General features: G+C 38.0%; 467 protein-coding genes, 14 tRNA genes, 2 other RNA genes, 1 pseudogene and 1 riboswitch (2 of these 485 cut by a window edge). Of the genes and pseudogenes, 290 read left to right on the top strand and 194 right to left on the bottom strand.

Annotation, left to right across the window (positions count from 1 at the left end; genetic code table 11):
• The 3 genes in view from ACMAZA_RS08220 to ACMAZA_RS08210 are tightly spaced (at most 2 nt apart) and all read left to right on the top strand, a layout consistent with a single transcriptional unit that may run on beyond the window.
• Positions 1-64, top strand: partial view of a PfkB family carbohydrate kinase gene (locus ACMAZA_RS08220; protein ID WP_435188611.1) — the final stretch only. The gene continues 932 nt to the left of window position 1, outside the view; the window shows 64 of its 996 coding nt (coding positions 933-996); its start codon lies off the left edge, out of view; its stop codon occupies positions 62-64.
• A 2-nt stretch (positions 65-66) separates the two neighbouring features.
• On the top strand, positions 67-906 hold the full coding sequence (locus ACMAZA_RS08215) for a 5-deoxy-glucuronate isomerase (protein ID WP_435188610.1): 840 nt from the start codon (positions 67-69) through the stop codon (positions 904-906).
• The gene (locus ACMAZA_RS08210; protein WP_435188608.1) at positions 906-1,736 is read left to right on the top strand and encodes a class II fructose-bisphosphate aldolase; all 831 of its coding nucleotides are present in this window, start codon (positions 906-908) and stop codon (positions 1,734-1,736) included. The genes ACMAZA_RS08215 and ACMAZA_RS08210 overlap by 1 nt, the downstream gene beginning before the upstream one ends.
• 8 nt (positions 1,737-1,744) lie before the next feature.
• Here ACMAZA_RS08210 and ACMAZA_RS08205 read toward each other — a convergent pair whose 3' ends face one another.
• Positions 1,745-2,785, bottom strand: coding sequence for a 3-deoxy-7-phosphoheptulonate synthase (locus tag ACMAZA_RS08205; RefSeq protein WP_435188606.1), 1,041 nt, complete (start codon positions 2,783-2,785; stop codon positions 1,745-1,747).
• 97 nt (positions 2,786-2,882) lie between these two features.
• Here ACMAZA_RS08205 and ACMAZA_RS08200 point away from each other — a divergent pair, with 97 nt between their 5' ends.
• A complete protein-coding gene (locus tag ACMAZA_RS08200) occupies positions 2,883-3,719 on the top strand; it encodes a DUF6279 family lipoprotein (protein WP_435188605.1) in 837 nt (278 codons plus the stop codon).
• Between the two features lie 3 nt (positions 3,720-3,722).
• Here ACMAZA_RS08200 and ACMAZA_RS08195 read toward each other — a convergent pair whose 3' ends face one another.
• Entirely contained in the window at positions 3,723-4,817 is a 1,095-nt protein-coding gene (locus ACMAZA_RS08195) for an ABC transporter permease (RefSeq protein ID WP_435188603.1), read from the bottom strand.
• A 39-nt stretch (positions 4,818-4,856) separates the two neighbouring features.
• Positions 4,857-6,476, bottom strand: a complete 1,620-nt coding sequence (locus tag ACMAZA_RS08190; RefSeq protein WP_435190493.1) for a GMC family oxidoreductase — start codon at positions 6,474-6,476, stop codon at positions 4,857-4,859.
• Between the two features lie 251 nt (positions 6,477-6,727).
• Here ACMAZA_RS08190 and ACMAZA_RS08185 point away from each other — a divergent pair, with 251 nt between their 5' ends.
• The 3 genes from ACMAZA_RS08185 to ACMAZA_RS08175 all read left to right on the top strand — a co-directional run bounded on the left by ACMAZA_RS08185 (position 6,728) and on the right by ACMAZA_RS08175 (position 9,953).
• Positions 6,728-7,825, top strand: a complete 1,098-nt coding sequence (locus ACMAZA_RS08185) for a TRAP transporter substrate-binding protein (protein WP_435188602.1) — start codon at positions 6,728-6,730, stop codon at positions 7,823-7,825.
• Positions 7,826-8,031: 206 nt separating this feature from the next.
• A complete protein-coding gene (locus ACMAZA_RS08180) occupies positions 8,032-8,640 on the top strand; it encodes a TRAP transporter small permease subunit (protein ID WP_435188600.1) in 609 nt (202 codons plus the stop codon).
• Positions 8,637-9,953, top strand: coding sequence for a TRAP transporter large permease (locus ACMAZA_RS08175; protein WP_435188598.1), 1,317 nt, complete (start codon positions 8,637-8,639; stop codon positions 9,951-9,953). Before ACMAZA_RS08180 ends, ACMAZA_RS08175 begins: the two co-directional genes overlap by 4 nt.
• A 91-nt stretch (positions 9,954-10,044) precedes the next feature.
• On the opposite strand, the gene ACMAZA_RS08170 is transcribed toward ACMAZA_RS08175, so the two are convergent.
• Genes ACMAZA_RS08170 through ACMAZA_RS08145 form a run of 6 tightly spaced genes read right to left on the bottom strand, consistent with a single transcriptional unit; the run spans position 10,045 to position 15,389 of the window.
• Positions 10,045-10,818, bottom strand: coding sequence for a GntR family transcriptional regulator (locus ACMAZA_RS08170; protein WP_435188596.1), 774 nt, complete (start codon positions 10,816-10,818; stop codon positions 10,045-10,047).
• 16 nt (positions 10,819-10,834) lie between these two features.
• Complete coding sequence (locus ACMAZA_RS08165; protein ID WP_435188594.1) at positions 10,835-11,845, bottom strand: alcohol dehydrogenase catalytic domain-containing protein; 1,011 nt, start codon at positions 11,843-11,845, stop codon at positions 10,835-10,837.
• Positions 11,842-12,603, bottom strand: coding sequence for an SDR family NAD(P)-dependent oxidoreductase (locus tag ACMAZA_RS08160; protein ID WP_435188592.1), 762 nt, complete (start codon positions 12,601-12,603; stop codon positions 11,842-11,844). The genes ACMAZA_RS08165 and ACMAZA_RS08160 overlap by 4 nt, the downstream gene beginning before the upstream one ends.
• A gap of 4 nt (positions 12,604-12,607) precedes the next feature.
• Entirely contained in the window at positions 12,608-13,912 is a 1,305-nt protein-coding gene (gene hisD / locus ACMAZA_RS08155) for a histidinol dehydrogenase (protein ID WP_435188591.1), read from the bottom strand.
• Between the two features lie 26 nt (positions 13,913-13,938).
• Entirely contained in the window at positions 13,939-15,108 is a 1,170-nt protein-coding gene (locus tag ACMAZA_RS08150) for a UxaA family hydrolase (RefSeq protein ID WP_435188589.1), read from the bottom strand.
• Entirely contained in the window at positions 15,108-15,389 is a 282-nt protein-coding gene (locus ACMAZA_RS08145) for a UxaA family hydrolase (RefSeq protein ID WP_435188588.1), read from the bottom strand. The genes ACMAZA_RS08150 and ACMAZA_RS08145 overlap by 1 nt, the downstream gene beginning before the upstream one ends.
• Positions 15,390-15,613: 224 nt before the next feature.
• Here ACMAZA_RS08145 and ACMAZA_RS08140 point away from each other — a divergent pair, with 224 nt between their 5' ends.
• The 4 genes from ACMAZA_RS08140 to ACMAZA_RS08125 all read left to right on the top strand — a co-directional run bounded on the left by ACMAZA_RS08140 (position 15,614) and on the right by ACMAZA_RS08125 (position 19,219).
• Positions 15,614-16,003: a hypothetical protein gene (locus ACMAZA_RS08140; protein ID WP_435188586.1), complete on the top strand. Its 390-nt coding sequence runs from the start codon at positions 15,614-15,616 to the stop codon at positions 16,001-16,003.
• 29 nt (positions 16,004-16,032) lie between these two features.
• Positions 16,033-16,506, top strand: coding sequence for a PaaI family thioesterase (locus ACMAZA_RS08135; RefSeq protein ID WP_435188585.1), 474 nt, complete (start codon positions 16,033-16,035; stop codon positions 16,504-16,506).
• Positions 16,507-16,910: 404 nt separating this feature from the next.
• A complete protein-coding gene (locus tag ACMAZA_RS08130; RefSeq protein ID WP_435188583.1) occupies positions 16,911-18,107 on the top strand; it encodes a DegT/DnrJ/EryC1/StrS family aminotransferase in 1,197 nt (398 codons plus the stop codon).
• 2 nt (positions 18,108-18,109) lie between these two features.
• A complete protein-coding gene (locus ACMAZA_RS08125) occupies positions 18,110-19,219 on the top strand; it encodes a PQQ-dependent sugar dehydrogenase (RefSeq protein WP_435188581.1) in 1,110 nt (369 codons plus the stop codon).
• An 8-nt stretch (positions 19,220-19,227) separates the two neighbouring features.
• On the opposite strand, the gene ACMAZA_RS08120 is transcribed toward ACMAZA_RS08125, so the two are convergent.
• Positions 19,228-19,449 (bottom strand): hypothetical protein, encoded by a 222-nt coding sequence (locus ACMAZA_RS08120; protein WP_435188579.1) that lies wholly within the window; start codon positions 19,447-19,449, stop codon positions 19,228-19,230.
• 249 nt (positions 19,450-19,698) lie between these two features.
• Here ACMAZA_RS08120 and ACMAZA_RS08115 point away from each other — a divergent pair, with 249 nt between their 5' ends.
• The 4 genes from ACMAZA_RS08115 (at position 19,699) to ACMAZA_RS08100 (ending at position 24,967) form a co-directional block, all read left to right on the top strand.
• On the top strand, positions 19,699-21,273 hold the full coding sequence (locus ACMAZA_RS08115) for an ABC transporter substrate-binding protein (protein WP_435188577.1): 1,575 nt from the start codon (positions 19,699-19,701) through the stop codon (positions 21,271-21,273).
• A gap of 75 nt (positions 21,274-21,348) precedes the next feature.
• Positions 21,349-22,326, top strand: a complete 978-nt coding sequence (locus ACMAZA_RS08110) for an ABC transporter permease (RefSeq protein WP_435188575.1) — start codon at positions 21,349-21,351, stop codon at positions 22,324-22,326.
• A gap of 2 nt (positions 22,327-22,328) precedes the next feature.
• On the top strand, positions 22,329-23,252 hold the full coding sequence (locus ACMAZA_RS08105) for an ABC transporter permease (RefSeq protein ID WP_435188573.1): 924 nt from the start codon (positions 22,329-22,331) through the stop codon (positions 23,250-23,252).
• Entirely contained in the window at positions 23,249-24,967 is a 1,719-nt protein-coding gene (locus ACMAZA_RS08100; RefSeq protein ID WP_435188571.1) for a dipeptide ABC transporter ATP-binding protein, read from the top strand. The genes ACMAZA_RS08105 and ACMAZA_RS08100 overlap by 4 nt, the downstream gene beginning before the upstream one ends.
• A gap of 17 nt (positions 24,968-24,984) precedes the next feature.
• Here ACMAZA_RS08100 and ssrA read toward each other — a convergent pair.
• The 4 genes from ssrA to holA form a co-directional block, all read right to left on the bottom strand.
• Positions 24,985-25,334: a transfer-messenger RNA gene (gene ssrA / locus ACMAZA_RS08095) on the bottom strand.
• Positions 25,335-25,367: 33 nt separating this feature from the next.
• The gene (gene tyrS / locus ACMAZA_RS08090) at positions 25,368-26,552 is read right to left on the bottom strand and encodes a tyrosine--tRNA ligase (protein ID WP_435188570.1); all 1,185 of its coding nucleotides are present in this window, start codon (positions 26,550-26,552) and stop codon (positions 25,368-25,370) included.
• A gap of 12 nt (positions 26,553-26,564) precedes the next feature.
• Positions 26,565-27,824: a glutamate-5-semialdehyde dehydrogenase gene (locus ACMAZA_RS08085; RefSeq protein ID WP_435188568.1), complete on the bottom strand. Its 1,260-nt coding sequence runs from the start codon at positions 27,822-27,824 to the stop codon at positions 26,565-26,567.
• The gene (holA, locus tag ACMAZA_RS08080) at positions 27,808-28,830 is read right to left on the bottom strand and encodes a DNA polymerase III subunit delta (RefSeq protein ID WP_435188566.1); all 1,023 of its coding nucleotides are present in this window, start codon (positions 28,828-28,830) and stop codon (positions 27,808-27,810) included. Before holA ends, ACMAZA_RS08085 begins: the two co-directional genes overlap by 17 nt.
• Before the next feature lie 169 nt (positions 28,831-28,999).
• Between holA and ftsH the strand changes: the two genes are divergently transcribed.
• From ftsH to ACMAZA_RS08060, 4 genes are read left to right on the top strand one after another with little or no spacing between them, the layout of a single operon-like run.
• A complete protein-coding gene (ftsH, locus tag ACMAZA_RS08075; RefSeq protein WP_435188564.1) occupies positions 29,000-30,925 on the top strand; it encodes an ATP-dependent zinc metalloprotease FtsH in 1,926 nt (641 codons plus the stop codon).
• Between the two features lie 12 nt (positions 30,926-30,937).
• On the top strand, positions 30,938-31,747 hold the full coding sequence (gene folP / locus ACMAZA_RS08070; RefSeq protein ID WP_435188562.1) for a dihydropteroate synthase: 810 nt from the start codon (positions 30,938-30,940) through the stop codon (positions 31,745-31,747).
• A gap of 2 nt (positions 31,748-31,749) precedes the next feature.
• Positions 31,750-33,084: a phosphoglucosamine mutase gene (glmM, locus tag ACMAZA_RS08065; RefSeq protein WP_435188561.1), complete on the top strand. Its 1,335-nt coding sequence runs from the start codon at positions 31,750-31,752 to the stop codon at positions 33,082-33,084.
• Positions 33,085-33,132: 48 nt separating this feature from the next.
• Complete coding sequence (locus ACMAZA_RS08060) at positions 33,133-33,867, top strand: TSUP family transporter (protein ID WP_435188559.1); 735 nt, start codon at positions 33,133-33,135, stop codon at positions 33,865-33,867.
• An 8-nt stretch (positions 33,868-33,875) separates the two neighbouring features.
• Here the strand turns inward: ACMAZA_RS08060 and ACMAZA_RS08055 are convergent, their stop codons facing one another.
• Positions 33,876-34,346 carry an Lrp/AsnC family transcriptional regulator gene (locus ACMAZA_RS08055; RefSeq protein ID WP_435188558.1) on the bottom strand — a complete coding sequence of 157 codons (471 nt, stop codon included), beginning with the start codon at positions 34,344-34,346 and terminating at the stop codon, positions 33,876-33,878.
• 143 nt (positions 34,347-34,489) lie between these two features.
• Between ACMAZA_RS08055 and ACMAZA_RS08050 the strand changes: the two genes are divergently transcribed.
• From ACMAZA_RS08050 to queA, 7 genes are all read left to right on the top strand, one after another.
• Entirely contained in the window at positions 34,490-36,127 is a 1,638-nt protein-coding gene (locus ACMAZA_RS08050; protein ID WP_435188556.1) for a nitrite/sulfite reductase, read from the top strand.
• Positions 36,120-36,560, top strand: a complete 441-nt coding sequence (locus ACMAZA_RS08045; RefSeq protein WP_435188555.1) for a DUF934 domain-containing protein — start codon at positions 36,120-36,122, stop codon at positions 36,558-36,560. Before ACMAZA_RS08050 ends, ACMAZA_RS08045 begins: the two co-directional genes overlap by 8 nt.
• A 25-nt stretch (positions 36,561-36,585) precedes the next feature.
• Complete coding sequence (locus ACMAZA_RS08040) at positions 36,586-36,789, top strand: DUF2061 domain-containing protein (protein WP_435188553.1); 204 nt, start codon at positions 36,586-36,588, stop codon at positions 36,787-36,789.
• Positions 36,790-36,890: 101 nt separating this feature from the next.
• On the top strand, positions 36,891-37,661 hold the full coding sequence (locus ACMAZA_RS08035; RefSeq protein WP_435188551.1) for a ferredoxin--NADP reductase: 771 nt from the start codon (positions 36,891-36,893) through the stop codon (positions 37,659-37,661).
• A 178-nt stretch (positions 37,662-37,839) separates the two neighbouring features.
• The gene (locus tag ACMAZA_RS08030; RefSeq protein ID WP_435188549.1) at positions 37,840-38,925 is read left to right on the top strand and encodes a M24 family metallopeptidase; all 1,086 of its coding nucleotides are present in this window, start codon (positions 37,840-37,842) and stop codon (positions 38,923-38,925) included.
• Positions 38,925-39,659: an RnfABCDGE type electron transport complex subunit B gene (locus ACMAZA_RS08025; RefSeq protein WP_435188547.1), complete on the top strand. Its 735-nt coding sequence runs from the start codon at positions 38,925-38,927 to the stop codon at positions 39,657-39,659. The genes ACMAZA_RS08030 and ACMAZA_RS08025 overlap by 1 nt, the downstream gene beginning before the upstream one ends.
• Positions 39,646-40,668 carry a tRNA preQ1(34) S-adenosylmethionine ribosyltransferase-isomerase QueA gene (queA, locus tag ACMAZA_RS08020; protein ID WP_435188545.1) on the top strand — a complete coding sequence of 341 codons (1,023 nt, stop codon included), beginning with the start codon at positions 39,646-39,648 and terminating at the stop codon, positions 40,666-40,668. Before ACMAZA_RS08025 ends, queA begins: the two co-directional genes overlap by 14 nt.
• Here the strand turns inward: queA and ACMAZA_RS08015 are convergent.
• Genes ACMAZA_RS08015 through sucC form a run of 3 tightly spaced genes read right to left on the bottom strand, consistent with a single transcriptional unit; the run spans position 40,657 to position 43,857 of the window.
• On the bottom strand, positions 40,657-41,805 hold the full coding sequence (locus ACMAZA_RS08015; protein ID WP_435188544.1) for an MFS transporter: 1,149 nt from the start codon (positions 41,803-41,805) through the stop codon (positions 40,657-40,659). The genes queA and ACMAZA_RS08015 overlap by 12 nt on opposite strands.
• Before the next feature lie 28 nt (positions 41,806-41,833).
• Entirely contained in the window at positions 41,834-42,700 is an 867-nt protein-coding gene (sucD, locus tag ACMAZA_RS08010; protein WP_435188542.1) for a succinate--CoA ligase subunit alpha, read from the bottom strand.
• Positions 42,697-43,857, bottom strand: a complete 1,161-nt coding sequence (sucC, locus tag ACMAZA_RS08005) for an ADP-forming succinate--CoA ligase subunit beta (RefSeq protein WP_435188541.1) — start codon at positions 43,855-43,857, stop codon at positions 42,697-42,699. The genes sucD and sucC overlap by 4 nt, the downstream gene beginning before the upstream one ends.
• 175 nt (positions 43,858-44,032) lie before the next feature.
• On the opposite strand from sucC, the gene efp reads away from it, so the two are divergent.
• The 6 genes from efp to ACMAZA_RS07975 are packed head-to-tail and all read left to right on the top strand — an operon-like array spanning position 44,033 to position 48,059.
• Positions 44,033-44,593, top strand: coding sequence for an elongation factor P (gene efp, locus ACMAZA_RS08000; RefSeq protein WP_435188539.1), 561 nt, complete (start codon positions 44,033-44,035; stop codon positions 44,591-44,593).
• Between the two features lie 11 nt (positions 44,594-44,604).
• Positions 44,605-45,492 carry an EF-P lysine aminoacylase EpmA gene (epmA, locus tag ACMAZA_RS07995; RefSeq protein ID WP_435188537.1) on the top strand — a complete coding sequence of 296 codons (888 nt, stop codon included), beginning with the start codon at positions 44,605-44,607 and terminating at the stop codon, positions 45,490-45,492.
• 40 nt (positions 45,493-45,532) lie between these two features.
• Positions 45,533-45,982 carry a YcgN family cysteine cluster protein gene (locus ACMAZA_RS07990; protein ID WP_435188535.1) on the top strand — a complete coding sequence of 150 codons (450 nt, stop codon included), beginning with the start codon at positions 45,533-45,535 and terminating at the stop codon, positions 45,980-45,982.
• Positions 45,983-46,378, top strand: coding sequence for a DUF2914 domain-containing protein (locus ACMAZA_RS07985; RefSeq protein WP_435188533.1), 396 nt, complete (start codon positions 45,983-45,985; stop codon positions 46,376-46,378).
• Positions 46,375-47,571, top strand: a complete 1,197-nt coding sequence (locus ACMAZA_RS07980; protein WP_435188532.1) for an argininosuccinate synthase — start codon at positions 46,375-46,377, stop codon at positions 47,569-47,571. Before ACMAZA_RS07985 ends, ACMAZA_RS07980 begins: the two co-directional genes overlap by 4 nt.
• A gap of 2 nt (positions 47,572-47,573) precedes the next feature.
• Entirely contained in the window at positions 47,574-48,059 is a 486-nt protein-coding gene (locus ACMAZA_RS07975; protein ID WP_435188530.1) for a metallophosphoesterase family protein, read from the top strand.
• A gap of 44 nt (positions 48,060-48,103) precedes the next feature.
• Here ACMAZA_RS07975 and ACMAZA_RS07970 read toward each other — a convergent pair whose 3' ends face one another.
• The 6 genes from ACMAZA_RS07970 to sat all read right to left on the bottom strand — a co-directional run bounded on the left by ACMAZA_RS07970 (position 48,104) and on the right by sat (position 53,528).
• Entirely contained in the window at positions 48,104-48,574 is a 471-nt protein-coding gene (locus ACMAZA_RS07970; protein WP_435188529.1) for an FKBP-type peptidyl-prolyl cis-trans isomerase, read from the bottom strand.
• Between the two features lie 9 nt (positions 48,575-48,583).
• The gene (locus ACMAZA_RS07965; RefSeq protein WP_435188527.1) at positions 48,584-48,934 is read right to left on the bottom strand and encodes a hypothetical protein; all 351 of its coding nucleotides are present in this window, start codon (positions 48,932-48,934) and stop codon (positions 48,584-48,586) included.
• Between the two features lie 96 nt (positions 48,935-49,030).
• Entirely contained in the window at positions 49,031-50,866 is a 1,836-nt protein-coding gene (aprA, locus tag ACMAZA_RS07960) for an adenylyl-sulfate reductase subunit alpha (protein ID WP_435188525.1), read from the bottom strand.
• Entirely contained in the window at positions 50,866-51,336 is a 471-nt protein-coding gene (gene aprB / locus ACMAZA_RS07955; RefSeq protein ID WP_435188523.1) for an adenylyl-sulfate reductase subunit beta, read from the bottom strand. The genes aprA and aprB overlap by 1 nt, the downstream gene beginning before the upstream one ends.
• A gap of 22 nt (positions 51,337-51,358) precedes the next feature.
• Entirely contained in the window at positions 51,359-52,153 is a 795-nt protein-coding gene (locus ACMAZA_RS07950) for an adenylyl-sulfate reductase (RefSeq protein ID WP_435188521.1), read from the bottom strand.
• 169 nt (positions 52,154-52,322) lie between these two features.
• Entirely contained in the window at positions 52,323-53,528 is a 1,206-nt protein-coding gene (gene sat, locus ACMAZA_RS07945; protein WP_435188519.1) for a sulfate adenylyltransferase, read from the bottom strand.
• A gap of 232 nt (positions 53,529-53,760) precedes the next feature.
• On the opposite strand from sat, the gene ACMAZA_RS07940 reads away from it, so the two are divergent.
• The 3 genes from ACMAZA_RS07940 to ACMAZA_RS07930 all read left to right on the top strand — a co-directional run bounded on the left by ACMAZA_RS07940 (position 53,761) and on the right by ACMAZA_RS07930 (position 56,585).
• Complete coding sequence (locus tag ACMAZA_RS07940) at positions 53,761-54,432, top strand: AzlC family ABC transporter permease (RefSeq protein ID WP_435188517.1); 672 nt, start codon at positions 53,761-53,763, stop codon at positions 54,430-54,432.
• The gene (locus ACMAZA_RS07935; RefSeq protein ID WP_435188515.1) at positions 54,429-54,746 is read left to right on the top strand and encodes a branched-chain amino acid transporter permease; all 318 of its coding nucleotides are present in this window, start codon (positions 54,429-54,431) and stop codon (positions 54,744-54,746) included. Before ACMAZA_RS07940 ends, ACMAZA_RS07935 begins: the two co-directional genes overlap by 4 nt.
• Positions 54,747-54,851: 105 nt before the next feature.
• Positions 54,852-56,585, top strand: coding sequence for a SulP family inorganic anion transporter (locus ACMAZA_RS07930; RefSeq protein WP_435188513.1), 1,734 nt, complete (start codon positions 54,852-54,854; stop codon positions 56,583-56,585).
• A gap of 14 nt (positions 56,586-56,599) precedes the next feature.
• Here the strand turns inward: ACMAZA_RS07930 and ACMAZA_RS07925 are convergent.
• The 7 genes from ACMAZA_RS07925 to ACMAZA_RS07895 form a co-directional block, all read right to left on the bottom strand.
• Positions 56,600-56,673, bottom strand: a tRNA-Cys gene (locus tag ACMAZA_RS07925).
• Between the two features lie 59 nt (positions 56,674-56,732).
• A tRNA-Gly gene (locus tag ACMAZA_RS07920) sits at positions 56,733-56,808 on the bottom strand.
• A gap of 29 nt (positions 56,809-56,837) precedes the next feature.
• Positions 56,838-57,422, bottom strand: coding sequence for a CDP-diacylglycerol--glycerol-3-phosphate 3-phosphatidyltransferase (gene pgsA, locus ACMAZA_RS07915; RefSeq protein ID WP_435188511.1), 585 nt, complete (start codon positions 57,420-57,422; stop codon positions 56,838-56,840).
• 54 nt (positions 57,423-57,476) lie between these two features.
• Positions 57,477-57,553 (bottom strand) — tRNA-Arg (locus tag ACMAZA_RS07910).
• Positions 57,554-57,587: 34 nt separating this feature from the next.
• A complete protein-coding gene (locus tag ACMAZA_RS07905; RefSeq protein ID WP_435188510.1) occupies positions 57,588-58,916 on the bottom strand; it encodes a UDP-N-acetylmuramoyl-tripeptide--D-alanyl-D-alanine ligase in 1,329 nt (442 codons plus the stop codon).
• On the bottom strand, positions 58,903-60,291 hold the full coding sequence (locus tag ACMAZA_RS07900) for a UDP-N-acetylmuramoyl-L-alanyl-D-glutamate--2,6-diaminopimelate ligase (protein WP_435188508.1): 1,389 nt from the start codon (positions 60,289-60,291) through the stop codon (positions 58,903-58,905). The genes ACMAZA_RS07905 and ACMAZA_RS07900 overlap by 14 nt, the downstream gene beginning before the upstream one ends.
• Before the next feature lie 30 nt (positions 60,292-60,321).
• The gene (locus ACMAZA_RS07895) at positions 60,322-61,287 is read right to left on the bottom strand and encodes a KpsF/GutQ family sugar-phosphate isomerase (RefSeq protein ID WP_435188506.1); all 966 of its coding nucleotides are present in this window, start codon (positions 61,285-61,287) and stop codon (positions 60,322-60,324) included.
• 177 nt (positions 61,288-61,464) lie between these two features.
• On the opposite strand from ACMAZA_RS07895, the gene ACMAZA_RS07890 reads away from it, so the two are divergent.
• The 37 genes and pseudogenes from ACMAZA_RS07890 (at position 61,465) to ACMAZA_RS07710 (ending at position 86,052) form a co-directional block, all read left to right on the top strand.
• A complete protein-coding gene (locus ACMAZA_RS07890) occupies positions 61,465-64,587 on the top strand; it encodes a heparin lyase I family protein (protein WP_435188505.1) in 3,123 nt (1,040 codons plus the stop codon).
• A gap of 18 nt (positions 64,588-64,605) precedes the next feature.
• Positions 64,606-66,471 carry an FG-GAP-like repeat-containing protein gene (locus tag ACMAZA_RS07885; protein ID WP_435188503.1) on the top strand — a complete coding sequence of 622 codons (1,866 nt, stop codon included), beginning with the start codon at positions 64,606-64,608 and terminating at the stop codon, positions 66,469-66,471.
• Positions 66,472-66,590: 119 nt separating this feature from the next.
• On the top strand, positions 66,591-67,073 hold the full coding sequence (locus ACMAZA_RS07880) for a low molecular weight protein-tyrosine-phosphatase (protein WP_435188501.1): 483 nt from the start codon (positions 66,591-66,593) through the stop codon (positions 67,071-67,073).
• 86 nt (positions 67,074-67,159) lie between these two features.
• The gene (gene rpsL / locus ACMAZA_RS07875; RefSeq protein ID WP_435188499.1) at positions 67,160-67,534 is read left to right on the top strand and encodes a 30S ribosomal protein S12; all 375 of its coding nucleotides are present in this window, start codon (positions 67,160-67,162) and stop codon (positions 67,532-67,534) included.
• Between the two features lie 18 nt (positions 67,535-67,552).
• Positions 67,553-68,020 carry a 30S ribosomal protein S7 gene (rpsG, locus tag ACMAZA_RS07870; RefSeq protein ID WP_435188497.1) on the top strand — a complete coding sequence of 156 codons (468 nt, stop codon included), beginning with the start codon at positions 67,553-67,555 and terminating at the stop codon, positions 68,018-68,020.
• A gap of 15 nt (positions 68,021-68,035) precedes the next feature.
• On the top strand, positions 68,036-70,138 hold the full coding sequence (gene fusA, locus ACMAZA_RS07865) for an elongation factor G (RefSeq protein ID WP_435188495.1): 2,103 nt from the start codon (positions 68,036-68,038) through the stop codon (positions 70,136-70,138).
• 13 nt (positions 70,139-70,151) lie between these two features.
• On the top strand, positions 70,152-71,351 hold the full coding sequence (gene tuf, locus ACMAZA_RS07860) for an elongation factor Tu (RefSeq protein ID WP_435188493.1): 1,200 nt from the start codon (positions 70,152-70,154) through the stop codon (positions 71,349-71,351).
• A 71-nt stretch (positions 71,352-71,422) separates the two neighbouring features.
• Positions 71,423-71,734: a 30S ribosomal protein S10 gene (rpsJ, locus tag ACMAZA_RS07855; protein ID WP_020026353.1), complete on the top strand. Its 312-nt coding sequence runs from the start codon at positions 71,423-71,425 to the stop codon at positions 71,732-71,734.
• A gap of 23 nt (positions 71,735-71,757) precedes the next feature.
• Positions 71,758-72,609 (top strand): 50S ribosomal protein L3, encoded by an 852-nt coding sequence (rplC, locus tag ACMAZA_RS07850; protein ID WP_435188491.1) that lies wholly within the window; start codon positions 71,758-71,760, stop codon positions 72,607-72,609.
• A gap of 21 nt (positions 72,610-72,630) precedes the next feature.
• Positions 72,631-73,245 (top strand): 50S ribosomal protein L4, encoded by a 615-nt coding sequence (gene rplD / locus ACMAZA_RS07845; RefSeq protein ID WP_435188490.1) that lies wholly within the window; start codon positions 72,631-72,633, stop codon positions 73,243-73,245.
• A complete protein-coding gene (gene rplW, locus ACMAZA_RS07840) occupies positions 73,242-73,532 on the top strand; it encodes a 50S ribosomal protein L23 (protein WP_435188488.1) in 291 nt (96 codons plus the stop codon). Before rplD ends, rplW begins: the two co-directional genes overlap by 4 nt.
• A gap of 10 nt (positions 73,533-73,542) precedes the next feature.
• Complete coding sequence (rplB, locus tag ACMAZA_RS07835; RefSeq protein ID WP_435188486.1) at positions 73,543-74,367, top strand: 50S ribosomal protein L2; 825 nt, start codon at positions 73,543-73,545, stop codon at positions 74,365-74,367.
• Positions 74,368-74,376: 9 nt separating this feature from the next.
• On the top strand, positions 74,377-74,643 hold the full coding sequence (rpsS, locus tag ACMAZA_RS07830) for a 30S ribosomal protein S19 (RefSeq protein WP_435188484.1): 267 nt from the start codon (positions 74,377-74,379) through the stop codon (positions 74,641-74,643).
• A gap of 21 nt (positions 74,644-74,664) precedes the next feature.
• Positions 74,665-74,997, top strand: a complete 333-nt coding sequence (gene rplV / locus ACMAZA_RS07825) for a 50S ribosomal protein L22 (protein ID WP_435188482.1) — start codon at positions 74,665-74,667, stop codon at positions 74,995-74,997.
• Positions 74,998-75,003: 6 nt separating this feature from the next.
• The gene (gene rpsC / locus ACMAZA_RS07820) at positions 75,004-75,696 is read left to right on the top strand and encodes a 30S ribosomal protein S3 (protein ID WP_435188480.1); all 693 of its coding nucleotides are present in this window, start codon (positions 75,004-75,006) and stop codon (positions 75,694-75,696) included.
• Positions 75,697-75,708: 12 nt separating this feature from the next.
• Positions 75,709-76,119: a 50S ribosomal protein L16 gene (gene rplP, locus ACMAZA_RS07815; protein ID WP_435188478.1), complete on the top strand. Its 411-nt coding sequence runs from the start codon at positions 75,709-75,711 to the stop codon at positions 76,117-76,119.
• On the top strand, positions 76,119-76,307 hold the full coding sequence (gene rpmC / locus ACMAZA_RS07810) for a 50S ribosomal protein L29 (protein ID WP_435188476.1): 189 nt from the start codon (positions 76,119-76,121) through the stop codon (positions 76,305-76,307). The genes rplP and rpmC overlap by 1 nt, the downstream gene beginning before the upstream one ends.
• Positions 76,304-76,573, top strand: a complete 270-nt coding sequence (rpsQ, locus tag ACMAZA_RS07805) for a 30S ribosomal protein S17 (protein ID WP_435188474.1) — start codon at positions 76,304-76,306, stop codon at positions 76,571-76,573. The genes rpmC and rpsQ overlap by 4 nt, the downstream gene beginning before the upstream one ends.
• Positions 76,574-76,599: 26 nt before the next feature.
• Positions 76,600-76,968: a 50S ribosomal protein L14 gene (gene rplN, locus ACMAZA_RS07800; RefSeq protein ID WP_435188473.1), complete on the top strand. Its 369-nt coding sequence runs from the start codon at positions 76,600-76,602 to the stop codon at positions 76,966-76,968.
• A complete protein-coding gene (gene rplX, locus ACMAZA_RS07795; protein WP_435188471.1) occupies positions 76,968-77,279 on the top strand; it encodes a 50S ribosomal protein L24 in 312 nt (103 codons plus the stop codon). Before rplN ends, rplX begins: the two co-directional genes overlap by 1 nt.
• Positions 77,280-77,302: 23 nt before the next feature.
• Positions 77,303-77,854 carry a 50S ribosomal protein L5 gene (rplE, locus tag ACMAZA_RS07790; RefSeq protein ID WP_435188470.1) on the top strand — a complete coding sequence of 184 codons (552 nt, stop codon included), beginning with the start codon at positions 77,303-77,305 and terminating at the stop codon, positions 77,852-77,854.
• The gene (gene rpsN, locus ACMAZA_RS07785; RefSeq protein ID WP_435188468.1) at positions 77,847-78,152 is read left to right on the top strand and encodes a 30S ribosomal protein S14; all 306 of its coding nucleotides are present in this window, start codon (positions 77,847-77,849) and stop codon (positions 78,150-78,152) included. Before rplE ends, rpsN begins: the two co-directional genes overlap by 8 nt.
• A 9-nt stretch (positions 78,153-78,161) precedes the next feature.
• Complete coding sequence (rpsH, locus tag ACMAZA_RS07780; protein WP_435188466.1) at positions 78,162-78,557, top strand: 30S ribosomal protein S8; 396 nt, start codon at positions 78,162-78,164, stop codon at positions 78,555-78,557.
• A gap of 16 nt (positions 78,558-78,573) precedes the next feature.
• A complete protein-coding gene (gene rplF, locus ACMAZA_RS07775; RefSeq protein ID WP_435188465.1) occupies positions 78,574-79,119 on the top strand; it encodes a 50S ribosomal protein L6 in 546 nt (181 codons plus the stop codon).
• A gap of 18 nt (positions 79,120-79,137) precedes the next feature.
• Positions 79,138-79,485 carry a 50S ribosomal protein L18 gene (gene rplR / locus ACMAZA_RS07770; RefSeq protein ID WP_435188463.1) on the top strand — a complete coding sequence of 116 codons (348 nt, stop codon included), beginning with the start codon at positions 79,138-79,140 and terminating at the stop codon, positions 79,483-79,485.
• Between the two features lie 24 nt (positions 79,486-79,509).
• Positions 79,510-80,028 carry a 30S ribosomal protein S5 gene (rpsE, locus tag ACMAZA_RS07765; RefSeq protein WP_435188462.1) on the top strand — a complete coding sequence of 173 codons (519 nt, stop codon included), beginning with the start codon at positions 79,510-79,512 and terminating at the stop codon, positions 80,026-80,028.
• Complete coding sequence (gene rpmD, locus ACMAZA_RS07760) at positions 80,028-80,414, top strand: 50S ribosomal protein L30 (RefSeq protein WP_435188460.1); 387 nt, start codon at positions 80,028-80,030, stop codon at positions 80,412-80,414. The genes rpsE and rpmD overlap by 1 nt, the downstream gene beginning before the upstream one ends.
• Before the next feature lie 4 nt (positions 80,415-80,418).
• Positions 80,419-80,853: a 50S ribosomal protein L15 gene (gene rplO, locus ACMAZA_RS07755; protein ID WP_435188458.1), complete on the top strand. Its 435-nt coding sequence runs from the start codon at positions 80,419-80,421 to the stop codon at positions 80,851-80,853.
• A 3-nt stretch (positions 80,854-80,856) separates the two neighbouring features.
• Positions 80,857-82,137, top strand: a complete 1,281-nt coding sequence (gene secY / locus ACMAZA_RS07750) for a preprotein translocase subunit SecY (protein WP_435188456.1) — start codon at positions 80,857-80,859, stop codon at positions 82,135-82,137.
• A 9-nt stretch (positions 82,138-82,146) separates the two neighbouring features.
• Positions 82,147-82,260: a 50S ribosomal protein L36 gene (rpmJ, locus tag ACMAZA_RS07745; RefSeq protein WP_020026342.1), complete on the top strand. Its 114-nt coding sequence runs from the start codon at positions 82,147-82,149 to the stop codon at positions 82,258-82,260.
• 113 nt (positions 82,261-82,373) lie between these two features.
• Positions 82,374-82,727 carry a 30S ribosomal protein S13 gene (rpsM, locus tag ACMAZA_RS07740; RefSeq protein ID WP_435188453.1) on the top strand — a complete coding sequence of 118 codons (354 nt, stop codon included), beginning with the start codon at positions 82,374-82,376 and terminating at the stop codon, positions 82,725-82,727.
• Between the two features lie 16 nt (positions 82,728-82,743).
• Positions 82,744-83,130 carry a 30S ribosomal protein S11 gene (rpsK, locus tag ACMAZA_RS07735; RefSeq protein WP_435188451.1) on the top strand — a complete coding sequence of 129 codons (387 nt, stop codon included), beginning with the start codon at positions 82,744-82,746 and terminating at the stop codon, positions 83,128-83,130.
• A gap of 9 nt (positions 83,131-83,139) precedes the next feature.
• On the top strand, positions 83,140-83,766 hold the full coding sequence (gene rpsD / locus ACMAZA_RS07730) for a 30S ribosomal protein S4 (protein WP_435188450.1): 627 nt from the start codon (positions 83,140-83,142) through the stop codon (positions 83,764-83,766).
• Positions 83,767-83,775: 9 nt separating this feature from the next.
• Complete coding sequence (locus ACMAZA_RS07725; RefSeq protein WP_435188448.1) at positions 83,776-84,756, top strand: DNA-directed RNA polymerase subunit alpha; 981 nt, start codon at positions 83,776-83,778, stop codon at positions 84,754-84,756.
• 9 nt (positions 84,757-84,765) lie between these two features.
• Positions 84,766-85,146: pseudogene (gene rplQ, locus ACMAZA_RS07720) on the top strand (50S ribosomal protein L17); the annotation flags it as partial.
• 216 nt (positions 85,147-85,362) lie between these two features.
• Positions 85,363-85,578 (top strand): 30S ribosomal protein S21, encoded by a 216-nt coding sequence (rpsU, locus tag ACMAZA_RS07715; RefSeq protein ID WP_020025165.1) that lies wholly within the window; start codon positions 85,363-85,365, stop codon positions 85,576-85,578.
• A gap of 27 nt (positions 85,579-85,605) precedes the next feature.
• Positions 85,606-86,052 (top strand): GatB/YqeY domain-containing protein, encoded by a 447-nt coding sequence (locus tag ACMAZA_RS07710; protein WP_435188445.1) that lies wholly within the window; start codon positions 85,606-85,608, stop codon positions 86,050-86,052.
• 8 nt (positions 86,053-86,060) lie between these two features.
• On the opposite strand, the gene ACMAZA_RS07705 is transcribed toward ACMAZA_RS07710, so the two are convergent.
• Complete coding sequence (locus tag ACMAZA_RS07705; RefSeq protein ID WP_435188444.1) at positions 86,061-86,510, bottom strand: Lrp/AsnC family transcriptional regulator; 450 nt, start codon at positions 86,508-86,510, stop codon at positions 86,061-86,063.
• 147 nt (positions 86,511-86,657) lie between these two features.
• On the opposite strand from ACMAZA_RS07705, the gene putA reads away from it, so the two are divergent.
• Positions 86,658-90,290 carry a bifunctional proline dehydrogenase/L-glutamate gamma-semialdehyde dehydrogenase PutA gene (gene putA, locus ACMAZA_RS07700; RefSeq protein ID WP_435188443.1) on the top strand — a complete coding sequence of 1,211 codons (3,633 nt, stop codon included), beginning with the start codon at positions 86,658-86,660 and terminating at the stop codon, positions 90,288-90,290.
• On the opposite strand, the gene ACMAZA_RS07695 is transcribed toward putA, so the two are convergent.
• Entirely contained in the window at positions 90,287-91,279 is a 993-nt protein-coding gene (locus ACMAZA_RS07695; protein ID WP_435188441.1) for a helix-turn-helix domain-containing protein, read from the bottom strand. The two genes, putA and ACMAZA_RS07695, sit on opposite strands and share 4 nt — an antisense overlap.
• A 166-nt stretch (positions 91,280-91,445) precedes the next feature.
• Between ACMAZA_RS07695 and ACMAZA_RS07690 the strand changes: the two genes are divergently transcribed.
• From ACMAZA_RS07690 to ACMAZA_RS07650, 9 genes are all read left to right on the top strand, one after another.
• Positions 91,446-93,902: an acyl-CoA dehydrogenase gene (locus tag ACMAZA_RS07690; RefSeq protein ID WP_435188439.1), complete on the top strand. Its 2,457-nt coding sequence runs from the start codon at positions 91,446-91,448 to the stop codon at positions 93,900-93,902.
• 15 nt (positions 93,903-93,917) lie between these two features.
• Positions 93,918-96,356, top strand: a complete 2,439-nt coding sequence (locus ACMAZA_RS07685) for a 3-hydroxyacyl-CoA dehydrogenase/enoyl-CoA hydratase family protein (RefSeq protein WP_435188437.1) — start codon at positions 93,918-93,920, stop codon at positions 96,354-96,356.
• 12 nt (positions 96,357-96,368) lie between these two features.
• Complete coding sequence (locus tag ACMAZA_RS07680; RefSeq protein ID WP_435188435.1) at positions 96,369-97,556, top strand: acetyl-CoA C-acyltransferase; 1,188 nt, start codon at positions 96,369-96,371, stop codon at positions 97,554-97,556.
• 7 nt (positions 97,557-97,563) lie between these two features.
• Positions 97,564-98,544 carry an NAD(P)H-dependent flavin oxidoreductase gene (locus ACMAZA_RS07675; protein WP_435188433.1) on the top strand — a complete coding sequence of 327 codons (981 nt, stop codon included), beginning with the start codon at positions 97,564-97,566 and terminating at the stop codon, positions 98,542-98,544.
• Positions 98,545-98,554: 10 nt separating this feature from the next.
• Positions 98,555-99,124, top strand: a complete 570-nt coding sequence (locus tag ACMAZA_RS07670; protein ID WP_435188431.1) for a DUF2889 domain-containing protein — start codon at positions 98,555-98,557, stop codon at positions 99,122-99,124.
• Positions 99,125-99,143: 19 nt separating this feature from the next.
• Positions 99,144-100,790, top strand: a complete 1,647-nt coding sequence (locus tag ACMAZA_RS07665; protein ID WP_435188429.1) for an AMP-binding protein — start codon at positions 99,144-99,146, stop codon at positions 100,788-100,790.
• Positions 100,791-100,888: 98 nt separating this feature from the next.
• Positions 100,889-101,947 carry an AMP-binding protein gene (locus ACMAZA_RS07660; protein ID WP_435188427.1) on the top strand — a complete coding sequence of 353 codons (1,059 nt, stop codon included), beginning with the start codon at positions 100,889-100,891 and terminating at the stop codon, positions 101,945-101,947.
• An 11-nt stretch (positions 101,948-101,958) separates the two neighbouring features.
• The gene (locus ACMAZA_RS07655) at positions 101,959-102,420 is read left to right on the top strand and encodes an AMP-binding enzyme (RefSeq protein WP_435188425.1); all 462 of its coding nucleotides are present in this window, start codon (positions 101,959-101,961) and stop codon (positions 102,418-102,420) included.
• Positions 102,410-103,087, top strand: a complete 678-nt coding sequence (locus ACMAZA_RS07650) for a dimethylsulfonioproprionate lyase family protein (protein WP_435188423.1) — start codon at positions 102,410-102,412, stop codon at positions 103,085-103,087. The genes ACMAZA_RS07655 and ACMAZA_RS07650 overlap by 11 nt, the downstream gene beginning before the upstream one ends.
• 22 nt (positions 103,088-103,109) lie before the next feature.
• Here the strand turns inward: ACMAZA_RS07650 and ACMAZA_RS07645 are convergent, their stop codons facing one another.
• Positions 103,110-103,991, bottom strand: coding sequence for a MurR/RpiR family transcriptional regulator (locus ACMAZA_RS07645; protein WP_435188421.1), 882 nt, complete (start codon positions 103,989-103,991; stop codon positions 103,110-103,112).
• Between the two features lie 152 nt (positions 103,992-104,143).
• Between ACMAZA_RS07645 and ACMAZA_RS07640 the strand changes: the two genes are divergently transcribed.
• The 5 genes from ACMAZA_RS07640 to ACMAZA_RS07620 all read left to right on the top strand — a co-directional run bounded on the left by ACMAZA_RS07640 (position 104,144) and on the right by ACMAZA_RS07620 (position 110,627).
• Positions 104,144-105,145 (top strand): TAXI family TRAP transporter solute-binding subunit, encoded by a 1,002-nt coding sequence (locus ACMAZA_RS07640; RefSeq protein WP_435188419.1) that lies wholly within the window; start codon positions 104,144-104,146, stop codon positions 105,143-105,145.
• A gap of 59 nt (positions 105,146-105,204) precedes the next feature.
• Positions 105,205-107,760: a TRAP transporter permease gene (locus ACMAZA_RS07635; RefSeq protein ID WP_435188417.1), complete on the top strand. Its 2,556-nt coding sequence runs from the start codon at positions 105,205-105,207 to the stop codon at positions 107,758-107,760.
• A 101-nt stretch (positions 107,761-107,861) separates the two neighbouring features.
• Positions 107,862-109,103, top strand: coding sequence for a pyridoxal phosphate-dependent aminotransferase (locus ACMAZA_RS07630; RefSeq protein WP_435188415.1), 1,242 nt, complete (start codon positions 107,862-107,864; stop codon positions 109,101-109,103).
• A 133-nt stretch (positions 109,104-109,236) separates the two neighbouring features.
• Complete coding sequence (locus ACMAZA_RS07625; RefSeq protein ID WP_435188414.1) at positions 109,237-109,818, top strand: thymidine kinase; 582 nt, start codon at positions 109,237-109,239, stop codon at positions 109,816-109,818.
• Positions 109,819-109,841: 23 nt separating this feature from the next.
• Positions 109,842-110,627 (top strand): sulfite exporter TauE/SafE family protein, encoded by a 786-nt coding sequence (locus ACMAZA_RS07620; protein ID WP_435188412.1) that lies wholly within the window; start codon positions 109,842-109,844, stop codon positions 110,625-110,627.
• 16 nt (positions 110,628-110,643) lie between these two features.
• On the opposite strand, the gene msrB is transcribed toward ACMAZA_RS07620, so the two are convergent.
• Positions 110,644-111,018 carry a peptide-methionine (R)-S-oxide reductase MsrB gene (gene msrB / locus ACMAZA_RS07615; RefSeq protein ID WP_435188410.1) on the bottom strand — a complete coding sequence of 125 codons (375 nt, stop codon included), beginning with the start codon at positions 111,016-111,018 and terminating at the stop codon, positions 110,644-110,646.
• A 53-nt stretch (positions 111,019-111,071) separates the two neighbouring features.
• Here msrB and ACMAZA_RS07610 point away from each other — a divergent pair, with 53 nt between their 5' ends.
• On the top strand, positions 111,072-112,148 hold the full coding sequence (locus tag ACMAZA_RS07610) for a polynucleotide adenylyltransferase (protein ID WP_435188409.1): 1,077 nt from the start codon (positions 111,072-111,074) through the stop codon (positions 112,146-112,148).
• On the opposite strand, the gene ACMAZA_RS07605 is transcribed toward ACMAZA_RS07610, so the two are convergent.
• Together ACMAZA_RS07605 and yihA are read right to left on the bottom strand one after the other, a co-directional pair.
• Positions 112,116-114,620 (bottom strand): PD-(D/E)XK nuclease family protein, encoded by a 2,505-nt coding sequence (locus ACMAZA_RS07605; RefSeq protein ID WP_435188407.1) that lies wholly within the window; start codon positions 114,618-114,620, stop codon positions 112,116-112,118. The genes ACMAZA_RS07610 and ACMAZA_RS07605 overlap by 33 nt on opposite strands.
• Positions 114,610-115,215 carry a ribosome biogenesis GTP-binding protein YihA/YsxC gene (gene yihA, locus ACMAZA_RS07600; protein WP_435188405.1) on the bottom strand — a complete coding sequence of 202 codons (606 nt, stop codon included), beginning with the start codon at positions 115,213-115,215 and terminating at the stop codon, positions 114,610-114,612. Before yihA ends, ACMAZA_RS07605 begins: the two co-directional genes overlap by 11 nt.
• Positions 115,216-115,309: 94 nt before the next feature.
• On the opposite strand from yihA, the gene ACMAZA_RS07595 reads away from it, so the two are divergent.
• The 6 genes from ACMAZA_RS07595 (at position 115,310) to ACMAZA_RS07570 (ending at position 120,998) form a co-directional block, all read left to right on the top strand.
• Complete coding sequence (locus ACMAZA_RS07595) at positions 115,310-115,840, top strand: thioesterase family protein (RefSeq protein WP_435188403.1); 531 nt, start codon at positions 115,310-115,312, stop codon at positions 115,838-115,840.
• A 21-nt stretch (positions 115,841-115,861) separates the two neighbouring features.
• Positions 115,862-117,019 (top strand): acyl-CoA dehydrogenase family protein, encoded by a 1,158-nt coding sequence (locus tag ACMAZA_RS07590; RefSeq protein ID WP_435188401.1) that lies wholly within the window; start codon positions 115,862-115,864, stop codon positions 117,017-117,019.
• Between the two features lie 7 nt (positions 117,020-117,026).
• Positions 117,027-119,084 (top strand): acetate--CoA ligase family protein, encoded by a 2,058-nt coding sequence (locus ACMAZA_RS07585; protein WP_435188400.1) that lies wholly within the window; start codon positions 117,027-117,029, stop codon positions 119,082-119,084.
• Between the two features lie 15 nt (positions 119,085-119,099).
• Positions 119,100-119,885: a carnitinyl-CoA dehydratase gene (locus ACMAZA_RS07580; RefSeq protein WP_435188398.1), complete on the top strand. Its 786-nt coding sequence runs from the start codon at positions 119,100-119,102 to the stop codon at positions 119,883-119,885.
• A 72-nt stretch (positions 119,886-119,957) separates the two neighbouring features.
• Positions 119,958-120,263 carry a c-type cytochrome gene (locus ACMAZA_RS07575; protein WP_435188397.1) on the top strand — a complete coding sequence of 102 codons (306 nt, stop codon included), beginning with the start codon at positions 119,958-119,960 and terminating at the stop codon, positions 120,261-120,263.
• A gap of 96 nt (positions 120,264-120,359) precedes the next feature.
• On the top strand, positions 120,360-120,998 hold the full coding sequence (locus tag ACMAZA_RS07570; RefSeq protein ID WP_435188395.1) for a c-type cytochrome: 639 nt from the start codon (positions 120,360-120,362) through the stop codon (positions 120,996-120,998).
• A 24-nt stretch (positions 120,999-121,022) separates the two neighbouring features.
• Here ACMAZA_RS07570 and ACMAZA_RS07565 read toward each other — a convergent pair whose 3' ends face one another.
• The 5 genes from ACMAZA_RS07565 to ACMAZA_RS07545 all read right to left on the bottom strand — a co-directional run bounded on the left by ACMAZA_RS07565 (position 121,023) and on the right by ACMAZA_RS07545 (position 125,810).
• Positions 121,023-121,796 carry an SDR family oxidoreductase gene (locus ACMAZA_RS07565; RefSeq protein ID WP_435188393.1) on the bottom strand — a complete coding sequence of 258 codons (774 nt, stop codon included), beginning with the start codon at positions 121,794-121,796 and terminating at the stop codon, positions 121,023-121,025.
• Positions 121,797-121,803: 7 nt separating this feature from the next.
• Positions 121,804-122,838 carry a quaternary amine ABC transporter ATP-binding protein gene (locus ACMAZA_RS07560; RefSeq protein WP_435188391.1) on the bottom strand — a complete coding sequence of 345 codons (1,035 nt, stop codon included), beginning with the start codon at positions 122,836-122,838 and terminating at the stop codon, positions 121,804-121,806.
• 9 nt (positions 122,839-122,847) lie between these two features.
• Positions 122,848-123,750 (bottom strand): ABC transporter permease, encoded by a 903-nt coding sequence (locus ACMAZA_RS07555; RefSeq protein ID WP_435190491.1) that lies wholly within the window; start codon positions 123,748-123,750, stop codon positions 122,848-122,850.
• Positions 123,751-123,910: 160 nt separating this feature from the next.
• On the bottom strand, positions 123,911-124,927 hold the full coding sequence (locus tag ACMAZA_RS07550; RefSeq protein ID WP_435188389.1) for a glycine betaine ABC transporter substrate-binding protein: 1,017 nt from the start codon (positions 124,925-124,927) through the stop codon (positions 123,911-123,913).
• Between the two features lie 148 nt (positions 124,928-125,075).
• Positions 125,076-125,810 (bottom strand): sulfite exporter TauE/SafE family protein, encoded by a 735-nt coding sequence (locus ACMAZA_RS07545; protein ID WP_435188387.1) that lies wholly within the window; start codon positions 125,808-125,810, stop codon positions 125,076-125,078.
• A 103-nt stretch (positions 125,811-125,913) separates the two neighbouring features.
• On the opposite strand from ACMAZA_RS07545, the gene ACMAZA_RS07540 reads away from it, so the two are divergent.
• The 7 genes from ACMAZA_RS07540 (at position 125,914) to lon (ending at position 135,592) form a co-directional block, all read left to right on the top strand.
• Positions 125,914-127,554, top strand: coding sequence for a GMC family oxidoreductase (locus tag ACMAZA_RS07540; RefSeq protein WP_435188385.1), 1,641 nt, complete (start codon positions 125,914-125,916; stop codon positions 127,552-127,554).
• Positions 127,535-128,644 carry a mandelate racemase/muconate lactonizing enzyme family protein gene (locus tag ACMAZA_RS07535; protein WP_435188383.1) on the top strand — a complete coding sequence of 370 codons (1,110 nt, stop codon included), beginning with the start codon at positions 127,535-127,537 and terminating at the stop codon, positions 128,642-128,644. The genes ACMAZA_RS07540 and ACMAZA_RS07535 overlap by 20 nt, the downstream gene beginning before the upstream one ends.
• Positions 128,645-128,747: 103 nt before the next feature.
• On the top strand, positions 128,748-130,046 hold the full coding sequence (gene tig, locus ACMAZA_RS07530; RefSeq protein ID WP_435188381.1) for a trigger factor: 1,299 nt from the start codon (positions 128,748-128,750) through the stop codon (positions 130,044-130,046).
• Position 130,047: 1 nt separating this feature from the next.
• A complete protein-coding gene (clpP, locus tag ACMAZA_RS07525) occupies positions 130,048-130,644 on the top strand; it encodes an ATP-dependent Clp endopeptidase proteolytic subunit ClpP (protein WP_435188379.1) in 597 nt (198 codons plus the stop codon).
• Positions 130,645-130,656: 12 nt separating this feature from the next.
• Positions 130,657-131,922: an ATP-dependent Clp protease ATP-binding subunit ClpX gene (gene clpX / locus ACMAZA_RS07520; RefSeq protein WP_435188377.1), complete on the top strand. Its 1,266-nt coding sequence runs from the start codon at positions 130,657-130,659 to the stop codon at positions 131,920-131,922.
• A gap of 35 nt (positions 131,923-131,957) precedes the next feature.
• The gene (gene hflX, locus ACMAZA_RS07515; protein ID WP_435188375.1) at positions 131,958-133,289 is read left to right on the top strand and encodes a ribosome rescue GTPase HflX; all 1,332 of its coding nucleotides are present in this window, start codon (positions 131,958-131,960) and stop codon (positions 133,287-133,289) included.
• Positions 133,253-135,592, top strand: a complete 2,340-nt coding sequence (gene lon / locus ACMAZA_RS07510) for an endopeptidase La (protein WP_435188373.1) — start codon at positions 133,253-133,255, stop codon at positions 135,590-135,592. The genes hflX and lon overlap by 37 nt, the downstream gene beginning before the upstream one ends.
• Positions 135,593-135,619: 27 nt before the next feature.
• Here lon and ehuD read toward each other — a convergent pair whose 3' ends face one another.
• The 3 genes from ehuD to ehuB form a co-directional block, all read right to left on the bottom strand.
• Entirely contained in the window at positions 135,620-136,282 is a 663-nt protein-coding gene (gene ehuD, locus ACMAZA_RS07505) for an ectoine/hydroxyectoine ABC transporter permease subunit EhuD (protein WP_435188371.1), read from the bottom strand.
• A 2-nt stretch (positions 136,283-136,284) separates the two neighbouring features.
• Positions 136,285-136,953 (bottom strand): ectoine/hydroxyectoine ABC transporter permease subunit EhuC, encoded by a 669-nt coding sequence (gene ehuC / locus ACMAZA_RS07500; protein ID WP_435188370.1) that lies wholly within the window; start codon positions 136,951-136,953, stop codon positions 136,285-136,287.
• Between the two features lie 121 nt (positions 136,954-137,074).
• Positions 137,075-137,917, bottom strand: a complete 843-nt coding sequence (ehuB, locus tag ACMAZA_RS07495; protein ID WP_435188368.1) for an ectoine/hydroxyectoine ABC transporter substrate-binding protein EhuB — start codon at positions 137,915-137,917, stop codon at positions 137,075-137,077.
• A gap of 142 nt (positions 137,918-138,059) precedes the next feature.
• On the opposite strand from ehuB, the gene ACMAZA_RS07490 reads away from it, so the two are divergent.
• Positions 138,060-138,533, top strand: a complete 474-nt coding sequence (locus tag ACMAZA_RS07490; RefSeq protein ID WP_435188366.1) for an Lrp/AsnC family transcriptional regulator — start codon at positions 138,060-138,062, stop codon at positions 138,531-138,533.
• Here the strand turns inward: ACMAZA_RS07490 and ehuA are convergent.
• The 4 genes from ehuA to ACMAZA_RS07470 form a co-directional block, all read right to left on the bottom strand.
• Positions 138,526-139,302 (bottom strand): ectoine/hydroxyectoine ABC transporter ATP-binding protein EhuA, encoded by a 777-nt coding sequence (gene ehuA, locus ACMAZA_RS07485; RefSeq protein ID WP_435188364.1) that lies wholly within the window; start codon positions 139,300-139,302, stop codon positions 138,526-138,528. The two genes, ACMAZA_RS07490 and ehuA, sit on opposite strands and share 8 nt — an antisense overlap.
• Before the next feature lie 82 nt (positions 139,303-139,384).
• Positions 139,385-141,634: a molybdopterin-dependent oxidoreductase gene (locus ACMAZA_RS07480; RefSeq protein WP_435188362.1), complete on the bottom strand. Its 2,250-nt coding sequence runs from the start codon at positions 141,632-141,634 to the stop codon at positions 139,385-139,387.
• Between the two features lie 122 nt (positions 141,635-141,756).
• Positions 141,757-143,022, bottom strand: a complete 1,266-nt coding sequence (gene rsmB, locus ACMAZA_RS07475) for a 16S rRNA (cytosine(967)-C(5))-methyltransferase RsmB (RefSeq protein WP_435188360.1) — start codon at positions 143,020-143,022, stop codon at positions 141,757-141,759.
• Entirely contained in the window at positions 143,012-143,731 is a 720-nt protein-coding gene (locus ACMAZA_RS07470) for a thioredoxin fold domain-containing protein (RefSeq protein ID WP_435188358.1), read from the bottom strand. Before ACMAZA_RS07470 ends, rsmB begins: the two co-directional genes overlap by 11 nt.
• Before the next feature lie 78 nt (positions 143,732-143,809).
• Here ACMAZA_RS07470 and ACMAZA_RS07465 point away from each other — a divergent pair, with 78 nt between their 5' ends.
• The 9 genes from ACMAZA_RS07465 to ACMAZA_RS07425 are packed head-to-tail and all read left to right on the top strand — an operon-like array spanning position 143,810 to position 151,599.
• Positions 143,810-145,237, top strand: a complete 1,428-nt coding sequence (locus tag ACMAZA_RS07465) for a leucyl aminopeptidase (RefSeq protein WP_435188356.1) — start codon at positions 143,810-143,812, stop codon at positions 145,235-145,237.
• A 10-nt stretch (positions 145,238-145,247) separates the two neighbouring features.
• Positions 145,248-145,559 (top strand): pyrimidine/purine nucleoside phosphorylase, encoded by a 312-nt coding sequence (locus ACMAZA_RS07460; protein WP_435188354.1) that lies wholly within the window; start codon positions 145,248-145,250, stop codon positions 145,557-145,559.
• A 32-nt stretch (positions 145,560-145,591) separates the two neighbouring features.
• Complete coding sequence (pabC, locus tag ACMAZA_RS07455; protein ID WP_435188353.1) at positions 145,592-146,425, top strand: aminodeoxychorismate lyase; 834 nt, start codon at positions 145,592-145,594, stop codon at positions 146,423-146,425.
• On the top strand, positions 146,416-147,399 hold the full coding sequence (gene mltG / locus ACMAZA_RS07450) for an endolytic transglycosylase MltG (protein ID WP_435188352.1): 984 nt from the start codon (positions 146,416-146,418) through the stop codon (positions 147,397-147,399). Before pabC ends, mltG begins: the two co-directional genes overlap by 10 nt.
• A 16-nt stretch (positions 147,400-147,415) precedes the next feature.
• Positions 147,416-148,033, top strand: coding sequence for a dTMP kinase (gene tmk, locus ACMAZA_RS07445; protein ID WP_435188350.1), 618 nt, complete (start codon positions 147,416-147,418; stop codon positions 148,031-148,033).
• Positions 148,030-149,070 carry a DNA polymerase III subunit delta' gene (locus tag ACMAZA_RS07440; protein ID WP_435188348.1) on the top strand — a complete coding sequence of 347 codons (1,041 nt, stop codon included), beginning with the start codon at positions 148,030-148,032 and terminating at the stop codon, positions 149,068-149,070. The genes tmk and ACMAZA_RS07440 overlap by 4 nt, the downstream gene beginning before the upstream one ends.
• Positions 149,070-150,353 (top strand): glutamate-1-semialdehyde 2,1-aminomutase, encoded by a 1,284-nt coding sequence (gene hemL, locus ACMAZA_RS07435; RefSeq protein WP_435188346.1) that lies wholly within the window; start codon positions 149,070-149,072, stop codon positions 150,351-150,353. Before ACMAZA_RS07440 ends, hemL begins: the two co-directional genes overlap by 1 nt.
• A complete protein-coding gene (locus tag ACMAZA_RS07430; RefSeq protein ID WP_435188344.1) occupies positions 150,350-150,952 on the top strand; it encodes a TIGR00730 family Rossman fold protein in 603 nt (200 codons plus the stop codon). Before hemL ends, ACMAZA_RS07430 begins: the two co-directional genes overlap by 4 nt.
• Positions 150,943-151,599 carry an HAD family hydrolase gene (locus ACMAZA_RS07425; RefSeq protein ID WP_435188342.1) on the top strand — a complete coding sequence of 219 codons (657 nt, stop codon included), beginning with the start codon at positions 150,943-150,945 and terminating at the stop codon, positions 151,597-151,599. Before ACMAZA_RS07430 ends, ACMAZA_RS07425 begins: the two co-directional genes overlap by 10 nt.
• Position 151,600: 1 nt before the next feature.
• Here ACMAZA_RS07425 and ACMAZA_RS07420 read toward each other — a convergent pair whose 3' ends face one another.
• The 6 genes from ACMAZA_RS07420 to rpiA all read right to left on the bottom strand — a co-directional run bounded on the left by ACMAZA_RS07420 (position 151,601) and on the right by rpiA (position 154,484).
• A complete protein-coding gene (locus ACMAZA_RS07420) occupies positions 151,601-152,116 on the bottom strand; it encodes a DsrE/DsrF/DrsH-like family protein (protein ID WP_435188341.1) in 516 nt (171 codons plus the stop codon).
• A gap of 8 nt (positions 152,117-152,124) precedes the next feature.
• A complete protein-coding gene (locus tag ACMAZA_RS07415; protein ID WP_435188340.1) occupies positions 152,125-152,349 on the bottom strand; it encodes a sulfurtransferase TusA family protein in 225 nt (74 codons plus the stop codon).
• 45 nt (positions 152,350-152,394) lie between these two features.
• Positions 152,395-152,805: a DUF6691 family protein gene (locus ACMAZA_RS07410; protein WP_435188338.1), complete on the bottom strand. Its 411-nt coding sequence runs from the start codon at positions 152,803-152,805 to the stop codon at positions 152,395-152,397.
• Positions 152,802-153,233, bottom strand: coding sequence for a YeeE/YedE family protein (locus ACMAZA_RS07405; RefSeq protein ID WP_435188336.1), 432 nt, complete (start codon positions 153,231-153,233; stop codon positions 152,802-152,804). Before ACMAZA_RS07405 ends, ACMAZA_RS07410 begins: the two co-directional genes overlap by 4 nt.
• A gap of 63 nt (positions 153,234-153,296) precedes the next feature.
• Positions 153,297-153,713: a hypothetical protein gene (locus tag ACMAZA_RS07400; protein WP_435188334.1), complete on the bottom strand. Its 417-nt coding sequence runs from the start codon at positions 153,711-153,713 to the stop codon at positions 153,297-153,299.
• A gap of 105 nt (positions 153,714-153,818) precedes the next feature.
• Complete coding sequence (rpiA, locus tag ACMAZA_RS07395; RefSeq protein WP_435188332.1) at positions 153,819-154,484, bottom strand: ribose-5-phosphate isomerase RpiA; 666 nt, start codon at positions 154,482-154,484, stop codon at positions 153,819-153,821.
• A 33-nt stretch (positions 154,485-154,517) separates the two neighbouring features.
• Between rpiA and rdgB the strand changes: the two genes are divergently transcribed.
• The 6 genes from rdgB to ACMAZA_RS07365 all read left to right on the top strand — a co-directional run bounded on the left by rdgB (position 154,518) and on the right by ACMAZA_RS07365 (position 159,230).
• Positions 154,518-155,105 carry an RdgB/HAM1 family non-canonical purine NTP pyrophosphatase gene (gene rdgB / locus ACMAZA_RS07390; RefSeq protein WP_435188331.1) on the top strand — a complete coding sequence of 196 codons (588 nt, stop codon included), beginning with the start codon at positions 154,518-154,520 and terminating at the stop codon, positions 155,103-155,105.
• Positions 155,098-156,231, top strand: coding sequence for a radical SAM family heme chaperone HemW (gene hemW / locus ACMAZA_RS07385; protein ID WP_435188329.1), 1,134 nt, complete (start codon positions 155,098-155,100; stop codon positions 156,229-156,231). Before rdgB ends, hemW begins: the two co-directional genes overlap by 8 nt.
• Positions 156,232-156,343: 112 nt before the next feature.
• Positions 156,344-157,216, top strand: a complete 873-nt coding sequence (argB, locus tag ACMAZA_RS07380; protein WP_435188327.1) for an acetylglutamate kinase — start codon at positions 156,344-156,346, stop codon at positions 157,214-157,216.
• Positions 157,209-158,081, top strand: a complete 873-nt coding sequence (locus ACMAZA_RS07375) for a dihydroorotate dehydrogenase electron transfer subunit (protein ID WP_435188326.1) — start codon at positions 157,209-157,211, stop codon at positions 158,079-158,081. The genes argB and ACMAZA_RS07375 overlap by 8 nt, the downstream gene beginning before the upstream one ends.
• The gene (locus ACMAZA_RS07370) at positions 158,035-158,712 is read left to right on the top strand and encodes a YggS family pyridoxal phosphate-dependent enzyme (RefSeq protein ID WP_435188324.1); all 678 of its coding nucleotides are present in this window, start codon (positions 158,035-158,037) and stop codon (positions 158,710-158,712) included. Before ACMAZA_RS07375 ends, ACMAZA_RS07370 begins: the two co-directional genes overlap by 47 nt.
• Positions 158,713-158,738: 26 nt before the next feature.
• On the top strand, positions 158,739-159,230 hold the full coding sequence (locus ACMAZA_RS07365; protein WP_435188322.1) for an asparaginase domain-containing protein: 492 nt from the start codon (positions 158,739-158,741) through the stop codon (positions 159,228-159,230).
• A 6-nt stretch (positions 159,231-159,236) separates the two neighbouring features.
• Here the strand turns inward: ACMAZA_RS07365 and ACMAZA_RS07360 are convergent, their stop codons facing one another.
• Positions 159,237-159,698, bottom strand: coding sequence for a c-type cytochrome (locus ACMAZA_RS07360; protein ID WP_435188320.1), 462 nt, complete (start codon positions 159,696-159,698; stop codon positions 159,237-159,239).
• A gap of 81 nt (positions 159,699-159,779) precedes the next feature.
• Between ACMAZA_RS07360 and ACMAZA_RS07355 the strand changes: the two genes are divergently transcribed.
• From ACMAZA_RS07355 to ACMAZA_RS07260, 20 genes are all read left to right on the top strand, one after another.
• On the top strand, positions 159,780-162,299 hold the full coding sequence (locus ACMAZA_RS07355) for a YhdP family protein (RefSeq protein ID WP_435188318.1): 2,520 nt from the start codon (positions 159,780-159,782) through the stop codon (positions 162,297-162,299).
• Positions 162,296-163,714 carry a metalloprotease TldD gene (gene tldD / locus ACMAZA_RS07350; protein WP_435188316.1) on the top strand — a complete coding sequence of 473 codons (1,419 nt, stop codon included), beginning with the start codon at positions 162,296-162,298 and terminating at the stop codon, positions 163,712-163,714. Before ACMAZA_RS07355 ends, tldD begins: the two co-directional genes overlap by 4 nt.
• A 93-nt stretch (positions 163,715-163,807) precedes the next feature.
• On the top strand, positions 163,808-164,164 hold the full coding sequence (gene ndhC / locus ACMAZA_RS07345; RefSeq protein WP_435188314.1) for an NADH-quinone oxidoreductase subunit A: 357 nt from the start codon (positions 163,808-163,810) through the stop codon (positions 164,162-164,164).
• Positions 164,165-164,176: 12 nt separating this feature from the next.
• On the top strand, positions 164,177-164,656 hold the full coding sequence (locus tag ACMAZA_RS07340; protein WP_020023966.1) for a NuoB/complex I 20 kDa subunit family protein: 480 nt from the start codon (positions 164,177-164,179) through the stop codon (positions 164,654-164,656).
• A 3-nt stretch (positions 164,657-164,659) separates the two neighbouring features.
• Positions 164,660-165,274, top strand: coding sequence for an NADH-quinone oxidoreductase subunit C (locus ACMAZA_RS07335; RefSeq protein WP_435188312.1), 615 nt, complete (start codon positions 164,660-164,662; stop codon positions 165,272-165,274).
• A gap of 2 nt (positions 165,275-165,276) precedes the next feature.
• On the top strand, positions 165,277-166,530 hold the full coding sequence (locus tag ACMAZA_RS07330) for an NADH-quinone oxidoreductase subunit D (RefSeq protein WP_435188310.1): 1,254 nt from the start codon (positions 165,277-165,279) through the stop codon (positions 166,528-166,530).
• Positions 166,527-167,000 carry an NADH-quinone oxidoreductase subunit NuoE gene (gene nuoE, locus ACMAZA_RS07325; RefSeq protein ID WP_435188308.1) on the top strand — a complete coding sequence of 158 codons (474 nt, stop codon included), beginning with the start codon at positions 166,527-166,529 and terminating at the stop codon, positions 166,998-167,000. Before ACMAZA_RS07330 ends, nuoE begins: the two co-directional genes overlap by 4 nt.
• Positions 166,997-168,298 carry an NADH-quinone oxidoreductase subunit NuoF gene (gene nuoF / locus ACMAZA_RS07320; protein ID WP_435188307.1) on the top strand — a complete coding sequence of 434 codons (1,302 nt, stop codon included), beginning with the start codon at positions 166,997-166,999 and terminating at the stop codon, positions 168,296-168,298. The genes nuoE and nuoF overlap by 4 nt, the downstream gene beginning before the upstream one ends.
• On the top strand, positions 168,291-170,531 hold the full coding sequence (nuoG, locus tag ACMAZA_RS07315; protein WP_435188305.1) for an NADH-quinone oxidoreductase subunit NuoG: 2,241 nt from the start codon (positions 168,291-168,293) through the stop codon (positions 170,529-170,531). The genes nuoF and nuoG overlap by 8 nt, the downstream gene beginning before the upstream one ends.
• A gap of 12 nt (positions 170,532-170,543) precedes the next feature.
• Complete coding sequence (gene nuoH / locus ACMAZA_RS07310) at positions 170,544-171,611, top strand: NADH-quinone oxidoreductase subunit NuoH (RefSeq protein ID WP_435188303.1); 1,068 nt, start codon at positions 170,544-170,546, stop codon at positions 171,609-171,611.
• 12 nt (positions 171,612-171,623) lie between these two features.
• Positions 171,624-172,115, top strand: coding sequence for an NADH-quinone oxidoreductase subunit NuoI (gene nuoI, locus ACMAZA_RS07305; protein WP_435188301.1), 492 nt, complete (start codon positions 171,624-171,626; stop codon positions 172,113-172,115).
• Between the two features lie 8 nt (positions 172,116-172,123).
• Entirely contained in the window at positions 172,124-172,738 is a 615-nt protein-coding gene (locus ACMAZA_RS07300) for an NADH-quinone oxidoreductase subunit J (RefSeq protein ID WP_435188299.1), read from the top strand.
• A complete protein-coding gene (gene nuoK / locus ACMAZA_RS07295) occupies positions 172,735-173,040 on the top strand; it encodes an NADH-quinone oxidoreductase subunit NuoK (RefSeq protein ID WP_435188297.1) in 306 nt (101 codons plus the stop codon). Before ACMAZA_RS07300 ends, nuoK begins: the two co-directional genes overlap by 4 nt.
• 2 nt (positions 173,041-173,042) lie before the next feature.
• Positions 173,043-175,004: an NADH-quinone oxidoreductase subunit L gene (gene nuoL / locus ACMAZA_RS07290; RefSeq protein ID WP_435188295.1), complete on the top strand. Its 1,962-nt coding sequence runs from the start codon at positions 173,043-173,045 to the stop codon at positions 175,002-175,004.
• 8 nt (positions 175,005-175,012) lie between these two features.
• Positions 175,013-176,560 (top strand): NADH-quinone oxidoreductase subunit M, encoded by a 1,548-nt coding sequence (locus ACMAZA_RS07285; protein WP_435188293.1) that lies wholly within the window; start codon positions 175,013-175,015, stop codon positions 176,558-176,560.
• Positions 176,560-178,005: an NADH-quinone oxidoreductase subunit NuoN gene (nuoN, locus tag ACMAZA_RS07280; protein ID WP_435190490.1), complete on the top strand. Its 1,446-nt coding sequence runs from the start codon at positions 176,560-176,562 to the stop codon at positions 178,003-178,005. The genes ACMAZA_RS07285 and nuoN overlap by 1 nt, the downstream gene beginning before the upstream one ends.
• Before the next feature lie 40 nt (positions 178,006-178,045).
• Entirely contained in the window at positions 178,046-178,756 is a 711-nt protein-coding gene (locus tag ACMAZA_RS07275) for a glycerophosphodiester phosphodiesterase (RefSeq protein WP_435188291.1), read from the top strand.
• A gap of 78 nt (positions 178,757-178,834) precedes the next feature.
• Positions 178,835-179,701: a DMT family transporter gene (locus ACMAZA_RS07270; RefSeq protein ID WP_435188289.1), complete on the top strand. Its 867-nt coding sequence runs from the start codon at positions 178,835-178,837 to the stop codon at positions 179,699-179,701.
• Between the two features lie 32 nt (positions 179,702-179,733).
• On the top strand, positions 179,734-181,677 hold the full coding sequence (locus ACMAZA_RS07265) for an acetoacetate--CoA ligase (protein WP_435188287.1): 1,944 nt from the start codon (positions 179,734-179,736) through the stop codon (positions 181,675-181,677).
• A gap of 23 nt (positions 181,678-181,700) precedes the next feature.
• Entirely contained in the window at positions 181,701-182,837 is a 1,137-nt protein-coding gene (locus ACMAZA_RS07260; RefSeq protein ID WP_435188285.1) for a glycerate kinase, read from the top strand.
• On the opposite strand, the gene ACMAZA_RS07255 is transcribed toward ACMAZA_RS07260, so the two are convergent.
• Together ACMAZA_RS07255 and ACMAZA_RS07250 are read right to left on the bottom strand one after the other, a co-directional pair.
• The gene (locus tag ACMAZA_RS07255) at positions 182,826-183,854 is read right to left on the bottom strand and encodes a D-2-hydroxyacid dehydrogenase (RefSeq protein ID WP_435188283.1); all 1,029 of its coding nucleotides are present in this window, start codon (positions 183,852-183,854) and stop codon (positions 182,826-182,828) included. The two genes, ACMAZA_RS07260 and ACMAZA_RS07255, sit on opposite strands and share 12 nt — an antisense overlap.
• 11 nt (positions 183,855-183,865) lie before the next feature.
• Complete coding sequence (locus tag ACMAZA_RS07250) at positions 183,866-185,203, bottom strand: Rieske 2Fe-2S domain-containing protein (protein ID WP_435190488.1); 1,338 nt, start codon at positions 185,201-185,203, stop codon at positions 183,866-183,868.
• Positions 185,204-185,402: 199 nt separating this feature from the next.
• Between ACMAZA_RS07250 and ACMAZA_RS07245 the strand changes: the two genes are divergently transcribed.
• From ACMAZA_RS07245 to ACMAZA_RS07175, 15 genes are all read left to right on the top strand, one after another.
• Positions 185,403-186,503, top strand: a complete 1,101-nt coding sequence (locus ACMAZA_RS07245) for an aromatic ring-hydroxylating oxygenase subunit alpha (RefSeq protein ID WP_435188282.1) — start codon at positions 185,403-185,405, stop codon at positions 186,501-186,503.
• 22 nt (positions 186,504-186,525) lie between these two features.
• Positions 186,526-186,951, top strand: coding sequence for a lactoylglutathione lyase (gloA, locus tag ACMAZA_RS07240; RefSeq protein ID WP_435188280.1), 426 nt, complete (start codon positions 186,526-186,528; stop codon positions 186,949-186,951).
• Between the two features lie 9 nt (positions 186,952-186,960).
• Entirely contained in the window at positions 186,961-187,362 is a 402-nt protein-coding gene (locus ACMAZA_RS07235) for a cupin domain-containing protein (RefSeq protein ID WP_435188278.1), read from the top strand.
• Between the two features lie 6 nt (positions 187,363-187,368).
• Positions 187,369-187,917 carry an Lrp/AsnC family transcriptional regulator gene (locus ACMAZA_RS07230; RefSeq protein ID WP_435188276.1) on the top strand — a complete coding sequence of 183 codons (549 nt, stop codon included), beginning with the start codon at positions 187,369-187,371 and terminating at the stop codon, positions 187,915-187,917.
• A gap of 29 nt (positions 187,918-187,946) precedes the next feature.
• Entirely contained in the window at positions 187,947-189,365 is a 1,419-nt protein-coding gene (locus ACMAZA_RS07225) for a glutamine synthetase family protein (protein WP_435188274.1), read from the top strand.
• Between the two features lie 101 nt (positions 189,366-189,466).
• Positions 189,467-190,360 carry a class II glutamine amidotransferase gene (locus ACMAZA_RS07220; RefSeq protein WP_435188272.1) on the top strand — a complete coding sequence of 298 codons (894 nt, stop codon included), beginning with the start codon at positions 189,467-189,469 and terminating at the stop codon, positions 190,358-190,360.
• A gap of 2 nt (positions 190,361-190,362) precedes the next feature.
• Positions 190,363-191,037, top strand: a complete 675-nt coding sequence (locus ACMAZA_RS07215) for a protein glxC (RefSeq protein ID WP_435188270.1) — start codon at positions 190,363-190,365, stop codon at positions 191,035-191,037.
• A 13-nt stretch (positions 191,038-191,050) separates the two neighbouring features.
• Positions 191,051-192,373 carry an FMN-binding glutamate synthase family protein gene (locus ACMAZA_RS07210; protein ID WP_435188269.1) on the top strand — a complete coding sequence of 441 codons (1,323 nt, stop codon included), beginning with the start codon at positions 191,051-191,053 and terminating at the stop codon, positions 192,371-192,373.
• A gap of 37 nt (positions 192,374-192,410) precedes the next feature.
• The gene (gene glnT, locus ACMAZA_RS07205) at positions 192,411-193,724 is read left to right on the top strand and encodes a type III glutamate--ammonia ligase (protein ID WP_435188268.1); all 1,314 of its coding nucleotides are present in this window, start codon (positions 192,411-192,413) and stop codon (positions 193,722-193,724) included.
• Positions 193,725-193,739: 15 nt separating this feature from the next.
• On the top strand, positions 193,740-194,753 hold the full coding sequence (locus ACMAZA_RS07200; protein WP_435188266.1) for an alpha/beta fold hydrolase: 1,014 nt from the start codon (positions 193,740-193,742) through the stop codon (positions 194,751-194,753).
• Positions 194,753-195,100 carry a tRNA-binding protein gene (locus tag ACMAZA_RS07195; protein ID WP_435188265.1) on the top strand — a complete coding sequence of 116 codons (348 nt, stop codon included), beginning with the start codon at positions 194,753-194,755 and terminating at the stop codon, positions 195,098-195,100. Before ACMAZA_RS07200 ends, ACMAZA_RS07195 begins: the two co-directional genes overlap by 1 nt.
• Positions 195,101-195,195: 95 nt before the next feature.
• Positions 195,196-196,119, top strand: coding sequence for a carbohydrate kinase family protein (locus tag ACMAZA_RS07190; RefSeq protein ID WP_435188263.1), 924 nt, complete (start codon positions 195,196-195,198; stop codon positions 196,117-196,119).
• Positions 196,120-196,244: 125 nt separating this feature from the next.
• The gene (locus tag ACMAZA_RS07185; protein WP_435188261.1) at positions 196,245-197,171 is read left to right on the top strand and encodes an ABC transporter ATP-binding protein; all 927 of its coding nucleotides are present in this window, start codon (positions 196,245-196,247) and stop codon (positions 197,169-197,171) included.
• Positions 197,168-197,929 (top strand): ABC transporter permease, encoded by a 762-nt coding sequence (locus ACMAZA_RS07180; protein ID WP_435188259.1) that lies wholly within the window; start codon positions 197,168-197,170, stop codon positions 197,927-197,929. The genes ACMAZA_RS07185 and ACMAZA_RS07180 overlap by 4 nt, the downstream gene beginning before the upstream one ends.
• Before the next feature lie 19 nt (positions 197,930-197,948).
• Entirely contained in the window at positions 197,949-198,788 is an 840-nt protein-coding gene (locus ACMAZA_RS07175) for an MOSC domain-containing protein (RefSeq protein WP_435188257.1), read from the top strand.
• Positions 198,789-198,797: 9 nt separating this feature from the next.
• Here the strand turns inward: ACMAZA_RS07175 and bioC are convergent, their stop codons facing one another.
• Genes bioC through cmoB form a run of 3 tightly spaced genes read right to left on the bottom strand, consistent with a single transcriptional unit; the run spans position 198,798 to position 201,497 of the window.
• Positions 198,798-199,583 (bottom strand): malonyl-ACP O-methyltransferase BioC, encoded by a 786-nt coding sequence (gene bioC, locus ACMAZA_RS07170; RefSeq protein WP_435188255.1) that lies wholly within the window; start codon positions 199,581-199,583, stop codon positions 198,798-198,800.
• Complete coding sequence (locus ACMAZA_RS07165) at positions 199,571-200,476, bottom strand: zinc ABC transporter substrate-binding protein (protein ID WP_435188253.1); 906 nt, start codon at positions 200,474-200,476, stop codon at positions 199,571-199,573. The genes bioC and ACMAZA_RS07165 overlap by 13 nt, the downstream gene beginning before the upstream one ends.
• Positions 200,477-200,531: 55 nt before the next feature.
• A complete protein-coding gene (gene cmoB / locus ACMAZA_RS07160; RefSeq protein ID WP_435188251.1) occupies positions 200,532-201,497 on the bottom strand; it encodes a tRNA 5-methoxyuridine(34)/uridine 5-oxyacetic acid(34) synthase CmoB in 966 nt (321 codons plus the stop codon).
• A gap of 88 nt (positions 201,498-201,585) precedes the next feature.
• Between cmoB and ACMAZA_RS07155 the strand changes: the two genes are divergently transcribed.
• Entirely contained in the window at positions 201,586-202,602 is a 1,017-nt protein-coding gene (locus ACMAZA_RS07155; protein WP_435188250.1) for a hypothetical protein, read from the top strand.
• 151 nt (positions 202,603-202,753) lie between these two features.
• Complete coding sequence (locus tag ACMAZA_RS07150; RefSeq protein ID WP_435188248.1) at positions 202,754-204,307, top strand: hypothetical protein; 1,554 nt, start codon at positions 202,754-202,756, stop codon at positions 204,305-204,307.
• Positions 204,308-204,317: 10 nt separating this feature from the next.
• Here the strand turns inward: ACMAZA_RS07150 and frr are convergent, their stop codons facing one another.
• Positions 204,318-204,875 (bottom strand): ribosome recycling factor, encoded by a 558-nt coding sequence (frr, locus tag ACMAZA_RS07145; protein ID WP_435188247.1) that lies wholly within the window; start codon positions 204,873-204,875, stop codon positions 204,318-204,320.
• Positions 204,876-204,877: 2 nt separating this feature from the next.
• Positions 204,878-205,600, bottom strand: coding sequence for a UMP kinase (gene pyrH / locus ACMAZA_RS07140; RefSeq protein WP_435188245.1), 723 nt, complete (start codon positions 205,598-205,600; stop codon positions 204,878-204,880).
• A gap of 85 nt (positions 205,601-205,685) precedes the next feature.
• Here pyrH and uvrA point away from each other — a divergent pair, with 85 nt between their 5' ends.
• On the top strand, positions 205,686-208,502 hold the full coding sequence (gene uvrA, locus ACMAZA_RS07135) for an excinuclease ABC subunit UvrA (protein WP_435188243.1): 2,817 nt from the start codon (positions 205,686-205,688) through the stop codon (positions 208,500-208,502).
• 11 nt (positions 208,503-208,513) lie between these two features.
• Here the strand turns inward: uvrA and ACMAZA_RS07130 are convergent, their stop codons facing one another.
• Genes ACMAZA_RS07130 through purM form a run of 3 tightly spaced genes read right to left on the bottom strand, consistent with a single transcriptional unit; the run spans position 208,514 to position 210,815 of the window.
• Positions 208,514-209,203, bottom strand: a complete 690-nt coding sequence (locus ACMAZA_RS07130) for a DUF3108 domain-containing protein (RefSeq protein WP_435188242.1) — start codon at positions 209,201-209,203, stop codon at positions 208,514-208,516.
• Positions 209,200-209,808 carry a phosphoribosylglycinamide formyltransferase gene (gene purN, locus ACMAZA_RS07125; RefSeq protein WP_435188240.1) on the bottom strand — a complete coding sequence of 203 codons (609 nt, stop codon included), beginning with the start codon at positions 209,806-209,808 and terminating at the stop codon, positions 209,200-209,202. Before purN ends, ACMAZA_RS07130 begins: the two co-directional genes overlap by 4 nt.
• 2 nt (positions 209,809-209,810) lie before the next feature.
• Complete coding sequence (purM, locus tag ACMAZA_RS07120; protein WP_435188239.1) at positions 209,811-210,815, bottom strand: phosphoribosylformylglycinamidine cyclo-ligase; 1,005 nt, start codon at positions 210,813-210,815, stop codon at positions 209,811-209,813.
• Between the two features lie 53 nt (positions 210,816-210,868).
• On the opposite strand from purM, the gene ACMAZA_RS07115 reads away from it, so the two are divergent.
• The 4 genes from ACMAZA_RS07115 to ACMAZA_RS07100 all read left to right on the top strand — a co-directional run bounded on the left by ACMAZA_RS07115 (position 210,869) and on the right by ACMAZA_RS07100 (position 213,779).
• Positions 210,869-211,429 (top strand): CDP-alcohol phosphatidyltransferase family protein, encoded by a 561-nt coding sequence (locus ACMAZA_RS07115; RefSeq protein WP_435188237.1) that lies wholly within the window; start codon positions 210,869-210,871, stop codon positions 211,427-211,429.
• Positions 211,426-212,103 (top strand): HdaA/DnaA family protein, encoded by a 678-nt coding sequence (locus ACMAZA_RS07110; protein WP_435188235.1) that lies wholly within the window; start codon positions 211,426-211,428, stop codon positions 212,101-212,103. Before ACMAZA_RS07115 ends, ACMAZA_RS07110 begins: the two co-directional genes overlap by 4 nt.
• A gap of 144 nt (positions 212,104-212,247) precedes the next feature.
• Positions 212,248-213,630, top strand: a complete 1,383-nt coding sequence (gene cysG, locus ACMAZA_RS07105) for a siroheme synthase CysG (RefSeq protein ID WP_435188233.1) — start codon at positions 212,248-212,250, stop codon at positions 213,628-213,630.
• Positions 213,631-213,694: 64 nt separating this feature from the next.
• Positions 213,695-213,779 (top strand) — tRNA-Leu (locus tag ACMAZA_RS07100).
• 21 nt (positions 213,780-213,800) lie between these two features.
• On the opposite strand, the gene ACMAZA_RS07095 is transcribed toward ACMAZA_RS07100, so the two are convergent.
• The 3 genes from ACMAZA_RS07095 to ACMAZA_RS07085 are packed head-to-tail and all read right to left on the bottom strand — an operon-like array spanning position 213,801 to position 216,434.
• Positions 213,801-214,364: a TetR/AcrR family transcriptional regulator gene (locus tag ACMAZA_RS07095; RefSeq protein WP_435188231.1), complete on the bottom strand. Its 564-nt coding sequence runs from the start codon at positions 214,362-214,364 to the stop codon at positions 213,801-213,803.
• Positions 214,364-215,266 carry an oxidoreductase gene (locus ACMAZA_RS07090; protein ID WP_435188229.1) on the bottom strand — a complete coding sequence of 301 codons (903 nt, stop codon included), beginning with the start codon at positions 215,264-215,266 and terminating at the stop codon, positions 214,364-214,366. Before ACMAZA_RS07090 ends, ACMAZA_RS07095 begins: the two co-directional genes overlap by 1 nt.
• Before the next feature lie 22 nt (positions 215,267-215,288).
• Positions 215,289-216,434: an MBL fold metallo-hydrolase gene (locus ACMAZA_RS07085; protein ID WP_435188228.1), complete on the bottom strand. Its 1,146-nt coding sequence runs from the start codon at positions 216,432-216,434 to the stop codon at positions 215,289-215,291.
• Between the two features lie 170 nt (positions 216,435-216,604).
• Here ACMAZA_RS07085 and ACMAZA_RS07080 point away from each other — a divergent pair, with 170 nt between their 5' ends.
• From ACMAZA_RS07080 to ACMAZA_RS07035, 10 genes are all read left to right on the top strand, one after another.
• Complete coding sequence (locus tag ACMAZA_RS07080; protein ID WP_435188226.1) at positions 216,605-218,512, top strand: heme lyase CcmF/NrfE family subunit; 1,908 nt, start codon at positions 216,605-216,607, stop codon at positions 218,510-218,512.
• A complete protein-coding gene (gene ccmI / locus ACMAZA_RS07075) occupies positions 218,509-219,318 on the top strand; it encodes a c-type cytochrome biogenesis protein CcmI (protein ID WP_435188224.1) in 810 nt (269 codons plus the stop codon). Before ACMAZA_RS07080 ends, ccmI begins: the two co-directional genes overlap by 4 nt.
• A gap of 5 nt (positions 219,319-219,323) precedes the next feature.
• Complete coding sequence (gene dapE, locus ACMAZA_RS07070) at positions 219,324-220,451, top strand: succinyl-diaminopimelate desuccinylase (RefSeq protein WP_435188223.1); 1,128 nt, start codon at positions 219,324-219,326, stop codon at positions 220,449-220,451.
• Positions 220,452-220,463: 12 nt separating this feature from the next.
• Positions 220,464-221,138: a tRNA (guanosine(37)-N1)-methyltransferase TrmD gene (gene trmD / locus ACMAZA_RS07065; RefSeq protein ID WP_435188221.1), complete on the top strand. Its 675-nt coding sequence runs from the start codon at positions 220,464-220,466 to the stop codon at positions 221,136-221,138.
• Positions 221,139-221,218: 80 nt separating this feature from the next.
• Positions 221,219-222,109, top strand: a complete 891-nt coding sequence (gene dapA / locus ACMAZA_RS07060) for a 4-hydroxy-tetrahydrodipicolinate synthase (protein ID WP_435188220.1) — start codon at positions 221,219-221,221, stop codon at positions 222,107-222,109.
• Positions 222,106-223,167, top strand: a complete 1,062-nt coding sequence (bamC, locus tag ACMAZA_RS07055) for an outer membrane protein assembly factor BamC (protein WP_435188218.1) — start codon at positions 222,106-222,108, stop codon at positions 223,165-223,167. Before dapA ends, bamC begins: the two co-directional genes overlap by 4 nt.
• 30 nt (positions 223,168-223,197) lie before the next feature.
• Entirely contained in the window at positions 223,198-225,096 is a 1,899-nt protein-coding gene (locus ACMAZA_RS07050) for a BRCT domain-containing protein (RefSeq protein ID WP_435188216.1), read from the top strand.
• Between the two features lie 192 nt (positions 225,097-225,288).
• A complete protein-coding gene (locus tag ACMAZA_RS07045) occupies positions 225,289-225,633 on the top strand; it encodes a P-II family nitrogen regulator (protein ID WP_435188214.1) in 345 nt (114 codons plus the stop codon).
• A gap of 9 nt (positions 225,634-225,642) precedes the next feature.
• Positions 225,643-226,857 carry an ammonium transporter gene (locus ACMAZA_RS07040; RefSeq protein ID WP_435188212.1) on the top strand — a complete coding sequence of 405 codons (1,215 nt, stop codon included), beginning with the start codon at positions 225,643-225,645 and terminating at the stop codon, positions 226,855-226,857.
• A gap of 206 nt (positions 226,858-227,063) precedes the next feature.
• Complete coding sequence (locus tag ACMAZA_RS07035) at positions 227,064-227,666, top strand: ANTAR domain-containing response regulator (protein ID WP_435188210.1); 603 nt, start codon at positions 227,064-227,066, stop codon at positions 227,664-227,666.
• 4 nt (positions 227,667-227,670) lie between these two features.
• On the opposite strand, the gene ACMAZA_RS07030 is transcribed toward ACMAZA_RS07035, so the two are convergent.
• From ACMAZA_RS07030 to lpxL, 5 genes are all read right to left on the bottom strand, one after another.
• Complete coding sequence (locus ACMAZA_RS07030; protein ID WP_435188209.1) at positions 227,671-227,991, bottom strand: phosphoribosyl-ATP diphosphatase; 321 nt, start codon at positions 227,989-227,991, stop codon at positions 227,671-227,673.
• Entirely contained in the window at positions 227,984-228,364 is a 381-nt protein-coding gene (gene hisI, locus ACMAZA_RS07025) for a phosphoribosyl-AMP cyclohydrolase (protein WP_435188207.1), read from the bottom strand. Before hisI ends, ACMAZA_RS07030 begins: the two co-directional genes overlap by 8 nt.
• Positions 228,365-228,424: 60 nt before the next feature.
• Entirely contained in the window at positions 228,425-229,519 is a 1,095-nt protein-coding gene (gene prfB, locus ACMAZA_RS07020; protein WP_435188205.1) for a peptide chain release factor 2, read from the bottom strand.
• A 75-nt stretch (positions 229,520-229,594) separates the two neighbouring features.
• On the bottom strand, positions 229,595-229,855 hold the full coding sequence (rpsO, locus tag ACMAZA_RS07015; RefSeq protein ID WP_435188203.1) for a 30S ribosomal protein S15: 261 nt from the start codon (positions 229,853-229,855) through the stop codon (positions 229,595-229,597).
• An 81-nt stretch (positions 229,856-229,936) separates the two neighbouring features.
• A complete protein-coding gene (gene lpxL, locus ACMAZA_RS07010) occupies positions 229,937-230,842 on the bottom strand; it encodes an LpxL/LpxP family Kdo(2)-lipid IV(A) lauroyl/palmitoleoyl acyltransferase (RefSeq protein WP_435188201.1) in 906 nt (301 codons plus the stop codon).
• A 42-nt stretch (positions 230,843-230,884) separates the two neighbouring features.
• On the opposite strand from lpxL, the gene dnaG reads away from it, so the two are divergent.
• Positions 230,885-232,714 (top strand): DNA primase, encoded by a 1,830-nt coding sequence (gene dnaG, locus ACMAZA_RS07005; protein WP_435188199.1) that lies wholly within the window; start codon positions 230,885-230,887, stop codon positions 232,712-232,714.
• On the opposite strand, the gene ACMAZA_RS07000 is transcribed toward dnaG, so the two are convergent.
• From ACMAZA_RS07000 to mraZ, 4 genes are read right to left on the bottom strand one after another with little or no spacing between them, the layout of a single operon-like run.
• Positions 232,711-234,561: a peptidoglycan D,D-transpeptidase FtsI family protein gene (locus tag ACMAZA_RS07000; RefSeq protein ID WP_435188197.1), complete on the bottom strand. Its 1,851-nt coding sequence runs from the start codon at positions 234,559-234,561 to the stop codon at positions 232,711-232,713. The two genes, dnaG and ACMAZA_RS07000, sit on opposite strands and share 4 nt — an antisense overlap.
• A complete protein-coding gene (locus ACMAZA_RS06995; RefSeq protein ID WP_435188195.1) occupies positions 234,558-234,812 on the bottom strand; it encodes a hypothetical protein in 255 nt (84 codons plus the stop codon). The genes ACMAZA_RS07000 and ACMAZA_RS06995 overlap by 4 nt, the downstream gene beginning before the upstream one ends.
• Before the next feature lie 20 nt (positions 234,813-234,832).
• Positions 234,833-235,768, bottom strand: a complete 936-nt coding sequence (gene rsmH, locus ACMAZA_RS06990; RefSeq protein ID WP_435188193.1) for a 16S rRNA (cytosine(1402)-N(4))-methyltransferase RsmH — start codon at positions 235,766-235,768, stop codon at positions 234,833-234,835.
• A 23-nt stretch (positions 235,769-235,791) separates the two neighbouring features.
• Complete coding sequence (gene mraZ, locus ACMAZA_RS06985; protein WP_435188192.1) at positions 235,792-236,253, bottom strand: division/cell wall cluster transcriptional repressor MraZ; 462 nt, start codon at positions 236,251-236,253, stop codon at positions 235,792-235,794.
• 175 nt (positions 236,254-236,428) lie between these two features.
• Between mraZ and ACMAZA_RS06980 the strand changes: the two genes are divergently transcribed.
• The 21 genes from ACMAZA_RS06980 to dnaE all read left to right on the top strand — a co-directional run bounded on the left by ACMAZA_RS06980 (position 236,429) and on the right by dnaE (position 261,978).
• Positions 236,429-237,769, top strand: coding sequence for an NAD(P)-binding domain-containing protein (locus ACMAZA_RS06980; RefSeq protein ID WP_435188190.1), 1,341 nt, complete (start codon positions 236,429-236,431; stop codon positions 237,767-237,769).
• Positions 237,770-238,035: 266 nt separating this feature from the next.
• Positions 238,036-238,635 carry a hypothetical protein gene (locus tag ACMAZA_RS06975; protein WP_435188188.1) on the top strand — a complete coding sequence of 200 codons (600 nt, stop codon included), beginning with the start codon at positions 238,036-238,038 and terminating at the stop codon, positions 238,633-238,635.
• Positions 238,628-240,556, top strand: coding sequence for a fumarate reductase/succinate dehydrogenase flavoprotein subunit (locus tag ACMAZA_RS06970; protein WP_435188186.1), 1,929 nt, complete (start codon positions 238,628-238,630; stop codon positions 240,554-240,556). The genes ACMAZA_RS06975 and ACMAZA_RS06970 overlap by 8 nt, the downstream gene beginning before the upstream one ends.
• The gene (locus ACMAZA_RS06965) at positions 240,553-241,275 is read left to right on the top strand and encodes a succinate dehydrogenase/fumarate reductase iron-sulfur subunit (RefSeq protein ID WP_435188185.1); all 723 of its coding nucleotides are present in this window, start codon (positions 240,553-240,555) and stop codon (positions 241,273-241,275) included. The genes ACMAZA_RS06970 and ACMAZA_RS06965 overlap by 4 nt, the downstream gene beginning before the upstream one ends.
• Before the next feature lie 28 nt (positions 241,276-241,303).
• Entirely contained in the window at positions 241,304-242,236 is a 933-nt protein-coding gene (gene mdh / locus ACMAZA_RS06960; protein WP_435188183.1) for a malate dehydrogenase, read from the top strand.
• 25 nt (positions 242,237-242,261) lie between these two features.
• On the top strand, positions 242,262-243,488 hold the full coding sequence (locus ACMAZA_RS06955; protein ID WP_435188181.1) for a malic enzyme-like NAD(P)-binding protein: 1,227 nt from the start codon (positions 242,262-242,264) through the stop codon (positions 243,486-243,488).
• An 80-nt stretch (positions 243,489-243,568) separates the two neighbouring features.
• Positions 243,569-243,653, top strand: a tRNA-Tyr gene (locus ACMAZA_RS06950).
• A gap of 18 nt (positions 243,654-243,671) precedes the next feature.
• Positions 243,672-243,745: transfer RNA gene (locus ACMAZA_RS06945), tRNA-Gly, on the top strand.
• A 15-nt stretch (positions 243,746-243,760) separates the two neighbouring features.
• Positions 243,761-243,836: transfer RNA gene (locus ACMAZA_RS06940), tRNA-Thr, on the top strand.
• A 31-nt stretch (positions 243,837-243,867) separates the two neighbouring features.
• On the top strand, positions 243,868-245,058 hold the full coding sequence (tuf, locus tag ACMAZA_RS06935) for an elongation factor Tu (protein WP_435188179.1): 1,191 nt from the start codon (positions 243,868-243,870) through the stop codon (positions 245,056-245,058).
• Between the two features lie 60 nt (positions 245,059-245,118).
• A tRNA-Trp gene (locus ACMAZA_RS06930) sits at positions 245,119-245,194 on the top strand.
• Between the two features lie 15 nt (positions 245,195-245,209).
• A complete protein-coding gene (secE, locus tag ACMAZA_RS06925; RefSeq protein ID WP_435188177.1) occupies positions 245,210-245,584 on the top strand; it encodes a preprotein translocase subunit SecE in 375 nt (124 codons plus the stop codon).
• Between the two features lie 22 nt (positions 245,585-245,606).
• Complete coding sequence (nusG, locus tag ACMAZA_RS06920; RefSeq protein ID WP_435188175.1) at positions 245,607-246,140, top strand: transcription termination/antitermination protein NusG; 534 nt, start codon at positions 245,607-245,609, stop codon at positions 246,138-246,140.
• Positions 246,141-246,205: 65 nt separating this feature from the next.
• Positions 246,206-246,634 carry a 50S ribosomal protein L11 gene (gene rplK, locus ACMAZA_RS06915; RefSeq protein ID WP_020024538.1) on the top strand — a complete coding sequence of 143 codons (429 nt, stop codon included), beginning with the start codon at positions 246,206-246,208 and terminating at the stop codon, positions 246,632-246,634.
• Positions 246,635-246,636: 2 nt separating this feature from the next.
• Positions 246,637-247,332 carry a 50S ribosomal protein L1 gene (gene rplA, locus ACMAZA_RS06910; protein ID WP_435188172.1) on the top strand — a complete coding sequence of 232 codons (696 nt, stop codon included), beginning with the start codon at positions 246,637-246,639 and terminating at the stop codon, positions 247,330-247,332.
• Between the two features lie 221 nt (positions 247,333-247,553).
• The gene (rplJ, locus tag ACMAZA_RS06905; protein WP_435188170.1) at positions 247,554-248,075 is read left to right on the top strand and encodes a 50S ribosomal protein L10; all 522 of its coding nucleotides are present in this window, start codon (positions 247,554-247,556) and stop codon (positions 248,073-248,075) included.
• 21 nt (positions 248,076-248,096) lie between these two features.
• Positions 248,097-248,477: a 50S ribosomal protein L7/L12 gene (gene rplL / locus ACMAZA_RS06900; RefSeq protein WP_435188169.1), complete on the top strand. Its 381-nt coding sequence runs from the start codon at positions 248,097-248,099 to the stop codon at positions 248,475-248,477.
• A gap of 99 nt (positions 248,478-248,576) precedes the next feature.
• Positions 248,577-252,659 (top strand): DNA-directed RNA polymerase subunit beta, encoded by a 4,083-nt coding sequence (gene rpoB, locus ACMAZA_RS06895; RefSeq protein ID WP_435188167.1) that lies wholly within the window; start codon positions 248,577-248,579, stop codon positions 252,657-252,659.
• A gap of 14 nt (positions 252,660-252,673) precedes the next feature.
• Entirely contained in the window at positions 252,674-256,864 is a 4,191-nt protein-coding gene (rpoC, locus tag ACMAZA_RS06890; RefSeq protein WP_435188165.1) for a DNA-directed RNA polymerase subunit beta', read from the top strand.
• A gap of 142 nt (positions 256,865-257,006) precedes the next feature.
• Positions 257,007-258,461, top strand: a complete 1,455-nt coding sequence (trpE, locus tag ACMAZA_RS06885) for an anthranilate synthase component I (protein WP_435188163.1) — start codon at positions 257,007-257,009, stop codon at positions 258,459-258,461.
• A 106-nt stretch (positions 258,462-258,567) separates the two neighbouring features.
• Positions 258,568-261,978: a DNA polymerase III subunit alpha gene (dnaE, locus tag ACMAZA_RS06880; protein WP_435190486.1), complete on the top strand. Its 3,411-nt coding sequence runs from the start codon at positions 258,568-258,570 to the stop codon at positions 261,976-261,978.
• Between the two features lie 424 nt (positions 261,979-262,402).
• Here dnaE and coaBC read toward each other — a convergent pair whose 3' ends face one another.
• A complete protein-coding gene (gene coaBC, locus ACMAZA_RS06875) occupies positions 262,403-263,605 on the bottom strand; it encodes a bifunctional phosphopantothenoylcysteine decarboxylase/phosphopantothenate--cysteine ligase CoaBC (protein WP_435188162.1) in 1,203 nt (400 codons plus the stop codon).
• The gene (gene ribD, locus ACMAZA_RS06870; protein ID WP_435188160.1) at positions 263,602-264,645 is read right to left on the bottom strand and encodes a bifunctional diaminohydroxyphosphoribosylaminopyrimidine deaminase/5-amino-6-(5-phosphoribosylamino)uracil reductase RibD; all 1,044 of its coding nucleotides are present in this window, start codon (positions 264,643-264,645) and stop codon (positions 263,602-263,604) included. The genes coaBC and ribD overlap by 4 nt, the downstream gene beginning before the upstream one ends.
• Before the next feature lie 48 nt (positions 264,646-264,693).
• Between ribD and recA the strand changes: the two genes are divergently transcribed.
• Genes recA through tgt form a run of 3 tightly spaced genes read left to right on the top strand, consistent with a single transcriptional unit; the run spans position 264,694 to position 267,234 of the window.
• Positions 264,694-265,713 carry a recombinase RecA gene (gene recA / locus ACMAZA_RS06865; protein WP_435188158.1) on the top strand — a complete coding sequence of 340 codons (1,020 nt, stop codon included), beginning with the start codon at positions 264,694-264,696 and terminating at the stop codon, positions 265,711-265,713.
• Positions 265,688-266,113, top strand: a complete 426-nt coding sequence (locus ACMAZA_RS06860) for a regulatory protein RecX (RefSeq protein WP_435188156.1) — start codon at positions 265,688-265,690, stop codon at positions 266,111-266,113. The genes recA and ACMAZA_RS06860 overlap by 26 nt, the downstream gene beginning before the upstream one ends.
• A 20-nt stretch (positions 266,114-266,133) precedes the next feature.
• The gene (tgt, locus tag ACMAZA_RS06855; protein WP_435188154.1) at positions 266,134-267,234 is read left to right on the top strand and encodes a tRNA guanosine(34) transglycosylase Tgt; all 1,101 of its coding nucleotides are present in this window, start codon (positions 266,134-266,136) and stop codon (positions 267,232-267,234) included.
• A gap of 11 nt (positions 267,235-267,245) precedes the next feature.
• Here the strand turns inward: tgt and mrdA are convergent, their stop codons facing one another.
• The 4 genes from mrdA to ACMAZA_RS06835 are packed head-to-tail and all read right to left on the bottom strand — an operon-like array spanning position 267,246 to position 271,426.
• Complete coding sequence (mrdA, locus tag ACMAZA_RS06850; protein WP_435188152.1) at positions 267,246-269,096, bottom strand: penicillin-binding protein 2; 1,851 nt, start codon at positions 269,094-269,096, stop codon at positions 267,246-267,248.
• A gap of 9 nt (positions 269,097-269,105) precedes the next feature.
• The gene (mreD, locus tag ACMAZA_RS06845; RefSeq protein WP_435188149.1) at positions 269,106-269,573 is read right to left on the bottom strand and encodes a rod shape-determining protein MreD; all 468 of its coding nucleotides are present in this window, start codon (positions 269,571-269,573) and stop codon (positions 269,106-269,108) included.
• Positions 269,566-270,369, bottom strand: a complete 804-nt coding sequence (mreC, locus tag ACMAZA_RS06840; RefSeq protein WP_435188147.1) for a rod shape-determining protein MreC — start codon at positions 270,367-270,369, stop codon at positions 269,566-269,568. The genes mreD and mreC overlap by 8 nt, the downstream gene beginning before the upstream one ends.
• A gap of 25 nt (positions 270,370-270,394) precedes the next feature.
• Positions 270,395-271,426 carry a rod shape-determining protein gene (locus tag ACMAZA_RS06835; RefSeq protein ID WP_435188145.1) on the bottom strand — a complete coding sequence of 344 codons (1,032 nt, stop codon included), beginning with the start codon at positions 271,424-271,426 and terminating at the stop codon, positions 270,395-270,397.
• Between the two features lie 89 nt (positions 271,427-271,515).
• On the opposite strand from ACMAZA_RS06835, the gene ACMAZA_RS06830 reads away from it, so the two are divergent.
• From ACMAZA_RS06830 to ACMAZA_RS06810, 5 genes are all read left to right on the top strand, one after another.
• A complete protein-coding gene (locus tag ACMAZA_RS06830) occupies positions 271,516-273,012 on the top strand; it encodes a fumarate hydratase (RefSeq protein ID WP_435188144.1) in 1,497 nt (498 codons plus the stop codon).
• Between the two features lie 22 nt (positions 273,013-273,034).
• Positions 273,035-273,386: RNase P RNA component class A (rnpB, locus tag ACMAZA_RS06825), an RNA gene on the top strand.
• Positions 273,387-273,467: 81 nt separating this feature from the next.
• The gene (locus ACMAZA_RS06820; RefSeq protein WP_435188142.1) at positions 273,468-273,797 is read left to right on the top strand and encodes a DMT family transporter; all 330 of its coding nucleotides are present in this window, start codon (positions 273,468-273,470) and stop codon (positions 273,795-273,797) included.
• Between the two features lie 5 nt (positions 273,798-273,802).
• Positions 273,803-274,567, top strand: a complete 765-nt coding sequence (locus ACMAZA_RS06815) for a maleate cis-trans isomerase family protein (protein ID WP_435188141.1) — start codon at positions 273,803-273,805, stop codon at positions 274,565-274,567.
• A 72-nt stretch (positions 274,568-274,639) separates the two neighbouring features.
• The gene (locus ACMAZA_RS06810) at positions 274,640-275,134 is read left to right on the top strand and encodes an Lrp/AsnC family transcriptional regulator (protein ID WP_435188139.1); all 495 of its coding nucleotides are present in this window, start codon (positions 274,640-274,642) and stop codon (positions 275,132-275,134) included.
• Positions 275,135-275,139: 5 nt separating this feature from the next.
• On the opposite strand, the gene ACMAZA_RS06805 is transcribed toward ACMAZA_RS06810, so the two are convergent.
• Both ACMAZA_RS06805 and ACMAZA_RS06800 read right to left on the bottom strand, forming a co-directional pair.
• Positions 275,140-276,318 (bottom strand): M24 family metallopeptidase, encoded by a 1,179-nt coding sequence (locus ACMAZA_RS06805; RefSeq protein WP_435188137.1) that lies wholly within the window; start codon positions 276,316-276,318, stop codon positions 275,140-275,142.
• A 12-nt stretch (positions 276,319-276,330) separates the two neighbouring features.
• On the bottom strand, positions 276,331-277,524 hold the full coding sequence (locus tag ACMAZA_RS06800) for a cystathionine gamma-synthase family protein (protein WP_435188136.1): 1,194 nt from the start codon (positions 277,522-277,524) through the stop codon (positions 276,331-276,333).
• A 225-nt stretch (positions 277,525-277,749) separates the two neighbouring features.
• Here ACMAZA_RS06800 and ACMAZA_RS06795 point away from each other — a divergent pair, with 225 nt between their 5' ends.
• Positions 277,750-278,697, top strand: a complete 948-nt coding sequence (locus ACMAZA_RS06795) for a DMT family transporter (RefSeq protein WP_435188134.1) — start codon at positions 277,750-277,752, stop codon at positions 278,695-278,697.
• On the opposite strand, the gene prmC is transcribed toward ACMAZA_RS06795, so the two are convergent.
• Entirely contained in the window at positions 278,689-279,483 is a 795-nt protein-coding gene (prmC, locus tag ACMAZA_RS06790) for a peptide chain release factor N(5)-glutamine methyltransferase (RefSeq protein WP_435188133.1), read from the bottom strand. The genes ACMAZA_RS06795 and prmC overlap by 9 nt on opposite strands.
• Positions 279,484-279,603: 120 nt before the next feature.
• Here prmC and ACMAZA_RS06785 point away from each other — a divergent pair, with 120 nt between their 5' ends.
• Positions 279,604-280,053 carry a tRNA (cytidine(34)-2'-O)-methyltransferase gene (locus tag ACMAZA_RS06785; RefSeq protein WP_435188131.1) on the top strand — a complete coding sequence of 150 codons (450 nt, stop codon included), beginning with the start codon at positions 279,604-279,606 and terminating at the stop codon, positions 280,051-280,053.
• Positions 280,054-280,066: 13 nt separating this feature from the next.
• On the opposite strand, the gene fmt is transcribed toward ACMAZA_RS06785, so the two are convergent.
• Together fmt and argH are read right to left on the bottom strand one after the other, a co-directional pair.
• Positions 280,067-281,002 carry a methionyl-tRNA formyltransferase gene (fmt, locus tag ACMAZA_RS06780; RefSeq protein WP_435188129.1) on the bottom strand — a complete coding sequence of 312 codons (936 nt, stop codon included), beginning with the start codon at positions 281,000-281,002 and terminating at the stop codon, positions 280,067-280,069.
• Positions 281,002-282,387 (bottom strand): argininosuccinate lyase, encoded by a 1,386-nt coding sequence (gene argH, locus ACMAZA_RS06775; protein ID WP_435188128.1) that lies wholly within the window; start codon positions 282,385-282,387, stop codon positions 281,002-281,004. The genes fmt and argH overlap by 1 nt, the downstream gene beginning before the upstream one ends.
• 222 nt (positions 282,388-282,609) lie before the next feature.
• Between argH and hemC the strand changes: the two genes are divergently transcribed.
• Positions 282,610-283,518 carry a hydroxymethylbilane synthase gene (gene hemC / locus ACMAZA_RS06770; protein ID WP_435188126.1) on the top strand — a complete coding sequence of 303 codons (909 nt, stop codon included), beginning with the start codon at positions 282,610-282,612 and terminating at the stop codon, positions 283,516-283,518.
• On the top strand, positions 283,508-283,810 hold the full coding sequence (locus ACMAZA_RS06765) for a 4a-hydroxytetrahydrobiopterin dehydratase (protein WP_435188123.1): 303 nt from the start codon (positions 283,508-283,510) through the stop codon (positions 283,808-283,810). Before hemC ends, ACMAZA_RS06765 begins: the two co-directional genes overlap by 11 nt.
• Here the strand turns inward: ACMAZA_RS06765 and ftsY are convergent.
• Positions 283,807-284,760 carry a signal recognition particle-docking protein FtsY gene (gene ftsY, locus ACMAZA_RS06760; RefSeq protein ID WP_435188121.1) on the bottom strand — a complete coding sequence of 318 codons (954 nt, stop codon included), beginning with the start codon at positions 284,758-284,760 and terminating at the stop codon, positions 283,807-283,809. The two genes, ACMAZA_RS06765 and ftsY, sit on opposite strands and share 4 nt — an antisense overlap.
• A gap of 151 nt (positions 284,761-284,911) precedes the next feature.
• Here ftsY and ACMAZA_RS06755 point away from each other — a divergent pair, with 151 nt between their 5' ends.
• The gene (locus ACMAZA_RS06755; RefSeq protein ID WP_435188119.1) at positions 284,912-285,337 is read left to right on the top strand and encodes a CopD family protein; all 426 of its coding nucleotides are present in this window, start codon (positions 284,912-284,914) and stop codon (positions 285,335-285,337) included.
• A gap of 8 nt (positions 285,338-285,345) precedes the next feature.
• Positions 285,346-286,416: a low-specificity L-threonine aldolase gene (gene ltaE / locus ACMAZA_RS06750; RefSeq protein ID WP_435188117.1), complete on the top strand. Its 1,071-nt coding sequence runs from the start codon at positions 285,346-285,348 to the stop codon at positions 286,414-286,416.
• Here ltaE and ACMAZA_RS06745 read toward each other — a convergent pair.
• The 12 genes from ACMAZA_RS06745 to ACMAZA_RS06690 all read right to left on the bottom strand — a co-directional run bounded on the left by ACMAZA_RS06745 (position 286,413) and on the right by ACMAZA_RS06690 (position 299,560).
• Positions 286,413-287,168 (bottom strand): amino acid ABC transporter ATP-binding protein, encoded by a 756-nt coding sequence (locus ACMAZA_RS06745; RefSeq protein ID WP_435190484.1) that lies wholly within the window; start codon positions 287,166-287,168, stop codon positions 286,413-286,415. The two genes, ltaE and ACMAZA_RS06745, sit on opposite strands and share 4 nt — an antisense overlap.
• A gap of 2 nt (positions 287,169-287,170) precedes the next feature.
• Positions 287,171-288,136, bottom strand: coding sequence for an amino acid ABC transporter permease (locus ACMAZA_RS06740; protein ID WP_435188115.1), 966 nt, complete (start codon positions 288,134-288,136; stop codon positions 287,171-287,173).
• 44 nt (positions 288,137-288,180) lie between these two features.
• Entirely contained in the window at positions 288,181-289,038 is an 858-nt protein-coding gene (locus ACMAZA_RS06735; protein ID WP_435188114.1) for a transporter substrate-binding domain-containing protein, read from the bottom strand.
• Positions 289,039-289,145: 107 nt separating this feature from the next.
• A complete protein-coding gene (gene cysM, locus ACMAZA_RS06730; protein ID WP_435188113.1) occupies positions 289,146-290,045 on the bottom strand; it encodes a cysteine synthase CysM in 900 nt (299 codons plus the stop codon).
• Positions 290,046-290,088: 43 nt separating this feature from the next.
• Complete coding sequence (gene thrC / locus ACMAZA_RS06725; RefSeq protein WP_435188111.1) at positions 290,089-291,156, bottom strand: threonine synthase; 1,068 nt, start codon at positions 291,154-291,156, stop codon at positions 290,089-290,091.
• A 16-nt stretch (positions 291,157-291,172) separates the two neighbouring features.
• Complete coding sequence (locus tag ACMAZA_RS06720) at positions 291,173-292,450, bottom strand: homoserine dehydrogenase (protein ID WP_435188109.1); 1,278 nt, start codon at positions 292,448-292,450, stop codon at positions 291,173-291,175.
• A gap of 124 nt (positions 292,451-292,574) precedes the next feature.
• Complete coding sequence (locus ACMAZA_RS06715) at positions 292,575-294,029, bottom strand: NAD-dependent succinate-semialdehyde dehydrogenase (protein ID WP_435188107.1); 1,455 nt, start codon at positions 294,027-294,029, stop codon at positions 292,575-292,577.
• An 81-nt stretch (positions 294,030-294,110) separates the two neighbouring features.
• The gene (locus ACMAZA_RS06710; RefSeq protein ID WP_435188105.1) at positions 294,111-294,899 is read right to left on the bottom strand and encodes an ABC transporter permease subunit; all 789 of its coding nucleotides are present in this window, start codon (positions 294,897-294,899) and stop codon (positions 294,111-294,113) included.
• Positions 294,896-295,810: an ABC transporter permease subunit gene (locus ACMAZA_RS06705; RefSeq protein ID WP_435188103.1), complete on the bottom strand. Its 915-nt coding sequence runs from the start codon at positions 295,808-295,810 to the stop codon at positions 294,896-294,898. Before ACMAZA_RS06705 ends, ACMAZA_RS06710 begins: the two co-directional genes overlap by 4 nt.
• A gap of 6 nt (positions 295,811-295,816) precedes the next feature.
• Entirely contained in the window at positions 295,817-296,947 is a 1,131-nt protein-coding gene (locus ACMAZA_RS06700; RefSeq protein ID WP_435188101.1) for an ABC transporter ATP-binding protein, read from the bottom strand.
• Between the two features lie 64 nt (positions 296,948-297,011).
• Positions 297,012-298,103 carry a polyamine ABC transporter substrate-binding protein gene (locus ACMAZA_RS06695; RefSeq protein WP_435188100.1) on the bottom strand — a complete coding sequence of 364 codons (1,092 nt, stop codon included), beginning with the start codon at positions 298,101-298,103 and terminating at the stop codon, positions 297,012-297,014.
• Between the two features lie 95 nt (positions 298,104-298,198).
• Complete coding sequence (locus tag ACMAZA_RS06690) at positions 298,199-299,560, bottom strand: glutamine synthetase family protein (RefSeq protein WP_435188098.1); 1,362 nt, start codon at positions 299,558-299,560, stop codon at positions 298,199-298,201.
• A gap of 162 nt (positions 299,561-299,722) precedes the next feature.
• Here ACMAZA_RS06690 and ACMAZA_RS06685 point away from each other — a divergent pair, with 162 nt between their 5' ends.
• The 4 genes from ACMAZA_RS06685 to ACMAZA_RS06670 are packed head-to-tail and all read left to right on the top strand — an operon-like array spanning position 299,723 to position 304,091.
• Positions 299,723-301,096, top strand: a complete 1,374-nt coding sequence (locus ACMAZA_RS06685) for an aminotransferase (RefSeq protein ID WP_435188096.1) — start codon at positions 299,723-299,725, stop codon at positions 301,094-301,096.
• 10 nt (positions 301,097-301,106) lie between these two features.
• Complete coding sequence (locus tag ACMAZA_RS06680; protein ID WP_435188094.1) at positions 301,107-302,375, top strand: NAD(P)/FAD-dependent oxidoreductase; 1,269 nt, start codon at positions 301,107-301,109, stop codon at positions 302,373-302,375.
• Positions 302,376-302,387: 12 nt separating this feature from the next.
• Entirely contained in the window at positions 302,388-303,359 is a 972-nt protein-coding gene (gene speB, locus ACMAZA_RS06675; protein WP_435188092.1) for an agmatinase, read from the top strand.
• An 18-nt stretch (positions 303,360-303,377) separates the two neighbouring features.
• Positions 303,378-304,091, top strand: a complete 714-nt coding sequence (locus ACMAZA_RS06670; protein ID WP_435188091.1) for a glutamine amidotransferase-related protein — start codon at positions 303,378-303,380, stop codon at positions 304,089-304,091.
• Here the strand turns inward: ACMAZA_RS06670 and lhgO are convergent.
• Genes lhgO through ACMAZA_RS06650 form a run of 4 tightly spaced genes read right to left on the bottom strand, consistent with a single transcriptional unit; the run spans position 304,083 to position 307,477 of the window.
• Complete coding sequence (gene lhgO / locus ACMAZA_RS06665; RefSeq protein ID WP_435188089.1) at positions 304,083-305,300, bottom strand: L-2-hydroxyglutarate oxidase; 1,218 nt, start codon at positions 305,298-305,300, stop codon at positions 304,083-304,085. The two genes, ACMAZA_RS06670 and lhgO, sit on opposite strands and share 9 nt — an antisense overlap.
• A 52-nt stretch (positions 305,301-305,352) precedes the next feature.
• The gene (gene glaH, locus ACMAZA_RS06660; RefSeq protein WP_435188087.1) at positions 305,353-306,288 is read right to left on the bottom strand and encodes a glutarate dioxygenase GlaH; all 936 of its coding nucleotides are present in this window, start codon (positions 306,286-306,288) and stop codon (positions 305,353-305,355) included.
• Positions 306,285-306,818, bottom strand: a complete 534-nt coding sequence (locus ACMAZA_RS06655) for an RNA pyrophosphohydrolase (RefSeq protein ID WP_435188085.1) — start codon at positions 306,816-306,818, stop codon at positions 306,285-306,287. Before ACMAZA_RS06655 ends, glaH begins: the two co-directional genes overlap by 4 nt.
• The gene (locus ACMAZA_RS06650; RefSeq protein ID WP_435188083.1) at positions 306,818-307,477 is read right to left on the bottom strand and encodes a Bax inhibitor-1/YccA family protein; all 660 of its coding nucleotides are present in this window, start codon (positions 307,475-307,477) and stop codon (positions 306,818-306,820) included. Before ACMAZA_RS06650 ends, ACMAZA_RS06655 begins: the two co-directional genes overlap by 1 nt.
• Positions 307,478-307,540: 63 nt before the next feature.
• Here ACMAZA_RS06650 and murD point away from each other — a divergent pair, with 63 nt between their 5' ends.
• Positions 307,541-308,845 (top strand): UDP-N-acetylmuramoyl-L-alanine--D-glutamate ligase, encoded by a 1,305-nt coding sequence (murD, locus tag ACMAZA_RS06645; protein ID WP_435188082.1) that lies wholly within the window; start codon positions 307,541-307,543, stop codon positions 308,843-308,845.
• On the opposite strand, the gene miaA is transcribed toward murD, so the two are convergent.
• The gene (gene miaA / locus ACMAZA_RS06640; protein WP_435188080.1) at positions 308,817-309,746 is read right to left on the bottom strand and encodes a tRNA (adenosine(37)-N6)-dimethylallyltransferase MiaA; all 930 of its coding nucleotides are present in this window, start codon (positions 309,744-309,746) and stop codon (positions 308,817-308,819) included. The two genes, murD and miaA, sit on opposite strands and share 29 nt — an antisense overlap.
• A gap of 69 nt (positions 309,747-309,815) precedes the next feature.
• Here miaA and ACMAZA_RS06635 point away from each other — a divergent pair, with 69 nt between their 5' ends.
• The 4 genes from ACMAZA_RS06635 to ACMAZA_RS06620 are packed head-to-tail and all read left to right on the top strand — an operon-like array spanning position 309,816 to position 313,342.
• The gene (locus tag ACMAZA_RS06635; protein ID WP_435188079.1) at positions 309,816-310,832 is read left to right on the top strand and encodes a CDP-6-deoxy-delta-3,4-glucoseen reductase; all 1,017 of its coding nucleotides are present in this window, start codon (positions 309,816-309,818) and stop codon (positions 310,830-310,832) included.
• Positions 310,825-311,127, top strand: a complete 303-nt coding sequence (locus tag ACMAZA_RS06630) for a BolA family protein (RefSeq protein ID WP_435188077.1) — start codon at positions 310,825-310,827, stop codon at positions 311,125-311,127. The genes ACMAZA_RS06635 and ACMAZA_RS06630 overlap by 8 nt, the downstream gene beginning before the upstream one ends.
• Before the next feature lie 2 nt (positions 311,128-311,129).
• Complete coding sequence (locus tag ACMAZA_RS06625) at positions 311,130-312,671, top strand: LysM peptidoglycan-binding domain-containing protein (protein ID WP_435188076.1); 1,542 nt, start codon at positions 311,130-311,132, stop codon at positions 312,669-312,671.
• On the top strand, positions 312,668-313,342 hold the full coding sequence (locus ACMAZA_RS06620) for a hypothetical protein (protein WP_435188075.1): 675 nt from the start codon (positions 312,668-312,670) through the stop codon (positions 313,340-313,342). The genes ACMAZA_RS06625 and ACMAZA_RS06620 overlap by 4 nt, the downstream gene beginning before the upstream one ends.
• Here ACMAZA_RS06620 and ACMAZA_RS06615 read toward each other — a convergent pair.
• The 14 genes from ACMAZA_RS06615 to ACMAZA_RS06550 all read right to left on the bottom strand — a co-directional run bounded on the left by ACMAZA_RS06615 (position 313,308) and on the right by ACMAZA_RS06550 (position 323,980).
• Positions 313,308-314,036, bottom strand: a complete 729-nt coding sequence (locus tag ACMAZA_RS06615; protein ID WP_435188073.1) for a cell division protein FtsQ/DivIB — start codon at positions 314,034-314,036, stop codon at positions 313,308-313,310. The genes ACMAZA_RS06620 and ACMAZA_RS06615 overlap by 35 nt on opposite strands.
• Positions 314,029-314,907 carry a D-alanine--D-alanine ligase gene (locus ACMAZA_RS06610; RefSeq protein ID WP_435188071.1) on the bottom strand — a complete coding sequence of 293 codons (879 nt, stop codon included), beginning with the start codon at positions 314,905-314,907 and terminating at the stop codon, positions 314,029-314,031. The genes ACMAZA_RS06615 and ACMAZA_RS06610 overlap by 8 nt, the downstream gene beginning before the upstream one ends.
• Positions 314,904-315,737 (bottom strand): UDP-N-acetylmuramate dehydrogenase, encoded by an 834-nt coding sequence (gene murB / locus ACMAZA_RS06605; RefSeq protein WP_435188070.1) that lies wholly within the window; start codon positions 315,735-315,737, stop codon positions 314,904-314,906. The genes ACMAZA_RS06610 and murB overlap by 4 nt, the downstream gene beginning before the upstream one ends.
• An 8-nt stretch (positions 315,738-315,745) precedes the next feature.
• A complete protein-coding gene (gene murC / locus ACMAZA_RS06600) occupies positions 315,746-317,155 on the bottom strand; it encodes a UDP-N-acetylmuramate--L-alanine ligase (protein ID WP_435188069.1) in 1,410 nt (469 codons plus the stop codon).
• Positions 317,152-317,628, bottom strand: a complete 477-nt coding sequence (gene ispF, locus ACMAZA_RS06595) for a 2-C-methyl-D-erythritol 2,4-cyclodiphosphate synthase (protein WP_435188068.1) — start codon at positions 317,626-317,628, stop codon at positions 317,152-317,154. The genes murC and ispF overlap by 4 nt, the downstream gene beginning before the upstream one ends.
• A complete protein-coding gene (ispD, locus tag ACMAZA_RS06590; protein WP_435188066.1) occupies positions 317,618-318,322 on the bottom strand; it encodes a 2-C-methyl-D-erythritol 4-phosphate cytidylyltransferase in 705 nt (234 codons plus the stop codon). Before ispD ends, ispF begins: the two co-directional genes overlap by 11 nt.
• Before the next feature lie 41 nt (positions 318,323-318,363).
• Positions 318,364-318,636: an FtsB family cell division protein gene (locus tag ACMAZA_RS06585; RefSeq protein ID WP_435188064.1), complete on the bottom strand. Its 273-nt coding sequence runs from the start codon at positions 318,634-318,636 to the stop codon at positions 318,364-318,366.
• 120 nt (positions 318,637-318,756) lie between these two features.
• Positions 318,757-319,161: an RDD family protein gene (locus ACMAZA_RS06580; protein ID WP_435188062.1), complete on the bottom strand. Its 405-nt coding sequence runs from the start codon at positions 319,159-319,161 to the stop codon at positions 318,757-318,759.
• Positions 319,162-319,187: 26 nt separating this feature from the next.
• Positions 319,188-320,453, bottom strand: coding sequence for an exodeoxyribonuclease VII large subunit (xseA, locus tag ACMAZA_RS06575; RefSeq protein WP_435188060.1), 1,266 nt, complete (start codon positions 320,451-320,453; stop codon positions 319,188-319,190).
• The gene (locus tag ACMAZA_RS06570) at positions 320,446-320,940 is read right to left on the bottom strand and encodes a Smr/MutS family protein (protein ID WP_435188058.1); all 495 of its coding nucleotides are present in this window, start codon (positions 320,938-320,940) and stop codon (positions 320,446-320,448) included. The genes xseA and ACMAZA_RS06570 overlap by 8 nt, the downstream gene beginning before the upstream one ends.
• 97 nt (positions 320,941-321,037) lie before the next feature.
• Positions 321,038-321,298 carry a 30S ribosomal protein S20 gene (gene rpsT, locus ACMAZA_RS06565; protein ID WP_435188056.1) on the bottom strand — a complete coding sequence of 87 codons (261 nt, stop codon included), beginning with the start codon at positions 321,296-321,298 and terminating at the stop codon, positions 321,038-321,040.
• A gap of 81 nt (positions 321,299-321,379) precedes the next feature.
• Entirely contained in the window at positions 321,380-321,985 is a 606-nt protein-coding gene (hflD, locus tag ACMAZA_RS06560; protein WP_435188054.1) for a high frequency lysogenization protein HflD, read from the bottom strand.
• Complete coding sequence (gene mnmA, locus ACMAZA_RS06555; RefSeq protein WP_435188053.1) at positions 321,978-323,066, bottom strand: tRNA 2-thiouridine(34) synthase MnmA; 1,089 nt, start codon at positions 323,064-323,066, stop codon at positions 321,978-321,980. The genes hflD and mnmA overlap by 8 nt, the downstream gene beginning before the upstream one ends.
• A complete protein-coding gene (locus tag ACMAZA_RS06550; protein WP_435188052.1) occupies positions 323,063-323,980 on the bottom strand; it encodes a PhoH family protein in 918 nt (305 codons plus the stop codon). Before ACMAZA_RS06550 ends, mnmA begins: the two co-directional genes overlap by 4 nt.
• Positions 323,981-324,061: 81 nt before the next feature.
• Between ACMAZA_RS06550 and ACMAZA_RS06545 the strand changes: the two genes are divergently transcribed.
• Positions 324,062-325,084 (top strand): polysaccharide deacetylase family protein, encoded by a 1,023-nt coding sequence (locus ACMAZA_RS06545; RefSeq protein ID WP_435188051.1) that lies wholly within the window; start codon positions 324,062-324,064, stop codon positions 325,082-325,084.
• On the opposite strand, the gene miaB is transcribed toward ACMAZA_RS06545, so the two are convergent.
• The 10 genes from miaB to ACMAZA_RS06495 all read right to left on the bottom strand — a co-directional run bounded on the left by miaB (position 325,081) and on the right by ACMAZA_RS06495 (position 334,166).
• Positions 325,081-326,403, bottom strand: a complete 1,323-nt coding sequence (miaB, locus tag ACMAZA_RS06540; protein ID WP_435188049.1) for a tRNA (N6-isopentenyl adenosine(37)-C2)-methylthiotransferase MiaB — start codon at positions 326,401-326,403, stop codon at positions 325,081-325,083. The genes ACMAZA_RS06545 and miaB overlap by 4 nt on opposite strands.
• Complete coding sequence (locus ACMAZA_RS06535) at positions 326,404-327,438, bottom strand: mechanosensitive ion channel family protein (RefSeq protein WP_435188048.1); 1,035 nt, start codon at positions 327,436-327,438, stop codon at positions 326,404-326,406. It abuts the gene before it with no gap.
• A complete protein-coding gene (locus tag ACMAZA_RS06530) occupies positions 327,438-327,935 on the bottom strand; it encodes a murein hydrolase activator EnvC family protein (RefSeq protein WP_435188046.1) in 498 nt (165 codons plus the stop codon). Before ACMAZA_RS06530 ends, ACMAZA_RS06535 begins: the two co-directional genes overlap by 1 nt.
• On the bottom strand, positions 327,925-328,503 hold the full coding sequence (locus ACMAZA_RS06525) for a YqaA family protein (protein WP_435188044.1): 579 nt from the start codon (positions 328,501-328,503) through the stop codon (positions 327,925-327,927). Before ACMAZA_RS06525 ends, ACMAZA_RS06530 begins: the two co-directional genes overlap by 11 nt.
• 15 nt (positions 328,504-328,518) lie before the next feature.
• On the bottom strand, positions 328,519-329,415 hold the full coding sequence (gene glyQ / locus ACMAZA_RS06520) for a glycine--tRNA ligase subunit alpha (RefSeq protein WP_435188042.1): 897 nt from the start codon (positions 329,413-329,415) through the stop codon (positions 328,519-328,521).
• A gap of 132 nt (positions 329,416-329,547) precedes the next feature.
• Positions 329,548-330,975 carry an adenosylhomocysteinase gene (gene ahcY, locus ACMAZA_RS06515; RefSeq protein WP_435188040.1) on the bottom strand — a complete coding sequence of 476 codons (1,428 nt, stop codon included), beginning with the start codon at positions 330,973-330,975 and terminating at the stop codon, positions 329,548-329,550.
• 21 nt (positions 330,976-330,996) lie between these two features.
• Positions 330,997-331,066, bottom strand: a riboswitch (S-adenosyl-L-homocysteine riboswitch).
• Positions 331,067-331,100: 34 nt separating this feature from the next.
• Positions 331,101-332,234 carry a methionine adenosyltransferase gene (gene metK, locus ACMAZA_RS06510; RefSeq protein WP_435188038.1) on the bottom strand — a complete coding sequence of 378 codons (1,134 nt, stop codon included), beginning with the start codon at positions 332,232-332,234 and terminating at the stop codon, positions 331,101-331,103.
• 153 nt (positions 332,235-332,387) lie between these two features.
• Positions 332,388-333,053 carry a heme exporter protein CcmB gene (ccmB, locus tag ACMAZA_RS06505; protein WP_435188036.1) on the bottom strand — a complete coding sequence of 222 codons (666 nt, stop codon included), beginning with the start codon at positions 333,051-333,053 and terminating at the stop codon, positions 332,388-332,390.
• The gene (gene ccmA, locus ACMAZA_RS06500) at positions 333,050-333,652 is read right to left on the bottom strand and encodes a cytochrome c biogenesis heme-transporting ATPase CcmA (protein WP_435188034.1); all 603 of its coding nucleotides are present in this window, start codon (positions 333,650-333,652) and stop codon (positions 333,050-333,052) included. The genes ccmB and ccmA overlap by 4 nt, the downstream gene beginning before the upstream one ends.
• A gap of 70 nt (positions 333,653-333,722) precedes the next feature.
• Complete coding sequence (locus tag ACMAZA_RS06495) at positions 333,723-334,166, bottom strand: outer membrane protein assembly factor BamE (RefSeq protein ID WP_435188033.1); 444 nt, start codon at positions 334,164-334,166, stop codon at positions 333,723-333,725.
• A gap of 52 nt (positions 334,167-334,218) precedes the next feature.
• Between ACMAZA_RS06495 and fur the strand changes: the two genes are divergently transcribed.
• Positions 334,219-334,626, top strand: a complete 408-nt coding sequence (gene fur / locus ACMAZA_RS06490) for a ferric iron uptake transcriptional regulator (protein ID WP_435188031.1) — start codon at positions 334,219-334,221, stop codon at positions 334,624-334,626.
• Positions 334,627-334,649: 23 nt separating this feature from the next.
• The gene (locus ACMAZA_RS06485; RefSeq protein WP_435188029.1) at positions 334,650-335,435 is read left to right on the top strand and encodes a metal ABC transporter permease; all 786 of its coding nucleotides are present in this window, start codon (positions 334,650-334,652) and stop codon (positions 335,433-335,435) included.
• On the opposite strand, the gene prfA is transcribed toward ACMAZA_RS06485, so the two are convergent.
• Complete coding sequence (gene prfA, locus ACMAZA_RS06480; RefSeq protein WP_435188027.1) at positions 335,432-336,520, bottom strand: peptide chain release factor 1; 1,089 nt, start codon at positions 336,518-336,520, stop codon at positions 335,432-335,434. The genes ACMAZA_RS06485 and prfA overlap by 4 nt on opposite strands.
• Positions 336,520-337,788, bottom strand: coding sequence for a glutamyl-tRNA reductase (gene hemA, locus ACMAZA_RS06475; protein ID WP_435188026.1), 1,269 nt, complete (start codon positions 337,786-337,788; stop codon positions 336,520-336,522). The genes prfA and hemA overlap by 1 nt, the downstream gene beginning before the upstream one ends.
• Before the next feature lie 160 nt (positions 337,789-337,948).
• On the opposite strand from hemA, the gene ruvB reads away from it, so the two are divergent.
• From ruvB to ACMAZA_RS06435, 8 genes are all read left to right on the top strand, one after another.
• Entirely contained in the window at positions 337,949-338,977 is a 1,029-nt protein-coding gene (ruvB, locus tag ACMAZA_RS06470; protein WP_435188024.1) for a Holliday junction branch migration DNA helicase RuvB, read from the top strand.
• Positions 338,974-339,378 carry a tol-pal system-associated acyl-CoA thioesterase gene (ybgC, locus tag ACMAZA_RS06465; RefSeq protein WP_435188022.1) on the top strand — a complete coding sequence of 135 codons (405 nt, stop codon included), beginning with the start codon at positions 338,974-338,976 and terminating at the stop codon, positions 339,376-339,378. The genes ruvB and ybgC overlap by 4 nt, the downstream gene beginning before the upstream one ends.
• Entirely contained in the window at positions 339,365-340,036 is a 672-nt protein-coding gene (tolQ, locus tag ACMAZA_RS06460; protein WP_435188021.1) for a protein TolQ, read from the top strand. Before ybgC ends, tolQ begins: the two co-directional genes overlap by 14 nt.
• Positions 340,033-340,485 carry an ExbD/TolR family protein gene (locus tag ACMAZA_RS06455; RefSeq protein ID WP_020027832.1) on the top strand — a complete coding sequence of 151 codons (453 nt, stop codon included), beginning with the start codon at positions 340,033-340,035 and terminating at the stop codon, positions 340,483-340,485. Before tolQ ends, ACMAZA_RS06455 begins: the two co-directional genes overlap by 4 nt.
• Before the next feature lie 13 nt (positions 340,486-340,498).
• Positions 340,499-342,169, top strand: coding sequence for a TonB C-terminal domain-containing protein (locus tag ACMAZA_RS06450; protein WP_435188019.1), 1,671 nt, complete (start codon positions 340,499-340,501; stop codon positions 342,167-342,169).
• A gap of 64 nt (positions 342,170-342,233) precedes the next feature.
• On the top strand, positions 342,234-344,267 hold the full coding sequence (glyS, locus tag ACMAZA_RS06445) for a glycine--tRNA ligase subunit beta (RefSeq protein ID WP_435188017.1): 2,034 nt from the start codon (positions 342,234-342,236) through the stop codon (positions 344,265-344,267).
• A 3-nt stretch (positions 344,268-344,270) separates the two neighbouring features.
• A complete protein-coding gene (dtd, locus tag ACMAZA_RS06440) occupies positions 344,271-344,708 on the top strand; it encodes a D-aminoacyl-tRNA deacylase (protein ID WP_435188015.1) in 438 nt (145 codons plus the stop codon).
• Positions 344,709-344,712: 4 nt separating this feature from the next.
• Positions 344,713-345,054, top strand: a complete 342-nt coding sequence (locus ACMAZA_RS06435; RefSeq protein WP_435188013.1) for an ArsC/Spx/MgsR family protein — start codon at positions 344,713-344,715, stop codon at positions 345,052-345,054.
• 2 nt (positions 345,055-345,056) lie between these two features.
• Here the strand turns inward: ACMAZA_RS06435 and trxA are convergent, their stop codons facing one another.
• Complete coding sequence (gene trxA, locus ACMAZA_RS06430; RefSeq protein ID WP_435188012.1) at positions 345,057-345,416, bottom strand: thioredoxin; 360 nt, start codon at positions 345,414-345,416, stop codon at positions 345,057-345,059.
• An 88-nt stretch (positions 345,417-345,504) separates the two neighbouring features.
• Between trxA and ruvC the strand changes: the two genes are divergently transcribed.
• A complete protein-coding gene (gene ruvC / locus ACMAZA_RS06425) occupies positions 345,505-345,975 on the top strand; it encodes a crossover junction endodeoxyribonuclease RuvC (protein ID WP_435188010.1) in 471 nt (156 codons plus the stop codon).
• Positions 345,976-345,979: 4 nt separating this feature from the next.
• Here ruvC and ACMAZA_RS06420 read toward each other — a convergent pair whose 3' ends face one another.
• Positions 345,980-347,116 (bottom strand): cation diffusion facilitator family transporter, encoded by a 1,137-nt coding sequence (locus tag ACMAZA_RS06420; protein ID WP_435188008.1) that lies wholly within the window; start codon positions 347,114-347,116, stop codon positions 345,980-345,982.
• A gap of 587 nt (positions 347,117-347,703) precedes the next feature.
• On the opposite strand from ACMAZA_RS06420, the gene ACMAZA_RS06415 reads away from it, so the two are divergent.
• On the top strand, positions 347,704-348,303 hold the full coding sequence (locus ACMAZA_RS06415) for a peroxiredoxin (RefSeq protein ID WP_435188006.1): 600 nt from the start codon (positions 347,704-347,706) through the stop codon (positions 348,301-348,303).
• A 10-nt stretch (positions 348,304-348,313) separates the two neighbouring features.
• Here ACMAZA_RS06415 and dinG read toward each other — a convergent pair whose 3' ends face one another.
• The 3 genes from dinG to rlmE are packed head-to-tail and all read right to left on the bottom strand — an operon-like array spanning position 348,314 to position 351,975.
• Positions 348,314-350,371, bottom strand: a complete 2,058-nt coding sequence (gene dinG, locus ACMAZA_RS06410) for an ATP-dependent DNA helicase DinG (protein ID WP_435188004.1) — start codon at positions 350,369-350,371, stop codon at positions 348,314-348,316.
• 8 nt (positions 350,372-350,379) lie between these two features.
• Positions 350,380-351,351 (bottom strand): polyprenyl synthetase family protein, encoded by a 972-nt coding sequence (locus ACMAZA_RS06405; protein ID WP_435188003.1) that lies wholly within the window; start codon positions 351,349-351,351, stop codon positions 350,380-350,382.
• Positions 351,352-351,357: 6 nt separating this feature from the next.
• Positions 351,358-351,975, bottom strand: coding sequence for a 23S rRNA (uridine(2552)-2'-O)-methyltransferase RlmE (rlmE, locus tag ACMAZA_RS06400; RefSeq protein ID WP_435188002.1), 618 nt, complete (start codon positions 351,973-351,975; stop codon positions 351,358-351,360).
• A gap of 140 nt (positions 351,976-352,115) precedes the next feature.
• Here rlmE and typA point away from each other — a divergent pair, with 140 nt between their 5' ends.
• The gene (gene typA / locus ACMAZA_RS06395) at positions 352,116-353,927 is read left to right on the top strand and encodes a translational GTPase TypA (protein ID WP_435188001.1); all 1,812 of its coding nucleotides are present in this window, start codon (positions 352,116-352,118) and stop codon (positions 353,925-353,927) included.
• A gap of 100 nt (positions 353,928-354,027) precedes the next feature.
• A complete protein-coding gene (locus ACMAZA_RS06390; protein ID WP_435187999.1) occupies positions 354,028-357,213 on the top strand; it encodes an efflux RND transporter permease subunit in 3,186 nt (1,061 codons plus the stop codon).
• Here ACMAZA_RS06390 and ruvA read toward each other — a convergent pair whose 3' ends face one another.
• Genes ruvA through leuC form a run of 3 tightly spaced genes read right to left on the bottom strand, consistent with a single transcriptional unit; the run spans position 357,214 to position 359,818 of the window.
• Positions 357,214-357,807 (bottom strand): Holliday junction branch migration protein RuvA, encoded by a 594-nt coding sequence (gene ruvA, locus ACMAZA_RS06385; RefSeq protein WP_435187997.1) that lies wholly within the window; start codon positions 357,805-357,807, stop codon positions 357,214-357,216. It abuts the gene before it with no gap.
• Positions 357,804-358,418 (bottom strand): 3-isopropylmalate dehydratase small subunit, encoded by a 615-nt coding sequence (gene leuD / locus ACMAZA_RS06380; protein WP_435187995.1) that lies wholly within the window; start codon positions 358,416-358,418, stop codon positions 357,804-357,806. The genes ruvA and leuD overlap by 4 nt, the downstream gene beginning before the upstream one ends.
• Positions 358,415-359,818, bottom strand: coding sequence for a 3-isopropylmalate dehydratase large subunit (gene leuC / locus ACMAZA_RS06375; RefSeq protein ID WP_435187994.1), 1,404 nt, complete (start codon positions 359,816-359,818; stop codon positions 358,415-358,417). The genes leuD and leuC overlap by 4 nt, the downstream gene beginning before the upstream one ends.
• 131 nt (positions 359,819-359,949) lie before the next feature.
• Between leuC and ACMAZA_RS06370 the strand changes: the two genes are divergently transcribed.
• On the top strand, positions 359,950-361,722 hold the full coding sequence (locus ACMAZA_RS06370) for an N-acetylglutaminylglutamine amidotransferase (protein ID WP_435187992.1): 1,773 nt from the start codon (positions 359,950-359,952) through the stop codon (positions 361,720-361,722).
• Positions 361,723-361,725: 3 nt separating this feature from the next.
• The gene (rnhA, locus tag ACMAZA_RS06365) at positions 361,726-362,163 is read left to right on the top strand and encodes a ribonuclease HI (RefSeq protein WP_435187990.1); all 438 of its coding nucleotides are present in this window, start codon (positions 361,726-361,728) and stop codon (positions 362,161-362,163) included.
• On the opposite strand, the gene ACMAZA_RS06360 is transcribed toward rnhA, so the two are convergent.
• The 3 genes from ACMAZA_RS06360 to ACMAZA_RS06350 are packed head-to-tail and all read right to left on the bottom strand — an operon-like array spanning position 362,144 to position 363,894.
• Entirely contained in the window at positions 362,144-362,953 is an 810-nt protein-coding gene (locus tag ACMAZA_RS06360) for a ferritin-like domain-containing protein (protein ID WP_435187988.1), read from the bottom strand. The genes rnhA and ACMAZA_RS06360 overlap by 20 nt on opposite strands.
• Positions 362,940-363,470, bottom strand: a complete 531-nt coding sequence (locus ACMAZA_RS06355) for a pseudouridine synthase (RefSeq protein WP_435187986.1) — start codon at positions 363,468-363,470, stop codon at positions 362,940-362,942. Before ACMAZA_RS06355 ends, ACMAZA_RS06360 begins: the two co-directional genes overlap by 14 nt.
• The gene (locus tag ACMAZA_RS06350) at positions 363,463-363,894 is read right to left on the bottom strand and encodes a type II toxin-antitoxin system RatA family toxin (RefSeq protein ID WP_435187984.1); all 432 of its coding nucleotides are present in this window, start codon (positions 363,892-363,894) and stop codon (positions 363,463-363,465) included. The genes ACMAZA_RS06355 and ACMAZA_RS06350 overlap by 8 nt, the downstream gene beginning before the upstream one ends.
• On the opposite strand from ACMAZA_RS06350, the gene smpB reads away from it, so the two are divergent.
• The gene (smpB, locus tag ACMAZA_RS06345) at positions 363,893-364,369 is read left to right on the top strand and encodes an SsrA-binding protein SmpB (protein ID WP_435187982.1); all 477 of its coding nucleotides are present in this window, start codon (positions 363,893-363,895) and stop codon (positions 364,367-364,369) included. The two genes, ACMAZA_RS06350 and smpB, sit on opposite strands and share 2 nt — an antisense overlap.
• Before the next feature lie 179 nt (positions 364,370-364,548).
• A complete protein-coding gene (locus ACMAZA_RS06340; RefSeq protein ID WP_026364982.1) occupies positions 364,549-364,821 on the top strand; it encodes an HU family DNA-binding protein in 273 nt (90 codons plus the stop codon).
• A gap of 93 nt (positions 364,822-364,914) precedes the next feature.
• Here ACMAZA_RS06340 and ACMAZA_RS06335 read toward each other — a convergent pair whose 3' ends face one another.
• Positions 364,915-365,931, bottom strand: coding sequence for a hypothetical protein (locus ACMAZA_RS06335; protein WP_435187979.1), 1,017 nt, complete (start codon positions 365,929-365,931; stop codon positions 364,915-364,917).
• A 131-nt stretch (positions 365,932-366,062) separates the two neighbouring features.
• On the opposite strand from ACMAZA_RS06335, the gene ACMAZA_RS06330 reads away from it, so the two are divergent.
• From ACMAZA_RS06330 to ispG, 5 genes are all read left to right on the top strand, one after another.
• Positions 366,063-367,370, top strand: a complete 1,308-nt coding sequence (locus ACMAZA_RS06330; RefSeq protein WP_435187977.1) for an NAD(P)/FAD-dependent oxidoreductase — start codon at positions 366,063-366,065, stop codon at positions 367,368-367,370.
• Between the two features lie 101 nt (positions 367,371-367,471).
• Positions 367,472-367,897, top strand: a complete 426-nt coding sequence (ndk, locus tag ACMAZA_RS06325; protein WP_435187975.1) for a nucleoside-diphosphate kinase — start codon at positions 367,472-367,474, stop codon at positions 367,895-367,897.
• A gap of 16 nt (positions 367,898-367,913) precedes the next feature.
• Positions 367,914-368,996 carry a 23S rRNA (adenine(2503)-C(2))-methyltransferase RlmN gene (gene rlmN / locus ACMAZA_RS06320; protein WP_435187974.1) on the top strand — a complete coding sequence of 361 codons (1,083 nt, stop codon included), beginning with the start codon at positions 367,914-367,916 and terminating at the stop codon, positions 368,994-368,996.
• Positions 368,980-369,273, top strand: a complete 294-nt coding sequence (locus tag ACMAZA_RS06315) for a hypothetical protein (RefSeq protein WP_435187972.1) — start codon at positions 368,980-368,982, stop codon at positions 369,271-369,273. Before rlmN ends, ACMAZA_RS06315 begins: the two co-directional genes overlap by 17 nt.
• On the top strand, positions 369,251-370,333 hold the full coding sequence (gene ispG / locus ACMAZA_RS06310; protein WP_435187970.1) for a flavodoxin-dependent (E)-4-hydroxy-3-methylbut-2-enyl-diphosphate synthase: 1,083 nt from the start codon (positions 369,251-369,253) through the stop codon (positions 370,331-370,333). The genes ACMAZA_RS06315 and ispG overlap by 23 nt, the downstream gene beginning before the upstream one ends.
• Here ispG and ACMAZA_RS06305 read toward each other — a convergent pair.
• Both ACMAZA_RS06305 and dxs read right to left on the bottom strand, forming a co-directional pair.
• The gene (locus tag ACMAZA_RS06305; RefSeq protein WP_435187968.1) at positions 370,317-370,802 is read right to left on the bottom strand and encodes a DUF2062 domain-containing protein; all 486 of its coding nucleotides are present in this window, start codon (positions 370,800-370,802) and stop codon (positions 370,317-370,319) included. The two genes, ispG and ACMAZA_RS06305, sit on opposite strands and share 17 nt — an antisense overlap.
• Positions 370,802-372,607 (bottom strand): 1-deoxy-D-xylulose-5-phosphate synthase, encoded by a 1,806-nt coding sequence (gene dxs, locus ACMAZA_RS06300; RefSeq protein ID WP_435187966.1) that lies wholly within the window; start codon positions 372,605-372,607, stop codon positions 370,802-370,804. The genes ACMAZA_RS06305 and dxs overlap by 1 nt, the downstream gene beginning before the upstream one ends.
• Before the next feature lie 177 nt (positions 372,608-372,784).
• On the opposite strand from dxs, the gene ACMAZA_RS06295 reads away from it, so the two are divergent.
• From ACMAZA_RS06295 to grxD, 3 genes are all read left to right on the top strand, one after another.
• The gene (locus ACMAZA_RS06295) at positions 372,785-373,717 is read left to right on the top strand and encodes a rhodanese-related sulfurtransferase (protein WP_435187964.1); all 933 of its coding nucleotides are present in this window, start codon (positions 372,785-372,787) and stop codon (positions 373,715-373,717) included.
• 21 nt (positions 373,718-373,738) lie between these two features.
• Positions 373,739-374,329, top strand: a complete 591-nt coding sequence (locus ACMAZA_RS06290; RefSeq protein WP_435187963.1) for a class I SAM-dependent methyltransferase — start codon at positions 373,739-373,741, stop codon at positions 374,327-374,329.
• Positions 374,330-374,398: 69 nt separating this feature from the next.
• The gene (gene grxD / locus ACMAZA_RS06285; RefSeq protein WP_435187961.1) at positions 374,399-374,725 is read left to right on the top strand and encodes a Grx4 family monothiol glutaredoxin; all 327 of its coding nucleotides are present in this window, start codon (positions 374,399-374,401) and stop codon (positions 374,723-374,725) included.
• Positions 374,726-374,732: 7 nt separating this feature from the next.
• Here grxD and ACMAZA_RS06280 read toward each other — a convergent pair whose 3' ends face one another.
• From ACMAZA_RS06280 to ACMAZA_RS06240, 9 genes are all read right to left on the bottom strand, one after another.
• A complete protein-coding gene (locus ACMAZA_RS06280) occupies positions 374,733-375,425 on the bottom strand; it encodes a M48 family metallopeptidase (protein ID WP_435187960.1) in 693 nt (230 codons plus the stop codon).
• A complete protein-coding gene (purL, locus tag ACMAZA_RS06275; RefSeq protein ID WP_435187959.1) occupies positions 375,403-379,242 on the bottom strand; it encodes a phosphoribosylformylglycinamidine synthase in 3,840 nt (1,279 codons plus the stop codon). The genes ACMAZA_RS06280 and purL overlap by 23 nt, the downstream gene beginning before the upstream one ends.
• On the bottom strand, positions 379,239-379,979 hold the full coding sequence (locus ACMAZA_RS06270) for a YebC/PmpR family DNA-binding transcriptional regulator (protein WP_435187957.1): 741 nt from the start codon (positions 379,977-379,979) through the stop codon (positions 379,239-379,241). Before ACMAZA_RS06270 ends, purL begins: the two co-directional genes overlap by 4 nt.
• Positions 379,980-380,006: 27 nt before the next feature.
• Complete coding sequence (gene nadA / locus ACMAZA_RS06265) at positions 380,007-380,975, bottom strand: quinolinate synthase NadA (protein ID WP_435187955.1); 969 nt, start codon at positions 380,973-380,975, stop codon at positions 380,007-380,009.
• Positions 380,975-382,729: an aspartate--tRNA ligase gene (gene aspS / locus ACMAZA_RS06260; protein ID WP_435187953.1), complete on the bottom strand. Its 1,755-nt coding sequence runs from the start codon at positions 382,727-382,729 to the stop codon at positions 380,975-380,977. The genes nadA and aspS overlap by 1 nt, the downstream gene beginning before the upstream one ends.
• Positions 382,726-383,343 carry a DUF502 domain-containing protein gene (locus tag ACMAZA_RS06255; protein WP_435187951.1) on the bottom strand — a complete coding sequence of 206 codons (618 nt, stop codon included), beginning with the start codon at positions 383,341-383,343 and terminating at the stop codon, positions 382,726-382,728. Before ACMAZA_RS06255 ends, aspS begins: the two co-directional genes overlap by 4 nt.
• Before the next feature lie 89 nt (positions 383,344-383,432).
• Positions 383,433-384,209: a type I methionyl aminopeptidase gene (gene map, locus ACMAZA_RS06250; RefSeq protein WP_435187949.1), complete on the bottom strand. Its 777-nt coding sequence runs from the start codon at positions 384,207-384,209 to the stop codon at positions 383,433-383,435.
• 5 nt (positions 384,210-384,214) lie between these two features.
• A complete protein-coding gene (gene htpX, locus ACMAZA_RS06245) occupies positions 384,215-385,111 on the bottom strand; it encodes a protease HtpX (RefSeq protein WP_435187948.1) in 897 nt (298 codons plus the stop codon).
• 98 nt (positions 385,112-385,209) lie between these two features.
• Complete coding sequence (locus ACMAZA_RS06240; RefSeq protein ID WP_435187946.1) at positions 385,210-385,716, bottom strand: hypothetical protein; 507 nt, start codon at positions 385,714-385,716, stop codon at positions 385,210-385,212.
• Positions 385,717-385,870: 154 nt separating this feature from the next.
• Between ACMAZA_RS06240 and ACMAZA_RS06235 the strand changes: the two genes are divergently transcribed.
• The gene (locus tag ACMAZA_RS06235) at positions 385,871-386,017 is read left to right on the top strand and encodes a hypothetical protein (RefSeq protein ID WP_435187944.1); all 147 of its coding nucleotides are present in this window, start codon (positions 385,871-385,873) and stop codon (positions 386,015-386,017) included.
• Positions 386,018-386,072: 55 nt separating this feature from the next.
• Here the strand turns inward: ACMAZA_RS06235 and ACMAZA_RS06230 are convergent, their stop codons facing one another.
• The 5 genes from ACMAZA_RS06230 to dnaQ all read right to left on the bottom strand — a co-directional run bounded on the left by ACMAZA_RS06230 (position 386,073) and on the right by dnaQ (position 387,597).
• Positions 386,073-386,498, bottom strand: a complete 426-nt coding sequence (locus tag ACMAZA_RS06230; RefSeq protein ID WP_435187943.1) for a hypothetical protein — start codon at positions 386,496-386,498, stop codon at positions 386,073-386,075.
• Between the two features lie 58 nt (positions 386,499-386,556).
• Positions 386,557-386,632 (bottom strand) — tRNA-His (locus tag ACMAZA_RS06225).
• Positions 386,633-386,643: 11 nt separating this feature from the next.
• A tRNA-Arg gene (locus ACMAZA_RS06220) sits at positions 386,644-386,720 on the bottom strand.
• Positions 386,721-386,770: 50 nt separating this feature from the next.
• Positions 386,771-386,847: transfer RNA gene (locus ACMAZA_RS06215), tRNA-Pro, on the bottom strand.
• An 84-nt stretch (positions 386,848-386,931) separates the two neighbouring features.
• Positions 386,932-387,597 (bottom strand): DNA polymerase III subunit epsilon, encoded by a 666-nt coding sequence (dnaQ, locus tag ACMAZA_RS06210; protein ID WP_435187941.1) that lies wholly within the window; start codon positions 387,595-387,597, stop codon positions 386,932-386,934.
• Positions 387,598-387,659: 62 nt separating this feature from the next.
• On the opposite strand from dnaQ, the gene rpoZ reads away from it, so the two are divergent.
• The 4 genes from rpoZ to ACMAZA_RS06190 all read left to right on the top strand — a co-directional run bounded on the left by rpoZ (position 387,660) and on the right by ACMAZA_RS06190 (position 391,654).
• Positions 387,660-388,004, top strand: a complete 345-nt coding sequence (gene rpoZ, locus ACMAZA_RS06205) for a DNA-directed RNA polymerase subunit omega (RefSeq protein WP_435187940.1) — start codon at positions 387,660-387,662, stop codon at positions 388,002-388,004.
• A gap of 135 nt (positions 388,005-388,139) precedes the next feature.
• Entirely contained in the window at positions 388,140-390,056 is a 1,917-nt protein-coding gene (gene acs, locus ACMAZA_RS06200) for an acetate--CoA ligase (protein WP_435187938.1), read from the top strand.
• A gap of 24 nt (positions 390,057-390,080) precedes the next feature.
• Positions 390,081-390,962 carry a DMT family transporter gene (locus tag ACMAZA_RS06195; protein ID WP_435187936.1) on the top strand — a complete coding sequence of 294 codons (882 nt, stop codon included), beginning with the start codon at positions 390,081-390,083 and terminating at the stop codon, positions 390,960-390,962.
• Positions 390,963-390,988: 26 nt separating this feature from the next.
• Positions 390,989-391,654: a nitroreductase gene (locus tag ACMAZA_RS06190; protein ID WP_435187934.1), complete on the top strand. Its 666-nt coding sequence runs from the start codon at positions 390,989-390,991 to the stop codon at positions 391,652-391,654.
• Between the two features lie 8 nt (positions 391,655-391,662).
• Here ACMAZA_RS06190 and ACMAZA_RS06185 read toward each other — a convergent pair whose 3' ends face one another.
• On the bottom strand, positions 391,663-392,109 hold the full coding sequence (locus tag ACMAZA_RS06185) for a hypothetical protein (protein WP_435187932.1): 447 nt from the start codon (positions 392,107-392,109) through the stop codon (positions 391,663-391,665).
• A gap of 31 nt (positions 392,110-392,140) precedes the next feature.
• On the bottom strand, positions 392,141-393,127 hold the full coding sequence (hemB, locus tag ACMAZA_RS06180) for a porphobilinogen synthase (protein ID WP_435187931.1): 987 nt from the start codon (positions 393,125-393,127) through the stop codon (positions 392,141-392,143).
• A gap of 38 nt (positions 393,128-393,165) precedes the next feature.
• On the opposite strand from hemB, the gene thiC reads away from it, so the two are divergent.
• Entirely contained in the window at positions 393,166-395,034 is a 1,869-nt protein-coding gene (thiC, locus tag ACMAZA_RS06175; protein WP_435187929.1) for a phosphomethylpyrimidine synthase ThiC, read from the top strand.
• Positions 395,035-395,043: 9 nt separating this feature from the next.
• On the opposite strand, the gene ACMAZA_RS06170 is transcribed toward thiC, so the two are convergent.
• A complete protein-coding gene (locus ACMAZA_RS06170) occupies positions 395,044-396,303 on the bottom strand; it encodes a 3-deoxy-D-manno-octulosonic acid transferase (protein WP_435187927.1) in 1,260 nt (419 codons plus the stop codon).
• Positions 396,304-396,507: 204 nt separating this feature from the next.
• Between ACMAZA_RS06170 and cgtA the strand changes: the two genes are divergently transcribed.
• The 8 genes from cgtA to thiL are packed head-to-tail and all read left to right on the top strand — an operon-like array spanning position 396,508 to position 402,857.
• Positions 396,508-397,521: an Obg family GTPase CgtA gene (gene cgtA, locus ACMAZA_RS06165; protein WP_435187925.1), complete on the top strand. Its 1,014-nt coding sequence runs from the start codon at positions 396,508-396,510 to the stop codon at positions 397,519-397,521.
• The gene (proB, locus tag ACMAZA_RS06160; RefSeq protein WP_435187924.1) at positions 397,511-398,281 is read left to right on the top strand and encodes a glutamate 5-kinase; all 771 of its coding nucleotides are present in this window, start codon (positions 397,511-397,513) and stop codon (positions 398,279-398,281) included. Before cgtA ends, proB begins: the two co-directional genes overlap by 11 nt.
• Positions 398,275-398,748, top strand: coding sequence for a 2-amino-4-hydroxy-6-hydroxymethyldihydropteridine diphosphokinase (folK, locus tag ACMAZA_RS06155; protein WP_435187922.1), 474 nt, complete (start codon positions 398,275-398,277; stop codon positions 398,746-398,748). The genes proB and folK overlap by 7 nt, the downstream gene beginning before the upstream one ends.
• Positions 398,745-399,527, top strand: coding sequence for a 3-methyl-2-oxobutanoate hydroxymethyltransferase (gene panB / locus ACMAZA_RS06150; protein ID WP_435187920.1), 783 nt, complete (start codon positions 398,745-398,747; stop codon positions 399,525-399,527). The genes folK and panB overlap by 4 nt, the downstream gene beginning before the upstream one ends.
• Entirely contained in the window at positions 399,527-400,372 is an 846-nt protein-coding gene (gene panC, locus ACMAZA_RS06145; protein WP_435187918.1) for a pantoate--beta-alanine ligase, read from the top strand. Before panB ends, panC begins: the two co-directional genes overlap by 1 nt.
• Complete coding sequence (locus ACMAZA_RS06140; protein WP_435187916.1) at positions 400,365-400,943, top strand: NfuA family Fe-S biogenesis protein; 579 nt, start codon at positions 400,365-400,367, stop codon at positions 400,941-400,943. Before panC ends, ACMAZA_RS06140 begins: the two co-directional genes overlap by 8 nt.
• A gap of 40 nt (positions 400,944-400,983) precedes the next feature.
• A complete protein-coding gene (locus ACMAZA_RS06135; protein WP_435187914.1) occupies positions 400,984-401,922 on the top strand; it encodes a histone deacetylase family protein in 939 nt (312 codons plus the stop codon).
• 5 nt (positions 401,923-401,927) lie between these two features.
• The gene (gene thiL, locus ACMAZA_RS06130) at positions 401,928-402,857 is read left to right on the top strand and encodes a thiamine-phosphate kinase (RefSeq protein WP_435187912.1); all 930 of its coding nucleotides are present in this window, start codon (positions 401,928-401,930) and stop codon (positions 402,855-402,857) included.
• A 32-nt stretch (positions 402,858-402,889) separates the two neighbouring features.
• Here thiL and dksA read toward each other — a convergent pair whose 3' ends face one another.
• A complete protein-coding gene (gene dksA, locus ACMAZA_RS06125) occupies positions 402,890-403,300 on the bottom strand; it encodes an RNA polymerase-binding protein DksA (protein WP_435187910.1) in 411 nt (136 codons plus the stop codon).
• A 94-nt stretch (positions 403,301-403,394) separates the two neighbouring features.
• On the opposite strand from dksA, the gene ACMAZA_RS06120 reads away from it, so the two are divergent.
• From ACMAZA_RS06120 to ACMAZA_RS06095, 6 genes are all read left to right on the top strand, one after another.
• Positions 403,395-404,156, top strand: a complete 762-nt coding sequence (locus tag ACMAZA_RS06120; protein WP_435187908.1) for an HAD-IA family hydrolase — start codon at positions 403,395-403,397, stop codon at positions 404,154-404,156.
• The gene (gene ilvA / locus ACMAZA_RS06115) at positions 404,140-405,633 is read left to right on the top strand and encodes a threonine ammonia-lyase, biosynthetic (protein WP_435187906.1); all 1,494 of its coding nucleotides are present in this window, start codon (positions 404,140-404,142) and stop codon (positions 405,631-405,633) included. The genes ACMAZA_RS06120 and ilvA overlap by 17 nt, the downstream gene beginning before the upstream one ends.
• Positions 405,572-406,084 carry a ribosomal protein S18-alanine N-acetyltransferase gene (rimI, locus tag ACMAZA_RS06110; protein ID WP_435187904.1) on the top strand — a complete coding sequence of 171 codons (513 nt, stop codon included), beginning with the start codon at positions 405,572-405,574 and terminating at the stop codon, positions 406,082-406,084. Before ilvA ends, rimI begins: the two co-directional genes overlap by 62 nt.
• 8 nt (positions 406,085-406,092) lie before the next feature.
• Entirely contained in the window at positions 406,093-407,343 is a 1,251-nt protein-coding gene (gene icd / locus ACMAZA_RS06105) for an NADP-dependent isocitrate dehydrogenase (RefSeq protein WP_435187902.1), read from the top strand.
• Positions 407,344-407,429: 86 nt separating this feature from the next.
• Positions 407,430-407,505: transfer RNA gene (locus ACMAZA_RS06100), tRNA-Asn, on the top strand.
• Positions 407,506-407,561: 56 nt separating this feature from the next.
• The gene (locus tag ACMAZA_RS06095) at positions 407,562-408,092 is read left to right on the top strand and encodes a PaaI family thioesterase (RefSeq protein WP_435187901.1); all 531 of its coding nucleotides are present in this window, start codon (positions 407,562-407,564) and stop codon (positions 408,090-408,092) included.
• Positions 408,093-408,095: 3 nt separating this feature from the next.
• Here ACMAZA_RS06095 and ACMAZA_RS06090 read toward each other — a convergent pair whose 3' ends face one another.
• The 6 genes from ACMAZA_RS06090 to ACMAZA_RS06065 all read right to left on the bottom strand — a co-directional run bounded on the left by ACMAZA_RS06090 (position 408,096) and on the right by ACMAZA_RS06065 (position 413,843).
• The gene (locus ACMAZA_RS06090; RefSeq protein ID WP_435187899.1) at positions 408,096-408,950 is read right to left on the bottom strand and encodes an endonuclease/exonuclease/phosphatase family protein; all 855 of its coding nucleotides are present in this window, start codon (positions 408,948-408,950) and stop codon (positions 408,096-408,098) included.
• Positions 408,947-409,765, bottom strand: coding sequence for a carbohydrate ABC transporter permease (locus ACMAZA_RS06085; protein ID WP_435187897.1), 819 nt, complete (start codon positions 409,763-409,765; stop codon positions 408,947-408,949). The genes ACMAZA_RS06090 and ACMAZA_RS06085 overlap by 4 nt, the downstream gene beginning before the upstream one ends.
• A complete protein-coding gene (locus ACMAZA_RS06080) occupies positions 409,762-410,637 on the bottom strand; it encodes a carbohydrate ABC transporter permease (RefSeq protein WP_435187895.1) in 876 nt (291 codons plus the stop codon). Before ACMAZA_RS06080 ends, ACMAZA_RS06085 begins: the two co-directional genes overlap by 4 nt.
• A gap of 68 nt (positions 410,638-410,705) precedes the next feature.
• Positions 410,706-411,974 carry an ABC transporter substrate-binding protein gene (locus ACMAZA_RS06075; protein WP_435190482.1) on the bottom strand — a complete coding sequence of 423 codons (1,269 nt, stop codon included), beginning with the start codon at positions 411,972-411,974 and terminating at the stop codon, positions 410,706-410,708.
• 61 nt (positions 411,975-412,035) lie between these two features.
• Entirely contained in the window at positions 412,036-413,073 is a 1,038-nt protein-coding gene (locus ACMAZA_RS06070; protein ID WP_435187894.1) for an ABC transporter ATP-binding protein, read from the bottom strand.
• The gene (locus ACMAZA_RS06065; protein ID WP_435187892.1) at positions 413,070-413,843 is read right to left on the bottom strand and encodes a DeoR/GlpR family DNA-binding transcription regulator; all 774 of its coding nucleotides are present in this window, start codon (positions 413,841-413,843) and stop codon (positions 413,070-413,072) included. The genes ACMAZA_RS06070 and ACMAZA_RS06065 overlap by 4 nt, the downstream gene beginning before the upstream one ends.
• 218 nt (positions 413,844-414,061) lie before the next feature.
• Between ACMAZA_RS06065 and ACMAZA_RS06060 the strand changes: the two genes are divergently transcribed.
• From ACMAZA_RS06060 to ACMAZA_RS06040, 5 genes are all read left to right on the top strand, one after another.
• Positions 414,062-414,856, top strand: a complete 795-nt coding sequence (locus ACMAZA_RS06060) for an HAD-IIB family hydrolase (protein ID WP_435187890.1) — start codon at positions 414,062-414,064, stop codon at positions 414,854-414,856.
• Complete coding sequence (gene glpD, locus ACMAZA_RS06055; RefSeq protein WP_435187889.1) at positions 414,857-416,419, top strand: glycerol-3-phosphate dehydrogenase; 1,563 nt, start codon at positions 414,857-414,859, stop codon at positions 416,417-416,419.
• The gene (locus ACMAZA_RS06050) at positions 416,416-418,056 is read left to right on the top strand and encodes a Na/Pi cotransporter family protein (protein WP_435187887.1); all 1,641 of its coding nucleotides are present in this window, start codon (positions 416,416-416,418) and stop codon (positions 418,054-418,056) included. The genes glpD and ACMAZA_RS06050 overlap by 4 nt, the downstream gene beginning before the upstream one ends.
• 87 nt (positions 418,057-418,143) lie before the next feature.
• Positions 418,144-419,328 carry an acetyl-CoA C-acetyltransferase gene (locus ACMAZA_RS06045; protein WP_435187885.1) on the top strand — a complete coding sequence of 395 codons (1,185 nt, stop codon included), beginning with the start codon at positions 418,144-418,146 and terminating at the stop codon, positions 419,326-419,328.
• 17 nt (positions 419,329-419,345) lie between these two features.
• A complete protein-coding gene (locus ACMAZA_RS06040; protein ID WP_435187883.1) occupies positions 419,346-419,663 on the top strand; it encodes a hypothetical protein in 318 nt (105 codons plus the stop codon).
• On the opposite strand, the gene ACMAZA_RS06035 is transcribed toward ACMAZA_RS06040, so the two are convergent.
• Positions 419,660-420,664 carry an Ldh family oxidoreductase gene (locus ACMAZA_RS06035; RefSeq protein WP_435187881.1) on the bottom strand — a complete coding sequence of 335 codons (1,005 nt, stop codon included), beginning with the start codon at positions 420,662-420,664 and terminating at the stop codon, positions 419,660-419,662. The two genes, ACMAZA_RS06040 and ACMAZA_RS06035, sit on opposite strands and share 4 nt — an antisense overlap.
• Positions 420,665-420,815: 151 nt before the next feature.
• On the opposite strand from ACMAZA_RS06035, the gene ACMAZA_RS06030 reads away from it, so the two are divergent.
• Complete coding sequence (locus tag ACMAZA_RS06030; protein WP_435187880.1) at positions 420,816-421,970, top strand: saccharopine dehydrogenase C-terminal domain-containing protein; 1,155 nt, start codon at positions 420,816-420,818, stop codon at positions 421,968-421,970.
• 5 nt (positions 421,971-421,975) lie between these two features.
• A complete protein-coding gene (locus tag ACMAZA_RS06025) occupies positions 421,976-423,289 on the top strand; it encodes an NAD(P)/FAD-dependent oxidoreductase (protein WP_435187878.1) in 1,314 nt (437 codons plus the stop codon).
• Positions 423,290-423,298: 9 nt separating this feature from the next.
• Here the strand turns inward: ACMAZA_RS06025 and ACMAZA_RS06020 are convergent, their stop codons facing one another.
• From ACMAZA_RS06020 to ACMAZA_RS06010, 3 genes are all read right to left on the bottom strand, one after another.
• The gene (locus ACMAZA_RS06020; protein ID WP_435187876.1) at positions 423,299-424,552 is read right to left on the bottom strand and encodes an NAD(P)/FAD-dependent oxidoreductase; all 1,254 of its coding nucleotides are present in this window, start codon (positions 424,550-424,552) and stop codon (positions 423,299-423,301) included.
• A gap of 82 nt (positions 424,553-424,634) precedes the next feature.
• Entirely contained in the window at positions 424,635-424,964 is a 330-nt protein-coding gene (locus ACMAZA_RS06015; protein ID WP_435187875.1) for a nuclear transport factor 2 family protein, read from the bottom strand.
• A 19-nt stretch (positions 424,965-424,983) separates the two neighbouring features.
• A complete protein-coding gene (locus ACMAZA_RS06010; protein WP_435187873.1) occupies positions 424,984-425,373 on the bottom strand; it encodes a hypothetical protein in 390 nt (129 codons plus the stop codon).
• A 94-nt stretch (positions 425,374-425,467) separates the two neighbouring features.
• On the opposite strand from ACMAZA_RS06010, the gene ACMAZA_RS06005 reads away from it, so the two are divergent.
• A complete protein-coding gene (locus ACMAZA_RS06005) occupies positions 425,468-425,818 on the top strand; it encodes a nucleotide pyrophosphohydrolase (protein ID WP_435187871.1) in 351 nt (116 codons plus the stop codon).
• On the opposite strand, the gene ACMAZA_RS06000 is transcribed toward ACMAZA_RS06005, so the two are convergent.
• Complete coding sequence (locus tag ACMAZA_RS06000) at positions 425,819-426,286, bottom strand: hypothetical protein (RefSeq protein ID WP_435187870.1); 468 nt, start codon at positions 426,284-426,286, stop codon at positions 425,819-425,821. It abuts the gene before it with no gap.
• 62 nt (positions 426,287-426,348) lie between these two features.
• Positions 426,349-426,549: a DUF6356 family protein gene (locus ACMAZA_RS05995; protein ID WP_435187868.1), complete on the bottom strand. Its 201-nt coding sequence runs from the start codon at positions 426,547-426,549 to the stop codon at positions 426,349-426,351.
• A gap of 115 nt (positions 426,550-426,664) precedes the next feature.
• Here ACMAZA_RS05995 and ACMAZA_RS05990 point away from each other — a divergent pair, with 115 nt between their 5' ends.
• Positions 426,665-427,498 carry a phytanoyl-CoA dioxygenase family protein gene (locus ACMAZA_RS05990; RefSeq protein ID WP_435187866.1) on the top strand — a complete coding sequence of 278 codons (834 nt, stop codon included), beginning with the start codon at positions 426,665-426,667 and terminating at the stop codon, positions 427,496-427,498.
• On the opposite strand, the gene ACMAZA_RS05985 is transcribed toward ACMAZA_RS05990, so the two are convergent.
• The gene (locus ACMAZA_RS05985) at positions 427,495-428,352 is read right to left on the bottom strand and encodes an alpha/beta hydrolase (protein ID WP_435187864.1); all 858 of its coding nucleotides are present in this window, start codon (positions 428,350-428,352) and stop codon (positions 427,495-427,497) included. The two genes, ACMAZA_RS05990 and ACMAZA_RS05985, sit on opposite strands and share 4 nt — an antisense overlap.
• 158 nt (positions 428,353-428,510) lie before the next feature.
• Here ACMAZA_RS05985 and ACMAZA_RS05980 point away from each other — a divergent pair, with 158 nt between their 5' ends.
• Together ACMAZA_RS05980 and ACMAZA_RS05975 are read left to right on the top strand one after the other, a co-directional pair.
• Complete coding sequence (locus ACMAZA_RS05980; protein ID WP_435187862.1) at positions 428,511-428,804, top strand: hypothetical protein; 294 nt, start codon at positions 428,511-428,513, stop codon at positions 428,802-428,804.
• 32 nt (positions 428,805-428,836) lie between these two features.
• Positions 428,837-429,061 (top strand): hypothetical protein, encoded by a 225-nt coding sequence (locus ACMAZA_RS05975; protein ID WP_435187861.1) that lies wholly within the window; start codon positions 428,837-428,839, stop codon positions 429,059-429,061.
• A gap of 3 nt (positions 429,062-429,064) precedes the next feature.
• Here ACMAZA_RS05975 and ACMAZA_RS05970 read toward each other — a convergent pair whose 3' ends face one another.
• The 3 genes from ACMAZA_RS05970 to ACMAZA_RS05960 form a co-directional block, all read right to left on the bottom strand.
• Entirely contained in the window at positions 429,065-429,943 is an 879-nt protein-coding gene (locus ACMAZA_RS05970; RefSeq protein WP_435187859.1) for a DMT family transporter, read from the bottom strand.
• Positions 429,944-430,013: 70 nt separating this feature from the next.
• On the bottom strand, positions 430,014-430,385 hold the full coding sequence (locus tag ACMAZA_RS05965) for a hypothetical protein (RefSeq protein ID WP_435187857.1): 372 nt from the start codon (positions 430,383-430,385) through the stop codon (positions 430,014-430,016).
• Between the two features lie 125 nt (positions 430,386-430,510).
• Positions 430,511-430,879 (bottom strand): hypothetical protein, encoded by a 369-nt coding sequence (locus tag ACMAZA_RS05960; protein WP_435187856.1) that lies wholly within the window; start codon positions 430,877-430,879, stop codon positions 430,511-430,513.
• 138 nt (positions 430,880-431,017) lie between these two features.
• On the opposite strand from ACMAZA_RS05960, the gene ACMAZA_RS05955 reads away from it, so the two are divergent.
• The gene (locus tag ACMAZA_RS05955) at positions 431,018-432,115 is read left to right on the top strand and encodes a serine hydrolase domain-containing protein (protein WP_435187854.1); all 1,098 of its coding nucleotides are present in this window, start codon (positions 431,018-431,020) and stop codon (positions 432,113-432,115) included.
• On the opposite strand, the gene ACMAZA_RS05950 is transcribed toward ACMAZA_RS05955, so the two are convergent.
• From ACMAZA_RS05950 to ACMAZA_RS05940, 3 genes are all read right to left on the bottom strand, one after another.
• Positions 432,108-433,511, bottom strand: coding sequence for a M81 family metallopeptidase (locus ACMAZA_RS05950; RefSeq protein WP_435187853.1), 1,404 nt, complete (start codon positions 433,509-433,511; stop codon positions 432,108-432,110). The two genes, ACMAZA_RS05955 and ACMAZA_RS05950, sit on opposite strands and share 8 nt — an antisense overlap.
• Positions 433,512-433,522: 11 nt before the next feature.
• Entirely contained in the window at positions 433,523-434,950 is a 1,428-nt protein-coding gene (locus ACMAZA_RS05945) for an aldehyde dehydrogenase family protein (protein WP_435187852.1), read from the bottom strand.
• A gap of 79 nt (positions 434,951-435,029) precedes the next feature.
• Complete coding sequence (locus tag ACMAZA_RS05940) at positions 435,030-436,205, bottom strand: pyridoxal phosphate-dependent aminotransferase (protein WP_435187850.1); 1,176 nt, start codon at positions 436,203-436,205, stop codon at positions 435,030-435,032.
• Positions 436,206-436,266: 61 nt separating this feature from the next.
• On the opposite strand from ACMAZA_RS05940, the gene uvrB reads away from it, so the two are divergent.
• From uvrB to ACMAZA_RS05925, 3 genes are read left to right on the top strand one after another with little or no spacing between them, the layout of a single operon-like run.
• A complete protein-coding gene (uvrB, locus tag ACMAZA_RS05935) occupies positions 436,267-438,252 on the top strand; it encodes an excinuclease ABC subunit UvrB (protein ID WP_435187848.1) in 1,986 nt (661 codons plus the stop codon).
• On the top strand, positions 438,236-438,886 hold the full coding sequence (gene queE, locus ACMAZA_RS05930) for a 7-carboxy-7-deazaguanine synthase QueE (RefSeq protein ID WP_435187847.1): 651 nt from the start codon (positions 438,236-438,238) through the stop codon (positions 438,884-438,886). Before uvrB ends, queE begins: the two co-directional genes overlap by 17 nt.
• A gap of 53 nt (positions 438,887-438,939) precedes the next feature.
• Positions 438,940-439,605, top strand: coding sequence for a hypothetical protein (locus tag ACMAZA_RS05925; protein WP_435187845.1), 666 nt, complete (start codon positions 438,940-438,942; stop codon positions 439,603-439,605).
• A 50-nt stretch (positions 439,606-439,655) separates the two neighbouring features.
• Here ACMAZA_RS05925 and ACMAZA_RS05920 read toward each other — a convergent pair whose 3' ends face one another.
• The 6 genes from ACMAZA_RS05920 to serB form a co-directional block, all read right to left on the bottom strand.
• On the bottom strand, positions 439,656-440,132 hold the full coding sequence (locus tag ACMAZA_RS05920; protein ID WP_435187844.1) for an Hsp20/alpha crystallin family protein: 477 nt from the start codon (positions 440,130-440,132) through the stop codon (positions 439,656-439,658).
• A gap of 86 nt (positions 440,133-440,218) precedes the next feature.
• Positions 440,219-441,760, bottom strand: a complete 1,542-nt coding sequence (locus ACMAZA_RS05915) for a SulP family inorganic anion transporter (RefSeq protein WP_435187842.1) — start codon at positions 441,758-441,760, stop codon at positions 440,219-440,221.
• 24 nt (positions 441,761-441,784) lie between these two features.
• Complete coding sequence (gene aroC, locus ACMAZA_RS05910) at positions 441,785-442,885, bottom strand: chorismate synthase (protein ID WP_435187840.1); 1,101 nt, start codon at positions 442,883-442,885, stop codon at positions 441,785-441,787.
• 113 nt (positions 442,886-442,998) lie between these two features.
• A complete protein-coding gene (locus ACMAZA_RS05905) occupies positions 442,999-443,640 on the bottom strand; it encodes a hypothetical protein (RefSeq protein ID WP_435187838.1) in 642 nt (213 codons plus the stop codon).
• Between the two features lie 22 nt (positions 443,641-443,662).
• A complete protein-coding gene (locus ACMAZA_RS05900) occupies positions 443,663-444,097 on the bottom strand; it encodes a DUF2141 domain-containing protein (protein ID WP_435187836.1) in 435 nt (144 codons plus the stop codon).
• Positions 444,098-444,200: 103 nt separating this feature from the next.
• On the bottom strand, positions 444,201-445,031 hold the full coding sequence (gene serB / locus ACMAZA_RS05895) for a phosphoserine phosphatase SerB (RefSeq protein ID WP_435187835.1): 831 nt from the start codon (positions 445,029-445,031) through the stop codon (positions 444,201-444,203).
• 270 nt (positions 445,032-445,301) lie between these two features.
• Here serB and serC point away from each other — a divergent pair, with 270 nt between their 5' ends.
• The 3 genes from serC to ACMAZA_RS05880 all read left to right on the top strand — a co-directional run bounded on the left by serC (position 445,302) and on the right by ACMAZA_RS05880 (position 448,479).
• Positions 445,302-446,381 (top strand): 3-phosphoserine/phosphohydroxythreonine transaminase, encoded by a 1,080-nt coding sequence (serC, locus tag ACMAZA_RS05890; RefSeq protein ID WP_435187833.1) that lies wholly within the window; start codon positions 445,302-445,304, stop codon positions 446,379-446,381.
• Positions 446,381-447,538: a phosphoglycerate dehydrogenase gene (locus tag ACMAZA_RS05885; RefSeq protein WP_435187832.1), complete on the top strand. Its 1,158-nt coding sequence runs from the start codon at positions 446,381-446,383 to the stop codon at positions 447,536-447,538. The genes serC and ACMAZA_RS05885 overlap by 1 nt, the downstream gene beginning before the upstream one ends.
• Before the next feature lie 143 nt (positions 447,539-447,681).
• Positions 447,682-448,479: a hypothetical protein gene (locus ACMAZA_RS05880; RefSeq protein ID WP_435187830.1), complete on the top strand. Its 798-nt coding sequence runs from the start codon at positions 447,682-447,684 to the stop codon at positions 448,477-448,479.
• A 173-nt stretch (positions 448,480-448,652) separates the two neighbouring features.
• Here ACMAZA_RS05880 and ACMAZA_RS05875 read toward each other — a convergent pair.
• Positions 448,653-448,729 (bottom strand) — tRNA-Arg (locus ACMAZA_RS05875).
• 145 nt (positions 448,730-448,874) lie between these two features.
• On the opposite strand from ACMAZA_RS05875, the gene ACMAZA_RS05870 reads away from it, so the two are divergent.
• From ACMAZA_RS05870 to pdxH, 10 genes are all read left to right on the top strand, one after another.
• Positions 448,875-449,654, top strand: a complete 780-nt coding sequence (locus ACMAZA_RS05870; protein WP_435187828.1) for a sulfotransferase family 2 domain-containing protein — start codon at positions 448,875-448,877, stop codon at positions 449,652-449,654.
• Positions 449,655-449,901: 247 nt separating this feature from the next.
• Positions 449,902-450,420: a glycine zipper 2TM domain-containing protein gene (locus tag ACMAZA_RS05865; protein ID WP_435187826.1), complete on the top strand. Its 519-nt coding sequence runs from the start codon at positions 449,902-449,904 to the stop codon at positions 450,418-450,420.
• Between the two features lie 13 nt (positions 450,421-450,433).
• Positions 450,434-451,276, top strand: coding sequence for an SGNH/GDSL hydrolase family protein (locus ACMAZA_RS05860; protein ID WP_435187824.1), 843 nt, complete (start codon positions 450,434-450,436; stop codon positions 451,274-451,276).
• Positions 451,277-451,327: 51 nt separating this feature from the next.
• Positions 451,328-452,032: an orotidine-5'-phosphate decarboxylase gene (pyrF, locus tag ACMAZA_RS05855; protein WP_435187823.1), complete on the top strand. Its 705-nt coding sequence runs from the start codon at positions 451,328-451,330 to the stop codon at positions 452,030-452,032.
• 12 nt (positions 452,033-452,044) lie between these two features.
• Positions 452,045-452,121, top strand: a tRNA-Val gene (locus ACMAZA_RS05850).
• Positions 452,122-452,392: 271 nt separating this feature from the next.
• The gene (locus ACMAZA_RS05845) at positions 452,393-453,109 is read left to right on the top strand and encodes a hypothetical protein (RefSeq protein ID WP_435187821.1); all 717 of its coding nucleotides are present in this window, start codon (positions 452,393-452,395) and stop codon (positions 453,107-453,109) included.
• Between the two features lie 298 nt (positions 453,110-453,407).
• Positions 453,408-454,667 carry a peptide-methionine (S)-S-oxide reductase MsrA gene (gene msrA / locus ACMAZA_RS05840; protein ID WP_435187820.1) on the top strand — a complete coding sequence of 420 codons (1,260 nt, stop codon included), beginning with the start codon at positions 453,408-453,410 and terminating at the stop codon, positions 454,665-454,667.
• 63 nt (positions 454,668-454,730) lie between these two features.
• Positions 454,731-455,348 carry a tetratricopeptide repeat protein gene (locus ACMAZA_RS05835; protein WP_435187818.1) on the top strand — a complete coding sequence of 206 codons (618 nt, stop codon included), beginning with the start codon at positions 454,731-454,733 and terminating at the stop codon, positions 455,346-455,348.
• A 36-nt stretch (positions 455,349-455,384) separates the two neighbouring features.
• Positions 455,385-456,590: a 5-demethoxyubiquinol-8 5-hydroxylase UbiM gene (ubiM, locus tag ACMAZA_RS05830; protein ID WP_435187816.1), complete on the top strand. Its 1,206-nt coding sequence runs from the start codon at positions 455,385-455,387 to the stop codon at positions 456,588-456,590.
• A 10-nt stretch (positions 456,591-456,600) separates the two neighbouring features.
• Positions 456,601-457,242 carry a pyridoxamine 5'-phosphate oxidase gene (pdxH, locus tag ACMAZA_RS05825; RefSeq protein ID WP_435187815.1) on the top strand — a complete coding sequence of 214 codons (642 nt, stop codon included), beginning with the start codon at positions 456,601-456,603 and terminating at the stop codon, positions 457,240-457,242.
• Here pdxH and aroE read toward each other — a convergent pair.
• The 3 genes from aroE to ACMAZA_RS05810 all read right to left on the bottom strand — a co-directional run bounded on the left by aroE (position 457,223) and on the right by ACMAZA_RS05810 (position 461,250).
• Entirely contained in the window at positions 457,223-458,035 is an 813-nt protein-coding gene (gene aroE / locus ACMAZA_RS05820) for a shikimate dehydrogenase (protein ID WP_435187813.1), read from the bottom strand. The two genes, pdxH and aroE, sit on opposite strands and share 20 nt — an antisense overlap.
• A gap of 6 nt (positions 458,036-458,041) precedes the next feature.
• Positions 458,042-460,273: an Rne/Rng family ribonuclease gene (locus tag ACMAZA_RS05815; RefSeq protein ID WP_435187812.1), complete on the bottom strand. Its 2,232-nt coding sequence runs from the start codon at positions 460,271-460,273 to the stop codon at positions 458,042-458,044.
• Positions 460,274-460,530: 257 nt separating this feature from the next.
• Positions 460,531-461,250, bottom strand: coding sequence for a pteridine reductase (locus ACMAZA_RS05810; RefSeq protein WP_435187810.1), 720 nt, complete (start codon positions 461,248-461,250; stop codon positions 460,531-460,533).
• 86 nt (positions 461,251-461,336) lie between these two features.
• On the opposite strand from ACMAZA_RS05810, the gene ACMAZA_RS05805 reads away from it, so the two are divergent.
• On the top strand, positions 461,337-461,373 hold the 5' portion of the coding sequence (locus ACMAZA_RS05805; RefSeq protein ID WP_435187808.1) for a class I SAM-dependent methyltransferase. Its footprint extends 1,055 nt past the window's final position; only the first 37 of its 1,092 coding nucleotides appear in the window; it begins with the start codon at positions 461,337-461,339; its stop codon lies beyond the right edge, outside the window.

Below are 461,373 nucleotides of genomic sequence, written 5' to 3'. Positions count from 1 at the left end.
AAATAAAGAAATTAAGTTATTGCAAGATAGTACATCGATTCAACCAAAAACAGAGTGGAGTTAATAATGCATATCCCCAAACATAACAATAATAATGAACCTATCGTAGATTGTAATAATGAAATAGTACCCTTGTGTTATTTCAACATAATAAAGCTTTCTGCTGGTGATGTATTTAGTTACCAACTAAACGATTATGAAACTTGTATAGTTCCTGCTACTGGAACAATTGATGTTGAGATTGAAGGTCAAAACTTTAAGGATGTGGGTAAACGAAATCATATTTGGGAGAGTGATCCTGAAGCAGTTTATGTCCCAGTTAATCAAAAGGCTAGATTAATTTGCCAAAATGGAAAGGCTGAAGTTTTTATCTCTGGAGCCAAACATAATGAAACATATGAGGCATTTGTAATTAGACAAAATGATATTGATAAGGTTCAATATGGCTCTGATGAGACAAAGACCCATAGGAAAATTAAACATATTTTAGGTAAAAATCCAGCTGGGAAAGTTGGCAAGTTATTAGTAAGTGAATTGTTTACAGTTGGAGAAGGTGGATGGTCTGGATTTCCTCCTCATAAGCATGAGACTGACATGCTTCCAGATGAAAGCAGACACAACGAAGTCTACAATTTTAGATTTAATCCATCAAATGGTTTTGGTGCACAATTTTTAACTCCAGATGGTGAAGATTTTGGACCTGTTTACCATGTCCGAGATGGGTCAACCTTTATCTTTGATAAGGGCTACCATCCTTGTGTTGCTGCTCCAGGCTTTGAGATGTATTACTTTACCATTTTAGCTGGTGAGAGCCAGAGACCACTGCATATGAATTATCAAAAAGAGTATGCATATCAACTGGAAACTATTCCGGGTATGCAAGATATGCTTAACAAGTTTAAATAATGTTAGCAAATTTAAAAGATATTCTATTGCCAGCAAAAGAAGAGGGTTATGCTGTGGCATGCTTCAATGTTTTTGGCTTTGAGGATTCAAGAGCTGTCATTGATGCTGCAGAGTCAAGAAATGCCTCGGTTATTCTTTCAATAAATCTTGATATGCGTCAATTTATGACTATGGATCAGATTATTGGCCTGTTAAAACCTATGGCTGAGAGTGCCAAAGTTCCAGTATGTATTCATCTTGATCATACTTATGAAGTTGAAGTAGTAATGCAGGCAGTAGATGTTGGATTTACTTCTGTAATGTTTGATGGATCACAATTACCTATTGCTCAAAACATTGCCTCCATTAAGGATGTAGTTTCTTATGCGCACTGTAAAGGGGTTTCAGTTGAGGCTGAAGTGGGATCAGTGCCTTATGCAACTGGTAGAGATCACATTAAGTCTGAGTTAACTGACTTATCAGAGGCTTTAGCTATGGAAAAAGAGGGCAAGCCAGATGCACTTGCGATTTCAATAGGTAACGTTCATCGACTTGAGTCAGGTTTTGTAGAAATTAATGTTGAGCGTTTTAATCAGCTTGAGAATGAGCTCACTATTCCATTAGTGATTCATGGTACAAGTGGAATTAAAGATAGAGATATTCAAATGCTGTCAAAGCGGCACATTACAAAATTTAATGTTGGCACGGTCTTAAGAAAGCGTTTTGGTGATTCATTGCGATCTTCATTAGGGTCTGACCCTAACCTATTTGATAGAATTACAATAATGAAAAAAGTGATACCTGATTTGGAAGAAACTGCCTCAAGAGTGATTAAGCTTCTTGGCCAATAAACAAGAAATTATCTAGCTTCTTTGAGACTTTGAATTACAGATACTGTCTCATTCCAGTCAATGCATCCATCGGTCACTGAAACTCCATATTTCATGCTCTCTTTATCTGAAAGTATTTTCTGCTTACCAGAAAACAAATTGCTTTCTAGCATGACACCAAAAATAGATTTGTTTCCAGAGAGTATTTGACTTTTTATATCTTCAATGACTTTGCCTTGATTTCTGTAATCCTGATTAGAGTTATCATGTGAGCAATCAATCATAATTCTCTTTGCTAAACCATTCTCCTTAAGAAGTTTTTCACATTTCAATACAGATTCATTGTCATAGTTTGGCTTGGTTCCACCTCTAAGAATAATGTGAGAGGATATATTGCCTCTGGCTTTGAATGTTGAGATTTGTCCTTTATCATTAATTCCTAAAAAACTTTGCGGGGAAGAGCACGCTCTAATTGCATTAACCGCCATATTTAAGTTGCCATCAGTACCATTTTTAAATCCAACTGTCATCGATAGTCCACTAGACATTTCACGATGAGTTTGAGATTCAGTAGTCCTTGCACCAATTGCACACCAAGAAATGAGATCAGCAAGATATTGAGGAGTAATCGGATTGAGTGCCTCAGTCGCAGTTGGTATTCCCTGCTCTGCGAGCCAAACTAAGAGCTCCCGACCTTGACGCAGGCCTTTTTCTACATCCAGAGAATCATCCATATCAGGATCACTAATTAATCCTTTCCAGCCCACAGTAGTTCTTGGTTTTTCAAAATATACCCTCATCATGATATAGATAGATTCTTCAACTTCCTTCTGAAGCAACTTTAATTTAAGGGCGTATTCTTTAGCTGCTTTGATGTCATGAATCGAGCAAGGACCAACGATTACAATAAGTCTTTTGTCCTTGCCTAAAAAAATATCATCAACAGTTTTACGACTCGTTAAAATGTTATCTTTACCGTGATCGCTCACTTTGATTTGCTGCCTTAAATCAATGGGCGAGGTTACGACGGTTTCGCTTTCAATATTTGTATTGTGGATTTGATTAATCATTTACTCTTTTTTTTAGCTTTGAGCGATGATTTAAACATAAATGAAGAAATATTTTGTAGTTAGATGAATAAAAAAATAATAATTTTTAAATTATAAGATGAACACAATAACAAAAAAAGTTTTATTATTTTCATTGGTTTTCCTTGTTGGATGTAGCTCTACCACCTTTATTTATAATAGGATTGACTTTTTGTTGCCATGGTATCTGGAAAGTTATGTCGACTTAAATCAAGAGCAAAGGAAGAATTTAAATGAATTGCTTGATCCATTTTTTGATTGGCATAGAGAGGAAGAATTACCTAAGTATGCAGAAATTATTGGAGACTTAGAGTCATTACTTGATGAAAAAATTGAGCTCTCCTCTATTGAATCGATTACTTATGATGTTGAGCAAGCTTGGTTTCGAATTGAAGATGAAATGATTTTGTGGGTTATACCTATGACACGGGATTTATCGAATGATCAAATTGAAGAATTTCTTCAAACAATGCAAACCAAAACTTTACAAAGTGAAAAAAAATACTTAAGTCGTAATTTACAAACTTATCAAAACGATAATTACAAACGCATTAGAAAGAATTTGAGACGCTTTATAGGAGGCATGAACAAAGATCAACTCGATCTTATTACTACTGCAAGTCAAGAAATGATCAGGGTTGATGGTCAGTGGATCAATAATCGAAAAGCTCTAATCGAAAACCTCAAGCTGATCCTCAAGAGAGACGATGGCTGGGAGTTAGCTCTGACAAATATTACGCATAGAGACGACTTGGTTTCAGCTAATTATCGCAAAACCTATTCTCATAATATCAAAGTTAATGAGCGTCTTTTTGTTGAAATTTTAAATTCGAGGACTGAAAAGCAAGACAAAAAGCTGCGTTCCATGCTTTTAAGATACAAAACAGATATTAATAATTTGATAGATCAAAAATAGTTGCTACCAGCGCCTTTTCATTCTTCCTCTGAGGATGTCTGAGCCCCAGTTCAGGAGAAGGCCAATGAAAGCTGCTGAGCCAAGCCATAACAGAGGAAGACCGCCACTTGATCCAAATATTACTGAACGATATGCTCTTCCAATAGAGTCAAAAGGCACTGAACCTCCAATTAATTCAAGCCACTCTGGAGCTGCTGTTAGAGGAATTACTGTTCCGCTTAGTGCTGGTTGATAAAAAACTATTGGAACTATTAACAGCAGAGCTAAAAGACCTACTGTCGAAAACATGCCCAGAAATAACCAGCTCAGACAAACGCATATAAACCATGAAAAGATCCAAGAAAGAAAAAACACTTCCCATTGCATTGTAGTCAAAGTTACCACTATTGCCAGGACTAAACTGGAAGCACCCATGGTCATTACTGGAATAACAGTTCTGACATAGGCTCTATTTAGAAGTGTCATTTGGTTTGTTGCAAGAAAGAGTAGAACCGAGCCAACCATTGCTGATAGCCAAGTAATAAAGCTCATCACAAATGGAGAGGGGGTTGACGCAAGACTCTTGGCTTCGTATAAATTTTCTAACTCGACTTGGATCGGCATCTCAGAACTAGGGGCAAGATTTTGAGATTTTGCCAACCGAAGGTTGGATATAAAAGCGGAGAGACCGAGCTGAAAGGTTGATGGGAGTTGACTGGCAATTTGCGTCTCTGATGCAGTTAGGTGATCTGAGTTAATTACCTTAACATTTATACTTTTTTTACCTAAAGCCTGTTCAGAAAAGTCTTCTGGAAAAATGATCACTGAAGAGATTTCTCCATTAGATAAAGCTGTCTTTGCTGTTTCAGAATCTTTGAATAGTCCAACTCTAAAAGGAAGAGATCTTGAGATTGCCTTAATTGCCTGAGTTGATACTAAAGGAAAGGATGTACTCGTATCGAGGTTAACTATTCCCAGTTTAAAGTTTGATGAAATTTTTTCGGGGTCGTTTGGTGCAGTGAGGTTAAATATCGAAAAAATTAATGCAATGACTGTAGGAACAATAATAGCTGCTCTGAATAGTTTGCTGCGACGAAAGTCATTAATTGAGGAGGCCATTAATTTAAATCAAATAAATAAAACAATACACAACCAAGCCTAGTTAGTCAAACCCGAATGACTATTTCCAAGAATCATTTCAGCGGCCTTTTCTGCGATCATCATAGTAGGCGCATTAGTGTTTCCTGATACCAGTTCGGGCATGATTGAAGCATCAACCACCCTTAAGTTTTTGACACCATGCACCCTTAACTGGTCATCTACCACACTCTCTTTGTCATGACCCATTTTGCAAGTCCCAACTGGATGATAGATGCTCTGGCTATGATTTCTTGCAACTTCTAATAACTCTTCATCAGAAGAGAAAGATTCGCCGGGAACAAACTCATCGAGTATGTGTTCTTTGATTGAGTTAGCCTGTGCAATTTTTCGAGCGACCTTGATTGATTCTACCGCGACCTCTCTGTCAGATTTTGTTGAAAGGTAATTTGGGATAATTGTAGGGAGGTCTTTAGGGTTTGAGGAGTGGATAGAAACCTCTCCTCTGCTCTCTGGTCTGAGATTACAAACTGACATTGTAAATGCTGAAAATGGATGGACACCATCTCCAGGCTTATCTGCACTTAGAGGCTGCATATGAAATTGTATGTTTGGCCGAGAACCATCCAAAGAAGTATTAGTGAAAGCAAAAACCTGACTGGCGCTCAAAGTTAAGGGGCCTGTCCTAAAGAGAATATATTGCATTCCAATGAGCGCCTTTTTCCACCATGTATTGAGCTCATCATTAAGGGTTCTAGTGTTGGTTTTATAGACCAGTCTGATTTGGAGATGGTCTTGAAGATTCTTGCCAACCGCAGGATTATGATGAATCGTTTTAATGTCAAGCTTATTGAGTAAGTTTTCATCTCCAATACCTGAAAGCTGCAAAATTTGAGGTGAGCTAATAGCGCCGGCAGACAATATAACCTCTTTATTTGCATGGATAGTAAGATTTTCCTTACTCCTCTTTTGAAGGCAATCGACCCCTATTGCTTTAGAGCCATCAAAAATGACCTTACTAATTTGAGTGTTGGTCATGATTGTTAAATTTTTTCTTGCTCTAACTTTACCATTCAAAAAAGAGCGGTATGAGCTTCTCCTAAATCCTTTATGCGTTGTCTGTTGAAAGTATCCAACACCCTCTTGTTTTTCACCATTGCAATCAGCATTAAATGGAATTCCAATCTCCTCCGAGGCTTTAATAAAAAGATCTGCTATTTTTCTTCTTAATCTGAGATTGGAAACTTTTAATTCTCCATCAATTCCGTGATATTCATTTTCACCATTTTCTTGGCACTCAAATTTTTTAAATAGAGGAAGCACATCTCTATAGGACCAACCTTTGTTTCCCAGTTTCTCCCAATTATCATAATCGTGCCTGTCACCTCTAATGTATAGAAGTCCATTCAGTGCACTAGAGCCGCCAAGAACCTTCCCCCTTGGCCAGTCAATCCTTCTATTGTTTAACCCTTTGTCCTTTTCGAGCTTATACATCCAATCAAATTTTGGATTATTCATTGTTTTAAAATAACCCACCGGGACATGCAGCCAGAGATTGTTATCTCTGCGCCCAGCCTCAATCAATAACACTTTGTTCTCGGGCACTGAGGAGAGTCTGTTAGCTAGTAAACAACCTGCTGACCCTGCGCCTACAATAATGTAATCATATTCCTTAGGCATCATTATTCATAAAATTATTTAATCAAAAAGGATATAAAAATGAATTATTTTTTTAAAAAACAGTAACTCCAAAATCAATATGACAATTATAGGTAAAACTCTAGCCCATCTAGTTATGAATAAAAAAAACATATAAATTTTTTTTAAAAATAGATTGAAAGATATATATCAATTGATGTATACTGGGTTTTAGCTAAATACTTAATTTTATTGTGTATTTATCTATTAATGTTTAAAAATTAGGAGATTTTATGTTTAAAAATAAAGTTGGTTTACTGGCTGCTGCACTAGTCGCGTTTAGTTCAAGCGCTATTGCTGATGGCCATGTCCATTTAAAAGTTCAGTCTGTATTAAGTTCTACTGGTAGTGAAGTTGGCTACGTTAGAGATTTTGCAGAAGACGTTGCTGCCTTAACTAATGGCAGAGTAACAATTGAAGTTTTACCTGGCGGTTCTGTAGTTCCTAACCTTGATCTTATCGATGCGGTTGACGCAGGTTTGATTGATGGCGGATTTGCATGGACTCACTACTGGTCTGGTAAGCACCCAGCAGCAATGCTATTCGGCTCACCAATCGCTGGTGCTGGTGTTGGTATTGATAACATCGCTTTTCTTTCATGGTTTCATAGTGCAGGCGGTAAAGAGCTCTACAAGCAACTTTGGGACGAGATGGACTTAAATGTCCATGGTTTGATGCTTCAACCAGTAGGCCCTGAAGCTCTAGGTTGGTTCAAAGAGCCAATTAACAGCATGGATGACTTCCGAAAGCTTAGATTTCGTGCCCCTCCAGGGATCCCAGGGCAGACGTACAAGGATATTGGTGTCGCAGCTGTAGCTATGGGTGGTGGAGATATTCTTCCAGCTCTTGAGAAAGGCGTAATTGACGCAGCGGAATGGTGCTGCCCAGAGCCTGACAGAGACTTCGGTTTCCAAAAAGTTCTTAAGTATTACTACTTACAAGGACTTCACCAGAACGTTGTAAACGCTGACATGTATATCAATGGTGACAGATGGAATGAGATCTCTGAAAGTGACCAAAGAGCTATCGAAATTGCTGCAAGAGCTGCAAGGCTAGATTCACTTTCTAACCGTATCTACAATAACGGTAAGGCTTTGGATGACTTGTTAACTAACTATGGTGTTAAGTTAATGGATACTCCAGACGACTACTTCTCTGAGTATATGGCTGCTGCAAATGCCACACTTGCTCAAAATGCTGAAGATAATGCATTCTTCGCAGAGGTTTGGCAATCACAGAAAGATTTCGCAAAGATTGCGGTACCTTTCTGGTCAGGTGCTCAAGCGTCTAACGCTAAGCTAGGTCTTGCTTTTGCTGAGACTTTGAAGTAAAGATCCATCGTAAGACTTGTAATTAAGTTGCCAATAGTGAATGCTGTTGGCAACTTTTTTTAATCACAAGCCGGCTTTTTCTAACTTTGGGTTCTCCTTTATCCCAGAGTTAGATAAGCCTTAATTTTCTAGGGTTTTATTTTTAAAACCCTCCAGTTTTGTTACAATGATTTAAATTTTTTTAGTTTATAAATTAGGTGCAATTTATGTCAGAGGAAGAAGATATTGGTCAATTAGACATTACCGATGAAATGATCGCTGAAGGCAGATCATACACAGGTGTTATGCCTGATGATATGCCAAAAATAATGGCAAGAACTATTCTTGGTATTGACTGGTTTAGTCTCAAGGTTGGACAGATAGCTTGTTGGCTCACAGTTCCCGTATTTGTATCCATGTTTATAGAGGTGACTGGAAGGCATTTTTTTGGCTCGCCAACGATGTGGGCTTATGACATTAGTCGGATGGGTGCGGGCGCTATGTTTATGCTTGGTGCTGGTTACGCCCTTTCAAAGGGAGTTCATATTCGAGCAGACTTTATGTATCGTAACTGGTCTGTAAAAACCCAAGCAACGATTGATTTGACGCTTTATCTATTATTTTATTTTCCAGGAATTAGTGGTGCTGCATGGGCTTGCTATAAATATGCCTATAAGTCCTGGTCACAAATGGAAAGAGGAATGGACACTGCGTGGATGCCTCTAATGTACCCAATCAAATTTGCTTTATTTATAGGTTTTATATTTCTATTAATTCAAGGCATTTCTGAAACGCTTAAATGCATCTATGCTGTAAAAAATAGGAGATGGCCATGAGTCCAGAAGTATTAGGCATTGTCCTAATTTTAACAATGCTGTTTGCCATATTTATTGGCTTTCCAATTTCATTCACGCTGATATTTCTAGGCGTATTTTTTGGCTACTTGGGCTTTGGAGACCTTGTTTTCTATCTCATGACCTTCCAGTTTTCGGGAAGTATGCTGGAGCAAACTCTTGCGGCTATCCCTCTATTTACTTTTATGGGAATTCTCATGGAGAAGGCAAACCTCATGGAGCGATTATTTACCTCCGTTCAGATGGCCCTTGCGAGAACCAAGGGATCCTTGTTCGTTGCTGTTCTTTTCGTTGCTACAATCTTTGGAGCTGCAACAGGAATCGTGGGTGCTTCGGTCACTATTTTAGGAATCATGTCTGCCAAGACTATGAATCGATCAGGCTATGATGTGCGTCTTGCAGCGGGCTCAATTACGGCTGGTGGTACACTTGGTATCTTGATTCCTCCCAGCATTATGCTCGTTGTTATGGGGCCTATTCTTAACGTTCCTGTGACTGATTTGTTTGCCGCTGCAATTGTTCCAGGATTGATGTTGGCAGCTCTATACACCGGTTATACACTGATCAGATGCCACCTCAATCCAGCTCTAGGCCCAGTTGTCCCAGAGGACTTAATTCCAGACTCTATGAGTGAAGTATGGAAAGAGTTTTTCAAAGGCCTCGTTCCACCAGTACTTCTAGTTGGATCGTCTCTAGGAAGTATTCTGGCAGGCTGGGCTACTGCAACTGAAGGCGCAGCCATGGGTGCTGTTGGTGCAATATTATTAACTTTGGCTTATCGAAAACTAACCTTCGAATCTTTTAAAAGTTCACTGTTAAAAACTTTAGAGATTACTACATTAATCATGGTATTGGTTTGTGCATCGAACTTCTTTGGAGCGGTTTTTTCAAGACTAGGAACTCCAACTATGATAACTGAGGCATTGATGTTGCTTGATCTTCCCCCAACTGCCATTCTATTAATTATTATGGCTTTAATTTTTCTACTGGCATGGCCATTAGAGTGGGTTCCAATTGTGTTAATTATTATTCCAATTGTCTTGCCTCTTATTGAGCAGTTAGGATTCAATCTGACTTGGTTTGGTATTCTAGTTGCAGTCAATCTTCAGACTGCTTGGCTGTCTCCTCCTGTTGCGCTATCGGCCTACTTTCTCAAGGGAGTAGTCCCTGAGTGGGACCTTTCAGACATCTATAAGGGAATGATGCAGTTTATGGTAATTCAGGTCATCGGATTAGCGTTAATTATAATCTTCCCACAAATTGTGCTCTGGCTTCCAACATATTTGTATGGTTAATCTAGATTAAGAATCTTAAAAAAAGTGCATTTAGTGCCCTTTTTTAATGATGATTAATCATCAGACTGAAATCTTAAAGACTTTTTAAATATTAGATGGACTCACCAAAGGTACTGTTTTGCGAGTGAATATAGTCTATATCACTTGTATGAACATAAGACGTCCTCAGTTCAATAGTTACATTATTGTAAGTTTGGCCTACTCGATTGATTTTTAAAATCGGCGCATTGGATGGAATATTTAAGAGCTTAGATATTTTCTCATCAGCAGAAATAGCTTTGAGTTTTTCAGAGCAATTCGTAATGAATATATTAAACTTGTTCTGATAAAGATTGTAAATAGTGTTTGCTCGACCTTTAAAAATTTCCTCTGTCATCCCAGGAAATTTGTCTTGAGGGATTATGATTTTATCAACAATATAAAACTTTTTATTGAGCCCAAGCTTGTTATAAATCTGAAACACGGGACTTCCTGTGGCTAATCCTAATTCTGCAGCCTGAGACTTAGTTGCCTTCTTTGTTTCAAAAGAAATAAATTCAACATTGGGACTTTGTTTCTCATCACTACCGTTGAGAGCAAAATGAAAATATTCAAAAAGAAAACTACTATTGTCATGCTGAAATACAAAAGTACCTAAACCTTGTTTCCTGATTAGAAAGCCTTCCTTTTCAAGCATCCCAACCGCCTTGCGAATCGTTCCAATTGAAACGTTGAAAAGCTCTACTAGGGTTTTTTCATTGGGAATGAGCTGGCCAGGCCTGAGTTCGTCACGATAAAGGCAATTAAATAGCTCGTTTCTAATTTGAAGCCAGAGCGGAGTCTTACTTTCTCTGTCAATGTCAAATTTCAGATCAGTAATACTCATAAATGTTTGATTTTTATTAAAAAGAGGGTTTTAAAATAACCTTGGCTGACGCCATTGTACCATTATGTAAACTTTGAAAAGCTAAATTAGTTTCAGACAAAGGCATCTCCTCAACCCATGAAAGATCGCCAAAAGCGCCTTTCTCAATTGAGTTAAGTGCAGACTTAAAATCTTCCATATTGTAGGTATAACATCCGATAAGTTTAATCTCCTGCAGCGTGATTTTACGAATATCAATGGTACTACTCCAGCTCAGAAGTCCTACATTAACAACAGTTCCTCCAGCACTCACTGAGGCAATAGATAAGGCGTTGGTTTTCTCACTTCCTACACAATCAATAACAACATCATAGCTGTCTTCACTAACAGACTGATTGATCGGGTTGACTGGAATCACACCAACATGCTCTTTAACGCACTGATGGCGAGCCTCATTGGTCTCTAAAACCGTCATCTTGACGCCCTCTGACTTTAGAAGAAGGGCTGCAAGTAATCCAATTGCTCCTGCACCAATAACGAGAACATTGCATTCATTGATTGGTTTGAATGAGCTCTCTTTTGCTAAGTTCACAGCATGAACAACAGTTGCCGCAGGTTCTGTCATTGCAACGTGATTCGAGTTCATCGAATTGGGCGCATGAACAAGACATTGATTTGGTATTGTCATGTATTGAGCAAAAGCGCCTTGCCTGCTCATACCAATCATATCTCTGTCACTACATAGATTGTCTCTTCCTTGCAGGCAGTATTCACACTTCCCACAAGTAATCAGGGGATTGCCAGTGACCTTTTGTCCTTTGTGAGCGCCTTCAACAATTTCACCGCAGAACTCGTGTCCAAGAATAAGACCAGGATTCCTCCGTGGATCTTTTCCATGAAAGGCATGCATATCAGATCCACAAATACCGACTGATTCAATTTTTAATAAAACGTCATCATCTCGATCAAGCTGGGTTGATTTATATTCAGGGAAAAAAGTCATTTCATTCGGTGCGGTATAGACCACTGCTTCCATTTTTTCTATCATGCTGCTGAAAACCCTCCATCTAAAAATACAGTTTGACCAGTGACATAGGAATTAGCATCGCTACATAGAAAGACGCTAATTCCAAAAATATCCTTTTCTTCGCCATTTCTGCCCATCATCGTTTTGTTGGCGAGTTCCTTTAATTTATCAGGATTCTGAAATAGAGATTCTGTTAAGTTTGTGCGAAAAAACCCTGGTGCAATAGCATTGACTAAAATACCATCTTTGGAATAAGCTTGGGCCAGTGCCCGTGTAAGCTGCATCACTCCACCCTTACTTGCTCCATAAGGAATACTATTATCAAAAGCTCTGAGTGACTGAAGTGAGGCAATATTAATTATTCTTCCCCAGTTATTCTCTCTCATAGTATCAGCGACTAGTTGACTTAAATAAAAGGGGGCCGTTAGGTTTATATCAATTGTTTTTTGCCAATCGATGAGTGTTAACTCTTCTGCTGAAGTTCTTGGATTTATTCCTGCAGCGTTAATGAGAATATCTATCCTGCTTGACTGTTCAAGAATGTGCGAGACAGTTTTCTCGAGTGCATCACTCGAGGTCACATCAACTTGAACAAAGCTGCCGTTGGAGCCTTGCTGTTTTATTTCTTGAAGCGTCTCGTCAGCGTTGTCTCGGCTGCTAGCTATCCAGACAAATGCGCCTGCTTTTGCAAGCGCAAGTGCCATCATTTTTCCTAGTCCACTCGTACCACCAGTTATCAGAGCAACTTTATCCTCAAGAGAAAAGTCTGATAAGCTCATCAGATTACTCTAATACAGGGGCGCCCAAATCAAAAGTTTCTTCAGGGAAGTATTTGCTGAGTCTCACATCTGAAGCTCTAGCATGACCTTCCATTCCTTCTAATCTAGAGATTCTTGATGATGCCTGGGCCACTTGACGCGTTGATTCGCGATCCATACGCTGCCATGTTAGAACCTTAAGGAATTTATGCGCTGATAAACCCCCCGAATAGCGTCCAGCTGCTTTAGTTGGAAGAATATGATTTGGTCCAGAAGCTTTATCACCAAATGTAACCGTTGTTTCTTCACCTAAAAATAATGAACCATAACAAGTTAAGTTTTCAAGCCACCAATCAAGGTCGCTGCACTGAACTTCAAGATGCTCGGCAGCGTACTCGTCTGAAATTTCGACTACCTCTTCACGAGAATCACAAACAACGACTTCACCGTAGTCTCTCCATGCGCAGTGAGCTGCATCTTGAGCCGTTGGAGGGAGTTTATTGATGTATTCAGGTATCAGGTCCATCACTTTTTCAGCAAGTTTTTCTGAAGTTGTGAATAGCCATCCTGGAGATTCATGACCATGCTCCATTTGACCTACTAAATCAATTGCAACAACATCTGGGTCTGCATCTGCATCTGCAATAACTGCAACTTCAGATGGCCCTGCAAACACATCAATTCCAACTTCACCAAAAAGAGTTCTTTTTGCCTCAGCAACAAATTTATTCCCTGGTCCCACAATGATATCTGCTTTCTTGCCAGTGAATAAACCATAAGCCATACTGGCAATAGCTTGAACTCCGCCGAGTGTCATAACATGATCCGCGCCAGCAGTCTTCATCGCATACAAAACATAAGGATGAATGCTTTTTCCTTTATAAGGAGTCGAGCATGCAATAATACATGGAACACCGGCAGCTTTAGCTGTAGCAATACTCATATAAGCCGAAGCAATATGAGCATACCTTCCTGTTGGCACATAGCAACCCGCTACGTTTACAGGAAGCAGTCTTTGACCAGCCTCAACACCATTATTCTTTGTATGGAACTCTTCAATTGAGTCACGCTGAGCTTTTGCAAAGGTATAGACCTGCTGACATGCAAAGTCAATATCATCTTTTACATCTTGAGGTACATCAGCTGTAATTTCATCAATTTCAGATGCTGAAAGAAGAATCTCTCCAGTCCAGCCATCTAGTTTTTCAGCATAATCCCTGACTGCTTGCTCACCATTTTTATCAATGGTAGAGAGCATATCATGGACTACCTTTTGGGCCTCTAGAACATTAGATTCAGCAGTTTTATCAGCTTTTTTTAAATATTTCATATTATATTATCTTCAGTAAAATTAAACTATGCGCTCTCGTACAAACGCGTTAATACAAACTCTTGATGACCAAGTATTTCAGCCGCAGTCATTCTTCCATTTGATGTATGGATAAGAGATTCAAGAAGCATATCCCCAGCCTGATCCATATTAATATCGCGCTTTAGAAGAGCAGTTACATCAACATCAACATGCTCAGACATTGTCCTTACTGTTCTTGGGTTTGCACAAACCTTGATCACAGGTAGGATTGGATTACCAATAATGTTTCCTTGACCCGTAGGGAATAAATGAGCAACATATCCGGAGGCTGCACATAACGTGACCATCTCTGCAGCAGCAGAAGATGAATCCATGAACCATAGGCCTTTGCTTGTTGGCATTTCAGCTTTATCTAAGACACCATCAACCATACACTTCTTACCAATTTTCTGAATATTTCCGAGTGCTTTCTCCTCAATAGTCGTCAAGCCACCTTCAATGTTTCCTTTCGTTGGCTGAGAATCAGAAAGATCATCAGTCTTCCAACGCTCAATCATGTCTTGGTATCGATTGAACATAAACATGAACTGATCTGCTACGGCATCATTAGCACATCTAGCCTTTACCAAGTGCTCACCACCTGTAATCTCAGAGGTTTCACCAAAAAGGAGTGTGCTTTGTTTTTCATAGAGTTTATCAAAGGCATTTCCAACTGTTGGGTTTGCTCCAAATCCTGAAGTAGTATCTGACTCACCACACTTGGTTGATACCCATATTTCACTTATATCGCAAGGCTCTCTTTGCAGTCCCGATGCATAATGAACCATGTCATAAGCTGCTTTTGAGGCATCAGCAATTGTTTGGATATCGCCTTTCTTTTCGATAGAAAAGCCTTGAACTGGTTTACCAGTTGCAGCAATGCCATCAACTATTTTTTGAGTCCAGTCCGGTTCGATTCCAATAACCACAACTGCAGCAACGTTAGGGTTTGCACCAGTTCCAATCATTGTTCTAAAATGAAGATCTAGGTCCTCACCAAACTGAAGTCTACCATAAGGGTGAGGAAGAGCGATTGTTCCCTTAATATTATTACTCACCGCTTCACATGCTGCATTTGAAATATCATCAACAGGCAGAATGACTACGTAGTTGCGAATTCCTACTCTATTGTTGTCGCGTCTATATCCGTAGATTTTTTGATCTAAATTTATCATTACCACCTCTTTGTTTTAACGTTATGAACATGTAGATGATCACCAACAGCAATCTTTGAAATTGTTCTTCCAATATCTACCCCATATTTGATGACAGTGTCATCTTCATTCAGATCCTTAATAGCAAGTTTGTGACCAATAGGAATGTCTTGATTTATCTTAATATCAATTAAGACATCTTGATCCATAATCCACCCCTTAAGGGTGTCGTTTGCTTTAAGCCCTTCAACTGTAACAACGCCGACGGAATCGTCTTCGTCATGAACTATAAATTGAATCATGCCTACTCCTTATAAATTTTTAAAAAAAACCGTGATTAAATTTTGAGAATAAAATTTAATGAGAAGTATATTATATCATATATATGAATTTTATTCTTTTAGATTATTGAAAAAAATCACCAATTATCCATATAAAATTTAATTTAAATAATATATAAACATTAAAAAAATGCGATGTATTATTAAGGTACTTTTTTTAATAAATATTTAATTTAAGGATGAAAATGAGAAAATTATTTTGGATTTTAGCTCTATTTTTGTTGCCCTTTTGTGCCTTTTCTAAGGTTGGAGATCTTTATTACTGTGAGATGACTCAGGCGATAGAAATAAAAGAAGGAAAGCTAATTAAGTATATTCCTCAGAAATTTAAATTTAGGATTGTTAATAAAGACCTAATTCAGTTTGGAGCTGATTCAAACTACTTCAGTGGCACCGAACTAAAAATTATTGATTTCTCTGATAATGGTGAGCAGTTTTATGGAGACAATTTTGAGTTTTCTTTTGGAAGCTTTTATTTTGCCGAAGTATTTCGCTGGCCTTCTGATGATGTTGATACTTTAACTGCTACTGCTGTTAGTGCAGAATGCTCTGCAGTAGAAGATTATTCTGTATAGTCTATTTTTTTTAACATAACTCAATGAAAATGGCTTCAATAGCAAATAAGACGACTCGTTTGATTCAATTGTTTGGAATAACTAAGGTGCCAATGATTTGGTACTGCAGGCCAAAAGTTATAGAGCATACTGATGAAAGGATTGAAATCAAAATCCCACTGAAAAGAAAAACAAAGAATCACTTAGGAAGTATGTACTTTGGCGTTCTTGCCGTTGGAGCGGACATTACTGGTGGATTTCTAGCTATGAACCCCATTCAAGAAAGTGGTCGAAAAATTAACCTTATTTTCAAAGACTTTAAGGCCGACTTTTTAAAAAGACCAGAGGGTGATGTTCACTTCATATGCAATGATGGCTTGGCAGTTAGAGAGCTTGTAGAGACAGTTGCTAAATCAAGTGATCGTCATAATTTTAAGCTTAAGATTGATGCTATCGTTCCTTCTCTATCACCTGATATCGTAGCCAAGTTTGAACTTACTCTGTCGTTAAAAGATAAGTCATAGGAGTGTTATGATGCATAATGTAACAGAATTTAACAACAGTCAATTTCAATCGAGATCGAGAATTAGGCTTTTATTGATATTGGTCACCTTGTGTGCCTTATTTTTTTTGATTATTCAGCCTAGTTTATTTAAGTATCTTTTACAAACTTCGCCCATGCTATGGGAGTGTATGTAATATCAAAGATTTGAGTTGTAAGGATTGTGCAATTAGAAATTGAAAAAATACTGAATCAGCAGAACTACTACAGCAACGATAATTGCAACAATGACTACTGGCGGCATGTTTTTCATAAAATAATTATAAAGACTCTTAATTGATTTTTCATGAAAATAACATCTTCTAATAAGATATTTTCTATATTATTTTGTTTTCTTTGTATCTGATTGAAATTTAAGAATAAATAATGGTAACTAAAGCATTTTCTCGACCCTTTACTCAGCAAGAGCCAATCAATCAAGAGGCGATTGACGCTGCTACTCAGGTTCTTAAGTCTGGAAGACTCCATAGATACAATACTATTGAAGATGAACTATCAGAGGCGTCTCTTCTTGAAGAAGAGTATGCAGCATATCAGGGAAGCAAATACTGTTTAGCTTGTGCTTCAGGCGGTTATGCCATGAGCGTAGCTTTAAAGGCTGCTGGACTCAAGCTTGGCGAGAGTGTGTTGACAAACACTTTTACACTTGCACCAGTTCCAGGGTCTATCTCAAATGCTGGCGGAAATCCTATATTTGTTGAAATTACCAAAGATCTAGTATTAGATTTGGATGATCTTTCAAGAAAAGTATCCGAGAGCAAGGCACGATTTCTGCTCATCTCACATATGCGAGGTCACCTTGTAGATATGGATAAATTAATACAAATTGTCAATGAAAATAATTTAATTTTGATTGAGGATTGCGCTCATACAATGGGAGCTCAATGGAAAGGTCAAAGGAGCGGAAATTTTGGACTTGCTGGATGTTTTAGTACTCAGACTTATAAGCATTTGAATTCTGGTGAGGGCGGCCTTTTGACTTCCAATGATGAAGAATTCATGGCTCGAGCAATAATTTATTCTGGCTCATACATGCTCTATGAGAGGCATGGTGCTGCGCCGAGGTCAAAAGTATTTGAAGAAATAAGGCTTGAAACACCAAACTATTCTGGACGCATGGATAACCTCAGAGCTTCAATCCTTAGGCCACAATTAAAAAACTTAGAGAAGAATATTAATCGATGGAATGCGCGTTATCAGGCTGTGGAGTCGGAATTAAAAGAAATTAATGGAATAATGGTTCCAGGAAGATTTGAAGAAGAGAGATATGTAGGCAGTTCTATTCAGTTTAGAATTCCTGGCATTTCTAAGTCTGATGCTGAGTTATTTGTTAAAAAAAATAAAGAGCTAGGTGTTGAGCTTAAGTGGTTTGGTAATGATGACCCTAGTGGATTTACCAGTAATCATAAAAGTTGGAAATATGTTAGCCGGCAACAGCTTAATAAATCTGATGAAATTCTCTCTAGTTTGTTCGACTTGAGACTTCCTTTGACATTCTCAATTGATGATTGTAAGCACATATCCAAAATTATTATTGAGTGTTCAGGCGAGTTTATTAAATAATAGTGATTAAATCCAGTGCTATTTTTTTGGTCTTTATTTGTATCTCCAGTCTTACGTCTTTTTCAGCCAGAGCTGATAACATTCAAATTCAGCAGATTGGGCCTTCACTAGAAAATCCATGGGGGATGGATTTTATCAATGACAGTGAACTTCTGGTTACTGAAAAAAAAGGTCGTATTTACCGAATAAATATTTCAGATGGTTCATCAAGTGAGATTCACAATGTACCGAAAGTTTCATCAACTTTGCAAGGTGGTCTCCTAGACATAATTTATAACGATGGGGTTGTTTATTATTGTTACTCAAAGGACACTTCTAAAGGAACTGTGCTTGCAATTGATAGCGCAAATATAGTTAATGATAAATTAATTAAAAGAATAACAATTTTTGAATCTAACAAGCCAAGTTGGTCTGGTTATCATTTTGGATGTCGTCTTGAAATAAGTAGCAAGAAATTATTTGCATCACTTGGAGAACGAGGACATCGTTTTAATTCTCAAGATGCTTCCTCCCATGCAGGTTCAATTATTAGCCTAAATTTTGATGGAAGTATTCCAAAGGATAACCCAAAATTAGAGGGCTGGGCACCAGAGAACTATTCAATTGGTCATCGGAATCCACAGGGCATGAAGCTTAATCCTGAGACTCAAGAGATCTGGTCTCATGAGCATGGACCTAAAGGCGGAGATGAGATAAATATTATAGTTGCTGGTGGAAACTATGGCTGGCCTTTAGTTAGTAATGGCTATGAATATGGGACTGATGATAAAGTAAGTGAATATGATAGTCTTCCAGGTTTTAATGATCCAGAATGGGTTTGGATTCCTTCCATAGCTCCATCTGGAATGGATTTTTATCCCATGAATAGTGGTGAAAAAGTGATGTTTCCAAATCTGCAAGGGAGTCTTTTGGTTGGTTCATTAAAATTTAGAAGGCTGTATTCTATTTCAATTAATAAGGATGGGTTACCTGAAAGTGAAAGTATTCTAATAGATGGAACTCTTGGTCGAATTCGTGATGTCGCTATAGCAAAAGATGGGTCAATTTTAATTTTAAATGATGAATCCTCACTTTCAAAGCCCAAGGGAGGATTATATAGAATCTTTAGATAATCAATAAATTAGTACCACCGAACCATACCAATAATTCCAGCAGCTGCGTAGAAAAATTGGAGAAAAAGAATTCCCTGGTGTCGCCCTAGATATGCCCAGTAGCCAATTGATAAGGCTGAAATAAGAAGTAAAAGAAATCCAATAAACTCAACACCAACATTTAAGGCTACCATCATTGAGTAGCTTATTGCTGTTATAACTCCAAACCATTCCAGTGCTTTCATTTTCATAATTTTTACCTTAAGAAGTTTTAAGAAATATAAAGCGAATTATAGTTCTAGCCTTGTTTGCTTGATCATTAAATTTAAACTTTAGATTAGTAATATTGTTTAAATTGTAAGAGTATTAAAGAAATATTACTTGACCTAGGATTTTTCATACTATATATTGATTGGAGCCAACAAACATTTTGTTAGTTGGTTTTTTTTGTTTAATAATTTGTGTGTCTACTTCTAGGCACCATCAAAAGGAGATATGTAATGAAAAAAACTTTAAGCATTGTTTTGTCAGTGCTGGTCATGGGTATTTTTTCACCAGTTTCAGCGAATACGATCAAATGGTCAATGCCTGGTGATTCTTTAACTCTTGATCCACATGCACAAAACGAAGGGCCAACTCACATGGTTTCTCGTCAAGTATACGAGGGATTAGTGACTCCAGGTATCAACATGGAAGTCCTTCCTCAGCTTGCAGAGTCGTGGACGACAACTGCCGATGATACATGGATATTCAACATACGTAGAGGTGTAACTTTTCATGATGGGTCAGCTTTAACAGCTGGTGACGTCGCCTTTAGTATCAATAGAGCAAAAACAGCTCCATCTGATATGGTTGATTTAATTAAAAGTGTTAAATCAGCAAGAGCGATTGATGACCATACAGTTGAAGTAAAAACAGATGGGCCGAATCCTATTCTTTTGAACCAATTAACTCAAATATTTGTTATGTCTGAGGCTTGGTCAAAGGCAAATGGATGTGAAGCTTCATATAATTGGGATGCAGGAGAGACTTCATATTGCGCGTCTCATGCAAATGGAACTGGACCATTCGAAATAACTTTCAGAGAGCAGGATGTAAGAACTGTTTTTGAAAAGAACAATAACTGGTGGGGAAATCACTATAAGCACAACATAGACAAAATTGAGTTACTTCCAATTAAGAATGATGCAACGAGAGTTGCAGCACTTCTTTCTGGCGAGATTGACTACACTAATGTTGTTCCGGTCCAGGATATTCAAAGAATCAATTCTTCTATGGGCCACGCTGTAAAAATGACCCCTCAAAATAGAACGATTTTCTTTGGTATGGATCAAGGCTCTGCTGAATTGAACTCATCTAACATTAAAGGAAAAAATCCTTTTGCTGATAAAAGAGTTCGTCTAGCTATGTACCATGCTTTAGATATGGATGCTATTAAGGATAAAGTCATGAGAGGACAAAGTGTGCCAGCAGGAATTATTACTGCTCCTGGAGTAAATGGCCATACTGCAGCTCGTGATCAGAGAATGGCTTATGATCCTGAAACATCAAAGAGACTTCTAGCCGAAGCAGGATATCCTGATGGGTTTGAAGTCACATTAGATTGCCCTAATGATCGCTATATCAATGATGAAGCGATTTGTGTAGCAGCTATTAGTATGTTTGCAAAAATTGGTGTGAAAGTAAATCTTGATGCAAAAACTAAGAGTCAGCACTTCTCTGAAGTAAAAGAAGGCGACGCTAATGGTATGACAAGTGATATGTACATGTTGGGTTGGGGTGTTCCAACTTTTGATAGTCACTATGTATATTCATACTTATTTGAAAGCTCTGGTAGCTGGAATAAAGTTAATTTCAGTAACGCTAGAGTCGACGAATTGGTTGCTGCAATGGGTGTTGAAACAGACCTAGATAAAAGAAATGCTATGATTGCTGAGGCTTGGGATATTACCCAAGATGATGTAACATACCTTCCTTTACATCACCAAGTAGTTAACCAGGCATCAAAAAGTAATGTAGATGTTCCAATTAGAATGAACAACGAACCATTATTTAGATTTGCAAAAGTAAACTAAAAAAACCTATATTTTCTGGCCAGTTATCTGGCCAGAAAATATTAAATTACAAGCTCTCCTATTTCAATTTAATCCATGTTCAGCTATTTCTTTAAAAGACTATTACAAGCTATTCTTGTAATGATTGTTGTTGCTTTTGTCTCTTTCTCCTTGTTCAATTTTGTTGGAGATCCAGTAATTAGCTTGACTGGAGAAGATTCTTCAATTGAAAGACAAGCAGAGGTTAGAGAGGCTATTGGATTGAATGATCCTGTATATATTCAATTTTCAAGGTTTCTAGGTAATGTCATTCAGGGCGATTTTGGTATTTCCTATCAATTGAAGAGGGAGGTTTCTGACCTCATTGCAGAAAGAATGCCAGCTACTCTAGAATTGGTCTTTGTTTCAGCTTTGCTCGCTATTATAGTTGGAGTTATTTTAGGAGTGTATACGGGTATTCATAGAGATAGTTTTGTTTCAAATGTAATTCTTGTTATTTCACTTGCAGGCGTTTCACTTCCTACATTCATAATAGGGATTATGCTAATTTATCTGTTTTCAGTCATTCTTGGAGTTCTGCCTTCTTTTGGGAGAGGTGAGGTTATAGATTTAGGTTTTTGGTCTACAGGGTTTTTAACTATATCTGGACTTAAAGCATTAATATTACCCTCAGTTACATTAAGCTTATTTCAAATGACATATGTCATTAGATTAGTTCGCGCTGAAATGATGGAAATACTTCAAACGGATTATATTAAATTTGCAAAAGCTAGAGGTATCAAAAAAAATACAATTAATTATAAGCACGCGCTTAAAAATGGCTTGATACCTGTCATCACTATTACTGGTATCAATATTGGAACATTGATAGCCTTTTCAATTATTACCGAAACAGTTTTTCAATGGCCTGGTATGGGCCTTCTCTTTATTAATGCGGTGTACTTTGTTGATATACCAATAATGTCAGCATACATGATCATGGTTGCTTTTATTTTTGTCATGATAAATTTTATTGTCGATATTACATATTATTTTATCGATCCAAGAATAAGAATTAAGGATGAGATGAGTTAGTTATGTTGTTAAAAACTTTTAATAAAATTTATGACACCGATGTAGGGTATAGCTTTTTTAATTCAAAAATTGCCATTATCTCCTCAACTACCATGTTCATTATTTTTCTGTGTTCAGTTTTTGCTGGAGTAGTTGCTCCCTATAATCCTTTCGACCCAGCTTCAATCTCATTAATGGATGCTTTCACTCCACCTTCCTGGTCCGAAGGTGGAAGCTCAAGCTTTATTCTTGGAACAGATCAGCAAGGAAGAGACATGCTTTCGACAATGATCTATGGTTCAAGAATTTCATTAATTGTTGGTTTTGCATCAATACTCTTTGCTATGGTTCTTGGAGTTTTCCTAGGGGTGACTGCAGGTTATATTGGTGGTCGTTATGAGATTATTGTGATGAGACTTACTGATGTCCAATTAACAATACCTAGTATTCTCATGGCACTTCTCGTGAATGGTATTGCTAAATCAGTCATTTCACAATCTATGCATAGCGAAATGGCCATTTATGTATTAATTTTTGCAATTGGTATTTCTGAGTGGCCTCAGTTTGCCAGGGTTTCTAGAGCATCTACTCTGGTTGAGAAAAATAAAGAATATGTGTCAGCCTCAAGAATTATTGGACTATCAAATATTATTATTATGTTTAAGCATATCTTGCCAAATATACTTAGGCCTCTTCTGGTAATTGCTACAATAGGGTTGGCTCTTGCAATCATTACAGAATCAACATTAAGTTTTTTAGGTGTTGGTGTTCCTCCAACGACTCCTTCACTAGGGACATTAATTAGATTTGGAAATAGTTTTTTATTTTCAGGTGAGTGGTGGATTACATTTTTTCCAGCTATCTTTTTAATTGTTCTAGCTTTATCTATCAACCTACTAGGAGACTGGATGAGAGATGCCCTAAATCCAAAGTTAAAAATAAGATGAGTTTGTTAAAGGTTAAAAATTTAAATATAAGCTACCCAACAAGAAAAGAAACGATTGTTGCTAGTAAAGATGTTGAGTTTACTTTGGAGAGGGGTGAAATCCTTGGAATAGTTGGCGAATCTGGCTCTGGTAAGTCTACTATTGCAAATGCAATCATCAATTTAATTGACCCCCCAGGTGAAATAACAGGTGGCTCAATTAAGATTGATAAGATTGAATTGAGAGATAATGAAGAGGTTATTCAAAAAATTAGAGGAAAGAAAATTGGTTTTGTTTTTCAAGATCCTCAAACATCCCTAAATCCATTATTTAGAATTAAAGATCAATTAATTGAAACTATTCAAACACACCTAGATTTAGATTATCAAGAAGCACTAAATAGATCTATTCAACTCCTGGAAGAAGTAGGAATAGATAATGCGGAAAAAAGGATAGAAGACTATCCTCATCAGTTTAGTGGAGGGATGCGTCAAAGAGTCGTTATTGCTTTGGCTATAAGCTGCGAACCTGACTTAATTATAGCTGATGAGCCTACAACTGCTTTAGATGTAAGTATTCAATACCAAATACTTGAATTACTCAAAGACCTGACCCAAAAAAGAAATTTAGGTGTGATTATTATTACCCATGATATGGGAGTCATTGCTGAGACAACAAACAAAGTTATTGTTATGCGATACGGCGTCATTGTTGAGCAAGGTGATACAAAAGAGCTATTAACAAATCCAAAATCAAACGAGGCTAGAAGTTTGGTTATTTCTGTACCACCCACTAATAAAAAAATTGATAGGTTTAAACTGATAAGTCCCGATGGAAAAGAAATTACCTCAGACTCAAAAAACTTAACAAGAAAAATCATTAAAAGTTGGGGAGTTAGAGAAAACACTAATCAAAAATTATTGGAGCTGACAGGCGTTACTAAAATTTTTGATGACAACTCTATGGCAGGTAAATTTTCATTTGGCTCAAAAAATGAAACTATCGATAAAGTCGTGAAGGCAGTTGACGATGTCTCTTTTGAGCTATTTGAGGGCGAAACTTTAGGTTTGGTTGGTGAATCAGGATCAGGAAAATCAACTATAGCAAAAATCATTACTGGCCTAGTAAGGCCAACCGGCGGTGAAATTTTTTATAACAATCTCTCACTCTATAATTCAAAAAGAAAGTATCAAATAGATAAGAGCAGAGGGCAAATTCAGATGATTTTTCAAGATCCTTATTCTTCATTAAACCCAAGATTTAAAGTGAGGGACATCATTTCTGAGCCAATTAAACTTTTTCAAAAAAATATTACTAGAAGTGAACTTACTCAAAATACTCATGATTTGATTGATATTGTTGGTATGACAAGACAGTCATTGGATCGTTATCCTCATGAATTTTCTGGTGGACAAAGACAAAGAATATCAATTGCTAGAGCATTAGCTACTAGACCGCGTTTATTAGTTTGTGATGAGCCTACTTCTGCTTTGGACGTTAGTATTCAAGCTCAAATTTTAAATCTTTTGAAAGATATTCAAGATGAACTCCACCTTACTATGCTGTTTATCAGTCATGATCTTCCTGTCATTAGACAAATGTGTAATAGAATTGTGGTTCTCAAAAATGGCGGCGTTTGTGAAACGAAAGAGACTGAGGAGCTGTTCAATAATCCTGAGCATCCATATACGCAGGAGCTAATTAGGCTAATGCCTAAAATTGAATCCATAGTCTAGTTAAGATAAGAGAAATTTGGTGGAGATGGGGGGAATTGAACCCCCGTCCGAAAACTTTCAGTCAAGAAGTCTACATGCTTAGTAAAGGTCTATTGAGTTAACTTTTTACCACCCGACCCACAGGGATGTAAAAAGCGATTTTAGATTAGGTTTTAACCCTATTACCCTAAAATAATAATAGTGGCGAGTCTGTTAGCGACCGTTATCCTAAAAGTACAGACAACTCCTAAGTAACGGTTAGCATTATGCTGCTAAAGCGTAGTTGTCTTCGTTTGCAACTATTATTTAAAGAACGTTTTTACGAGCAATCTTTATCCTCGACATGCATCCTTGAAATCCAACTCCTCGTCGAAGCCATGTCATCCCCAGATGATTATATTATACGCTTGATTAATTAAATTTAGCTAATTGTGACTCTAGCAAACTTTCTTTTGCCAACTTGATAGACAGAGGTACCTTCGCTTGGAGTCAGATCTTTATCATTGATCTTTTCTCCATCCATTTTCACAGCACCTTGCTTAATCATTCGAAAAGCCTCTGATGTTGAGTTAACAAGATTAGAGTCTTTGAGAAGGTTTGCAATTTTAAGACCTTTCGGAAATGTGTATTCATCCATTTCCTCAGGAATTTGATTTTTTGCAAATCGATCAATAAAGTTTTGTTGAGCTTTTTTTGCAGCGGGATTATTATGAAAGCGAGTTATGATTTCTTCAGCTAAACGAAACTTTATGTTTCTTGGATTTTCACCATTCTCTACTTCTTTTTTCCAAGATTCGATAGTTTTAAGTGACTCAAAACTTAATAATTCAAGGTATCGCCACATCAGTTCATCTGAAATCGACATAATCTTACCGAACATGCTGTCTGGTTCTTCATCAATTCCGATATAGTTATCTAAAGACTTGCTCATTTTTTGAACACCATCCAAGCCCTCTAATATTGGCATGGTCAGAATGACTTGAGGCTCCATATCGGCTTGTTTTTGGAGCTCCCTTCCAACTAATAGATTGAATTTTTGATCTGAGCCACCTAGTTCCATGTCAGCTCTAAGCGCTACAGAATCATAGCCCTGAACTAATGGATATAAAAATTCATGTATTGAGATTGCTTGACCACCTTTATAGCGTTTTGAAAAGTCATCACGCTCTAGCATTCTTGCTACAGTGTGCTTAGATGCAAGAGAAATCATTTCTGTTGAGCTCATCTTGCCCATCCATGCAGAGTTAAAAGCAATCGTAGTTTTTTCTTTATCTAGGATTTTAAAGATTTGATCTTGATAAGTCTTGGCATTCTCTAGAACATCCTTTTTTGTCAAAGGCTTACGAGTTACATTTTTTCCTGTGGGATCTCCAATCATGCCTGTAAAGTCACCTATTAGGAAAATTATTTTGTGGCCAAGATCTTGAAGTTGCTTCATTTTGTTAATGACAACAGTATGACCAAGATGCAAGTCTGGAGCAGTAGGGTCCATGCCTAATTTGATTCTTAAGGGTTTATTTTTTTGAAGTTTAGTCTTTAGTTCATCAAGGGGCAGTATCTCATCAGTACCTCTCTGAATGATTGCTAATTGTTCATTAATTGTCATTATAAATATTCCCTATGGCCTAATTTGTCCGTCACCCATGACGATGTATTTTTGTGATGTTAACCCCTCAAGTCCTACAGGACCTCTAACATGAAATTTTCCAGTACTAATTCCAATCTCAGCGCCAAACCCGTACTCAAATCCATCCGCAAAACCTGTCGAAGCATTCACCATAACAGAAGATGAGTCAACTTCAGATAAGAATTTATTAGAATTCTCCTCATTCTCAGTCACAATTGCATCGGTATGGGCTGACCCATAGGTGTTAATATGGGATATCGCTTCATCGACTGATTGGACGATTTTCATTGAAAGAATCGGTGCTAGATATTCTTCACTCCAGTCGGCCTCAGATGCTTTTTTGATAACATTCGAAAGCATTTGTGACTTATCACAGCCTCTTATTTCAACCTGTTTTTCAGTCAAGAGCTGAATAAGCTTAGAGAGTGCTTTTGAATCAAAATCTTTGTGAACTAGAAGTGTTTCTGTCGCATTACAAACCCCATATCGACGCGTTTTACCATTGAAGGCAATATCAACTCCTTTTTGAGGGTCTGCATCTTTATCTAAATAAGTGTGACATACCCCATCAAGATGTTTGATAACCGGTACCCTGGCATTTTTACTAATATTTTTGATGAGGCCTTTACCGCCTCTTGGAATGATTGCATCAACATGATCACTAGCACTAACGAGATGTGTGACAGCTTCACGGTCTGTTACCTTGATGAGCTGAACAGAGTTTGAATCAAGCCCAGCGTCCTCAAGACCTTTCTCAATGCAAGAGTAAAAAGCTATATTGGAGTTAATCGCCTCTGATCCACCCCTAAGAATGATGGCATTCCCAGATTTAATGCACAGCCCAGCAGCATCGACTGTCACGTTTGGACGAGACTCATATATCATCCCTATCACTCCCAAAGGAACCATCATTTTTCCAATTTTGATTCCACTTGGCCTCTCCTTGAAGTCAGACATTTGACCTATTGGGTCATTCAAAGTTGCAATTTGATGAAGCCCTTGAATCACGTTGTTGAGTCTTTCATCGTTAAGCATTAAGCGATCTAACAATGCATCATCAATGCCATTTTTCTTAGCAGCGTTTAAGTCTATCTGGTTTGCATCTAGAATAAATTGTTTGCTCTCTTGAATTTGGTTTGCGATGCAAATTAATGCATTATTTTTTTGAGTAGTACTTGCAATTCTTAATGAATTACTGGCAGACCTAGCCTTTTCACCTATTTGCTTGATTAATTCAGCTATTGAGTCCATTGCTTTTTCCAGATAAAGAGATCACTACGTTTTGCAGCTCATCATAAACATCAAGATTATCCATACCTTTAAGAGAGCGGTCAATACGACCCAGCTTTAAAAGGAGCTTTTGAAGCTTTTGGTAGCTATGTTTTTTAAGCGCATTGGAGATGAGTGGTTTACGTTTTTGCCATACTCGATGATTATTAAGAATCGACTCAATAGTTTGATTAGTTTTGAGCTCAACAGACATCGTCACTAAATTTTTTAATTCTCTATAAAGTGAAGATATTAAGATAACTGGAGGCGTAGAGTCATCTTTAAGAGATCTAAAAATTTTGTTTACTTTGTCAGTGTCACCTTGAAGCGCTGAATCAATCATTCCAAAGACAGTATATTGTGATTGCTGATCGATCTGATTAAGGTATTGCTGAAGATTGATCTTACCATCAGGATAGGCAATTTTTAGTTTCTGAATTTCTTGCATTGTTGCCAAAAGGTTACCTTCGGTACAGTAGGCTATTGCATTAGCAACTTCAGTGTTTGATTCAAGACCAAGTTGAGTCATATTCCTGGTAATCCATCCAACCAATTGACTACTTTGAACCTCCCAATGCTGAATGATAACTCCATTTTTATCTAGCGCTTTAAACCACTTGCTTTTTTGTTGCGCCATCTCCAATTTCCCTGAAGAAATAATGAGCAAAATATCTTCTGGAAGGGTTTCCACTATTTCAGTAAGCGCTTTTGAGCCTTTGACACCAATCTTTCCAGAGGTTAGTCGACATTCTAGTATTCTTTTTTCTGCAAAGAGTGATGGACTAGAAATCAAACTAATGATATTGTCCCAAGAGAAATTTCCATCAATATCAAACCTAAATCTCTCATTAAACCCATCTTGCCTAGCAACTTCTTTAATCATTGACAAAGACTGCTCCACCAAAAGTATTTCAGCACCAAAAGCAAAATAAATAGATGCTATTTGCTTAGAAAGAGAATTTTGAAGTTGTTCAGGCTTAATATTCATGCATCTAAAAATTTATGAAAGTATCGTGTATAAGAATTTTTATTTATGTATCTCATTATGTCATAGTTAAAAAAAATAGTGATTTAACCTTGAAAAATGCCATCAAACCCTATATATATGAAATCTATAGGGTATATTTACCTTTCTAATTTAGGTTAAATTTAAATTTATGTATAAGAATATTTTACTATGGTTGGTCTTGGGAAGTGTGCTTGCCTCACTTTTTGGGCAGTTCAATGTAACAAGTGAATCCAATGATATTAGCTACTCGCAATTCATTCAAAATGTTAAACAAGGTAATGTTTCAAGTGTAACAATAGCTGGGAGTAACATCAGCGGTGTTACTGCACTGGGTGAAAAGTTTGAGACATATAGCCCAGGTGATCTTGGCTTAATGGGAGACCTCTTGAATAATGGTGTTTCAGTCCAAGCTACGCCTCCAGCCAAAGAGAGCTTTGTAAAACAACTAATTATTTCATTAGCGCCAATTCTGCTCCTAATTGGAGTCATTATGTATACGATGCGCGGCGCTGGTGGAGCAATGGGCGGTAAAAACCCAATGTCATTTGGTAAATCTAAAGCGCGCTTAATTACGAAAGATGAATCTCACGTCACCTTTGAAGATGTTGCTGGCGTTGAAGAGGCAAAAGAAGAGGTTGGCGAGCTAGTAGACTTTCTATCTGATCCAAGTAAATTCACTAAGGTTGGTGGAAAGATTCCTAAAGGGGTATTGATGGTGGGTCCTCCAGGAACAGGTAAAACTCTACTTGCTAAAGCAGTTGCTGGTGAGGCAGATGTTCCATTCTTTTTCATTTCTGGTTCAGATTTTGTAGAGATGTTTGTCGGTGTGGGCGCTTCACGTGTCAGAGACATGTTTGATCAAGCTAAGAAGAACGCACCTTGTATTATATTTATAGATGAGATTGATGCTGTTGGACGCCAGCGTGGAGCTGGAATGGGCGGTGGTCACGATGAGCGTGAACAAACACTCAATCAGATGCTTGTTGAAATGGATGGCTTTGAAGGGTCAGAAGGAATTATTGTTGTAGCTGCTACTAACCGTCCAGATGTTCTCGATCCAGCTCTGCTAAGACCAGGAAGATTTGACAGGACAGTGACTGTTGGACTTCCTGATATTAATGGGCGTGACGCAATATTAAAAGTTCACATGAGAAAACTTCCCATTGCAAAAAATGTTAAGTCAATGGATATTGCAAGAGGAACGCCAGGATTCTCTGGCGCAGACCTTGCGAATTTGACAAACGAGGCAGCGCTAATTGCTGCTAGATTCAGCAAAAAACTTGTAGGCATGAGAGAGCTTGAGAAAGCGAAAGATAAAATCATGATGGGTGCAGAGCGCAAGGGAATGGTGATGGATGCAGCTGAGAAAGAAATGACAGCATATCATGAGGCGGGTCACGCTATTGTTGGGCGTTTGATGCCTGAGCATGACCCGGTATACAAAGTTAGTATTATTCCAAGGGGAAGGGCTCTTGGCGTAACAATGTTTCTTCCTGAAAAGGATAGCTATAGCATTTCAAAACGTAAGCTGAATTCGCAGGTCGCATCACTATTTGGCGGTCGAATTGCAGAGGAATTGGTTTATGGAGAGGATGCGGTGACAACTGGTGCAAGCAACGACATTGAGCGTGCTACAGAAATAGCACACAAAATGGTCAAACTCTGGGGCATGTCGAGCGTTATGGGTCCAATGGCGTATGGCGAGGATGAGGGTGAGGTTTTCCTTGGCCGTCAAGTCACAAAACATAAGCATATTTCAGATGAAACATTTACCAAAGTAGATAGTGAAATTAGAAAAATTATCGACACGAACTATTCTGCAGCCTACAAAATTATTGAAGATAATCGAGATATTCTTGATGCAATGGCTGCTGCATTAGTTGAGTTTGAAACAATAGACACTAATCAGATCGATGACCTAATGGCTAGAGTTCCTATGAGGGAGGCTGCAGAAGTTATAGACTCTGATGAGGTCTCATCTGAACTGGGTACAGGAGGTAAAGAATCAAAGAGCTCTAAATCTGCATCTGATACAAAAACTGATGCTGATGGTGGTACAGAGCAGTTTGCATAAATTGCTTTAATAATGAATCACAGTGAGCCAATCATTATGGGTGTTCTCAATGTAACACCCGATTCTTTTTCTGATGGCGGTAAATTTTTTGATTCAGACTTAGCGATAGACCAAGCTAAATCGATGGTCGAAAATGGTGCTGGAATAATTGACATTGGTGGTGAATCTACCCGACCTGGAGCATCAGCTGTCAGTCTAAATGATGAGCTTGAAAGGGTTATCCCAGTCATTGAAGCGCTCACAAAGGAAATTAATGTCCCTATATCAATAGATACTTCCAAGCCAGAGGTGATGGAGCAAGCTATTTCATCAGGTGCTAATATTATTAATGACGTCAATGCGCTTAGGGCAGAGGGCGCTTTGGAAATGGCAGCTAAGCTTAAAGTTGATGTTTGTCTGATGCATATGCAGGGCAACCCAAGAACAATGCAAAGTAACCCAAGTTATGCTGATGTCGTTGGAGATATTAAGAGTTTCTTTAAAGAAAGAATCAATGCTTGTGAAAGGGCAGGAATAGAGCTCAGCTCTATCACGCTGGATCCTGGATTTGGTTTTGGAAAGAATTTAGGACATAATATAGCTCTGCTCAAGAATCTCTCAGAGTTTCATGAGTTCGGTGTTTCTATTCTAGCTGGACTATCAAGAAAATCAATGATAGGGACCTTGCTTGGTGATAAAGACGTTGACTCGAGGATGATTGGAAGCGTAACAGCGGCATTGATTGCTGTTGAGAATGGAGCAAACATAATACGAGTGCATGATGTTGCAGAAACAAATGACGCTTTAAAGGTATGGCAACAAATTAAATATTTTAGGGGGTAGTTTTGAGTAATTTTTTTGGAACTGATGGCATTCGTGGTGAAGTGGGTAAGTCTCCAATCACGGCCGATATCTTACTAAAGGTTGGGTGGGCAGTTGGCTCAGTTTTGAAAGAACAAAATGAAAATCCGAGCGTCATTATTGGAAAGGATACGCGAGTTTCGGGTTATCTTTTTGAGTCAGCTCTTGAGGCTGGTTTTTTATCGGCTGGTGTCAATGTAGGCATGCTTGGACCTATGCCATCTCCAGCTATTGCCTATCTAACTCAGGCATTTAGTGCTTCCGCCGGAGTTGTTATTAGTGCATCACATAACCCATATCAAGATAATGGCGTTAAGTTTTTTTCAAGTAAGGGTGTGAAACTCAATGATGAAACTCAAAAAGCAATTGAAAAAAAGATTTCAATGCCAATGTCCAGTGTAGGTTCTGCATCAATTGGTAAGGCAAGGCGCTATGAACAAGCTTTAGGTAGGTATATTGAATTTTGTAAGTCCACATTTGATAAGTCCTGTGATTTATCAAACTTAAAAATTATTATTGACTGCGCTAACGGAGCAACATACCACATTGCTGAGGATGTCTTTAGTGAGCTAGGTGCATCAGTATCAATGATTAATAATACTCCAGATGGTTACAACATTAATCGTGATTGTGGGGCAACAGATACCAAACATCTTCAAAAAGAGGTGTTAGAAAATAATGCCGATCTTGGTATAGCCTTTGACGGTGATGGAGATAGACTCATTATGGTGGACCATAAAGGCCAAAAAGTCGATGGCGATGAACTAGTCTTTATTATTGCTAATGCGTGGAAAGCGGGTGGTGATTTAAAATCAAATAAAGTCGTTGGTACTAAAATGACTAATTTAGGTATCCAGTTAGCTTTTGCTGAAATCGGCGTTAGCTTTATTGAGGCAGATGTTGGTGATCGACATGTTATGGATCAATTGATTGAGCATAAAGCAGTTCTTGGCGGTGAGGGCTCAGGCCACATTATTTGTCTAAACAAATCAACCTCCGGTGATGGCATTATTGCTGCATTACAGGTTCTAGAGGTTATGTCTAAGACTGGGAAGACCCTATTAGAGCTTAAAAGCAAAATGACGAAATACCCTCAAGTACTCATCAATGTTAAAACAGATACAAAGGTCAATCTTCAGGAAGAGTCAAAATTATCTCAAGCAATCAATTCAGTTGAGTCAAAATTATCAAAGACTGGACGCGTCTTAGTCAGAGAGTCAGGAACTGAGCCTTTAGTTAGAGTTATGGTAGAGAGTTCTAATTATGGCCTTGCCAAGGAATCAGCAGAGGAATTAGCAAAGATCATTCAATCAATGTAATTACAAAGTAATTACAATATTTTATGCCATAAGGCATCATTCGATATTATGGTACTTACAACAACTGAAATAGCATTTATTTCTCTCATTTTCGTGTGGATTGGGTTTGTAAGAACAGGGCTTGGTTTTGGTGGAGCAGTCCTAGGACTTCCACTCCTAATGCTTGTCAAAGGATCACCAATAGACTGGCTACCCATCATCGGCATTCATTTACTCTTTTTTTCTGGAATTGCCCTAGCCAACAAATTAGATACTGTTGACTGGAAATACTTCAAAAAGTCGCTTCCTTGGATATTGCCAGCTAAAGTTGTAGGAGTGATTGGACTGATTAGTTTACCTCCAACAGTAATGACCATCATTGTATATTCGATTACTTTCTTTTACGCCCTAACTTGGGTTATGAATTTTAAAATTGCATCTAGTGAAGGCTGGGCCAGTCGCCTATTACTCATTCTAGGGGGGTATATTTCAGGAACATCGTTAAATGGCGCACCACTGCTAGTAGCAGTTTACATGCAGAACATTGATATCAAAAAACTTAGAAACACCCTTTTCGTCCTATGGTTTCTCCTAGTCATGATTAAGATGAGTGCCTTTGTAATAGTTGATGTTTATATCAACTGGCAGTTTTCTTTGATGCTGATTCCTGTTGCTGCACTTGGGCATTTTGTCGGCTTAAAGGTCCACGATCGAGTCATTGAAAATGACACTATATTTAAAAGATGGATGGGCGGTGCTTTAGTATTAATATGTATAGCGGGGTTAACAAAAGTTTTTACTTGAACTCAAAGTTAGGGAATTTTTTCCATGGCTGTCAATGGGATTTCAGTAGTGCTTTTAATTTCTTCAATGGCAAAATTTGAAGTCACTTTGAGAAATTGAACTTTCTCAATCAAGTTTTTATAAAAATTATCATAGCTCTCAATGTCTTTGACCACAACCTTAAGAAGGTAATCCGTCTCACCGCTCATTCGATAGCATTCGATTACTTCCGGAATCTCTTTAATGATTTCTGCAAAAAGACTGATTCTTTCTTGATTATGATTGGTTACAGTCACCGCTACCATTGCAGTAACATTTGAACCAACCCTTTTTCTGTCAACTAAAGCCACCGTTTTGCTGATGTAGCCATTATCCTTTAGTTGATTGATTCTTTTCCAGCAAGGAGTGGTTGATAAGTGTACTTCAGCAGATAACTCCTGAATTGTTAGCTCTGCATTATTTTGGAGCAGCTTTAGTAGTTTAATGTCAATAGCATCCATAATGTTATAGTAAAAAGGGTAATAATATAATATTTTTCTTTTAATAGATATTAAAATAGAAAAAATTGCTTTTTTATTACTTAAATATAATTTATTTAGAATATTTTACTATAATTTCCACCATATTTTAAATAGTTTCTGAAATGTACAAATATAGCGAAAAAGATAAGCAGTTTTTAGTAGAGAGAGTTGATCAATTTGAAAAGCAATTAAATCGTTATTTATCGGGTGAATTGGATGAAGACAAGTTTAGAAGTTTGAGGCTCAGAAATGGACTCTACATGGAGTTACACGCTCACATGCTACGAATTGCTATCCCCTATGGAATCTTGAGCTCTAACCAGCTTAGAGCACTTGCAGATGTTGCAGATAAATATGACAGAGGGTTTGGCCACTTCACAACAAGACAAAATATACAATTTAACTGGATTCAGTTACCTGAAATTGCAAACTTGTTAAGAGATTTAACAGAGGCAGGGCTTCACGCCATTCAAACTAGTGGCAAGGCAACTCGAAATATCACCGCTGATCCTTTATCTGGACTCACTGAAGGTGAGATTGAGGATGCAAGGCCATACTGTGAACTCATCAGACGCTGGTTTAATCTTCATCCGGAGTTCTCATGGCTACCTGGAAAATTCAAAATTGCAATCAATGGCGCAAAACTTGATGAAACTGCTTTAAGAATCCATGACCTTGGTCTTAGGCTTGTAAAAAATAAAAAAGGAGAGTTAGGATTTAGTGTTTATGTAGGAGGCGGATTAGGGGCTGCAGCAATGGTTGCTCCAGAAACAGCTTCGTTTGTTCCAATCGAGGACATTCTTAGTTATCTTGAATCTGCAATGAGAATTTATAACTTGAAAGGTCGACGTGATCATCAAAAAAAACTACGCATTAAGTTTTTAGTTCGTGAGCTAGGAGCTGAAGAGTTTTCTCGATTAGTTGATGAGGATTGGCAGCAAACTAAGAATGATCCGGATCTTAAATTGAACCTTAAAGAGCTTGGGAGTTTGCAAGAGGACTTTGCATTACCAATCAAGCCTATTAATCTTGATGGGTTTAAAGATAAGGTTGATTTCAATTACAGTATTTGGAAGAAAAATAACGTTCGAAATCATAAAACTCCTGGTTTTAGTATTGTAAATATTTCTCTAACAAAACTAGGATCAGCTCCTGGTGACGCGACATCAGAGCAGATGAGAATCCTTGCAAAACTTGCTGATCAATATAGCTCAAGTGAGATCAGAACAACCAAAAGACAAACAATGGTTTTTCCATTTGTCAGAAAAGACCAAGTTTTTGATTTGTGGAAATCATTAGAAGAAAATGACCTAGCTAGTCCACATGAAGGGACGCTGGCACAAATTGTTGCTTGCCCAGGTAGAGATTATTGCGATCTCGCAAAAGCTGTCTCCATTCCAATTGCAACAAGAGTTCAAGAGCGATTTAACGATATGAATAAGCTCCTAGATATCGGAGATTTAAAAATTAATATTTCTGGTTGCGAGAATTCATGTGCTCACCATCACATAGCTGATATTGGTTTACTGGGTATGCAGAAAAAAGGTGAGGAATATTACCAAATAACGCTTGCTGGTGAGACGCTTCATGAGACCAACATAGGAAAAAAATTAGGACCATCAGTCAGCAGTGAAACAATTGTTGATGCAGTTGAAAGTATTGTAAATGTTTACATTGATCAGCGTCAGAATGAAGAAAAATTCACTGATGTATTTAAGCGAATTGGTATTGAGCCATTCAAGGAGAAGGTGTATGGATGAGATTCAAAACCCTAAAAGTCTAATTAATAGAGATTATGAACAAATTCCTCTTGTTTCATTTGATGAATGGATAGAAAGTCCAGAAAGGCACTCGAGATTAGGTGTTGGCATAATCATAGAGCCTAAAGATGATATTTATTTGATTAAAGACCAGCTTGAGTTTATTGAATTGATAGCTTTAGATTTCAGCAATTTTGATGATGGTAGAGGATATACCCAAGCGTATTTTCTGAGTAAAAGATGGCAATATGGTGGTGAGATTATTGGCATCAATGCTCATCTTGATCAATTGCAATTTATGATTAGGTCTGGTGTTACAAGCTATCAATTATTAGATTCATACCAGGGTAGTAATGAAGAGGATTACTCTAAGGGATTTAGCATGTGCTATCAAGCTGCTGCAAATAATCATGGACTAAACTTGCAATATTAATTCTTTAAATAATAGAACATTAGAGATGAATGAAAATAAAACTAGGTCAGTTGGAAAATCCATTTCTTGGAGAATACTAGCCTCTTGCGACACGATGTTAATTTCATATGTCATTACCAGAAGTTTTAAGATAGCTGCAGCAATTGGCTCAATAGAAGTATTAACCAAAATGGTTCTATATTATTTTCATGAAAGGGCTTGGAATAAATTTGCATTTGGTAGAAATTAATGCCCAGATGCGGTCTTTTTTAGGTCAATCATTTAAGGGTATAATATTGTCGATTTTTTAAAGAATATGTTTTTTAGAATTATTTTTAAAGGTGGGTTTATATGTCAGTAATGACTGAGCGCGTCACGCACGTGCATCATTGGAATGAGAACTTATTTAGCTTTCGCACTACTCGTGATCCTGGTTATCGATTTAAGAATGGTCATTTCACAATGATTGGACTTCCATCTGATGAGCGTCCTTTAATGCGCGCTTACAGTATCACTAGCTCTAATCATGAGCCTGAACTTGAATTTTTTAGTATTAAAGTTCAGGATGGTGCGCTTACCTCAAAGCTTCAAAACCTTCAAGTCGGTGACGAAGTTTTAGTAGGAAAGCGCTCCACAGGTACTTTGGTTCCTGATAATATGCTTCCTGGAAAAAATCTTTATTTACTTGCAACCGGTACAGGCCTTGCACCCTTTATGAGCATTATTAAGGACCCTGAGATTTATGATCAATTTGATAAAATTATCTTGGCTCATGGCGTTCGAGAGGTGTCTGAGTTAGCTTATTCTGACTACATTGAAAATATTCTTCCAAATGATGAATATTTGGGCGAAATGGTTCGTGAGAAACTCATCTATTATCCAACTGTAACACGCGAACCTTATAAAAACAACGGTCGTTTGACTACATTAATGGAGTGTGGCAAGTTATTCCTAGATCTAGATCAGCCCCATCCAACCCTGGAAGATGATCGCTTTATGATGTGCGGAAGTCCAAGCATGCTCAAAGATTTTGTAGCTATTTTAGAATCTAAAGGTTTTATTGAAGCTCGAAATGTTAATCCAGGGCACTTTGTCATTGAACGAGCATTTGTTGAATCCTAAGTTCATAGAATAAATCTAAGATCGCTCGTAAAATTTTCATTGAGCTAGATTAGATAGTTCTCAAAGTGTATTCAGTTGGATATGCCAACCTCTCCAAAAAATCTCAAATATATTAGACCCCAAAAAAATTTAAGAGGCTTATAATTTCTATCGTATTTATTTTAGTGAGGAGTATTCAATGCAAAGCAAACTTGACTCTGTTCGTGTTCTTATGAAAGAAAACCATGTTGATTTAATTGCTCTTGGTCCTGGAACTCACATGAAATGGTTATTAGGATTCAACCCTTCTCCAGATGAAAGACCTTGCATGTTATTGATGGGACTTGAAAATGATGCCTTCCTGATGCCTTCCGTTAATGCAGAGGATGCAATGAAACGCTCTGATATCAAAATGTTTAGCTGGAAAGATGAAAATGGACCTGATATAGCCCTAAATGAAGCCCTTTCATTTACTGGCTCGTCAAATGCAAAACACATTGCGATAGATGAAGCAATGCGTTCTCACTTTGCATTGATACTTATCGATGCATTGCCAAAGCCGACCTATGAGTTTACTAACTCTACGATTGGTGCGCTCAGAATGCGAAAAGATGATAACGAGTATGCAAACCTTAAAGAAAATGCCCTCATTGATGATAGAGCAATGCAGGCTGGTTTTGCAGCAATTAAAGAAGGCGTAACTGAACTCGAAATTGGTGAGGCAATCAACAAACACTTCATTTCAGAAGGAGCAAAACCTCAATTTTGCATTGTAGGTTCTGGTCCCAATGGTGCTTTTCCGCATCATCATACTGGGAATCGAAAAGTACAATATGGCGACGTTGTGTTGATTGATATTGGTGGACGAAAAGGTACTTTTCCAAGTGACATGACTCGTATGTCAGTCCTTGGTGAGCCACCAGAAGAGTATCATGAAGTTCACGCTATTGTAGAACGTGCTGTTCAAGCTGCTATGAAGGCTGCGAAGCCTGGAGTTATGGCTAAAGAGGTTGATGCTGCGGCCAGAGGCGTAATTACCGAAGCTGGCTATGGCGACTATTTTGTGCACCGAACTGGCCACGGCCTTGGTATTGATATTCATGAGCCTCCATATATTACTGCAACTTCTGAGGTTGTATTAGATGAGGGGATGGTCTTTTCAATTGAACCAGGAATTTATCTGCAAGGTAGATTTGGGGTTAGGCTAGAAGAGATAGTAATCTTAAGATCCGATGGTCCTGAAATTCTCTCAGAATTATCCAGAAAAACAAATTTTTTAAGCTAATGAATGAGAATTATCTAATACTATTAGGCTTAGGTAATGACGCAAAAGCAGAGGGAAAGTCTTTAGCTGAACAGATAGATGCGGTTCTTCCCCAAACGCAGTGCACCCAGTGTGATTTTGATGGTTGCAAGCCTTATTCAGAAGCAATTGTTAGTGGTGAAGCAGAAATTAATCAATGCCCACCTGGAGGTCAAGATGGAGTCGATGCTTTAGCGGAACTTTTAGGTCGGCAATCCCTTCCATTAAATGAAACTCATGGCGAAACAAAGCCAAGGAGAGTCGCCATTGTTGATGAAAAAGCCTGCATAGGATGCACACTTTGCATTAAAGCCTGTCCAGTAGATGCCTTTGTTGGATCATCAAAAGTTATGACCCAGGTAATTGCCAAAGAATGCACGGGTTGTGATTTATGTCTCCCAGTTTGTCCAGTAGATTGTATAGATATGATTGAATCTAAACCACTTCAAAAAATTCCCTACAAAGATTCAGCTCAATTTAATGATGCACTTAATCAAAGGCAGATTTTAGAGAGGTCAATCCGAGATAACTCAAGAGAAAGATATCAGTTTCATCAGGCCCGTTTGGAAAGAGATAAGCGTGAGAGAGATGAATTATTAAAATCTAGAACAATTGCTTTGAAAGAAAAAATGGCAAAAGACAAGGCACAAAAAGAAAAAATTCAAGCAGCAATGCAGCGCATAAAAAAATCTAAGAATAGTAATGCAATTAAGTGACTTTGATTTTGACTTGCCACAGTCACTGATTGCCCAATATCCAAGCTCCAAGAGAACTGAATCACGACTATTAGTAAGAAGTGATAAGTTCATTGATAGTCATTTTTCTCAGCTCAGTTCCTTCTTGAGACCTAACGACTTACTCATACTTAATGATACAAAGGTTATAGCGGCAAGACTTTTTGGATTTAAAGAGTCTGGAGGCAAAGTTGAGGTATTAGTTGAGCGATTGATTGATGATATTTCTGCGTTGGTAATGATTAAATCTAGCAGATCTCCAAAGCCCGGAAGTTTTATTACTCTGGAAAATAATACTCGCCTTGAAATTGTTGATAAACATGATGGGATGTATAGGGTCAATTTTGAGGGCGATACAATTCTAAAAACGCTGGATCAAATTGGCCACATTCCTTTGCCACCCTACATTGAGAGAGGAGATTCAGAAGAAGATACCAAAAGATACCAAACGGTTTATGCGAAAAATGATGGGGCTGTAGCTGCCCCGACTGCAGGACTTCACTTTGATGAGGAGTTGTTAACTAATCTTAAAAAGGAAGGTATAGATCATGCTTTTGTAACGTTGCATGTTGGTGCTGGAACTTTTCAGCCCGTCAAAGTTGATGATATTGAGACCCATAAAATGCATAGCGAGCAATTTGAAATTGATCAAATAACAGTAGATAAAATTATTCATACAAAAAAGAAGGGTGGGCGAATAATTGCCGTTGGAACGACAGCAGTGAGAACCCTTGAGTCAGCATCTCAAGGTGGTGAGCTAAAAAGTCAAAAAGGAGATACAGATATCTTTATATATCCTGGATTCAGGTTTCAGACTGTTGATGCGATGATAACAAACTTCCATTTGCCAAAGTCATCACTGCTCATGCTGGTCTCTGCCTTTATTGGATTTGAAGAAATGCATCAAACTTATCGGTATGCAATTGATAAGGAGTACCGTTTCTTCAGTTATGGCGACGCTATGTTGCTTGAGAAAAAATTAGACTTCTGATTTAATTGAAAGGTGTTTTGATAGAATAAATATAAAGAATGCCATAATGGGTAGAATTAAAAAGCTAGTCTTTATTGATGTAATCTCTGCAATTAGCCCAAGAAACAATGGACCAAGGAGCATCCCACCATAGCCAAGAGTTGCAATGCTTGCTATAGCAGTTCCTTGAGATATAGTTTCGTCATTACCTGCTCGCGAAAAAGCTAACGGAATGATTACCGCTATTCCCAATCCAATGAGTCCAAAACCCAAAAGTAATAATAAGAAAGAGTCTGAGACCAGCAATATAATTGAGCCAGTAAGCGCAACGAGTCCAGAGTAACGCGCAGCAGTTGCAGGTCCTAGAATAAATGATATTCTATCTCCCAATAGTCTCATTGAAAACATGCAGACGGAGAACACTGTAAATCCTAAAGCAGCATTCCCATCATTCAATGATGCAACGCTTTTTAGAAAAATAGCACTCCAGTCAGCGACAGCTCCCTCACTCAAGGATGCAAAAAAGGTAATTGTTGCTACAGGGAGTAAAGACCCTTTTGGTATTGAAATGAAAGGTGAATTAGCCTCTTTTTTATTTTTTTGAGATTCAAAAGGAACAAATGCAGCACTCAAAGCTAAAACAAAAATAATAGTCGAGATGAGACTAAAATGATTTTTAAATCCTACTTCATAAAAGGCTAATAAGGAGCCAAGCCCAGCACCAATTCCAGCACCAAGACTCCACATTGCGTGAAAAGAAGACATCACTGGGCGAGCGTATTCCCTTTCAACCTCTGCAGCCCATGCATTCATGGCAACATCATCGCCACCATGGATCGTTCCAAAAAAGATAACAGCAAATACCAACATCCATATTGAGTTTGCGTATGCGATAAATATTAACGTGAGTGGGATAAGAAGCAGGGTTGCTCTTTTGGTAATGAAGGCAGCTCCATATCGATCTGCAGCCCTCCCAAATATAGAAAAAGCAATGACTGCAGAAAGTCCAGCCAAGAAAATTAATAAACCTAAGGAGCCGGGTGATAAATCATGAAAGTCGACAATGGCTGGAATTCTGGAGGCCCAAGTACCAAATACCATACCATTGATAGCGAAAATTAATGAAACTGCAAACCGGCTATTTTTAAAAATTTTCATCCAGCTTTAAATGATTGAGTGAACTCAATTATAAGGCTTGAAGTAACGTCTGACCCATTAATGCAGGTGTTGGTGAAACACTGACACCAGCATCATTAAGAGCTTTAATTTTGCTTTTTGCATCACCAGAGCCGCCACTTATTACTGCTCCAGCATGCCCCATTCTTTTTCCTTTTGGAGCAGTGAGCCCTGCAATATATGATACAACAGGCTTAGTGACATTTGATTTGATATACTCTGCTGCTTCTTCTTCAGCACTTCCTCCAATTTCACCGACCATGACTATGGAGTGAGTGTCTTCATCAGCTTCAAATAATTTCAGACAGTCAATAAAATTCATGCCCTGAACTGGATCCCCTCCAATTCCAATACACGTACTTTGACCGAGCCCTACAAGTGTGGTTTGGTGGACAGCCTCGTAAGTTAAAGTTCCGGACCTAGAAACGATTCCGACACTTCCGCTTTTATGAATATTGCCTGGCATGATTCCAAGTTTGCATTCGTCCGGAGTAATTAAGCCCGGGCAGTTAGGACCAATGAGTCTCGAGTTGCTATCAGCAATGATCGCTTTAACTTTGATCATGTCTTGAACAGGTATTCCTTCAGTGATACATGCTATGACTGGAATATCAGCTTCAATAGCCTCAACGATAGAGGTGTATGCAAATCTAGGCGGAACATAAATCATTGTAGCATTAGCACCCGTTTCATTCATAGCCTCTTTGACAGAGTTAAATACTGGCTTTGCTAAATGAATTTGACCCCCTTTGCCTGGAGTAACACCTCCAACGAAATTAGTTCCATATGCAATAGACTGTTCTGAGTGAAATGTACCTTGTTTTCCAGTAAATCCCTGGCAAATTACTTTTGTTTTTTTATCAATTAGCACGCTCATTTGGCCATCTCCACAACTTGTTGTGCTGCTTTCGTTAAGTCAGCCTCAGTAATAATTTCAAATTGACTTTCATTAAGTATTTCAAGCCCTTCCTTAGCATTGGTGCCTTCCAGACGCACAACAATTGGAAGTGATAAACCAACTTTTTCAATTGCCTGTAGGATGCCATTAGCGATGAGATCGCAACGAACGATACCACCAAAAATATTGACTAGTATTGCTTTAACGTTATCACCACTTTGAATAATTTCGAATGCTTTTGCCACTCTCTCAGAGGTTGTCCCTCCACCAACATCAAGGAAATTCGCAGGTGAGCCGCCGTGGTATTCAATTAAATCCATAGTTGCCATAGCAAGTCCTGCCCCATTAACCATGCAGCCTACAGTTCCATCTAAAGAAATATAATTTAATTGATATTCACTTGCACTTCTTTCCCTTTCATCTTCCTGCGCGATATCTCTAAGTGCTAAGATTGACTCATTTCTATAGAGTGCATTATCATCAAAATCGATTTTGCCATCAAGCGCTATTATTTCGTTGTTACCAGTAATGACGAGTGGGTTGATTTCAATGAGATTGGCATCATGCTCAGTAAAAATGTTAAATAAACCCACCAATGTTTGGGAAAATTGACTGTGAAGTGAAGCATCTAAATTAAGCTTGTTGGCAATCTCTATGCAATCCTCGAGAGTGATTTTGCCAAGTGGATCAATTTTTTTCTTGATTATTTTTTCAGGCGTCTCAGAGGCGACCTGTTCAATATCCATCCCACCTTCAGTTGAGGCCAGGACTGTAATTCGTTCTGAGCCCCTATCAACAAGCAAACCTAAATATAATTCTTTAGCAATATCTTGGCCTGCTTCAATAATAACCTCATTGATTGGCTGACCATTTGAATCAGTTTGAGGAGTGATTAATTTTGAACCGAGTAATTTCTTACTGGCATTTACAGCGTCTTTTATCTCTTTACAAACTATGACGCCGCCACCTTTACCTCTTCCTCCTGCATGAACTTGAGCTTTGACAACCCAAACTAATCCTCCTAGTTTTTCACAAGCCTGAGCTGTTTTTTTAGCGCTAGACACAACAACAAAGTTTGGAACTTTGATATTATTATTCTTAAATAAGTCTTTCGCCTGGTATTCATGTATGTGCATATAATTAAATTACTTCGGGTTAAAATATAAGGTCACACATTTTATCATTCTTAGATTGAAATCTTGATTTTATTGGGTTGTTTCTTTAAATTATGAAATTTATTTGAACTATCTTATTAAAATACCAATTCATGATTAAATTCATGTCATAAATAAATTTTAGGATTAATACATTATGAATTACAGTACCAGTCAGTTTAAAAATGGTTTGAAATTAATGCTTGATGGAAATCCATGCTCTATTGTCAATAATGAAATTGTTAAACCTGGAAAAGGACAGGCATTTAATAGAGTTAAGTTTAAAGATCTAATAACTGGAAAGACCCTAGAAAAAACTTTTAAATCTGGTGAATCTCTTGAAGCTGCAGATGTCATGGAATTGGAGATGCAATATCTTTATTCTGATGGAGAAAAATGGTACTTCATGGATCCGGAATCCTTTGAGCAATTTGATGTTGGAAAAGAATCCATGGGAACAGCATTAAACTATCTCGTTGAGCAAGATAACTGCATAGTAACCTTGTGGAACAATAACCCTATTTCTGTTTCTCCACCTAATCATGTAACTCTTGAGGTGATTGATACAGACCCTGGTCTAAAAGGTGACACTGCGGGAACAGGAGGAAAGCCTGCTACGCTCAATACTGGAGTCGTAGTTCAAGTGCCTTTGTTTGTTGCTATTGGTGATAAAGTTAAAGTTGATACAAGGACGAATGAATATACTGGGCGTGCCTAATTACTGCCTAAATGTCTAATTTAAAAGAAAAACTTTTAAATCATCAAAACCTAATAAGAAATATTAGGAGTTTTTTTTATTCGCGCAATGTTGTTGAAGTTGTCACTCCTTCTCTTTTAACCACTCCAACAACTGACGTATATATCGATAGTATTGAAGTTTCAGTCAATCAGGCTCTATCAAAATCCTCAAAATTCTATTTGCACACCTCACCGGAATTAGAAATGAAGCGCCTACTCTCTAAAGGTAGCGGTGATATTTTTCAAATTTGCCAGGTCTTTCGTGATAATGAGTTTGGAAGAATTAACTCTAATGAATTTACAATGCTAGAGTTTTATAGAGTGGGTTTTGATATGCAGCAATTAATAGAGGAGCTCAAAGAATTATTGATTGCGCTCGGTAAGGATGGCAAAGCTGAAAAGATGTCTTATGCTCAAGCATTCTTTGATTTTGCAGGGATAGATATATTAAATTCTGATTTTGAAGCTCTAAAAATTATTTTAGAATCCCATGACCTTAGCTCAGATTATGAATGGATAGAAGATATGCAGATGGTTCTTTTTGTTCATCTTGTTGAGCCAAAACTGAAAAGTATTCCGGTATGCTTTATCTATGATTTTCCATGGCAGCAGGCTGCACTGGCGCAAATAGATGGGCCTGTTGCACATCGTTTTGAAATGTACATAAATGGCACTGAAATCGCGAATGGTTACCAAGAAATTCAGACCTCAAATGAGTATCGTGATAGGTTTCAAACAGAGATTAATAAAAGAAAAAGCCTTTCAAAATTTACCGATTTTTTAGATGAAGATTTTTTAGATGACTTAAAAGATGGGCTCCCTGCTTGCTCAGGTGTTGCAATCGGGATTGACAGACTCTTCGCCTCTTTGAGTTTATAATTGAAGTCAAACCTTGCTTAATTTAAAGCCTTAAAATACTTTGGATGCATCAAATAGACCTTTTTGGGAGCGTAAATCTTTAGAGGAGATGAGTGAGCGAGAGTGGGAGTCACTCTGCGACGGTTGCGGCCGGTGTTGTCTACACAAGTTTGAAGATGATACCTCAGGCGATATCTACTTTACAGATGTTGCGTGTCAATATCTTGATGAGGAAACTTGTTCTTGTCCTCATTATGATGATCGACAAAAATATGTCCCTGACTGTTTGAGTATTACCCCGAATTGGGAAGAAAAGTTTAATTGGCTGCCATCAACCTGCGCATATCGGTTACTATATGAAGGAAAGAGCTTGTATGATTGGCACCCTCTTATCAGCGGCAATAAACAAAGTGTTCATCTTGCAGGTATTTCAGTTAGAGGGAGAACATACAGAGATAATGAAATCAAGGAAGATCAATTATTCGAACATATTATTCATTGGGTGGAATAGATGAATAAAATCATTGCAATAATTTCTTGCCTAATTATTTCATTTAATGTTTCAGCATCAGATTGGCCCCACGAAAATATCTCAAATGCAGAGTTCGCTTTAGAGGTCAAAGACAGAACGCCACTCAATATTATTAAAGAGCTTGACAATTCTTTCGGTAAAATCTATTTTTTTACAAATATCCGCAACCTACAAGGTCAGAGAGTTAAACATCGCTGGATTTACAATAATAAAGTAATGGCAGAAATTGATTTTAATGTCAACGGTCCAAGATGGAGAGTTTGGTCATCAAAAAATCTATGGCCTACTTGGCTTGGAGAATGGACAGTTGAAGTGCTTAACTCGAAGGATGAAGTATTTTTTAAAAAAGAATTTAACTACATAAACAAAGAATGAAAAAAGTTGTATTAGCGTATTCGGGTGGGCTGGATACTAGTATTATCGCAAAGTGGCTTCAAGACACTTACAGCTGTGAGGTCGTTACTTTTACGGCCGATATTGGTCAAGGTGAAGAGGTTGAGCCGGCTCGATTAAAAGCTCAAGCTATGGGCATTAAAGAAATATATATCGAGGATTTGCGTGAGGAGTTTGCACGAGATTTCGTTTTTCCAATGTTCAGAGCGAATGCTATTTATGAGGGCGAGTATTTATTGGGTACTTCAATTGCAAGGCCTTTAATTTCTAAAAGATTGGTTGAGATTGCAGAAGAGGTTGGTGCAGATGCAATCTCTCACGGGGCTACTGGTAAAGGTAATGATCAAGTCAGGTTTGAGCTCAACGCGTACGCTATTAATTCAGATATCCAAATAATTGCCCCTTGGCGAGAGTGGGATTTATCCTCACGTGAGAGTTTGATGAATTATGCTGAGAAAAACAATATCGAAGTTGATTATAAAAAGCAGTCAAAAAAATCTCCTTACTCGATGGACGCAAATCTTCTTCATATATCCTATGAAGGAGATATTCTAGAGGACCCATGGCAGGAGGCTGAGGATGATATGTGGCGCTGGACCGAATCACCAGAAAATGCTCCCGATAAGCCAGAATACGTTGAATTAACTTATGAAAAAGGCGATATCATTGCAGTCAATGGTAAGTCTTTGTCACCAGCCAAAGTCATGGAAGAATTGAATCAACTTGCTGGTGCTCATGGGGTAGGAAGGCTCGATATTGTTGAAAATCGTTTTGTTGGAATGAAGTCCAGAGGATGTTATGAAACTCCTGCTGGAACCGTCATGCTAAAAGCGCATCGTGCAATAGAATCGTTAACATTGGATCGTGAGGCCGCCCATCTTAAAGACGAGCTAATGCCGAAATATGCTAAATTAATTTATAACGGTTTTTGGTTTGCTCCAGAGCGCGAAATGATGCAGGCCGCCATTGATGCCTCTCAGGAAAATGTCTCCGGTGAAGTCAGAGTCAAGTTGTATAAAGGAAGTGTATCAGTTGTGGGCAGGAAATCACAGAATAGCTTATTCAGTGAAAAAATAGCAACCTTTGAGGATGATGAAGGAGCCTATAATCAAAAAGATGCTGAGGGCTTTATCAAGCTAAATGCACTCCGCTTAAGACTAAAATCTCTCCAGTAGTAGTGATAGAAGTAGGCATCCTCTCTGATACCCATGGGGTGATTCATCCTGAGATAATCAAACTCATGAATGCATGTGATTTTGTGATTCATGCAGGAGATATCGTCGATGAAACTTCTTTAGAGATGCTTAACCCCAAACAGAGAATGATTGCAGTAAAGGGGAATAATGATATTCATATTACTTCTCTTGGAGAGGTTGAATTATTAGATCTTCCTGGTGGAAATATTGCTATAGAGCATGGACATCTGCATGGACACATTCAGCCAAGCCATGACTCCTTAAGAGAGGCCTACCCAAATGCCAAAGTGATTGTTTATGGTCATACGCACAAACAGGTTATTGACAAGGATCAATCCACTTGGGTTGTGAATCCTGGTTCAGCTGGGAAAACCCGCAACTATGGGGCTGCTAAATGTTTAAAGCTAACTATAAAAAGTGAAAGAGACTGGGTTATTGAGCCCAAGATTTTTGATGATATATTTTAATTTTTGGAACAAACTTGCTTTATATCTCTCACTGGAAATAAAAATTACTCTATAGAGCCACCTTCAATAATTTCATCAGCTGTAGCATCGCGGATCGATAAAACCTCAACATAGAAAATAATATCCTTGCCAGCTAATGGATGATTTCCATCAATAGTCAGTTTTCCATCTTCGATATTAGAGACAATAAAGTCTTTGGTTCCACCCTTATCATTTTGCATCGTAACCGTCGCGCCAATATATCTATACTCAAGTGGAACATTATTGATGTCATCAGTAAAAATTAATTCTTGAATTTTTGGACCAAACGCTTCTTCAGCTGTTAAAAGTATTTCAACCTCATCACCAACAGACCTCCCTTCAAGCTCTTTGGTGACTTGGTTAAATAACAATGTGTTGTCTCCTTGAACATAACCCAGAGGATCTTCGACTTGCTCTATGACTTCACCATTAGATTTATCAACAATCCTGTAGGTTAATTCGACGAACTTATTGGTAGAAATTGTATCAGCCATACAAATATCTTAAAAAATTGTGGCGCCAAAAATTTTAACTTCATCTTCCTCAATACCTAAAACCAGTCTTCCCAAAAACTCTCCTGGGACTTCGATACTGGTTTGTTTGTATAAGATCGTAATATAGTCACCCCTTCTAAGGCACCCTAAAAACTCTCTTTCAATAGCTAAACTTGAAAGTACTTTATTTTTAGTCCATTGCTTACCAATTTCAATTTCATTGGCGCCCATTAACATCTCTTTTGAAAAGTGCTTTATAAAACCTAGGTAGTCTCTTTTGTTTGAAGATTCAACGAGATCATCCCACATTGGCTCAGCAATTTCTAGAATTTCCTGATCAGATTTTTCAATTAGATTCATTTATTTAACCTTTAAATTATGTTTGCAAAGATATTGTTTTTTAAAACAACTGAGACCTCAAAAGAGGCCTCAATTATAATCATTTCAGATATCTGATTAATCAACTATATGGTAGAGCGGTGCTTTTTCCATTGTCCATTCGCCAGATTTAGGATCACGTCTAGAAACAGTTAAACAATGCCAATTGTCATCATCTAATTTCATGTGATCCCCTCTGTAGTAATATCCTGGCCAGCGAGTTTCTTCACGAAATAGGGTATGCTGTGCAACACATTCTGAAGTAATCGTCCGATGCTTCAGTTCCCATCCTCTCATTAGTTGATGTAAATCTTCAGCACCAATGTGCTCCAAGTCTTCTTGAAGAATGCTCAATAACTCGATACCCTTTTTAAGAAGATTACCATTAGTCATATAATTAACACTGATACCACCAACATACTCGTCCATAATTTTTTCAAGGCGTTGAAGTCCTTGAATTGGTAGCAAGTAACTTGGTGAAACTGTTCCAGCTGTAATCTCATTACGACCAACTGTGTAGTTTTCCAGAGGCTTGAAAATAATTTCTTTAAGGTCATCACACTGCTTGTTGCTGACCTGAATTTTTTCATCACCAAGATCCTGAATGTACTTGACCGCAGCTTTTGCTGCAATTCGGCCTTCAGTAAATGAGCCAGATGAGAATTTATGTGCTGTACCACCAACAGTATCACCTGCTCCAAATAGACCTTCAACAGTAAGCATTCGGTTATAGCCCCAGAAGTATTCTGGAGGCGAGATATCTTCAGGACCACTTACCCATGCTCCAGAACAGGTCGCATGTGAACCCATTACATAAGGTTCAGAGGTAGTTAACTCAGGATTTGTATACTTAGGATCAATATTTTGAGATGCCCAAACAACAGCTTGACCTACAGTCATTCCTAAAAAGTTTTCCCATCCAATAACCTCGAGATGTGGGTCTTGAAAAGCCTCCATTGTAACCATATGGATTGGGCCTCTACCAGCTTTAACCTCTTCGATGAATGCATGGTTTCTTAAGCAGGTTGGAGTCGGCGTATGATCAATATATTCTCCAACCATTGCCTTAGTGTGTTCATACCATTTGGATTCATATTCTTCACCATAGGTATTTTGAGTATAAGTTTTAAGATGAAGAAAATAAGCTCCAACTGGACCATATCCATCCTTGAAACGAGTTAATACAATTCGGTTTTCCATCTGTGTCATCTTTGCACCAACCTGAATTGGTAACGCATATGCTGATCCACTGCTCCATGGGGCATACCAAGTTCTACCCATACCTTCACCAACTGATCTTGGCTTAAAGATATGAGAAGCACCACCAGCTCCAACAATGACTGCTTTTGCTCGGAAAACATGATAATCACCAGTACGACAGTTAAATCCAACCGCACCACCAACTCTATTTTCTTTAGATTCATCCATCAAAAGATGGGTAACCATTATTCTATTGTAAATTTTATCTACTGAATTGCGAGCTGCCTCAGCTACGATTGGTTTATAGCTCTCACCATGAATCATGATTTGCCATTTACCCTCACGCTGATAACGACCAGTTTCTTCATTTCTCATTATGGGTAGTCCCCATTCTTCGAATTTATGGACTGCAGAGTCAACATGACGAGCCATGTCAAAAGCGAGGTCTTCACGAACCAATCCCATTAGATCATTTCTTGCATATCTCACATGGTCTTCAGGTTGGTTTTCATCCCACTGCATACCCATGTAGCAGTTGATAGCATATAAACCTTGAGCAACAGCTCCACTTCGATCAATATTGGCTTTTTCAGCACAAATGATTCTCATATCACGCCCCCAGTACCTTGCTTCGTATGCTGCACCAGTACCAGCCATACCACCACCAACGACTAGGATGTCACAATCTTCCCAAACAGTTTTTCTCTTTGCCATTAGTAGTAAACTCCTTCTTTAAGCTTGTCCTTGCTGATTACAGGCAAACCTGTCTCAACATTAAGCGCATCTGGCTCAAAGCACAATAACTGAGAGTCTAAAGCTTCTTGATCAGGAACTTCAAGTTCGCCAAGTTTAGGAATCTTCTCACCCCATGGTTGAGTTGTTATTGGAGAGAGGAAATTTTTCTCTCTTCCATCTCTAAATTTAATTTTCCAAGAAATTGTTCCTTTCTCTTCTTCGCGAAGCACCCTGACGCTGTGTCCAAGAGGTGCAAAATCAGTATAACCTCTTGCATCAATAGCGTTTTGTGGGCATGCTTTTACACATGAGTAGCATTCCCAGCACATATTTGGTTCTATGTTAACAGCACGACGAATCGTTTTATCGATGTGCATAATATCTGATGGACAGATATCTACACAGTGTCCACATCCATCGCATCGAGTCATGTATACAAAAGTTGGCATAATATTTTCTCCGAAAAATTAATTAATAGTGGCGTGGCGCTTCACGCTTTATTCCTAGACCAAATTTCTCTGGTAAGTCGGCAGGTTCAGGAAGATTCTCTCTAGAACCATCTGCCTTGGTAACTCTTTTTTGATAAGCTGCAGCAGGCTTATAAAACATATGGGCAAATTTAGACCAAAGCACTCCACCAAAAAGAACAGTACTTGAAATAATAAATAGACCAAAGAATAAAGTTTGCCATATAGCAATTTGACTTGATTGAAGATAGGACCAGATTAGTGCAAAGGTCGCCATCGCAATCAATGATAGTACAAATAAATCTGCTCTCATCACTCTATACCACTTATTGCCTTCAGCAGCGACATCAACTCTGATAAAGAACCAGAACCAATATCCACCCAAGCAAAGCATTGCAGCACCTAAGTGCCACATTAATGGCCAGATAGAAGGCGTCATAGAATTAGGCACTGAGTATGAGAAAATCATCACAGCAGTTGCTATCACAAACAGAACAAAACCATACATGGTCAGAAGATGAGCTAGCCTCCTTCTAGTACTACAAAACTCAGAAGAAGTGAGCACTTCATTGGTTGCAGTTTTAAAGGCTAAAGATGCCTTCTCGCCTGACCCCACATTTCTTGTCGCAGATTTTTTAGCTTTAACTGAGTTGTTAAAAAAGTACTTAGCACTTTTTTTGTGTATGACATCAAAGATGGTTGCACCAATGACTAAAAGAAACATAGCAACAACATATGTCTGCATTACAAAAGATGGTATGAAAGTTCCTATTTCAGAAAACGGGTTTATAGAGATCATTATTTTTTCCTTTATTAAATTGTATTACAAATATATTTTTTTCAAATTAAATGCACTACATTTCCGAGCGTGCAATTGTAGAAGAAACCTGCCCTAAAAGAGTGAATTTTATAGAACCAGAAAACTCACAACTAATGGACCAGATAATTTTATCATTTACCATATCAATTTATTTCGCAGAATGCCCTTTTAGTTCAACTTTTACTTTGTCGCTATCCTTAATCCCTGCGTAATATTTTTGAAGAATTTTTAATACCTCAGGCCTAGAAAAGTTTTCAGGAACCTCTTCATTTTCACTGAGAAGGTGCCTCAATTTTGATCCTGAAAGTAACAATCTATCTTCATGACTATGAGGACATGTTTTCATGCTGGACATGCCTGCACACTTATTGCACCAAAATGTCCAGTCAATTTTGAGTGGTTTTGTCACTAGGTCAGCATCGATTTCATCAAAAATATTATGCGCATCGAAAGGACCATAATAATCTCCAACGCCAGCATGATCTCGTCCAACAATTAAATGTGAGCAGCCATAATTTTGTCTAAATAGAGCATGTAACAATGCTTCTCTTGGACCAGCATATCTCATGTCTAATGGGTAACCAGACTGAATTACAGTATTTTTAACGAAATAATTTTCAATTAATGTGGAAATGGCTTCTGAACGAACATCTGCAGGAATGTCACCAGGTTTAAGTTCGCCTAAGGTTGAGTGAATCATTACTCCATCACATATTTCTATAGCTATTTTTGCTAAATACTCATGAGATCTATGCATTGGGTTTCTAGTCTGAAAAGCTGCTATCGTAGACCAGCCTTTCTCCTCAAAATATGAGCGAGTTTCTGAAGGCGTCATGTATAGCTCACCATATTGCTCTGGAAATCCCCCATCAGAAATAACTTTTACTTTGCCCGCAATATTGTATTTGCCCTGAGCCATTACTATTGCAACTCCAGGGTGATCTGTATTTGTAGTTTGAAAGACCTCTTTACATTCTAGTTCTTTGTCAATTGTATATTTCTCAGAAACAACCATTGTTGCAATTGTCTCATTCGTTTTTTCATACACAATAGCAATTTCTTGGCCTTCATTGATGTCGTCATCATTGGTAGAGAGTGTTATCGGAATTGGCCAGAAAGTACCGTTTTCTAAAGCCATGTTTTTGCAAACATTTTGCCAGTCAGCCTTATTCATAAAGCCATCTAGAGGAGTAAATCCACCGATTCCAAGCATAATTACATCGCCAAATTCCCTAGAAGTGCATATGACTTTAGTCAGTGTTTCAGACTTCTTTTTCTCAAGAAGCGCTTCATCAGGGCTTAGAGCAAGCGGCTTTAGATTTGAGCTACCATGAGGAGGAACAAGCTTAGACATAGTTTATTGTAATTTTTGTATTAAATTGGCAGAATTATCAAACTCATATACATGAGTTAGGGATATGTTATCATAGGTTTAATTGATAAAATATATCAATTAAAATTTGATACATATTTACACTCATTTACTAGCAAAAAAAGTATACATGAATTAATATATATCTTTAGTTTTTTTTGTTTTAATTTTTATTAACATCTTTTTTAATTCAATAAGATTTTTGACCTTCAGTATGGTTCGATCAGCAATTAAAATTTCGTTACCAATTATGTTTGGTTTTGTTCCTTTGGGCATTGCCTTTGGACTACTATTTCAAAACCTAGGATATCCGTGGTACTTTGCATCTTTAATGGGAATTATTGTTTATGCAGGAGCGGCACAGTTCATGGCTATTGGGTTTTTATCTGCTGGTTTAGGAGTTGTAGAAATTGCGATATCAACTTTCTTTTTAAATTCAAGACATATGTTTTATGGCTTATCATTTTTAGAAAGTTTTGGAAATTGGAACTTTAGAAAACTTTATCTGATTTTTGGAATGACCGATGAAACATATGCATTGCTAACTACTATTCAAGTTCCAGAGGGTTTTGTGAAAGAGCGCTATTTTCTCTACATTACTCTGTTTTCTCAAATATATTGGGTTTTAGGGTGCACGATTGGTGCACTGCTCGCAGACTTTATGACTTTTAATACTGATGGGATGGAGTTTGCAGCAACAGCCTTATTTGTAGTTTTGCTAATCGAGCAATGGATAATGGTTAGAAGATTACTGCCGTTTATTATTGGCTTAATCTCATCCATTATCGCTCTTTTATTGTTCATAAATCATATGCTACTCGTTGCTATTATGATCTCAATTGCTTCAATAGTTTTCTTGCGTCTTATAAAAGGCTCTTCATCATGAATGAATTAGAATATCTCATCGTTGTCATCATTGTGATGGCATTGTCAACCTACTTTACAAGGCTCATTCCTTTTATACTTTTTAGTCCGGGTAGAGAAAGCTCTTTACTTAACTATGTTGCAAAAAGTACGCCACCAATGGTAATGATGATTCTTGTTATCTATATGTTGAGGGATATGAATTATTATTCCTTTGAGCTCGTTTATACTTCTATAGCGCTTGCTGTTACGATTGGTATTCAAGTGTATAAACGAAATGCATTGTTAAGTATTGTCGCTGGCACAGCAGTTTATATGTTTTTTGTGCAGATCTAATATGTTTCAAAATGAATTAATATTTTTGCTGCACTGAATGCAGATTGGAATTACTATATAATCTACGACCCACTGGAACCAAGCACTTTTTAGACCTTTAAATTTATGAATCAATTAGCAAAAATTTTTCCTTTTATAGTTTGGTTTCGACTGACTACTCTGGAAACAATTAAGGCAGATTTTTTCGCGGGTCTGACTGGTGCTATTATTGTTCTTCCGCAGAGTGTTGCGTTTGCAACTATTGCCGGAATGCCGCCTGAGTATGGTCTTTATACCGCAATGGTTGTTCCTATCATTGCTGCACTTTTTGGCTCTTCCTTTCATCTTGTTTCTGGTCCAACAACTGCAATTTCAATTGTCGTATTTGCAGCAGTAAGCAAATATGCAACTCCAGGTAGTGAGGAGTTTGTTTCTTTGGCGCTAACTCTAACTTTCTTAGCTGGTGTCTATCAACTCGTTTTTGGCCTCGCAAAATTTGGACTCTTAATTAACTTTGTTTCTCACAATGTTGTGATTGGTTTTACCGCTGGTGCAGCGCTGTTGATTGCCAGTAGTCAAATTCCTTACATTGTTGGTATTGAAATTCCAAGGGGAGAGGATTTCATTCATACCTGGTTTGATTTATATTGGGGGGCTGCAGAACTTGATTTCTTTCTCTTGATAGTGGGCTTAGGTACCTTAATGAGTGCCATTCTTGTCAAGATTATGAGGCCAAAGTATCCAAATCTTCTTATAGGTATGCTTGTAGGAGGCGTCCTAGCTTTTTATTTAAGTAATTTTACAGACAGCATTAAAACTGTCGGTGCGATGCCTGCTTATTTTCCGCCATTATCAACTCCTGACTTTTCTCTTGGGTCGCTCAAATCACTTGCACCTGAAGCATTCGCTATTGCACTTTTGGGACTTATAGAAGCCTCTTCAATTGGCAGATCAATTGCGACAAAATCAAATCAGAGAATAGATGCAAATCAGGAGTTTATTGGTCAGGGCGCTTCTAATATTGTTGGAAGCTTTCTATCAAGTTACGCCTCCTCTGGATCATTTACAAGGTCTGGAGTGAATTTTGAAGCTGGTGCTAGAACTCCGTTGTCAGCAATTCTCGCAGCAATTTTTTTAATTGCTATTGTGCTTTTAGTTGCTCCATTAATTGCTTATTTGCCCTTGGCAGCGATGGCTGGCGTTATTCTCCTTGTGGCCTATAATTTAGTTGATTTTAAAAATATTAAAAAAACTTTTAAATATAGTAAATCTGAAAGCGTCATATTTACAGCTACATTCCTCGCAACTCTTTTATTTGAATTGGAGTTTGCGATCTATCTTGGAGTGTTATTGTCACTGATGCTCTTTATTGCCAAAACGTCAACACCTGATGTTCATACATTGGCATTTGCAACTCCTCCAGGTGAGGGAGATAGGCGCTTACAAAGCATCAGGAAGGCTCCTCTAGTTCAGTGTCCTCAGCTCAAGATAATTCGAATTGATATGTCAATTTATTTTGGTTCAATAAACCATATCCAAAAACAAATTAGTAGGATTGTCGACAATCAAAGGATTTACCACATTCTGATTGTTGCCAGTGGCGTTAACTTTATTGACCTTGCAGGAATTGAAGCTCTTTTGATAGAGAATAAGCGCCTCAAAGCAAAGCATGGAAGTCTTTATTTCGTGGCAGTTAAGACTCAAACTATGGAGTTTATGGAGAAAGTTAACTTTGTAGATGAAATAGGCAGAGAAAATTTCTTTGATTCCAAATCAGAAGCTATTCGTGACGTATATGATCGCCTTGATAAATCCAAATGTGAGAAATGCCAGGCGCTTGTTTTTGATGAATGCCATTAACTACATATAATGAATGGAGGCTGGGACCGGAGTCGAACCGGTCTAAAAGGCTTTGCAGGCCCCTGCATAACCGCTTTGCTACCCAGCCATTTTAGTTTTAACTAAAAAAAAGCCTGTTTATTACAGGCTAAACATGCAGTTAGAATTTGGAGCGGGAAACGAGATTCGAACTCGCGACATTCACGTTGGCAACGTGATGCTCTACCAGCTGAGCTATTCCCGCACAAGGTGAGAAATTATAGTGTTTTTTTTCTAACTGTCAAATGTTTTTAAGCCTGCTATAAGATATTTTATACCGGACCACAGGGTCAGAATAGTGGCTATAAAAAGTAAAACTCTACCCATCATATTTATCTCATTAAATGAAAAAAATAAAAGCGGCTGATGAATTAATAAAAAAAGTATTGCGACCATTTGGACAAATGTTTTTGATTTACCAATCCAAGACACTGCTACGTTTGCTCTTTTGCCAACCTCACTCATCCATTCTCTAAGTGCTGAAACAAGAATCTCTCTCGATATAATAATGATTGAAGGTATTGTGACGTACCAGGTGTGATAGTAATCAATTAAAAGAATGAGAGCGGTGCAGACCATTAATTTGTCTGCAACGGGATCAAGAAATGCACCAAGGGCAGAAACTTGATTGAGTCTTCTTGCTAAAAAACCATCAATAAAGTCTGTTGCACTAATGATTATAAAGATTGCAATCAATGCATTATTTATCCAGCCGAGAGGCTCACCATCTAAATAGTTGGGCTGAAGATAAAATAAACCGATAAAGACAGGAATTAAAAAAATTCTAGCCAGGGTTATAAGATTTGGGAGAGTCATCATAGTTGGAGTAATTCTATCAAAGACTCATGATGTTTAGAATAAACTTTTAAAGGTTGGCGCGCTCGGCAGGAGTCGAACCTGCAACCGCTCGGTTCGTAGCCGAGTACTCTATCCAGTTGAGCTACGAGCGCAGCTGCGTAATTATCGCCATGTTTCATCTAAAGGTCAAGGAGAGTTTGCGGTATTTACTAAAATATCAACCAATTCATTAAGCCCCATCATCCTTGATCCTTTGATTAAGATTGTCGATCCTTTGTGGTTGTTTTTTATTACCTCATAGATTGAAGCGATATCGTCATAATGGGTCCCTTGATATTCTTTTGCATCTTCTCCAATAGTTAGAAGTTGATGAATGTTTGATTGACGAGCATAATCACCAATCTCTTGATGTAATTTTTTAGAGTCTTTTCCAAGCTCACCCATAGAGCCAAGAACCAAGACTTTTTCTCCAGCAAAGTTGCTGATAGTGTCAATGGCCGACTTCATTGACTCAGGGTTTGCATTATAACTATCATCAAGAATTTTGAAGCTCTCTAGTTCTAGTAGCTCTAATCTGCCTTTTTCTGGTTGAGTATTTTCAAGACCCTTCTTAATCAGTTCTGGCTCAATACCAAGTTCTATTGCACAGCATGCAGCAGCCAAGGCATTATTAACTTGGTGTAATCCAATCATTGAAAGTTTAATACTCAATGATTGACCACTAAAGTTGAGATTAAAGTTGGTGTGAGTTTTAAACTCTTTAATGTTACTAGCAGATACACTCCCACCATCTCCAAAAAATCTTATACTCTTAGTTCCAGACATTTCTTCCCAGGTCTTTTTATGGGGAGACGAATTATTGATGATGGCTGTTCCTTTATTGGATAAAGATTCTATGATCTCGCCTTTGGCCTTAACGAGATTTTCTTCACTTCCAAATTCGCCTAGATGAGCATTATTGGCATTGGTGATGAGTGAAATGTTGGGACGAGCTATCGAGCACAAAAGGGCGATTTCATGTTGATGATTTGCACCCATCTCAATGATACAAAACTCATGATGCTCTTCTAAGTCAAGGAGCGTTAGAGGCACCCCAAGGTGGTTATTAAGATTTCCTTTCGTTGAGAGTGTTGATGCTCTATGCGACAAGATAGAGTAGAGCATATTTTTCGTTGATGTTTTGCCATTGCTTCCAGTAATAGCAATAACCACAGGCGAATGAGATTGACGATGCCAGGATGCAATATCTTGGAAAGCCTTCTCAGTATTCTTAACCTGTATGACAGGTATGCTTGAATCAATTTGTTTATGCGCAATTATTGCTCTAGCCCCTAAATCTATGGCTTGTTTTGAAAAGTTATGAGCATCAAAATTTAGCCCTTCGAGTGCAATAAAGAGCTTTCCATTAACCTCTGTCCTAGTATCAGTGCAAACACCATTAAACATTTTGACTTCACTACTAGTTGATTTCCCATCTACAACTTTGGCAATTGTTTGGATATCAGTTGAGAGCATTTAATGCTACCTCGATGTCACTAAATGGTAGGGTCCTAGTGCCAATGACTTGACTTGTTTCATGCCCTTTTCCTGCAATAAGTAATGCCTCTTCTTCTCCAAGACTTTGAATGGCTGAGTGTATTGCATTACCCCGATCTAAAATGACTTGAATATCATTTTCAACTTTAGTTCCAGCAAGAATATCATCAATGATTGACTGAGGATCTTCACCCCTTGGATTGTCATTTGTTAGAATAATACTGTCAGCATTCTCGCTTGCAATTTTTCCCATCATCTGTCTTTTACCTTTATCTCTGTCGCCACCACATCCGAAAATGACCCTAATGTTGAATTCAGGGTAGTGCGTTCTCAGGGTAGATAGAGCATTATCCAGTGCATCTGGTGTGTGAGCGTAGTCAATCCAAATATTACTGTTTGCAAGTTGCTGCATTCTGCCTGGAGGGGGTGAGAGCTTTGCAAGATAAGGAATAATTTGATCGTCACTGAAGCCCAGACACTTGACACTGTTGTAAGCAGCGATAGCATTGGACAGATTAAATTCACCTACCAATGGCAATTCAAAAACATAATCGTTAAGCTGACAAATAAAACCATTCTCGCTATTTTTATAAAATTCTAAATCATCAATTCCAAAGGTTATGGGATCTTTATCGGAAGAGGTATCTAGAAAGTATTGGTGATTCTCATCATCTCTATTAATAATAGCTTTTTTTGAAAAATTATCCTGAAAAAGCTTGCCTTTAGCCTCTCGATAATTATCCATCGTCCCGTGATAATCTAGATGGTCTTGAGTTAAATTTGTAAAGATGCCTTGGCTGAATGAGAGCCCTTCTAAACGACCTTGCATCAGGGCATGTGAGGAAGCTTCAATCACTGCTATATTGACTTTATTACTCGAGTATTCTTCAAGAGTGCTATAGATTGAGAAGATATCGGGGGTAGTGTTGATGCTTTTATTTTGGGTCTTGGTCATTCCAAGTGTCCCGATGACGCCATTATCTATTTCCATGAAATCTAGCAGCTGAGATATGTAGTGACTCACAGAAGTCTTGCCATTGGTTCCAGTGACAGCAATAAGATCTACATTTTTTGCACTAGTGTAAAAGTTTTGTGCAAGCGTTGAAAGATGAGCTTTAAGATTATCTACTCTTATAGAGGGGACCTTGCAATCAAAGTCCTTTCCATCAACTAAAACAGCTATGCAGCCCTTTTCAATAGCGTCTTCAATAAACTCTACACCATGATTTTTTTCACCTTGTAGGGCAACAAATACATCGCCTTTGTTTAAAGTTTTAGTGTTGAGCGATAGTCCAGAAACATCAAGCGTTGTATCTGTTTTAATGATATTTTTTAGGATGAGTTTAATGTCCATCAGATGTTCAACCTATCAATGGCCAATTTTTTAAAATAATTTTGCCTGAATCAGGGTATGCATATTGATAGCGCCAACAATATTATGGTTGGAGTCAACAACTGGCATTGAATTGAGGCTATATTTTTCCATCATTTGTATTGCCTTTAAAGCAGATTCTTGAGGCTCAATAGACTTACAGTCTTTGGTCATAACGTCTTGGATTGTGAGCTTTTGAAAGTCCATTTTGGACTCAAGGGTCCTTCTCAAATCTCCATCTGTAAAGATGCCTTCAAGCTTTCCATCTTCAGCAACAAGAACCATCCCGAGCGCCTTTTCACTCATAACCAAGAGGCTGTCAATGAGAAGCGTTTCTTTGGAGACTATTGGAATATCAGTCCCTGATTGCATGATAGTTGAGACGAGAGTGAGAAGCCTTCTTCCGAGTGAGCCAGAGGGATGAGACATGGCAAAGTCCTCTGCTGTGAAATTGTTAGCATTGATAAGTGAGACAGCGATTGCATCTCCCATTGCCAAAGCTGCAGTTGTACTTGAAGTGGGCGCTAAATTATTTGGACAGGCTTCTTTTTCAACGCTAACATCTAAATGAAAATCACTTGACTTAGCAATAGAAGATGTGACATTTCCAGTCATACTTATGATGGGTGCATTCATTCTCTTGATGCCTGGAAGCAGGGCAACAATTTCATCAGCTTCACCGGAATAAGAAATCATGATAACAACATCATCTCTTGTGACCATTCCTAGGTCACCATGCCCTGCCTCGCCAGGGTGCAAAAAGAAAGAGGGGGTTCCAGTTGATGCTAGTGTAGATGAGATTTTTTTTGCAATATGGCCAGACTTGCCCATACCAATAAGAATAACTTTTCCTCTACAGCCCTTTAGTGTATTACAAACTTTATCAAAATTGTTATCAATTCTATCCTTAAGTGCTAGAACTGAGTCAGCTTCAGTTTGTAAAACTGCTTTAGCGATTTCAATTAGTGATTTACCCACGGAATCAGTCAAATTAGTGTTTGTTATTTAACTAAGATTATAAATATTATTTGTCAGTGATGGGCTACATAATTTTTTTCATTGCTAATTAAGAAACTTCGCTCAAACTAAATTTATTTTTTTGGTTTATTTGGATAAATAGCTCAAAATAATCCATACTCAAGGTATAGTAGCTTTATGAAGAAACTATTCCTACTTTTAATCCTATCCTTCTTTTCATTGCATAGTTTTGCTGGATCTTGTCCTGACGGAAGTGATCCAGTTAAGAGTATTTCTGCTGACGGTACTTACTTTGTATACAACTGTGGCGGTGGTAATGAAAAAGCGTCCTCATCAACTGCTAAAAGCCTTAAGTTTGAGCTAGATACAACAAATGGCAAGCTTGAGGACTATTCTTATATAACTGACCCAACAGGAAAGTTTAACAAAGTTCATAAATTTACTACCGGAAGTGAATGTGGGTCAAAAACAAGAGATATTGATTGGGATAATATGGTAGGTGAAATGGAAACCAGTGACTGTGGAGAAAATTCAGTAAGGTCGCAAATGGTTGAACAAGTGTGGGAAGATAATCGACCAGGAGATATTCAGCCAAATCAGCAGTGGTATAGCTGGGATGTATACTTACCAAATGATTTTCCTATACAAGATAGTGGTAAATTATTGCTTGGAGAGTTTCATAATAGTGAATGTCCACATATAGCATTTACAAGTCAAGGAGGAGAGGACAATGGAGTTTTACATTTCACAACACAGAAACTATCGGATGGAGATTGTGCAGATTATGGTGAGGATACATCTAAGATACCAATAACACAAATCCAAGACATGCGAGGCAAGTGGACAAATTTTCATTTAGAAATGAAGTGGGAGAATAATGAAACTGGCTTGGCAAATCTTTGGCTTAATGGTAAACAAGTCTTAGCCTATAAAGGTAGAACCTTAACATTGCAAAAAGAAAATCTTAACTTTATGCTTATCGGTCTTTACCAATGCTGCAATGATAGAGATAAAGTTATAAAACCGGCTATGGCTTACTTCACAACTCCAAAGACCTCAATGAATCCAATTACACCTGTAGAGGTTACTCTTGATAATAAAAAAACTGCAAGCTCCTTTAAAGTTAAGCCTGAGTTAGAAGCATCTCTTTCCACTGTAGGTGAGTTTGATTTGAAAAAGCTTGGTGAAAATAAAAACCCCAATCTTTTTGCATTTTCTGCACATTCTGAGACATTTGATATAAACCAAGATGGGCATGATGATTTAATAATCCCTGTTACTTCAATGAATTCAAAAAATCAAAATGTGCCTTATGAGCCTGCTAAGCCAATTCTATTGTTTTGGGATAATGACATTAAGGAATACGTTATTGATGAAGAGGTTCAAAGTGCTTTGCCATCTTTTCAATGGCCCAGAAGAATAAGAAGCTCAATCAATCCAATAACAGGGTTCACAGAAATTTTTGTTGCTGATACGGGGCTTGATCTAGCAAGTTATGATATGTCTAAGGGCATGGAAAACCTTCCTCCCAATTGCGGCGCTCAAAACCATCTGATTACCTATGATCCGGGTTCAGGAAAGGTTAATGAAATTCAACTTCCAAAAATATGGGACTATCCTCATGGTCTTGCAACTGGAGATTTAAACGGAGATCAAATAACTGACTATGTTGTCTTTAATAGTCCATATATTAAGTTTCCAGCAAAATGTTTATTTAAAGGTGCAGGTTACACTAACGAAAGTTATATCCTTTATTCAAATATGAAGGGTGGCTATGATAAGACTGATATTAAACTTAACTATCAGGGGTGGTCAACAACACCATCAATACAATCAGCTGAAATTATTGTTGATGAAAATGAGCAGACCTATTTAATTCTTGGCAGCGAGGGTGGCAAAGGCAAGGGAGATGGAAGTTTATTCTTGATGAAGCAAGACTCAAAAGGGTCATTCACTGAAACGAGTAAAGCTCAGACCTTAGATCTTTTTAGACAAATAGGTCAGCCTGTATATGGTGAGATTCTAGTCGCTGACGTTGATGCTGATGGCATTGAGGAGGTTATTGCTGCGAGCAATGTTATAGATGATAGTGTATCTCTTTGGGTTGGAAGGCACGTACAGATATTTGATATTAAAAATGGTAGATTTTCAGAGAGGTCTGATGCCATAAATAAATCATCCACTATTGATGAAAATAAGGGTGGAGATTGGTGTCATCATTTATTTTTTAATGAAAAAACAGCTTGGAACATGCCTTTTTTAACATGTACGAATTTGCAACCTCAAATTGAGGAAAGAGGCTCTTTGTATGTAAGGTCAGATAATAAATTCCAGTTTGCAAAAATGAAGTTTAAGTCTAATCAGGAAACTGAGGATTTTGCATGGATGAGATCTTTTTATCCTATAAATATAGACCAAAAAACTATCTTTGTAGGGCGAAGAATTACTGGCAAGAAAGTGATTAATGGCGAAGTAGGCTTTAACTCCATAAAACTTTATCTACTTAAGCCACCTGCCACTGCTGCAAAAGCCTCGAACGCATTTGATGGATCTTATTCATTCACGTTGGACCGCTTTAATCCTTCTGAAGGGTCTATAGATTTAGGTAGAGGTATATTAGAAATAAAAGATGGAAAGATAAGTGTTGCGAAGAAATCTCGACAACTTAAAACAAGTTCAACTTCGTATTACGATACTTTTGAAGGCCAAGTAGACAAACAAGGTAATATAACTTCCTCATTTACAGTGAATGCACTAAAGGGAAAAGGTAGCCCAGTTCCAGTCAATTTTTCGGGCAGCATGAATGAGTTTCAAATAAAAGGAAAGTTTGATGATTATTTTGAAATGATTATCCAAATGAAGCCAATCAAGCCAATCAAACCTGTCAAAAAAGTTGGTGAGGCAGCTAATACCTTTGATGGGTCTTATGCAATCATAATAAGAACTGAGCCAAATGACGGACAAAAAAATATTGGAACCGCACAATTTATAATTAAAGATGGGAAGATTAGTGTTGCGAGAAAATACCGTTATCTGAGTACAAGTGCAATTAGTAGTTATGATACTTTTGAAGGCGTAATTGATAAGAAAGGAAACATTAATGCTTCAATTGAAATTAACCCAATTATGCATATGGTTGAACCTAAAAGTATTAAGTTGTCAGGAACTATGGAGTCACTTCAAATGCAAGGAATATTTGATAATATTAAGTCTTGGGATAACAATACTAAAGAGTATGTACTTGATGAAAATTTTTATCCATATAATGTGATTATCGACTTCAAAAAAGAAAATTATTAAACTTTAAGAAGTTATAAATTGAATCATAATCAACTTATTAAAAAACTATTCTTAGTTTTTGCTCTATCACTCTTTTCAAATCAAAGTTTTGCAAAAGGCTGCTCTGATGGTAGTGAACCAGTAAAGAGTATTTCCGCAGATGGCACCTATTTTGTATATAACTGTGGTGGAAGCAATCAACAAGCGTCTTCATCTTCTTCTAGTTCAAATACAAAACCATTAGCGGGAATTGATATTGAAAATGACCCAAATTTAGATTTTTTCAGACCACCACTTTTTCCTATTCAAATACGTAAGCTTATGGGCAGTGTTGGGGGACTAATTGCAGATTTTAATAATGACGGTTTAGCCGATGTTATATATACAGGTCTTCTGCTTTTTGATTTAATCTCCGAATGTACATATGGAGTGTGCAGTGATCAAGTTCAAGATGATGCAAAAAAAGTCCAACCGGCATTATATTTAAGTAGTGCTGATGGCAAGTTACAATACTCTCCAGAGCTAGTAATTGATAATCGTTTGAATAAAGGTATTGTCAATGGGTTCCCATTACTTGCAGATTACAATAATGACAAAGTACTAGATATTTATATAGCAGATCAAGGAGTGGGAAGGACTGGAAAGATTATTGGTTATCGTGATAGTTATTATTTGAGCCAGCCAAATGGAACTTGGCTAGAGTCAAGTAAGACCCATCTGAGTAATAGTAATTTCAAAGAATTTAATCATGGTGCCGCTACGGGAGATATTGACAATGATGGTGATATGGATATTGTTTCTACAGCAATGAGTGCTGGCTTATGGTGTCTAATGAATGATGGAAGTGGATTTTTCAAAAAACGTCAATGTGGTGGTAGTAATGTATTTGCCATAGAGCTGGCTGATATGGACAATGATGGAGACTTAGATATTTTAGCAGGAGGTCATGAGTATGAGTCTATGTTTACTGGGATTTACTGGAATGATGGTCAAGGAAACTTTATGCCTTATGACGCTACCCCACTAAAGCAATACAAAGATACATGGGGAGGGATTCCTGAGGTATCAGCTTCAGACTTAGACAATGATGGAGACATAGACATAGTTTACAGTAGGGTTGGAAATGTATTATATGAAGGAGCGGCAATACAAATTATAGAAAACTTAGGTAACAAGAAGTTTAAAGATCATGGAATTATTTCGTTAGATGACTCAACATTAGCTTTTATTAAAGATATTCGATTTAGAGATTTAGATAAAGATGGTGATTTAGACTTGTACTTAGTTGCAATGGAACAATATATAGATGGCACAGTCTTTATAAATAACGGCGACTTTAATTTTTTATTAATTATGCCACCTGAGGCATACAAATTATATGGAGCACTAGGGCAAAATGGCAGAATACAGTCTATAAATGATAGAGAAAAAAAAGCGAAACTTGCAGCTCAACTAAAAAAGATTAATGATGAAAAAAAGATACAAGAGAAAGAAAAAGCGAAGCTTATAGCCGAACTCAAAAAGAGCCAAGAAAAAGCAAAAGCAAAGCGGCTTGCCAAGGAAAGAGAAAATAGAAAAAACAATTTTAAATATTCATCTCGCAATTTTAAACCTCAGTTAAAACTATTAGAGACCCAAGGTAATTTAGCGGTTTGTAACGCCATTTCAAAAGAATTTTATGCGGGCGATTACTATAGCCGAACTAAGAGAAATACTTATCTCTTTGTATCTCTCGATAGTAACGGCAAGGATTGTCATTATGAGTGGGCTAGTAACGAAGGCAATGCCTTAAGAAGATGTAAGCAAAATAATGAAACAGATGGTAAATGCACAATCTATGCCCTAGGTGATAACATTGTTTGGGGTGATCCTGAGCTATACAAAGAGCTTACTGGAAGAGATTAAAACTTAAGGGTTCTCCTTAATATTCAACCTCTCACAAATCAAATTTGAATCCAGCACAAATTGAAATATAATTCCATGATGGAAAACTTTTGCCATTCGTATTTATTTGAACTTCATCAATGGAATTAAAAAATAAAGTTTTGTTTGTTTGTATGGGTAATATTTGTCGCTCACCAACTGCAGAGGGTGCATTTCGATCAATTGTTGACAATAATAATCTTAGTCAAAATTTTGATATTGATTCAGCTGGGACCCACGCATACCATATTGGCAATTCCCCTGATCAAAGAGCGCAAAAAGCAGCTATCGATAATGGTGTAGACATTTCAAGCCAGAGAGCAAGACAAGTCCATGAGAGTGATTTTTATTATTACGATTACATTATTGCTATGGATTCTGATAACCTCGAGAGACTCAAATCAATGTGTCCAGAAGGGAGTCATTCAAAGATTGAATTAATGTTAGATCATTCCAAGGAATATCCAGGATCTAGTGTTCCTGATCCCTACTATGAAGGGAAATTTGATGAAGTCTTCAAAATGGTCCACTCGGCCTGTTTATCTTTTTTTGAAAGTATCGAAAAAAAGACCAATATTCATTGACATCGTAGATACCACCAAAGTATAATTGCCGGCTTTATTCACCCCAAAGTGGGCGAAAAATTAAATATATTGGAGTATTAACCTATATGTCAACGATTAACCAATTGGTAAGAAAGCCAAGAAGTAAGAAGATTGTTAAAACTGGTGTTCCAGCTTTAGACAGCTGTCCGCAAAAACGCGGTGTTTGCACACGTGTTTACACTACCACGCCTAAGAAGCCAAACTCTGCGCTAAGAAAAGTTGCCCGTGTAAGACTGACGAATTCTGCAGAAGTAACTACTTATATAGGTGGTGAGGGTCACAACTTACAAGAGCACTCAGTGATTTTAATTCGTGGTGGTCGTGTAAAGGATTTGCCAGGTGTTCGTTATCATACGGTTCGTGGCGCTCTAGATACAACGGGTGTTGATGGAAGAATGCAAGGTCGTTCAAAATACGGCACGAAAAAACCTAAAAAATAATTAAAAGAGAATACTAATATGAGAAGAAGAGCCGCACCGAAAAGACAAATATTACCTGATCCTAAGTACGGCGATCTCGTACTAGCTAAATTTGTAAACATTCTAATGCTTGATGGCAAGAAATCTGTTGCAGAAAAGATTGTTTATGATGCGTTAGATACTATTGAATCTAAAGGTAACGCTGAGCCAATTGAAACTTTTAAGAAAGCTTTAGATAATATTGGCCCGCAAGTAGAAATAAAGTCTCGTCGTGTTGGTGGTTCAACATATCAAGTTCCAGTAGAGGTCAGAGCAGATCGTAAAATTGCTTTAGCAATGCGCTGGATTATTGAAGCTTCAAGAAAGCGTGGTGAGAAAGGTATGAAGCTTAGATTAGCAGGAGAGGTTCTTGATGCAGTTCAGAATCGCGGTACTGCATTCAAAAAGAAAGAAGACACTCATAGAATGGCTGAAGCAAATAAAGCTTTTGCTCATTTCCGTTGGTAATTTAAGGACTGAATCATGGCAAGAACCACACCAATTAATCGTTATCGTAACGTCGGAATCATGGCACATATTGATGCCGGTAAAACAACTACAACTGAACGCATCCTTTTATATACTGGCCGTACTCACAAGATTGGTGAAGTGCATGATGGTAGTGCAACAATGGACTGGATGGAGCAAGAGCAGGAGAGAGGTATCACTATTACTTCTGCTGCTACAACATGTTTTTGGAAGGGTATGGATGGTCAGTTCGAAGATCATCGTGTCAATATTATTGATACCCCGGGACACGTGGACTTTACAATTGAAGTCGAGAGATCCCTAAAAGTATTAGACGGCGCTTGCGCCGTTTTTTGTGCTGTTGGAGGTGTAGAGCCTCAGTCTGAAACTGTATGGAGACAAGCTAATAAGTACAATGTTCCAAGAATCGGTTTTGTCAATAAGATGGATAGAGCAGGTGCAGATTTTCTAAGAGTTGTTGACCAAGTTAAATCTAGGCTCGGAGCTAACCCCGTACCTATGCAGATTGCTATTGGCGCAGAAGATGCTTTTGAGGGCATTGTAGACCTTATAAGAATGAAAGCCATATACTGGAATGAGGCTGATCAAGGTGCAACCTATGAAGTCAAAGATATTCCAGCAGAGCTTCAGGACCTAGCTGATGAGAAGCGTGAGTTCATGATTGAATCTGCTGCCGAAGCAAACGAAGAATTAATGGAAAGATATCTTGAGGAAGGCACCCTGACTGATGACGAAATCAAGGAAGGAATCCGTGTTCAGACAATTGCGAATGAAATTATTCCAATGTTTTGTGGCACTGCATTTAAAAACAAAGGTGTTCAGGCGGTACTAGACGCAATGATCATGTATATGCCATCGCCTCTAGATGTAGAGCCAATCAGTGGAATCTTAGATGATGCGGCTGAAACTATGGCACCAAGACTACCTTCAGATAGTGAACCGTTTGCGGCACTTGGATTCAAAATTGCAACAGATCCATTTGTTGGAAATTTAACCTTCTTTAGAGTTTATTCAGGCGTATTGAAGTCTGGTGACTTTGTTTTCAACTCTTCCAAGGGAAAGAAAGAGCGTATTGGACGTATTGTTCAAATGCACTCTAACGATCGTGAAGAGATTAAAGAGGTAAGAGCGGGTGATATTGCAGCTGCAATTGGCCTTAAAGACGTAACTACTGGTGACACATTATGTGACATGAAGGACAAAATCATTCTTGAAAGAATGGAATTCCCTGATCCAGTTATCGCTGTGGCTGTTGAACCTAAAACTAAAATTGATCAGGAAAAAATGGGTATTGCTTTGGGCAAACTTGCTAATGAAGACCCATCATTTAGAGTTTCTTCTGATGAAGAGTCTGGTCAAACAATTATTGCGGGAATGGGCGAGCTTCATCTAGATATTATTGTTGATCGTATGATGCGTGAGTTTGACGTAGAGTGTAATGTGGGTGCTCCGCAAGTTGCTTATCGTGAAACTATCACTTCATTGGTAGAGCACGAGCACAAGTTTGCAAAGCAATCAGGTGGTCGTGGTCAGTATGGCCATGTCTATCTTCGAATAGAGCCTCAAGAGCCTGGAAGTGGTTATGAGTTTGTAGACGAAATCAAAGGTGGTGTCATTCCTAAAGAATATGTACCTGCCGTCAATAAGGGTGTGCAAGAGCAAATGCAAAATGGTGTGATTGCTGGCTTCCCATTGGTTGACGTTAAGGTAACTGTTTACGATGGCTCATACCATGATGTCGACTCTAATGAAATGGCATTTAAAATTGCTGCTTCAATGTGCATCAAGGAGGGCGTGAAGCGAGCTAACCCTCAGTTACTTGAGCCTATGATGAAAGTTGAAGTGTCAACTCCAGAAGACTATATGGGTGATGTGATGGGAGATCTTAATCGCAGAAGAGGTATTGTAAGTGCGATGGACGATACTCCTGCTGGTAAACAAATTAAAGCTGAAGTCCCTTTAGCTGAAATGTTTGGTTACGCAACAGACCTTCGCTCGATGTCGCAAGGTCGTGCAAACTACTCTATGGAGTTTGCTAAATATACTGCTGCTCCAAGAAATGTTGCAGATGAAGTTATTGAAAAATTAAATTCTTAACAGGGGATTAAAAATGGCAAAAGAAAAATTTGAAAGAACCAAACCACATGTGAATGTGGGAACGATTGGTCACGTTGACCATGGTAAAACGACTTTAACAGCAGCCCTAACGAAGGTGATGGCTGAAGCACGTGGCGGTGAGTTCAAGGATTACGCTGATATTGATAATGCTCCTGAAGAAAGAGAGCGTGGTATCACTATCTCAACAGCACACGTAGAGTACGAGTCAGAGTCTCGTCACTACGCACACGTTGACTGTCCGGGGCACGCTGACTATGTAAAGAATATGATTACAGGTGCTGCGCAGATGGACGGCGCTATTATTGTAATCGCTGCAACTGACGGACCAATGGCTCAAACACGTGAGCACATTCTATTGTCTCGTCAGGTGGGCGTTCCATACATCGTTGTGTACATGAACAAAGCGGACATGGTTGACGATGAAGAGCTCGTTGAGCTAGTCGAGATGGAGATCCGTGAGCTGCTAACAGAATATGAATTCCCAGGTGATGACACGCCAGTTGTTTTTGGTTCAGCGCTAAAAGCACTAGAAGGCGACACGTCAGATATCGGTGTCCCTTCAATCATGAAGTTGGTTGATGCATTGGATTCTTATATCCCAACGCCAGAGCGTGACACAGACAAGACATTCCTAATGCCAATTGAGGACGTATTCTCAATCTCAGGTCGTGGAACAGTTGTAACGGGTCGTATTGAGCGTGGTGTTGTAAACGTCGGTGATGAAATCGAAATCGTAGGTATTAAAGACACGCAGTTGACAACCTGCACAGGTGTTGAAATGTTTAGAAAGTTGCTTGACTCAGGTGAAGCAGGTGATAACGTTGGTGTTCTTCTTCGTGGTACTAAGCGTGAAGAAGTTGAGCGTGGTCAAGTACTAGCGAAGAAAGGGACAATCACTCCGCACACTAAGTTTGAGGCTGAGGTATATATCTTAAGCAAAGAGGAAGGTGGACGTCATACTCCATTCTTCAACAACTATCGTCCACAGTTCTACTTTAGAACAACAGACGTGACCGGCGCAGTTGAGTTACCATCAGGTACTGAAATGGTCATGCCAGGTGACAATGTGAAGATGACAGTTGAGCTGCTTGCTCCGATTGCAATGGAAGAAGGATTAAGATTTGCAATTAGAGAAGGTGGACGCACAGTTGGTGCTGGCGTCGTCTCGAAGATTTACCAACTGATTAGTTGAATTAAGACCGTCGAATTATTGTATAATCGACGGTTTTTTCGTTTTGGAAGATAGATAAGGCAAATAGGCAAATGAGCAATCAAAATATTAGAATTAAATTAAAGGCATTTGATCATCGTTTAATCGATAAATCAGCCGTAGAGATTGTAGAGACAGCTAAGCGCACAGGCGCTAGTGTAAGGGGCCCTATCCCTTTGCCTACAAAGAAAGAACGCTTTACAGTGTTGACCTCTCCGCATGTCAATAAAGATGCTAGAGATCAATATGAGTTAAAAACTTACGTTAGGTTGATGGATGTTATTAGTCCAACTGATAAAACGGTAGATGCATTAATGAAGTTAGACCTTGCTGCCGGTGTAGATGTAAAAATCCAACTTAACTAAATAGAACAGAAAGGATTAAGAAAATGGCAATTGCATTAGTAGGACAAAAAATCGGAATGACTCGCTTGATGGCGGATGATGGTTCAGCGTCATCAGTCAGTGTTATTAAAATAGAGCCTAATCGTGTAGTGCAGACTAAATCTGTTGAAACAGATGGTTACAATGCAGTTCAAGTTACGACTGGTAAGAAAGTTAATAAAAAAGGCGAAGCAAAAATTGGTCGCGTTAGTAGCTCCCTAAAGGGACATTATGCTAAAGCGTCCCAAGAGATAGGACTTGGACTCTGGGAAATGAGACTCAGTGAAAATGAAATCTCTGCAATGCCGAATCTTGATATCTCATTTTTTGGTGCGGGGCATTTTATAAATGTAACTGGCCAATCTAAAGGTAAAGGTTTCCAGGGTGGTGTAAAGCGTCACAACTTTAGTATGCAAGATGCGACTCATGGTAACTCTATCTCACACCGTGCAATTGGTTCAACTGGTCAGTGTCAAGAGCCTGGAAGAGTATTCAAAGGTAAGAAGATGGCTGGTCAGATGGGAAATGCACAAGTAACTGAAGAGTGTCTTGAGATTTTAAGAGTTGACAATGATCGCAATTTATTATTAGTTAAGGGGGCTATTCCTGGCTCTAAAAATGGTTTTGTGAAAGTATTTTTGTCTGATAAGAAAAATAATATTAATTCTAAGATTAGTAAAGAGCTTTCTGAGAAGCAAGCATCTGATTTGGCAGAAGCTCAGGCAGCAGCTCCAGTTGAAGAAGCAGCTCCAGTTGAAGAAGCAGCTCCAGTTGAAGAAGCAGCTCCAGTTGAAGAAACTAAAGCTGAAGCAGCTGATCAAGTAGATGAAACTAAAGATAAAGAGCCTGAAGCTTAATAAATATATATAGGTCTAGTGATGAAAGTAAAAGTATTAAATTTAAAAACTAACAAATCTACTTCACAGGAAGTTTCTGAAGATATTTTTGGTCGTGACTACAATGAGTCACTAGTTCACCAAATTACTACTGCCTATATGGCAGGCGGAAGAAGTGGAACTAAAGCTCAGAAAAATCGCTCAGCAGTTAGTGGTGGCGGAAAGAAGCCTTGGAAGCAAAAAGGTACTGGTCGTGCAAGAGCTGGAACATCTAGAGGACCAATTTGGAGAAGTGGTGGAGTAACATTTGCTGCTCAGCCTCGTAACTACTCTCAAAAAGTAAACAAAAAAATGTACAAAGGGGCAATCAGTGTAATTCTCTCAGAGTTACTTCGTAAAGACCGCTTGAAAATAGTATCAGATCTAGAAATTAAAGAACCTAAAACAAAAAACATCACTTCACTCATGAAAACATTAGATTTAAAAGATGCTCTTTTAATGACTGATGAGCTAGATGAGAATTTGTATTTATCTTCACGTAATTTGTATCATGTTGGTGTTTGTGATACTCAAAGTATCGACCCAGTCAGCTTAATTGGCTATGAAAATGTAGTTCTTACAAAGGCTGCATTAAAGAAAGTAGAGGCAATGTTATGAATCAAGAAAAAGTATTGAGTGTCCTACTTGGACCAATTGTTTCTGAGAAGACTACTTTGGCTACAGCCAACAATCAGTATGTCTTTAAGGTTAGGACTGACAGCAACAAAAGAGAAATCAGCGCAGCAGTAGAAGAGTTATTTGGTGTGACTGTTGAAGCTGTAACTACCTCAAATGTAAAAGGAAAGAAGAAGATTTACCGAGGAAAAGCTGGGAAGCGTGTTAATTGGAAAAAAGCAGTCGTTAAAGTATCTGAAGGTCAGATGATTGACGCAACTGCATCATAGAGAATTTATTATGGCATCAGTAATTAAAAGAAAACCAACTTCACCAGGCAGACGTTTTGTTGTTAGTGTCGTTGATAATGACCTGCATAAAGGCAAGCCTTTTGCTGCACTAACTGAAAGTAAAAATAGAATCAACGGAAGAAATAACCGTGGAAAGATTACTGTTAGACATAGAGGTGGAGGCCATAAGCAAAGATATCGTATTATTGATTTCAAGAGAAATAAAGATGATATTCAAGCAACTGTAGAGAGAATTGAGTATGATCCAAATAGAAGTGCGAACATTGCACTTGTTTTATATGCTGACGGTGAGCGTCGCTATATTATTGCCCCTAAGGGTCTGAAATCAGGTGACCAGATTATCTCTGGTAATTCTGTTGCAATCCAAAAAGGTAATTCTCTTCCTCTAAGTAATATTCCACTTGGTAGTGTTATTCATTGCGTTGAATTAAAACCAAAAAAAGGTGCTCAAATTGCAAGAAGTGCTGGAACTTCTGTTCAATTAGTAGCTAAAGAAGGAAATTATGTAACCATTAGACTTCGCTCTGGAGAAGTCAGAAAAGTTTTGGCTGAGTGTCGTGCAACATTAGGCGAGGTTTCAAAATCAGAGCACAGTTTGAGAAAACTTGGTAAAGCGGGTGCTACTCGTTGGAGAGGTGTTAGACCAACAGTCCGTGGTGTTGTTATGAACCCAGTTGATCACCCACATGGTGGTGGTGAAGGAAAGACTAGTGGTGGTAGACATCCTGTTTCTCCTTGGGGTACACCGACTAAAGGTTATAAAACAAGAACTAATAAGCGTACTGATAAATTAATAGTACGTAGAAGAAAATAAAGGGTAATTATGGCAAGATCACTTAGAAAAGGTCCATTTGTAGACGAGCACTTAATTCAAAAAGTAATGAAGGCTCAAGATAGTAATGACAGAAAACCTATTAAAACATGGTCACGTCGTTCGGTTATTGTTCCTGAAATGATTGGCCTTACAATTGCGGTGCATAATGGCCGTGTTCATGTTCCAGTTTCTATCAATGAGAATATGATTGGACATAAGTTGGGCGAATTTGCCGTAACAAGAACATTTAAAAGTCATTCAGGTGATCGTAAATAGTATTAGCAAAGGGTTTAGAAAATGAAAGAAGTTAAAGCAATTCATAAGTATGCAAAAATCTCCCCTTTTAAGGTGAGGTTAATTGCTGATCAAATAAGAAATAAGCCTGTAGAAGAGGCTTTGAATATTTTGACATTTAGCAATAAGAAAGCAGCAGTCTTAGTCAAAAAAGTTTTAAGTTCTGCAATTTCGAATGCTGAGCATAATGACGGTCTTGATATTGATGAGTTAAAAGTAAGTAGTGTCTTCGTAAATGAAGGCTCAACAATGAAACGAATTCGACCTAGAGCCAAGGGAAGAGCAAATCGAATTCTTAAACGAACCAGCCACATTAGTGTAGGCGTAAGCGAGTAAATAATTATGGGTCAAAAAGTAAATCCAGTAGGTATTAGATTAGGAATTGTAAAGGATTGGGATTCCAAGTGGTATGCCAGCAGTAAAGATTATTCTGAATATTTATTATCTGATATCGCAGTAAGAGACTTCTTATTTAAAGAATTGACTTCAGCATCAGTCAGCCGTATATCTATTGAGAGACTCTCTAACACTGCTAAGGTTATTATTCATACTGCAAGACCTGGGATTGTTATTGGTAAAAAAGGTGCTGACATTGAAAGGCTCAAGAATATTGTTTCGGAAAAAATGGGTGTGCCAGTTCACATTAGTATTGAAGAGGTTAAACAACCTGAATTGGATGCTCGTTTAGTTGCTGAGAATATTGCTCAACAGCTAGAAAAACGTGTGATGTATAGACGCGCCGTAAAAAGAGTTCTTGGTAATGCAACTAGATTAGGCGCACTTGGAATTAAAGTCATGGTAAGTGGGCGATTGAATGGTGCAGAAATTGCTCGCTCAGAGTGGTATCGTGAAGGCAGAGTCCCTCTCCATACTTTTAGAGCTGATGTAGATTACAGCAGCTTTAGAGCTAATACACAGTATGGCGTTATTGGTATTAAAGTATGGATTTTTAAAGGTGAGATTCTCGATCATAATAAAGGCACTATTGAAGAAGTTTCAAAACGTGGTGCTACTAAACAATTAGGCAAGAAGTAAAGGAATATAGCGATGTTGCAACCTAAACGTACAAAATATAGAAAGATTATGAAAAGCCGCAATCGCGGTTTGGCTGCTGGTCACAATGTCAGCTTTGGTGAAATTGGACTGCAAGCTTCAGGTAGATGCCGAATGACTGCTAGACAAATTGAGGCAGCAAGACGAGCAATGACAAGACATGTAAAGCGACAAGGAAAAATATGGATTCGCGTCTTTCCAGATAAGCCGATTACTAAGAAGCCACTTGAGGTTCGAATGGGTAAAGGTAAAGGTAGTGTTGAGTATTGGGTTGCTCAAATTAAGCCAGGACAAATGTTATTTGAAATGCAGGGTGTTGATGAAGTAGTAGCTAGAGAGGCTTTTGAACTTGCGGCAGCGAAACTCCCAGTTAAGACAACAGTAATTAAACGGACAATAATGTAATGGATGTTAAAGAATTAAGAGATCAGGATGTGACTCAGTTAAATGAACAGCTTATTACTTTGCGTAAAGAGCAATTTGAGTTGCGTATGCAAAAAAGCACATCTCAACTGACTGATTTATCAAAACTTGGCAAAACAAAAAAAGCGATTGCCCAAATTAAAACAATTATTAACGAGAAAAGCTCATGAGTGAAACTAATACGGTAGAAAGAGTCCTTACAGGTAAAGTTGTGAGCAACAGTCGTGACAAGACAATTGCTGTCTTAGTGGAGCGCAAGGTGCGTCATCCAATTTATAAAAAGTACATAAAGCGCAGCACAAAAGTTCATGCCCATGATGAAAAAAATGAGTGTGGTCTTGGTGACGTTGTAAGAGTTTCTGAATCAAAGCCATTTTCTAAAACAAAGAACTGGGCTCTGGTAGAAGTTGTTGAAAAATCTGTGAGTATTGATTAGATAGTCGCTATAAAGAGAGAAAGAATATGATTCAAATGCAAACAAAATTAAATATAGCGGATAACAGCGGTGGTGTTAGAGCTATGTGTATCAAAGTGCTTGGCGGTTCAAAAAGACGCTATGCAAACATTGGTGATGTTATCAAAGTAAGCATCAAGGAAGCTTCGCCTCGCGGTAAAGTAAAAAAAGGTGATGTTTATGATGCAGTGGTCGTTCGAACTGCTCAAGGTGTTCGTCGTAAAGATGGCTCTCGTATTCGTTTTGATACTAATGCAGTTGTTCTTCTTAATACAAAATTAGAGCCGATCGGAACTCGAATTTTTGGGCCGGTTACTCGTGAATTAAGGGGTGCTCAATTTATGAAAATTGTTTCACTTGCACCAGAGGTCTTATAATGATGAAAATTAAACAAAATGATGAAGTAATCGTTATTGCTGGAAAAGATAAAGGCTCTGTTGGTACTGTAACCAAGGTACTTGGAGAAAAGGTGATTGTTGAAGGTTATAACTTAGCCAAAAAGCATGTCCGCCCTAATCCACAAGAAGGTATCCAAGGTGGAATTGAAGAAAAAGAAATGCCAATGAGTATTTCAAATGTAGCAATCTACAACCCTACAACAAAAAAGGCTGATCGAATCGGTGTTAGGGTTAATGATGAAGGTGTTAAAGAAAGATTTTTTAAATCAAACGGTGAAGCCGTTATTTAAAGTAACGAATAAGTAGGTGATAAGTGGCTAGATTACAAGAACAATATAAAAATGAAATTATCCCTAAGCTTCAGAAGGAGCTAGGTGTTTCTAATTCAATGTCTGTACCCAAGATTGAAAAAATTACAATCAACATGGGGCTTGGTAAAGCCTTAGGAGATAAAAAGGTATTGGAAAGCGCTCTAGAAGAGTTGGGTTTAATTTCTTCTCAAAAGCCGGTAACTTGCTTGGCAAGAAAGTCAGTTGCTAGCTTTAAGTTAAGAGAAGGTAACGCCATTGGTTGTAAGGTAACTCTTAGAAAAGAAAGAATGTATGAATTTCTTGATCGACTAGTTAATGTTGCTATTCCGCGCATAAGGGACTTCCGTGGATTAAATGACAAATCATTCGATGGAAGAGGCAATTACAACATGGGAATTACAGAACAAATTGTCTTTCCAGAAATTGAGTTTGAAAAGGTAACAAGTGTGCGAGGAATGGATATAGCTATTACCACCAATGCACAGAATGATGAAGATGCTAAGAAACTATTAGCGATGTTTAATTTCCCATTTAAAGGAGGAAATAATGGCTAAAAAGTCTATGATACATAGAGATATAAAGCGAGCTAAGTTGGTCGAAAAATATAAAGAGAAGCGCCTTGAATTGAAAAGAATTATCAAGAGTGTTCATACTTCTGATGAGGATCGTTTTCAGGCCGTAATTAAATTACAGTCACTTCCTAGAGATGCTTCGCCTGTGCGTCAGCGCAATCGTTGTGGCCTTTCAGGTCGTCCTCATGGTTTTTACAGAAAGTTTGGTTTAGCAAAAACTCAACTTAGAGAGCGCACCATGAATGGTGAAGTTCCTGGATTATCTAAAGCTAGTTGGTAGGAGGTTAATATGAGTATGTCTGATCCAATAGCTGATATGTTGACAAGAATTAGAAACGCGCAATCAGTTAACAAAGAGCAAGTTAGTATTCCTGCATCAAATTTGAAAGCTGCAATTGCCAGTGTTATGCAAGATGAAGGCTATATTACTTCTTTCTCAATCGAAGGTGAGTCTGCTAATAAAGAGCTAATCATTAAATTGAAGTACTTTGACAACCAACCGGTGATTGAAACACTTGATAGAATCTCAAAGCCTAGCTTAAGATACTACGCTGGTAAAGATGATATGCCAAGTGTTATGAATGGTCTTGGTATAGTTATTGTCTCAACGCCGAAAGGAGTGATGACAGGTCAATCTGCCAAAGCTCAAAATATTGGCGGCGAAGTTTTGTGTAGCGTTTCATAATAGTTGGAGATTAAAAATGTCTAGAGTTGCTAAAGCACCAATAACAATTCCTGAAGGCGTAAATATTACGCAAGAAGATGGTCTTCTTTCTGTTAAAGGAAAGCTAGGTGAAATGACAATGCATGTCAATTCATCAGTACAGATTTCTACAGCTGACAATGTACTAACATTTGCTCCAAATGATGTAACTAAGAAAGAGGAAAAAGCGGCATGGGCTCAGGCTGGAACTGCTAGAGCAAATACAGCTAACTTAATTAAAGGCGTGACCGAAGGTTGGGAGAAAAAATTAACCCTAATTGGAGTCGGTTACAGAGCACAAGCAAAAGGAAAGGTTTTGAACCTAACTCTTGGCTTCTCTCACCCTGTTGACTACAAACTGCCTGAAGGAATCTCTGTAGAAACTCCTTCACAGACTGAAGTCATAGTAAAGGGAATTGATAAGCAGAAAGTTGGCCAAGCAGCTGCTGAAATTAGAGCATTTCGTCCGCCAGAGCCATATAAAGGCAAGGGTGTTCGCTATTCAGATGAGCAGGTTGTTCGAAAAGCTGCTAAGAAAAAATAATTGATAGAAGGTAGTTAAATGAAATTATCAAAAAAAGATGCTCGCATAAGAAGAGCAACAAAATTTAGAGCTAAGCATTCTGAGAGAGATTTAGAGCGTTTGTGCGTGTATAAATCATCTCAACATATTTATGCGCAAATTATAAGTAGTTGCGGAACTAAGACAATCGCTGCTGCATCTAGCGTCTCCTCTAAGATGAAAAATGGTGGAAATGTTGAAGCTGCATCCAAGGTTGGAGATTTAATAGCGCAAGCTGCTAAGAAGGCTAAAGTTTCTAAGGTCGCATTTGATCGTTCTGGTTTTAAATACCATGGAAGAGTTAAAGCACTTGCTGAGGCAGCAAGGGAAGGCGGATTAGATTTTTAATTAAAAGAACTTAAGGTTTAAAGAATGGCTGAAAATAATAGAAATAATTACAAAGAAGAAAGTGAATTCATAGAGAAGTTGGTAAATATCCGCCGCGTAGTTAAGGTAGTAAAAGGTGGTAGAATTTTCGGCTTTTCAGCTTTGGTAGTTGTTGGCGACGGTAATGGTAAAGTCGGCTATGGAACTGGTAAAGCACGTGAAGTGCCTTTGGCTATTCAAAAAGCAATGGATAAAGCTAAAAGATCAATGAAGCCTGTTCCACTAATTAATGGCACCCTTCACTACCCTATTACTTCTAGAGTTGGAGCTGCAAAAGTTTATATGCAGCCAGCCTCAGAAGGTACCGGTGTAATTGCTGGAGGCCCAATGAGAAGTGTTTTGGAAGCTGTTGGTGTTCACAATATACTAGCTAAGTGCAATGGAACTCGAAATCCAATTAGTGTTGTAAGAGCAACAGTTGATGGCCTTACTAAAATGTCATCACCACAAATTGTTGCTGCAAAGCGCGGCAAAACTGTTGAACAAATTATGGGAGAAGTCTGATGGCTGACGAAAAAGTAGAAAAGAAAGCAGCAGCTCCTAAGAAAGCAGCAGCTCCTAAGAAAGTAGCAGCTCCTAAGAAAGCAGCAGCTCCTAAGAAAGCAGCAGCTCCTAAGAAAGCAGCAGCTCCTAAGAAAGCAGCTGCAGCAAAAGTTGAGTCTACTAGTGCAGTCGAAACTAAAAAAGCGCCTACAAAAAAAGCTGCTCCTAAAAAGAAAACAGTTAGTGTTACATTAGTGAAAAGTTTTAATGGGAGATTACCTAAACATCGTGCTACTGTTACTGGTCTAGGTTTAAAAAGAATCAACCATACTGTTGAGCTTGAAGATACACCAGAAGTAAGAGGCATGATTAACAAGGTTTCTTACCTATTAAAAGTTGAGGGTTAATTAAATGAATTTAAATACATTAAAGCCTGCCTTAGGTGAAAAGTCTCTTAGAAAACGTGTAGGAAGAGGCATGGGTTCTGGAATGGGTAAAACAGCTGGAAGGGGCCATAAAGGTCAAAAATCACGTTCAGGTGGATTTACAAAGATTGGTTTTGAGGGTGGTCAAATGCCACTTCAGAGAAGATTGCCGAAGGTTGGATTTACATCACGCGTGTCTTCAATTACGTCACAAGTCACTTTATCTCAGCTAGACAAATTGTCTGAGAAAGATATCACTATCGATGTTTTAAAAAAACACAATCTTGTAACCAAAAACATTTTAAGAGTCAAAGTTATGCTCTCTGGAGAGATTAATCGTCCAATTAACCTGGTCGGAATTAAGCCTACTAAAGGTGCTAGAGCAGCAATTGAGGCTGCAAAAGGAACTATAAGCGAGTAATTCATGAGTGAAGATCTATTAAAACGCATCCTTTATCTAATTGGTGCATTGATCGTTTTCAGATTGGGAACACATATTGTGATCCCTTTCATATCTCAGACTGCGCTTGCATCTCTTGTTGAAGATAACAGAACTGGTATTCTGGGGATGATGAATATGTTCTCTGGTGGCGCATTAGAGAGGCTATCAATCTTCACCCTGGGGATTATGCCCTACATTTCCTCTTCAATCATCATGAACCTGATGACATCTGTTGTTCCAAGATTTGAGCAGCTTAAGAAAGAGGGTGAGCGAGGTAGAAGAACAATCACACAGTACACACGTATGGGAACTGTTCTATTAGCAGTTTTCCAATCTTATGGTATTTCAATTGCACTCCAGTCTCAAATGGGCGGTGGAGTTGCGTTAGTCACAAACCCTGGATTGACCTTTAGTTTTGTAACAGTGGTGACTTTAACTACTGGAACACTATTCTTAATGTGGCTAGGTGAGCAAATTAGTGAAAAAGGTATTGGTAATGGTATCTCTATGATCATTTTTGCAGGTATCGTTGCTGGTTTGCCGGCTTCATTTGGCAATACATTGAGTATGGTTGGTACTGGCGAGTTAAGTGTCTTTACTGTAGTCATTATGCTCATAATGGTGGTTTTAGTAATGGCTTTTGTAGTCTTCATGGAGCGAGGTCAGAGAAGAATTGCTGTTAACTATGCCAAACGTCAGCAAGGTAGAAAGATGGTTGGTGGACAGACTTCATATTTGCCTCTTAAGATCAATATGGCTGGAGTAATACCTCCAATTTTTGCATCAAGTATTATTCTTTTTCCAGCTACATTAGGCGGATGGTTCTCTCAATCAGAGGGAATGGGTTGGTTAGCAGATATTACTTCAAGCATTTCACCTGGACAGCCGTTATATATTATGTTTTATGGTGCTGCTATTATCTTCTTTACTTTCTTTTATACAGCACTTACATTTAATGCAAAAGATACAGCAGACAATCTTCGAAAGTCTGGTGGTTTTATTCCTGGTATAAGGCCTGGACAGCATTCAGCCGATTATATTGATGCGGTAACTTCAAGATTGACAGCAGTAGGTGCTATTTATATTACAGCGGTATGTTTACTTCCAGAATTTTTAATTTTATACTGGAATGTTCCTTTCTATTTTGGTGGAACAAGCCTTCTAATTATCGTTGTAGTGGTTATGGATTTTATTGCCCAAGCTCAATCTCATATGATGTCAAATCAATATGAAGGTTTGATGCGTAAGGCAAATTTAAAGTAAGGGTAAGTTATGAAAGTAAGAGCATCAGTTAAAAAGATTTGTAAAGATTGCAAAATTATTAAGAGACATGGGGTTATCCGTGTCATCTGTAAAGAGCCACGTCATAAGCAAAGGCAGGGCTGATTACATTGACAGAGCTTAATTTACAAAGTAAAATTGCACGATTTTTCAGCTTAAAGAAATTGAACGGAAAAACTGTTCAAAACTATTATTTATTTGAGGTATAGGAAGAGTATATGGCACGTATTGCAGGAATAAATATTCCAACAAATAAGCATATTGTGATTGGCTTACAGTCTATTTTTGGTATTGGTGAAACTAGATCTAAGTTGATATGTGAATCATTGAAATTAGACCCAAGTACAAAGGTCTCTGCTCTTACTGAAGATCAGCTAGACTCGATCCGTGATGCGGTTTCAAAGTATGAGGTTGAAGGTGACCTAAGACGTGAAGTTGCAATGAGTATTAAGCGCCTTAGAGATTTAGGTTGCTATCGTGGAATTAGACACAGAAAGGGATTGCCTTTACGTGGTCAGAGAACTAAAACAAACGCAAGAACCAGAAAAGGTCCGCGTCGTTTAATTAAATAAAAAGGCATAAGATATTATGGCAAAAGAGCAAGCTTCTAAGAAGAAATCAAAAAAAATCGTCTCAGACGGTATTGCGCATATACACGCAACTTTTAATAATACTATTGTGATGATTACTGATCGACATGGTAATACCATTTGCTGGGCTACTTCTGGAGGCGCTGGCTTTAGAGGCTCAAGAAAGTCTACTCCATTTGCAGCACAAGTAGCTGCAGGAAATTGTGGAGAAAAGGCACAGGCTTTTGGAATGAAAAATCTTGAAGTTAGAGTTAAAGGGCCGGGTCCAGGTCGCGATTCTGCAATTCGTGGACTGAACGCACAAGGTTTAAAAATTCAATCAATAACAGATGTGACGCCAATACCTCATAACGGTTGCCGTCCTTCTAAGAAAAGAAGAGTATAAGGATAAATTATGGCAAGATATACTGGTCCTACATGTAAATTAGCACGTCGTGAGGGTGTTGACTTAGAGCTGAAGAGTGGAATTCGCTCTATTGATTCAAAATGTAAATTAACCCAACTTCCTGGGATGCACGGTGCAAATGCTCGTCGTCAAAAAGGTAGTGAATACGGTCTTCAGCTTAGAGAGAAGCAAAAAGTTAGACGTATTTACGGCATCCTAGAAAAGCAGTTTAGTCTTTACTATAAGAAAGCAAGCTCAAGAAAAGGCCCTACTGGTGAAAACCTTTTGTCACTTCTTGAATGCCGTTTAGACAATGTTGTATACAGAATGGGATTTGCTTCAACTCGTGCTGAGGCTAGACAACTAGTTTCTCATAAGTCAATTTTAGTGAATGGAAAGGTTGTAAATATTCCTTCTTTTCAAGTCAGTGCAAATGATGAAATTTCAGTAAGAGAAAAAGCGAAAAAACAAAGCCGAATTCAGCTTGCAGTTGAAATCTCTGGTCAAAATGGAGTAGCTGAATGGGTCGATGTTGATAATAAAGCATTGAAAGGCGTTTTTAAGAACGTACCAGCGCGCGATGAATTATCTTCTGATATTTCAGAGCAATTAATCGTGGAACTATATTCTAAATAGGAATTAAATATGCAAGGAAGTGCAAGAGATTTTTTAAAACCAAAACTAGTAGATTCTGTTGAAATATCTAAGAACGAATATCGTGTCGTTCTTGAACCTTTTGAGCGTGGATTTGGCCATACTCTAGGTAATTCAATAAGAAGAACATTGTTATCTTCTATGGTTGGCTCTGCTATTACTGAGGTGGCTATTGATGGTGTTATGCATGAATTCTCAACTATAGAGAGCGTTCAGGAAGATGTATTGGACATCCTTCTTAACCTGAAAGAGGCTTCAATTGGACTTAATGCAAGTGAAAGTGCTACTGTCATAATTGAGAAAGAAGGCCCATGTGAGCTTACGGTTGCAGACATTGAGGCTAATGGAACTGATGTATCAGTCTTCAATCCTGAAAAAGTTATTGCTACAGTAAATGAAGGCGGCAAAATTAGAATGACACTGGGTATTGGAACGGGTGTTGGTTATGATGTTGCTGTTGCAAGATCAGTTGATTCTGAAACTATTGGAAGTATCCAATTGGATGCTAGCTTCTCCCCGATTAAAAGAGTTAGTTTTACAGTTGAAGCAGCTAGGGTTGAGCAAAAGGTAAACCTTGACAGACTGAACATAGTTATCGAAACTAATGGCTCAGTAGATGCTGAAGAAGCAGTCAAAAGAGCTGCTACTATCCTTCAAGATCAGCTCTCATCATTTGTAGAATTAGAGCCAGTTATTGAAGAGGAGCCTCAACCTACATCTGATGATTTCCCTCCAATGTATCTGTCTGCAGTTGATGAACTTGAGCTTACTGTTCGTTCAGCAAACTGCCTGAAAGCTGAGCAAATATATTACATAGGTGATCTAATACAAAAATCAGAGCAGGATTTATTGAGAACTCCTAACTTAGGACGTAAGTCTCTAAATGAAATTAAAGAAGTATTAACTGAGAAGAACTTAGAGCTAGGTACTGAAATTGAAAACTGGCCGCCAGTTGACTTAATGAGTGAATAAGGATATACGATGAGACACAGAAAGTCAGGAAGACAACTAAATAGAAATGCATCGCACAGAAAAGCTATGTTTAAGAATATGGCTAATTCTTTGATTTTGCATGAAACAATTAAAACTACATTACCAAAAGCTAAAGAGCTTAGACGTGTAATTGAGCCTCTTATAACAAGAGCCAAGGCTGATAGTGTTGCAAATCGTCGTCACATCTTCTCGAAGTTAAGAGATGACGCTATGGTTGCTAAACTGTTTACTCAAGTTGGCCCTTTCTATAAAGATCGACCTGGTGGTTATGTCCGTATATTAAAAGCAGGTTTTCGTACAGGCGACAAAGCTCCAATGGCTTTAGTTCAACTAGTAGACTTTGAAGGAGAAGAAGAAGTTGTAGTAGAGGCACCAAAGAAAGAAGCTAAAGCTGCGGCACCAAAGAAAGAAGCTAAAGCTGCGGCACCAAAGAAAGAAGCTAAAGCTGCGGCACCAAAGAAAGAAGCTAAAGCTGCGGCACCAAAGAAAGAAGCTAAAGCTCCGGCACCAAAGAAAGAAGCTAAAGCTACGGCACCAAAGAAAGAAGCTAAAGCTGCAAAAAAAGAATCTTAAAGGAATTAATATATGCCAGCAATTAAAGTAAGAGAGAATGAACCGTTTGACATTGCACTTCGTCGTTTTAGACGTTTATGTGACAGAGCAGGTGTTATTACTGATGTAAGAAAAAAAGAATTTTTCGAAAAACCGACATGGGTCAATAAGCGTAAAAAAGCTGCAGCAGTAAAAAGAACTCATAAGGAAATGTCAAAAAACAGGATTCATCGTAAACGCATGTACTAAAGCTTTAGTACTTAATTAAATAATCTAATGTCTCAGCTCAAACAACTCATAACCAATGATATGAAGTTGGCTTTGAAGGCTCAAGACAAATCTGCCCTTAAAGCCATCAGAATGATTCTTGGGGCAATCAAGCAAAAAGAAATAGACGAACGTATTGATTTGGATGATACCCAAGTCATGGCTGTAATTCAAAAAATGGTAAAGCAGCGAAAAGACTCAATTTCACAATTTTCAGATGCCGGAAGAACAGATCTGGTTGAGGTTGAGGAGGCAGAGCTATCTATCATAAATAATTACATGCCAAAGCAACTCAGTGAAGCTGAAATTGAAGCAGCAGTTGACAAAGCTATTTCTGATTCTGGTGCTGACTCTATGAAAGATATGGGTAAGCTTATGGGAATACTCAAAGGCCAATTGGATGGCCAGGCAGATATGGGACTGGTCTCTAAGCTTATTAAGTCTAAATTATCTTAATAAGCAAACTAAACGCTCGTAATTACTTCCTCCATCACTACAAAAGTTGAGCTGTTTTGAACGTGCGGAAGCGCCGAGATTTTTTCTCCTAGAACTTTTCTATAGCTATCCATATTCTCAGTCCTTACCTTCAACAAATAATCAAAATTTGATGCAATCATATGACATTGCTCTACCTCTGATACTTCTTTTATAGCTTTATTGAATGCATTAAGTGCCATCGTTTTGGTGTCATTGAGTTTTATTTGCACAAAGGCAATATGATTATTGTCTATTAAGTCGTGATTAATGACTGCCTTATATCCCTTGATATAGCCTGCAGTCTCAAGCTTTTGTACACGCTTCAAGCAAGGGGTTTTAGACAAACCAATATGGTTAGACAAATCGGTAATTGTCATCCGCCCATCACTTTGTAAAAGCTCAAGTATTTTATGATCAAAGCTATCAATATTAGTCATAATTGCTATTATTTATAAAAATTTAGTTATTTATATAATTATATTATAAATAAATTGTAATTAATTACTTTATTTATGTATGTTAATAGTTATATTCACTATAACTATTAAAATAAAATAGACTTATGAATTGGATTTTCAATAACTATGCAAAGCTTTTCTCATCTTAAATATAAAGTTGACTACTCTCCTCTAAGAAATAAGATAAGAGATGCAAGGGTTGTGAGTGAGTCTGACGCATTAAATGATCTCAAATTATTTGAACTGACCAACTCAGATCAGCGGACTATTTTTCAATCAAAAACTTCTGAATTAATTAAACAGTTAAGGCAATCGAGTCAACCTGACCTGTTGTCCCTATTCGTATCTGAGTACAATCTGACAAGTGACGAGGGTCTCTCGTTAATGACTCTAGTGGAGGCTTTTTTAAGGGTTCCTGATAACAAAACTAGGGATAAATTATTTATTGATAAAGTTGCAAGAAAGGGGTGGTCTCAGCATATCGGCACTAGCAATTCTTCTATGGTTAATATAGCTACGATAGCCTTAAATATTGCAGACAAAATGATAGCTCATGGAAGTAATAGAGAAATAAAGAGCAGAATTAAAAAGGCTATTGAGATTCTTTCAAGGCCAGGTATACGTTTTAGTGCGAACAACGTCATGCAGTTTTTTGCTAAACAATTTGTTTTTGCTGAGACTATAGAGAGTGCTTTGAAGGGTCGTAATGTAAAAAATAGACTCTATTCATTTGATATGCTTGGCGAAGCTGCCTGGACAATGAATGATGCTGATAAGTACTTTAGAGCATACAAAGGCGCTCTGATTGAAATTGGAAAATGTAACAAAAAAAATTCTGTTACTGGTGCGAATGGTATTTCAGTTAAACTCTCTGCACTCCATCCAAAGTATGACTTCTTGCATCGAGAAAGAGTAATCTCAGAATTACTTCCTAGGGTTCTAGAGTTGGTTCAAATTGCTCAAAGCTATAACATAGGAATCAATATTGATGCAGAAGAGGCTGATCGCTTAGAGATGTCACTAGATATTATTGCTCAGGTGATGAAGGCAATTGCAAATTCTTCATGGGAGGGGTTTGGCGTTGTTGTGCAGGCATACCAAAAACGTGCGTCGCATGTGATTGACTGGCTAAATTATAATTGTCAAAAACATAATCTTAAAATAATGGTGAGGCTTGTTAAAGGCGCCTATTGGGATAGTGAAATTAAGCATTCACAAACTCTTGGAGATACTGATTTTCCTGTTTTTACCAAGAAAATAAATACTGACTATTCGTTCTTGGTGTGCTCTCAAAAACTCTTAGGGATGAGAGATAGGATTTTCCCTCAATTTGCAAGCCATAATGCACACTCGCTTGTCAGCATCTGTGAGATGGCAGGAAATAACGAAGGCTATGAAGTTCAAAGACTTCACGGAATGGGTGAGTCTTTGCATCGCGCCATTTCAAAAAAGTACGGCGTCGAATCAAGGGTTTATGCTCCAATCGGAAGCCACAAAGAGTTGTTGGCCTATTTAATGAGGCGTCTTCTTGAAAATGGTGCAAACAGTTCTTTCATTAACCACTTATTTGATGAGAATATACGTCCTGAAAGTTTGGCAGCTGATGTTTTTTCAATTGTTGAGCAAGATTCTGAAAAGTCACACCCTAAGATTCAGTTGCCAAAAGATATCTTCAACAATAGTCATCGCAATTCAAGGAGCGTCATATTTACTGATCAGTATAGTGTTGATGAGCTTTATGAAAAGAAAAACATTTGGCTTGATCACCAATGGATTGCAAAACCGATCATTGATAGAGATCCTATTGAAGGCAAATTAGACCAAGAGGTCAGAAACCCTTCCGATGAAAATGATATTGTTGGATATGCGCTCTATTCAACCAAGGCTCAAATAGAAAGATCAATCGAATCTGCAAAAAGTACTTTTAATACCAAAATGATTGATACTGAAACAATACTGAAGTGCTTGGAGCGTGCTGCAGATCTGTATGAAGAAAATCAATACGAGCTGATGACTCTTGCTATGAGAGAGGCTGGGAAGACTCATCAAGATGCGACGGATGAAGTTCGGGAAGCGGTTGACTTCCTTCGCTATTATGCAAATCTATCAAGAGAAGTAATGCCCCAACAAAGGAAGGCAAGAGGTGTTTTTGTTTGTATTAGTCCTTGGAATTTCCCTCTAGCAATTTTTACAGGGCAAATAGCTGCAGCACTCTCTGCAGGTAATGCTGTCATTGCAAAGCCTGCAGAGAGCACTTCACTTATTGCTTATAGGGCTAGTGAACTTTTAATTGAGGCAGGTATCCCTGTTGGACTGTTTCAGTTATGTTTGGGTAAAGGCTCTGAAGTTGGCTCATATCTTTCAGGCAACAATAAAATTGCAGGCGTTGCATTCACAGGTTCAAACGAAGTCGCAAAGCAAATCAAGAAAAGCTTGATTGACTGTGGGAACATAGAGGCAAGGCTAATTGCTGAAACCGGAGGCTTAAATGCCATGGTGGTAGATTCTACTGCGCTGTGTGAACAAGTTACAAGAGATGTTATTGATTCCGCATTTAAAAGTGCTGGTCAGCGCTGCTCTGCACTGAGGATTCTAATGATTCAAGATGATTGCTATGAGGAAGTAGTCAGTATGATTAAAGGTGCTATGAAAGAGATAGGTTGTGGAAATACAAAGTATCTAGATATTGAGTGCGGTCCTGTCATTAATTCAGCTGCACAAATTAAATTACAAAGCTACATTGATAAAGCAAGACGCAATAATCAGATTATCGAGGAGTTAGATGTTAAATCAAAAATTGGCTTCTTCGTATCGCCGACATTAATCCGACTTGAATCAATGGACGATATTCATGAGGAGTTCTTTGGACCTATTCTGCATGTATTGTCATATAAAGATGATGAGCTTGAAGAAACAATAGAACAGTTAAACTCGAAAGGATTCGGACTGACCTTTGGAATTCACTCAAGAATTGAAAAAAAGGTTAAGGATATTTCATTGAGAGTTAACGCTGGAAATATATATATCAATCGAAATCAGATTGGTGCTGTGGTTGGCTCACAACCATTTGGCGGTGAAGGTTTGTCTGGGACAGGCCCGAAAGCTGGTGGCCCAAACTCGCTCCATGGCTACAGCCAAAACATTCTTTCTAGAGAAAGATCAAACCATACAGTGTTTTTGAGTGATGATACCATCGATGCTCGAGAACCCCTCCCTCCATCACTCCAGTTAAGTAATGAATTACTATTAAAACTGAAGAGAGCATTTCCAAATATTGAAGAGGATTTCTTTGAATTTTTAAATCAAGAGGTTTTGAAATATAGCTCTAACATTTCATTACCAGGGCCTACAGGGGAGTCAAACCAGTTAAGTTATAAATCCAAAGGAACAGTTTTGTGTCTTGGGCCTGAGCCAGATGAATTATTAAAGCAGACCCTCTTGTCACTTTTTTTAGGTAATAGTGTCATTTGTCCAATTTCCAGTAAAGACTGCAACATCTTGATTGAACTAGGCTTTAAAAAAGAAAATATACTTAGGCTTAATGACTCTCCAAGTATGAGTTTATTGGTGAGTAATTTATACAGCGCTGTGTTTTATTCTGGCAATTCCACATCAATGCAAGAAATTATATTGGCGTCACGAAGTGAACTAATTACAATAGTAAGTTCAATTTATGAGGCCTGGGAACTTCTTAAGGAGCAAGTAGTAACTGAAGATACAACTGCATCAGGAGGCAATGCAAATCTTCTTGCGCTCTAACGCGCGTTAATTTTAAATGCAGTTGGAGTGAGTTGAGTTTGACCTATAAACCATCTCACAAAAGAGGAAGGCTCTGAGTAACCTAGATGGTATGAGATAACCTTAATAGAAAGTCCCTCATTAATCATATGCTTAGCTTTTTTTAATTTGAAACCATTAAATATCTCACGAAAAGTTGTATTCTCTTTTAGCAATTGATTACGAAGTGAGTTAGTGCTTAATCCAAGATGGTTTGATATTTCTTCAATATTGATTAGGTTGTAATGATCCTCATAGTTATTCATCACCCTCTCAATCTTATCTCTAAGACTTAAGTTTGAGCTAACTTTGTTCGACTTATGTTTAAGAATAGTTCTCAGGTAGTTGACAAGGTTAGGATTGGAGAGGGCATTCTTTTTTAGATAGTTCTTTTTACTAATGACGAGGGATGTTTCTTCACAAGAGCAGTAGATGGGGCAATTAAATAGGGATTTTTCTTGAACTCCTTTAGCCTGAGTGCTTGTTTTCGTATTAATTTGTTTAATCTGAAATCGTTTTGAACGTATGAAGGATGCGGCTATAGAAAGCCCAAGGTTTTCATAGATATATGGATGCTTTATTTTTGGATCAGCAACGGATTGAATTGTTATTAAGTTATCTTTGTCACTAATGATAAAGTCAATGCTCTCAAGTTCAGTTCCAATAAAAGATTGAATTAGTTTTATGCCTTCTTCTAGATTTTTCGAATATACAAATGCTAAACCAAAAGCCTCACCATAGTTTGGTCTCACTTGTGCCATTCGACCAAAATTGATTGATACTAATTCATCCTGAAAAACCGACTCAGCATTCATTACGAATTCATTAAGCATCTCGACAGGTAGAGATACATTTTGATTATCTAAAAAGCTTTTTGCTATGCCAACCCTTTGGAATATGTCTTCTACTTCAAAAGGGTAAATTTGATGGAGTCTTTGTATGCATCTCCATACGCCGCTGTAAGTATTCAAAATTTAAGTTAAATTACAATAAAATGTTAATATTTTATAATAATATGTTAATTATATTTTGATTTTTGTATTTATACTAAATGCTATCAAAATAAGTAATAGAGCCAATTTTGGTCTGAGTAAAAGGCTCTTTTAACTTTAAAGTTATTAATCAGGATTAAGATTTATGTTAGAAAATATATTTGAATATTCTATACTCTCTTTTCTTTTATCAATAGTATTGATTCTATTGGTTCTCGTTAAGACAAATATAAAGATGTGGCAGTTATGGTTATTAGCTGTTGGATTAACTTATCCAGGCGCTGTGATTGCTAATCATTTTGGAGCTCAATTTCTCTTGCTTATTCTTTTTGCAGTTGGAGTCCTTTTGGTTCCGGCAATTAGGCAGCTTCTTTTCACCAAGCCTTTGTACAAGGTAATGCGAAAATCTTTGCCTCCAATTGGAGTTACAGAAAGTATCGCTCTTGAGGCAGGAAGCGTCTGGTGGGATGCTGAGCTTTTTCAGGGCGACCCAAATTGGAGAGAGTTGACTGAATTAGAGGCGACAGAATTAACGCAAGAAGAGCAAAGCTTTGTTGATAATGAAGTTGAGACATTATGTGCTATGGTTGACTCTCATGAAATTCAATCGTCTCATGATCTACCCAAGGAGGTATGGAAATATATCTTTGACAAAGGATTTTTAGGGCTCATTATTCCAAAAGAGTTTAATGGAAAAGGCTTTTCCCATTTTGCTCACGCAATTATTGTAGGAAGGCTCTCTTCTGCATCTCAATTTTTAGGGATTGCTGTTATGGTCCCTAATTCTCTTGGACCGGGAGAATTGCTCTTAAAATATGGTACAGATGAACAAAAACAGCATTACCTTCCCAGGCTTGCAGAGGGTAAAGAAATTCCATGCTTTGGACTTACCTCAACAGTTGCTGGATCAGACGCGGGCTCTTTAATAGATAATGGAATAGTTTGCCATGGCAAGTTTGAAGGAAAAGAGGTTCTAGGCCTAAGGTTGAATTGGGAAAAACGCTATATCACACTTGCTCCAATTGCAACAGTGATTGGGCTGGCTTTCAAAGCCTATGATCCAGATAATTTACTTCCAGAAGATCACCCTCTTCATAAAAAAAATGACTTAGGGATTACCTGCGCATTAATACCAAGGGGGACAAAAGGTTTGAGTATTGGTACAAGGCACAAACCAATTGGTGAGCCATTTCAAAATGGTCCAATCTTTGGAAAGGATGTATTTATACCGATGGATTGGGTCATTGGTGGAGATAAAATGCTTGGACACGGCTGGAGGATGCTGATGGAGTGTCTCAGTGTAGGAAGAGGCATTTCACTTCCAGTTACAGGTGCGTCAGCAACCCAAGCAATGCTTCTAACTACAAGCACTTACTCGCAAACACGTGAGCAGTTCGGAATACCCATTGCTAAAATGGAAGGAATTCAAGAAAAGCTTTCAAACCTTGCTAGCAATGCATTTAGAGCTACCGCCAATATAAATCTTTCAACTTGGGCACTGGATGCAGGTCACAGGCCCTCAATCATTTCTGCGATTGTGAAATACAGGAATACACAGCTGCTCCAAAGCTCTTCAATCGATGCGATGGACGTTCATGGCGGCAGAGCAGTCATGGAGGGAAAGAGGAATTATGTATCCAAGGTCTATTCAGGTGCTCCAGTTGCAATTACCGTAGAGGGTGCGAATATATTAACAAGAAGCCTGATGATTTTTGGACAAGGGCTCATTAGATGCCATAAAACGATGCTAGAGGAGTTAAGAGCGCTTCATGATGAAAGCAAAGATTCAATCAATAAGTTTGATAAAGCTCTCGTTAATCATGTGGGCAGCTTTATTAACAATATTGCAAGAGCCATTTTGTTTTCTTGGACGCGAGGACGCTTGGCTAAACCTTATGGAGATCAAACTACTAAAGCCTACTATCGAAATCTTTCTGTGCTGTCAGCTAAGTTTGCCTGTTTGACTGATATCGCCTCTCTGCTCCTAGGAGGCTCACTTAAAAGAAAAGAAATGATATCAGGTAGGTTCGCGGATTCAATATCAGCAATGTACGAAATTAGTTCCTGTACTAAGTTGTATGAAGAGAAGTTTCTTGATGACGAGAGAGCAAAGTATATTCTTAAGCTTTCAGTTCTCAGGCTTATAGAGGAGGCAGACACATCGATGCTTAAAAACATTGAAAGCATGCCTATCAATAGAGTTGCGAAATGGCTCTTGAGAATTTTATTCTTTCCATTTTCAGTTACATCCTCTCAAGTTAATGACAAGCTGATTATCAATACTTCAAAATCTGTGCTTGATACTGAGTGGTTAGAAAACAACCTTTCAACCTGCATTTGCGCTAACCTCAAAGACAAGCCTGAGCATCCATTCAATATACTTTTTCAAGGTTTTGAGGCTGGAAAAGAGTTAAAAGTGTTGAGAGATAAAGCTAAAAAAGCTGGATACAGATATCAGCCAAGCATTACTTTAGAGTTTTGGCTTCAAGGCCTTGTCGACAATAAAACTTTATCCAAAGAGGATAAAGAGAACTGGCTAAGGTTGAATGATTTAGTTCTTGAGGCATTAAAGGTTGATGATTTCGAGAGTTTTGATAAATAAAGATTTGGGATGGTTATGAAAGAATATTTTGATAAAGCGTTTACTAAGATTGCTGTACTAGGTTCGGGGACAATGGGAGGTCAGATAGCTGCCCACTTCGCCAATTTAGGTTTTGATACTACGATGTTTGATACTAGTGAGGAAGCATTATCAAAATCCATAGCCATGATGAAGAAATTAAAGCCAACACCTTTTGCAAGTCCCTCTGTATCAGGATTAATTAAGAGATCAACTTACGATGATTTAACTGCTATTTCAGACTGTGACTTCATCATAGAGTCGATTGTTGAGAATCTAGAAATCAAAAAGAAGCTTTTTAAGCAAATATCACCTCATGTCAACGACAATGCCATTCTCGTTACGAATACATCTGGTTTGTCGATTCAAAAAATAGCTGAGTCTGCTCCAGATAGTTTGAGGAGTCGAATCTTTGGAGTTCATTTTTTTAACCCTCCTAGATATTTGCCGCTCGTTGAGTTAATAAGAACGTCATATAGTGATGAGAGCTTGTTAATCAAGGCTGAGGGTTTCATTACTTCAGCATTAGGCAAAGAGGTTGTTTATGCTAAAGATAGTCCTGCTTTCGTTGCAAACAGGATTGGTGTCTTTTCCTTTATGGCAGTTTTAAAGCATGCCGAGAACTTTAACCTTTCTGCTGACACAGTTGATGCTCTGACTGGAAAGAGAATAGGAAGACCTGCGAGCGCTACGTTTAGAACCTTAGATGTTGTTGGCCTTGATGTAATGGCAAACGTAGTAAAAAATATTTATGAAAATGCGCAAGATGATCCTTGGATTGAATTATTTAAAATTCCAGATTGGATTCAGGCGTTAATTGAGAAGGGATCTTTAGGAAGCAAGACTCGAAAGGGAATCTATGAAAAAGTGGGCAAGGACATATTTGTCTTTGATCCTAAAGATGGAGAATATAGGCTTTCTGATAAAACTATTAGTTCTAAAGTAAAGAAAATTATAAAAGATAGCAAAACCATAGAAAATGCTCTTCTTGAACTCTCTAAATGTGAAGACCCGCAGGCTCAGTTTTTGTGGTCGGTTCATCGCGATGTATTTCATTACACTGCTTATCATCTGGAGCATGTTGCTGAAACTGCAAGATGCGTAGATTTGGCATTAAAGTCAGGGTTTGCTTGGCAAAAAGGAATCTTTGAACAAGTCCAGATGACTGGTTGGTCTGAGGTAAGAGAGTTGCTAAATCAAGACATTAAGGATGGCAAGACTCTATCAAATCAAGCCCTGCCAGCATGGGTCATGGAGCAAGCTTTCGTCTATTCTGATGAGGGTGCATTTAATCCAAATAATAGTCATTTTATTCCAAGGTCTTCTCATCCGGTCTACGAAAGGCAATTAAATAAGGCCGTTCTGAGTGGAGAGAGGAAAAGTCAATTAGAGGTCTTGAAAGATGGTGAATCCACTAAATTGATTGATATCGGAAATGGAGTTGCTAGCGTCTCTTTCAAAACAAAAATGAACGTATTGAGTTCAAGTGTTTTAACTGAGCTACCTGAATGCCTAGATTATCTTGAAAGCAATGGTTTTCATGCCCTTGTAATCAGACAAGAGCAGGAACATTTTTGTGCAGGTGCTAACCTTTATGAGGTTATTTCAGCAATTAAGCTTGGCCTACTTGAAAAGGATCCGGGCTTGACATCCAAAGCAAAAAAGAAGGCTTTTGAGGTGATGCATCCTGAGCTGCCTAAACTTGGGAAGCTCTACTCCATTAAGAAAACTATCCGCATGCTTCAAGATTTATTAATGCGGCTAAAGCATGGAAAAATATTGACCATTGCCGCTGTTGATGGACTAGCGCTTGGAGGAGGCTGTGAACTTTTACTTCACTGCAATAGAGTGGTTGCCTCTATGAACTCTTTCATTGGACTTGTAGAAGTAGGAATTGGAGGCATTCCTGCTGGCTGTGGCAGTAAGGAGATGGCCTTAAGAGCTTATTTAAACAAAGAGTCTGATGATATTTTTCCTTTGTTGTCTAAACATTTTGAACAAATTGCAATGGCAAAAGTCTCGGCTAGTGCTTTGGAAGCTAAAGAAATGGGTTACCTAAAGAATGAAGATGTCATTATTGCTAATCCCCATGAGCTACTTTATGTTGCTAAACAGCAAGCTTTAGCAATGCTTGAGTCAGGATTCAGGTCCCCACTTGATGACACATTCAAAGTAGTAGGTAAGGCTGGATATGCAAATATTATGGCGCAGGTTGCTAACCTATTTGAGGGCAACTTTATGTCCGAACATGACAAATATTGCATATCGTCATTGGCCAAAGTGATGACTGGCTCCCTAGTTGAGGAGAACACAGTTGTCAATTCAAAAATGCTGCTAGATCTTGAACAGAAATATTTTGTTGAGCTTTTGGGAACACAGAAAACTCAAGACAGAATTGAGTTTATGCTTCGAAATAGTAAACCCCTTCGCAATTAACTGGAGAGTATGATGAGAAAAGCTTATATTGTTGATGCAAAAAGAACTCCAGTTGGAAAAGCTAGAGGTTTGCTCTCTAAGACTAGGGCAGACGACTTATTGGTCCATGCTATACAAAGTGTTCTAAAGGCGTCAGATCCAATTGAAAAAATAAACAATAGTATTGATGATATTATTGTTGGATGTGCGATGCCAGAAGGACCTCAAGGCTTAAATATTGCACGAATTGCAACTTTGCTTGCTGGACTTCCAGATTCAACTCCAGCATATACACTCAATAGATTCTGTTCTTCAGGTCTTCAGTCCGTCTCTAACGCTGCTGACCTCATTAAGTCTGGGTCATCTGACCTGGTCATAGCTGCAGGCGTCGAAAGTATGAGTAGTGTTCCGATGACTGGCTTTAAGCCGTCAATGAATCCTAAAATTTTGTCAGACGAGAATATTTCTATTGCTTATGGGATGGGACTTACTGCAGAGAAAGTGGTGCAGAAATATGGGGTCTCCCGAGAGGCACAAGATCAGTTCGCCTTCAACAGTCACCAAAAAGCAATAAAAGCAAACAATAGCGGTTTATTTGAAAATGAAATTGTACCCATTTCAACTGTTGAGGATAGTTACTCAGTTGAATCAAATGAATATATAAAAAACACTAATCTTGTTTCTAAAGATGAAGGACCTAGAGAAGATACAAGTTTGGAAGTTTTAGCAAAACTGAGAACTGTTTTTGCTCAAGATGGTTCAGTGACAGCAGGAAACAGCTCTCAAATGTCTGATGCCGCCGCCGCTGTTCTTGTCGCTAGTGAAGAGGCAGTTGAGAAATATAATTTAATCCCTAAGGCTGAGTTTCTGGGCTTTTCGGTTGCCGGAGTTCCTGCAGAAATAATGGGTATTGGCCCAGTCAAGGCGGTGCCTAAAGTTCTTGACTCCTTAGACCTATCTCTTGATGATATTGGATGGATTGAGCTTAATGAGGCATTTGCTGCGCAATCTCTGGCTGTTATTCAGGAGTTAAAACTTGATCCAGAAAAGGTCAACCCGCTTGGAGGTGCTATAGCCCTTGGGCATCCTCTGGGTGCTACTGGAGCTATTAGAATTGCAACACTTGTTTCTGCAATGCAAAGAGAAAAGATTGATTATGGAATGGTAACCATGTGTATTGGAACTGGGATGGGGGCTGCTGGGATCATTAAAAGATGCTAAACCATTTATGACTAATCAAAACTACATCGACCAACTCAGACTGCCAATTATTCAGTCACCTATGTTTATTGTCTCGAATGCTAGGCTTGTGATAGCATCTTCTAAGGCAGGGATTGTTGGGTCCTTTCCGACTGCTAACTGTCGAACTTTAGAGGCTTTAGATCAAGAATTCACAGAAATAACACAAGCATTAGGCTCCGGTAAAGATGCCCTGCCTTGGGCGGTAAACATCATCGTAAGTAAAATGTATGCCAGGAGTAATGATGATATAGAGTTAATTCTTAAGCATAAGCCGCCCATAGTGATTACCTCTCTTGGGAACCCTAAAGAGGTTGTAAGTAAAGTTCATGAATATGGCGGCCTAGTCTATTCAGATGTCATTAATTTGTATCACTCAAAAAAAGCAATTAGCGCTGGAGTAGACGGACTTATCCTTGTTTGTAATGGTGCGGGTGGCCATACTGGAGACCTTTCCCCATTCGCCTTTATATCTGAAGTGAGAAGTATATTTGATGGAACAATTATAGTTGGCGGAAGTATCAGTTCTGGTGATGCAGTTCTGGCTATAAAAGCATTAAGCGCAGATATGGCCTATATGGGTACTCGCTTTATTGCAACCGAAGAGAGCGATGCGACTGAAGACTACAAGCAGATGATCTTAAATGCATCCGCTAATGATATTATTAAGTCAAATAAGATTACTGGAGTCAATGGCAACTGGCTTGAGCAATCCTTGAATAATGCTGGTATTAATCCAAATGCTGGAGGTATTCAATCAACAATCTCTAATTTTAAGAAAATGATAATGCCATTCATCAAGCAAAAACTTAAGGTAGATTTTGATGTCAGTAAGGCTTCAGCAAAGAGATGGAAGGATATTTTTTCTGCTGGGCAAGGTGTTGGCTCTATTTCCAATGTGCCGAGTGTTGAGGATTTGGTGTTAGAATTAGAGCAGCAATATAAAGAATCTAAAAATCGAATTTCATAAGGATCACACTATGCTATCGAAGCCGGCCAGAAGAGATTTAAAACATAATAGAACGATTGAAGGCAAAGGCTATAAAAGAGAAGATGGATTGTGGGATATAGAAGTTTTTCTGATTGATAGTAAGACTTATTCTTTTAATAACATGCATCGAGAATATATCAGTGCAGGCGAGCCTCTTCATGATATGGCGCTCAGACTGACTCTAGATGATAAAAGACAAATTATCGATATAGAGGCAGAAATCAATGCCTCTCCCTATAATATTTGCCCACAAGCGGTTAAAAATTGCCAAAAACTTAAGGGTGAATACGTCGTTACTGGGTTCAATAGAAAGGTTATAAAGGCTTTAGGAGGAGAAAAGGGCTGCAGGCATATTACTGACCTTCTGGCCTATGCTGGAACTATTGCATATCAAACACTATGGAAAGAAAAAACAGGCGGCGAGTCCGAAAGTATCACTTTAGAGGAGGCAAAATCAATAGAAAAGAAATTCGCTAACTCATGTTTTGCTTTTAAAAAGGACGGAGAGGTTTATAATGAATATAAGGAAATTTTAATAGGCAAAGTTAAGGATAACTAACGATAACTGAGGAAGTCTAATGGCATTAAACATACCCAATAAACTTGAAGAGACAGATTTTTTTAAAGAACATGGCAACCTGGTAGAGTTTTTTGATAACTGCTGTAATGAGCATCAAGAAAAAATAGCGTTTGAAAGTTTTGGGGTTGAGATGTCCTACAACGACTTATCGGCTCAGGTTGATTCATTCGCCTCTTGGCTTAGTAGTAACTTTGAAGTTGGTGATAGAGTTGCTGTCATGATGCCTAACATGCTGGTATACCCTGTCATAGTTTATGGAGCATTGAAGGCAGGTATCGTCGTAGTGAACATTAACCCCCTCTATACTCAAAGAGAACTTGAACATGTCCTTAGAGATAGTGAAGCAAAATTATTATTGGTTTGGGAGGGCGTTGCTAATGTCGCCGCTAAGTCTGACCTAGCGAGTGTGGAAAAAGTTTTAGTAACAACTGTTGGAGACCTTCTCGGCTTTAAGGGAAAGATTATTAATTTGGTTACTAGAAAAGTCAAAAAGTTAGTGCCCAAGTACCAAATTGATGGTGCCAAAATGTTCCTTGAGGTTTTGAAGGAGAATGAAGGTTCAAAGGCTGCATCCATAGATATTCCTATAGAGAGCACAGCCTTCCTTCAGTATACCGGGGGAACTACAGGCGTTTCAAAAGGCGCGATCCTAACTCACCGAAATATTCTTGCTAACATCATCCAAGCTTTCTTTACAATCGACCCTAAAATGTATGATGACTCAAGAAAAGAACAGAGAATAGCCATCTGTCCATTACCTTTGTATCATATCTTTGCTCTAACTGTTCATAACTTCATGCTGTTCCATATTGGTGGAAGAAGTGTACTCATTACTAATCCTAGGGACTTAAAGACTTTCGTTTCAATTATGAAGAAACATAAGTTTCATATGATCTCTGGTGTGAATACGCTGTATGAAGCACTATTGAATTATGATGGCTTTAAAGAGTTAGATTTTAGTAACTTACTAATGTCCTTAAGTGGCGGTATGGCAGCCCTTGACACAACTGCAAAAAGATGGGCAGCACTTACTAAATCAGTAATCTGGCAGGCATATGGACTCACTGAAACATCACCACTGGTTAGTGTGAATGACTACAAGCAAACTGAATTTACAGGCTCCGTAGGTCTGCCTGCAGCTTATACTGAAATTGAAATTAGGGATGAAGACGGTAAAGCACTTTCAGAAACGAATGCTGTTGGAGAGCTTTGTGTCAGAGGACCACAGGTTATGAGTGGTTATTGGAAGTCTGAAGTCACTGGTCTTGATGAGAATAACTGGTTTATGACCGGTGATATTGCTCGAATTGATGAAACAGGTAATATTTTTATTGTTGATCGAAAGAAGGACATGATTATTGTCTCAGGTTTTAACGTTTTTCCAAATGAAGTTGAAGCGGTTGTAAATGAACACCCTTCTGTTCTTGAATGTGGGTGTGTCGGAATAGAGGGTGAAGGTTCTCAAGAGCTCGTAAAAGTTTTTGTTGTCCTTCATGATGAGCAAACTGTAACTGAGGATGAAATTATAAGTTTTTGTAGGGAAAAGTTAACTGCTTATAAAGTTCCAAAGCATATAGAATTTATCAAAGAGATTCCAAAAACTAATGTTGGAAAAGTTCTAAGAAGAGAGCTGAAAGAAAACTAATAGATTTGGTTTTCTGACTTATAGTTTGAGTATCTATAACGAATATGGATTCTGAGTATCCCCTTTTAATTAAGCAAATTCTCACAAAATCTAGCGTTATGTCTTTTTCGCAAGAAATTGTAAGTAATCCAAATGTAAGGCTAAATTATCAGGAGTTCACTGGACGTCTTGGAAGGCTTGCCAATTCTCTAACTGCTATGGGTATTTCTGAAAAAATGCGCGTTGGCGTTATGGATTGGGATACTCACCGCTATCTTGAGTATTTTTTTGCTGTACCCATGATGGGGGCAGTTTTGCATACAATCAATGTACGTTTATCACCTAAGCAAGTTCTTTATACGATTAATCATGCCCAGCCTGATCTAATAATTGTTCATCAGGACTTTATGCCCCTAATTGAAGAACTTAAGTTAGAATTTGAGCGCGAAATAATAATCATCCCGATTGGTCATGGTGAAAAGTATGAAGATTGGATAAGCAGCTCATCAACTAGTTTTAATTTTCCAGAATTTGATGAAAACAGAACTGCGACATTGTTTTATACAACTGGCACAACAGGTGATCCAAAAGGAGTCACTTATTCACATCGTCAGTTAGTTCTTCACACATTAGGCTTATTAGCTGGGTTTGGTTCATTTTCAGGAGACTCTGGATTACATCGTGATGATGTCTATATGCCACTCACACCCTTATTCCATGTTCATGGATGGGGCTTTCCATATGCTGCTACAATGTTGGGACTTCGTCAGGTTTATCCTAATCGTTACGACCCTGAGACAATATTGCAACTAATCGATTCTGAAGCAGTGACATTTTCACATTGTGTTCCTACTGTTTTATCAATGTTATTAGATCATCCGAATAGCAAAAAAGTAAATTTGAGTCGATGGAAAGTAATAATTGGAGGATCTGCCCTATCAAAGAGTTTGCAGAGTCGTGCTTCTAAATTTGGCATAAGATTGCATGCTGCTTATGGCATGTCAGAAACATGCCCATTTTTAACAGTTGCAGATTTATCTAGTACTGATCCAGATGCTCAATCCCAAACTGGCTTTCCAGGCCCACTGGTGGACCTGCGTGTTGTATCTCCAAATATGCAAGATGTTCCTCATGATGGATTAACAACAGGTGAAATTGTTGTAAAGGCCCCTGGCTGACTAATGGATATATGGACAACCCAAAGGCATCTAAAGATCTTTGGAGAAATAGTTATCTACATACTGGGGATGTTGGATATATTCGTGAAAATGGATCATTGCAAGTTACTGATCGCCTCAAAGATGTTATCAAAACTGGTGGTGAATGGATTTCATCGCTTACACTTGAAAATATTGCATCGTCATTTTCAAGCATTGAAGAAGTCGCAGCTATTGGTATCCCTAATGAAAAGTGGGGTGAAAGAGCCGTTTTAGTTGTAAAACTTTTGAATAATGCAAATCCAGATCTTGTTAGAAAAGATTTAATGAGAAAATTTCGAGAACATTTTGAATTAGGAGAAATATCTAAATGGGCAATTCCCGATAACATTTTTTTTGTCGAGCAACTCCCCAAAACAAGTGTTGGTAAGATTGATAAAAAGGTGATGCGCAAATATGTTTTAACTCTTAATGAAACAAATAATGACAGATAGACAGATTAGAATCAAAGCCCTAATTAAATCCATTATTAGTTATCTTGATAAGCATCGAGCAGATATGTCAGGAGTTGAAATGACATTGAGAAAATTAGAAAAAATTGACTTATCTGATCAACAACTTGTTGATATTAAACCAAAAGGAACTAGACATGAGCGGGTTTTGAATAAAGCAATTTCTGAAATAAATGCCCAACAGCTTAATGAGATTGCAAGTTGCCTTTATGCAGCAAAGGACGACCTTGTTTGGTTAGAAGATAATTCACAATATTATCAACCTGGGGCAAATCTGGGGCCAGGTTACAAAAATTGCAACCTCCATACTCTGTTAATTGGCCCTAACTCTTGTGGATATCAAAGTGATGACTTTCTCCTGGGCGTCTTTATGCTTGGACCACGAACACTCTATCGTGATCATAAGCATGATGCACCAGAGTTATATCTTAACCTTTCAGATAAATCAGGTTGGCGATTTGAATTTGGAGAATGGAAAGACTATCCAGCTGGTTCATTTATTTGGAACGCACCTAGAGAGCGACATGCTGCTCGAGTTTATGAACAACCTTTTATATCCGTATTTGCTTGGCTTGAAAATGTTAATTCGCCATGTCAAGTTCTCCATTTTGATGATTGGGAGGAAATTGAGCAAAGCCTCTTTAAATAATGGAATGATTCATTACTTATAATTATTGACTAGGTCGAATGTATGCGCCCATTTCAGAAAGCTCGTCTTCAAATTTTTTGATTCGGGCTAGCATTTTTTTGCCACCTTTCGTCATAATCTGTGAAACGAGAATTTCTGAGAATGCTGCATATGGCAGAATGCTGGGAAGGAAATTAAGAGTCTCATTACCAAGTGCGACTATGATATCTGCATTCGATGCAGCTTGAGAGGTGTACATATCAGTTGCCACAATGATGAAAGCCTCCCTCTTTTTGATTTTGTCTAATGCCTTTGTTGTTTCAAGTGACAAGGGTGATGCTCCAAAAACAATCACAACATCATTTGCATTTATTTGAGAAATTTCACTAAGCAGCATTCCTTCTTGACCACGAATCAATTTTGTTTTTGGCAGAATAAAATGCAAAAGATAATGCAGATAAAATGCCATAGAGAAGCTACTTCTCATTCCAAGAATGTATACAGTTTCTGCTTTCATTAATTTATCAACTGAAGAGTCAATGGCTTTATAAGTCTTCTCATTGAAGGCTCCAGATAGAGACTTATATACATTTGCTTCTGCATCAGAAAAAGGATTCTTATGTTTTTCACTCAGAAGATCTTTTGCATGAGATGTAAAGTTGGAAACTGGCATTTGTGACGCAGCTTTTTTGTAAATCGTCTTAAACTCATCATAACGTTTGAACCCTAGTATAGTTATAAGACGGACCATAGTTGATGGATTAACGTCTGCGTTTGAAGCAACAGTTCGTATTGAATGTAAAGGAATCTCTGCAGGATTATCCATTACATATTTGGCTGCTTTTTTGACTTCTTTAGAAAAACCAACGTATCCATTTGATAGTTTTTGATTGATTTCAGTGGTTGAATAGTTATTTGAATCCATAGAAGAATATTCTACTATAAATCTAGTTAAATAAACTTGAACAAGATGAAAACACTTGTGTTTTATACTTAGAAATATTGAAACAATTGTATTAAATATGGTATAACTAATTTGGACTTAAATTTTTTGTCTAATAAAATAAAGGAGATGAAATGAAAAAAATTAATTTTTTGAGTGGCGCACTTGCCGCTGCTGTATTGAGTAGTATAACGGTTGCAACTCCGGTAATAGCTGGCGATGTTGTTAAACCTGTTGAGACATTTGTCACAATTGGTACTGGAGGCGTAACAGGAGTCTACTACCCGACGGGTGGATCAATTTGTAGACTAGTCAATAAGGACAAGGCGACACACCTTGTTCGCTGTACAGTTGAATCTACAGGTGGCTCAGTCTATAACATCAATACTATTCGTGCTGGAGAGCTAGATTTAGGTGTTGCACAGTCAGACTGGCAGTACCATGCTTATAATGGAACGAGTAAGTTTGCTGATGCAGGTGCATTTACAGATTTGAGAGCTGTATTTTCTGTTCACCCTGAGCCCTTCACGGTTGTAGCAAGAGCTGATTCAGGCATTCGCAATCTTGAAGATCTAAAAGGTAAGAGAGTCAATATAGGCAACCCAGGCTCTGGTCAAAGAGGAACTATGGAAGTCTTAATGGATGCACTTGGTTGGGATAAATCAACCTTTGCTCTTGCTTCTGAACTTAAGTCATCTGAGCAGTCAAAAGCACTTTGCGACAATAAGATTGATGCGATGGTCTTTACAGTTGGACACCCTTCAGGATCAATCAAAGAGGCTACAACTTCATGCGACAGCGTTTTAGTGAATGTGACTGGTGCTGCGGTTGATGGACTAGTCGCTAATAATGACTTCTATCGAACAGCCACTATTCCAGGCGGCATGTACAATGGAAATCCTGATGACACTGTCACATTCGGTGTTGGCGCAACAGTTGTCTCTTCAACTGCGACTTCTGAGCATGTAATTCACAGCATTGTTAAGGGCGTTTTTGACAACTTTGATAGCTTTAAAAAGCTACACCCTGCGTTTGCTAATCTGAAGAAAGAAGAAATGATTTCTGATGGTTTGTCTGCGCCTCTTCATGATGGTGCTGCAAGATATTACAAAGAAGTTGGTCTAATGAAGTGGTAAGATTCAATTAACAAGAAAAAGGATGGCGTTGCCATCCTTTTTTTTTATACAATATCCTTATGGAAGTTGATCTAGAAACGGGAAACAGAAACCCAAAAAGTGCACTAGTTAAAAACATATTGATCTATGTTGCTTTGGCTTGGTCAGTCTTCCAGCTTTACGTCTCATCGCCTCTAGTTCTTGAAATAACACCATGGATGAATGCAGATGTAGTCAAGAGAGTTCATGTCTCTTTTGCAGGCTTTCTAGCTTTTCTGACTTATCCAGCTCTTAAAAGGTCATCTAGAGTCGTCATTCCATGGACTGATTGGATTATGGGGTTTCTCATAGTCGCATCTTGTTTGTATTTGGTTTATAACCAGGTTTGGGATTCTAGAGCTTTTGAAATGCGTTTGGGCGTTCCAAACTCTGCTGATTTATTTTTGAGTGTTATAGGACTTCTTCTTCTCTTAGAAGCCACTAGAAGATCATTAGGTCCTCCGTTAATGGTTGTAGCAATTATTGCTTTGACCTATGCGTTCCTTGGAGCTGGAGGTTATGGGGGCGCCTCTTTAAATAAAATTGTATCCCACATGTGGATTACAACAGAAGGAGCATTTGGAATTGCCGTTGGAGTCTCGGCAAGCATGGTTTTCTTGTTTGTTCTTTTTGGCGCACTTCTTGAGAGGGCTGGCGCTGGTAATTACTTCATAAGAGTAGCCTATGCACTGACAGGGCATTATCGAGGCGGGCCTGCAAAGGCTGCAGTAGTTTCTTCAGCGATGACCGGTATGATTTCAGGATCATCCATTGCTAATGTTGTAACGACTGGTACATTTACAATTCCATTAATGAAACGAGTTGGCTTTCCCTCTGAGAAAGCTGGAGCAATTGAAGTTGCATCTTCTACCAATGGCCAACTAACACCTCCAATTATGGGCACTGCAGCATTTCTAATGGTTGAGTATGTTGGGGTTTCTTACATTGAAGTAATCAAGCATGCATTCTTACCTGCTGTCATTTCATACATTGCACTTATCTATATTGTTCACTTAGAGGCTTTAAAGTCTGGAATGGAGGGACTTAAAAGAACCAACAAGCTCAATAAAGTGGATAGATTAATTGGCATTTCGAGCGTTCTGATTGTTCTAGGTACTCTTGTCTGGGTGCTTCCACCTTTCTTTGAATTCATTAAAATAATAGCTGGAGAAGCAACTACATTGATTGTTGCATTAATTATGGTTTTTAGTTATCTCGGACTCTTGTACTCTGTTTCAAGAATGCCAGATCTACCTGCAGGAGAAATAAGCGAAATCCCTGAAATTGGTAAGACGGTCAAGGCAGGACTTCATTTTTTACTTCCAGTTATTTTGTTGATTTGGCTCCTAACTGTTGAGCGGTTTTCTCCCGAAACTTCAGTCTACTGGGCAACCATGTTCATGATGTTTATAGTCCTAACTCAGAAGTTTATCTTGGCAATATTTCGACGCCAATCTAATCTTGCAGCTCATCTAGTTTCAAGTTTGACTGATCTAAAGCTTGGTTTTGTGAATGGTGCTAGAAATATGATTGGTGTTGGAGTTGCTACTACTGCAGCAGGTATTATTGTTGGTACGGTAACGCTCACAGGTGTTGGACAATTAATAATTGGATGGGTTGAATTTATTGCTGCAGGGAACTTATTTTTAATATTGCTTTTTACTGCAATGATAAGTCTTATTTTAGGAATGGGCCTGCCAACAACAGCTAACTATATAGTTGTCTCAAGTCTAATGGCTCCTGTCATCATGAGCTTAGGTGCAGCGAACAACGTGGCTATCCCTCTAATTGCGGCTCATATGTTTGTTTTTTATTTTGGTATTTTGGCTGATGATACGCCACCAGTGGGTCTTGCTGCCTATGCAGCAGCAGCGATTTCCAAGGGTGATCCGATAAGAACGGGTATTCAGGGCTTCATTTACGACATGAGAACAGCCGTACTCCCTTTTATATTTATTTTTAATACTCAGTTACTCATGATTGGTATTGACAGTGTAATTAGTTTTATATCAGTTGTTACCTCCTCAGTTATTGCAATCCTCCTTTTTGCTGCGGCTACTCAGGGCTATTGGCTTGTTAAAAATCGTCTATGGGAAACTGTATTGATGCTGATTGTCGCATTTATGTTTTTCAGGCCAGGTTATTTTTGGGATAAAGTGGACCCACCTTATGAAAAGATTTCTGGTCAAGAGTTGTTTAAAGTTGCTGACACTATGAGTGAAGGTGAACCAATCCGTTTTGTTGTTGAAGGCGAGACAATTGAAGGTGTTGTGAGAAGTTACACATTTTTATTGCCATTGGCTGATGGACAGACAGGCAGAGAGAGAGTAAATAACACGGGGCTTCAAATAGATGATTTATTTGGAGATATGGAGGTAGCAATGGTGCTCCCGGGAATTTCAAATAGTCGAGCAATAAATAAACAGGTTGAATCCATAAAAGTTGCAGGAGTCGATAGTGGCTGGATTATCACTTCAGTTCTTAAAGAGAGGGAGACCATGCCTAAACAAATTGTTTATATACCAGCAATTTTTTTAATAGGAATGGTTGGCTGGGTCCAATTAAGAAGAAAGAGAGAAATAGTTCGAGTTCAATAGGAAAAAGATACAAAAGTATTAATTTTTTATTAAAAAAGAAACATATATTTCTATTATTCTAGTATTCTGATATTACAAGTATGTAGTTTGCAAAAATTAGTATGAAAATACAAAAAAATATTCAAAGTTTAAAAACTTCAGCTACTCTTGCAATCAATGAGCTGTCTCAGCAATTGATCAGCGAAGGTAAGGAGGTTTATAAGTTTGGGCTTGGTCAGTCACCATTTCCAGTGCCCAAGTTAATTGTGAATGAGTTAAAGGAGCATGCTCACCAGAAAGATTATCTCAATGTATCCGGCCTATATGCTCTTAGGAGGGAGGTTGCTAAATATCATACCCGTAAGAATCAATACTCTTATGACCCTCAAAATGTCATTATTGGGCCAGGCTCAAAGGAATTAATTTTTCAAATTCAAATGGCATTGGATTGTGATTTATTGCTTCCAAGTCCAAGCTGGGTATCTTATGAGCCACAAGCTCAAATGATTCATAAAAAAGTTCATTGGATCGAGTCAAATGCCGAGAGTAATTGGCATCTTAGCCCTAAAAGTCTGGACATTGCATGTGAAAAATTAAAGTCGGTTAGCAAACTTTTGATTTTAAATTCTCCAAATAATCCTTCTGGAACAACTCATGATGATCTTAAAGAGTTCGCTAAAGTTGCCAAAAAACATAACGTTACTATTATTGCTGATGAGATTTATGCTGAACTAGATTTCTCTGGAGATTATAAGTCATTGACGCATTTTTACCCCGAAAACACAATTATCAGTAGTGGGCTTAGCAAGTGGTGTGGTGCTGGAGGTTGGAGGTTAGGAACTTTGACATTTCCAAAAGAATTGAGTTATATTAAGGATAGCATTAGAGCAATTGCAAGTGAAACTTATACTGCAGTTAGTGCACCTATTCAGTTCGCAGCAATTAAAGCTTACTCTGAAGACCACTCGGTATTTTTAAATCATTCGAGACTAATTTTAAATGCCATTGCAGATTTTGTTTATCAAGAGTTGTCTTCTGTAGGCATTAGTTGCCAGAAACCTCAAGGTGGGTTTTATATGATTTGTGACTTTTCTAATATTTTAAATATCTCTAGAAAAGTTAATGATGACAAAATACTTTGTCAAACAATTCTCAATGAAGTAGGGTTTGCAATGCTCCCAGGTTCTGACTTTGGTTTAGAAAAAGGTAAATTACTTTCTCGGATTGCATTTGTAGATTTTAATGGTGAGGATGCGCTCCGATTGATTTCGAAAGACGAGTCATCTATTGATAACCTGAATCAAATCTGTCCAAGAATAGTCAAAGGAGTTTCACTTTTAAAAGAGTGGATTAATAATCAATAAGAAATCCATCATCGAATCATTATGCGATTCTGGATGGCCTCAATAGCATATTCTCATAGAGCCCAAATGATGTAAATTTCTAATTAGTCCCAAGGGTTATAATATTACAATATTAATAATTTAGGTTTGCATTGTGGCTAAGCTTTACTTTTATTACTCTGCAATGAATGCAGGTAAATCAACCTCACTTCTTCAATCAGCATACAACTACAAAGAGAGAGGTATGACGCCTTTTATTCTATCAGCTGCAATAGATAATCGCTATAGCGTTGGAAAAGTGACTTCCAGAATTGGGCTTGAAGCGGAGGCACATCTTTTTCATAAAGATGATGACTTATTTAAAATCTTAACAGATCAAAATCATAAAAATTCAATAGACTGCGTATTGATTGATGAAAGTCAATTTCTAAGTAGGGAGCAGGTTCAACAACTTGCTCAAGCTGTCGATCAATTAAATATTCCTGTGCTTTGCTATGGAATTAGAACTGATTTTAGGGGCGAACTTTTCCCTGGAAGTCAGCATCTACTGGCATGGGCAGATAATCTAATTGAGCTAAAAACTATTTGTCACTGTGGTAGTAAGGCAACTATGGTTGTTCGGATTGACGAGCATGGAAATGTTATTGAGGACGGTGACCAGGTGGTTATTGGAGGCAATGACCGTTATCAATCTATGTGTAGAAAGCATTTCGCTGAACATATTTGGAAGGCTTGAGTTTTCCAAATATATGATCAACTATGAGTGAAGCAATAATCCTATTTATTCTTCTCGGGGCTTTTTCAGGATTTGCAGCAGGCTTGTTGGGGATTGGAGGTGGATTAATAATTGTTCCAGTATTGCTATACCTATTGGCACCATCCATTGATCAATCCATTTTAATGCATACTGCAATTGGAACTGCATTGGCAGCAATAGTTTTTACCTCCATCTCCAGTTTATATGCGCATCATCGTCATGGGGCGATACTTTGGAGAAATTTTGTAAAGCTAACACCAACCATTTTATTAGGTTCATACAGTGGCGCTATTCTTGCTAAATATTTAAGCTTTGATTTTTTGCGTGTATTCTTTGCTTTATTTGAAATAACTGTTGCATTGATTATGTGGTTTGGCGTTAGTGCTTCAAGTCATGCTGATAATTTGTCAAGATGGATTTGGTCTGCTGCAGGTTATGTGATTGGGCTAGTGTCAGCTATGGTTGGGATTGGTGGCGGAACAATGACCACTCCATTTTTAGTTTATAACAATGTAAAAATTAAGAATGCCATTGCCACATCCGCAGCAGTTGGTATGCCGATTGCGATTGCTGGCAGTATTGGATTTATGGTGGCAGGATCCTCTCAAACTCTTCCAACGGGAGGGGTAGGCTTTGTGAACTTTGAGGCCCTTTTTGCGATAGTTGCCGCCAGTATTTTTTTTGCTCCACTTGGCGCAAAAGTTACCCACATAATGGATAGTCAAAAACTTAAAAAAGGCTTTTCAGTTTTCTTGGGTTTCTTAGCCGCTATGGTGCTTGTATTTTAAAAACTAAAATTACAGCTTAAGAATCATCACCAGAAAAGTTGAGTGCAACTGAGTTTATGCAGTAGCGCTTTCCAGTTGGCTGAGGCCCATCAGGAAAGACATGACCTAGGTGAGCATCACAGGATGAGCATCTCACTTCGATTCTCATATATCCCAAAGAATCATCTTCAAGCTGCCTAATGCAGCCACTATTGGCAAGGTCATAAAAACTAGGCCAGCCGCTTCCAGAGTCATACTTTGTAGAGGATTCAAATAATACAGCGTCACAACAGATGCAATGATAGTTTCCTGTTTCGTTGTGGTTATAATATTCACCAGTGAAAGGCGGTTCAGTTCCGCACTCTTGAGTAATACGATAGGCTTCTGGGGATAAATTCTTCTTGTTATTCATTCGTGTATTATAAGAGAAATTTATCCTTAACTTTAATTTCTAGAGTAAGAAATATGCAAGAATTTTTGGTCGGCGGTGCAATTCGAGATAAGATTTTAGGTATTGCTACAGAGTCTACAGAAAAAGACTATGTCGTTGTAGGCTCATCATCCGAAGAAATGCAATCTTTAGGTTTTCGTCAGGTTGGGAAAGAGTTCCCAGTTTTTCTTCATCCAAAATCCAATGAAGAATACGCCCTTGCTCGATTAGAACGAAAGATTGGTAAGGGATATAAGGGGTTTGAATTCGATACATCAAAATCGGTTACATTGGAACAAGATCTCTCTAGAAGAGATTTAACAATCAATGCAATTGCACAAAATAAGGATGGCTCTGGTGAATTTATTGACCCTTTTGGTGGCTTAGACGACATTAAGAAAAGAACGCTAAGGCATGTGTCCGAGGCATTCTCTGAGGATCCAGTAAGAATACTCAGGACAGCAAGGTTTGCATCCCGTTTTCATCATCTTGGGTTTACGATCGATTCTGGGACACTCGATTTAATGAAAATGATGGTCAGTTCGGGTGAGGTAGATGCGTTGACTCCTGAGAGAGTCTTTAAAGAAATTAATTTATCAATGAATACAGAGGCGCCATCTATCTTTTTTGAAGTTTTAATTGAATCAGGCGCCTATCAAAGATTGTTTCCAATGCTTGAAATGACTCAAGGTGGAAATTTTAAGCATTTAGACCATGAAAATTTAGCTAGCGAGATCACTTTTGCTCTCTGGCTTTATGATCAAAAGCCAGGCAATATTGAACTAATTTGCGAACATCTTAAATGCCCTAAAGATATGCAACAAATTGCTGAATTAGTAAGTAGTTGGCATGACTTTGCTTCTGATTTTTTATCTCATCAGCCAGAAGAAATTCTAAACTTCTATCTAAAAACTGACGGCTTAAGGAGACAAAAGAGGTTTGAACTTATTTTGGAATCTTTTAAAAATTTGAATATAGATATCTCAAAAATAGATCAATTAAAAACTCAGCTAAACTTAATCAAGATATCTGATTTAAAGAATATCAATATTGCTCAAGAGTTAGCCGAAGAGAGATTATTAGTCATTACCCGATTTATCGACTCTGCATAGTAAATCATAGTCACAGAAGTCACAAGCGTGTGATGAAGGCAAAACTTCAGCATGCCCATTCTGGAATTTTTGACTTGCCTGGACCAGTTCATCTTTCCAATCAGAGACTTGCTTTTTCCATTCAGGCATTCTATTAATTGACTGGCTACTCATTGGCAAATCGTTTTTATTTTTTGTAATAGCTTTAAATTTACAGTCCTGAGAGTTAATAGTGGCGAACGCCACGCCATCAACCTCATTTGAGATTGCATAAATTGGAAGTTGGGCCTGTTCTAAAGGCTGATTAATGAGTTTTCTTATTCCTATATTTTTTCCTGTCTTGTAATCAATAATAAGTTTTGAGCCATCTTTCAAGCGATCCATTCGATCAATACGGGTAGAGAATTTTAAGCCAGCAATGTCAACCTGCGCTTCAGATTCAGTCCCAACCACTTCAAAAAATTCTCGATTTTTTTCAAGGTCTATGTATTGTTTTATTACTATTTTTACTCTTACCTTTTCATTAATTCTAAAATTAGACTGAGGTATTTCTTGGAGGGCATTTTCAGAGTGAGTTTCTATTAATTCATCTAGTCTAGTCTCTGACAAATCCTTTAATTCTGAGCTTGACGAGACTTCGTTAAAAAATCTTTCTAATATGTTGTGAATGATATTCCCCTGTTCAAGTTTGCTAATGCCTATCACTGAGTCATTAATTTCTTGAAAATTTAGTCTATTGATAAAGCCTTTGAATTCACAACCCATCTGGTCTTGAAGTGTTTTAACGCCTTTTTTAATCTCTAAATTTTTAATTTTGGGTGCAATAAAATCTTCAATCAGCTCCATCTCTCTAGGAGTCACTTGAGGATCTTTAATCTGTTGTGGGTCTTCAAATAAAAGATAAGGGGTGGCGATCTGCTCTCGACTTTCTGAGTAATTTGAGTAGCTAAAAGTCAAATTTTTGCTTAAATTTTGCAAATTGTTAAGTGTTATTTCACTTTCTTTGGTGATGAGCTCAAAGCTTGTTCCAGGCAAACAATATTCCACAGACGTTTTAGGCGGAATAAATAAAGGCATCTTAATTTTTCCAGGAAGGAAACTACTGGTCATACTACAGACCCAGACAAAATCAAAAAACAACCCCTCAGCCTCTAGAGAGCCGAGTATATAAATATTTGCAGAGCCGCTTTGTGGCTGAAAAATAACGGCATTCATATGCTCAATCAATATCTTAAGAGCATCATCTAAAGTAGTTAACTGGTGAAAATCTGATAATTTATTCAGTACTAAACTTTCAACCTGATACTTTTCATATATTTGATATTCACTACTTGATAGATTTCTATCTGAAGTAAAGCCCCAGATAAGCAAGAATGAGTTCATGGAATCTAAGGATAGTTCCAGTGTTATTTTTTTTGTTAAATTGGCGTCATTGAGCTTAATAAAAATCTCCTTAAGGCTAGGACAACCATCACATAGACTAAGAATTTTATTAGTTTTAATTCTAGTGGCAGATAACTGGCGTATTTTGTTGATTAACAAGGCGCGATTATTGAGTTCGCTCATGGCGCCTTTAATGTAAGGAGATGTTACAACTTTGGTTAGTGTCTCAGTGTCGACAAAGCCGTTTTGAAATTGGCTTGATAACCTTAAAATTGAGATAAGATGCTTAATTAATGGGTAGTCGCTCAGAGAAATACCTAAAGAAATATTGTATGGCTTTTTATGAATCTCAACCAGATTAGAGGAAAACTCTAGGTCAAATATAGACTTCACCTTATACTGTAATTCGTTGAGGTTAGGCACCACAATGCCAATTTGCTTTTCTGGATACTGATTGCTAGTTCTTTTTGCCCATTTTGCAATAGCTATTAGTTCAGACTCCTGTTCAACAAATGCGAAATTTCTAGAGGTGCTTTCTAGATGCTCAGCAAACAGTGGTTTGCAATTCAAGGCTTCAAAAAGTTTGTTTTGTTCGGGTGTGGACTCATTAAATCCATACCTAAAGTAATTACCGTTATGAAGGCTAATTCGCTTCAAATGATCTATAGTTAAATTCAAAATATCTGTTTGATCAATACAATCATTTTGAGCTTTAAACTTTTCATATTGCCTGATTAATCGAACAAACAGTTTAGAAGGAATTGAAGGTAATGTTGAAATCTGATTAATCTCAATTCCATAGCTTTTGTATAGCCTATAACACTTAATAAGCTCCTCAATAAAAGTTTCAGGATTTTTTACGGATGCTTCTTCACTGAACTGCAGTAATAAAAATCGAAATTCTAGCTGTGTTAAAAGGCGTCTTTCTTGACTTATTTGACTACTCTTCCATAACTTTTCAAGAAAAGATTGATATGAATAAACTTTTGATAGTCTAGAGGCTCGATCTGAATGAGCTAGAGATTTCTTCAGGGCAAGAGCTTGGCGGTTGTTTGCAACAATTACAGTATCATTTGACTTAATTGAACTAAGGTCTAAATTAACTCTCATTGCTCATTTCAAATACTTGGTTTAGATAATGACTAAGATCTAAAACTCCCTCTTTTTTTAGGGAAGAAAAAAGTTGAACACTAACTGAAGGTAAATCTTTCACTGCCTTTAAAGCGTTAAGTCTAGCTGTGCTAGCAGCCCCCTTTTTTAATTTATCAGATTTAGTTAGCAAAATGTTAATTGGTACTTTACTATTCACACACCAGTCAAGCATCATTTGATCAAACGGCTTAAATGGATGACGGCAATCCATAACCAGAATTGCAGCTTTTATACATTGCCGATTATCAAAGTATTCACTCATATTACGATGCCAATCCTGTTTAACTGAATCAGGTACTTTCGCATACCCATAGCCTGGAAGGTCGACAAGTCTTCTGTCATTGCCAAGATCAAAAAATACGAGATGCTGAGTCCTTCCTGGAGTTCGGCTAACTTTCGCTAATTTTTTTTGTTCTGTGAGCGTATTAATAGCACTTGATTTTCCGGCGTTTGAACGACCAGCAAATATCACCTCATAGCCGCTATCGTTTGGACATCCTTTAAGAGATGGGCAAGACAAAAGAAATTTAGCTTGACGGTAAAAATTGTGCATAATTCAAGAGTTGAGGGCCTTTCATTCCATTATATAATCATAATTAAATCAGTTCTCATAACATTCTATTTCTGCATTTGCTTTTTAATTAAATATGGACAATGAAATATATCTAACAAGAGAGTATCAATATTATTCAGATGAGGATGAATTAGATAACCCTCTGGCGCTTTACATTGCCAAAGTCCACTCAGATTGGATTGACTACAATGGGCATATGAGTGAGTCTTTCTATCTCTATGCGTTTGGCGATGCATCAGATGCACTGTTTCAGTATATAGGTATTGATAATGATTACAGACTTGGGGGTCAATCTTTTTATACCGTAGAGACTCATATAAATTACTATTTAGAGGCATCAGAAAATGAACCACTTGAGTTTACTACTCAAATATTAGGTCTTGACTCAAAGAGATTACACATTTTTCATCAAATGTTTCACGGCGAGAGTGGGCAATTAATAGCGACAACTGAACAAATGCTTATTCATGTTGATATGAATAAAGCAAAAGCAAGTGAGATAGATCAATCTGTCTTTAGAATATTACAAAAGATTTGGAATAAACATGAGAAACTGCCTTCTCCGAAGCAAAAAGGCCGTGTCATGCAGATCAAACAAGGTTAATTCAATTTAGAGGAAGATAAAATGAATTTTGGACTCACAAGTGAACAAGAAATGATTATTGAATCTGTCAAAAGTTTTGTAGAAAAAGAGCTTTACCCTTTTGAGGACGAGGTTGAAAAGAATAATAAAATAGAAGATTCCGTTGTAGAGCAAATAAAACAAAAATCTATAGAAAGTGGACTTTATGCATGTAATATGCCTGAAAAGTATGGTGGTGGTGGATTAGACTCACTTACTTTATGCCTTCTAGAAAAAGAATTGGGAAAAGCAAACTTTGGTTTACAGTATATTGTAGCTAGGCCAAGCAATATTTTATTGGCTTGTAAAGGATCACAGGTTGATGAGTATCTGTTACCAACAATTCGTGGTGACAAGGTTGACTGTCTTGCGATGACGGAACCAAATGCAGGATCTGATGTCCGCTCTATGAAGTGTAAAGCTGAGAGAGATGGTGAGTATTTTGTAATTAATGGCTCTAAGCATTTCATTAGTCACGCTGATATGGCTGACTATGTCATATTATTTGCTGCTTCTGGAATAGAGCAAACCCCCAGGGGTGAGAAGAAAAAGATAACAAGCTTTTTAGTCGATAAGGGGACCCCCGGTTTCTCGGTTGAGCCGGGTTATAACAGTGTATCCCATAGAGGTTATCATAACTTCATACTTAATTTTGATAATTGCCGAGTACATGAATCAAAAGTCTTAGGAGAGGTTGACCATGGATTTGATGTGGCTAATGAATGGTTAGGCGCAACTCGATTGTCTGTTGCTGCGATGTGTCTAGGCAGAGCTGAAAGGGCTTTGCAGATCGCAACGGAGTGGGCTGCAACTCGTGAACAATTTGGTCAAACGATAGGTAAATTTCAAGGCGTTTCATTTAAACTTGCTGATATGTCGATGGAGCTTAATGCTGCAGAATTACTCACTCTTAAAGCAGCATGGAGGGATTCACAAGGTCAGATGACGAATAGTGATGCTGCTATGGCAAAACTTAAAGCAACTGAAGTGCTTGCAATGATCTCTGATGAGGCCATTCAAATCCTAGGTGGCATGGGGCTGATGGATGAGCTTCCCCTTGAGAGGATTTGGAGAGATCATCGTGTAGAAAGAATATGGGATGGAACTAGTGAGATTCAACGGCATATTATTTCCAGATCATTGCTTAGACCATTTGAATAAATCCAAAATGAATAAAAGCAATTTGCATCGATTAATCTCCCCAAAGTCAATCGCTGTTGTTGGTAATCGAGGTGCAAATTTTGCGATTAGAGAGTCGCTCAAATTAGGATACAGTCATGAAATATGGGCAGTTCATCCAACCCTTGAATCTCTTGAAGGCATCAAATGTTTTAGAGATGTCAAAGATTTGCCAGAACCTCCTGATGCCACATTTATTGCGGTTAACGCAGATACTGCCATTGAAATTGTATCTGATCTTGAGTCTATGGGAAGCGGCGGCGCGGTTTTGTATGCTTCTGGGTTTGGTGAGGTTGGAGATATAGGTCTTATACGAAATCAACAATTGGTTGAAGCTGCCAATGGAATGCCGCTCATTGGCCCAAATTGTTACGGATTTATCAATAGTCTGGATGGGGTTGCTTTGTGGCCAGACGTTCATGGGTGTGACCCAGTATCCGAAGGGGTGGCAATCATAACGCAAAGCGGAAATATAGGTCTAAACATGTCTATGCAGTCTTCTGGCCTTTCAATCGCTTATATGTTTACTCTTGGTAATCAATCAAATACAAATATTGCGGACATTATCCATGCGATGTTGGATGATTCAAGAGTCAATGCGATTGGTCTACACATCGAAGGTATTTCTGACATCGAGTCATTTGATATTGCTGCTCAAAGAGCGCTTAAAATGAAGGTTCCAATCATTACTATTAAGTCAGGAAAAACAAATGCATCTGCTAAGATTGCTTTGAGCCACACCAGCTCATTAACGGGTTCAGATAAATTATATAGTGCTTTTTTTGATCGTCTGGGTATAGCCAGAGTTGAGACAGTTCCAGAGTTTCTAGAAACACTCAAACTGATCAGCCTATTGGGCGTAATGAAGCATAGCGGCGTTGCTTCAATGAGCTGCTCAGGCGGAGAAGCAGGTATGATGGCTGATTTAATTGATGGCTTAGAAATTAATTTTCCATCACTCACATCATCACACAAGGCCAAAGTTCAGCAAACCCTAAACGACTATGTCGAGGTCGACAATCCTCTAGATTACCATACATTTATTTGGGGAGATAGAAAAAGAACTTCAGAGTGCTTTAGGGCAATGATTAGTGATCAATTTGCAGCCACAATGTTGCTGTTGGATTGGCCTAAAACTGACCAATCAGAGCAGAAGGACTGGGACTCGACTTTATTGGCACTTTCAGATGCCCTCTCTGGGACAGGTGAAAAGGCAATAGTACTGGCTTCTATGGCAGATTGTATGCCAAAAAGAATTATTGAGAAGTGTTTAAGTTTGGGTATTGCCCCTATGGTTGGCTTGGATGTGTGTTTGAAAGCCCTCAATCACTCATATAAAATTGGGCGCGCATTTTCACGCAACATAAGTCCAGAGTTAAAAATTTTGAGCATTAACTCAGAAAGTAAAACCAAAACACACTTAACAGAATATGAAGGCAAGCAACTTTTAAACAAGTATGGCGTCGCTATTCCAAAGGGATTTCTGGTTAATAATTTCAATGAAGCTACAAAAGCTTCTGAAGATATTGGCTTCCCAGTGACTCTTAAAGTGTCAGGGGCAGAATTAGCTCATAAGACTGAATTAAATGGAGTTAGGCTGAATATTAAAAATACAAAAATGCTGAAAGAGGCATGTGCAGATTTATTCATTATCAGTTCAGAGCTTCTTATTGAAAAAATGATAGAAAAATCAGTTTGTGAGCTCATTATAGGTATGGACTATGACCCTACTTTTGGCAAACACATCGTAATTGGAAGTGGCGGTGTATTTGTTGAGCTTCTAGAAGACAGTTCAGTGTTAATTTTGCCTGCTACTAGAGCAGATATACATCAAGCTTTATCAAAATTAAAGGTTTACAAGCTACTCGAGGGTTTCAGGGGCAAACCAAAAGGGGACATCGAAGCAGTAATAGATTCAGTCGTTTCGGTCATTGAATTAATCAGTCAAAATGAAGTTGAGGAGTTGGATATCAATCCACTATTAGTATTAAAAGAGACCAATGGAGTTGCTGCTGCTGATACACTTATTAGACTTAACTCAAATTAATTTATTGGGGTGATTATGAAAGATGCTGTTAATTATGAGGTTCATAGAGAAGTAATTTTAATTACTTTGAATCGTCCAAAAGCCAATGCAATTGATGCAAAAACAAGTCATGAGCTTGGAGATGCATTTATAAAATTTAGAGATGACAATAATCTTAGGGTGGCAATCATTACTGGAGCTGGAGATCGTTTCTTTTGTGGGGGCTGGGACTTAAAGGCAGCATCTGAGGGGGAAGCAGTTGATGCTGACTTTGGTCCTGGTGGTTTTGCAGGCCTAACAGAGTTATGGGATCTCAATAAACCTGTCATTGCTGCTGTCAATGGATTAGCAGTAGGTGGTGGGTTTGAATTGGCACTTGCTGCAGACATCATCATTGCTTCAAGTAATGCAGAATTTTTTGTACCTGAAGCTACTTTAGGAATTATTCCAGATAGCGGCGGGGTATTGAGGCTTCCTCGTCGACTACCTAAATCAGTTGCTATGGATATGCTTATGACGGGTCGAAGGATGGGTGTTGAGGAGGCAAAGCATTACGGCCTTGTTAATAGAATTTGTTCCCAAGATGATTTAATTAATCAGTCGCTTGAGTGGGCTCTTCAGATTTCAAAGTCAGCCCCACTCTCTTTAGCAGCCATAAAGTCTGTCATAAGATCAACTGAAATCATGGATTTAGAGGAAGCCTACGAATTGATGCGATCAGGAGAAATTGAAGCGTATCAGAAAATGCTTCATTCTGAGGATGCAAAGGAAGGGCCAATTGCTTTTTCAGAAAAAAGACCCCCCAAATGGAAAGGCAAATAACTTTCATCAACTGGATTGTACTAAATCATAAATGGGTATAATCAATTTTGAAACTCATTAATGCTTAAAACCATGACAAAAGTTTTTAATACGTTTATTGTGTTTGTTTTAGCTACTTTCTCTGTTGGTACTTTGGCTAATAGTGAGGGTGAAGCAATGTATGGGGCTCTAGGATGTGCAAGTTGTCATGGCGCAAATGGACGCTCAAATGACGAATCAATCCCCTCCCTAGCAGGCAAAGATGTTGAATGGATTATTCAGCAACTTGAATATTTTCAGTCGGGCGAACGTCAAAACTCATACATGAATGCGATGGCTCCAATGGCCGAGGGTTTTGAGAGATCTATTGCGGAGTATCTCTCCATCCAAGACCGGTAAAGATAGAATTTTTCTATTTAAAATTTTAACTAATTTGAGGGTTTCTTAACCCGAATTTATCACGTATAATTTCATGGAATTTTTTGGAGATTGAGAATGAAAAAAACCCTTGTTATCTTAGCTTCTTTACTAATTACTTCGCTAGTAAGTCCATCAATCGCTGCAGGAGATGCAGAAGCTGGCCAAGTTAAATCTGCTACATGTATGGGTTGTCATGGCCTGGCTGGAAATAGTACGATACCTAACTTTCCAAAGTTGGCTGGTCAAGGAGAGGCTTATTTGATCAAGCAACTTCAGTATTTTAAATCTGGTGAAAGAAATAATGCAATGATGGCTGGAGTTGCCTCGTTACTTTCTGATCAGGACATGGAAGATATTGCTGCATATTACTCAATCCAAACAATCAGTGAAAACTCCGCCAAGGGTTCAGCAGAACAAATTGAACTGGGTAGAAAAATTTATGTTGGTGGCAAAATGGAAACTCAAACGACTGCTTGTATTGCGTGTCATGGCGCCAAAGGTGAGGGTATTCCAACTGCAGGTTTCCCAGCCGTTGCAGCGCAACACGCTGAATATACTGCTTCTCAGTTAAAGGCTTTCCGTCAGTATTCAATCAATAAACAGACAGGCTCTGATGGTGTCGAGAGAGTCAATGAAATGATGAATAATGTTGCTATGGGTCTGACTAATGAAGAGATAGACGCTTTATCTCAGTATATTGCTGGTCTTCATTAAGCAGTTTTATCAGGACAGTTCTACCTAGTCCATCCTCTCAGTGTTGCCATCTACGGTCATGACTTGACCAGATATTCTGTGAGCTTGGTCAGACAAAAGAAATAGAGCCATATTGGCAATATCTTCTTTATCAACGAAAGTTTTGAGTGAAACCATCCCTTCAAAATCTTCTTTGACTTCACTAACAGGAATGTTAAGTGATTTTGCTTTTGCCTCAATCACCCTGTTAATTCTGTCTCCTGAGACCGAGCCTGGGCAGATCGCATTAACTCGTATTTTGAATTTTCCTAGTTCCATAGCTAATGACTTGGTGACTCCAATAATTGCCCACTTAGATGCAGCATATGGGGTTCTTAATGGAAATCCAAAGATACCTGCTGTTGAAGATAAGTTGACAATTGACCCACCTTTATTTTTTTTTAGAAGTGGTATAGCTTGCTTTGTAAAATAAAAATGACTATTTAAGTTAGTCTCTATAGTTTGATTCCAATCATCGACTGAAATGTTCTCCATTGTTCCAGTGGGTCCCGCAATACCAACGTTATTAATCAAGCCATCGATACTTGATAATTTGAAAGATTCAAAATAATTTTTGACTGAGTTTGCATCTCCTGCATTTACGTAGTCAACAAATAATCTGTTATTGATGAGTGGGTGTTGATTGAGTTCATCTATCTTGTCTTGATTAATATCTGATGCATAAACTGTGTACCCATTATCTAACAATGACTTAGTAATGCACCAGCCTATTCCATCTGCAGCTGCTGAAATTACAATATTTTTGTTAACAGCTTCCAATGAGGGTTTATTCAGTTTTAGTTAGTGCAACTGAGAGTTCGTCAGAGGTAATGAACCCAGTAGTCATTCCTTCTTTATCGATAACTTCAATGGTTGATCTATCTTTTAACACTTTAGGAACTATATCTTCAATAAAAGTATCCTCATCATATTTATAGGTTGAAGATGGATTGACGGATGATTTATCAAACTTGTCCAGTTTGGTCATAATAGTCCTTGCTCTGAGTACTTTAGAGCGATTAACATCCTTAACAAAAGCCTTTACGTAATCATCAGCAGGATTTAAGATAATATCTTCTGGCTTTCCTACCTGAACAAGTCTTCCGCCATTCAGAATACCAATGTGATCACCCAGCTTAAGAGATTCATCAAGATCGTGTGTGATGAAGACAATAGTTTTCTTGAGTTTAGCTTGAAGTTCGACCAATTGATTCTGCATTTCACTTCTAATGAGCGGGTCTAATGCGCTAAATGCCTCATCCATCAAAAGAATTTCAGGATTGGTTGCTAGTGCTCTTGCCAGACCAACTCTTTGCTGCATTCCACCCGATAGTTGGGCAGGATATTGATGTTCAAAGCCCTCAAGACCAACAGCCTTGATTTGACCTTGCGCAATCTCGTGTCTTTGATCTTCAGGAACTTCTTGAATCTCTAGACCATAGGCAACGTTTTCAATAATCGTCTTATGAGGAAACAATCCAAAGCGCTGGAATACCATGCTCATAGTTCTCTTTCTAAACTCTAAGATTTCTTTTTCATCCAGACTACAAACATCGATATTGTTAACAAGAACCTCACCCGCAGTTGGGTCAATGAGCCTATTAATATGTCTAATTAGAGTTGACTTTCCAGAACCAGAAAGCCCCATGCAAACAAAAATTTCACCCTCTTCAATAGAAAGGGAGACGTTATCAAGTCCAACAGTGTGTCCTGTTTCTTCCATAACCTGCTCTTTAGAGGCGCCATCTTTAACCATTGGCATAACTTGCTGAGCGTTAGGACCAAATATTTTATAAATATTGTTTATTTCAATTTTTGACATAGTAGGAAATTATTTTGGTGGTTTGTTTCTATCTTGAATCTTTTTACCGTAGGCCTGAGTAATTCTATCCAGTACAATTGCTAGAAGAACTATTGCAAGTCCAGCCTCCGTTGCTTTTCCAACGTTTAGCTGCTGAAGTCCGAGTAAAACTTCATCGCCGAGACCCCTCGTTCCAATCATAGATGCAATTACAACCATAGCCAATGCCATCATCGTGCATTGGTTAATTCCCTGCATGATATTTGGTAGAGCTAATGGAAGCTGGACACCCAATAATTTTTGTTTTTTACTGGCGCCAAACGCTTCAGCTGCTTCAATGACCTCTGTGTCTACCAAAGTGATTCCTAAGTCTGTTAGACGAACTAGTGGCGGTACTGCATAAATTACGGTCGCAATAATCGCTGGAACCGCACCAAGTCCAAAGAGCATAATCCCCGGAATAAGATAGCAAAAGCTGGGGATTGTTTGCATTAAATCGAGAACAGGTAGTATTGCATTTCGCAGTTTGTTATTTCTTGCCATTGCAATACCTAAGGGAATGCCAATAATAATACAAATTAATATTCCAATAATCATGATTGAAGTTGTTTCAATCGCCTTATCCCAAAATTTGGGATGAAGAAAACCAATAAAAAATGTACAGATTCCTACAAAAACTGTTGTCCCAAGCTTTCTTCCACTTGAGAAGAAAACAATTGCAACAACTAGGGCTATGACTAGTGGCCAAGGCAAAACAATCAAGAATTTCTTGAGTGATAAGATTGCGCCAAGAAGAAAGTCATTGATTACTTCAAAGTAAATACCATACTTTTCATTGAAAACCTTGAAGCCATCATTGATCCATTTCATTAAAGGAATATCTAACCATTTTGGCCAATCATAAAGCCAACTAGGATCAGTAATAAGTTCCATAACGCTATCAGGCTTTCTTTTCGATGAGTTGTAACTAACAACTAAAAGCCAAACAAAAATTATAGGGAACGTATAGTAGGTGAGGAATTTTTTTATCATTTTAGTTTTTCTATGAAAAAAAGAGCCCACGAGTGAGCTCTTTTTTTATATTGATACAAACTTATAGAGCTGCGGATACCTTAGCAGCGACGTCTGCTGGAACCCATGATTTCCATGTATCATCATTTGCAAGATACTCCATTGCAGTTAGCTCCATATCACCATCTGACTCATCTTCATAGAATGCAAGTAATCTGTTCACTTGCGCAGTTGGTATGCTGTAAGCTTCGATGAATGCAGTTTCAGCTGGATGAGCATCAGCCCATGAGGCAAGCACTGACTTGTCTAAAGACATGTCTCTGTACTCAACTCCACATGTTGGCTTCCATGCATCTGTGCCGTTAGCCTTGATATCTTCAACAACGACTTGCATTGATGCCCAGCACTCAGCGTTAAATGGTGGCTCTGCTAATCTTACTAGATCAACTTTACCCATTAAACCTGTTGGTGCCCAGTAGTATGTAAAGATTGGCTGCTTTTTAGCAAATGCACCAGCAATTGCAGCATCAAGAGCTCCACCTGAACCCGGATCAAAGTTAGTGTAGTATTTATCTAATCCATAAGCTTTTTGCTTAACAAGGTTAATTGTGTAGCAAGTCCAGCCGCCAATACAACTTGTCATTCTACCCATTGATGGGTTTTCAGGATCACTGAACAGAGCAGCAATTTCTGGGCTATTCATGTCTAAAACATTTGTAAGGTTGTACTTCTCAGCAGTCGCTCTATCAACATAGAATGCTTGTTGTGAGTCCGGAGTGTTAATTCCTAAGTTTCTTACTGTTCCTGCAGCTTCATGGCTATCATAAGTATCTTTAATATTGTCGTACCATAGCTCAGTTACAACATCTAGTTGCCCATCATAGTGAGCTGCCATAATTGGTGTTGTGCTTCCTTTTGTTACAGAAACGTCACACCCATAACCATGCTCTAAGATAAAACCAGCAATAGCAGTATGAATATTAGCACTACTCCAGTCAAAATCAGCTAGTCTAGCTTTTCCACAGTCCGCACTTACAACACTAGGCATAAGGCTGACAGAAATAGCTGTTACTGCTAATAATTTATTTATTAGTTTCATTTTCTCTCCTTAGTTTTAAAAATAAATCCACTAAAAAAAAGTGGATTAATTAAAGTTTAACTTAATTCACGTGATATTGAAATACTATTTTTAGAAAGTTACTATCTTTTTGTATACTTTTTTCAATTATTTGCAATTATTTGATTGATTAAAATAATAATACCAATCCTGCAAGAAAAATAAGTCCGAGAATTACCTTTTTAAATAAGTCTTCGTTTATAAATGAATAAATCTTGACTCCAATCAGAGATCCTATAATCAATGCTGGTAAAACCTTAATAAAATAATTAAAAATATCCAAATTCAAAAATCCAGCAAAATAAAAACTGACAACAGCTGCTATGCTTGTTATAAATATGAAGGGTTCATATGTGCCGCGTTGGGTATTTTTTGGAAGCCTTTGAATATTAACCCAGATTGTTGGCAGAATTCCTCCTAGTGCAGCAAATCCACCCAATACCCCGCTGATAAAGCCAATCAATTTATCAAGTGGTGGACTGCTTTTAAAGTTTATAAAAATGTTTTTACTTCTAAATTTCCAGATTGAGAAGAGTACCAATATAACCCCGACAGTGGTCTTGAAGATTGTTGGGTCAGTTAAAGTTAATATGAATAATCCGGTCGGTATTCCAAGAATACCAAAAATTACAAATGGTTTGAGTTTAGAAAAGTCTAAAGTTTTACGGAGCTTATAGATTGGAAGAGCAGAGACAAATAAACAGGAGACAATATTTAGTGAAATTGCAGCTGATGGTTCAAGAATATGAAGCCAAAAAGCGTTGAGAACAATTCCACTGCCAAACCCAGTTGCACCTTGGACAATACCTGCAAAGAATGCGCCAAAAAGCAATATAAATTGAAAAATTACTGGATCTGAAGTCAAGGTATTAAATTAGTTTATTGGATGGCTCCAAGTTTATAGATTATTTTGGTATTATTTTTTTGATTTCTATAAATTAATCATCGAAGGCACTAATATTTATCAAATGAAAGATTACGATTATATTATCGTTGGTGCAGGCTCTGCAGGCTCTGTTTTAGCAAATAGGCTTAGTGAAGATCCTGCAAATAAAGTTCTACTCATAGAGGCTGGTGGATCAGATCGTCGATTCTTTATTCAGATGCCAATTGGGTATGGCGTTACCTATCATCAAAAAACGGTTAACTGGATGTATATGACTGAGCCCAGTCCAGATGCTGACAATAAGCCAAGTTATTGGCCAAGAGGAAAGGTGATGGGCGGCTCTAGTTCAATCAATGCGATGGTCTATGTTAGAGGAAATCCAAAGGATTTTGATGAATGGTCAGAAGCTGGAAATCCAGGTTGGTCATATAAAGAGGTATTGCCCTATTTCAAGAAAATGGAGTCTTGGCAAAATGGCGCTGATAATTTTAGAGGTGGAGATGGACCTTTAAAGGTCTCTGAAGTGTCAAAACAGTTACATCCTCTTTGTGATAATTTTTTATCTGCCGCTCAAGAGATTGGTATGAAATTAAATCCTGATATGAATGGTGAGAAACAGGAGGGCGTGGGAAATTACCAGATCACAACTCACAAGGGGCAGCGAATGTCTTCCTCAAGAGCCTACTTGTGGCCAATAAATCATCGCTCTAATCTCACTGTTTTAAAGAAAGCCCTTGTAACTAAGGTGCTCATTAGAGACAAAAAGGCTTACGGAGTCAAATACTTAAAATCAGGTAAGACTCATGAGTTGCTAGCATCGCGTGAAGTGATATTGAGCGCCGGATCTATTAACTCTCCACAACTCCTTCAGCTCTCTGGAGTCGGACCAAAAAAAATCTTAGAGCAAGTGTCGGTTCCATTAGTTTATGATAGTCCTGCAGTTGGAGAAAATCTTCAGGATCATCTCGGTGTTAGCTATTTTTATAAAAGTAAGGTGCCTACTTTGAATGACCAGTTAAGACCGGTTCTTGGTAAGATTTATCAGGGGCTTCGATATATATTTTCAAGGAGGGGTCCTCTCAGTCTCAGTGTCAACCAGTCTGGTGGATTCATTCGCACAAGCGATAATCTTAAAAAACCAAACATCCAGCTTTATTTTTCGCCAGTCAGTTACTCGTTGGAGTCTCCAGATAAGCGTGCAATGATGAGTCCGGATCCATTTTCAGCAATGCTTCTTGGAATTTCAAATTGTAGTCCGAGATCCAGGGGCAGCGTGCATCTTAGAAGTAGTGACCCATCAAGTCCACCCATCATCAAGCCCAACTATCTCTCCAATGAGAGTGATGTCAAAGACTTATTAGAGGGTGTTAAGATTTTAAGAAAGCTAGTCAGAACTGAAAGCTTTAGACCAGTAATTGGAGAGGAGTTTCGACCAGGTCCTCAGTGCCAGACAGATGAGCAAATGATTCAGCACATTAAGGATACCGTTTGGACTGTATTTCATCCATCAAGTACTTGTAGAATGGGCCATGATCCAAAAAGTAATGTTGTTGATAGTAATCTTAAAGTCTACGGTATTGAAGGTTTGAGAGTTGCGGATGCGTCAATATTTCCGAGCTTAGTCTGTGGTAATATTAATGCGGCAACTATTATGGTTGGTGAAAAAGCATCCGATCTTATTTTGAAGGACCAAAAAGGAAAGAATGAAGATAGTCAGTATTGAAACATTTACTAACGAATACGTTGGATTAGTTCGATTAAGAACTGATGAGGGTGACGAAGGTTGGGGGCAAACTTCAACCTATAATAGTGAGATAACTGCTCAGGTTCTTCATCTACAAGTTGCTCCCCATGTTTTGGGAATGAGTGGGCGTGACATCTCAGAAGTCAACAGAGAGGTTTTGGAGAGGGAGCACAAGTTTCCAGGCACTTATCTGTATAGGGCGCTAAGCGGCGTAGACACTGCGCTATGGGATATTAAAGGTAAAAGAGCAAAAAAAAGTGTCTGTCAACTTATTGGTGGGAGTCCTAGTTCAATTCCAGTCTATGCCTCTAGTATGCAGCGTGAGATTTCCCCTGAAGCTGAGGCTCAGAGGCTTCTTGAGTTGAAAGAAAAGCATGGCTACAATGCGTTTAAGTTCAGAATTGGTAAAGAGTGCGGTCATGATGAAGACCAATGGCCAGGTCGAACTGAATCAGTTGTCAAAGAGGTTAGGAAAGTTTTAGGAGACAAAGCGACCTTGCTTGTCGATGCCAACAGTGCTTATACTCCAAAAAAAGCAATTGAGGTGGGGCACATGCTCCAGGACTATGGTGTCAGTCATTTTGAAGAGCCATGTCCCTATTGGAAGCCAGACTGGACGAGTGAAGTTTCTGACGCGCTTGATATTGATGTTAGTGGCGGTGAGCAGGATAATGACATGAGGGTTTGGAGGCATATGATAGATACTGGGGTTGTTGATATTATCCAACCCGATGTCTGTTATTTAGGAGGCATTACTAGAACATTAGAGGTTGCTAAAATGGCTGAAAAAAAGAAGATTCCAGTCACTCTTCATGCTGCCAATCTCTCTCTAGTGACGCTGTTTTCAGCACACATTATGGGATCAATTAAAAATCCAGGAAAGTACCTAGAATTCTCTATTGAGGGTCTTGATTATTATCCTTGGCAGGACAATATTTTTACTCCAGATTTTAAGATTGCGAAAGGTAACTTAGAGATCTCTCATAAACCAGGCTGGGGAATTGAAATAAATCAGGATTGGCTATCTTGTTCAAAACATCAAGTCAGCTTTGCTGGCTCTCGCTTCTAAAATACCGTACACACATATTTCCACGTCTTAAGTGCACTTTTTTTTGAGCACTAAAATACTGTATAATTTGCCTTTTTTTAACATGTTACGGATTTAGAAATAGATGAAGACATCACTCAACACACTCGACGGGCTTAAAAGATCCCTTACAGTTGAATTACCAGTAGACACGTTCAACGACAAGACAGAAAAAATTATCAAGAGTCTAGCAACTAAGGTTCGTATTGATGGCTTTAGAAAAGGCAAAATTCCTGCAAATATTCTGCGCCAAAGATTTGGGGCAAGTGCTAAATCAGATGCTGCAACTGAAATGGTTAGTGAGACCCTTGAGGATGCTCTAAAGGATGCGGACGTAGTTCCAGCAGCGCAGCCTTCACTCACAAATGTTGATACTGAAAATTCTGAGAGTTTAATTTACACAATAGAATTTGAAGTCTATCCTGAGATTAAAGTAAACACTTTGTCCAGTCTAAAAATTGACCAGGTAACCTCAAAAGTGACTGAAGAGGATGAAGAGCGTGCGTTGCAAGATCTTCAAGACAGGTCAACTGAATATAAGAGCGTTAAGCGTAAATCAAAAGAAGGAGATCGATTAGTTATAGACTTTGAAGGACTCATGGATGGTGAATCTTTTGAGGGCGGAGCTGCCGAAGGATTTGAAATTGTATTAGGAAGAGGCACAATGATCGATGGCTTTGAAAAAGGCCTTATTGATATTGCTCCAGGTAAAACAGTTGAGGTTAATGCAACATTTCCAGAAGACTATCACGTTGAGAATTTAGCTGGTAGAGAGGCTGTTTTTAAAGTTAAGGTCAATGAAGTTGGATCCCCTATTGAGCTCAAAAGGGATGACGAGTTTGCTAAGAAATTTGGTGAAAAAGACTTTGAAACAATGAAGACAAGAATGACTAGCCAAATGAAAATGGAGTTGGAATCACGACTTGTCCAGCAAAATAAAGATACTGCTTTTTCAGCTCTACTAGAGGCAAATGATTTTGAGGTGCCTGAGGGGAGTGTTTCTTCAGAGGCTTTAAGACTTCAGCAAGATATGGAGTCACGCATGGAGCAGCAAGGAATGCCTTCAAAAGGTAAACTTCCTGTAGAGATGTTTAATGAGGAAGCTGCAAGAAGGGTAAAGCTTGGCTTACTGATTAATAAAATTGCAACTGATTCAGAAATAACGGCTGAGAAAGACTTAGTTGATGCTAAACTAAATGAAATGTCGCTTCAATATGGCGAGAGTGCTCAGCAGATGATCGATTGGTACAACACTGACCCTTCACGTTTGGCCAATATTGAGTCAATAGTTGTGGAAGATCTTGTAGCAAAGCATATTGCGGATGAGGCAAAAGTTACCTCAACTGAAAAAAACTTTTTAGAAATAATGAATACTCAAAATTAATATGACAATTCAAAATTTAAATCAAATTCCAATGGTTGTTGAAAGCTCAGGCAGAGGTGAGAGAGCTTACGATATCTATTCAAGACTTTTAAAAGAACGCGTAGTTTTTCTTGTTGGGCCTGTTGAGGATTACACTGCAAATGTGGTTGTGGCTCAGCTACTATTCTTGGAATCTGAGAATCCAGACAAAGATATTCACCTATACATTAATTCTCCAGGAGGCTCAGTTACTGCTGGTTTGGCTATATACGATACAATGCAGTTCATCAAGCCTGATATATCAACTTTATGTATCGGACAAGCTGCGAGTATGGGTGCGTTACTTCTTACTGCTGGCGCAAAGGGCAAAAGGTTTGCTCTGCCCCACGCAAGATGCATGATTCATCAGCCTTTAGGTGGATTTTCTGGGCAGGCTAGTGATATTGATATTCATGCTCAAGAAATTCTTAAGGTGAGAGATAATCTGAATTCAATTCTTAAAGAGCATACAGGTCAAAGTTTAAAAAATATTCAAAAAGATACAGATCGTGATAATTTTATGTCTGCTTCTGAATCTGCTAAATATGGACTCATTGATAAAGTTATTAATAAACGTTAATAAAGTAAACTAATGGATCAAAACACTGAAGATCTAAGTTGTTCATTCTGTTCTAAAAATAAGGATGAGGTTTCTCGTCTCATAGCTGGTCCTGGTGTCTATATTTGTGACGAATGTATTGACTCTTGCTATAACCTAATTCAAGAGCAATCTATTAAGGACAAAAAAGATCAACATCAGGATTGGAATTACACACCTAAAGATTTATTTAACTCACTTAATGAGTATGTCATTGGCCAGTCTCATGCTAAAAAGGTTTTATCCGTTGCAGTATACAATCACTATAAAAGGCTTAAATCTAATTACGTATCAAATGATGTCGAACTTGATAAATCCAATATATTACTAATAGGTCCTACTGGAAGCGGAAAAACTCTCTTGGCTCAATCTTTGGCAAGATTTTTAGACGTGCCTTTTGCGGTGGCAGATGCAACAACATTAACGGAAGCTGGTTATGTAGGAGATGACGTAGAAAATGTAATCAAGAGTCTGCTATCGAAGTGTGATTTTGATCCAGAAAGGGCAGAACAAGGCATCATATTTATTGATGAAATTGATAAAATCTCACGTCGTTCAGACTCACCATCAATTACAAGAGATGTTTCTGGGGAAGGTGTTCAACAGGCCATGCTTAAATTAATTGAGGGCACTATAGCTTCAGTTCCTCCTCAGGGCGGAAGAAAACATCCCAATCAGGAAACCATCGATGTGGATACATCTAAAATCTTATTTATTTGTGGCGGAGCATTTGATGGACTCGGAAAGGTTATTGATAGGCGTGTAGAAAAAGCTACTGGAATAGGCTTTTCTGCCAATGTCAAAGATGAGGGTGATAAAAAGACTTTGACTGAACTTTACAAATTCTTGGAGCCTGACGATTTAATAAAGTTTGGACTTATTCCTGAACTGGTTGGTCGTTTAGCTGTCCATACTTCACTTGATGAGCTTGATGAAGAGGCTTTGATAGAGATTCTAACCAAGCCAAAAAATTCAGTCGTTAAACAGTTTCAACAATTTTTTGCAATTGAGGGCGTTAAGCTTTCTATCAGAAAAAATGCTCTAGTTGCAATTGCTAGATTGGCGCTCAAAAGAAAAACTGGTGCAAGAGGCCTCAGAGCAATCATGGAGGATTTGCTTCTTGAAACAATGTACGAAATACCATCTGCTTCTTCTGTAAAGGAGGTTGTTATAGATAAAGCGGTCGTCGAAGGTTTAAAGCAGCCTGTCATTCTTCATGAGTCAAATAGCAAGAAAACTAATATTCGAAAAGCAAGTTGAAGATTTTTTAGCTCTTATATGATTAAACTTTAAATATGTCTACGGATTTGTTTGACCGCCAGAAAGATGCAGTTGGTCAAGGTGAACGAACAATCCTTGTTCACATTGAACTCACTTCAGGTAGCCATTCAAATGGTAGCGTAGATGAATTTCAGCAACTTGCTGAATCATCTGGTTTAAATATTGTTGAAACATTAACAATCAAAAGAAGCTTTACAAAGGCGCAGTTTTTTATTGGGACAGGTAAAGTTGATGAGCTTGCATCACTTGTTAGTGAAAATGAAATTGAGCTTGTAATTTTCTCACTACAGTTGTCTCCATCCCAAGAACGAAACTTAGAAAAAGCATTAAAGTGCCAAGTGATGGATAGAACTGGCCTTATTCTTGATATCTTTGCATTAAGAGCGAGCTCATTTGAAGGAAAGCTACAAGTTGAACTAGCCCAATTAAAGCATCTTTCAACACGACTTGTCAGAGGTTGGACACACTTAGAAAGACAAAAAGGTGGTATTGGGCTTCGAGGGCCTGGCGAAACGCAGTTAGAAACTGATAAACGGTTAATCTCATTGAGAATTAAAAATATCAATAAGCGCCTCTCGAAAGTCCATAAACAGCACGATCTAGGACGAAAATCAAGAGTCAAAAATCAGCTACCTATGATTTCTCTTGCAGGTTATACCAATGCTGGAAAGTCGACTCTATTTAATCTATTAACTAAAGCCCAGGTTTATGCTGATGATAAGTTGTTTGCTACGTTAGATTCTACAATCAGAAGAGTTATGTTGCCAGCATCTGGAGAGGCAGTTATTGCTGATACAGTTGGATTTATTCAAGACTTGCCCCATGAACTCATAGAAGCTTTCAAATCAACTTTGGAGGAAACGCGCCAGGCTAATGTGCTTCTTCATGTCGTTGATGCTTCCGACCCAAATAGTAGAGATAAAATTGAGCAAGTTGAGGAAATTATAGAACAAATTGATGCTGAAGAAATTCCGAGAATCATCGTTATGAATAAGATCGATGGTATCAATGATTTTCAGCCAAGAATAGATAAAGACAATGAAGGTAACATCTATCGTGTATGGCTTTCAGCGCATACAGGTGAAGGAATTGATCTTCTATATGAGGCGCTCTCACAAAGTCTAAGTGGGATGATGACTTTTGCAAGCATTAAGCTAGATGTTCAGTCAGCTTACATCAGAAGTGAAATCCACAGAGTGGGGTTTATAAAAAAGGAAATAATGAATGAATTTGGCCAATGGCTACTTGAAATTAACGTTACGAGTCACTATCTAGAAAGATTATTAGATAAGCAAGGTGTTTCATTATTATGGAAGCAGAATTCCCAGCAGAGTCAAACGGCATAGTTAAGCAATCAATACCTCTTCTCCCGCTGAGAGATGTTGTAGTTTTCCCCCATACAGTTATTCCTCTATTCATCGGGAGAAAGTCCTCAGTAAAGGCTATTACTCAAGCCATGGAAGCAGATAAAAATGTATTCTTGGCAACGCAAAAAGACGAAACTATAGAAGAGCCAACCAACGACGAGCTGCATAAAGTTGGTACACTTGCTACAATCCTCCAGCTACTGAAGTTGCCAGATGGAACGATAAAGGTTTTGGTTGAAGGAGTTAAGCGAGGCAAAATTGAAGAGTTTGTTGATTTAGGCGAGTATACCGAGGTTGTCCTAAGTGATTGTACCCTTAGCTTTGATGACGATACTGAGATTAAGGCAATGATGCGTCTGGCCTTAGAAAATTTTGAAAAATATATCAAACTAAGTAAAAAAATTCCTGAAGAGGTTTACAAGGTTCTTAAAGAAATAACTGATATTGAGAGATTCAGTGATGTCATTATTGCAAATTTAAGTCTTAAGGTTGAAGAGAAGCAAAGTCTTCTTGAGAGTGGGCTTGCAAAAGATCGCCTTGAGGCTATTCTTTCTATACTTGAGGGCGAGCTAGATGTTCTAGGTGCTGAACAAAAGATTCAAAATAGGGTTCGCAAGCAAATGGAGTCTAACCAGAGAGATTATTATTTGAATGAACAAATGAAGTCCATTCAAAAGGAGCTTGGAACGCTGGATGACGAAAATGAAATTGAGGAGCTCCAAAATAATATCAATAAGGCAAAGATGCCTAAAGAGGCAAAAAACAAAGCACAAAGTGAGCTGAATAAACTCCAAAGAATGTCTTCTCAGTCATCCGATGCATCAATCATAAGAACTTATATTGAAAATCTATGCTCTGTCCCATGGAGTAAAAAAACAAAAACAAATAAGGACTTAGTGAGAGCCCAAAAGATTCTTGATGAAGATCACTATGGGTTAGATAAGGTCAAAGAAAGAATTATGGAGCATCTTGCTGTTCAGAGCAGAGTGACTCACAACAAGGCAAACATATTGTGTTTGGTTGGTCCTCCGGGAGTTGGTAAAACTTCCTTGGGAGAGTCGATTGCAAAATCCGTCAATCGCAAGTATGTCAGAATGGCTCTTGGCGGTGTCAGAGATGAGGCAGAAATCCGAGGCCATAGAAGAACTTATATTGGCGCGATGCCTGGCTCTATTGTTCAAAAAATGCAGAAGGTCAATGTTAAAAATCCATTATTTTTGCTTGATGAGATAGACAAAATGGCTTCAGATTTTAGAGGTGACCCAAGCTCAGCTATGTTAGAGGTATTGGACCCAGAGCAAAATCATACATTTAATGACCACTACTTAGAGGTTGACTATGATTTATCTCAAGTAATGTTTGTAGCAACTGCAAACTCCTTGAATCTTCCTGAAGCCTTGATAGATAGAATGGAAATAATTCAGCTCTCTGGCTACACTGAAGATGAGAAGCTTGAGATTGCCAAAAGACACTTAATTGCTAAGCAAATGAAAAATAATGGGATTAAGAGCTCTGAAATAGTTTTTAAAGATTCTGCAATTATGGATATTATTCGCTATTACACTCGTGAAGCAGGTGTAAGAAACCTTGACCGAGAGATTGGAAGTATTTGCAGAAAAGTGATTAAAGATGTCACTTTGAAAAAACGCAAAACAAAAGCAATTATTAACTCGAAAAGCCTTCCCAAATTCTTAGGAATGAAGAAATTCAGATTTGGGCTTGCCGAGGAGCATAACCAAATCGGAGAGGTTACTGGTTTAGCTTGGACATCAGTTGGTGGAGATTTGTTAACTATTGAGGCTTCTTCCTACAAAGGAAAAGGTAAGCTAAATTACACTGGACAGCTTGGTGATGTTATGAAGGAGTCTATCCAAGCAGCTATGTCTGTTACTAGATTGAGGGCCGACTCCCTAGGAATCTCTAATGATTTTCATGAAAAGTTGGACATTCATATCCATGTTCCTGATGGCTCCACTCCAAAAGATGGTCCTAGCGCTGGTGCTGCAATGTGCACCGCTTTAGTTTCAGTTCTAACAGGCAGAAAAGTAAAAGCTGCTGTTGCAATGACCGGAGAGATAACGCTTCGAGGTGAAATCACACCAATCGGAGGGCTCAAAGAAAAGCTTCTTGCAGCAATGAGAGGCGGTATTAAAACCGTGATTATTCCTGAAGATAACGAACGAGAATTATCTGAAGTTCCTGAAAAAATTAAAAGTAAGCTTGAGATTATTAAAGTTAAATGGATTGATCAGGTTCTAGATATTGCTCTTGAAAAAGAATAAGTCAAAGTAAATACTTTGGATTAACTTTTAGACTGTTTTTGCTTGCTTAAACTTCTTTTCAAGTTTCATAGCTAGCATAGCAGATGGGATTGATACAATTAAAAAGAATATTCCAACCAAAGTCATTGGTTCAAGATAAGTATAGTGACTATTACTATATTGGTCAGCAGCCCTAAATAATTCAACAACTGTTATTGCGGCAAGTAAAGGTGTTTCTTTAAACATTGTTATCAAGTAGTTCGCAAGTGGGGGAATCATTGGAGGTATTGCTTGAGGAAGAATAATATTTTTCCATGTTTGAACTGGGCTGTAGTTGAGGGATTTAGCAGCTTCCCATTGTCCTTTAGGAACATTATCAATGCCAGCCCTAAAGACTTCTGATGTATATGTGCTAAAGTGAATACCAAGAACTATTACGCCACATGTAAATGCCTCAAGGAAAATTCCAAAGTCAGGTAGGACATAAAACACAACATAGAGCTGAACAAGAATTGGCGTTCTTCTTACAAACTCAGTAACCCAATATAAAGAGATACGCGTGAACTTGCTTTTAGACATTTTTAAAATCGCTATCCCCAAACCCAAAACATAAGCTAGAAGGGATGCAACAATTGTTGCTTGAATCGTTACAACAAGTCCATCAGCCAGTTGCGGTAAAACTGCGAATGCGTGATCCCAATTCCATTCCATGACTACTTATCTCCTGCAGTCATAATATTTCGGCCTTTAGAGAATTTTTTAGCAATCAGGTCTACCATCTTGACCAGGATTGAGGCAATAACAAAGTATATGACAAGTATTAATAGAAAGGGCTCTAAAGTAAGGGCAGTCTGAACTCTAATAATTTGAGCCATGAATGTTAGATCAGAGATAGTAATAAGAGATGCAACTGCTGTTAACTTCAGTAACTCAATGAGAAGGTTACCAAATGTAGGGATCATAATTGGAATAGCCTGAGGAATTATCACATATCTATATTTCTTGAAAACAGAATAATTTAAAGCTTGTGAAGCCTCATGCTGTTCTTTTCCAACAGCTAGTATCGCGCCTCTAACTACTTCGGATCCATAGGCTCCAACATTTAGTCCACAAGCAACAACTCCAGCAGTGAGAGCATCAAAATATATACCCCACATTGGAAGTACAAAGTAGATAAAGAACATTTGTACAAGAGCTGAACTGCCTCTAAAGAATTCCAGATAAATGATTGCAATCACTCTAACCGATTTGAATTTAGAGATTCTTGCTAGCCCTACAATGAATGAAATAACTAGAGCTAAAATAGCACCTAGCACTGTTAATTGGATCGTTGTAATCGTTCCTTCAATCAGTATTGGGTAGAAATTTAAGACTTCATTCATAAAAAAAAATTCTAAAAAAAACCTGCCCTGTAATTAATTACAGGGCAGATTAGGTTGTTAAGTAAATTCTAAATAAACCTGCCCTGAAGAGATTACAGGGAAGATAAATTATAAAATAAATTTACATTCCATCTGGACATTGCGTCAAGTAGGATTTACTGGCAGTTGCTTCTGCTGAGAAACCATAAGGTTCTATTATAGCCGCAAATTCACCAGTAGCTTTTAGCATAGCTAAAGCCATATTGTATTCAGATCTAAACTCTAAATCATCCTTGTTAAATGCTGCACCAGCACAACCCATTGGAACGCCTGTAACAGGCATTACCAATTCAAGATTTGGATCATTAGTTTTATTCAGTAGATCTGCTGTACCTAAACCTGATAGAGCAAATACATCAACTCTTCCTTGTTGAAGCATCTTAATACCACTTGGAGGAGCATCAAAATAAACAATTTGATCAGCGCTAACACCACGCTCTAATGCGTATTTTTCTTCAGCACAACCAGCACAAGTAGTCATCTTTAATGAAGGATTAGCGGCAATATCTTCATAAGTTAATAGATTGTTTGGATTGCCCGCTGGAACTGCAAAAGCTTCAGCACCACAAAGATCAGGCTCAGAATAAATGATTGACTCACATCTGCCAGGCTTTATATAAAGACCTGAAGTAGCCATATCTACTCTTCTTGCTTGAAGAGCTGGAATCATAGCACCATACATAATAACTTCAGCTTTAAGGTCTGGAACCCCTAGGACATTAAGAACAGCGCGAGCAACATCAGGTGCAGCGCCAGTCACGTATCCATCCGACTTAATATCAGAGTAAGGTGGCTCATTAGCAACAGCTACTGTTGCATAGCCTTGCTTCTTAAGTCTTTTTAAAGTATCAGATTCAGCATATGAAACTTGCGTAAAACCCAATACAATAAAAAAACATGTAAATAATGAAATTATTTTTTTCATATCTTTCTCCTTTTTATTATTGTTTTGGAAAATAAAGTTTAACACCATCATTAAGACTAAAATTATTTTTAATTTACATATATTTGCGTAAATTATGCAATATTAATAATTATTCAATTTAATTATGCGATAATTCGCCATTATGAATAACATCAATAAATTAGATAGCTTTGATTTCAAAATACTTAATGCAGTTCAAGTAAATAACAGAGTAACTTCAGCAGAATTAGCTAGAGAAGTAGGATTATCATCTTCGGCCTGTCAAAGAAGATTAAATTCATTACGTAAAGCTTGCATTATTGAGAGGGATGTCTCTGTACTTAATCGTAATAAACTCAACAGAAAAATTACAATAATTGTTCAAATACTAAGTGACATAGAAGGCGCTGAACATGATAAAGAGTTCAAGAAATCAATGTTGAGCGCACCAGAGGTTATGCAGTGTTACTATGTTACAGGTGATTATGACTACGTTGTGATAGCAACCTTTAATGAAATGGGAGATTATGAAGAATTTACAAAGAAATATTTCTTAAAAGATCCAAACATCAAGCGCTTTAACTCCATGGTAGTTATGAATAAAGTAAAGGAGAATTTATCTATTCCTATTAATTGATATTATTGATAAACTTTTTAAGAAATTCCCTCGTCCTTTTCTCTTTTGGATTCGAGAAAAGGCTCTCAGGTTTGCCTGACTCAACAATCTGACCACCATCAAAAAATAAAACTCTATCTGCAAATTCTTGGGCAAAATTCATTTCATGGGTTACAGTGAGCATTGTTGTATCTGAGTCAGAGGCAAGTTTTCGTAGCACTGTTAAAACTTCATCTACAAGTTCTGGATCCAATGCTGATGTTACCTCATCAAACAACATAATCTTTGGATCCATTGCAAGCGCTCTAGCAATTGCTACACGCTGCTGTTGGCCCCCCGATAGCTGGTGCGGATAATGATCTTTTTTATCACTTAGACCAACCAAACTAAACAACTCTTCAGCTTTTTCTTTAGCCTCAGCATCAGTTTTTTTCTTAATTAAAGTTTGAGGTTGCTGTACGTTTTCAATGGCAGTTAAATGTGGAAATAAATTGAATTGTTGAAAGACCATTCCAATATGATCACGCATTTTGTGTAAATGTGTTTCAGATGCAGGAATAATTTTTCCATCACTCTTTTCATGCCATAAATACTCATCGTTGACCGATACAAAACCATCATCGATTGTCTCTAAAGTCATCAAAATTCTCAAGATTGTAGTCTTGCCGGAACCACTTGGCCCTATAAGTGCTAATTTTTCACCATCTTTAACTTCTAGGTTGAGATTCTTTAAAACTTGTAAGTCACCAAAAGATTTAGAAACATTTTCAAACTCTATAATATTTTCCATTGCCTTAATTGTAGTTAAATAAAATTTTCTCTAAGGTATTGCTTTAGGATTTTATAATTTTTTATCTTCCTAAAATAACTTATTAATTTGTTTTTTTCAACTCAACTAGAGTTGTATGGCAAGTTGGGCCTTGGCCTAAGGATGAGGTTCCAACATCTTTAGTTAGCACATTGGGATTCCCATGTCTTTCAATATTTAAATCATAGTCCGGATCAAACCAAGCACCAGTCGACAAAACAACCACACCTGGCATAACATTGTCAGAAATTCTTGCCCCTGCCAAAACTCTTCCACGAGCATTATATAACAGAACAATATCACCATTTTTGATATCTCTATCTAGTGCATCTTTTGAGTTAATCATTACCGGCTCTTTTCCATGTATCTTGTTCTTTTGGCTCATTTCAGCATTTTCCAGTTGGCTGTGTAGCCTATATTTTGGTTGATTTGAAATTAAATGCAAAGGGTATTCATCTACATTACCCAGCCATTCATATGGTTCATACCAATATGGGTGAGAATGACAATCGCTTAGTTGAAAGCTTGAAATTGTTTCAGATGAGATTTCTATTTTTCCAGATGGTGTTTGTAGAGGAAATCTTGATGGATTTTTTCTAAATTTATCAAACATAATCTTTTCAATCTTTGGAGTGGGAACCTCAAAATACCCTTTTTCCCAGAACTCTTCAAAACTAGGCAAACTCAAATCACTATTTTTATAAGTTTTTTCATAGGCTTTAGAACTTTCATCCCAGATAAATTTTATCCAATCCATTTCGCTTTTATTTTCAGTAAATGATTCTAAAAAACCAAGTTTTTTTGCTAATCCAGAAAATATTTCAAAGTCAGTTTTGGAATTTTCAAAGCTATTCATAGCAGATTTATTGGCCACTATTGTTGGGTCTCTAGGATTTAGCATAAGGTCATTTCTTTCTAAAGCTGTATTAGCAGGAAAAATAATGTCAGCATGAAGAGCTTGTGGGTTCCACCAGATTTCATTGACAATAATTGTGTTTGGTTTCTGCCATGCCTTTACCAGTCGGTTTAGATCTTGATGATGATGAAAAGGATTTCCTCCGGCCCAATATATTAATTTAATATCTGGATAAGTTAACTTCTGACCATCATAAAGGAACTCTTCTCCAGGCTTTTCCAGCATATCAGTGACTCTAGCAACCGGAATAAAATTCTTAATTGGATTGACTCCTTGAGGTAGGCTTTGCCAGGGTATTTTGTCATATGAATCACCAGTACTATTGACGCTAGAATAACCAAAACCAAACCCACCACCAGCAGTACCTATTTGTCCAAGCATGGCAGCTAGCGTGATACCCATCCACAAAGGCTGCTCTCCTCTTGATGCCCTTTGGAGACTCCAAGATATGGAGATCATGGTTTTTTTTGAGATTATTTTTTTTGCTAATTCTTTAATTGAATCAACTGGAATATTAGTAATTTGAGATGCCCATTCTGGAGTACAGTCTGGATTATCTTTTTTACCTAATACATAGTCTGCAAAACTATCAAACCCAACCGTGTATTTTTTTATAAATCTTTTATTATAGGTTTCATTTTTAATTAATATGTTTGCAAGAGCTAACATTAATGCAGTATCTGTATTTGGTCTTATAGGGACTTGCTTTGCATTCAAGAATGATGGAGCATCGTCTTGAATTGGACTAATATTAATGAACTCAACTCCATTTTCACTACATTTAGTCATCCCTTGCTTTGTTACATGCTTGCCTACTCCGCCAGCTGAGACTTTAGAGTTTTTTAAAGGCATACCTCCAAACATCAAAATTAATTCACATTCTTTAGATAAAGCCTCCCAAGAGGTATGCTCATCTAAGGTTGAGTATAAATCTAAGCCAATTATGTGAGGTAAAAGAGTTTGCGCTGCAGCATAGGAATAGCTTTGGAATGACGAACTAAAGCCACCAAATAAATTAAAAAAACGGTTGACCTGACTTTTAGCATGATGAAATCTGCCAGCACTAGCCCACCCGTATGAACCTGCAAAAATGGCAGAATTTCCAAATGCTTTTTTTGTCTCTAGTAATTCTTTGGATGCGAGTTCAAAAGCTTCATCCCAACTTATGGGTACAAAGTCATCGCGTCCTCTATTTCCATCACCTTTACAGTTATTATCTATCCAGCCTTTTCTAACGAAAGGTTGTTTTATTCTCAGCTCATCTACAGCAGCATCTGCCAAACCTAGTCCAAACTCAGTTGGCGAGGAATCTAATTCCCAATGGTCCAACTTTATTTTTTTATTTTCATCTAGCGAAAATTTATATGTTCCCCAATGTGTACTTACATAATTTGACATGAGAGGTAGTCGGGTTTTATTCTAAAAATAATCTGATTTTAACACTATGAATCAATATTCTAATTTAATAATAATTTCTCTATTTAATACTTTTGATTAATACTATTAAAAATATAATCAGACTAATTTTTTGTAAGTTTTGCGTAATAAAAGCCATCAAAGTTATGCTCTGGAAGCTTTTGTTTTCCAATTTGTCCCTCACCCCAAGGAATTTCAATTTCAATATTTTTGGCATCTTTAAAGTTATCTAAAAAGGCTTTTATTTGAAGATCATTTTCATCTTTTAAGATTGAGCAAGTTGCATAAAATAACTGACCGCCAGGCTTTAAAAGGCTCCATAAGTTTTTTAAAATTTCGGCTTGAATTTTAGTGGCGTGACTGACATCTTTTAATTTTCTCAACAGCTTGATATCTGGATGTCTTCTGATGACACCAGTTCCTGAGCAAGGGGCGTCAATTAAAATTTTATCAAAGAGCTTCTTATCCCACCAATCTGTATTGGTAGCATCTCCCTGAACAACAGTAACATTTTTTAACTGTAGTCGATTAATATTTTGAACTACCTTTTGAAGTCTATCCTTATCACTATCTAATGCAACAATTTCTGACTCTTCACATAGTTCAGCAATATGCGTTGTTTTCCCTCCAGGAGCAGCACACGCATCAAGAATGTAATCTCCTTTTTTTGGAGAAATCAGATAACCAGCTAATTGAGCTGAGATATCCTGGACATAGCACGAACCATTTTGAAAATTGGGTAATTTTTGAACACTAACTGCATCCTCAATGATTAATCCCTGTGATGAAATATCAGATGCCTGACTTAGAATGCCTAACTCTCCAAGTTCTTTTTGGAATTCATCCCTATTGATTGATGGGCTTACTCTAATAGACATAGGGGCTTTTCTGTTGTTTTCTAAAAAAATATTCTCAAAATTGTCAGGGTAGTCTTTTTTGATTTTTTTTACTAGCCAGGCTGGGTGAGAATAATGCTTTGATTCAAAAATCGATTTTTGATCTCTTTCAACTCTCCTTAGAATTGCATTTATAAAACCTGTTGACCATGGCTTATCAATTATCTTTGTGACTTCGACTGTTTCATTTATTGCAGCATGTCTAGAGATGTCAGTGTAAATTATTTGGTATGCCCCGAGTACTAGCAAACAATGAAGATCAAGATTTTTCTTTTCTAGCGGCTTTTTAAGTCGAGGGGTTATGATGTCATTTAGGTGATGATAAAACCTAATTGAGCCAAATGCCAAAGATTTGGCAAATGATAAGTCATCGCCATAAGTTGGGAAAAGTGAATCAGATAAAGATCGTTTCTCTAAAGCTACTAAACAAATAGCTTTAAGTGCGAGAACTCTGGCGCTATTTTTATTGAGCAATTGTCTGCAAAATTCTATTTAGTAGATCGTTTGGAGGCAGGTAACCAGGTAAATTTGTACCATTTTCAAAAAATATTGATGGTGTTCCATTGACACCTAACTGCTTTGAAATTGCGAGTTGTTCTGCAACTGGGTTTATACACTCCGGGCTATCAGGAAGTTGTCTTTTGGACTTATAATTATGTATAGCAAGAGCTTTATCTTCAGCGCACCAAATTTTTTCCATAGCGCTTTGGGCGTTTGGATGGAGCTGCTCTAGAGGAGAGGCTAAATACTTTACCGTAATACCAAGGCCATTCATTTGTTTCATGTTGGCATGTAATTTAGCGCAATAAGGACAATCAACATCGGTAAATACATTAATGACGTATTTCTCTTCTTCAGCTCGAAAAATAATCTTATCGTTATCACTAATACTTTCTAGAATATCAAGTTTTATTTCACTAATTCGATTTGTAGAGATATTAGTCATTAGCTCAAGATCAGTTACTGCTCCCTGAATTACGTATTTGCCATCAGTTGATATATAAATAACATCAATGAAAGGATCAGTAAGAATGACCTCGTAGTAACCATCTAATTGAGAGGGACTAATGTTCTCTGCTTGAATTTCAGGAAAGAAAGGTTTTAATTTATTAACAACAATACTTACATCTGCCAATGCATAGTTAGATATTAATAATAAAGTGATTGCGAGAAACTTTTTCATATTAGAAACTCATGATTAAAGGAGTAAATTTTACAGTTTTTTGGTAGAATATCGAGATTATAATTTTTGGAAGTAGATATGGAGTTTTTTGTCACTCATCAAGCTGTTGATCATTACAGCGGAGACTGCTCAGTTGCCTTTGCCTCAAAGGACAAATCAAATGATAATAGAATTATTCAGACGTATTTGGATCTTCACCGATTTGAGCCAAAATTAGCCAGCACTTTGATGCTTGGAAAAGTTGAAGGTTATAAGTCAAAAAGAGTACTTGTTGTTGGTCTTGGAGAGTCACCCTTAACTAAGAAGAATTTCATTAAGGTACTAAAGTCACTCTCATCGGCAATGAGTAGCTCAAAAGTTAAAAATGTTGTGATCCCTTTGATAGAGGTTGAGGACGCTAATGAAGCTTGGATTCAAGCTTCAACTGCAAGAGTGCTCAAAAATGAAAGCTATAAAGTTAACAAAGTCGGTGTCAAAGAAGAGCCAAGCGATATTGTCCTTGAGGCGGTTAATCTTTACTCAAAAAATAATGGTGCGAATGAAATTCAAAAAGGAGTAGCCATTGCAAATGGAATGGCACTGACAAGAGAGTTAGGTGACTTACCCCCAAACATTTGCACTCCAACCTACATTGCTGATGCTGCTCAATCACTTGCAAAAAATTATGATTTAGAATGTGAGATTTTAGAAGAGTCTGAAATGGAATCTCTTGGAATGAATTCCCTGCTATCAGTTTCTAGAGGCTCATCTCAGCCTGCAAAGCTAATCAGTTTGAAATATTCAAATAATGGAAATGCGGCCCCAATTGTTTTGGTTGGAAAGGGAGTAACTTTTGATAGCGGCGGTATTTCTTTGAAGCCTGGTTCTGGAATGGATGAAATGAAATACGATATGTGCGGAGCAGCTTCGGTTCTAGGCAGTATGAGGGCAATTGCTGAAATGAATCTTAAAGTGAATTTAGTAGTAGTGGTTCCTGCAGTAGAAAATATGCCTGCTCATAATGCATCGAGACCGGGTGATGTAGTCAAAAGCATGTCTGGGCAAACCATTGAAATCCTTAATACAGATGCCGAAGGCAGACTTATACTGTGTGATGCCCTAACTTATTGTGAAAAATATAAACCAAAAACTGTCATTGATATTGCAACATTAACTGGGGCAGTTATTATAGCTTTAGGTAAACACCATTCTGGAGTAATGTCAAATGATCAAAGCCTTGTAGATGCCTTAAAAGTTTCAGGTGAATCTGCTCAAGACACTGTTTGGCAACTTCCTCTCGATGAGGAATATGATGACTTACTTAAATCAAATTTTGCTGACATGGCAAATATTGGGGGTAGAGAGGCTGGAACAGTAACAGCAGCATGCTTTCTAGCGCGTTATACTAAAAAATACTCTTGGGCACATATTGATATTGCTGGGACTGCATGGCTTGGAGGTTCAAAAAAAGGAGCTACTGGAAGACCTGTGCCTCTGTTGACTCAATATATCATGGATCAAGTTTAAGGAACTGCTTATGTCAACCTATAAAAACGTAGAGATTATTAAGGCTGCTAACATTTATTTCGATGGCAAAGTCACCAGTAGAATTATTAAGTTGAATGATGGTAGCACAAAAACTCTTGGAATTATGATGTCAGGTGAATTCGAATTTTCCACTGAAAAGCATGAGCTAATGGAGATCCTTGCAGGAGAGATGAATGTTTTACTTCCAGGCAGTGATAGATGGAAAACTATTCAAGGTGGAGAGTCTTTTGAGGTTCCCGCTCAAAGCATTTTTAAGTTAAAAGTGAACTCAGTTGTTGATTATTGCTGTTCATATTCCTAACCTTATTGCATAATATAATGCTCCCATAAGATATGGATTCAATCGCAATTATCAATGGTAAAGAGCAGTCAAATGTAAGTATTTTTAACCGTAATTTTCAATATGGTGATGGACTATTTGAAACCTGTATTGTTAAAGATAATCGCATCTTATTTTGGGAAAAACACCTGTCGAGACTGGAAATTGGTTGCAGAAAACTCAAAATAAAAAACATAGAAGAATCCTTATGGTTAAAGGATATCAAAAAAGCACTTAACTTAACTTCAAAAAAAAATTGCGTTCTTAAATTAGTTTTATCACGCGGCAATACAGAAAGGGGGTATAGCTATCCTGATGATATTTTGCCAGTTAGAGTTGTCATTGTTTCAGAAATGAAAAAAACTCATACACGAGAATCATATTCTCTTGAGTATGCTCAAAGTGGTTTCCATTCAAATCCAAATCTAGCAGGCATTAAACATTGCAATAGGATTGAACAAATTTTGGCGCGGTCTTCATTGAAAGCTGATGAGGCAATTATGTTAGATGAAAACCAAAATATCATTTCTGTGACCCAAGGAAACATTTATTTCATTTTTGGCCAAAGGCTAGTCACGCCAAGTTTGGATAGATGCGGCGTCATAGGAAGTCGGCGATCTCTTATTCTAGAGCTGGCAGAATCGATAGAGTTACATGTTGAACAAAGAAATATTTCAATAAATGAGGTAATAAAAGCTGACGAAGTCTTCATTTCAAATAGCATTATTGGGATTCAGTCAGTTAATTTGATTGAGGATTTTCAGTTCCAAAAAAGATCCCTGACTGAGCGGATTAAAATAGCATTTGAATCGGTGACTAAAGATAGCAAATCTTGGACATGTATTTAACTACTAGACGTAAACTTTTTTCAAGAATCATAGCGTCCGCTCTTTTATTATTGCTAATCGCATGGATACTGACATCAAAGGATATTTTAGTTAACCAACCTCAAATTTTTCAAGTTAAATCTGGCTCTTCCATAGGTGAAGTGGCACAGGAGTTGAGTGAAAAAAAAATAATTAAATCAAAGAGGTTCTTTACGTCCTTGAGTAGGCTGCTCAATGCAAATAAGAAATTAAAGTCTGGATATTATGAACTAAAGCCTGATACCAGTATTTTTAATTTCATTAATCAAATTTCAAATGGTGAAGTCCTTAAAACTAAAGTTACTTTGGTTGAAGGAAAAACGATTCAATACTACTTTGAACAATTAGATAAAGACCCATCAATAAACTCCAATGGATCTCTGGAGAATATTATGAAATCAATTGGCGTAAAGAAGCCTTACGATGGTTGGTTTTATCCTGAAACCTATATTTTTAATTATGGCGAAAGCATTGAGAATGTTTTAAAAAAATCCCATGAAACAATGAAAGTCAAATTGGCAGAGTTGTGGGAAAACAGAGATAAATCTATCCCACTTGATTCACCTTATCAAGCAATTATTTTAGCTTCATTGATAGAAAACGAAACAGCCCTTAATAACGAAAAGCCAATAATTTCCGGTGTGTTTATTGGAAGATTAAATTCAAATATGCGTCTACAGACTGATCCCACCGTTATCTATGCTCTGGGAGATCAATACAAGCCTCCACTAACTCGAAGCGACTTGAAGTTTGATCATCCTTATAACACCTATCGAAATAAGGGGCTACCTCCAGGTGCTATCTCCTCTGTTGGCTACCATTCTCTATTTGCAGCGCTTCATCCGGTTAAGGGGAGTGCACTATACTTTGTTTCAAAGAAAGATGGTAGTCATGCATTTGCAGAGACTTATGACGAGCATAAAGAGAATATCAAGAAGTACTTAAAGACTAACTAGTTTAAAATTATAGGGTATGAGAAAAGGGAAATTTATTACTGTTGATGGTGTTGAAGGTGCTGGTAAAAGTACGCAAATTGACCTTATTTGTAGCTATTTACATGAAAAAAGTATAGAAGTTGTTAGAACTCGTGAACCTGGTGGCACAGAAGTTGGTGAGAAAATACGTTCTGTTTTGCTCGATGTAGATAATCAAGAGATGCATAGTGACACAGAGCTAATGTTAATGTTTAGCTCAAGAAATGAATTGATTCAAAATAAAATTATTCCTGCTTTGAATGAGGGGTTTTGGGTTGTTAGCGATCGCTTTACTGATGCCTCTTTTGCCTATCAAGGTGGCGGAAGAATGCTCGATTTAAATCGTATTTCTGAGCTAGCAGATTGGGTTTTAGGTGACTTTAAACCAGACTTAACTCTTTTATTAGATGTGAGTGTTGAGATTGGCATGCAAAGAATAGAGGCTAGAGCTGCAAAAGACAGAATTGAATTAGAAGAACGGGCTTTTTTTGAGCGAGTAAGATCTGTTTTTATAAGTAGATCAGAGTCCTTCCCAGAGCGAATCAAGTTGATAGATGCAAGTGGATCAGTAAAAGATATTCAATCCAAAATTAGGGTATTACTAGACTCATTATGACCTTTCCATGGCATAAAAAAGCGAGTGAAAAGCTTGATAAGATGATTGAGCAAAATCATTTACCTCATGCTCTGCTCATAACTGGAGTAGAAAAAATTGGTAAGTTTGATTTTACTCAAGCTTTAATCAAAAAGCTCCTTTGCCCAAACTCCTCTTGCGATCATTGTGAACTTTGTAAAACACTAAATAATGATGATCCTAAATCTGAATTGGGCCACAGTGTCTTAATTCGTCGCTCTCATTATCCAAATTTAATTTATTGCAGAACGGAACTAAATGACTCCGGCTCAATGTCAAAGGATATTAGAGTTGATCAAATTAGAGCATTTTGCGAGTCATTAGGAAAAACAGCCGAAACTCTTCAAATCGGAGTAGTTTTTTATGCTGATCAGATGAATAATAATGCAGCCAATAGCCTTCTCAAAACACTCGAAGAGCCTAGACAAAACACGCTCATTATTTTGCTTGCTCATAATACTGATAGACTTCCGATGACTATTTTGTCTAGATGTCAAACTATTCACATAAACCCATCCTATAATGAGGGCACTGCAAATTGGGTTGCGAGCCAAATTAACGACGATACTCGATCAGACTTTGATCCTATGCAGTTATTAGAAAGTGCACACGGTGTTCCTCAAAGGGCAATCGATGATTTAAAAGGGGATTATTATTTTAAATATCAGAGCTGGCAAAACTTGCTTTTAGAAATTGCATTGAGCCCAACCAAAATTATAGATGCAGAAATTTTTTCTGATAATGAGCTTGATGTATTGAAATGTCTGCAACACCTCATTAATGAAGGCATTAAAATTAAAATATTAAATCATGATGGTGCAAATCTTGAGTTGAATAAGGTTGTTGAAAAAGCCTCTTTCAATCATTTATATAAACTTTTAGATGATACCAATCAAGCAATTTCGCTGTCACAAACCCCTGTAAATATGAAATTATTATTGGATAATATCTTGGTGGTGTGGTCTCACATTACGAATTTAAAAAAATATCCAGCTGTCACAAATTTTCAGGAGCATTAATGAAACAATCTTCAATTTTATTTAGAGAGGCAAAAGAGTATATTCCTGGAGGTGTCAACTCTCCTGTCAGAGCATTTAATGGCGTTGGTGGCGACCCTGTGTTCTTTGATAGAGGAGAGGGTGCTTATCTTTTTGATGTAGATGGAAACTCCTATATTGATTATGTCGGCTCATGGGGCCCAATGATCTTGGGTCATTCAAATCCTGTCATAATTGATGCTGTAAAGTCTGTTCTAGATAAGGGCTTAGGATTTGGTGCGCCAACTGCAATAGAGACATCATTGGCAAAAAAAGTTTGTCAAATAATGCCTTCCATTGAACTTGTTCGAATGGTTAGTTCAGGTACAGAGGCAACCATGAGTGCGATTAGATTGGCAAGAGGTTTCACGAATCGTGACAAAATTTTAAAATTTGAGGGCTGTTATCATGGGCATTCTGACTCTTTACTGGTTAAGGCTGGATCTGGAGCCCTTACATTAGGTGTCCCTACATCTCCCGGAGTGCCAGAGGATCTCGCCAAGCATACTTTGACACTCGAGTTTAATAATTTGGAGCTTGTTGAGGAATTGTTTTCTAAAATGGGAGAAGAAATTGGCTGTATTATTGTTGAACCAATAGCCGGCAATATGAATTGCATTCCGCCCAAAGATGGTTTTCTAGAGGGCCTAAGAAAGATTTGTGATAAGTATGGCACGGTGCTTATTTTTGATGAAGTAATGACAGGTTTCAGAGTTGCCTTAGGGGGTGCTCAAGAGGTTTATCAAGTGAAGCCTGACCTGACAGCTCTGGGTAAAGTCATAGGTGGCGGACTGCCGGTGGCAGCATTTGGTGGAAAAAGAGAAATTATGAATCAAATTGCCCCTCTTGGACCAGTTTATCAGGCAGGAACACTTTCAGGTAATCCGTTATCAATGGCATCTGGAATAGCTATGCTCAGTGCCCTAGAGTCTGACAAGTCCTTTTATCAAAACCTTGGTGAGCGAGCGTCTCAGCTTGTTGATGGGGTGGTCTCTGAAGCAAAATCTCATGGCATTCCAATGACAAGTAACTATGTAGGGGGAATGTTTGGCCTGTTTTTTAGTGCCGAAGATAAAGTTACTAATTTTAAGCAGGCATCTAGTTGCGATATAGAGCTTTTTAAAAACTTTTATAATGCTATGCTAAACAAAGGTGTCTATCTTGCACCCTCTGCTTACGAGGCTGGATTTCTATCAATTGCTCATACAGAAGAGGATATTAACAGAACAATTGAAGCAGCTTCTGCTGTTTTTTCGTCGCTATGAGCCTAGTTACTGTCGGTGCTGAGTTATTATCAGCAAAAGAAAAACTTCAGAGTTTTGAAAATAATGTCACTGTTTTTGGTTCTGCAAGAATTGAGTCTTCAGACCCTTTGTATTTCAAGGCGTATGAATTGGGTAAAGACCTATCTAATGCAGGTTACAATGTATTTACAGGTGGCGGACCGGGTATTATGAGTGCGGCTAATAAAGGAGCCTATGAGGGCAAATCCAAAAGTATTGGTCTTAATATCTTATTACCGCAGGAACAGTCTAGCAATCCTTATTTGGATGAAAATATTACCTTTAACTATTTCTTTTCAAGAAAAGTGATGCTTGTTAAGTACTCAAGTGCTTGTATCTATTTTCCCGGTGGTTATGGAACTGCTGATGAGTTGATGGAGGTTTTAACTTTAATGCAAACTAGGAAAATGAAGAAAATGCCAATCGTTTTGTATGACTCAAAATTTTGGAACTCGCTTCTATCATGGATACAGCAAACAGTCGATAAATCCTATGTCAATCAGGAACATTTTGAGTTAATCAGAGTTGTTGATTCAGTTGAAGAGATTATGAACATCGTGGAGACAGAAGTATGCCTTTAGCAATTTTTGATTTAGATAATACTCTTATTGGTGGCGATAGCGATTATCTTTGGGGGGAATTCTTGTGTGATGAAGGAATTATTACTGATCGAGAATCGTTCCAAAAGATGAATGATTATTTTTATCATCAGTATGAAATTGGTGAGCTCGATATTTATGCCTGGGCAGAGTTTAGTTTTAAAGTTCTATCAGAGCATTCTTTTGATAAGCTCAATCAGCTTCGCAAAGACTTTATGGAGACAAAAATTAGGCCAATATTTCTTGAAAAAGCTCAAAATTGCATTGACAATCACAAAAAGAATGGGGATTCAGTTCTTGTCATCACTGCATCCAACACCTTTGTTACGAAACCGATTGTTGAAATGTATGGTATTGAGCATTTGCTAGCAACTGAACCAGAGTTTGTATCAGGAAGGTTTACTGGTAAAGTCTCAGGTATTCCGTGTTTTCAGTCTGGAAAAATTGATAATTTAATGCCTTGGCTTGTAACGAACAATGAAAACTTGATTGGATCTTATTTTTATTCAGACTCCCACAATGACCTTCCGCTTCTTGAGCTTGTGGATAACCCTGTAGCCATTAATGGTGACCCAATACTCACGGCAGCGGCTAATGAGAATGGGTGGAAAAATCTTGACTGGCGATAGACTAAATAAATAAATCTTGGTTAGATTTGTGAGCGACATCCAGATAGGTAGCAGCTCCAGCAAACTCAATACCTTCAATAAAATCCTCTCGAGAAAAACCAAACATTCCCATTGTCATTTCGCAGGCAATAAACTTTACCCCCATATCAATGCAAATTTCTCGGAGCTCCTCAATAGTGGCCATGCCATTATTTGAAAAGGTTTTCTTCATCATCTGTGTAGCGAAAAACTCTAATCCAGGAATATTCCAAAATAAGTTAGGAATTTTAGGTCCAAAATCAATCGCTTGAAACCATTTTGGCCCAAAAGGCATTTTCATTGGCATATCAGGATTTCCCTGTGGGGAAATTCTTAAGTGTGATAAGTCTTTAAGCAAAAGGTTTAAGCCATAGAAAGTACAAAATACTGTTACTTCTTTGCCCATAGCAATTCCAGTTGAAGCCAAAATAAAAGGGGGATAGGCCCAGTCAAGAGTCCCTTTTGACGCAATTAGCGTCATTTCATTTAGATCAGACATAATTTAGACTAGTTTTTTTCTATTTGGAAGATGATTTTATTGCCTTCATCTCTTTGAGATATTAGTTTATGACCAAGTTGATTACAGAAAGCCACAAAATCTTTTTTTGATCCCTGGTCCGTGCAAATGACTTCGATGACTTCTCTTGAAGACATTGATGCAAGTGCTTGCTTTGTTTTTAAAATGGGCATTGGACATGCATAACCACACATATCTAAAGTTTGATTCGTCATATGCTTATCTTATATTCGAGAAGGAATATTTTAGTAGGAAAAAGTTTATTTAACTATATTTTTTTTGGCTATGACTCCAGCAGCCATTGAAATCAAGAAAACAAATGCAATTGGATCAAGAGTTGCAAGCGCTGCAATGGCGGGCCCCGGACAGAGTCCAACAAGCCCCCAGCCGACTCCAAAAAGTGAAGCTCCTATAACTATCTTGCTATCAAGTTTCTGTTTTTTAGGTAAGTCAATTTGATTGCCTAGAGCTGAAGTCTCTTTGTTTTTTAATAGAAAAAAGAAAGGTCCAGCAGTTAGTACTCCTCCACCCATAACAAATATCAACGAGGCATCCCAATTATGAGTAATACTTAGAAAGCCAATCACTTTCTCAGGATTTGTCATTCCAGAGATTACTAATCCAATTCCAAAAATAACGCCAGAGATCAGGGAGATAAATTTATCATTCATAAGTATATCCCCAGTTGTTGAAGAATGAATACCGTGATCATTCCAGTGAGGACAAAGATTGCAGTAGCAATCATTGAGTTTACGGACAGTCTGCCAATACCGCATATCCCATGGCCAGAAGTGCATCCACCTCCAAGCCTAGTTCCAAAACCAACCAAAAAGCCGCCAGAAATGATAAGCAGGTATGAATTAGTTATTTCAAATGCGATCGGTTTATTTGGCAAAATTAGATAGTAGATAGCCACTGGTCCAACCACCAAGCCAATTAAGAATAGGAGATTTGAGACACTTTTCGAGGACTTGGTAACAGTATTCTCAAATATACCACTTACCCCTGCCAATCTGCCAGTTGAGTAGAAATACAATGCGACCGAGAGCCCAATTATGACTCCTCCAATGAGTGCGCTGACAGGTGTAAAGTTATGCATTCCTAATAATTAAGTGTATTGAAGATAAATAATAACAGAATTATGAGTTTTGTAGGTGCGTTGTTAATCAGAGAACTTGGAGTAATAAAACCTTCTTAATTTAGGTCTTGAGACAACATGGGTGACAATTGCCATGAGCAAAAATAAAATCAACACCATAAATTCACTGGCTGCAACTTCTAACCTTATTCCAATGACTAAAGCAGAGCAAAAGTAAATTTTTAAGATTGTATCTAGAAACTGAATAGGATATAACTGCCTTGATTCAGACATTAAATACTTTAGTGAGTAATAGGCAAAAGTGAGTAGGATAGTCACTCTTAAAGCTAGCAATCGATGATATGGAATCTCCACACCATCAGTTATATAGAAAGGAAAATAGAGAGAAACACCATATAGCGCTGAAAGTGAAGCACATACGCACCATACTCCAAGAAATGCGATTAACACTTTAGCAAGTAACTTGATGAATTTTTTCATTTTCCATAACCTATTCGATTAATAAAACCAATTCAGAAATATCTTTCTTATTGGCCTTTTTTGGATAGGGCTAGTGACCGACCTATGTTTCAACAAGCTAAAAAATTATTTAGCGTGCTTAATAATAACACCATTTTGCGAACCTAAAAGAAGAATATCTGCGCCACGATTTGCGAATAGCCCATTTGTGACTACTCCAACAATATTGTTAAGACAATTCTCAAGATTTTGCGGATCATCAATTTCAAGCTCATGTATATCAAGTATCAGGTTTCCATTATCAGTGGTTAATTCCTCCCTTAAAATTGGATTTCCCCCAATTGAGTCAATAATTTGACGTTTTACATAGTTGGCGGACATTGGAATTACTTCAACGGGTAAAGGAAACTTACCTAATGAGTCTACAAGCTTAGACTCATCTGCAATACATACGAATTGACGGGAGACTGCAGCAACAATTTTTTCTCGAGTTAATGCACCTCCTCCACCCTTGATAAGATTGAGTTTATGGTCTGACTCATCAGCACCATCAATATAAACAGAAATTTCATCAACATCATTAAGATTAATAACTGGGATGCCATGTCTTTTAAGTCTATTTGCAGTATCAATAGAGCTTGCAACTGCGCCCTTGATAGAGTCTTTCATGCCAGCTAAATGATCGATAAAAAAATTTGCTGTAGAACCTGTCCCAACACCTATAATAGTCCCAGGAGTAACGTATTTAAGTGCTGCTTTAGACACCTCGCTTTTTAATTCATCTTGGGTCATGTTGCCTCCATCTTTAATGCAAAATTATACACGATGAAAAAAATAATCCTTGCAACCGGAAATCTTGGAAAGGTAAGAGAACTAAATGCAATGTTAGACGGTCATTACACCGTGGTCTCCCAAAAACAGCTAAAGGTAATTGAGGTGCCAGAAACTGGCAGTTCTTTTATCGAAAATGCTTTAATTAAAGCAAGAAATGCTGCATCTCAGAGTCAACTTCCTGCACTAGCCGATGACTCAGGCCTAGAGGTAGAAGCGCTTGAAGGCGAACCAGGGATTTACTCAGCACGATATGCAGGAGAAAATGCATCTGATGAGGAAAATATAACCAAGCTTCTTAAAGCAATGGAGAGCCACACTAATCGTAAGGCTAATTTTTGTTGTGCAATGGTTTTCGTTCGGGATGCTCAGGATTCTGACCCGGTCATTATAGAAAGGCGATGGTATGGCGAAATTTTAAAAACCCCTATTGGAAAAAATGGATTTGGTTATGACCCAATTTTTTATTTAAAGGAATATGATTGCAGCTCTGCTCAGCTTAATCCAGAAACTAAAAATAGAATATCGCATCGAGGGCTTGCGCTTAGAGATTTATTAGCAGAGTTATCACTCATTGAATAATTTACTTAAGTTACCTCCACTCTCACTCTACATTCACTACCCGTGGTGCGTAAAAAAATGTCCTTACTGTGACTTCAATTCTCATGATAGCGAGATTCAAGATGGATATATTAGCGCTCTTTTGAAGGATTTAGATGGAGATTTGAAGTATGTGCAGCAGAGGACAATCAACTCTATTTTTATTGGGGGAGGTACGCCAAGCTTAATGAGTATTAAAGATATTACTCACTTATTTGCTGGTTTAAAGGATAGATTAGAGTTTTCACCAAATATAGAGATTACACTAGAGGCCAATCCGGGAACATTTGAAGTTGATAAGTTTTCTGAATACAGAAATATTGGAATTAATCGACTATCAATAGGAGTTCAATCTTTCAATGATGAGAAGTTAGAGTTTTTGGGAAGAATTCATAGTGGCAAGGAGGCTCAAGAAGCAATTTTAAAGGCTCAAGACGTTGGTTTTGATAATTTAAATATTGATTTAATGTATGGCCTAAAAGATCAAAGTATTGATGAATGCATGAATGATGTTATGACTGCAATTTCCTTAAACCCTAGCCATATCTCCTTTTATCAGCTTACCCTTGAACCAAATACATTATTCTCGAAATTTCCCCCTATCCTGCCATCTGATGAAGATATTTGGAGGATTGGTGAAAGGGGTGCAGACCTTTTGAATCAAAAAGGGTTTCATCAATATGAAATCTCAGCATATAGCGCATTGCCATCAAAGCACAATATGAATTATTGGGAGTTTGGTGATTACATTGGAATTGGTGCTGGTGCTCATGGCAAGATTACAAATATGACTTCTAGTGAAATAGTCAGAACTTTGAAAATGAAGTCACCAAAAGATTATTTGATGTCAGTTAATAAAAATAATCAAGCATTAAGAACCAAGCCCGTGGAAAACTTATCATTTGAATTCATGTTGAATAGTTTAAGATTGATTGGTGGTTTTAATCCTGAGCTTTATGAGTCAAGAACAGGCCAATCTGTTAAATTGCTAAGTGAACAAATGAGAGAGGCCGTAAGTCTGGATTTATTGGATGTGCAGGCTAATAAAATAAAGCCCACCCGCAAAGGCTTAAGCTTTCTTAATGATCTACAGGCAATATTCTTATAATAAAGCAATCACCCCTTAAAAATAACTATTGGCGATTAAAAAAATAGGTAAAGCCTGTCATTAAGCCTTATGGCTGTTAAAATACACGCAAGTTTTGTAAAGTAAGATTGAAATGAGTTCTCATAAAATTGCCGACGTCTTAACTGAGTCATTACCCTACATCCAGAGATTTAAGGGAAAGACAATTGTTATTAAATATGGCGGAAACGCCATGGTAGATGAAAAACTAAAATCTAGTTTTGCTAGGGATATTGTTCTGATGAAGTCTGTTGGAATGAACCCAATTGTGGTTCATGGCGGAGGCCCTCAGATCGGCGACACTCTGAAAAAACTTGGTAAAAATAGCGAGTTTATTGATGGTATGCGCGTTACCGATAGTGAGACAATGGATGTTGTTGAGATGGTGCTTGGCGGATTGGTTAACAAAGAAATTGTTAATCTTATTCATCAGCATGGTGGAAATTCTATTGGACTTACCGGTAAAGATGGCAGACTTATTACTGCAAAAAAACTTAAAACAGAAATCGAACCTACCTCTGAAATTATTGATTTAGGACATGTGGGTCAAGTTGATCAGATTGATGTATCAGTTATTAATTTATTATTACAGGGAGACTTTATCCCTGTCATTGCTCCGATAGGCGTTGGAAAAGATGGGTACTCCTATAATATTAATGCTGACTTGGTTGCGGGTGCTATTGCAGAGTCACTTAATGCGGAAAAATTAATTCTTTTAACGAATACGGCTGGCCTTTTGGATGATAAAGGTGAGCTGATGACTGGAATGAGCTCATCAACGGTTAAAGAGTTGATTAAGAACGGAACAATTCATGGCGGTATGCTGCCAAAGATTGGCTGCGCCCTGTCTGCAGTTGAAAATGGAGTTCAAAGAAGTCATATCATTGATGGAAGGGTCTCACATGCCGTTCTCTTAGAGGTCTTTACTGATTCAGGCGTTGGAACACTAATCACAACAAATGGCTAAAATAAATAGGGATACTATCAGTGTAAATGATTGCCAGATTCTGGCGCACTATAAGTTTGAAGCCGATCAATATATTCTCACATTAGAGTCACAAGAAATTTCACAGGCTACCCGTCCTGGTCAATTCGTTCACCTGTCAGTCTCAGGCATGCTGGCTATGAGAAGACCTATTTCTTTGATGTCGGTGGATAAAGATAATGGAACCTTTGATCTTCTTTATAAGATTGTAGGTGAGGGCACCAGGCAACTCGCCGAACGAAAAATTGGGGATATAGTCTCAGTCATAGGGCCTATTGGAAATGGATTTGAAGTGACAGAAAACAAAATTCCACTATTGATTGGAGGCGGTGTTGGTATGCCTCCAATTATTGCAATGGCGCAGGAGTTAAAAGGGAATTCTTTATATAAGCCCTATGTCATATTAGGATCTGAAGTGCCTTTCCCTTTCGATGCCTCAGAAAGTAAATTAAATGGCTACCAGTCCACTAAATTTCATACCATGCCTTTGCTGGAAGAGTGGGGGATACCATGCGGTTTAGCAAGTCTTCAAAATTATGATGGCGTCTATCAGGGTTATGTCACTGGTCTCGCTAAAGATTTTTTAGATAGCCTCTCTTCTGATGACTTAAGCAATGTTGAAATATATACATGTGGTCCGCATCCAATGCTTGAAGCTGTTTCAAAGTTAGCGAGTGAATACAGCATTCCATGCCAGGCTTCATTTGAAGAGTTCATGGCCTGTGCTGTTGGCGGCTGTGCTGGATGTGTTGTTGAGGTTCAGACTGAAAATGGGCCTGCAATGAAAAGGGTTTGTGTCGATGGCCCAGTTTTTGAAGCTCAATCAGTCTTTAATGATTTCGGATAATTTAAAACAGGTCAAATCGAGAATTGATTCAGTTCAATCTAGAAAGAAGGTTGAACTAATTGCAGTCAGTAAAACCAGGTCAACCAAAGAAATTCAAGAGGCTGTAGATGCTGGACAGGTCCATTTTGGAGAGAACTATCTTCAAGAATCTATTGAAAAAATTAATTTTTTTAAAGGAAGTGGATTAATCTGGCATTTTATAGGGCCTATCCAATCTAATAAAACGAGTGCAATAGCAGGCAACTTTGATTGGGTGCATAGCGTAGATAGAATAAAAGTTGCAACGCGTCTGAGTGATCAACGAAATCCTGCTTTAGGGTCTTTAAATGTTTTGATTCAGGTCAACGTGGATAGAGAGGAGACTAAGTCAGGAGTTGATATTGAGAATGTTGGAGAGATTGTCTCTGAAATAGAGAGCCTTCCTAACCTTTCTTTGAGGGGTTTTATGACAATACCAAGACCTGAAAATTCACAAAATAGTTTTGCTGAAATGAAACAATTAATCTCTAAGTATCCAAATCTTGACTCGCTCTCAATGGGCATGTCCGCAGACCTTGAGATTGCAATCAAGAATGGTGCAAACCTGGTTAGAGTTGGGACTGATATTTTTGGTCAGAGAAGTTATAATTAGTATTTAAAGTTAGTTAGGGTGTGTATATGAAAGTAAGACTATTGATTACAGGTGGGACTATAGATAAGTTCTATAACCAGTCCAATGGTGAGCTAGAATTTGATAAGACCCATTTTCCAGAAATGATCAAGAGAGCTAGAATCGAAGTCGATCTCATTCAAGAAGAACTCCTACTTATAGATAGTTTAGATATGGTTGATATAGATCGCCAATTGATTTTAGATAGATGTGAAAATTCTGCTGAGGAGCTGATATTAATCACTCACGGAACAGACACCATGTGTGACACAGCTAAACTTTTAGGTGAGAGAGAAATTAATAAAACAATTGTTTTGTTTGGTTCTATGGTCCCGTATGCAGTGAATAATTCAGACGCATTATTTAATTTTGGTTGCGCCTTAGGGTCTCTTCAGCTTTTAGAGCCTGGCGTCTATGTAGCAATGAATGGAAGGGTTTTGCCGTGGAGTGATGTCGAAAAAAATAGAGACTTGGGCGTTTTTCAGCCATCAAGCCATTAATCTGCTCTACTCCAAGCTATCCAACATATATTGAACTGTAATCTTGATTTCATTATCAGAACAGTCCATACAGGTTCCTCTTGCTGGCATTCCGCCCTTACCTGCTATTGCTGAGGCAGTCAGTTTATCCAGACCAAGGTCAATTCTTGATGACCAGTCTGCTAGAGAAGCATACTTAGGCGCGCCCATGATTCCAGAGGTATGGCATCCGGCGCATTTGCTATTATAAATTTCTTCTCCAGAGCGCTCAGCTGTTTCAGTGCTCTCAGCTGATGCAACCATTGTACTTGAGTCTATTCGAACTTCTCCAACGGGTTTAATCCTTTCAAGAACAGCATTATCAACCATCATGTCGCTAGTTGACGAATCATGGCTTGAAGAAGTCAGTGACATATAACCAATAAAAATCATGGCAAGCGCCCAAACGATTAGCATTAATTTTGTTGAAGCTGATGTACCTTGACTCATTGACTCTTCCCTTAGATTAGATTAAATTCCGCAATATTATACATTTGGTTATAATAACTTGCAGTTGATTGCAACAAAAATATGTTAAAAAAAACCCTCCTAAGAAGTCTCAATATTTTAAAGATTAGTACTTGGGTTACTGCATTGATAGCCCTTGCCCTATTAGCCGTTGTTGCTTTTTTTATCCTCTTTCCTCAAACTATCAAAGGCCAAATTGAAAGTCGACTCTCTGAGGTCAGTGGACTAGACATCGCCATTGAAAAAATATCACTCGAGTTTCAAGAAAATGAACTATTATTGGCTGTCAAAGATCTGCAAATTAGTGCTGATGGACTTAAACCAATTGCAAAAATAGATGTATTAAGGTGGAATGTAGATCTTAAGGCTCTCTATGAGGGCATTGACATACCGGGCCATATTGATATCAATGAGTTAGTAATTGACACCTCATTTATTGATAAGTATGTTGGAATCATTAATACTGATGGAGTTTTATCTAACATTGGCATTTCAGGGTTACTTGCCCTTAAGTCACTCTCAATTAATAGAACAAAGCTCATCGGGGAGCAATCTTTAGATCTTGCTCCAATGGAGCTGAAAAGGAACGAGCAGAAAATCAGTCTGTCAATGAGGGATGAGTCAATCTTTAGCAGTTCACAAGTTCCTAAACTAGGCAGTTCGGTTCGAATTAATACTAGCATCGATGTTGCTAAAGCAAGAGAAGAGCGGGTCGCAGTTATACCTTTTTCAATTAATAACGAAGATTTTAATCTTTCAGCACAGGTCAAAATCTTTAACCAACAGGACCAGGTTTTTCTTGATTTTGAAAGCTATATAGACCAAATTGAGGTTAACAAGATAAGTCAAAATATTCCTGAATCGTTGGCAGATTCTAGGACTGTCCAATGGATAGAAACAGTCCTAACTGAGGGCTCACTTACAGATATCATGCTGACAACACGATTTAATATGTCGGGAGAGATTGAGTCACCAAATACTAAATTTTCTGCGAACCTTAATGGCGCCACAATCAGTGCTGATCCAAAGTGGCCTTCTATTGAAAATATCAATGCCAAAGTTAATTTTTCAAATGATTACCTTAAGATTGTAGGAAATCAGGCGAGCGTTGAAGATATTGATTTAAGTTATTTAAGCATAACCACAAGAGACTTTTCTCTGCCAGATTCGACTTTGTCGCTGAATGCAAGATTTAACTCAGAGAGTCTGATAATAGAAGACTTCATCAAAAAATCTTCTGTTTCTGAAAAAATTAAAGCTTATCTTAAAGAGTTTGAATTGAATGGCAAGCTTTGGGGTAACGTCAATATGGTGGTTCCCACTCAAAGGGATAATGACCAAAAGCTCAACTTGAGTTTTGATATGTTCGCCTCGAATAATTCATTAAGTGTTTTAGATGGGAAACTCAAAATAGATGATTTTAACTCTCAGATTTCATACAACGATGGTCTAATTAGAACAAAAGGTAAGGGTCTTATTGGCCAAGAGTTGTTTCAAATTTCACTTAATCCTAAGGATTGGATTGATGAACAAAAGCCAGGATTAAGAGTTAAGTTAAGTCATTTAGAAACTGCAACTGATGCCTTTATTAGTAAAGATGTAAATGGCAAATGGAATAGCTCTATTAACTCAGAAAATCTGAATGCTAATGTATCTGTGTTTCTAAATGACAAGGGTAAATTGATGGTTAGTCTTGCTGATTTAAATGTCTCATCTATCGATAATATTGACAAGTGGGAACTTTCTCCAAAAATCTTTCCAAATTTTCATCTGACGGCTAAAAACTCAAGAGTAAATGATCAAGATATACCAAATTTTGAAGCTGACCTTATAAGCCACGAATACGTTATGGAGATTAAAAATCTAGTATTTGAAAATATTGGACTGAGTGATGAAGACCTAATATTTAATGGAAGTTGGCTCAATGGAAAAACAGCCTTAAGAGCCAAAGCAGTAAATGACAACTTGTCAAGCTTTTTAGATAAGTTTGGAGTTGATGAGCCAGTCATTGGAGGGGGGTTTAACATTGACTTAAGGCTCTACTGTGATTGCCAGCCATGGGAGATATCCTTAGAGCAATTAACAGGCTATATGCAGGCAGACGTTGCAGAGGGTGTATTTACAAATCAAGACCCTAATCTTTTCAAACTTCTCTCTTATATTAATCTAGAATCGATTGCCAATAGACTTAGACTTTCTAGAGATGAACTCAGAGAGCAGGGTTACGTCTATGATCATATCAATGCTAAATTACTTTTTAATAAAGGAGTTGCAAAGGTTGATTATTTTTTAGTTGAGAGTGAAGAGAGTGATATTGAGTTGACTGGGAGCGTTGATGTAATAAAAAGAGATTATAATTTAGCAGCAAATGTACAACCTGCTTTAGCCGACACAATTCCTCTGGCCACTTATTTAGCTGGAGGCGGTCTTGCAGGGCTTGGCGTTTGGGCTGCCGATAAGATGCTTTTTGGTGGTGAGGTAATGAGTGGACTTCTAGATAATGCTATTGAGGTTACTTTTATTATATCTGGCCCCTGGTCAGAGCCAGTTATTGAAAAACTAGATGGAGTTAAAGTCTTATGATAAATCAACTACTTAGTGATCATAAAATCAATGAAACTGAAATTTTTAATCTGTTGAGCTCCATGTCAGAAAATGGTTCAGATTATTCTGATTTATTTTTTCAACACTCTATCGCTGAGTCATGGGTTCTTGACGAAGGTATCGTTAAAGATGGCTCATACAATATTACTCATGGCGTAGGAGCAAGATGCGTATCTGGAGATCAAACAGGATTTTCATATTCTGATGATCTGAATCTCAAGGCCATTCAAGGGGCTGTGGATTTTGCAAAAGGTATTTCAAATCATAAATCAAATAAGGCGCCTAAGATTTTAAAGAGCACTAGTTATCCTTCTAAGTATGCTGCAATTAGCCCTCTAGATAGTTTGTCTTCTGAACAAAAGGTAGATATGCTGAGGCAGATTGATTCAATGGCAAGAAAAGAGCCAAAAGTTGTCCAGGTAAACGCCTCTCTTTCAGGTGCTTACACAGAAGTATTAATAGCATCTACTGACGGAGTTTATCAAGTTGATTGCAGGCCTATGGTTAGAGTGAACGTCTCAGTGGTTGTCGAACACAATGGAAGGATTGAGCAGGCCTCTACTGGTGGTGGAGGTAGATATGATTATAGTTATTTTGCAAAAAACTCACTCGCTGAAACCTACACTAAAGAAGCAATTAGACTGGCTTTAGTGGCGCTTGAATCTAAAGATGCTCCTGCTGGAAAGATGCCAGTCATTCTTGGATCTGGTTGGCCTGGAGTTCTTTTGCATGAGGCTATAGGTCATGGGCTAGAGGGCGATTTTAATCGAAAAGGAAGCTCTGTTTTCAGCGGCAGAATTGGTGAAAAAGTTGCGAGTGAAAAGTGCACAATTGTTGACAACGGAACAATAGAAAATCGTCGTGGAAGTCTGACGATTGATGATGAAGGTACGCCTACTCAAGAGACAACTCTAATCGAAAACGGATTGCTCAAAGGCTACATGATGGACAAGATGAATGGCCGACTCATGAATAAACCGAGTACTGGAAATGGCAGGCGGGAATCCTATGCACACATTCCAATGCCAAGAATGACCAACACCTATATGCTTAATGGAGATGACAAATTTGAGGATATGATTTCATCAGTAGACGATGGTATTTACGCTAAAAACTTTGACGGTGGTCAAGTGGATATTACCTCGGGAAAATTTGTATTTTCAGCTAATGAGGCCTATCTAGTTAAAAATGGAAAAATCACAACCCCAATCAAGGGCGCAACTCTTATTGGCTCAGGGGATGAAGTGCTCCATCAAATTTCAATGGTAGGTGATGATCTAAAGCTTGACCCTGGCATAGGTGTTTGCGGTAAAGATGGCCAAAGCGTTCCTGTTGGTGTTGGGCAGCCAAGCCTCAAAGTTGATAACTTAACCGTAGGCGGTACTCAGCTTTAATTCGCTACCTTTTGCTTTAAATTAACTGCTTTTTAACTGGCTGTTTTCTCATAATCTTGTTATAATATTGCGCTGTTTAGTTGAGGATAAACAATGCTCGAAAATTATTTACCCATTATCGTCTTTATTTTCCTAGGAATTGCCTTTGGAGTAGGGCTTACAGTTGTTGGCTACCTGCTTGGTCCGAGCGATCCGAGTGAGGAAAAAAACTCACAATTTGAGTGCGGATTTCCAGCTTTTGATGATTCTCGTATGCACTTCAACATCCGCTACTATCTCGTTGCGATTTTGTTTGTCCTTTTTGACCTTGAAGTTGCCTTTTTTATTCCTTGGGCAGTCGTTCAGGCTGAGCTTGGATGGTTTGGTTTTATTTCAATGTCTATATTTTTACTGCTTCTTGTGGTTGGATTTATTTTTGAGTGGAAAAAAGGGGCTTTAGAGTGGGAATAACAAGGAGTCACTATGGCTATTGAAGGCTTAATGAAAGAAGGCTTTGTCACAACCTCATTAGACAAAGTTATAAATTGGGCAAGAACAGGCTCACTCTGGCCGATGACTTTTGGCCTTGCTTGTTGCGCCGTTGAGATGATGGAGGCTGGTTCATCAAGATATGACCTTGATCGTTTTGGAATTGTATTCAGACCAACCCCTCGCCAGTCAGACTTGATGATTGTTGCGGGAACTTTGACTAACAAAATGGCTCCTGCACTGAGAAAGGTCTATGACCAGATGCCAGAACCAAAGTATGTCTTATCTATGGGATCTTGTGCGAATGGAGGAGGATATTACCACTACTCATATGCAGTAGTCAGGGGTTGTGATCGAATTGTTCCTGTTGATGTTTATGTTCCAGGCTGTCCCCCAACAGCTGAAGCACTCCTTTATGGAATTCTTCAATTGCAGGACAAAATTCGAAGAACCAATACAATTGCGCGAACCTAAATCATGAAAGAATTAAAGCAAAAATTATCCAAAGCCTTTGGTAAAAAAAATGTGAGTGAATCTCTTAATGAGCTCACACTAAACATCAAGAGTGAAGACGTTTTAGAGGTTTGCCAGAAATTAAAAGACGATTTTCAATTCGAAATATTGATGGATCTTTGCGGTATCGATTATTTAACTTATGGTGATTCTGACTGGAATGGTAATGCCAGCTCATCTGGATTTGGAAGGGCTCGTCAAGCACAACAATCAACCAATCAAAAAGAACAGCGCTTTGGAGTGGTTTACCATTTACTTTCTGTTTCAACTAACCAGAGACTTAGAGTAAAGGCACTTCTATCTTCTGAGAACTTAATGATTCAATCGGTCACTAAGATTTGGAATTGTGCTGACTGGTTTGAAAGAGAGGCTTTTGATTTATTTGGAATTCTGTTTGAAAACCATAATGACCTGAGAAGGATTTTGACTGATTATGGCTTTGTTGGCCATCCGCTCAGAAAAGATTTCCCAATGATTGGTGAAGTAGAGATGCGTTATGATGAGGAATTAGGAAGAGTGGTCTATGAGCCAGTTAGTATTGAGCCAAACGTCAATGTTCCCAGAGTGATAAGGAAGTAAATATGTCTGAAATGAAAAACTACACTCTGAACTTTGGACCACAGCACCCTGCTGCACACGGTGTTCTCAGACTCATTCTTGAGCTGGACGGAGAGGTCGTTGAGAGAGCCGACCCTCATATTGGATTGCTGCATAGGGGAACAGAAAAATTAGCTGAATCAAAGCCATACAACCAATCAATTGGATATATGGATCGACTTGATTATGTCTCTATGATGTGTAATGAGCATGCTTACGTAATGGGCATTGAAAAAATGCTAGGGATTAAAGTTCCTGAGCGGGCAGAATACATCAGAGTGATGTTTGATGAGATCACAAGAATCATGAATCATTTGATGTGGGTCGGTACGCACGGTTTAGATGTCGGTGCGATGAGCGTATTTTTGTATGCTTTCCGAGAGCGTGAAAGCCTAATTGATTGCTATGAGGCGGTCAGTGGATCAAGAATGCATGCGACTTATTACAGGCCGGGGGGAGTTTACAGAGATCTGCCAGATAAGATGCCTCAGTACCTCGAATCTAAATTAAGATCCAAGGAAAAGCTCGAAGAGATTAATGCAAATAGGCAGGGTTCACTGCTAGATTTTATTGAAGACTTCGCAAAGAATTTTCCTAAAAGCATTCAGCAGTACTCTGACCTGCTCACAGACAACCGAATTTGGAAGCAAAGACTCGTGAATATTGCAGTCGTTTCTCCAGAAAGAGCCATGCAGCTCGGATTTACTGGAGCAATGCTCAGAGGCTCTGGAGTCGAGTGGGACATTCGTAAAAACGAGCCCTACTCTGTCTACGACAAGCTCGATTTTGAGGTTCCTGTGGGTGTGACTGGTGACTGCTATGATCGTTACTTAGTTCGTATGGAGGAGATGCGTCAATCGACCCACATTATCAATCAATGTGTAGCTTGGCTGAAGGCAAACCCCGGACCGGTGATGTCTGATGATCACAAAGTAACGCCGCCAAACAGAGAAGACATGAAGGATGATATGGAGTCACTTATTCACCACTTTAAATTATTTACTGAGGGCTACTGTTTGCCTGAGGGTGAAAGCTATACAGCGGTTGAAGCGCCGAAGGGTGAATTTGGAGTTTATCTTGTTTCAGATGGAGCAAATAAACCTTACAGAGTAAAGATAAGGGCGCCGGGTTTTGCTCATCTTGCGGCAATGGACGAAATGTCAAAGGGGCATATGTTATCTGACGTAGTAACCATAATTGGTTCTCAAGATGTTGTTTTTGGTGAGGTTGATAGATGATTTCAAATGAAGCAAAAAAAGAGATTGATTTTTGGGTTTCTAAATACCCTGAAGGACGTAAAAGTTCAGCTGTCATGCAAGCTTTAACTATTGTCCAAAAGGAGAATGGAGGAAGCTTAAATCCTGATCTCATTAATGAAGTTGCTGATTACTTAGAGATGCCCGTAATTAGTGTTCAAGAGGTAGCAACATTTTATGAAAATTACAATCATAAGCCAGTTGGTAAGCATGTGGTTCGTTTCTGCCACAATATCTCTTGCATGCTAAATGGCTCCGATGAGTTAATTTCATATTTAGAAGATAAGTTAGAGGTAAAAACAGGCCAAGTCAGCAAAGATGGCTTGGTTAGTGTAAAGAAGGTTGAATGTTTAGGGGCTTGTGTAGGTGGACCAATGTGTCAAATTGGCGACCAGTATTACGAGCATTTAACTAAAGAAAAATTAGACAACATTTTGGAAGATTTAACATGAATGAAGTTTGTTTTAAAAACCTAGATAAAGAGAATCCGGCAAGTTTTGCTACCTATGAAGCAAATGGTGGATACAAAGTTTGGCGCAAAATCCTTAACGGCGAGTTAACGCCTGACGAAATAATATCAGAATTAAAAACCTCTGGATTAAGAGGTCGCGGTGGTGCTGGTTTTCCGACAGGGCTAAAGTGGAGCTTTATGCCGCGAAATCAAGAGGGTCAGAAGTACGTCGTTTGTAACTCCGATGAAGGTGAGCCCGGAACCTGTCATGATCGTGACATACTGAGATACAACCCGCACTCTGTGATTGAGGGGATGGCTATTGCAGGCTTTGTCATGAATGCAACGGTTGGATACAACTATATTCGTGGTGAATTTATGGAGCCCTATTATCGCTTTGAAGAGGCCTTAAAAGATGCCTACAAAGCAGGCTTACTTGGAAAAAACATTCAAGACAGTGCAATTTCTTATGACCTCTATACCCATCTTGGGGCTGGAGCTTACATCTGTGGTGAAGAAACAGCTCTTCTTGAATCACTCGAAGGCAAAAAAGGCCAGCCAAGATTTAAACCGCCTTTCCCAGCCAATGTCGGCTTATTTGGTAAGCCAACAACAATTAACAATACTGAGACCTTTGCCTCAGTTCCAGAAATCCTTTCAAGAGGCGGACAGTGGTTTGCTGATCTAGGGGTTGAGAATTCGGGCGGAACAAAGTGCTTTTCGGTAACAGGAAATGTCAAAAACCCTTCTAATTTTGAAGTCCCTATGGGTACGCCTTTCTCTAAGTTATTAGAGCTTGCTGGGGGTTTGAAAGAGGGGCGCAAACTCAAAGCAGTTATCCCGGGTGGTTCATCAACGCCTCTATTGCCTGCTGAGACCGCTATGAACATGACTATGGACTACGACAGCATTGCAAATGCAGGATCAATGCTAGGTGCTGGATCCGTGATTGTGATGGATGATACAACCTGTATGGTCAAAACTTTAACCCGTTTAGCCCACTTTTATTATGATGAGTCTTGCGGACAATGCACGCCTTGCAGAGAAGGAACTGGCTGGCTATATAGAATGTTGCAAAGAATACTTGATGGTAATGGCCAAGAAGAGGATTTAGATTTACTCTTATCAGTTGGTGAAAAAATCATGGGAAATACAATCTGCGCTCTTGGAGATGCAGCTGCAACCCCTGTCGAGAGCTTCATCAAGCACTTTAGGGAAGAGTTCGAATACTATATTCAGAACGGAAAGAGCATGGTGGAAGAAAAGCATAACCTGATTGAGGAAGCAGCAAGTGTCTGAAATTGAAATTGAAATTGATGGTCATATAGTCAAGGCTAGCCAAGGTGACTCAATCATCAGTATTGCTGATAGAGAGGGGATAGATGTGCCTCGCTTTTGCTATCATAAAAAGTTATCCGTTGCTGCAAACTGCAGAATGTGTTTGGTAGACATTGAGGGTGTTCCAAAGGCCCAGCCAGCATGCTCAACTCCTGCTGCAAACGGTATGAAAATTAATACAAAAAATGACAAGGCTAAGTTTGCACAAAAAGCAGTCATGGAGTTTTTGCTTATCAATCACCCTTTGGATTGCCCTATATGTGATCAAGGCGGTGAGTGTGAGCTTCAAGATGTGGCCATGGAGTATGGCTCAGACGTCTCGAAATTCAATTTAGGCAAGAGAATCGTTCCTGATAAAGGCATTGGAGCTCTTATCCAGACTGATATGACTCGTTGTATTCACTGCACAAGGTGTGTCAGATTTGGCGCTGAAGTCGCTGGCATTGTTGAGATGGGCGGAACTGGAAGAGGCGAAGGTGTCAAAATTGAACCGTTCCTAACCGAAGGAATTCAGTCAGAGTTATCAGGAAATATGATCGATGTTTGTCCGGTTGGAGCATTAACCTCCAAACCGTTTAGATATGAAGCTCGAACATGGCAAATGAACGCAGTCCAGAGTGTTGCTCGTCATGACTTGGTTGGATCAAACATCTATACTCAGAGTTACAGAGGCAAAGTAAAGAGGGTTGTTGCTAGAGACAATGACTCTATTAATGAAACATGGATTTCTGATAGGGATCGCTTTTCATACGAAGGCCTGAATCATGAAAGCCGTGCGCTAAAACCTAAAATTAAAGTTGACGGTGAGTGGCAAGATACTGATTGGCAGCAAGCCCTTCAGTTTGCGGTTGATGGAATCAAAAATAATGCAATAAATCCAGATCAGTTGGGTGTTTTGGCGTCAAAACATGCATCATTGGAAGAGTTCTATTTGATGCAAAAATTAGCTCGAAAGTTTGGATCAGAAAATATTGATTTCAGGTTAGATCAAACTCAATTAAGCACAGGCAGCTCTCTAGAGTCATCGATAAATTTGTCAGAAATTGAATCTGTTGACCACGCCTTGATTATTGGATCATATACTCGACTCGAGCAGCCCATGATCAATCATCGAATTAGAAAGGCTGCTTTGGATGGCGCATCTGTCAATACGATCAACAGTAAAAATTTTGATTTTAATTTCAAAACAAAATGTAATGCATTGACAGCGCCACAAAAACTATTATCAGTACTTCAATCTGTCCTAAAGGCAGTGCATTTAAAAACAAATCAAGATATCCCTAATGATGTATCTGATGTCAGTCCAAGTGAAATTCACAACATAATTGCGGACGACTTAATTGCATCAGAAAACGGAGTCATTGTTTTAGGAGAGCACCTTAACAGCAATCCAAATTCCCTAGCGATTATAAACCTGATTGAGAAAATTGCATCTGCAACAAACCTTAAAATTGCAAACATAACTATATCAGGCAACTCTCATTCAGCCGAAAAGGCCAACTTTATTCCATCTAGTAATGGGCTTAATGCCATTTCAATGTTTAATGATAATACCAAGGCATTCTTATTGATGGATGTGGATTCTGAGTATGACTTTATTGACTCAAAGTCTGCTCAAGGTCATTTTAGTAAGGAAGATGTTTTTGTTGTTGTGCTGAGCAGTTTCGAGAATCAGTCAACGCTAAGTAGTGCGGATGTGATTCTTCCTATGGCCTCTTTCTATGAATCTTCTGGAACCCACATTAATTTTGATGGACTTGTCCAATCCTATAGCGCATCAGTCAAAAGCCCAGGTGAATCTAAGCCTGGCTGGAAGATTATCAAAGTGATGGCTGATTTGTTGGATTTACAGGGTTTTGATTATGTAGATTCCACTCAGGTAAAAGAGGAGGCGCTTCAATCTTCTAAGGTGAAATCAAGTGTTGATGAAGCTAACATTCAGAGTATTGATGATTCTCAGGTAACCACTCATTGGCAGTATGCACCCTATGCATCTGACAGCGTGACTCGAAGAGCTAAAGCTCTTCAAGAGTCCAATGTAGGCATGATTAACAGAGCGTATGTTTCAAAAATGACTGCCCACAAGATTGGACTAAGCGATGATGATCTTTATTTAGGTGTCCCAGTTTCAATTGAAGAGAGTGTCGCTGAAGACTGCGTGTTTATTCATACTAATCAAGCTCGAAGGGCATAGGGGGTATTGATTATGTGGCAATCATTTGTAGACCTTACACACCAGTTGATTCCTTGGTTTAATGGAAGCCTAGCTGACATCTTAATTATTGTCATTAAGGGCTTGGCTCTTATTTTTCCTCTGATTATTATGATGGCCTACATGACCTATGCTGAAAGAAAAGTGATCGGCTTTATGCAGCTTAGAATTGGACCAAACAGGGTTGGGCCATTTGGCCTTCTTCAGCCCTTTGCCGATGTCTTTAAAATGCTATTTAAAGAAGTCATTTTTCCATCAAAGTCAAATATCTATCTCTTTTTGCTCGCCCCAATCCTGGCCTTTGTTCCTGCTGTTGCAGTGTGGGCAGTAGTTCCGCTCGGTGAGGACTTCTACATCGCTAATATCGATGTGAGCCTACTCTATGTGATGGCGATTGGATCAGTTGGTGTGTATGGTATTGTTTTGGCAGGCTGGGCCTCCAACTCTAAGTACCCATTATTAGGAGCACTCAGAAGTACAGCCCTATTAATTTCTTATGAATTAGTTATAGGATTTGTCCTTGTTACAGTAGTCATGGTGGCAAGTTCAGTCAACCTCAATACGGTTGTTGAAAGTCAGTCTGGTGGAATTTTGAATTGGTACTGGATTCCACTCTTCCCAATGATGATTGTTTTCTGGATTGGCGCTTTAGTGGAAACTAACAGGGCGCCTTTTGACGTTGTCGAGGGTGAATCTGAGATCGTTGGCGGAACACATGTTGAATACTCAGGTATGCCATTTGCACTATTTTTTATGGCTGAATATTTCAACATGATTTTCATGGCAATGCTGGCAGTCCTCATGTTTTTTGGTGGTTGGCACTCCCCATTTGAAGGGATCCCATTCCTAGAGGAGTTATTTGGATTTGTCCCTGACTTGATTTGGCTATTAGTCAAAATGAGCTTCTTTTTATTTTTGTATTTTTGGATTCGTGCCTCCTTCCCAAGATTTAGGTATGACCAAATTATGAGACTCTGTTGGAAAGTTTTCTTGCCGCTCACAATTGTTTGGATATTTGTTGTTGCATTGATGACACAACTGGGAATAGGACCTTGGTTTTAAGGAGATAGAGATATGAAGAAAAAATTAAAGAAATTAGTTAATGACTTTAGTCTCGGTGAGCTTCGAACAGGACTCAAGGTGACCAGTAAAGAGTTTGTGAATAAAAAAATCACCGTTCAATTTCCTGAAGAGAGGACCCCGATTTCACCCCGATTTAGAGGTCTTCATGCACTTCGTCGCTATCCAAATGGTGAAGAGCGCTGCATAGCTTGTAAGCTTTGTGAGGCCGTCTGTCCGGCAAATGCAATAACCATTGACTCCGAGATGAGGGAGGATGGAACTCGCAGAACAACGCAATATGATATCGATTTATTCAAGTGCATCTTTTGTGGTTTTTGTGAAGAAGCTTGCCCAGTTGATGCGATTGTAGAGACGCACATTTTTGATTATGCTTTTGAATCAAGAGAAGGTAGCATTATTGATAAAAAGGCCTTGCTAGAGATTGGCGATAAAAACGAGAGTGCAATCAGTAAAGCTAAAGAAGAAGATTCGAAGTATAGGTAAGGAAGGCTATGGAATTTACATCAATTTTATTTTATGTTTTCTCGCTCTTTTTTGTAGGCAGCTCGTTAGTAATGATTACTTCAAGAAATACCGCAAAAGCAGCTCTATGGCTTATTCTAACTTTCTTTAGCGCTGCAAGCCTATGGCTGCTTCTTGAGGCCGAGTTTTTAGCCATTACACTCATACTAATTTATGTCGGCGCTGTGATGGTTCTGTTTATGTTTGTAATCAAGATGCTTGATACTGAGGCATCAACACTTAGAGCACAATTTACTCGCTACCTGCCTTTAGGGATTTTTGTGTCTTTAGTTGTTATCGTGCAAATGGCTCTAGTTCTTAACGCGGGTCCATTTGACCTAGAGACAGTAGGCTTGCCAGAGCAGCATGGACCTTCATACAGTAATATTACTGCAATCGCTCAGCAGCTCTACACAGTCTATGTTTATCCATTTGAGTTGGCAGCTGTTCTGTTGCTTATTGCCATTATCGCAGCAATTACTTTAGTTCACAGAACTCAAGTCAATAGCAAAAAACAGAACATCTCTGAACAAATCAATGTTCAAGCCAAGGACAGGATGAGATTTGCTTCAATTAACAAAGATTCAACTAAGGAGAACAAATGATCGCTTTATCAGACTATTTGATTCTTAGCTCTATCGTCTTTTGTATTGGTTTAGCTGGTATTTTTATAAACAGAACCAACATCATAATGATTTTGATGTGTGTCGAGTTAATTTTGGCAGCCGTTAATACCAACTTTATTGCTTTCTCATTCTACAGCTCTGATCTAGCTGGACAAATCTTTGTATTCTTTATCTTGACTGTTGCCGCCGCAGAGGTCGCTATTGGTCTTGCGATTTTGACTTTGATGTATAGAAATCGAGGCTCAATTGATATTGATGTAACTAACACTTTGAAGGGATAGTGATGCTTAATATCTATTTAACAATTGTTCTAGCACCCCTTATTGGTTCGGTCCTCGTAGGGCTTGCAGGCAACAGATTGGGTAGGAAGCTATCCCACTCCATCACAATTTTAGGGGTTGCTGTATCCACAGTCCTGTCGCTTTATGTCTTCAACCACCATGTTTTAAATAATGGGGATGTCTTCAATCAAAATATCTATACCTGGATGCAGATAGGTGGACTCAATATCAGTGTTGGGTTTTTGGTAGATAATCTGACCTCAATCATGCTCGTTGTTGTCTCTTTTGTCTCACTAATGGTGCATATCTATACGATAGGCTACATGCATGAAGACAAGGGCTACACTAAGTTTTTTAGCTATATATCTTTGTTTACATTCGCCATGTTCACACTGGTCATCTCAAATAACTTTATGCAGTTATTTTTTGGCTGGGAAGCTGTCGGACTGGTGTCCTATCTCTTGATTGGGTTTTGGCACCACAAAGAATCGGCTATCGAAGCCAATCTAAAAGCTTTCCTTGTTAACCGCGTGGGAGACTTCGGCTTCCTTTTAGGTATCGCATTTGTTCTTATGTTTTTTGGTACGCTGGATTATGCCGAAGCGTTCAGCCAAAAAGATCAAATTATTGGGCAAACATTATTTGGTGGTTTTTCTGCAATTACCGTTGTTTGTCTGCTCTTGTTTGTTGGAGCAATGGGAAAGTCAGCTCAAGTTCCACTGCATGTCTGGCTTCCAGGCTCAATGGAAGGTCCAACTCCAATATCAGCTTTAATTCATGCTGCAACCATGGTGACTGCTGGAATATTTATGGTCTCGAGAATGTCGCCCTTATTTGAGCTAAGTGATACAGCATTAATGGTTGTCATGATTATTGGTGCAGTGACCGCTTTATTTATGGGCTTGCTAGGAATTGTCCAAAACGATATAAAAAGAGTGGTGGCCTATTCTACCCTTTCTCAGCTTGGCTATATGACTGTTGCTCTGGGCGTGAGCGCATACTCTGTTGCTATATTTCATTTGATGACTCATGCATTTTTCAAGGCTCTGCTTTTCTTAGCTGCAGGTTCAGTTATTGTAGCTCTTCATCATGAGCAGGATATTAGAAAAATGGGTGGACTCAGAAAAAAAATGCCAATCACATACATTACCTCCTTGCTTGGAACGTTGGCGCTAATTGGTTTTCCAGGATTTGCAGGCTTTTATTCGAAAGACATGATTATTGAGGCCGTTCATTATTCTGATTTGCCATATGCTGGATGGGCCTACATAGCAGTTTTAGTAGGCGTCTTTATTACTGCCTTTTATAGCTTGAGACTTCTGTTTTTAGTGTTTCATGGCGAATCCAGGGTGGATAGTCATACTGAAGAGCATCTCCATGAGACAGGCTCTTCAATCACAGTTCCACTGATCCTTCTGGCGATTCCTTCAGTGGTCATTGGATACCTGACAATTGAGCCGATGCTTTTTGGGGGCTGGCTTGAAAATGCCATTACTATTGACTCTTCACATCACGCACTTGCAGAGCTGAAGGATCATTTTTATTCTGCTTTTGCACTCCTAACGCATTCAGTAGTGACCCCACCATTCTGGATGATGGTTGGTGGCGCAGTTTCAGCATGGGTATTTTGTCTATATCGACCGGATTGGGCGGATCAGATTCAATCCAGGTTTAAGAGAACCAATTATGTGCTCAACTCACTCTATGGTTTTGACAGATTGAATGATATTGTCTTTGTTAAGGGCTCGGTTAAGCTCGGCAATCTTCTCTGGAAGATTTCAGACATGACCCTTATTGATAAAGTTATTGTGAATGGAAGTGCAAAACTTGCGCGCTACTTAGGTGTCTTAATTAGACCAGTTCAAACGGGATATGTTTACCACTATGCATTTTTCATGATTGTCAGTCTGATGCTTGTTCTAGGGTGGGTTCTCATAGCTTCAGATTATTCATTTTTTAGTTAGGTAGGGGTATGGATTCATTGCTTAGTATTTTAATTTGGCTGCCTATTCTAGGGGGTGGAGCGGTCCTTTTGATTGGAAACGAGAGAAGTTCGACGGCAAAGTGGGCTAGCGCTGTTATATCAGTATTGGTTTTTATTCTATCTATCAATCTTTTTTTAGATTTTGATACCTCAACTTCAGCAATGCAGTTTGTTGAGAAAATGAGTTGGATATCACAGTTCAATATTTTTTATCATCTTGGGGTTGATGGAATCTCAATGCCATTGATCATCCTAACGACCTTCTCGACCATACTGGTGATCATTGCAGGCTGGGAGGTTATTCAGAATAGAGTAGCCGACTATATGGCAGCATTTTTAATGATGGAAGGAATCATTATTGGCGTTTTCTCGGCGATGGACTCAATGCTGTATTACGTTTTTTGGGAGGCGTCATTAATTCCAATGCTGTTAATTATTGGAGTCTGGGGCGGTCAAAACAGAGTTTACGCAGCCATTAAATTCTTTTTGTATACCTTTCTGGGGTCAGTTTTTATGCTGGTTTCATTAATCTATATGTACAATCTTGGCGGTTCATTCGCAATCTCTGATATGCACGCTCTGCCACTGACACTGGTTCAGCAGGGCTGGATTTTCTGGGCATTCTTTCTTGCCTTTGCTGTTAAAGTTCCAATGTTTCCAGTTCATACTTGGCTACCGGATGCTCATGTTCAGGCTCCTACAGGCGGCTCAGTAATCCTAGCTGCAATCATGCTGAAGATGGGTGGTTATGGATTCTTTAGATTCTCTCTTCCAATAACGCCAGATGCATCATCATATTTTGCTTTTGTAGTCATCGTGCTTTCATTGATTGCGATTGTCTATATTGGCTTTGTTGCGCTAGTTCAAAAAGACATGAAGAAATTAATCGCGTACTCTTCAATATCACATATGGGATTTGTTACTCTGGGTGTGTTTGCTCTTTTTTCAATTATGAAGATGGATTCAAGTGGAGAACTTATATCGATAGCTGGTGCAAGTATAGAGAGTGCCTATCTTGGTCTAGAGGGGGCAATGATTCAAATGGTTTCTCATGGCTTTATATCTGCCGCAATGTTCTTGGTGGTTGGCGTGCTTTATGATCGACTGCATTCAAGAGAGATTTCGACATACGGAGGCGTCGTCAATTCAATGCCTAAATTTACAGGGTTTGCTGTCCTATTTGCGATGGCAAATGCTGGGCTTCCAGGGACATCCGGATTTGTGGGTGAATTTATGGTTATTCTTGGCGCGCTTCAAGCAAACTTTTGGTATGCATTTTTAGCTGCTATGACTTTGATAGTCGGTGCGGCTTACACGTTGTGGATGGTCAAACGTGTCTTTTGGGGTCCAGTCATCAATCCTGAAGTTAGTAAACTGAACGATATTAATGCTAGAGAGTTTGGTATTCTTGCAGTGCTTGCAGTGGCAGTTTTATGGATGGGAATCTATCCCCAGCCAGTCATTGAAGTGATGCACGTGAGTATAGCGAATCTTCTAGAGCAGGCACTTACAACTAAAATCCCGGGCATGTTATGATGAATTTTAACTTCAATGTTTCAGAGCTAATGTTTTTGATGCCTGAGCTATTTTTGTTGGCAGCAATCTCATGTATTCTTTTGTTTGATTTATATGTAAAGGAAGAGCTTAAAAAGTTTACTTACCATCTCTCTCAACTAGCCCTTTTAATAGCTGGCTTGTTGGCATTTAACTTAATTGGAGAGAGTGCAACTATATTCTCAGGAACCTTCGTGCTAGACACCTTGGGGTCTACCTTTAAAGTCTTTATAGCTGGTTTTTCAATGATTGCACTGGTTTATTCGCGGCACTATCTGAGTGTTCATGGCCTTCTAAGAAACGAGTATTTTATTCTTGCGCTGATGTCAATTTTAGGGATGCTTGTCATGGTATCTGGGCACAGCCTTCTGACTTTATATCTTGGGCTAGAGATTATGTCCTTATCCCTGTATGCGCTTATAGCAACTGCAAGAGACAGAGCTTTTGCGATAGAGGCCGCACTTAAATATTTTGTGCTAGGTGCCATAGCATCAGGCCTATTGCTCTATGGCATGTCAATGATTTATGGAATAACTGGTAACCTTGATATTGCTCAGATAGCTAGCTTTGCAAGTCTTGCTACTCTAGAGCCTCAAGAGACACTGATTCTCAATTTTGGTCTCGTTTTCCTAGTCATTGGAGTGGCATTCAAGCTTGGTGCGGTGCCTTTTCATATGTGGGTTCCAGATGTCTATCAAGGTTCACCAACCTCGGTCACTATGTTTTTATCAACGGTTCCAAAGATAGCTGCTGTAGCTCTATTAGTTCGTCTCTTGATTGATGGCTTGAGTGATTTCCAGCACTACTGGGCGGACCTATTTATGATTCTAGCTGTTCTCTCAATTGCAGTTGGCTCATTAGTTGCGCTGACGCAAGTGAATATAAAGAGAATGCTCGCGTATTCAACGATATCCCACATTGGATTTGTGCTTCTTGGATTTGTCACTGGTGTTTTAGAGGGCTATGGGTCAGCTATTTTTTATGTATTCGCTTATATACTGATGAGTTTGGCTGCCTTTGGATCGATCATTGTATTAAATCGAAGTGGCTTTGAAGCAGACCAAATTTCAGACTTTAGAGGGCTCAGTAAACATTCGCCTTGGTTTGCTTTAATCATGCTTGCTGTGATGCTCTCAATGGCTGGAGTGCCCCCATTTATTGGTTTTTATTCAAAACTATTTATTCTTCAGCAAGTGGTATCCGAGGGTTACGTCATTCTTGCTGTCATCGCGGTTATTTTTGCAGTCATCAGTGCCTACTACTATTTGCAAATTATTAAAACAATGTACTTTGATGATGCAGATAAAGACATTGTTGTTTCAGCGCCAATAGATCTAAAAGTCGTCTTATCTATCAACGGTGTACTCATTTTAATAATTGGTTTGATGCCTAGCTATTGGATGAATCTGTCTGTTTCACTGTTTTAAGTGGGCTAGGTTTTTATTACATTTTCTGTAGAATGGCTTTATGATTATTGCGCATCGCGGAGTCTCATTTACATTCCCTGAAAACTCACTGCCAGCCTTCGAGGCGTCTTGGCAGCTTGGCGTAGATGGAATCGAAGGCGACTTCCATCTAACTAAAGATGGTGAAATTGTTTGTATTCATGATGAGGATACTGAAAGAGTCTGCAAGACTAAGGCAATCATCCGTCACTCCACTCTTAAAGATTTAAAAGCATTAGAGCTGAGCTATAAAGGAGACTCTAATCTCAATCTAAAAATTCCGACAATGTCTGAGGTGTTAGAAACTGTTCCAAAAGGACAGAAAATTTTCATTGAAATCAAGTGTGGCCCTGAAATTATCTCTCCGCTATTGAGTCAGCTATCTAAATCCAAAATGAATGCTGATCAAATAGTAATTATTTCATTTAATTCTGAAGTCATAAAAACGGTAAAGGATTTAAATCCAGTTTACAAGGCATTTTTTCTCTATTCATGCGAAGATGGTCGAGATTTTGATGAGTTAATTGACGAGGCTTTAGAGATAAATGCGAATGGAATCTCAACCAACAATGAATCTTCAAAATTATTTGTCGATAAAGTGATTGATGCAGGCTTAGAGTATCACTCCTGGACGATAGATGATGCTGATGTCGCTTTACGGTTAATTGAGTGGGGGTCAATTTCAATTACCACCAACGATCCTGAATCAATAATGAGAAGGATTCAGGGTTAAATTAAATTTATTCCTTGACGGACTCTCTTTAAGAGACTTAAAATGCAGGCTCTTATCATTTTTGATTCTTAACTGACTGTGTCCAATAATCTATCGGCAAGCGTTGTCACGGCAATATTAGCAGCATTCTTTTTCTCTCTTGCTGCTACTGTAGTCCCTTACTTTTATGGAGTCGGAGGAACTGTATTCCTTCTTCTCTCTGTTCGTTATGTCAGCACCTTTATTTTTGCAAGCATCCTAAATAAGTCTCCCAAGAAATCTAAAAGTAGATCAGCTCATACTAGACTCATCTTAATAAGTCTTTTCCAGGCCCTCTTTATTTCTTCTTACATGTACTCAATTAAGTTGATACCGTTGAGTCTTGCTGTAGTGGTGATTTATACGTTTCCTATCATTACTTTTTTTGTAAATTCGTTAATCAAAAGTCGATCCATCGATCTTTTATCTGTTGCGGCGCTCCTGGTTTCTCTCTTTGGAATTTGGGTTCTGGTTCAGGGTGATTCAAGTGATTGGAATTTATGGGGTGTTTTTTGGGGGCTTGTGGCCTCATGTGCTCAGGTCACAGTCAACATTCTATCGAGGCATGAAAGTGTTGAATCGGGATGGGGACTTGTGAAATACATTACTGTTTTGCCAGCACTAATATTTGTGTCTGTCTATTTTATTGTGACTTCAGATCCAATTTCTTCAGTATCCTCAGAGATGCTCATGTGGAGTATTCTTTCGGCAATGGGTATGAGTGGGGGATTCTATTTTTTCTTTAAATCAATCTCTCTCATTGGACCTGTTAGAACATCAAACGTAATGTATTTAGAGCCAGTATTTACCATACTGTTAGGTGTTATGCTTCTCCAGGATGCTCTTGGAATGAGTCAGTGGGTTGGTATGTTTATCATCTTTATTGCAACCATTTCACTAGAGCGCTGGGGTAAAAAGTATAATTAAAACATCTGTCGGTATTGTTTGAGGAGGAATGATTGAGTTCACCAATCTGGAAGCCAAATGAGTCGCAAATTCTAAACGCGAATGTCACAAAATTCATCAGTTTTGTGAACCAGGAGCGAGGCTTAAAGCTATCAAACTATTGGGATTTGCATCAGTTTTCTATTGACCACTCAGATAATTTTTGGCGAATGTGTGCAGATTATTGCGGCGCAGTTGGTGACTTTTCTGGGCCTGAGCGAGTGGGAGAATCGATGGTTGATACCCAGTGGTTTCCTGAAGCGAAATTAAATTTCGCTGAAACTATGTTATCGCGTCGAGATGAGAAAGACGCAATCGTCTTTCGTGGAGAGAATAAGATTGAATTACGCCTTTCTTTTTCTGATCTATATTTGCAGGTTGCTAAAGTTCAATCTCACATGAGAAGTTGTGGTGTTGGGCCAGGTGATCGAGTTGCAGCTTTTCTTCCTAATCACCCGGCAGCAATCATTGGGATGCTCGCAACAACTTCAATTGGAGCGATTTGGTCGAGCTGCTCCCCCGATTTTGGTAAGCAAGGAGTCTTGGATCGTTTTGGGCAGATCGAGCCTAAGATGATCTTCGTTGTTGATGGCTATTATTACAATGGAAAGGCACATGACACAATTGAGAGAGTTAAGTCATTTCTAGATGAATTGCCTTCGGTAGAGAAGGTCGTAATGATTGAATATATTCAAACATACACGGGAGATATAGAAAACTGCTCAACTCTTTTAGAGATAACATCAAATCTTCCCGATAAGGAAGTTGAGTTTAAACAAGTCCCTTTTGATCACCCTCTTTACATCCTCTACTCCTCTGGGACAACTGGAGCGCCAAAGTGCATCGTTCATGGCCATGGAGGTACACTTTTACAGCATCTAAAAGAGCAACAGCTTCATGCAGATATTCGTAAAGATGATCGCGTATTTTATTTCACGACCTGTTCATGGATGATGTGGAACTGGTTGGTTTCAGCTTTAGCGAGTAAGGCTACGGTAATGCTTTATGATGGATCACCTTTTTATCCAGGAGCAAAAGCACTTTGGGACTTTGCAGAGGCTGAAAAATTTACATTATTTGGAACTTCAGCAAAATATATTGAGGCACTCCAAAAAGTAGGCTTCTCTCCTAAGTCTGGACGCAATCTTGAAGCGCTGCGAGGTATGGCCTCGACGGGGTCTCCGCTTTCTGCAGAAGGTTATGATTTTGTGTATTCTGAGATTAAAGATGATCTTCATCTCGCATCCATTTCTGGAGGCACAGATATTGTCTCATGCTTTGTTTTGGGCGTTCCGACGCTCCCGGTCTATCGAGGTGAAATACAAGCGCCAGGGCTTGGCATGGATGTGCAAGTTTGGAATGATGAAGGCGAATCCGTTCGTCAAGAGCGTGGTGAGCTCATTTGCGCACAATCATTTCCATCTCGTCCGGTCTTTTTTTGGAGAGATGAAGGAGGCCAGAAGTATTATTCAGCCTACTATGAGCATTTTGAAGGTGTATGGGCTCACGGAGATTTTGCGGAAATTACTAAAAATGGCGGCGTTGTGATTTATGGGCGTTCGGATGCGGTTCTAAACCCTGGAGGTGTTCGCATCGGTACTGCCGAGATTTACCGTCAAGTAGATAAAATTGAGGCGGTACTTGAGAGTATTGTGATTGGGCAGGAATGGAAAAATGATGTTCGTGTAGTACTTTTTGTGAAGATGCGAGAGGGGCAAGAGCTGACGGATAGTCTCATTCAGGAGATTAAGTTGGTTATCCGCACAGAGTGCACACCAAGACATGTTCCAGCAAAGATTTTAGAAGTGGGTGATATTCCAAGAACAAAGTCCGGAAAAATCGTAGAGATTTCGGTTCGTGATATAGTGCATGGGCTTGAAATTAAAAACAAGGAGTCGCTTGCAAACCCTGAGGCTTTAGAGTTTTTTAAAAACCGTGAAGAGCTCCTATCAATTTGAGCTAACTAAATTATTTCTCCATTATGAAAATAGTTATAGCTCCTGATTCTTTTAAAGAAACGCTCACAGCGTTTGAGGTTGCCAGTGCTATTGAGTCAGGCTTTCAAAATGTTTTTCCAGAGGCTGAAATCATTAAGATTCCAATCGCAGATGGAGGCGAAGGCACCGTTGATGCTATGGTAAGCGCTACTCATGGGAGTTTTGAGTTTTCAGAGGTCGAAGGGCCAATGGGTGATACAACAAGAGCGAAGTGGGGGATGCTTGGAAACTCAAAAACAGCTGTGATCGAGGTTGCAGAAGCATGTGGCCTACATTTAGTGTCTGAAAACAAAAGAAACCCAATGGCTGCCTCCAGTTTTGGAGTCGGACAGCTAGTCATCGCAGCGCTAGATAAAGGAGCAAAAAAAATCATTATTGGTCTTGGAGGAAGCGCTACGAATGATGGTGGATATGGATTTTTAAGGGCAATAGGTGTTCAGTTTTTGGACTCTGAAGGAAATGAATTGAATGGTCATTTTGAAACTCTAAGTTTGTTATCTGATATCAATCTCAGTCATATAGATACGCGTATAAAGAACACAGCTATCGAGATAGCCTGTGATGTAGATAACCCCCTTCTTGGAGAAAAAGGTGCTTCTAAAGTTTTTGCAGAGCAAAAGGGGGCGAGCAGTAAAATGATTGAAGAGCTAGAGTCAATTATGGCTCACTATTACAGAATCATCTCAATTCAGTTAGGCAGTCAGTTGCAGGATCAGCCTGGTTTTGGTGCTGCTGGCGGTCTAGGTTTTGGCATTTCAGCTTTCATAAATTCAGAGCTCAAGAGTGGAATTAATATTGTGCTCGAGGCGCTCAACTTTAATCAAAATTTATTGGATGCAGATCTTGTCATTACTGGAGAGGGCCGGATTGATTCTCAAAGCGAAAGAGGCAAGGCTCCAATTGGCGTTATTAATTATGCAAACCAATTGAACCGCAGAGTTTTTGTCATTGCAGGCTCAGTTGATGATCCAAAAACTTTTAATCAAAAGTTCAATGTAACTAATTCATACGGCATTGTTAATGAAAAGTTTTCAATTGAAAAGGCTTTCGAGGACCCATATGGCTCCCTTAAAGGTATTTCTCAAAAGGCCGCAGAGGATTTCAGAGAACTAGTAACCTAGCTCAGGGTTCACTAGATTGTTTAGGCCCTCGTTCGCAATGTATCTGCGCATATTCATCATCACCAAATCGAGCGTCAATGTGATATAGGTGTCACCGTCATCAGCTGAGATGTGAGGCATAACCATAAGGTTAGGCGTAGTCCACAGCTTAGAATCTGATGGCAATGGCTCAGGATCAAAAACGTCAATGATTGCCGCCTTAATGTGGCCAGAGTTCAAGTTGTCAACAAGCGCATCATAGTCCATTGTTGCCGCTCTACCAACATTAATGATTCCTACGCCAGGCTTCATTAATGATTGACGTCTTTTGTCAAGAAGGTTATAAGTCTCCTGTGTGTTTGGTGTTGACATAAATATATAGTCAGCGAGGGGAAGTACTTCATCGAGCTCATCTTGAGAGACTATTCGGTCAACATCATCAAGATTCTTTCCGTGACGACTCACACCAATCACATTCATTCCAAGTAGCTTGCACTTTTGAGCTGCCGCATAACCAATGTTTCCAACCCCAATAACAAGCAGAGTTTTTCCCATGATTGGAGAGGAGTATAAAGACTCCCAGTGATTGCTCTGTTGGTTTCTGACTATTTCAGGAATATGAGTGTGCAGCATCAAGACGCTCATCAGCCCAAACTCTCCAGCCTTCTCCGAATGAACTCCTCTATTGTTTACAACAGAGACATTTTCAGGAACCCAATCCATCGGGCATAAATGCTCAACACCAGCACCAATGATATGTATCCACTTTAAATTAGGGGCAATTTCAGATAGATTTTCAGTCGGAAAATCCCAGCATACTAAAACCTCTGCAGTTTTCATAGATTCATAAAAGTTGTCAAGATCCCAATCAAAAACGGGATCAATCTTATCTTTTAGATCTGGATAGCTCTCAATTGCAGCTTGATATCTTTCTTGGGTTATTGCAAATACACTTTCACCCTCTATGGTTGGAGGGAATGAATCAGGATCAGCATGATTACTCTTAAAGTGGACTCTAATTTTTTTATTACCCTGCATAGCTTATTGACCTACGAGCTCTCTCTTGATTGAATTTCAATTAGTTTATCAGAGACAATTTTAATTCTCTCTTCCTCAGTTTTGCTATCAACCTCAAACTGAATTTTAATGAACTCCTTGGCAAGTTTACTGAAGAAACTGTCCTCATTATCATCATTTTTTGGAATGTTAAGAACAGAATCACCTCCATAAGTTGGTATTGGCGATTCTTTTAGATCGGTCACTTTGTAGGGTTCTTTGCCATCAGCAAGGCTTCTGATTTGTTCTCTTATTCTTTGACGCATCATTGCAACTCCCTGATCACTGGCAACCAGGTTTTCGTTTTTATGGATGTTAATTGGACCCATCCCCTCGCACGCTTCTCTATCTGCAGGGAATCTTTGACGCTCCTCATAAGGTCTATCAAATATCTCTCCCTGCTCAATGAGCTCAGGCCCTTCTGGCGTATTGTATTTATGAGGATCACCACGTTCACCAAAATTTGCCCAGGCATAGCAAATCGTTCTCTCATCATCAATTGGGACTACCCACCTTGTAAAGGAACTTCGACCATAAAGCAGTTGTTTGGTTCCATCAGCAGCAAATGCCGCTCCTGCTTGAGTAAAGTTAGGGAGGATAACTTCATTAATTCTGAACCAAACATTGTCGCCAACCCTTCTAGTATTGCATCCAAGAATCCAGCTATCTCTCTCAACAAATTCAATCTGTCCAACTTCACCAAATCCCTCAGAGAACTGTTGTCGACTCATATTAGAGTGAAGAAAAGCAGTATGAATAGGGTCGACAATGGCATCGAGCACTTGAAGCCAATTACAATCAAACGGGGCTTTGTATGGAACCATTTCCATGTCATCAAAATTTAGACTATCGTACATTGGAAACTCAGGCCTCTTTTCTTTTGGACCCAAGTAGGCAAAAATAAGTCCCTTGAATTCATGCGTCGGATACGCGCCGAGCTGAACCTTCTCTTTAATGATTTCTTGAGTGTGTTCAGACTGGCCTGGAACATCTAAAATTGTTCCATCAACATCAAAGTGCCAGCCGTGATAGCAGCAACTGATTCCATGAGTTTGACAAATTCCAAACTCAAGAGAGGCTTGGCGATGTGGACACTGTTTGTGAACTAGGCCAAGTCGCTTACTTTTGTCACGAAATAAAACTAATTCCTCACCCAAGATTTTGATTGCTACAGGAAGGTCTGTAAGTTCTGATGAGATATAAATTGGGTGCCAATATCTTCTTAAATATTCTCCAGCTTTTGTACCTGGACCAATGCGTGTAATTTCATCATCGACCTCTTTAGAGTGCTTTAATTCATAACCAGAAAAGCCATTAAATTCAATCTCTATATTGTTTTTTTCATTATCCAAATGCGAAAGCCTTTTTAAAAAAAGTTAAATTTTTCTGCACAAATAATACCAAACATAATTACATATTAATGAATTATTATTAAAAAATTGCATTTATTGGTAATTTATTGTTAATTATTTACTTAATAAGTAATAATTAGGTCTATAATCTCAAAACTAAAATATTTAAATTTAAGGTATGGATACAACAATTATCAAAAATAATTTGTCTGCATTTAATAAGAAGAGCGACCTAAAACGTGGTCTTCCTAGTTGGGCGTATACGAGTGATGAGTTTTTTGATGCAGAGAGTAAAACCGTCTTTACAAATAATTGGGTTTTTGCTGGTTTTGTTCATGAATTTAAAGATCCAGGAGATGCTATCCCAATTACCGTTGCAGGACAGCCGATTATTCTGCTTCAAAATATGGATGGGAAAATAAATGCCTTCCACAATGCCTGTTCTCACCGATGCCTAAAACTGATTGATGAGTCGTGTAATGTTGGGGCCATGCTTTCATGTCCCTACCATTCATGGACCTATAATTTGGATGGTGATCTATGTGCCACTCCATTTTTTGGAGGTAGAGAGCATCAACCTGAAGGCTTTAACATGTCTGAGCATGGACTTCAGGCTGTAAGAACAGCAATCTGGAACGATTGGATTTTTATTAATTTGAGTGGCGAGGCGCAAGATTTTGAAGAGTATGCCAAACCGTTAATTAATAATTTTAAAGATATTGATTTCCAAATAGTAGAGCCCATTGCGACTCTTGATTTTGGAGAAATAGACACGAATTGGAAGTTCCTAATGGAAAACTTTATTGAGCCATACCATGTTCAATTTGTCCATAGAACGACAACAAACCAGCCACTCGAAGACCACTACACTATTGTAGATGGCGTTTGCGTAGGCAGTGCAATTGACTTAGATGATAAGGACAAGGTTGAAGGCAGTCTTTCGGTCAGCTCCAGATACTTGACATTATTTCCTAATTTTATCATTGGTAGATATTTCCCAGATCAGATTGGGGTCTACCTTAATGTTCCAATCGATTCAGGCCACACCCTTCAGAAAAGGGTAATTTACACAACTGATGGCAATCCTGTTTCAGATCAAAGTATTGAAGAGATTAAGAAGTTATGGTGGGATGTTCACAAGGAAGACCATGCAATCTGTCAAAGGATGCAGCTTGGAAGACTGTCCTCAGTTTCAAAGGATGGAGGATTGTTATCCCCTTTTTGGGAAGACAGCGTCAGAGCTTTTCAGCAAATGATTGCTGATTCAGTAACAAAATAATATTAATTTATGAGGAGTAATTATGGCAAATGAAAGTTTCAATAGTGACTACAGATTAGCGCACACAATGATGAGGGTCTTGGATCTAGATAAATCAATCGCATTTTATTGTGACATATTGGGTATGCAGGTTTTAAGAAAAACTGATTATCCAGGCGGACGGTATACAAATGCTTTTGTAGGTTATGGCCCTGAAAGGGAATTTCCAGCCCTAGAGCTAACCCACAATTGGGATCAAGAGGTGCACTATGACAAAGGGAATGGCTGGGGCCATATTTGTATAGAAACACCCGATGTTTACAAAGCTGTCGAAGACCTTGAGGCGAGCGGTGCAAAGATTCTTAGTCCAGCTAAGCCAATGAATGCGGGAACAAGAATCCTAGCCTTTATTGAAGATCCCGATGGCTATGTCGTTGAACTGAATGAAAAACTTGAATTAACTGAATAAGGAATGATGATGAAAGATAAAACACCAAAGCTCTATAAATTTAGCGAAATTGAGCATCGCCTCCATACACTTGAGCCGGGTAAAAGTTATATCAAGCCTTTCGTTACTAGTGCAGTCAGTGATACGATGTGTGGCGGACTTAATTTTTTGAATGAAGTTTCTGTTCCATGGGAGTTGACCTGTGACGAGATTATTTATTGCATGGAAGGGACGTTCAGACTAACCTGTGATGGCGTTGCCTATGAGTGCAATCCGGGAGATGTTTTGTATATCCCTAAAGACAATTCAATTGCCTATGAGTGTGATGAGAAATGTATTATTTTCTATGCAGCTTACCCGCATGATTGGAAGCAACAGGCAGGCATTACATTTGTTCCTGGAATTGATCCAGAAGATATGCCACAAAACTAGAAAGCGATGAGTAGCTCAAGCAGTCGTTTAATAAATCTCAGTCAAAACACTGAGATGAATCCTGATGCAAACGCTCGTATACCAACCAGAGATACGCTAAAGGATAAATTAAATCAGCAAATTATTGACTTGTTGGAGTTAGATGGCAGGCTACCTTTTAAGGAAATTGCAAATACTCTAGACATCTCAGAAGGCACAGTCAGAAATAGAGTTAACCGTATGAAAGATGCTGGAGTTTTGCAAATCAAAGCCCTAGTTGATCGCTCTGCAATAAACTACTCAACTGATTCAATGCTCGGAATAAAAGTTGCCTCAAGTTCAAGTCCAAGTTTGGTTGCTAAGAGGTTAGAAGGCTGCAATGAGATTGTATTTATTATGTGGGTTACTGGTCGATATGATTTGCTTGTTGAGATTGCATCAGAGAGTGACGATACATTGAGTAATTTTCTCGAAGAGCATTGCTTTAATAACGAAGATATTAAGGATGTTGAGGTTATGAAAGGACTCTCAACATTTAAAAATCAGTTCTTATTGAAGTCTCAAGAGAAAATTTAATATTATTAGAGAAAATAGAAGGAGATAGAATGAATAGAATTTACCATACCAAGATGGAAGATGCACTTCCCTCTAAAAAACGTGTTGCAGAAGAAAAAGCAAGGCTCGAAAAGGCAGGCATAAAATATATACTTTCTTGTTGGATTGATATGCTTGGTCTTCCAAAAACAAAGCCAATCCCTTTTGCCGAATTCGAGGCACTATGTGCTGGAAAAGGACCACAATTTGCTGTCCATTCAGTCTCCTTTGTTCCAGAGCTAGGGCCAAATGACTCAGATCAAATTCCTGTCCCTGATCTAGACAGTTTAGTTATTTGTCCTTGGGATAAAACTTGTGTTTGGGTTTTTTCTGATTTGTGGTGGGAGGGTGAACCATATAATTTATGCCCTCGTCAGACCCTTAAAAGAGCTGTTCAAAATGCAGATGATGCAGGCTATAAGGCTTTTTGTGGGATTGAGCCAGAGTTTATTGCAATGCGCTATGAGGATGGTCAACCCGTTAAAGCTATCGATGACGATCCATTGCCTGGAGAAGGTCTTCGTCCAAGAAGGCAAGCCTTTGGATATGACGTTGAGTACTCGATCGATTCTATGGAGTTTCTCAAAGAACTAATAGATATCGTCAATGACCTTGGTTGGGAAATGAAGGATGTTGTCTGTGAGGGTGCGTATTCACAATTTGAATTAGACTTTACCTATACCAACATTCTTCAGATGGCGGATCGATTAGTTTTCTTGAGAGTTCTACTCAAAGAAGTGGCTAAAAAATATGGGATGTTTATTACCTTTATGCCAAAGCCAACCATTGGTGACTGGAGATCCGGCGCCCATATTAACTTTAGTATGACGAGCAATAAAGACAATAAAAATATCTTTGAAGGAAAAGATGGTAAGTTTTCTGACTTAGCCTACCATGCTGTTGGAGGCTTGATTAAGCACGGCACTTCAATTACAGCAGTTGCCTGCTCAACGGTCAACTCATACAATGGACTTGTTCCAATCGTGGGAGGATTTGAGGGAGGAGTTTATACATGGGCGCCGACCACAATGGCCTATGGAGACAACAATCGCTCTTGCATGATTCGTCTTCCTCAGAACCGTTTCTGTATTGAAAATCGTGCAGCAGATATGTGCATGAATCCATACCTGTCTCTAGCGCTAACAACTGCGGCAGCGTTAGATGGAATTAAAAATAAAATTGACCCTGGTCAACCCTTAAATCTAAATCTTTATACTTTGAGCCCTGAAGAAATGGAGGCATCAAATATTAAATCACTCCCTCGAAACCTTTTAGAGGCGATTGAGGCTCTGAACAAAGATGATTTTGCAAAGGAAGTCTTGGGTGATTCAATGCTACTCCAATTTTTCTCATATAAAAAAGATGAGTGGGATAGATACCACCAGGCAGTTACTGACTGGGAAGTTCAAGAATTTTTGAGGCTTTACTAGATAATAAAGTTATTGCCAAAAATAAGAGTTCTTTTTAATTTAAACTATCTTTTTTTTGAGTTGCTTTTGATTCAAAAATAGGTTTTATAATTGGAGTAAATATGTGTGGAATTGTTGGACTTTTTATTAAAAATCCAGAGCTTGAATCGCAATTGGGAGCTCTCGTAGCTCCTATGCTGAGTGAGATGACAGAGCGTGGTCCAGATAGTGCTGGTATGGCTGTCTATAGAGACCCCAATGAGAAGGGCTGTAAAGTTACTGTGCTTGCCCAAGATGCTGATTTTGATTGGGCAGGCTTTGAAAATGCTGTCAGTTCTAATTTTTCAGTGATTAAGTTCTATGTCAACCAGAACCATGCAGTTCTTTCACTTGGGGCGTCACTTAATGAAGTAGATGCATGGCTCCATGACAACTGGAATGCGTTAAGTGTAACCAGCGCTGGTAGTAATATTGAAATCTTTAAGGGAAAGGGAAATCCTTCTGATTTTATAGAGCAATTTGATATCAAGAATATGACAGGTACTCACGCCCTAGGACATACACGTATGGCAACTGAAAGCGCGATTACTACAGAGCACTCTCACCCATTTTCTACTGGTCAGGATTTGTGTCTAGTGCATAATGGCTCTCTCTCAAATCATAATCGTCTTCGTGAAACCCTTAAACGTGCAGGCGTCCAGTTCAAAACTGATAATGATAGTGAGGTAGCTGCAGGTTACTTGAGTTGGCGTTTGAGTGAGGGGGATGACTTGGATCAGGCATTGAATCATGCAATAGAGGATTTAGATGGTTTTTACACTTTTGCCATCGGCACTAAGGATGGATTTGCTGTGATGCGAGATCCGATTGGATGTAAGCCTGCAATTATGGCTGAGACCGATGACTGGGCAGCTATGTCATCAGAGTATCGCGCCATTGCAACACTTCCAGGTGCTGAAAATGCTCGCATTTGGGAGCCTGAACCGACTCAGATTTATAGCTGGAAAAGGAGTTAAATATGGCCACAATAGATTTGAATCAGAGCAGTATTAGAGAGTTAAATCAGAAGTTACAAGTTGGCTCTTCGGGCGATAATTTTACAGTTAATAACACTGTTGGTAAGCATGCACTATCTGTAGGACTCACAAAAGATATTAATGTGGAGATCAATGGCCATGTCGGTTATTACTGTGCAGGAATGAATCAAGAGGCATCTATAAAAATTAATGGAAATGCTGGGCCTGGACTTGCAGAGAATATGATGTCTGGTCAAGTCCGTGTGACTGGTAATGCCTCTCAGTATGCGGGCGCTACTGCCCATGGCGGCTTGCTAGTTATTGAGGGGGATGCCAGTTCGCGATGCGGCATATCAATGAAGGGTGTCAATATAGTAGTGGGCGGTAATATCGGCCACATGAGTGCCTTTATGGCTCAGTCAGGGACTCTTGTTGTTTGTGGAGATGCAGGTGATGCAATGGGAGACTCTATTTACGAAACAAAAATCTATGTCCGAGGTAAGGTCAAAAGCTTAGGAACAGATTGCGAAGAAAAAGAAATGAAAAAAGAACACAAGGAAGAGTTAGCAAATCTGTTAGAAATGGCGCAAATGAATTACAGTGTAGATGAGTTCCGTCGATATGGTTCAGCACGTAAATTATATAACTTCGATATCGACCAAGTCGACGACTATTAAGGAGAAAAGATTTATGAGTAAAGACAATCCAACATTAATTGAGTCAGCAACTTTTCCTAGGCACGTCATTGCTGAAATTCAACGCGCTGCAAAAACGGGTATTTATGATATTCGAGGTTTTGGCGCTAAGAGAGAGATACCTACCTTCGATGACTTGGTTTTTTTAGGTGCTTCAACTTCACGTTACCCCTTAGAAGGTTATAGAGAAAAATGCACGACTGAAGTTGTCCTTGGAAATCGATTTGCAAAGAAACCTATCCATTTGAAGACCCCTATAACGATTGCTGGAATGAGTTTTGGTTCCCTCTCTGCTCAGGCTAAAGAGTCCTTGGGGCGAGGTGCAACCATTGCTGGAACAAGTACTACAACAGGCGATGGAGGAATGACTCCTGAAGAAAGAGGTCATTCAAAGACTCTTGTTTATCAATATCTGCCCTCAAGATATGGAATGAATCCTGACGACTTAAGAAGAGCAGATGCAATTGAAATAGTTCTTGGTCAGGGTGCAAAGCCTGGGGGCGGTGGCATGCTTTTGGGTCAAAAAATTTCTCCTCGAGTAGCACAAATGAGAAATTTGCCTGAGGGTATTGATCAGAGATCAGCCTGTCGCCATCCAGACTGGACTGGCCCTGATGATCTTGAAATCAAAATTCAAGAGCTCAGAGAAATTACTAATTGGGAAAAACCGATTTATGTCAAAGTTGGGGCAACACGCGTATTTTATGATGTTACTCTTGCCGTTAAAGCAGGGGCAGATGTTGTTGTTGTTGACGGAATGCAGGGCGGTACTGCTGCAACTCAGGATGTCTTTATTGAGCATGTAGGGATTCCAACATTGCCAGCAGTTAGAATGGCAGTAGAAGCATTGCAAGAAATGGATATGCATCGCAAAGTCCAGCTGATTGTATCTGGTGGCATCAGGAGTGGTGCTGATGTTGCAAAAGCACTTGCGCTTGGAGCTGATGCAGTTGCAATAGGAACAGCAGCATTAATAGCCTTGGGCGACCAGAGTCCTGAGTTTGATGAAGACTATAAAGCGATTGGATCTGCAGCAGGCTTTTGGGATGATTACCAACAAGGCAATGATCCAGCTGGAATTACAACGCAGGATCCCGAGCTAGCAAAGCGCTTAGATCCTAAATTGGGAGGCCGTCGTCTGGCTAACTATCTTAATGTGTTGACTCTGGAACTTCAAACTTTGGCGAGAGCGTGTGGCAAAAGCCACGTCCATAATTTGGAGCCAGAAGATATGGTAGCATTAACAATGGAGGCGGCTGCAATGGCCGGTGTTCCATTGGCTGGGACCGGATGGATTCCTGGAAAGAATGGAGTATAGGCATTAATTTTTTGAGACAGTAAAGATAGGAGTATTTATGGCAACTAAACTTAGTAAAGTAGCTAAAGAAAGAGGGATTGAATATTTTCTGATAAGTTTTGTGGATTTATTTGGAAGTTTGCGCTCCAAATTAGTGCCTGCTAGAGCGATTGAAGGTATGCAAGATGAAGGTGCTGGTTTTGCTGGTTTTGCAGCATGGCTTGACATGACTCCTGCACACCCAGATATGTTTGCTATTCCTGATCCAGACAGTTTGATTCAATTGCCATGGAAGCCAGAAGTTGCTTGGCTAGCCTCTGACTTATGGATGGATGGAAAGCCAGTCGAGGCATCACCAAGAGTTGCATTAAAGAGGCAGCTTGCTGAAGCTGAAAAGCAAGGCTTTAGAATGAAGACCGGTGTTGAATGCGAATACCATCTAATTAATGATGATGGCACAGACATCGCAGATGACAAAGATCAACAGAGTAAGCCTTGCTATGACCAGCAAGCGTTGATGCGTCAATATCCAGTCATTAAACAAATATGCGACAGCATGATCGAGCTCGGTTGGGGTCCCTATCAAAATGATCACGAGGATGCTAATGGTCAATTTGAGATGAACTGGGATTTTGATGATGCGTTGACCACTGCTGATCGTCAAGTATTTTTTAAATTTATGGTGAAATCAATAGCAGAACTTCATGGAATGCGTGCTACATTTATGCCAAAACCATTCAGCCACTTGACGGGCAATGGTTGTCACTCTCACCTCTCTATCTGGAGCCTGGATGGCTCTAAAAATCTCTTTAATGGAGATGATGATAGCAGGGGACTAGGACTATCTTCTTTGGCATATCAGTTCTTAGGCGGCATTATGCATAGTGCAGATAGATTGACAGCAATCTTTAATCCAACCGTGAATAGTTATAAACGAATAAATGCTCCAAGAACTCTCTCTGGTGCAACATGGTCTCCAAGTTCAATTACTTATGGAGGGAATAATCGCACTCATATGATTCGAGTCCCAGACTCTGGTAGATTTGAATTGAGACTCATGGATGGCGCTGCAAATGCTTACCTTATGCAGGCTGCTATTCTCGCATGCGGACTAGATGGAATAGCTGCAAACCGAGATCCTGGTAATCCATTAGATATTAATATGTATGAACTTGGTAAAGATATTGAGGGTTACAAGCAACTTCCAAAAAATCTACTAGATGCCTTAAGACTTCTTGAGGGGAGTGATGTCTTGAGAGAAAGTCTTGGAGATGAATTAATTGATGCTTATATCAAGCTTAAGCAAAGTCAATGGAATGACTATTCATCACATCTCAGTCAATGGGAGAGAGATAATACTCTAGACTGTTGATAAAAATTTGCTGAAATGGGCTATGATAAATTTGAACTAGGCGATGTAACTCTTCTCTCTGGAGAGGTATTAAGTTCTGCGTTCTTGGCCTATAAAACCTACGGCAAATTGGATGCCAATAAAAGTAATGTTGTTGTCTTGCCTACCTTTTATACTGGATCACATCAAAGAAATGAAGGATTCTTCGGTCCTGAAAGAGCCATAGATCCTGATAGGCACTTCATTGTTTCAATTAATATGTTTGGTAATGGAATTTCTTCCTCTCCAAGCAATACTGAGTCTCCTCAGGATGGCCCAAGGTTCCCTCATGTTTCACTCTGGGATAATATTGCATGCCAGTATCGACTTCTGACTGAGGCATTAGGAGTAAATAGGATTGCTCTGGTGACAGGATGGTCAATGGCCGGCTGCCAAGCTTATCAGTGGGCTGCCCAGTACCCTGATTTTGTTGATGCTATTTTGCCCTTCTGCGCCTCTGCAAAAACTTCACCACACAACTTTGTATTTCTTGAAGGTGTAAGGGCGGCACTTTGCGCAGACCAACACTGGAATAATGGAGACTATAGCTCACCTCCTGTTGATGGACTAAAAGCATTTGCGAGAGTTTATGCGGGATGGGCTTTTTCCCAAACGTTCTATCGAGACTCACTCTATAAAACACTAGGTTTTGAGTCATTTGAGGATTTATTGGTTGATTGGGAAGAAGACCACGCTACAAATTGGGATGCCAACAACCTTATTTCTAAGCTAAGGACTTGGCAGACCAGTGACATTAGTATTGGTCCGATTTATAATGGCAATTTTGAGATGGCACTTAAATCAATAAAGGCTAAAACCATTCTGATGCCGTGTTCTCAAGATTTATATTTTCCTCCTGAAGATAATGCCATTGAAGCTAGCTTTATAGCAAATGTTGAATTCAGACCCTTTGATTCACCATTTGGTCATTGCGCTGCCAATCCAGGCAATGATAAAGGCTTTACTTTAGCATTAGAAAATGGATTAAATCAGCTACTTGGAGAGCAATAATGGGAGATGATGTGACCATTACATGGCAAGATTTTGAAAAAGTTGATATAAGAATTGGAACGATAATCAAGGTTGAGGATTTTCCAGAGGCCAGAAAGCCTGCTTACATTCTCCATGTTGACTTTGGCTCTGAAATTGGAATAAAAAAATCAAGTTCACAAATTACAGACCTATATAACAAGGAACAACTGCAAGATAAGCAAGTTATGGGCGTCGTAAATTTTGCGCCCAAACAGGTTGGCCCAATTATGAGTGAGTGCTTGGTTCTGGGATTTTATCGTCTCGATAATTCAGTGGTGCTAGCTACTAATGATTTACCTATCGATAATGGTTCACGTCTTTTATAGTTTTTAAACTTTCTAATTACTCATTCAATATCTAAATGCTTAAGAGAGCGTATTGTAAAATTACGATTTAATATGTAAAAAAGTTTAAAGTCTAAATGATTATCTGCGCCGGCGAATCCTTAATCGATATGGTTTCTTTCAAAGGAGAGCCTGAATATACTCCTCATGTTGGAGGAAGTAATTTCAACTCATCAATTGCACTTGGCCGGTTGGGGGCTGATAGCTATTATTTTGGCGCCGTATCCAATGACAGTTATGGGGAACTTATAGAGAATACATTAAGGCATTCTGAAGTGAAGGAAGACTTTGTCATTAAGACCAATAGGCCAACCACGCTTGCCTATGCAGACGTTGTTAATGGCATAGCAGAGTACACCTTTGTTGATGAGCACTCAGCTGGACGACTATTAGATCAAAAGAGCTTAAACCCATTTATCAATAGAGTAAAGAAGGCAGAGGCATTACTGGTTGGAGGAATCAGTCTTCAAGCAGAGCCTTGTGGATCGAGTTGGCAGTGGCTTATTGAACAAGTATCAGGATATTTACCGATTTATTTTGATGCAAACGTGCGCCCTGACTTTATTGAAAACAAACAGAACTATATAGCTCGCTTTATTGAGCTTACCTACAAGGTTGATATTATTAAAATTTCAGATGAAGACTATCGCTACCTCTATGGTGCGCAAGATTTTAATAAGGTCAGTAAAGAATGGATTGAAAATGGAGTAAAGCTTGTCATATTGACTTTAGGCTCTGAGGGATCAAAAGTAATCTATAAAAATGGCAGTGAGGTATTTGCTGAGAGTCAAAAGGTTGATGTTGTCGATACGATTGCTGCCGGTGATACGTTTAATGCGGGCTTCCTTCTAAATCTTGATGAGCAGGGTTTATTGGAGATTGATAGTCTCAATACTTTAACTGAATCTCAGCTTGAAGCAGCACTCTCATTTGCTAACAAAGTGGCGAGTATTACGGTCACCAGAAAAGGTGCAAACCCGCCCTGGCAAGAAGAGCTTTAGAGAATGAAGATCTATATTTATTCTGACTACTTGAAAGAAAAATATTAAACTCTATATAGTCATTTAAAGAAAAATATAGTAAGTAAAATCTACACCTTCTTAATTTCATTAAATAGGATTAGATAATGTATTCAATCATTTCAATTAAAGCCTTATCGAAGACCTATAAATCTGGTTTTGAGGCACTTAAAACCGTAGATCTGGAGATTAACCGTGGCGAAATTCTCGCGCTCTTAGGTCCTAATGGTGCTGGAAAAACCACTTTAATTTCAACTATCTGTGGAATCATCTCCCCATCATCAGGTTCCGTTTCAGTTGATGGATTTGACATTATCAAGGACTTTCGAAAAACAAGATCTATGATTGGTCTCGTTCCTCAAGAGTTGACTTTGGGGTCTTTTGATACCGTCTTGGGAACTGTGAGATTTAGTAGAGGATTGTTTGGTGCAAAGAGGGATGATGCTTATCTAGAGCAACTACTTAAAGATCTTTCACTCTTTGATAAAAAAGACTCAGAAATCAGAGCCTTGTCTGGAGGGATGAAAAGAAGAGTTTTAATTGCTAAGGCTCTTTCTCACCAACCTAAAGTGTTATTTTTGGATGAGCCAACAGCCGGAGTAGATGTCGAGCTCAGAAAAGACATGTGGAAGATCGTCAATAAACTTCGCAATCAAGGAGTGACCATTATTCTAACAACTCACTACATTGAAGAGGCTGAAGAAATAGCTGATAGGGTTGGCGTCATTAGTAATGGTGAGCTTTTATTGGTTGAGAAAAAAGATGAACTGATGCAGAGCCTTGGAAAGAAACAGCTTGTAATTGATTTAAAAGAGCCAGTGAAAGAGATCCCAAGCTCATTAGAGGAATACAATATCGAGCTGAATGATGGCGGAACTCAGATTTCTTATACCTATGTTGTCAAGGATGAGACGGCGGATGTATCTGAGATACTTAATAAAATTACAAACTCTGGATTATTGTTAAAAGATCTGAAGGTGGAGCAAAGCTCACTGGAGGATATTTTTGTTGACCTAGTTAAGGAGGAGTCATGAATTTAACAGCAATTAAGGTCATCTATTTCAATGAGATGCTTCGTTTCTGGAACACACTTTTTCAAAGCGTCGCCTCCCCTGTTATATCGACAGCTCTCTATTTTGTGGTATTTGGCTCAGCTATTGGATCCAGAATAGAGAACATTGAAGGCGTATCATACGGCCTATTTATTGTTCCAGGTCTAACCATGTTGTCAGTCTTAACGCAGAGCATTTCAAATGCCTCGTTTGGCATTTTCTTCCCCAAGTTTACTGGAACAATCTATGAGCTTTTGTCTGCTCCTGTGTCTTTTTATGAGACTTTAATTGGTTATGTCGGTGCAGCTGCAACGAAGTCTCTGATTCTAGCAACAATTATCTTAGCGACAGCTAACCTGTTTGTAGATTTAAATATTGCTCATCCATTCTGGATGCTGGGCTTCCTCGTTTTAACCTGTATCGCTTTTAGCTTGTTTGGTTTTATCATTGGACTCTGGGCTGATAACTTTGAGAAACTACAAATCATTCCGCTACTCATAATTACTCCATTGGTTTTCCTTGGTGGAAGTTTTTATTCAATCAGTATGCTCCCTGATCTTTGGCAGAAGGTGACTCTCTTTAATCCAGTTCTATATCTTGTCAGTGGTTTTAGGTGGAGCTTTTTTGAAGTTTCGGATGTGAGCGTCGGTATTAGTTTATTCATGGTGTTTCTATTTCTTGCTATTTGTATTGCTATAATAGCTTGGATGTTTCGAACTGGATATAAACTAAAACAATAATAAGGCTCAAGGGGAAGTTATGGCTCAAATTACTGATCTATATATTTACCCAGTCAAATCTCTTAAGGGTATTGCTCTAACTGAAGCCCAAACTGCAAAGCGCGGTCTTGAGTTTGACCGTGAGTGGATGGTTACTGATGATCAATACAATTTTATATCTCAGCGTGAAATAGAGCTAATGACTACAATTGAGACAGGTATAGATTCTCTTTCATTAATTCTTACTTCAAATAATCAAAAGGTTCTCAAGATTCCGCTTAATTCATCAAGAAGCAATAAAGTCAGAGCAATGGTTTGGGATGATGTTTGTGATGGGTTCGATGAGGGTGATGATGCCTCTCGATGGCTCACTGATGTTCTTGGAACATATGGTGGAAGTGCGCTAAGACTTGTCAGGTTTGACCAAGAGGGCGAGCGACCAGTCCCTAAAAAATATTTAGATGGCGTTCATGCTGAAAGTGCATTCTCTGATCAGTTTCCATATCTAATCACCTCATGGGAGTCCCTCAGTAAGCTAAATACTGGCCTTTCAGAAAATGATTCATTCGAAGTTTCAATGAATCGATTCAGACCTAATATAGTGCTCAAAGGATTACCCAATGTTGAGATGATGACCTCATCTAATTTGGTATGCGAAAAGAGTGGTTATCTGTTTGGATTGAGAAAGCCTTGTAAGCGATGCAAAATTACGACGATTGATCAAGATACAGGTGTTATCGAAAATCCTAAAGAGCCTTTGGCAACGCTTGCTAAGCTAAAGTTTAGTGAGGAAAAAAACGGAGCATTTTTTGGTCAAAATGCAATTTTACTTGGCGACAATGCTGTTCTGCGAGTTGGAGATTTGCTTGAAATAGCTTAACTGGATTAATTAATTCTCCAATGAAATGGCTTCAAACTTAACGTCGTTTTTCCAAGCATGCCCATAGATAACCTCATAAGTCGCAGGAATTTTTCCGTTCTCACGATAGCTTTCGTACATCTCTAACATCTTCTTAAATTTGGTTTTTCCAGTCAGCGACTTTGATCTATTTTCAACACTCTGAGCACCTATCCCTTTGAGATCCCTCATCAAGTCTAGAACTTTTTCATAGGTCAGAGTAAGCTTTTCCATCTCCATGATGGGGCTCTGAAAGCCTGACTGAATCATCTGGTCACCAATATCATGCATGTCAATAAATTCATTTACATGAGGACTGCTATCAACCACAGACCAACTTCTCTTCAACTCTTTTAGTGTTTCAGGACCAAACGTTGTAAATAATATTAAACCTTGAGGTTTAAGCACTCTGTGACACTCATCAAAAAGTGTCTTTAAATCACTGCACCACTGCATCATAAGGTTTGAAACAACAAAATCTACACTATTTGATTTTAAAGGGAGCTGGCATGAGTCAGCACAAACTTTAAGTTTTTGGGAATTCATACTCAACGAGCGCTGTGCAAAATCGATACAAACTAACTGTGCATCAGGAAATATCGAAGAGGTTTTCTCGCTAAGAAAGCCCGTACCTGATCCAAGATCGATAATGGTTTCTGGCTGAATAGAGATGACTTTTAGTTTCTCAGCAAGTCTTTTTGCAATCTCATTTTGAAGAAATGCATTCTCATTGTAGATGCTTGAAGCTTTATTAAAACTGCTCCTTACTTGAGACATGAGGCAACCTGATTTGAAATTTTCTTCATTAAATTAAAATACTGTTCAGGACCCGCACTAAATTCCTGGCCAAGAATGTCTATTCTATGGACTTTAAGATTAAGTCCCTCAGACAAGACAGATATCTGACTTTTTCTAACTTCTGTGCCATAAATGAGACACGAAACCTCAAAATCATTCATCGTATTTTTTGATGCAAGAGTTCTGTTGATGCTGAGTCTTGCACCGTGATAAGGCGTTACTATCACTGGCCTTCCTAATCGATATTTTTTTTCAAAATATTGAATAGTATCTGAGAAGGTTGCATAGATTTTTGATGAAAATGGATGCATTTGTGCCTCGATTTCTGTTTCCAAAGCATCAAGCTTTGAAGTTAATAATTGCAGATTTTGATTGTATCTGCTTGTGTTAACTGGATCGACATCAACTAACAATAAATAGATATGATGGGCTATTTTTTTCATGTTGCTAATATCTAGCCATAAGTGCATATCGTAAGTTGAAGTTTCCTGATCATGTTCCTGATGATCTTTCTCATAGATCTTATCAGCCCTGTATTGATGAATGACAAGATTATTGAGACTCATGATTTCAACTCGATTCTTACTGTTTAAATTTTTAAGTGCTTTGCGAAGTCCAATTTCAAATTGGTCACCAATCGAGACTACCAAGTCGGCATCTTCAATCATTCTGATCTGTGAGGGCTTGAGATGAAAAGTATGCGCGGAGTTATTAGACTTTAGAAGAAGTTCAGGAGAGGCAATGCCGTCCATCAGAGATTCAACGATACTATGAATTGGCTTTATGCTAACTACAACTTGAGGTGTTGATTGAGCATAAATACTTTTAAATAAAACAACAAAGATTAAACCGAGTATAAGTCGAAATTTCATAGCATGCCTCAAAGTGAAGGTAAATTATACGCTGATTGAGTAAATCATCGATTAATTAGTTGCTGCATGTAAGTATTGCTCGCTTTGGCGCTGGATAACCTTCAATTGTTAGTGACGGATTAGAAGGATCAAGAAAATCCTCAAGTGATGCTGGGTTATCTCCAATCCATGGGGTTTTTCTTTGTTCTTGAGGAGTTGTTACAGAGACATCTATAAGCTTTATACTTCTAAAGCCCACATCAGAAAGCCAAGACTTGAGTGTCTCAGTGCTCGGAAGACAATGAACATTCCTCATGTTTGCGTACCTTCCTTCAGGAATTAATGCGTAGTTTTTTTGACCATCAACTATCAATGTTTCAAGTATCAGTTCTGAGTTCGGCGCCATCATTTTTTTTAGCTTAGATAGGTGCTCCAAATGATCTCTCTGATGATAGAGTACCCCCATAGAAAACACACTTTCAAATATAGGCATATTTGGTAATTCTTCGAGCCTTAATGGAATCAGCATTGAGTTTGAGTTGCTTTTAGTCAAAGTATCGATTGCTGCAAATTGATAATTGAATAACAGAAAAGGTTCAACTCCAAGCGCCTTACTTGCACCTTCAAGGGCCATCCTAATTGTGAAATATCCGTTTCCAGCACCTACATCAAGAACCCGTTTATTTTTGAGCGGTTTAATCTTGTTTTTGATACGTTGCCATTTTAAGTCTCCAATCCACTCGCTCTCTAATTTTAAATTATTGAGAATAAATGGACCTTTTCGCCAGGGTAATAATTGCTTCAAATTGGTTTCAATATTTTCTGAAGAGGAGTCAATATTTTTGATTGATATATATGGATCATTTAGACCTAATTCGCCCTTTTTAGTAGAATTTAACTTGTTTAATGCATCAGTCCATTTAGGGACATTGCCATTCTTAATGTTGAACGCCATAAGGCTTTTTCGCAGGCACTCTTCCTTGAATTTTTGGAGTTCTGTATCACTAAAAAATGACTCAAACTTATCTTCAAATAATTTCATGAATTAGATCTTTCAGCAAAATATATCTAGTATAAAATAAAGTGTAGATACATATATATGTTACTTTTAACTCTTTTAGGGGATTAACGTGATTAATAAATCAATAAAATTTTTAGCGCTTCTGTTTTTGACACTTAATGTCTATGCAGGTGGCGATGACAGGGATCAGGTCTATTATGAAAACCTTGATGAAGAATTAGCTGCATTTGAAGCCCAGCTTGCTGAAGAACAAGCGAAAGCTGAAATTGATGCGTTTAAAGCAGAAATGGAAGCTGCACTTGCAGAACAAAAAGTTGAAAATGAACTCGCCGCTTTTGAAGCGCAACTTGAAGCTGAATTAGCTGCTCAAGAAATGATGGCTGAGATTGAGGCTGAGATGGCTAGACAAGCTGCACTTGAAGCTTTCCAACAAAAACTTGAGGAAGAGCGTGCTGCTGCAGCAAAATCAACTGCTGCTTATCAATCTAAGTTAGCCAGAGACGCTGAGATTGCTGCTCGTATGGCAGAAATTGAAATTGAAAAAGAAATAGCTGCTTTCGAAGCGCAACTTGCTGCCGAGGCTGCTGCTGCAGAAATGATGGCTGAGATTGAAAGAGAAATGGCACTCGCTGCATTCCAACAAAAGTTAGAGGATGAAAGAGCCGCTGCCGCTGCTGCAACTCAAGCCTATAGAGACTCGCTATTAGAAGCAGAGCTCGCTGCATTTGAAGCACAGCTCGAGGCAGAACTAGCTGCTGCAGAGATGATGGCAGAGATTGAAGAAGAAATGGCAAGAGCTGCTGCACTTGAGGCTTTCCTGCAAAAGTTAGAAGATGAAAAAGCTGCTGCTGCTGCGGCAACTGCTGCCTATAGAGCATCTCTTGAGGATGAAGTGATTGGAGAACTCGTGGTAGAAGATGAGGTGATAGTGGTAACTGAAGAGGCTCATGAAGCATGCAAGTATGCTCTGGGCTTATCCGATGCCAACATTGCTCTTTTCGAAACTGCTTTGGCTGATGGAACCTTATTCAATAAAGGTCCTCAGAGTTCAAATGGTACAGAGTTTGGTGCCAGTAGATGGGATGCTTATGCAAACTGCGTAAGTAATTATGTCAATCCATTCTAACTTATAAGGCTAGAGTCTTTTGTTATGATGATTTAACATAACTTTAGTTCAAAATTAAAAAAACCCAGAGCTTGCTCTGGGTTTTTTTATTTATAATCTTCAAATGAATAAATTTTTTAGTAGCTTTCTTTCCTCCTTTTTTATCCTTCTAATGTCTTCTTCTGTTTACTCTGTGGGTGATGAGATTTCTGTACTTCAGGAAGAGCTAGATATGGTTTTGATGAAAGACCCCTGTTTTGATCAGCTAGAAACTGATATCGATGAAGATGACAACATAACCTCAGTGATGCTACTTAAGGGAGAAGGTTCATTTAATCAAGGTGATGAAATAATGAGCTCAAGCAATGTTAAGGCAATTGTTGAGTCCTATGACTCAGAAAAAAAACAGCTCACTTATTATCAAACTGCTGAAACAGGTTTTAGATCCTTTTCAATTGGTGACAAACTCGTAGGAAAAGGCTCGAATGTTTTAACAATTGAAGAGTTTGTTATGGATTTTGTTGTCCCATGTTCAGATTTGATTGTATCAATTGAGGAAGATCCAGAGCAAATGATTTTTGTATTTGCGGATTCAGAAGCTGCAATTCAGGCTAAGCTAGCTGCTGCAGAGATGATGGCAGAGATTGAAGAAGAAATGGCAAGAGCTGCTGCACTTGCTGCATTCCAGCAAAAGTTAGAGCATGAAAGAGCCGCTGCTGCAAAATCAACTGCTGCCTATCAATCCAAGTTAGCTAGAGATGCTGAAATAGTCTCTCGTATGGAACAACTAGCCATTGAAAAAGAGCTTGCTTTATTCGAAGCACAGCTCGAGGCAGAACTAGCTGCTGCAGAGATGATGGCAGAGATTGAAGAAGAAATGGCAAGAGCTGCTGCACTTGCTGCATTCCAGCAAAAGTTAGAGCATGAAAGAGCGGCCGCTGCAAAATCAACTGCTGCCTATCAATCCAAGTTAGCTAGAGATGCTGAAATAGTCTCTCGTATGGAACAACTAGCCATTGAAAAAGAGCTTGCTTTATTCGAAGCACAGCTCGAGGCAGAACTAGCTGCTGCAGAGATGATGGCAGAGATTGAAGAAGAAATGGCAAGAGCTGCTGCACTTGCTGCATTCCAGCAAAAGTTAGAGCATGAAAGAGCGGCCGCTGCTGCTGCGACTCAGGCCTATAGAGACTCGCTATTAGAAGCAGAGCTCGCTGCATTTGAAGCACAGCTCGAGGCAGAACTAGCTTCTGCAGAGATGATGGCAGAAATATTACAGGAAATGGCAAGAGCTGCTGCACTTGAGGCTTTCCTGCAAAAGTTAGAAGATGAAAAAGCTGCTGCTGCCGCATCAACTGCTGCTTATCAAGCAAAAGTAGCCTATGAAAAAAGAGTTACAAAGATCAAGGATGACTTACTTGCAGAGTTAGAAGAGTTCAATTTATCTGGAGAGTATAAGTCAACTATTTCGGAGGAGCTCATTAAAGAGGCGACAGATAAGTTGGCAGAAGAAGAGTTTGTTGGAGCGATTTCTGGAGAAATTGTAACCGAGGCAATCCACGATTACTGCAAAGTTAATCTAGGTTTATCTGAGAGTAATATTGAACTATTCAAAAAAGCATTAGCCGGTGGTTACCTTGGAAATGTGGGGCCACAAGTGACCAATGGAACTGAATTCACAGCGAATAGGTGGCAAAAGTATATCGATTGTGTTGGCTCAAAAAGATAGATCAGCTTTTCTAAATCTCAAGTAGAGAGTTCTCTTTGTCGCTTAAAGAGCCGTCAATTGATGCTATGTGCTGGTCAGTAATTTTTTGAATATTGTCTTCAGCCTTTCTAGCCTCATCCTCAGAAATTTCCTTTTCTTTGAGAAGCTCTCTAAAGTCAGATATTGCATCTCTACGAATATTTCTAACTGCGACTCTAGCATTTTCTGCTTCATCTCTAACAACCCTTACGAGTTCTCTTCTTCGATCTTCTGTGAGAGGTGGAAGGGGTATACGCATTACCTGCCCCTGAGTATTTGGATTAAGGCCTAAATCAGAAGTCAAAATTGCTTTTTCAATCGGACCAACCATATCCTTTTCCCAAGGCGAAACCTTCAACGTCCTTGCATCCTCTGCAGTAATGTTTGAGACCTGTGATAAAGGCACCATTGCGCCATAGTACTCTACAGTAACCTGTTCAAGCAGAGATGGATGCGCTCTTCCAGCTCGAATTTTGCTGAAGTCATTTTCAAGAGAGGCAAGTGATTTATCCATTCGACTATTTGCATCACTATGAATTTCATTTATCATCTCTAATCTCCAGTTTGACTAACAGTTGTTCCAATTGCATGACCTTTAATTATATTTGCAAGGGAGTAATTATCCTCCAACATGCTAAAAACACAAATCTTTATGTTATTTTCTCTGCAAAGGGCAAAAGCGGCTGTATCCATGACCTTAATATTTTGTTCGATTGCCGAGTCAAAGGTGAGCGAGTCATATTTGATGGCTGATGGATCTTGCATAGGGTCACTAGAATATATGCCATCAACTTTTGTTGCCTTAAAGACAATATCTGCACCTATCTCAATCGCTCTGAGTGCTGCTGCTGTATCGGTAGTAAAGCATGGACTTCCAGTCCCAGCAGAGAAAATGACAACCTTGCCATTTGCTAGTTCATTTTTTGCTTTGGAATGATTGAATGGTTCACAAACGCCGCCTCCGATTGGAAACCCAGACATCACCATTGAGGGTATTTTGTTTCTTTCAAATGCGTCAGATAGAGCTAACGCATTCATCACAGTTGCTAGCATTCCGATGTGATCACCAGTAATCTTGTCCATCCCTTCTGCAGACAAACTGGCCCCTCTATACAAATTACCGCCACCCATAACGATAGCAATTTCAACACCCAAATCAAGTGCTGATTGAACAATGCTTACAACCTTCTTCAGCATTTCAGAGTCTATGTTTTGATTGCTACTTGAGAGCGCTTCACCACTCAATTTAAGTAAGATTCGTCGATAGGAAACCATGTCTTAAGAATTCAATACAAAATTGTGATTTTACACAAGGGATGAGTATAATGAACCCTTTGTCCGTCATAAAAATCAAGAGTTTATGGATTCAATAAGTATTCGTGGAGCAAAAGTCCATAATTTAAAAAATATAGATGTAAGTCTACCCAGAAATAAACTCGTTGTGTTAACTGGACTATCCGGTTCAGGTAAATCTTCATTGGCATTTGACACTATTTATGCTGAAGGTCAAAGAAGATATGTTGAATCTCTCTCAGCCTACGCGAGGCAGTTTTTGTCTTTAATGGAGAAGCCTGACGTAGACCATATAGAAGGCCTTTCTCCCGCAATCTCAATTGAACAAAAGGCAACCTCGCATAATCCAAGATCAACCGTTGGAACCATTACGGAGATTTATGATTACTTAAGACTTCTTTTTGCAAGAGTTGGCTCACCAAGGTGCCCAGATCATGGAGTTAAACTCCAAGCCCAAACGATCTCTCAAATGGTCGACTCAATTCTGGGGCTGCCAGAAGATTCTAAAATTATGATTTTGGCTCCAATCGTCAGAAATAGAAAGGGGAGTCATCAAAAGCTCCTTCTTGAACTTTCTCATGAGGGATTTTTGCGCGCTCGTATTGATGGAGAGGTTCAATTCCTTGAAGAAGTTGAAGAGCTAGATGGTAATAAAAATCACACCATTGAAATAGTGGTTGACCGACTTAAGGTGAGGCAAGATATATCTTCAAGGTTGTCAGAGTCCCTCGAAACAGCGCTAAATATGAGCTCTGGTATTGCCATTGCAAGTCCAATGGATTCGAATACTGATTGGAAGGAGTTGACTTTTTCAGCCAAGTTCTCCTGTGTCCAATGCGGGTATTCATTAAATGAATTAGAGCCTCGCCTTTTTTCATTCAATAATCCTGTCGGCGCATGCGAAGCGTGTGATGGTCTGGGCGTTAAAGATGTTTTTGATGAGGAAAGAGTTGTAGCCAATCCAGAGCTAAGTCTTGAGGATGGAGCGGTTTACGGCTGGAGCAAAAATAATGCCTACTTCTATCAAATGCTAACTCTTGTTGGTAATTTTTATAACTTTAGTGTATCAACACCATTCAATGAGCTTTCAGATGAGCACAAAAAAATTGTGCTCTATGGAAGCGGAAATCAGTCTATTGATTTTTCTAAAATTAAAGGTAGAAGAGGTTGGTCTAGTCGTAAAAAACCTTTCGAGGGGATCATTCCCAGAATGATGCGGAGATACGCTGATAGCGATATTCGTTCAGTTAGAGAAGATCTATCTCGCTATGTAATAAGCAAGCCATGTGCCAGCTGTCATGGAGATCGACTAAATGCAGCGGCCAGAAATGTTTTTATCAACGACAACAATATATCAGATTTAACAAAATTAACTATTGATCAGGTCTATGAGTTTTTTGAAAAACTTGAGCTCGATGGTCAGCGAGGAGAGATCGCCAGCAAAATCCTGAATGAAATTTCGCAAAGACTCCATTTCTTAATTAATGTTGGCTTGGACTATTTAAATTTAGAAAGAAAAGCAAATTCTTTATCAGGCGGAGAAGCACAAAGAATTAGATTGGCATCACAGATTGGAGCAGGACTAATTGGAGTTCTTTATGTACTTGATGAGCCCTCTATTGGCCTTCATCAAAGAGACAATCAAAAACTATTGGACACTTTAACTTATCTCAGAGACTTAGGAAACACAGTCATTGTAGTCGAGCACGACGAGGATGCAATCAGGCAGGCAGATCATGTGATTGACATTGGCCCAGGAGCGGGCATTCATGGTGGACAAATTGTTGCCAGTGGAACGCCAGATGAAGTCATTGCGAATACTAAGTCACTGACTGGTGACTATCTCAGTGGTCGTCAAGAGATTAGCATCCCCAAGAAAAGAAAAAGATCAGATGGATGGCTCGAGATTACAGGCGCTAGTGGAAATAATTTAAAGAATGTCGATTTAAAAATCCCTGTAGGAGTTTTGACTTGTATTACTGGAGTTTCTGGATCTGGGAAATCTACCTTGATTAATAACACGTTGTATGAGCTAGCAGCACAAACATTAAATGGCGCTCAAACAGATATCGCCCCTTTCAAAGAAGTAAAAGGAATGAATTTATTTGACAAGGTTGTGAATATAAATCAAAGCCCTATAGGTAGAACACCAAGATCTAATCCGGCAACTTATACCGGTGTATTTACTTTAATTCGAGACCTATTCGCACTCACACTAGAGTCTAGATCGAGAGGATATAAATCTGGACGATTTAGTTTTAATGTTAAAGGTGGAAGATGTGAGGCCTGCAAAGGGGACGGCTTAATTAAAGTTGAGATGCACTTTCTTCCAGATGTGTACGTTTCATGCGATGTCTGCAGTGGACATCGATACAACAGAGAAACTCTAGAGATAAAATACAAAGGAAAATCTATAGCTGAAGTCTTAGAAATGACGGTTGAGGATGCGCTGGAATTCTTTAAGCCAATACCAAAGATCAATCAAAAAATACAAACCCTCATGGATGTTGGTCTTTCCTACATTACCCTGGGTCAAAATGCTACAACTCTCTCGGGCGGTGAAGCGCAGCGTATCAAGCTGGCTAAAGAATTATCAAAGTCTGATACGGGTCAAACCTTATACATATTGGATGAGCCAACGAGCGGACTTCATTTTCATGATATAAAACAGCTACTCTCAGTCATTTTTAGACTCAGAGATCGAGACAATACTATTGTCATTATCGAGCACAACCTAGATGTTATTAAAACTGCTGATTGGATAGTTGACTTGGGTCCAGAAGGCGGCAACAAGGGCGGTGAAATAATTGCTTATGGCACGCCAGAGGAAGTGGTTATGAATAAAAAGTCTTTTACTGGCCAGTTCCTTAAGCAGCACCTTTAGAGCTTACAAAGCTATCCTTGAAACTCTATAAGAATCATTGTAAATTCAGTTTTACCGTTAACCTTGTGAATCTTAACCGGCTGAAAATTATCTTTGGCAGATAAATTAAGAGTGAGTTCAAGCTCATCGCATGCCACCCTTAAAGTTTCAATTTCGCTTCCATTGATCTCAATCATTTCATTGCCATCAATCCTAAACTCAAGATATTTCACTCCATCCTGATCGACGACCTGATAGGTAAATTCATTTTGATCTGGGTTGTTGAGCATGTCATTTGAAAGCGCAAGGTAAACGCTAAGAGGATCGACTAGGAGGCCTGGTTTTATTTCCCACTCCTCACCGGTACTTGAAATCGCATAATTTTTATCCGTGGCAATATTTATTTCATAATTCTTTTTGACTTCATCTTTGATTTTTTCGATGACACTGAAATATTTATTTATGACTTGTCCATCCACCTCATTGCCGGTGCTTTTTTCAGATCTGGAGTAGTCGTATAGAGCCTTCCATAAAGACTCAGTTTTGGCTTCAGTGGCGAACGTAAATTGGTCCTCGATGACATCGAGATTGAGAGTGGCCGTTCCAATTTTTAAGTTACCCATTTTTGTATCAGCGTAGAGCTCATAAGTTCCAATATAGGGAGAGAGCGCAAGGGTATTAGAAAAGATAAAGCTTAAGAATAAGAAAGAAATTTTCTTCATATAATTTTTCCATCAAGTGAAGCCGAGCCTTCATTTTCGAGCTTTAGCCTTCTTTGAGTATACCAATGAATAACTTTGGGATAAAGAATGTGTTCTTTTTTTAAAACCTTTTTGGCAAGAGACGTCTCTGTGTCATGACTATCTACATTAACCACCACCTGACTAATGATTGGTCCTCCATCCAGTTCTCTAGTAACAAAATGAACAGTTGCACCGTGTTGTTTATCTGAAGCATTGATTGCTCTTTGATGCGTATCAAGCCCTGGATATTTGGGAAGTAGTGAAGGATGAATATTAAGTACTTTCCCAGAAAAATGATTAATAAATAAAGTAGATAGTATCCTCATGAAGCCTGCAAGGACAATTAGTTCAACATTCAGACTATCAATTATTTTTACTAGCTCTTGATCAAAGTCGACTCTTTCAGAAAATTTTTTTGGATCTACAAAGTAAGTTTTAATGCCAGCTGCTTTTGCTCGTTCAAGGCCATAAGCATTCTTTTCATTGCTTATTACAGCTGAAATTTGAAGGTCTATACTGTCAGCATGCTCAATGATAGATTGTAAATTAGAGCCATTTCCTGAAATTAAAATAACTCCCTTCATTATTACTCGATAATGACCCGCTCACCCTTTGAATGAACAACTTCACCTATAAGCCAAGCATTCTCACCGCATGCATTTAAGTGTTCTATAGTTTGACTTGATGACTCCTTCGATATGATGACAACCATTCCAACGCCGCAGTTAAGAACTCTATACATTTCATGAGAGTCGATATTTCCCTCTTTCTGAAGCCATTTAAAAATTTCAGGCTGACTCCATGAGTTTGAATTGAGCTTTGCTGCAAAATCATCAGGCAAAACTCGGGGTATATTTTCGAGTAGCCCTCCTCCTGTAATGTGAGATATCGCATGGACTGGTAGGGTATTCGCCAGAGATAATATAGATTTAACATAAATTCTGGTAGGCTCAATCAATGAATTAAGCTGCTCAGATGATGGCGTGGACTTTTCTAGAACTTTTCGAATTAATGAGTATCCGTTAGAATGGGGCCCAGATGAGCCTAGAGCTACAATATGATCACCCTCATTAACTTTAGAGCCATCAATTACTTGATTTTTGTCAACAATGCCTACACAAAAACCTGCCAAATCATATTCTTCACCATTATACATACCAGGCATTTCAGCTGTTTCACCACCAATTAATGAGCAGCCTGATTGCCGACAACCTTCACCAATTCCTTCAATGACAGAAGTTGCAATCTCAGGGTTTAATGACCCAGTAGCGTAGTAATCAAGAAAGAATAATGGCTCTGCACCTTGAACTATTAAATCATTCACGCACATTGCAACTAAATCTATTCCGATAGTGTCATGCTTATTTAGCATCTCTGCTACCTTGAGCTTGGTGCCAACGCCATCTGTCCCAGAAATGAGTACTGGATTTTTGTATTTTTCTAAAGGGATTTCAAACATAGCGCCAAAACCGCCTAGACCTCCTAATACGCCAGGTCTTAGTGTTGATTTTGCAATAGGCTTAATTTTCTCAATTAGTTGATTTCCTTTAGTGATATCAACCCCTGAGTCCTTATAAGTCAATGATGACATGATGTTTTCCGTATAATTAAGGTCTTAAAAAATGGATTAAATCAAGCAAAACAATGAGCTTTTCAATGCTTCCTAATGCGCTTTCAATAATACGCATTATTTTAACAGTTCCAATAGTTATAGCACTACTAAAAGAGCAGTATCTTCTTACATTACTACTATTTTTAGTTGCTGGGGTCTCTGACGCTTTAGATGGGTGGATTGCTAAACAGTTTTCTTTGCAGTCACGACTTGGATCGATTTTAGATCCTGTTGCGGACAAAGTCTTATTAACATGTTCCTTTGTCGCACTTTATTGGATTGAGGTTTTGCCGTTGTGGCTCCTTATGATTATTTTTGTTCGCGACGTGATAATCATTGCTGGTGCTCTGGGCTATTTTCTTGGAGATGAGAACTCTGAAAGTGACTTATTAGAACCAAGTCTGATTAGTAAAGTGAATACAGTATTGCAGATTGCTTTGGTTTTATATCTACTCATAATTCAGATTTATGTTGGAATTGATGGTTTTCAAGATATGGTCTTTATTATTGTTGCGACCTCAACTGCTCTGAGCGGTGCAGATTATGGGCTGCTTTGGGTCAAGAAATTTATTTTACAAGAGTCAAAAAAATGAACCAACTTGGCTTACCAATTTCCCTCAACTCTTCAATGCTACTGGAAAATTTTGTTGCTAATGAGGAGCTTTTAAGGTTAATCAATCAGCTCTTTTTGAATCAAAAATCATCTGAGTTATATATCTATGGCGCATCGGGTAGTGGAAAGACGCACGTTCTACAAGGAGCTGTATTAAAGTCTTTGGCAGATGATAAAAATGCATTGTATATAGATTGCTCAGATTCTTTGCCTGAACATTTAGTAGAGTTTATTGATCAAATCAGCTTGATTAGCTTTGATAATGTTCATCTCATAGCAAAGGAAAACGAAGAAATATTTTTTGATTTATTCAATCAAGCTAGGCAATCCGAAGTAAACATTTTAGTGAGTGGAGATTCTTTACCAGTAGAACTCAGGGTAATGAAAGACATCAAAACAAGACTCAGTTTAACAGCTGTTTTTAAGCTCGAAGAGCTGAACGATGAGTTGACTGTGATGGTAATTGACAGTCAAATGATTGAAAGAAATCTTAAGATTGACTCTAAAGTCTATAAATATCTATTCAAAAACGTCTCTCGAGATTTAAAGCTATTATTATCTACTCTCAATGACTTAGATAAGGCCTCTCTTCAATCAAAAAAACCTATTTCAATTCCCTTTGTTAGAGAATTCTTAAACTTGAATAACCAATGAAATTAAAATATTTTTCTATTAATATTTAAATTAAAGAAAATTTTATATCTTTTGATATTTAAATTTTTTATTAATAGAATTATTTACTATACTCCACGCAATGCTTTAATTAGCATTTTTGCTCAATAAAGGCAGAATATTTATATGGACCATCTTCCAATATTTATTAATGTAAGACAAAACCCTTGCCTAGTAATAGGGGGTGGTGATATTGCTTTAAGGAAGATTAATTTATTGATTAAAGCCCAAGCCAAGGTTGACTGCCTTTCTCCTTTATTCTGCGAAGGAATTACTAATCTATCTCAAAATGGAGATGTCAATCTCATTCAAAAACGTTTTGAGTCAGATGACATCAAAGAGTATGCAATCATTATTGCTTCAACAGACGACTCATCAGTTAACGCATTAATCTCCAAGTCAGCAAAAAAAGCAAGAATCCCGGTAAATGTTGTCGATTCACCAGAATTATCAAGCTTCATAATGCCATCAATAGTTGATCGGTCACCAGTTATTATTGCAGTATCTTCTGCTGGTAGGGCGCCTGTTTTAGTAAGAATCATCAGGGCAAAATTAGAGACCGTCATTCCTAGTGCTTATGGAGTCTTGGCAGAAATTGCTGGTGAGTTTAGACAAAAAGTGAAAGATCGCTTTTCTAAAATTAAGGATAGAAGAGCTTTTTGGGAGTCCATATTTTCCGGCGTAATCGCTGAAAAAGTTTTTTCAGGGAGAATCAATGAGGCAAAGGATGACATCGACAAGCAGCTTAAACGTGCCTCCGAAATTGAGCTCGGAGAAGTTTATCTAGTGGGTGCTGGCCCAGGTGATCCTGATCTATTAACCTTTAAGGCTTTGAGATTGATTCAGCAGGCTGATGTTGTTCTTTATGACCGGCTTGTTTCCAAGGGCGTGATGGAGTTAGTTCGAAGAGACTCTGAGCTAATCTATGTTGGAAAGAAAGGTGGAAGTCAAGAATCTACTCGACAGATTGACATTAATGATCAATTAGTAGAGCTTGCCAAATCTGGGAAAAGAGTTTGCAGACTTAAGGGGGGCGACCCATTTATTTTTGGACGAGGCGGCGAAGAAATTGAATCATTATCTGAGCACGGTATTCCATTTCAGGTTGTTCCCGGTATCACTGCTGCATCGGGATGCTCTTCATACGCTGGAATACCATTAACTCATAGGGACTATTCCCAGTCCTGCAGATTTGTAACTGCACACCTGAAGAATGGCACAACCAACCTTCCATGGGATGAGTTCGTGATTGATCAGCAAACTATTGTTTTTTACATGGCTTTGAGCGGCGCTAATTATATATGCCAGAAACTCATGGAGCATGGGATGGATAAAGATATGCCTATTGCAATAATTGAAAAAGGCACAATGCCAGAGCAAAAGGTCTATATTTCATCATTAACTAAATTGCCAGATCTATTAGCAACAGAAGATATTCATGCACCAACCCTGATGATTGTGGGTGAGGTTGTTAGGCTCAATGAAAAGTTGAATTGGTACGGCACATAATTATTGAAATCTATTTTCTTAATTAAGAAATATTTAATTTAATTGGGTATAATTCGAATTCTTCGCGGGAGTGGTGGAATTGGTAGACACGCTGGATTTAGGTTCCAGTGTCGCAAGACGTGAGAGTTCGAGTCTCTCCTTCCGCACCATAAATTTGATTTCAAGAGCTCTCAGGAGCTCTTTTTCATAACATCCCAGATTACGTTCAGTTCACTCTTACTTGGCTTTTTAAGATTTCTTAACTTGAGGTTCTTAATGATGGCCTCTGTAGTGGACCAGTTGATTTGCATCAGTAAATCAAAATCTATCTCTTTAAAATGCCCTTCTATAAACCATTGCTTCAAATCAGCCATCGACTTTTCAAAATTTTTAAAGCCTATTGCTCTTGCATTCTCAGAAACCATAGGGTCATTATCCACTAAACCTAAAAAAATAAATTCGTTATAGTTATTCAAAAAATACTCAATAATTTTTCTTGAACCGTTTTTGATTTGAAGTTCAACACTTGAATCATTAGGCATATTGTCATTTAAGTCAGAAAAAGCATTTTTTTTAATACTTATGTATATTGTATCAATAAGCTCTTGCTTAGATTTAAAGTGAACAAAAAGTGTGCCAGAGGCAACCCCTGCTTTTTTACTGATTTGAGCAGTTGAAGTTGATTGAATGCCTTGACTCGCAAACAGATCTAAAGCGCTCTGATAGATTTTATCTTTGGTTGAGAGCATTGTCATTAGTCATAGATTACCCCAGTTAATTCTTCAGATATCTTCCAAAGTTTTTTTGCGTTATCTACATTATACGATAGTTCGTTTGACTGAACTAAGACTGGGTAACCTCTCATACCACCCATTGATGGAGAGCCAAAATAATCACCTGATTCTGCAGTTAGGTCAGTAGCAGCACGAATCCCGCCTAACGCTCCAATTGAGACTTTTTGTGCAGCAATTTTATTTAAAATTTTCCATATTTTTGAGTAACGTTGAAGTTTAGTGTCAGTGTATCCAGGATGTGATGCAATTACATGGGGATGACCTTTAGTTTGCTTTAGTTTGCGTGAGAGTTCATATGTAAAGTACAGATTTGCAAGCTTGCTGTCACTATAGGCGCTCCAAGTTCTGTATTTTCTTTTTTCCCAATTTAGGTCATTAAAATTAATATTTCCTGACAGGTGAGCAATGCTAGAGACATTCACTACTCTTGAGTTAGGTATCTTTTTTAGAAGAGACATCAGCTGACCTGTTAAAGCAAAATGACCCAAATGATTCGTGCCCATCTGGATTTCAAACCCATCTTTCGTTTTTGAATAAGGGCAGGCCATAATGCCAGCGTTATTGATTAGACAATCTAACGTTTTGTATTTCTTAATAATCGATTGAGAAAAGCTACTAATTGATTCAAGGCTTGTTAAATCTAGTTCTTCAATATCTATCTTTGCATTTTTATTTTCAACAAGAATTTCGTTTGCTACAGACTCAGCTTTTTTAATGTTTCTAGCAGCCATAATAACGGTAGCATTTTTTCGAGAAAGAACTTTAGCTGTTTCCTCACCAAGGCCGCTCGTTGGTCCAGTCACTATAATAATTTTGCCTGACTGATCAGAGATATTTGATTCATTCCAATTTTCTTTTTTCATCTCTTCCTTAAATAATATTGCATTAGATTCTTAGTTTTTCCCACCATGATTTTTTTGGTATATTACTTAATTCAAATACTTCACCAATCATTGGCGTTGCTATGTTGACGTTCTTTTTTGCCGCCTCTTCAGTGATTCGAATGATTGGCTCATCCCAAGGATGAATTGATAAATCAAATTTTGACCAATGGATTGGAAACAGGATTTCTGCTTTTAAATCGATACTGGCCTGTACTGCCTCATCTGGATACATATGAACATTCGACCAGTCAACGTTATATGCACCGTTCTCAATAAAGGCAATGTCGAAAGGCCCATACTCCTCACCTAATTTTTTAAATGTTTCTGAGTACCCACCATCTCCGCTGAAATATGCACTTAAAGACTTGGACTTTACGATCCAAGAGCCCCATAACGTTGAGTTGCCATTAAACACTCCGCGGCCACTAAAGTGAAGTGCAGGGGCAAAGGTAAACTCAATATCTTTATAGTTATTGCTCTCATACCAGTCAAGCTCAGTAATTTTATTTTTAATTACCCCCCACCTTTCTAGATGAGCACCGACACCTAAAGGGACAATAAAGTGATCTACTAGGCCTGATAAATCTTTAATTGCTTTTGAATCAAGGTGATCATAATGATCATGAGAAATGATAACAACATCAACCTTAGGAAGGTCGTCAATTAATATCGGATTTTCAAACTCAAAGGGCTTTCCATTGAAGAAGTTGCTTTTACTGTTAGAGTTAAATGATGGCAGAGGAGATGCTCTATTAAAGACAGGATCGGTCATCACAACCAAGCCTTCAGTATTCATTAGAAGGGTAGAGTGGCCAAGCCAAACAAACTTTCCTTCAATTAAGTCTTTGCCTTTAAATTTTATTGTTGGAAGTGGCTTTAATGGATTTTTATCTTTAGGTGGTGAGAACCAATCCTTGAAAGTCGCTTTTTTTTCTGAAGAACGAAAGTTAGTATAGTTTGTTTTTATGTTTTGAAACTTTCCTTCAATAAAATTTTGAGAGTTTTCAATAGTTTTTAGTGCATCTTTATCTGGTGTGCCTCCGAAAGCTGGAGATACTTTAAGAAAGATAAATATGACAATAGCAATTGCTATTAGAATATAAATCAGATATTTAATGATATTAAGTATTGTAAAAAAAAATTCCAAGTATGCCTCCGTGATCAATTTTAAATGATTATATCTTATTATGAGTGAGTAGTCAGTCATTTTGATATTTTTTGGGATATTCCTTTTTAATTTAGCAACGTCTATTAGGATTAAACATAAGAAATCCTGTAAAATATTAGCTCTTAAAAACACAATAAAAGTATGGCTATATGTTGATTGAAGTTGGGCATTTTGCACTTGTTCTCGCTCTAGTTATTTCCCTATTTTTGATTGCAGTTCCATCTATAGGACTCTATCAAAATAAAGAATCTCTTGCTCAGCTTGCAAAGCCATTAGTCTGGGCTCAAGGTTTTTGGATAGCTGTAGCATTCTTTGTGTTACTAACAGCATTTTTAACGAATGATTTTTCAGTTAAATATGTTGCAGAGAATTCAAATACTCAACTTCCACTTTTATATAAGGCCTCAGCCGTTTGGGGTGCTCATGAAGGCTCTCTACTATTATGGGTTTTTGTGCTATCTCTATGGACTGTTGCTGTTTCGATTTTTTCTAAACGAATTCCATCAGACTTAATTAATCTGACTTTGATAGTTCTAGGGGCTATTAGTTTGGGTTTTTTACTTTTTCTTTTGTATACGTCCAATCCGTTTGAGCGATTAATGATGCCTCCTATGGAGGGCCGAGAACTTAATCCTCTTCTTCAAGACTTTGGACTTGCTGTTCATCCTCCAATGCTTTATATGGGCTATGTCGGCCTAGCTGTTCCATTCGCTTTTGTATTATCTGCTCTTATTAGAGGCCAACTTGATAGTACTTGGATTAGATGGACGAGGCCCTGGACACTGGTATCCTGGTCATTTTTGACTATTGGCATAACGCTTGGCAGTTGGTGGGCTTATTACGAGCTTGGTTGGGGAGGCTGGTGGTTTTGGGATCCAGTCGAGAATGCCTCATTCATGCCTTGGCTAGTTGCAACAGCCTTAATTCATTCTCTCAGTGTCAGTGAAAAACGAGGCGCTTTCAAGCAGTGGACTGTTCTGCTTGCCATTGGAGGCTTTTCATTGAGCCTACTTGGAACTTTTTTGGTGCGATCAGGAGTATTGACTTCAGTCCATGCCTTTGCAACTGATCCAACAAGGGGCTTGTTCATACTCATATTTTTATTTATAGTGATAGGCGGATCGCTTGTCCTCTATACATGGCGCTCTAGCTTATTACAGCAAAGTAATCCTTTTTCTTTATTATCCAGAGAGACAGGCCTTCTGATAAATAATATCCTGCTAGTCACAGCCATGTTGAGTGTTCTTTTGGGTACCCTTTACCCACTTATTTTGGATTCACTTAATCTTGGTAAAATTTCGGTTGGTGCGCCCTATTTCAATGCAGTATTTGTACCAATTATGATTCCAGGAGTTCTTGCACTTGCAATTTTTCCTTATGTTAGATGGAAAAAAGATTCATCAACAAGGGTTTTTAACTTGTTGAAACTTCAGTGGATATACATTTCTCTTTTAACCATACTTTCATGGGTTTTCATTACTAAAAATATTTTTGTTATTGTTGCAATAGGGCTATTTATCTGGGTGGTAAACCATGTCATGGTTCTATTAATTAAAAGGCTAAAAACAAAATCTAAAGTAACTATGTCTTTCCTTGGTATGGTTGTTGCTCATCTTGGAATAGCTGTGTTCGTTCTTGGAGCAACTGTGACCACTCAGCTAGGAGTCGAAAAAGATATCAAAATGACCGTTGGGGAAAAGCAAACGATTGCTGGATTTGATTTTATATTTAATGGCGTAAGTCCTCACTCGAAAGATAATTATTCAGGATTCATTGGTGATATTAGTGTTTCTAGAAACAACAAGAAAGTCACTCAGCTAAAACCTGAGAAGCGTTTATACCAAACTGGAATGCCAATGACAGAGGCATCAATTGATCCATCACTAACTCGTGATCTTTATGTTGCACTGGGTGAAAGTTTAGAGGGCGGCGCTTGGAGCGTAAGAATCTACTACAAGCCACTGGTTCGCTGGATATGGCTTGGCGGACTTATGATTGCCCTTGGAGCATTTTTAGCAGCGGTTGATCGAAGATACATAACGAGGATAAAGTCATGATTTTTTCTTGGCAATTCCTCATTATGCTTATTTTGACATGTCTATTTATTGGTTGGTTTCTTTACAGACCAATAAAATCTGGCTTAAGTCAGGATGAATCAAATATTGCAATTAATAAGCAAAGGCAGGAAGAGTTAGAAATTGATATCAATCAAGGATTCATTGATGATGAGCAGTTCCAGGTTGCAGGATCAGAGATCGTAAACACACTGGCTAATGAATTAACGAATAACAATAAAGCTAGCGTTAAAATAAAGCCGATCAATTGGACGATTGCAGTATTTATGTGTTTAAGTGCCTTATCGATCGCTCTATACTCTCAATTGTCACCAAAGTTCCTTCCAGGTAGTCAGGTTTTATCTGAACCAATGACTATGAATGAGAGTATCAAAAAGCTTCAAACTTTTTTGGAAGAGAATCCAGATGATTTCCAAGCCTTAAAGATGATGGGCCTTGCTCAGATTGGAATCGGTAATACAGATGAATCAATTGTGGCTTTTGAGAGGGCATACCAAATAAATCCTAAAGATATTGACTTATTGCTTCAATATGCGAGTGCCATTGCTGCAACTCAAGAAGGCCAGTTTGATGGAAAGTCTAGAGACTTGATTGAGGAGGCTTTTAATCTAGATTCTCAATCTGTTCAGGTTTTGTATTTTTCAGGTATTGTTGCAGCGCACGAGGGGAATCTTAATGTTGCAATTGATTTTTGGCAAAAGGCACTTTACCTTATGCCTGTAGATCATCCTGACAGAAATATAATCGAAGAGGCTTTAGATACCGTATTGAATTTACAAGTAAAATGACAGCCATGAGTAAAACAGTAGAACTAGCTAAATCACTTATAAGCCATGCCTCAGTTACACCTGACGATAATGGCTGCCAGGCAATAATGATAGAGCGACTCAAAAAAATTGGTTTTGATATTCATCCACTGAAATTTGGAGATGTTGATAACTTCTGGGCTACTCGCGGTAATAACCGCCCTATCTTTGCTTTTGCAGGCCACACTGACGTTGTCCCAGCTGGAAATGAAGAGGCTTGGAATACTAAGCCTTTTGAACCTACCATCAAGGATGGTTTCTTGTTTGGTAGGGGTTCGGCCGACATGAAAGGTGGACTTGCAGCTATGGTTACTGCAACCGAAAACTTTGTTAAAGACAATCCGAATCATGAGGGAACTATTGCTTTTTTGATTACATCTGATGAAGAGGGAGTTGCTGTCAATGGAACAGTAAAAGTAATGGATTATCTCAAAGAAAATGACACAAAAATTGATTACTGTGTGCTTGGAGAGCCTTCTTCCACCTCAATTACTGGGGACGTTATTAAAAATGGTAGAAGGGGCTCACTAAACGGAGTGATTAATGTTAAAGGTCAGCAGGGCCATGTTGCTTACCCTCATTTGGCTAAAAATCCCATTCACTTTATTGCTCCAGCGCTCAATGATTTATGTCTTCAAGAATGGGATAGTGGCAATGAGTATTTTCCAGCAACCTCATTTCAAATTTCAAATTTTCATTCTGGTGATGGTGTGACAAATGTTATTCCGGGTGAAGCTAAAGTTATGTTCAACTTTCGCTACTCAACAGAAACGACAAAAGAAGAATTGATGACTAAGGTCCATGAAATTTTGGATTTGCATAAAATTGACTACACCATCGATTGGTCTCACTCTGGGTATCCATTTTTGACTCCGGTAGGTGATTTGGTTTCAGCCTGCGTCAGCTCGATTCAAGAAACTAAAGGTATTGAACCAGAGCTATCAACATCTGGAGGAACTTCAGATGGAAGATTTATTGCTCAAAAAGGTACCCAGGTTGTAGAGCTTGGACCAGTCAACGCAACGATTCATCAGGTTAATGAATCTGTATTAGTTCAAGATCTAGAAGATTTAAGCAAAATCTATTGTGGAGTTCTAGCGAAGATACTCGTCTAGTAGGGGTACTAAATGAAATTTGATATCATTACACTCTTCCCTGAAATGTTTTCTGCTATCAAAGAAGAGGGTGTCATTTCAAGGGCACTTAAGAATTCAATCATTTCCATAAGAGAATGGCAACTTAGAGACTTTAGCAGTAACAAATATAAAAATGTTGATGATAAGCCTTATGGCGGCGGTGCAGGGATGGTCATGCAGGTAAAACCAATAAGGGATTGCCTAACAAAAATCAAAGAATTGGAGCCTGATACAAAGGTCATTTATTTGTCACCTCAGGGAGAGCCCTTAAATCAGAAACTAGTTGAGAAGTTGACAAAATTTGATTCATTGACACTCCTTTGTGGTCGTTACGAAGGTGTCGATGAGAGAGTAATCGAAAATGATGTAGACTTTGAAGTTTCAATAGGTGATTATGTCATTAGTGGAGGAGAATTGGCCTCAATGGTATTAATTGATGCGGTTAGCAGGCGTTTAGATAATGTGCTTGGAAACAAAGACTCTCTGAATGACTCATTTGCAGATAATTTGCTTGATTATCCCCACTATACAAGGCCCGAGAGTATTGACGGTGAATCCGTGCCCGAGGTCTTATTGAGTGGTAATCAGGCTAAAATTGATGCTTGGCGGCAAGAGCAGGCAATGAAGAAAACAAAACAGAAAAGACCTGACATTTTATCCAGTTAGTTGCTTGATTTAAACACCTTCCTGAATTGTTATTGTGAGGCCAATCGTATATAATTTAACAACACTTTAATAAACACTTTATGACAATAAAACACTCCTATAAAGGCTCAAATGTTGCTTTGATAACTCCAATGTTTGATGATGGCGCTGTAGATTATGAGTCTCTGAATAATCTCATTGACTTTCATATCGATGCTGGAACGAGCTCGATTGTATCAGTTGGAACTACAGGAGAGTCAGCAACTGTAGGAGTAAAAGAGCACCTTAAAATAATCAAGCATACAATTGAGTATGCAGCAAGAAGAATTCCAATAATTGCGGGAACAGGGGCTAACTCAACTTCAGAGGCGATTGAGCTGACTCAAGAGGCTAAAAATCTTGGTGCCGATGCTTGCCTTCTTGTTACGCCTTACTATAACAAGCCAACCCAGGAAGGCTTGTTTCAACATTTTAAGCTGATTGCTGAGAGTGTAGATATTAATCAGATCTTATATAATGTGCCTGGAAGAACTGCAGTAAATATGTCTGTAGAAACAACTGCAAGGCTATCCAAAATCTCAAATATAATTGGCATCAAAGATGCGACTGGAGATCTTGCAGTAATTAAAGGGCTTGTTAAAAGCTGCCCTGAAGATTTTTTACTATTGACTGGAGATGACGCCACTGCTGTCGATTTTCTGCTTTTGGGAGGGCATGGCGGAATCTCTGTTACCGCTAATGTGACGCCTAAAGAGCTTCAAAAAGTTTACATGACGGCTATCGCCGGAAATGCTGACTTAGCCAAAAAGGCGAATAAAGAGCTGACAAGTCTTCATCAGAATTTGTTTGTAGAATCCAATCCAATTCCGGTTAAATGGGCTCTTCATAAAATGGGCATGTGTTCAAAAGGAATAAGGCTGCCACTGATAGAGTTGTCGAGTGAATTCAGACCATTAATAGAGAATGATTTAAAGGAATTAAACCTAATATGAAGATTGTAAATTATTTTAATATTGTATTAATAAGTTTATTTTTAGCTAGCTGCTCAAAAGTCACTGATCCAGTAAAGGAAATTGGTTTAGGCAGTCGGGATATCAATTATCAAGCTGACGAAAAAGTTGATTCTCTTATTATTCCTCCAGATCTTACTAAGCCTAGCGCTCTTCAGGCCTTAACTGAAGTTGAGGAAATTGCTGATGATGGAGAAGTTGCACAGAGGGTTCAAAATATTGAGATTCAAAGAGATAAATATCGTCGTTGGCTTTTAGTTAATCTTTCTCCAAATGAGGTTTGGGTTTTGTCAAAAGAATTTTTTCGCTCTTATGGCTTCAAAATAGAGAATGAAAATCAAAAAATTGGACTCATTGAGACAGATTACCTCGAAATTGAGACGCAAGTTCCAGATAAGTCATTGGGCTCAATACGCGCTGCATTGTCGAAAGCATTAAAAACTCAATATGGGCTCCCTATTGCTGATAAATATAGAATAAGAATTGAGCCAACAGATGACCCAATGAAGTCTGAAGTATACTTAACATTGAGCTCAATAGGGGAAGTCGTCAGCGGCGCAACTAGAGTATGGCAGCCAAGAGAAAAAGACGTTGAACTTGAAACTGAAATGCTTCTTCAGTTGATGGTTTTTCTAGGAAACGATCGTTCAGATGCTGTATCTAAAATTCAATCCAATACAGCTGAAAATATTTCAAATGTAATAGTTGAGCTCTCTGAAACAGGTTATGCAAACTTGATATTTCCATTCGATAAAAAGGAATCATGGAAGCTCATAGGATGGGCGCTTGATGAACTTAGTATTGATATTGAGGATCGTGATCAGATTGAAGGAAGTTACTTTATTAATGTCACTCCAAATAAGAGCTTATTCTCAAAGCTCCTTGCTAGTGCATCGATGACCAAAACGTATCAATTAATTCTGAAAGAAGATATCAATTCACAAACTAGAGTAATCTTTGTTGACCTTAGTGAAGAAAATGACGAGAAAACGATTAGTTATAGCGCAGAACTATTTGACCAAATCGCCTCTAAGTTCTAATTTAATAATAAAAGCTAGATTGTAAAAATCATGCTTACAGAAAAACAAATTCAAGATATATCTGATCAAATCACTTTAGTCAGTGATTTGTCAGATAATCATCTAGTAGAATTCTGTAAGATAGCGAATCAAAGATACCGAGCAGGTATTCCAATTGTCACTGATGAGAATTATGATTTTATTTTCATTTCAGAGCTCGCCAAAAGAATTCCTAGCCACCCTTTTCTTAAGCAAATCGAAGACGAGATTGAAGGGTTTTCAGAAGAGAAAATTAAGCTTCCAGAGAAGATGCTGTCAACTGATAAAGCCTATACATGGGGTGAGGTCGAGAAATGGCTAGAGAGGATTGCTAAATTTTCTGATGATTTTGAATTTCCATTAGATGAAGTTTTAATCAAAGGAACTGCAAAGCTTGATGGATTTGCAGGATATGATGATGGGGCTAAACTCTACACTCGTGGCGATGGCAATAAGGGGAGTGATATATCAAGAGTATTTGATAGAGGCCTTGGAATCCTTAATGATAGTGAAAGAGGGCAAGGTCCTGGTGAGATAGTTGTTAAGAGAAGTTACTTTGAAAACCATTTAAGTGGTCATTTTGAATACCCGCGAAACTTTCAAGCGAGTCTAATTAAAGAAAAAGAGTTGGACCATTTCGCTAAAGATGCAATAAATGTCAAGGCTGCTTTATTTGTTCCCTTTAAGCAACTCCCCTTTTGGCAAGGGAGTATCAAACAGTTTAAGGATCAGTTTGCTGAAATAGTCTCAGAATTAGAACAAGGTGTTGATTTTGATATTGACGGTGTTGTTTTTGAAGTCGTAAATACTGATTTAAAAATACATATGGGGTCAAACCGAAAGTTTCATCGATGGCAAATTGCCTTTAAGGAAAATAAAGAAAAAGCACAAGTCAAAGTCATTTCAATAACACCACAAGTTGGAAGAACTGGAAAAATTACGCCAGTTGCAGAGTTAGAGCCAACCCAGCTCAGTGGAGCAACAATCTACAGAGCCACAGGCCATCATTTTGGCTTAGTAAAGGAGCAAGGTCTCGGAGCTGGAAGCATTGTCGAGTTAACTCGAAGCGGAATGGTTATTCCAAAAATTAATAAAGTCCTAAAAAAAGCAGAAGTAAATATTCCCTCTAATTGCCCAAGTTGTGAGTCACAGCTTATTTGGGATGCGGACTTCCTTATGTGTCCTAATATCAATTCTTGTCCTGATCAAGTTAGAGGAAAAATGATATATTTTTTTAAAATTCTTGCAAATAATGATGGCTTTGGACAAGCGACTATTAAAAAGCTTTATGAAAACGGTATTCGTCGCGTTAGTGAAATTTATCTTCTAGAGATAGATCAATTAATTGCAATGGGCTTTGGAGAGAAAACCTCAAAAAATCTAATAGATCAGCTTAATAGGTCGCGACATGAAAGTATTGAGGATTGGCGTTTTTTGGCTGCTTTTGGTGTGCAAAGACTCGGGATGGGCAACTGTGAAAATTTATTCAAAAATTATCCTATAGAAGAGGTTTTTGAATTAACAGCCGATGAAATTGCAAATATAGATGGTTTCGCAGAGCTAACTGCAGAGCAAATTTTTAAAGGGTTAGAATCTATTAGAGATGAATACCAAATTTTGATAAAGACTGGATTTGAGCTAGAAAAAACCCCCCTTAGTGATGAAGTCGCTTTAATTGAGAGCCCCTTTCATAATAAAAAAATTGTGTTTACGGGCGCCATGAGTCATTCACGCTCCGAACTTGAAAAACAAGCCAAAATGCTCGGTATCTCTGTTGCAAAGAGCGTAAGCTCAAAAACAGATTTTCTGATTATTGGAGAAAATGTTGGTCAATCAAAAATGAATGATGCAAAAAAACATAAGGTTGAAATCATAACTGAGTCTGAATATTTAAAAAAACTCAATACCTAAAATTTTTTTATATATAATAACGTTCATCTTAATTCCGAAGTTGGTTTTAAGTTAAGACATTGACGTTTATTTGGGTTCTAACCCAGGTAAGCGTTTTTTTTCGTCAGTTTAAAGATGAGCTGAACTGGTATAGAAGCCCGCTACTTTCTCGAAGGTAGCGGGCTTCTTTGTTTATAACATTGGAGTAATGATATGAAAATGATAACAGCTTACATTCAGCCAAAAAGACTGGATAGCGTGAGACAAGTTCTTTCAGAAATTGATATTAATGGTGTTTCTGTTACGGAAGTAAAGGGGTTTGGAAGACAAAAAGGCCACACTGAGCTCTACAGAGGTGCAGAGTATGTGGTGGAGTTCCTGCCTAAAGTTAAATTAGAAATTGCAATTACCGACGAGCAAGTTGATGAAGTTATTGAAACCATCAGTTCTGCTTGCAAGATTAATGGCGGAAAGATCGGAGATGGCAAAATTTTTGTTACAAGCCTAGAGCAGGTTGTTCGTATTCGTACGGGCGAATCTGGTCCTGAGGCACTATAGGAGCAGGAAATGGAAAATCAAATATTGGAATTACAATATGCAATGGATACCTTTTACTTTTTGGTAATGGGTGCACTTGTTATGTGGATGGCAGCTGGCTTTTCAATGCTAGAGGCTGGATTGGTAAGGAGCAAAAATACAGCTGAAATACTAACTAAAAATATTGGTCTTTTTGCTATTGCTTGCACTATGTACATGGTTTATGGTTATGACTTGATGTATGGCGGTGGAGCTTTTCTTTCGGGGATTAGTGGACAGGGTGAGACATATTCAAATGCCTCAGACTTCTACTTTCAGGTTGTCTTTGTAGCAACTGCGATGTCTATTGTATCTGGAGCAGTCGCTGAGAGAATGAAACTATTTACTTTTTTTGCTTTCGCTGTAATCTTTACTACTATCATCTACCCTCTTGAGGGTTCATGGACTTGGGGTGGAAATGACGTCTTTGGCCTTTACAATCTTGGTGACTTTGGATTCTATGACTTTGCGGGATCAGGAATTGTTCATATGGCTGGAGCTGCAGCAGCAATTGCTGGTGTATTAATCCTTGGCCCTAGAAAAGGGAAATATGACAAGGATGGAAATTCAAAACCAATCCTGGGTGCTAACCTACCTTTAGCAACCTTAGGAACATTCATCCTATGGCTAGGTTGGTTTGGATTTAACGGTGGATCAGTTTTAGCTATGGCTAGTAAAGAAAGTGCTGATGCAGTAGCCATGGTTTTTGTTAATACAAACGCCGCAGCTGCCGGAGGTGTTATTGCTGCACTAGTTTTTGCTAAACTGTGGTTCGGTAAGGCAGACTTAACTATGACATTAAATGGTGCCTTAGCAGGTCTTGTAGCAATAACTGCAGGACCTGATACGCCGAGTGCTTTTGCTGCAGCTTTGATTGGTGCAGTAGGCGGTGTTATCGTTGTGTTGTCGATTGTTTGGTTGGATCGTAAGCTTAAGATAGATGACCCTGTTGGTGCTATTTCAGTTCATGGTGTAGTCGGACTTTGGGGTCTATTGGCAGTTCCATTAACTAATGCCGATGTTTCATTTTCAGGACAAATAGTTGGAGCCTTAACCATATTTGTATGGGTATTTATTGCCTCAATGCTAGTTTGGCTAGCGCTCAAAGCTCTGATTGGTATTCGCGTTTCGGATGACGAGGAAGAGTCTGGAGTAGACATCTCTGAGTGCGGAATGGAAGCTTACCCAGAGTTTGTAACGAAATAAATAATTGGCATCAATTGTCCAGATTGGTGCCATCCATTTTATGCAATTTGATGAAATGGCTAAAGAATGACTTGGCTGGTGGTTTCACTCCTAATTTTCCACCAGCTATAGTTTTTTGACTAACTCAAATTTTAATGTACCATGAAACCAGCGCTAAATTCTTTGCTTATCGGGTATATTATTATGGCTATTAAAATTAAATAACTATGAAAAAGAATTCAATTAACCAGACAGCTCTTAAAATTATTCTAGTCGACGAAAATATGGGCCGCTCTGCTATTTTAAGACGCGCTCTTCAAGATAAGGGCCATGAAGTAATCAGCCGTTTAGAGGAGAGCGAAAACCTTGCAAATAGCAACGAAATTACTCATGCTGATGTAGTCATTGTCAATGCAGATATTCCTGATGAGGCTGTCTTTGCAAATTTAAGGGATGTTAATAAAACAAAGCCAAAGCCTATTGTTATGTTTACTGAGGCTTCAGAGGAGCATATGGCTGGAGCAGCAATAAAATCAGGAGTTAATGCTTACATTGTCGATGGATTAGAAGAGAAGAGAGTGCAGCCAATTATTGATGTTGCAATTGCTCGTTTTAGAGAATTTCAGGCTCTAAAAGATGAGCTAGATGCAACAAGAAGTCAGCTGGCTGAGCGTAAATCAATTGAAAAAGCTAAGGGCCTTCTGATGAAACACAAGAAAATTACTGAAGATGAGGCTTACCAGTCCTTGAGAAAAATGGCAATGGATAAAAATAAACGCATTTCAGAAGTTGCTGATGGCATTATCAGTGCCTTCGAACTTTTAGGTTAAAGACTTATTTACTATCTCTGGATGCTTTTTCATCATGTCCAGAGACTCCAAAGCGCTTAGCTAGTTCTGATTCAATCTCTTGAATTTCAATGTCTTCATGACGAAGGAGAACTAGGAGGTGGAACCATAAATCCGCTACTTCATGAATGATTTCATTTCTGCCTTCATCATTAACAGCATTAATGACCTCTTCAGATTCTTCACGAATCTTTTCTAAAATCGAGCTTGTCCCATTGCTATATAGTGAAGAGACATAGGATTGGTCACTAGAAGCAGATTTTCTCTCTTCTAAAATTTTCTCTAGCTTATTTAAAATACTATCCATAAATATCTTTTGGATCCTTAATTACATTTGAGATGATTTTCCATTTATTATCATCGAGTTTGTTAAAGAAGCATTTGGCTCTTCCAGTATGGCAAGCAATCCCACCTTTTTGATTAACCTTAAGTAGAACAACGTCTTGATCGCAATCTGTAAAAATTTCTATTATGTCTTGGTAGTTGCCTGACTCTTCGCCTTTAAACCAGAGCTTTTTTCTCGATCTTGAAAAATATACAGCTTTTTTTGTCTTAATACTCAACTCTAAAGCCTCTTTATTCATCCATGCCATCATAAGAATTTCATTTGAAGAATAGTCCTGAGTGATTACAGGAACTAAGCCCTTTTCATCAAATTGAATGGTGTCTTGAGGTTTCATTATTAGTTATTTTTTTATTTAATTTTACAGTTGGATACTGTGAGAATTGATCATAATTGATTAAAGACCAGCTTTGAGGCTAGCAACGATAAATTGATCTAAATTCCCATCAAGAACGTCCTGGGTATTGCTACTCTCTATTCCAGTTCTTAAATCTTTTATTCTGGATTGATCTAAAACATAGGATCGTATCTGGTGACCCCATCCAATATCAGATTTTAAATCCTCAACATCTTGCTTCTCAGAGTTCCTTTTTTGTATTTCAAGTTCATAAAGTTTTGACTTTAATTGTTTCATAGCTTGATCTTTGTTAGCATGCTGCGATCTTCCGTCTTGGCATTGAACAACTGTTGAAGATGGTAAATGAGTTATGCGAACTGCAGATTCAGTTTTATTAACATGCTGACCGCCCGCACCAGAAGCACGATAGGTGTCAATTCTTAGGTCAGATGGATCAATTATAATTTCAATATCATCATCAATCTCTGGTGATACAAAAACCGATGAGAATGATGTATGTCTTTTGCCATTAGCGTTGTATGGTGATTTTCTAACAAGTCTGTGGATACCGATTTCACTCCTTAGCCATCCAAAAGCATATTCACCATCAAAATGGATTGTTGCTGACTTTATGCCCGCTACATCACCAGCCGAAACTTCCATTAATTTCACTTTAAAGTTGTGTTTATCTCCCCATCTCAAATACATTCTAAGAATCATTTCAGCCCAATCTTGAGCTTCAGTTCCGCCAGAGCCTGACTGAATATCAAGATAGGCAGAGTTTTGATCCATTTCACCACTAAACATTCTTTCAAACTCATATTTTGAAATTAATTGTTCTGTATTATCTAAGTCAGCTATTAACCCATCCACTGTATCAATATCATTCTCACTTTCAGCCATTTCTAAAAGCTCTTTGGCGTCGCTTAAAATACCGTTTGACTTTGAAAATGTTTCACATAGGTGATCGAGTTGGACCCTCTCTTTGCCTAATGACTGAGCTTTTTCTGGGTTTGACCAAACATCTGGATTTTCTAACTCCAACTTAACTTCTTCAAGTCGATCTTGTTTCTCTTCAAGCTCAAGGTGTTCAGATAAAACATTAAGACGTTCTGTCAGCTCGGATATTTTTTGGTAGTGTGCAGATAATTCCATGACTCTATTTTAATGCGACGAGTAATAAAAAAGCCCCAAAATAGGGGCTTTAATTTCTATCTCTTAAAAAATTAATTACTTTCTTAGGCCTAAACGCGAAATCAAATTAGCGTAAGCTGAAAGATCATTGTTTTTGATATATGCAAGTAATTTTTTACGTTGAGAAACAAGTCTTAAAAGCCCTCTTCTAGAGTGGTGATCTTTCTTATGCGTTTTAAAATGCTCGGTTAAATGCCTTATTCTTGCAGTAAGAAGGGCAACCTGTACATCAACTGAACCAGTATCAGAAGAGTCTTTTTGGTATTCTTTAATAATAGATTGTGTATCAATAGACATAAATATAGTTCATGTATCAAAAAATTAAGTGGTGAATTATACGCTATTTTTTAGAATTGTTGTATTTCTAATCAAATAATATTAATTATATTTATAAAAGTTTTTTTCATCATTAGGCCTTGTTTTAAAGCGGCGATGAATCCACAAATATTGCTCTGGAGATTTGGAGATTTGTTTTTCGAGAATTTGATTTACAACTGTTGCATCATGGATTGGATCAGAGCTAGGATAATTCAAAATTGGTTTTTCAAAAGACATTGAATAGCCCTTCGTGGTTCGAATAAAGCTGTAAGGTATAACTCTAGTATTATTGTTTTTTGCAAGTCTGGCGGTCGCAGCAGCGGTTGCTGTTTCTATTCCAAAAAAAGGCGCAAACACACTGTTGTTTTTGCCTAGGTCTTGATCTGGTGCATACCAGATTGGAAGGCTGTTATTAATTGCTTTGATAATGGATCTTGTATCCGTGCTCTTGATCATTACAGCTCCATTTTTTTTATATCCTTTGACCATGACCTTGTCAAACAACTTATTATTTTGAGGTCTGTATACGTTTGCAATCGTATGATTTAGAAGTAGTGCTCGGCTTCCTAGCATAAGAGGCATAAAGTGCGAACAAAGTAGGATAATGCCACCCTCTTCTTTAAGCGCGTCTTTAAAGAATTTCTCGTTAGTAATCGTTAGAAGCTTCCTAATTTTAGTATCACTACCGTAGTATGCATTAGCGGTTTCAAAAAAACTGACACCTATTGCCTCAAAATGTCTTTTTACAAGCCTATTCACCTGGCTTTGCTTTTTGTGAGGAAAACAATGAGAGATATTGGAGTAGGCAGTTGATCTGAGTTTGTGCATAAATGGATAAAGCACTCTACCAATTGAATTTCCAATAACAACCTGCGCGCTAAAAGGAATCAAAACTCCAATACGCATAAATAAGATTAGAATCCAGGTTGGTATGAATTTAGGGTGAATGAATTCAGTGTTTAACATTAAAATAAAAAGAAAACTCAACTAAAGCTAAAGCAGTAAATTATGCCATTTATTGACAGAGATTTTATCAATGATTTGCCCAATAGAGTAGATATTGTTGGTCTAATAAATAAGCGTGTCGCTTTAAAAAAAGCAGGAAAAGACTATAAGGCCTGTTGCCCATTTCATGAAGAGAAAACTCCGTCCTTTACTGTAGTTCCTACTAAGCAAATTTATCACTGTTTTGGTTGTGGTGAAAGTGGAGGAGTTATTGATTTTGTTATGAAGTATGATCACCTTTCTTTTGTTGAGGCGATTGAAACAGTTGCTGGAGAGTCAGGAATCTCAGTCGTTTACGACCAAACTGCAAAACCAGTCGATAAACGCTTCAAAAGATACAATGAAATTATGAATGAGCTAAATAATTTTTATCAAGGTCAACTGAAAACCTCATCTGCCAAGAATAAGGTCGTTAGTTATGCCAAGAAAAGAGGCATTAGCGGTTCAATTGCCAAAAGATTTGAGTTGGGATTTGCACCTCCTGGTTGGACTAACCTTTTTGATCAATATTCTGAGAAAGAAGAGTCCATTCAAGACCTTCTATCGATGGGCATGATTGTTCCAAAAAAAGACAAAAAAGATGACTATTATGATCGTTTTAGAGATCGCCTAATGTTTCCTATTCACAATGCCAAAGGCTCAGTGATTGGATTTGGAGGGCGCGTTTTGTCAAGTCAGGATAATCCAAAGTATCTGAATTCTCCAGAAACACCCCTGTTTTCAAAGTCAAAAGAACTATATGGCCTCTATCATTGTCGCAAATATAGCCGAAGGATTGATTCAATTCTTGTAGTTGAGGGGTATATGGATGTTATAGCTCTTCACCAGCAAGGAATCACCAATGTTGTTGCAACTCTTGGTACTGCCACAACGCCAGCCCACTTGCAGATTTTATCTCGCTCAGCTGAAACCATTGTTTTTTGTTTTGATGGAGATAAAGCAGGAAGAGATGCAGCATGGAAGGCTTTAAAGACTTCTTTGCCTTCTGTAACTTCAGGGCTAATTATCAAGTTTCTAATTTTGCCTGAGGGAGAAGATCCTGATACTCTTATCAATAGGGAATCCTCAAAAGCATTCAGTAAGAGAATTGAAGGTGCGCAAACACTTTCAAGTTTTCTCATTGATCATATTAAGGAAGAGGTTCCGTTTGATACGATTGAAGGGAAAACCTTATTTTTGGAAAAGTCAGCATCTTTAATCAATCTGGTTAACTATTCAATCTATCGACAACAATTAATAGAAGGGATTGCCAATGCGATTGGCCAAAATATTACCCAAGTAGAAAAAGCGGTGGAGCTAAGCAAAGATCAAAATACGCACTTTTCTAATTCTAATCAAGCAGAGCATAAGCAATTTAGTCCTCAGCCAATGAGTCAAACAATAAGTAATAAAAGTCATTCTAGTATGAAAAGTTTGATGTCAAGAATGATTTCTTGTGTTCTAACTTATCCATCAATTGTCAATGATCCAGAAACGACCAGTGTAATTGAAGAAAGAGCAAGAAAACTGCCCAAATCTGAAGTCTTATTAGAACTCATTAGACATGCTCAAGTGGAGTCAGATCTTTCAAAAGAAGCTTTATTAAAGCCCTATAAGTCCAAGGAGAGAGTTTATTTGCGTTTGCAGGAGTTAAGCACTATGGAGCCTTTCCTTAGTGAATTTGAAGCTCAAGAAGAGTTTGGATATGCGTTGACTGCAGCAGAAAAATATTACGAAAGAAAGTCAACAAAAGCATCAATACTCTCTGCAAAAACGCATGACGAAGAAGAGGCAGTTATGAAAAGCATCATGAAAAACAAGATGAAAACTGTAAACCAGAAAAAAACACCCTAGCCTTCTACTTGAGAATTTATCTCTGAATCATTAATCAGGATTCTCTGCATTGCCTTTTGGAAGGCTATTGAGGCTGAATTTGAACCTTGACATCGATTTCTCTTAGTAGGAGCCCAGGAGAGATAACATTTTTTTGGGTGGTCAAGTCGAACTGCCATAATATATTTAGGTTTTTCTGCAGGGGAGTAGCCTACAAAATAAGCCCTCTTAGCACCATCTTTACTATACTTTCCATCAATCACCATTTCTGCTGTACCCGTTTTTCCAGCAATGGAATATCCATCAATGACCGCTCGATAGCCAGAGCCATTGTTTGATGCGACAGAGTCAAGTATTTCAGAGATTCTTTTTGTTGATTCTGGAGTGAAAACCTGCTCTAATGAATCATTATAATTCTCAGCCTTTATTAATTTAAGTGATGGTATGGCGCCTTCATTCGCAAAAACAAGGTAAGCTCTTGCAAGTTGTGCAAGGTTAGTTGTCATAGGACCATGGCCAAATGAAAGTGACCTTTTATCACTATCCCTCCAATTACTAAAGTGCCTTAATTCTCCTTGATTTTCTGTTCCAGGCATGACGCCTAAAGATTTGCCAAATCCAAGTTTTTGCCAAGTGTTATAAAAGTCTTCATTTTCAATATTTTCTGCAACCATTACGGTTCCAAGGTTATGAGATTTTTCAAGAATTCTTTGTATTGTCATCTGAAAAAATTTATTATCTGGCTTGATATTTGCCACTCTTTTTGTAACATCAATCAACTCATCGTCTGTTGCCGTAATAATTCCTTTATCTAAAGCCAACAACATAGTAAAAGGTTTCATAGTTGAGCCTGGTTCAGTTTTATCCGAAAAAACACGGTTTCTGTAATCATCAGCACTGTAACTTTCTAAGTTGTTAGGATTTGTTGAGGGGTAGTTTGCAAGCGCTAATATTTCACCATTCGGAGAGAGAACTATTGCAGCAGCTGAGTCTGCTTCATGAAATTCAGCCTGCTCCTTGATGGCATTAAAAACATGAAATTGAATATCTGAATCGATTGTAAGGGTAAGGTTTTCCCCATCTTCAAACTGTTTAATAGTTTCAGCATCATAATAAATATTCGAGTTATTTTTATTATCTGCAATCCTTTTAATGCCATTCACTCCTGCTAAATATCGATCATATTCAGCTTCAATACCAAAGACACCTATATTTTCAGAATTTATTTTTCCAATTAGTGGAGCAATAGAATCTTTTTTGGGGTAGTAACGAAATCCACTTGATTCAATTGCAACGCCAGCAATTTTCTGCCTGGAGCATTCATTAACTTCGATACTCTCTTTTATAGTTGGCTTCATACCTATAACTTTTTTAGCTTTGTCAACCAATGTAAGAGATGGAAGCTTTACCTCTTTGAAGCATACTTTAGATCTCATTTTTTTTAGTTCAGAAATTTTTTTTAAAATAGGGTCATTCACTTTAAGCTTGTCTTTCACAATGAAGTATTTACGTTTATTAGCCTTCTTATTCGCAATTTGATCTTTAAAATCTTGAAAAGGAATCTCAAGTGCTTCTGCCAATAAATCAATATATTCATCTTGTATGATCATTGGGTCAAGATTAATCTTTTTATGTATCAAGTTAATTGCCAGTAGATTGTTATTTCTATCAAGAATGTTTCCTCTCATAGATTTTTCAACTAGAGCAAACTCTGAATTTTTTGATGCTTTTGTTTTTAATGAGATATCATTTGCTTGAATTTCACTTACACTAAAGGCTCTATAAGTAAAAATTAAAACTATTAATATAAAGCAAATTTTGACAAGTGCTTGTCTATTCCTGTAGCCTTGAACCCTCGCAATCCTCATATACTGACATCCTCCCATTCTGACTCCAGAGGAACGAACATCATCAATTCTTCCTTCGATTTTTGGTAGACATTGACTCCACTTTGAATTTCGGAATACTCCATCAAGAGTTGCCTATTAAGAGCGTTTATTTTTTCATTTTCTGCTTTAAGAGTTTTTTCCTCTCTATGAAGCAAGTACATTTCATGATGCCAGTGAATACTGAGTATTGATAACGCTATGATTGAAATAATTAGAATAAAATTAATCACTAGCTTTCTTTGAAATATTACTAACATTTTTCGACTATTCTGAGTATTGCACTTCTGGCTCTTCTATTGATTTTGATCTCCTCACTTGAAGGTTTAACTTTTCCAAGATCCTTAAAAGAGAGATGATGACTATTATTAGAAATAATTGGCAGACCTTTTGGAAGTTGTTTTGGACGAGAATGTTTATGAATAAATTGTTTGACGATTCTATCTTCAATTGAGTGAAATGTAATGACTACAAGTCTTCCATCTTTTTTCAGCGCATTAATGGTTTGATCAAGAGTCTGTGAAAGCATTTTCAGTTCATCGTTAATTGCTATTCTTATTGCTTGGAACGTGCGAGTGGCAGGGTGTTTATTTTTACTAGGCTTTACTACACTTTTAATGAGGTCTGCAAGCTCAAGAGTCGAATCTAAGTTTTTAGTTTTTTGATATTCTTTAATAGTTGATGCAATAATCCGACTTCTTTTTTCCTCACCAAATTGATATAGTGCATCAGCAATTTCCTTTTCGCTGCTCTCTCTGAGCCAAATCGCAGCAGTCATTTTTTGCGATTGGTCCATTCTCATGTCAAGAGCTCCATCTTTATTAAAACTAAATCCTCTATCAGCATTATCTATCTGAGGCGAGGAGATACCAAGGTCCATTAAGATGCCATCAATTTCCCCAATTAATTTTAATTGATCAAGTTGTTCATTAAGACTTGAAAAGTTACTATGAATTAAGCTTAATCGAGAATCAGGGATATTTTTTTTTGCATATTTAATGGCTTCAATGTCTTGATCAAAGCCTATAACTTTTCCTGATTTTTTAAGACTACTGAGTATTCCTTGAGTGTGACCTCCTCGTCCTAAGGTTGCATCGATATAAATGCCGTTTGACTTAATACTTAATGCATTGATGGCTTCATCAAAAAGAACTGAATCATGATGATCTGATTTTTTTTTGTCATGCATTCTTCATACACAATAACATTCAACTAAAGAGAGAGTGATGAGACTTGTTGGGGTATCTCTTGCTCATTGCTGAGCCTGTCAAGTTTTTCAATTTGATCTTTCCAGGTCCTTTCATCCCAAATTTCGAAGCTCTTACCTTGGCCACTTAGAATTGCTTTATTCACTAGATTTGCATACTTAATATGAGAACTAGGAATAAGAATTCTTCCAAACTTATCAAGATCACATTCACATGCATGACCAATGAGTTTTCTGGCCAGTTTTTTAGTGTGAACATTTAAAGAGGGTAGCTCTCCTATCTTAAGTTCAAGCTTCTCCCAGTCTTTCAAAGAATAAAGGACTAGGCATGAATCATCTGGATGGACACTCAAAACCATTTTTCCAGAGGAATTGCTTTGGACTTGCTCCAGGTGACGGGCAGGAATCTTTAACCTCCCTTTTGAGTCTATAGATAGAAGATGAATTCCCCGATACATAAAACCCATTTTATACCATTATTTCCCAATATTTTCCACTTTATAGCCTCTTACTGATTTTTTATTAAATTCAGTAATTTTTTATTTAAATTTATTTAGAATGACTATCAATGGTGTTATAAAATTCTTTCAATAACCTTAAAATTATAAGGTTATTTATTGGGATTATATAAAAGGAGAATCAATGAAGATGAGGGTTGCAATTATTGGTGCTGGGCCTAGTGGTCTTGCCCAGCTCAGGGCTTTTAAATCTGCTGAAGAAAAGGGAGAAACAATCCCAGAAATTGTCTGTTTTGAGAAGCAAGATAACTGGGGCGGCTTATGGAACTATAGCTGGAGGACAGGACTTGATGAGCATGGTGAAATTGCTCATGGTAGCATGTATAGGTATTTGTGGTCTAATGGGCCAAAGGAGTGCTTGGAGTTTGCTGACTATTATTTTGAAGAGCATTTTGGGCATGCAATTGCATCTTTTCCACCACGAGAAGTTTTGTTTGACTACATACAGGGAAGAGTAGAAAAAGCAAAAGTTCGCGAGATGATTCGTTTCAATTCATCTGTTCGAAATGTAGATTATGATGAGTCAAGTGAAAAATTTATGGTTACTGTAAGCAACCTTGTTGATGATGAAACTTACTCTGAAGAATTTGATTACGTCATTGTTGCAAGTGGACATTTTTCTACGCCTAATGTTCCAAATTATGAGGGATTTAGCCATTTTAATGGCAGGATATTGCACGCACATGATTTTAGAGACGCTCTAGAGTTTAAGGATCAAGATATTTTGGTTATTGGGAGTAGCTACTCTGCTGAGGATATCGGATCTCAGTGTTATAAATATGGAGCTAAATCTATAACAAGTAGTTACAGAACAGCGCCAATGGGTTTTGGATGGCCAGAGAATTGGGAAGAAAAACCAGCTCTAGAGAGAGTTGAGGGTAATACTGCTTTTTTTGCTGATGGCACGTCAAAAGACGTTGATTCAATTATTCTTTGTACTGGCTATCTTCATCACTTTCCTTTCCTGCCCGATAGTTTAAGATTAAAGACAAATAATATTCTCTATCCATTGGGTCTTTATAAAGGGGTTGTATGGGAAAAAAATCCTCAACTAATGTACCTTGGCATGCAAGATCAATGGTACACATTTAATATGTTTGATGCTCAGGCTTGGTATGCAAGGGACGTTATTTTAAATAAAATTACTTTGCCCTCTTTTACTGAAATGCAGGCTCACACGCTTGAGTGGCATCAAAAAGAGACCGCACAAGATGATGTGGCATATGCAATCGACTTTCAGGGCGCTTATACTCAGATGCTTATCGATGAAACTGATTACCCAAATTTTGATATCGAGGGCGTCAATAGAACTTTCATGGACTGGAAACATAATAAGAAAGATGGCATTATGACTTTTAGAGATAAATCTCATGCTTCACTCATGACAGGAACTCAGTCACCGCCTCACCACACACCATGGCTTAAGGCATTAGATGACTCTCTGGAGAGTTATCTCGATATCTGACTGAAAGCTAAAACTTCAGGATATGAAATTTTTTACTGTTTAAGATGAATTCTTCATCTAAAAAACATAATTAAAGACTAAAATTCACCGTCTTATAAAATATAATGTTGTCCTTAGTAGATAAATTGTTATTCGGTGAACAATAAAAGCTATCATAAAATTGTAAAAACTTCAATTGAGGAAGAATTAGAGGGCTCCAAACAATATCGATTCCTTCTTCATCCAGTGATGCTTGCAAGCATTTGTCTATCCACGTCAAAAATTCGATGAACTTAATTAACAATCGCACTGTTAGTCTAAAAAAAATGATGGCAATAGCTGGATTATTTTGGTTTTTTTTCTTAGTACTCTATCTATTTGGGGCTTTAACTTTTCACTCTGGTGAAAAGGTATTTACCGCTTTTTATCTCTGGTTTAACGGTTCAATTTTTTATCCAATCTTGGCTATTTTGTTATTGTTGACCCTTGCTTTTCACGTTTTTGTTGCAGTGACTAGACAGTTATCCAATAATATTAGCTCTGGTGACCGATATAAAAAGCCCTATCCGAAGGCAGTGCCAAGAATTATTGCTTGGTCCGGTGCAACTATTATCTTAGTTTTCATAATAACTCACACACTTCAGATGCTTTCAATAAATACTGTCGACTTGTATAGTGAAATTCAAAATATCTTTCAGAGTCCAATTATGTTGGCAATATATGGGTTGGGGATGATTGCAATCTCAACTCATTTGCATCATGGACTAACTAATGTTCTTCAAACTTTAGGTATCTCAAGCAAACAGCACAAGGGGGCGGCACTGGTAATTGTTCTTCTTATCCTTGCAGGTTATGCTTCAATCCCCTTAGGAGTTTTATATGGATAAGCTTAACTCAAATGCGCCAACAGGACCTCTAGAGAATCGATGGGAGAAACACAAGTTCGATCTTTCACTTATTGCGCCTCAAAATAGAAAAAAATACAACATTATAGTTATTGGAACCGGTTTAGCTGGGGCTTCGCTTTGTGCAACACTGGGAGAGGCTGGCTATAACGTACAGTCATTTTGTTACAATGACAGTCCTAGAAGGGCGCACTCTATTGCTGCGCAAGGTGGTGTCAATGCTAGCAAGAATTATCAAAATGATGGTGATAGTACTTGGAGGCTCTTTTATGACACGATTAAAGGTGGTGATTTTCGTGCAAGAGAGTCTAATATCTATCGCTTAGCTCAGCTCAGTTGCAACATTATTGACCAAGCAGTTTCTCAGGGCGTTCCTTTCGCAAGGGAGTATAGTGGTTATTTAGCTAATCGATCCTTTGGGGGTACTCAGGTTTCTAGAACCTTTTATGCTAGAGGGCAAACTGGTCAGCAGCTCTTGTTGGGAGCATATAGTTCAATGAGTAAAGAGATTGCCTCAGGACGAGTGAAGCATAAGTCTAGGTGTGAAATGCTTGAGGTGATTATTATTGATGGCAAGGCCAGAGGCATTGTTGTTAGAGATTTGATGACAGGAGAGATCTCTTCACATCTGGCTGATTGCGTTGTGATGTGCACTGGAGGCTATAGTAATGCTTACTATCTTTCAACGAATGCCAAAGGATGTAATACATCTGCCACTTGGAGAGCCCACAAAAATGGAGCCTACTTTGCTAATCCAAGTTTTACTCAAATTCATCCAACTTGTGTTCCACCAACTGGAGACAGCCAATCAAAATTAACATTAATGAGTGAATCACTCAGAAATGATGGTCGCATTTGGGCGCCTAAAAACATAGAAGATTGTGATAAAAACCCCAATCATATTCCAGATAAGGATAGGGATTATTTTCTTGAGCGAATGTACCCTGCTTTTGCAAACCTTGTGCCTAGAGATATAGCCTCAAGGGCACTCAAGGGAATTTGTGATGAGGGACGTGGTGTTGGTTCTGTTGTCAATAATCAGCGCCTTGGTGTTTACTTAGATTTTTCATCAGTCATACAAAAAATTGGGGCTGAAAAAGTTAAAGAGAAGTACGGGAATCTATTTGACATGTACGAGAGTATTACAGGAGAGAATCCTTACGAGGTTCCTATGAAAATTTATCCTGCACCGCACTATACTATGGGTGGACTTTGGGTGGATTACAACTTAATGACAACAATTGATGGATTGTTTGCCTGTGGAGAGGCAAATTTTTCTGATCATGGAGCCAACAGACTTGGTGCATCAGCTCTGATGCAAGGCTTGGCTGATGGTTATTTTGTTGCCCCTCAGACTGTTGCTAACTATCTTGCAAAAGGAAAGTTTGATGAAATTTCTCATGACCATCCAGAAGTTATTTCTTCCGTTGAATCAGTCAAAAATCGTATTGAAAGTCTAATGAATGCTCCAGAACCAAAACATTCTCCAGACTATTTTCATAGAAAAATAGGCAGTATTTTGTGGACTTCATGTGGAATGGCAAGAGACAAGGATTCCCTTAAAAAAGCCATCAAATCAATTGAGCAAATAAAGATTGATTTTTGGAAGAATATCAAAGTGACTGGTAGCGATAATGATTTTAATCAGACTCTTGAAAAGGCTGGGAGGGTGGCTGATTTTATTGAGTTAGGTCATTTAATGTGTGTCGATGCACTTGACAGGGAAGAGTCTTGTGGCGCGCATGCAAGGCTTGAGTATTTAGCAGAGAGTGGCGATGCAATGAGAGACGATAAAAATTTTGGCTATGTTGCAGCCTGGGAGTTTAATGAAAATGAGCCCACTCTTCACAAAGAGCACCTTGATTTTGAGTTTATTAAACCCACTTACAGGGACTATAAATGAATTTTACATTACATATTTGGCGCCAAAAAAATACTAATTCCAGTGGCCAGTTTGTCACTTACAATGTGACTGACATTGATAGTGATACCTCTTTTCTTGAAATGCTCGATCAGCTGAATGAAGACCTGATCGAAAAAGGTGAGGACTGTGTTGTATTTGATTATGACTGCCGGGAAGGGATTTGTGGTACTTGTTCTTTGGTTATCAATGGGCATCCTCATGGTGAGAAGAAGGCCACGACAACGTGCCAACTTTACATGAGAGATTATGCTGATCAATCTGAGTTATGGATTGAGCCATGGCGAGCTAAAAGTTTTCCAATTGTTAAAGATTTGGCAGTTAAGAGAGAGGCTTTTGATAGAATTATTCAATCGGGTGGTTTTATCTCCACTTCTGTTGGCTCAGCGCCTGAAGCAAATTCACAATTAGTTAACAAAGAGGATGCTGATTGTGCATTTGATTCAGCCATTTGTATCGGCTGTGGTGCATGCGTCGCGGTATGTCCGAATGCTTCAGCTTCATTATTTGTAGCTGCAAAAATAAATCATTTTCAGCGATTACCGCAGGGAAAAATTGAGAGTACAATGCGCGCAGAAAGGATGATTAACCAGATGGAGCAAGAAGGTTTTGGAAGTTGTTCTAATCACCGTCATTGTGAAACCGTTTGTCCAAAAGAGATTTCAGTTAGCAATATTGCTGCAATGAATAAAATTTTATAAATATATCTAAATATTACAGGGAGATAAAATGAAAGTAGTTGTACTTGGAGCAGCCGGAGGAATTGGACAGGCACTTGGCCTTTTACTTAAAACTGATTTGCCAGCGGGAACTGAATTGGCATTATATGATATTGCACCAGTGACTCCTGGCGTGGCTGCAGACCTGAGTCACATCCCAACACCTGTTTCAGTCAAGGGCTTTTCAGGAGAGGACCCTTCCCCTGCACTGGTAAATGCTGACGTTGTTCTCATTTCTGCTGGTATGGCACGCAAACCAGGAATGGATCGTTCCGATCTTTTTAATATTAATGCTGGGATTGTAGAAAATTTAGTGTCTTCTTGCGCGGTTAATTGTCCAAAAGCTTTGATCGGTATTATTACTAATCCTGTTAATACAACTGTTGCAATTGCTGCTGAAGTGTTAAAGAAAAAAGGAGTTTATGATCCTTTAAGATTATTTGGAGTTACGACACTTGATGTTATTCGCTCAAGTACTTTTGTTGCTGAGATATATGACAGGAATCCTAAAGAGATCAGTGTCCCTGTTATAGGCGGACATTCTGGAATCACAATTCTACCTCTTTTATCTCAGTCTGGATTTAAATTCAGTGTTGAAGATGCAGCTGCAATGACAAAGCGCATTCAGAATGCAGGCACTGAGGTTGTTGAGGCTAAAGCTGGAGGTGGATCGGCAACTCTATCAATGGGGCAGGCTGCTGCAAAGTTTGGCCTTTCTCTAGTTCGAGCATTGAATGGCGAAAAAGATGTAATTGAGTGCACTTATGTTGAGGGTTCTGGGGAGTTGGCAAGATTTTTTGCCCAGCCAGTTCTTTTGGGCAAGAATGGTGTTGAAAAAATACTCAGTTATGGAAGTCTTTCAGAGTTTGAACAGGCAACACTTAATGATGCCTTGGAAACTCTCAAGTCGGATATCAAAATCGGTGAAGAGTTCATCAACTAAAATTACTCAATAAAAAAAACACATAATGTCAAAAAATATCCATGATATGGCTTTAGCCTATCATAAAGAAGGTAGTCCCGGAAAGATTGATGTCTCCTCTCACAAAAAACTTGATAATGATCAAGATCTCAGTTTAGCCTACAGCCCCGGGGTTGCGGCACCCGTTCGAGAAATTGCTAAAGACCCTAGTCAAGTTAATCAATATACAATTAAGGGTAATTTAGTAGCAGTTATCACTGATGGTTCAGCTGTTTTAGGGCTTGGAAATGTCGGCCCTCTTGCTGCAAAGCCTGTGATGGAAGGAAAGGCAGTGCTCTTCAAATACTTTGCAAATATTAATGCTTTCAATATTGAGCTTGATACTCAAGAAGTTGATGAAATTGTTAGCACGATTAAAAATATTGCACCTACTTTTGGCGGCATTAATTTGGAAGATATTTCTGCTCCTCGCTGTTTTGAAATTGAAGAGCGACTCATTAAAGAGTTAGACATCCCAGTTTTCCATGATGATCAACATGGTACTGCCATTATTGTTGCAGCTGGTCTTTTAAATGCTCTTGAAATTCAAGGAAAGTCTATTACTGCTGCGAAGGTTGTTGTTGCTGGAGGAGGTTCTGCTGGGATAGCAACTTTAGATTTATTAGTCAGCCTAGGATTTAAAAAAGAAAATATGCTTTTGGTTGATCGAAGAGGCGTTGTCTCTAAAGAGCAAATTAGCATCGTTAATAAATACAAGTCAGCTTTTGCAGTAGATACAGATAAAAAAACTTTGGGTGATGCAATTAATGGCGCAGATGTCTTTATTGGTGTTGCGAGAGGTAATCTTGTTACTCAAGAAATGATTAAATCCATGGCGAAAAAGCCCATTATTTTTGCTTTGTCTAATCCTGATCCTGAAATTTCAGTGGAGGAAGTTTTTGCATGTAGAGATGATGCTGTCATGGCTACTGGGAGGAGTGATTTTCCAAATCAGGTGAATAATGTGATTGGTTTCCCCTATATTTTTAGGGGAGCGTTAGATGCTAATTCCAAGATTATCAATACTGAAATGAAAGTTGCAGCTGTGCATGCTATTAAAGACCTTGCAAAACTTCCAGTACCTGAATCTTTACTAGAAATGTATCAAGTTGATGAGCTCAGATTTGGTGCAGATTATTTCATTCCAAAACCTTTTGATCCAAGACTCATTGATCTCATTCCAAAGGCGATTTATGATGCTGCATTAAAAAGCGGTGTGTCACGCTTGAAATAAAGATTTTTAAACCTCATTTTTAGCTTATTTAATCCTTGCTATGAATAAATAGTTATGGGATAATGTCCGATTGTTTTTTTGGAGGGGTGGCCGAGTGGTTAAAGGCGACGGACTGTAAATCCGTTCTCTCTGAGTACGTTGGTTCGAATCCAACTCCCTCCACCAGAGAAAAAAAAGGAAATTGCGGGTGTCGTATATTGGTATTACCTTAGCCTTCCAAGCTAATGAGGTGGGTTCGATTCCCATCACCCGCTCCATGTGGTTAGGAACGTGCTCACCTAGCTCAGTCGGTAGAGCACTTCCTTGGTAAGGAAGAGGTCGCCGGTTCAAATCCGGTGGTGAGCTCCACTTTAATTTGAATGTATACAGGGGATTAAAAATGGCAAAAGAAAAATTTGAAAGAACCAAACCACATGTGAATGTGGGAACGATTGGTCACGTTGACCATGGTAAAACGACTTTAACAGCAGCCCTAACGAAGGTGATGGCTGAAGCACGTGGCGGTGAGTTCAAGGATTACGCTGATATTGATAATGCTCCTGAAGAAAGAGAGCGTGGTATCACTATCTCAACAGCACACGTAGAGTACGAGTCAGAGTCTCGTCACTACGCACACGTTGACTGTCCGGGGCACGCTGACTATGTAAAGAATATGATTACAGGTGCTGCGCAGATGGACGGCGCTATTATTGTAATCGCTGCAACTGACGGACCAATGGCTCAAACACGTGAGCACATTCTATTGTCTCGTCAGGTGGGCGTTCCATACATCGTTGTGTACATGAACAAAGCGGACATGGTTGACGATGAAGAGCTCGTTGAGCTAGTCGAGATGGAGATCCGTGAGCTGCTAACAGAATATGAATTCCCAGGTGATGACACGCCAGTTGTTTTTGGTTCAGCGCTAAAAGCACTAGAAGGCGACACGTCAGATATCGGTGTCCCTTCAATCATGAAGTTGGTTGATGCATTGGATTCTTATATCCCAACGCCAGAGCGTGACACAGACAAGACATTCCTAATGCCAATTGAGGACGTATTCTCAATCTCAGGTCGTGGAACAGTTGTAACGGGTCGTATTGAGCGTGGTGTTGTAAACGTCGGTGATGAAATCGAAATCGTAGGTATTAAAGACACGCAGTTGACAACCTGCACAGGTGTTGAAATGTTTAGAAAGTTGCTTGACTCAGGTGAAGCAGGTGATAACGTTGGTGTTCTTCTTCGTGGTACTAAGCGTGAAGAAGTTGAGCGTGGTCAAGTACTAGCGAAGAAAGGGACAATCACTCCGCACACTAAGTTTGAGGCTGAGGTATATATCTTAAGCAAAGAGGAAGGTGGACGTCATACTCCATTCTTCAACAACTATCGTCCACAGTTCTACTTTAGAACAACAGACGTGACCGGCGCAGTTGAGTTACCATCAGGTACTGAAATGGTCATGCCAGGTGACAATGTGAAGATGACAGTTGAGCTGCTTGCTCCGATTGCAATGGAAGAAGGATTAAGATTTGCAATTAGAGAAGGTGGACGCACAGTTGGTGCTGGCGTCGTCTCGAAGATTACGAATTAAGATTAATTTATAGTGGGTGGCTGCCTTTTTTAGGTGGCCATCTTTTGGAATTTGATATATAGGCAAGTGGCTCAATTGGTAGAGTAGTGGTCTCCAAAACCATTGGTTGGGGGTTCGAGTCCCTCCTTGCCTGCCAAATTAAAGGATACATGTGGCTAAACAAATAGACAATTTAAAGAGCGGTTCTGATCAATGGAAGACTATCCTGGCAATTGTTATTGTTGTTGCAGCGCTAGCTTTATATTACACTAATCCTCTAAACTTCAATTCATTAACAAAGGTTTTAGTTACCCTAGTTTGGTTTTTAGTTGCAGGTGGTGTTTTCATTAAATCTAGCCAAGGTGATAGGTTCCAACACTTTTTAAAAGAAACTCGTATTGAGCTAAGAAAAGTTGTTTGGCCGACTAGGGAAGAAACCTTTAAAACAACTGGAATCATTATGATTGCAGTAGTTATAGTGGCTATTTTTCTTTGGATTGTGGATGCATTCTTTACATGGGGTGTTCAATCAATTGCTTCAATTTAACTTTTTTGAATAAAGGATTTTAATGTCTAAAAATTGGTTTGTAATCCACGCTAGAAGCGGCTACGAAGCTAAGGTTAAGCTAGCAATTGAAGAAGCTGTCGCAAGAGAAGGACTAGAGGATTTGGTAGGTGAAATTTTGATTCCTACTGAGCAGGTAGTTGAATTAAAAGGCGGCAAGAAAAAAGAGACTGAGCGTAAGTTTTTCCCTGGCTACATGCTGGTGAAGATGGAATTAACAGAGCCAAGCTGGTTGCTAGTTAAAAACACAAATAATGTTATTGGATTTATAGGTGGTTCATCAGGCAAACCTTCACCAATAACTCAGAGAGAAGTTGATAGAATTTTTGCTCGCGTACAAGAAGGAGCAGACAAACCGAAGCCTAAGGTCGCGTTCCAGCCAGGTGAAGAGGTTCTAGTTATTGATGGCCCATTTAATGAGTTTAATGGAATCGTTGAAAACGTGAACTATGAAAAGAGTTTGCTGACAGTAGAAGTCTTAATTTTTGGAAGAACTACTGCAGTTGAATTAGAGTTTTCTCAAGTGGAGAAAACATAACAAAGCCTTTGGGCTGATTTTGTAAACGGGGAGCTTTGCAGCGTTTGTACCCATAGGAGATAAAAATGGCAAAAAAAATTGAATCATATATTAAGTTGCAGGTACCTGCAGCAGAAGCTAATCCATCCCCACCAGTGGGTCCTGCGTTAGGTCAGCATGGTGTTAATATTATGGATTTTTGTAAGGCATTTAACGCTCAGACCCAAGAGCTTGATAAAGGTATGCCTGTTCCAGTTATTATTACTGTATACAACGATAGAAGCTTCACGTTTGTAACAAAAACACCGCCTGCAGCTGTCTTGCTTAGAAAAGTGACAGGTATTGCCAAGGGAAGTGGTGAGCCTCATATTAATAAGGTTGGAACAGTAACTCGTGCCCAATTAGAGGAAGTTGCTAATATCAAAATGAAAGATTTAAATGCAAATGATCTAGATGCTGCTGTTCAGATTGTAGCTGGAACTGCCCGTTCAATGGGCCTTGTGGTGGAGGGTTGATGATGGCTAGCTTGTCGAAAAATCAAAAAGAAAATTTATCAAAAATTAAAGTAGGTTCAAAATACAAAATTTCGGATGCTTTAGCTTTGGTTAAAGAATGTGCAACTGCAAAATTTGATGAGTCAGTTGACGTTAGTATTAATCTGGGTATTGACACGAAGAAGTCAGATCAAAATGTTCGTGGTGCTGTTGTTCTTCCGAATGGAACTGGAAAAGTAGTTCGCGTTGCAGTTTTTACTCAAGGCGATAATGCTCAAAAAGCTACTGATGCCGGTGCTGATGTTGTAGGTATGGATGATTTAATGAAATCTATGCAGGATGGTGACCTGAACTATGATGTAGTTATTGCTTCACCTGATGCAATGGGAGTAGTAGGAAGACTAGGTCAAGTTTTAGGGCCTCGTGGTCTCATGCCAAATCCAAAAGTTGGAACTGTTACACCAGATGTTGCAACTGCTGTAAAGAACGCAAAAGCTGGTCAGGTACGATATCGTGCAGATAAGTCTGGAATTGTTCATGCAGGAATTGGTAAAGCATCTTTTGACGTAAAAGCACTTGAGGAGAATATTGCTGCTCTAATTGAAGCGTTAAAAAAAGCGAAACCAAGTTCCGCGAAAGGTGTTTATTTTAAAAAGATTAGTGTTTCATCGACAATGGGCCCAGGTTTAAACGTTGATGGTGCGAGTGTAGATATTTAATTAGTTTTAACTACTGATTAATTTTAATTAATCAGTATTGAATTCTTTGGGCGACAAGGTGACTTGTCATGCCTCAAAGACCATAGGTGCGATGAACTGCTTGCAGTGAATTGCTTAATAAATTGATCCTTCAATTTGCCTATGTAGAGGGTATGAAAATACCTTGTGGCGAAAGTTGTAATTTTATAGCTTTCTTTTTTTTAACTGTTCAGGAGAGGCTTATGGCTCTAAATCTTGAAGCAAAAAAAGCAGTTGTCGAGCAGGTTAATGCGGTCGCTATGAGCGCTATATCTGTTGGTGCTGCTGAGTATCGCGGATTGAATGTTGAACAAATGACTAATTTGCGAAATTCTGCTATGGAAGCAGATGTCTCATTGCGTGTTGTAAAAAACACTTTAGCAAAGAGAGCGTTAGCAGAGACAGGTTGTGAGTGTATTACACCAGTCTTAAGTGGTCCGGTTATTTTGGGTTTTTCTCAAGAAGATCCGGGTGCTGTTGCACGCGTTTTTCGCGACTTTATTAAAGAAAATAAAGATTTAGTTGTTAAAGGTTTGGGAGTATCGGGAGAATTTGTTGATGCAGATCAACTTAAAAGAATCGCGAGTCTTCCGACTAAAGATCAAGCAATCAGTATGTTGATGGCGCTAATGCTAGCACCGACTGAAAAACTAGCTAGAACTTTGAATGAAGTTCCTACCAAGTTAACTCGTGTCGTGGCAGCTGTTCGTGATCAAAAACAATAATAATATAGAGGAGTAAATATCATGGCGAAATTAAGTAACGAAGATATTTTAAATGCAATTGCAGACATGTCTGTAATGGACGTTGTTGAGTTAGTCTCAGCAATGGAAGAGAAGTTTGGAGTGTCAGCAGCAGCAGTTGCTGCAGCTCCAGTAGCTGTAGCAGCAGAAGCTGGTGCGGCGGCAGAAGAGAAGACTGAATTTGATGTAATGATCACAAGCTTTGGCGACAAGAAAGTTGCTGTCATTAAAGCTGTTCGTGGCATTACTGGATTGGGTCTTAAGGAAGCAAAAGATCTAGTTGAAAGTGCTCCAGCAGCAGTCAAAGAAGGTGTTTCAAAAGCTGAAGCTGATGATATGCAAAAGCAGCTTGAAGAAGCTGGCGCTAGCGTAGAACTTAAGTAATTTGTTCGATGCTATAAACCAAAATCCCCAAAAGGGGATTTTGGTGTTTTTATTCAAAAGTAATTTTGAAAATAATTTATTGATTAATACGGGGCATTCATGACTTATTCATTTACAGAAAAAAAACGTATCAGAAATAATTTTGGAACGAGAGAGTCTGTTCTTAAAGAACCAGATTTATTATCCATCCAAATTAATTCATTCAATACCTTTATTCAAGCTGGTGCAGCTGAAAAAGAAAATATTGGTCTTCACTCAGTTTTCCAATCTGTATTTCCAATTACAGCCCTGAATGGTTATGCAGAGATTGAGTATCTGGATTATGAGCTTCAAGAGCCAAAATACAACGTAAAAGAATGTAAATTGAGAGGAGTTACCTACGCCGCAACTTTGCAAGTTAAGTTAAACCTGGTGTTGTTTGATAAAAATGGATCAAATTTAAAGAAAAAGCGCCGTGTTAAGCAGGTCATTGAAGAAAGCGTTTACTTAGGGCAGCTTCCTCTCATGACTGATACTGGAACTTTTGTCATTAATGGAACAGAGCGTGTTGTTGTTTCTCAGCTTCACCGTTCTCCAGGTGTAATTTTTGAGCACGATAAAGGCAAAACTCACTCATCAGGCAAAATATTATTCTCTTCACGCGTAATACCTTACCGTGGGTCGTGGCTCGATTTTGAATTTGACCATCATGAGCATCTATTTGTTCGTATCGACAGAAGAAGGAAGTTGCCTGTGACCACGCTTCTGCGTGCAATGGGCCAGTCTTCAAATGAAATTATTGACACTTTCTTTGACCATATAACTGTTAAGTTTAAGGCTAAGTCATGTGACTTAGTTATTAAACCAGAGCTACTAAGAGGAATCATAGCTGAATTTGACATAAAAATTGGTAAAGACTTGATTGTTGAAAAAGGTAGAAGAATTACAGCTAAGCACATCAAGCAGCTTCAAGCTGCTAAAGTAGATTCGATTAATGCACCGCTTGAATACCTCATTGGCAAGGTAATTTCGTCAGATATAGTCGACACAGATACAGGTGAAATATTACTCGAAGCAAACTCTTTGATATCTGAAGAATCTATTGAAGTTTTAACTACTACTAAAACTAAAAAAATTAATATTATTTATATTAATGATGCTGAAAATGGTGCATACATTTCAGATACTTTGCGTCTAGACGAGTTGCAAACTGAGATCGAAGCGCGCATGTCTATTTATCATGTCATGAGGCCGGGTGAGCCTGCGACTGAAGATGCGGTTAATTCTTTGTTCTCTAACTTGTTCTTCAATAATGATCGATATGATCTATCAAGAGTAGGACGCATGAAACTAAACAGGCGCCTTGGAATTGAAAGTGAGACAGGTGAGCATGTGTTAACTCATGATGACATTATTAATGTTATCAAAAAACTAATTGATATTAAAAATGGCCATGATGTAGTTGATGATGTTGATACATTGGCTAATAGACGTGTTAGAGCAATTGGTGAAATGATTGAAAATCAATTCAGAATTGGTCTTATACGTGTTGAAAAAGCTGTAAAAGAAGGCCTAAACCTAGCTGAGACAGATGAATTAACTCCGCAAGATTTAATCAATTCAAAGCCGGTTTCAGCAGCAGTCAGAGAGTTTTTTGGCTCCTCACAGCTATCTCAGTTTATGGATCAAGTAAACCCATTGTCTGGTGTAACTCATAAGAGAAGAATTTCAGCTCTTGGGCCAGGTGGTTTAACTAGAGAGAGAGCAGGATTTGAGGTGAGAGATGTTCACCCTTCGCACTATGGTAGATTGTGTCCAATTGAGACTCCTGAGGGACCAAATATTGGTCTAATCAATACCTTAGCAGTTTATGCAAAAACTAATGCCTATGGATTTTTAGAGACCCCTTACCAAGTAGTAAAAAATGGTCAAGTAACTCAAGAAGTGGTTTACGTTTCAGCAATTGATGAAATTGATCATACTATTGCTCAAGCTAACTCTAAAGTAGACTCTAAAGGTTTCTTGCAAGATGATCTTGTTTCAGGAAGACACAAGAATGAATTTGTATTGGTCGACAAGTCTGAAGTTACTTTAATTGATATTGATTCTAAGCAGATTTCATCAGTTGCCGCTTCTCTAATTCCATTCCTTGAGCATGATGATGCTAACCGCGCACTGATGGGTTCAAATATGCAGCGTCAAGCTGTTCCTGTTCTGCGCGCTGAAAAGCCGCTTGTTGGAACTGGTATTGAAAGAGTTGTAGCTGCCGATTCTAGAGTCTGCGTTGTTGCAGATCATGATGGAGTAGTTGAGACTGTTGACGCATCAAGAATAGTAATTAGGGTTGATGCTAAGCAAACTAAAGCTGGAGAATTGGGTGTTGATATTTACAGTTTGATTAAATATTCACGTTCAAATCAGAATACATGTATTAATCAAAAGCCTTTGGTTCAGCCTGGAGATAAGGTTGCTGCTGGTGATGTATTGGCAGATGGGCCTTCAACGGACTTGGGTGAGCTAGCCCTTGGACAAAACATGATGATTGCTTTTATGCCTTGGAATGGTTACAACTTTGAAGATTCGATTCTAATTTCAGAAAAAGTAGTTCAGGAAGATCGCTATACATCGATTCATATTGAAGAACTTACAGCTTATGCTAGAGATACAAAGCTCGGTGCAGAAGAGGTAACGGCAGATATTCCAAACGTAAGTGAATCAGCATTATCAAAACTTGATGATGTTGGTATTGTTTATGTTGGTGCAAGAGTGAAGGGTGGTGATATCTTAGTGGGTAAAGTAACTCCAAAGAGTGAAACAGTCCTTTCACCAGAGGAGAAATTATTACGTGCTATTTTTGGTGAAAAGGCTAATAATGTTAAAGACACCTCATTGAGAATGGGTGCGTCAAAATCTGGCGTTGTAATTGATGTTCAAATTTTTACAAAAGACCGAGTAGCCAAAGATTCAAGGGCACTAATGATTGATGAAGAAAGACTAGAGAATATCAAAAAAGATATTGATGATGAGTTCGGGATTATTGATGGAGATATCTTTAGAAGAATTCGTCTTAAGCTGTCAGGAAATGTATCTACAAGTAATGTTGGGGATATTAAGAGCGGAGACAAACTTACAGCTAAGGATCTGAAATCTCTTGAGAATGGTGATATTGCCAAGATTAAAGTCAAGGATGCTGCTGTGAATAAGGAAGTAGCTGCTCTTATTAAACAATCTAAAGCAAAGCAAGAAGAGTTTGAAGTTTTCTTTGAGCAAGAGAGAGCTAAAATTAAAGAAGGTGCTGAATTACCTCCTGGTGTTCAAAAAATGGTTAAAGTTTATGTGGCAACACGTAAAACTCTTCAAGTTGGTGATAAGATGGCTGGAAGGCACGGTAATAAAGGCGTTATTTCGCGAGTGTCTCCAGTTGAAGATATGCCACATCTCGCCGATGGAACTCCAGTTGATGTTGTTTTAAACCCTTTAGGTGTTCCATCTCGTATGAATGTTGGGCAAGTTCTAGAGGTTCATCTAGGGTGGGCTGCAAAAGGACTTGGACACAAGATTGGAAATCTTATAGATGAGCAACGTAAAGATACAGTTAAGCAGATTAGATCCATGCTGGATGCTATTTACAATAGTTACGGAAAAGCAGAGGACTTAAAATCATTTACAGACGATGAAATTATAGAGTTAGCTAATAATTTGCGTTCTGGCGTTCCGATGGCAACTCCAGTGTTTGATGGCATTAAAGAAGAAGATATTAAATCGCTCCTAAAAATGGCTGACTTACCAGAAAGTGGACAAGTTCAATTGTTTGATGGAAGAACTGGCGACGCTTTTGATAGAGATGTAACTGTTGGTTATATGCACATGTTAAAACTTAACCATTTGGTTGATGATAAGATGCATGCGCGTTCAACTGGACCATACTCTCTTGTAACTCAGCAGCCTTTGAGTGGTAAAGCACAATTTGGTGGACAGAGGTTTGGAGAGATGGAAGTATGGGCTCTTGAGGCCTATGGTGCTGCTTATACTCTTAGAGAAATGTTGACAGTTAAGTCTGATGATGTAAGCGGTAGAGCTAAGATGTATAAAAACATTGTTGATGGTGAAAATCGTACTGAGTCAGTAATGCCTGAGTCGTTTAATGTATTAGTTAAAGAAATAAGATCTCTAGGTATTGATACTGAACTAGAACAAAATTAAATTAGGAGAATCCTTTGAAAGATTTATTACAAATTTTAAAACAGCAAAATAAAGAACAAGATTTTGATGCAATTAGAGTTGGTTTAGCTTCTCCTGAAAAGATACGTTCTTGGTCTTTTGGAGAAGTTAAAAAACCAGAGACTATTAATTACAGAACTTTCAAGCCAGAAAGAGAAGGCTTATTTTGTGCCAAAATTTTTGGACCAATGAAAGACTTTGAATGCTTATGCGGCAAATATAAGCGCATGAAGTTTAGAAATGTAGTGTGTGAAAAATGTGGTGTTGAAGTGACTCTATCAAAGGTCAGAAGAGAAAGAATGGGGCATATTGAGCTCGCTGCTCCAGTTGCTCATATCTGGTACTTGAAATCATTACCCTCAAGATTAGGTCTTTTAATGGATATGACACTGAAGGATATCGAGAGAGTGTTATATTTTGAAGCTTTTTTGGTGACTGACCCTGGTAATACGCCGCTCATTAAAAAACAACTTTTAACAGAAGAGATGTACTACGATGCTCTTGATGAGTATGGTGACGATGAATTTGTTGCAAAGATGGGTGCTGAAGCTATGCAAGACGTTCTTTCTGAAATGCAACTTGAAAAAGAAGCAGCAACTCTCAGAGAAGATGCTTTAAACACAAAATCTCAAACAAAACTAAAGAAAATCAATAAGAGACTTAAGTTGGTTGACTCTTTAATTAAATCTGGCAACAAGCCGGAGTGGATGGTTTTGAATGTATTGCCTATTTTGCCACCTGATTTGAGGCCATTGGTTCCTCTTGATGGCGGCCGCTTTGCAACTTCTGACTTGAATGACTTATATCGAAGAGTCATCAACAGGAATAATCGTCTTGGAAGACTTTTAGAGTTAGATGCCCCTGAGATTATTGTTAGGAATGAAAAGCGTATGCTTCAAGAGGCAGTTGACTCACTTATAGATAATGGCCGACGTGGCCGTGCTGTAATGGGAAACAATAGACGACCTTTGAAGTCAATAGCAGACATGATTAAAGGAAAGCAAGGTAGATTCCGTCAAAATCTTTTAGGTAAGAGAGTTGATTATTCCGGTCGTTCTGTAATTGTTTGTGGCCCATACTTAAAGCTTCATCAATGTGGCTTACCAAAGAAAATGGCTTTAGAGTTATTCAAGCCATTTATTTACAATAGACTTCAAGCTAATGGATTAGCTTCAACAATTAAAGCGGCTAAAAAGATGGTGGAAAGTGAGATTCCAGAAGTTTGGGATATCCTTGAGAGAGTTGTTCATCAGCATCCAGTTCTATTGAACCGTGCCCCTACTCTTCATAGACTTGGTATTCAGGCGTTTGAACCTTTACTAATTGAGGGTAAAGCTATCCAGCTTCATCCTCTCGTTTGTACTGCATTTAATGCAGACTTTGATGGTGACCAAATGGCGGTTCATGTGCCGTTATCAGAAGAGGCGCAGCTGGAAGCAAGAACTCTGATGCTGGCTTCTAATAATATTCTTCATTTGGCCAGTGGTGATCCAATCATTATTCCTTCTCAGGATGTGATTTTGGGTCTCTACTATATGACTAGAGAAATGGTTAATCAAAAGGGTGAAGGTATGATTTTTGCAAATACCAATGAAGCTCTTGCGGCCTATGACTCTAAATTAGTCACTCTTCATGCAAAAATTAAGCTAAGAGTCCAAGATTATGTGAAGTCTGATTCTGGATTTGAGCCAAGTACCACTCGAATTGTTGATACTACAATAGGTAGGGCAATTTTTTCAAGAATTCTACCTAAGGGGCTCTCTTTTGATTTAATCAATGAAGCACTTTCAAAAAAAGTTGTGTCTAACTTGATTCATGTTTGTTACAGAACTCAGGAACTTAAAGAGACTGTTATTTTTGCAGACCAAATGATGTACATGGGATTTGAGTTTTCGACAAAGTCAGGAATTTCGTTTTGCTCCAATGACATGATCATACCGAGTGAAAAATCAGAAATGATTGACAAGGCCAATTCTCAAATTAAAGATGTTCAACAGCAATTCGCCTCAGGTGTTGTGACAAATGGCGAGCGTTACAACAAGGTAATTGATATTTGGTCTAGAACATCTGAAGAAGTTGCCAAAGCAATGATGGATAAAGTGGGCTATGATGAGATTACTGATGCTAAGGGTAATACTGAAAAGAAGCCTTCCTTCAATTCAATCTACATGATGGCGGACTCAGGTGCTCGAGGTTCCCCGGCGCAGATTAGGCAGTTAGCCGGTATGCGAGGACTAATGGCTAAGCCAGATGGATCAATTATTGAGACGCCAATCACTAGTAACTTCCGTGAAGGTCTTAATAATATGCAATACTTTATTTCAACTCATGGAGCAAGAAAAGGATTGGCGGATACGGCACTTAAAACTGCTAACTCTGGATATCTAACAAGACGTCTAGTTGATGTGGGTCAAGACCTCGTGGTTACTGAAGAAGACTGTGGTACTGAAAATGGACTAGTTATGAAAGCAGTTATCGACGGTGGTAATGTTGTTCAAACACTTGGTTCCGCTGTTCTTGGAAGGATTGTTTCTGAGGATGTACTTATGCCAAATAGTAAAGAAGTATTCTTAGAAAAAGATCACCTGATTACTCTTTCAGATTCAGATCGCATCAATGAGCTTGGTATTGAATTTATTAAAGTGAGGTCTGCGATAACTTGTGAAACGCCATATGGTGTTTGTGCATCATGTTATGGTAATGATATGGCAAGGGGCCACAAAATTGGAGTTGGGGAAGCAGTAGGTGTCATAGCAGCTCAATCCATTGGTGAGCCAGGAACTCAGCTTACAATGCGCACATTCCATATTGGTGGTGCAGCAAGCTCTTCTACAGCTGTCAACAGTATCAATATCAATACAGACGGTATAGTACACTATGAAAACATGAAATCTATAACTAACTCAAATGGAGATTTAGTTGTTGTTTCTAGATCTTCAGAAGCTTCTATCAGGAATGATTTAGGTCAAGTTATGGAGCGTTACAAGTTGCCATATGGTGCTGTTGTTCACTTTAAAGATGGTGGAAAAGTTAAAGCTAAAGACAAAATAGCTGACTGGGATCCACACACGCATCCAATTATTGCTGAAAATTCTGGACGGGTTTCATTTATAGATTTTGATGAGGGCTTAACAGTTGTTAAAAATGCTGATCCTTTAACTGGTTTAAGTTTTTATGAGATCATCGAAGAGGCTGAAAGAACTTCTGCCGCAAAAGATATGAAACCAATGATTAAACTTCTTGATAAGAAGAATAAGGAGAAGGTTTTATCAACTCATTATCTTCCATCGGGAGTTAAAATCAACTTAGAAGATGGTCAGTTAATTAATGCTGGAGAAATTTTAGCTAAAATCCCTAAAGCTGTCTCAAAAACTAGTGATATCACTGGTGGACTGCCAAGAGTTGCAGATTTGTTTGAGGCTCGCAAAGCTAAAGATCATGCTATTCTGGCAGAAAGTGCTGGTGTTGTCAGTTTTGGTAATCCTACTAAATCTAAGGTGCGCATGCTCATTACGAGTGAAGAAGGTGATGTTACTGAAATGATGGTTCATCATTGGAGAGCAATCAATGTGTTTGATGGTGAAACTGTCGAAAAGGGTGATGTGATTTCTGACGGGCCTTCTAACCCTCATGATATCCTTAGACTGCTTGGTGTTGAAGCTTTAGCAAACTATATCGTGAAAGAAGTTCAGAATGTCTATCGTCTTCAGGGCGTTAAGATCTCCGATAAGCATATTGAAGTTGTCATTAAGCAAATGCTAAGAAAGGTCGAGATTGTAGATAATGGCGATTCTAACTATGTAAATGGTGAGACTGCTGAGTATGCTCATGTTATTGAGAAAAATAAACAATTAAAGGCCCAGAATAAGAAAGAAATTAGTTTCCAAAGACTTCTTATGGGAATTACTAAGGCCTCTCTATCAACTGAGTCGTTTATTTCTGCTGCTTCTTTCCAAGAAACAACAAGAGTACTGACTGAGGCATCAATTACAGGAAGGGTTGATGATCTTAGAGGGCTTAAAGAGAATGTCATTGTAGGAAGACTTATTCCTGCAGGAACGGGCTTTAAGCATCATCAAGAAAAGAGAAATAGACGTATAGATGCTTTCATGCAAACCAGTGAGGCTGAGCAAGAGCTTTCAGATCAATTAAGTGAGGTTGAGGCGGAAGCTGAAGCCGAAGAATAGTCTGATCTAAAAACTAAAAAAAGGGTTTCATTTAAAGATGAAACCCTTTTCTTTTTTAAAGTTAAGTAATATTTACTCGTACCATTAGTGAATTGAGAATATTCTAAAGTTTTCATAAACTTGGTAATGATAAAATATATACATGCAATATTCTCAGTTTAATAGCCTCAAAGAAGAGGGCTTTAATCATATACCTCTCTCACGGGAGGTGGTTGTTGATACTGACACTCCATTGGCTTTATATCTCAAACTTGCCAATACACCGTTCACCTACTTTTTAGAATCAGTGCAAGGCGGAGAAAAGTGGGGACGTTACTCCTTTATCGGTCTTGGCGCTGAAACTATTATCAAAGTCAATGGGTATGAGGTTTCTATTGAAAAAAATGGCCATCTAGATGAACAGTTTGAGGTTAAAGACCCACTCGCCTGGATTCAAACTTATCAGGAGCAATTTAAAGTACCCCAGTTAGACAGTCTTCCAGACTTTAATGGAGGGCTTGTAGGATACTTTGGATATGAAATTATTCGATATATTGAGCCTAAATTAAAGAACATTGATAAGACTGATGAGCTTAATGTTCCAGATATTTTGTTAATGGTTTCTAACGATTTATTGGTGGTTGATAATTTAACCAGTAAAGTCCATATCATTACTCATGTAAGTCCAGAAAAGGAATCTTTTAATGATGGAAAGGAAAAGTTAAATTTAATTGAAGCAAACATTAAAAAATCTTTTGATCATAAAACTAATAAATCTGAAATGATTAAGTCTGAAGATTTCATCTCGAGCTTTGGAAAGAATAATTTTGTCCATGCTGTTGAAAAGGTTCAGAAGTATATTACTGCTGGGGATGTCATGCAGGTTGTGCCATCTCAGAGGTTAAGTTGTAAGTTTGAGTCCAATCCAGTTGAGCTTTATCGACAGTTAAGAATACTTAATCCATCGCCTTATATGTATTATCTAAATCTTGATGATTTTGCTATAGTGGGCTCTTCACCAGAAATTCTTACTCGTGTTGATAACAATAATGTTGCAACTATAAGGCCAATAGCAGGTACTCGCTCTCGGGGTAAAACTTCAGAAGAGGATAAAGCCAATGAAAAAGATCTTTTGTCTGATGAAAAAGAAATTGCTGAACACCTAATGTTGATTGACCTTGGGCGAAATGATTTGGGACGTATTGCAAAAACAGGGACTGTGAATCTTACAGACAAAATGTTCATTGAGCGCTATTCTCATGTGATGCATATCGTATCTAATGTTGAGTGCGAATTAAAAGATGACATGAGTTCTATAGACGTTTTAAGAGCTACTTTTCCTGCAGGAACTTTAAGTGGAGCGCCTAAGGTTAGAGCCATGGAAATAATTGATGAAGTTGAAACCCTTAAGAGAAGTATTTATTCTGGAGCGATAGGCAATCTGTCTTGGCATGGAGGAATGGATTTAGCTATTGCTATTAGAACAGCAATTGTCAAAGATAAAGTCCTTTATGTGCAGGCTGGGGCAGGCATTGTTCATGATTCAATTCCAGAGATGGAATGGCAAGAAACTATGGATAAAGCCCAAGCATTAATTAGGGCTGCGCAAAATATATAAGCTGTTATGCTAACTGTTCTAAAGTTTTAAAAAATAATTTTTATAAAAGCTAAAAGTCAATTATAAAATTGTTTGTAAAATAAAGTTTTAATCACCTTAAATTATTATTAATTCTGTGGATTTTGTTCATCTCCAATGCCAAAGTGAATATTCTGTAAAGAATAGTCTTGTCCGAGTTTCTGATTTAATTGATTCTGTAAAAGATGCTGGCATGACAAGTGTTGCTTTGACTGATGATATGAGTCTTTTTTCAGCAATTAAATTTTATCAAAAAGCAATTAATTCAGGCATAAAGCCAATTATTGGAGCAAAAATTTCGGTTACCAATGATCTTGGAATTTATGACTTACTCCTTCTTTGTCAAAACCATGAAGGATATTTAAATCTTTCAGAATTGATTTCAAAAGCTTATCTAAATGAACAAGAAGCCTTCACTGTTTGCGTCTCTGAGGAGCAGCTCATTAGTCATAACAAAGGTTTAATTATGATTGCCTCGCCAGTATCCTCAGATATTTCTAAATTACTATTGAGTAATGAATTGGAGCTCGCAAAAAATAAAATACTTGAGTGGAAGAACACTTTTGATAATAGATACTACATAGCAGTTCAGAGAACTGGAAGACACTCTGACGAAGGTCTGCTTAATCATATGATTGATCTTGGTATTGAGTTGCAAGTACCAATCGTAGCCACAAACGATGTTCAGTTTCTTAATAAAAGCGACTATGAGGCACATGAGGCAAGAATCTGTATCGCTGAGGGAGGCTTGTTAGATGATGCAAGAAGGGTCAAAAGCTTCAGTGATAACCAATTTCTTAAGAATTCTAAAGAAATGTCTACTCTATTTGAAGATTATCCCCAGGTGATTCAAAACACTACTGAAATAGCTAAGCGATGCAATCTTCATTTTGAGCTATTTCAAAAAAATTATCTCCCAGTTTTTCCCACACCTGATGGTATGAGCATCGCTGAGTTTTTTAGTGAGGAATCTAAAAAAGGCTTAGAAGAGAGATTACAAAATCTAAAGGTTGATCGCAAAGTTTACAATGAACGATTAAGCTTTGAACTCTCTGTTATCTTAGAAATGGACTTTCCAGGATACTTTTTAATTGTATCTGACTTTATAAGATGGGCTAAAGAAAATGGTATTCCTGTTGGCCCAGGAAGAGGTTCTGGAGCTGGCTCTCTGGTTGCCTGGGCATTATCTATTACTAATGTTGACCCCATTGAGCACGAGCTGCTATTTGAACGATTCTTAAACCCAGAGCGTATATCAATGCCTGACTTTGATATTGACTTCTGCACAGATAGGCGTGATGAAGTCATAGCTTATGTTGCACAAAAGTATGGTTCTGAAAAAGTTTCTCAAATTATTACATATGGAACCATGGCCGCAAAAGGAGTTGTAAGAGATGTTGGCAGAGTTTTAGGGCATCCATATGGTTTTAGTGACCAGATTTCTAAAATGATTCCAAATGAATTAAAGATGACTTTAACTAAAGCGCTTGAGGATTCTGAAGAGCTTAAATCCAGATACGATACTGAAGAGAGCGTTTCAACACTAATTGATCTATCTCAAGATTTGGAGGGAATTATTAGGAATGTTGGGACACATGCTGGTGGAGTCGTTATTGCACCAAGCAAAATTAGTGACTTTTGCCCCATCTATAAGGGTGAAGAGGAATCGGATGTTATTGTGTCGCAGTTTGATAAGGATGATGTTGAAGCTGTCGGGCTAGTTAAGTTTGATTTTTTAGGGTTGTCAAATCTAACAGTGATGGATAAAGCGATAAAAATTATTGCTAAGAAAGGCCTCAGTAAGGAATTAATTGACATTGATAGTTTAAAGCTTGATGATCCAAAGGTTTTTAAATTGCTACAAGATTGTGACACAACTGGGGTATTTCAGCTTGAGTCAGAGGGGATGCGCGGGTATTTAAAAAAACTTAAGGCAGACTGCTTTGAGGATATCGTTGCTATGCTAGCATTATATAGACCAGGACCGCTAGATGCTGGAATGGTGGATGATTACATTCAGGTGAAGCATGGTGCTAAGGTTAGATATCCTCATCAAATGCTTGAAGAGATTTTAAAGCCGACAAATGGGGTATTCCTTTATCAAGAGCAGGTAATGAAATCTGCTCAGATTATGGCTGGGTATTCTTTGGGCGGGGCTGATATATTGCGCCGGGCTATGGGTAAAAAGAAGGTTGAGGAGATGGCTCAGCAGCGAGAGGTTTTTGTTAAGGGCGCTGCTAAAAAGGATATAGAAGAAGATAAGGCAAATGAAATATTTGACCTGATTGATAAGTTTTCAGGTTATGGCTTCAATAAGTCTCATTCCGTTGCTTATGCTTATATCTCTTATCAAACGGCTTGGCTGAAAGCTCATTATCCAGCACCTTTTATGGCGGCTGTCTTATCTGGAGTAATGGATGATACCGATAGAGTCGCTTTTACTGTTGGCGAGTCTAAGAAAAAAGGAATTAAAATCATTGCTCCAGCAATAAATCAATCTGAGTATGAATTTACGATAACAGACAACACTACAATTATTTATGGGCTAGGAGCTATTAAAGGAGTTGGTGAGGCTTTAGTGAATGAAATTGTAAGGGAGAGAGATGAATCTGGAGCATATTTAGATATCTTTGACTTTTGTTATCGTATAGAGAAAAAATTTTTGAACCGAAGAGCAATCGAAGCCTTAATTTATGCAGGTGCTTTTGATGCATTTGGAATAAAAAGAGCAACATTAATTGCAACTTATCCCAATGCAGTGAGGCAGGCAGAGCAAAGACAAAGCGACTTAATGAAGGGTCAAAGCAGTCTATTTGCCGATATTGATAGTCATATTGAATATGAAAAAAAATACCTAAAAGGAGCTTTTTTATCTTTTAAAAATATCATGATGCATGAAAAAAAGGTCATGGGTTATTATTTAGATCGACATCCTACAGACTGGTATAAAGAGCACTTAAAGTCAATTGTGTGTTCTCTTCCTAGCGATATTGTCTTTAGAAATAATAGAGAGGTCAGGGTGCTTTCTTTAATATCAGATATTGACTATAGAAATACTAGAAAAGGGCAAATGGCTAGTTTGACAATCGAAGATGGGCAAAGAAAAATTAACGCTGCCGTCTTTTCTCAAAAACTGGCTCAGGTAAGTGAATATTTAGTCATAGATGAGGTGGTGGTTATTTCGGGTAAAGTTAATAAAGATTTCAGAGAGCAATGGCAAGTTGTAGTGGATAAAATCGAACCAGTTGACAAAGTTCAGATGAAATATTCTAAGTTTCTTAAAATTAAACTATCAGAAAAAAACAAAAATGACTATTTAGAGTTATGCAATTTATTGCAAGAATTTAAAGGAAAGTGTCCAGTGATTATTGAGTATGAGTCTGGAAGTTCATCCGGAAGAATGCCATTATCAAAAGAATTTGATGTTTCCTTAGATCGAGTCTTGCTAGATTCAATTGAAGAAAAGCTTGGTCATGGGATGTATAAAATAAATTATTAATTTTTTTGATAAAAAAAAGACTCAAAAAAATAAGCTTTTTCAGTGTATTTTCAATAAATTTAATACCAATTAAATCAGCAAAAAATTAGTTTAATTTTGTAATATTTCTTGACCTTATATTTTTTTTATACCGATCATTCATAAAACTCTTAATTCCTCTGAAAACCCCTCCATTAAAGGGAAAAACTTCAAAAGTTATCCGCGAAGTGATATGTTTGCAAGTTGTTTATCAAAGTCAAAATATTTTAAGATAATCAAAAAATATAACCCATTGATTTTTATATAAAAAATTGTATTGATTAATTATTAACCAAAACCGTAGGATTTACCAGTATAGCGCAGAATTGATGGTTAATTTTTAAGATATCACCAGAGTTATCCACAGTTTTGTGGGTAAGTCTAATAACCCTTGATTTATAAGCATTTATGAGGATTGGAAAAAATTATTTGCTAACTTATCTATAATTTTTTCAGCAATAATTTGCTTGGTATTTTTTTCAATTTTTTCACTCAAATTTTTGGTAATGAGATGAACTTCATTATCATTCGAATTAAGACCAATTCCTGTCTTTGAAACATCATTCAAAACTATCGCATCACACATCTTGTTCTTGAGTTTGATTTTAGCATTTTCAATATGATTTTCAGTTTCAGCAGCAAAACCAACACAGATTGGTCTTGTTTCTAGTTGACAAACGCTTGCTAAGATATCTTTATTTTCAGTTAGCTTAATTGTCATTGAATGATCAGTTTTTTTGATTTTATGTTTATTTGTTGTTTTCGGTTTGAAGTCTGCTACAGCAGCACAACTAATAAATAAATCTTGTGATTTAATTTTCTTCATGACAGCTTTATACATATCATCAGCACTCACTACATGAATGATTTCTGCTCTTTTTTCAATATTAACTGATATTGATCCAACAATGAGCGTTGTTTTTGCTCCTGCTTGAATGCAGGCATGTGCAAGAGCCATTCCCATCTTGCCACTACTATGATTAGAAATGAATCGAACAGGGTCTATTGATTCTTTTGTACCACCAAGGGTAATCAATATATTTTTTCCACTAAGCACACTTGAGGTGAAAAGGTCGGCCGCTTGTTTTGCAATCTCTGATGGCTCAGCTAGTCTTCCCTCTCCAATATCACCACAAGCCTGCTCTCCAAAGCCCGGTTCAATAATCAACATGCCACGCTTCCTGAGGAGTTGAAGATTGTCTTTCATAGCGCTTGAAGCAAACATATGTTGATTCATTGCTGGTGCAATCATAATTTTTGCTTCTGTTGCTAAAATGACAGTAGAAAGTAAATCATCAGCCCTTCCATGACAAAGCTTTGCAATGGTATTTGCTGAGGCTGGGGCTATGATAATTACATCAGCCCATTTTGCGAGTTCAATGTGACCCATCGCAAGCTCAGCCTCCTTATCCCAAAGGTTGTCATGAACTTTGTTTTTAGAAATTGTTTGAAGGGATCTTTCACTTACAAATTCTCTACCGCCATTAGTCACAATGACTCTAACCTCAGCACCTAGGTCTTGAAGTCGTCGAACAATATCGGGTGATTTATAAGCCGCTATTGAGCCACTGACTCCTAGAACAATTCGTTTGTTGGTTAGATCACTCATAAAGGCTTGGCTCTGATTTTTATATCAGTGGCTACTTGTGTTATTTCAATGATACTTAGTGAAATTTTTTCTGACATTTTTTTGAAAGGAAGTTCTATCATGGGTTGAGCATCACTCCCAAGTATAACTGGGGCTGTGTAAATAATAAACTCATCAATCAGTCTAGATTTCATCATGGCACCATTAAGACCACTACCGGACTCTAGAAGTACATTATTGATTCCCATTTCTCCAAGTTTTTTTAAAGCCAACTCTAAATCAATTTTTCCATTGTCTAAAATTTTTGAATTATCTTTATTCAGTACAAGAGTATCAGAGTCAGATGAAAAAATATTGAGTGATTTATCGGTAATAGAGTTACTACTATCAATAACTACTCGAAGTGGTTTTGAGCGTAACTTTTTGTTTCTCACAGTCAGCATTGGGTTGTCATTCAGTATGGTCCCAGAACCAGTTACAATGGCTTGATTTTGGCTTCGAAGTAGTTGAACATCTTCTCTTGAGGCTTCGCTAGTGATCCACTTGCTTTCACCGCTCTTCATAGCAACTCTTCCATCAAGGCTCATCGCAATTTTTGATGTAATGAAAGGTAATCCTGTATTCATTCTCTTAATAAAGCCGCGATTTATTTCAATCGCACTATTCTCAAGCAGTCCAACCTCTACATCTATCCCACTCTCTATAAGCAATTTGACACCGCTCCCAGAAACTAAGGGGTTTGGATCAAGCGTTGCAACATAAACTTTCTTGATGCCTGCTTTAATAATTGCATCAATACAGGGTGGCGTTTTACCTTGATGAGAGCAAGGTTCTAAAGTTACATATAATTTGCAATTGCCTGCTTTATGTTTAATTTGATTCAAAGCATTGATTTCTGCATGTTCCTGGCCATACTGACGATGGTAGTCTTTTGCAATAATTTTGTCATCACTTGAGATAACACAACCAACCATAGGATTAGCACCCACACTTCCCTGACCCAGCTTAGAAAGTTTGAGTGCAAGGGCCATACATTCTGTATCTTTTTGAGTGAAAGCCATTATAATAAATGTCAATAAATTTATTATTATTTTACGCGGGAGAGCGGAGTGGATGAACAGAAAAAACAAGCACTAAAAGTTGCCCTAGGACAAATTGAAAAGCAGTTTGGCAAAGGGTCAGTTATGTTCCTTGGTGAGGAAGAGGCCAGAACTGATATTGAGGCTGTCTCTACAGGAAGCTTAAGCCTTGACATCGCTCTTGGGATTGGTGGCTTACCCAAAGGAAGAGTAATTGAGATCTATGGACCAGAGTCCTCAGGCAAAACAACAATGACACTCCACGTAATAGCGGAAATGCAAAAGCTTGGTGGAACTGCTGCATTCATAGATGCTGAGCATGCCTTGGATCCATCTTATGCAAGAAAACTAGGCGTTAACACTGATGACCTTTTAATTTCGCAGCCTGATACTGGTGAACAAGCTCTCGAAATCACCGACATGCTTGTTCGCTCTGGTAGTGTAGATATTGTGGTGGTTGACTCGGTAGCAGCGCTTACTCCAAAAGCGGAAATTGAGGGTGAAATGGGCGCCTCTCACATGGGATTGCAGGCTAGACTAATGTCTCAAGCATTAAGAAAGCTTACATCAAATATTAAAAGAACCAACACAATGGTTATTTTTATCAATCAGCTTCGAATGAAAATTGGAGTAATGTTTGGCAATCCTGAAACGACAACAGGTGGCAACGCACTAAAGTTTTATGCATCAGTCCGGTTAGATATTCGCAGAATTGGTGCGATCAAGAAGGGTGACGAAATTTTGGGTAATGAGACTCGTGTTAAGGTTTTAAAAAATAAAGTTGCACCTCCATTTAAAAAGGCTGAGTTTCAAATTCTATACAACCAAGGTATCTCTAGAGAGAGTGAGATTATTGATTTAGGGGTTGAGCTAGGCTTTGTAGAAAAGGCTGGTGCTTGGTATAGCGTTGATGGTGAAAGGATTGGCCAGGGAAAGGATAATGCCAGGGAGTACCTCAAAGAGCATACAGAGATGAGTCAAAGTCTTGAAGAAAAAATTCGTGAAAAACTTATGAGTAGCGATCATGACGAGTCTGACGCAGGAGAGTAGGTGTTATTCTGCTGGATTGAAAATGTTAATGAGGCGCGAGCACTCTAAATTAGAGCTTTTTCAAAAACTTCAAACAAAAGGTTTTGATGTCGATGTGGTTAATGAATCGATATTAAAACTCGTTGAGCAGAATTACCAGAGTGATGATCGTTTTTCTGAGGAGTTTATTCAGATGCGATTTAACCAAGGCAAGGGTCCAGTAAAAATTACATCAGAACTTAAAATGAGAGGTGTGAACTCCTTTGATTTGTCAGATTTTGATTGGTTTCAGCTAGCTAAAGAAATAAGACAAAGAAAATTTGGAGATGCATCTTCATTGGACTTCAGTGAGGCAGCTAAACAGAAAAGGTTTTTACAATCAAGAGGATTTACTCTTGACCAGATAAACCAAGCATTCTAAAGTTTACTAATAAAACTAACATGAAATTTGAACTCTTAAATACTAATGGTAAGGCGCGCCTTGGAAAACTTAACTTCGATAGAGGTATCGTTAATACGCCAGCATTCATGCCGGTGGGGACCTATGGCACTGTTAAGGCGATGACTGTTGAAGAGGTTAAGGAGCTTGGGGCTGAAATTATTTTAGGCAATACTTTTCATTTATCAATTACTCCATCTACTGATGTTATTGAAGCGCATGGAGATCTTCATGACTTTATGAATTGGTCTGGACCGATTTTGACTGACTCTGGAGGTTTTCAAGTGTTTAGTCTTGGAAAGATGCGAAAAATTACTGAGAAGGGTGTTTCGTTTCGTTCTCCAAAAGATGGGTCATCAATTTTCATGGGTCCAGAAGAGTCCATGCAAATCCAGAAAAAATTAGGTTCAGATATTGTCATGATTTTTGATGACTGCACCGCCTATCCTGCAGAAAAAAGTGAAGTTGATCAGTCGATGCAGTTGTCTCTTAGATGGGCAAAGAGATCCCTTATGGAGCATCAAAGACTTAAGAATAAAAATGCCCTTTTTGGAATCATTCAAGGCGGCATGCATAAAGATTTAAGGATTCAGTCTGCTGAGTCACTGATAGAGATGAATTTTGATGGTTATGCGATTGGAGGTCTCTCTGTAGGAGAGCCCAAAGAAGAAATGATGAAGGTCTTAGATTTTTTACCAGAACACATGCCTACTGATAAACCTCGCTATCTTATGGGTGTTGGAACCCCTCTAGACCTTGTTGAAGGTGTTGCAATGGGAGTTGACATGTTTGACTGTGTTATGCCATCTAGGAACGCAAGAAATGGTTATTTATTCACCTCAGAGGGTGTTGTAAAAATTCGTAATGCAAAATACAAACTAGATACTGGTCCGCTTGATCCAAATTGCAGTTGCAATACATGTAAACGTTACTCAAGATCTTATCTTCATCATCTACAAAAGACAAATGAAATTTTAGGGTCTAGGCTCAATACATTCCACAACCTTTTTTATTATCAAGATCTAATGAGGTCCATCAGAGAATCATTAAAGTCTAATACTTTCGATGTCTTTAGAGAGAATTTCTTAGCCTCTCAGGTTTAAGAGTTTAGTAATTAGATCTTATCAGGATCTACTCCGTATTTATTAAAATATTCGTCAAGAAGGGATCTAGCTAGGGGTGCTGCTTTTGAGCTTCCACTGCCTGCATTTTCAACAATAATAGCGATAGCAACTTGAGGGTTCTCTATTGGCGCAAAAGCAGTAAAAAGGGCATGATCCCTGAGTTTTTCATCAATATTTTCAGCGATATACTCTTCTTCAGGGTCCAATCCAAATACCTGTGCAGTTCCAGTTTTTCCTGCCAGTGTATAGTTAAGTTTATTGTTTAATCTTTTTGCTGTTCCGAGCTTGCCATAAATTGTTTGCTTCATGGACTGAATGATGAGTTCCCAGTTATCAATATTTTTTATTGGAATTTGTTTTGACTCTGTCTGGGATTCAAAATAGGACTCACCATCTTTGGATTGACTATGCATCAAGACTCTAGGGGTTAAAAGGTTGCCTTTATTCGCTATTGCTCCAGTCGCTAAAGCAAGTTGAATTGGGCTTGCAGTCATGAAACCCTGTCCAATGCCAGTTATTAGGGTTTCACCTCTATACCAAGGCTCATCCTTATTTATTTTTTTCCATTCTCTTGATGGAAGTATCCCTCCTAGTTCTCCTGGAAGATCAAGACCTGTTTTCTCTCCAAACTGAAAGTAAGAAAGGCTATTATTGATTTCATCAATACCCATCTTGTAAGCTAGGTCATAAAAGAACACATCACAAGACTGCGCAATGGCCTCAATAGTATCAACTCTTCCATGTCCAGTTCTCTTCCAGTCGTTAAACTTTCGGGAGTAGTCTGTAAGTTTATAAAATCCCGGACAAAAGGTAGTGTGCTTAATGGTTATATTATTTTTTTCAAGTCCTCCAAGAGCAACCATTGGTTTGATAGTCGATCCCGGAGGATATAGCCCTTTTGTGCTTCGGTCAAATAGAGGTAAGTCAGGATTGCCTTTGAGTTCTTCATATCGTTTAACGGAAATTCCATTCACAAACCAATTCGGATCAAAAGAGGGTGTACTCACGAGTGTCAAAACAGATCCATCATTGACATCGATCAGAGCAATAACCCCTCTGCTCTCTCCTAGCAAAGACTCCGCCTTTAATTGAAGGTCAATATCAATATTTAGGTAGACATCTTCACCTGGTATTGAAGGGTTAATCACCTTTGTATCAACAACTCTCCCAGCTACATTTCTCTCAATTTGTTTCATTCCAGATTGGCCATGAAGTAAATTTTCATACTGCTTTTCAACGCCAATCTTGCCAACAAAGGAAGTGCCCGCGTAATTCTTTTTGTCATACCTGCTTTTATCTTCCTTATTCATCGAAGCAACGTAACCAATGAGATGTGAACTTGATTTTCCATAAGGATATACGCGGTGGAAGTAGGGCTCAACTTCAACTCCGGGCATTTGATTGTTGACTAAAAATGATGAAGCAGAGGATTCAGAAAGATTAAATTTGATTGGGATGTTATGAAATTTTTTGAAGCGGCTTAAGTTCTTGTTAAACCTTTCTATATCCTTTGAATCAATGTACTCATTGATTTCTAATTCAACAAGTGTATCATTTAAATTGCTAACTTTTTCTGGGGTAATTGTGAGTCTATAAGAAAACTCATTGGTTGCTAATACTTTTCCATTGCGATCCAAAATATCTCCTCTTACAGGTGTGATTGGAAGATTTTGCATTTGGTTCCCAAGAGCCTCCTCAACGTAGTATTCATGTTGAGTAATCTGAAGATTAAAAAGTCTAATTGTGAGAATTAGAGTCATTGAAAGCATAATGACTACTGAAAAAACCACTCTGGATTTGAAAACTTTTCTTTCTCTCTTTAGATTTCCAATCTTATCCATGAAAAATATTTAATGCTTAAGCTTTGCAAGTGAGAATCGAACAACTGGCCAAAGAATTGCCCCAGTGAATGGAGTGAAAATTATAAGCCATTGAAATTGCAGACCTTGAACCGTTATATGGGTAATCAGAAATACGATCAGGTACATTAAAGAGGCAATGAATACGTAGACCTGCTGGGTAGTAAGATTGGATACGAAAAATGATTTTTTTACACTCAAAATAAACGCAGAGCTAATAACAAGCGCAAGAGCATTTTGCCCAAGAATGCCACCTTGAAAGACATCAAGAAGAATTCCTAATACAAAGGCAGAGCTATAAATTACGTTACTATCAGAGTAGATTAACCAATATATAAAAAATAAAAGCAGCCAAAATGGTGAAATCATTTCGATCATACTCGGCAAGGCAATTGCACCAACTATGAATGCAATAAAAGTAATTTTGATAAGAAGAATTAGCTGTGATTGATTAATCATTCTTCTCCTTCACTATAAGCACCAATTCTAATCTATTCATATTCTGTGTTGGTTCTAGGTATACAGTCATGAAGGAAGGATCCTGATTTTCATCTATCAATTTAACTCTGCCAACAGAGTACCCTGACGGATAGTAATTTCCAATGCCGCTCGTCATAAAGATATCACCCAATTTGATATCAGACTCAAGAGGGATATATTTTAGAACCATTCCACTTTCGTTAGATGCAAGTCCTTTTGTAATTCCTCTAATGCCATTTCTTGAGTTTTTTACGGGAATGTGTTGTGTTGGGTCTGAAAGAAGTCGAACTGTAGAATACATTGGCGTTACTTCGGTGACCTGTCCAACCACTCCATCTGAGGCAATGATTAAATCTGACAAAGTTACGCCATCATTAAAGCCTTTATTGATAACAATTTTCTTTGTTAGTCTTGACTGAGAGATCGACTTAATTCGGGCTAGTTTTACATTGTGACCTGGAATTAAGTAGCTTGACTCAAGTAGATTGGATAATTTTTGATTTTCAAGAGTTAAATTGTTGTAGGTCTGAAGTTTTGCCTTGAGTTCAATAAGCTGACCCTCAAGATAGTCATTTTTACTCACTAGTAATTCAGTTTCGCTGCCTTTGTCATTAACCCAGTCGATCACTTGACTCGGTAAATCAACAACCAAATAGATAGGACTGAGTAGGGTTAGTGTAAAACGCTTGAAGTTATCAAGGTAGGAGAAACGAGCATCTAGAACAATAAGAATAATCGAGAGAAATATAGGAACAAACAGTTTTAAAAGTCGCATTATTAAGATCTCGACTTAATACGAATCACTCTGCTGCCAAGAACCCCATGTCATGATGGTTAATCATCTCTAAAGCTATTCCTCCACCTCTAGCAACACATGTGAGAGGATCATCAGCAATTGTGACAGGTAAATTAGTCTGACTATGAATCAGTTTATCAAGTCCCTCCAATAGAGCACCGCCACCAGTAATCACTAGACCATTTTGTGCAATATCTGATGAAAGTTCAGGCGGGGTTTGTTCTAATGCTGTTCTTAGTGCGCTTATAATCATGCCTAAGGGCTCACTCAAAGCCTCAAGTATTTCAGAATTGGTTACTTCAAAGCTTACCGGAAGTCCTGTTGAAACTGCTCTGCCTCTAAACTCATTCTTTCGAATAATTTTGGATTCAAAAGCACTACCAACCTCTTCTTTGATTTGCTCAGCCGTAGCCTCACCAATAATAATCCCATGGACCCTTCTGACGAATTTTACAATGGTGTCATCAAACACGTCCCCACCAACTCTTAGCGAGTCAGAATAAACAATTCCGTTGAGTGAGAGTATTGCAATCTCTGAAGTTCCACCGCCAATATCAAGAACCATGGCACCTGAGGCCTCTTCAATGGCCATTCCAGCACCAAGAGCGGCAGCCATTGGCTCTTCAATTAGATAAACATCTCTTGCACCAGCGCCAACTGCACTCTCTTTAATAGCCCGTCTTTCCACTTGAGTGGCACCGCATGGTACACAGATAAGCACTTTTGGGCTTGGAGAGAAAAAACCAGACTTTAATACTTTTTTCATAAAGAATTGAAGCATTTTCTCAGTCACCTTAAAATCTGCAATCACGCCATCCTTCATTGGCCTTATAGCTTCAATTGCGCCTGGGGTTCTGCCAAGCATATTCTTTGCTTCTTGACCCACAGCGATTACAGATGATTCCGAGGCCCCCTTTTCATGTCTGAGTGCGACAACAGAGGGTTCATTCAGAACAACCTTTCCATCCATATAAATGAGTGTGTTTGCTGTGCCTAAGTCAACAGAAAGATTTTGGCCTGTGAATAAATTGAACATAAGGGGTCCCTAGCAAAAAAAATAAAATGTTTAGAGGTTATAATATAACCTCAAAGCCTACTTTAGACAATACCAAAGCCTAAATAAATATGATTATCAAGCAGGAACATTTAATAGAAAGTATTCATTCAGCGTTGCAATATATTTCATATTATCACTCGCCTGATTTTATTAATGCAATGGTTTCTGCTTATGAAAGAGAGACCAGTCAGAGTGCTAAAAATGCGATTGAACAGATTTTGATTAATTCGAAGATGTGCGCTCTTGGAAAAAGACCAATCTGTCAAGACACTGGAATTGTCAATGTCTTTGTTGAGGTTGGAATGAATGTAGAGTGGAATGCTGAGCTTTCTCTTGAAGATATGATTAATGAGGGCGTCAGAAGGGCGAACAACGAGCCAGATAATCGTTTGAGGGCCTCAATAGTGAGTGATCCTTTATTCTCTAGAAAAAATACCCAAGATAACACTCCAGCAGTAATTCATACGAAGCTGGTTAAGGGAGATAAGTTGGACGTTACTGTCGCAGCCAAAGGAGGGGGGTCAGAGAATAAATCTAAATTTACAGTGCTCAATCCTGATGACAATCTTACGGATTGGGTTCTAAGAACGATTCCAACGATGGGCGCAGGCTGGTGCCCTCCTGGGATGATTGGTATTGGTGTTGGTGGTACTGCAGAGAAAGCTATGCTGATGGCTAAGGCCTCTTTGATGGAATCAATTGATATCAATGACATTAAAGCTAAAAAGAATCCAAGTGATGTTGAGAAGTTAAGGATTGATTTATTTGACAAGATTAATGAGTTGGGAATTGGTGCTCAAGGTCTAGGCGGGCTAACGACAGTTTTGGATGTGAAGATTAATGATTATCCTACACATGCAGCCTCTCTTCCTGTTGCTATGATTCCAAATTGCGCCTCCACGAGACATGTCCATTTCTCAATAGATGGATCTGGGGTTGCTGAATTGCCTGAAATTGATCTCAGTCTTTATCCAGATTTAGAAATGGATGTTTCTAAATATAAAAAAGTTGATTTAGATAGCTTAACTCAATCAGAAATGGAGGAATGGAACATAGGTGACACCCTTCTTTTGTCTGGAATTATTATCACTGGAAGGGACGCGGCACATAATAGACTTAAATCAATGATTGAGAATGGGGAAGGCCTTCCAGACGGCGTAAACTTTGAAAATAAATTCATCTATTATGTTGGGCCAGTTGATGCTGTTCGGGATGAGGTAATTGGGCCTGCTGGTCCAACTACTGCAACAAGAATGGATAAGTTTACTGATCTGATGCTTGAAAATACTGGGCTTCTTGGAATGATTGGAAAAGCTGAGAGAGGTGAGGCGACAGTTGAAAGTATAAAAAAACATAAAGCCAGTTACTTAATTGCTGTTGGAGGCGCTGCTTACCTGATTTCAAAATCCATTAAAAAAGCCAAGGTTGTGGCCTTTGAGGAGATGGGCATGGAGGCAATTTACGAAATGGAAGTCAAAGATATGCCTGTGACCGTTGCTGTAGATACTGATGGAGATAACATACACAAAGCCCTTAACAATATTCCCTTAACATTCAAGGGATAGTTCATAGCGTATAATTTTCCCTGAAGTTGGCTGGATAGTCGCTGGATGTATTTGCATCGAGAGGAAAGTCCGGGCTCCAAAGGGCAAAGTGCTAGTTAACGACTAGGCGCAGTGATGCGACGGAAAGTGCAGCAGAAAATATACCGCCTGCTTTGGCAGGTAAGGGTGAAATGGTGGAGTAAGAGCTCACCGCAAACTTAGTGATAAGTTTGGCAAGGTAAACCCCACTTGGAGCAAGCTCAAATAGGAAGGCATTGGCGCTGCCCGCGTTGTCTTCGGGTAGAGTGCTCAAGATACTTGGTGACAAGTTTCGTAGATGAATGGCTATCATGGTTTCGACCAAACAGAACCCGGCTTATAGGCCAACTTCAATTTTTTTTTAATATAAAAAAACTTTTCTCAATAATATTTCTAAAGGTTATACTGTGCCTTATTTAAAGTACTGACTTAACCAAATGAGTTATTTCTATCTAGCATTGGCCATTGCTGCTGAGGTGGCCGGGACAAGTTTATTAAAGGCAACTGAAGAATTTACAAGGCTTGTACCAACAACATTTTTAGTCATTTTTTATCTCCTATCTTTTTGGCTTATGACGCTTGCTTTAAGAGACTTGCCTTTGGGCGTTGTTTATGCTGTCTGGTCTGGATTAGGAATATGCCTTGTTGCTGTTATTGGGGCAGTAATTTACAAAGAAATCCCAGATCTTGGCTCTATCATCGGTATGGCCTTAATTATTTCAGGAGTCGTCGTTATGCATTTATTTTCTAAAACTATTCAAAACTAAAGATTATGGCTATTGAATCAACTAAATATGACTTATCAGAGGCCCTTAATCCAGCTAATGAAAGGCCTTCTGTTGGATTGATTGTATTGAATACCGACTTTACATTTGAGCGTGATTTTGTCAGAATGTATGCTGAGCAACAACCTAATTATGATTTCTATTTCAATCGAATTCACTTTGCTAACCCTATGACACCAGAGTCCCTGGCTGCTATTGGCGATGATTTAACGGATGCTTCCTCAGGAATCCTTCCAGGTTACGATCTTGATTTGGTGGTATTTAACTGCACTTCATCGTCATCAATCGTAGGTGATGGTGCCATTGAAAACGCAATTCATGAGAGTAAGCCAACTGCAAAAGTTCTTTCTACCTCTCAAGCTGTTGTAGCCAACTTTAAGGAGAGAGGCTTTAATAAAGTGAGTGTCTTAACCCCATACAGTGAAGAAGTATCCTCTTTACTGAGAGATTACCTTCAAAAAAATGATGTTGAGATTGTTTCTTCAATGTATATGGATATGGATGATGACAGGGATGTTGCCATGCTTCCAGCGGATGAAATAATAAATGCTGCCAAAGCAGCAATCCATGATGACGCTGATGCAATCTTTATTTCGTGTACTGCTATGCGATCTGCTGAAATCATTCCAGACATCGAAGCAGCTATTGGCAAGCCGGTACTAACATCAAATCAAGCCACTTTTGATCAAATTTCAAAAACAATAGAAAATTTGATAGCTAATAGGGTTTTTCAAAACTCTATAAATCACTGATTATTATTAAAAATTCAAACCTAATTGAATTTTTTTGAAAAATAAATTTTCAAATAGAGAGATAATGGTCTCATGTACAAACTCGATGAAAGAGACATTCAGATTCTATCCATTCTTCAGGAGGAAGGCAGGATTACCAAAACAGCTCTCGCTGATAAACTGAACTTATCTCTGACGCCCTCGTGGGACAGACTTCAAAGACTTGAAGAGGCAGGGATAATTGAGAGCTATGGTGCGAAACTATCATCTTCATTTCTAAGTCATTTTCATCTTGTTATCACTGAAGTTGAATTAGAGAGTCATAAGCAGGGTGAATTTGCTCGTTTTGAGGATGCAATCATGGATTTTGATGAGGTTCAGTCATGCTGGTCAGTAGGTGGCGGTTTAGATTACATACTCAAGGTTCTCGTCAAAGATGTCGTTGATTATCAGGACTTTCTTAAAAGAGTCTTAAAAGCAGATATTGGCATGAGGCGCTACTTTAGTTATGCTGTGCTTGACTGTATTAAAGACACAAACTCAGTTCCGGTTAGCCTGATCAAGAAATCAGAACTAGCAAAAAAATAAAGGCTTTATTTAACTAACAATTCTCTTGGAACGTTAGACAAGCATTCGCCACCATTTTTACCAACACGGATACTTTCAGTCATTTCAAATCCCCAGTCATCAAACCAGATCGCTGGCATGAAATGAAAGGTCATATTTTCCTCGAGAACAGTTTGATCGGTTCCTCTAAGGCTCATGGTTCGCTCACCCCAATCTGGTGGGTAGCTGCAACCAATAGGATATCCGCACCTGTTGTTCTTTTCATAGCCATACTTTTTGAGAGTGGCAGTAAAGTTATCTGATATTTGTGCACAAGTATTACCCGGCTTAAACATCTCAATTGCGTTAACGATGCATTCATTAATGACTTTTTCGATATCAAGGTATTCCTTTGGAGGGTTTCCTAAAAATAAGGTTCTTGAGCAGGGACAGTGGTATCTTGCATAGGCTGCACCAAGTTCTAAAAACATACCTTCATCGTTTTTTAGTGGCTCATCATTCCAAGTCATATGGCATGCCGCTGCCTCTTCACCCGCTCCGATTAAGGGAACAAAAGACGCATAATCACCATAATGACCCTCATGCCCTCGTACTCCAGCATGATAAATTTCAGCGACTAGTTCATTTTTTCTCATTCCCGGCTCAGCAACCTGCATAACTCTCTGATAAACGCCTTCGATGACCTTTCCAGCCCTTTTCATGTAGGTAATTTCAGTTTCAGATTTAACTGCTCTTTGCCAGTTCACAAGGCCTGTTTGATCGCTAAACTTGGCATTTGGGAGTGAGCTATATAAAGATTCAGCAGCTCTAGCTGAGAAATAGTAGTTGTCCTTTTCCAGTCCAATAACTTTGTTGCCAAGTCCTTTTTCTTTCAAGATTCGAGCAAGATGCTCCATTGGATGCTTTTCAGGTGTCATGACATAGTCATCAGGGTATGCAATGATATCTTTTAAATCGAGATCTGTGGTCAGCTCTGCTCCTTTAGCATCAATGCCTCTGCCATACCAAAAAAGGCCACCATCCGTTGAGATCACAACGCACTGATGAACATAGAATGACCAGCCATCGTAACCAGTTAGCCAAAACATGTTGGCAGGATCATAAACAATAAGAGCATCAACATTGGAGTCCTTCATAGATTTTCGAACCTTTGACTGCCTTTCAATGTACTCTTCCTTACTAAATCTTCTTCTCTCCTTTTTCATAAAGTCTCCTTTCTATGCAATATAACTAAAAGCTTGATCTAAATCCTCAATCAAGTCCTCCACATCCTCTATGCCAGTTGAATATCTAACTAAACCTTCAGGAATTCCTGCAGCCATTCTCTCATCAGCGCTGCACTCTACGTGACTCGTTGTTAGAGGGGGTCCAACTACCGTCTCAACACATCCAAGATTTGCTGCCATGTGGGCATATTTGAGTTTTGGTAGAAACACTTTAATCGCCTCTAAGCCACCTTTGACTGAAAAACTTAGCATTCCACCATAGCCACTATTCATCTGTTTTTTGGCTATTTCGTGACCAGGATGAGTCTCTAGACCTGGATAATTTACTTGCTCAACTATCGGATGATTTGCTAAGAATTTTGCAATTTTTAGAGCATTTTCATTTTGCCTTTCAACTCGAAGCTTTAACGTTTTCATGCCCCTTAATAAGCTATAAGCATCCATTGGTGCAAGCGTTGCTCCATTAATTTCACGGTAGTGATAAACCTTTTTTACTAATTCTTTGTTGCCACATATGACTCCTCCTAGGGCATCTGCATGGCCCCCAAGATACTTTGAGGCAGAGTGAAGTGTAATATCAGCCCCAAGCAACAAAGGATTTTGATTAATTGGAGTTGCAAAGGTATTATCAACGACCACCAAAGCGCCTACTTTTTTAGCCGCTGCGCTTAGTCTCTTAATGTCCGTTATTTTTATGGTGGGGTTTGTAGGTGTTTCCAGATATAGCAAGGTACAACCTTTAGTTATTTCTGCTTCTATTTGCTCATAGTCTCCAGTTTCACAGAGGCTAACTTCAATATTGAGAGGAGGTAGAAACTCATTAAATATAACATTGGTTCCTCCGTAACTGTCTTTGATTGAGACAACTCGATCACCAGGTCTTAAAAACGTAGCTAGAGTGTTACTAATTGCAGCCATGCCAGATGCAAAACTCGTTGCAGCCTCAGCAAATTCAAGCTCTTTGACTTTATCCTCAAAAGCTCGAACAGTTGGGTTGGTGTTTCTTGAATAGATGTGACCTTCAGCCTCTCCAAGAGCGACTTTATACCAAGTCTCAATATCTTCGTAGCCAAATGAGACACTATGAACAACGGGAACTTGAGTTGAGCGCTCATAGAGCTCGTGCTCTTGTTCACCGCTCCAGATGCTTTGAGTGGATTGTCCGATTTGTTTTTTTTCAAGCATAACTCACCTCTTAAATTTGCTTTGACCATAAATAAAAATAACTGGGCGTTATTTTTAAACTATTTCAAGGCAGCGCTTTAAAAAGCCTTTATCTTGATAATTTTGATTATACATCGAGAACTAACTGTTTGACAATCCTCAAAATCTTAACTGAGAATAAAATAATATCATCCATTAAATTTTTCTGATATATTGCGATTAATTTCCCCTTCAATAAATATTTCGATGAGTAGTCATTCTTCAGATCAAAGCAGTGAGAATCATTCAGGTGTTCTAAAGTCAAACTTTATCTGTGTATTATCAATACTCCTTTTTGCTATGGGATTTCCAGCTGCAGAGTATTTATTAGATGACTGGGATGTTGTCAGTGTTATTACGGCTCGAAATGTATTTTCATTTATATTAATCTTCTTAATATGGATATCAATTGAGGGGGTTCAAAAGGTTAAGTCTGCTCAATGGCTTAAAGGCACTTTGATTGGCGCAGCAGGCTTTGGTATTGGCGCATTTTTAATTCTTTATCTTCAGTCGCTAACATCCCCTGTGATTGCGGCTCTTGCAGTTGCTACTATGCCAGTATTTGCAGTATCAATTGAGATGCTGCTAGATGGACGCAAAATGACCGTTTGGTTTTTTTGTGGAGTAATTCTGGTCCTTTGTGGAGGCTATATTGCCTCTGGCGCCTCACTGAATCAGAGTAATATTGGATTTGCCATTCTGATTGGATTTCTAGGAGTAGCGCTATTTGCATGGGGATCTAGAGCGACTGTTAAAAGCCTCCCTGGTATGACTAATTTGGGCCAGGTTTCAGTCACTTCATTGGGAATGGCGCTTCTTTCAATAGTTCTCTACTTTATTTGCACTGTATTTATGGATTTAACCAATAGCGTATCATCAATAACGCTCAAGCATCTGGGCTTGATTCTAATTTATGCTTGGTTAGGTCTTGGCATATCACAAATTTTGTGGATAAAGGCTGTAAGTCAGCTCGGTATCGGTATTGCTTCATTTCATTTAAATGCTGTTCCATTTTATGTCATGTTGATGCTTTTTCTTTTGGGAGATCAGTGGGTTTGGCATCAGGCAATCGGAGCACTTGTGGTTATCACTGGGGTAATCATTGCTCAACAAAAATCTGCTAAGCATAAAGTAAAGTTTTTTGAGCTACCTTAACTCTGCAATTATTGCTCTATCGATTCCGTTAAGATCTTTAAATGCTTTAATATTTTTGAAAGAATCTTCTAATAGGTTAATAATTCTATCTTTTTGATCATAGCCATGCTCTAATAGTAAAAGACCATTTTTATTGAGAAACTGAGGTGATTGTGAAATGATTAACCTAATATCCTCAAGCCCATCATTTCCAGATACGAGCGCCTCCATTGGCTCAAAACGAAGGTCTTCAAGGTGGGGATCCTTTTCGCTGATATAGGGAGGGTTACTTACAATCAAGTCAAACTTTATCTTGGGTAAGGGCTCAAACCAACTTCCACAGTAAAAATTAATAGGTCTCTTAGCATTCAATTTAGCAAGAGTTAATGCTTTAGAAGACTGATCACTAGCAGATACATCCCAATTTGGGCATTGCTGTGACAAGGTTATGGCAATAATTCCGCTACCAGTTCCTAGGTCTAGTACTTTTATTTTTTTTTCCGAATCTAGACTATCAATTGCAATATCAATTAGTAGTTCAGTTTCAGGTCTGGGAATAAGAGTTGAAGGAGAGACTAGAAATTCAAGTTCATAAAAACCTTGAGAGCCTTTGATGTAAGCAAATGGTTTGCCATTCTTCCTCTCATCAACAAGACTAAAAAACTTTTTAAATTCAGAGTTATTGAGTGCATAGTCTAGATTAGCAAATAACTGCTCTTGAGTTTTGTTAATCGCTAGGCCTAATAGTTTTGATGCATCCTCGACATCTTCTCTCAAAAGGTTCTTAATCAATCTTCCAGAGTCCATTTATATTAATTTTATTGAATGCTTGCTCTTTTAGTATTATATCTACAAGCGAGTTTTTAGAATTAGTTAATGAACTATGGGATGATAGTTCTTATAGCATTATTGAGGTAAATAAGTGACATGTTGAACTTAGTCTTATTTGAACCAGAGATACCGAATAACACTGGGAGCCTTATTAGATTATCGGCCAATATGGGTGCTAACCTTCATCTTATAAAGCCCTATGGATTCGAAATTACTGACAAAAGATTAAGACGAGCTGGCCTTGATTATAAAGAATTAGCAAATGTTTATGAATATGACAATTTTGATGATTATCTTGATAAAGCAGCGCCATCAAAAATCTACATAGTTAGTACTAAAGTAAAGACGAGTTATGCAGATGTTAAATACTTTAGGGACGATTCATTTCTCTTTGGGTCAGAGACAAAAGGACTTCCAAAAGAAATTATGGATGAATATGATGGCATTACGCTCCCGATGCAAAAAGGCTCGAGGAGTTTAAATCTTGCAAATTGTGTCTCTATCGTTGCCTATGAGGCTTGGCGTCAACTAGGCTTCAGAAATTAAAGCCAATTTAAGCTTATGAATTAGATAGCTTGAGTAATTGATAGGCGTTATTAAAATCTTTAATTTGAGCTACTTTTTTGCCAGCAAGCTGAACCCTTTTTAAGCTTAGTATTCCAGCACCAGTTGCAATATGACAAACCTCTTTATTTTGCTCAATGATTGTGCCTGGAGGTTTAGAAGTTTGACTTGGTATTACTTCAGCTTCAATGATTCTTAGGACTTTGTCTTTAAACTCCATAGCTTCTGCATTGCTTTGAGCAATAGGACGCGGATTGAAAGCTCTAATCATTTGATTAATATTTTCTGCACTTTGGTTCCAGTCAATTCGAGCTTCAGCTTTTAAAATCTTTTTTGCATAAGTGGCATTAGAGTGCTCTTGAATCTTTGGGTTCAAATTAGGAAGTTGATCTATTGCATCAATTAAAAGTTCAGCGCCCAGTATCGATAAAGACTCTGTTAAAGAGCCAGATGTCTCAAAATTTGATATGGAATGTTTTTTTGTTAAAAGAATATCACCTGTATCCAGTCCTTCATTCATCTGCATGATCGAAATCCCCGTCTCTTTATCTCCTGCATGAATAGCCCTTTCAATGGGTGCTGCTCCTCTCCAGCGAGGAAGAAGAGAGGCATGAATATTTAAACAACCAAATTTAGGCAAATCTAGTACTTCTTTTGACAAAATCTGGCCATAAGCTGCAACAACAATCAAATCTGGCTTAAGTGAGCTAAGCTTCTTTAGATTTTGATCACTGCTAAAATTTTCAGGTTGAATGACTTCAAGTTCATTTTCAATGGCAAAGTTTTTTACAGCACAAGAGGTCAGGATTTTCCCTCTACCCTTGGGCCTATCTGGTTGACAATAGACAGCCACAACTTGATGATTAGAGTTATGAATTTTAGATAATGCAGCAACCGCAAATTCAGGTGTCCCTGCAAAAATAATGCGCATTATTTTATTGAATTTCGACCCACCTTGATAGCATTGAAAATTTGCTTTGGAGAGGTGCCGCCAAGATGATCTCTAGAATTGATGGAGCCCTCTAGAGAAATTGCATCAAAAACATCAGAATCAATGTTAGAGTTAAATTCTTGAAACTCATCAAGACTAAATTCACTCAAATCTTTGTCACTATCAATTCCATGTGCAACAGCTCTACCTACAACGTCATGTGCATCCCTAAAAGGCAAACCCTTTTTGACAAGATAGTCCGCTAAATCTGTTGCAGTTGTATAGCCCTTGATTGCAGAGATAAGCATGTTCTGCTTATTAGCCTCAATCTTTGGAACCATATCAGCAAAAATTCGAACACAAGAGTAGATCGTTTCAACGCTATCAAAAAGAGGCTCTTTGTCTTCCTGATTGTCCTTGTTATAAGCTAATGGCTGACCTTTCATAAGTGTAAGTAGTGAGACTAGATTGCCTGTAACCCTTCCAGTTTTACCGCGAACCAATTCCGGAACATCTGGATTTTTCTTCTGAGGCATAATCGATGATCCTGTACAGAAACTATCTGGAAGCGATACAAACTCAAATTGAGCACTAGACCATAGGACAAGTTCTTCAGAAAACCTAGAAAGATGCATCATAATAAGGCTAGCGTTAGATGCGAATTCTATCGCAAAGTCACGATCACTAACAGCATCTAAAGAGTTTTGGCTTATGCGCTCAAATCCTAAGATTTCCGCAGTGCGCTCACGATTAATTGGATAACTTGTTCCGGCAAGTGCTGCACTTCCAAGAGGCATTGTATTGATACGTTTATAGCTTTCTTGAAGTCGCTCATAATCACGCTTGAACATTTCAAAGTATGCCAAAAGGTGATGCCCAAAGGTGATGGGCTGCGCAGCCTGAAGGTGAGTAAAGCCAGGCATTATTGTATTATTTTCCTTTTCAGCAAGATCCAGCAATGCATTTAAAAGCTTCTTTAACTCTTGGTTTATCATGACAACATGATCCCTGAGGTAAAGCCTGATGTCGGTTGCAACTTGGTCGTTTCTTGAGCGCCCAGTATGCAGTTTTTTGCCTGGCTCACCACAAATCTCAGTTAACCTCGACTCAATATTCATGTGGACATCTTCAAGGTCGATAGACCAATTAAATTTGCCTGAAGTTATCTCGCTCTTGATTTTGTCTAAACCATTTAAAATCTCATTTAATTCAGATTCTGTTAAAACTTCTACCTCACTAAGCATAGTTGCATGCGCAATTGACCCTTCTATATCATAAAGGGCAAGCGCTTTATCAAAAGACACAGAAGCACCAAAAATTTTTACAAATTCATCTGTCGGTTGATTAAAACGACCACCCCATAATTGATTTGTTTCTGAAGTCATTGCTCTATTTACTCGGTTTTAATTACATTTTTAAATTACTGCACATTATTCCAGTATCTATGGCCTAAGTTACTGAAAATGATATAAAAACCTATTTGTTCCATTAATATTGTAAGAAATCATAATTCTAATCCTAATGTTAAATACCTCTAATTGTTAACATTCCTAACCCACACTCGATAAAATATCAATGAAATCGATTTCAATGGAGTCACCACTTCTGTGCTGAAAATTGCCACACGTAAAAGCCCTTTAGCCCTTTGGCAAGCAGAGTTTGTGAAATCTAAGTTAGAGGATATATATCCAGACTTAAAGGTTGAGTTGGTTAAGATGACTACCCAGGGTGACCAAATTCTTAACTCTCCTCTCTCTAAGATTGGGGGAAAGAGCCTCTTTATTAAGGAGCTGGAAGTTGGAATCATGGAAGGTAGAGCTGATATCGCCGTTCATTCAATGAAGGATGTTCCTTACGAGCTACCACAAGGTTTTGAAATAGGTGCTATTCTGGAGCGTGAGAACCCTTTTGATGCATTTGTATCAAATGATTTTAACTCGATTCAAGATCTTCCGATTGGCGCAAAATTGGGATCCTGTAGCTTAAGACGAATTGTACAGGTTAAAGCAATAAGACCAGATCTTGAGATTTTGGATCTACGAGGAAATGTAAATACTCGTTTAAAAAAACTTGACGATGGAGAGTATGATGCAATCATTTTGGCATGTTCAGGCTTAACAAGGCTTGGATTTGACAACAGAATAAAACAAGATTTGAGTCCTGATGATTCTTTGCCCGCAGTGGGTCAAGGAGCCCTTGGAATTGAGATAAAAGCTAATGATCATGAAATTAGTAGCCTTATTAAGCCGCTTATTCATCAAAAAACTCAAAATGAAGTGAACGCAGAGAGAGCACTAAATGCCACGCTTCAAGGTGGATGCTCAGTAGCAATCGGGGCTTTTGCAACGAGTGAAGGCTCTAAATTAACGCTCAGTGGAATGGTTGGTAATGTTGATTCTGGTGAAATAATAAGGGTCCAAGAGACTGGTGAAACAAGCAAACCTATAGATTTAGGAATAAGAGCTGCTAAAAAACTTTTATCTTTAGGCGCAAGAGAGTTGTTAAATGAGAAGTGAATTGATTCTGACTGATGAGCAAATAAACCATCACTTAAAGGAGATTGATAACTGGACTATTAAAAAAGGCAAGCTATTTAAAGCATTTAAGTTTAAAGATTTTGCTCAAGCTTTTGAATTTATGAGTTTGGTTGCCATAATAGCTGAGATGATGGATCATCATCCTGAATGGTCAAATGTCTACAATAAAGTTGAGATTAATCTAGTGACTCACAGTGAGGGAGGAATTACTAGGTTAGATATTGATTTGGCCAAGAAAGTTGATTCTCAGTACCTTGCATTAGAATTCTAATCGAATAGGGCGCCTACAAAATCTTTTGAATTGAAAGGTTTTAGGTCTTCAATTGCCTCCCCAACGCCAATGAAGCGTATCGGAAGTTTGAGCGCGTCTGAAATTGAAAATAAAACACCACCCTTCGCTGTGCCATCAAGCTTGGTGATAGCTAATCCAGATAAGTTGATTGACTTATGAAACTCTTTTGCTTGTTGAACTGCATTTTGACCTGAGCCACCATCGATAACCAAAAGGGTCTCGTGAGGAGCCTTCTCATTGTGTTTTTTTAGAACTCTCTTGATTTTCTCGAGCTCTTGCATCAGGTTGCCCTGGGTATGAAGCCTTCCTGCAGTATCAGCAATTAAAATATCAATTTTTTTAGCGATTGCAGACTGATAAGCGTCATAGACCACTGAGGCAGCATCTGAGCCAGTCTTTTGAGCAATTACCGGTATATCATTTCTCTCACCCCAGACCTGAAGTTGTTCAACTGCAGCTGCTCTAAAAGTGTCTCCAGCAGCGAGCATGACTGATTTGCCTTCACTCTGAAACAATTTAGCAAGTTTGCCAATGGTTGTAGTCTTACCAGCACCATTGATTCCAACGACAAGAATGACAAAAGGGATTTCATAGCTGGGATTAAAATTGCTATCAGTAATCAATAGAGATTCAAGTTCAACCTTAATAAGTTGATATAAGCTGTCTTCATCTTTCAGCTCTTTTCTTGAGGCTTTCTTTCTAACACTTTCTATGACCTTGTCTGTAGTTTGTATGCCTATATCTGAACTGATTAAAAGGACTTCCAGCTCCTCAAGAAGATCCTCATCAATCTTCTTTTTACCAATGACCAGAGAGGAAAGGCCATCACCCAGCTTTTTTTTAGATTTGAAAAGCCTGTCCTTTAAAGATGATTTATTTTTATCTTCATTGGAGTCTACGTTTTGATTTTTCTTAAAAAAATTCAGCATGGAGAATTAAGAATAATTTTTATTTAAATTTTACTATGTGTAAGGACATCGAAGAGTTAAATCACCGAAGGAATAAAAGATTAAAACTCTGAAAAATAAACATAAAAACAAACCGAAACGGTATTATGGTTTTTATTTTTTCCTATATATTATGCTCTGGGTTAAAGCGATACATGTTTTTGGATTTGTTTCTTGGATGGCAGGGATGTTTTACTTGCCAAGGCTGTTCGTTTATCACTCCATGGCTGAGGATGAAATCAGTATAGAGCGGTTCAAGATTATGGAGCGAAAGCTCTATAACGGAATCATGATGCCGAGCTTTATATTAACTACCATAATGGGTTTCTGGATGCTTCAGAGCTATGCTTGGGAGGTCTATAGTAGTATGTATTGGCTTAAGATTAAGCTGTTGCTAGTTGCAATTCTTGTTGGGTATCACTTTTATTGCGGTTATTTGGTTGGCATTTTTGCTGCTGATAAAAATACTAAGTCCCATGTTTTCTTTAGATGGTTTAATGAATTTCCAGTCGTTTTTTTGATTTCTATCATTATTCTTGCAGTTGTTAAGCCTTTATAAGGCAGTCTATGAATCAATATAATTCTAATACAAGCCATTCGCAAAAAATCATTTTAAAAAATCCAATTGATTTTAGAAGTGATACTGTTACTCTTCCCTCTAATGAAATGCTTGAATGCATCGAGAATGCTAGGCTTGGTGATGATGTCTATGGTGAAGATCAAGAGGTCAATGATCTTCAAAAATATGCAGCAAAACTCTTAGAGAAAGAGGCAGCATTATTCTTCCCTAGTGGCACTCAGAGCAACCTCACTGCAATGCTATCTCATTGCCAAAGAGGTGATGAAGTCCTCATAGGAAAAAATTATCATACCAATGTATACGAGGCCAGAGGCGTTTCAGTCTTAGGCGGTGTAGGTATTTGCCCCATTGAGACTTCAGCATCAGGCTCAATGAACATTGAGGATATGCTCAATCAAATCAAGGATGATGATCCACATTATGCAGTCACTAAACTACTCTGCCTAGAAAATACCTTCTCTGGACGGGTTCAGCCTCAGAGTGAGCTTGATGAGCTTGCAAAAAGAGCCCATAGTAAAAACCTCAAAGTGCATTTGGATGGTGCACGACTGTTTAACGCGCATATCAAAACTGGATTATCCATGAAACAATTAACAGACTCTTTTGATAGTGTATCAATTTGCCTGTCAAAAGGGTTGGGCGCTCCTGTGGGCTCACTGCTAGTTGCAGACCAAGAGACAATTGATAAAGCTCATCGACTCAGAAAAATGCTTGGAGGCGGTATGAGGCAAGTCGGCGTCCTTGCTGCTTGCGGCATGTATGCTTTAAAAAATAACATTCAAAGGCTTCAGGAGGATCATGATAACGCTAAACTCCTAGCAGAGGGCTTATCTTCATTAGAAGAGCTGTCGGTTGACTTTAGTGAGAGTCAGACCAATATGGTTTTTGTTAACTGTCATGAGCCCCATAGAAAGCCGCTTGAAAAGTTTTTATTAGAAAGAGAAATCATTATTTCTAATCTGGATAGAGGCAGGTTAGTTTGTCATCTTGGAATCAAAGAGAAAGACATACTCTTTGTCATTGATGCTTTCAGAGAGTATTTTAAAGAGTCAGCTTAACTCAGAATCTGATCTAGAAAGGTCTTAGTTCGAACATTTTGAGGATTATTAAAGAATTCTTCTGGTGTATTCTCTTCAACAATCTCACCCTCATCCATAAAAATAATCCTGTCAGCAACCTGCTTTGCAAATCCCATTTCATGGGTAACACAGATCATAGTCATACCGCTTTTTGCTAGTTCTACCATTGTGTCGAGTACTTCAGAAACCATTTCTGGATCCAGCGCTGAGGTAGGCTCATCAAAAAGCATGACTTTAGGCTGCATACACAAACTTCTTGCAATCGCCACCCGTTGCTGCTGTCCGCCTGATAACTGTTCAGGGTATTTGTCTGCTTGTTCTGGAATTTTGACCTGTTTAAGGAGTGACATAGCCCTTTCTTTGGCTTCACTTTCATCAATCCCCCTGACCCAGTTTGGTCCCGCCATGCAGTTCTCAAGAACAGTCAGATGCGGGAATAAATTAAACCCTTGGAAGACCATTCCGATGTCTTGCCTAACAATGTCAATATCCTTCATGGTTTCATGAAGCTCAATTCCGGTGACATGAATTTGCCCATCCTGATGAGCTTCTAATCGGTTTAGGCATCTAATTAAGGTTGATTTACCTGACCCTGATGGTCCACAAATCACAATTTTCTCCTTGGCATTAATCTCAAGATTGATATCTTTAAGGGCCTGGAAGTCTCCATACCATTTGTTGACTCCCTTCAGAGAAATGACCGGATTTTGATTTGTTATTTCGCTACTCATCATCAAGTTTTTTGTTGGTATTTTCTTTCAATTCTCGCTTGTATCATCTCAAGAATAATGGTTAATCCCCAATAAATCATGGCCGCTGTAAGCAGCATCTCCATGTGTCTAAAGTCTCTTTGACCAAGCGTTTTTGCAAGATACATCAACTCCCAAATGCCGAGAACTGAGACCAAAGAACTGTCTTTCAGCATCGCAATAAATTGGTTTCCTGTTGGAGGAACGATAATAGGGATTGATTGAGGCAGAATAATCTTTCGAAGTATGAGTCCAGATTTAAAGCCTAGAGCTCTTGAAGCTTCCCACTGACCTTTAGGGATGCTCTGAATTCCAGCCCTAAAGATTTCAGTCATGTATGCGCCATAACATAGTGAGAGCGCAGCAATTCCAGAAGGTATTGCATCCACCATAAATCCCAGCTGTGGGAGACCTTTATAGATCAGATATACCTGTAAAAGTAGGGGCAGCCCTCTAAATAGTGAGGTATAAAAACTCGCTATAGCGTATGCAAAACCATTATTTGAAAGCTTAGCGATTGCTCCTACTATTGCTATTGCAGTCGCAATAACGATGGAAACCGCTGATATATAGATCGTTGTAAAAAGTCCCTTAGATATCATTAACCCAATTCTGCTCTGAATGAACGATAGCTTCAGGTCAAACGAGTACGCAAAAGCTAGGAATAGAAGGAATAACTCAAACCATACAATCAAAATTTGTATCTTCAGTCTTGCAAAACTAATTGCAAGCAGGTTGAGGACAAAAATAACAGACAGAACAAATGAGACTACAAAGCGTCCAAACAAACCGCTTTCTTCAGGATTTCCAATAACTGGAGATAAGAATTCACCAAAGATGGTGTTGGTGAAATTGAAGGCAAAGAAAAACGCCAATACCGCTACTGAAAGACCGATAAGAAATGCTGGTTTGTGCAGCGCCTTATCTTCAACAACGGTATCGACGAACATACCTTTCTCTTAACTTAAGTAAAACTTATAGTATTACTCTTTGTTTAATATGCAACAGTGTAGTCGTTAGAGCTACCGTCTGCATTTTTAAACCACTTCATTGATAACAAAGACAAAGTGTAGTCTTTTTGCATCTCTGCAATAATTCTAGCAATCTCAGCGTCTAGCTCAGGATCATCATTGCCCTTGTCAGTAGCAATTGATAAAGGCTCATAGAAAGCGTTATCGCCCAAGAACTTAATAGGATAACCAGAGTCAATTGCATTTTGAAGCATAGGTACTGAATCTATAACAGCGTCATTACGAACGCCAGCCCCAAGACGCGTATCATCTAAGCAAGCTGAACCGTCAACCAGAGAAGTAATTGTTCCAGGAGTTACCTTGTATGAAAAGGCTGGAGCATTTAGCATATCTAGGTTTCCTTGAAGGTACATTTCCCAAGTCGAAGCTGCTGTTGTACAAACATTTTTACCGTTTAAGCCAGCTAATGTAGTCACTGGCGAGTCTGTATGAACTGCAAACGCTGCTGGAGTGTAGTAGTATACAGCTGGGAAGTTTAGAACTTCAGAGCGGCTCTCAGTTGGTGTCATTGATCCAACTGACACGTCCCAACGCATATTCCAGTTGCCTGAAGTAATGACATCCCATGCAGGAGTTATAAAGCGCGCTTCAACGCCCATACGCTTTGCTATCTCTCTTGCAACATCTACGTCAAAACCTTCCATTTCACCCGCATCGTTAATGTAAGAAAACGGAGCCCAGTTTGCATCAGTTGCAATCATTAGCTCATTATTATTTTTAATATAATCATAAACGACGCCTGCTTTAGCAGTCATGCCTATTGATAATAGTAATGCTGTGATAGCAATTGACGACTTTTTAAAGCCTAACTTAATACTCATTTATTTCTCCTTTATGTGTTTAAGAATTTACGAACCTACAATTGTACACATATTTTGATGTTAATCTAGTCATCAAAACGTATTAAGTTTCAAAAAATAGTTAGATTCTAGGGCTTAAAAACCCCTGTGGATAGGTATCGATCTCCTCGATCGCAGATAATGGTGACAATAACCGCATCATCAACCTGTTTAGACAGTTCAATTGCGGATGCCACAGCTCCTCCAGCAGATATGCCAGAAAAGATGCCCTCATGCGTTGCCAGATCTCTGGTGGCTTGCTCTGCACTTGATTGAGATACATCCATAATCCTATCAACTCTTGAAGAATCAAAGATCGTTGGAAGGTAGCCCTCAGGCCAGCGCCTAATGCCAGGTATATGAGATTCCCCATCAGGCTGTATGCCAATAATTTGGATTGAAGGTTTCTTTTCTTTTAAGTATTTTGAAACGCCCATAATGGTTCCAGTAGTACCCATTGAGCTCACAAAATGAGTAATCTCACCATTGGTATCGCTCCATATCTCTTGAGCTGTAGAAGACAAATGAGCTTTTGGATTATCTTCATTAGCAAACTGATTGAGCTGAAGACCTTTCCCTTCATCACTCATTTCATTGGCTAGATCTCTCGCTCCTTCCATGCCAAGCTCCTTAGAAACCAGAATGAGCTCTGCACCATAGGCTGTCATCGCATCCCTTCTCTCTTGGGACAAGTTCTCCTGCATAATAAGAGTCATCTTGTAGCCTTTGATTGCTGCGACCATTGCTAATGCTATACCGGTATTTCCACTTGTAGCCTCAATAAGTCTATCTCCTGGCTTAATATCACCTCTATTTTCAGCTTCGTTGATCATGTTTAGTGCTGCACGATCTTTTACAGAGCCAGCAGGATTATTTCCTTCAAGCTTTGCCAGAATAATGTTTGATGGATTTGGATTCAAACGCTGAAGCCGGACTAAGGGAGTCCCTCCTACGCACTGATCAATTGTTTTGTAGTGCTGTTTGCTCATAAATCCTTAGATAGTATCATAAACTTTTACAGCCAGAAAAAAACTACATATTATCAAGGATAGCTTTTTTAACCTCTTCCAGCGTTGGGTTAATATTAATCATTGCACCAGTATCACACTGCGATATTGCCGTATCTGGATCCTTAAGACCATGACCCGTCAGAGTACAAACCACACTTGACCCATCTGGTATCTTTCCAGACTCGATATCTTTTAGTGCACCGGCAACCGAGATAGCGGAAGCTGGCTCACAAAAAATTCCTTCTTTTTCAGTCAATAGTTTTTGTGTTGCGAGGATTTCTTTATCTGAAAAGCAGTCAAACCAGCCATTAGAGTCTTTGCTGAGTTTTAATGCCTTATCCCAGCTTTGTGGGTTTCCAATTCTTATCGCTGTTGCAATAGTTTCAGGTTTTTCCACTCTTGAGCCATGAATAAAAGGGGCCGCGCCTTCAGCTTGGTACCCTAGCATTGTTGGCGTTGAGGAGGCCTTACCCGCCTCAAAGTATTCAGTATAACCCATCCAATGAGCTGTTATATTTCCAGCATTACCAACAGGCAAGCAATGATAATCCGGCGCATGACCAAGCTCTTCAATAATTTCAAATGCAGCTGTCTTTTGGCCTTGCAATCTAAAAGGGTTAATTGAGTTTACAATTGAAACTGGAGCAAACTCTGCCACTTCTTTGACGAGTTGCATTCCATCATCAAAATTACCTTTAATTTGAATAATGGTTGACCCATGAATCATGGCTTGGGCAAGCTTTCCAAGGGCAATTTTTCCTTCAGGAATAACGACAAAAGCTTTAATGCCAGCTCTCGCTGCATATGCTGCTGCAGCTGCCGAAGTGTTTCCTGTAGACGCGCATATAATGGCCTTTGAGCCACTTTCAACAGCCTTGGTGACAGCCATAGTCATCCCGCGGTCTTTAAAAGATCCTGTTGGATTTAGGCCTTCATACTTGATGTAAAGTTCAACTTGTGTTCCCATTTCACAAGGAATGTTTTCAAGTCTGATGAGAGGGGTGTTTCCCTCACCTAGGCTGATGAGGCGAGTTTTATCTCCGACTGGCAATCGGTCTCTATATCTCTCAATTAATCCTGTATATCTCATATGTGCCCCAAAAAACTTAGTCTAGTAATTCAATATGAATAATTTGAACGTCAGCCTGATTGAATTCACTTGCTTCAATTTTATCTTTAATGCTCATCACAGTTTTAGTGCTGACTTTGTCCGTAGTGATTGCAATGTGAGCATTATTATTCTCATCCACTTGTTTTTGAATGAGGGCTTCAATACTCACGTTGTGATCATTAAATATTCCTGTCACCTTGGCAAGGACCCCCTTTACATCAGTCACTAAAAGTCTCAAAAAGAACTCACTATGAATCGAGTTGTTGTCAACAACTTTAATTTTTTGTTGTGACTTCCAGCCCAAGGTGTGGTTACTGGTTTGATTATTGATAATATCATTTAAGTCTGCAATAACTGCTGAGGCTGTTGCTTCATCTCCTGCTCCCGGGCCGTAGTAAAGGCTTGTACCTAAGGCATCACTTTTAACCATAACAGCATTCATCACCCCATCAACCTGAGCGATGAGTTTATTGTTGGGAACGAGAGTAGGGTGAACGCGTAATTCAATCCCATTTTCAGCTCTTTTTGCAATTCCAAGATGCTTAATCGTGTATCCGAGCTCTGTGGCATGGAGAATGTCCTCGGTTGAAATATTACTTATACCCTTTGTATAGATTTTATCAAATTGAATTTCTGTTCCAAAGGCAATGGCAGCCAATATCGAGAGTTTATGAGCAGCATCAATCCCTTCAATATCAAAGGTTGGATCCTCTTCAGCATATCCGAGTGCTTGAGCCTCTTTTAATACATCATTAAAGTCTCTACCTTTCTCTTTCATATCCGTTAGGATAAAGTTACCGGTACCATTAATGATTCCAGCAACTGACTCAACGTTGTTTGCACTAAGTCCTTGCTCTAGGGCTTTAATGATTGGAATTCCACCCGCTACTGAAGCCTCAAACAGGAATCGAACTTTCTTCTTGTTTGCAAGCTTAATGAGTTCATTCCCATGGTTCCCTATAAGTGCTTTGTTGGCAGTGATTATATGTTTACCATTATTGATTGCCTTTTCAACAAGCTCCTTAGCAAGCCCAAAGCCACCAATAAGCTCGAGGACTACATCAATATCAGGGTGATTGACTACCTCAAATGGATCTTCCGTTAAATGAATTTTTTTTGTATCGCAAATGCGTTTTTTAGAAATATCACGAACACCAGCGATAACAAGCTCTATCTCTACTCCAGTTCGCCTCTTGATAGACTTACTATTTTTCTGGAGCACATTTACGACGCCGCCTCCAACAGTTCCGAGGCCAAGAATTCCAACTTTCATTTTTGTAATTTATAAATTCGAATGCGACATTATACCAACCAGCGAAATGCCTCACTAGAAATCATGTTTAAAAATGTTGTGATAACGATTGAGTAGAATTATTCAATCATTATCATAAAAGAACCTACTTAAGTCCACCCATACAGATATATTTGAGTTCCATGAAATCATCAATTCCATAGTGTGAGCCTTCTCTTCCTAAGCCAGATTCTTTAACGCCGCCGAATGGAGCCACTTCGTTAGAGATAACGCCTTCATTGATGCCAACCATTCCGTATTCTAGAGCTTCAGAAACGCGCCAGATGCGATTTATATCTTTAGTATAGAAGTAGGAGGCTAATCCAAACTCAGTATCATTTGCAAGCTTAATTGCTTCGTCTTCAGTTTTGAATTTGAAGACGGGAGCAAGAGGTCCAAAGGTTTCCTCAGAAGCCATTTTCATTGAGGTATCGACATTACTAATGACGGTTGGCTCAAACATAGTGCCGCCATTCTTGTGAGGTTTGCCGCCAGCCACAATGACCGCACCCCTGTCAACTGCATCTGCTAAGTGGTCTTTTACTTTGTCTAGAGCCTTGAAACTGATGAGAGGGCCTTGGTTGATTCCCTCGTCCATTCCATAACCTACGTTGAGAGTTTGAACAGCTTCACCGAGTTTTTCAACAAATTTATCGTAGATGCCTTCCTGAACAATAAATCGATTTGTACATACGCAGGTTTGCCCTGTATTTCTGAATTTAGAAATAAGTGCGCCAGACACTGCTGACTCTAAATCAGCATCATCAAAAACGATGAAAGGAGCATTACCACCAAGCTCCATCGATACTTTTTTCATTGTATCAGCGCAGTTTCGAGTTAAGATTTTTCCAACCGCGGTTGATCCAGTGAAGGAGAGTTTACGAACAACAGGGCTGTCTGTCAACGCCTTTCCAATCTCAGATGAGTTGGTTCCAACAACGACATTTAAAATGCCTTTGGGGATTCCGGCTTGATCTGCAAGTTCGGCAATGGCCAGTGCAGATAAAGGAGTCTCAGCGGCTGGCTTAATGACCACTGGGCAACCTGCTGCTAGGGCAGGTGCGCATTTTCTAGTAATCATAGCTATTGGGAAATTCCAAGGCGTAATGGATGCAACCACACCAATAGGCTGTTTGATAACCAAAATCCTTCTGTCATTGGCAGGAGTTGGGATGACATCTCCATAGGTTCTCTTGCCTTCTTCGGCAAACCACTCAATAAAGGATGCTCCGTATCCAACCTCACCTCTAGCCTCAGCAATTGGCTTTCCTTGTTCAGCTGTCATTAAAATCGCAAGGTCTTCTTGATTAGCCATAATCAGATCAAACCACTTTTTAAGAATGCCAGCTCTCTCTTTGGCTGTTCTTGCTCTCCATTCAGGCCAGGCATTATTTGCTGCATCAATGGCCTCATCAGTCTCTTTTTTACCCATATCAGGAAGAGAGCTAATCACCTCATTCGAATAGGCATTGGTGACATCAAAGCGAGATTTTGCATCATCGCCAACCCATTGACCGTTGACATAGCCATGCTCTTTTAAAAGACTAGAATTCGTTAACATACTTAAACCTTGTTCATATTTATTGAAAGAGGCTAATTATAATAGCCTTGGGGATAAAAGTGTCCCTGAAACTGCTCAGAATTAGATAGTTTGTTGTTTTTGTCTCCTGCCAATAATTGATGCTGTTACAACGCCAAGCGTAACAAGTCCAACCAGTATTGTTGAAACTGCATTGATTTCGGGCGTAACTCCGAGTCTGACCATTGAATAAATTTTCATGGGTAGGGTTGTAGAGCCGGGACCTGATGTAAAGCTTGCAATCACAAGATCATCAAGGGACAGAGTGAATGATAATAGCCATCCAGAAATGACAGCAGGTAGAATGATTGGAAGTGTTATTAATATAAAAGTTCTGAACGGCGTACAACCCAAATCAAGCGCCGCCTCGGTAATACTGTCATCGTAACTAGACATTCTGGATTGTATAACGACCGCAACGTAGCACATTGAAAAGGTGATATGAGCAAGAGTTACGGTAAATACGCCCCTATCAACAGCGAGCGCAACAAACATGAGTAAGGTAGATAGACCGATGATCACCTCAGGCATGACCATGGGTGCATAGATCATCCCTGAAAAAAGAGTCCTTCCTTTAAAACTGCCAAAACGAGTCATGACTAAGCCTGCAATGGTTCCAAGAATAGTTGCCATAGTAGAGGAGACAAATGCAACCTTGATCGTAACCCAAGCCGCATCTTTTATGCCCTGATTTTGCATCAGTTCACCATACCACTTTGTAGAGAATCCGCCCCAAACTGTCACTAGTCTTGATTCATTAAAACTAAACAGTATGAGCAATATGATCGGGATGTATAGAAAAGAAAATCCAATGACTAGGGCAGCAATATTAAAGTTTCCAAACTTCTTCATGAGATTGCCTTTTCTTGTGACTTTTGATAAAGCATGATCGGGACTACCAACAAGGCTAACAATATTATTGCAACTGCTGAGGCTACCGGCCAGTCTCGGTTATAGAAGAACTCTGTCCACAGCACTTTACCAATCATAAGGGTTTTAGTGCCGCCAAGAAGGTCTGGAATCACAAACTCACCCATGACAGGAATAAAGACTAAAAAGCAGCCAGCAAGAATGCCAGGTATTGAGAGTGGAATAGTCACAGTCCAAAAAGTTTTAAAGGGTCTACACCCCAAATCTGCTGCAGCCTCTAAAAGGCTCATATCCATTTTTTCTAAATTAGCGTAGAGAGGTAAAATCATAAATGGGAGGTAGGAGTAGACAATTCCTATATAAACAGCAAGGTCAGTATTCATTATGATGAGAGGCTTATCAATAATGCCAATCGACATTAAAGCCAAATTTAAAAGGCCTTCAGTCTTAAGGATTCCAATCCACGCATAGACCCGAATTAGAAAAGAAGTCCAGAAGGGCAGAATAACAAGCATCAATAGGACTCCTCTCCAACGAGTTGGAGCCTTGGCAACGCTATAGGCAATTGAATACCCAATAATGAGCGTGAGTATCGTAGAGATAATTGCAATCTTTAAGCTAGAGAGGTAGGCTTTAATATAAAGAGAGTCGCTGAATAAAAACAAGTAACTCTCAAGACTGGCACGAATAGAAGGAAAAAAGGAGTCGCCCCACTCAAGAAGTGCCGTATAGGGCGGTATTGCCATGATGGGTTCTGCAAGACTTATCTTTAAAACAAAGATAAATGGCAGCATAAAAAACATTAACAGCCACAAATATGGAATCGCTATAACAGCTCGCCTTCCACTGAAAATAGATTTCAAGAGGCTTTGAGTTCTTTGACTAGTAACCATCAAAATTTAAGATAGTAGAACAACTGCAGAGTGAGGAGCCCAATGAAGATAGACTTCATCTTCCCATGTCAGGTGATGTTCTTCAGTTCTAACTCGATTGGCACGAATCGCTTTGAGAATTCTGCCATTATCGAGCCGAACATGATATGTAGAGAAGCTACCGCCATAAGCAATATCTTCGATCCTACCATTTAAAATATTGTGCTGATCTGTTGGCTTCTTTTTTGAGATTTCAAGTTTTTCAGGCCTAATTGCGAACCACATTTCATCTCCAGTCGATGCACCGACCTCCTGCGTTGCAAAAACAATCGAGTCTGAATCATCTGAGTGGAGCTGAGTGCCTACATCATTTTGACCCTTGTAGATTCCCCTAAGAATATTAACATCTCCAATAAAGTCAGCGACATCCTTATTGACTGGTGCTTCATAAATCTCTGTAGGGGTTGCTACTTGAACTAAGTTTCCTGAATCCATAACACCGATGCGACTCGAGACTGTCATTGCTTCTTCTTGGTCGTGGGTTACGATAACAAAGGTCACTTCAAGTTTCTCTTGAATATCCATAAGTTCGAACTGAGTTTGCTCTCTAAGTCTCTTATCAAGCGCTCCTAATGGCTCATCAAGAAGCAATAATTTAGGCCTCTTTGCAAGACTTCTAGCTAGAGCAACACGCTGACTTTGTCCGCCAGATAACTGATTCGGTTTTCTTTTGGCAAAATCTGTAAGCTCAACCAATTGAAGCATTTCCTCAACTCTTTGATTGATTTCATTAGGTGGGAGATTGTCTTGCTTCAGCCCAAAAGCTATATTTTTTTCAACCGTCATGTGAGGAAATAAAGCGTAGGATTGAAACATCATGTTGATGGGTCTCAGATGAGGAGGAATCTCAGAAATATCTTCACCATCCAATAGGATTCTTCCATTGGTTACTTTTTCAAAACCAGCAAGCATTCTAAGAAGAGTTGTCTTTCCGCATCCTGAGGGGCCGAGTAATGAGAAAAACTCATTCTTGTAAATATCTAAATTGAGATTATCTATGGCTGTGAAGTCACCAAACTTCTTGGTTACATTTTCAATTTGAATATAGGGTTTTTGAGAAGGGTCAAGCCATGGGTTGACCGAGGGCAATTCAGACATAAAAGTTAGATAGAGTAAAAACCTTCACAATGCTAGGCATCATGAAGGTAATTATGATTTACGATTACTGACCAGTAGTTACTTTAGTCCAAGTCCGAGTAATGACTCTTTGTGACCTGGCGTCATAAGTAGGGCTGATGTATAAGCCAGCCATGACTTCAGGTGTTGGATAAACCGCTGGATCATTCAACAGATCTTCTTCTAGTAACGGCTGTGATGCTAAGTTACCGTTTGCATACCATACATAGTTTGTAGCTGTTGCAATCTGCTCAGGATCCATAATCCAGTTGATGTACTTGTGAGCATTTTCAGCGTTTGGAGCATCTTTAGGAACTGCTAACTGATCAAACCACATGAGTGCACCCTCTTCAGGAATAGAGTATACGATTTCAACGCCATTTTCAGCATCCCATGCAGCATACTGCGCCATAAAGATATCACCTGACCAGCCAACAACTAGACAGATATCTCCATTTGCAAGAGCATCAATGTATTGCGATGAATGAAATTTTTGAATGTGAGGTCTAACTGCAGTTAAGACAGCTTCAGCTTTTGCTATCACGTCAGAGTCCGTACTTCTTGGATCCTCACCGAGATAGGCAAGTGCTGCTGGAATAATTTCAGTAGGCGCATTGAGTAAGTGAACACCACAGTCTGCAAATTTAGAAACTACATCTGGGTCAAACACCATTGCAAGGGATGATGTTGGAGCATTCTCCATTCTTTCATTAATCATGCCTTCGTTATAACCGATTCCAGTTGTTCCCCACATATAGTTGACTGAGTAGTCATTGAGAGGGCCAAACTGCGCCACTTGGTCTTCGATATCACTCCACATGTTACCAATGTTGGATAATTTTGATTTATCAAGCTTTTGAAAAACACCAGCTTGAATTTGTCTCGCCAAGAAGCTACTTGATGGAACGACCACATCATATCCAGAACCGCCTGCAAGAAGCTTAGCTTCAAGAACTTCATTTGAATCAAATACGTCGTAAACGACTTTAATACCTGTTGCAGCTGTAAAGTCCTCGTTGACCTGTTCATCAATATAGTCAGACCAGTTAAGCACGTTAACTACTTCTTCTGCAATCGCTGTTTGAGCTGAGAATACAAGTGCTCCAGCTATAAACAGACTATTTAACTTATTTTTCATTCTATTTCTCCTTTTATTTTTACTTTTAACTAATTGGATTATATTAAATTTTTGCATTTAATAATCACCTTTTTTTAATTACAATTCAGTTTCTACTATAGATGTCTTAAATATGAATTGTATTCAAAATCAGTAACAGTGCTTTCAAACCTGCTAATTTCGTGTTCTTTTACAACCTGAAAAGACTTTTGGAATTCTTCTCCAAAAAAATCTTTTACAATCTTTGATTTGCTAGTTTTTTCAACAGCCTCACGCCAAGTGATACCTAGCTCAGCTGTATGCTGTGCATGAGCATTCCCAATCGTCTCTTTGCTTAGTGGGTATTTATTTTGAATGCCTATGAGCACACTTGAGAGAATTGATGCAAAAACTAAATAAGGGTTTGAGTCAGCGCTTGGAAGCCTAAATTCTAATCTAGTAGCGCTTGGTGATGACTCGGGAATTCTGATTAAGGCAGTTCGATTTTCATGGCCCCAGCTGAGCGTTGTCGGTGCATGATCGGCATTATGAACTAGACGCCTGTAGGAATTTGAGTGCGATGCATAAAATGATAGAAAGTCAGGTGTTGTTTTTAGAAGACCAGCAATCGCATCAGCAAAAATGCCTTGAGGTTGGTGATTTGAATCAAGCTTGAATAAATTGTCACCCTTTTTGTCAATAATACTTAAGTGAGCATGCATACCATTGCCTGCTTCCTCTGAAAACGGCTTAGCCATAAATGTGGCATTTAGGTTAAATTTTTTAGCGCAGTTCTTTATAGATCTTTTCATTAAAAAAGCTTGGTCAGCCATCAGAAGCGGGTCGTCATGATGAAGTAAATTGATTTCAAATTGACCCGGGGCACACTCTGCAATTGCTGTCTCTGAAGGGATACCAAGTGATTTAGCACTTTTATCAACCAGATCAAAGAAGTCTTCAAAATCATCCATAACGTTAAGGTTAAGTAATTGAACTTCTTTGAATCGCCTATTCGTTCCAGGAATAATTGGCATTTGAGGATGCCCGTGTTTTGTGAGTTGGTTATCGATTAAATAAAACTCCATTTCAGGAGCAATGACCGGTCTAAGACCAAGCTCATCAAATCGATTCAATACACTTTTAAGTATGTTTCTAGGATCAGCATAGATTGGGTTTCCATCATTATCTTCCATACTGACAAGGCACTGAGCAGTTCGATTAGAGCTCCAAGGCGTTACTGCAAGAGTATTTTCAACAACTTTGCAAGTTGCATCACCATCACCGGTTGTCATTACCAGACCTGTTCCCTTAGGATTATCACCCCAAATATCTAAAACATAGCTTGATACTGGCATTTTTAAGCCGCCACTAGCTGCCTTAATCAGTGTTTTTGGGGAAGCGCTTTTGCCTCTTGAGATACCATTGAAATCTACATATATGAATTCAATTTTTTTGAGTTCGGGGTTTGCGCCAAGAAATTTTTCTGCAAAGTTTTTCATAAATTATCTTAATTGATTTTTATAGAGTATTAATTTTTAAAGACAAAATAGAAAAAAATTATTGTCAGAAAGTAAAAAAAGATTACACTATATCATCTAAAAGAAAAGAATGAAAAAGTATTGATGGTTTTTTAGTGATTTCAACTTATTTAAGGATAGAATATGTCAGCAAGTACTTCAGCCCTTCAACAAAAAAATGCAAAGCATTTAATTCAATCATTTAGTGATTTAAGTTACATCAAAAATCCTGAGTCAACTCATATTATTAGTCGTGCAGATGGAGTTTATATTTATGATAATGATGGTAAAAAAATATTAGATAGTATGTCTGGATTATGGTGCGTTAATATGGGCTATGGGCAGCAATCAATCATTGAGGCAGTGAATGAACAAATGAAAGAGCTTGTCTACTACAACAACTTTTTTGGCTCTAGTCATCCATCAGCCATTAGGTTATCCGAGATGATTGCTGACAAAACTCCTAAGGGAATGAACAAGATTTATTTCTGTGGCTCGGGTTCTGAGGCAAATGATACAGTTGTCAGGCTTGCAAGACACTATTGGGCAGCTCGTGGGAATAAATCTAAGTCTGTAATCATTAGTAGAACAAATGCTTATCATGGTTCAACCATGGCCGGAGCTAGTCTGGGAGGAATGAGCGCTATGCATGCGCAGGGTGGTCTGCCAATAGCTGATATTGAGCATATAGATCAACCTTATTATTACGATGCATGTGTTGAGGCCGGTGGAATGATTGATGCCGACGAATTTGGGCTAAAAATGGCGCAGAGTTTAGCTAATAAAATTGATGAACTTGGCGAAGATCGCGTTGCTGCATTTATTGCAGAACCAATTCAGGGTGCGGGAGGTGTTATTATCCCTCCAAAAACCTATTGGCCTGCTATTAGTAAGATTTGTAAAGAGAGAAACATTCTTCTAGTGGCGGATGAAGTGATCTGTGGCTTTGGAAGAACTGGAGAATGGTTTGGCTCAGGACACTTCAACTTTAAGCCGGATTTAATGCCTTTTGCCAAAGGCGTAACCTCTGGATACTTGCCAGTTGGCGGAGTAATTGTAAGAGATGATATTGTTGATGTATTGGTTGCTGCCAATCAAGAGTTTGCTCATGGTTATACTTATTCTGGACACCCTGCGTGCATGGCTGCAGCTGTTGCTAATCTTGAACTAATGGAAAACACAAATATACTCGACCAAGTTAAAAATAATACTGCCCCTTACTTGGCAAGCAAGTGGAAGGAGTTAGAGAATCATCCTTTGGTAGGTGAGGCAAGACAGCTTGGTATGCTTGCAGCTATTGAAATAGTTGAAGATAAAGAGAGTTGTAAACGATTTGAAAATAGTGGTGAGGTTGTTGGGATTTGTCGGGATTTATGTTATGAGAACGGAATAGTCATGAGAGCTATCAAAAATAAGATGGTTATAGCGCCGCCGTTAATTTGTAATAATGATCATATTGATGAAATTCTTGAAAAGGTGTGGAAGTGTCTTGATTTGACAGCCAAGTCAATCAAATAATTTTTTTAGAGTGCAATCATATTACCAGGCAACAAGAAATTTTGATTTAGACCAGCCAGTTCTCAATGGAGAACATGATGTAGACGTTTGCATCATAGGCGGCGGTTATACAGGTTTATCATCTGCGCTTTACTTAGCGAATGAGGGCGTCAATGTTGTTCTTATTGAGTCCAACAAAATAGCATCTGGAGCTTCAGGAGCTAATGGAGGTCAGGTGTCTGGTGGAATGAGGAGGGATCAATTCTATTTAGAAAAAGCTTTGGGATTTCAAAAAGCCAAGGCTTTGTGGTGTATTGGAGAAGAGGCAAAATACCATGCCAAAGACTTGATTGATAAATACAAAATTCAGTGTGACTACAAGAAGGGAATCGCTCACCCAAACCATAAGCAGAGATATTGTGAAGAGTCAAAGCGCTATGTTGATCATATGATTAATAAATATGATTACAAAGATATGGTCTATCTGAGTGACAGTGAAATGAGAGAAGTAACGGGTTCTGATAACTATTACGGGGGTAGTTTTGATGAGGGTGAGGCCCACTGCCATCCACTCAATTATGCTCTAGGCATTGCAAAGGCTGCCATAGCAGCAGGTGCAAAAGTCTTTGAAAATACTTCTGCAATAGATTATAAGGTTCATGATAGCTATGTCAAAGTTCAGACTCAGAATGGCACTATCAAGGCTGATCGAGTTATTCTAGCCTGTAATGGTTATCTTGATAATTTAGAGAAGAGATTGACATCAAAAATCTTACCAATGAATAACTATATCATAGCAACCAAGCCTCTCGATGACGAAACAGTCCAAAAGATCAATCCAAGAGATATAGCCTTTGCTGACTCAAGATTTGTCATTAATTATTTTCGTCTAAGTGCTGATAAACGCCTACTTTTTGGAGGGGGAGAAAACTATTCAAAAAATTTATCCAAAAATATCGTACCAATTGTAACTAAGCCTTTAGAGAAAATTTACCCATTTCTCAAAGACATCAAAATCGATTTTGCTTGGGGAGGAAAGCTTGCAATAACAATGAACCGCCTTCCATTCTTCACAACGCTTTATAACGACAAAGTCATATCAGCCCAAGGTTACTCAGGCCAAGGTGTCGCCTTAGCAAGTTATTCTGGAAAAATAGTTTCAGAGAAAATAACTGGAAATGGAGAGACTTTTGATATTATGTCTAAAGTTCCTAGACAAAGTTTCCCTGGGGGAAGATTTTTAAGAAACCCAAGTATGAAAATTGGTATGCTTTATTATTCATTACTAGACAGAATATAAAGAGAGAAGTTTATGAGTATTGACGACTTTGAAGACATGAAAACGGACCAGGCTTTTACTAAAAAAAGTCTTTATGGAAGAGCTAATGAGATGACTTATGGCGGCGCTTTGAGTTTTCTTAGGCGCAAATACACAAAAGACCTTAAGGGTGTGGATATTGCTGTCAGTGGAATACCTTATGACGCTGCAACTAGTTTCAGGCCAGGGGCAAGATTTGGCCCCAAAGCTATTAGAGAGGCATCAGTCCAGCTCGCTGAGTTACTAGCTTTTCCTGATGGGATAGATCCTTTTAAGACGTTAGCAGTTTCAGATTATGGTGATTGCGAATTAGATTATGGTTTTCATGGCAATATTGTTTCTGAGATAGAAAATCATGCAAAAACTATTCTTGATGCTGGAGTTGAGATGCTCACTTTTGGAGGTGATCATTTTGTAACCTATCCACTTTTAAGAGCTCATGCTGAGAAATATGGTCCTATAGCTTTAGTTCATTTTGATGCACATACCGATACATGGCCTGACGAAGATGGAAGGCTTGATCATGGAACTATGTTTTCAAGAGCCATTAATGAGAACTTAATTGATACTGAGCACTCTATACAGATTGGAATTAGAACTCATAACAGTAATACCAAGGGTGTAAAAATTCTAGACGCTCCATGGGTTCATGAAAATGGAGTTAAGGAAGTTATTGCTAAAATCATTGAAACTGTTAAGGATCGACCTGCTTACCTTACCTTTGATATAGATGGTCTTGATCCAGCCTATGCTCCTGGTACTGGAACTCCTGTCGCAGGAGGGCTAACCTCAGCGCAAGCTTTGGGAATTATTAGAGGTTTGGAAAGTATTAACTTTATAGGTGCAGATGTTGTTGAAGTTGCACCTGCCTATGATCATGCCGATATAACAGCAATTGTAGCTGCAACGATTGCTCATGACTATCTAGTCATTAGAGCAAAACAAAAAAGAAACCAAGAGAACTAAACTAAATCAATAAATATAATGAAAATAGGAATACTTTTAGTAGGTAGAGCGTCTGATGATTTAGTCGAAAAATATGGTACCTATGCTGAAATGCTCATTGCTCTTATTAGCTCTGAAAAACACGATTTTAAATTCAAAACCTTTAATATTCTTGATTCAGTGTTTCCTAAGAATCACCTAGAGTGCGATGGCTGGATAGTTACTGGCTCTCCCCATGGTGTCTATGAGGAACATTCTTGGATTCCAAAGGTCAGTGATTTGATTAATGATATTTATCGTTCAAAGATTCCAATATTTGGAGTCTGCTTTGGACATCAACTTATTGCTCAGGCTCTTGGCGGTCATGTAGAAAAATCAATCAAGGGCTGGGGCTTGGGACTGCACACCTATGAAATCAATAATAAAACAGATTATATGGGTAATTTGACAGAGGAAGTAACTCTAAATATCTGTCACCAAGACCAAGTGCTTCAGGTTCCAGAGGGCGCAACGATTTATGCGTCTTCAGAGTTTTGTGAAAATGCTGGCTTTTATATCAATGATAAAGTTTTAACAATGCAAGCACATCCAGAATTTTTGGTTGACTTTATTAAGGCACTATTAAGTGCGAGAAGGGAAGTAACCATTCCCAAGGAGTTTGTTGACCCAGCACTCGTAAAACTAAATTCTTCCCCTGATTCTGTTCAGTCTAAACAGTTTGCTGAGACAATTAGGCAGTTTTTTTTAGGTTAAATTGTTATAAGCTTTTGTTGCTTTTTCAGTAATGTATTTTCCAATTGGAATGGCTGATGTGGCAGCTGGAGATGGCGCATTGCAGACATGAATAGATCGCCTGCTTTCTGCAAATAAAAAGTCATGAACAAGTGTGCCATCTTCTAATACTGCTTGAGCCCTTATTCCTGCTGGGTAAGGCTTCAGATCATTCAGCTTAATTTGAGGGCTATATTTTTGTACTTCTTTTAGATAGCCCCGTTTAAATAATGAATTTTTCATTTCATATACGCCAGATCGAAAGTTCTTTTTTAGCACATTGTGGAACCCTCTAAAGGATAAGAGCCCAAGAGTATCCTTTATACTGAAATTAAATTTTTTATAACCCTCGCGCTTAAATCCTAGAACTGCATTTGGACCAACTGTAATGCTCCCATCAATCATTCTAGTTAAATGCACACCCAAGAAAGGTAGATTGGGATCAGGGATTGGATAGATCAAATGCTTAACAAGGCTATTGTGGTGTTTTTTGAGTCTGTAGTATTCGCCTCGAAAAGGGATGATTTGAAAGTTAATTTTGATGTCAAGTAACTTTGCAACTCTGTCGGCCATAAGTCCAGCGCAGCAAATGAGATACTTTGAGCAGATTTGCTCATTTGAAGTGATTATCTTGATTTGATCTTGATTCTCTTCTAAATTAACAACCTTGGTGTTTAGTAAAAATTCTCCACCAATTGATTCGAACTCTCCTATCATTTTTTTTGTGATTAATTTGTAGTCAACAATTCCAGTTGATTTGACCAGAATCGCTCCAATTCCAGCAATATTAGGCTCGATTTTATGGAGCTCTTCTTGATCTAATATCTCAGCCTCTATTTGATTAGCCTTGCATCTTTCAAATAGTTTGTTCATTCTTTCTAGCTCAAGAGCATTTGTGGCTACAAGTAATTTGCCACATTGCTCAAAGGGAATACCATGGGTATTACAAAATGAAATTGTTTCTTTAAGCCCTTCTCTGCAAAAATCTGCTTTCAAACTGCCGGGCTCATAATAAACACCTGCATGAATCACACCACTATTATGGCCAGTTTGATGTTGTGCAAAAGACCTCTCTTTTTCTAGTAGTAACACTCTTTTTTCAGGGTGCTTGGTTTTCACTGAAAGCGCTGTAGAAACGCCAACAATACCCCCACCCAAAACAACATAGTCAAAGAATTCACCTTTAGACATATCGATAATATGAAAAGAAATACTAAACGATTATATAGTCTGTTGATTAAGGTTAATTAAAAACACCTCTTTGACGAAGTAGTTCACGATGAAGATTTTTATTTGCAGTAAATTTATCCCTTCCATGAAGCCAAAAGTAATTATTAATTATAAGCATGCTGCCCTCATTTAGTTTGACGCTGTAGGTGGCACTTTCATTCTCGAGAGACTCTCCTAGCTCGAAGAGGTAAAGACCCTGTTCCATATTCTTCGGCTCAACAAATTGATCAATATAGGACATCATTGGCTTTCCATCCTCATCTTCATCTAAGAAAATAGGATGAGTGGTCTTATAATCAACATTTTTACTTGATGGTGAGCCCCACTGTAGGTTTTCTTTGGCCAATGGGTGTTCATAAAACTTTTGCAAGTCAGTCCAATCATCAAGGTGAAGTAATAGCGACTCTCCACCCTCAACATTTGATTCTATGATTTTTTGCATGAGCACCCAGTCAGTTTTTTCCTGCACATAAGTCCCATCATTATGAAGCTCCATTCTCCTATGAGCTTGACGAAGATAGCTATCACTGTTATCGTCATTTTTGACGCTAAATCTAGCATAAAACTTTCCAGACATGGAGTCAAGATTTGGCATTCCAATTAAATGCGAAACTGCAGTTGAGAGAAGAATATTAAAGTCTATGAAATCCTCACTTTTAGTGTCCTCATCGCTAGTCCCCTCACATTCTAATAATATCGCTCCAGTTGATCGATTATGAAGATTATCAAGAAGGAGGGAGCCTAATTTATTGTGAGCTAGCTCATTGAGAGTATTGGCAATATGAAAGCGAAGAAAGGGTTTATATTCAATCGACTGGACATTAAATTTCTTTATAGCATTTTTGAAATTTTCAGTGATACCTTTTGAAAGTTTAATTACCTTTAAACGTGGTTGGCTCGGACTTGTTTCTTCAGTAAAGGATTGGTTTTTTTGTCTAGAGTTTGTCATAGCTTAATAGCAGTAAATTGAAGGGGCCTTGAAAATTTTGAAGGAATACTGTGCTCATTTTCAAAAAGAATTGGAGCTAAGGCCTTGAGCATATCTTCATAGACATCCCTTTTAAAATTAATTACCTCATCAACAGGCTTCCAATAATCTACCCATTTCCAGTCATCAAACTCAACATCATCATGTAAATCGAGAGAGATTTCATCATCACTTGAGTCAAGTTTAAGCAAATACCAGACTTGTTTTTGACCGATACACATAGGTTTTTGAGTTCTTCTGACGTGCTCATCTGGAAGTTCATATCTGAGCCACTTAGGAGTTTTGGCAATCAGAGTGACATGAGAAGAATCAAGGCCAACCTCCTCCTGAAGCTCTCGATAAAGAGCATCTAACTCAGTTTCATCTTCATCAATTCCGCCCTGAGGAAGTTGCCACCCGCTTTGCTTGAATCGCTTTGCTAATAGTATCTGTTTTTTGTCATTAGTAATTACAATACCAATATTAGCGCGATATCCATCGCTGTCAATCACTAGTCATTGCCAGAGAAAACACCCAGCAACTGAAGTAAGCTCAAAAACAGATTATAGATTGAAATATATAACGTGACAGTCGCCATGATGTAGTTGGTTTCCCCGCCATGAATAATATTACTTGTTTCATATAGAATCAAGCCGCTCATCAATAAAATGAAAGCAGCAGAAACTGTTAAAGAGAGCACTGGGATCTGGAAAAAATAAGCAGCAATTCCTGCTAGAAATGCCACGATAATTCCCGCAGTCAGAAAGCCAGCTAAAAAGCTAAAGTCTTTTTGTGAAACAATGGCATAGAAGGAAAGCGATAAAAATATTGCTGCAGTCCCTGTCATAGCCATTGCGACAAGCTCCGATCCATTAGAAAAGGCCGTTGTATAAGCGCCAATAATTGGACCAAGTGTCAAGCCCATGAAGCCAGTGAGTGCAAACACTGCTAGTATTCCAGAGGCAGAATTCCTAAGTTTTGTGACTAGAAATAATAACCCGAAGTAACCTCCAAGTGTTATTAAAAGCCCAAAATATGGCAAATTCAGATACATAGAAAGGTATGCCATTAAGCCACTAAAAAGAAGCGTTGCGGATAGAAGTTGATATGTATTTCTTAGTGTTCGATTAATCGCAATCGAACTTGAAGTTGTTTGAACGTTTGTTGGCATAATAAAATTGTAAAAGTAAAAGTGTAAAATATAGTCAATTTTGGTCGAAAACACAAGGTTTTCATGAAACTTATTTTAGGAATGGGCATTACGGGACTGTCAGTTGCTCGATTTTTTACCAATAATAATGAGATTTTTCGAATTGCTGATTCTAGAAAAGAGCCTTCGCTCTTAAAAACTTTCCAAAAAGAACATTTACTTGATAATTGTTATATGGGTGAATGGAGTAAGTCAATTTTGGAGGACATTGATGAAGTTATTATAAGTCCTGGAATAGCTCAGTCAGAAAATATTGTTCAATGGATTAGAGAAAAAAAAATAAAACTTTTAAGTGACATTGAATTATTTGGGCGTCATTCGAATGCGCCTATTATCGGAATTACAGGTTCAAATGGAAAATCTACAGTCACTCAACTCTTGGGTGAGATGGCTATAGCAAGTAGGTTAAATGCTGTTATTTGCGGCAATATTGGAAGTCCTGTTATGGAAAGCATCAGTGATACTGCAGATCTTTATATCGTTGAACTTTCAAGTTACCAGTTGGATTACACAAGTGAACTAGATTTATTCGCTGGAGTTATTACTAATATTTCACCAGATCACCTTGATAGATATCCTAACTATGAGGCCTATATTGCTTCAAAGCTATCAATTTACCCTTATTGTGAAAACGTAATTATCAACCTTGATGAGCCTTTACAAAGTGACATGGCAGGGGATAGTTATTTTGCAATTGAAAAAAATAATTCAAATTGTAGTTTTTTGGCAAGGAAGGCGGGTAGCTCCTATGAAGTTTTCTATAAAGACAAGTGCTTAGTTAGTAGTAATGAATTATTAGTTGTTGGAAAGCATAATATTGAAAATTTATTGGCTGCACTAACCTTGGGTTATCAATTTGGATTACCAATAGATGAAATGATAAAAGTAGCTAAAAATTTTAAAGGTTTGCCTCATCGATTAGAATTTATAACTTCGATTAACCAAGTTGATTTTTACAATGATTCTAAATCAACAAACGCTGTTTCAACTATAACTGCTGTTAATTCACTCCTTGAAAAATACAGTCAAGTAGTTTTAATATTAGGGGGAATAGCAAAACAAGAAAATTATTCAGAACTCATAGAGTTAATAAATGCCAAAGTTCAAACTGTTGTTCTTATTGGAGAGTCTAGTAAGGTTTTTTCTGAGCAACTTTCTGTCCCAACCCTAAAAATTGCAAGGTCCATGAACGAGGCTGTTAGCCTATCTAAATCATTAGCAAAAGGTGGTGCTATTGTTCTCTCACCGGCATGCGCAAGTTTTGATATGTTTGATGATTTTAATGATCGAGGAGATCAATTTAAGCATCATGTGATTGAAGGAAGTTAACTGCTCTCTTGATATCACTATGACTTAATAATAGTCCTTCCTTCTCATTCTTGAGCCAAGTGGATTGTCGCTTGCATAATTGTCTAGTAGCAACTATGGCTTTTTCAATCATCTCTTTTTTGTTATATTTCCCATCAAAGTAATTCCAAACTTGCCTATAACCAACACACCTCATTGAAGCTAAATCAAGATTAAGTTTTTTATTATTCCTGAGAGTTTCTACCTCATCTAAAAAGCCATTTTTCAGCATATCAATAAAACGTTCTTCTATTCTTTCATGCAGCTCTGATCTCTTAGGCATTAGAATAATTTTTTTAATTTGAGCATTGAGTTTCTTGTGATTTTTTTGGCCCTGCAAGCTACTTAAAATTTCCCCTGAAAGATCATGCACTTCGAGTGCTCTCGTTATTCTTTGAGAGTCATTAGGGTGAATTCGCTCAGCAGATTTTGGATCAATTTCTTTAAGTCGTTTATGTAGTTTTTCACTACCTTGTTTTTTTAGAAGCTCATTGAAATGTTTACGAGATTTATCTGTCGACGCTGGTAGGTTAGATATACCATGCTCAAGTGCGTTAAAATAGAAAGAGGTTCCTCCAACCAAAATAGGAAGCTTGCCTTCTTTGAAAGCTAATTCAATTTGTGAAGTTGCTAGGTCAATGAAGTCATTGACAGAAAAACTATCCTCAGGCTCACAAATATCTATGAGTTCATGTGGAAATTCTTTGAGTGTTTTTTTATCGGGCTTAGCAGTGCCAATATCCATGCCTTTATAGATAAGGGCTGAGTCAACACTGATTAACTTTGAATCAATAGTTTTGCTTATTTCAATAGCTAACTCTGTCTTCCCAGAGGCAGTAGGCCCCATCAAAAATAAAACAAATTTTTTTGACCCAATAGTCATATCAATACTAAGCGTATATTTGTATGACCTACATTATAATGTCAGCTTTATTTCTTTATCTCTAAAACGATGTATACGGTTTTGAATCAGGTTAGTGGCAAATCTTTTCAATGTGGAAGTGATGAGACAGTTTTAGATGGTGCCTTAACCAATGGTTTTAACTTTCCCTATGGCTGCCAAAATGGATTTTGTGGTCAATGTAAAGCTGTTATTCTGAACGGTGAAATCGATTATGATGGGCCTACTCCTGAGGCAATTACTGATGAAGATCAGGATGCTAACATTGCTCTATTGTGTCAATGCAAAGCTAAAACTGACTTATACATTGCAATAGACGAGTTAGACTCTCTTGCCAATATTCAGATTCGAAGTATGCCTTGTCGTGTTGAAGAGGTCAATCATTTAAACCATGACGTAGTTCAATTGATTTTGAAGATTCCTGGATCACAATCTCTTCAATATTTGGCTGGTCAATACCTTGACATTGAGCACCCTGACTTTGAGCCTAGAGCTTTTTCAATTGCTAATGCTCCAGTCAATTCAAATTTACTTGAGCTTCACGTGCGTTTGGTTGAAGGAGGGCAGTTCACAAACTTTGTATTCAATGCTTTGACTGAGAAAACAATCTTAAGGATTGAGGGACCTAAGGGTAGTTTCTTTCTCAGAGATGATAGTGATTGCCCAATCATATTTATAGCAGGAGGGACTGGATTTGGTCCCATTAAGGCAATTATTGAGCATTTAATTTTGATGAATTCAACTAGGACTGTTTACTTATACTGGGGTGTTCGAACCGAGCAAGACTTTTATTTAAATCTGCCTCATGAGTGGAGTGAAAAACATGCTAATATTAACTTTGTTCCAGTTTTATCAGAGCCTGATAGTTCATGGAATGGAAAATCTGGCTTTGTGCACGAGACAGTCATGAGTGATTTTGAAAATTTAATTGATTTTGAAGTATACGCCTGTGGCCCTCCTGTTATGGTCAAGGCTGCTGCTAAAAGCTGTATAGAAAATAAATTAGAGAAAGAGAATTTCTTTTCTGACTCATTTGAGTATGCCAATGTGAGCACAGATAATGATTAGTATGCTAAGCCACATAGAAGATCAGCTTCAGCTTGCACTGGAGCCTGAGTACCTTGAAGTGGTGAACGAATCAAGCCAGCATTCAGGGCCTGCAACTGAGTCTCATTTCAAGATTGTTGTAGTTAGCTCAGACTTTGATGAGATGAAGCTGATTGATAGACACCGTTTTATTAATAAGCTCTTCTCTGAAGAGCTTAAACAGATTCATGCACTAGCAATGCACACCTATACTCCGAAAGAATGGGAGAAGAGAAAGGCGGCGCCTGATTCTCCTGAATGCGCTAGCAAGCCCTAAAAGTGATTGTAAGATCACTACTTTTAATCGTAGTTTTAGTTCTGTCTGGTTGCAAGGGCATAGTTGATAGTAATAAATTATCAATCTTCGAGTCAGATACTATTGAAAGTGCTGGTTATTCTGATAATCATGATCTATGGAAAATCATTGCTGAGAATCAAGCAATTAATGTGGACGAAAATCCAAGAATTCAGAGTCATGTCGATTGGATTATTGAGCGACCAGATTACTTGGCCAGTATCTCAAAAAGAGCCGAGCCCTTTCTGTATCTCGTTGTTTCAGAGGTTGAGAAAGAAGAGATGCCGATTGAAATAGCATTGCTACCAATCGTCGAGTCTGATTACTATCCATTTTCATATTCCCATGGAACGGCAACTGGCATTTGGCAATTTATTCCATCAACTGGAAGAATGTATGGGCTTGATGAAGACTGGTGGCACGAAGATAGGAGAGATGTTCTTGCCTCTACAAAGGCAGCAGTGCAATATTTAAAAGATTTAAATCAAATGTTTGATGGAGATTGGCTTCTATCAATTGCAGCCTATAACGCTGGACCAGGAAGGGTTCAAAGAGCCATTGATAATAACATTAAGCAAGGTAAAAAGATCGATTATTGGAGCCTAGATCTGCCCAAAGAAACAGAAAAATATGTTCCAAAGCTTTTAGCAGTAGCAAGGGTTTTAAAAGATCCTGATCGCTTCAATCAGAAACTTACCATGATTGAAAATAAACCATACTTAGAACCAGTTAAGTTAGAATCCCAGTTCGATTTAGCCCTGATTGCTCAGTGGACAAACTTAAGTATTGATGAGATATACTCATTTAACCCTGGCCTTAAAAGATGGGCAACGCCTGAGACCCTGCCTTACACAATTTTGTTGCCTGTTGATGTGGTAGATGACTTCATTGAGACTTTATCTAACCAAAAAAATAGACCTAAGGTGAGTTGGACTCGCTATAAGGTGAAAGAGGGTGACAGCTTAAGTGTCATAGCTCAAAACTTTAATACTACAATTAACCAAATTCAGAGTGTAAATGACATTAAGGGCAACTTAATTAGAGCCAACAGCTATCTGATTGTGCCCTTGGCTAGAGAGAAAGAAGGCTATTACTCATTGTCTGAAACACAAAGAGAGAAAAGTAGATTAAATGCAACCAAAAATTCAGAAAAATTAATCTATAAAGTTGTCTCTGGCGATAGTCTATGGAAGATTTCAAATGATTTCAGTGTGACTATTAATGAACTTGTTAGGTGGAATAAGATAGCTCCAAAAGCACCTCTACAGATTGGTAAAGAATTAGTTATTTTGATTGATGATAAAGAGAAGACAGAGTTAGCTAAAATAACAAATACTGGAATTGATATAAATAGAAAAATAGTCTACACAGTTAAAAGCGGAGATAACCTTTCTTTAATTGCACAAAGATATAAAGTTAAAGTCTCTCAGATTAGAGATTGGAATGACCTAAATGAGAAAGATATTCTGCAACCAGGAGATAAGTTAACCATTACAATTAATGTCGTAAATTCAAATTTATCATGAACAATATTCCAATTAAACAAACAATTCTTGCAACCTTAGCTTTCTCTTATTCCAATTGGCAAAAGATACTAGAAGTGAGTATATTTCCTCTTCTTGCTGCTATACCTTTCATAACTATATTGCCCGAATTAATGGTGACTCTCCAAGCTCAATTATTTGGAGTGGGTGAAGTCCAAGAGTATCCGAGGTTCTATGAACTATATTTGATAATGTTTGACTATGCATACATGGCACTCATTATCAATATCTATCGATTGGTTGTTAAAGGTGATCAGGCAGTTGCAAGACTTGGCGTCGTTTTTCCAAATCTAAGGTTGGGTCGTTTTTTTCTATTGTTTTTATTTTTGTCATTAGCTACTCAGTTTCCAATTTTTATTTCACCTTTCTTGGTCCCTATTATTTATTTTTTACTTATTCCGATGTCCCTTAACCTAGTTGGTTTAGCAAATGATGCTTCCTTCACAAAAATCAAACTCTCCCTTAGTGTTCAATTTGGTGTTTTAATAATTAAATTAGGAGTTCCAGCTATACTGCTTGGCCTGATAATTCTGTTGGGCGTTGGCCAAGTGATCTTCTGGGTTGTTATGGGCTTGATTGTTTACTGGATGGCAATTAGTTTTGCACTTTGCTATAGGGTTATTCTGGCGAATAACTCAGCGCAAAGCCGTTAGGGTATCGCATATCAAAAATACCTCTTGTTCTAATTTTTTTATATTTTTTTAGTTTCTCAAAAGATTTAACAAATATCTCTAAGCGTTCATTTTGTCTTTGGTGTCCTAAAATAACTTTTATATTGTTTTCAAGAGTTAATTCGTCGATCGATGTTCTTTCAAGGATAGAAATTTTAACTGGGTCTAAAATTGCTTGATATTGTCTAAAGTCAAAGAAAGCGTCAGTTGCATTTGACTCTGAAAAAAGCCCTAGAGGCGCTTCTGATCTGATTGTGAAGTCTGGCTTAAATAGAACTCCTTTAGATGAGATATAGCCATCAGAGCCCCACCGCATAGCAATATCATGCTCTTGGATCGATACCTTAATTTGATTCCAAAAAATCCTCTCAGCTTCTGCATTGGAGACTCGTTGACTCTCTCTTAGCTTGATTTTTATTTGATTAAGATTTATTCGGTATTTATTATCAATTAGTGGTTTAATTAAATCTTCATATCGTTGGGCGTCGGTAACTAAAACACCATCAATCTCCCAGGAAATTTTTGGATCTAGGAGTTTTGAGCGATCAACTAAATAAATCACAAAAATTAAAGCAAGAGCTAAGACCAAATAAGCTAGTTTTCTAGCTAGTTTTCTAACAACACTAGTTACGGGAGTTTTTTGTTTTTTGACTTGATTTTTTCTTTCCTTAGCCATTAAGTATTTTGATAACTAATTCGTTAAAGCTTATATTTGAGGCTTTGGCTGCCATCGGTACAAGAGAGTGAGAGGTCATTCCAGGAACAGTGTTAATCTCCAAAAGAAAAGGATTTCTATCCTTGTCAAGTATAAAGTCAACTCGCCCCCAGCCAGAAGCTCCAGTTAAATTGAATGCTTCTAGAGCTATATTTTGAAGGTTAAGTTCTTGCTCGCTATTTAAATCTGAAGGACAAAGGTATTCAGTTTTGTTGCTGAAGTATTTTGAATGATAATCATAAATCTCATGATCCGATGTTATCTTGATACTTGGAAGGGCATGATTGTTCAAGATTGAAACAGTATATTCATCACCATCAATCCACTGCTCTATTAAGGCTTGATTACCATATTGAAATGCTTCTTTTAGTGCAGAATCTAGTTCCGATTCATTTGCCACTTTAGTAATCCCAATGCTTGAGCCCTCCAGAGTAGGTTTGACTGCCCATGGTAAAGGAAAAGAAATAGTGTCAAGTGGTTTTCCTTTGGATGCAACTATTGAATCAGATAATGGCAGGTTATTGTTTTTCCATAGGTCTTTTGTTAGAGCTTTATCCATGCACAAACTTGAGGATTTTGCATCTGATCCCGTGAATGGAATATTTTTTTTAGTCAACTCAGATTGTATAAAGCCATCCTCACCACCACGTCCATGAAGAACAATAAATGCCTTATTGAAGTCGATCTTCCAAAGTTCTTGAAGATTCTGAACGTTCAGATCAAATGAGAAGCAATCAATTCTGCTTTCACAAAGAGCCTGATAAACTGCTTCTCCACTCAAAAGAGATATTTCGCGTTCAGCAGAATAGCCACCCATTAAAACAGCAATCATATAATTATTATTTCCGTTTCAAGTTCTATGTCGAATTGCTGCTTAATTACATCTTGAATGTGAGCAATTAAATTTTCAATATCCTGGGCCGTCGCATTATCCTGATTAATAATATAGTTAGCATGCTTATCTGAAACGCAAGCGCCTCCAATGCAATAACCCTTGAGTCCACTAGACTCTATAAGTTTTGCAGCAAAATGATTTTTTGGATTCTTGAATACACTTCCACAACTTGGAAGTCCAATAGGTTGGGTAGAGTTTCTCTTTTTGAGTAATTCACTTACATCATCATTCTGCTCCTTTAAGTTGAAATTAAAAACAGCACTAACAAAAAACTCATTGCTATTTTTATGGATGGTGGAGCGATAAGCAATCTCAAAATCACTAGGTTTTCTATCCTTAATTTCTCCTGAGTAACTCATCGTTTTAACCGACACGACATATTGCCAAATTTCAGAGCCAAATGCACCTGCATTCATTGCAAGCGCTCCTCCAACTGATCCAGGAATTGCACTTAGAAATTCAGCACCATATTTAAAATTAGCTAAAGCGAATCTTGACAACTTTGCTAGTGAAGTTCCAGCACCAGACTCAATAAAGTTATCAGAAATATTGAGTTCTTTAAGATTTTTCGTATGGATTGTGACGCCATCAAAGCCTTTGTCTCGGACTAAAAGATTACTTCCTAAACCGACCATTAGGATGGGTTTTGAGTTGTTTTGTAAAAACTTTGATAACTCAAGAATGTCGAGGGGCTGAAAAAATTCACTCGTCTCTCCACCAGATCTAAGGGAGCAGTGTTTTGACATTGGTTCGTTGATTTTAAGCATGCTCCTTTCTAACAAAAATGCTCTTTGAGCTGGTGAGGGATTTTGTTTACATCTCCTGCACCAAGTGTAAGAATCACGTCATTTTCTGAACTAATATTTGGAATGATTTCAATAATTTCCTCAATATCTTTAGCAACTATAGGATCTATCGAGCTTCTCCTTCTGATTGAATCAGCAAGTGTTGATGAGCTTATCGTATTTATTGGGGCTTCATTTGCAGAATAAATATTAAGAAGGATTAATGCGTCAACTTTAGAGAGACTGCTTACAAATTCATTGAACAGATCCCTAGTTCTAGAGTAACGATGGGGCTGAAAAATGACAACAAGTCTCTTATCTGGAAAAGTGTTTCTTAGGGTGCTGAATACTTCAGAAATTTCATTTGGATGATGTCCATAATCATCAAATAAAGGAATATTTTGATTGTTTATTTTTAGTTCCTGGTGATAATCTAACCTTCTAGATACGCCACTAAAGTGGGATAGGGCTTTTTGAATATCTTCGATATTAATATCAAGCTCTAATGAAACGCTTATTGCTGCAAGTGCATTAAGTATGTTGTGTCTACCAATTAAATTGAGAGAAACTGGAAAACTCTTTTGATATTTTTGACAACTAACATCGAATGTCATTTTCATTTTGTCTTGAGAGATATTTAAGGCTTTTACGTCTGCATCATTGCCAAATCCATAACTTAAAACGGGTCTATGAATTTTTTTAAGAATATCTCTTACGCCTTGATCATCAGTACATGCAACGCAAATTCCATAGAATGGAAGATTTGATGTGAAGTTAATAAAAGCTTCTGTCAGTTTTTCATAATTGTGATTGTAAGTTGCCATGTGGTCTTCATCTATGTTGGTGATGACACTCAACATTGGCTGAAGATGAAGGAATGAGGCGTCACTCTCGTCTGCTTCAGCAATGAGGTAGTCACTATTGCCTAGTTTTGCATTCATTCCAGTTGCATTAATAATTCCACCAATAATATAGGTTGGATCAAGTTTTGCCTCACTCAAAATTTGAACAATAAGGCTTGTTGTAGTTGTTTTTCCATGAGTTCCGGAGACTGCAATCCCGAATCGAAACCGCATCAATTCTCCCAGCATTTCTGCCCTGGGTACTATTAGTAATTTTTGCTGCCTCGCCTCCTGAAGCTCTGGATTATTTTTATTGATTGCTGACGACACAACAACTGCTTGCTTTCCTAAAACATTTTCTGCTTTTTGTGAATAGTTAATGGTGCATCCAAGCTTTTCAAGTTTTTTAGTAGCGTCACTAGATTGAATATCAGATCCTGATATCTCATAACCCAGGTTTACAAGTACTTCAGCAATACCACTCATGCCTGATCCGCCAATACCTATAAAATGAATTTTTTTAATTTTTGATCGAGTAGGGTTGTCTATTAGAGTCATGATTTACTTACTGTGATTATTGTGATGGCTTGAATCCCTTCGCCTTTACCAAAGGCAGTTAGGCTCTCACCAGTGGTTGCGGTAATTCCAATATCGGTGGTATTAATTTTACATATTTGCGCAATATTTTCCTTCATAGCACTAATTTGGGGAGATATTTTTGGAGTTTGGCACTCAATGGCTACGGCTATGTGATTTATTTTCCATTCAGCCAAATCACTCAGTGCAAGTTTCAAATATTCGCTGCTGTCTTTATGTCCATTTTGTGCAAGTTGATCTGCGACATCACCCAAGATATTTTTACCAGTTATGCTGGAAATTGAATTAGTTATTGAGTGAAAAACTACATCAGCATCGCTATTTCCCTCTAACCCAAATGGGTGCGTAAATCTAATACCACCTAGCATTAAAGGCTTTCCTTTTTGATTTTCAAACCGGTGAGAGTCTTGGCCAATGCCTGTTTTAATATTCATGATGCTTCAAAAAATAGTTTGCTAGATGGATGTCTTCTTGAGTTGTAATTTTAATATTACTAGATGAGCCTTCAACAATTCTAATTGAATAATTTAGACTTTCAAGCGCTTCAGATTCATCAGTTATATGCATATTGCTTTTTATTGCTTTTTCAATTGAATCTTTCAAAATAGCATATCTAAACATTTGAGGTGTTTGTGCAATGTAAAGTTTTTGTCTATCGATCGTTGAAACCAGTCCACCATTATTTTTTTGTTTAACTGTATCAACTATTCTATTAGCAAGAATACCACCAACCTTATCATCCGCAACCTCTTCAATAAGATTATTGATATCTTCTTTTCTAATGCAAGGTCTTACTGCATCATGCACCAACACCCAGTCGTTTGGTTTTGCAGTTTGATCTAAAGCATTTAATGCATTCAGAACAGAATGAAATCTTTCTTTGCCACCAGTAGCGATTGAAATCAGTTTGGGGTCTTTTGCAAAATCGGAAGATTTGAAGTGTGAATCTTTTTTATCAAGAGCAACAATAAATCCTGAAATTAGATCATTTGACAAGATAGTATTGAGGCACTGATCAAGAATGGTTAAGCCATTCTCTAAAATAATATATTGCTTTGGAATTGTGGAATTCATTCTTTGGCCAATTCCACTTGCTGGGACGACAAGAAAATATTTATCTTTATTCATATTTGAGGTTACACCCAGGCAATTTTGATCAATTCACTCAATTATAATGTAGCCTCGTCATTTTCTGTTGATGCTTCTGTCTCAACTGTCCTATTAACCTTGAAAAAAAACTCTCCCTCTTTAATTAATCCGTACTTAAATCTTGCTTTAGATTCAATTAAATTCAAGTCTTCTTCGGTGTAGCCTTTGATCTTGCTTTCAAGAATGGTATTTTCAGAAGCTAAATTGGCATTGTTGACTCTAATTTGATCAATTGATCTCTCTCTTTCAAAAACAACACCAGGAAAATTATTTTCAAAAATATTTTGCTTCACCAATGCTATCAATACAACAATTAAGGCAAGAGTAAATTTATTCTTGTAGATAAAAGTAATAACACCAGATTGTGCTTTAGGCTTCAAAATTAGATTGGTAGTAGATGGTTGCGTGACATTTTATTTATAAATTGAGCTCAGGTATGTTCTAGAATAGTAGTCGTGAATGGGCAATCTATTTTTGTTAAGGAGTTGAAAGATTAAACCAAGCCCAATTAGAGATACAATAGCCAACGAAAAGCGAACAAAAGATTGTTTAAAAGTTATATTTGCCCCATTTTTCTGAACAATTTCAAATTTCCATGCTCGCATTCCAAGGGTCTGCCTTCCTTTAACCCAAGATATTGAAAAATATAAAAAAATTGCAGGAAGTGTTACTAAAAAAAAGAAAAAACTATTTGTAATTGGTTCTTTATTGTTGACAAGAATTACAACACCAGCAACAAAGAAAACAAATGAAAATACTAGGAAAAAATCATAGCTTATTGAGCCAATTCTCCTGAATAGTGTGACATCGGATTTCATATGTAAATTATTTACTTTTATATGTTTTAATTATCCTCTTTATTGACAACTTTTGAAGTAACTTTTCCATCATGAAATTTAGTAAAAATTAAGTCATTGGCTTTTATTTTTTTGACTGATGTAATTATCTTTCCTTCTTTATTTTGAGTCATTGTATAGCCTCTAGAGATGGTATTAAGGGGTGAAAGTAAGTTTAGTGAATTTCCATAATTAGCAAGATCATTCTGATTTGTTTTAATAAAGTTTTGTGACAGGACTCTTAATTGAGAAGATAATTGTTTTAAGTATTCTTTGTGGACATTAACAACTGATTGGTTAAGTTTTAATAATCTTAATTCGTATTCATCAAGTTTTTGAGCGTTGAGAAGAAGTTGTTGGCTTGGATCAATAATTTTAAGCTTGAGAAGTGCCAAGGTATTTTTCTTTGATTCAATAGATTGTTTTATTGAATCACATAGATATTGTTTGAGTTTTGAAGCATTGTAAAGGATTGTATTTATATCAGGAGTTGCTGCTACGGCAGCAGCAGAAGGTGTTGGAGCTCTGAGATCTGAGACAAAATCAGCAATCGTTGTATCAGTCTCATGCCCTATAGAACTAATAATAGGTGTTGAGCATCCATATATTTCCCTTGCAAGATCTTCTTCATTAAAAGCCCACAAATCCTCTAATGAGCCTCCACCTCGTGCAAGAATGATGACGTCACAATTCTTAGATTGATCAGCCGCCTTAAGCGCTTTGATAATTTTTTTATGAGCGTTTTCGCCTTGAACTATGGTGTCATAGAGGAGTATTTGTGCAAATGGATAGCGTGATTTTAATACCTTGATAATATCTTTAATGACTGCACCTGATGCAGAAGAAATAACTCCAATTTTTTTGGGAAATAAAGGAATATTTTTTTTGCTATCTGAATCAAATAATCCTTCTATTCGTAACTTATTTTTTAACTGATCAAATGCCAACTGAAGGTTTCCAATCCCTGCAGGCTCCATCTGCTGAATGATAAGTTGAAAATCACCCCGCTGAGGGTAAAGAGTTGTTACCCCTCTAATGATTACGGACATTCCATTTTCAGGAGAGAATTTAATTTTTCTTTGATTTAATCTAAAAAAAGCACATCTTACTTGTCCATTTTTATCTTTAAGAGTGAAATACCAGTGGCCTGAAGAGGGCTTTGATAAGTTGGAGATTTCGCCTTGGACAAAGCACTGGGGTATATTTTTCTCAATCGTGTTTTTACACAACTTAATATAGTCGGAGACTGAGTATATTTCCTCAAGGTTAAACATTTGCTTTTAAATGAACAAATACCGCACCGGTTCCTCCCATGTCTTGGGGGCACGAGCAAAAGGCTAGAACATTGGGGTGTTGTTTTAAGTAATGAATTACTTGAGATTTCATAATTGAGAGTCCATTATTAGAATGATATCCCTTGCCATGAATAATTTGGATAAACCGTTTATCTGAGTGAAAATGAATAAAGTCTGATAAAGATCGGCAAGCCTCTTCTATTTTGTATCCATGTAAGTCAATAGATGGGGTATGACCAATATTGCCTTGCTTCATCTTTTTTAATGTTTTTGGAGAAAGGCCATCAACATTATGAATGACTTCTTGAGAGCCAGAAATATTTGGCTCATAAAGAAAACTATAATTTTCAAAAGGCCCTTCTGATTTTTTTTTAATGGTTTTATTCTCTCTAGAGCTGTCCTTGTCAACTGGCTGCTGATGTTCAACTGCTGACCTAAACAAGGACTTATCGCTTTCATTAATCATGGCGTTAAAAACCTTCAAACATAAAAAAACCCTCAGTGAGGGTTTAATTATAGCAATGATTTGATAATCTAGAAGTGAACCTAGGGTTAAAGCCTCTTTATAGAGCTTTAATTTGGTTACTAATACGAGATTTTTTTCTAGCAGCAAGATTCTTATGAATTAAACCCTTGCTGACTGCTTGATCAATATTTTTCTGCATATCAGCAAAGCCACTTGTAGCCTCTTTTTTATCTCCAGCCTCAATTGCATAAGTAACTTTCTTGATAAAAGTACGAACTTTTGCTCTAATCTGTGAGTTATGCTTGTTGCGCTTTACTGCTTGTCTTGCGCGTTTTTTTGAGCCTGCTGAATTAGCCATATAATTAAATTATGCTTAAATTAAGAAAACACGAATTATAGAGTCTCACCTGCAATTATGCAAGCATTAAATATGATTAAGTTAACTTGCAAGTGAATTGAGATGTTGCAATGTTTTCTTTTTACCAAACAATAAGTGCCAGGTCTTTCCACCTTGAGTTTTCCATAATGAAACCGCCCTAATACCGGCCAAGAGTAGCGCTCTAATGTGATTGGCAGTATGTTGATTTGATAAATAAATTTGTTCTCCACGAACCATAATGGTAGGGTTGAGGCTTCCGAGGGTGTTTTTGTAAAGTTCAGCTAGACGGGCAATCGAATTGCTGTGGTATACATCAAAAAATTCCTGTTTGTTTATGAGAGTAATTTCCTCTGAAATCTGATTCAATAGATTGGGTTTTTTCATTAATTTCTTTTCTAGATTAATCAAAGCTGTCGCATAGACCATCACATTGTGCATTTCTATTGTCTTTTTCTCAAGAATGAGCTTTAAAGAATCAAAACCAGTTTTTAAATCTTCAGGTGAGGTAAAAATTTCATCGATAGAGTCACTCGAACTAACAATACTGTTCAGACTTGCTTTATTGGTATGACTATCGCACTCTCCAGAAATAGCAAGCTGATGAACTAGTGCAGATGATTGAAAAATACTTGCAAGGGCTATAGTTTGTTTTGCTGACTTATTCATTGTGTCTAGATTTAATTACACTTCCACCAAGGCATCTATCACCATCATAAAAAACTACTGATTGACCTGGAGTTATGGCTCTTTGAGAATCTGCAAAGAAAACCTTTATAGTTTGGTCTTCACCAACTGAAACAGTACAGTCTTGTGAGGCCTGACGGTAACGTATTTTAGCACTACATCTCATTGGCATTTCAGGTTCATCATCAATCCAGTGAATGTCATCAGCTACCAATGAATCATGATAAAGTAAATGGTGATCTCCTTGAACAGCAACTATTTGATTTGATTCAGTTAATTTGTCAGCTACAAACCAAGGTTCTTGAGATTTACCGTGTCCTCCTCCAATTTCAAGACCTTTTCTTTGCCCAATAGTATAGAAAGGAAGGCCATTATGGTGCTTAATAAAAGACCCATCCTGATCAACAATGTCACCTTTCTCTTTAGGCAGAAATGTCGTTAGGAACTCTGAAAATGGCCTTTCGCCTATAAAACAGATGCCCGTTGAATCTTTTTTATCTGCGGTGACAAAGTGATTATTTTTTGCAATGTCACGAACCTCATTTTTATCAATCTCTCCAAGAGGGAATAAGCTTTGTGAAAGTTGTTCTTGATTAAGCAAATGAAGAAAGTAGCTTTGATCCTTATTACCATCGATACCTGCTCTTAGGAAGTATCTTCCATTTTCTACACTAATCCTTGCATAGTGGCCTGTAGCGATTTTTGTTGCTCCAAGATCTTTGGCGTAGTCTAGGAATGCTTTAAATTTGATTCTTTGATTACATAAAACGTCAGGATTAGGAGTGCGTCCTTTTTTATGTTCAGCCAGAAAATGTTCAAAAACATCTTCCCAGTATTCATGAGAAAAGTTGACGGTATGAAGCTTTATTCCCAATACATCCGCAACCTGCTGTGCATCGGCTAAATCTTCAGAGGCGCTACAATATTCATCTTCATCGTCTTCATCCCAGTTTTTCATGAATAATGCTTCAACTTTATAACCTTGCTTAAGAAGTAAATATGCAGCAACTGAGGAATCAACTCCTCCAGAAAGACCAACAATTACTTTAGATTTGCTATTCATTTAGCTTTGTCATAAGCACTAACAATTTTTTTCACGAGTTGGTGCCTTACAACATCATGAGCATCAAAGTTGCAAAAGGAAATATGATCAATATTTTTAAGAATCTTTATGGCATCAGTCAGCCCAGATTGGCTTGGGTTGGGTAAGTCAATTTGAGTAATATCACCAGTTATCACCATCTTTGAGCCAAAACCCATTCTTGTTAAAAACATCTTCATTTGAGGAATGGTCGTATTCTGAGCCTCATCAAGAATGATATATGATTCATTCAAGGTTCTTCCTCTCATAAATGCCAATGGGGCAACCTCGATAACATGCTTTTCGATTAATTTATTGACCCTTTCAAAGCCAATAAATTCATACAATGCATCATAGATTGGTCGAAGATAAGGATCAACCTTCTCACTCAAATCTCCTGGCAGAAAACCTAACTTTTCACCAGCTTCTACAGCCGGTCTAACCAAAACTATTCTTTTTACATTTGAATTTTCTAGTGCCTCAACAGCTCTAGCAACGGCCAGGTAAGTTTTGCCAGTTCCTGCTGGTCCAACAGCGAAAACCGCATCATTTTCTAAAATAGCATTGACGTATTTTTGCTGATTGCCGCTTCTAATATGAATATGTTTTCTACTGGTTTTAATTGTAATAGATGGAGCATCACCATTTGGACTGTTCAGTGATTTAATACTTAAGTCTATATCACTAAAATCAATTGTTTTCTTTTCTGAGATCAACAAAAGGTCTTGGAGAACAGAAACTGCTTCAGCTGCATTATTCCCCTTGATATTGAAATCAGCACCTTTGTTACTTATGGTTACATTTAGATTGTTTGCAATATTTTCAAGGTTTTTGTCAAGACTCCCACAAATGTTGGCAAGCTGTTCAGAGCGTTTAATATCTAAAGAAAATTTCATGAATTATATTTTACTGAATTAGTTTGAAAACAAATGTTAAGTTGCAAGATTTTGAAGACTAATTGATTTATCATTTAACTCATGAAAAAGTTCAAAAAATTCTTTAAATTGTTACTTCTGGTTTCAATTTGTTTGCCGTCAATTTCAAATGCATCGGAGACTGACTGTGTCGTCCTTGTGTATCATCGCTTTTCGGATGAAGGTCCTAAATCTACAAGTACTTCACCAAAGGTTTTTAATCAGCACTTGGCCTATTTACAAGACAATGAGTTTACAGTTCTTCCTTTAAAAACAGTTATAAAAAAACTTCAATCTAAAGAAAGGCTGCCCCTTAACTGCGTCAGTTTGACTGCAGATGATGGGTTTTTATCGATATACAAAGAGGCTTTTCCTTTGTTAACTCAGTACCAGTTCCCGATGTCCATTTTCGTTTCAACCAATGCTATTGATAAAAATTACGAATCAATGATGACCTGGGATCAGTTGCGTGAGATGGCCCCATTAGTAGACGTATTTAATCACACCGTAAATCATCCCCACTTAGTAAATCTATCGAAAGAAAACCTTGAGAATGAAATCCATATTGCACAAGATAGGATCTCAAAAGAGTTGGGAGTGGAGGATAAGTATTTAGCTTATCCATATGGTGAGTATGATGATCAGACTTATTCATTTCTAGAATTAAATGATTACATCGCATTTGGGCAGCAATCTGGTGTTGCAAGTCAGAATAGTGATTTTTTAAATATTCCTAGATTTTCAATGTCAGGACCATACGCAAAAATGGAAAGCTTTATTCTTAAAGTCAAGACCGTAGAAATGCCATTAAAGAGTACTGAGCCAAAATCCATGATTGTTTCAGATAGCTTTATGCCTGTTCTAGATTTAGTTTTTTTAAGACCATTAACCAAATTTGAGAGAGATAATTTTGCTTGCTATGTTTCAGGTCAAAATAAAGCTAAATTAGAATGGAATGGCTTACATTCTGTCAGTATTGCTGCAAATGAACCTCTTGGTGTTGGAAGGAGCCGATACAACTGCACTATGCCCTATAAGGAAAATGGACGTTACTATTGGTTCTCAAAGCTGTGGTTGAGGCTTTAAATAAGCTCGGCTGTCAAAGAGTTTGCGATTCCGTCTACTATTTTAACGGACACTATTTGTCCTATAAGCTCTTCTCCGCCTTCAAAGTGAGCAGTTCTCATATTCTCTGTTCTACCTGAGAGAGTATTTCCTTTTTTTGAGAAGCCCTCTACTAAAACTTTTTGAATACTGCCTATCATGGATTTTGATATCTCTTCTGTATTGCTATTCAACCTCTCTTGAACAATAGCAAGCCTCTTCTTTTTAGTCTCTGCACTGACATCATCAGGAAAACTTGAGGCAATTGTGCCAGGCCTTTTAGAATATATAAAGCTGAATGATTTATCAAATCCAATTTCATCAATCAAGCTAACGGTGTCATTAAAGTCATTTTCTGTTTCACCAGGGAAGCCTATAATGAAGTCTGAAGAAATAGAAATATCTGGCCGCACCTGCTTCAACTTGCGTATTTTAGATTTGTACTCAATTGCAGTATGACCACGTTTCATTAAGCTTAAAATTTTATCTGAGCCAGCTTGGACTGGAAGGTGGAGATGAGACACGAGCTCAGGAACTTCTGCATAAGTATCAATCAGCCTGTCACTAAATTCGACTGGGTGAGACGTGGTAAATCTAATTCTATCAATCCCCTCAATTTGAGCAATAATCGAAATCAAAAGAGCTAAATCTGCAACTTCTCCATCATCCATTAGACCTCTATAAGAGTTAACGTTTTGCCCAAGAAGATTGACCTCTTTCACTCCTTGATCAGCTAATAGCTCCACCTCTCGAAAAACATCAATAAATGGCCTTGAAATCTCTTCACCTCTTGTGTACGGAACCACACAAAAAGTGCAATATTTACTACACCCCTCCATAATTGAGACAAAAGCAGAGGCGCCATCACTATGGGGTTCAGGCAAGTGATCAAATTTTTCAATTTCTGGAAATGAGATATCAACTGTGATCTCGTGATCGTTTAGTGCCTCGTTAAGCATATTCGGAAGACGATGAAGGGTTTGAGGTCCAAAAATCATATCAACATATGGTGCTCTCTTGAGGATCAGGTCACCTTCTTGAGAGGCTACGCATCCTCCAACACCAATCACTAGATTAGGATTTTTCTCTTTTAGTTTCCTCCAGCGACCCAATTGATGAAATAACTTATCCTCAGCCTTTTCCCTGATTGAGCATGTATTAATCAATAATACATCAGCTTCATTGATATCTTCGGTCAGATCTAAGTTATGAGATGCTTTGAGAACATCACCCATCTTATTGGAGTCATACTCGTTCATTTGACACCCAAAGGTGCGGATGTGAAGCTTAGAGATACTCATTTAGGATTTTTGTATATGTAAAGTCTGGGTTGGGTATGCAATCTCAGCCCCATGATCAGCAATGATTTGGGCAATATCGAGAAGTAATTTACCTTTGAACTTTTTAAACTCACCAGCATCCGTTAGCGAACTAAATGCCCAAATAACAAAATCGAGTGACGAAGCATTAAACAAGTCAAAATTTACTCTACAGGGTTGATTATTATCAATATGCTCACTCTTGGCTAGAAGGTCTTCGACTTTTTCTATAATGCTTTCCATTTGCGCAATATCATCATATCGAATACCTATAACCTCATGAATTTGCCTATTTGTCATTCTTGATGGAGTTTCTATAGGAATGGTGGCAAAAATAGAATTAGGAACATAAACGGGGTTCTTATTAAAAGTTCTAATTCGAGTCATTCTCCAACCAATTTTTTCAACAACACCCTCAATGCTCTTGTCGGTAGTTCTAATCCAGTCACCAGTTGAAAACGGCTTATCCATTTGTATCATAAGGCCGCCGAAAACATTTGCTAGCATGTCTTTCGCAGCAAAACCTACAACGATACCTCCAACACCCCCTAGAGTTAGTATCGATGAAACAGCATAACCATAAAATTGAGCAACACCTAAAATTATTGCAAATACAAAGAGAATTTTAACGAGACGAGTAAATAGTCTTATTGAGTCTTTGTCAACGCTTCCCTCACCCTCTAACAAAAAGCTCTCAACACTTGAAATTAATCTCAAGATCCCCCAAGTTAAAATAAATACTGGAGCAATAGCTATATAGCCAACGATATCATTTAAAGATTGTATTTCAGAGGTTAACTCTTTCAATGAAAAGTAAAGCCAGCCATACCAAATTAAAAGTTTAAGTGGAGCTGAAATAGCTCCAATTAAATAGTCATCTATCTGGGTCTTAGTGCTTCCAGAGTGCTTCGTAATCTGCTTTAAAATCTTACCCAAAACAAAATGAGTAATAATTGTAATCACTAGGAGAACTGCAATCGTTTGAAGCGGACTTATATTGTGGATAAAATCATTCATCAGAGATATTTTAAAGGATTAATGGGCTCCTCATATTTTTTCATTTCGAAATAAAAAGGTTTGTCGCCAGTGATTGCTATCAACTCACCTTTTTCAATGGTGTCACCCTCACTGACCAGCAACTCTTGATTCTGATTGTAAATGCTATAAAAGCCATAGGCATGCTTAATTATGATCATTTTTCCATAGCTAGCCATTCTGTCACCGCTATAAACAACCTCGCCCTTTCTTACAGACCTAACTTCTTGACCTGGGGAATTATCAAAAGTTAATCCGTAATGTCCATCTTGTTCAGAATAATTTTTTTGAATAGGAGAGTCGACAGGCAGTGACCAATTCTTTTTAACATTTGTTTTTTTAGATTGAGTTTTACTGACTTGGCTAGAGGACTCAACCATATTGAAAGATTTTTCTTCAACAACAACTTGGCCAGGCTGGTTAGTTAGGCAGCCTGATAGGCAGATAAAAATAACCAGTGTTATTAATTTAGTATCCATACCATAAAAATAAAGCTACCGCTATAATTAGAAGATATCCGAGCCAATCAATGTATTTATTTAACCATGCATCAGCCATTTTTCCAAACTTTCTGACAATAAAAGATATTAAAAAATATCTAGAGCCTCTCGCAATTAATGAAAAAACAATAAACGGAAATAGAGACATTGACATCATTCCGGCAGAAATTGTAAAAAGTTTGTACGGAATTGGGCTAAAACCAGCAATTAAAATAATATAGATGCCATAAGTTTGGAAGTATATTTGTGCGGTTTCAAATTTTGCCTCATAGCCTAAGTTAATGAGTAATGGCATGATAAAGTTTTCTGCTTGCACACCAATGTAATAACCTAGAATTGCACCTAAAACTGATGCAACAGTACAAATTGCAGCAAAATAGAAGGCTTTTGATCTATTTCTTAACGACATGGATGCCAATAACAAGTCTTGAAGTGGCAACGGAATAATGACCGATTCAAAAAAACTTATGACTGAAAGCCACAGAATGGCAAATCGACTAGAAGACCAATCTAAAATTTTGTTATAAATGGAGTGAAAAGGCCTCATCAGGGGTTCGAGAGTCTATTTTTTAAGCATAGGGAAGCCCAGTCGCTCTCTGGACTCGTAATAGGCTTGAGCTACTTTTTGACTCATTGCCCGCACTCTTCTAATGAATCTTGCTCTGTCGGTTACACTTATTGCTTTTCTTGCATCTAGAAGATTAAAAATATGAGAGGCTTTCATAGTTTGCTCGTAAGCTGGAAAGGGCAGGTTCTCTTCAATAAGTTTTGAGTTCATTGATTCAGCCTCATCAAACTGTCTAAATAGAACAGCTGTGTCTGCAATCTCAAAGTTGTATTTAGATTGCTCAACTTCATTTTGATGGTATACATCACCATAAGTAAGGCCATCAGTCCAAACAAGATCATAAACACTATCAACGCCTTGTAGATACATTGCTAGCCTTTCAAGGCCATAGGTAAGTTCCCCAGAGACAGGCTTACAAGTGAGCCCACCAACTTGCTGGAAATAAGTAAATTGGCTAACCTCCATTCCATTTAGCCAGACCTCCCAACCTAGCCCCCAGGCTCCCAAAGTAGGGGATTCCCAATTATCTTCCACAAATCTCACATCGTGCATTTTTAAATCAATACCAATAGCTGTTAACGAATCAAGATAAAGATCTTGAATATTTTTTGGTGAAGGTTTTAATAAAACTTGAAATTGATAGTAATGCTGAAGGCGATTAGGGTTTTCACCATAACGACCATCTCCAGGTCTTCTGGATGGTTGAACATAGGCTGCTTTCCAGGGCTCTGGTCCTATCGACCTGATAAACGTTGCTGGATGAAAGGTACCAGCACCAACCTCCATATCGAATGGCTGAACAATAGCACAACCATTTTCAGCCCAGAAACTTTGTAACTTAAGGATAAGATTTTGAAATGACTTGGTTGTATCGAGCTCTAAATTAGACATTCAATCCGAACTGAGAAATAATAAAATTTTACCCCACCAATTTACCCTAGGGCTGACATTTAAATTTTATGGCAAAAGAAATAATAAAAATGCGGGAAAATAATCCCGCACTTTTTAAGCATCACAAGAAACTTAGTATTTATAGGCCTCAGGCTTGAATGGACCCTCTTTTGGAGTATTAATATACTTAGCTTGCTCGGCAGTCATCACAGTTAAAACACCGCCAAAACCACCAACCATTCCTGCCGCTACTTCTTCATCAAGTTTCTTTGGTAGAAGTTCTACAGTGACATTGGCTGCCTTTTGATCTTTAGGTAAATCCGCAAATTTCTTTTCAAAAAGATGCATCTGAGCAAGTACTTGGTTGGCAAAAGATCCATCCATAATTCTAGATGGGTGTCCAGTTGCATTGCCTAAGTTTACGAGTCTGCCTTCAGACAGTAGAATCAAGTAATCATTGTTGTCATTTGATCGATAGATGCGATGGACTTGGGGCTTTACTTCGTCCCATTTCCAGTTATTACGCATGTAGAGTGTATCTATCTCATTATCAAAGTGACCAATGTTGCATACTACAGAGCCAGCTTTAAGGCATTGAAGCATTGCTGCATCGCACACATTGGTGTTGCCCGTTGTTGTAACAATTAAATCAGTACTGGCTAGTAGCTCCTTATTGATACAGTCCAAAGAGCCTGTGTTAATACCATTAATATAAGGTGAAACCACTTCAAAACCATCCATACAGGCTTGGAAAGCACAAATAGGGTCAACCTCAGAAATCTTTACAATCATGCCTTCTTGGCGAAGTGACATTGCAGAACCTTTACCAACATCTCCGTAACCAATAAGAAGAGCTTTCTTTCCAGACATCAACATATCGGTGCCACGCTTTATGGCATCGTTTAGAGAATGACGACACCCATATTTGTTATCATTTTTTGCTTTAGTGACAGCATCATTAACGTTGATTGCAGGAACTTTAAGCTCACCACTTTCAATCATTTCTAAGAGGCGATGAACGCCAGTTGTTGTCTCCTCACTAATACCATGAATCTTATCAAGCATTTCAGGATACTTGTCATGAACCATACCCGTTAAATCACCGCCATCATCAAGAATCATATTGGCATCCCATGGTTTTCCATTGTGAAGAATGGTTTGCTCAATACACCACAAAAACTCTTCTTCAGTTTCACCTTTCCAAGCAAAAACAGGAATATTTCTAGCAGCCATAGCAGAGGCTGCGTGATCCTGAGTTGAGAAAATATTGCACGATGACCAGCGTATTTCTGCACCAAGATCAATTAATGTTTCCATAAGAACAGCAGTTTGAATTGTCATATGGATACAGCCCATAATCTTCGCGCCTTTTAATGGCTGCTCTTTGCTGTACTTTTCTCTTAGCGCCATTAAAGCAGGCATTTCAGATTCGGCTAGCTCGATTTCCTTGCGCCCGAATTCAGCAAGGTTTATGTCAGCAACCTTGAAGTCATTGCTTAGGCTGTCTAAGTCAAGATCTGAAACCTTAAAGTCTTTACTATTAACTGTTGAATTACTCATTTAATTTCCTTGTTAGTTGAAAAAAAATGAGCGTCGTTTTGATTGCCAAGCCTGATTGAGAATTTTTCTCATTGCAACGCTCCTTGGCAGGATGCTGATTATACCAAAAACAAAAACAAAAGAAACTATTTTAGCCGTTCAGCTCTGTTTGTTTTTTCCCAGCTTATTGACTCTTCAGTCCTGCCAAAATGACCATAACTGGCAGTTTGCTGATAAATAGGTCGTTTCAGATCTAGCATTGCAATTAAACCTTTTGGACGAAGGTCAAAATGTTCTCTGATTAAGGCGACAATTTCATGATTAGGCATCTCTCCTGTACCAAAAGTATCAACACTGATGCTAGTCGGCTCCGCAACGCCAATCGCATATGAAACTTGAATTTCACAACGCTTAGCAATACCAGCAGCAACAATGTTTTTAGCAACATATCGAGTCGCATAGGCAGCACTGCGATCTACTTTTGAAGGATCTTTACCTGAAAATGCTCCACCCCCATGTCTTGCCATGCCACCATATGTGTCCACTATAATTTTTCTACCAGTAAGTCCAGCATCTCCTACAGGGCCACCAATCTCGAAATTACCAGTTGGATTGATGTGGTATTGAGTTTCCTTGGTAAGCCATTTTTCTGGAAGTATGGGTTTAATGATATTCTCTAAAACGCTTTCTCTTAGTTCATTTAATGAAACATCGCCATCATGCTGAGTTGACAGAACAACAGCATCAATTCCAACAATCTGATTACCTTCATAAATACAAGAAACTTGTGATTTTGCATCTGGGCGAAGCCATGGTATTGAGCCATTGAGCATCAAATCAGCTTGTTGTCTTACAAGTTGATGTGAGAGCATTATTGGTGCTGGCATGAGCTCTTCAGTTGAATTTTCAGCATAGCCAAACATTAGCCCCTGATCTCCAGCACCTTGTTCATGGTTTTCACTCTCTGTAACACCCATTGAAATATCTTGAGATTGTCTTCCAAGGAGGTTCGTAATTGAGCAGGTTGCCCCATTAAAACCGTACTCCTCTTTGTCATACCCAATTCCAAGAATAGTTTTCCTTACAATGGCATCGTAATCTATTTCAGCGGCAGTAGTTATTTCGCCTGCCAAAACAACTTGGTTATCTTTAACTAGAGTTTCAACAGCAACTCTCGAGCCTGGATCTTGTTCAAGGGCAGCATCAAGAATGGCATCTGAAATTTGGTCACAAACTTTATCGGGGTGACCTGCAGAGACAGATTCAGAGGTAAAAATCATTTTAAAATCCTTTTTTAGTTCAAATTAAAGCTAAAGAAGAATTTTTGAAAAAATGCTCAGCTTTAGCTTGTTTTAGTCGTTTAATCGACTACGCTAGCAATCGGTACAAATCAGCGTTGATTTATTATAGCCTTAAGAGAATTAATGTAAAGACTATTCGAGGCTAATTTTTAAAGATAATGCACTAAGAAATGGAGTAATGATAAGGCTCAGCACTAGAAAAAAACCTAAAAAATATAATTGACCATCAATCGCTTGGTTTGATTGGGCATGAGAGATTGCACTGGTTGCAAATATCAAAATGGGAATATAGAGGGGGAGTATCAGCAGAGATAAAAGCATTCCAGAGTTTTTAATTCCAACTACAAGAGAGGCGCCTATTGATCCAATAAGGCTCAAACAGGGGGTTGCTATAATCAAGGTCAATATCAAAATAATGATACTCTCAGAGCTGAGAAAAAGTGCCATACCAAGAAAGGGCGACAAGATAATAATTGGAAGACCCGAGAGAATCCAATGAGCTGTGGTTTTAGCCAAGAGGATGAGTGAAAGTGAGTGATGAGAAATGATCATTTGCTCAAGAACTCCATTATCAAAATCATAATGAAATAATGTGTTTAGCGATAGAAGAACGGATAGCATCGTAATTACCCAAAAAATTCCTGGAGCCATTCTAGTTAGTGTTTCAGCCTCTGGACTTATCGCTATTGGAAATAAAGAAATCGATATTACAAAAAACATTAAAGGATTAAGGAAGCTTGAAGGATTCCTGACTGCCATTTTTAAGTCTCTTGATATAGTGGTTAGAAAGATATTCATAGTGAAATCTCCCTTAGATTATTAATGTTGCATTCCTGATGAGTAGTCAAAATGCATATTCCACCTTGCTTGCAATGGTCCTCAATTTTATTTTCAAAGATCTTAATTGCCTTTGAATCAAGCGCTGAAAAAGGCTCATCAAGTAGCCAGACTTTTGAGCTAGTAATAAAGAGAAGTGAAAGTGCAATTCTTTTTTTCTGGCCAGCAGAAAGGGTGCCAACAAGGTCATTCTCATATTTCTCTAGACCTACTTGCTTGAGCGCCCTGGAGTGATCATTATTTAAGTCATTTGCATCAAGAAGAGAGCTGTATCTTAAGTTTTCAATGCAGCTTAATTCTGGACTCAATGAGGCTAAATGACCAAGATAAAGAAAATCAAGTTTATATTGCTCACTATTCAATTTATAAGAGTCATAGTGTATTTCACCTGACTCGAAAGAACTGAGCCCTGCAATAATTCTTAGTAGTGAGGTTTTTCCCGAACCATTTGGTCCAGAAATTTTTAACACATCACCAGAGTTAATCTCGAATGAAAGATTCTCAAATAGAAGGTTGTAACCTTTTTGACAGCTTAAGTTGTTTACTTTAAGTTTCGACATCTGTCTATTTTAATTGATACCCCAAATTAACAAGGAGTAATCTAGCAAGCTGATTCTCAGAATTGAGGGATTAGTTATTAACCAATAAGCCCGAAAGACCAGTTTTATCAATTTCAGCAAGGATATTACCATCAAATATCAATCTCAAGCGGTATTGAATCTTAGTTTCACCCTCAATTGATGAGTGGTTAATATAGTCCCACTGATACTGATGAAACGGATCAATGATGCTTGGCGAACCAATTAAATCCATAACCTGATTCTTAGTCATACCGATTTGAAGCAGATTGACATCACTCATTTCAAGGACTGAGCCTTGCATAATGGTAGGCTTATAGACTTCAATGGATGGCAATTTGGGTTTTGCCCAACTCGGCAAAGATAGCTTAGGCATCTTAGGAAGCTCAGGCATTGAAAACTTGGGCATCTTTGGAAGTTCAGGAGCCTTTGGAAGGTTACTGGAACATCCAGTTAACACAATCGCAGCAAGCAAAATAAAAGTTAATCTATTCATCTATTGTTAAACATATAAAATATAAAGAGGATTTTACCTTAAGGATTTTTTAATGGATGCAGAAGATTTAAAAAGTGCTGGTCTAAAAGTCACCCTGCCAAGGCTCAAAATTTTAGAAGTTCTTGAGAGCTCTCCAAGCCATCATCTCAGTGCTGAGGATATTTATAGGGTTCTGATTGAGCAAAATGAAGAGGTTGGTGTTGCGACAATTTATCGTGTTCTATCGCAGTTTGAAGAGTCAGGTATTGTGCAAAAATTAAACTTTGAAAATAATCAAGCAGTTTATGAGTTGTGTGGGGCCGATCACCATGATCACTTAGTTTGTGTTAAATGTAATAAGATTATTGAATTTCAAGATGATGTGATTGAGCAGCATCAGATTCAAATTGCAAAAAAACATGGATTCGAGTTAACTGACCACTCTTTGTATCTCTATGGCCTATGCAAGGATTGTCATTAACCTTGCTGTTGATACTATAGATTATGGATGATTTTATATATCGAGCAATTATTGCTTCGATTGGAGTTTCTTTGATTGCAGGATCGCTTGGTTGTTTTGTGATCTGGAAAAGACTATCATATTTCTCTGACTCAATTTCACATAGTGCTCTTTTAGGGGTTGCACTTGGCCTGGCCACTGGACTCGGAATTAACTTAGGCTTAGTTATTGTTGGCAGTTTGTTTGCAGTTCTAATTGTTTATCTTCAACAGAAAGAGTTTTGGTCAAGTGATGCAGTTCTTGGAATATTCTCGCACATATCACTCTCGTTAGGAATAGTGGTTCTTGGAATTATTGGAAATCAAAATACAGATTATTTTGCTTATCTTTTTGGAGATATTCTCTCCATTACTTCAAAAGATCTCTATTGGATTTTTTCAGTCGCAGTCATAGTTATCGCAATTCTAGTATTTAATTGGAAAAAATTATTATTACTTACTCTTAACGAAGAGTTGGCCAAGGCCGAAGGTATAAATAAATTGTATTATGATCTTCTATTTATGTTTTTGATTGCCCTAGCAGTTTCTGTATCAGTTCAAATTGTAGGAGTTCTTCTCATAACCTCTCTCTTAATTATCCCTCCTGCAATTGCTAGAGTCATTTCAAATTCACCAGTTGTAATGATATTTGCTTCTATGATAGTCTCTATATTTTCTGTTCTCGTAGGCCTTTATCTATCTATTGATTTTGATCTGGCAACTGGACCAACCATTGTAATCACTCTTGGGGCTATATTTTTTATAGCTCAATTTATACCAAAAAAGGTTTAAAGACTTGCGTTGAGCTCCGTCAACTGATTGGTTTGCTGCTCAATAATAAGTGGATCAATTATTGATTCTAATTCACCTTCCATGACCTCGTTGAGTTTGTAAAGAGTCAGATTGATTCTATGATCAGTCACTCTTCCTTGAGGGTAGTTATAAGTTCGAATTCTTTGGGATCTGTCGCCACTTCCAACAAGCTCTTTTCTTTGAGAGGCTTGCTCCTTTTGCTGCTCCTGTTGTTGTGCGTCTAAAATTCTTGAGGCAAGAACTGACAGAGCTTGAGCTTTGTTTTTGTGTTGCGATCTCCCGTCTTGGCATTCAACAACTGTTCCAGTTGGAATATGGGTAACCCTAACCGCAGAATCTGTTTTATTAACATGCTGACCACCAGCCCCTGAAGCTCTAAAAGTATCTACCCTCACATCGTTCATGTTGATATCAACCTCTTCAATATTTGAAACTTCTGGCATCACCGCAACAGTACAAGCAGATGTATGAACTCTTCCTTGGGATTCAGTTTCTGGAACCCTTTGAACGCGGTGAGCACCAGATTCAAACTTTAGTTTTGAGTAAACATTAGTCCCACTAATCCTTGCAATTATTTCTTTAAACCCGCCATGCTCTCCAACACTTGAACTTAGAATCTCAAGCTGCCATTTAGATTTTTCTACATAACGAGTGTACATTCTATAAAGATCACCTGAAAAGATACTTGCCTCATCGCCACCCGTCCCAGCTCTAATCTCGATAATAATGTTTCTTGAGTCATTCGGATCTTTTGGCAGTAAGGCTTTTTTTAGGTCTAGCTCCAATTGCTGCAAAACCTCTTGACCAGATGAAATCTCCTCCTGAGCCATTTCTTTAATTTCTTCGTCTGGCTCGGTTAATAATTTTTCTGCAGTTTCGATGTCTTCTAAGGTTGCTAAGTACTCTTTATATTTTTCATTCACTGGGGTTAGCTGCGAATGCTCAATTGAAAGTTCTCTAAATTTATTTTGATCAGCAGCAACTGATTGATCTGATAGAAGTGCATTGATTTCTTCTAAGCGCATAGATAATTGCTCTAACTTAGAAAGAATAGATTGATTCATTAACTTTCTATCTTTGAGTGTTTATTGGGGTCTTTATCGGCTATGACCTTAGAGCTGTATAGAGATTTTGAAGGTTTCTTTATTTTTTCTAGGGATTGGTGCAACAATTTATTAGTCAGTTTGTCAGCAAGCTCTTCAACAACTAGATCTGGACTTGAGCCAGATTTAAGTTTCCTAATTGCGGTTTGAAGTAACTCATCCTTAATTAAATTGGCCTGTCTTCTATAATTTTTTATAACCTCTTCGTTAGGAATGTTATTGATCCATTCCATGAATTCAATACTACTTAAATTGATTATTTTTTCAGCATCAACTTTTTCTTTGAGTCTTTCTTCAAGATTACTGTTTGCAATCTGTTGTAAGTCATCAACAGTGTAGAGAAATACATCTTCAAGTTGATTCACTTCGGGCTCTATATCTCTTGGAATAGCTAAATCTATCAGAAGCATAGGCTGATGTTTTCTTTGAAGAAGAACAGTTTCTATGAGCCCCTTACCAATTATTGGAATTGGCGCAGCAGTAGATGAGATTACGATATCAGCTCGATGAAGATTTTCTGATAAACTTTTCAACGCAATCGCCTCAGCATTATGTTTAATGGCAATTGGCTGAGCATTCTCAAGAGTTCTGTTAGCAAAAATCATGTCCTTAACGCCTCTTTTACTAAGATGTTGAGCGCTTAACTCAACCATTTCACCGGCACCAATCAAAAGTACTGTTTGATTTTCTAAATTAGTAAAGATTTTTTCACTAAGCTTAACTGCGCAATAAGCTACAGATATTGGGGACGAACCAATGTTTGTATCTGTTCTGACTTTTTTAGCCGTTTTAAAAACATGTTGGAAAAGTTTTTCAAGAACTTTATCTAAAGCTCCTTGTGCTTTTGAAACTTGATATGCGTCTTTGAGTTGGCCTAGGATTTGTGGCTCACCAAGGACTAATGATTCAAGACCACAGGCCACCTTAGAGATATGACTCAAGGCATCGATAGATTCAAAGAATGAAACATATTCAACAAGCGACAAATGATCAATAGCATGGGTGGTGGCCAAAAATTTTAATAGGACATCACGAATATTTTTAGAATTATGAGAAACATAAATCTCAGACCTGTTGCAAGTTGAAAATATCACACATGCTTTAATATCACTGAGTGATAATAAATTAGATATGGCAGTGGGTAATTCACTTGAAGCAAATGCCACTTTCTCCCTGATTTCCACTGGAGCCAATTGATGACTAATACTAAGAACTGCAATATTTGACATTGAACAGGTGATAAAAAATTAATCGATTAATTATACCTTTCATTTCAATTCCTTTCCAATTTATGCATCAATGTCCAACTTCTAGTTATGCATAAACAATCAACCTTAGTATCGATTGGTCTAAAATACTTATCATAATCTAACTAATTAAATAATTTGCATGATAGAAGAGGATAGATTGATTGGTGGTGAGAATCAGTCAAATGAAGATCTCAAGGCTGCCTCAGTCAGACCCAATTCTTTCGCAGATTACATTGGACAAGAGGACGTCAAATCGCAAATGACTCTGTTCATCGAGGCTGCAAGGTCTCGTGAAGATGTTCTTGATCATTGCCTCATCTATGGACCTCCTGGACTTGGCAAAACCACCTTGGCAAATGTTATTGCTAATCAAATGGCTGCTGGAATTAAGCAGACCTCTGGCCCTGTTCTTGAGCGCTCTGGAGACTTAGCTGCTATTCTAACCAAGCTTGAGCCATATGACATTCTTTTTATCGATGAAATTCACAGGCTGAATCCGGTCGTAGAGGAAATCTTGTATCCTGCGCTTGAAGATTTTAAGTTAGACATTCTGGTTGGTGAGGGAGTGGCTGCACACTCAGTTCAACTTGAATTGCCCCCGTTTACCTTAATTGGAGCAACTACTAGAGCTGGAATGCTTACATCCCCTCTCAGAGATAGATTTGGAATTGTCCACAGGTTAGCTTTTTATAACATGAAAGAGCTTCAAGAAATTATCGAAAGGTCAGCATCTATTTTAAAAATAAAGATAGAAAAACAAGGCTCAGAAGAGATAGCAAAGCGATCCAGAGGAACGCCAAGAATTGCGAATCGCCTTTTAAGGCGAGTTCGTGATTTTGCAGATGTCAAAACTAAAGGAATCATAAATGTTGAGATTGCAAAAGAGGCTCTTGAGGCTTTAAAGGTTGATGAGGCAGGACTCGAGCAACTCGATAGGGATTATTTGAGCTTAATAATTCAAAAATTTTCTGCTGGTCCGGTGGGTTTAGATACTTTAGCAACAGCCTTGGGAGAAGAGAGAAGTACTTTAGAAGATATGATAGAGCCGTACCTTCTTCAGCAAGGTTTTATAATGAGGACGCCAAGAGGCCGAATTGCAACCGACCTTGCTTTTTCGCATCTCGGAGAGATCAGACAGGCAAAGGACCAAGATTTATTTAGTAAATGAACCAGCAGAGATTCAGAGTTTATTACGAAGATACTGATGCTGGTGGCGTAGTTTTTTATGCCAACTATCTTAAATTTATAGAAAGGGGAAGGACTGAGTATCTTCGAGATCTTGGTTTTGATCAAAGCGTTTTAGCCAATCAAAAAAATGTAGTTTTTGTAGTTAAATCTTTGAGTGCAGATTACTTATCGCCGGCATATTTAGATGACATGGTTGAAGTTCAAACAAACATCAAATCAATTAAAAATGCGAGTCTAGTTTTTGCTCAGAAAATTCTGAGTTTGGAGAAAAATACGGTATTATTTAAGGCGGAAGTCAAGGTTGTTTCTGTCTCAACTAATAATTTAAAACCTTGCGCTATTCCTCAAGAAATCATGGAGAAACTTAATGGAAGAAAATAGTTTATCAATCGTCGGTTTAATCTTTAACGCTGGATTGGTTGTTCAGCTAGTTATGATTATTTTGGTTCTGATGTCGATCTATTCATGGACAGTTATTATGTCCAAGAAAAAGATTCTAATGGATGCATCAAGCGACATTGATACTTTCCATGAAGAGTTTGAAAGAAATGATAAGCTAGACAAACTCTATAAAAATCTCCCTCCACTTGCCTCAGACTGGAGCGCAATGGAAGATATTTTTGGTTCAGGGTACAAAGAATTCACTCACACAAAGTCAACCTCTAACCAGTCTCTGATTATGAACTCTGAGAGAGCATACAGAGCGATGAACACCTCTGCGAGCAATGAGATTGATCGATTAGATTCAAGCCTATCCATTCTTGCAATGATTGCATCCTCTAGCCCTTACATTGGTCTCTTTGGAACTGTCTGGGGAATCATGCATTCATTTATTGGTCTTGCTTCAGTGAAGCAGGCTACGATTGCGGTAGTTGCGCCGGGTATTGCTGAGGCCTTAATTGCGACAGCTTTTGGTCTGTTTGCAGCAATACCAGCAACGATTGCTTATAACAGGCTCGTTTCACAAGTCGAAGACATTGGAAACAGATACACCGCTTTTGTTGAGGAAATATTTGTAATACTTCAGAGACAAAAATGATAGAGCTACCAAAGCGTTCTAGGCCAGATATCCATGCAGATATCAATATTGTTCCATACATTGATGTAATGCTTGTTCTTTTGGTGATCTTTATGATGACTACTCCAATTATTGAACAGGGCGTTGAAGTGGATCTTCCTAGTGCACCAGCTAATGTCGTCGATTATCAAGATCAACAGCCTTCTATAATTTCAGTTGATGTTGATGGTAATTATTTCATTAATCCAATGACGAGCCCGGGCGTTGATGAAATTGAGGATTTAGAGCCAGTATCCTTAAATGTGGCCATTAATCAAATTCTTGCTCGTAAAGAAATTTTCCCTGATATGCAAGTATTTGTTAGGGGTGATAAAAAGGTTGAATACGAAAAAGTCATTGAAATCATTGCAATACTTAAGCAATATAGCAAGATCGATAAGGTTGGCTTTATGACTGAGAACCCAAATTAACTGATTTATATTTATGAATTTTGTTAAAAAGATTGCTGCTTTTTTTAGAAGTCTTGTTACTAAAAAAACTGACACAACTCATGAAAGTGATGATCAGGCAATCTCTAAAGAAAAGAAAATTTCTGGCGACTCTAAATTTCTTGTTTTTTTAAGGAAAGCTTCTGCTTTCCTCTATAAATATTTAAAGAAGTTATTTATCTTTATTTTGGGACTCATCAATACGATGATGAGACCGATGGTAAAAATTTCAAAGAAACACCCAATAGCGTTCTGGGCAGCGGTCATTTTGCATGCAGCACTTCTGTTTGGACTTCTTTATGCTAACGTTGAGAGATGGGATGCTCCACAGCAGGCTTCATCAGTATCTCAGGCAGCTCCAGTTCAGGCAGTGATGATTGATATGGAAATCATTGAAGCTGAACAGGATCGACTAAAGGATGTCGAAAAACAGAAGCAACAAAAACTTAAGAACGAAGAGAAGCGATCTGAGACAGCAAAGAAGGATCAAAAGGTTGCTGAGCAAGAAGCACTGAAAGCTAAAGCGCAAAAAGTCTTTGCTGAAGTGAAGAGAAAAGCAGAGGAGGCGAAAGCAAAAGAGGCAGAAAAATTAGCCTCTGAGGCAGTAGAAAAGATAGCTGAAGCCGAAAGCAAGGCAAAGATTGAAGAGTTGAAGGCAAAAGAAGCTGAAGCTAAGCGTATCGCCGAAGAAGCTAAAACAAAAGAGGCTGAAATTCAGGTGCTAGAGGCAGAAAAACAAAAGGCAGCTGCTGAAGCTCTTAGAAAGGCTGAAGAAGTTAAAACTAGACTTGCTGAGTTGAAACGCAAGGCAGAGGAAGCTAGGACCAAGGAAGCTGAATTGTTAGCAGAAGAAGCTGCGAAGGAAGCCAAGGAAGCTGAAATACTAGCCAAGGAAGCTGAAATACTAGCCAAAGAGGCTGAAGAGAAACGTATTGAAGAAGAGTCAAAGGCTAAGGATGCGGTCAAAGAAGCTGAAAAATTAGCTGAAGAGAAAGCTAGAGAGGCTGAAATACTTGCCCAAGAGGTTGCAAAACAAGTTAAGAAAGCAGAAGAAAAGAGAAGAACTGAAGAGGCCAAAGCTAAAGAAGCTGAAGAGAAGCGTAAATTAGAAGAAGAGAAGCGAAAGCTTGAAGAAGAAAAAGTAAAAGAAGCTGAAGAGAAGCGAAAGCTTGAGGAAGAAAAAGCTAAGTTAGCTGAAAAAGAAAAAGATGAGGCTAAGAGGCTTGCCGAAGAAGAGCGTATCAGACTAGATGAGTTAGAGGCTGAGAGAACAGCTCAGCAGCTAGCTTTTGAAAATGAACAGTATAATCGTTTGTTAACACAGGAAGTTCAAGCTGAGCAAGACTTGGAAAGAGAGGCTCGTATTGCAGATCAAAGGGCAATTCTTGAGTCTGCATGGATTGCTAATATTGCAGCTAGGGTTCGGGCATTCTGGCGTTATCAGGGAGCTGAAGATGATTGGACTGCAGAAGTTTATGTGATACAGGATAGAGATGGAACTGTCATGGCTGTGGATGTTCGCAATACTAATGTTGGTAATAGCTCTAAAGCAAAGGCATTTAGGGACTCAATTGAAAGGGCAGTTAAAAAATCATCGCCTTTCCCTGCTGCTCCTGATGAGGCGGTCTTTCAAAATGAGATTCTATTTATATTTGGTGTAAATTAAATCAAACATTTTCTTCCCAAATCAAACTTAATAATATTCAACACAATAAGTTAAAATATTGGGCATGAAAACGCACGACTTTTTATTAGAACTGGGCACGGAGGAATTGCCTCCTAAGCTATTATTAAAGCTGTCTAACTCTCTCAAAGACAACTTTGAGCAGGAGCTCAATAAATTAAACCTAAACTTTAATAATACCAAAGCGTTTGCGACACCTAGACGATTGGCTATTTCTATTTCTGAGCTTCAAAGTAAGCAGCAAGACCAAGTTATTGAAAAGAAAGGGCCTTCAACTCAATCACCAGAAATGGCAATCAATGGCTTTGCAAAGTCTTGTGGTGTGAGCGTTGATGAACTAGAGAAAAAAGAACTTGCAGGAAAAGAGTATTTTTTCTATTCTAAAGAGGAGGCTGGTCAAAGTGTTAAGGATCTTCTTCCATCGATCATCGAAAAGTCGATTAAAGACATACCAATCACTCGATCAATGAAATGGGGTGACTCAGACTACTCATTCGTTAGGCCTGTGCATTGGTTAGTCGTAATGCTAGATAAGGATGTCGTTAATGCTAATATTATGGGGCTTAAAAGCGGAAGAGAGTCTAAAGGTTTAAGGTTTCAGGATTCAATCCTTAAATTCACACATGCTAATGAATATGAGAATTTGATGAGTCAGAAAGCGCAGATATTGGTTGATTTTAATAAGCGAAAAGAGCTCATAAGAGACCAAATATTGTCAGTTGCTAAAACAAATAATGCTGAGGTCGTTATCGATGAGTCTCTTCTTGATGAAGTTTGCGCTTTAGTTGAGTATCCTAGAGCATTCTCAGGGAGTTTTGACAAAAAATTCTTAGATATTCCTCAAGAAGCAATTATTTCTGCAATGAAATCCCACCAAAAATATTTTCATTTGGTTGATAGCAAGGAAAAATTATTGCCTCTTTTTATTTCTGTTGCTAATATTGAATCATCGAATATCCAGGCAATTATTGATGGCAATGAAAGAGTTATTCATCCTAGGCTGGCTGATTCAGAATTTTTCTGGAATCAAGATAAAGCAATCAAGTTAGAAGAGAGATTAACTGGTTTAGATAGTGTTATGTTTATGAAGTCCCTTGGCTCTATGGGTCAGAAAGCTAAACGTATTGAAAAACTTAGTTCAAATATCTCAGATTTGGCTGGATTCGATAAAGAAATTGCACAGAGAGCTGGCTTATTATCGAAGACAGATCTCTTGAGTGAAATGGTCGGGGAGTTTGCAGATCTTCAAGGGATTATGGGCGGTTATTATGCTCTTAATGATGGTGAATCAAAAGAAGTCTCAGTTGCAATAAGAGAGCATTATCAGCCAAGATTTGCAGGTGATAGTCTGCCCTCAACTGATGCAGGAATTGCGGTGTCTTTGGCAGATAAGATGGATACCTTAACTGGAATTTATGGAATCGGTCAGGGGCCTACTGGATCTAAAGACCCATACGCTCTCAGAAGAACAGCACTCGGCATGCTCCGAATTTTATTAGAAGCAAAAATAGAGTTGAACTTGAAGTCACTCATTGATTTTTCTTTGAGCCTTCACCTCAAAGAAGTAGATCGCAAGTGTGCAGGTGATATTTATAACTTTATGATGGATAGACTCAAAGCCTACTACAGAGACGCCAATATTGATACAAATATTTATGAAGCTGTTCTGGCAGTTTCGCCAGATTCTCCTTTAGACTTTCATTACAGGATAGATGCTTTAAATGAATTTACTCGGAGTGCTGATTCAAAAAGTCTAATTGAGGCGAATAAAAGAATTGCAAACATCTTGAAAGACTCAGATGAGAAGCTGGAGGAATTGAATTCAAATATACTTCTTGAAGATTCTGAAAAGATTCTATACAAGGCAACTGAATCCTTAACAAAAGAATTATCAGGCAGCAAGAATTACAAAGAGATAATGAAATCTTTGTTGAACTTAAAAGACTCAATTGATTCATTCTTTGATAATGTAATGGTCAATGCTGAGGATGATAAGGTTAGAAGTTCTAGGCTGGCCCTCATAAGAAGAGTGAGACATCTATTTCTTTCTGTAGCAGATATTTCACATCTGTCATCATAATCAATGAAAGCTTTAATTCAGAGAGTAAGCTCCTCACAGGTAAAAGTTGATGGAAAGTTAGTTGGATCTGTTGAAAAGGGCCTATTAGTTTTTTTGGGTTTAGAGAAACAAGATACAAGGCCTATGGCAGATAAGATGATTAACAAGATTATCTCTTATAGATTGTTTCCTGACCAAAATCAAAAAATGAACTTAAGTCTCAAGGATATCAATGGAGAAATCTTAATTATTTCTCAGTTTACTTTGGCTGCGGATACAAAAAATGGAACCAGAGCTGGATTTTCAACTGCCATGCCGCCTCTGGATGCAGAGAGTCTTTACGACTACTTTGTAGAGAACGCAAGGAGTTCAGGCCTTAAAGTTGAGACTGGAATTTTTGGTGCTGATATGAAAGTCTCACTAGTTAATGATGGTCCTGTGACCTTTCTGTTAGAGGTTTAGCTTAATGACTATCTCATTGACCATTTATGGAATAAAAAACTGTGATACTGTCAAGAAGGCTTTAAAGTTTCTTTCGAGTAAGTCATTACCGCATGAATTTATAGACTTCAGAGAAAACCTAATATCTGAAGATCTCTATAAAACAATGGAGCAGGGGGTAGGCCTTGAGATGCTTATTAATAAACGCTCCTCCACCTATAGGTCATTAACTGACGATGAAAAACAAAATATTGGTTATGAGCTTGTATCCAAGTATCCAACTCTTATTAAAAGGCCTGTTTTAATTCAGAATGGAGATGTGATGGTCGGGTTTAGCGAGAAACAATATTCTGAGCTTCTGTTATAAAGTCACTTTTGACTTTCAAGCTCCTTTCTAACTTCATCCATGTCAATTGATTTCGCCTTATCAAGCAAATCTTCTAAATCCTTAGCAGTCATGGATCCTGCCTGAGAGAATATTCCAATCTGCTCCCTAAATATCATTAAGGTAGGGATTGATCTGATTCCAAAATGAGCGCCCAGTGATTGCTCTTCTTCAGTATTTACTTTTGCAAAAGTGACCCCATCAATTTTTTCTGAGGCCTCCTTAAAGGTAGGAGCAAATTGGAGACATGGCCCACACCATGGAGCCCAAAAATCAATAATAACAATATCATTACTGCTTATTGTTTCGTCAAAGTTAGATTGCTTGAGCTCGATAACAGACATAGTTCCCCTCTTAATTTAAAGTCAAATCGCATTATATCTTTTTTACTAAAATACTGGCTTGTTTTTACTGAGCTGATAGAATAGCTTTATGAAAATACTTGGTATAGATCCTGGCTCTAGAATTACTGGTTTCGGCTTAATTGAAGCCAATAAGCTAAAATTTTCATATATTAATAGTGGATGTATAAGAACGCAAGGCGAGCTTAATGAAAGAATAATTACTATCTATGAGGGAATTAAGGAAATCATTGATAAACACGAAGTTGATATTGTTGTAGTTGAAAGAGTATTCATGAGGCCTGATAGGCCAAACCCCGATGCTGCAATAAAGCTTGGTCATGCCCGAGGTGCAATAATTTCAGCTGCTGGGGGAAAAGGGATTCCAATTATTGATTACACTGCTAATCAAATAAAAAAAGCTGTTGTGGGAAGAGGGCATGCTACTAAGGAGCAAGTTTCATTCATGGTGCAACAACTCTTAAAACTTAATAAAGCACCTCAAGCAGATGCTGGCGATGCACTAGCAGGAGCTATTTGCCATGGTTATCATGCACTTTAGTCTACTAGCTGTAATAGACCTTAACTTGGCCAAACCCTGGAAGTTTTTCAAGAGCTGAACTGAATTCTGATTGAATCTGCTCAGTTGTTTTATTTTTTAAATAATCAATTGATAAGTAAAAATCAACCAATATTTCCCCGTCCAAGTAATGAAGCTGTGTTTTCTCAATTTCAAAATTTAAGTTTTCAAGTTTTAAAGATTGACTAATAATTTTTAGAGCCTGTGCACGCTCAGGTAAGTCCTTATAAGGTGCATCCTCTTTTTCTTCATCATTCTCTGGATCTATATGTACAGTAACGTCATCAAGCTCTTCGATGCATTCTTTAGCAACACGCTCAACACTTACACTAATAATATGACCCTCACTAACAGACAAAAAGGGATTAACCTGGACATGGACATCGGCAGACTTTTTATGGCCAACCTTTCTTGTTCTGAGAGTATGAACACTTTTGACACCTTTAATCTCAGACAAAGCTAAACGAAGTGCCTTTATATCTTCTTGATCAATTGACGTATCAACTAATTCCTTAGTGGCTTCGAAGCCAAGTTGCCAGCCAATATATATGATTAATACTCCAACAATCATAGCCGCCACACTATCAAGGAAAGAGTATCCATTAACAGCGCCAATGATTCCTATAACTACAACGATAGAGGACAAGGCATCCGTTCTGTGATGCCAAGCATTTGCCCTAAGAAGGTCAGATTTTATATTTTTTGAAACTTTAAGTGTATACCAATAAAGCCCTTCTTTACTCAATATAGATAAAGCAGCAGCAGCAATTAACCAGTTGCCATATTGAAGCTCATTAGGATTTGAGAAGCGTTCAAAGCCATCAAATATAATTATAGTTCCAACAATCGCTAAAAAAATACTGATACCAAGCGTTGCTACAGTTTCAAAACGCTCATGACCATAAGGATGATCGTCGTCTGGCGCGTCACCAGAAAGTTTTGAAGCATACCAAGTTACCCAGTCAGTGAGCAAATCAGAAAAAGAGTGAATTCCATCAGCAATTAGAGCACTTGATTGTCCAATGTAACCCAATACAATTTTTATGATCGAAAGAAATAAATCAATTGAAGCCCCAACAATGGTTACTTTTTGACTTTCCTTACTGCGTTTTCCTAAATCCATTCAGTGTTAATTATTGAAAGTTTTATAGTTATATTTTAGGTTATGTTATTACGATTTTTGAACTCCATAGTAGATATTACAATTTTTTTTTAAAAAAGACTTGCAATTGCAAATGAGAATGAGTATCATTATCATTAAATTGAAAACACTAAATTTTTTAAAGGTTTGAAATGATTATTTATAAAACTGACTTCCTCAATCTTCGTTTTATTTTTGATCATTTCAACTGCTTCAGAATAGCCCTCCGAACTAGTATGAAGCGAAATATCAAAGGAGATTTTAAATAAGTGATATTTTAATTACATTCATAGTTATTTACTTCCTTTAATAACTCCCTATTTGTAATTAATTGGCCCTATGTCTTCCTCCTTCCATAGGGCTTTTTTTAAACTAAAAATGAAATATTGGTATAGCTACAAAATCTATTTACTAAAGAAAGCCAATCGTTTGAGTTTTATTTCGATGAGGAAACACGGCATTCCAAAGAAAATTATTGGTCAAATACTCTTAGATCAAGTGAAAAATGACTTTAAGAAAGAATTAGATTCCTATTACAAAAGCCCTAGAACATTAAACAGGAGAATACTTTGAGCGTATTGGTTACTAAACAAGCACCTGACTTTATTTCATCCGCTATTCTTGGTGATGGGAGTATTGTTGATGACTTTCAACTATCAAAATTCAAAGGGAGAAAAATAGTACTTTTTTTCTATCCACTGGACTTTACATTTGTTTGCCCTTCTGAGATTTTGGCTCATCACAAAAGAGTTAAAGCTTTTGATGAGAGAAATACTATGCTTATTGGAGTCTCAATAGACTCTAAGCACACTCATAATGCTTGGCGAAATACTAATGTTAATGATGGAGGAATAGGAGCAATAGACTTTCCATTAGTTTCAGATATGAATCACTCAATTATGAGCTCATATGGAATTGAACACCCTGAGGGAACAGCATTAAGAGCTTCTTTTTTAATAGATGAGAACTTTGTTATTCGTCACCAAGTAGTAAATGATCATCCATTAGGTAGGAATGTAGATGAAATGCTGAGAATGGTTGATGCACTTGATTTTCATACCGAAAATGGTGAAGTCTGTCCAGCTGGATGGAACAAGGGCGATGATGGGATGAATGAGAGTGCTCAGAGTGTCGCAGAGTATTTATCAAAAAATGCTGATAATCTTTAAGTTAATCTGATTATTCAACCACAATCTTAAATTCAGGAAGAGCTTTTAGCAGAAGTTTGCCATAAAACTTTGTTATTAGTCTATTATCAAAAATTGTAATTGTTCCAGAGTCAGTTTCAGTTCTAATAAGTCTTCCGCATGCTTGGATTAGTCTCAAAGAGGCATCTGGAAGTGATATTTCCATAAATGCATTTCGGTTCATTGATTCAAGGTAGGATTGGGTAGTCATTTCTATCGGAGAAGTTGGAACACTAAAACGAAGCTTAGAGATAAATACATGGTTTAAATTATCACCCTTCAAGTCCACTCCCTCAGCAAAGCTATCTAGCCCAAAGATAATGCTCCCTTTGCCATTTTTACGATTTTGAATATGCCTCTCTAAAATATTTTTTTTACTATATTCGCCCTGAATTAGAAGTTCACAGTCTACTGATTTTTCTAATAAGTCTGCCACCTCCTGCATCTGGTTGTTAGAGGCAAATAAAACTAATGATGCGGATTGAGAATCTATTCTCTTTATTAGTTCCTGCGCAACTTCCTGTGTATGCTCATATGTATTAGTAGGACTTGACTTTATCTTTCCAACTATAAATTCAACAGACTTATGATCGAATGGTGAAGGCAATCTGAGGTATTGATTGTCGAGCGCATTTAATCCAATTTGCTGATTCAGTCGATCGAAACTGCCAAGAGCGGTCAGAGTTGCAGATGTTAAAACAACTCCTGCTGCCTTTGACCAAATCATATTTTTCAAAGAAGTTGAGACATCAATTTTGGCAGAATTTAACTGATAGTTATATTTCTTATTTGCAAGTCTGGACTGATTTATCCAGTTACTCAGTGGTGGTTTTTCAGGGTCTTGGATTTGATTAAATGTAGAAAGAAGAGATAAAATTGATGAAAGATTTTGATTATTTTGGCCAACTATGTTGTTGATATTATCTGTAGTTGGTTGGTCTATTTTATTTGTCTTGACAAACTCTTCCCACTGTTCCTTAAATTGACAAAAGTCATTGTAAGCTGAGTTAAATATAACAAACAATTTTTTAGTTAAGTTGGTTATCTCATTAGGTATTCCCTTAATTGAAAAAAGGAAAGTATCATCTTTAAAATCAAGCTCAGAAATTAGTTCGATCAAATCTTTAATTGACTCATCAACTTTTTCAATATAACTATCTGCAGCCTTTGATTTAGTTATTTTAATAATTTGTTCTATTGAGCCCTGACTTTGACGTATCGAGGCTTTCATAAACTCAGTGCTTCCTCCAATTGAAAAATGAGACAAAGCTTTTTGAGATAAGTGGTGCGCTTCATCAAAAATAAAAATGCAATCTTCAACATCAGGTAGAACATTATTTCCATTGATAATATCAGCAAGAACCAAATCATGGTTAGCAATAATTACGTCCGAATTTGAGGCTCTCTTTCTAGCTTTAAAAAAAGAGCAATCATTATAGAATTCACAATTTTTTGAATTGCAAGTGAATCTATTGCATGCAATTTTTTGCCAGAGACTATTTTCTGGAGGGCTTTCTAAATCATCAATTTCACCACTCCAGCTTTTAGAGGAGAAGCTTTCAGCCATCTCTGAAAGGATATCAAGATCATTTTTAGTTGGCTTTTCATCCCAAAGAAGAGCATCTTCGAAAAGCTCTCTAGAGTTTGAATTTTCTTCCGTCAAATTAATTAAGTTTCTAATGCAGACATATCTTGATCTTCCTTTAGCCAATGCAAATTCAAAATCTACAGATGCATATTTTGTAGCTTCAACAATATCTTTATTAAGAATTTGTTCTTGAAGCGCTACATTAGCAGATGCAATAATAAGTTTCTTTTTTAGAGCTTTTGCAATCGGCAGACAGCTGACAAGGTAAGCCATTGTTTTTCCAGTTCCTGTTGGAGCTTCAACACAAATGATGGGATTTGAATTAGGATATTCTCCCATCAGGGTTTTGGAAATTTCAGCAATCATTTTGTTTTGAGATGATCGATTACTAAAATTATTCAGCTGAGTTTTCGCGCCATCAAAAGAGGAGCGAATCTGTTGTTTGAGTTCAGGAGAGAGCATTAAGGGGCTTAGGCACTTCTTTCAAGAGATAGTTCACACAAAAGTATGAGCGCAGTTTTATATTTTGAGTCTGGAAGATGAGCAATTGACTTCAGTGCTTTATTTGATTGGGCCTTTGCAATGTCACGACTATATTGAAAAGCATTAACATTTAAAAGTATATCGACAATCTGGTTAATATTTGATGCATCTGCATTATTGATCGCATCTGTTAGAATTTTATTTTCAACTTTTTTTGTTTTCTCCAATGCATAGATCATTGGAAGTGTCACCTTTCCTTCTGATAAGTCATCACCTATTTCCTTTCCAATAATGCTTGAGTCTGATTCGTAATCCAAAGTGTCATCAATGATTTGAAAAGCGTTACCTAGGTGCATTCCAAAGCTTCCTAATGCATTAATGGTTTGTTGATCAGATTTAGATAAAATTGCAGCAATCTGGCATGCAGCCTTAAATAAACAGGCAGTTTTTCTCTCAATGACTTTAAAGTATTTAGTCTGAGTCACTTTGGCATTTTTTATATTCAATAATTGAAGAACTTCACCCTCTGAAATTTGATTTGTAGCTTTTGACAAGATCCTCATAATTGACATAGAGTTTGGCTCAACCATAATTTCAAATGCTCTGGAATATAAAAAATCACCAACTAATACGCTTGGAGCATTACCCCATAACTCGTTAGCAGTTTCGTGACCTCGTCTCGTTTTCGATTGATCGACCACATCATCATGAAGCAGTGTTGCTGTGTGAATGAGTTCAATAACAACTGCCATCGAGTAATGATAGTCTCCTTCATATTCAGTGGCTTTAGCACAAATAAGAAGAAGAAGCGGCCTTATACGCTTTCCGCCAGAATTAATAATGTAGTGACTCATTTGATTAATAAGGCCTACATTTGAGTCAAGTCGATCGACTAGAATCTTATTCATCAGGTCAAGTTCGCTCTTCATAAGAGCTTGTATTTCAGTGAAATTTTGCATATGGAATTATTTTAACTGACTTGCTAATAAATAAACTTCTTTAGATCTGGGTCTAGAGGCTTTAGGTTTTAATACAGAGACTTTCTTAAATGATTTTCTCGTAGTTTGTACAAAAGCATCAAATCCCTCACCTTGAAACAATTTGACTATGAAACTTCCATTTAAATCCAAAGTTTTAATAGCCATTTCAATTGCAAGATCAGCAAGATACATTGATTTTGGTTGGTCAACTGATAATTGACCACTCATATTTGGCGCCATATCAGATAAAACTACGTTAACCTTGAAATCACCTGTTAATTCTAGTAATTTTTCGTAAATTGACTCTTCAGTAAAGTCACCTTGAAGAAAAATCACACCATTGATCTCCTCAATCGGCAAGATATCACTGGCAATCACTTTACCTTTCTCTCCAACAAATTTTGCAGCTACCTGAGACCACCCTCCTGGAGCTGCACCAAGGTCCAAAACTATATCACCATTATGAATGACATTATTTTTTTCGATAATCTCTAGCAATTTGTATACTGCTCTTGAGCGATAGCCCTCTTTTTGGGCTTTTTTAACAAATTCATCGCTCAGATGTTCATGCATCCAGCGTCGAGAGCTTCCTTTTTTTGCCACGATTTAAATTATGTGAAATGAATAGAATTATTTTATAAGAGAAGTTCTTTGAACATTATTAAATTGATTTTTGATTTAAGTCATGGTTCACGAAACTTTTCCGGGATAATGTGCCATCGATTTTTCATTAAGTAGTCATTATGGCAGTTAAATTAAGAAATATTGCAATCATAGCCCATGTAGATCATGGCAAGACAACGTTAGTTGATAAATTACTTTCTCAATCACAAACCTTTGATGATCGTTTTCAGGCAACTGACAGAATGATGGATTCAAATGACCTTGAAAAAGAAAGAGGAATCACAATCAGTTCAAAAAATACAGCCATCAACTGGGGAGAATATCGAATTAATATTGTTGATACGCCTGGCCATGCTGACTTTGGTGGAGAGGTTGAGAGAGTTCTTTCTATGGTTGACAGTGTGCTTTTATTAGTCGATGCAGTCGATGGGCCGATGCCTCAGACGCGTTTTGTAACTAAGAAGGCATTTGAGCAAGGACTCAATCCAATTGTAGTTATAAACAAAATTGATAGACCTAGTGCAAGACCAGACTGGGTCATTGATCAGGTTTTTGATCTTTTTGACCAGTTAGGTGCCACCGAAGACCAGTTAGATTTTCCAGTAATTTATGCTTCTGCACTTGGAGGCTATGCTTCTGAGGACGATTCTGTCAGAGATGGAGATATGACTCCAATGTTTGAGGTAATTGTCGAGAAAGCCCCTGCCCCAGAGGTTGATATTGACGGACCATTTCAGATGCAAATAACTTCTCTAGATTATTCATCATTTGTTGGCGCCATTGGGATTGGAAGGATAGAAAGAGGCGTAGCAAAAAAAAATATGCAAAATGTTTTAGTTGCTCCTGATGGTTCTAAAAGAAATGTAAAGATTGTTCAATTGCTTGGATTTAGTGGCCTTGAGAGGCATGAAGTAAATTTAGCAACTGCAGGAGATATTGTTGGAGTAGTAGGTATAGAAAATATATCAATTTCTGATACACTTTGTGAACCATCTAAGATAGAGCCTTTACCTCCCTTAAGTGTAGATGAGCCAACTGTAAGCATGGCATTCAGAGTCAATGATTCTCCTTTTGCGGGCCTAGATGGAAAATATATCACCTCTAGAAATATTAGAGAGAGGCTTGATAAAGAATTAATTTACAATGTTGCTTTAAGGGTTGAGGATACAGATGATTCCTCTGAGTTTTTAGTTTCAGGAAGAGGTGAATTGCACCTTTCTATATTAATAGAAACTATGAGAAGAGAGGGTTTTGAACTCTCAGTCGGAAGGCCACAAGTGATCTTAAAAGATATTGACGGTAAAGTGTGTGAACCTTTTGAAGAGCTCACTGTCGATGTTGAGTCAGTCCATCAAGGTTCGGTCATGGAAAAATTGGGAGAAAGGAAGGCTGAGCTTACAAATATGACACCAGATGGAAAAGGTCGAGTAAAGCTCGACTTTGTTATTCCTGCAAGAGGATTAATCGGTTTTAGAACTGAGTTTTTAACTGCTACCACCGGAACGGGTCTTATGTATTCATCCTTTGAGTCTTACAGGCCTCAAAAAGAAGGAAAGATTGGTCAAAGAACGAATGGCTCTCTAATCTCAATGAATCAAGGCAAGTCAGTTGCATATGCCATTTTTAATTTACAAAAAAGTGGCAAGTTTTTTGTGGGGCATGGAGAAGACGTCTATGAGGGCATGGTAGTTGGCATAAATTCAAGGGATAAAGATCTTGTCATAAACGTTTTAAAGGGTAAGCAATTGACCAATGTTCGAGCATCAGGCACTGATGAAGCTGTAGCTCTGACTCCAAAAATTAGTCTAGATTTGGAGCAAGCTCTTGAATTTATTGATGATGATGAGCTCGTAGAGGTTACTCCAAGTCATATTAGAATTAGAAAGAGGTTGTTAACTGAGAATCAAAGAAAACGAGCAAGAAATTCATAGAAGTTGAATCATTCTGAAACCTGATTTTCATTCAATCTACATTGTTTCTTCATTTTAAAGCCTATATAATCACTTTTTTTGTCAAAAACAATAGTTTAATATGGATGCCTTTTTAGATTTTCTGGTGAGACAGAAGAAATTTGCGCTTGTCTTCTCTCTTGCATTTATAGCTATTGGTGTCCTTTCTGTAGTGGGCATGCAGCGAGATCAATTTCCGACTGTAGATTTTGAAGTATTGAGTGTAACTACTGCTTATCCAGGGGCCTCTCCTGAAGATGTTGAAAAATCTATAACTAATGTTATTGAAGAAGAGCTTCTTAGTGTTAGTGGAATTAAAGAAATTACTTCTTCCTCAAGAGAAGGCATTTCCAGCATCATAGTGACTCTCGAAGCTGATCTTAAAGATGTTACAACTACTAAAAACGATGTTCGAAATGCGGTGAACCGTGTCAAAGCTTTTCCTGAAGAAGTAACTGATTTACCCCAAGTGGTTGATTTCAATGTCACTGAATTCCCTGTAGTTACAATTAATATTGATAGTACATCCGGAAACTTTAACCAGGCAAGGCAAATTACAGATGAACTTGAGGTGGCTATTTCAAGAATTAAAGGCGTAGCATCAGTAGATAATCCGAGTTATCTTGATAGTGAAATTCAAATAAAGGTCAACCCAGACAAACTTGTCAAATACGAGATGTCAATCAACGAAGTGATCTCCGCGATCTCAAGTAGAAATGCTCGATTTACTGTTGGAGATAATAATCAAGAAAGCCTTGAAAAAAATATTGTAATACTTTCAGAGTTTGAGAGTATCGAGGATATCAAGAACGTTGTCATTAAATCAAGCTTTGATGGTCCAGTCATTAGGTTGAATGATATTGCAGAGGTCTTCAGGGGGCAAGAAGAAGAGACCTCGATAACTCGAGTCAATGGAACAAAAGGATTTGTTCTCCAGGTAAAAAAACAGCCGCAGGCTGATATCATTAGAACCGTCAAAAGAGTGAGAGAGCGTGTTGCTGAACTCCAGAAAAACATTCCAGACGATATCAATATTTTCTATACTGATGACTCCTCAGAAGCTGTTGCAAATCGGCTAGATATCATCATTAAAAATGGCTACATTGGACTGGCTCTAGTTTTGGTAGTATTAGGTGTATTCCTTTCATTAAAAACTGCTTTTTGGGTCGCAGTGAGTATTCCAGTGACTCTCTTAGGAACTGTTTTTGGGCTTGGGCTTACTGGAAACACCATCAATTTAATATCTCTCTCAGGGTTTATCCTTGTTCTAGGAATTGTTGTGGATGATAGTATTGTTATTGCTGAGAGCATCCATCACTATAAATCAAAAGAAGGAAATCTCTACAAAAATGTTGTGATGGGGTTAAAGCGAGTCATCATGCCTGTAGTGACGACAATTATTTCTACCATGCTAGTTATGTCATCATTTTTCTTAATGTCTGGGGTATTAGGTAAATTTATCTATGTGCTGCCTGTTGTTGTATTATTCGCCCTTGCAATTTCATTTCTAGAAATTACATTCGCTCTTCCAGCTCACCTAGCGACTAAGAAAGTTGAGAAACAGAAAACGTGGTTTGTGCCTTTTGAAAATTTATACAACATAATGATGGTGCGTATTCTAAAGTGGCGTTACCTTATCGTTCCATTATTTATTGCACTCCTAGTTTATTCAGCAATGTTTGCTATGAAGAATATTCCTTTCAATTTGTTTCCATCGAGGGGCGCTACAGTCATGTTTGCAAACATTGAGGCACCGAATGGAAGTTCCGCTTCTTACACTGAAAAAATTGTCATTGATGTGGAAAATTTGATTGTTAATGAGATTGGTGAAGACTTGAAATCTTACACGAGCAAAATTGATGCATTTTTCACAAATAAAGCTGACATAGAGATTGCTCTTACACCTACTAGCGACAGAGAGCGTGCTGCTGAAGATATGCAGGAAAAGCTTAAAGAGTTGGTAAAAAATGTTGAAGGTGCTGAAGAAATAAGAATATCTTTGCTTAGACCAGGGCCTCCTCAGGGTGCTGATATTGAGGTTACCTTAGTTTCAGCTAATGATGCCCAGCGAGTGTTAGCCGCAGATAGGCTTGAGGAGATATTAAAGTCAATCAATGGTGTTGACAATATTAATCGAAATGATGAAATTGGTAAGCCAAGAATTGAAACAGTCCTTGATTTTGATGAAATGGCACGTCTAGGAGTGGATTATCAATCTGTCTACAGGCATCTTAGAACTGCCTTTTCAGGATCCTATGTAACTGATGCTACTATTGCAGGTAAGGAAGAAGACGTAAGAATCTATATTGGTGAGAATGACTATACTGAAAACTTTATCCAAAATACTGCAGTAAAAAATCGTCAAGGTAATTTAATACCTATGAGTCAGTTTTCAACCCTTCGAGAAATTGAAGGGGAGCCAGATTATAATCATCTGGATGGTGATCGCTCTATCAAAGTTACAGCAAGTATTGCAGACGGACGTCCAAGGGGAAGACCTTCTAAAGTTGATGAGAGCTCTGAAAACGTCGAGAGTGATTCACTTGATGTCAAGCTAGAGGAATCAGATGAAAGTGCAGCTCAGCCAGAAAGAAGGGGTCCGCCTCCGTCAAAGACCATCATTTTAGCTCAGGCTCTGAAGGAATTAAATGCTTCAGTGGAATACCCTCAAGTATCTATCGTTACCTCTGGAGGAGCTCAAGAATCGATTGAATCACTTCAAGACTTCCTAAGGGCTTTTGTCGTGGCAATCATTGGAATTTTTCTTCTTCTTGCGATACTCTTTAATTCATACTCTCAGCCTATGCTGGTCCTTGCTGCAGTTCCATTTTCTCTGATTGGTGTGATTTGGGCTTTCTATTTTCATGGTGAGCCACTCAGCTTTTTTGCACTGACTGGCTCCTTGGCATTGATGGGGGTTATTGTGAATGATTCTCTAGTGATGGTAAGCCATCTAAACTACATTAGGGATAAGAGCGCCCAATTGGAAGAAAAAAAGGTTTGGATTGCTAGAGGCTCTAGAGATCGTTTGAGGGCTGTTGTATTGACTACCCTGACAACAATGGCTGGAGTTTTGCCTTTGGCTTATGGAATTGGAGGTACTGATGTATTCCTTCAGCCTATGGTTCTTGCTCTTGGCTATGGCCTAATATTTGGTACATTTTTAACATTAATCCTGTTGCCTTGTATGTACCTAATGAACTATGACTTTATCAATATGCTTAGCAGAATTGGAGCAAGATTTTCTAGGAAAAAAGCGCCAGCTTAGCTATTTATTTTGAAGGGCAAGTCGTATTATCTGCTCAGTAGTGAGATTCTGATCTTCAATTTTTGAAACCATTCTGTTAGCCTCTTTAGCTTTAAAGCCAAGTGATTGAAGTGCTTCAATGGCCTGTTTAGAATTTGGATTTGAGCCCTGCTTTAAGTCAGGAGATTTGTTCATATTGCCAGCTAGCTCAAGTTTGCTCAGTCGATCTTGTAGTTCAACTATTAGTTTGAGAGCAGTCTTTTTGCCAATTCCAGGAGTCTTAGCTAGCAAATCAGCGTCCTCTGAAGAAATGCACTCAACCAGAGAGTGAACACTCAGGTTTGATAGGATCGCAAGTGCAACCTTTGGTCCCACACCATTAACTCTGATTAATTCTCTAAAAACGCTCTTTTCATCTTTTGTAATGAAACCAAACAAAGTATGAGCATCCTCTTTAATACTGAGATGGGTATATATTAAAACATCTTCAGACAAATTATCTAACTCATAGAAGGTTGACATTGGGCAGAGGACTTCATATCCAATCCCTTCAACTTCGATAAGGACCTCAGGCGGGTTCTTACTTATAATTCTGCCTTTAAGATGACCAATCATAACCAGGTAAACTTAGCAAAATGCTCTTTTTCAAATGCACGAATCTGATCCTCATGCTGTAATGTTAACCCAATATCATCTAAACCGTTTATGAGTCTTCTCTTTCTCTCTGGATCGACCTCAAAACTATAGGATTCATCGTTTGTTTCAACTGCTTGATTGATTAAATCTATAGATATTTTTCCACTATAGTTAAATAATTTATCAACAATTTCATTGCTGAGGATAATGGGAAGAAGACCATTCTTAAAACAATTGTTATAGAATATATCAGCAAAACTTGGAGCAATGATTGCCCTAAAGCCATAATCATCAAGCGCCCATGGAGCATGTTCCCTTGAAGACCCACATCCAAAATTTCGACGAGTGAGAAGAATTTGTGCACCCTTGAACTTTGGATCATTTAAGACAAATTCAGGATTTATTGGACGTTTAGTATTATCCATGCCTGGCTCTCCATGATCTAAATAGCGCCATTCATCAAATAAATTTGGTCCAAAGCCACTTCTTTTGATGGACTTTAGAAACTGTTTTGGAATGATAGCATCTGTGTCGATATTAGCACGGTCAAGCGGCATTGCAATGGAGTTTATAGGAGTAAATTTTTTCATGCATCTACTCCTGAAAAACGCCCAGCTATTGCTGTTGCAGCAGCAATTGATGGACTTACAAGGTGTGTAAATGAGCCTTGGCCTTGTCGACCCTCGAAGTTTCGATTAGAAGTGCTCGCACATCTTTCTCCTGGTTCAAGTTTGTCTGCATTCATTGCAAGGCACATAGAGCAACCTGGCTCTCTCCACTCAAAGCCAGCATCTTTAAAAATTTGATCAAGACCCTCCTCTTCAGCTTGCTTTTTTACAAGCCCGGATCCAGGAACAACAAGAGCTAATTTAACGTTTTTAGCAATTTTCTTGCCTTTTGCAACATCAGCAGCAGCTCTCAAATCCTCAATTCTTGAGTTTGTGCAGGATCCAATAAAAACCTTATCTATTTCTACCGAACTCATTAAAGTATTTGGTTCTAGGTGAATATACTTGAGCGCATTACGGATACTTTCTGCCTTGACTTCATCTTTTTCAAGTTTTGGATCTGGCGTGGAGCCATGAATATCAACAACCATTTCAGGTGAGGTTCCCCATGTGACCTGAGGTTTTATTTGATTCGCATCAATAAAGATCGAATCATCAAAATGAGATTCTGGGTCACTATGAAGAGTCTTCCAATATTCTAGAGCTGAATTCCAGGTGTCTCCTGTCGGAGAAAAAGGTCTGCCTTTCACATATTCAAGTGTCTTTTCATCAACTGCAACAAGCCCTACTTTTGCTCCAGCCTCGATAGACATATTACACAGAGTCATTCTTCCCTCTATGCTCATCTCTTCAATAGTATTTCCACAAAACTCTATAGCAAAACCTGTTCCGCCAGCAGTACCAATTTTTCCAATAACATACAGCGCGAGATCTTTGGCGCTGACATTACTAGCCAACTCTCCATTAATCTCTATTTTCATATTCTTTGCTTTATTTTGCCAAAGGCAGCCTGTTGCAAGAACATGCTCTACTTCAGAAGTACCTATTCCAAATGCTAGTGCTCCAAGAGCTCCATGAGTTGTGGTGTGTGAGTCCCCACAAACTATACTCATTCCTGGCAAAGTCGCACCTTGCTCTGGGCCAATAACATGAACAATGCCTTGGCGAATATCGTTCATGTGAATTTCATTGATACCGAATGCTTCACAGTTTTTATCTAAAGTTTCAACCTGAAGTCTAGAAACGGGATCAGAAATACTACTCACACCACTTGATCTGTCTGTAGTCGGCACATTATGATCTGGAACCGCAAGATTAGACTTATTGCGCCAAATTTTTCTATCAGCTAAAGAGAGTCCTTCAAAAGCTTGTGGAGAGGTCACTTCATGGATTAATTGACGATCAATATAAATGAGCGTTGATCCATCTTGCTCTAAAACCTTGTGCGCACTCATTAGTTTGTCGTATAGTGTTTGAGGCATTTTGATTAGTAATACTTGATAAAATGACTATTTTACATTTTTTAAAATAACCCACATTACAGAAATAGTTATCAAATATCTCTATTTTGAGTAATGCATTTATTTTAAATTTTAACTTTAGGGCTAATTTTATGTGTGGTATCTGTGGTCAGTTTCGATTTGATGGAAAAGAAGTCTCATCAGAGTCACTCGATAAAATGATGTCAAAGCTAGCAAGACGAGGCCCTGATTCAAGTGGACAATGGAGTGCTCAGCACATTGGTTTTGGACATCAACGATTGAGCATTATTGATTTATCTAGCTATGGTTCTCAGCCAATGGTTGATGACAAGCTTGAACTTACCCTTGTCTTTAATGGAACAATATATAACTACAAGTCACTTCGAGCACAATTATTAAAGAAGGGCTATAATTTTTTCTCTCATTCAGACACTGAGGTTATTATCAAGGCATACCACTTCTGGGGTGAAAACTGTCTGGAGCATTTAGATGGTATGTTTGCTTTTGCTATTTGGGAGCATACTAATAAAAAATTATTTGTTGCTAGGGATAGAATGGGTATCAAGCCACTCTACTTTAACTCTACTTCAAAAGCATTTACTTTTGCATCAAATTCACAGGCTCTTTTAACACAAGAAATTGATAGGAGTGTCAATCCTATTGCACTTCAACAACAGCTATCTCTTCATGGAGTCGTGCCAGCACCAAATACAATCATTAAGGGCATTCAAAAGCTAAAGCCCGGAAGCTATATGATTCTGAAATCTGATGGTCAAATCCAAGAAAAAACATACTGGAGCCCAAATGCTAAGAGACCAGATCGCGAGGTTAGTAATGAGGAATATATCGAGAGAACTCATGAACTATTGACTGCTGCAGTCACTAAAAGAATGAATGCCTCTGATGTCCCAATTGGTGTTCTTCTTTCTGGTGGTCTTGATTCGTCCTTAATTGTTGCACTCCTTAAAGAGGCTGGACATGAAAGAATTAGAACCTTCTCCATTGGTTTTGAAGATATTGATGATGAGGCTGGCAGTGAGTTTGAATACTCAGATCAAATTGTATCTAGATTTAAAACAGAACATAAGAAATACAAAGTGAGCAATCAAGAGGTCCTTCCAAGGTTGTCTGAGGCAGTATTAAATATGGCTGAGCCAATGGTTGGTCAAGATGCAGTTGCATTTTATTTGCTCTCAGAGCAGGTCTCAAAACACACCAAAGTTGTTCTTTCTGGTCAAGGTGCTGACGAAGCTTTTGCAGGTTATTTTTGGTATCCCAGAATGGCAGATGAACATGGGAATGAGATAGATCGTTTTTCAAAACACTATGTTGATAGGCCCCATAAAGAATACTTAAAAACAGTAGCATCTAAATATCGCGGTGAAAATCATACGCATAATTGGCTCAATAAGGAGTTTTCCAAGCCCGGGACCGACTCTTTTATTGATAAGGTATTCAGGACAGATATGACTCGTCTGATAGTTGATGATCCAGTGAAGCGAGTTGATAATATGACAATGGCATGGGGCCTTGAGGCTAGAGTACCCTTTATGGATACGGAGCTAGTTGAGTGGGCATTAAGTATACCCCCTTCATTGAAAATGAGAGAGGAAGGCAAGTATCCACTAAAGAAAATATCAAGAAGTCTATTACCAAAGTCAGTGATTGACCGAAAAAAAGGTTATTTCCCAATGCCAGCTCTTAAGTATATTCAAGGAGAATTCCTAGAATTTATGTCTGATATACTCTTGTCAAGCGCTTGCAGGAGTAGGGGAGTTTTTGATGAGCAATACATTCAAAAGGTAATTGACTCACCGAGAGAATATATGACCGCGTTAAATGGCTCAAGATTATGGCACTTAGCACTTCTTGAATATTGGTTTCAGATTAATTTAGATAACTAGCTTGTGGATAAGATTGTAATTTATACAGATGGTGGTTGCCGAGGAAACCCTGGCGTGGGTGGATGGGGCGTGTGGCTTCGATACAAAGATCATGATAAAAAGCTCAAAGGAGCTGAGCAGAATACTACGAACAATAAAATGGAGCTTACTGCAGCCATTAAGGCCTTGGAGGCTCTTAAATCAAGCGACATTTCTGTTGACTTATATACTGACTCGAAATATGTGATTCAGGGGATCAATGAGTGGATTAAGGGGTGGAAATCAAAAGACTGGAGAACTGCAAATAAAAAGCCAGTCAAAAATGTTGAACTTTGGAAGCAATTAGACGTTCTCAATAAAAAATATCATGTCAACTGGCACTGGGTAAAAGGCCATAGCGATGATCCTGGAAACGATATGGCAGATCTTTTAGCGAATCAAGCTATGGATGAGATTGGTTAAGTTCAAGTCGCTCAGGGTGCTCTAAATATTCTAATTCATCTCGACTAAAATCTGAAAGTAGCCTTGCTTCGATATTGAATGGACCTCTCAAATTTGATCCAATGTGTTTTTTTATAAGTTCATCAAATGTTTGGACTGGATCAATACCTCTCTTGTTGCATAGATACCTATACCAATAATTACCAATCTTTACATGCCCGATCTCATCTTCAAAGATAATATCCAATATGTGAACCATTCTAGTGAATTTTGATCCACTAAATTTTTTTCTAATGCTAGGAGTTACATCTAACCCTCTCGCTTCTAAAACCCTTGGAACAAGAGCCATTCTTGCTAATACATCATAGTCCGTATCTATGGACATTTGCCATAATCCATTGTGCGCATCAAAGTCTCCATAATGATAGTCAAGCTGCTCTAAATGTTCTTTAAGAAGTGAAAAGTGATATGACTCTTCAGTTGCCACCTTAATCCAGTCAAGATAGTATTGATGAGGCATGTTTTGGAATCTGTAAATCGCATCAAGAGCTAAATTAATTGCATTAAATTCAATATGACAAATGGCATGAATATTTTTAATCATGCCAAGATCTGACTTGTCTCTTTTAGGAGCGCCATTGAAGCTGACTAATTTTGGCTTTAATGGGCGCCCAGGAGATAGTATTTTCTTTACTTCACATGTCGGCCCTATTTCCTTTTTTTGGTATTTGATTAGTTTTTTAGTTAGCAGTACCTTCTCATTTGGATCATCGCAGGTTAGTGCATAATATGAGTCTTTAAAGAGAGACATAGGAGCCCACCTTAATGCTTGCTAGTTTCCATTTATCGATTTGTATTCTTATTAATCGTAATGTTGGAAACCCAACATTTGCTGTCATTCTACGAACCTGTCTATTTCTACCTTCAGTGATAGAGATTTCAATCCAAGATGTGGGAATGAGTATCCTTTTTCGAACTGGGGGCGTTCTATCCCAGAGCCATTCAGGCTGATGTATTTTTTTTACAAAAGCGGGTTTTGTTAACCCATCTTTTAGTACAACTCCAGCTTTAAGATCATTTATCGCCTCTTTGGTTATATCTCCATCCAGCTGAACAAGGTAGGTTTTAGTTTTATTACTTTTTGGATTAGAAATTTTATTTTGAAGCTTGCCATCATTAGTTAATATGACAAGCCCCTCAGAGTCTTTGTCTAATCTTCCTACTGGATATATGTTTGGAATATTTATGTAATTAGCTAAAGTATCTCCTTCACCACTAAACTGACATATAACTCCAAAAGGTTTATTGAAGGCGACGACCTTAGCCATAAATTTGTTTTGCCCTCTCCACAAATGCATCTAACTGTGAATTTGCAATACTTTTAAATAATGGAGACATTGTCATATCAGCAATTCTAGATTTGAAACTAAACTCAAGATCTAAATAAACCTTTGCTGCACTATCCCCAAGACTTTCAAAGCGCCATTCTCCGAAGAGCTCATCAAATGGTCCATCAAGTAGTTGCATCTTTATCGATTCAAAAGGCATCAATGTATTATTAGTAGTGAAGGTTTGCTTGAATCCACTTTTATTTATCTCAACCGAGGCAGTAACTTGATTGCCAGTTTCATTTAAAATAGATGAAGAGTCACACCAGTTGAGGAAATTTGAGTAGTCATTAATGTTATTGACCAGCTCAAACATTTGCTGGGGTGAGTATGGAACTATTGCACTTTTTGAAATACGATGCATGGCAAAAAATAAAAAAGATAATTCAAATACTATTGCCTTGAATAAAAAAGCAAGGCATGACTATTTTATCGAACAAAGTCTCGAGGCTGGCCTTAGTTTGCTTGGCTGGGAAGTTAAAAGCTTGAGGGAGAATAAAGTTCAGATAAAAGAGAGTTATGTGATTTATAAAAATAATGAACTCTTTCTATTTGGTGCACATATTTCGCCATTAAGGTCTGCATCAAGTCATGTAGATTGTGATCCAATTAGGACTAGAAAGCTCCTTCTTAATAAGCTTGAAATCAACAGACTTCGAGAAAAGATTACGCAAAAAGGAGCTACAGTTGTTCCTTTAAAATTGTATTGGGCTAGAGGCAAGGTTAAGTTAGAAATTGGAGTTGCTAAGGGTAAAAAATCTCATGACAAGAGACAAGATATTAAGGAAAGAGATTGGAAATTAGACAAAGCTAGAGCTCTAAAGGAAAGTAATCGATAAATTATTATATTTTTTTTAAATTATTTTTCAAATAGCATTATTTTGATAGTACAATAAACATTAGGTACAGCGTTGGAGGCAGATGGTTTCTTTTGATTCTTTCCTCCTGAAATAGGTGTAAAAGTTACCTCTTCCGCTCTATCTTTTTTTTTAACAAACTTTTATTGGAGAGAATTAAAATGAATAAATCAGAATTAATTGATGCAATCGCTTCAGGTGCAAATTTATCTAAAGCAGATGCTGCTAGAGCACTAAACGCCACTACAGGCGCAATCACTTCAGCGATGGCTAGTGGTGATGGAGTTCAGCTTACTGGATTCGGTAGCTTTGTAGTTAGAAGCCGTGCAGCTCGCACTGGCCGTAACCCACAAACTGGAGCAACTATTCAGATTAAAGCTTCTAATGTGGCAGCCTTCAAAGCTGGTAAAGCATTGAAAGATGCATGTAACTAATTAAGTTATATTGTTTCTTTGAAAAAGGCGCTGTTTGCGCCTTTTTTTTGTCCAAATGAAAATGATTCATCAATAAATAATTACTAGCAAAATTTATTGTTCTAAATCTCCATAAAAATTTTGTTCACCAGAGCCACTTTCAGAGAGATCGCTGATTGCAGTTTCAACATCGCTGATCGCATTTTTTAGTTCACTAATAATTAGGTCTTTGTCATCAGTGAAAGGTAGCTCTTCAATAAGACGATTTAATTTGCCGCGGGATAACCAGGCTTTGTGACGAGCCCATTCCGGAAATAGTAGCTGATGAGGGTCAACGGTTTTAACATCAGAAAATCTTGATGGATCGCTTGAGTCTAATCCCAATGGAACATAGGCATTAACCATTGTTACTCTATCATAAGGCTCTTTTAGTTTAGCACCTCTATGAACCACCATATTTCCTTGTAATACAATAATATAGCCGGGCCCAGGGAAATGAGGACTAATAATCCTGTCTTCTGGCATAGATTGATTGCTGTCTTTAATCTCTTGAGCCTCTTTCTTTGTGCCAAGGAAATACTGAAATTGACCCCCAATCTGTTTATTTGGGTCAGATACCATCATCACATAATCAAGTCCAATAGTATCAGTATGCCACTTGTCAACTGCACGACTCAGGTCGTCTGGGGCAAAGTTAAAGTGCCCAAGATGAAGGGGTACAGAGTGAGGCGCTACTGGAATACCATAGATCTCAGATAAGAATTCACTCACTTTCGGACACAAGCATAAGTCCCTTAAAAATCTAGATCGATATACACACCCACGAAGTAAATATTGAATCCTCTCTCCCCCACTCGAAGAAAATTTTCTGAGTGATTGTGCAGTCTGCATTAAAACTCTAACTCCTTCATCTGACAAAAGCCTTGCGATACCAGAAACACCAAAACTTGTAGGACACTTTTCTATCTCATCTTTGGTATATCCTAAGTCAGAAAGAGAGAAAGATTTTTTAGGGAGTTCAAGCTCTAGATGAATATTTGAATCATAAGCGGGCTCATCTTCAAGATAGTAGTATCCCTCAGGGAGAGTATTTGGAAAACTTATAGGAGTGTTTAATAGTTTCTCTTTCATATGTTTATCGCTTCAAAGTGATTAGCGTTAATAATACTTAAAGTTTTAATTCTTCGAAATAACTTAAAGAAAAATAAATAAAGTTATTTAAGGTTGATATACTTTTTTTTAAATTAGCTATTTTTAAATTTATGACTAAATTCACTCCTTATTGGTGGGAAGGGCAGCCACACTATCTAGAGAGTAACAGTATGCCAAAGAATGCAGATGTAGTAATTGTTGGTGCAGGATTTACTGGTTTAAGTGCGGCAATTACTTTAGCAAAATCTGGAGTTTCAGTTGTTGTTTTTGACTCAGTTGAGTTAGGTTTTGGTGCAAGCACAAGAAATGGTGGGATGTTGGGATCAGGACATAAAGTTTCACCACAACAGGCAGAAGAAAAATATGGAATAGATGTTGCTGGACAAATCCATAAAGAAGCAAATGCGTCTCTCGCTTTTACTACAAATTTAATTCAAGCAAACAATATTGATTGTGATCTTCAGATTTGTGGGCGATTAAGGACATCATGGGTGCCTCAGGATCAATTAAGCATGTCTGAGAATCTAAAAAAATTAAAAGCTATTGATAATTTTAATTCTAAAATGATTGATTCTTCGACAATGTCTGAATCAATTAAAACTGAGTTATATTTTGGAGGTCAGTATTATGAAGACCATGGCTCAGTCCAGCCTCGAAAGTTTCATTATGGTCTCTATGAGCTGGCCATACAATCTGGCGCAAAGGTTTTTGGAAATATGCCAGTAAATCAAATCACTCCATTATCAGGGAATCAAGGAGCTGGCTTTGTTGTTTCCGTTGCAAATGAATTCATAAGTTGTAAGGATGTTTTGATAGCAACCAACGGATACACTCGATCTTCTCTTTCAAAATATTTATCTAGAAGAATCTTGCCAGTACCTAGCTTTATTATAACTACCGAAGAGATTGGAGTAGACAGAGTAAACTCATTAATACCAGGAGGTCATTGCATAGTAGAAACAAGAAAGCGCTATTGTTATTATCGGCCAACTCCATGCGGAAAAAGGATAATGATTGGAACAAGAGCAGCTATGCATTCCATGCCAGCTGAAAAAGCACTTCCAATACTTAAAAAAACATTATCTGAGATTTTTCCTGAGTTGGATGGAGTTGATATAAGTCACTGCTGGACAGGTTTTACTGGCTTTAGTTTTAGTATGATTCCTAACTTGGGGTGTTATGATGGAATATATTCTGCAATGGGCTATTGTGGCAATGGTGTAGCTATGGCTCCTTACCTAGGTCACATGGCAGCATTAAAGATTCTAGAGCCAGATAAAAAAGTAACTGTATTCGAGAGCACATCATTACAGACTCGCCCATATTATTATGGTTCTCCTTGGTTTCTTCCAATTGCGAGTGCTTACTTTAAAGTCTACGATAAATTTGATAACTATCGTAGAAGAAAAAATTTATAAAATATTTTGACTTTGAATTTGTCGACTCATCTCTGCATAAACCGTTGAAATAACTATCTGCATGGTAAAATACCGGCTTTTTAAATAATTGGAGATTGTCCATGGAGCAAACTTTATCAATAATTAAGCCAGACGCCGTAGCTAAAAATGTCATCGGTCAAATTTACTCAAGATTTGAAAATGCTGGATTTAGAATTGTGGCATCTAAAATGATACATTTAGATCAAGAAATGGCTGGAGGTTTTTATGCTGTTCATAAGGACAGACCTTTCTTTAATGACCTAATGACTTTTATGACTTCAGGCCCTGTAATGGTTCAAGTTTTAGAAGGTGAAAATGCTGTTGCAAAGCATCGTGAGATCATGGGTGCAACAAATCCAAAAGAGGCTGATGCAGGAACTATTAGAGCAGATTTTGCAGAGTCTTTAGATGAAAATGCTGTTCATGGTTCAGACTCATTGGAAAATGCAGCCATAGAGATTGCCTATTTCTTTGGTGATAAGGGTGTCTGCCCTAGAACGCGATAGATATTAGATCATCCTCATGTTAGAAAAACAAAACTTACTCGGACTAACTCAAAGTAAGTTTAAGGATTTTTTTTCAGACTTGAGTGAAAAGCCCTTTCGTACAAAACAAATTATGCAATGGATCTATCACCAAGGGGTTTATAACTTTGGTGATATGCATAACTTTTCAAAGGCCCTTAGAGATAAGCTTGACTCAATAGCCTCTCTAGATTTGCCTGAAGTTATTTCAACAAATAATTCAAAGGATGGGGTTGTCAAATGGGTCATAAAGCTTGGTGAAAATAATCATATTGAGACCGTTTATATTCCTCAAAAAGAAAGAGGAACTCTTTGTATTTCTTCACAAGTTGGCTGCTCACTTGCGTGTACTTTTTGCTCAACAGGGCATCAAGGCTTTAACAGGAACCTAAAAACTCATGAGATTATTGGTCAGGTTTTAGTTGCTAAAAATTATTTAGCTCAAGAAAATAAACGCATCTCTAATGTAGTTTTTATGGGAATGGGGGAGCCATTATTAAATGAATCACCTGTTTACGATGCTTGTCAGATTCTATTAGATGATTGGGCTTTTGGACTATCAAGAAGACGAGTTACGGTCTCGTCCTCAGGAATTGTTCCTGCACTTCTAAGAATGTCGGATACAGTTCCAGTTAGTCTAGCTATTTCTTTGCATGCACCTGAAGATGAATTAAGAGATATACTGGTTCCAATAAATAAGAAATACCCAATAAAAGAATTAATGAAAGCGTGCCATTATTATCTGAATGCTGGGTCTCAGGAGAGGCATATTCTTTTTGAATATGTGATGTTAGAAAATGTAAATGATTCTGTAGAAAATGCTAAAACACTTTCAAAGCTGTTGAACTTTTGGTTTGATCGAGAATCAGCTAAAGTGAATTTGATTCCTTTCAATCCATTTCCAGAAACTCAATATAAAACGTCCAATAATAAATCTATAGATAAATTTCAAGATATCCTGCACCGATCAGGTATTCGCACAACTACAAGAAGAACCAGAGGTGATGACGTGGATGCTGCATGCGGTCAACTGGCTGGAAAAGTAATAGACAAGAGTAGAAGAAATGTTGGACGGAATTGATTACTACCCAAAAAAGAAAAAAAGATCTTTTGGAAAATTAATCGGACTCTTATTGTTTTTCTTGGCTCTAATCAGTCTGTGGTATTATCTTCAGAATTTAGATTTAAGTGAAAGTAAATCAAGCACAATTATCATCAGTAAGCCCCCTGAATATGTTGAAGATGAAAAAAAAGTTGTTGAAGACTCTAACGAGCCAATTGCTCCCAAATTAATAGAGAGTAATGTAGAGAGTCTAGATGAGGTTGTAAGCAATTATGAAGCAAATACACAAAATTAAAAGACGAGTTTCTAGGCAGATATTTGTCGGTGATGTTGCCATAGGTGGAGATGCTCCGATTAGTGTACAAAGCATGACAAATACAGATACTTGCGATGTTGATTCTACTGTCGCTCAAATAATTTCCCTTGAAGAGGCTGGTGCTGACATAGTCAGGGTGTCAATACCAACTATGGAGGCTGCTGAAGCCTTTAAAAAAATTAAAAAATCTGTCAACTTGCCATTAATTACTGACATTCATTTTGATTACAAAATAGCTTTGAAAGTGGCAGAATACGGTTCTGATTGTCTGAGAATTAACCCTGGAAATATTGGTAAAGAAGATCGAGTTAGAGAGGTTGTTGCATCTGCAAAAGATAATGGGATTCCTATCAGAGTAGGAGTTAACGCAGGGTCTCTTGAGAAAGATTTGCAGAAGAAATATACTGAGCCGACTCCTGAAGCAATGGTAGAGTCAGCCTTTAGGCACATTGATATTTTAAATAGGTTGAATTTTGATAATTTCAAAGTGTCACTAAAGGCATCTGAAGTTTTTATGACAGTATTTGCTTATCGCCAACTTGCTTCGCAAATTGACAATCCACTTCATTTAGGTATTACTGAGGCTGGATCTTTTCGATCGGGTGCTGTTAAATCTTCAATTGGAATGGGTATGTTATTAAGTGAAGGTATAGGAGATACAATTCGCGTATCGCTCGCATCGGATCCTGTGAATGAGGTTAAAGTTGGTTTTGATATTTTAAAATCACTCCACTTAAGAAAAAAAGGTGTGAACTTAATTGCTTGTCCTTCATGCTCTAGACAAAAATTTGATGTCATTTCTGTAGTTAATGAGCTAGAGTCCCGCCTTGAGGATGTTACTGAATCAATTGATGTAGCTGTGATTGGATGCGTAGTCAATGGCCCTGGAGAGGCTAAAGAGGTCAGTGTGGGACTTACTGGCGGTTCACCGAACTTATTGTATATAGATGGCAAAACTCACAGTAAGGTCAATAACGAATCTTTAGTTGATACTCTTGAAATGCAAATTAGAAGGCGAATACCTATTTCCAACGTCTAACCCTCTTGAATGCTTTATATTTGTAGATAGCTATAATTGAGTAATAACCTGCAACCGCAGTAATGGTCGATGTAATTAGTCCGCCAACCCAAAATGCTAACGTAGCATTTCCAAAATTTTGCATAATGTATGAAAATGTAAATTCAAACTCTGGGTCCATTTCAATACCCATAATGGAGGCACCTAATTTATAAGTAAAGAAATAAAAAGGAACCATTGTAATTGGGTTATTAATCCAAACCACAAGAACTGAGAGAAGAATGTTTGCGGAAAAAAATACTGCGAAAATTGCCACAAGTAAAGTATGCATTGGAAGCGGAATAAATGCAAAAAAAAGTCCAATAGCAAACGCCCTTGAAATCGTTTTTTTATTCCATTTCCAAATTTCAGGATTCGTTAAATGTTTATTAAACCAGCCAAGATTAATATTTTCAGGTTTTGGACTGTATTTTTTTAGTGTTTCTCTCATTAGTTCTTTGAGACCTCAATAATTCTCTCTGCAGTCAAACCATATAGTTCATAAAGTTCAGATTGTGTCCCGTGATCGGTAACTTTGTCAGGAACACCCAGTATATGAAGGTTTGTTTTAATGTTATTTTTTTGTAATAGCTCATTGATGGCGCTTCCAGCTCCACCATTTAAAGTATTGTCTTCTATAGAAATGAGAGTTTTAGACTGATTTGCAATTTTTAGTATCAACTCTTCATCTAATGGCTTTACAAACCTCATATCCACAACAGTTGCATTAATCTTCTCTGAAGCTTCAATGGCGGCTTCGAGCATATTTCCAAAAGCAAAAATGGAAGTATCTTGTCCCGTTCGTACAATTTCGCCTTTGCCTAACTCAAATCCAGAGTCAGTAACAAAGTCTTCCACACTGGACTTTCCTCTTGGAAATCTTACACAAACCGGTCCTTCTAAGCGGTTTGCAAAATTAAGAGCTTTATACATTTCAATTGATGAACTCGGAGCGATGATAGTAATATTGGGTATACATCTCAAGAAACTCAAATCAAAAATTCCAGCATGAGTCGCTCCATCAGCCCCTACAAGTCCAGCTCTGTCTATAGCAAAAGTAACATTTAAATTTTGCAGTGCAATATCATGAATGAACTGATCATAACCTCGTTGCAAAAAGGTTGAATAGATTGCAACTATCGGTTTTAGTCCCTTTGCAGCCATTCCACCTGCCAAAGTTACTGCGTGTTGTTCTGCAATTGCAACATCAACAAAGCGCTCAGGAAATTCATTGGCAAATTCAACCATTCCTGATCCTTCTGACATTGCTGGAGTTATGCCTATGATTTTTTCATCAACTTTGGCAGAATTACAAAGCCATCTTCCAAAAACACTGCTATAGCTTGGGAAATTATTTGTTGACACTGAAGGTGGAGATATGCCATGAAATTTCAGTGGATTCTCTTCAGCCTCTTCTAGACCATGACCCTTCTTTGTAATGATATGAAGGATTCTAGGTTTTTTAAGATTCTTTAAGTTTTCTAAAGTCTTGATTAAGATTGATATGTCATGTCCATCAATTGGCCCAAAGTAGTCTACACCTAATTCTTCAAAAAGAGTTCCTGGAAGAATCATCCCTTTTAAATGCTCTTCTGAACGCTTCGCAAATTTTTGAATGCGAGGCAAGCGCTCTAAAAATTCAAGTGATTTAGATTTCATTGTTGAGTAGATCTTTCCTGAAATCAGTCTCGTTAAGTATTTACTGAGAGCCCCAACATTCTTGGAGATTGACATATCATTATCATTAAGAATGATTAATAGATTAGTATCCGTATCACCTGCATGGTTCAGTGCCTCAAATGACATGCCACCAGTGAGTGCACCATCACCAATAATTGCAATAGAGGTATCTGAGTTATCATTGAGTTTATTTGCAAAAGCAATTCCTAAGGCAGCACTTATGGAGGTAGATGAGTGTCCTGCGCCAAAGACGTCATGCTCGCTCTCACTTCTTTTTGTAAAGCCTGATAAACCGTCTTTTTGCCTCAGTGTAGACATCATACTTTTTCTTCCAGTTAGAACTTTATGAGTGTAGGCTTGGTGTCCAACATCCCATACAAAAGTATCATTTGGGCTATCAAAAACATAATGCATCGCCAAGGTTAATTCAATTGTTCCAAGATTTGAGCTTAGATGACCTCCAGTTTTTTCAATACTTTCAATTAAAAAAACTTTAATTTCCTCAGCAAGAGTATTTAGCTCATCGATGCTCAGGTTTTTTATATCAACTGGAGTTTGAATTTGATCTAATATCATTGCAGAAGATTTAATTATTATTCTAGAATCACAAGAAAGAGTCGAATTATACACTTCTCAATATAAATTAAAGTGAAGCACTAATGGAGTTTTTATGATTATTAGAGCCCTAATTAAGCTTATATCTTTTGATATGGCAAGTAAAATTAAAAATTTTTAGCTTAGTGTCTCTGAAAAATGCATGCCATTTGTGCTTTATATAAGTTTACTAGACTTGATGATTTTGAGGATATTCAGAAACCTCTGAGGTCATTTCTAGATTCGTTGTCAGTTAAGGGCACTCTTTTGCTAGCCAGAGAGGGCATTAATGGAACTATTTCAGGAAGCAAAGAGAGTCTTGAAAATGTTCTTGACTATTTGCAAGCTGATGAGAGATTTCATGGTCTTGAATACAAATTTTCATATAGTAAAAAAATTCCATTTAGAAGACTTAAGGTTAAATTAAAAAAAGAAATAGTAACCATGGGCTTAACAGAAATAGACCCAACCCATTCAGTTGGGACATACGTGAAGCCAAAAGACTGGAATAATTTAATCAATGATCCCGATGTCGTATTAATTGATACTCGAAACAACTATGAATATGAAATTGGTAGCTTTCAGGGCGCTATCAACCCTAATACTGAGACTTTTAGAGAATTTCCAAGTTTTACAAAAAATACTCTTGAGAAGTATCGAAACAAGAAAATTGCAATGTTTTGTACTGGGGGTATTCGATGCGAAAAATCTACAGCCTATCTCAAGTCTAAGGGCTATGAAAATGTTTTTCACCTGCAGGGTGGTATTCTTAAATATCTTGAAGAGGTTAAAGAGGAAGAGAGCTTATGGGAAGGAGAGTGCTTTGTTTTTGATGACAGGGTTGCGGTTAAACATAATTTAGAGCAAGGTCAATATGATCAGTGTCACGCATGTCGATTTCCAATTACTGAAGAGGACACTAAGCATCCTCATTATGAGAAAGGAGCATCATGCCCAAGATGTTTTGGAACCAAAAATTCAGACCAGTTAAGGCGCTATAGAGAAAGAGAAAAACAAGTTCAGCTAGCTAAAAAGAGAGGCGAAGAGCATATTGGAGATGACGCTATCGTTGTAAAAAATAAACACAGGTAATATTTATTTGAAAAGGTTTAAATGTTTGAAAGAAAAGATATTTCAAAGCTCAAAAAAGACATTATTTTAGATGTTGAGTTATTGGGTACGAAATTAAATTTGCATACACGATGGGGAGTCTTTAGTCCACGATCAATTGATGATGGAACTCTTTTACTCATGAAATATATCAGTGCTGATGAGGGTGATGTATGTTTAGATTTAGGGTGTGGTTATGGCCCCATTGGTCTTGCTTTAGCTCGACAATGCCATAAGGGCCAAGTACACATGGTAGACAAGGATTTTATTGCTGTTGAGCTTGCAAATGAAAATGCAAAGAGAAATGGTATTGTTAACGCAAAAGCATATCTCTCAGATGCGTTTACGCACGTCCCAAGTGAGATAAAGTTTAGTCAAATTATTTCAAATATTCCTGCAAAGGTTGGAAGAGAGCAGCTTTCAATCATACTTTATGATGCCTTTGACGCCCTTGAGTCAGGTGGCAAAATTACAGTTGTTACAATCAATGGGCTGAAAGATTTCATTAAGAGTAACTTTAAGTCAGTTTTCGGTAATTATAAAAAAATTAAGCAAGGGCAAAAATACATTATTTCGCAAGCTGTAAAACAATAATTCTTGAATGATTGTGTACAGTGATTTAAATACTAGATTAAAATAACAAAAAAAAATCGGAGAAGTAAATTGGAAGTATTAGAAAAAATTCAAAAGCAAGTCGATAGCGCAGCAATTGTCATTTACATGAAAGGTACTCCACAATTCCCTCAGTGTGGTTTCTCTGCTAGAGCCTCTCAAACACTTGCCTCTACTGGTGTAGAGTTTGCTTACGTCAATGTTTTTGAAGATCAAGAGGTCTTTCAAAGCCTACCTGACTTTGCTGATTGGCCAACTTTTCCACAAATATATTTCAATTCTGAACTTGTTGGTGGTGGAGACATCATCATAGAAATGGCTGAGCAGGATACCCTGAAAGATGCCATGCAAGAAGCTGTTGAAAAGTTTAATAGCTAATTAACTCTCAAATCCTTCTTAACTTGTAGCCATTTTTTTTAAGCCAGCGTTTGTGTTCTTGAAACTCAGGCATTATTGATTCAACTGAGTCCCAGAAGTCAGTAGAGTGATTCCTGTGTATTGTGTGGACTAATTCATGAACTATGACGTAGTCAATGACACCCATTGGAGCCATTAATAAAAGATAGTTAAGGTTAATGTTGTTTTTAGAAGAGCATGATCCCCACATAGTTTTCTGGTTTTTTATTCTGACCTGGTTGACCATCAAATTATGTTTATTAGCAAAGTATGCAACTCTAGGCAGAGCTATCTCTTTAAATTTATTTTTGTACCATTTCTTGATAGATAATGACAGAGAGTCTGGTTCTATTGAATTAGCAATAAACTCTTCACCGGTAAAAAAAAGCTCTTTTGACGCATTCTGTTCTACATTGATTGGAAAAAGAGTACCTAAATACAGAAGCTTGTTATGATTACTTGTAACATCTTTTATTTGATTTTCAATTAATCTTTTTTTTCTATTAATCCAGTTTTCTTTTTCATTTATAAAATCTTGAATTTTTTCAATAGAGAGTCTTTTAGGTGCACGAATAATGAGCTCAGCATTTTCATTAATCGTGAGGCTGAGGGTTTTACGCTTGCTTCTAATGATTTTATTGGGATTCATATGAATGTAATTAATTGATCCATGCTCTGGCATTTTCAAACATTCTCATCCATGGCGAGCGCTCTTTCCAATCATTAGGGTGCCAAGAGTTCTGGACTGCTCTAAAAACCCTCTCTGGATGAGGCATCATAATTGTAATCCTTCCTGATTCATCGCAGATCGCGGCAGCTGCATTTTCAGAGCCATTAGGGTTATGCGGATAAATTTGAGAGGAGTTTCCAGAATGGTCAACATATTGCATTGTAATATTATTTTCAGCTAATTTTGACTTGAAGGAGGCTCTACCTTCGCCATGAGCAATGGCAACTGGCATGACTGAGTCCTGCATACCATTAAATAGTATTGAGTTTGAATGGTTAATTTTAACTCCAGTAAATCTGGCTTCGAACTGCTCTGATGTATTTCTTTCAAATGAAGGCCAATTGTCAGTTCCAGGAATAATTTCTTGAAGATTTGAAATCATTTGACAGCCATTACAGACTCCGAGAGTAAAGCTATCACTTCTAAGAAAATATTCTGAAAACTCATCTTTGGCTCTTTGGTTTAAAAGAATGGAGTTGGCCCATCCTCTTCCAGCTCCAAGAACATCGCCATAGGAGAATCCACCGCAAGCAGCCAATCCTTTGAATTTTGACAAAGAAATCTCTCCAGATAGAATTTGACTCATATGGACATCATTTGCTTCGAAACCGGCTTTAGAAAATGCTGCTGCCATTTCGATGTGGCCATTGATTCCTTGCTCTCTTAGAATTGCAATTTTTGGTTTTACTCCTTGGTTAAGATAGGGGGCAGTGATCGTTTCATTGATGTCAAAACTGGGTGAGCTAATAAGACCACTTGAAGTTCTAGATAGTTCAGAATTTTCAGATTTAGCGCACTCTGGATTGTCTCTTAGTTTGGCTATTTGATAAGACGTCGAAGACCATAACTCCTGAAGGTTATCTCTGCGATCTGCATAAACTTTAAGATCGTTATGATAGATTATAATCTCGTCAGACTCAGTAATCTTAGCAATAGATTTGGTATGGTCTTTGAGACCAATTTTAGCTAGTTCTTTTAAGACAGTTGCTTGATTATGATTACTGACTTGTATGATGCATCCAAGCTCTTCATTAAACAGATCAGCTATAGGGTCTGATACTCTGATATCCAATCCGCATCTTGAGGCGAATGCCATTTCTAATAAAGTGATCAGTACACCTCCATCAGATCGGTCGTGAAAAGCGCTAATCAGACCTGATTTATTAAAAGCGTTCATTGCTGAGAAGAATTTAGCAAAAAGTTTTGGATTATCAAGGTCTGGAGCCTCATTACCAATTTGATTAAAAACTTGTGCAAGTGAAGAGCCACCCATCCTATTTTTACCGAGCCCAAGGTCAATCAAGAATAACTCAGAATTTAACTCAGTGCTGAGTAGAGGAGTCATTTGCAGTCTTGCATCAGGAGTTTTAGAGAAGGCGCTGATGATGAGTGATAGTGGCGCAGTTACAGATTTCTCTTCATTGTCTTCACTCCAAGAGCTTTTCATTGACATAGAGTCTTTACCTACTGGAATTGTCAAGCCAAGTTGAGGGCAAAGTTCCATACCAATTGATTTAACTGCCTCGAAAAGTTTTGCATCTTCTCCAGGATGCCCACTAGCACACATCCAGTTTGCCGATAGATTGATATGATTAATATCTTCAATGTAAGCACCTAGTAAATTGGTTAATGCCTCTCCAACACTCATTCTTGCAGCAGCAGCAGCATTGATAAGAGATAGTGGAGTTTTTTCTCCGATAGACATTGCTTCACCTTGATAGCCTTCATAGTCTGAGAGTGAAATTGCGCAGTCAGCTACAGGGACTTGCCATGGTCCAATCATTTGGTCCCTTGCGATGAGTCCAGTTACAGATCGATCAGCAATTGTAATGAGGAAGTTTTTACTGGCAATCGTTGGAAGATTAAGTAAGCGCTTAATGGCATCTTCAAGTTCAATATTTGATGGATTAAATGCTTTTTCAATATTCGGTAAAGACTCGACATCTTTGTGAGTTTTGGGGGATGATCCAAATAGAAGTGACATCTTAAGATCAATCGGTTTGTTTTTAAAGTGAGAGTCCTCCAAAAGTAAATGCCTGTCGTCTGTAGCACTTCCTAAAACAGCATAGGGCGCTCTCTCTTTCAGGCAAATTTGATCAAAAAGATTAATACTTTCCTCTTTAATTGCGATGACATATCTTTCTTGTGACTCGTTGCACCAAATTTCAAGTGGAGACATTTTAAACTCGTCATTGGGTATCGACCTTAATTGAAGCTTTGCACCTTTCTTTGAGTCATTGACGAGCTCAGGAATCCCGTTTGATAGTCCACCTGCGCCAATATCATGTATAGATACAATTGGATTTTTTTCACCAAGGTTAGTACAAGCAGTTATGACTTCTTGAGATCGTCTTTGCATTTCTGGATTTGCCCTTTGGACAGAAGCATAGTCAAGGCTTTCGTTTTGATCCCCACTGCCAATACTTGATGCTGCACCACCACCAAGTCCAATTAGCATTGCCGGACCACCCAGAACAATTATTTTATCTCCGTCAGAAATCAAACCCTTTTCAACATGATTTGTTTTGATGTTACCGATGCCACCAGCCAGCATGATTGGTTTGTGATAACCTCTCACTTCACCATTATTTGTTTTCTGTTCGTATGTTCTGAAATAACCACAAGTATTGGGTCTTCCAAATTCATTGTTGAATGATGCGGCGCCGATAGGGCCATCAATCATGATTTCTAATGCAGAGGAGATCTGACTTGGTTTGCCATAATCTTTTTCCCATGGCTGAACTGAATTTGGAATCTTTAAGTTTGAGACTGAAAAGCCGCATAGACCAGTTTTTGGCTTAGACCCTCTTCCTGTGGCGCCTTCATCCCTGATTTCTCCGCCTGAGCCTGTAGCAGCGCCAGGGTCCGGTGCAATTGCTGTAGGATGATTATGCGTTTCGACCTTCATTAGGACTGCTTTTTCAGCAACAGAACTCTGATATATGCCTTCTTCATTTGCTTCAAAGTAGCTTGAAGCATATCCATTCATGACTGCTGAATTGTCGCTGTAAACTGACAATAAACCTTCAGGGTTTTGTTTGTAAGTATTTTTAATCATTCCAAAGAGAGAAATTGCTTGTTTTTCAGAGTCAATAGTCCAATCTGCATTGAAAATTTTGTGTCTACAGTGCTCAGAGTTTGCTTGAGCAAACATCATCAACTCAATATCTCTAGGGTTTCTCTCTATGGCTACAAAGCTATCAAAAAGATAATTTATTTCGCTCTGACTTAGTGCAAGTCCAAGTTCATTGTTAGCCCTATTAATTGCAGATTTACCTTGACTTAAAATATCAATTGTGTCGAATTTATTTGGCATAAATTCATTGAATAATAAATCTGAATCATTCATGTCATTAAGGACAGATTCAGTCATCTTATCCATAACTAGCTCTAATATAGTGGCTAGTTCATTTGCACTAACTGCTCTATCAAAATGATAGTTAATCCCTCTCTCAATTCTTGAAACCACAGACAAACCGCAAAGCTTACAAATATCAGTCGCCTTGGATGACCAAGGTGAAATGGTACCAATTCGAGGAGTAATTGTTATCTTGTGTTTAGAATTAACTAAGTTAACTCCCGGTGCGTAATCTAAAAGCTTATAGAGCGCTTTTTTGTTAGATTGATTTAAATCTTTATCTGACTGTATAAAGTGAATGTATTCAGTTCCAATAAGTTCTAGGTCTGGGAATAAAGCTTGAAATCTTTCATTAAGTGAGTTGACTTTAAATTTTCTGAGTGCCTGAATCCCGGTGTGAAAAGAAATCATAGTTCAGATAGAATCTCATCTGAAATATCGGCGTTATGGTAGACGTCTTGGGTGTCATCAAGGTCTTCTAGTCTATCTATGAGTTTCATAAACTTTTCTGCATCTTCAACGTTGAGCTCAACTCTATTGGCAGGTTCCATAGTAATCTCTGAATGGTCTGGAGTTAAATCTTTGGCTAATAATGCATCTTTAACAATAAAAAAATTCTCTGGTGAGGTGACTACATCGATTGAGTTATCATCATTGATGACTATATCTTCTGCCCCAGATTCAATTGCTATTTCCATGATTGTATCTTCATCGCCAGATGCAAAGCTTATAAATCCTTGCTTTGAAAACATATAGGAAACAGAGCCGTCTGTCCCAAGGTTACCACCGTTTTTAGAGAAGGCGTGCCTAACATCAGAGACAGTTCGATTTTTATTATCTGTAAGGCAGTCAACCATTATGGCTGTGCCTCCAAGTCCATAACCTTCGTAGCGAATTTCCTCATAATTTTCCCCTTCAAGGTCACCAGAACCCCTTTTCACGGCGTTATCGATGGTGTCTCTTTTCATGTTTGCAGCTAGTGCTTTATCAATCACAGTCCTAAGTGAAGGGTTGTTTTCAATCACTCCACCACCCATCTTTGCAGCAACTACAATTTCTTTAATCAGCTTTGTGAAAATTTTTCCACGCTTAGCATCTTGAGCGCCTTTTCGATGCTGAATATTGTGCCATTTACTATGTCCTGCCATTTTTTATCAATATCTCCAATAAAAACATTACTTTGTAAAGTCTAGTAAGCGTTGAATTGAGTGCTTTGCTCTATCAATAACTTCGCTATCAATGAGAATTTCATTTTGTCCAGTATTAAGAGTTTCAAGGCACTTTTCAAGACTATTCATAGCCATCCAGTTGCAATGAGCGCAAGACTCGCAGTCTGCTCCCTCACCCATGGTAGGGGCTTCAATTAATTTTTTTTGAGGGGCAATCTCTTTCATTTTGTGAAAAATGCCATTATCTGTTGCCACTATGAAAGTTGTTTCTGGTCTTGAGGATACTGCATTAATTAGTTGAGTTGTTGAGCCAACAACGTCTGCGAGAGCTATGACTTCTTTAGGCGATTCGGGATGAACTAAAATGCCAGCTTCTGGATGAAGCTCCATAAGTCTTTTCAAGCCTTCTGCTTTGAATTCCTCATGAACAATACACGCACCATCCCACATCAGCATTTCAACTCCAGTCATAGACTGCACATAATGACCAAGATGTTTGTCAGGTGCCCAGAGCACTTTTTTTCCTTCGCTATGTAACTTCTGAACTACTTTGAGTGCACTCCCAGATGTAACCACCCAGTCAGCTCTGGCTTTAACCTCTGCAGAAGTATTTGCGTAAACAACGACTTCGTGATCAGGATTAAGATCACAAAACTCAGAAAATTCTTTGATTGGACAGGATAAATCTAGAGAGCACGTAGCTTTTTCATCTAAAACTAAAACCCTTTTCTCTGGAGATAAGATTTTAGCAGTCTCTCCCATAAACTTCACTCCAGCAACAATGATAGTTCCAGCATCACTGTTTTGACCAAATCGAGCCATTTCAAGAGAGTCTGATACAATTCCGCCAGTCTCTTCAGCTAAAGTCTGAAGGTCGGCGCTTACATAATAGTGAGCCACTAGGGTGGCGTTATTCTGCTTGAGCGCTTCTTTAATTGACTCTTCAATAGATTGATCTATAACTATGTTTTGCATTACTGATTTTTTGGTAGGGCAACCTTAATATTTAATTCTTTGAGTTGAGACTTGGAAACAACAGATGGTGCATCAGTAAGAAGACAAGCTGCTGTTTGAGTTTTAGGGAAAGCGATAACGTCTCTGATGGATTCAGTTTTGCTTAGAGTCATGACTAGTCTATCGAGTCCAAAAGCTATTCCTCCATGCGGAGGGCATCCATAATCTAGAGCATCTAATAGGAAGCCAAATTTCTCTCTTGCTTCTTCATCATCAATACCTAAAAGGTTTAAGACAGTTTTTTGCATATCACTTTGATGAATTCTTATAGACCCACCTCCAACCTCAGAGCCGTTAATTACAAGGTCATAGGCTCTTGAGAGTGACTCTTCGGGATTGTTTTTTAAAGATTTTGAGTCGATGCTTGGAGCAGTAAATGGATGGTGAATTGCGTTCAATGAGCCATCATCTGACACCTCAAACATTGGAAAGTCCATGACCCAAACTGGCGCCCATTCTTTGTTGAATAAGTTTAAATCATGGCCCAGTTTCTCCCTAAGGTTGCCCAATGCTTCATTAACAACTTTAGATTTGTCTGCACCAAAAAAGATAATATCTCCAGTTTTCGCCTCAGTCAAATCTATAACTTTTTGGGTGACATCATCCCCTAAAAATTTAATGATTGGTGATGAGGGGCCATCTTCATTCAGCTTGATGTATGCAAGTCCTTTGGCACCATAAATACTAACAAATTTGGTGTAATCATCAATTTGTTTACGACTGATTGAGGCGCCACCATCAACTTTAAGAGCCGCAACCCTTCCTTTTTTATCATTCGCGGGCCCAGAAAAAACTTTGAATTCAACATCTTTTACCACTTCATTGACATCAACCATAAGGAGTGGAATTCTGAGGTCAGGCCTATCAACGCCATAAAGCTTGATTGCTTCAGCATAAGAAATTGAAGGAAATTTAGATGGAAGCTCAACATTACCAACCTCTGAGAAAAGACCTCTAATCATTTCTTCCATGAGCGTTGTAATTTCTTCTTCATTCATGAATGAGGTCTCAACATCTAGCTGAGTGAATTCTGGCTGCCTGTCTGCTCTTAAGTCTTCATCTCTAAAGCATTTAACAATTTGGTAATATCTTTCGAAACCAGACATCATCAGGAGCTGCTTGAACAGCTGAGGTGACTGTGGAAGGGCAAAAAAGCTGCCTTCATGTGTCCTCGAGGGGACAAGATAATCTCTAGCACCTTCAGGTGTTGCTTTGGTTAAAAAAGGAGTTTCTATATCGAGGAAGTCGTTCTTATCCATAAAATCACGCATAAAGTGAGTCACTTTAGATCTTAGGCGAAGTCTCTTTTGCATCTCATCTCTTCGAAGGTCTAAGTAGCGATACTTCAACCTGACTTCTTCTGAGGTTTCCATAGAGTCAAGCTGAAATGGCATTGGCTTTGAGTTGTTCAAAATCTCAATATGCTGAGCAAGAACCTCAATTTCACCAGTTGGAATTTTGTTATTGACCATCTCTGAGTCTCTAGCAAGAACTTTTCCAGTAATTTGCAGTACAAACTCATTTCTGATGGTTTCAGCAACCTTAAAAGTCTCAGCTGTTTCAGGGTTAATAACTACCTGTGAGATTCCTTTTTTATCTCTGACATCGAGAAATATTACTCCTCCGTGATCACGCCTTCTGTTAACCCAGCCGCAAAGTTTGACCTCATCGTTGAGGTTTGCTTTACTTAATTCCCCACAAAAATGCGTTCTCATTTCTTCTCCTTAATCTTTAAATTTTCAGGAGTGACAACTCCAGCTGAGATAACTAACTTGAAAGCCTCTTCGACTGTCATTTGTAATTCATAGGCATCTTTCTTAGGCATCATTACAAAGAACCCTGAAGTAGGGTTAGGTGTCGTTGGAACAAATAGATTGATTACCTCTTCTCCAATGATATTTTTAACTTCACCCTCATAGTCACCAGATTGAAAGGCAACAACCCAAATCCCTTTGCTAGGATATTGAATTAAAAAGGCTTTTCTAAAGCTATCGCTAGAAGTATTGAGAACTGTGGATGAAATTTTCTTAAGAGCATTATAAATATTTCTAAAGCCAGGAATTTTATTGAGAACTCTTTCCCAAAGATCTACTAGCTTTCTACCTATGATATTTGTTACTAATGCTCCAGTGATTAGAATAATGAAAATAACAAGAATAATTCCTGATCCAGGTATTGTTGTATCCAAGTTAAGTAGGGATTCAGGTAGCAACCTGGTAGGGACTAAGTTATTAACAACTTCTAAGAAGAATTTAATAACCAGCACACTTAAGGCTAATGGAATCCAAAAAAGGAGCCCAGATATAAAGTAATTTCTTAAGCGCTTCACAGAACTAAATAAGTAAGTCTAAAAAACGGTTATTTTAACACAAGCTGGAGTAGTAATTTAAAACTCAGAGGGTGAATCTGAATAGGTTATTAATTAGTTTCCTCTGTGCGAAGAGTTAGGATTTCATGACCGGTTTCAGTCACTAAAATGGTGTGTTCCCATTGGGCTGAGAGAGATCTATCTTTTGTGGTAACGGTCCAGCCATCTATTCTTGATGTGACTACCTCATATCCTCCAAGGTTTATCATTGGCTCTATCGTAAAGGTCATACCTGGCTCTAGAATAGGGCTTTGATTGATTCTGCCATCATCATAATGAATAACCTGGGGTAATTCATGAAAAACCTCTCCAATTCCGTGACCACAATAGTCCCTAACAACTGAGCAGTTTTTGCTGTGTGCATAATCTCCAATAACTTTACCAATTTCACCTAAATGAATTCCAGGCTTAACCATGTCAATTCCTAGCATCATTGAATCTCTAGCTACATTGCAAATTTTCTGAGCTTTTACGCTAGGTTTTCCGACAATAAACATTTTAGATGTGTCACCATGGTATCCGTCTTTTATAACTGTGATATCTATGTTAATAATGTCACCTTTTTTTAATTTTTTTTCACTAGGTATTCCATGGCATACAACGTTATTAACAGATGTACATATCGACTTTGGAAAGCCGTTGTAATTGAGTGGAGCTGGGATGCAGTCAAGGTCATTCACTATAAAGTCATGACAAATTTGGTCAATTTTCTCTGTAGTTATTCCAGTCTTAACATGGTCACCAACCATTTCTAATACGCTAGATGCAAGCTTTCCAGCTGTTCGCATCTTATCAATTTGATTTGCTGACTTAATAGAGATAGCCATCAGTTTTATTTATTTAACTGTTGAGCTCTTTTTTCAAGCGCTCTAATTCTGTCTTCTATAGGCGGATGTGAGGACCATAATTGAGAACGATTGGACTTTGGTTTTTCCCCTATGCCAAATGCTGCTAGTTGTTCTGGCAGTGCTTCAGGTTCTTTTTGACCAAGTCTTTTAAGAGCATTAATCATATTTTGATGTCCAGCTAAATCAGCCCCACCCGTGTCAGCAATATATTCTCTTTTTCTTGAGAAATACATCACTATAACACTAGCCAAAATGGACAGGATTACTTGTGCAAAAATAGTTGTAACAAAGTAGCCAATGCCATAGCCACGCTGATTTTTTAAAATGACCCGATCTACAATGTGACCAATGACTCGTGAAAAGAAAATAACGAAAGTATTGACCACCCCCTGAATCAAGGTTAGAGTCACCATGTCACCATTCGCAACATGACTCATTTCATGACCTAAGACAGCCTCAATTTCTCCCTGAGTCATATTATCAAGTAAACCTTGAGAAACTGCAACTAGGGCATTGTTCTTTGAAGCACCAGTTGCAAATGCGTTCATTTGGTTAGAAGGAAAAATAGCAACTTCAGGCATTTTGATACCTACTGTTTTAGATTGATTTTCAACAGTTTCAATAAGCCATTTTTCGATATTGTTTGAGGGGCTCGAGATAACTTTTGCACCAGTCATTCTTTTTGCCATCCACTTAGAAATGGCAAGTGAAATAAAAGCTCCACCAAAGCCAAAAACTCCAGAAAAAATGACTAGTGCATTGATGTTTAAATCGCTTCCATTCTGCATCAAAAGGCTATCGACTCCAAGAATCCTCAGAGTGATGCTTAAGATCACCATTATTGCAATGTTAGTCAGTAAAAAGAGGAGTATTCTTTGCATTAATTTATTCCTTAATATTTATTTAAAAATATTATATAAAGAATTAACCCTTTAATTATGTGATATTAATGAATTTTCAATAAAAGAGATTAATTTTATTATTTTCCAGGCCACATCATTCTTGTTTCAGTCATTGTGCAGCTATTGTCACCTGATGAAGTAAGAATTGCCTGAAAGGAGTCATCAGAAGGGGTAAGAATAGTGTAATTACCATCTGCATAAAAAGATACTTTCAAATTTTCATCATTCTCTGACTTAACCTGAGTAATCTCAGAACATGATTGGTTGTTTATTGCTGTTACTAAAACAGTGGATAGATAGCAGTATTCATCATCTGGCATTAAAGTTGCAGAGAAAGAAGAGCTGCCATTATTATACTGTTGAGCAGATATGTGCAGGGATGGAAGTAAAGATGGGTTTTCTGGATGTGCAAAAGTAATATTTAACCCGCTAAGTCCGTATGAAGATTCTATTTGTTCAAGATAGTTAGAGCAGGTTTCATTAATTCCGCGATTTTGAGCATCTTCAGTCAGTGAAGTTGCAAAAGAATTTACAGAGAAAAGTATAATTAAGATTAATGATATATGTCTAAAGAGAAATTGCATATTTAATTATTTTTGATCATCTAATCTTAAAATATACTCTAAATTGAGCTATTTAGTAATTTAATAGCTAAGATCATTAAATTTCTAATTTGATTGGATAAGTAATTTAAAGTACTTTATAATGAAATTTCGAAATATTTAAGGAGTTTAAAAAATGAAATTAAGATTTTTATTTGTTGCTGTTTTAGCTTTGCTTGTTAGTGGTTGTATGGACACTATTATGGCTGTTCCTGCTGCTGCAGTTAATGGAGTTGGAAATGTAGTGGGCGGTATTTGGGGAGCAGTGACAAGTATTTTCTAATTCTCTCTTATTACGCTCTAAGAATCCCATTATTTTGATGGGATTTTTTTTGTCTTCAATAAATCCTATCGTAATCAATCTTTTTATTTTGAGCTAACTCTAGTGCTTCCTTTTTGTTTGAAGCTTGAACTGTAAATGATAATTTGTATCCTTTATTCAATAAGTTTATTGATGTCCACTCATTTCCTTTAAAGGCTGGAAGTAGAAGGATAACCATTTCAATGATTACAATAATTATCTGAAGATCATTTGAATTTGAGAAATTAAAAAAACCTAATTCACCATAGATTTCATAATCTATGCTTGCAAGAATAAGAATGGTTAGAATGTAGGCAATGAAAATCTTCCAAAGACCACGAAATAAAAACCATACTGGAAGGAAAGGAAGGAAAGTCACAAATGGTATTGCTAGCCATGCAAAACCTGTCTTTACTGCTTTTACTTCTTTAGTTGGATGACTAAAGACTTTAAAGGTTTTCATAAGAATCTGAGATTATTTTTACTGCTAGAGAGTATACCAAAAAATTTTGAAAATGGAGTGGGGCGAGAAACGGGGCTCGAACCCGCGACAACCGGAATCACAATCCGGGGCTCTACCAACTGAGCTATTCCCGCCATAATAAAAGTGGCGCGCCCAATACGATTCGAACGTATGACCTACGGCTTAGAAGGCCGTTGCTCTATCCAGCTGAGCTATGGGCGCGATAACTTTGCTTTAATAAAGTATAGGCTTGCACTTTAAAAATTAAATTTTGGTCGGAGTGGAGGGATTTGAACCCCCGACCACCTGGTCCCAAACCAGATACGCTACCAGACTGCGCTACACTCCGAAGGTGAGTAATTATACTGTCATACCCTTCTTAGTCAATGCTTAATTAAATCAATTTTGAGTTAATTATCTGAGGTAGATTTTATTAATTTTTGAAATAGTTTAGATGGAGTTCTGTTTCTTCTTCATTGGCAAAAACTACCTTGATTTTTTCCTTATTTGATTTATTTTTTTTAATCATTGAGGGGTGAGAGATTTGAGGCTCATTGTTTTGAGTTTCTTGAAAAAGGTTTGATTGACCCCCAGTCATTGCTAAATAAACTTGAGCAAGTATTTGGGCATCAAGAAGAGCACCATGTCTTGTCCTTGCACTAGTGTCAATTCCAAATCGTCGACAAAGGGCATCTAGATTGTGCATGGTTCCTGGCCTTTGCTCTTTTGATAACTCAAGAGTATCTATGACAGGACACAAATCTTCAACTTTAGTTTTAACTCCATTTAGCTTAAGCTCGTGGTTTAGAAATCCTAAATCAAATGGAGCATTATGAATAATCAAAGTTGAACCTTCAATGAATGAGAGAAGATCATCTGAAATCTGATTAAATTGAGGTTTATTAATCAAAAACTTATCTGTAATACCATGAACTTTTACTGAATCTCCAACTATGCGATTGGGTTGGACGTATTTATGAAATTCAGTATTTGTGATTTCTCTATTCTCAATTTGAACAGCACCCACTTCAATAATACGATGCCCCTCTTGCGGATCGATCCCAGTTGTCTCGGTATCAAGCACAATAAGTCTTTCCATGGTTTAAGTAATAAAGTAAAATACTGTATTTTAGCATTCACCCCAAAAGGTATATCAAGATTATGGCAAGAGTTACAGTTGAAGATTGTTTAGACAAGGTACAAAACAGATTTGAGTTGGTTTTAGTTGCAGCAAAGCGTGCACACCAACTCAACTCTGGTGGATTTAGATCGACCCTAGATGTTGCAAAGGACAAGCCAACTGTTCTAGCTCTAAGAGAGATTGAGGCGGGTTTAATTGATGCATCGATTCTCACTGAAGAGTATGCGATGGAAGAAGAGCTCAATGCTCAGGAAAAATTAGCAGACGAAGCAAAGATGAATGAGGTTAATGAAGAGTTGTCTCAGGCAAAACTTGATTCAGAAGTAGAATCTGACAATCTAGAAGTCAAGGAAGAAGAGGAATAAACTTTAATTTCTCCAATTCAAAAAATGACGCAATTGCGTCATTTTTTTTGCTTAAACAAAAATATATTTAAGCTATCCAGTCATCGAGTTTGGTAACATTGATTTTTTTGATAAATCGATTAATCGGAGTTTTTGATGAAATATCCAATCATGCAAAGCAATAGAGAGCCCTTAATTGATGCTAAAAAGTATCATTCAATGTATCAACAATCAATTGATAGTCCTGATGATTTTTGGGAAGAACAGGCCGAAAAATTTATCACTTGGAATAGTAAATGGGATAAAGTTTCAGATGTCGATTTTTCTAAAGGAAAAATTGCATGGTTTGAAGGAGCAACTTTAAACGTTTCATACAACTGCCTAGATCGACATTTGCCTGAACGTGCTGATCAAGTTGCAATCATTTGGGAGGGCGATGACCCAGATTCTAGCGAATCAATAACATATCAAGAGCTTTATGAGATGGTCTGTAAATTTGCAAATGGAATGAAAGATCTTGGAGTTGAAAAGGGTGATAGGATTTGTCTCTACATGCCAATGATTGTTGAAGCAACTGTAGCTATGCTTGCCTGTGCAAGACTGGGCGCAATCCATTCGGTTGTCTTTGGTGGTTTTTCTCCAGATGCTCTCAGAGATAGAATACTTGATAGCGAATGTAAGCTAGTCATTACGGCTGATGAAGGAGTTCGTGGGGGTAAATCTATACCCCTCAAAGCTAATGTAGATATAGCAGTCAAAGAGTGCGACTGCGTTGAAAATATAGTCGTTGTTAAAAGAACAGGCAATGAAATAGGATGGTCAGAAAGAGATGTTTGGTACCATGATTTGCTCAAAGATGCTTCTTCTACGTTTCCATGCGAGATGTTTGATGCAGAGACGCCACTTTTCATTCTTTATACTTCAGGGTCAACTGGCAAACCCAAAGGTGTTCTTCATACTTCAGGCGGTTATCTACTCTATGCTGCGATGACACATAAATACACCTTTGACTATCAAGAGGGAGATATTTATTGGTGTACTGCAGATGTGGGTTGGGTTACAGGCCACTCCTATATAGTATATGGACCACTTGCGAATGGAGCAACCTCGCTGATGTTTGAGGGTGTTCCAAATTATCCGGATGCTTCAAGATTTTGGCAGGTAGTTGACAAACATCAAGTCAATATTTTTTATACAGCGCCAACTGCCATTAGAGCTTTGATGGGAGCAGGAAACGAACTTGTGCAGAAAACATCTAGATCTAGTTTAAAGGTTTTAGGAACCGTTGGAGAGCCTATTAACCCCGAGGCCTGGGAGTGGTATTACAGTATTGTTGGTGAAGAGAGATGTCCGGTCGTTGATACATGGTGGCAAACTGAAACCGGTGGCCACATGATAACGCCAATGCCTTATGCTACTGAATTAAAACCGGGATCTGCTACGCAGCCTTTTTTTGGAGTCGAGCCGCAAGTATTAACTGAGAAAGGAGAGGTGCTCGAGGGTGAGGCTTCAGGTGTTCTGGTTCTAGCTCGTTCATGGCCTGGTCAAATGAGAACCTTGTACAACAATCATGAGCGCTTTATGGAGGCCTACTTTTCAACATTCCCTGGAAAATATTTTGCGGGTGACGGGGTTAAAAGAGATGCCGATGGTTATTACTGGATTACAGGAAGAGTCGATGATGTCCTTAACATTTCTGGACATCGTCTCGGAACTGCTGAAATAGAATCAGCGCTTGTTCTTCACACCAATGTAAGTGAGGCTGCAGTGGTTGGAATGCCGCATGATATAAAGGGCCAAGGGATCTATGCATACGTTTCTTTGATGAGCGGCATTGAAGGCACTGAAGAGCTGAAAAAAGAGCTTGTAGCATTAGTCAGAAAAGAAATTGGCCCAATAGCAACCGTTGATAAGATTCAATTTGCACAAGGCTTACCTAAGACAAGGTCAGGCAAAATCATGAGAAGAATTCTGAGAAAAATTGCTGAGAATGACTATGAGGAGCTCGGAGATACGTCGACTTTAGCTGAGCCTGGTGTTGTGGATGATTTGATTTCTAATAGAGTTCAATAGAAACTTTTTTAATTGTTCAGCACAATGAATGCGCTCCTTTACTTTGTTGTTCTTTTGGCGTGGGGCTCTTCGTGGTTTGCGATCAGTTTTCAGCTCAGTGATGTAGCACCGCAAGTATCAATAGTATGGCGTTTCTTATTAGCATCCCTCTTGCTTTTTGCTTGGTGTTTCATTCGAGGGCTCAAGCTTAATTTTCCTTGGAGAGACCATGCAAATTGGCTTTTACTTGGTTTTTTTCTGTTTTGTATTAACTATATTTGTGCCTACTTTGGAACCTTTTATTTGGCTACAGGACTGATTTGTCTTATTTTTTCCACCCTGACTTTGTTTACAGTTTTTAATGGATTTATTTTTTTTAATAAACCAATAAGGCTACCAATTCTGATTGGCGCAGTAGTTGGCATTGGCGGACTCTCGATAATTTTTTCAAATGAAATTAGTAATACGCAGTGGTCTTTAAGCTCTGATGTAGCTAAGGGCTTTATATGGATGTTATTGGCAACCTTTTTTGCATCTATTGGGATGCTTCTATCTGGGCAATTTCAAGCTCGAAAAATACCTCTGGTACAGAGTAATGCTTTCAGTATGCTTTATGGTTCTCTGATTCTCATTTTATATATCAGTTTTAGTGATGTTAGTTTCAGCTTTGATACAAGCTATAGCTACGTCATATCTTTGGTATATTTGGCTGTCATAGCTTCAGTCATTGGTTTTGGTGTTTACCTTAAGCTTGTTGGCAATATTGGCGCAGATAAGGCTTCCTATGTCAATATTTTTACTCCTACGATTGCACTTCTTTTATCAACTCTGTTTGAAAACTATCAGTGGAGCTGGATTGGTTTAGTAGGCGTATTATTAATTATAGTAGGAAATATAATTGTTCTATATGCAAAGCCTGTTAATTAACTACTTGAGAGACAATGGAGTCAATGATGGATGTTAAAACTGCTTTATTAAATCGAAAATCTACACGAGCTTTTTTAGATAAAGAGGTTTCAATTGACGTGATTAATGAAATTATTGAGCAATCTAAGACAGCTCCATCAGGAGTTAATACTCAGCCATGGCAGGTTGCAGTATTAACTGGAGAAAGCAAAAACAATCTCTGCAATAAATTTGAGGAAGCTTTTAGAGCCGGTGATAAAGGGTCAATGGATTACAAGTATTATCCTGTGGAATGGAAAAATGAGTACAAAGAAAGAAGAAAAGAATGCGGCTTGTTGCTTTACTCAACTCTAGAGATAGAGCGGGAAGACAAAGAAAGACAAATCGATCAGTGGGCCCTCAATTATCAAGCATTTAATGCACCAGTTATCCTGCTATTTTTTATTGATAAATCTATGGAGAAAGGCTCATTTATGGATTACGGCATGTTTATTCAATCCATTATGCTATCTGCTGTCGAGCATGGCTTAGCAACTTGTCCACAGGCCGCATTAGGAGAGTATCCTGATATAGTTCGCCAAGAGCTTCCTGAGTTTAAGGATAAACTTGTTTTGTGCGGATTAGCAATAGGCTATGAAGATAAAGAGCACATCGTTAATTCCTACCGAACAACGAGAGAGAGTATAGAAAGTTTTGTAAATTATTACTCTTGAATAGCTGTTTAAAGCTGCTCTTCAAGAAGTTCGATTTCAAATTGACTCAACTCAAGTTCAATTAAAGTGCTTTCTAACAAATTTCTAAGGGAGTTAATTTCCTTCTCGTCAGATAAAATTGTTGCATCACGCTGAGTTAATTTAGATTCTAAATCATCGTGTTTTTGTTGGATTAAATTTAATTCATCCTCCAAAACCTTAACTTTACTGGACGAGAGTATGAGTTTTTTACTTGTAATCTTGAATTCATCAAGCGTTTTTATGAGTTGTGTATCGAGCTCATCAAGTTGTAGCTTTAGGCTTGAAATATCAGTTCTGTACTGCTCAATTTCATCTGAATTATCTAAATTGATAATCACAGGTTCTGGCGGTTCAGTGTTATATTGAGAATAGGAATAGCCAATGAAGAAAACAAGGACAATTGAAATTAAATAGAAGGCGGCTTTTTGATTCATTTTTATCTATTTTTTCAAGAGTATATCATTACTAATTAATCCATTTGGCTGCATCTTTTGCGTAGTAAGTGAGAATTGCATCAGCGCCAGCACGTTTAAAGCACAAAAGAGTTTCGAGCACAGTAGATTTTTCCTCAATCCAATTGTTTTGGCTAGCAGCTTTCAGCATGGCGTATTCGCCACTGACGTGATAAGCAAAAGTTGGAACGCCAAAGGTTTGTTTTACATTTGAAACAATATCGAGGTAGGGCAATCCAGGTTTAATCATAACCATGTCTGCGCCTTCACTAATATCAAGCTCTACCTCTCGAAGTGCTTCATTCGAATTACCCGGATCCATTTGGTAAGTTTTTTTATCTGATTTCCCAAGGTTGCCTGATGAGCCTACTGCCTCCCTGAAAGGGCCATAGAATGATGAAGCATACTTTGCAGAGTATGAAAGTATGTTTGTATGGATGTATCCTGACTCTTCTAAAGCCTTTCTAATTGCCCCAATTCTTCCATCCATCATGTCTGAGGGTGCAATAATGTCAGCACCTGCTTCAGCGTGAGAAAGGGATTGCTTGATAAGCACTTCGACGGTTTCATCATTCAAGACGTATCCATCAGAGTCAATCAAACCATCCTGGCCGTGACTCGTAAAAGGGTCCAGTGCGACATCAGTGATTACTGCAAGCTCAGGAAAGTTTCTTTTAAGTGATCTCACGGCTCTTTGAACAAGGCCGTCAGGGTTATAAGACTCACCAGCCTCCTCTGTTTTTTTATCTGAGCTGATGACTGGAAAGAGCGCTATTGCTTGAATTTTTAAATCAATAATTTCTTTGGCCTCAACTAAAAGCTGATCAACGCTGACCCTTTCTATTCCGGGCATAGATTCAATTGCTTCTCTTTTGTTTTCACCCTCAATCACAAACAAAGGATAAATTAAATCACTAGCACTCAAAGCGTATTCTCGAACTAGGGACCGATTAAATTTTTGTTTTCTCAATCTTCTTGGTCGATGAGTTAAAATGGACATTTTGATTCCTAAAGTAACATTAACTAAATTATACAATAATGAAGCAATCATCCGACACACTTACAAGTTTATCAAGCGTTAACAAGGCATTTGTAGAGCCTTTTCCTAATTCAACAAAAGTCTATGCGACAGGTTCGAGGGAGGATATTTTGGTTCCAATGAGGCGAATAGAGCTCACCGATACGATAGGTGACCTTGCTGAGAAAAATGACCCAGTCCACGTGTACGATACTTCCGGCCCTTACACTGACCCTAATAAATCAATAAGCTACAGAAAAGGAATTGACTCGATTCGAAGTAACTGGATAGAAGAGAGAGGAGATACTGAAGTATTGGATGGTGTAAGCTCAAAGTTTTCGAATGAAAGACTCAACAATAAAGAGCTAGACGAACTCAGGTTTGAGCACTTAAGAGCGCCCAGAAAAGCAGAAAAAGGAAAAAATGTGACTCAGATGCATTATGCAAGACAGGGCATCATCACTCCTGAAATGGAATACATTGCGATTCGAGAGAACTGTCTCTGGCAGGAATACCAGGACCAAATTGGACAGCACCAGGGCGAGAGTTTTGGCGCTGCGACGCCTAAAACCATTACTCCAGAATTTGTTAGAGATGAGGTTGCTCGTGGCCGTGCAGTCATTCCAAACAATATTAATCACCCTGAAACAGAGCCAATGATTATTGGAAGGAACTTCTTGGTTAAGATTAATGGAAATATTGGTAACTCGGCACTCGGCTCTTCTATAGACGAGGAGGTTGGAAAAATGGTTTGGGGAGTGCGCTGGGGTGCTGACACAATCATGGACCTCTCAACTGGAAAAAATATTCATGAGACGAGGGAGTGGATTATTCGTAACTCACCAGTTCCGGTTGGAACTGTGCCTATCTATCAGGCACTCGAAAAGGTTAAAGGTATTGCTGAAGATTTGACTTGGGAGGTCTTCAGAGATACTCTTATAGAGCAGGCTGAGCAGGGTGTTGACTACTTTACAATTCATGCCGGAGTGAGGCTTAAGTATGTCCCGCTGACGATGGATAGGGTTACGGGAATAGTCTCTAGGGGTGGCTCAATTATGGCCAAGTGGTGTCTAGCACATCATAAAGAGAGCTTTCTTTATACTCACTTTGAAGACATTTGTGAGATTATGAAGGCATACGATGTAACCTTCTCACTTGGTGATGGCCTGAGACCAGGTTCAATTGCAGACGCCAATGATGCTGCCCAGTATGGAGAGCTTGAGACTTTGGGTGAGCTGACAAAGATTGCTTGGAAGCATGACGTTCAGACTTTCATTGAAGGTCCCGGACATGTGCCAATGCACATGATCAAAGACAACATGGAAAAGCAGCTGAAAGAGTGCGGTGAAGCTCCTTTCTATACTTTAGGGCCTTTGACAACAGATATCGCGCCAGGATATGACCATATAACCTCAGCAATTGGAGCTGCACAAATTGGTTGGTACGGCTGTGCAATGCTCTGTTATGTCACTCCCAAGGAGCACCTTGGTCTGCCGAACCAGGATGATGTCAAAACTGGAATCATTACCTACAAGATAGCGGCACATGCAGCCGATTTAGCTAAGGGGCATCCAGGTGCTCAGATTAGGGATAACGCGCTCTCAAAGGCGAGATTTGAGTTTAGATGGGAAGATCAATTTAACCTTGCGCTGGACCCTGATACTGCAAGAAGCTTTCATGACGAAACGCTGCCAAAGCAAGCAGCCAAAACAGCTCACTTTTGTTCAATGTGTGGGCCCAAGTTCTGTTCTATGAAGATTTCTCAAGACATCAAAGGTTTGGATAATGCCGCCGTTGAAAAGATTCAGGAGATTCAAGTTGAGATGGATAAAAAGTCTGAAGAATTTTTGAAAAATGATAGCGAGATCTATCTAAAAGAAGGCGCCTAAGAGAATTGCTTAAGCTTTCAGGTAAGGCTTGATTGCCCTGAGTGTCTTGTTGGTTGCTCCTTGATTTGCCTCAAAGGTTTTTCTAGCGTTAGCGCCGAGCATATCACTTCGTGTTTTATCTGCTGACAATTCAGAAATAGTCTGCATGAGTTCATCCGCATTAGCTACCTGAATTGATGCATCATTGTCTAATAGCTGCTTTGAAATCTCCTCAAAATTGTAGGTGCTAGGACCAAAAATAACTGGCTTTGATAAAGAGGCCGCTTCAAGCATATTTTGACTGCCATTGTTGGTGAGACTTCCCCCAACAAAGGCAATATCAGAGACCGAGTAATAAGCCATCATTTCTCCCATGCTATCTCCGATGAGAATATCAGTATCTTCAGCACAACGTTTAATTTGCGACCTTCTTTCTACTTTTAGACCAGAATTCTTAGCAATCTTTACGGCATCCTCAAACCTTTCAGGGTGCCTAGGAATGATAACCAGAAGAGAATCGATGCGCTCCTTTAACTTTAAGTAACTGTCAATGATTAATTTTTCTTCACCATCCCTGGTGCTTGCAAACACAGCCACATGTTTGTCGCCAACCATTGCTGTCAATGACTTAATTAAATCAGTATCAATTGAGTCATTGTTGTCAAACTTTAAGCTTCCGGTTATCAGCAAGTCTTCTTTTTTTGCCCCAAGCTTGATGAATCGATCTGCAGAATAAGTGTTTTGCGGACAAATAATGCTGAGCTTGCTGAGAGATTCGCTGACAAGTTTAGGGAAGAATTTTTGGTACTTATTGAATGACTTTTCTGACAACCGAGCATTAATGAGGGCGACAGGTATATTTTTTTTATTTAATAAATGTATCAGGTTTGGCCAAATCTCAGTCTCCATCAAAATGCAAATTTCAGGTTTAATTGCGCCAAGAAAGGATTCTAATATTGAGCCTGCATCAAAAGGAAAAAAATAGTGGTTGACATTACCTTTGTAATGATTTTTAACGGCTTTAGAGCCAGTCATAGTGGTCGTAGTAATAACAATTTTATGGTTTGGATAAAGACTCATAAGTGAATCAACTAGAGGCTTTGAGGCATTAAATTCTCCTACTGAGACACTATGAATCCAGATAACTCTGCCCGATTTTTTTTGGATAAACCCTAACTGATTTTTAAGCTTAACTTTCCATGACAAATCATGAGAGTCTTTTAAAAGTATCTTTAGAATTGCAAATGGGATGCTCAGCCAAATGATGAAGGAGTATATGAATCTATTCATTAAGTAAATTGATTAGATAGTATTTTCGAATTTTCATATCGTTAAATCCTTAAATCTCTTCTAAAGGGCTTATGTAAGGCAAAAAAGGTATAATAGTTCGCTGATATTATAGCTTTATCGTGTAACTTTCATTACATCTATTTTTCTTTGAGAGTTTCGTTATTATGATCCTGATTAGAATCTTTATTATGAATATTAAAAATTATGAAATTTGTTGATTCTGCGAGCGTTGTTGTTGAGGCCGGAAAGGGAGGTGCTGGGTGCCTGAGTTTTCGTCGAGAAAAATATATACCAGACGGTGGTCCTGATGGCGGAGACGGTGGAGACGGCGGGAGCGTATACTTTCGAGGTCAGGAAGGGCTCAATACGCTCAGTGAGTTTCGATACAATCGATTATACAGGGCCAAGAATGGTCAGCCCGGTATGGGCAGGGATCGAAGAGGCAAGTCTGCTGAAGACCTCTATGTTGAGATTCCTTTAGGAACCAAGATTATTGACCTGGCAACAGATGAAGTGATTGGAGAGATTACTCTTCATGAACAGGTCTTACTGGTTGCTAAGGGTGGTTTTCATGGGCTCGGCAATGCTAGATTTAAATCATCTGTTAATCGTGCGCCAAGACAAACTTCACCTGGAACTCCTGGTGAATCAAGAGAAGTTGCTTTGGAGTTAAATATTATGGCTGATGTGGGTCTTTTGGGTATGCCTAATGCGGGAAAATCAAGTCTCATTAGGCAAATCTCTGGTGCTCGACCAAAAGTTGCAGACTACCCTTTTACCACTCTGCATCCAAGTCTAGGTGTTGTCAAGGCTGGAAGCAATCACTTCGTGATGGCAGATATTCCAGGTTTATTAGAAAAAGCAAGTGAAGGAGTAGGTCTTGGATTTGAATTCCTAAAGCATCTTTCAAGAGCAAGGGCACTTTTACATGTTGTTGATATTCTTCCATCTGATGGCTCTGATCCTGTGAGCAATTATTTGACAATTGAGTCTGAATTAAAGAAATTTGATGAAGAGTTATTTAAAAAACCTAGATATGTGGCCATCAATAAAATTGACTTACTTGAAGAGAGTGAAAGAGACAAAACTACTAAAGATTTCCTTAAAAAGGTCAAATATAAAGGAAATGCGTTTAACATATCTGCATTAAATGGAATGGGCTGCAAGTCTTTGATTTTTGGCTTGTATGACTTAATAGAGAAAAAAAATGAAGAATAAGTGTTGGGTTGTAAAAATTGGATCAGCCCTATTAACGAATAATGGAAAGGGAATCGATAAGGGCCTGATATCTCAGTGGGTTGAACAGATTGTAGAACTGCAATCCCATGGAATTGATGTCGTTTTAGTGTCGAGTGGGTCTATTGTAGAAGGCATGAAGCGTCTTGGCTGGAAAGAAAAGCCTAGTGATATTCATAAACTTCAAGCAGCCGCTGCTGTAGGTCAAATGGGACTGGTACAGGCTTATGAATATCTCTTTGCAAAACATAAAGTGCAAACTGCACAGGTACTGTTGACTCGTGATAATTTGTTGAATTCAAAGCACTTTGAAAATATTTCGGCAACTCTTAATAACTTACTAGAGTTTGGAATTGTTCCAGTCATTAATGAAAATGATACTGTTGCTACTGAGGAGATTAAGTTTGGCGATAATGACACCTTGGCTGCCTTGGTCGCAAACTTTTTGAATGCTGAAAAGCTCATTATTTTGACAGATCAGTATGGCGTTTTTGATGAAGATCCTCGAAAAAATATCGATGCTAAACTAATTAAAGAAATTCATTTTAATGATGAAAAATTAGAGAGAGTTGCAGGAAAATCAGGCGGCGCATTGGGTTCTGGGGGTATGTACTCAAAGGTGATGGCAGCAAAGCAAGCTGCAGAGTCAAAAACCATATCGAATATTGCTTGGGGCAGAGAAAAAGAGGTTTTGACCAGAATATATAAGGGCGAATACATAGGAACATTAATTCATTGTTAGCATATATCGGCTTAGGCTCAAACCTTCATAACCCAAGTGCGCAAATTGAAAATGCACTCAGCGCTCTAGCTGGTTCTGATGGAATAGAGTTGATCAGTGTTTCCAGTCATTACAAATCGAAGCCGCTCCTCGATATGCCTGGCCCAAATTATATAAATGCTGTTTGTAAAATAGACACCACTCTAACTGCAATTGATTTACTGGATATTTGTCAGTCTATAGAAGACAATCAGAAAAGAATTAGAAAGGTAAAATGGGGATCAAGAACAATTGATTTGGATATACTGCTCTATGAGCAACAGGTTATTTCTAGTGATCGATTATCTATACCTCACCCTGAAATGATTGATAGAGCCTTTGTGATGGTTCCTTTGTATGAAATTGATAAAGAAATAAATGTCCCCCTATTGGGACCAGTAAAAAAATTAATAGATAGAGTTAACAAACTTGATGTAAAAAAAATATGAAGCATTCGGAGTTAAGTTTATTTAAAGAACAGGGCCAAAAAATCACCTGCCTGACAGCCTATGATGCATCTATGGCTAAGATCCTTGATCAGTCAGGGGTAGATGCTATTTTAATAGGTGACTCTCTTGGAATGGTTATTCAGGGGAAGGAAAATACGAGATCAGTTTCAATCAGTGATATGATTTATCATACCTCTATAGTTTCTGGCTCTAGCAACAATGCACTCATCATTTCTGATATGCCTTTTTCTAGCTATGATAATCCTGATGACGCTCTTGAAAATGCGAAAGCATTTATAGATGCTGGCGCAAGAATGGTCAAGATTGAGGGCGGAAGTGAGCATGAAGACGTCATTAAAAAATTAATCTCAAACAATATCAATATTTGTGGTCATTTAGGTCTTCAGCCCCAACTTGTTATCAAGTCTGATGATTACAGAGTGCAAGGTAGAGACGAGAGTTCTGCCCAGAGAATCATTGATAATTCAATTTTGTTAGAGTCTTTAGGGGTAAGTGCTTTGGTACTCGAATGCATTCCGAGTGATTTAGCAAAAACTGTCAGTGAAAAATTAACAATACCAACTATAGGCATTGGCGCTGGAGTTGATTGCGATGGACAGGTCCTAGTCAGTTATGATATGTTAGGAATTACTACTGGCAAGCAGCCAAGGTTTGTAAGAAGTTTTCTTGACAATCAAAACACCATTTCTGAAGCAGTTGAGTCATTTGTTGCGGAGGTTAAAGGGAAAACTTTTCCTTCCCAAAGTGAGAGTTATTGATGGAAATTTTTAAGACCCAGAAAGATCTTGAGCTCTATCTAGATAGTCTTCGATTGGAGGGCAAAAAAATAGCTTTAGTTCCAACTATGGGAGGCCTTCATGACGGACATGTTTCTTTAGTTGATAAGGCTAAAAGCCTTTCTGAAATTGTAGTAGTTAGTATCTTTGTCAATCCAACTCAGTTTGCAAGGGGCGAGGACTTTGATGACTATCCTAATACTTTTGAAGCAGATAAGTTGCTATTAGAGTCAAAAAATGTTGACGCATTATTTCTTCCTTCTAAAGAGGAAATATATCCTCATGGAACCACGTCTGACTATAAGGTTGGAGCGATTGGTCAGATACTCTGCGGTGCTTTCCGGCCTACCCATTTTGATGGTGTTGCACAAGTGGTTAAAAGGTTTTTTGAAATTGTTAAACCTAACTTAGCAGTTTTTGGCGAAAAAGATTTTCAGCAGCTACTCATCATTAAAACATTAGTTAACAATCTTAGTCTTGATTTAAAAATTGAATCCATACCGACTCAAAGGGAGGATGATGGATTGGCAATGAGTACTAGGAATCAATATTTGAGTGATTTGGAACGGGAGAGGGCGCCCCACTTTTATTCAGTATTGTGTGATGCCAGGGATTCAATTTTAAGGGGAAATTCTTTTCCTGAAGTTAAAAAAGATGCAATAAAAACACTAGGTAAAAGCTTTGAGGTTGAGTACTTAGAAGTTTTAGATGCAAATAACCTTACACAAATCGAGACTAAAACTACAGAAATTATTATAATATCTGCAATACGGTTTGGTGGAACTCGACTGATTGATAATCTAGTATTTAGGAGAACGAATGTTTAGTATTACTGAAGAAGCAGAAATTTATGTTGCTGACCTTTTTGAGCAACAGGACGAAAAAGATCTTGGTCTTAAGGTAGATGTTGAAAAGCCTGGCACTCCAGTTGCAACTGTAACATTTAACTTTTGCATTAAAAGCGACCTTCCTGAAACCTATCAAGAGTTTCCTTTTGTAGGGTTCAGCGCTTTTATTGATGAGTCCAATAACCAGTATCTGAGTGACTCTCATGTTGCTTTAAAAATTGATGGGACTAACAAAAAATTAACGATTACAGCTCCTAATGCTAAAGGAGAGGCTCCAAAAGATGATGCGCCTCTAGAAGAAAAGGTCCTTTTTACAATCGTCACTGAGGTCAATCCTAGCCTTGCCTCTCATGGTGGTTTTGTTGATCTTGTTGAAATCACTAAAAAGAATGAGGTTGTTCTCAACTTTGGGGGTGGATGTCAGGGCTGTAGTTCAGTTAATATGACCCTTAAAGATGGTGTTGAAAAACAACTTAAAGGTTTATACCCTGAAATTTCTGCTGTACTTGATGCAACTGATCACTCTTATAAAGAAAACGCTTACATGTAGATCTATAGCATTCTTATGCTAGATTAACTTAAGGGGAAGAATGGAAAATATCAGGGTTTATTCTCATTCTGCATGCCTTTCAAAAGAAAATGGTGAGGGTCATCCTGAGCGAAAAGAACGCCTAGAATCTATACTTGACTCAATCCAAAGGATTGATGACATCTCTATTGACCTAAAAGAAGCTCCAAAAGCTCAAAACAAGGATATTAATCTAGTGCATCCGCAGTCATATCTCGAAGAGATTTTTGAAATGATTCCAAGTCAAGGCTTAGTAGGTGTTGAAAAGGAGCCCTATGCGGATACCCTTCTATGTCCAGACTCAAAGGAGGCAATTCTCAGAGCCTGTGGCTCTGGAATAAGCGCTTCAAAAGACTTAATGGATGGAGTCTCTAAGAGGGTTTTTTGTGCAGTAAGGCCCCCTGGACATCATGCTGAAACGAATAGAGTGAATGGTTTTTGTTTTTTAAATAATGCGGCAGTTGCAGCGCGATATTTGCAGTCAAACTATGACATAAAAAAAATAGCAATCATTGACTTTGATGTGCATCATGGAAACGGCACACAAGAGATTTTTTATAACGATAATTCAGTACTCTATGGTTCGATTCATCAACACCCTTTATTTCCTGGAACAGGATTAGAGTCTGAGATAGGCGCTGGAAACATCTTTAATGCTCCTATCGAGGCGGGCACCTCTAGTGAAGAATTTTTGAGAGTTTTCAACGAGAAGATTCTGGTCAATGTTGAGCACTTTGAGCCAGAAGTTATTATTATTTCAGCTGGCTTTGATGCCCACAAAAGAGACCCACTGGCCACCATTAATTTAAACTCAGAAGACTACTTTACAATGACTCAAGACATTGTTGGCATTGCTAATCGCCACTCTAAAGGAAGAGTGATCTCATTTTTGGAGGGGGGTTATGACCTTCAAGCGTTGTCAGAGTCCATTCAATCCCACTTCAAAGGCCTCAGCGCTTAATCAAGATGAATGAGTTCGATCTAATCCAAAGTTATTTCAATTGGGAGATAACTGACCCAAGTATTGAGTTAGGGGTTGGTGATGATGCTGCCCTTTTTACTCTCAATCCAGGTCATCAGCTAGTCACCTCAACTGATACCCTTGTTGAAGGCATTCATTTCTTTAAAGACGCCTCACCTAGAGATATTGCCTACAAATCACTGGCAGTTAATTTAAGCGACATTGCTGCAATGGGAGCGACTGCAAAATGTTACACCCTTTCATTGACTATTCCTGAGCTCGATAAAGGATGGTTAAAAGATTTCTCCTCTTCCCTCAAGGAGTCTTCTAAGCTGTTCAATGTCCATTTGATTGGCGGAGACACTACAAAAGGACCCTTAAACATTTCAATTACCATGATGGGTTCAATAGAAATTAATAACCCCATTAAAAGGTCAGGTGCAAAAGATGGCGATGACATCTATGTATCAGGAGAGCTTGGTTCTGCAGCATTGTGTCTTAAAAAAATCAAAAAAGGAGAAATACCATTAGAGAGCGATCTTAACGCTCTCAATAGGCCCATTCCTCATTTAGAGTTAGGTTCAGCACTAAAAAATCTAGCAAGCTCATGTATTGACGTTTCTGACGGCCTTGAGCAGGATTTGTCTCACATCTTAAAATCCTCAGGTGTTGGCGCAATCATTGATACTCAAGAGTTACCCCTGAGTGATTCAGTTATGCATTATGTCAAAGATACAAATGACTGGTCTTTGCCTTTATGTGGTGGTGATGACTATGAACTTTGCTTTACAGCGGGCAAGTCAAAGAGAGATAAAATATCAGCGATTTCAGAAAGTCTAGGGTCAAGAGTCACGAGAATCGGTGAGATTAACTCTCAGAAAAAGTTAGAAGTTGTCGGTTACACAGGACCAAGAACATCTTATCAGCATTTCTGATTAGAAAATATCAAACGACTAATTAAAAAAAGTTAGATTTCTTTTCTTTCTTCTACTGTCTTGCAGTCAATGCACTGATCAGCAGTTGGACGAGCTTCTAGTCGATTAAGTGCGATCTCAATACCACAAGTTTTGCAGTAACCATAATCACCCATATCAATCAAGTGAAGCGTCTTATCAATCTTATTAATAAGCTTTCTCTCACGATCTCTTGTTCTGAGCTCGAGAGCAAACTCCTCTTCAATTGTAGCTCTGTCGTTGATATCAGCAACCGGTGTCGAGTCCTCTTGGATATGGTTGATGGTTGATTCAGCTTCAGAAACTAACTGATCTCTCCAAACATTAAGCTTATGAATAAAGTGCTTAAGTTGACCGGATGACATGAACTCCTCACCTTTTTTTGGAATGTAGGCAGGAATTTCATCAAAGTTTGGATCTGTCATTAGTGTTAGTTTGTAAAAAAATGTAGTTTTTACCAAAAATTGCCTAAAATAGCAATGATTTTTTGTCATTTTAACTCAATTAAATTCAATCATCGTGGCTCTTAAAGCTTTAATATTTGATGTAGATGGAACTCTGGCAAACACAGAGCACGATGGCCACCTTAGAGCGTTCAATGAAGCTTTTGAATTTTATGGGCTGGACTGTTATTGGGATAGTGAGCTTTATGCAGAGTTGCTGAGTGTCAGTGGAGGCAAAGAAAGGCTTGCATTTTTCATTAAGAAATATAAACCTGACCTATTAAAATCATCGAGTAGTCTTGAGATTGCAGATATTCATAGAAAGAAAACTGATATTTTTATCAGTAAAATATCAGATGGATTAATATCGCTTCGAATCGGTGTTGAGCGGCTAATTTATGAAGCGAAAGATAATAATTTGAGGCTCGGAATTGCAACAACAACTTCTTTTGAAAATGTTAGAGCGATTTTAGAATCCTCATTGGGTAAGGACGTGATGAATAATTTTGAAATAATTGGTGCGGGAGACGTTGTCAAAAATAAAAAGCCATCACCAGAGATATACAATTACGTTCTCAAAAAAATGAATCTAAGTGCAAAAGATTGCATCGCTTTTGAAGACTCTGAAATTGGCTTTAAAGCTTCAACTGCATCAGGTCTGAATACAGTTGTGACGCTTAGCGAGTATACTATGGCAGATAACTTTAAAGGTGCATTGGTTGTTCTTGATCATTTAGGTGAAGAGAACCAGCCTTTTCAGATGGTTTATGGCATGCCAACACACCATACAATGGTAGGTGTTGATTATTTAAAGGAGCTCTATGAGTGCACTAATTGACTTGGCAGACAACAGCAATGTTTATGACGTAGCAAAAGTTTCTGCACTCTCGATTGCCCAGCAGCTTTCGAAGAGATTTAAAAATCAAATCTATCTCAAGCGAGAAGATGATCAGGTCATTCATTCCTTTAAACTTCGTGGTGCTTATCAAAAAATGAGCTCAATGAGTGAGGAACAAAAAAGCAAAGGGGTCATTGCCTCTTCAGCTGGGAATCACGCTCAGGGAGTAGCTCTTGGGGCCAGTAAGCTCAATATTAAAGCAATCATTGTGATGCCTACAAGTACCCCTAAAATTAAAGTTCAAGCTGTTGAGCAACTAGGTGCAGAAGTCATTTTGCATGGCGATGTTTATGATGATGCTTTTCATCATGCCAAAAAGTTAGAGACAGAGCAAAACCTATGTTTTATTAGTCCTTACGATGATTTTGAGGTTATCGCAGGTCAAGCAACTGTTGCCAAGGAGGTATTATCACAACTCGATGAAATCGACTATGTGTTTGCTCCAGTTGGCGGCGGAGGTTTGATTTCTGGTATGGCGAGTTACATCAAGCACTATGCTCCTCATATTAAAGTGATTGGTGTCGAGCCATTAGATTCACCGACACTTTTTAAGGCTTTAGAGGCTAACGAGAGAGTTGTTTTAGATGACGTTGGAAGATTTGCTGATGGCGTAGCAGTGAAGCAGATTGGAGCGCTTCCATTCGAAATAGCTAAGAAATCTGTTGACGATGTTGTTTTGGTTAGCAATGATGAAATGTGTGCCGCGATTAAAGATATCTATGAAGATGTTCGTTCTGTCTCTGAGCCAGCGGGAGCTCTCTCAACAGCAGGTGTCAAAAAGTATATCTTAGAGCATGGACTCCAAGGCAAAAATATTGTCTCAGTTGTATCAGGTGCAAATGTCAACTTCGATAGACTCAGATATATTGCTGAAAGGGCTGATTTAGGTGAGCTTAATGAAGCAATTGTGGCTGTAACTATTCCTGAAGAGCCTGGCAGCTTCCTAAGTTTCTGTGAACTCTTAGATAACTCATCAATTACTGAGTTTAACTACCGCTATGCTGCCAAAAAGGATGCTCATATCTTTGTTGGAATAAAGCTAAGCAAAGGGGAAACTGAAAAGCAAGCACTCTTAACGAGACTCAGTAAATCCTTCGAGGTTATTGATATGAGTGATAATTCTATGGCTAAAACTCACATCAGGTATATGGTCGGAGGTCACGCGAATGCTGAAAATGAGGTAATCTATCGTTTTGAATTTCCAGAGAGGCCTGGAGCACTATTAAACTTTCTTAAAAAAGTAAAAACAAAATGGAATATTTCCCTTTTCCATTATCGAAACCACGGCGCTGATTTTGGAAGAGTGTTAATTGGTCTTCAGGTGGACGATGTGTCAGATCTTGAGTCTAGGTTTGATGAAATTGGTTATTACTACCAAAACGAAACTGACAACAAAGCCTATCAGTACTTCCTTTAAAAAACTCACTCTGTATGAAATCGATACCGCTGCTCAATTAGAGCAAGAGAGTTCAAAGAATCCCTGGTCAAAAAAACAGCTTTCAGAGAGTATTTCAAATCCTAACAACGTGTGCTATATGCTTGAAGTTAAATCTAAGATTATTGGCTTTATCATTGCAATGCCATCCGTTGACACTGCTGATATTCTGAATTTAGCTGTACATAAAGATTTCAAAAGAAAAGGTTATGGCTCTAGCCTAATAGAGCACTTATCAATGAATCTCAAAAAAAGACATATTAAAACTTTATTCTTGGAGGTAAGGCAGGGAAATTTTGCAGCTATTGCATTGTATTTAAGTCTTGGATTCGAAGAGATTTCAATCAGAAAAAATTACTATGCGAAAAACTCAAATCAACTTTCTGTAAAAGAAGACGGTATAATAATGCGTCTTGAAATATCAACTTTATGAAATAAAAAATGACCTATAAAAATATCACTGTTCCTGAGTCAGGTAGTCCAATTACAATTGAAAACAATGAACTCAATGTTCCAAATAACCCGATCATCACCTTCATAGAGGGAGACGGGATTGGTATTGATATTACGCCTGTCATGCTTGATGTTGTTAACACTGCAGTTAAGAAGGCTTATGGTGGTGAGAGAGAAATACATTGGATGGAAATTTATGCTGGTGAGAAAGCTGATAGTATTTATGGTGAGTATTTGCCAGAGGAGACGGTAGAAGCAATAAAAGAGTTTTCGGTATCAATTAAGGGGCCTTTAACTACACCTGTTGGCGGCGGTATGAGATCACTTAATGTTGCTATCAGGCAGATTCTTGATCTCTATATCTGCCAAAGACCTGTTCAGTATTTTGATGGAACTCCCTCGCCTGTCAGGCATCCTGAAAAGGTGGATATGGTTATCTTTAGAGAGAACTCTGAGGATATTTATGCAGGTATAGAGTTTCCTAAGGGTTCTAAGGAAGTCACCAAGGTTATTGACTTTCTTCAAAATGAAATGGGTGCGACTAAGATTCGCTTTCCTGAAACTTCAGGTATTGGAATTAAGCCAGTTTCCACCGAGGGTACTACTAGACTTGTCAGAGCTGCAATTCAATACGCAATTGACAATGATAAACCCTCAGTAACCCTTGTTCATAAAGGAAATATTATGAAGTTTACTGAAGGCCTTTTTCGTGACACAGGCTATCAGTTAGCCAAAGATGAGTTTGGCGCTAAAGAGGTTGATGGTGGTCCATGGTGTAGCTTTACAAATCCAAAGACTGGTAAGGAAATAATCATCAATGACACAATCGCTGACGCCTTTTTACAACAGATACTTCTTCGTCCAGCTGAGTACTCAGTTATAGCCACTCTGAATCTGAATGGTGATTACATTTCTGACGCTCTAGCAGCTCAAGTTGGTGGAATTGGAATTGCACCAGGTGCTAATCTTTCTGATAGTGTTGGAGTTTTTGAGGCGACACATGGAACTGCCCCAGGCTATGCTGGAAAAGACATGGTAAATCCATCCTCTCTGATTCTCTCTGCTGAAATGATGCTTAGACATATGGGCTGGACAGAGGCTGCTGATCTCATTTTAAATGCGATGTCAAAAACAATCAAAAATAAGACGGTCACCTATGACCTAGAGAGGCTAATTGATGACGCCACAAAGCTTTCTTGTTCTGAGTTTGGAAAGGCATTAGAAGACTCCATAAACTAAGTCTATAACTTAATAGATATTTAGAGGCTATAAAAGCAAAGATTTGATTGACTCAAAATTCATAGCTCGTTATAATTCCTCGCTATTCCCTGATAGCTCAGTTGGTAGAGCAACGGACTGTTAATCCGTTTGTCCCTGGTTCGAGCCCAGGTCAGGGAGCCAATCTTCTATACTAAAGGCATCTTCGGATGTCTTTTTTGTAGAAAATGAAACCAAAAATGATTACTTATCAAAAACTTGCCAAGTTAGCCTCAAAATTCATGTCTAAATCGACCTTGATGAAGCATGGATTTAACTTATCTCCAATGTATCGTAGAACCTCAGCAAAAGTAACCTACATCTCAAAAGATTTTCTAAAGATAACAATTAAATTACCTTTTAGCTATAAAAATGCAAACTATGTTAATACGATCTTTGGAGGCAGTATGTTCTCGGCAGTTGACCCATTTCCAATGACGCAGTTAATGAATCTAATTGGAGATGACTATGTTGTCTGGGATAAGGCTGCTGAAATATTTTTTAGAAGACCTGCAAAGGAAGACTTGTATGCAGAATTTACTTATACTCATGAAGAGGTTGCCGAGATAAAGCAGAAGGCGAATGATAACAATGAATTTGAGATAGTTAAATCAACCCAATTAACAAACAAAGATAAAAGCATTATTTTTTGTGAAGTTCGCAAGAGAGTCTACATTGCAAACAAGACTTTTTTTAAAAATAAGCGTGCCAAGAAAAAGCTGAAGAACTAATCTTTAGTCATCCAGTATGGATACGAAGAAGGGTTGATGGTCTGAAGCGTCAGTCTCTTCATTGACGACAAAGCTACCAATGTTACTTTTAAGATTAGAGCTTACAAAAGTAAAGTCCCTACAATGAGCTCCATCAGGCCATTGTTTTTTGTCAAAAATTCCACAGGTTGGTACATGCTTGGTATTCGGATTTATTTGACTCCATGCATCAATAAGCCCCTCTTGGTTTTGACTATTATTTGTAAGAAGGGCGTATTCTTTGGATTCTGATTCAAAATTAAAGTCCCCACAAAGAATTAGCTTATTAGATCTTTCAAGCTTTGCGTAAGGTCCAGGCTCTTGAACCGTTGCAGGATTCAGAGATAATTGATCAATGTCATCTTTAATGTCAAGGATGCGTTTTACTTGTGCGTAACGTTGTTTTTGAGAGCCATACTCTAGGTGAGTTGTCATGACACAAATCGGGAAAAATGGAGTCTCGACTGTTACTTCAGTAACCTGTCTTGGCATATGCCTAAAACTGCTGTCTACAGGTTGCGGAAGAATATGATTAAAGTTAGACAACACTGGTAACTTTGAAAGAATGATATTTCCGAACTGTTCTCTTTCGCTCTCACCTGGTCTTAGGACATTATATGCTGGTCCAAAAAATGGCGTATAGCCCTTAAATATGCTTGATAGTTGCTTTAATTGATCGGGCTGTGTTCCATCCTTAAGTTCGCAATTTCGAGATACTTCCTGAAGGCATATGACATCCGGATTTGACATATTAAAAATAGTATCTGCAATTCTCTCTAGGGAGATAACCCCATCGACACCTTCCCCATTTTGTATATTCCAGCTTAGGAGTTGAATCATTTAATACCAGCCTGCATGAACGACTGAACAAACTGTTTTTGGAATATTAAGAAAGCGATAAGTAGAGGGGCGACTGACATTAGAGTAGCGGCTGATAAAATCGACCATTCAACTCCGGACTCTGGAGCGGCAAAAATACCTAGGCCCACAGTTAATGGCCTAGTCTCAACTGAATTTGAAATGATGAGTGGCCATAAGAAGTTATTCCAGTGATGGCTGACAGACACTAAGGAGAATGCAATATATGTTGGCGTTGCAAGAGGAACATAAACTTTCCATAATATACTCATCGTTCCACATCCTTCAAGTTCTGCTGCATCCTCTAATTCTTTAGGAATCGATTTAAATGCTTGACGCAATAGAAAGATACAAAACGCGCTGGCAATGTAAGGCAGCCCCATGCCAGAGATTGTATCTACTAAGCTTAATTTAGAAAGTGTAACATAGTTTTGAACGATTAGTATTTCGGGCGTAATCATTAATTGAACCAGGACTAATGCAAATGCAACGTTAGCACCCGTAAACTTAAAACGAACAAAGGCGTAAGCTGCTAGTGTTGAAATTAAGAGCTGTCCAGGCAATATAAACGAAACCAGTAAAAAAGTGTTTAGACTGAATCTGGCAAAAGGGGCTTGACTCCAGGCCTCACGAAAATTATCAAGCGTTAGTGGCGAGAATATATCGAAATGCATCGCATCACTGCTAGAGTGAAAAGCAGCCCAAAAAGCATACAACAATGGAAGGATCCAAAATCCAGCTAGGATGTATGCACCTATGAGCTCAACACTGGTTTGTATTCTGTTTCTATATGTCATCGGTAATGAGTACGTCTATCTAAAAAGAAAAATTGTGCTAATGCAGTTAATGCAAGTAGAGCCAATAAAAATATAGTCAAAGCGGACGCATAAGAGATGTCTAAAAATGAGAAGGCTGTTTCATAAATATAATAAAGAATTAAATTACTGGCATTGTCTGGGCCACCTTTCGTTAGCACAAATAAATGATCAACTAGTTTAAATGAGTTAAGAAAGGCATTAATCAAAACGAATAGTGTTGTTGGAAGGAGTAAAGGAAACTGGATACGCCAAAAATAATTCCAACGCGAAGAACCTTCTAGCTTTGATGCTTCTTCGAGCTCAGGAGAAATGGTTTGCAGTCCTGCTAAATAAAAGACCATAAATAAGCCAGCCTCCTTCCAGACAGTCATCACAATAATAGATGGAAGAACGGTTGATGGGTCACCTAACCAATTATTACCTTCAAAACCAAATATTTCGAGTACTTTATCTATTAACCCAATATCTGGTGCATAGAAAAACAGCCAAATGTTAGCAACTGCAATCATCGGAAGCATGGTTGGCGTGAAGTAAGCCATCCTCAGAAATCCCCTTCCAGGAATGGCTTTATTAACAATTAAAGCCATCAGAATTGCAATACCTATAGAAGTTGGAATAGTTCCTAGTGCAAGCCACATATTGTTTACAAAAACTTTCCAAAATATGGGGTCACTAAACATGCTTTCGTAGGCTTCAACTCCTGAGAAACGTCTAGGTCTTAAAATTGATTTGTTGGTATATAAACTTTGAAAAAAAGTTGTTATGGTGGGGTAATGGGTAAACGCCAAAAGTAATATTGCTGCAGGAGTAAATAACAGCCAGCCTTGAATATTACGAGTACTATCTTTCATTATTATTACTTTTGAAGTCTAATAAAAATAATTGGCGGATGTCATTAAACATCCGCCAATTTACCGAATTAACGATAAGGTTTTAAAATACGCTCAGCAGCGGCTTGCGCCTCTGAAAGAGCTTCTTTTGGAGTTTTACTTCCAACAAGTGCAGCTTGAATTGCATCATTCAATCCTTTTTTAACACGACTTGTTTGGTAAGTTGAAAACTCAGCTGTAGCATATGCTAATTGATCACGAGCAACTGCTGCTGGTGGGAACTCTGCTACATAAGACGATAAAGCATCAGTCTCATATGCATCAGGGCTAACACCCATATAGCCAGTAGCTACTGACCAGGCTGCTGATTGCTCTGGTGAAGTCATAAACTTAATAAGTTTCATAGATGCTTCACGCTCTTCTGCAGAAGTATCTTTGAATATGTAGAAGTTACCACCACCTGTAGGCGTTCCACGACGCTTTCCAGCTGGAAGCATAGCTACTCCAAAATCAAAGTCAGCATTGTTCTTAACAGTAGTTAAGTTTCCAGTAGAGTGCCACATCATTGCAGTTTTGCCCTCTAGGAAGTTTTGACGAAGCGTACCCCACTCGATTGTGCCTTCAGGCATAATCTTGTGCTCTGATCCCATAGCTTTCCATACTTCTAAAGCTTCAACTACATCAGGATGATCAAAGTTAGTCTTATCACCACTCGTCATAAGAGTCTGACCATTTTGCATAGCAAGTGCACCAAACATCCAGTATGGGTAACCTGTTGATGGAATCATAAGACCCCACTGTGAACCGTCATCTTTAGTTAATGCTTTGGCTGCAGCAATAAGACCACCCCATGTTGCTGGCGGTGTTTCTGGGTCTAGGCCGGCTTCACGATAGGCATCTTTGTTATAGTACATAACAATAGTTGAACGTTGGAAAGGGATACCCCAAGTTTTTCCAGCTGCAATTCCATTTTCCATAAGTGATGGATAAAAAGAATTCAACCATGCCTTTTCTTCAGCTGTTGAAACAACATCATCAAAAGGGATAATTGCATCAAGCTCACGAAGTTCATGAACGTCAATTGAGAACATTACTGATAACTGAGCAGGCTTTCCACTCTCAAGAGCTGCAAGAGCTTTAATTCTTGTATCGTCATAGTTACCAGAATAAATTGCATTAACTTCAATGTCAGGATTTTCTGCCATAAAGTCTGCAACTATCGAATCAACGGCTTGTGTTAGTTTGCCGCCAACAGCGATAGGGTAGTACATTGTTAATTCCGTTTTTGCAATAGCCGCACTTGAAAACATAGATATACCAAGTGCAACAGTTAAGCAATAGGAAATTTTAGTAAACATTTTTTTCATTTCTTTCTCCTATTTAATCGTAGTGTTAAACATTTGTTAATAATTAGCGTTCCTACGACTTTAAACGCTGATCATTTTTATCAAACAAATACATGTCATCTAAGTTCCAGCTAACACATAGCTTATCCCCTAGTTGAATTTTTGGTTGCCTGGGCTCACGAAGAAAAAAGTCTTTTTCTTGATGAGTCAGCTTGAATACAGTTTCACCACCGAAGTAGTCAATACTTTTCACTTCAACTGGAAGACCTTTTTTAGAAAACACTATGTGCTCAGGCCTAACTCCAATATCTTTGATATTTTTATTTGAGTCTACTACTGAATAGACTTTCGAATCTAAGCTCGAGACATCTATTTCATTTAGATTCAAAATATTCATTGGTGGAAGTCCAATGAATTGAGCACTAAAGACGCTATTTGGTGAATTATAAATTTCCTCAGGAGCGCCAACTTGAACAATTTCTCCTAATTTAAGAAGAATAATTTGGTCTGCCATAGACATGGCTTCAACCTGGTCATGAGTCACGTAAACCACAGTTAAACCCAATCTTTTTTGTAAATCTCTTATTTCATCTCGCATTTCTGCGCGGAGCTTAGAATCTAGGTTGGATAATGGCTCATCCATTAGGCATACAGACTGATCAGATACAATAGAGCGCGCTAATGCAACCCTTTGTCGCTGACCACCTGAAAGGTTTGCTGGCTTTCGATCAAGTAACTCTGTCAGACCAACAACCTTGGCTGCTTCTGCTACCTTTTTTTCTCTTTCTTCAACAGGGACTTTACGAACTTTGAGACCAAACTGAATATTTTCTTTGACATTTAAGTGAGGAAACAAGGCGTAAGACTGAAATACCATAGATACCCCTCTTTTTGAGGCTTCAATTTCAGTTACATCTGATCCTCCAATATTGATAGTACCCTGGCTCACCTGTTCAAGTCCCGACAACATCTTAAGAATGGTTGATTTACCGCATCCTGAAGGTCCAAGAAGTACGGTGAAGGATTTTTCAGGGACAGTGAACGATACATCTTTGACAGCATCAATATCGCCATAACTTCTAGAGAGATTTTTTACTTCAATTGCACTCACATCAACTCCTTGTCACAAACTACAAATTCCGCCTCTGAATCAATAATAATTTGAGAGATTTCAGAAGGAGGGGTTTGATCACAAAAAACTTTGACCACTTCTTGAATTTGACCACCGCGTACATGTGCCACACGGCCAAATTTTTCATGATCTAGAACCAGAAGGCTTTCACGACAATTATCTAGAATGACTCTTCTGATTTGCACTTCTTCATCAGAGAAATCAAGCAGTGCTCCATCCATATCAACGCCAGCAACACCAAATATTCCAAAGTCTGTCTTGTAAGAATTAAAGAAGTTTTCTACTGGACTTCCTACCATATCAAAGTCACCACTTCTTATTCTTCCACCCGAACAGTAAACTTCAAAACTTGAGTTCGTGCTTGCAGTTTGAGCAATGATTAAGTTATTGGTATAAATTTTTAAATTTTTGTGTTTTAATAATGATCTAACTACCATTTCTGGAGTTGTGCCGATACCTAGTGATATAGAGCTTCCGTTAGGAATTTGATTGGCAACCTCTTTTGCGATTGATCTCTTGGCAACTCGATTAAGTACTTGTCTAGTTCCATAGGCAAGATTACCATCGGTAGACAATGGTTCTACTCCGCCATGCCTTCTTCTTGCTTGGCCGTAATCACAAAGAGCGTTAATGTCTCTTCTTACAGTTTGAGTAGTTACATTAAACTTATCCGCAAGGCTTTCGACAGTAATAAATTCTTCTTGACGTAATAGGTCAGAAATCTCTGCTTGTCTAGCAGTTAAATCCATTCATAACTCCAAATTGTTCATTTGAACTACAATTCTAACATAAAATTACGAAAATGAACAATAAATTTTAATCATTTGAATATATTTCTATTTTTGAGCCTATTATTAGAGTGAATTATGCTAAAATAAACATATATATGTTCATATGAAAATAATTATGTTCGCTTTGGTGATTTTTCAGAGCCAAATTATTTAATTATCAATTCTTAGGAGTTTTAATGAAAAATTTGTCAACAATGTCTTTGTCTCAGCTGCAAGATATCAAGTTCATACTTACAGATATTGATGACACTATAACTTCAGATGGAAGATTAAAGAGTAATGCCTATGAGGCTATGGAAAGATTATCAGATAATGGATATAGTGTAATTCCTGTGACTGGTCGATGTGCAGGTTGGTGTGATCACATTGCTAGGATGTGGCCAGTTGATGGCGTTGTTGGAGAAAATGGAGCTTTCTTTTTTAGCTATGATCACGTCAATAAAAAAATGAACAATTCATATAGTCAAACTGAGGACGAAAGAAAAGAAAACTTTACAGTTCTTAATCAAATTAAAAATACAATTCTTGAGTCTGTTTCAGGAACAGCACAGGCCTCTGATCAAGATTATCGTATCACTGATTTAGCAATTGATTTTGCCGAAGATGTTCCTAAACTTCCGCAAAACAAGATTGACGAAATTGTTCAAATTGCTGAACAAAAAGGCGCAGTAGCTAAGATAAGCTCTATACACGTTAATTGTTGGATTGGAAGTCATAATAAGCTTTCTACAAGTTTAAAAATTCTAAGAGAAAGGTTTGGTTTAAATGATGCTGAAATTCAGAATACTGCTATCTTTATTGGAGACTCCCCAAATGATTCATCAATGTTTGGTTTTTTTAAAAATTCAGTTGGTGTCGCTAATGTTGTTGAGCAAATAAGCAGTATCGAACATCCACCAAAATATATTACTAAAAATTATTCAGGAAGTGGGTTTGTGGAGCTTGCAGATTTAATAATCAATAAAGGTTAGATGTCACAAAATTCAGAGAAAATTTATGATGTTTTTGTTGCTGGTGGGGGAATCAACGGCATTGGTGTAGCTCGAGATGCCGCTGGCAGAGGTTACTCTGTTTGCCTATGTGAAATGAATGACTTTGCATCTGGTACGTCATCTAATTCAACAAAATTAATTCATGGTGGTTTGAGGTATCTAGAGCACTATAAATTCCGCTTGGTTCAAGAGTCTTTAAAAGAACGTGAAGTGCTTCTTAAAATGGCACCTCATATCATTTGGCCGATGAGATTTATTTTGCCTCACTCAAAAGGTATGAGACCTGCTTGGCTTTTAAGATTAGGCTTGTTTCTTTATGATCATTTAGGTTTTAGAAAAATATTGCCAGGAACTAGCCATGTAAAACTTAATAAGAGTGAATTTGGCGATCCTCTGAAGAGTAATTTTAAGTTTGGCTATGAGTATTCTGATTGTTGGGTGGATGATTCAAGGCTAGTGTTATTAAATGCTGTTGATGCATCTTTGAAAGGTGCAAAAATACAAAATTATTGTAAAGTTACAAAAGTTGAAAAGTCAGACGGATTTTGGTCAATAACTACTACTGATTCATTTGATGGGAAGCATACTGTATTTAAAGCAAAGTGTTTTATTAATGCTTCTGGACCTTGGGTTGATGATTTATTAAATAGCTCACTTAAAAGCAATAACTCAAAAAATGTTCGACTCGTAAGAGGGAGTCATATCGTCGTCAATAAGCTTTTTGACCATGACAGGTCATATATATGCCAAAACAATGATAATCGAATATTTTTTATGATTCCTTATGAAGATAAATACACTCTGATTGGAACTACAGATATTGACCATGGGCAATCAGCTGAAAATGTTGAGATCAGTCAAGAAGAGAAGCTTTATATCTGTGAATCAGCTAATGAGTATTTAAATACAGAAATTGGCCTTGAAGATATAGTTTGGAGTTATTCTGGAGTAAGACCTCTTTATGATGATGGTGCAAGCACAGCTCAAGAGGCTACACGCGACTACGTAATAAAGGCAGAAAAGAGCGAATCATCTCTTATGGTTAATATTTTTGGTGGAAAGATTACGACTTATCGAAGACTATCAGAGTCTATCCTTAAGCATGTCGAGGAGTTTCTTGGAAGTAAAGGCGATCCTTGGACTAACCATTCTTCTCTTCCCGGAGGAGATATAGGTGTTGATGGTCAGTTGGATTTGCAAAATAAACTTCAAAAGAAGTATCCATTTTTGACTCAAGAGACTCTTAAGCGATTAGTTCGTTCTTATGGCACTATTTCTTTTAATATTTTTGGCGATGCAGAACATATAGATTCGCTTGGAAAGCATTTCGGCTCGGGCCTTTATGAAAGAGAGGTTACTTATTTAATTCAAGAAGAGTGGGCCCGAACATCAGATGATATCTTGTTCAGAAGATCTAAACTTGGACTCTCTTTTTCTAGGGATGAAATAAAAAATCTAGATCAATATCTGGATGATTTTTTTAAAGCCAATAGTCATACAAAAAATGATGAACTAAAAAGCAAAATGGTTGAAATAGTATGACGCTGCTTATAGAACTCTTAGGATCGATAGCCCTTCTTTTATGGGGCCTTAGAATGGTTCGAACTGGCGTTATGCGCTCATACGGAACAAATATCAAAAGATTTGCTCGTCGCTCTGAGGGTAAGATAATCCCCGCATTTTTATCTGGACTAATTGTAGCTGCTCTATTGCAAAGCAGTACAGCAGCTGTATTAATTTCTGCCTCTTTTGCAGGCCAAAGCCTTATAGGTGTTGGTACTGCATTTATTACTATGCTGGGCGCTGATATTGGAACCTCTGTTGCGGTTCTTATTGCATCACAGAAATTCACAACTCTAGCGCCTTTTTTACTTGCAGTTGGTATTTTTGGCTTTATTGCCTCTAAGGAAAACAAGCGCCAAAATGTTTTTCGAGCAATCAGTGGACTCGGCTTGATTCTATTTGCGCTTATTTTAATTTCGTCAACAGCGGGAGGTTTAGCTGAATTAAGAGAGTTTAAATCTCTCCTTGAAGTATTTAATAACCAGCCCGTATTCTTCCTATTATTGGCCCTAGTATTGACCTATTTATCGTATTCAAGCTTGGCTATAGTTTTACTATCGGTTAGTTTTTTAGCTACCGGAGTAATAGGGCTGAATGAAGGTTTGTATCTTGTATTGGGCGCTAACCTTGGAAGTGGCATGTTACCTCTTATTTCAAGTTGGAACTCCTCTGAATTAGAGAAAAATCCAATAATAGCAAATTTGTTAGTTAGGTCGCTGTGCATTATTCTTTTTTATCCATTTGTTTCCGTATTTTCGAATTTCTCAATTACTTATCTATCTGCTGAATTAGTTCCAGCTATTTATCACCTTACACTTAATTTATTTGTAGCAGTTATTGGAATTACCTTTTCAAAGCAATTCCTTGCTCTGTCTTTGGGTTTATTTTCTGAAAACAAAATTGAGGATCAATTAAATAAACACAATATTCTTGAAGCAGATGATTTCTCTATGCCAGCTGTATCTCTTGCCAATGCAAAAAGAGAGGCTCTAAGAATGGCAGAAGTTTCTCAGAACATGGTTGTATCCTCACTTGCAGTAATGAAAGACGATAATGAGATGTTGCGCCATGAAATTATAAAAAATGAGGACACCGTTGATGAATTTTATGACTCAATTAAGCTTTATATTGCAAGAATCTTACAAGAGGAGCTTTCGCCTGCAGAGAGTCAGCAAGCACTCAACATTCTTAACTTTACAACCAATATGGAGCATATTGGAGATATTGTAAATAATAGTTTAATGGAAATATCTGGAAGAAAAATTTCTAAACACATTCATTTTTCTAAAGAAGGTTTTAGTGAAATCCTGTCGATTCATGAGGAAGTCTGTGCTAACTATGATCTTGCAATCAATACATTCGTTTCAAATGATTGTGAATTGGCTAGAGTTTTATATGAAAAGAAACAAGAACTCCACAAACTTGAAAAACGATCTGTATCAAAACATCTGCAGCGACTTGGCAAGGGGATAGCTGATAGTTTGGAAACTAGCTCAATGCATATTGATGTGGTTCGAGACTACAAAAGAGTCAATAGCTTATTATCATCCATAGCTTACCCAATTTTATTTGCATCAGGTGAAATACTAGAAACAAGGTTAAAGCAAAACGCCTAACCCTAATATTCTGTAACACAGGAATATACGAGCATTTATTTTTTTCAAGCTCTATAATAATTGCATCATAAATTATCAATGTCAATTATGAATCATGAAATAGTTATTGTTGCCGCAAAACGAACTGCCATTGGGTCTTTTGGTGGTTCTCTGTCATCAGTTTCTGCTCATAAGCTTGGCTCGGCAGTTATCTCTTCTTTACTCCAAAAAACTGGATTGAATACTAATCAAGTTGATGAGGTTATTCTTGGACAGGTTTTGACTGCAGGAAGCGGACAAAACCCAGCTCGTCAGGCTGCAATAGATGCTGGTCTTCCTGATGTAACACCCGCAATGACGATTAATAAGGTTTGTGGCAGTGGGCTAAAAGCAGTCCAGTTAGCATTTCAGGCTGTTGCATGCGGAGATGCCGAAATAGTCATTGCGGGTGGCCAAGAAAATATGAGCCTTTCAGGGCATGTTTTACCACGCTCAAGAGAGGGTAAAAAAATGGGCCCCTGGGAAATGGTTGATACTATGGTTGTAGATGGTTTGTGGTGCGCTTTTAATGACTACCATATGGGAGTTACAGCTGAAAATATTGCTTCTAAGTTTGACTATACTAGAGGTGATCAAGATCAATTTGCAGCATCATCTCAACAAAAGGCTGAATCTGCTCAGATTTCTGATCTTTTTCGTGAAGAAATAACACCAATCAACATTCCACAGAGAAGAGGCGATGATGTTATTTTTGATGCGGACGAATATCCCAGGCATGGAACAAACGAAGAGTCTCTTTCAAAGCTCAGACCTGCATTTAAAAAAGATGGCTCTGTTACCGCTGGAAATGCTTCAGGTATTAATGATGGAGCAGCTGCTGTTATGGTTATGACTCTTTCAAAAGCACAAGAGCTTGGACTTAAACCTATGGCAAGAATTGTTTCCTATGCAAGTGCAGGAGTCGATCCAACAATTATGGGAACTGGCCCAATTCCAGCAAGTACTAAATGTCTAGAAAAAGCCGGATGGAAGGCCTCTGATTTAGATCGCATTGAAGCTAATGAGGCTTTTGCTGCTCAGGCGATGTCTGTCAATGACTCTCTTGGCTTGGATGTTTCTAAAGTCAATGTCACAGGAGGTGCGATTGCACTTGGTCATCCGATAGGCGCTTCAGGAGCAAGAATATTAGTCACGCTTCTTCATGGTATGGAGCGTGATAAAACTGACAAAGGTCTCGCAACTCTCTGTATTGGTGGCGGGATGGGAGTTGCCATGGCAGTTGAAAGACTTTAGATATTCTAAAGAAAGTTATGAAAAAATATTTCTTTATTCTGAGTATTGTCGTTTGTAATTTTTTTGCCCTCTCCAATGCGCAGGCCTACCTTGCGGTAGGTTATATGAAATGTGAAAAAGTGAATCAGCTAGTGAGTGAGAATAATTCAGATGTTAAGACAATGATCATGTTTTGGTTTAGCGGTTATTACACTGGAAGAAATTATGAAACCTCTAGCTACCCCCTTAAGCCAGACCCAGAACTTATCTATATTGCTACAGTGAATTATTGTAGTAAAAATCCAGAGAGTGACACAGTTGATTTAGCAGATTATCTGTATTCCAGTCTTCTCTAACTACAAAGACCCTTAATCGTTTCAATCAGTGCAGAGTTTACATCCCTAGGGCCGGTATCTAGTCTATTGTTGTGCCTTCTTTCGCCTGGAATGCGAACACCGTCAATGGATTTATATTTTTTAAGAAAGTCTTCAGTTTGTTCTGACGTATCTTTTCCAGATAATATTTTAGGTGACATAGCCAATATGAACTGACCACCTTGAGCTGGGCCACCGTCTCCATTATCTCGCTCCTTTGATTCGTAGGAAAAAGTCTCACCAACAAGAGGACCTGACAAAAGCTCAATCATAAGTGCAATGACTGACCCTTTATGACCACCAAATGGCAATAAAACACCTTTATCTATTTCTGCCGCATCAGTAGTCAATTCCCCAGAAGCTGAAAGCCCTGTGCCTAGGGGGACGGAGTGTCCATCTCTTGCAGCAATCTGAATCTCACCTTTTGCCATTGAGGCTGTTGCCATGTCAAAAACAATTGGATTTTTACCAGGTCGTGGCCACGAAAATGCAATTGGATTTGTGCCATATAAAGCAGTTTTTCCGCCCGAAGGAGCAACTGCTGGAGTATAAGAAACAGACGTTAAGCCAACGAGTCCCTGGTCGCTAATGGCTTCAACCTCTGGCCAGAGTGCTGCAAAGTGATGACAGCGCTGAATAGAAAGGCCTGCAATACCAAAAATATTTGCAGCATCAATTAGCTTTTTAATTCCATACTTATGAGCAAGAGGTGCAAATCCGTTTTGAGCATCGCACCTGAAAATTGTGGGCGTTACCTCTTTAATTTCAGGTCTGGCAGAGCCATCCACTTTGTTGCTTTTAAGAGCTTTAATGTATCCTGGTATGCGAAACAAGCCATGAGAGACAGACCCGTCTCTCTCAGCATTAGTCACAGTAGTTGCAACAGCATCAGCATTCTCTTCATCTGCACCATTACTGATTAGTGCTGCTTTGGCTAATTTAAAAATTTCATCAAGGCTTAGTTTGGTTGTCGTTGGGCTCATTTTAAATCTATCTTCAAAGTAAATTGCTTAGTATAAGGAATTCCAAAGTCGTGTTACAAAAAAATGATAACATGCCCTTAAAAATAAAGACTAATCTCTAAAATAGTGTAAAAAATTAAATTTTGTAAATTAATAATTTTGAGGAGTATCAATGGCAAATATTCATTGGCTTGGAACAGGACTTTCGGCGATTCCAGGTTTAAAGATGTTGATTGAGAATGGACATAGTCTTGTTGTATATAACCGAACAGTAGAGAAAGCATTTGAAGCTCTGTCTGGAGTCAATGGAGATTACAAAGTTGTTCCATTTACGCTCAAAACTGTTGAGCAAAATGTTAATGCTGGCGATGTGGTTGTTTCAATGCTTCCTGGAAACTTTCATGTTCCAGTTGCTGAGCTATGTCTTTCACTGGACGCACACTTTGTCTCAAGCTCTTATATTTCAGATGAGATGAGAGACTTGAATAGCGCCGCTTTAGAAAAAAACTTATGTTTTGTGAATGAGGTTGGATTGGATCCTGGAATTGATCATAGCATGTCACATGCCTTGGTTGAGGATTACAAAAATGCATCTGTATTTTCAACACAGAATCAACATTCTTTTTTGAGTTACTGTGGAGGTCTTAGTGATGTTCCAAATGACTTTTGCTATAAGTTTAGCTGGTCCCCTCTGGGTGTACTTAAGGCCTTAATGTCAACCTCTGTGAGTATTCGTAACGGTGAAGTTTTTACGGTGACAAAGCCATGGGAGTCTGTAGAGTTGTACCCGCTTCCAATGCCTTGGGGTGAAGATGAGTTTGAGGTTTACCCAAATCGTGACTCGCTTCCGTTTATTGAGCAATACCAGATGAATGATGGCCTAAAGATTAAACAATTTGTTAGAGGGACCCTCAGATATAAGGGTTGGAAAAATGCATGGAGCCAGATCTTTTCAGAAGTCGATACTTTAGATGCTTCCATTGCAGAGTCTCGCTTAAAAGAAATTAGTGATGATTTATGGGATAAATATTCATATAAGGATGGTGAGGTTGATCGAGTCATTCTAACAGTTGAGTTAAAGGTTGAAAATGACTCAAAGGTTGTTTGGCACAAACAATTTCTTATGGATACGCTAGGAAATCAAAAAGGTAGCGCAATGGCCCAGCTAGTTTCATGTTCAGTAGCACTAGCTATTGAGGCAGTTCTTGACAATGAAATCTCTTCTGGAGTAACTGCTGCACCTCACCAAAAGGAATTGGTGAGTCGTTGGTTATCACAGGCTGAAGAAATAAGTGATCACTTTATCTTAATTGATCATCTGAACTAATTACTTTGAATCAAACTCATCATAATTTTGATCAAGAAACTAAGGGCTGGGTTGATTTAATTCATCCAAGAGAGCCTCGACCAGAACTAACCACTCAAATAGATACCAAGTGGTTAGTAATTGGAGCTGGATATACAGGTCTTTCATGTGCAAGAAGGTTGGCAGAACTCAACCCAACTGAAAAGATTGTCTTGCTTGAGGCAAGAGAGGTTGGTCAAAGCGCTTCTGGAAGAAACTCAGGATATGCGGTAGCACATAGTCACTTTTCTGGGGGATATCAAAAGAATCAGCTTGAGCATTATCAAAGGATTGACCGCATTAATCAAACTGGTCTAACATCTTTAAAATCGATAATTGAGGCAAATCAAATTGATTGCGATTACAAAGATGCAGGAATTTATCATATGGCCGCAGATAAAAATTCATCTGACGAGTGCGATCAGTTTGTAGATTATCTTCAAAAGAGAAAAATTGAGCATATGGAGCTTTCAAAAGATCAAATTAAGCTAGAGCTTGGTACATGCTGGTACCAGAAGGGAGTAAAGGTTAAAAAGGGTGCCCTAGTCCAACCTGCTAAACTAGTTTTTGGTTTAGCTGATAGCCTTCCAAATAATGTTGAGCTCTATGAAAATACTCCAGTTATGAAGCTTACTAGAGGGGTAATAAATACAATACAAACCCCAAAATCGTCTGTCAAAGCAGACAACGTTATCATGGCATGTAATTATGAGCCTCTGGCAAATGGAAAACATAAACAGAGAGTGGTCGGTGTTACCCTATCAGGAAGTATTACTCGGGTATTAAATCAGGATGAGGTTGATTTGCTTGGCACAGAGTCTTCATGGGGGATTTTGTCTCTTCACACCGGCGGAGCAACGGTCAGGCTTACAGAAGATAAGAGAATTTCAATACGAAATACAGCTGAATATAATAATTACGGTTTATTAAATGATAATCAACTTAAAAGCAGGCAAGTGATTCATCGTCAGGCATTTAATAATAGATTTCCTGAGTTAAGTCATGTGAATTTTGAGCATCTATATTCTGGTGTAGAGGGAGTTACAGCAAATAAAACAAATATCTTTAAAAGACTATCAAACAATTTTTATTATGCTGGATGCTACAATGGATCGGGTATCACTAAGGGCACTGCTTTTGGCCTTGCTATGGCAGATTATGCTTATGGTAACGATGAAAAACTGGTTCATGACTGCCTCTCAATAGAAAAGGCTAAATGGCTTCCACCAAAGCCTATATTGGACTTAGGGGCATGGTATGTCACCAAACAAAGGTTTAAAGGGGTTGGAAGAGACAGGTAGACTCAGGTTTTAAATCAAGTGGTTGATTTTTGCTCCAAGTTCAATAAAACTTCCTTTGATCTTACTAAAGCTCTGGTTGTTACTGCTAGTTGGCCTTATAGGTAGTGAGTCTTCATTTTCGTTGTAAAAGGCCTCAGCTATAGATTTTCCGAAGTAGGTTCCAGGGCCTATCCCCCTTCCAGAGTAACCAAAGATAGAATAGGCGTTTTTTCCAAAACGATATATTTTGGGAATATGGTCATCTGTCATCGAAATTTCACCACCCCAAAAATAATCAAAAGGAATATTTTTTAAAGAAGGATACAAAGAATAAGCCTTTCTTTTTGCCCAACTTGAATGAATTTTAGATATATTTTGGCCAAGATTACCAATACCTCCAATAATAAAGCGATTATCGTAATCTAACCGAAAAGATGACATAACAGTAGCTGTATCCCAACATCCATGATATTTAGGCAAAATGTTTTTTATAATCTCTTTTGGAAGGGGTTTTGTTGCGGCTTGAAAATAAAAAACCGGAGTATATTTTGCGCTTGGTATTCCTGAAATGCCTTTTAGGTATGCATTGGTCGCTATCAAAATTTTCTTTGATTTAATCAATCCTTTCTCACTATGAGTAATCCATTCATTATTATGAAACTCAATTTTGGTGGCAAGAGATGATTCAAAAATATTGGCTCCTCTAGATTGCGCTATTCTTGCTAATCCTAAGCAATAGCTAAGTGGATTAATAGTTCCAGCCTTTTCATTGAGGAGTGCTCCTTGAAATGAAGATGAACCGGTAACTAATTCAGTTTCATTCTTGTCTAATACTTTCAGTTCAGCTCCTCGTTCAGAAAGCTGGCGATATCTGTTTTTAATGTCTTTCAAGCCATTTTGTGAATGCGCACAATGGAGCGTACCTGCACGGTCAGCATTGCAGCTAATATTATTTTTATTGATTAAGTTGAATACAAGATCTGGCGCAGTTGCTAGTGCCTCATTTAGCTTGACCCCACCTTTTTTACCTAAAATTCCTTCTACTTTTTCTGGGGGTAGCCAAAGTCCTGCATTCACTAAGCCAACATTTCGACCTGAGCCACCATATCCAATTTGTTGATCAATAAGAGATACTGTGAGTCCATTTTCGGCGGCAGTTAAGGCGGCAGAGCAGCCTGTATAGCCGCCACCTACAATAGTTATATCTGACTCCACAGTGCCTTCAAGCACCTTAGAGGTTAGTTTCTCTTGTGAGGTTTCTTGCCAAAGATTATTTTGTTTCATTTCTAGATGAATCTTAAGAATTTATTCTATCGAATAAAAAAGACGCTAAAAAGCGCCTTTTTTTTATAGGCCAAACTCTTTTTTAAGGAAGAAGAGTTGCACCAGTCTCCATGCGTATGACTTGTCCATCCTTTATTTCATGAAAAGCAAGAACTGCCTCACGTGTCCCATCTGGAAAACTCATAACACCATGAGTAACCATAGCTTCGCTGCTTTCATATAGGCATCTAGATTCATGCGTGACGAAATCATCACTGTTCATCATAAATGTAAACATTTCCATTGCCTCTTCTTTATTTTTTTTTGAGTTGTCCAGGTGCATGATAAATTGATAATCGTCATGAAGAGTGGCGGCATAAGCCTCCATATCATTTGCTTCTCTAGCTGCTTCTTGAGCTTTGTATACTGACATAATGTCTCCTTTTAATTAGTTAAGATGTTACAAAATAAATAATAACTGCTATCAAAGGTATTAAGGGCCTAATAGCATTTTTTGGTTCATGGTCAGCACCATCAAATGTTGACCAAACCTTTAACACGAGTCCCATGTTAAAGATAAAGGCAAAAAGAGTAAAAATTCCAACACCAGCAACAACCTCTTTTGCAGAACTAAAGCCTCCAATTTGCAACATTGGTAGTGTGGCAATTAGCATTAAAACAAAACCAAACATTAGGAATCCTGCTGGTTTAAAAGCAAAAGCTGCCTGTGGTGAATCCATTCGATTAGATTCTGCAAACTTTTTTGAATTAAAAGAAAGCTGTATAGCAAAGAAACCACCAAATAAGATTAAAAAAATATGACAAAGAACCGGGATACTCATAACAACTCCTTATAGTTGATAAATACTTAAGAAATCTTAAGTGTGTTAAGTATACTAAATTTTTTTTGTAAAAGAGTTGTAATAAAAAGAGTATATGGATATAAGTAAAATACAAAACCAGCTAAGTAATTTTGCATCAGAAAGAGATTGGGAGCAGTTCCACAGTCCAAAAAATCTGTCTATGGCGCTGAGCGTTGAGGCTTCAGAACTTGTTGAAATTTTTCAGTGGCTTACTCTAGAAGAATCAAATTTTCCAGATCAAAAACAGCTGGCCTCAATTCGAAGTGAGGTGGCTGATATTGCTATGTACCTAATTCGCTTTTGTGACGTTTTAGAGATTAATTTAGAGGAGGCAATTGAAGAGAAGTTTATTGAAAATGGTAATAAATACCCAGTTGAACTGTCTAAAGGCAGTTCAAAAAAATACAATCAGCGAGACGCGTAACTAAATTTCAACTTTGTAGCACTCGTATGGTTTTCCTGATGATGGTTGAAGGTTAATGTAATCGTCAGCAAGTACAATTATTTCTTCGGAATTTTTTTCATTTAGTTTGAATTCGTCTTGTAAGCTAAAGTATTCTTCAAGCCAAGGGTGATTTCTATTTCTAACTTCAATGGAGTTTATCATGCTTGTTAGATTTTGACCCTCGATTTCCCAAACGCCTGATCCTAAGGCGCTATAAAAAACCTTAATCTTATTTTCTTCCATAGGGAAATCAACGATAAGTTCACCAAAGCTATTCCAAGTACCATCTTTCTTGTATCGAATCACCTCAAAGGCGGAGTAGCCAGGCCATAGATCTTTACATACCCAATTACCGAGAATCTCATTCTCATAAAAACGAGGAGACATTGCAGCAAATGAACTCGCACTAAAAGTACAAATAATTAAAGCAGTTAAAATTGATTTCATAAAATGAATTTTAGTAAATATCCTTAAGAAAAAAATGAAGTATTCATGAATTTTAAGCGAATTTATTTTCTTTTCTTTAGTTCGTCTCCCATCTTGATGATTTTATCACTTACTGTTTTTCTAAAAATAAAGGGAAATATGCCGTGGATTAGTGCAATCACAAATAATCGAAATAATTTAAAGCTGAACTTCCATGCAGTAATTAGATGTTGGAGGTAAGTTTCTCCGACCTCTTTTGGATGCTTATTAAATAGATTTGGCAATGTAATATTCTCTAAGAATTTTTTATAGTTAAGATCAGTATATACTCATATAAAAAATATGGTTATTAATTTTTTATTATAATAAAATGGCAATTTTATGCAGGTGAATAAAGTCATGCCTAGAGTCTTAACAAAACTACAGATTGAGCAATACCATGATCAAGGTTTTATTTCTCCTATTAGGGTTATTTCTGAACAAGAAGCCTTATCCATCAAAGACGAGTTAGAACAGGTTGAAAAAGAGTTTCCTGAAGAAATAAATTCTGAAAGCAGAAACAACCTACATCTTTCATTTGCTTTTTTAGATGCGCTCGCTCACAATAAAATCATTGTAGATGCCATTGAGGATTTGATTGGACCTGAAATCTCTCTTTGGGCATCGGTCATGTTTATTAAAGAGCCATCTTCCAAGCAATACGTTAGTTGGCACCAGGATGCAACTTATATGGGTCTTGATAGTTTGGACTTTCCCACCCCATGGATTGCGCTTAGCCCTAGCAATATAGAAACAGGATGCATGACAATGATTGCGGGAAGTCATAAAACAAAAATCCAGAATCATGAAGATACCTTTGCTGAAAATAATATTTTGACTAGAGGTCAAGTGATTCAAGATGTTGATGAAAGTAAGGCGGTCGATCTTATTTTGCAGCCTGGAGAGATGTCAATACATCATGGCGCAGTGATCCATGGCTCTCAACCTAATAACAGCAATCAAAGGAGAATTGGTTTCTCACTTCAATCCTATATGCCTAATAACGTTAAACAGATTGTTGGGAGAAATCTTTGGACTCACGTTAGGGGTCAAAAAAGACAAGATGATGACGGTATGTTGCTAGATCGACCTAGGTTCAATATGGATCCAAATACTGTTGCTCAAAGAAAGATTGCAAATGAAAATTTATCTGAGATACTCTACAAAGGCGCAAAAGAAAAACGTAATTACTAGTTATTTTTTTTGATCCATTCAATGATTTTTTTGACGCCCTGTGCAGTTTTTGTTGGACTCAAAATGTCTCCAAGAACTCCATGCTTTGATGGATCATCTTTTAGTGAAAGTATTGGATTAAAAACTTCAACATTTTCTCCCATTTTAGCAATGATGCGACGGGTATCCCTAGCGGAGACGACTTTATCATTGTCTGAAAACCAGAATAGCACCGGCAACTTAATATTTTTATGGTTAGCTAAGCTTGCGGCAACCACAGAGTCCTTAACCGCAAAAAGAGCTTCAGTTGGATAGCTAGTTGTCCAACACCTTTCATGCTCAGAATTTTTTGGTACAAAGGAGTGCTCTTTACCTAGGATGAGAGGTATAAACCATTTAGCTCCGGGTGCTCTAAGAAAATGTCCTCTGAATGAGCTTGGCCCAAAATTAGGTGAAACATAAATAACTGACTTTATTTTCACTTGATATTCTAAGAGACTATGAATCAGTGAGCAACCTGTTGATGAGCCAATAAGAATAACTTCATCGCCTATTAACTCACCAACCCTAATGGCCTCATTAGTATCCAAAGTCCAGTCCTCAAATGTTGCAGAACTCAAAGCTTCTCCATCTTGACCATGACCTGTCAATCTTGTAAAGAATACATTCGCCTTTAAAGCAAAAGCAATCTGCTCGATGACAGGACTTAGCTCAGCTCGCGTTGCAGAAAAACCATGGACAAATACTATGCTTAGTGACGTTTTTTGAGCAGCTTTATGGGCCCATAAAATTTTCTTTTCAATGTTTGGTCGCAGGTTATGAACCCTAGATTCAATCGATGCAATGTGTTTTTCTATAGATCCTATATCAAGCATTTTGTTTTGGTCTAATATTTTTGCAAAGTCAATTATATCTTTAACTTATTTTATTATTGAAATTATATTTGTATACAAAAAGAAAACAAATATAAATACTATATGTATACAAATTATGTATACTATCTTTTTAGTAGTTCATTTAAGTGATTTTTTTGATGGGTAAATACGTAACAAAGAATCAGAAGGCAGACGAAAAACGTGTTGTGAGTGTAAGGATTCGAAGACCAGTTTTTGAAGCATTTAGGAGTGCTTCAATAGCTGCTAAGGATTTTGGATACAGCATGTCTCTTTCTCTCGTATTTGAGACTGCTATGGAGGATGCTGTATCTGAGTTTAAGGAGATTAGTGGGATCGATTATAAGGATATAGCTAAAACAGAGCTTGATAGGAAGTGGGAAAGTAAATACAAAACTTCAAAGAAAGCTTCAAAGGGTAAGTCTCAATCATAGGATTGAGATTTTTATATTTAGGAGTTAAGTCAATGTCAGACAATAGTGTCGCAAGCAAGATTAAAGAGTTAAGAAAGGATTTAGATAAAGAGACAAATTTTTTACAGCAACAGATGGAACTTCCATTAGATGGAAAAATAGAAAGGAATCTTCAATCTGAAAATAATTCCATGCAGCTCAGTAAAGGGATTGCAATTTCTAGATGGATTAGAAAGATTACTTCTCAATTTGAGTCGGTAGATCCATTTTATAAATAAACTTTAATCTATCGAAGATTGAGTTGTATTTTTTCGCCAGTTCCATTTGATTAGGGTACTGGCAACACCAATCATTACCAGCGTGCCTCCGACCCCCATTGTAACGGTAAACTGCTCCTCAAGAAGAACTATGCCTGCCGTAATTGAGGTGACCGGAAGAAGCATTAGGAAAGGAGACATCTTGCTAACATCGCAAATTCTTATCAAATGATACCAAAGACTATAGCCAACCACTGTCATGATCACTGACAAGTAAAAGACTATTAACCAATCCAAAGAACTGGCACTTTTTATAGACTCCCATTGACCATCCTCAACTAATAATGAGATGATGAACATTTGTGGAGTCGCAATAATTGCAACCCAGGACAGAATAGTAATACCAGAAAGTGTTTTGAGTCGACTAATCATGATTTGCGCTATTGCCCAGACAACTGTACCAATGACTACTAAAGCAGCGCTGTCCAGGCTATCACTCAATCTTGGTTCGCCAACAATAATAAATACACCAAAAAAAGCTAGCCCCATCCCGAAGGCTCTAGGCCAACCCAGCTTTTCTTTGAGAATGATAGTACTTAGAAGAGCTAATATAGGGCCTTCAAGTTGCAATAAAATCGAAGCAGTTGATACGTCAATGCCTCTTAATCCATAGTAGGTGAAGGCATACTGTATGGTGGATCCAATAAAAGCAATCATAAAAAGCTCTCGCATATGCCCCCAAGGGGGCTTAACGAACCATACTAATATCAAGCCTGCGATACCAAAACGAAGCGACATTAAGAGCAGTGGAGTGAACTGATTCATTCCAATTTTTGCAAGGGCATAGCCAAAACCCCAAGTAATTGGAACAATTAAAGCAAGAAGAATTTGCTTAGAGTTCATTAAAAAATCTACAAAAAAAAGGAGGTCAATTATGACCTCCTTTGACTCACTAAATAAAGTTATTTATCGGTTAATTAGATTTCATAAAAAATCCAATAGCAAATAGAGCTGTAACTGCTGTGCTAAGCCAGTCCATTGCGCCACCTGGAGCCATACCTGAAATCAATATTTGATAGAGCTGCATAATTAAAAATAAAACTGCAATAATACCAAAAGATTTTGCCGCTACTTTTAGTTGATCTTCACTGGTCCAGTTAGGTATGCCATATGCAAGTATAGCTAGACCTGCCATAGCTGTGCCAGTTGCCTGGGCGATAGCAACGAGCTCTGCAGAATATCCCCATTGGTACTGGGCAAATACCATTCCAGGAACTAAGATTAATTGAAGCGCCCAAATTGCAGCAAAAGCTGCTTGAAGTCTAAAAATTAGTGACAAACTCATGTTTACTCTCCTAAGTTAAAAAATAACGACACCTCTATTGTTGTGGCGTTGTTCGAATTATACACCTGTTAAAAAAAATAAAAAAAGAGCCATAATAAGCCCCTTTATTTCAAACTAGTAAACTATTATCTTGATTTCCAGTAGAAAAGAATAATAAATAATAAACTTAAAGCGATTCCAAAGTACTGCATGCCTCCAGATGGAATAGCGCCCGATGTAACATGAAAAACTTGCAGTATAACCGCGATAATTTGAAGAAGTATGAGAGTGACTGTTGCTTTTTTAAGTTGCTCCTCTGAAGTCCAGTTCGGCAGCATTATAAAAATTACACCAATAAACAAGAAAGACATTGCTAAAAACTGAGACATTGTAACCATTGGTTGGGTTACCTCCCAGCCGTAGGATGCTGCCATCATGTTTGTTCCAAACCACATTGACGCTGCCCATAATAGACCCACCAACCCGTTCAATCTGTATACTAAAGTTAACGTCATCATATTTCTCCTATAATATTGAATTAACTTATTTTTTTACACACACTTATTGTGTGTCATTGCTTTGTACTCAATCTTACCATAAAGCTTGAATAATTTTTTTCAGACTCAGTATTTTTTTCCAAGTACAATTACTTGATGACAAGAACTAGCCCTAAAAATACTCAGTATTTTCCTTCGCCAGAATCAAAGGGTGGATGGCAGTTTCTTGATAAAAAAATAGACAAAAAAGTTGTCTCTAAAATTAATTTTGAGCACCTTAACAAGGTAATTGAAGAATACAAGCTTTTCTTTGACAATGTTGCTTCTGGCATTGTTATTGTTAAAGATGGTTTTTTAGTCAAAGAGCATTACAGCTTCATGACACTTCCAGGGAGTAGATTTGATGTATGGTCTTGCACCAAATCATTTACTGGGATAGCTTGGGGCTTATTACTGGAAGAAAGTAAAAATGGAACACTTCCCGACAATATAAAAGTTGACTTAGATAGTTTTGCATATTCATTTTTTCCAGATTCTTTCAAAATGACTGATAAGCTAAAAGAAAAAATAACAATAGGACATCTCCTTAGCATGACCTCTGGTATTCCTGGTGAAAATGAATTAGTATTTGGTATTCCTCCGCTAGATAACTTTGGACCGTTTGAGCATGCTCTAGGATATCAGGAGAACCGATATGGCTATAAAACAGATCAACTGATTTCAGAGCCAGGCACAATTTGGGACTATAGTGATCCCGCGATGGCTCACCTTTCAATTCTTTTTAAACTCATTATGAGAAGAGAGATGCATGAATACATGCAGGAGAAAGTTTTCGATAAGATTGGTATAGAGAATGCAAGTTGGGACGTTCATGGAGGAGGTCAATTCATAGGTCCTCATACGAGTGCCCACGTTGGTCTTCATATTTCGGCAAGAGAGCTTGCAAGGGTTGGTTATTTGTTGATGCAAAATGGAAGGTGGGCTGATGATGAAGTTGTCCCTAGTTCTTGGATTGAAAAGGCAACCAAGCCTTCACAAACTTTAAATCCAGAGTATGGATTTACATTCTGGGTGAACACTGATGGAACAAGGTGGCCAGGGCTTCCAGTAGATATGTTTTCACTTGAAGGTTACAACACTAATAGATGTTATGTAATACCCTCAAAAGAGCTTGTTGTTGTCAGAGTTGGGTCAGGCCCCAACCAGTGGAATGAGCAACTTTTTATTAAGCAGGTTTTGAAGGCTATTAACTAACTAAGGATACCCCGTCACTGACGAGCGGGATAAAATTATCAAAATCTTGAAAAGGGTATATTTTCTTGTTACGGTGTTTATTTTTGATAATAGCTAAGTTTTGATTCACTGCACCCTCAGTAAGTGCTAAAAATGATCGTGAAGAAAGTGACTGTAAATCGGGAGAGAGGTATCCTGACTTAACCACTAAAATTTTGAAGTCACTCAGTTCGAGATTTAATTCCTCAAAATCCTTGAAATTATGAAAGGGCCTCCTTATTTTAGAGATCAATATGACAGTTTTAGAGATGCTAACTACGGCGCACTGATTCTTAAAATATACGCTATCAGCTTTAAGTTTTAATAATGGGCCACCACCCCCAAAGGTGCCACCTAAGCTAAACTCATTCCCTGTCTTGAGCTCATCATAGGCTGACTTAGAAGCTATTCCGGCAAATAGTGAATCAATATGACAATTTTTAAGGATTGCCTCTAGTACATCGACTCTATCACCTACGCCTCCTGCTGTGGGATTGTCACCGCTATCTGCAACAATTGAAAAATCACTTTTGAGCCAAAGTAAAGCATCATCAATGCTCCCTGTCTGCATATCAGACTTTAAATCTTTTCTAGAATTCCAGTAGTTTGCAGCAATTTTTTTACAGAGTTTAGCTCCCATAATCTCATTGGTGCAAGTTACTACTGATGAGGCTGTGGCTCTTTGAGTGTCAGCCCACACGTAACCAACCAATAAATTACAATCAAGAATCCCTTTTTCATTATTATATTGTTCAAGATTTTCGTAAATTGTTTTGCAAGGCTCCACAAAAGTTGAAGACATCTCTCCCGAAACTAAAACTGGTATTGGCGACCAGAGTACTATTGGTCGATAGTTTTCATTAATTGCGCTTACCAGCATTGATGCTGAGCGCCTATAGGTCTCCTTCACATCAATATGAGGTGCAGTTTTAAAAGCAGCAAATGCATCAATATTTTTGATGATTTTGTCAGTTATTTGGCCATGAAGGTCATAGCTGAGCGAAATAATACAATCTGGACCAACCGCTATTCTGACTGAGCTTATCCAGTCTCCTTCTGGATCTTCTATGCCCTCAACATACATTGCTCCGTGCATCAACAGGAGAATCCCATCAAGCCTACCAAGAGCTTTTATCTCTTCTATGAATTGATTTTTAACTTGATCAAAATATTCTCTATCAATCGGACCACCAGGAACCGACTTATTGAAAAATAACGGACTAACATTAATGTTGTGTTCTGAAAATGGAAAGTCAACGAGTTCAAGTAAATCTTGTTCGCGGACAGTTCTAAAGTCTTCCTTATTTTGAAATAATGGCGAATAGCTGCTACATTCAGTGCTGATACCGCCAATGGCTATATTTTTTTTAGCCAGCATTCAGTTCAGCTTTAGTTCCAGCCAGTAACTACCTTGACCTCAACAAACTCAGTAAAGCCATGCTCTCCACCTTCCCTTCCAATTCCAGAGTGCTTGAACCCACCAAATGGAGCACCACTTGCAGCACCTTTACCATTGAGCTCTACAGTTCCAGATAGAAGCCTTTTTGACATTCTCTTTGCTCTCTCCTGGTCTTGTGTTTGAACGTAGTTGGTTAATCCATAAGGGGTATCGTTGGCAATTTCAATAGCCTCTTCTTCAGTATCAAAAGGAATAATTGAGAGAACTGGCCCAAAAATTTCAGTTTGTGCAATCGTCATTTGATTATTAACGTCTGCAAAAATTGTAGGCTTGATGAAATAACCAGTCTCGAGTCCCTCAGGTTTTCCAGTTCCTCCAGTCACCAAAGTGGCATTCTCATCTATCCCAGCTTGAATTAATGCTTGAATCTTATCAAACTGAAGTTTTGATACAACAGGGCCAAGGTGTTTTCCCTCTTTTGATGCAATATCTGTTTTAGTTGAAAGGGCTGTTTCTTTGGCAATTTCAACAGCTTGGTTATAGATTGATCTCTCTACAAGCATTCTTGTAGGTGCGTTGCAAGACTGACCTGTGTTATTGAAACAGTGCCTAACACCTCTTTTAACTGCTTTTTCATCAGCGTCAGCAAAAATAATATTCGCGCCTTTTCCACCAAGCTCTAGACCAACCCTCTTAAAGTCGTCTGCAGCATTGTGAGAAATTAAGGCGCCTGCTCTTGTTGATCCAGTAAAGGAGACCATGTCAATATCTGGATGTGAGGTCAGCTGACTTCCAACACCAGCACCATCACCATTAACAAGGTTGAAAACACCAGCAGGGCATCCGGCCTCCTCAAGCATATCAGCAAACAACATTGAATCTAGAGGGGCAATCTCTGATGGCTTTAAAACCATTGTACATCCGGCTGCAATAGCAGGAATAACCTTCAAAGCAACCTGGCTAATGGGCCAATTCCATGGAGTAATGAGCGCGCATACGCCTTTTGGCTCATAGATCAGTTGATTATCAGAGTCATCTAGTTGTTCTTCAAACTCAAACTTTTTGAGTTGATTGAGAAAATCTTCAATTGCGTTTGTTCCTGAAGGCGCTTGAGCAGCCTTAGAAAAATCAATGGGAGCTCCCATTTCAATAGAGATAACCTCAGCCATCTCATCCATTCTTCTTTTATATATATCATAAAGCCTCTCCAGCAATGCAATTCTTTCTTCTTTAGATGAGCTTGACCACATCGGCAATGCTGCTCTTGCAGCTGAAACCGCTGCATCTGTATCTTCTTGAGAGCCCAGTGAGATTATTGCACATACTGATTCATCTGAAGGATTGATAACTTCAAGGTCATTCTTATTTGAAGGGTCAACCCACTGACCGTTAATGTAGAATTTTCTTTTATCAAGCATTGAGATTCTCCTTATCAAAAAAGTAGAGGTTATATTAAGAAATTTTAGATGTCAAGAAAAAAACTAAACAAGCGCTTGTTTAGATGCTTGCTAATTTTTCAACTGAAAGTTTAATGTTATCCATACTCGTAGCAAAAGATAATCTCACATATCCAGGAGCTCCAAAAGCGGAACCAGGAACAACAGCTAAACTTAATTTCTCAAGACAATAAGTTGAGAATTCGACATCATCCTTAAGTCCAAGCCTTTCTATTAAGCCTTGAACCTTAGGGAAGGAGTAGAACGCACCACCTGATCTAGGGCATTCGATACCATCAATTGCATTCAGACTATCCACAAGAAAGTCATGACGACGTTCAAAAGCCTCAACCATCATCGTAATGAATGACTGGTCTCCAGTAATAGCTTCAAGAGCAGCTGCTTGTGAAATGGAGCTTGGGTTTGAAGTAGATTGGCCTTGAATTTTTTTCATTGCTTTTATGACTGACTCCGGCCCTGCTGCGTAACCAATTCTCCATCCAGTCATCGCATAGGCTTTCGAAACACCATTCAAGATGATGACGCGATCTTTTAGATTTGGGCAAGCCGTAGCAATGTTGACAAAGTCATCATCACTCCATCGAATATGTTCATAAATATCGTCACTGATAATGAGTACATGGGGATGCTTCTCGAGAACAGTCCCAAGGGCCTCAATCTCTGACTTTGAGTAGACAGATCCAGTAGGGTTTGAGGGGCTATTTAGAACCAAGAGTTTAGTGTTTGCAGTAATACTTGCTTCCAGCTGTTCAGGTGAAATTTTAAAATCTTGATCCAGACCAGCCTCAATAAAGACTGGAGTGGCATCTGCTAGAATAGCCATATCCGGATAGGAGACCCAGTAAGGCGTTGGAATAATTACTTCATCGTTAGAGTTTAAGATCGCTTGACAAAGGTTGTAAAAAACCTGTTTTCCACCACAAGAAACCATAACTTCGTTTAGTGAATAGTCTAACCCGTTTTCTCTTCTAAATTTTTCACAGATAGCTTTTTTAAGCTCAGGTGTACCGTCAGCAGCTGTATATCGAGTCTCACCATTACCAATGGCTTTAATAGCAGCCTTTTGAATATTGGTCGGGGTATCAAAGTCAGGCTCTCCAGAACCCATAGATACAATTTGGATGCCTTGTGATTTTAATTCTTTGGCTTTATCGCTCACTGCCATAGTGGCTGATGGTTTAACTTTTTGAACTCGATTTGATAACATTGATGACATTTACGGTACTCTTTAAATGGTTTAAAATTGAGGGTTTTATTTTAATGAAAAACTGCCAATTATGGCCAGAAAATTTCAACTCAAATCAAATTTTTCACCTAAGGGTGACCAGCCCTCTGCAATTCAAAAATTGTTAGATGGAATTGAGTCAGGTGAGAAATATCAAACCCTTGTTGGGGTTACTGGCTCAGGCAAAACTTTCACTTTAGCAAATGTCATTGAGAAGAGCCAAAAGCCGAGCCTCATTATGGCTCCTAACAAAACACTAGCAGCTCAGCTTTACAGTGAAATGAAGGAGTTTTTCCCAGACAATGCTGTTGAATACTTTGTCTCCTACTATGACTACTATCAGCCAGAGGCCTATGTACCAGCTTCAGATACATACATTGAAAAAGATGCGTCGATAAATGAGCAAATTGAGCAGATGCGACTCTCTGCTACCAAGTCACTTTTAGAAAGAAAAGACGTCATCATTATTGCCAGTGTCTCAGCCATTTATGGTCTTGGTGACCCAAAGAGCTACATGAAGATGCTGCTTCACTTAACTGTCGGAGAACTCACCAACCAGAGAGAAATTCTAGCGACCCTATCAAAGATGCAATATACTCGGAACGACTTAACACTCATCAGGGGGCATTTTAGGGTTAAGGGCGAGGTGATTGATATATTTCCGGCTGATTCGGACGAGAGTGCAGTTAGAATTGAGATGTTTGATGACGAGGTTGAGAGTCTTTCATGGTTTGACCCTTTGACTGGAGAGAAGCTAAAATCACTTCAGAGGATCACCATCTATCCCAAGACTCACTATGTCACTCCTGAATCCACGATTCAAAATATGCTTGATGATATCAAGGTTGAATTGGGCGTTAGAAAAAAAGAGCTCCTCTCCCAAAATAAATTAGTTGAAGATCAGAGGCTCTCACAGAGAGTGGTTCAAGATATGGAAATGATGAGAGAGCTCGGCTACTGCTCCGGTATTGAAAACTACTCACGATACCTATCCGGAAGAAAGCCTGGAGAAGCACCGCCAACACTGTTCGATTATTTGCCAGATGACTCTCTAGTAATTCTTGATGAGTCGCACGTTACAGTGAGTCAAATAGGAGCCATGTATAACGGGGATAGGGCACGAAAGACAACGCTCGTTGACTTTGGTTTCCGTTTACCCTCTGCTCTAGATAACAGACCGTTAAAGTTTGAAGAGTTTTCAGAGAGATTAAATCAATGCATTTTGGTTTCTGCAACCCCTGCAAACTATGAGCTCGATGTGTCAACCGTTATTGCTGAGCAGGTGGTCAGGCCAACTGGCCTTTTGGATCCTGAAATTGAAGTCAGGCCTGTAGAGACTCAGGTAGATGATCTGTTGTCTGAAATAAATAAGAGAGTTGCGATTAAGGAGAGAGTTCTTGTTACAACATTAACCAAAAGAATGTCAGAGCAGCTCAGTGAGTATTTGAATGATCATAACATTAAAGTTCGCTATCTTCATTCCGATGTTGATACAGTTGAGCGAGTTGAAATAATAAGGGATTTGCGACTAGGCGTTTTTGATGTTTTAGTTGGGATCAACCTCTTAAGAGAGGGTCTTGATATTCCGGAGGTCTCATTAGTAGCTATCTTAGATGCTGACAAAGAGGGATTTTTAAGGTCTGAGAGATCACTCATTCAAACCATGGGCAGGGCAGCGCGAAATATTAATGGTAGTGTCATTCTTTATGCTGACAGGGTTACAAATTCTATGCAAAGGGCGATGGATGTCACAACAGCAAGAAGAGACAAACAGCAATCATTTAATGAAAAACACGGGATTACGCCAAAAGGCGTTGTTAAGCCTATTGTTGACATTCTGGATACCGATCTTTCTGCTGCTGAAATCGATGAATCGAGTTCAGAAATTATCCAAGTCAAGCTCTCACCTGTTCAGTTATCCAAAGAATTAAAAAGATTAGAGAAAGAGATGTATCAGTTTGCAGAAGAATTAAAATTCGAGCAAGCAGCAGATGTTAGAAACCAAATCAAACTATTAAAAGATGGACAATTTAAATAACACAACTCTCAATATCACTGAAATCTTTTACTCGCTCCAAGGAGAAGCAAAGGAGGTCGGAATCCCAACCGTTTTTGTTCGTTTGACTGGGTGTCCACTCAGATGTAACTATTGCGATACTGCCTATGCATTTAAAGGAAATAATCCACTCTCCATTCAACATATATTAGATGAAATTGCTCAATATAACACTCAATATGTATGCGTCACTGGAGGAGAGCCAATGGCTCAAAGTAACTGTTTAAAACTCCTTGATGCGCTTATTGAAAATGAGTACAAAGTATCTATGGAGACCAGTGGAAGCATCGATATAGCTCCAGTGAATAGTAAAGTATCAATTGTAATGGACATTAAAACGCCTTCCTCAACTGAAGAACATCAGAATAGATACGAAAATCTTTCAATTCTAAAAAATAAGGACCAGCTAAAGTTTGTTATTGCTTCAAGGTCAGACTTTGATTGGTGTACTGAAATGTTGGAAAATCATGAAGTAGAGTCTGAAGTTTTGTTTTCCCCAGTCTATGAGAGTTTAAGGCCGGTTGAATTGGCTGATTGGATTCTAGAAAAAAAACTTAATGTTAGACTTCAAGTCCAGCTCCATAAGATTCTTTGGGGTGATCAAAAAGGAAAATAATCAATTTTTAATTGTGATAATATAGAATCTTAATCAACTCATGAATTGCAGTTATGAAATTACAATTATCAAAACTATTTGGATCCTTTTTAATCATTACATTTTTGACGTCATGCTCACCGAGTGTTCTTGATGTAACTCTCTACACGACAGATATTGAGGCGGCAAATGAAGGAGAAGTGTTTGAGGTTCCTGTCAGAGCTTCATTTACGATGTATAGCGATGATGATGGTGAACTAGATACAGCTACATTGATTGCTGAAAAGTATCTTGCTCCAGAATCTGTTTTCTCCCAATCATCCACCGACTATAGCGAAACACTTGTTATTGAAACAACAATTCCAATAGGAACATTGGAGAATTTAGAAACTTATCTTGGAAACAATAATCGTGTTGCTGTTTTAGTTCTTGAAAATACTGGTGAACTTGAAGTTAGTTTAAAGTCTACAGACTATGCCGATGCGCTCAACAGTGAGTTGAGTGATGTGAACTTTATGCTTGGTTTTGAGTTGCCGGGTGATGCGACTAATTTTAGGGTTATCAGTGATAGTAGAAATAATGTGCAAGTTGATGCAACGGCTGTTTTTGTCTCTGAGAAACCGTATCTCTATTTCTCAAAAACATTGAAGCGACGAGATGAGGCTGAGATAGTATTTAAAGGGGCTTCTGGAAGTGTTTATAGCGAGATTGATCCTTTAATCTACGTTAATTTCGAGTAACTTATTAGATTTAGACACTTGCCTTTTTTTAAAAGACAAGTGTCGTTATTTTAATTAATTGTTATTTGTTGTACTTCTGGTTCTGATTTAACGTTCTTTGGCAAGGTGACAACTAATTCTCCTTCTTTAAAGTCAGCGGTAATTTTTGACTTATCTACATCTTTTGGAATCATAAATTGTTGCATAAATGACTGGCTGGACTGACTTGTCTCGCTGATTGTATTTTTTTCAGCTTGTATGACAAGTAGGTTTTTATCAATATGAATCTTCAGGTCCTCTTTATCCATTCCATCAAGAATGATTTTTAGTTGAAAGTTGTCTTGATTTTCAATCTGATTTAAAGATAACCAGCTATTATTATTGTGTCTTAAACCCATCTCTTCAAACAAATGGTTGTGGTGTATATCCATCATTTCCATGTGATTGAACATGCGCTTCATCATAGACTCAAAGTCATTGTTTAAAGGACTGTGTGCCAACACTGAACCAGAAAGTAAAAACAAAGTAATAATATAGATTTTTTTCATATTTATATTTCCTATTTTGTTAAACGGAAAAAAATTATAAAAAAAAATTAAATCAAAATCAAGAGTTCGGATTATGATTTTTAAGCTTACATGTTTCCTTCAATTCGAGCCTTTGCTTTATCGATAGCAACATGATATTGAGGATCTTCAAGAACATTCACTTCCACCAGGTGCTGCGCAGTCTTCAGAAGCAATCGACATTCCTCACTCAAATGCATTAAGTGAAGAGTTTTACCGGCTTTTTGATAGCGCTCTGCAAGTTTATCAATGGCCTGAATAGCAGAGTGATCAATGACTCGAGAATCTTCAAAGTCAATATAGACATTATCTGGATCTTCTTTTGGGTTGAATATTGAATGGAATGTGTTGATTGATGCAAAAAACAAAGCTCCGTGAAGTCTGTAAGTCTTTTTACCCTCTGACTCATATTCTTCAACAGAGTGAATCTTTCCAGCTGACTCCCAGGCATAAGATAGTGCAGACATGATTACTCCAGCAATGACTGCAAGAGCTAGGTTATCAGTTAGAACAGTAATTACAGCTACTGCTATGCCCACCACAATGTCTGGCAATGGGACTTTGCCAAATAGCCTTAGTGATCCCCACTCAAAGGTCCCTATCACAACCATCATCATAACTCCAATGAGAACGGCGACTGGAATCATTTCAATGTACTTTGAAAGGTAAAGGATAAAGAATAGGAGGACCAGCGAAGCGACAATGCCTGATAGTCTTCCCCTGCCTCCTGACTTGATATTAATGAGGCTTTGACCTACCATTGCGCAGCCACCCATTCCCCCAAATAATCCAGTTACCGTATTAGCAACTCCTTGACCAATACATTCACGATTAGGCTGACCTGTTGTTTCAGTTAAATCATCAATCAGGTTTAGGGTTAATAAACTTTCAATAAGGCCAACCAGAGCCATGACCACTGCGTATGGGAAAACGATACTGAGCGTTTCAAAATTGAGGGGTACGTCAGGAAAATGAAACGGTGGAAATACCCCACCAATAGGGGCGATATCACCCACTGTTCTTGTATCTAGTCCAAGAAAAAGAACTGCTAGAGTTCCGATTACAATTGCTACCAAAGTTGAGGGAATGGCTCTAGTGATTTTTGGCAAGAAATGAATAATAAGCATCGTGATGGCAACAATAATTAGCATCAAAGCGAGTGGACTTCCTGTAATCCATTCCCCCTCAACCTTAAATTGTTTGACCTGAGATAAAAAGATTACTATAGCAAGACCGTTCACAAAGCCAAGAAAGACTGGGTGCGGAACGAGTCTAATAAATTTACCCATTTTTAAGATGCCAAAGACTACTTGGATGACTCCTGTAAGAACGACAGCAGCAAACAAGTACTCGACGCCATATATCGCAACTAAAGTTCCAATGACCACCGCAATAGCTCCGGTCGCTCCTGAAATCATTCCAGGCCTGCCACCCAAAATCGATGTAACAATTCCAATTGTAAAGGCTGCATAAAGTCCTACAAGTGGATTTAATCCAGCCAAAAGTGCAAAGGCAACAGCTTCTGGGACAAGTGCAAGCGCGACAGTAAGGCCTGACAAAATATCATTTTTTGCGTTACTAGGCACGCGCTTATGAATGAGCTTAAACATTATTTCCTTTTGATTGAATTGAACTTACTGCTTGGATGCGGGTATAACGGGCGTGACTGATTCTACATCTGCGTTTTGAGCGCGGTTCCTTAGGGCATGGTCCATCAGAGTAATCGCCAGCATCGCTTCTGCAATAGGGGTAGCGCGAATGCCAACACAGGGGTCATGTCTTCCGGTTGTACTGATTTCTGTTGAACCACCTTTTTTGTCGATACTCTCCGCAGGAAGACGAATACTGGAGGTTGGTTTCAGAGCAATTGAAATTAATAGATCTTGCCCAGAACTTATGCCTCCTAAAATTCCTCCAGAGTTATTTGATTTAAAGCCCTCCGGGGTTATCAGGTCCCTATGATCAGAGCCCTTTTGGTTTACAACTTCAAAGCCAGCACCAATTTCAATACCTTTGACCGCATTAATGCTCATCATTGCGTGTGCAATATCCGCATCGAGTCGGTCAAATATGGGCTCACCTAGACCAGTCACCATATTGCTTGCCACAATATTAATTCTGGCGCCTATAGAGTCACCTGACTTTCTTAGATTGTCCATATACTCTTCAAGCTCTGAAACCTTCTTAGCATCAGGACAAAAGAAAGGGTTGTTATGAACTTCATTCCAGTCAAAGTTTTCAAAAGCTATAGGGCCTAGTTGGGCTAGATAGCCATTGATTTTGATACTAAATTTTTCACTGAGGTATTTTTTTGCTATACCGCCAGCTGCAACTCTGATTGCAGTTTCTCTTGCCGATGAGCGACCACCTCCACGATAATCTCTGATTCCATATTTTTGTTGATAACTAAAGTCAGCATGTCCTGGCCTAAATGAATTAGCAATTTTGGTGTAATCCCTTGGCCTTTGGTCATTATTTTCTATCAAAAGACCAATCGGAGTTCCAGTAGTTATCCCTTCAAAAGTTCCTGAGACAATTTTTACAGTATCAGATTCTCTTCTTTGTGTGGTATGTCTGGAGCTGCCAGGCTTTCTCAAATCAAGGTCGCCCTGAAGGTCTTCTTCACTCAGTTTCATGCCTGGGGGGCAACCATCAACAATGCCTAAGAGTGCATCACCATGACTCTCGCCAGCAGTCGTTAAAGTAAATAGTTTTCCGAATGAGTTGCCCGACATTGAATGGTGATGTGCTTATTTAGATGGCTCACATTATACCTGTGAGAGATTTTAGATCTAATATTATTAAATCTTGTTTACGAAAAGGGTGGATAGGACAGAATTTATAAAAATTAGTTTATAAAGTCATCAAAGTAATAGTAATGAACGCCTGGGATAGAATCTAATGTAGAAGCCATTTTGTCAGCTAATTTTTGAGCGTCAATGCTTCTGTATTTTCTTGCAGATCCAATACAAAAAATATCAAATACTTTAGCGGCCCTCATAAAGATTTTCTCTGAAACAGCCCTATGCCTTCCTCCTCGACCAATTAAAAAGCTGGGTCTGAATATATTTACGCTCTCATAGCCGAGCTCAAGAATTGCATCTTCAAGCTCACCTTTGGTTCTTAAGTAGAAGTTCTTAGATTGACTATCAGCACCCACTGATGAAATAAGGGTTAATTTTTTGGCGCCAGAATCTAGGGCTTTTTTTGCAATCACAAGGGGGTAGTCAAGATCAACTTTTTTAAAGTTTTCTTTGCTTTTGGCAATCTTGATTGTAGTACCAAGACAAATAAAAACATGATCACATTTTGGAAGGGAGCCTTCGGTCAATAAGGAGTCATAATCAACAATGAGTTCATGTGCATTTGCAGGAAGAAGTTTGATTGTGTTTCTTGCTAATGCTATAGGGTTAAGATTTTGATCAGAGAGACAGCTCAAAATCTTGCTGCCAACAAGTCCTGTCGATCCTGCAATGATTGGGGTGGGCATATATAAAAGTAATAATTAGTAATTATGGAAGAACAATTTCGATATTATCAATGTCACCATTGACATCTACCTTCATCTTATCAAACTTGGGCGCACCCATACCGCTGAATTGATAGAAACCAGCTGGCTCTTTTGGAATAAAGAAAAAGAAATCCAGCTCTCCGTTACCATTCTTGTCTTCAAACGAGGCAAGGGCATAAGGTCCAGTTGGAACCTCCATACTAAAGTCGACACTGCAATCAGCACCCTTTGTTGGAGAGTAAATGTTCTCTTGACTATGATTCATACCTTTAAAGCCTGCCTCTTCATAAATAAGAACATGGACTGCATGCTTCGAAGAGCAGCCTGTGACTGTTCCGCTTACTTTGTGAAGATGGTCATCAGCATTTGCAATATTAAAAAAACTAAAAACAAAAACTGATAAAAAAACTGCTAAAAGTATTGATTTTGATTTCATAGCACTCATAATATTTTATAAATTAAGTCGTTAGTTTACTTAGAAGACTGAAAGTTTTAAATGAATTTTTTGTGGTTTTTCTATGAAAAAAAATTTTGATCACTTACGATTTATCAAAGAAGTCAATTAGGCTATCTAATCCACCAAAGTTAATATGTATATTACAACTTTTCTTCAAGATTGGTTTGCCGTGGTAAGCGACCGATAGTCCGGATACTTTCATCATTTCTAGATCATTAGCACCATCTCCAATGGCAATCACTTGTTTAGAGCTAAGCCTATAATGCTTACACAATTCTTCAATATAATTCGCTTTTGCCTTGGCATCAACCACTGCTCCTATTACCTTTCCAGTTAAAGCCTCATTTTTGATTTCAACATCGTTAGCGCGATATGAATCAATACCTAAGACATCTGTAACTTTTTCAGCAAAAAAGTTTATACCGCCTGAAACTAAAGCAGTTTTTATTTTGATAGACTTAAGAAATTTAACAAGCTCGCTAGCACCTGGGTTCAACTCCATTTTGTTTTTGTATACTTGATTGAAACTTTCAGTGCCAACCCCTTTTAAAATAGACAATCTCTTTTTAAATGACTCAGAAAAATCTAACTGACCCTGCATCGCTTCTTCTGTAATGCATGAGACTTCATTTGACAGGCCAACCTGTCTTGCGACCTCATCAATCGTTTCAATCGAGATCAGGGTAGAGTCCATATCACTGACCATGAGTTTGATATTGTCATAATCAAACCCTTGATCAAAAATATTAAGATCAACACTATGATGAGACCTTAAATTCTCAATTTCAAAGTTTGATTTTGTATGCACTCTGTAGTGACTTTTTCTTGCTTCAAGTTCACCATTTATATGAAGAGCTACTTTTTTAGCAGTTTCGATATTGTGGTCATGAACTATTATGGTTTGAATTGTCATCAGATGAATCAAGTATGAAATAGACTCATTATTTTACAAGATTGATTAAAGCAAATGATTTCCAAGGCTGAGAAACAAATGTTAATTTTCAAATTAATATTGAGACATTTTGTCACAAAGCCTACGTGATGAAATTTATAGGACAGGTATAATCATTCTATTTCAAAAACCAATGGTGGTTATTTGATCAACAATGACGTTTAGATGGGCTTAGTTTGACTATGCGCACCTGAGCGTTTTTTTTTACTTAAAAAAAGTTAATTATTAAAAATGACTCAAGCATACAATTTTAGTGCAGGACCAGCAATGCTGCCTAGAGAGGTTCTTCTTAAAATTCAGAGCGAACTTCTCGAATATCAAAACTCAAAAGCATCAGTAATGGAAATTTCCCATAGAGGGGTTGATTTTATGGAAGCTGCTGAGAAATCTGAGCAAGATTTTAGAGAGCTTCTGAGTATTCCTGAAAACTACAAGGTACTTTTTCTTCAGGGAGGGGCATCAGCACAGTTTTCTATGGTACCCATTAATCTCCTAAGAGGAGGCTTGAAAGCCAGTTATGCAAATACAGGTCACTGGTCTGTTAAAGCGATTGCAGAGGCAAAAAGGTATTGCGAGGTTAATGTATGTACAGACAGTACCGAAAATAATTTTACTAACATTGATGATTTTCAAAATTGGGATATTGATGAAGATGCTTCTTATCTTCATTACACTCCTAATGAGACGATTGCAGGTCTAGAGTTTGACTATATTCCAGAGGTTTCCATCCCTATTGCTGCAGACATGTCTTCTACGATTCTATCGCGTCCAATTGACGTTTCTAAATTTGGTGTTATTTATGCAGGAGCCCAAAAGAATATTGGTCCATCTGGACTAACAATTGTAATTGTTAGAGAGGATCTTATTGGAGATGTGGTTAAGCAGCAGCCTAAATTATTTGACTATTCTACTCAAGCTCATAATGATTCGATGTTTAATACACCAGCTACTTTTCCATGGTACGCGGCTGGAAGAGTCTTTGAGTGGGTTAAAGAGAAGGGTGGTCTTAGCGCAATGCAAACAATTAATAAAGCTAAAGCAGAGTCACTATATAGAGCTATTGATAGCTCTGATTTTTATTCAAATCCAGTTTCTACAAGGTATAGATCATGGATGAATGTCCCATTTTTATTAGCAGATGATAAATTAAATATTACATTTTTAGAGCGCTCAAAAGAGGCTGGTCTGCTCGCACTTAAGGGTCATCGAAGTGTCGGCGGTATGAGGGCAAGTATTTATAATGCTATGCCTAAAGAGGGGGTTGAGGCCCTTATTAATTTTATGAATAATTTTGAAAAGGATTTTGGATAATGCTTAACATACAGGTACTCAATAACATTTCACCTCTTGGACTCGAGAAGTTTTCAAAAGAATCCTATCAGGTTTCCACAAGTGATGAAAATCCAGATGCCATTCTCGTTCGAAGTGCAAAAATGCATGATATGGAAATTGGAGATAGTTTAAAAGCAATTGGCAGGGCTGGTGCAGGAGTCAACAATATTCCACTTAAACAAATGAGTGACAAGGGCGTGGTTGTATTTAATACGCCTGGTGCAAATGCAAATGCTGTGAAAGAGCTTGTTATTTCATCAATGCTCCTTGCAAGTCGAAATATTTGCCAGGCTTGGGATTATGTCAATAAGCTTCCACTGGAAAACCTTAAGACTACGGTTGAAGATGGAAAAAAGCAGTATTCAGGATCTGAACTGCCTGGAAAAACATTAGGGATTGTGGGCTTGGGAGCAATCGGAGTAGAGATTGCAAATGCTGCCAGTATTCTAGGGATGGATGTTATTGGGTATGATCCATCAATTTCTAAAAAGAATGCCTGGAAAATTTCTTCAGAAGTTCAAGAGGCTCTCTCATTAGAAGAGCTCTTTTCAAAAAGTGACTTTGTTTCATTCCATGTGCCTCTGGTTGATGCAACTAAGAATCTTTTAGATGCAAAGAGAATTGCTCTTTTGCCTGAGGGATGTGTTGTTATCAACATGTCAAGAGACGGCATAGTTGATGAAGAAGAACTCATTAAATCCCTTGATAGTGGCAAGGTAAAGTATTACGTTACTGACTTTCCTATCGATGAGAAAAAGAATCATGATAGAGTCATTGCTCTCCCTCACTTGGGAGCGTCTACTTCTGAGGCAGAGGAGAACTGCGCAATAATGATTGCCAAGCAAGTAAAAGACTATCTTGAGCATGGAAACATTGTAAACTCAGTCAATTTTCCTGACTCAAAGATGCCAAGGGCTGGTGAAGAGCGTCTTGCAATTACTCATAGAAATATTCCGAATATGGTTCGTCAAATAACAAAAGAGATTGCTGAAGAAGGTGTTAATATTGTGGATATGCTAAATAAATCACGAGGTGATTTTGCTTACACACTTATTGATATTGAGAAAGAAATACCCAAAACTGTTATTGAGAATATCAATCAAGTAGAGGGAATTTTAAAAGTAAGGGCGCTTTGAATCTTCATAAATAAATACAAAATCCTCATGATTAGAGTCATTATGGTTGATAAAATATAGTTTATCTCCAACTATAAAACGATATCATTAAATTATTAATCCATGCAGGCACTCATAAAACTGCATCTACTTCTTTTCAAACTTTGTGCTCAAATTGTAATGAGTTGCTTATCGAGAATAAGATTCTTTTTCCTAAGTATCTTGATTGGCATCAGCACAGTTTTGCTGCATGGATGTCACAGAAGAAAGATTTAATAAGTTTAAGATTATTTTTAGAGTCAATTTTCCAGGATACAGTAAGAAATAATTGCAATACTACTCTCATTAGTGGCGAGGCTTTTGAAAACTTTTTGGTTGATACTCATCTTGCTGCAGAATTTGAAAGACTCGCTAAATCTCTAGGCTATTCAAATATTGAATGGGTTGTTGTAAATAGAAAACCAATAGAATACTTAAAGTCTATTTACGCAGAACGCTCTGGATATGGAGTAGTGCTAGATTTGTCAATAATTGCAAATATAGTTTTAGAATATGGGTATGTCAGTCCTAGCAGTAGAAATTACAATAATAAATTTGTATTCGATGTCAAAAAGTTTGCCAAATTTTTTAAAAATAATGTTAATAAAAATCTTACTATTATTAAATTTGAGGATTTTATAAAAGGCTTTGTAGGAAAAGACTTATTCAATAAACTTCTATTGTCTAATAATGCTTTAGAAGCTTTGAATAACGAGGCAGAAAAGATCGGCATTAAGAGAAAAAGACCTTCATTAGAGAAAGTCGAATTTCGATATGTTGCTAACTTCTTAGGAATGTCTCCAACCAAAGACTTTCATGATAACAATAAAAGTTTAGTTGATTCTCTGATTTCTCATCGTATTAAGAGAAATGAAGCTATACTCAAAGAGGTTTCAGTAAAATTCCAGAATCATTTTGACTAATAGTATTTCTTTGACATGGCAATGTATTTGAATCTTCGAATTCTTGCTAAGGAAATGAGCCTATCTGGAACAGTTTGTTTTGCTTTATTTTTGTTTGAGTTACAAATAAAAATGGATGAACAAAACTTATCAGTCTATTTACTCTAAGTGATTGTTTTTAAATTAAAAGTGTGTGGCGCCCTGGACAGGATTTGAACCTATGACCCCTCGCTTAGGAGGCGAGTGCTCTATCCAGCTGAGCTACCAAGGCGTAGAGTATATTATTGCTAGTTTTTTTTAAAAAACAAGACAATATTATTTGCTTTTGATAAAAATTTAATCTATAAAATAACTTTAAGGCAAAATATTTTTTTTCTGATACAAATTGAATATTATTTTTAAAAGAAAAATCTAACATGAATGATGTAAGGCTTCTGAAAAATGCTAGACTTGAAAATGTTCCAATAAGTCAAAATGAATTATATAATTTTTCATCTAGATACACTTTGTCAATATACCCTCTAGATGCAATCTGCACTTTTATTCCAAAAAATGCATGCTCTTCTCTAAGGTATTCTATTGCAATTGCAAATGGATTTATAAAGGGTTTAAATGATATCAAATGGATTCATTCTAATAATCAAACATTTATAGCTACTCAACGTGAGCTTGCACTTTCCAAGTATACTTTCGTTGTTCTGCGATGTCCTTTTACAAGAATTGCCTCTTGTTTTATTGATAAGTTTGTTGGCAGAAAGCTGAAATTTAATGATAGTTCAGGGAAAAAATTAAGTATCAATTTCCATGATTTTCTTTCAATAGTTAAATCACAATCCCAATCAGATAGAGATGAACATTGGAGAAATCAATCAGACTTTCTTCATTTTGAAAAATATGATCAATATTTTTCTCTAGAATCATTTTCTAATGCAATCAATACCCTAAAAGATAAAGGTTTTAAGGTTTATGATGTAAGAGGCATTGTTAAACATGATTTATCAGGCTATAAAAGAGTCGAGGGAGACTTTTCGAAGATGAGGGATGCGGATTTAAAAATAATGAAAGATCAAGGCATGGTTCCGAGTTATAAGTCAATGTTTGGAGCTCAAGAAATTAGCCTTGTTAATGAAATCTATAGTGATGATATTGAACTATACAAAAGTCATTTTGGAGATAAAAACTTGTTATTCAAATAATTTTAAATAAGCTAATTTAATTTACCAATTCAATTATCTTTAAATTAACCTCTAGTCGTATCAACATTTATTTGATTTATCTGTCATGAAAAAAACCAAAAAAGTATATAATAATTTGTTTAATATCTTACTTAGGATGGTTTAAAGAATAGCTTTAAAAAATTTGTTGGTTAAAACTTCATGAATAAAACACAATTCGATAAATTTATATGAGTAGAATTCAAACTATAATCTATTGGAGCTTATTATGAAAACAATTTTAAAAAGTTCATCGATGTTACTTCTCTTGTCATTTTCTCAACTCTCATTGGCAGGAACCTTTATAGATAGCGCCTCAGTTGTATCAGTAGACAAAGTATACAAGCAGGTTAGGGTCGAAGAGCCCTATAAGGAGTGCTATATCAAAGAAACTGTCCAAAATAATGGAGATGGAAGCGCTACTAATGAAATCATTGGTGGAGTTATAGGCGGCGCTATAGGAAACCAGTTTGGTGAAGGAGATGGTAAAGACATTATGACTCTAGCAGGAATTCTTATGGGTGCATCAATTGCTAATGATGCTGAAAAAGCAGCTGCAAATGGAACTCAAAAGGTTATTAGTCAAGAAGTTTGTGAGAATAAAGTCAGACAAAAAATAGAAAAAAGATTGAGCCATTACAAAGTAACTGTTGACTACAATGGAAGTGAAGTTTCCTTTTCTACAAAAAGAAGACCATTTGATGATGTAATTAAGATTGAGGTTACTGTTGATGGACTAGAAAACTAAAACCTTAGGTCAAATGACTTTCATATTTTTAGTTTTAATCATTGCAGCTGCTCCGGCAGCTGCTTTTTTTTATGTTTCAAAAATTATCTCAACTCCTCCTAAAGGAAGAGCTGAAGATTATTTAAAGAGTAATAATCAACCAGATAAAAAAATTATTGCATGCATTGGTGACTCACTAACTCACGGAAATATAGGACAAAGTTGGGTAGATTATCTTCGTCAGGAGTTTCCAAATGATGTTTTTCTTAACGAGGGTATTAATGGAAATACTGCCTGGCAAGTTATTCAAAGACTAGACCCAATTCTTGATTGTAAGCCCGACTTAATAATATTATTGATAGGCACGAATGATGCATTGGGATCGTTTGACATTAATTCAGGCTTAAGATATAAAAAAAATAATGAGTTACCTGAAGTTCCTACTCTTGGAAAATACAAAGAACATTTAAATGAGTTAATTGAAAAGATTGGATTTTCATCTAATTTTGCAATTTGTACTCTCCCTCCTATTGGTGAAAATGTAAATTCTGAAGTCAATAGACATGTTAATTTGTTTAATGATTATATTAAATTGACTGTTAATCAAAAAAATTTAAGTTTATTGCCAGTTTCTGATGCATTATGTTCAGAAATTAAATCTAGAACCTATCCACTAAAGTTAGAATATAATCCAAAAACTAGGCTAATAATGAGAAGAATTTTTGGAGGAATTTTTCATCACTATGTATTTAGCAAGTCCTGGAATGATATATCGAAGGCGAAAGGACAATGGATACTTTTTGATCAAATTCATCTTAATGAGAGAGGTGCAGAGATAGTCTTTAAATTAGCTAAAGACTTTATCTCTAAGAGCTAATTTGTTGAAAATTATAGTATAATTTTAGCTTCAAAAAAAATCCATAATTTAATGAAAAATATCAAGCTAGAAGATCGATTAATATTTGCTTTAGATGTTCCAGAGGTGTCTGATGCTAAGGAAATTGTAACAGAGCTTGATGATAGTGTTAATTTTTATAAGATTGGCATGGAAATGCTAATGACTGGTCAGTATTTTGAGCTTCTCGATTGGCTTATTAAAAAAGATAAAAAAGTGTTTGTTGATTTAAAGTTTTTTGATGTGCCTGAAACAGTTGGTCGCACTATTTCAAGACTCAGTGACTATGGCGCTACATTTGCTACCATTCATGGTAACCAAGCCTTGATGGAAAAAGCTGCTGAGAATAAAAATAACCTAAAAATACTCGCTGTGACAGCTCTTACAAGTTTAGATCGAGGTGATTTAGATGACTTGGGTTTTTCTTGCAATGTACAAGATTTAGTTATCTCAAGAGCTAAAAGGGCTTTTGAAGCGGGTTGTGATGGAATTGTTTCGTCTGGCCTAGAAGTTCCGTTCATAAGAGAGCATATTGACAATAAATTAATTGCAGTAACTCCTGGAATTAGGCCCGTAGCAAATGATGATGATCAAAAGAGGGTTGTTGATGTCGCTACAGCTTTTAAAAGCGGTTCAGATTATATTGTTGTTGGTAGGCCAATTAAAAACGCTGAAAACCGTTACGAGGCTGCCAGTAATATTCAAAAAATTATCAAAAAAACTTTTGAGGCAGTATAATCTCGCCTTCATAGTCGCGTAACTCAGTTGGTTAGAGTGTCACCTTGACATGGTGGAAGTCGGCAGTTCGAATCTGCCCGCGACTACCAACATTTTTATATTAAGTCATCAATAATTCTAGATGCATTTATCTCTGACTCAGAGGCAAGATCTAATACTTCAATATACCCTCTGATTAACTCACCATAAAGATCTTAGTTGCCATTAATATTTACTCAAAATTTATTAAAGAGAAATTTCATTTTTAAAATATTGTAATTGATTAAAACTATTTGTTTCTCCTTTATTTTCATTAACTATTTAGTTAAGAAAATAATGTTTAAGCTATAATAAGGTTTTTTAATAATGGACTAGTTCAAAATGAAATATTTCCTATTGCTATTCGCTCTATTATTTTTCTTGAGTGGATGCTCTTCAATTGAGCTTGAGGCTGTTCCATCATCAGAACAAGAAACGCAAAAAATTCTTGCATTAGGCCTCACCCATGAAGAAAATCTTGTTGAGGCGAGCAAACTTGATAGCCCCCATCTTGTTTCAGTTGTAACATTACAATTGAAAAATGCTAAGGAAGAAAAAATTCAGTTTGAAAATGATATGCTCATTTCTCAGGATTTTGCCGATATGGTTATTATTTCAGATAATAATACTAAATTTACTGGCGCTGAAATATCAGAATCATTAAAGGTTGGCGTCTTAGACACTGATATCGACCTCCTTAAATATAACTTGGAGGGGGTCAAAGACATAATTAATGGAAGTTTTAATCACAAGCTTAGTCTCTCTCTTACACATAACTCAAATAAAAGAAGAGATTATAGAACCGTTATTTTTTGCGATAAGTGGAACAAATGTGAAAATAAAGGACAAGTTTTAAGTGTTATTTCTTCCACTGCTTCTAATTGTAAAAATGATAGTTGTGACTTTACTGAGGTTATGGAAGTTAGTTTAAGTGATGATTTTCTGAATGATACGCTGAGTAATGGATTTACAATGCGCTTGATATCCAAAAAGAAAGTAAATAAAATAATTATTCCAAAGCCATATTTAATGGGCTATCTAGGAGTTATTCAAAACTAGTATAGGATCATTTTTCTCATTTTGAGAATATGTATGTATTTTCAGTAAACTCTAAATAACTTGCCTCTATCAACTCCTTAAATAAGCTAGTATTAAATAATATTAGTTCATATTTAATATTAAAAAATTAAGTAGATTGTTTTATTTGTTAAGATCTATACTTTAAGTAAAAGTAGACTCAGTGTAGAAAAATTTATATACAGATCTATAAATTTTATTAGTTTCTTCACTTATAAAACACATTAAATTCACTTGTTAAGAGTACAATTTTATTTTTTCATTGTGAGGCTAAGTTTAAATGATTTTAGAAATTTTTTTTGCTGCTGGTTGCTTCTGGGGTGTTGAAAAAAACTTTGAAAGTATCGAAGGCGTTGTAGATGTAGTTTCGGGTTATTCTGGGGGTAACTATGATAATCCCACTTATGAGGCTGTTCTCAAAAATAGAAGACTTCAAAGCGAAGGTTTTTTGTCAGTTCTTAAAAATATTGGGTTGTCTGATGAGGAAAAAGAAAAAAATAAAAATACATTAATTAACCATACAGAAACTGTCAAAGTAGTCTACGATTCTAGTCAAGTTTCAACCGAATCATTAATCAAGAATTTTTGGGAAATACATGATCCAACCCAATTCAATAGACAAGGTAATGACGTTGGGAATAATTATCGTTCTGCTATTTATTGGACCAATTATGAGCAAAAGAATATTGCCATAGAGACTGGTCTTGCCTATCAAAAACTCCTATCTGCAAAAGGCTATGGTGACATTGTCACAGAAATGGCAGCGCTTGATAAATTTTGGCCAGCTGAAGATTATCACCAAGATTACATTGCAAGAAATCCAAACGGTTACTGTCCAGACCACTCAACTGGTGTTAAGTTTGTTCAGAAAGAGGATTTGACTGAATATGCTCAAGTGATTGAACCTCTTCAGGGTAAAGAAATTATTGTCATCGGTCCAGAGGTTGAAGGAACCTGTTTGTTTTGTCTAGAATTTGAAAAGAAGGTGACTTCAAGCTATAACGGCACTATCCCGTTGAGATCAGCGCCCGCATCTGCTCTTAAGGGTTTTGATATTAAAACCCCTTCCTGGGCTACCCCTACAATTATCTTTATCGAGGATGGCAAAGAGATATGGTCTCACCAAGGTATGATGACATCTGAAGAGTTTTACAAGGCTCTTGGAGAATTTAAATTGGGGGTTGGCTCTGAAGCTTACAACGTAGCTTTTAATGAAGGCACAGATAAAAGGTTTTGTATTCAATATCAAATATTTAAAGATACTCCGGAAGGTGTTTTTGTAGACAAGCTCTCTGGAAGGCCCCTCTTCGATACTGCTTATCGGTTTGATTCCAAATCTGGGTGGCTTTCTTTCACCCAGCCAGTAGAAAATGAAGTTTATGAGAAGGTAGACACCAGTTATGGCATGATTAGGACGGAAATTCGATCAGTAAGCTCTGATATTCATCTTGGCCACGTTTTTAATGATGGTCCTAATGGTTTGCCAAGGTATTGTATCAATGCTACAGTCCTAGAGTTTGTTCCACGTGAAGAAGTTTAAGTTTAAAAAAAATGTAAAATAAAGATGTGACTTTTTTATTTCTCTATCAGTTTTTTTGCACTTATGAATTCTGCCTCAAAATCAATCGGAGTTACTCTATTTAAAACTCTGTTTTTATCTCTATTTTTTGTCCTTTCAAATCCAATCTTTGCTGAAGAAAATTTATATGATAGAGGAAAGGAGTTAGTTGAGGAGAAAGAATATGAGAAAGCACTTAAGGCATTTGAACTTGCTGCTAAAGCTGGTAATTTGGATGCGCTTACAGCGCTTGGGGTTATGCATATTGGAGGGATTGGAGTTGAGCAGAATAATGAGGTAGGTTATGACTATATCAAAAAGGCTGCAGATAAGTCAGATCCAAAAGCTCAATATACTCTAGGCGCATTGTATTATTTAGGAGCTGGTGTTGAAAAAGACTATCAAAAAGCTTTTAAATGGTTAAATTTGGCCTCTGAACAAAACTATATTGACGCTAAATACAATTTAGGGGTAATGTATGAATTTGGAGAGGGGGTCAGCCAGAGCTATGAAAAAGCTTATGAATACTATTTATTTGCAGCTAGGAGAGATAACTTAGAATCTCAAATTAGGGTGGCTGACATGTACAGAGACGGAATTGGAACAGGCAAGGATCTAGATAAAAGAGCTTACTGGTTAAAAAGAATTGAAGATTCAAAGTAAATTAATTTTTTTAATTAATAATTCGATGCAAAATTGATGAGTAATAAAAATAATTACGATGTAATCATTATAGGTGCTGGCCCAGCAGGTCTTAGCTTTGCTTGCTCCTTAATTGAATTGAATTTGAGAGTTATGCTGGTTGAAAGGTCTACTCTTTCATCAATCTCAAATCCTGAGCCTGATGGGAGGGAAACTGCCTTAACTCATAATTCACTTAAGATTCTTCAAAATCTTGGAGTATGGGATTTAATCGATCAAACTAAAGTAAGTCCTTTAAAGGAGGCAAAAGTCTTTGATGGAGATTCAGATTCGCTTTTAAATTTTGCTGCCAATAAATCTTCCATTGACGCGCTTGGATATTTAGTTCCGAATCATTTAATCCGACTAGCTCTGTACCAAAAAGCTTCAAAATCTGATAATTTGACAATCATAAATGAATTGTCAGTTGAGTCAGTGGATACAAGTTTTTCTGGAGGTAAAGTGACTCTATCAGATGGCCAAACTTTGGAATCTAGACTCATCGTGGCTGCTGATAGTCGTTTCTCTGAAATAAGACGCAAAATGGGTATTGAGTCAACCATGAAAGACTTTTCTAAGGTTATGATAATAACTAGAGTCTCGCACGAAAAAGACCACAACCAGGTTGCGCTTGAGTGCTTCAATTATGGCCACACATTGGCACTATTACCACTTAATGGTAATATTTCTTCAGTAGTATTAACTGTTCCGACAGATGAAGCTGTTCAAATGCTCAATATGGATTCAGAAAAATTTTGTAAGTTTGCTAGCGATGGCTTTAATGGTAGTTTAGGAGAGATGACACAAATTGGTGATCGATTTTCATATCCTTTAGTTGGCGTTTATGCTCAAAAATTCAGATCTACACGTTTTGCATTAATAGGCGATGCAGCCGTGGGAATGCATCCAGTAACTGCTCATGGTTTTAATTTAGGCCTCAGGGGTCAGGATATTCTTTCAAAATCAATTTCTAAAGCGTTAAATTCTGGAAAAGATATTGGCTCTGAGTCAGTTCTTAGGGAGTTTGAAAACAAACAAATCCATTTATCAAGGTTGATGTATTTTGGAACTAACGGAGTTGTTTCATTGTTTACGAATGATGATGCTATGGCAAAAAAAATTCGTAAGCTTGTTCTCAAATTTGCTGATCGATTTCCACCTATTAAGACATTGATCACAAAGCATCTCACCGAATCAAAAAAGAGTAATCTAATCCCTTTTTAAAGGAAGTAATATGTCAAAAACAGGCGACCTCAGCAACTTAAGAAAAGAGTATCTCCAGAGTGGAATTGTAAGAGAGGATTTAAAGGATAGTCCTATCGAACAGTTCTCATTATGGTTCTCACAGGCCATGGAGGCTAATATCATAGAGCCATCAGCAATGAGCCTTGCAACTTCTGATGACTCTATTGGAATAAGAACAGTTTTGCTTAAATATTTTGATGAAAAAGGTTTTGTATTTTTTACCAATTATGAATCAAAAAAATCTCAACAAATACAAAATAATCCTCAGGCAGCAATTCTTTTTCCATGGCTAGCGCTTGAGAGACAGGTCAAAATTATTGGCTCGGTAGAGAAAATTACAAAGATTGAGTCTTTCAAATATTTTTCATCAAGACCCAAGGAATCACAACTGGGCGCGTGGGCATCTCAACAGTCATCAAGAATCTCTTCTAGGTCTGTGTTGTCTGAACAATTTGCTGCAATGAAAAAAAAGTTCTCTGATGGTGAGATTCCGCTTCCAGACTTTTGGGGTGGGTACAGGGTTGTGCCCCATAGTATTGAGTTTTGGCAAGGTCGAGAAAATAGACTTCATGATCGCTTTATTTATGAATTAAGCTCTGGTAATTGGTCTATTAGCCGTTTGTCTCCCTGATTAAACTAAGTACAGAATCAGTTTTCGGACTAATTCCATGCCAAAAATTAAAAGAAAGTGCAGCCTGCTCCACAAGCATTCCTAAGCCATCACTAACTTCTCGTGCTGAGTTTTCGAGACCCCACTTCATAAATGGTGTGTGCATTCCGTACATCAAATCATAGCACAAAGCACCATCGCAAAGCCCAGCTGGTAAATCTAGCATAGCGCCATCAATTGATGCACTAGTAGCATTAATGACTATATCGACAGGTTTTGACTTAATTTGGTGTATACCAAATCCACAAACCTTACCATATTTTAAAAATTCACTAGCCAGTTTAATTGATTTTTCAGAGGTTCGATTTGCCAGTAGAATTTTTTCAGGGCTTTGATCAAGAAGGGGTTTGAGTATGCCTTGAGTTGCTCCTCCAGCACCAATTATCAAAATTTCTTTTCCTCTTATGGTTTCACCTAAATTTTTTACAAGGTCATTCACCAAACCGTAACCATCTGTATTATCACCAATTACCACATTATTTTTTATTTTGATGGTATTGACAGCTCCTGCCGCAATAGCATTAGAGGTGAGCTCTTCAGAGAAATTAAATGCTTCAATTTTGAAAGGAACAGTGACGTTAAACCCTACACCGCCATCACCTATAAATTTACTTGCAGTAAATTCAAACTCATCAATGGGAGAGAGTATTTTTTCATAAGACAACTCAATATTACACTTTCTTGAAAACGCATTATGAATTACAGGTGATAAGCTATGGCTAATGGGGTTGCCAAGTACTGCAAATCTTTTCATATAATCTTAAGAAGCCTTTTCATCAGAATCAATAACTTGTTTTGAAGCTACTTTTTCTACAGCATTAATTTTAATATTTTCTTTAGAGGTTGAGCTTTCTTTCTTCAATGCTTTTTTGACAGGCTTACGAGAAGGTTTGACACTTTTTGTATCTTTGTTTTGGTTTTTCTCAGCACTACTTTTTACAGCAGTATCAACAGCCTTAGTTGCTGCAGTATCAACAGCCTTGGTTGCCGCAGTATCAACAGCCTTGGTTGCCGCAGTATCAACAGCCTTAGTTGCTGCAGTATCAGCAGGCTTAGTAGCCTTGTTCTCTGAAGTTTTTGTATTTAGTTCAGCATTATTTTTTTGATTCTTGATTCTATTTCTATTTCTATTTCTATTTCTGTTTTGATTATTATTGTTTCTTTGGTTATCACTTTTAGGCTTGTCAGCTCCTGAATCTGAGTTGTTGGCACTCTTAGAATTTTCCTGAGTATTCCTATTCTGGTTCCTATTCTGGTTCCTATTCTGGTTCCTATTCTGGTTTCTATTTCTATTTCGATTCTGAGGTCTAGCATTTTTTGGTTTCTGAACTGTTTTCTTTTCAGATGAAAAAATTTCAGCTAATTTACTCATAAATGAGACTTTCTTTTCAGGCATCTTCGTTGACGGCTGATTAGTAGAGATTGCTGGAATATCAGGCTTATCAATATAGTTTATTACATTCGGGTTTTCCTGAGGTTTAGAGATTGCCTGAAAGCTTTTATGATGCGTGCTTTTATTACCTTTCTGTTTATTCACTGTGAAGTGAGGAAAATGCATGTATTGGTTTGGAAGGAGCGTAATTTTGATTTCATGCTTAGCCTCCATTTCTGTTATGTTTTGTCTCTTTTCATTTAATAGATAGGTGATAACTTCAACACTTGATTGTATGGTGATATCTCCACTGCCCTTATTAGAGTTGAGGCTGTCTTCTAGTTGCCTTAAAATTCTTAATGATAGCGAAGGTATGGTTGGATTAGTTCCACTTCCATTGCACACAGAGCAGGTTTTACCTGTCGACTCAAGTACAGAGTTCATAAGTCTTTGCCTAGATAATTCCAATAAACCAAACCTTGAGATTGATCCAATCTGAACTCGCGCTCTATCATTGGCGGTTGCTTTTTCCATTAGCTTTTCAATTGAAGTTCTGTTGGCTTCAGATGCCATATCAATGAAATCAATAACCACAAGGCCTCCAATATCTCGAAGCTGTAACTGTATAGCAATCTCTTCAGCAGCATCCAAGTTGGCTTTATAAGCAGTATCTTCGATGCTTGTTCCTCTGGTTGCCCTTGCTGAGTTAATATCAATTGCTGTGAGTGCTTCTGTAGCATCAAAAACGATTGTTGCGCCTGACTTCAAAGCTACTTCTCTGTTAAAAACATTTTTGACTTGAGATTCAACACTCATATGAGCAAAAAGTGAGTGATCAGTGACATCAAAAAACTTAATCTTATCAAGGTAGTGCGGCATCACAAAATTAATAAAATCTCTCGCTTTTTGGTAAGTCTCTAAATCATCAATAATAACGCTATCAGTATCCTCTCTCAGGAAGTCCCTAAGAGCTCTGACAGTGATGTCACTCTCTTGGTAAATTAAAAAGGGAGCATCCTGTTTCTTTGTTGCTGTTTTGATAGACTTCCAAAGTTGTGTCAAGTGGTCAACCTCCCACTGAAGTTCACTTGCCCCTCTACCTGCACCTTCGGTGCGAATAATGAGTCCTGAGTGCTTAGGAACATCAAGTTTAGGAAGTTCCTTTTTTAAATCCTGACGATCTGAAGCGCTGATCTGTCTGGAGATACCAGAGCTTTTTGGATTATTAGGCGTCAAAATCATGTATGCGCCTGCAAGGTTAATATAAGTACTAAGAGCTGCACCTTTGTTTCCTCGCTCTTCCTTTTCAACTTGAATTATGATGTCTTGTCCTTCTTTAAGGACATCACTAATTGTTAATTTGTCACCTTTAGGATTGACGCCTTCAGCAAAAAAAGGTGAAACCTCTTTAAAGGGAAGAAAGCCGTGTTTTTCTTTTCCATAGTCGACAAAAGCCGCTTCAAGTGATTGCTCAACTCGAGAAATTTTAGCTTTGTAGATATTGCCTTTTGTTTTACGATTAAGGCTAGTTTCTATGTCAAGATTAGTTAACTTCTGGTTCTTGACAATTGCCACCCGGATCTCTTCCTTGTGGGTAGCGTTTATGAGAATGTGATTCATTATAAAGTCCTGTTATATCTGGACTATTGAGCACATGCATAGCTTCAATACTTAAGCATTGAATAGGTATAAAGTTTTGATTTTGAAGATTCATCAATTTCTAAATAAGTTATATGCGGCATCAATAAGCCCATAAAAAATAGTTCGTTACAATATTTCTATTATTTGTATTTTGAAATAATTGTAAAAAAATTCTTGTAGGTCGAAAAAAAATGTTCGACAATTTATTATACCACAAATTGACCTACAGATTTTTCTTACTGATTGAGCGTTCTTCCGCCATCGATATTAATAATTTGACCCGTAATATAGTCCGACTTAGCTAAAAATAGAACTGTATCCGCAATATCTTGCGGTGACCCTTGTCTATTAAGAGCAATCCTCTCGAGCATCAGTTTTTTTTCTGAATCCGAAATCTCAGCGCTAGCTTCAGGCCAAAGAATCGATCCTGGAGAAACCCCGTTGACTCGAATGCTAGGTGCAAGTTCTTTAGCTAGGGTTTGGGTCATCATTTTTAAACCAGCTTTTGAGATATTATAAACAGCGTGATTCTTCAATGGCCTGTCCGCATGAATATCGATAATGTTTATGATGGAGCCGTTGATATTCGATAGTTTTTTACTTAGTCCCTTAGATAGGAAAAATGGAGCCCTTAGGTTAACATTAATGACATCATTCCAATCATCAATATCACTACTCTCGACTGACTTTGGATAAAAAACAGACGCGTTATTGACCAGTAAATCTAATGAATCAATAGACTTGACAATTGAAGTGATATTTTCAATGTGGCTAAGGTCCCCTGAAATGACCTCTGCTGTATCTTTCCTTATTGAGTTAAGGCTATCACACAAATATTTAGCTTTTTCTTTTGAATGATTGCAATGAATAATAATCTTAAAGTTATTGTCGTGTAGTGTCTTGGCAATTTGTGCTCCAATGCGAGCCGCACCACCTGTAATTAATGCTGTTTTCATCTTTATTCTTTGTGGTAATTAAATTTAATGTATTTTTGGTTTTATGAAGAATGTAAGGTGCTCTCAGTATAAAATATTTTTTACTTATGAGTCTTAATAATATTATATCTAAAAGCATTAAGG

The organism is Pseudothioglobus sp. nBUS_23 (assembly GCF_051201565.1).
Taxonomy (GTDB): Bacteria; Pseudomonadota; Gammaproteobacteria; order PS1; family Pseudothioglobaceae; genus Pseudothioglobus.
Note: the sequence above shows the minus strand (reverse complement) of the source record. Positions and strands in the feature narration are given on the sequence as shown.

Bases quoted from the DNA above. Each gene is read 5' to 3' on its own strand.
- rpoZ (WP_435187940.1), top strand. From the start codon at position 387,660: ATGGCAAGAGTTACAGTTGAAGATTGTTTAGACAAGGTACAAAACAGA.
- ACMAZA_RS07185 (WP_435188261.1), top strand. From the start codon at position 196,245: ATGTATTCAATCATTTCAATTAAAGCCTTATCGAAGACCTATAAATCT.
- ACMAZA_RS06580 (WP_435188062.1), bottom strand. From the start codon at position 319,161: ATGAAATCCGATGTCACACTATTCAGGAGAATTGGCTCAATAAGCTAT.
- ACMAZA_RS06420 (WP_435188008.1), bottom strand. From the start codon at position 347,116: ATGGATTTAGGAAAACGCAGTAAGGAAAGTCAAAAAGTAACCATTGTT.
- htpX (WP_435187948.1), bottom strand. From the start codon at position 385,111: ATGCAAAGAATACTCCTCTTTTTACTGACTAACATTGCAATAATGGTG.
- ACMAZA_RS06795 (WP_435188134.1), top strand. From the start codon at position 277,750: ATGAGTAGTCATTCTTCAGATCAAAGCAGTGAGAATCATTCAGGTGTT.
- ACMAZA_RS06335 (WP_435187979.1), bottom strand. From the start codon at position 365,931: ATGAAAGAGAAACTATTAAACACTCCTATAAGTTTTCCAAATACTCTC.
- ACMAZA_RS07980 (WP_435188532.1), top strand. From the start codon at position 46,375: ATGAAAAAAGTTGTATTAGCGTATTCGGGTGGGCTGGATACTAGTATT.
- ACMAZA_RS06270 (WP_435187957.1), bottom strand. From the start codon at position 379,979: ATGGCAGGACATAGTAAATGGCACAATATTCAGCATCGAAAAGGCGCT.
- ACMAZA_RS06295 (WP_435187964.1), top strand. From the start codon at position 372,785: ATGCATGCCATTTGTGCTTTATATAAGTTTACTAGACTTGATGATTTT.
- ACMAZA_RS05940 (WP_435187850.1), bottom strand. From the start codon at position 436,205: ATGTCATCAATGTTATCAAATCGAGTTCAAAAAGTTAAACCATCAGCC.
- ACMAZA_RS08085 (WP_435188568.1), bottom strand. From the start codon at position 27,824: ATGGACTCAATAGCTGAATTAATCAAGCAAATAGGTGAAAAGGCTAGG.
- ACMAZA_RS06450 (WP_435188019.1), top strand. From the start codon at position 340,499: ATGAATTTTGTTAAAAAGATTGCTGCTTTTTTTAGAAGTCTTGTTACT.
- ACMAZA_RS06650 (WP_435188083.1), bottom strand. From the start codon at position 307,477: ATGCCAACAAACGTTCAAACAACTTCAAGTTCGATTGCGATTAATCGA.
- nuoI (WP_435188301.1), top strand. From the start codon at position 171,624: ATGAAGAAAAAATTAAAGAAATTAGTTAATGACTTTAGTCTCGGTGAG.
- ACMAZA_RS07415 (WP_435188340.1), bottom strand. From the start codon at position 152,349: ATGACGAATCAAACTTTAGATATGTGTGGTTATGCATGTCCAATGCCC.
- ACMAZA_RS06350 (WP_435187984.1), bottom strand. From the start codon at position 363,894: ATGCATCGTATTTCAAAAAGTGCAATAGTTCCATACTCACCCCAGCAA.
- dksA (WP_435187910.1), bottom strand. From the start codon at position 403,300: ATGACAGATCCAAACTTTGATGAAATTCCTGCCTACATTCCAAAAAAA.
- map (WP_435187949.1), bottom strand. From the start codon at position 384,209: ATGGCTATCTCTATTAAGTCAGCAAATCAAATTGATAAGATGCGAACA.
- ruvB (WP_435188024.1), top strand. From the start codon at position 337,949: ATGATAGAAGAGGATAGATTGATTGGTGGTGAGAATCAGTCAAATGAA.
- ACMAZA_RS06040 (WP_435187883.1), top strand. From the start codon at position 419,346: ATGAAAAAATATTTCTTTATTCTGAGTATTGTCGTTTGTAATTTTTTT.
- ACMAZA_RS07590 (WP_435188401.1), top strand. From the start codon at position 115,862: ATGAATTTTGGACTCACAAGTGAACAAGAAATGATTATTGAATCTGTC.
- ACMAZA_RS06615 (WP_435188073.1), bottom strand. From the start codon at position 314,036: ATGGCTAAGGAAAGAAAAAATCAAGTCAAAAAACAAAAAACTCCCGTA.
- ACMAZA_RS06535 (WP_435188048.1), bottom strand. From the start codon at position 327,438: ATGAATGATTTTATCCACAATATAAGTCCGCTTCAAACGATTGCAGTT.
- dnaG (WP_435188199.1), top strand. From the start codon at position 230,885: ATGCCATTTATTGACAGAGATTTTATCAATGATTTGCCCAATAGAGTA.
- ACMAZA_RS08060 (WP_435188559.1), top strand. From the start codon at position 33,133: ATGGTACTTACAACAACTGAAATAGCATTTATTTCTCTCATTTTCGTG.
- ACMAZA_RS06085 (WP_435187897.1), bottom strand. From the start codon at position 409,765: ATGACATATAGAAACAGAATACAAACCAGTGTTGAGCTCATAGGTGCA.
- ACMAZA_RS05945 (WP_435187852.1), bottom strand. From the start codon at position 434,950: ATGCTTGATAAAAGAAAATTCTACATTAACGGTCAGTGGGTTGACCCT.
- aprA (WP_435188525.1), bottom strand. From the start codon at position 50,866: ATGGCAAAGAGAAAAACTGTTTGGGAAGATTGTGACATCCTAGTCGTT.
- ACMAZA_RS06315 (WP_435187972.1), top strand. From the start codon at position 368,980: ATGTTGGACGGAATTGATTACTACCCAAAAAAGAAAAAAAGATCTTTT.
- ehuB (WP_435188368.1), bottom strand. From the start codon at position 137,917: ATGAAAAAAATAATTTCATTATTTACATGTTTTTTTATTGTATTGGGT.
- ACMAZA_RS06340 (WP_026364982.1), top strand. From the start codon at position 364,549: ATGAATAAATCAGAATTAATTGATGCAATCGCTTCAGGTGCAAATTTA.
- ACMAZA_RS07650 (WP_435188423.1), top strand. From the start codon at position 102,410: ATGACAGATAGACAGATTAGAATCAAAGCCCTAATTAAATCCATTATT.
- ACMAZA_RS08120 (WP_435188579.1), bottom strand. From the start codon at position 19,449: ATGAAAATGAAAGCACTGGAATGGTTTGGAGTTATAACAGCAATAAGC.
- ACMAZA_RS05870 (WP_435187828.1), top strand. From the start codon at position 448,875: ATGAATGATGTAAGGCTTCTGAAAAATGCTAGACTTGAAAATGTTCCA.
- ACMAZA_RS06860 (WP_435188156.1), top strand. From the start codon at position 265,688: ATGACGAGTCTGACGCAGGAGAGTAGGTGTTATTCTGCTGGATTGAAA.
- ACMAZA_RS08030 (WP_435188549.1), top strand. From the start codon at position 37,840: ATGCAAAGCAAACTTGACTCTGTTCGTGTTCTTATGAAAGAAAACCAT.
- ACMAZA_RS06235 (WP_435187944.1), top strand. From the start codon at position 385,871: ATGAAATTAAGATTTTTATTTGTTGCTGTTTTAGCTTTGCTTGTTAGT.
- dnaQ (WP_435187941.1), bottom strand. From the start codon at position 387,597: ATGGAAAGACTTATTGTGCTTGATACCGAGACAACTGGGATCGATCCG.
- rpsQ (WP_435188474.1), top strand. From the start codon at position 76,304: ATGAGTGAAACTAATACGGTAGAAAGAGTCCTTACAGGTAAAGTTGTG.
- glyS (WP_435188017.1), top strand. From the start codon at position 342,234: ATGAAAACGCACGACTTTTTATTAGAACTGGGCACGGAGGAATTGCCT.
- ACMAZA_RS05965 (WP_435187857.1), bottom strand. From the start codon at position 430,385: ATGAGTTTGTCACTAATTTTTAGACTTCAAGCAGCTTTTGCTGCAATT.
- ACMAZA_RS06075 (WP_435190482.1), bottom strand. From the start codon at position 411,974: ATGTTTACTAAAATTTCCTATTGCTTAACTGTTGCACTTGGTATATCT.
- rpsH (WP_435188466.1), top strand. From the start codon at position 78,162: ATGAGTATGTCTGATCCAATAGCTGATATGTTGACAAGAATTAGAAAC.
- rplB (WP_435188486.1), top strand. From the start codon at position 73,543: ATGGCATCAGTAATTAAAAGAAAACCAACTTCACCAGGCAGACGTTTT.
- ACMAZA_RS07130 (WP_435188242.1), bottom strand. From the start codon at position 209,203: ATGAAGAAAATTTCTTTCTTATTCTTAAGCTTTATCTTTTCTAATACC.
- ACMAZA_RS06080 (WP_435187895.1), bottom strand. From the start codon at position 410,637: ATGAAAGATAGTACTCGTAATATTCAAGGCTGGCTGTTATTTACTCCT.
- ACMAZA_RS07950 (WP_435188521.1), bottom strand. From the start codon at position 52,153: ATGATCTCTATAAACCCGTTTTCTGAAATAGGAACTTTCATACCATCT.
- ACMAZA_RS06370 (WP_435187992.1), top strand. From the start codon at position 359,950: ATGTGTGGTATCTGTGGTCAGTTTCGATTTGATGGAAAAGAAGTCTCA.
- ACMAZA_RS06720 (WP_435188109.1), bottom strand. From the start codon at position 292,450: ATGAAAGTTGGAATTCTTGGCCTCGGAACTGTTGGAGGCGGCGTCGTA.
- msrB (WP_435188410.1), bottom strand. From the start codon at position 111,018: ATGAATAACAAGAAGAATTTATCCCCAGAAGCCTATCGTATTACTCAA.
- ACMAZA_RS08115 (WP_435188577.1), top strand. From the start codon at position 19,699: ATGAAAAAAACTTTAAGCATTGTTTTGTCAGTGCTGGTCATGGGTATT.
- trpE (WP_435188163.1), top strand. From the start codon at position 257,007: ATGCAATATTCTCAGTTTAATAGCCTCAAAGAAGAGGGCTTTAATCAT.
- ribD (WP_435188160.1), bottom strand. From the start codon at position 264,645: ATGGCTTTCACTCAAAAAGATACAGAATGTATGGCCCTTGCACTCAAA.
- ACMAZA_RS07880 (WP_435188501.1), top strand. From the start codon at position 66,591: ATGGAATTAAAAAATAAAGTTTTGTTTGTTTGTATGGGTAATATTTGT.
- ACMAZA_RS06820 (WP_435188142.1), top strand. From the start codon at position 273,468: ATGAGTTATTTCTATCTAGCATTGGCCATTGCTGCTGAGGTGGCCGGG.
- ACMAZA_RS07220 (WP_435188272.1), top strand. From the start codon at position 189,467: ATGTGTGGAATTGTTGGACTTTTTATTAAAAATCCAGAGCTTGAATCG.
- rplO (WP_435188458.1), top strand. From the start codon at position 80,419: ATGAATTTAAATACATTAAAGCCTGCCTTAGGTGAAAAGTCTCTTAGA.
- ACMAZA_RS07360 (WP_435188320.1), bottom strand. From the start codon at position 159,698: ATGAGTCAAGGTACATCAGCTTCAACAAAATTAATGCTAATCGTTTGG.
- ACMAZA_RS05905 (WP_435187838.1), bottom strand. From the start codon at position 443,640: ATGCCCACCCCAATCATTGCAGGATCGACAGGACTTGTTGGCAGCAAG.
- ACMAZA_RS06495 (WP_435188033.1), bottom strand. From the start codon at position 334,166: ATGAATAGATTAACTTTTATTTTGCTTGCTGCGATTGTGTTAACTGGA.
- ACMAZA_RS07605 (WP_435188407.1), bottom strand. From the start codon at position 114,620: ATGAGAGTTAATTTAGACCTTAGTTCAATTAAGTCAAATGATACTGTA.
- ACMAZA_RS07300 (WP_435188299.1), top strand. From the start codon at position 172,124: ATGGAATTTACATCAATTTTATTTTATGTTTTCTCGCTCTTTTTTGTA.
- ACMAZA_RS08185 (WP_435188602.1), top strand. From the start codon at position 6,728: ATGTTTAAAAATAAAGTTGGTTTACTGGCTGCTGCACTAGTCGCGTTT.
- ACMAZA_RS06805 (WP_435188137.1), bottom strand. From the start codon at position 276,318: ATGAAAAAGGAGAGAAGAAGATTTAGTAAGGAAGAGTACATTGAAAGG.
- queE (WP_435187847.1), top strand. From the start codon at position 438,236: ATGGACAATTTAAATAACACAACTCTCAATATCACTGAAATCTTTTAC.
- ACMAZA_RS07610 (WP_435188409.1), top strand. From the start codon at position 111,072: ATGCAAGAATTTTTGGTCGGCGGTGCAATTCGAGATAAGATTTTAGGT.
- ACMAZA_RS08130 (WP_435188583.1), top strand. From the start codon at position 16,911: ATGGTAACTAAAGCATTTTCTCGACCCTTTACTCAGCAAGAGCCAATC.
- holA (WP_435188566.1), bottom strand. From the start codon at position 28,830: ATGAATATTAAGCCTGAACAACTTCAAAATTCTCTTTCTAAGCAAATA.
- ispD (WP_435188066.1), bottom strand. From the start codon at position 318,322: ATGAATAAAGATAAATATTTTCTTGTCGTCCCAGCAAGTGGAATTGGC.
- trxA (WP_435188012.1), bottom strand. From the start codon at position 345,416: ATGTCTGTTATCGAGCTCAAGCAATCTAACTTTGACGAAACAATAAGC.
- icd (WP_435187902.1), top strand. From the start codon at position 406,093: ATGACCTATAAAAATATCACTGTTCCTGAGTCAGGTAGTCCAATTACA.
- ACMAZA_RS06060 (WP_435187890.1), top strand. From the start codon at position 414,062: ATGAAAAATTTGTCAACAATGTCTTTGTCTCAGCTGCAAGATATCAAG.
- ahcY (WP_435188040.1), bottom strand. From the start codon at position 330,975: ATGAGTAATTCAACAGTTAATAGTAAAGACTTTAAGGTTTCAGATCTT.
- ACMAZA_RS07175 (WP_435188257.1), top strand. From the start codon at position 197,949: ATGGCTCAAATTACTGATCTATATATTTACCCAGTCAAATCTCTTAAG.
- ACMAZA_RS07440 (WP_435188348.1), top strand. From the start codon at position 148,030: ATGACCTTTCCATGGCATAAAAAAGCGAGTGAAAAGCTTGATAAGATG.
- ACMAZA_RS06815 (WP_435188141.1), top strand. From the start codon at position 273,803: ATGGCTATTGAATCAACTAAATATGACTTATCAGAGGCCCTTAATCCA.
- tuf (WP_435188493.1), top strand. From the start codon at position 70,152: ATGGCAAAAGAAAAATTTGAAAGAACCAAACCACATGTGAATGTGGGA.
- cysG (WP_435188233.1), top strand. From the start codon at position 212,248: ATGGACCATCTTCCAATATTTATTAATGTAAGACAAAACCCTTGCCTA.
- ftsH (WP_435188564.1), top strand. From the start codon at position 29,000: ATGTATAAGAATATTTTACTATGGTTGGTCTTGGGAAGTGTGCTTGCC.
- ACMAZA_RS06030 (WP_435187880.1), top strand. From the start codon at position 420,816: ATGGCAAATATTCATTGGCTTGGAACAGGACTTTCGGCGATTCCAGGT.
- murB (WP_435188070.1), bottom strand. From the start codon at position 315,737: ATGCTTAAAATCAACGAACCAATGTCAAAACACTGCTCCCTTAGATCT.
- fmt (WP_435188129.1), bottom strand. From the start codon at position 281,002: ATGCGCATTATTTTTGCAGGGACACCTGAATTTGCGGTTGCTGCATTA.
- ACMAZA_RS07400 (WP_435188334.1), bottom strand. From the start codon at position 153,713: ATGAAAAAATTCATCAAGTTACTTGCTAAAGTGTTAATCGCATTTCTT.
- rpsE (WP_435188462.1), top strand. From the start codon at position 79,510: ATGGCTGAAAATAATAGAAATAATTACAAAGAAGAAAGTGAATTCATA.
- ACMAZA_RS05985 (WP_435187864.1), bottom strand. From the start codon at position 428,352: ATGCTTGATATAGGATCTATAGAAAAACACATTGCATCGATTGAATCT.
- ACMAZA_RS06020 (WP_435187876.1), bottom strand. From the start codon at position 424,552: ATGAAACAAAATAATCTTTGGCAAGAAACCTCACAAGAGAAACTAACC.
- ACMAZA_RS08190 (WP_435190493.1), bottom strand. From the start codon at position 6,476: ATGCCTAAGGAATATGATTACATTATTGTAGGCGCAGGGTCAGCAGGT.
- ACMAZA_RS08170 (WP_435188596.1), bottom strand. From the start codon at position 10,818: ATGAGTATTACTGATCTGAAATTTGACATTGACAGAGAAAGTAAGACT.
- trmD (WP_435188221.1), top strand. From the start codon at position 220,464: ATGAAATTTGATATCATTACACTCTTCCCTGAAATGTTTTCTGCTATC.
- clpP (WP_435188379.1), top strand. From the start codon at position 130,048: ATGACAATTCAAAATTTAAATCAAATTCCAATGGTTGTTGAAAGCTCA.
- dinG (WP_435188004.1), bottom strand. From the start codon at position 350,371: ATGCTCTCTCCTGAACTCAAACAACAGATTCGCTCCTCTTTTGATGGC.
- ACMAZA_RS07425 (WP_435188342.1), top strand. From the start codon at position 150,943: ATGCCTTTAGCAATTTTTGATTTAGATAATACTCTTATTGGTGGCGAT.
- ACMAZA_RS05815 (WP_435187812.1), bottom strand. From the start codon at position 460,273: ATGAATCACATTCTCATAAACGCTACCCACAAGGAAGAGATCCGGGTG.
- tldD (WP_435188316.1), top strand. From the start codon at position 162,296: ATGATAAATCAACTACTTAGTGATCATAAAATCAATGAAACTGAAATT.
- hisD (WP_435188591.1), bottom strand. From the start codon at position 13,912: ATGAAATATTTAAAAAAAGCTGATAAAACTGCTGAATCTAATGTTCTA.
- ACMAZA_RS06065 (WP_435187892.1), bottom strand. From the start codon at position 413,843: ATGGATTTAACTGCTAGACAAGCAGAGATTTCTGACCTATTACGTCAA.
- ACMAZA_RS07710 (WP_435188445.1), top strand. From the start codon at position 85,606: ATGTCTCAGCTCAAACAACTCATAACCAATGATATGAAGTTGGCTTTG.
- ubiM (WP_435187816.1), top strand. From the start codon at position 455,385: ATGAGTAATAAAAATAATTACGATGTAATCATTATAGGTGCTGGCCCA.
- ACMAZA_RS08105 (WP_435188573.1), top strand. From the start codon at position 22,329: ATGTTGTTAAAAACTTTTAATAAAATTTATGACACCGATGTAGGGTAT.
- ACMAZA_RS08165 (WP_435188594.1), bottom strand. From the start codon at position 11,845: ATGATAGAAAAAATGGAAGCAGTGGTCTATACCGCACCGAATGAAATG.
- rpsL (WP_435188499.1), top strand. From the start codon at position 67,160: ATGTCAACGATTAACCAATTGGTAAGAAAGCCAAGAAGTAAGAAGATT.
- ACMAZA_RS07970 (WP_435188529.1), bottom strand. From the start codon at position 48,574: ATGGCTGATACAATTTCTACCAATAAGTTCGTCGAATTAACCTACAGG.
- ACMAZA_RS06670 (WP_435188091.1), top strand. From the start codon at position 303,378: ATGAAAATAGGAATACTTTTAGTAGGTAGAGCGTCTGATGATTTAGTC.
- ACMAZA_RS07670 (WP_435188431.1), top strand. From the start codon at position 98,555: ATGCTATCGAAGCCGGCCAGAAGAGATTTAAAACATAATAGAACGATT.
- ACMAZA_RS07645 (WP_435188421.1), bottom strand. From the start codon at position 103,991: ATGGATTCAAATAACTATTCAACCACTGAAATCAATCAAAAACTATCA.
- tig (WP_435188381.1), top strand. From the start codon at position 128,748: ATGAAGACATCACTCAACACACTCGACGGGCTTAAAAGATCCCTTACA.
- tmk (WP_435188350.1), top strand. From the start codon at position 147,416: ATGAGAAAAGGGAAATTTATTACTGTTGATGGTGTTGAAGGTGCTGGT.
- ndhC (WP_435188314.1), top strand. From the start codon at position 163,808: ATGCTCGAAAATTATTTACCCATTATCGTCTTTATTTTCCTAGGAATT.
- thiL (WP_435187912.1), top strand. From the start codon at position 401,928: ATGAATGAGTTCGATCTAATCCAAAGTTATTTCAATTGGGAGATAACT.
- pdxH (WP_435187815.1), top strand. From the start codon at position 456,601: ATGTCAAAAACAGGCGACCTCAGCAACTTAAGAAAAGAGTATCTCCAG.
- ACMAZA_RS07195 (WP_435188265.1), top strand. From the start codon at position 194,753: ATGGGAGATGATGTGACCATTACATGGCAAGATTTTGAAAAAGTTGAT.
- ACMAZA_RS07255 (WP_435188283.1), bottom strand. From the start codon at position 183,854: ATGCAGGGTAATAAAAAAATTAGAGTCCACTTTAAGAGTAATCATGCT.
- ACMAZA_RS06435 (WP_435188013.1), top strand. From the start codon at position 344,713: ATGACTATCTCATTGACCATTTATGGAATAAAAAACTGTGATACTGTC.
- ACMAZA_RS07040 (WP_435188212.1), top strand. From the start codon at position 225,643: ATGGAAAATCAAATATTGGAATTACAATATGCAATGGATACCTTTTAC.
- ACMAZA_RS07260 (WP_435188285.1), top strand. From the start codon at position 181,701: ATGAAAATAGTTATAGCTCCTGATTCTTTTAAAGAAACGCTCACAGCG.
- ACMAZA_RS07090 (WP_435188229.1), bottom strand. From the start codon at position 215,266: ATGAAAAAAGAAAATTGGAATGAATCAAATATCTCTGATCAGTCAGGC.
- ACMAZA_RS07375 (WP_435188326.1), top strand. From the start codon at position 157,209: ATGGCTAAAATAAATAGGGATACTATCAGTGTAAATGATTGCCAGATT.
- mltG (WP_435188352.1), top strand. From the start codon at position 146,416: ATGTATTTAACTACTAGACGTAAACTTTTTTCAAGAATCATAGCGTCC.
- ACMAZA_RS07190 (WP_435188263.1), top strand. From the start codon at position 195,196: ATGATTATCTGCGCCGGCGAATCCTTAATCGATATGGTTTCTTTCAAA.
- rplK (WP_020024538.1), top strand. From the start codon at position 246,206: ATGGCAAAAAAAATTGAATCATATATTAAGTTGCAGGTACCTGCAGCA.
- leuD (WP_435187995.1), bottom strand. From the start codon at position 358,418: ATGAAAAAATTTACTCCTATAAACTCCATTGCAATGCCGCTTGACCGT.
- ACMAZA_RS06965 (WP_435188185.1), top strand. From the start codon at position 240,553: ATGAATTTTACATTACATATTTGGCGCCAAAAAAATACTAATTCCAGT.
- ACMAZA_RS06280 (WP_435187960.1), bottom strand. From the start codon at position 375,425: ATGCCAGAGCATGGATCAATTAATTACATTCATATGAATCCCAATAAA.
- purM (WP_435188239.1), bottom strand. From the start codon at position 210,815: ATGTCATCATTGACTTATAAGGACTCAGGGGTTGATATCACTAAAGGA.
- glaH (WP_435188087.1), bottom strand. From the start codon at position 306,288: ATGACAAACTCTAGACAAAAAAACCAATCCTTTACTGAAGAAACAAGT.
- ACMAZA_RS07080 (WP_435188226.1), top strand. From the start codon at position 216,605: ATGTTGATTGAAGTTGGGCATTTTGCACTTGTTCTCGCTCTAGTTATT.
- glyQ (WP_435188042.1), bottom strand. From the start codon at position 329,415: ATGTCTAATTTAGAGCTCGATACAACCAAGTCATTTCAAAATCTTATC.
- panC (WP_435187918.1), top strand. From the start codon at position 399,527: ATGGAAATTTTTAAGACCCAGAAAGATCTTGAGCTCTATCTAGATAGT.
- ehuD (WP_435188371.1), bottom strand. From the start codon at position 136,282: ATGGAATGGAATTGGGATCACGCATTCGCAGTTTTACCGCAACTGGCT.
- argH (WP_435188128.1), bottom strand. From the start codon at position 282,387: ATGACTTCAGAAACAAATCAATTATGGGGTGGTCGTTTTAATCAACCG.
- ACMAZA_RS05865 (WP_435187826.1), top strand. From the start codon at position 449,902: ATGAAAACAATTTTAAAAAGTTCATCGATGTTACTTCTCTTGTCATTT.
- ACMAZA_RS05860 (WP_435187824.1), top strand. From the start codon at position 450,434: ATGACTTTCATATTTTTAGTTTTAATCATTGCAGCTGCTCCGGCAGCT.
- ACMAZA_RS07570 (WP_435188395.1), top strand. From the start codon at position 120,360: ATGAAAAAAACCCTTGTTATCTTAGCTTCTTTACTAATTACTTCGCTA.
- ACMAZA_RS06000 (WP_435187870.1), bottom strand. From the start codon at position 426,286: ATGAAATCAATTTTAACTGCTTTAATTATTTGTACTTTTAGTGCGAGT.
- ACMAZA_RS06955 (WP_435188181.1), top strand. From the start codon at position 242,262: ATGTCAAAAAATATCCATGATATGGCTTTAGCCTATCATAAAGAAGGT.
- rplC (WP_435188491.1), top strand. From the start codon at position 71,758: ATGGCAATTGCATTAGTAGGACAAAAAATCGGAATGACTCGCTTGATG.
- rplA (WP_435188172.1), top strand. From the start codon at position 246,637: ATGGCTAGCTTGTCGAAAAATCAAAAAGAAAATTTATCAAAAATTAAA.
- purN (WP_435188240.1), bottom strand. From the start codon at position 209,808: ATGAAGGGAGTTATTTTAATTTCAGGAAATGGCTCTAATTTACAATCT.
- murC (WP_435188069.1), bottom strand. From the start codon at position 317,155: ATGACTCTAATAGACAACCCTACTCGATCAAAAATTAAAAAAATTCAT.
- ACMAZA_RS07940 (WP_435188517.1), top strand. From the start codon at position 53,761: ATGGTTCGATCAGCAATTAAAATTTCGTTACCAATTATGTTTGGTTTT.
- prfB (WP_435188205.1), bottom strand. From the start codon at position 229,519: ATGGAATTATCTGCACACTACCAAAAAATATCCGAGCTGACAGAACGT.
- ACMAZA_RS07245 (WP_435188282.1), top strand. From the start codon at position 185,403: ATGGATACAACAATTATCAAAAATAATTTGTCTGCATTTAATAAGAAG.
- ACMAZA_RS06330 (WP_435187977.1), top strand. From the start codon at position 366,063: ATGACTAAATTCACTCCTTATTGGTGGGAAGGGCAGCCACACTATCTA.
- ACMAZA_RS07330 (WP_435188310.1), top strand. From the start codon at position 165,277: ATGTCTGAAATGAAAAACTACACTCTGAACTTTGGACCACAGCACCCT.
- ccmB (WP_435188036.1), bottom strand. From the start codon at position 333,053: ATGAATATCTTTCTAACCACTATATCAAGAGACTTAAAAATGGCAGTC.
- ACMAZA_RS08040 (WP_435188553.1), top strand. From the start codon at position 36,586: ATGAATGAAAATAAAACTAGGTCAGTTGGAAAATCCATTTCTTGGAGA.
- ACMAZA_RS08035 (WP_435188551.1), top strand. From the start codon at position 36,891: ATGTCAGTAATGACTGAGCGCGTCACGCACGTGCATCATTGGAATGAG.
- folP (WP_435188562.1), top strand. From the start codon at position 30,938: ATGAATCACAGTGAGCCAATCATTATGGGTGTTCTCAATGTAACACCC.
- ACMAZA_RS06050 (WP_435187887.1), top strand. From the start codon at position 416,416: ATGACGCTGCTTATAGAACTCTTAGGATCGATAGCCCTTCTTTTATGG.
- hflX (WP_435188375.1), top strand. From the start codon at position 131,958: ATGTCTACGGATTTGTTTGACCGCCAGAAAGATGCAGTTGGTCAAGGT.
- mraZ (WP_435188192.1), bottom strand. From the start codon at position 236,253: ATGGGTTTTATGTATCGGGGAATTCATCTTCTATCTATAGACTCAAAA.
- ACMAZA_RS07905 (WP_435188510.1), bottom strand. From the start codon at position 58,916: ATGCTCTCAACTGATATCCAAACAATTGCCAAAGTTGTAGATGGGAAA.
- ACMAZA_RS06975 (WP_435188188.1), top strand. From the start codon at position 238,036: ATGAACTTAATTAACAATCGCACTGTTAGTCTAAAAAAAATGATGGCA.
- ACMAZA_RS07550 (WP_435188389.1), bottom strand. From the start codon at position 124,927: ATGAAACTAATAAATAAATTATTAGCAGTAACAGCTATTTCTGTCAGC.
- aroC (WP_435187840.1), bottom strand. From the start codon at position 442,885: ATGTCGGGCAACTCATTCGGAAAACTATTTACTTTAACGACTGCTGGC.
- ACMAZA_RS07490 (WP_435188366.1), top strand. From the start codon at position 138,060: ATGAATAACATCAATAAATTAGATAGCTTTGATTTCAAAATACTTAAT.
- nuoF (WP_435188307.1), top strand. From the start codon at position 166,997: ATGAATGAAGTTTGTTTTAAAAACCTAGATAAAGAGAATCCGGCAAGT.
- rplP (WP_435188478.1), top strand. From the start codon at position 75,709: ATGTTGCAACCTAAACGTACAAAATATAGAAAGATTATGAAAAGCCGC.
- ACMAZA_RS07095 (WP_435188231.1), bottom strand. From the start codon at position 214,364: ATGACAATGCTCTCAACCAAAGATAAAATCTATCAGAGCGCTTTAGAT.
- ACMAZA_RS06835 (WP_435188145.1), bottom strand. From the start codon at position 271,426: ATGTTCAATTTATTCACAGGCCAAAATCTTTCTGTTGACTTAGGCACA.
- ACMAZA_RS08100 (WP_435188571.1), top strand. From the start codon at position 23,249: ATGAGTTTGTTAAAGGTTAAAAATTTAAATATAAGCTACCCAACAAGA.
- ACMAZA_RS06830 (WP_435188144.1), top strand. From the start codon at position 271,516: ATGATTATCAAGCAGGAACATTTAATAGAAAGTATTCATTCAGCGTTG.
- speB (WP_435188092.1), top strand. From the start codon at position 302,388: ATGAGTATTGACGACTTTGAAGACATGAAAACGGACCAGGCTTTTACT.
- rplJ (WP_435188170.1), top strand. From the start codon at position 247,554: ATGGCTCTAAATCTTGAAGCAAAAAAAGCAGTTGTCGAGCAGGTTAAT.
- mreD (WP_435188149.1), bottom strand. From the start codon at position 269,573: ATGATTAATCAATCACAGCTAATTCTTCTTATCAAAATTACTTTTATT.
- thiC (WP_435187929.1), top strand. From the start codon at position 393,166: ATGAAGCAATCATCCGACACACTTACAAGTTTATCAAGCGTTAACAAG.
- rpsK (WP_435188451.1), top strand. From the start codon at position 82,744: ATGGCAAAAGAGCAAGCTTCTAAGAAGAAATCAAAAAAAATCGTCTCA.
- ACMAZA_RS06045 (WP_435187885.1), top strand. From the start codon at position 418,144: ATGAATCATGAAATAGTTATTGTTGCCGCAAAACGAACTGCCATTGGG.
- rlmN (WP_435187974.1), top strand. From the start codon at position 367,914: ATGTTAGAAAAACAAAACTTACTCGGACTAACTCAAAGTAAGTTTAAG.
- ACMAZA_RS06700 (WP_435188101.1), bottom strand. From the start codon at position 296,947: ATGTCTGAATTGCCCTCGGTCAACCCATGGCTTGACCCTTCTCAAAAA.
- ehuC (WP_435188370.1), bottom strand. From the start codon at position 136,953: ATGAATGAAGTCTTAAATTTCTACCCAATACTGATTGAAGGAACGATT.
- ACMAZA_RS06630 (WP_435188077.1), top strand. From the start codon at position 310,825: ATGATTAGTATGCTAAGCCACATAGAAGATCAGCTTCAGCTTGCACTG.
- ACMAZA_RS05955 (WP_435187854.1), top strand. From the start codon at position 431,018: ATGACAAGAACTAGCCCTAAAAATACTCAGTATTTTCCTTCGCCAGAA.
- ACMAZA_RS06530 (WP_435188046.1), bottom strand. From the start codon at position 327,935: ATGGATACTAAATTAATAACACTGGTTATTTTTATCTGCCTATCAGGC.
- hemA (WP_435188026.1), bottom strand. From the start codon at position 337,788: ATGTCAAATATTGCAGTTCTTAGTATTAGTCATCAATTGGCTCCAGTG.
- ACMAZA_RS06695 (WP_435188100.1), bottom strand. From the start codon at position 298,103: ATGAAAAATAAGTTAAATAGTCTGTTTATAGCTGGAGCACTTGTATTC.
- pyrH (WP_435188245.1), bottom strand. From the start codon at position 205,600: ATGGTTTCCTATCGACGAATCTTACTTAAATTGAGTGGTGAAGCGCTC.
- leuC (WP_435187994.1), bottom strand. From the start codon at position 359,818: ATGCCTCAAACACTATACGACAAACTAATGAGTGCGCACAAGGTTTTA.
- hemL (WP_435188346.1), top strand. From the start codon at position 149,070: ATGAAACAATCTTCAATTTTATTTAGAGAGGCAAAAGAGTATATTCCT.
- rsmH (WP_435188193.1), bottom strand. From the start codon at position 235,768: ATGCATGACAAAAAAAAATCAGATCATCATGATTCAGTTCTTTTTGAT.
- ACMAZA_RS06610 (WP_435188071.1), bottom strand. From the start codon at position 314,907: ATGATTGCTGTTTTAATGGGTGGCTATTCTGCTGAACGCGAAATATCT.
- ACMAZA_RS07680 (WP_435188435.1), top strand. From the start codon at position 96,369: ATGAGAAAAGCTTATATTGTTGATGCAAAAAGAACTCCAGTTGGAAAA.
- ACMAZA_RS07900 (WP_435188508.1), bottom strand. From the start codon at position 60,291: ATGGACATTAAACTCATCCTAAAAAATATCATTAAAACAGATACAACG.
- rpsM (WP_435188453.1), top strand. From the start codon at position 82,374: ATGGCACGTATTGCAGGAATAAATATTCCAACAAATAAGCATATTGTG.
- rdgB (WP_435188331.1), top strand. From the start codon at position 154,518: ATGAAAAAAATAATCCTTGCAACCGGAAATCTTGGAAAGGTAAGAGAA.
- argB (WP_435188327.1), top strand. From the start codon at position 156,344: ATGAGTTCTCATAAAATTGCCGACGTCTTAACTGAGTCATTACCCTAC.
- glpD (WP_435187889.1), top strand. From the start codon at position 414,857: ATGTCACAAAATTCAGAGAAAATTTATGATGTTTTTGTTGCTGGTGGG.
- ACMAZA_RS05835 (WP_435187818.1), top strand. From the start codon at position 454,731: ATGAATTCTGCCTCAAAATCAATCGGAGTTACTCTATTTAAAACTCTG.
- ACMAZA_RS08140 (WP_435188586.1), top strand. From the start codon at position 15,614: ATGAGAAAATTATTTTGGATTTTAGCTCTATTTTTGTTGCCCTTTTGT.
- lon (WP_435188373.1), top strand. From the start codon at position 133,253: ATGGAAGCAGAATTCCCAGCAGAGTCAAACGGCATAGTTAAGCAATCA.
- proB (WP_435187924.1), top strand. From the start codon at position 397,511: ATGAAGAATAAGTGTTGGGTTGTAAAAATTGGATCAGCCCTATTAACG.
- rplD (WP_435188490.1), top strand. From the start codon at position 72,631: ATGAAAGTAAAAGTATTAAATTTAAAAACTAACAAATCTACTTCACAG.
- mdh (WP_435188183.1), top strand. From the start codon at position 241,304: ATGAAAGTAGTTGTACTTGGAGCAGCCGGAGGAATTGGACAGGCACTT.
- ACMAZA_RS07275 (WP_435188291.1), top strand. From the start codon at position 178,046: ATGATTATTGCGCATCGCGGAGTCTCATTTACATTCCCTGAAAACTCA.
- ACMAZA_RS08160 (WP_435188592.1), bottom strand. From the start codon at position 12,603: ATGAGCTTATCAGACTTTTCTCTTGAGGATAAAGTTGCTCTGATAACT.
- aprB (WP_435188523.1), bottom strand. From the start codon at position 51,336: ATGCCAACTTTTGTATACATGACTCGATGCGATGGATGTGGACACTGT.
- dapE (WP_435188223.1), top strand. From the start codon at position 219,324: ATGAGTAAAACAGTAGAACTAGCTAAATCACTTATAAGCCATGCCTCA.
- ACMAZA_RS05845 (WP_435187821.1), top strand. From the start codon at position 452,393: ATGAAATATTTCCTATTGCTATTCGCTCTATTATTTTTCTTGAGTGGA.
- hisI (WP_435188207.1), bottom strand. From the start codon at position 228,364: ATGAAACCTCAAGACACCATTCAATTTGATGAAAAGGGCTTAGTTCCT.
- ACMAZA_RS07235 (WP_435188278.1), top strand. From the start codon at position 186,961: ATGAAAGATAAAACACCAAAGCTCTATAAATTTAGCGAAATTGAGCAT.
- typA (WP_435188001.1), top strand. From the start codon at position 352,116: ATGGCAGTTAAATTAAGAAATATTGCAATCATAGCCCATGTAGATCAT.
- panB (WP_435187920.1), top strand. From the start codon at position 398,745: ATGAAGCATTCGGAGTTAAGTTTATTTAAAGAACAGGGCCAAAAAATC.
- nuoE (WP_435188308.1), top strand. From the start codon at position 166,527: ATGATTTCAAATGAAGCAAAAAAAGAGATTGATTTTTGGGTTTCTAAA.
- clpX (WP_435188377.1), top strand. From the start codon at position 130,657: ATGGATCAAAACACTGAAGATCTAAGTTGTTCATTCTGTTCTAAAAAT.
- ftsY (WP_435188121.1), bottom strand. From the start codon at position 284,760: ATGCTGAATTTTTTTAAGAAAAATCAAAACGTAGACTCCAATGAAGAT.
- ACMAZA_RS06545 (WP_435188051.1), top strand. From the start codon at position 324,062: ATGAAAAAGTTCAAAAAATTCTTTAAATTGTTACTTCTGGTTTCAATT.
- ACMAZA_RS07165 (WP_435188253.1), bottom strand. From the start codon at position 200,476: ATGAAATTTCGACTTATACTCGGTTTAATCTTTGTTGTTTTATTTAAA.
- ACMAZA_RS06485 (WP_435188029.1), top strand. From the start codon at position 334,650: ATGGATGATTTTATATATCGAGCAATTATTGCTTCGATTGGAGTTTCT.
- epmA (WP_435188537.1), top strand. From the start codon at position 44,605: ATGTCTAATTTAAAAGAAAAACTTTTAAATCATCAAAACCTAATAAGA.
- aspS (WP_435187953.1), bottom strand. From the start codon at position 382,729: ATGAGAACGCATTTTTGTGGGGAATTAAGTAAAGCAAACCTCAACGAT.
- nusG (WP_435188175.1), top strand. From the start codon at position 245,607: ATGTCTAAAAATTGGTTTGTAATCCACGCTAGAAGCGGCTACGAAGCT.
- ACMAZA_RS07420 (WP_435188341.1), bottom strand. From the start codon at position 152,116: ATGTCTGATCTAAATGAAATGACGCTAATTGCGTCAAAAGGGACTCTT.
- ACMAZA_RS07430 (WP_435188344.1), top strand. From the start codon at position 150,350: ATGAGCCTAGTTACTGTCGGTGCTGAGTTATTATCAGCAAAAGAAAAA.
- ACMAZA_RS05980 (WP_435187862.1), top strand. From the start codon at position 428,511: ATGGGTAAATACGTAACAAAGAATCAGAAGGCAGACGAAAAACGTGTT.
- ACMAZA_RS06710 (WP_435188105.1), bottom strand. From the start codon at position 294,899: ATGAAGAAGTTTGGAAACTTTAATATTGCTGCCCTAGTCATTGGATTT.
- rplR (WP_435188463.1), top strand. From the start codon at position 79,138: ATGAAATTATCAAAAAAAGATGCTCGCATAAGAAGAGCAACAAAATTT.
- rpsJ (WP_020026353.1), top strand. From the start codon at position 71,423: ATGAGCAATCAAAATATTAGAATTAAATTAAAGGCATTTGATCATCGT.
- nadA (WP_435187955.1), bottom strand. From the start codon at position 380,975: ATGCAAAACATAGTTATAGATCAATCTATTGAAGAGTCAATTAAAGAA.
- pgsA (WP_435188511.1), bottom strand. From the start codon at position 57,422: ATGATGACTCTCCCAAATCTTATAACCCTGGCTAGAATTTTTTTAATT.
- serB (WP_435187835.1), bottom strand. From the start codon at position 445,031: ATGACAATTCAAACCATAATAGTTCATGACCACAATATCGAAACTGCT.
- ACMAZA_RS08110 (WP_435188575.1), top strand. From the start codon at position 21,349: ATGTTCAGCTATTTCTTTAAAAGACTATTACAAGCTATTCTTGTAATG.
- ACMAZA_RS05885 (WP_435187832.1), top strand. From the start codon at position 446,381: ATGCTTAACATACAGGTACTCAATAACATTTCACCTCTTGGACTCGAG.
- ACMAZA_RS07675 (WP_435188433.1), top strand. From the start codon at position 97,564: ATGACTAATCAAAACTACATCGACCAACTCAGACTGCCAATTATTCAG.
- ACMAZA_RS06195 (WP_435187936.1), top strand. From the start codon at position 390,081: ATGAATGCGCTCCTTTACTTTGTTGTTCTTTTGGCGTGGGGCTCTTCG.
- ACMAZA_RS08145 (WP_435188588.1), bottom strand. From the start codon at position 15,389: ATGATTCAATTTATAGTTCATGACGAAGACGATTCCGTCGGCGTTGTT.
- ACMAZA_RS07230 (WP_435188276.1), top strand. From the start codon at position 187,369: ATGAGTAGCTCAAGCAGTCGTTTAATAAATCTCAGTCAAAACACTGAG.
- ACMAZA_RS08045 (WP_435188555.1), top strand. From the start codon at position 36,120: ATGGATGAGATTCAAAACCCTAAAAGTCTAATTAATAGAGATTATGAA.
- ACMAZA_RS06735 (WP_435188114.1), bottom strand. From the start codon at position 289,038: ATGAGTATTAAGTTAGGCTTTAAAAAGTCGTCAATTGCTATCACAGCA.
- ACMAZA_RS06095 (WP_435187901.1), top strand. From the start codon at position 407,562: ATGATTACTTATCAAAAACTTGCCAAGTTAGCCTCAAAATTCATGTCT.
- lpxL (WP_435188201.1), bottom strand. From the start codon at position 230,842: ATGTTAAACACTGAATTCATTCACCCTAAATTCATACCAACCTGGATT.
- ACMAZA_RS08135 (WP_435188585.1), top strand. From the start codon at position 16,033: ATGGCTTCAATAGCAAATAAGACGACTCGTTTGATTCAATTGTTTGGA.
- rplL (WP_435188169.1), top strand. From the start codon at position 248,097: ATGGCGAAATTAAGTAACGAAGATATTTTAAATGCAATTGCAGACATG.
- ACMAZA_RS06290 (WP_435187963.1), top strand. From the start codon at position 373,739: ATGTTTGAAAGAAAAGATATTTCAAAGCTCAAAAAAGACATTATTTTA.
- ACMAZA_RS06525 (WP_435188044.1), bottom strand. From the start codon at position 328,503: ATGAGGCCTTTTCACTCCATTTATAACAAAATTTTAGATTGGTCTTCT.
- ACMAZA_RS07405 (WP_435188336.1), bottom strand. From the start codon at position 153,233: ATGCATAACTTTACACCTGTCAGCGCACTCATTGGAGGAGTCATAATT.
- ACMAZA_RS07370 (WP_435188324.1), top strand. From the start codon at position 158,035: ATGGCCCAGTTTTTGAAGCTCAATCAGTCTTTAATGATTTCGGATAAT.
- ACMAZA_RS06010 (WP_435187873.1), bottom strand. From the start codon at position 425,373: ATGAGTATCCCGGTTCTTTGTCATATTTTTTTAATCTTATTTGGTGGT.
- ACMAZA_RS07930 (WP_435188513.1), top strand. From the start codon at position 54,852: ATGAATCAATTAGCAAAAATTTTTCCTTTTATAGTTTGGTTTCGACTG.
- ccmA (WP_435188034.1), bottom strand. From the start codon at position 333,652: ATGTCGAAACTTAAAGTAAACAACTTAAGCTGTCAAAAAGGTTACAAC.
- dtd (WP_435188015.1), top strand. From the start codon at position 344,271: ATGAAAGCTTTAATTCAGAGAGTAAGCTCCTCACAGGTAAAAGTTGAT.
- xseA (WP_435188060.1), bottom strand. From the start codon at position 320,453: ATGTTTAACCTTGAGGAAATATACTCAGTCTCCGACTATATTAAGTTG.
- rplW (WP_435188488.1), top strand. From the start codon at position 73,242: ATGAATCAAGAAAAAGTATTGAGTGTCCTACTTGGACCAATTGTTTCT.
- ruvA (WP_435187997.1), bottom strand. From the start codon at position 357,807: ATGATTGGTCATCTTAAAGGCAGAATTATAAGTAAGAACCCGCCTGAG.
- ACMAZA_RS07555 (WP_435190491.1), bottom strand. From the start codon at position 123,750: ATGGAACTTATTACTGATCCTAGTTGGCTTTATGATTGGCCAAAATGG.
- tuf (WP_435188179.1), top strand. From the start codon at position 243,868: ATGGCAAAAGAAAAATTTGAAAGAACCAAACCACATGTGAATGTGGGA.
- ndk (WP_435187975.1), top strand. From the start codon at position 367,472: ATGGAGCAAACTTTATCAATAATTAAGCCAGACGCCGTAGCTAAAAAT.
- uvrA (WP_435188243.1), top strand. From the start codon at position 205,686: ATGGATTCAATAAGTATTCGTGGAGCAAAAGTCCATAATTTAAAAAAT.
- ACMAZA_RS06015 (WP_435187875.1), bottom strand. From the start codon at position 424,964: ATGTCAGTATACAAAGCTCAAGAAGCAGCTAGAGAAGCAAATGATATG.
- ACMAZA_RS07410 (WP_435188338.1), bottom strand. From the start codon at position 152,805: ATGAATGATAAATTTATCTCCCTGATCTCTGGCGTTATTTTTGGAATT.
- dapA (WP_435188220.1), top strand. From the start codon at position 221,219: ATGACAATAAAACACTCCTATAAAGGCTCAAATGTTGCTTTGATAACT.
- mnmA (WP_435188053.1), bottom strand. From the start codon at position 323,066: ATGAATAGCAAATCTAAAGTAATTGTTGGTCTTTCTGGAGGAGTTGAT.
- ACMAZA_RS08205 (WP_435188606.1), bottom strand. From the start codon at position 2,785: ATGATTAATCAAATCCACAATACAAATATTGAAAGCGAAACCGTCGTA.
- ehuA (WP_435188364.1), bottom strand. From the start codon at position 139,302: ATGGAAAATATTATAGAGTTTGAAAATGTTTCTAAATCTTTTGGTGAC.
- rplV (WP_435188482.1), top strand. From the start codon at position 74,665: ATGAAAGAAGTTAAAGCAATTCATAAGTATGCAAAAATCTCCCCTTTT.
- ACMAZA_RS07665 (WP_435188429.1), top strand. From the start codon at position 99,144: ATGGCATTAAACATACCCAATAAACTTGAAGAGACAGATTTTTTTAAA.
- rpsT (WP_435188056.1), bottom strand. From the start codon at position 321,298: ATGGCTAATTCAGCAGGCTCAAAAAAACGCGCAAGACAAGCAGTAAAG.
- ACMAZA_RS07050 (WP_435188216.1), top strand. From the start codon at position 223,198: ATGCTTACAGAAAAACAAATTCAAGATATATCTGATCAAATCACTTTA.
- ACMAZA_RS07630 (WP_435188415.1), top strand. From the start codon at position 107,862: ATGAAAATACAAAAAAATATTCAAAGTTTAAAAACTTCAGCTACTCTT.
- mrdA (WP_435188152.1), bottom strand. From the start codon at position 269,096: ATGGATAAGATTGGAAATCTAAAGAGAGAAAGAAAAGTTTTCAAATCC.
- fusA (WP_435188495.1), top strand. From the start codon at position 68,036: ATGGCAAGAACCACACCAATTAATCGTTATCGTAACGTCGGAATCATG.
- nuoH (WP_435188303.1), top strand. From the start codon at position 170,544: ATGTGGCAATCATTTGTAGACCTTACACACCAGTTGATTCCTTGGTTT.
- secY (WP_435188456.1), top strand. From the start codon at position 80,857: ATGAGTGAAGATCTATTAAAACGCATCCTTTATCTAATTGGTGCATTG.
- ACMAZA_RS06140 (WP_435187916.1), top strand. From the start codon at position 400,365: ATGTTTAGTATTACTGAAGAAGCAGAAATTTATGTTGCTGACCTTTTT.
- ACMAZA_RS07890 (WP_435188505.1), top strand. From the start codon at position 61,465: ATGAAGAAACTATTCCTACTTTTAATCCTATCCTTCTTTTCATTGCAT.
- rpsD (WP_435188450.1), top strand. From the start codon at position 83,140: ATGGCAAGATATACTGGTCCTACATGTAAATTAGCACGTCGTGAGGGT.
- ACMAZA_RS06455 (WP_020027832.1), top strand. From the start codon at position 340,033: ATGATAGAGCTACCAAAGCGTTCTAGGCCAGATATCCATGCAGATATC.
- smpB (WP_435187982.1), top strand. From the start codon at position 363,893: ATGGCAAAAAATAAAAAAGATAATTCAAATACTATTGCCTTGAATAAA.
- ACMAZA_RS07690 (WP_435188439.1), top strand. From the start codon at position 91,446: ATGTTAGAAAATATATTTGAATATTCTATACTCTCTTTTCTTTTATCA.
- ACMAZA_RS05920 (WP_435187844.1), bottom strand. From the start codon at position 440,132: ATGAAAAAAATCTATATTATTACTTTGTTTTTACTTTCTGGTTCAGTG.
- ACMAZA_RS07210 (WP_435188269.1), top strand. From the start codon at position 191,051: ATGAGTAAAGACAATCCAACATTAATTGAGTCAGCAACTTTTCCTAGG.
- ACMAZA_RS08055 (WP_435188558.1), bottom strand. From the start codon at position 34,346: ATGGATGCTATTGACATTAAACTACTAAAGCTGCTCCAAAATAATGCA.
- ACMAZA_RS07935 (WP_435188515.1), top strand. From the start codon at position 54,429: ATGAATGAATTAGAATATCTCATCGTTGTCATCATTGTGATGGCATTG.
- ACMAZA_RS08175 (WP_435188598.1), top strand. From the start codon at position 8,637: ATGAGTCCAGAAGTATTAGGCATTGTCCTAATTTTAACAATGCTGTTT.
- ruvC (WP_435188010.1), top strand. From the start codon at position 345,505: ATGAAAATACTTGGTATAGATCCTGGCTCTAGAATTACTGGTTTCGGC.
- ACMAZA_RS06170 (WP_435187927.1), bottom strand. From the start codon at position 396,303: ATGAATAGATTCATATACTCCTTCATCATTTGGCTGAGCATCCCATTT.
- tgt (WP_435188154.1), top strand. From the start codon at position 266,134: ATGAAATTTGAACTCTTAAATACTAATGGTAAGGCGCGCCTTGGAAAA.
- sat (WP_435188519.1), bottom strand. From the start codon at position 53,528: ATGTCTAAGCTTGTTCCTCCTCATGGTAGCTCAAATCTAAAGCCGCTT.
- ACMAZA_RS07115 (WP_435188237.1), top strand. From the start codon at position 210,869: ATGAGCTTTTCAATGCTTCCTAATGCGCTTTCAATAATACGCATTATT.
- ACMAZA_RS06810 (WP_435188139.1), top strand. From the start codon at position 274,640: ATGTACAAACTCGATGAAAGAGACATTCAGATTCTATCCATTCTTCAG.
- ACMAZA_RS07640 (WP_435188419.1), top strand. From the start codon at position 104,144: ATGAAAAAAATTAATTTTTTGAGTGGCGCACTTGCCGCTGCTGTATTG.
- ccmI (WP_435188224.1), top strand. From the start codon at position 218,509: ATGATTTTTTCTTGGCAATTCCTCATTATGCTTATTTTGACATGTCTA.
- rpsN (WP_435188468.1), top strand. From the start codon at position 77,847: ATGGCTAAAAAGTCTATGATACATAGAGATATAAAGCGAGCTAAGTTG.
- ltaE (WP_435188117.1), top strand. From the start codon at position 285,346: ATGAATCAATATAATTCTAATACAAGCCATTCGCAAAAAATCATTTTA.
- ACMAZA_RS07470 (WP_435188358.1), bottom strand. From the start codon at position 143,731: ATGAAAAAGTTTCTCGCAATCACTTTATTATTAATATCTAACTATGCA.
- ACMAZA_RS05900 (WP_435187836.1), bottom strand. From the start codon at position 444,097: ATGAAATCAAAATCAATACTTTTAGCAGTTTTTTTATCAGTTTTTGTT.
- rimI (WP_435187904.1), top strand. From the start codon at position 405,572: ATGAAATTGGTTATTACTACCAAAACGAAACTGACAACAAAGCCTATC.
- ACMAZA_RS07575 (WP_435188397.1), top strand. From the start codon at position 119,958: ATGACAAAAGTTTTTAATACGTTTATTGTGTTTGTTTTAGCTACTTTC.
- ACMAZA_RS08195 (WP_435188603.1), bottom strand. From the start codon at position 4,817: ATGGCCTCCTCAATTAATGACTTTCGTCGCAGCAAACTATTCAGAGCA.
- ACMAZA_RS08150 (WP_435188589.1), bottom strand. From the start codon at position 15,108: ATGATAAATTTAGATCAAAAAATCTACGGATATAGACGCGACAACAAT.
- ACMAZA_RS07340 (WP_020023966.1), top strand. From the start codon at position 164,177: ATGGCTATTGAAGGCTTAATGAAAGAAGGCTTTGTCACAACCTCATTA.
- rpsG (WP_435188497.1), top strand. From the start codon at position 67,553: ATGAGAAGAAGAGCCGCACCGAAAAGACAAATATTACCTGATCCTAAG.
- metK (WP_435188038.1), bottom strand. From the start codon at position 332,234: ATGATTTTTACCTCTGAATCTGTCTCTGCAGGTCACCCCGATAAAGTT.
- ACMAZA_RS07035 (WP_435188210.1), top strand. From the start codon at position 227,064: ATGAAAAAGAATTCAATTAACCAGACAGCTCTTAAAATTATTCTAGTC.
- ACMAZA_RS06620 (WP_435188075.1), top strand. From the start codon at position 312,668: ATGAACAATATTCCAATTAAACAAACAATTCTTGCAACCTTAGCTTTC.
- hemB (WP_435187931.1), bottom strand. From the start codon at position 393,127: ATGTCCATTTTAACTCATCGACCAAGAAGATTGAGAAAACAAAAATTT.
- ACMAZA_RS06685 (WP_435188096.1), top strand. From the start codon at position 299,723: ATGTCAGCAAGTACTTCAGCCCTTCAACAAAAAAATGCAAAGCATTTA.
- bioC (WP_435188255.1), bottom strand. From the start codon at position 199,583: ATGTCTCAAGTAAGGAGCAGTTTTAATAAAGCTTCAAGCATCTACAAT.
- ACMAZA_RS07150 (WP_435188248.1), top strand. From the start codon at position 202,754: ATGTCTTCTTCTGTTTACTCTGTGGGTGATGAGATTTCTGTACTTCAG.
- ACMAZA_RS07655 (WP_435188425.1), top strand. From the start codon at position 101,959: ATGGACAACCCAAAGGCATCTAAAGATCTTTGGAGAAATAGTTATCTA.
- ACMAZA_RS06690 (WP_435188098.1), bottom strand. From the start codon at position 299,560: ATGAAAAACTTTGCAGAAAAATTTCTTGGCGCAAACCCCGAACTCAAA.
- aroE (WP_435187813.1), bottom strand. From the start codon at position 458,035: ATGAAAAGATTTGCAGTACTTGGCAACCCCATTAGCCATAGCTTATCA.
- ACMAZA_RS05810 (WP_435187810.1), bottom strand. From the start codon at position 461,250: ATGAAAACAGCATTAATTACAGGTGGTGCGGCTCGCATTGGAGCACAA.
- prmC (WP_435188133.1), bottom strand. From the start codon at position 279,483: ATGGACTCTGGAAGATTGATTAAGAACCTTTTGAGAGAAGATGTCGAG.
- rpsS (WP_435188484.1), top strand. From the start codon at position 74,377: ATGGCAAGATCACTTAGAAAAGGTCCATTTGTAGACGAGCACTTAATT.
- pyrF (WP_435187823.1), top strand. From the start codon at position 451,328: ATGAAAAATATCAAGCTAGAAGATCGATTAATATTTGCTTTAGATGTT.
- nuoN (WP_435190490.1), top strand. From the start codon at position 176,560: ATGAATTTTAACTTCAATGTTTCAGAGCTAATGTTTTTGATGCCTGAG.
- ACMAZA_RS07215 (WP_435188270.1), top strand. From the start codon at position 190,363: ATGGCCACAATAGATTTGAATCAGAGCAGTATTAGAGAGTTAAATCAG.
- ACMAZA_RS06230 (WP_435187943.1), bottom strand. From the start codon at position 386,498: ATGAAAACCTTTAAAGTCTTTAGTCATCCAACTAAAGAAGTAAAAGCA.
- ACMAZA_RS07705 (WP_435188444.1), bottom strand. From the start codon at position 86,510: ATGACTAATATTGATAGCTTTGATCATAAAATACTTGAGCTTTTACAA.
- ACMAZA_RS06240 (WP_435187946.1), bottom strand. From the start codon at position 385,716: ATGCAATTTCTCTTTAGACATATATCATTAATCTTAATTATACTTTTC.
- uvrB (WP_435187848.1), top strand. From the start codon at position 436,267: ATGGCCAGAAAATTTCAACTCAAATCAAATTTTTCACCTAAGGGTGAC.
- tyrS (WP_435188570.1), bottom strand. From the start codon at position 26,552: ATGACAATTAATGAACAATTAGCAATCATTCAGAGAGGTACTGATGAG.
- ACMAZA_RS06715 (WP_435188107.1), bottom strand. From the start codon at position 294,029: ATGTTAACGAATTCTAGTCTTTTAAAAGAGCATGGCTATGTCAACGGT.
- ACMAZA_RS06755 (WP_435188119.1), top strand. From the start codon at position 284,912: ATGCTCTGGGTTAAAGCGATACATGTTTTTGGATTTGTTTCTTGGATG.
- ACMAZA_RS07580 (WP_435188398.1), top strand. From the start codon at position 119,100: ATGAAAGATGCTGTTAATTATGAGGTTCATAGAGAAGTAATTTTAATT.
- miaA (WP_435188080.1), bottom strand. From the start codon at position 309,746: ATGACTATTGGGTCAAAAAAATTTGTTTTATTTTTGATGGGGCCTACT.
- ACMAZA_RS05975 (WP_435187861.1), top strand. From the start codon at position 428,837: ATGTCAGACAATAGTGTCGCAAGCAAGATTAAAGAGTTAAGAAAGGAT.
- ACMAZA_RS07110 (WP_435188235.1), top strand. From the start codon at position 211,426: ATGAACCAACTTGGCTTACCAATTTCCCTCAACTCTTCAATGCTACTG.
- ACMAZA_RS07200 (WP_435188266.1), top strand. From the start codon at position 193,740: ATGGGCTATGATAAATTTGAACTAGGCGATGTAACTCTTCTCTCTGGA.
- ACMAZA_RS07335 (WP_435188312.1), top strand. From the start codon at position 164,660: ATGAAAGAATTAAAGCAAAAATTATCCAAAGCCTTTGGTAAAAAAAAT.
- ACMAZA_RS07965 (WP_435188527.1), bottom strand. From the start codon at position 48,934: ATGAATCTAATTGAAAAATCTGATCAGGAAATTCTAGAAATTGCTGAG.
- yihA (WP_435188405.1), bottom strand. From the start codon at position 115,215: ATGCACAATTTTTACCGTCAAGCTAAATTTCTTTTGTCTTGCCCATCT.
- sucD (WP_435188542.1), bottom strand. From the start codon at position 42,700: ATGAGCGTGCTAATTGATAAAAAAACAAAAGTAATTTGCCAGGGATTT.
- cmoB (WP_435188251.1), bottom strand. From the start codon at position 201,497: ATGAAATTATTTGAAGATAAGTTTGAGTCATTTTTTAGTGATACAGAA.
- ACMAZA_RS07045 (WP_435188214.1), top strand. From the start codon at position 225,289: ATGAAAATGATAACAGCTTACATTCAGCCAAAAAGACTGGATAGCGTG.
- ACMAZA_RS07560 (WP_435188391.1), bottom strand. From the start codon at position 122,838: ATGTCAAAAATTGAAATAAACAATATTTATAAAATATTTGGTCCTAAC.
- ACMAZA_RS05950 (WP_435187853.1), bottom strand. From the start codon at position 433,511: ATGCTGGCTAAAAAAAATATAGCCATTGGCGGTATCAGCACTGAATGT.
- ACMAZA_RS06800 (WP_435188136.1), bottom strand. From the start codon at position 277,524: ATGCTTGAAAAAAAACAAATCGGACAATCCACTCAAAGCATCTGGAGC.
- ACMAZA_RS05990 (WP_435187866.1), top strand. From the start codon at position 426,665: ATGCCTAGAGTCTTAACAAAACTACAGATTGAGCAATACCATGATCAA.
- ACMAZA_RS06980 (WP_435188190.1), top strand. From the start codon at position 236,429: ATGAAGATGAGGGTTGCAATTATTGGTGCTGGGCCTAGTGGTCTTGCC.
- ACMAZA_RS06405 (WP_435188003.1), bottom strand. From the start codon at position 351,351: ATGCAAAATTTCACTGAAATACAAGCTCTTATGAAGAGCGAACTTGAC.
- ACMAZA_RS07635 (WP_435188417.1), top strand. From the start codon at position 105,205: ATGGAAGTTGATCTAGAAACGGGAAACAGAAACCCAAAAAGTGCACTA.
- thrC (WP_435188111.1), bottom strand. From the start codon at position 291,156: ATGAGATATACAGGATTAATTGAGAGATATAGAGACCGATTGCCAGTC.
- cgtA (WP_435187925.1), top strand. From the start codon at position 396,508: ATGAAATTTGTTGATTCTGCGAGCGTTGTTGTTGAGGCCGGAAAGGGA.
- ispF (WP_435188068.1), bottom strand. From the start codon at position 317,628: ATGAATATTAAAACAGGCATTGGCCAAGACTCTCACCGGTTTGAAAAT.
- ACMAZA_RS07660 (WP_435188427.1), top strand. From the start codon at position 100,889: ATGTCTTTTTCGCAAGAAATTGTAAGTAATCCAAATGTAAGGCTAAAT.
- ACMAZA_RS07465 (WP_435188356.1), top strand. From the start codon at position 143,810: ATGGAGTTTTTTGTCACTCATCAAGCTGTTGATCATTACAGCGGAGAC.
- ACMAZA_RS07285 (WP_435188293.1), top strand. From the start codon at position 175,013: ATGGATTCATTGCTTAGTATTTTAATTTGGCTGCCTATTCTAGGGGGT.
- prfA (WP_435188027.1), bottom strand. From the start codon at position 336,520: ATGAATCAATCTATTCTTTCTAAGTTAGAGCAATTATCTATGCGCTTA.
- rpmJ (WP_020026342.1), top strand. From the start codon at position 82,147: ATGAAAGTAAGAGCATCAGTTAAAAAGATTTGTAAAGATTGCAAAATT.
- rpmC (WP_435188476.1), top strand. From the start codon at position 76,119: ATGGATGTTAAAGAATTAAGAGATCAGGATGTGACTCAGTTAAATGAA.
- ACMAZA_RS05970 (WP_435187859.1), bottom strand. From the start codon at position 429,943: ATGAACTCTAAGCAAATTCTTCTTGCTTTAATTGTTCCAATTACTTGG.
- ACMAZA_RS06035 (WP_435187881.1), bottom strand. From the start codon at position 420,664: ATGAGCCCAACGACAACCAAACTAAGCCTTGATGAAATTTTTAAATTA.
- ACMAZA_RS07030 (WP_435188209.1), bottom strand. From the start codon at position 227,991: ATGGATAGTATTTTAAATAAGCTAGAGAAAATTTTAGAAGAGAGAAAA.
- rpoB (WP_435188167.1), top strand. From the start codon at position 248,577: ATGACTTATTCATTTACAGAAAAAAAACGTATCAGAAATAATTTTGGA.
- rplN (WP_435188473.1), top strand. From the start codon at position 76,600: ATGATTCAAATGCAAACAAAATTAAATATAGCGGATAACAGCGGTGGT.
- ybgC (WP_435188022.1), top strand. From the start codon at position 338,974: ATGAACCAGCAGAGATTCAGAGTTTATTACGAAGATACTGATGCTGGT.
- ACMAZA_RS06305 (WP_435187968.1), bottom strand. From the start codon at position 370,802: ATGAGAGAAACACTAAAAAAATACAGTCCAAAACCTGAAAATATTAAT.
- ACMAZA_RS07460 (WP_435188354.1), top strand. From the start codon at position 145,248: ATGTCAACCTATAAAAACGTAGAGATTATTAAGGCTGCTAACATTTAT.
- miaB (WP_435188049.1), bottom strand. From the start codon at position 326,403: ATGAGTATCTCTAAGCTTCACATCCGCACCTTTGGGTGTCAAATGAAC.
- ACMAZA_RS05915 (WP_435187842.1), bottom strand. From the start codon at position 441,760: ATGTTTAAGCTCATTCATAAGCGCGTGCCTAGTAACGCAAAAAATGAT.
- sucC (WP_435188541.1), bottom strand. From the start codon at position 43,857: ATGCACATACATGAATACCAGGCGAAAGACTTATTTAAGAATAATAAT.
- bamC (WP_435188218.1), top strand. From the start codon at position 222,106: ATGAAGATTGTAAATTATTTTAATATTGTATTAATAAGTTTATTTTTA.
- rpsO (WP_435188203.1), bottom strand. From the start codon at position 229,855: ATGTCTATTGATACACAATCTATTATTAAAGAATACCAAAAAGACTCT.
- ACMAZA_RS06135 (WP_435187914.1), top strand. From the start codon at position 400,984: ATGGAAAATATCAGGGTTTATTCTCATTCTGCATGCCTTTCAAAAGAA.
- nuoL (WP_435188295.1), top strand. From the start codon at position 173,043: ATGCTTAATATCTATTTAACAATTGTTCTAGCACCCCTTATTGGTTCG.
- ACMAZA_RS07000 (WP_435188197.1), bottom strand. From the start codon at position 234,561: ATGAGGATTGCGAGGGTTCAAGGCTACAGGAATAGACAAGCACTTGTC.
- ACMAZA_RS07365 (WP_435188322.1), top strand. From the start codon at position 158,739: ATGAAAGTAAGACTATTGATTACAGGTGGGACTATAGATAAGTTCTAT.
- ACMAZA_RS06355 (WP_435187986.1), bottom strand. From the start codon at position 363,470: ATGGCTAAGGTCGTCGCCTTCAATAAACCTTTTGGAGTTATATGTCAG.
- ACMAZA_RS07685 (WP_435188437.1), top strand. From the start codon at position 93,918: ATGAAAGAATATTTTGATAAAGCGTTTACTAAGATTGCTGTACTAGGT.
- ACMAZA_RS07535 (WP_435188383.1), top strand. From the start codon at position 127,535: ATGAAGATAGTCAGTATTGAAACATTTACTAACGAATACGTTGGATTA.
- ACMAZA_RS06765 (WP_435188123.1), top strand. From the start codon at position 283,508: ATGAGAAGTGAATTGATTCTGACTGATGAGCAAATAAACCATCACTTA.
- glnT (WP_435188268.1), top strand. From the start codon at position 192,411: ATGGCAACTAAACTTAGTAAAGTAGCTAAAGAAAGAGGGATTGAATAT.
- ACMAZA_RS06705 (WP_435188103.1), bottom strand. From the start codon at position 295,810: ATGGTTACTAGTCAAAGAACTCAAAGCCTCTTGAAATCTATTTTCAGT.
- pabC (WP_435188353.1), top strand. From the start codon at position 145,592: ATGGATTCAATCGCAATTATCAATGGTAAAGAGCAGTCAAATGTAAGT.
- ACMAZA_RS07985 (WP_435188533.1), top strand. From the start codon at position 45,983: ATGAATAAAATCATTGCAATAATTTCTTGCCTAATTATTTCATTTAAT.
- ACMAZA_RS06390 (WP_435187999.1), top strand. From the start codon at position 354,028: ATGGATGCCTTTTTAGATTTTCTGGTGAGACAGAAGAAATTTGCGCTT.
- rpmD (WP_435188460.1), top strand. From the start codon at position 80,028: ATGGCTGACGAAAAAGTAGAAAAGAAAGCAGCAGCTCCTAAGAAAGCA.
- lhgO (WP_435188089.1), bottom strand. From the start codon at position 305,300: ATGTCTAAAGGTGAATTCTTTGACTATGTTGTTTTGGGTGGGGGTATT.
- rpsC (WP_435188480.1), top strand. From the start codon at position 75,004: ATGGGTCAAAAAGTAAATCCAGTAGGTATTAGATTAGGAATTGTAAAG.
- ACMAZA_RS06635 (WP_435188079.1), top strand. From the start codon at position 309,816: ATGTATACGGTTTTGAATCAGGTTAGTGGCAAATCTTTTCAATGTGGA.
- murD (WP_435188082.1), top strand. From the start codon at position 307,541: ATGAAACTTATTTTAGGAATGGGCATTACGGGACTGTCAGTTGCTCGA.
- ACMAZA_RS05925 (WP_435187845.1), top strand. From the start codon at position 438,940: ATGAAATTACAATTATCAAAACTATTTGGATCCTTTTTAATCATTACA.
- msrA (WP_435187820.1), top strand. From the start codon at position 453,408: ATGATTTTAGAAATTTTTTTTGCTGCTGGTTGCTTCTGGGGTGTTGAA.
- ACMAZA_RS07180 (WP_435188259.1), top strand. From the start codon at position 197,168: ATGAATTTAACAGCAATTAAGGTCATCTATTTCAATGAGATGCTTCGT.
- fur (WP_435188031.1), top strand. From the start codon at position 334,219: ATGGATGCAGAAGATTTAAAAAGTGCTGGTCTAAAAGTCACCCTGCCA.
- ACMAZA_RS06550 (WP_435188052.1), bottom strand. From the start codon at position 323,980: ATGAAATTTTCTTTAGATATTAAACGCTCTGAACAGCTTGCCAACATT.
- gloA (WP_435188280.1), top strand. From the start codon at position 186,526: ATGGCAAATGAAAGTTTCAATAGTGACTACAGATTAGCGCACACAATG.
- hflD (WP_435188054.1), bottom strand. From the start codon at position 321,985: ATGAATAAGTCAGCAAAACAAACTATAGCCCTTGCAAGTATTTTTCAA.
- ACMAZA_RS06740 (WP_435188115.1), bottom strand. From the start codon at position 288,136: ATGTTCGTCGATACCGTTGTTGAAGATAAGGCGCTGCACAAACCAGCA.
- rpiA (WP_435188332.1), bottom strand. From the start codon at position 154,484: ATGACCCAAGATGAATTAAAAAGCGAGGTGTCTAAAGCAGCACTTAAA.
- ACMAZA_RS07540 (WP_435188385.1), top strand. From the start codon at position 125,914: ATGAAAGATTACGATTATATTATCGTTGGTGCAGGCTCTGCAGGCTCT.
- rpsU (WP_020025165.1), top strand. From the start codon at position 85,363: ATGCCAGCAATTAAAGTAAGAGAGAATGAACCGTTTGACATTGCACTT.
- ACMAZA_RS06005 (WP_435187871.1), top strand. From the start codon at position 425,468: ATGGATATAAGTAAAATACAAAACCAGCTAAGTAATTTTGCATCAGAA.
- ACMAZA_RS08050 (WP_435188556.1), top strand. From the start codon at position 34,490: ATGTACAAATATAGCGAAAAAGATAAGCAGTTTTTAGTAGAGAGAGTT.
- ACMAZA_RS07595 (WP_435188403.1), top strand. From the start codon at position 115,310: ATGGACAATGAAATATATCTAACAAGAGAGTATCAATATTATTCAGAT.
- ACMAZA_RS07585 (WP_435188400.1), top strand. From the start codon at position 117,027: ATGAATAAAAGCAATTTGCATCGATTAATCTCCCCAAAGTCAATCGCT.
- ACMAZA_RS07355 (WP_435188318.1), top strand. From the start codon at position 159,780: ATGTTAAAAAAAACCCTCCTAAGAAGTCTCAATATTTTAAAGATTAGT.
- rplX (WP_435188471.1), top strand. From the start codon at position 76,968: ATGATGAAAATTAAACAAAATGATGAAGTAATCGTTATTGCTGGAAAA.
- frr (WP_435188247.1), bottom strand. From the start codon at position 204,875: ATGATAAATGAAATTCATAGTGATGCAAATAGTCGAATGGATAAATCA.
- acs (WP_435187938.1), top strand. From the start codon at position 388,140: ATGAAATATCCAATCATGCAAAGCAATAGAGAGCCCTTAATTGATGCT.
- ACMAZA_RS05960 (WP_435187856.1), bottom strand. From the start codon at position 430,879: ATGACGTTAACTTTAGTATACAGATTGAACGGGTTGGTGGGTCTATTA.
- ACMAZA_RS08025 (WP_435188547.1), top strand. From the start codon at position 38,925: ATGAATGAGAATTATCTAATACTATTAGGCTTAGGTAATGACGCAAAA.
- dxs (WP_435187966.1), bottom strand. From the start codon at position 372,607: ATGATATTAGATCAAATTCAAACTCCAGTTGATATAAAAAACCTGAGC.
- serC (WP_435187833.1), top strand. From the start codon at position 445,302: ATGACTCAAGCATACAATTTTAGTGCAGGACCAGCAATGCTGCCTAGA.
- tolQ (WP_435188021.1), top strand. From the start codon at position 339,365: ATGGAAGAAAATAGTTTATCAATCGTCGGTTTAATCTTTAACGCTGGA.
- ACMAZA_RS06745 (WP_435190484.1), bottom strand. From the start codon at position 287,168: ATGAGTAGCGAAATAACAAATCAAAATCCGGTCATTTCTCTGAAGGGA.
- ACMAZA_RS06190 (WP_435187934.1), top strand. From the start codon at position 390,989: ATGGATGTTAAAACTGCTTTATTAAATCGAAAATCTACACGAGCTTTT.
- ACMAZA_RS07725 (WP_435188448.1), top strand. From the start codon at position 83,776: ATGCAAGGAAGTGCAAGAGATTTTTTAAAACCAAAACTAGTAGATTCT.
- ACMAZA_RS06090 (WP_435187899.1), bottom strand. From the start codon at position 408,950: ATGATTCAACTCCTAAGCTGGAATATACAAAATGGGGAAGGTGTCGAT.
- ACMAZA_RS06970 (WP_435188186.1), top strand. From the start codon at position 238,628: ATGGATAAGCTTAACTCAAATGCGCCAACAGGACCTCTAGAGAATCGA.
- nuoK (WP_435188297.1), top strand. From the start codon at position 172,735: ATGATCGCTTTATCAGACTATTTGATTCTTAGCTCTATCGTCTTTTGT.
- ACMAZA_RS06785 (WP_435188131.1), top strand. From the start codon at position 279,604: ATGTTGAACTTAGTCTTATTTGAACCAGAGATACCGAATAACACTGGG.
- queA (WP_435188545.1), top strand. From the start codon at position 39,646: ATGCAATTAAGTGACTTTGATTTTGACTTGCCACAGTCACTGATTGCC.
- coaBC (WP_435188162.1), bottom strand. From the start codon at position 263,605: ATGAGTGATCTAACCAACAAACGAATTGTTCTAGGAGTCAGTGGCTCA.
- rplF (WP_435188465.1), top strand. From the start codon at position 78,574: ATGTCTAGAGTTGCTAAAGCACCAATAACAATTCCTGAAGGCGTAAAT.
- ACMAZA_RS06185 (WP_435187932.1), bottom strand. From the start codon at position 392,109: ATGAATCAAAAAGCCGCCTTCTATTTAATTTCAATTGTCCTTGTTTTC.
- ACMAZA_RS07225 (WP_435188274.1), top strand. From the start codon at position 187,947: ATGAATAGAATTTACCATACCAAGATGGAAGATGCACTTCCCTCTAAA.
- ACMAZA_RS08200 (WP_435188605.1), top strand. From the start codon at position 2,883: ATGAACACAATAACAAAAAAAGTTTTATTATTTTCATTGGTTTTCCTT.
- putA (WP_435188443.1), top strand. From the start codon at position 86,658: ATGCAAAGCTTTTCTCATCTTAAATATAAAGTTGACTACTCTCCTCTA.
- ACMAZA_RS08215 (WP_435188610.1), top strand. From the start codon at position 67: ATGCATATCCCCAAACATAACAATAATAATGAACCTATCGTAGATTGT.
- ACMAZA_RS07620 (WP_435188412.1), top strand. From the start codon at position 109,842: ATGAGTGAAGCAATAATCCTATTTATTCTTCTCGGGGCTTTTTCAGGA.
- ilvA (WP_435187906.1), top strand. From the start codon at position 404,140: ATGAGTGCACTAATTGACTTGGCAGACAACAGCAATGTTTATGACGTA.
- mreC (WP_435188147.1), bottom strand. From the start codon at position 270,369: ATGCGACTTTTAAAACTGTTTGTTCCTATATTTCTCTCGATTATTCTT.
- purL (WP_435187959.1), bottom strand. From the start codon at position 379,242: ATGATTTCTTTTCACACCGGGATTCAGGCACTCAGAAAATTTAAAGTC.
- ACMAZA_RS08210 (WP_435188608.1), top strand. From the start codon at position 906: ATGTTAGCAAATTTAAAAGATATTCTATTGCCAGCAAAAGAAGAGGGT.
- ispG (WP_435187970.1), top strand. From the start codon at position 369,251: ATGAAGCAAATACACAAAATTAAAAGACGAGTTTCTAGGCAGATATTT.
- efp (WP_435188539.1), top strand. From the start codon at position 44,033: ATGAATTACAGTACCAGTCAGTTTAAAAATGGTTTGAAATTAATGCTT.
- ACMAZA_RS06360 (WP_435187988.1), bottom strand. From the start codon at position 362,953: ATGTCTCTCTTTAAAGACTCATATTATGCACTAACCTGCGATGATCCA.
- cysM (WP_435188113.1), bottom strand. From the start codon at position 290,045: ATGAGCAAACAGCACTACAAAACAATTGATCAGTGCGTAGGAGGGACT.
- ACMAZA_RS08180 (WP_435188600.1), top strand. From the start codon at position 8,032: ATGTCAGAGGAAGAAGATATTGGTCAATTAGACATTACCGATGAAATG.
- ACMAZA_RS06570 (WP_435188058.1), bottom strand. From the start codon at position 320,940: ATGATTAATGAAAGCGATAAGTCCTTGTTTAGGTCAGCAGTTGAACAT.
- ACMAZA_RS07480 (WP_435188362.1), bottom strand. From the start codon at position 141,634: ATGTCAAATTATGTAAGTACACATTGGGGAACATATAAATTTTCGCTA.
- ACMAZA_RS08015 (WP_435188544.1), bottom strand. From the start codon at position 41,805: ATGAAAATTTTTAAAAATAGCCGGTTTGCAGTTTCATTAATTTTCGCT.